This is a genomic window from Nitratireductor sp. WH36-1, assembly GCF_058725515.1.
Map to the genome: position 1 here is coordinate 2,676,454 of NZ_CM178970.1, position 439,897 is coordinate 3,116,350.

The 439,897-nt window shown below is 61.7% G+C and carries 473 protein-coding genes, 7 tRNA genes, 4 pseudogenes and 1 riboswitch (2 of these 485 running past the window's edge); of the genes and pseudogenes, 183 read left to right on the forward strand and 301 right to left on the reverse strand.

All coding sequences use genetic code 11. The features are described 5' to 3' along the window. Together AC4PTT_RS12675 and AC4PTT_RS12680 are read left to right on the forward strand one after the other, a co-directional pair. A protein-coding gene (locus tag AC4PTT_RS12675) for an undecaprenyl-phosphate glucose phosphotransferase (protein WP_492161307.1) crosses the window boundary here: on the forward strand, nt 1–622 show its 3' end. Its footprint begins 911 nt before the window's first position; only the last 622 of its 1,533 coding nucleotides appear in the window; the start codon falls outside the window, past its left edge; the stop codon is at nt 620–622. Next, entirely contained in the window at nt 619–1,896 is a 1,278-nt protein-coding gene (locus AC4PTT_RS12680; RefSeq protein ID WP_432516616.1) for an O-antigen ligase family protein, read from the forward strand. The genes AC4PTT_RS12675 and AC4PTT_RS12680 overlap by 4 nt, the downstream gene beginning before the upstream one ends. On the opposite strand, the gene AC4PTT_RS12685 is transcribed toward AC4PTT_RS12680, so the two are convergent. The 4 genes from AC4PTT_RS12685 to AC4PTT_RS12700 all read right to left on the reverse strand — a co-directional run bounded on the left by AC4PTT_RS12685 (nt 1,869) and on the right by AC4PTT_RS12700 (nt 6,927). Continuing rightward, nucleotides 1,869–3,119, reverse strand: coding sequence for an efflux RND transporter periplasmic adaptor subunit (locus tag AC4PTT_RS12685; protein ID WP_492161308.1), 1,251 nt, complete (start codon nt 3,117–3,119; stop codon nt 1,869–1,871). The two genes, AC4PTT_RS12680 and AC4PTT_RS12685, sit on opposite strands and share 28 nt — an antisense overlap. Continuing rightward, nucleotides 3,116–5,479, reverse strand: coding sequence for an ABC transporter permease (locus tag AC4PTT_RS12690; protein WP_492161309.1), 2,364 nt, complete (start codon nt 5,477–5,479; stop codon nt 3,116–3,118). The genes AC4PTT_RS12685 and AC4PTT_RS12690 overlap by 4 nt, the downstream gene beginning before the upstream one ends. Beyond that, nucleotides 5,479–6,204, reverse strand: coding sequence for an ABC transporter ATP-binding protein (locus tag AC4PTT_RS12695; RefSeq protein ID WP_113156254.1), 726 nt, complete (start codon nt 6,202–6,204; stop codon nt 5,479–5,481). The genes AC4PTT_RS12690 and AC4PTT_RS12695 overlap by 1 nt, the downstream gene beginning before the upstream one ends. Before the next feature lie 105 nt (nt 6,205–6,309). Beyond that, entirely contained in the window at nt 6,310–6,927 is a 618-nt protein-coding gene (locus AC4PTT_RS12700; protein ID WP_113154917.1) for a L,D-transpeptidase, read from the reverse strand. 539 nt (nt 6,928–7,466) lie between these two features. On the opposite strand from AC4PTT_RS12700, the gene AC4PTT_RS12705 reads away from it, so the two are divergent. The 5 genes and pseudogenes from AC4PTT_RS12705 (at nt 7,467) to AC4PTT_RS12725 (ending at nt 11,332) form a co-directional block, all read left to right on the forward strand. Then, nucleotides 7,467–7,838 (forward strand): thermonuclease family protein, encoded by a 372-nt coding sequence (locus AC4PTT_RS12705; RefSeq protein ID WP_492161310.1) that lies wholly within the window; start codon nt 7,467–7,469, stop codon nt 7,836–7,838. A 133-nt stretch (nt 7,839–7,971) separates the two neighbouring features. Further along, nucleotides 7,972–8,532: a hypothetical protein gene (locus AC4PTT_RS12710; protein ID WP_492161311.1), complete on the forward strand. Its 561-nt coding sequence runs from the start codon at nt 7,972–7,974 to the stop codon at nt 8,530–8,532. A 29-nt stretch (nt 8,533–8,561) separates the two neighbouring features. Beyond that, entirely contained in the window at nt 8,562–9,278 is a 717-nt protein-coding gene (locus AC4PTT_RS12715; RefSeq protein WP_492161312.1) for an endonuclease/exonuclease/phosphatase family protein, read from the forward strand. 412 nt (nt 9,279–9,690) lie between these two features. Beyond that, a pseudogene (locus tag AC4PTT_RS12720) lies at nt 9,691–9,984 on the forward strand (integrase core domain-containing protein); the annotation flags it as partial. Between the two features lie 46 nt (nt 9,985–10,030). After that, on the forward strand, nt 10,031–11,332 hold the full coding sequence (locus AC4PTT_RS12725) for a hypothetical protein (RefSeq protein ID WP_492161313.1): 1,302 nt from the start codon (nt 10,031–10,033) through the stop codon (nt 11,330–11,332). Nucleotides 11,333–11,341: 9 nt separating this feature from the next. Here AC4PTT_RS12725 and AC4PTT_RS12730 read toward each other — a convergent pair whose 3' ends face one another. After that, on the reverse strand, nt 11,342–11,578 hold the full coding sequence (locus AC4PTT_RS12730; RefSeq protein ID WP_492161314.1) for a hypothetical protein: 237 nt from the start codon (nt 11,576–11,578) through the stop codon (nt 11,342–11,344). Here AC4PTT_RS12730 and AC4PTT_RS12735 point away from each other — a divergent pair. Together AC4PTT_RS12735 and AC4PTT_RS12740 are read left to right on the forward strand one after the other, a co-directional pair. Beyond that, nucleotides 11,480–11,716 carry a potassium channel family protein gene (locus AC4PTT_RS12735; RefSeq protein WP_492162613.1) on the forward strand — a complete coding sequence of 79 codons (237 nt, stop codon included), beginning with the start codon at nt 11,480–11,482 and terminating at the stop codon, nt 11,714–11,716. The two genes, AC4PTT_RS12730 and AC4PTT_RS12735, sit on opposite strands and share 99 nt — an antisense overlap. Before the next feature lie 485 nt (nt 11,717–12,201). After that, nucleotides 12,202–12,504 (forward strand): hypothetical protein, encoded by a 303-nt coding sequence (locus AC4PTT_RS12740; protein WP_492161315.1) that lies wholly within the window; start codon nt 12,202–12,204, stop codon nt 12,502–12,504. 23 nt (nt 12,505–12,527) lie between these two features. Here the strand turns inward: AC4PTT_RS12740 and AC4PTT_RS12745 are convergent, their stop codons facing one another. From AC4PTT_RS12745 to AC4PTT_RS12780, 8 genes are all read right to left on the reverse strand, one after another. Next, nucleotides 12,528–12,869, reverse strand: a complete 342-nt coding sequence (locus tag AC4PTT_RS12745; protein ID WP_475079336.1) for a DUF1515 family protein — start codon at nt 12,867–12,869, stop codon at nt 12,528–12,530. A gap of 159 nt (nt 12,870–13,028) precedes the next feature. Beyond that, nucleotides 13,029–13,298, reverse strand: a complete 270-nt coding sequence (locus AC4PTT_RS12750) for a hypothetical protein (protein WP_492161316.1) — start codon at nt 13,296–13,298, stop codon at nt 13,029–13,031. Beyond that, the gene (locus tag AC4PTT_RS12755; RefSeq protein ID WP_492161317.1) at nt 13,295–14,089 is read right to left on the reverse strand and encodes a glycoside hydrolase family 108 protein; all 795 of its coding nucleotides are present in this window, start codon (nt 14,087–14,089) and stop codon (nt 13,295–13,297) included. Before AC4PTT_RS12755 ends, AC4PTT_RS12750 begins: the two co-directional genes overlap by 4 nt. A gap of 610 nt (nt 14,090–14,699) precedes the next feature. Beyond that, the gene (locus AC4PTT_RS12760; RefSeq protein ID WP_492161318.1) at nt 14,700–15,140 is read right to left on the reverse strand and encodes a DUF4376 domain-containing protein; all 441 of its coding nucleotides are present in this window, start codon (nt 15,138–15,140) and stop codon (nt 14,700–14,702) included. Next, complete coding sequence (locus AC4PTT_RS12765; protein WP_492161319.1) at nt 15,137–15,451, reverse strand: hypothetical protein; 315 nt, start codon at nt 15,449–15,451, stop codon at nt 15,137–15,139. The genes AC4PTT_RS12760 and AC4PTT_RS12765 overlap by 4 nt, the downstream gene beginning before the upstream one ends. Further along, nucleotides 15,451–16,539, reverse strand: a complete 1,089-nt coding sequence (locus AC4PTT_RS12770; RefSeq protein ID WP_492161320.1) for a hypothetical protein — start codon at nt 16,537–16,539, stop codon at nt 15,451–15,453. Before AC4PTT_RS12770 ends, AC4PTT_RS12765 begins: the two co-directional genes overlap by 1 nt. Beyond that, nucleotides 16,529–16,774, reverse strand: coding sequence for a hypothetical protein (locus AC4PTT_RS12775; RefSeq protein ID WP_492161321.1), 246 nt, complete (start codon nt 16,772–16,774; stop codon nt 16,529–16,531). The genes AC4PTT_RS12770 and AC4PTT_RS12775 overlap by 11 nt, the downstream gene beginning before the upstream one ends. Nucleotides 16,775–16,813: 39 nt before the next feature. Continuing rightward, complete coding sequence (locus AC4PTT_RS12780) at nt 16,814–19,750, reverse strand: phage tail protein (RefSeq protein ID WP_492161322.1); 2,937 nt, start codon at nt 19,748–19,750, stop codon at nt 16,814–16,816. Between the two features lie 117 nt (nt 19,751–19,867). On the opposite strand from AC4PTT_RS12780, the gene AC4PTT_RS12785 reads away from it, so the two are divergent. Beyond that, on the forward strand, nt 19,868–20,092 hold the full coding sequence (locus tag AC4PTT_RS12785; RefSeq protein WP_492161323.1) for a hypothetical protein: 225 nt from the start codon (nt 19,868–19,870) through the stop codon (nt 20,090–20,092). Between the two features lie 69 nt (nt 20,093–20,161). Here the strand turns inward: AC4PTT_RS12785 and AC4PTT_RS12790 are convergent, their stop codons facing one another. The 11 genes from AC4PTT_RS12790 to AC4PTT_RS12840 form a co-directional block, all read right to left on the reverse strand. Further along, on the reverse strand, nt 20,162–20,572 hold the full coding sequence (locus AC4PTT_RS12790) for a DUF6950 family protein (RefSeq protein WP_492161324.1): 411 nt from the start codon (nt 20,570–20,572) through the stop codon (nt 20,162–20,164). Beyond that, complete coding sequence (locus tag AC4PTT_RS12795; RefSeq protein ID WP_206554475.1) at nt 20,569–21,219, reverse strand: baseplate hub domain-containing protein; 651 nt, start codon at nt 21,217–21,219, stop codon at nt 20,569–20,571. The genes AC4PTT_RS12790 and AC4PTT_RS12795 overlap by 4 nt, the downstream gene beginning before the upstream one ends. After that, on the reverse strand, nt 21,219–21,863 hold the full coding sequence (locus tag AC4PTT_RS12800; protein WP_492161325.1) for a hypothetical protein: 645 nt from the start codon (nt 21,861–21,863) through the stop codon (nt 21,219–21,221). The genes AC4PTT_RS12795 and AC4PTT_RS12800 overlap by 1 nt, the downstream gene beginning before the upstream one ends. Continuing rightward, nucleotides 21,863–24,664, reverse strand: a complete 2,802-nt coding sequence (locus AC4PTT_RS12805) for a phage tail tape measure protein (protein WP_492161326.1) — start codon at nt 24,662–24,664, stop codon at nt 21,863–21,865. The genes AC4PTT_RS12800 and AC4PTT_RS12805 overlap by 1 nt, the downstream gene beginning before the upstream one ends. 19 nt (nt 24,665–24,683) lie before the next feature. After that, on the reverse strand, nt 24,684–25,139 hold the full coding sequence (locus tag AC4PTT_RS12810; protein WP_492161327.1) for a phage tail assembly chaperone: 456 nt from the start codon (nt 25,137–25,139) through the stop codon (nt 24,684–24,686). After that, nucleotides 25,025–25,489 (reverse strand): phage-derived protein YdaY family protein, encoded by a 465-nt coding sequence (locus AC4PTT_RS12815; protein ID WP_492161328.1) that lies wholly within the window; start codon nt 25,487–25,489, stop codon nt 25,025–25,027. Before AC4PTT_RS12815 ends, AC4PTT_RS12810 begins: the two co-directional genes overlap by 115 nt. Nucleotides 25,490–25,505: 16 nt before the next feature. Continuing rightward, entirely contained in the window at nt 25,506–26,009 is a 504-nt protein-coding gene (locus tag AC4PTT_RS12820; RefSeq protein ID WP_492161329.1) for a hypothetical protein, read from the reverse strand. A gap of 69 nt (nt 26,010–26,078) precedes the next feature. After that, nucleotides 26,079–26,498, reverse strand: coding sequence for a DUF4128 domain-containing protein (locus AC4PTT_RS12825; RefSeq protein ID WP_492161330.1), 420 nt, complete (start codon nt 26,496–26,498; stop codon nt 26,079–26,081). Nucleotides 26,499–26,703: 205 nt separating this feature from the next. Then, nucleotides 26,704–27,147: an HK97 gp10 family phage protein gene (locus AC4PTT_RS12830; RefSeq protein ID WP_420506639.1), complete on the reverse strand. Its 444-nt coding sequence runs from the start codon at nt 27,145–27,147 to the stop codon at nt 26,704–26,706. Continuing rightward, nucleotides 27,147–28,199, reverse strand: a complete 1,053-nt coding sequence (locus tag AC4PTT_RS12835; RefSeq protein ID WP_492161331.1) for a phage minor head protein — start codon at nt 28,197–28,199, stop codon at nt 27,147–27,149. The genes AC4PTT_RS12830 and AC4PTT_RS12835 overlap by 1 nt, the downstream gene beginning before the upstream one ends. Then, the gene (locus AC4PTT_RS12840; protein ID WP_492161332.1) at nt 28,199–28,591 is read right to left on the reverse strand and encodes a hypothetical protein; all 393 of its coding nucleotides are present in this window, start codon (nt 28,589–28,591) and stop codon (nt 28,199–28,201) included. Before AC4PTT_RS12840 ends, AC4PTT_RS12835 begins: the two co-directional genes overlap by 1 nt. A gap of 110 nt (nt 28,592–28,701) precedes the next feature. On the opposite strand from AC4PTT_RS12840, the gene AC4PTT_RS12845 reads away from it, so the two are divergent. Further along, the gene (locus AC4PTT_RS12845) at nt 28,702–29,043 is read left to right on the forward strand and encodes a hypothetical protein (protein WP_492161333.1); all 342 of its coding nucleotides are present in this window, start codon (nt 28,702–28,704) and stop codon (nt 29,041–29,043) included. A gap of 47 nt (nt 29,044–29,090) precedes the next feature. Here AC4PTT_RS12845 and AC4PTT_RS12850 read toward each other — a convergent pair whose 3' ends face one another. The 7 genes from AC4PTT_RS12850 to AC4PTT_RS12880 all read right to left on the reverse strand — a co-directional run bounded on the left by AC4PTT_RS12850 (nt 29,091) and on the right by AC4PTT_RS12880 (nt 35,595). Beyond that, entirely contained in the window at nt 29,091–29,693 is a 603-nt protein-coding gene (locus AC4PTT_RS12850) for a DnaT-like ssDNA-binding protein (protein ID WP_492161334.1), read from the reverse strand. After that, on the reverse strand, nt 29,629–30,060 hold the full coding sequence (locus AC4PTT_RS12855; RefSeq protein ID WP_492161335.1) for a hypothetical protein: 432 nt from the start codon (nt 30,058–30,060) through the stop codon (nt 29,629–29,631). The genes AC4PTT_RS12850 and AC4PTT_RS12855 overlap by 65 nt, the downstream gene beginning before the upstream one ends. A gap of 58 nt (nt 30,061–30,118) precedes the next feature. Then, nucleotides 30,119–31,087: a major capsid protein gene (locus AC4PTT_RS12860; RefSeq protein WP_492161336.1), complete on the reverse strand. Its 969-nt coding sequence runs from the start codon at nt 31,085–31,087 to the stop codon at nt 30,119–30,121. Between the two features lie 104 nt (nt 31,088–31,191). Then, nucleotides 31,192–31,962, reverse strand: a complete 771-nt coding sequence (locus tag AC4PTT_RS12865; RefSeq protein ID WP_492161337.1) for a hypothetical protein — start codon at nt 31,960–31,962, stop codon at nt 31,192–31,194. Nucleotides 31,963–32,059: 97 nt separating this feature from the next. After that, the gene (locus AC4PTT_RS12870) at nt 32,060–33,547 is read right to left on the reverse strand and encodes a DUF4055 domain-containing protein (protein ID WP_492161338.1); all 1,488 of its coding nucleotides are present in this window, start codon (nt 33,545–33,547) and stop codon (nt 32,060–32,062) included. Beyond that, the gene (gene terL, locus AC4PTT_RS12875; RefSeq protein WP_492161339.1) at nt 33,540–35,156 is read right to left on the reverse strand and encodes a phage terminase large subunit; all 1,617 of its coding nucleotides are present in this window, start codon (nt 35,154–35,156) and stop codon (nt 33,540–33,542) included. Before terL ends, AC4PTT_RS12870 begins: the two co-directional genes overlap by 8 nt. Beyond that, nucleotides 35,104–35,595 (reverse strand): terminase small subunit, encoded by a 492-nt coding sequence (locus AC4PTT_RS12880; RefSeq protein WP_492161340.1) that lies wholly within the window; start codon nt 35,593–35,595, stop codon nt 35,104–35,106. Before AC4PTT_RS12880 ends, terL begins: the two co-directional genes overlap by 53 nt. A gap of 93 nt (nt 35,596–35,688) precedes the next feature. Here AC4PTT_RS12880 and AC4PTT_RS12885 point away from each other — a divergent pair, with 93 nt between their 5' ends. Beyond that, nucleotides 35,689–36,000 (forward strand): hypothetical protein, encoded by a 312-nt coding sequence (locus tag AC4PTT_RS12885; RefSeq protein WP_492161341.1) that lies wholly within the window; start codon nt 35,689–35,691, stop codon nt 35,998–36,000. Here AC4PTT_RS12885 and AC4PTT_RS12890 read toward each other — a convergent pair. Both AC4PTT_RS12890 and AC4PTT_RS12895 read right to left on the reverse strand, forming a co-directional pair. Continuing rightward, nucleotides 35,997–36,197, reverse strand: a complete 201-nt coding sequence (locus tag AC4PTT_RS12890) for a hypothetical protein (protein WP_492161342.1) — start codon at nt 36,195–36,197, stop codon at nt 35,997–35,999. The two genes, AC4PTT_RS12885 and AC4PTT_RS12890, sit on opposite strands and share 4 nt — an antisense overlap. Nucleotides 36,198–36,247: 50 nt before the next feature. Then, nucleotides 36,248–36,505 carry a hypothetical protein gene (locus AC4PTT_RS12895; protein ID WP_492161343.1) on the reverse strand — a complete coding sequence of 86 codons (258 nt, stop codon included), beginning with the start codon at nt 36,503–36,505 and terminating at the stop codon, nt 36,248–36,250. 169 nt (nt 36,506–36,674) lie between these two features. On the opposite strand from AC4PTT_RS12895, the gene AC4PTT_RS12900 reads away from it, so the two are divergent. After that, nucleotides 36,675–36,890, forward strand: a complete 216-nt coding sequence (locus AC4PTT_RS12900; protein ID WP_206993632.1) for a hypothetical protein — start codon at nt 36,675–36,677, stop codon at nt 36,888–36,890. Between the two features lie 27 nt (nt 36,891–36,917). Here the strand turns inward: AC4PTT_RS12900 and AC4PTT_RS12905 are convergent, their stop codons facing one another. Next, entirely contained in the window at nt 36,918–37,148 is a 231-nt protein-coding gene (locus AC4PTT_RS12905; RefSeq protein WP_492161344.1) for a hypothetical protein, read from the reverse strand. A 185-nt stretch (nt 37,149–37,333) separates the two neighbouring features. Between AC4PTT_RS12905 and AC4PTT_RS12910 the strand changes: the two genes are divergently transcribed. Then, on the forward strand, nt 37,334–37,498 hold the full coding sequence (locus AC4PTT_RS12910) for a hypothetical protein (protein WP_492161345.1): 165 nt from the start codon (nt 37,334–37,336) through the stop codon (nt 37,496–37,498). On the opposite strand, the gene AC4PTT_RS12915 is transcribed toward AC4PTT_RS12910, so the two are convergent. The 14 genes from AC4PTT_RS12915 to AC4PTT_RS12980 form a co-directional block, all read right to left on the reverse strand. Next, entirely contained in the window at nt 37,495–38,211 is a 717-nt protein-coding gene (locus AC4PTT_RS12915; RefSeq protein WP_492161346.1) for a hypothetical protein, read from the reverse strand. The genes AC4PTT_RS12910 and AC4PTT_RS12915 overlap by 4 nt on opposite strands. Next, entirely contained in the window at nt 38,208–38,660 is a 453-nt protein-coding gene (locus AC4PTT_RS12920) for a hypothetical protein (RefSeq protein WP_492161347.1), read from the reverse strand. Before AC4PTT_RS12920 ends, AC4PTT_RS12915 begins: the two co-directional genes overlap by 4 nt. Further along, nucleotides 38,657–38,986 carry a hypothetical protein gene (locus tag AC4PTT_RS12925; protein WP_492161348.1) on the reverse strand — a complete coding sequence of 110 codons (330 nt, stop codon included), beginning with the start codon at nt 38,984–38,986 and terminating at the stop codon, nt 38,657–38,659. Before AC4PTT_RS12925 ends, AC4PTT_RS12920 begins: the two co-directional genes overlap by 4 nt. Next, the gene (locus AC4PTT_RS12930; protein WP_492161349.1) at nt 38,983–39,255 is read right to left on the reverse strand and encodes a hypothetical protein; all 273 of its coding nucleotides are present in this window, start codon (nt 39,253–39,255) and stop codon (nt 38,983–38,985) included. Before AC4PTT_RS12930 ends, AC4PTT_RS12925 begins: the two co-directional genes overlap by 4 nt. Continuing rightward, nucleotides 39,252–39,851, reverse strand: coding sequence for a hypothetical protein (locus tag AC4PTT_RS12935; protein WP_492161350.1), 600 nt, complete (start codon nt 39,849–39,851; stop codon nt 39,252–39,254). Before AC4PTT_RS12935 ends, AC4PTT_RS12930 begins: the two co-directional genes overlap by 4 nt. Beyond that, complete coding sequence (locus AC4PTT_RS12940; RefSeq protein ID WP_492161351.1) at nt 39,844–40,104, reverse strand: hypothetical protein; 261 nt, start codon at nt 40,102–40,104, stop codon at nt 39,844–39,846. Before AC4PTT_RS12940 ends, AC4PTT_RS12935 begins: the two co-directional genes overlap by 8 nt. A gap of 17 nt (nt 40,105–40,121) precedes the next feature. After that, nucleotides 40,122–40,412 (reverse strand): phage replication initiator YdaU family protein, encoded by a 291-nt coding sequence (locus tag AC4PTT_RS12945; protein WP_206549352.1) that lies wholly within the window; start codon nt 40,410–40,412, stop codon nt 40,122–40,124. Continuing rightward, the gene (locus AC4PTT_RS12950; protein WP_492161352.1) at nt 40,409–40,774 is read right to left on the reverse strand and encodes an endonuclease; all 366 of its coding nucleotides are present in this window, start codon (nt 40,772–40,774) and stop codon (nt 40,409–40,411) included. The genes AC4PTT_RS12945 and AC4PTT_RS12950 overlap by 4 nt, the downstream gene beginning before the upstream one ends. After that, nucleotides 40,774–41,406 carry a methyltransferase gene (locus AC4PTT_RS12955; RefSeq protein ID WP_492161353.1) on the reverse strand — a complete coding sequence of 211 codons (633 nt, stop codon included), beginning with the start codon at nt 41,404–41,406 and terminating at the stop codon, nt 40,774–40,776. The genes AC4PTT_RS12950 and AC4PTT_RS12955 overlap by 1 nt, the downstream gene beginning before the upstream one ends. Before the next feature lie 88 nt (nt 41,407–41,494). Then, nucleotides 41,495–42,220, reverse strand: coding sequence for a hypothetical protein (locus tag AC4PTT_RS12960; protein WP_492161354.1), 726 nt, complete (start codon nt 42,218–42,220; stop codon nt 41,495–41,497). Nucleotides 42,221–42,326: 106 nt separating this feature from the next. Beyond that, a complete protein-coding gene (locus tag AC4PTT_RS12965) occupies nt 42,327–42,707 on the reverse strand; it encodes a hypothetical protein (RefSeq protein ID WP_492161355.1) in 381 nt (126 codons plus the stop codon). A gap of 180 nt (nt 42,708–42,887) precedes the next feature. Beyond that, nucleotides 42,888–43,055 carry a hypothetical protein gene (locus tag AC4PTT_RS12970; RefSeq protein WP_492161356.1) on the reverse strand — a complete coding sequence of 56 codons (168 nt, stop codon included), beginning with the start codon at nt 43,053–43,055 and terminating at the stop codon, nt 42,888–42,890. Next, complete coding sequence (locus tag AC4PTT_RS12975; protein WP_492161357.1) at nt 43,052–43,687, reverse strand: hypothetical protein; 636 nt, start codon at nt 43,685–43,687, stop codon at nt 43,052–43,054. The genes AC4PTT_RS12970 and AC4PTT_RS12975 overlap by 4 nt, the downstream gene beginning before the upstream one ends. After that, entirely contained in the window at nt 43,684–43,950 is a 267-nt protein-coding gene (locus tag AC4PTT_RS12980) for a carph-isopro domain-containing protein (protein ID WP_492161358.1), read from the reverse strand. The genes AC4PTT_RS12975 and AC4PTT_RS12980 overlap by 4 nt, the downstream gene beginning before the upstream one ends. 14 nt (nt 43,951–43,964) lie before the next feature. Here AC4PTT_RS12980 and AC4PTT_RS12985 point away from each other — a divergent pair, with 14 nt between their 5' ends. The 5 genes from AC4PTT_RS12985 to AC4PTT_RS13005 all read left to right on the forward strand — a co-directional run bounded on the left by AC4PTT_RS12985 (nt 43,965) and on the right by AC4PTT_RS13005 (nt 46,748). Next, nucleotides 43,965–44,750: an XRE family transcriptional regulator gene (locus AC4PTT_RS12985; protein WP_492161359.1), complete on the forward strand. Its 786-nt coding sequence runs from the start codon at nt 43,965–43,967 to the stop codon at nt 44,748–44,750. Nucleotides 44,751–44,760: 10 nt separating this feature from the next. Further along, nucleotides 44,761–45,387, forward strand: a complete 627-nt coding sequence (locus AC4PTT_RS12990) for a hypothetical protein (RefSeq protein WP_492161360.1) — start codon at nt 44,761–44,763, stop codon at nt 45,385–45,387. 97 nt (nt 45,388–45,484) lie between these two features. Continuing rightward, on the forward strand, nt 45,485–45,769 hold the full coding sequence (locus tag AC4PTT_RS12995; protein ID WP_492161361.1) for a hypothetical protein: 285 nt from the start codon (nt 45,485–45,487) through the stop codon (nt 45,767–45,769). A gap of 10 nt (nt 45,770–45,779) precedes the next feature. Continuing rightward, nucleotides 45,780–45,917, forward strand: a complete 138-nt coding sequence (locus AC4PTT_RS13000; RefSeq protein WP_492161362.1) for a hypothetical protein — start codon at nt 45,780–45,782, stop codon at nt 45,915–45,917. A gap of 9 nt (nt 45,918–45,926) precedes the next feature. Next, nucleotides 45,927–46,748, forward strand: a complete 822-nt coding sequence (locus AC4PTT_RS13005; RefSeq protein WP_492161363.1) for a three-Cys-motif partner protein TcmP — start codon at nt 45,927–45,929, stop codon at nt 46,746–46,748. On the opposite strand, the gene AC4PTT_RS13010 is transcribed toward AC4PTT_RS13005, so the two are convergent. Beyond that, complete coding sequence (locus AC4PTT_RS13010; protein WP_492161364.1) at nt 46,745–47,488, reverse strand: DUF5131 family protein; 744 nt, start codon at nt 47,486–47,488, stop codon at nt 46,745–46,747. The genes AC4PTT_RS13005 and AC4PTT_RS13010 overlap by 4 nt on opposite strands. 806 nt (nt 47,489–48,294) lie before the next feature. Between AC4PTT_RS13010 and AC4PTT_RS13015 the strand changes: the two genes are divergently transcribed. The 14 genes from AC4PTT_RS13015 (at nt 48,295) to AC4PTT_RS13080 (ending at nt 57,173) form a co-directional block, all read left to right on the forward strand. Next, nucleotides 48,295–48,492, forward strand: a complete 198-nt coding sequence (locus AC4PTT_RS13015) for a hypothetical protein (RefSeq protein WP_492161365.1) — start codon at nt 48,295–48,297, stop codon at nt 48,490–48,492. Next, a complete protein-coding gene (locus AC4PTT_RS13020) occupies nt 48,492–48,698 on the forward strand; it encodes a hypothetical protein (protein ID WP_492161366.1) in 207 nt (68 codons plus the stop codon). Before AC4PTT_RS13015 ends, AC4PTT_RS13020 begins: the two co-directional genes overlap by 1 nt. A 75-nt stretch (nt 48,699–48,773) precedes the next feature. Then, nucleotides 48,774–49,088 carry a hypothetical protein gene (locus AC4PTT_RS13025; RefSeq protein ID WP_492161367.1) on the forward strand — a complete coding sequence of 105 codons (315 nt, stop codon included), beginning with the start codon at nt 48,774–48,776 and terminating at the stop codon, nt 49,086–49,088. Beyond that, nucleotides 49,088–49,279 (forward strand): hypothetical protein, encoded by a 192-nt coding sequence (locus AC4PTT_RS13030; protein ID WP_206554886.1) that lies wholly within the window; start codon nt 49,088–49,090, stop codon nt 49,277–49,279. The genes AC4PTT_RS13025 and AC4PTT_RS13030 overlap by 1 nt, the downstream gene beginning before the upstream one ends. Next, on the forward strand, nt 49,276–49,488 hold the full coding sequence (locus AC4PTT_RS13035) for a hypothetical protein (protein WP_492161368.1): 213 nt from the start codon (nt 49,276–49,278) through the stop codon (nt 49,486–49,488). Before AC4PTT_RS13030 ends, AC4PTT_RS13035 begins: the two co-directional genes overlap by 4 nt. Nucleotides 49,489–49,594: 106 nt before the next feature. After that, nucleotides 49,595–50,602: a hypothetical protein gene (locus AC4PTT_RS13040; RefSeq protein WP_492161369.1), complete on the forward strand. Its 1,008-nt coding sequence runs from the start codon at nt 49,595–49,597 to the stop codon at nt 50,600–50,602. A gap of 2 nt (nt 50,603–50,604) precedes the next feature. Further along, complete coding sequence (locus AC4PTT_RS13045) at nt 50,605–51,522, forward strand: recombinase RecT (protein ID WP_492161370.1); 918 nt, start codon at nt 50,605–50,607, stop codon at nt 51,520–51,522. Next, nucleotides 51,515–52,342 carry a hypothetical protein gene (locus AC4PTT_RS13050; RefSeq protein ID WP_492161371.1) on the forward strand — a complete coding sequence of 276 codons (828 nt, stop codon included), beginning with the start codon at nt 51,515–51,517 and terminating at the stop codon, nt 52,340–52,342. The genes AC4PTT_RS13045 and AC4PTT_RS13050 overlap by 8 nt, the downstream gene beginning before the upstream one ends. After that, nucleotides 52,339–53,112 carry a hypothetical protein gene (locus AC4PTT_RS13055; protein WP_492161372.1) on the forward strand — a complete coding sequence of 258 codons (774 nt, stop codon included), beginning with the start codon at nt 52,339–52,341 and terminating at the stop codon, nt 53,110–53,112. Before AC4PTT_RS13050 ends, AC4PTT_RS13055 begins: the two co-directional genes overlap by 4 nt. Continuing rightward, on the forward strand, nt 53,109–53,297 hold the full coding sequence (locus AC4PTT_RS13060; protein ID WP_206549095.1) for a hypothetical protein: 189 nt from the start codon (nt 53,109–53,111) through the stop codon (nt 53,295–53,297). Before AC4PTT_RS13055 ends, AC4PTT_RS13060 begins: the two co-directional genes overlap by 4 nt. Nucleotides 53,298–53,475: 178 nt before the next feature. Then, on the forward strand, nt 53,476–53,841 hold the full coding sequence (locus tag AC4PTT_RS13065; protein WP_492161373.1) for an HNH endonuclease: 366 nt from the start codon (nt 53,476–53,478) through the stop codon (nt 53,839–53,841). 1 nt (nt 53,842) lies between these two features. Beyond that, complete coding sequence (locus tag AC4PTT_RS13070; RefSeq protein ID WP_492161374.1) at nt 53,843–55,336, forward strand: hypothetical protein; 1,494 nt, start codon at nt 53,843–53,845, stop codon at nt 55,334–55,336. 235 nt (nt 55,337–55,571) lie between these two features. Next, entirely contained in the window at nt 55,572–55,904 is a 333-nt protein-coding gene (locus AC4PTT_RS13075) for a hypothetical protein (RefSeq protein WP_492161375.1), read from the forward strand. Nucleotides 55,905–56,090: 186 nt separating this feature from the next. Then, a complete protein-coding gene (locus tag AC4PTT_RS13080; protein WP_492161376.1) occupies nt 56,091–57,173 on the forward strand; it encodes a tyrosine-type recombinase/integrase in 1,083 nt (360 codons plus the stop codon). A 35-nt stretch (nt 57,174–57,208) separates the two neighbouring features. Here the strand turns inward: AC4PTT_RS13080 and AC4PTT_RS13085 are convergent. The 7 genes from AC4PTT_RS13085 to AC4PTT_RS13115 all read right to left on the reverse strand — a co-directional run bounded on the left by AC4PTT_RS13085 (nt 57,209) and on the right by AC4PTT_RS13115 (nt 61,803). Beyond that, nucleotides 57,209–57,285, reverse strand: a tRNA-Pro gene (locus AC4PTT_RS13085). 123 nt (nt 57,286–57,408) lie between these two features. Beyond that, entirely contained in the window at nt 57,409–57,930 is a 522-nt protein-coding gene (locus AC4PTT_RS13090; RefSeq protein ID WP_113154902.1) for a MerR family transcriptional regulator, read from the reverse strand. A 190-nt stretch (nt 57,931–58,120) separates the two neighbouring features. Next, on the reverse strand, nt 58,121–58,444 hold the full coding sequence (locus tag AC4PTT_RS13095; RefSeq protein ID WP_113154901.1) for an integration host factor subunit alpha: 324 nt from the start codon (nt 58,442–58,444) through the stop codon (nt 58,121–58,123). 108 nt (nt 58,445–58,552) lie between these two features. Beyond that, entirely contained in the window at nt 58,553–59,524 is a 972-nt protein-coding gene (locus AC4PTT_RS13100) for a beta-ketoacyl-ACP synthase III (protein WP_113154900.1), read from the reverse strand. Between the two features lie 9 nt (nt 59,525–59,533). Beyond that, nucleotides 59,534–60,589 (reverse strand): phosphate acyltransferase PlsX, encoded by a 1,056-nt coding sequence (gene plsX / locus AC4PTT_RS13105; RefSeq protein WP_113154899.1) that lies wholly within the window; start codon nt 60,587–60,589, stop codon nt 59,534–59,536. Between the two features lie 110 nt (nt 60,590–60,699). After that, nucleotides 60,700–61,251 carry a YceD family protein gene (locus AC4PTT_RS13110; RefSeq protein ID WP_492161377.1) on the reverse strand — a complete coding sequence of 184 codons (552 nt, stop codon included), beginning with the start codon at nt 61,249–61,251 and terminating at the stop codon, nt 60,700–60,702. A 3-nt stretch (nt 61,252–61,254) separates the two neighbouring features. After that, on the reverse strand, nt 61,255–61,803 hold the full coding sequence (locus tag AC4PTT_RS13115) for a ubiquinol-cytochrome C chaperone family protein (protein WP_206549233.1): 549 nt from the start codon (nt 61,801–61,803) through the stop codon (nt 61,255–61,257). Nucleotides 61,804–61,928: 125 nt separating this feature from the next. Between AC4PTT_RS13115 and AC4PTT_RS13120 the strand changes: the two genes are divergently transcribed. After that, complete coding sequence (locus tag AC4PTT_RS13120) at nt 61,929–62,450, forward strand: outer membrane protein assembly factor BamE (protein ID WP_113154896.1); 522 nt, start codon at nt 61,929–61,931, stop codon at nt 62,448–62,450. A 126-nt stretch (nt 62,451–62,576) separates the two neighbouring features. On the opposite strand, the gene AC4PTT_RS13125 is transcribed toward AC4PTT_RS13120, so the two are convergent. The 12 genes from AC4PTT_RS13125 to AC4PTT_RS13180 form a co-directional block, all read right to left on the reverse strand. Beyond that, a complete protein-coding gene (locus tag AC4PTT_RS13125; RefSeq protein ID WP_113154895.1) occupies nt 62,577–64,709 on the reverse strand; it encodes a sodium-translocating pyrophosphatase in 2,133 nt (710 codons plus the stop codon). A gap of 210 nt (nt 64,710–64,919) precedes the next feature. Then, complete coding sequence (locus AC4PTT_RS13130; protein ID WP_113154894.1) at nt 64,920–66,137, reverse strand: MFS transporter; 1,218 nt, start codon at nt 66,135–66,137, stop codon at nt 64,920–64,922. Further along, nucleotides 66,134–66,541 (reverse strand): transcription antitermination factor NusB, encoded by a 408-nt coding sequence (gene nusB, locus AC4PTT_RS13135; RefSeq protein ID WP_222474281.1) that lies wholly within the window; start codon nt 66,539–66,541, stop codon nt 66,134–66,136. Before nusB ends, AC4PTT_RS13130 begins: the two co-directional genes overlap by 4 nt. Before the next feature lie 85 nt (nt 66,542–66,626). Continuing rightward, nucleotides 66,627–67,094 (reverse strand): 6,7-dimethyl-8-ribityllumazine synthase, encoded by a 468-nt coding sequence (ribH, locus tag AC4PTT_RS13140; RefSeq protein ID WP_206546703.1) that lies wholly within the window; start codon nt 67,092–67,094, stop codon nt 66,627–66,629. 45 nt (nt 67,095–67,139) lie between these two features. Further along, a complete protein-coding gene (locus AC4PTT_RS13145) occupies nt 67,140–67,754 on the reverse strand; it encodes a riboflavin synthase (RefSeq protein ID WP_206993538.1) in 615 nt (204 codons plus the stop codon). Continuing rightward, nucleotides 67,754–68,875 (reverse strand): bifunctional diaminohydroxyphosphoribosylaminopyrimidine deaminase/5-amino-6-(5-phosphoribosylamino)uracil reductase RibD, encoded by a 1,122-nt coding sequence (ribD, locus tag AC4PTT_RS13150; RefSeq protein ID WP_492161378.1) that lies wholly within the window; start codon nt 68,873–68,875, stop codon nt 67,754–67,756. The genes AC4PTT_RS13145 and ribD overlap by 1 nt, the downstream gene beginning before the upstream one ends. Nucleotide 68,876: 1 nt before the next feature. After that, nucleotides 68,877–69,344 (reverse strand): transcriptional regulator NrdR, encoded by a 468-nt coding sequence (gene nrdR / locus AC4PTT_RS13155; RefSeq protein ID WP_113154889.1) that lies wholly within the window; start codon nt 69,342–69,344, stop codon nt 68,877–68,879. Nucleotides 69,345–69,380: 36 nt separating this feature from the next. Next, entirely contained in the window at nt 69,381–70,697 is a 1,317-nt protein-coding gene (gene glyA, locus AC4PTT_RS13160) for a serine hydroxymethyltransferase (RefSeq protein WP_113154888.1), read from the reverse strand. 260 nt (nt 70,698–70,957) lie between these two features. Beyond that, the gene (locus AC4PTT_RS13165; RefSeq protein ID WP_492161379.1) at nt 70,958–72,211 is read right to left on the reverse strand and encodes a L,D-transpeptidase family protein; all 1,254 of its coding nucleotides are present in this window, start codon (nt 72,209–72,211) and stop codon (nt 70,958–70,960) included. Between the two features lie 280 nt (nt 72,212–72,491). After that, nucleotides 72,492–73,007, reverse strand: coding sequence for a transcriptional regulator LdtR (gene ldtR, locus AC4PTT_RS13170; protein WP_113154886.1), 516 nt, complete (start codon nt 73,005–73,007; stop codon nt 72,492–72,494). 225 nt (nt 73,008–73,232) lie between these two features. Further along, nucleotides 73,233–73,658 carry a DUF6163 family protein gene (locus AC4PTT_RS13175; protein ID WP_113154885.1) on the reverse strand — a complete coding sequence of 142 codons (426 nt, stop codon included), beginning with the start codon at nt 73,656–73,658 and terminating at the stop codon, nt 73,233–73,235. Continuing rightward, nucleotides 73,655–74,698, reverse strand: coding sequence for an enoyl-CoA hydratase/isomerase family protein (locus AC4PTT_RS13180; protein ID WP_492161380.1), 1,044 nt, complete (start codon nt 74,696–74,698; stop codon nt 73,655–73,657). Before AC4PTT_RS13180 ends, AC4PTT_RS13175 begins: the two co-directional genes overlap by 4 nt. Nucleotides 74,699–74,862: 164 nt before the next feature. On the opposite strand from AC4PTT_RS13180, the gene hemB reads away from it, so the two are divergent. From hemB to AC4PTT_RS13210, 6 genes are all read left to right on the forward strand, one after another. Beyond that, nucleotides 74,863–75,894, forward strand: a complete 1,032-nt coding sequence (gene hemB, locus AC4PTT_RS13185; RefSeq protein ID WP_492161381.1) for a porphobilinogen synthase — start codon at nt 74,863–74,865, stop codon at nt 75,892–75,894. Between the two features lie 78 nt (nt 75,895–75,972). Beyond that, a complete protein-coding gene (locus tag AC4PTT_RS13190) occupies nt 75,973–76,443 on the forward strand; it encodes an RDD family protein (RefSeq protein ID WP_206549223.1) in 471 nt (156 codons plus the stop codon). Between the two features lie 123 nt (nt 76,444–76,566). Then, nucleotides 76,567–77,106, forward strand: coding sequence for an RDD family protein (locus tag AC4PTT_RS13195; RefSeq protein ID WP_492161382.1), 540 nt, complete (start codon nt 76,567–76,569; stop codon nt 77,104–77,106). Between the two features lie 218 nt (nt 77,107–77,324). Then, nucleotides 77,325–79,130, forward strand: coding sequence for an SLC13 family permease (locus tag AC4PTT_RS13200; RefSeq protein WP_113154881.1), 1,806 nt, complete (start codon nt 77,325–77,327; stop codon nt 79,128–79,130). A 125-nt stretch (nt 79,131–79,255) separates the two neighbouring features. Next, entirely contained in the window at nt 79,256–80,002 is a 747-nt protein-coding gene (locus AC4PTT_RS13205; RefSeq protein WP_206554501.1) for an arginyltransferase, read from the forward strand. A gap of 130 nt (nt 80,003–80,132) precedes the next feature. Beyond that, entirely contained in the window at nt 80,133–80,978 is an 846-nt protein-coding gene (locus AC4PTT_RS13210) for a DMT family transporter (protein ID WP_210344102.1), read from the forward strand. An 87-nt stretch (nt 80,979–81,065) separates the two neighbouring features. On the opposite strand, the gene AC4PTT_RS13215 is transcribed toward AC4PTT_RS13210, so the two are convergent. From AC4PTT_RS13215 to AC4PTT_RS13230, 4 genes are all read right to left on the reverse strand, one after another. Next, nucleotides 81,066–83,405: a Tex family protein gene (locus AC4PTT_RS13215; RefSeq protein WP_492161383.1), complete on the reverse strand. Its 2,340-nt coding sequence runs from the start codon at nt 83,403–83,405 to the stop codon at nt 81,066–81,068. 508 nt (nt 83,406–83,913) lie between these two features. Beyond that, complete coding sequence (gene ampH, locus AC4PTT_RS13220) at nt 83,914–85,068, reverse strand: D-alanyl-D-alanine-carboxypeptidase/endopeptidase AmpH (RefSeq protein WP_206554499.1); 1,155 nt, start codon at nt 85,066–85,068, stop codon at nt 83,914–83,916. A gap of 50 nt (nt 85,069–85,118) precedes the next feature. Further along, nucleotides 85,119–87,377 (reverse strand): DNA topoisomerase IV subunit A, encoded by a 2,259-nt coding sequence (parC, locus tag AC4PTT_RS13225; protein WP_206549217.1) that lies wholly within the window; start codon nt 87,375–87,377, stop codon nt 85,119–85,121. A gap of 167 nt (nt 87,378–87,544) precedes the next feature. Next, on the reverse strand, nt 87,545–88,411 hold the full coding sequence (locus tag AC4PTT_RS13230) for an alpha/beta hydrolase (RefSeq protein ID WP_113154875.1): 867 nt from the start codon (nt 88,409–88,411) through the stop codon (nt 87,545–87,547). Between the two features lie 175 nt (nt 88,412–88,586). On the opposite strand from AC4PTT_RS13230, the gene AC4PTT_RS13235 reads away from it, so the two are divergent. Continuing rightward, a complete protein-coding gene (locus AC4PTT_RS13235) occupies nt 88,587–89,780 on the forward strand; it encodes an aq_1923 C-terminal domain (protein WP_492161384.1) in 1,194 nt (397 codons plus the stop codon). A 168-nt stretch (nt 89,781–89,948) separates the two neighbouring features. Here the strand turns inward: AC4PTT_RS13235 and aspS are convergent, their stop codons facing one another. Further along, nucleotides 89,949–91,736, reverse strand: a complete 1,788-nt coding sequence (gene aspS, locus AC4PTT_RS13240; RefSeq protein ID WP_162742288.1) for an aspartate--tRNA ligase — start codon at nt 91,734–91,736, stop codon at nt 89,949–89,951. A 292-nt stretch (nt 91,737–92,028) separates the two neighbouring features. Here aspS and AC4PTT_RS13245 point away from each other — a divergent pair, with 292 nt between their 5' ends. Further along, nucleotides 92,029–92,355 carry a hypothetical protein gene (locus tag AC4PTT_RS13245; RefSeq protein ID WP_492161385.1) on the forward strand — a complete coding sequence of 109 codons (327 nt, stop codon included), beginning with the start codon at nt 92,029–92,031 and terminating at the stop codon, nt 92,353–92,355. Here AC4PTT_RS13245 and AC4PTT_RS13250 read toward each other — a convergent pair. Continuing rightward, nucleotides 92,352–92,906 (reverse strand): TetR/AcrR family transcriptional regulator, encoded by a 555-nt coding sequence (locus AC4PTT_RS13250; protein WP_492161386.1) that lies wholly within the window; start codon nt 92,904–92,906, stop codon nt 92,352–92,354. The two genes, AC4PTT_RS13245 and AC4PTT_RS13250, sit on opposite strands and share 4 nt — an antisense overlap. A 244-nt stretch (nt 92,907–93,150) precedes the next feature. Here AC4PTT_RS13250 and AC4PTT_RS13255 point away from each other — a divergent pair, with 244 nt between their 5' ends. The 5 genes from AC4PTT_RS13255 (at nt 93,151) to rnd (ending at nt 98,711) form a co-directional block, all read left to right on the forward strand. Further along, the gene (locus AC4PTT_RS13255) at nt 93,151–94,152 is read left to right on the forward strand and encodes an efflux RND transporter periplasmic adaptor subunit (protein ID WP_492161387.1); all 1,002 of its coding nucleotides are present in this window, start codon (nt 93,151–93,153) and stop codon (nt 94,150–94,152) included. A gap of 1 nt (nt 94,153) precedes the next feature. Next, nucleotides 94,154–95,395, forward strand: a complete 1,242-nt coding sequence (locus tag AC4PTT_RS13260) for an ABC transporter permease (protein WP_206546720.1) — start codon at nt 94,154–94,156, stop codon at nt 95,393–95,395. Further along, nucleotides 95,392–96,078 (forward strand): ABC transporter ATP-binding protein, encoded by a 687-nt coding sequence (locus AC4PTT_RS13265; RefSeq protein WP_113154868.1) that lies wholly within the window; start codon nt 95,392–95,394, stop codon nt 96,076–96,078. Before AC4PTT_RS13260 ends, AC4PTT_RS13265 begins: the two co-directional genes overlap by 4 nt. Nucleotides 96,079–96,228: 150 nt before the next feature. Continuing rightward, the gene (locus AC4PTT_RS13270; protein ID WP_206546742.1) at nt 96,229–97,473 is read left to right on the forward strand and encodes an MFS transporter; all 1,245 of its coding nucleotides are present in this window, start codon (nt 96,229–96,231) and stop codon (nt 97,471–97,473) included. A gap of 56 nt (nt 97,474–97,529) precedes the next feature. Next, nucleotides 97,530–98,711, forward strand: a complete 1,182-nt coding sequence (rnd, locus tag AC4PTT_RS13275; RefSeq protein WP_206549211.1) for a ribonuclease D — start codon at nt 97,530–97,532, stop codon at nt 98,709–98,711. Between the two features lie 131 nt (nt 98,712–98,842). On the opposite strand, the gene ppx is transcribed toward rnd, so the two are convergent. Then, nucleotides 98,843–100,360 (reverse strand): exopolyphosphatase, encoded by a 1,518-nt coding sequence (gene ppx / locus AC4PTT_RS13280; RefSeq protein ID WP_206993548.1) that lies wholly within the window; start codon nt 100,358–100,360, stop codon nt 98,843–98,845. Between the two features lie 13 nt (nt 100,361–100,373). Further along, the gene (locus tag AC4PTT_RS13285; protein ID WP_206546723.1) at nt 100,374–102,593 is read right to left on the reverse strand and encodes an RNA degradosome polyphosphate kinase; all 2,220 of its coding nucleotides are present in this window, start codon (nt 102,591–102,593) and stop codon (nt 100,374–100,376) included. Nucleotides 102,594–102,761: 168 nt separating this feature from the next. Here AC4PTT_RS13285 and AC4PTT_RS13290 point away from each other — a divergent pair, with 168 nt between their 5' ends. Both AC4PTT_RS13290 and AC4PTT_RS13295 read left to right on the forward strand, forming a co-directional pair. Next, complete coding sequence (locus AC4PTT_RS13290) at nt 102,762–103,004, forward strand: zinc-finger domain-containing protein (RefSeq protein WP_113156251.1); 243 nt, start codon at nt 102,762–102,764, stop codon at nt 103,002–103,004. A 15-nt stretch (nt 103,005–103,019) separates the two neighbouring features. Continuing rightward, nucleotides 103,020–104,240: an FAD-dependent monooxygenase gene (locus AC4PTT_RS13295; protein WP_492161388.1), complete on the forward strand. Its 1,221-nt coding sequence runs from the start codon at nt 103,020–103,022 to the stop codon at nt 104,238–104,240. A 115-nt stretch (nt 104,241–104,355) separates the two neighbouring features. Here the strand turns inward: AC4PTT_RS13295 and AC4PTT_RS13300 are convergent, their stop codons facing one another. The 4 genes from AC4PTT_RS13300 to AC4PTT_RS13315 all read right to left on the reverse strand — a co-directional run bounded on the left by AC4PTT_RS13300 (nt 104,356) and on the right by AC4PTT_RS13315 (nt 108,747). After that, the gene (locus AC4PTT_RS13300; protein ID WP_113154863.1) at nt 104,356–105,159 is read right to left on the reverse strand and encodes an amino acid ABC transporter ATP-binding protein; all 804 of its coding nucleotides are present in this window, start codon (nt 105,157–105,159) and stop codon (nt 104,356–104,358) included. Nucleotides 105,160–105,291: 132 nt separating this feature from the next. Further along, nucleotides 105,292–106,449, reverse strand: coding sequence for an amino acid ABC transporter permease (locus AC4PTT_RS13305; protein WP_206546725.1), 1,158 nt, complete (start codon nt 106,447–106,449; stop codon nt 105,292–105,294). 1 nt (nt 106,450) lies between these two features. Continuing rightward, nucleotides 106,451–107,641: an amino acid ABC transporter permease gene (locus AC4PTT_RS13310; RefSeq protein ID WP_283799387.1), complete on the reverse strand. Its 1,191-nt coding sequence runs from the start codon at nt 107,639–107,641 to the stop codon at nt 106,451–106,453. Between the two features lie 77 nt (nt 107,642–107,718). Then, entirely contained in the window at nt 107,719–108,747 is a 1,029-nt protein-coding gene (locus tag AC4PTT_RS13315) for an amino acid ABC transporter substrate-binding protein (protein ID WP_113154860.1), read from the reverse strand. Between the two features lie 347 nt (nt 108,748–109,094). Here AC4PTT_RS13315 and AC4PTT_RS13320 point away from each other — a divergent pair, with 347 nt between their 5' ends. Next, entirely contained in the window at nt 109,095–110,267 is a 1,173-nt protein-coding gene (locus tag AC4PTT_RS13320) for a cystathionine beta-lyase (RefSeq protein ID WP_492161389.1), read from the forward strand. 86 nt (nt 110,268–110,353) lie between these two features. Here AC4PTT_RS13320 and AC4PTT_RS13325 read toward each other — a convergent pair whose 3' ends face one another. Genes AC4PTT_RS13325 through dctP form a run of 5 tightly spaced genes read right to left on the reverse strand, consistent with a single transcriptional unit; the run spans nt 110,354 to nt 115,163 of the window. Continuing rightward, entirely contained in the window at nt 110,354–111,067 is a 714-nt protein-coding gene (locus AC4PTT_RS13325; protein ID WP_492161390.1) for an arylmalonate decarboxylase, read from the reverse strand. A gap of 4 nt (nt 111,068–111,071) precedes the next feature. Beyond that, on the reverse strand, nt 111,072–112,250 hold the full coding sequence (locus AC4PTT_RS13330) for a mandelate racemase/muconate lactonizing enzyme family protein (RefSeq protein ID WP_113154857.1): 1,179 nt from the start codon (nt 112,248–112,250) through the stop codon (nt 111,072–111,074). 2 nt (nt 112,251–112,252) lie between these two features. Next, nucleotides 112,253–113,581: a TRAP transporter large permease gene (locus AC4PTT_RS13335; protein ID WP_206546730.1), complete on the reverse strand. Its 1,329-nt coding sequence runs from the start codon at nt 113,579–113,581 to the stop codon at nt 112,253–112,255. After that, nucleotides 113,581–114,177, reverse strand: coding sequence for a TRAP transporter small permease (locus AC4PTT_RS13340; protein ID WP_492161391.1), 597 nt, complete (start codon nt 114,175–114,177; stop codon nt 113,581–113,583). The genes AC4PTT_RS13335 and AC4PTT_RS13340 overlap by 1 nt, the downstream gene beginning before the upstream one ends. Continuing rightward, nucleotides 114,174–115,163 (reverse strand): TRAP transporter substrate-binding protein DctP, encoded by a 990-nt coding sequence (gene dctP / locus AC4PTT_RS13345; RefSeq protein ID WP_206549202.1) that lies wholly within the window; start codon nt 115,161–115,163, stop codon nt 114,174–114,176. Before dctP ends, AC4PTT_RS13340 begins: the two co-directional genes overlap by 4 nt. Before the next feature lie 167 nt (nt 115,164–115,330). Here dctP and AC4PTT_RS13350 point away from each other — a divergent pair, with 167 nt between their 5' ends. Beyond that, a complete protein-coding gene (locus AC4PTT_RS13350; RefSeq protein WP_206554484.1) occupies nt 115,331–116,008 on the forward strand; it encodes a GntR family transcriptional regulator in 678 nt (225 codons plus the stop codon). Nucleotides 116,009–116,311: 303 nt separating this feature from the next. Further along, nucleotides 116,312–116,388 (forward strand) — tRNA-Arg (locus AC4PTT_RS13355). A gap of 261 nt (nt 116,389–116,649) precedes the next feature. Here the strand turns inward: AC4PTT_RS13355 and AC4PTT_RS13360 are convergent. Genes AC4PTT_RS13360 through AC4PTT_RS13375 form a run of 4 tightly spaced genes read right to left on the reverse strand, consistent with a single transcriptional unit; the run spans nt 116,650 to nt 117,522 of the window. Continuing rightward, complete coding sequence (locus tag AC4PTT_RS13360) at nt 116,650–116,829, reverse strand: GcrA family cell cycle regulator (protein ID WP_492161392.1); 180 nt, start codon at nt 116,827–116,829, stop codon at nt 116,650–116,652. Beyond that, complete coding sequence (locus tag AC4PTT_RS13365) at nt 116,826–117,002, reverse strand: hypothetical protein (RefSeq protein ID WP_492161393.1); 177 nt, start codon at nt 117,000–117,002, stop codon at nt 116,826–116,828. Before AC4PTT_RS13365 ends, AC4PTT_RS13360 begins: the two co-directional genes overlap by 4 nt. Next, nucleotides 116,999–117,223, reverse strand: a complete 225-nt coding sequence (locus tag AC4PTT_RS13370; RefSeq protein ID WP_492161394.1) for a hypothetical protein — start codon at nt 117,221–117,223, stop codon at nt 116,999–117,001. The genes AC4PTT_RS13365 and AC4PTT_RS13370 overlap by 4 nt, the downstream gene beginning before the upstream one ends. Beyond that, on the reverse strand, nt 117,220–117,522 hold the full coding sequence (locus AC4PTT_RS13375; protein WP_492161395.1) for a hypothetical protein: 303 nt from the start codon (nt 117,520–117,522) through the stop codon (nt 117,220–117,222). The genes AC4PTT_RS13370 and AC4PTT_RS13375 overlap by 4 nt, the downstream gene beginning before the upstream one ends. A gap of 103 nt (nt 117,523–117,625) precedes the next feature. Between AC4PTT_RS13375 and AC4PTT_RS13380 the strand changes: the two genes are divergently transcribed. Continuing rightward, nucleotides 117,626–117,862, forward strand: coding sequence for an XRE family transcriptional regulator (locus AC4PTT_RS13380; RefSeq protein ID WP_492161396.1), 237 nt, complete (start codon nt 117,626–117,628; stop codon nt 117,860–117,862). A 1-nt stretch (nt 117,863) separates the two neighbouring features. Here AC4PTT_RS13380 and AC4PTT_RS13385 read toward each other — a convergent pair whose 3' ends face one another. The 9 genes from AC4PTT_RS13385 to AC4PTT_RS13425 form a co-directional block, all read right to left on the reverse strand. Then, nucleotides 117,864–118,715 carry a hypothetical protein gene (locus AC4PTT_RS13385; RefSeq protein ID WP_492161397.1) on the reverse strand — a complete coding sequence of 284 codons (852 nt, stop codon included), beginning with the start codon at nt 118,713–118,715 and terminating at the stop codon, nt 117,864–117,866. Nucleotides 118,716–118,943: 228 nt separating this feature from the next. Continuing rightward, complete coding sequence (locus tag AC4PTT_RS13390; protein ID WP_492161398.1) at nt 118,944–119,405, reverse strand: TubC N-terminal docking domain-related protein; 462 nt, start codon at nt 119,403–119,405, stop codon at nt 118,944–118,946. Then, nucleotides 119,402–120,871: a DUF3631 domain-containing protein gene (locus AC4PTT_RS13395; protein WP_492161399.1), complete on the reverse strand. Its 1,470-nt coding sequence runs from the start codon at nt 120,869–120,871 to the stop codon at nt 119,402–119,404. Before AC4PTT_RS13395 ends, AC4PTT_RS13390 begins: the two co-directional genes overlap by 4 nt. Then, nucleotides 120,868–121,752 (reverse strand): DUF7146 domain-containing protein, encoded by an 885-nt coding sequence (locus AC4PTT_RS13400; RefSeq protein WP_492161400.1) that lies wholly within the window; start codon nt 121,750–121,752, stop codon nt 120,868–120,870. Before AC4PTT_RS13400 ends, AC4PTT_RS13395 begins: the two co-directional genes overlap by 4 nt. Beyond that, nucleotides 121,749–122,066 carry a winged helix domain-containing protein gene (locus AC4PTT_RS13405; protein ID WP_492161401.1) on the reverse strand — a complete coding sequence of 106 codons (318 nt, stop codon included), beginning with the start codon at nt 122,064–122,066 and terminating at the stop codon, nt 121,749–121,751. Before AC4PTT_RS13405 ends, AC4PTT_RS13400 begins: the two co-directional genes overlap by 4 nt. A gap of 98 nt (nt 122,067–122,164) precedes the next feature. Further along, a complete protein-coding gene (locus AC4PTT_RS13410; protein WP_492161402.1) occupies nt 122,165–122,350 on the reverse strand; it encodes a helix-turn-helix transcriptional regulator in 186 nt (61 codons plus the stop codon). A 115-nt stretch (nt 122,351–122,465) separates the two neighbouring features. After that, nucleotides 122,466–123,122, reverse strand: coding sequence for a hypothetical protein (locus AC4PTT_RS13415; protein ID WP_492161403.1), 657 nt, complete (start codon nt 123,120–123,122; stop codon nt 122,466–122,468). Then, on the reverse strand, nt 123,119–124,372 hold the full coding sequence (locus AC4PTT_RS13420) for a tyrosine-type recombinase/integrase (RefSeq protein ID WP_492161404.1): 1,254 nt from the start codon (nt 124,370–124,372) through the stop codon (nt 123,119–123,121). The genes AC4PTT_RS13415 and AC4PTT_RS13420 overlap by 4 nt, the downstream gene beginning before the upstream one ends. A gap of 178 nt (nt 124,373–124,550) precedes the next feature. Next, nucleotides 124,551–125,477 carry a GlxA family transcriptional regulator gene (locus AC4PTT_RS13425; RefSeq protein WP_492161405.1) on the reverse strand — a complete coding sequence of 309 codons (927 nt, stop codon included), beginning with the start codon at nt 125,475–125,477 and terminating at the stop codon, nt 124,551–124,553. Nucleotides 125,478–125,631: 154 nt separating this feature from the next. Between AC4PTT_RS13425 and AC4PTT_RS13430 the strand changes: the two genes are divergently transcribed. Then, nucleotides 125,632–126,267 (forward strand): HD domain-containing protein, encoded by a 636-nt coding sequence (locus tag AC4PTT_RS13430; RefSeq protein ID WP_492161406.1) that lies wholly within the window; start codon nt 125,632–125,634, stop codon nt 126,265–126,267. An 84-nt stretch (nt 126,268–126,351) separates the two neighbouring features. On the opposite strand, the gene AC4PTT_RS13435 is transcribed toward AC4PTT_RS13430, so the two are convergent. From AC4PTT_RS13435 to AC4PTT_RS13445, 3 genes are all read right to left on the reverse strand, one after another. Then, nucleotides 126,352–126,428: transfer RNA gene (locus AC4PTT_RS13435), tRNA-Arg, on the reverse strand. A gap of 18 nt (nt 126,429–126,446) precedes the next feature. After that, entirely contained in the window at nt 126,447–126,752 is a 306-nt protein-coding gene (locus AC4PTT_RS13440; RefSeq protein WP_113154809.1) for an ETC complex I subunit, read from the reverse strand. A 76-nt stretch (nt 126,753–126,828) separates the two neighbouring features. Further along, a tRNA-Pro gene (locus AC4PTT_RS13445) sits at nt 126,829–126,905 on the reverse strand. A 376-nt stretch (nt 126,906–127,281) separates the two neighbouring features. On the opposite strand from AC4PTT_RS13445, the gene AC4PTT_RS13450 reads away from it, so the two are divergent. Further along, on the forward strand, nt 127,282–127,431 hold the full coding sequence (locus AC4PTT_RS13450; RefSeq protein WP_492161407.1) for a transposase domain-containing protein: 150 nt from the start codon (nt 127,282–127,284) through the stop codon (nt 127,429–127,431). Between the two features lie 28 nt (nt 127,432–127,459). Next, nucleotides 127,460–127,576, forward strand: a pseudogene (locus AC4PTT_RS13455) (transposase); the annotation flags it as partial. Nucleotides 127,577–127,801: 225 nt separating this feature from the next. Here the strand turns inward: AC4PTT_RS13455 and AC4PTT_RS13460 are convergent. Then, a complete protein-coding gene (locus AC4PTT_RS13460; RefSeq protein WP_492161408.1) occupies nt 127,802–128,638 on the reverse strand; it encodes a helix-turn-helix transcriptional regulator in 837 nt (278 codons plus the stop codon). 113 nt (nt 128,639–128,751) lie between these two features. Between AC4PTT_RS13460 and AC4PTT_RS13465 the strand changes: the two genes are divergently transcribed. Next, nucleotides 128,752–129,480, forward strand: coding sequence for an aspartate/glutamate racemase family protein (locus AC4PTT_RS13465; RefSeq protein WP_492161409.1), 729 nt, complete (start codon nt 128,752–128,754; stop codon nt 129,478–129,480). Nucleotides 129,481–130,097: 617 nt separating this feature from the next. Here AC4PTT_RS13465 and AC4PTT_RS13470 read toward each other — a convergent pair. Then, nucleotides 130,098–132,080 (reverse strand): mechanosensitive ion channel family protein, encoded by a 1,983-nt coding sequence (locus tag AC4PTT_RS13470; protein WP_492161410.1) that lies wholly within the window; start codon nt 132,078–132,080, stop codon nt 130,098–130,100. 230 nt (nt 132,081–132,310) lie between these two features. Beyond that, nucleotides 132,311–132,775, reverse strand: a complete 465-nt coding sequence (locus tag AC4PTT_RS13475; RefSeq protein ID WP_245447535.1) for a thermonuclease family protein — start codon at nt 132,773–132,775, stop codon at nt 132,311–132,313. A gap of 578 nt (nt 132,776–133,353) precedes the next feature. Between AC4PTT_RS13475 and AC4PTT_RS13480 the strand changes: the two genes are divergently transcribed. The 4 genes from AC4PTT_RS13480 (at nt 133,354) to AC4PTT_RS13495 (ending at nt 135,376) form a co-directional block, all read left to right on the forward strand. Continuing rightward, nucleotides 133,354–133,551 (forward strand): hypothetical protein, encoded by a 198-nt coding sequence (locus tag AC4PTT_RS13480; RefSeq protein ID WP_492161411.1) that lies wholly within the window; start codon nt 133,354–133,356, stop codon nt 133,549–133,551. Nucleotides 133,552–133,594: 43 nt separating this feature from the next. Continuing rightward, nucleotides 133,595–133,861: a hypothetical protein gene (locus AC4PTT_RS13485; RefSeq protein WP_492161412.1), complete on the forward strand. Its 267-nt coding sequence runs from the start codon at nt 133,595–133,597 to the stop codon at nt 133,859–133,861. 9 nt (nt 133,862–133,870) lie between these two features. Then, the gene (locus tag AC4PTT_RS13490) at nt 133,871–134,527 is read left to right on the forward strand and encodes an SOS response-associated peptidase (RefSeq protein WP_492161413.1); all 657 of its coding nucleotides are present in this window, start codon (nt 133,871–133,873) and stop codon (nt 134,525–134,527) included. A gap of 75 nt (nt 134,528–134,602) precedes the next feature. After that, nucleotides 134,603–135,376, forward strand: coding sequence for an ion channel (locus AC4PTT_RS13495; protein ID WP_492161414.1), 774 nt, complete (start codon nt 134,603–134,605; stop codon nt 135,374–135,376). 244 nt (nt 135,377–135,620) lie between these two features. On the opposite strand, the gene AC4PTT_RS13500 is transcribed toward AC4PTT_RS13495, so the two are convergent. The 48 genes and pseudogenes from AC4PTT_RS13500 to AC4PTT_RS13735 all read right to left on the reverse strand — a co-directional run bounded on the left by AC4PTT_RS13500 (nt 135,621) and on the right by AC4PTT_RS13735 (nt 168,019). Next, the gene (locus AC4PTT_RS13500; RefSeq protein WP_492161415.1) at nt 135,621–135,962 is read right to left on the reverse strand and encodes a DUF1515 family protein; all 342 of its coding nucleotides are present in this window, start codon (nt 135,960–135,962) and stop codon (nt 135,621–135,623) included. A 169-nt stretch (nt 135,963–136,131) separates the two neighbouring features. Beyond that, nucleotides 136,132–136,380: a hypothetical protein gene (locus AC4PTT_RS13505; protein ID WP_492161416.1), complete on the reverse strand. Its 249-nt coding sequence runs from the start codon at nt 136,378–136,380 to the stop codon at nt 136,132–136,134. Beyond that, on the reverse strand, nt 136,380–137,303 hold the full coding sequence (locus tag AC4PTT_RS13510) for a peptidoglycan-binding domain-containing protein (protein WP_492161417.1): 924 nt from the start codon (nt 137,301–137,303) through the stop codon (nt 136,380–136,382). Before AC4PTT_RS13510 ends, AC4PTT_RS13505 begins: the two co-directional genes overlap by 1 nt. A gap of 1,206 nt (nt 137,304–138,509) precedes the next feature. Beyond that, complete coding sequence (locus AC4PTT_RS13515) at nt 138,510–138,929, reverse strand: DUF4376 domain-containing protein (protein ID WP_492161418.1); 420 nt, start codon at nt 138,927–138,929, stop codon at nt 138,510–138,512. Further along, nucleotides 138,926–139,240 (reverse strand): hypothetical protein, encoded by a 315-nt coding sequence (locus tag AC4PTT_RS13520; RefSeq protein WP_492161419.1) that lies wholly within the window; start codon nt 139,238–139,240, stop codon nt 138,926–138,928. Before AC4PTT_RS13520 ends, AC4PTT_RS13515 begins: the two co-directional genes overlap by 4 nt. Further along, nucleotides 139,240–140,325 (reverse strand): hypothetical protein, encoded by a 1,086-nt coding sequence (locus AC4PTT_RS13525; protein ID WP_492161420.1) that lies wholly within the window; start codon nt 140,323–140,325, stop codon nt 139,240–139,242. Before AC4PTT_RS13525 ends, AC4PTT_RS13520 begins: the two co-directional genes overlap by 1 nt. After that, nucleotides 140,318–140,539: a hypothetical protein gene (locus AC4PTT_RS13530; RefSeq protein WP_492161421.1), complete on the reverse strand. Its 222-nt coding sequence runs from the start codon at nt 140,537–140,539 to the stop codon at nt 140,318–140,320. Before AC4PTT_RS13530 ends, AC4PTT_RS13525 begins: the two co-directional genes overlap by 8 nt. A 25-nt stretch (nt 140,540–140,564) precedes the next feature. Beyond that, nucleotides 140,565–140,855 carry a hypothetical protein gene (locus AC4PTT_RS13535; RefSeq protein ID WP_492161422.1) on the reverse strand — a complete coding sequence of 97 codons (291 nt, stop codon included), beginning with the start codon at nt 140,853–140,855 and terminating at the stop codon, nt 140,565–140,567. Beyond that, a complete protein-coding gene (locus AC4PTT_RS13540; protein ID WP_492161423.1) occupies nt 140,839–141,339 on the reverse strand; it encodes a hypothetical protein in 501 nt (166 codons plus the stop codon). Before AC4PTT_RS13540 ends, AC4PTT_RS13535 begins: the two co-directional genes overlap by 17 nt. Next, on the reverse strand, nt 141,339–141,803 hold the full coding sequence (locus tag AC4PTT_RS13545) for a hypothetical protein (RefSeq protein WP_492161424.1): 465 nt from the start codon (nt 141,801–141,803) through the stop codon (nt 141,339–141,341). The genes AC4PTT_RS13540 and AC4PTT_RS13545 overlap by 1 nt, the downstream gene beginning before the upstream one ends. After that, a complete protein-coding gene (locus tag AC4PTT_RS13550) occupies nt 141,796–142,194 on the reverse strand; it encodes a hypothetical protein (protein ID WP_492161425.1) in 399 nt (132 codons plus the stop codon). The genes AC4PTT_RS13545 and AC4PTT_RS13550 overlap by 8 nt, the downstream gene beginning before the upstream one ends. After that, nucleotides 142,187–142,603 carry a hypothetical protein gene (locus AC4PTT_RS13555; protein WP_492161426.1) on the reverse strand — a complete coding sequence of 139 codons (417 nt, stop codon included), beginning with the start codon at nt 142,601–142,603 and terminating at the stop codon, nt 142,187–142,189. Before AC4PTT_RS13555 ends, AC4PTT_RS13550 begins: the two co-directional genes overlap by 8 nt. Further along, complete coding sequence (locus AC4PTT_RS13560; protein WP_492161427.1) at nt 142,603–145,281, reverse strand: phage tail protein; 2,679 nt, start codon at nt 145,279–145,281, stop codon at nt 142,603–142,605. Before AC4PTT_RS13560 ends, AC4PTT_RS13555 begins: the two co-directional genes overlap by 1 nt. A gap of 3 nt (nt 145,282–145,284) precedes the next feature. Further along, a complete protein-coding gene (locus AC4PTT_RS13565) occupies nt 145,285–145,698 on the reverse strand; it encodes a DUF6950 family protein (RefSeq protein WP_492161428.1) in 414 nt (137 codons plus the stop codon). Further along, nucleotides 145,695–146,327: a hypothetical protein gene (locus AC4PTT_RS13570; RefSeq protein ID WP_492161429.1), complete on the reverse strand. Its 633-nt coding sequence runs from the start codon at nt 146,325–146,327 to the stop codon at nt 145,695–145,697. The genes AC4PTT_RS13565 and AC4PTT_RS13570 overlap by 4 nt, the downstream gene beginning before the upstream one ends. Before the next feature lie 15 nt (nt 146,328–146,342). Next, entirely contained in the window at nt 146,343–147,002 is a 660-nt protein-coding gene (locus AC4PTT_RS13575) for a hypothetical protein (protein ID WP_492161430.1), read from the reverse strand. Next, nucleotides 147,002–149,107, reverse strand: coding sequence for a tail tape measure protein (locus tag AC4PTT_RS13580; protein ID WP_492161431.1), 2,106 nt, complete (start codon nt 149,105–149,107; stop codon nt 147,002–147,004). Before AC4PTT_RS13580 ends, AC4PTT_RS13575 begins: the two co-directional genes overlap by 1 nt. Next, nucleotides 149,094–149,315 (reverse strand): hypothetical protein, encoded by a 222-nt coding sequence (locus AC4PTT_RS13585; protein WP_113154784.1) that lies wholly within the window; start codon nt 149,313–149,315, stop codon nt 149,094–149,096. Before AC4PTT_RS13585 ends, AC4PTT_RS13580 begins: the two co-directional genes overlap by 14 nt. Beyond that, on the reverse strand, nt 149,312–149,731 hold the full coding sequence (locus AC4PTT_RS13590; RefSeq protein ID WP_492161432.1) for a hypothetical protein: 420 nt from the start codon (nt 149,729–149,731) through the stop codon (nt 149,312–149,314). Before AC4PTT_RS13590 ends, AC4PTT_RS13585 begins: the two co-directional genes overlap by 4 nt. Then, entirely contained in the window at nt 149,731–150,159 is a 429-nt protein-coding gene (locus tag AC4PTT_RS13595) for a phage tail tube protein (RefSeq protein WP_492161433.1), read from the reverse strand. Before AC4PTT_RS13595 ends, AC4PTT_RS13590 begins: the two co-directional genes overlap by 1 nt. Nucleotides 150,160–150,186: 27 nt before the next feature. Further along, nucleotides 150,187–150,591, reverse strand: coding sequence for a hypothetical protein (locus AC4PTT_RS13600; RefSeq protein ID WP_492161434.1), 405 nt, complete (start codon nt 150,589–150,591; stop codon nt 150,187–150,189). Next, nucleotides 150,591–150,920, reverse strand: coding sequence for a head-tail joining protein (locus AC4PTT_RS13605; protein WP_492161435.1), 330 nt, complete (start codon nt 150,918–150,920; stop codon nt 150,591–150,593). The genes AC4PTT_RS13600 and AC4PTT_RS13605 overlap by 1 nt, the downstream gene beginning before the upstream one ends. A 3-nt stretch (nt 150,921–150,923) precedes the next feature. Further along, nucleotides 150,924–151,118 carry a hypothetical protein gene (locus AC4PTT_RS13610; RefSeq protein ID WP_492161436.1) on the reverse strand — a complete coding sequence of 65 codons (195 nt, stop codon included), beginning with the start codon at nt 151,116–151,118 and terminating at the stop codon, nt 150,924–150,926. Beyond that, the gene (locus tag AC4PTT_RS13615) at nt 151,102–151,473 is read right to left on the reverse strand and encodes a hypothetical protein (protein WP_492161437.1); all 372 of its coding nucleotides are present in this window, start codon (nt 151,471–151,473) and stop codon (nt 151,102–151,104) included. Before AC4PTT_RS13615 ends, AC4PTT_RS13610 begins: the two co-directional genes overlap by 17 nt. 92 nt (nt 151,474–151,565) lie before the next feature. After that, entirely contained in the window at nt 151,566–152,597 is a 1,032-nt protein-coding gene (locus AC4PTT_RS13620) for a major capsid protein (protein ID WP_492161438.1), read from the reverse strand. Between the two features lie 70 nt (nt 152,598–152,667). Further along, nucleotides 152,668–153,021 carry a head decoration protein gene (locus AC4PTT_RS13625; protein WP_432516914.1) on the reverse strand — a complete coding sequence of 118 codons (354 nt, stop codon included), beginning with the start codon at nt 153,019–153,021 and terminating at the stop codon, nt 152,668–152,670. Nucleotides 153,022–153,092: 71 nt separating this feature from the next. Continuing rightward, nucleotides 153,093–153,635 carry a hypothetical protein gene (locus tag AC4PTT_RS13630; RefSeq protein ID WP_492161439.1) on the reverse strand — a complete coding sequence of 181 codons (543 nt, stop codon included), beginning with the start codon at nt 153,633–153,635 and terminating at the stop codon, nt 153,093–153,095. 23 nt (nt 153,636–153,658) lie between these two features. Next, complete coding sequence (locus tag AC4PTT_RS13635; protein ID WP_492161440.1) at nt 153,659–154,561, reverse strand: S49 family peptidase; 903 nt, start codon at nt 154,559–154,561, stop codon at nt 153,659–153,661. Further along, nucleotides 154,558–156,261, reverse strand: coding sequence for a phage portal protein (locus tag AC4PTT_RS13640; protein ID WP_492162614.1), 1,704 nt, complete (start codon nt 156,259–156,261; stop codon nt 154,558–154,560). Before AC4PTT_RS13640 ends, AC4PTT_RS13635 begins: the two co-directional genes overlap by 4 nt. 35 nt (nt 156,262–156,296) lie before the next feature. Continuing rightward, nucleotides 156,297–156,530 (reverse strand): gpW family head-tail joining protein, encoded by a 234-nt coding sequence (gene gpW / locus AC4PTT_RS13645; protein WP_492161441.1) that lies wholly within the window; start codon nt 156,528–156,530, stop codon nt 156,297–156,299. Nucleotides 156,531–156,537: 7 nt separating this feature from the next. Then, a complete protein-coding gene (locus AC4PTT_RS13650) occupies nt 156,538–158,577 on the reverse strand; it encodes a phage terminase large subunit family protein (protein WP_492161442.1) in 2,040 nt (679 codons plus the stop codon). Continuing rightward, nucleotides 158,574–159,194: a hypothetical protein gene (locus tag AC4PTT_RS13655; protein ID WP_492161443.1), complete on the reverse strand. Its 621-nt coding sequence runs from the start codon at nt 159,192–159,194 to the stop codon at nt 158,574–158,576. The genes AC4PTT_RS13650 and AC4PTT_RS13655 overlap by 4 nt, the downstream gene beginning before the upstream one ends. 148 nt (nt 159,195–159,342) lie before the next feature. Beyond that, nucleotides 159,343–160,107, reverse strand: coding sequence for a hypothetical protein (locus AC4PTT_RS13660; RefSeq protein ID WP_492161444.1), 765 nt, complete (start codon nt 160,105–160,107; stop codon nt 159,343–159,345). 55 nt (nt 160,108–160,162) lie between these two features. Next, on the reverse strand, nt 160,163–160,534 hold the full coding sequence (locus tag AC4PTT_RS13665; RefSeq protein WP_492161445.1) for a hypothetical protein: 372 nt from the start codon (nt 160,532–160,534) through the stop codon (nt 160,163–160,165). Between the two features lie 585 nt (nt 160,535–161,119). Continuing rightward, nucleotides 161,120–161,785: a transcription termination/antitermination protein NusG gene (gene nusG / locus AC4PTT_RS13670; protein ID WP_492161446.1), complete on the reverse strand. Its 666-nt coding sequence runs from the start codon at nt 161,783–161,785 to the stop codon at nt 161,120–161,122. Continuing rightward, nucleotides 161,754–162,863, reverse strand: coding sequence for a hypothetical protein (locus AC4PTT_RS13675; RefSeq protein ID WP_492162625.1), 1,110 nt, complete (start codon nt 162,861–162,863; stop codon nt 161,754–161,756). Before AC4PTT_RS13675 ends, nusG begins: the two co-directional genes overlap by 32 nt. Before the next feature lie 3 nt (nt 162,864–162,866). After that, nucleotides 162,867–163,010 (reverse strand): annotated as a pseudogene (locus AC4PTT_RS13680) (helix-turn-helix domain-containing protein); the annotation flags it as partial. Beyond that, the gene (locus AC4PTT_RS13685) at nt 163,007–163,702 is read right to left on the reverse strand and encodes a hypothetical protein (RefSeq protein WP_492161447.1); all 696 of its coding nucleotides are present in this window, start codon (nt 163,700–163,702) and stop codon (nt 163,007–163,009) included. The pseudogene AC4PTT_RS13680 and the gene AC4PTT_RS13685, both read right to left, overlap by 4 nt. Next, on the reverse strand, nt 163,699–164,247 hold the full coding sequence (locus tag AC4PTT_RS13690; protein WP_492161448.1) for a hypothetical protein: 549 nt from the start codon (nt 164,245–164,247) through the stop codon (nt 163,699–163,701). The genes AC4PTT_RS13685 and AC4PTT_RS13690 overlap by 4 nt, the downstream gene beginning before the upstream one ends. Next, complete coding sequence (locus AC4PTT_RS13695) at nt 164,244–164,582, reverse strand: HNH endonuclease signature motif containing protein (RefSeq protein WP_224873574.1); 339 nt, start codon at nt 164,580–164,582, stop codon at nt 164,244–164,246. Before AC4PTT_RS13695 ends, AC4PTT_RS13690 begins: the two co-directional genes overlap by 4 nt. Further along, the gene (locus AC4PTT_RS13700; protein WP_206546767.1) at nt 164,579–164,866 is read right to left on the reverse strand and encodes a hypothetical protein; all 288 of its coding nucleotides are present in this window, start codon (nt 164,864–164,866) and stop codon (nt 164,579–164,581) included. Before AC4PTT_RS13700 ends, AC4PTT_RS13695 begins: the two co-directional genes overlap by 4 nt. Further along, nucleotides 164,863–165,156 carry a hypothetical protein gene (locus AC4PTT_RS13705; RefSeq protein WP_492161449.1) on the reverse strand — a complete coding sequence of 98 codons (294 nt, stop codon included), beginning with the start codon at nt 165,154–165,156 and terminating at the stop codon, nt 164,863–164,865. The genes AC4PTT_RS13700 and AC4PTT_RS13705 overlap by 4 nt, the downstream gene beginning before the upstream one ends. Further along, nucleotides 165,153–166,292 carry an MT-A70 family methyltransferase gene (locus AC4PTT_RS13710; protein ID WP_492161450.1) on the reverse strand — a complete coding sequence of 380 codons (1,140 nt, stop codon included), beginning with the start codon at nt 166,290–166,292 and terminating at the stop codon, nt 165,153–165,155. The genes AC4PTT_RS13705 and AC4PTT_RS13710 overlap by 4 nt, the downstream gene beginning before the upstream one ends. Further along, the gene (locus tag AC4PTT_RS13715) at nt 166,292–166,558 is read right to left on the reverse strand and encodes a DUF2312 domain-containing protein (RefSeq protein WP_113156243.1); all 267 of its coding nucleotides are present in this window, start codon (nt 166,556–166,558) and stop codon (nt 166,292–166,294) included. Before AC4PTT_RS13715 ends, AC4PTT_RS13710 begins: the two co-directional genes overlap by 1 nt. 46 nt (nt 166,559–166,604) lie before the next feature. Then, the gene (locus AC4PTT_RS13720; protein ID WP_492161451.1) at nt 166,605–166,886 is read right to left on the reverse strand and encodes a hypothetical protein; all 282 of its coding nucleotides are present in this window, start codon (nt 166,884–166,886) and stop codon (nt 166,605–166,607) included. 13 nt (nt 166,887–166,899) lie between these two features. Beyond that, nucleotides 166,900–167,160, reverse strand: a complete 261-nt coding sequence (locus AC4PTT_RS13725) for a hypothetical protein (RefSeq protein ID WP_492161452.1) — start codon at nt 167,158–167,160, stop codon at nt 166,900–166,902. Further along, nucleotides 167,157–167,651: a hypothetical protein gene (locus AC4PTT_RS13730; RefSeq protein ID WP_492161453.1), complete on the reverse strand. Its 495-nt coding sequence runs from the start codon at nt 167,649–167,651 to the stop codon at nt 167,157–167,159. The genes AC4PTT_RS13725 and AC4PTT_RS13730 overlap by 4 nt, the downstream gene beginning before the upstream one ends. Before the next feature lie 131 nt (nt 167,652–167,782). Then, on the reverse strand, nt 167,783–168,019 hold the full coding sequence (locus AC4PTT_RS13735; protein ID WP_492161454.1) for a hypothetical protein: 237 nt from the start codon (nt 168,017–168,019) through the stop codon (nt 167,783–167,785). On the opposite strand from AC4PTT_RS13735, the gene AC4PTT_RS13740 reads away from it, so the two are divergent. Next, nucleotides 168,000–168,302, forward strand: coding sequence for a hypothetical protein (locus tag AC4PTT_RS13740; RefSeq protein WP_492161455.1), 303 nt, complete (start codon nt 168,000–168,002; stop codon nt 168,300–168,302). The genes AC4PTT_RS13735 and AC4PTT_RS13740 overlap by 20 nt on opposite strands. A gap of 5 nt (nt 168,303–168,307) precedes the next feature. On the opposite strand, the gene AC4PTT_RS13745 is transcribed toward AC4PTT_RS13740, so the two are convergent. Both AC4PTT_RS13745 and AC4PTT_RS13750 read right to left on the reverse strand, forming a co-directional pair. Then, the gene (locus tag AC4PTT_RS13745; protein ID WP_492161456.1) at nt 168,308–168,646 is read right to left on the reverse strand and encodes a hypothetical protein; all 339 of its coding nucleotides are present in this window, start codon (nt 168,644–168,646) and stop codon (nt 168,308–168,310) included. Further along, nucleotides 168,643–168,873, reverse strand: coding sequence for a helix-turn-helix transcriptional regulator (locus AC4PTT_RS13750; RefSeq protein ID WP_492161457.1), 231 nt, complete (start codon nt 168,871–168,873; stop codon nt 168,643–168,645). The genes AC4PTT_RS13745 and AC4PTT_RS13750 overlap by 4 nt, the downstream gene beginning before the upstream one ends. A gap of 125 nt (nt 168,874–168,998) precedes the next feature. Between AC4PTT_RS13750 and AC4PTT_RS13755 the strand changes: the two genes are divergently transcribed. From AC4PTT_RS13755 to AC4PTT_RS13770, 4 genes are all read left to right on the forward strand, one after another. Then, nucleotides 168,999–169,610: a S24 family peptidase gene (locus AC4PTT_RS13755; protein ID WP_492161458.1), complete on the forward strand. Its 612-nt coding sequence runs from the start codon at nt 168,999–169,001 to the stop codon at nt 169,608–169,610. Between the two features lie 202 nt (nt 169,611–169,812). Then, on the forward strand, nt 169,813–170,103 hold the full coding sequence (locus AC4PTT_RS13760) for a hypothetical protein (protein ID WP_492161459.1): 291 nt from the start codon (nt 169,813–169,815) through the stop codon (nt 170,101–170,103). Then, nucleotides 170,100–170,384: a hypothetical protein gene (locus AC4PTT_RS13765; protein WP_492161460.1), complete on the forward strand. Its 285-nt coding sequence runs from the start codon at nt 170,100–170,102 to the stop codon at nt 170,382–170,384. Before AC4PTT_RS13760 ends, AC4PTT_RS13765 begins: the two co-directional genes overlap by 4 nt. A 199-nt stretch (nt 170,385–170,583) precedes the next feature. Next, entirely contained in the window at nt 170,584–170,808 is a 225-nt protein-coding gene (locus tag AC4PTT_RS13770; protein WP_113154755.1) for a hypothetical protein, read from the forward strand. A 134-nt stretch (nt 170,809–170,942) separates the two neighbouring features. On the opposite strand, the gene AC4PTT_RS13775 is transcribed toward AC4PTT_RS13770, so the two are convergent. After that, nucleotides 170,943–171,824, reverse strand: coding sequence for a hypothetical protein (locus tag AC4PTT_RS13775; protein WP_492161461.1), 882 nt, complete (start codon nt 171,822–171,824; stop codon nt 170,943–170,945). A gap of 126 nt (nt 171,825–171,950) precedes the next feature. Here AC4PTT_RS13775 and AC4PTT_RS13780 point away from each other — a divergent pair, with 126 nt between their 5' ends. The 4 genes and pseudogenes from AC4PTT_RS13780 (at nt 171,951) to AC4PTT_RS13795 (ending at nt 174,262) form a co-directional block, all read left to right on the forward strand. Then, nucleotides 171,951–172,238 (forward strand): hypothetical protein, encoded by a 288-nt coding sequence (locus AC4PTT_RS13780; protein WP_492161462.1) that lies wholly within the window; start codon nt 171,951–171,953, stop codon nt 172,236–172,238. A gap of 52 nt (nt 172,239–172,290) precedes the next feature. Continuing rightward, a pseudogene (locus AC4PTT_RS13785) lies at nt 172,291–172,389 on the forward strand (helix-turn-helix domain-containing protein); the annotation flags it as partial. Nucleotides 172,390–172,460: 71 nt separating this feature from the next. Further along, complete coding sequence (locus AC4PTT_RS13790) at nt 172,461–173,612, forward strand: tyrosine-type recombinase/integrase (RefSeq protein ID WP_492161463.1); 1,152 nt, start codon at nt 172,461–172,463, stop codon at nt 173,610–173,612. Nucleotides 173,613–173,848: 236 nt separating this feature from the next. Next, entirely contained in the window at nt 173,849–174,262 is a 414-nt protein-coding gene (locus tag AC4PTT_RS13795) for a universal stress protein (protein ID WP_206547399.1), read from the forward strand. A gap of 57 nt (nt 174,263–174,319) precedes the next feature. Here AC4PTT_RS13795 and AC4PTT_RS13800 read toward each other — a convergent pair whose 3' ends face one another. The 4 genes from AC4PTT_RS13800 to AC4PTT_RS13815 form a co-directional block, all read right to left on the reverse strand. After that, on the reverse strand, nt 174,320–174,535 hold the full coding sequence (locus tag AC4PTT_RS13800; RefSeq protein WP_317561050.1) for a hypothetical protein: 216 nt from the start codon (nt 174,533–174,535) through the stop codon (nt 174,320–174,322). Nucleotides 174,536–174,688: 153 nt separating this feature from the next. Further along, on the reverse strand, nt 174,689–175,366 hold the full coding sequence (gene hdaA / locus AC4PTT_RS13805; protein WP_113154747.1) for a DnaA regulatory inactivator HdaA: 678 nt from the start codon (nt 175,364–175,366) through the stop codon (nt 174,689–174,691). A gap of 11 nt (nt 175,367–175,377) precedes the next feature. Next, entirely contained in the window at nt 175,378–176,538 is a 1,161-nt protein-coding gene (locus AC4PTT_RS13810; RefSeq protein ID WP_328850064.1) for an AI-2E family transporter, read from the reverse strand. Continuing rightward, nucleotides 176,504–177,061: a CDP-alcohol phosphatidyltransferase family protein gene (locus AC4PTT_RS13815; protein WP_113154745.1), complete on the reverse strand. Its 558-nt coding sequence runs from the start codon at nt 177,059–177,061 to the stop codon at nt 176,504–176,506. Before AC4PTT_RS13815 ends, AC4PTT_RS13810 begins: the two co-directional genes overlap by 35 nt. A gap of 205 nt (nt 177,062–177,266) precedes the next feature. On the opposite strand from AC4PTT_RS13815, the gene purM reads away from it, so the two are divergent. From purM to AC4PTT_RS13830, 3 genes are read left to right on the forward strand one after another with little or no spacing between them, the layout of a single operon-like run. Then, a complete protein-coding gene (gene purM, locus AC4PTT_RS13820) occupies nt 177,267–178,334 on the forward strand; it encodes a phosphoribosylformylglycinamidine cyclo-ligase (protein ID WP_113154744.1) in 1,068 nt (355 codons plus the stop codon). Continuing rightward, nucleotides 178,331–179,005 (forward strand): phosphoribosylglycinamide formyltransferase, encoded by a 675-nt coding sequence (gene purN, locus AC4PTT_RS13825; RefSeq protein ID WP_113154743.1) that lies wholly within the window; start codon nt 178,331–178,333, stop codon nt 179,003–179,005. The genes purM and purN overlap by 4 nt, the downstream gene beginning before the upstream one ends. A 10-nt stretch (nt 179,006–179,015) precedes the next feature. Further along, nucleotides 179,016–179,438 carry a DUF1801 domain-containing protein gene (locus AC4PTT_RS13830; RefSeq protein WP_492161464.1) on the forward strand — a complete coding sequence of 141 codons (423 nt, stop codon included), beginning with the start codon at nt 179,016–179,018 and terminating at the stop codon, nt 179,436–179,438. Nucleotides 179,439–179,737: 299 nt separating this feature from the next. Here AC4PTT_RS13830 and AC4PTT_RS13835 read toward each other — a convergent pair whose 3' ends face one another. Beyond that, complete coding sequence (locus tag AC4PTT_RS13835; protein WP_492161465.1) at nt 179,738–181,840, reverse strand: molybdopterin-containing oxidoreductase family protein; 2,103 nt, start codon at nt 181,838–181,840, stop codon at nt 179,738–179,740. Nucleotides 181,841–181,924: 84 nt separating this feature from the next. Between AC4PTT_RS13835 and AC4PTT_RS13840 the strand changes: the two genes are divergently transcribed. From AC4PTT_RS13840 to AC4PTT_RS13850, 3 genes are all read left to right on the forward strand, one after another. Further along, the gene (locus tag AC4PTT_RS13840) at nt 181,925–182,773 is read left to right on the forward strand and encodes a 23S rRNA (adenine(2030)-N(6))-methyltransferase RlmJ (RefSeq protein WP_492161466.1); all 849 of its coding nucleotides are present in this window, start codon (nt 181,925–181,927) and stop codon (nt 182,771–182,773) included. An 81-nt stretch (nt 182,774–182,854) separates the two neighbouring features. After that, on the forward strand, nt 182,855–183,292 hold the full coding sequence (locus AC4PTT_RS13845) for a hypothetical protein (protein WP_113154739.1): 438 nt from the start codon (nt 182,855–182,857) through the stop codon (nt 183,290–183,292). A 23-nt stretch (nt 183,293–183,315) separates the two neighbouring features. Beyond that, nucleotides 183,316–183,987 carry a ribonuclease T2 family protein gene (locus AC4PTT_RS13850; protein WP_206554714.1) on the forward strand — a complete coding sequence of 224 codons (672 nt, stop codon included), beginning with the start codon at nt 183,316–183,318 and terminating at the stop codon, nt 183,985–183,987. A gap of 66 nt (nt 183,988–184,053) precedes the next feature. Here the strand turns inward: AC4PTT_RS13850 and AC4PTT_RS13855 are convergent, their stop codons facing one another. Next, nucleotides 184,054–184,725, reverse strand: a complete 672-nt coding sequence (locus AC4PTT_RS13855) for an outer membrane protein (RefSeq protein WP_113154737.1) — start codon at nt 184,723–184,725, stop codon at nt 184,054–184,056. A 302-nt stretch (nt 184,726–185,027) separates the two neighbouring features. Between AC4PTT_RS13855 and AC4PTT_RS13860 the strand changes: the two genes are divergently transcribed. Further along, nucleotides 185,028–185,969: a calcium/sodium antiporter gene (locus AC4PTT_RS13860; RefSeq protein ID WP_206546660.1), complete on the forward strand. Its 942-nt coding sequence runs from the start codon at nt 185,028–185,030 to the stop codon at nt 185,967–185,969. A gap of 168 nt (nt 185,970–186,137) precedes the next feature. Here AC4PTT_RS13860 and AC4PTT_RS13865 read toward each other — a convergent pair whose 3' ends face one another. After that, nucleotides 186,138–186,791, reverse strand: coding sequence for an outer membrane protein (locus AC4PTT_RS13865; protein ID WP_113154736.1), 654 nt, complete (start codon nt 186,789–186,791; stop codon nt 186,138–186,140). Between the two features lie 324 nt (nt 186,792–187,115). Between AC4PTT_RS13865 and AC4PTT_RS13870 the strand changes: the two genes are divergently transcribed. The 6 genes from AC4PTT_RS13870 to AC4PTT_RS13895 all read left to right on the forward strand — a co-directional run bounded on the left by AC4PTT_RS13870 (nt 187,116) and on the right by AC4PTT_RS13895 (nt 193,772). Continuing rightward, entirely contained in the window at nt 187,116–187,880 is a 765-nt protein-coding gene (locus AC4PTT_RS13870) for an SDR family oxidoreductase (RefSeq protein ID WP_206546658.1), read from the forward strand. Further along, the gene (gene uvrC, locus AC4PTT_RS13875) at nt 187,877–189,868 is read left to right on the forward strand and encodes an excinuclease ABC subunit UvrC (protein WP_492161467.1); all 1,992 of its coding nucleotides are present in this window, start codon (nt 187,877–187,879) and stop codon (nt 189,866–189,868) included. Before AC4PTT_RS13870 ends, uvrC begins: the two co-directional genes overlap by 4 nt. A 207-nt stretch (nt 189,869–190,075) precedes the next feature. Further along, the gene (pgsA, locus tag AC4PTT_RS13880; protein ID WP_113154734.1) at nt 190,076–190,675 is read left to right on the forward strand and encodes a CDP-diacylglycerol--glycerol-3-phosphate 3-phosphatidyltransferase; all 600 of its coding nucleotides are present in this window, start codon (nt 190,076–190,078) and stop codon (nt 190,673–190,675) included. After that, nucleotides 190,672–190,929, forward strand: coding sequence for a molybdopterin converting factor subunit 1 (gene moaD / locus AC4PTT_RS13885; protein WP_206546656.1), 258 nt, complete (start codon nt 190,672–190,674; stop codon nt 190,927–190,929). The genes pgsA and moaD overlap by 4 nt, the downstream gene beginning before the upstream one ends. 2 nt (nt 190,930–190,931) lie before the next feature. Next, nucleotides 190,932–191,402, forward strand: coding sequence for a molybdenum cofactor biosynthesis protein MoaE (locus tag AC4PTT_RS13890; protein ID WP_283799373.1), 471 nt, complete (start codon nt 190,932–190,934; stop codon nt 191,400–191,402). Nucleotides 191,403–191,519: 117 nt separating this feature from the next. Next, on the forward strand, nt 191,520–193,772 hold the full coding sequence (locus AC4PTT_RS13895; RefSeq protein ID WP_492161468.1) for a putative bifunctional diguanylate cyclase/phosphodiesterase: 2,253 nt from the start codon (nt 191,520–191,522) through the stop codon (nt 193,770–193,772). Between the two features lie 160 nt (nt 193,773–193,932). Here AC4PTT_RS13895 and ndk read toward each other — a convergent pair whose 3' ends face one another. Then, nucleotides 193,933–194,355: a nucleoside-diphosphate kinase gene (gene ndk, locus AC4PTT_RS13900; RefSeq protein ID WP_113154730.1), complete on the reverse strand. Its 423-nt coding sequence runs from the start codon at nt 194,353–194,355 to the stop codon at nt 193,933–193,935. Between the two features lie 181 nt (nt 194,356–194,536). After that, on the reverse strand, nt 194,537–195,226 hold the full coding sequence (locus tag AC4PTT_RS13905; RefSeq protein WP_492161469.1) for a glutathione S-transferase family protein: 690 nt from the start codon (nt 195,224–195,226) through the stop codon (nt 194,537–194,539). 114 nt (nt 195,227–195,340) lie between these two features. On the opposite strand from AC4PTT_RS13905, the gene AC4PTT_RS13910 reads away from it, so the two are divergent. The 4 genes from AC4PTT_RS13910 (at nt 195,341) to AC4PTT_RS13925 (ending at nt 199,395) form a co-directional block, all read left to right on the forward strand. Next, nucleotides 195,341–195,853 (forward strand): DinB family protein, encoded by a 513-nt coding sequence (locus tag AC4PTT_RS13910; protein ID WP_206547387.1) that lies wholly within the window; start codon nt 195,341–195,343, stop codon nt 195,851–195,853. A gap of 160 nt (nt 195,854–196,013) precedes the next feature. Beyond that, nucleotides 196,014–196,655, forward strand: coding sequence for a hypothetical protein (locus AC4PTT_RS13915; protein WP_475078637.1), 642 nt, complete (start codon nt 196,014–196,016; stop codon nt 196,653–196,655). A 167-nt stretch (nt 196,656–196,822) separates the two neighbouring features. Then, on the forward strand, nt 196,823–198,700 hold the full coding sequence (locus tag AC4PTT_RS13920; protein WP_113154726.1) for an ABC-F family ATP-binding cassette domain-containing protein: 1,878 nt from the start codon (nt 196,823–196,825) through the stop codon (nt 198,698–198,700). Next, a complete protein-coding gene (locus AC4PTT_RS13925) occupies nt 198,697–199,395 on the forward strand; it encodes an HAD family hydrolase (protein WP_299937308.1) in 699 nt (232 codons plus the stop codon). The genes AC4PTT_RS13920 and AC4PTT_RS13925 overlap by 4 nt, the downstream gene beginning before the upstream one ends. Nucleotides 199,396–199,476: 81 nt before the next feature. On the opposite strand, the gene AC4PTT_RS13930 is transcribed toward AC4PTT_RS13925, so the two are convergent. After that, the gene (locus tag AC4PTT_RS13930; RefSeq protein WP_206554721.1) at nt 199,477–199,923 is read right to left on the reverse strand and encodes a DNA polymerase III subunit chi; all 447 of its coding nucleotides are present in this window, start codon (nt 199,921–199,923) and stop codon (nt 199,477–199,479) included. 4 nt (nt 199,924–199,927) lie between these two features. Further along, on the reverse strand, nt 199,928–201,418 hold the full coding sequence (locus AC4PTT_RS13935; RefSeq protein WP_206546649.1) for a leucyl aminopeptidase: 1,491 nt from the start codon (nt 201,416–201,418) through the stop codon (nt 199,928–199,930). Nucleotides 201,419–201,748: 330 nt separating this feature from the next. On the opposite strand from AC4PTT_RS13935, the gene lptF reads away from it, so the two are divergent. From lptF to rsmA, 6 genes are all read left to right on the forward strand, one after another. Beyond that, the gene (gene lptF / locus AC4PTT_RS13940) at nt 201,749–202,954 is read left to right on the forward strand and encodes an LPS export ABC transporter permease LptF (RefSeq protein WP_492161470.1); all 1,206 of its coding nucleotides are present in this window, start codon (nt 201,749–201,751) and stop codon (nt 202,952–202,954) included. Continuing rightward, nucleotides 202,951–204,036, forward strand: a complete 1,086-nt coding sequence (gene lptG, locus AC4PTT_RS13945) for an LPS export ABC transporter permease LptG (RefSeq protein ID WP_317561068.1) — start codon at nt 202,951–202,953, stop codon at nt 204,034–204,036. Before lptF ends, lptG begins: the two co-directional genes overlap by 4 nt. Before the next feature lie 26 nt (nt 204,037–204,062). Further along, nucleotides 204,063–206,432, forward strand: coding sequence for an LPS-assembly protein LptD (locus AC4PTT_RS13950; RefSeq protein ID WP_492161471.1), 2,370 nt, complete (start codon nt 204,063–204,065; stop codon nt 206,430–206,432). A gap of 183 nt (nt 206,433–206,615) precedes the next feature. Continuing rightward, the gene (locus AC4PTT_RS13955; protein WP_113154720.1) at nt 206,616–207,551 is read left to right on the forward strand and encodes a peptidylprolyl isomerase; all 936 of its coding nucleotides are present in this window, start codon (nt 206,616–206,618) and stop codon (nt 207,549–207,551) included. 67 nt (nt 207,552–207,618) lie between these two features. Beyond that, a complete protein-coding gene (gene pdxA, locus AC4PTT_RS13960) occupies nt 207,619–208,629 on the forward strand; it encodes a 4-hydroxythreonine-4-phosphate dehydrogenase PdxA (RefSeq protein WP_492161472.1) in 1,011 nt (336 codons plus the stop codon). Then, entirely contained in the window at nt 208,626–209,471 is an 846-nt protein-coding gene (rsmA, locus tag AC4PTT_RS13965) for a 16S rRNA (adenine(1518)-N(6)/adenine(1519)-N(6))-dimethyltransferase RsmA (RefSeq protein ID WP_317089710.1), read from the forward strand. The genes pdxA and rsmA overlap by 4 nt, the downstream gene beginning before the upstream one ends. Before the next feature lie 54 nt (nt 209,472–209,525). On the opposite strand, the gene gmk is transcribed toward rsmA, so the two are convergent. The 8 genes from gmk to fabD form a co-directional block, all read right to left on the reverse strand. Beyond that, nucleotides 209,526–210,191 carry a guanylate kinase gene (gmk, locus tag AC4PTT_RS13970; RefSeq protein ID WP_113154717.1) on the reverse strand — a complete coding sequence of 222 codons (666 nt, stop codon included), beginning with the start codon at nt 210,189–210,191 and terminating at the stop codon, nt 209,526–209,528. A gap of 3 nt (nt 210,192–210,194) precedes the next feature. Next, a complete protein-coding gene (locus AC4PTT_RS13975) occupies nt 210,195–211,085 on the reverse strand; it encodes a YicC/YloC family endoribonuclease (protein WP_206546644.1) in 891 nt (296 codons plus the stop codon). Between the two features lie 29 nt (nt 211,086–211,114). Continuing rightward, nucleotides 211,115–212,272 carry an endolytic transglycosylase MltG gene (gene mltG, locus AC4PTT_RS13980; protein WP_113154715.1) on the reverse strand — a complete coding sequence of 386 codons (1,158 nt, stop codon included), beginning with the start codon at nt 212,270–212,272 and terminating at the stop codon, nt 211,115–211,117. 192 nt (nt 212,273–212,464) lie between these two features. Beyond that, a complete protein-coding gene (fabF, locus tag AC4PTT_RS13985) occupies nt 212,465–213,721 on the reverse strand; it encodes a beta-ketoacyl-ACP synthase II (protein ID WP_206546643.1) in 1,257 nt (418 codons plus the stop codon). Nucleotides 213,722–213,772: 51 nt separating this feature from the next. Beyond that, nucleotides 213,773–214,009 carry an acyl carrier protein gene (locus AC4PTT_RS13990; protein ID WP_113154713.1) on the reverse strand — a complete coding sequence of 79 codons (237 nt, stop codon included), beginning with the start codon at nt 214,007–214,009 and terminating at the stop codon, nt 213,773–213,775. Between the two features lie 197 nt (nt 214,010–214,206). Further along, nucleotides 214,207–214,797 (reverse strand): GNAT family N-acetyltransferase, encoded by a 591-nt coding sequence (locus AC4PTT_RS13995; RefSeq protein ID WP_492161473.1) that lies wholly within the window; start codon nt 214,795–214,797, stop codon nt 214,207–214,209. A 22-nt stretch (nt 214,798–214,819) separates the two neighbouring features. Further along, nucleotides 214,820–215,557 carry a 3-oxoacyl-[acyl-carrier-protein] reductase gene (gene fabG / locus AC4PTT_RS14000; protein WP_206546641.1) on the reverse strand — a complete coding sequence of 246 codons (738 nt, stop codon included), beginning with the start codon at nt 215,555–215,557 and terminating at the stop codon, nt 214,820–214,822. A 65-nt stretch (nt 215,558–215,622) separates the two neighbouring features. After that, nucleotides 215,623–216,564 (reverse strand): ACP S-malonyltransferase, encoded by a 942-nt coding sequence (fabD, locus tag AC4PTT_RS14005; RefSeq protein ID WP_206993575.1) that lies wholly within the window; start codon nt 216,562–216,564, stop codon nt 215,623–215,625. 180 nt (nt 216,565–216,744) lie between these two features. Here fabD and AC4PTT_RS14010 point away from each other — a divergent pair, with 180 nt between their 5' ends. The 14 genes from AC4PTT_RS14010 to AC4PTT_RS14075 all read left to right on the forward strand — a co-directional run bounded on the left by AC4PTT_RS14010 (nt 216,745) and on the right by AC4PTT_RS14075 (nt 230,366). Then, on the forward strand, nt 216,745–217,017 hold the full coding sequence (locus tag AC4PTT_RS14010) for a hypothetical protein (protein WP_206547378.1): 273 nt from the start codon (nt 216,745–216,747) through the stop codon (nt 217,015–217,017). 146 nt (nt 217,018–217,163) lie between these two features. Then, nucleotides 217,164–218,093: an ABC transporter ATP-binding protein gene (locus AC4PTT_RS14015; protein WP_492161474.1), complete on the forward strand. Its 930-nt coding sequence runs from the start codon at nt 217,164–217,166 to the stop codon at nt 218,091–218,093. Then, nucleotides 218,090–218,851: an ABC transporter permease gene (locus tag AC4PTT_RS14020; RefSeq protein ID WP_206546637.1), complete on the forward strand. Its 762-nt coding sequence runs from the start codon at nt 218,090–218,092 to the stop codon at nt 218,849–218,851. The genes AC4PTT_RS14015 and AC4PTT_RS14020 overlap by 4 nt, the downstream gene beginning before the upstream one ends. Nucleotides 218,852–219,244: 393 nt before the next feature. Then, nucleotides 219,245–219,676, forward strand: a complete 432-nt coding sequence (gene rpsF, locus AC4PTT_RS14025) for a 30S ribosomal protein S6 (protein ID WP_113154705.1) — start codon at nt 219,245–219,247, stop codon at nt 219,674–219,676. Beyond that, nucleotides 219,676–219,924, forward strand: a complete 249-nt coding sequence (gene rpsR / locus AC4PTT_RS14030; protein WP_002963610.1) for a 30S ribosomal protein S18 — start codon at nt 219,676–219,678, stop codon at nt 219,922–219,924. The genes rpsF and rpsR overlap by 1 nt, the downstream gene beginning before the upstream one ends. Nucleotides 219,925–220,127: 203 nt before the next feature. Then, on the forward strand, nt 220,128–220,751 hold the full coding sequence (rplI, locus tag AC4PTT_RS14035; RefSeq protein WP_113154704.1) for a 50S ribosomal protein L9: 624 nt from the start codon (nt 220,128–220,130) through the stop codon (nt 220,749–220,751). Between the two features lie 267 nt (nt 220,752–221,018). Next, on the forward strand, nt 221,019–222,278 hold the full coding sequence (locus AC4PTT_RS14040) for a cyclopropane fatty acid synthase (protein ID WP_492161475.1): 1,260 nt from the start codon (nt 221,019–221,021) through the stop codon (nt 222,276–222,278). 249 nt (nt 222,279–222,527) lie between these two features. Beyond that, entirely contained in the window at nt 222,528–224,018 is a 1,491-nt protein-coding gene (locus tag AC4PTT_RS14045; protein WP_113154702.1) for a replicative DNA helicase, read from the forward strand. 7 nt (nt 224,019–224,025) lie between these two features. Continuing rightward, nucleotides 224,026–225,201: an alanine racemase gene (alr, locus tag AC4PTT_RS14050; protein ID WP_297557847.1), complete on the forward strand. Its 1,176-nt coding sequence runs from the start codon at nt 224,026–224,028 to the stop codon at nt 225,199–225,201. Next, complete coding sequence (gene radA / locus AC4PTT_RS14055; protein WP_113154700.1) at nt 225,201–226,589, forward strand: DNA repair protein RadA; 1,389 nt, start codon at nt 225,201–225,203, stop codon at nt 226,587–226,589. Before alr ends, radA begins: the two co-directional genes overlap by 1 nt. Nucleotides 226,590–226,688: 99 nt before the next feature. Then, a complete protein-coding gene (locus tag AC4PTT_RS14060; protein ID WP_113154699.1) occupies nt 226,689–227,228 on the forward strand; it encodes a CvpA family protein in 540 nt (179 codons plus the stop codon). 42 nt (nt 227,229–227,270) lie between these two features. Beyond that, the gene (purF, locus tag AC4PTT_RS14065; RefSeq protein ID WP_206546631.1) at nt 227,271–228,746 is read left to right on the forward strand and encodes an amidophosphoribosyltransferase; all 1,476 of its coding nucleotides are present in this window, start codon (nt 227,271–227,273) and stop codon (nt 228,744–228,746) included. Then, nucleotides 228,743–229,492: an SDR family NAD(P)-dependent oxidoreductase gene (locus AC4PTT_RS14070; protein WP_113154697.1), complete on the forward strand. Its 750-nt coding sequence runs from the start codon at nt 228,743–228,745 to the stop codon at nt 229,490–229,492. The genes purF and AC4PTT_RS14070 overlap by 4 nt, the downstream gene beginning before the upstream one ends. A 208-nt stretch (nt 229,493–229,700) precedes the next feature. Further along, on the forward strand, nt 229,701–230,366 hold the full coding sequence (locus AC4PTT_RS14075) for a 1-acyl-sn-glycerol-3-phosphate acyltransferase (RefSeq protein WP_206547372.1): 666 nt from the start codon (nt 229,701–229,703) through the stop codon (nt 230,364–230,366). 171 nt (nt 230,367–230,537) lie between these two features. On the opposite strand, the gene AC4PTT_RS14080 is transcribed toward AC4PTT_RS14075, so the two are convergent. The 5 genes from AC4PTT_RS14080 to AC4PTT_RS14100 all read right to left on the reverse strand — a co-directional run bounded on the left by AC4PTT_RS14080 (nt 230,538) and on the right by AC4PTT_RS14100 (nt 236,260). Further along, the gene (locus tag AC4PTT_RS14080) at nt 230,538–231,371 is read right to left on the reverse strand and encodes a CDP-alcohol phosphatidyltransferase family protein (RefSeq protein ID WP_206546629.1); all 834 of its coding nucleotides are present in this window, start codon (nt 231,369–231,371) and stop codon (nt 230,538–230,540) included. Next, nucleotides 231,371–232,069, reverse strand: coding sequence for a phosphatidylserine decarboxylase (locus AC4PTT_RS14085; protein WP_113154694.1), 699 nt, complete (start codon nt 232,067–232,069; stop codon nt 231,371–231,373). Before AC4PTT_RS14085 ends, AC4PTT_RS14080 begins: the two co-directional genes overlap by 1 nt. Before the next feature lie 325 nt (nt 232,070–232,394). Next, nucleotides 232,395–234,272 (reverse strand): ABCB family ABC transporter ATP-binding protein/permease, encoded by a 1,878-nt coding sequence (locus tag AC4PTT_RS14090; protein WP_492161476.1) that lies wholly within the window; start codon nt 234,270–234,272, stop codon nt 232,395–232,397. Beyond that, nucleotides 234,262–234,621, reverse strand: a complete 360-nt coding sequence (locus AC4PTT_RS14095) for an ArsR/SmtB family transcription factor (RefSeq protein WP_113154692.1) — start codon at nt 234,619–234,621, stop codon at nt 234,262–234,264. Before AC4PTT_RS14095 ends, AC4PTT_RS14090 begins: the two co-directional genes overlap by 11 nt. A 79-nt stretch (nt 234,622–234,700) precedes the next feature. Beyond that, nucleotides 234,701–236,260 (reverse strand): LysM peptidoglycan-binding domain-containing protein, encoded by a 1,560-nt coding sequence (locus AC4PTT_RS14100; protein ID WP_492161477.1) that lies wholly within the window; start codon nt 236,258–236,260, stop codon nt 234,701–234,703. Between the two features lie 110 nt (nt 236,261–236,370). On the opposite strand from AC4PTT_RS14100, the gene AC4PTT_RS14105 reads away from it, so the two are divergent. After that, on the forward strand, nt 236,371–236,982 hold the full coding sequence (locus AC4PTT_RS14105; protein WP_206554731.1) for an LOG family protein: 612 nt from the start codon (nt 236,371–236,373) through the stop codon (nt 236,980–236,982). Nucleotides 236,983–237,336: 354 nt separating this feature from the next. On the opposite strand, the gene rarD is transcribed toward AC4PTT_RS14105, so the two are convergent. The 6 genes from rarD to cysS form a co-directional block, all read right to left on the reverse strand. Then, a complete protein-coding gene (gene rarD, locus AC4PTT_RS14110) occupies nt 237,337–238,257 on the reverse strand; it encodes an EamA family transporter RarD (protein WP_113154690.1) in 921 nt (306 codons plus the stop codon). A gap of 105 nt (nt 238,258–238,362) precedes the next feature. Continuing rightward, a complete protein-coding gene (gene cimA, locus AC4PTT_RS14115) occupies nt 238,363–239,994 on the reverse strand; it encodes a citramalate synthase (RefSeq protein ID WP_492161478.1) in 1,632 nt (543 codons plus the stop codon). Continuing rightward, nucleotides 239,991–240,944 (reverse strand): prolyl aminopeptidase, encoded by a 954-nt coding sequence (pip, locus tag AC4PTT_RS14120; RefSeq protein ID WP_475078680.1) that lies wholly within the window; start codon nt 240,942–240,944, stop codon nt 239,991–239,993. Before pip ends, cimA begins: the two co-directional genes overlap by 4 nt. Then, complete coding sequence (locus AC4PTT_RS14125; RefSeq protein ID WP_113154687.1) at nt 240,937–241,449, reverse strand: GFA family protein; 513 nt, start codon at nt 241,447–241,449, stop codon at nt 240,937–240,939. The genes pip and AC4PTT_RS14125 overlap by 8 nt, the downstream gene beginning before the upstream one ends. An 86-nt stretch (nt 241,450–241,535) precedes the next feature. Continuing rightward, a complete protein-coding gene (locus tag AC4PTT_RS14130) occupies nt 241,536–241,919 on the reverse strand; it encodes a VOC family protein (protein ID WP_492161479.1) in 384 nt (127 codons plus the stop codon). Further along, nucleotides 241,916–243,391, reverse strand: a complete 1,476-nt coding sequence (gene cysS / locus AC4PTT_RS14135) for a cysteine--tRNA ligase (protein WP_492161480.1) — start codon at nt 243,389–243,391, stop codon at nt 241,916–241,918. Before cysS ends, AC4PTT_RS14130 begins: the two co-directional genes overlap by 4 nt. A 435-nt stretch (nt 243,392–243,826) precedes the next feature. Between cysS and AC4PTT_RS14140 the strand changes: the two genes are divergently transcribed. Next, on the forward strand, nt 243,827–243,997 hold the full coding sequence (locus AC4PTT_RS14140) for a transcriptional regulator (protein WP_113154684.1): 171 nt from the start codon (nt 243,827–243,829) through the stop codon (nt 243,995–243,997). 206 nt (nt 243,998–244,203) lie between these two features. Further along, nucleotides 244,204–245,487 (forward strand): NAD(P)/FAD-dependent oxidoreductase, encoded by a 1,284-nt coding sequence (locus AC4PTT_RS14145; protein ID WP_492161481.1) that lies wholly within the window; start codon nt 244,204–244,206, stop codon nt 245,485–245,487. A gap of 103 nt (nt 245,488–245,590) precedes the next feature. Here the strand turns inward: AC4PTT_RS14145 and AC4PTT_RS14150 are convergent, their stop codons facing one another. Together AC4PTT_RS14150 and AC4PTT_RS14155 are read right to left on the reverse strand one after the other, a co-directional pair. Next, nucleotides 245,591–246,346 carry an SOS response-associated peptidase gene (locus AC4PTT_RS14150; protein ID WP_206546621.1) on the reverse strand — a complete coding sequence of 252 codons (756 nt, stop codon included), beginning with the start codon at nt 246,344–246,346 and terminating at the stop codon, nt 245,591–245,593. Between the two features lie 18 nt (nt 246,347–246,364). Beyond that, nucleotides 246,365–246,934 carry a DUF2799 domain-containing protein gene (locus AC4PTT_RS14155; RefSeq protein WP_492161482.1) on the reverse strand — a complete coding sequence of 190 codons (570 nt, stop codon included), beginning with the start codon at nt 246,932–246,934 and terminating at the stop codon, nt 246,365–246,367. Between the two features lie 77 nt (nt 246,935–247,011). On the opposite strand from AC4PTT_RS14155, the gene AC4PTT_RS14160 reads away from it, so the two are divergent. The 7 genes from AC4PTT_RS14160 (at nt 247,012) to AC4PTT_RS14190 (ending at nt 251,874) form a co-directional block, all read left to right on the forward strand. Continuing rightward, the gene (locus tag AC4PTT_RS14160) at nt 247,012–247,422 is read left to right on the forward strand and encodes an NUDIX hydrolase (protein WP_492161483.1); all 411 of its coding nucleotides are present in this window, start codon (nt 247,012–247,014) and stop codon (nt 247,420–247,422) included. A 110-nt stretch (nt 247,423–247,532) separates the two neighbouring features. Continuing rightward, on the forward strand, nt 247,533–247,904 hold the full coding sequence (locus AC4PTT_RS14165; protein WP_113154680.1) for a TIGR02301 family protein: 372 nt from the start codon (nt 247,533–247,535) through the stop codon (nt 247,902–247,904). A 9-nt stretch (nt 247,905–247,913) separates the two neighbouring features. Next, nucleotides 247,914–248,705 carry a hypothetical protein gene (locus AC4PTT_RS14170; protein WP_299937199.1) on the forward strand — a complete coding sequence of 264 codons (792 nt, stop codon included), beginning with the start codon at nt 247,914–247,916 and terminating at the stop codon, nt 248,703–248,705. Nucleotides 248,706–248,788: 83 nt separating this feature from the next. Then, complete coding sequence (locus AC4PTT_RS14175; RefSeq protein ID WP_206546618.1) at nt 248,789–249,202, forward strand: hypothetical protein; 414 nt, start codon at nt 248,789–248,791, stop codon at nt 249,200–249,202. A gap of 107 nt (nt 249,203–249,309) precedes the next feature. Then, nucleotides 249,310–250,167, forward strand: coding sequence for a CAF17-like 4Fe-4S cluster assembly/insertion protein YgfZ (gene ygfZ, locus AC4PTT_RS14180; RefSeq protein ID WP_492161484.1), 858 nt, complete (start codon nt 249,310–249,312; stop codon nt 250,165–250,167). Further along, nucleotides 250,167–250,781 carry a YfbR-like 5'-deoxynucleotidase gene (locus tag AC4PTT_RS14185; protein WP_113154676.1) on the forward strand — a complete coding sequence of 205 codons (615 nt, stop codon included), beginning with the start codon at nt 250,167–250,169 and terminating at the stop codon, nt 250,779–250,781. The genes ygfZ and AC4PTT_RS14185 overlap by 1 nt, the downstream gene beginning before the upstream one ends. A 199-nt stretch (nt 250,782–250,980) precedes the next feature. After that, nucleotides 250,981–251,874: a mechanosensitive ion channel family protein gene (locus AC4PTT_RS14190; protein ID WP_206993589.1), complete on the forward strand. Its 894-nt coding sequence runs from the start codon at nt 250,981–250,983 to the stop codon at nt 251,872–251,874. 66 nt (nt 251,875–251,940) lie between these two features. Here the strand turns inward: AC4PTT_RS14190 and AC4PTT_RS14195 are convergent, their stop codons facing one another. Together AC4PTT_RS14195 and AC4PTT_RS14200 are read right to left on the reverse strand one after the other, a co-directional pair. Further along, nucleotides 251,941–252,729, reverse strand: a complete 789-nt coding sequence (locus AC4PTT_RS14195) for an anti-sigma factor family protein (protein ID WP_492161485.1) — start codon at nt 252,727–252,729, stop codon at nt 251,941–251,943. Continuing rightward, nucleotides 252,726–253,241 carry a sigma-70 family RNA polymerase sigma factor gene (locus AC4PTT_RS14200; protein ID WP_206546615.1) on the reverse strand — a complete coding sequence of 172 codons (516 nt, stop codon included), beginning with the start codon at nt 253,239–253,241 and terminating at the stop codon, nt 252,726–252,728. Before AC4PTT_RS14200 ends, AC4PTT_RS14195 begins: the two co-directional genes overlap by 4 nt. A 202-nt stretch (nt 253,242–253,443) precedes the next feature. Between AC4PTT_RS14200 and AC4PTT_RS14205 the strand changes: the two genes are divergently transcribed. Continuing rightward, a complete protein-coding gene (locus AC4PTT_RS14205) occupies nt 253,444–254,685 on the forward strand; it encodes an MFS transporter (RefSeq protein WP_206546614.1) in 1,242 nt (413 codons plus the stop codon). Nucleotides 254,686–254,692: 7 nt separating this feature from the next. Here the strand turns inward: AC4PTT_RS14205 and recO are convergent, their stop codons facing one another. From recO to rpoZ, 10 genes are all read right to left on the reverse strand, one after another. Further along, nucleotides 254,693–255,433: a DNA repair protein RecO gene (recO, locus tag AC4PTT_RS14210; protein ID WP_475078699.1), complete on the reverse strand. Its 741-nt coding sequence runs from the start codon at nt 255,431–255,433 to the stop codon at nt 254,693–254,695. An 18-nt stretch (nt 255,434–255,451) separates the two neighbouring features. Beyond that, the gene (era, locus tag AC4PTT_RS14215; RefSeq protein WP_206547356.1) at nt 255,452–256,378 is read right to left on the reverse strand and encodes a GTPase Era; all 927 of its coding nucleotides are present in this window, start codon (nt 256,376–256,378) and stop codon (nt 255,452–255,454) included. Continuing rightward, the gene (gene rnc, locus AC4PTT_RS14220; RefSeq protein ID WP_206546611.1) at nt 256,375–257,094 is read right to left on the reverse strand and encodes a ribonuclease III; all 720 of its coding nucleotides are present in this window, start codon (nt 257,092–257,094) and stop codon (nt 256,375–256,377) included. Before rnc ends, era begins: the two co-directional genes overlap by 4 nt. Nucleotides 257,095–257,109: 15 nt before the next feature. After that, nucleotides 257,110–257,859 carry a signal peptidase I gene (gene lepB, locus AC4PTT_RS14225; protein WP_113154669.1) on the reverse strand — a complete coding sequence of 250 codons (750 nt, stop codon included), beginning with the start codon at nt 257,857–257,859 and terminating at the stop codon, nt 257,110–257,112. Nucleotides 257,860–257,949: 90 nt separating this feature from the next. Further along, the gene (gene acpS, locus AC4PTT_RS14230; RefSeq protein ID WP_113154668.1) at nt 257,950–258,357 is read right to left on the reverse strand and encodes a holo-ACP synthase; all 408 of its coding nucleotides are present in this window, start codon (nt 258,355–258,357) and stop codon (nt 257,950–257,952) included. Next, nucleotides 258,354–258,950 carry a DUF2062 domain-containing protein gene (locus tag AC4PTT_RS14235; protein ID WP_206546610.1) on the reverse strand — a complete coding sequence of 199 codons (597 nt, stop codon included), beginning with the start codon at nt 258,948–258,950 and terminating at the stop codon, nt 258,354–258,356. The genes acpS and AC4PTT_RS14235 overlap by 4 nt, the downstream gene beginning before the upstream one ends. 255 nt (nt 258,951–259,205) lie before the next feature. Next, nucleotides 259,206–260,027 carry a methyltransferase, TIGR04325 family gene (locus tag AC4PTT_RS14240; RefSeq protein ID WP_492161486.1) on the reverse strand — a complete coding sequence of 274 codons (822 nt, stop codon included), beginning with the start codon at nt 260,025–260,027 and terminating at the stop codon, nt 259,206–259,208. A 93-nt stretch (nt 260,028–260,120) separates the two neighbouring features. Then, on the reverse strand, nt 260,121–260,438 hold the full coding sequence (locus tag AC4PTT_RS14245) for a hypothetical protein (RefSeq protein WP_492161487.1): 318 nt from the start codon (nt 260,436–260,438) through the stop codon (nt 260,121–260,123). A 233-nt stretch (nt 260,439–260,671) separates the two neighbouring features. Next, nucleotides 260,672–262,921, reverse strand: a complete 2,250-nt coding sequence (locus AC4PTT_RS14250) for a RelA/SpoT family protein (RefSeq protein WP_113154663.1) — start codon at nt 262,919–262,921, stop codon at nt 260,672–260,674. A 131-nt stretch (nt 262,922–263,052) separates the two neighbouring features. Further along, nucleotides 263,053–263,451, reverse strand: coding sequence for a DNA-directed RNA polymerase subunit omega (rpoZ, locus tag AC4PTT_RS14255; RefSeq protein ID WP_113154662.1), 399 nt, complete (start codon nt 263,449–263,451; stop codon nt 263,053–263,055). A 293-nt stretch (nt 263,452–263,744) separates the two neighbouring features. Here rpoZ and AC4PTT_RS14260 point away from each other — a divergent pair, with 293 nt between their 5' ends. Together AC4PTT_RS14260 and AC4PTT_RS14265 are read left to right on the forward strand one after the other, a co-directional pair. Further along, complete coding sequence (locus tag AC4PTT_RS14260; RefSeq protein WP_113154661.1) at nt 263,745–264,329, forward strand: LabA-like NYN domain-containing protein; 585 nt, start codon at nt 263,745–263,747, stop codon at nt 264,327–264,329. Then, complete coding sequence (locus tag AC4PTT_RS14265) at nt 264,326–264,991, forward strand: uracil-DNA glycosylase (RefSeq protein ID WP_206546607.1); 666 nt, start codon at nt 264,326–264,328, stop codon at nt 264,989–264,991. The genes AC4PTT_RS14260 and AC4PTT_RS14265 overlap by 4 nt, the downstream gene beginning before the upstream one ends. Before the next feature lie 37 nt (nt 264,992–265,028). Here AC4PTT_RS14265 and smpB read toward each other — a convergent pair whose 3' ends face one another. Further along, nucleotides 265,029–265,502 (reverse strand): SsrA-binding protein SmpB, encoded by a 474-nt coding sequence (gene smpB, locus AC4PTT_RS14270; protein ID WP_113154659.1) that lies wholly within the window; start codon nt 265,500–265,502, stop codon nt 265,029–265,031. Between the two features lie 120 nt (nt 265,503–265,622). Then, nucleotides 265,623–266,504 (reverse strand): 4-hydroxy-tetrahydrodipicolinate synthase, encoded by an 882-nt coding sequence (gene dapA, locus AC4PTT_RS14275; RefSeq protein ID WP_492161488.1) that lies wholly within the window; start codon nt 266,502–266,504, stop codon nt 265,623–265,625. Between the two features lie 240 nt (nt 266,505–266,744). Here dapA and AC4PTT_RS14280 point away from each other — a divergent pair, with 240 nt between their 5' ends. After that, nucleotides 266,745–268,817 (forward strand): lytic transglycosylase domain-containing protein, encoded by a 2,073-nt coding sequence (locus AC4PTT_RS14280; RefSeq protein ID WP_492161489.1) that lies wholly within the window; start codon nt 266,745–266,747, stop codon nt 268,815–268,817. A 66-nt stretch (nt 268,818–268,883) separates the two neighbouring features. Then, nucleotides 268,884–269,780, forward strand: a complete 897-nt coding sequence (locus AC4PTT_RS14285; RefSeq protein ID WP_492161490.1) for an alpha/beta fold hydrolase — start codon at nt 268,884–268,886, stop codon at nt 269,778–269,780. Nucleotides 269,781–269,836: 56 nt separating this feature from the next. Here AC4PTT_RS14285 and AC4PTT_RS14290 read toward each other — a convergent pair whose 3' ends face one another. From AC4PTT_RS14290 to AC4PTT_RS14300, 3 genes are all read right to left on the reverse strand, one after another. Next, nucleotides 269,837–270,772 carry a tyrosine-type recombinase/integrase gene (locus AC4PTT_RS14290; RefSeq protein ID WP_317089736.1) on the reverse strand — a complete coding sequence of 312 codons (936 nt, stop codon included), beginning with the start codon at nt 270,770–270,772 and terminating at the stop codon, nt 269,837–269,839. 402 nt (nt 270,773–271,174) lie between these two features. Beyond that, nucleotides 271,175–272,257, reverse strand: coding sequence for a porin (locus AC4PTT_RS14295; protein ID WP_299937160.1), 1,083 nt, complete (start codon nt 272,255–272,257; stop codon nt 271,175–271,177). A gap of 152 nt (nt 272,258–272,409) precedes the next feature. Beyond that, nucleotides 272,410–272,500 (reverse strand) — tRNA-Ser (locus AC4PTT_RS14300). 496 nt (nt 272,501–272,996) lie between these two features. On the opposite strand from AC4PTT_RS14300, the gene AC4PTT_RS14305 reads away from it, so the two are divergent. Then, complete coding sequence (locus AC4PTT_RS14305; protein ID WP_492161491.1) at nt 272,997–274,106, forward strand: porin; 1,110 nt, start codon at nt 272,997–272,999, stop codon at nt 274,104–274,106. A 156-nt stretch (nt 274,107–274,262) separates the two neighbouring features. After that, nucleotides 274,263–275,375: a pyridoxal phosphate-dependent aminotransferase gene (locus tag AC4PTT_RS14310; protein WP_492161492.1), complete on the forward strand. Its 1,113-nt coding sequence runs from the start codon at nt 274,263–274,265 to the stop codon at nt 275,373–275,375. 101 nt (nt 275,376–275,476) lie between these two features. On the opposite strand, the gene AC4PTT_RS14315 is transcribed toward AC4PTT_RS14310, so the two are convergent. The 5 genes from AC4PTT_RS14315 to AC4PTT_RS14335 all read right to left on the reverse strand — a co-directional run bounded on the left by AC4PTT_RS14315 (nt 275,477) and on the right by AC4PTT_RS14335 (nt 280,355). After that, nucleotides 275,477–275,911, reverse strand: coding sequence for a 6,7-dimethyl-8-ribityllumazine synthase (locus tag AC4PTT_RS14315; RefSeq protein WP_113156234.1), 435 nt, complete (start codon nt 275,909–275,911; stop codon nt 275,477–275,479). Nucleotides 275,912–275,994: 83 nt separating this feature from the next. Continuing rightward, a riboswitch (FMN riboswitch) is annotated at nt 275,995–276,146 on the reverse strand. A gap of 67 nt (nt 276,147–276,213) precedes the next feature. After that, nucleotides 276,214–277,317 (reverse strand): DUF1513 domain-containing protein, encoded by a 1,104-nt coding sequence (locus AC4PTT_RS14320; RefSeq protein WP_492161493.1) that lies wholly within the window; start codon nt 277,315–277,317, stop codon nt 276,214–276,216. After that, complete coding sequence (locus AC4PTT_RS14325) at nt 277,298–278,368, reverse strand: imelysin family protein (RefSeq protein ID WP_113154652.1); 1,071 nt, start codon at nt 278,366–278,368, stop codon at nt 277,298–277,300. The genes AC4PTT_RS14320 and AC4PTT_RS14325 overlap by 20 nt, the downstream gene beginning before the upstream one ends. 143 nt (nt 278,369–278,511) lie before the next feature. Further along, on the reverse strand, nt 278,512–279,537 hold the full coding sequence (locus AC4PTT_RS14330; protein ID WP_492161494.1) for a P1 family peptidase: 1,026 nt from the start codon (nt 279,535–279,537) through the stop codon (nt 278,512–278,514). After that, entirely contained in the window at nt 279,534–280,355 is an 822-nt protein-coding gene (locus tag AC4PTT_RS14335; protein ID WP_492161495.1) for a M55 family metallopeptidase, read from the reverse strand. Before AC4PTT_RS14335 ends, AC4PTT_RS14330 begins: the two co-directional genes overlap by 4 nt. A 318-nt stretch (nt 280,356–280,673) precedes the next feature. Here AC4PTT_RS14335 and AC4PTT_RS14340 point away from each other — a divergent pair, with 318 nt between their 5' ends. The 5 genes from AC4PTT_RS14340 (at nt 280,674) to AC4PTT_RS14360 (ending at nt 286,529) form a co-directional block, all read left to right on the forward strand. Continuing rightward, nucleotides 280,674–281,840, forward strand: a complete 1,167-nt coding sequence (locus tag AC4PTT_RS14340) for an MFS transporter (protein ID WP_492161496.1) — start codon at nt 280,674–280,676, stop codon at nt 281,838–281,840. A 115-nt stretch (nt 281,841–281,955) separates the two neighbouring features. After that, complete coding sequence (locus tag AC4PTT_RS14345) at nt 281,956–282,510, forward strand: cysteine hydrolase family protein (RefSeq protein ID WP_420506775.1); 555 nt, start codon at nt 281,956–281,958, stop codon at nt 282,508–282,510. A gap of 451 nt (nt 282,511–282,961) precedes the next feature. Next, nucleotides 282,962–283,570, forward strand: coding sequence for a TetR/AcrR family transcriptional regulator (locus tag AC4PTT_RS14350; protein WP_206545946.1), 609 nt, complete (start codon nt 282,962–282,964; stop codon nt 283,568–283,570). A gap of 13 nt (nt 283,571–283,583) precedes the next feature. Further along, nucleotides 283,584–284,744 carry an isovaleryl-CoA dehydrogenase gene (locus AC4PTT_RS14355; RefSeq protein WP_492161497.1) on the forward strand — a complete coding sequence of 387 codons (1,161 nt, stop codon included), beginning with the start codon at nt 283,584–283,586 and terminating at the stop codon, nt 284,742–284,744. A gap of 177 nt (nt 284,745–284,921) precedes the next feature. Further along, complete coding sequence (locus AC4PTT_RS14360; RefSeq protein WP_283799337.1) at nt 284,922–286,529, forward strand: carboxyl transferase domain-containing protein; 1,608 nt, start codon at nt 284,922–284,924, stop codon at nt 286,527–286,529. A 16-nt stretch (nt 286,530–286,545) separates the two neighbouring features. Here the strand turns inward: AC4PTT_RS14360 and AC4PTT_RS14365 are convergent, their stop codons facing one another. From AC4PTT_RS14365 to AC4PTT_RS14375, 3 genes are all read right to left on the reverse strand, one after another. After that, nucleotides 286,546–287,157 carry a DUF922 domain-containing Zn-dependent protease gene (locus AC4PTT_RS14365; RefSeq protein WP_206546035.1) on the reverse strand — a complete coding sequence of 204 codons (612 nt, stop codon included), beginning with the start codon at nt 287,155–287,157 and terminating at the stop codon, nt 286,546–286,548. Nucleotides 287,158–287,464: 307 nt separating this feature from the next. Then, nucleotides 287,465–291,361 (reverse strand): TonB-dependent receptor, encoded by a 3,897-nt coding sequence (locus tag AC4PTT_RS14370; RefSeq protein ID WP_492161498.1) that lies wholly within the window; start codon nt 291,359–291,361, stop codon nt 287,465–287,467. A 180-nt stretch (nt 291,362–291,541) separates the two neighbouring features. Continuing rightward, nucleotides 291,542–291,703: a hypothetical protein gene (locus AC4PTT_RS14375; RefSeq protein ID WP_206545944.1), complete on the reverse strand. Its 162-nt coding sequence runs from the start codon at nt 291,701–291,703 to the stop codon at nt 291,542–291,544. A gap of 413 nt (nt 291,704–292,116) precedes the next feature. Between AC4PTT_RS14375 and AC4PTT_RS14380 the strand changes: the two genes are divergently transcribed. Continuing rightward, entirely contained in the window at nt 292,117–294,072 is a 1,956-nt protein-coding gene (locus tag AC4PTT_RS14380; RefSeq protein ID WP_492161499.1) for an acetyl/propionyl/methylcrotonyl-CoA carboxylase subunit alpha, read from the forward strand. A 108-nt stretch (nt 294,073–294,180) separates the two neighbouring features. Here the strand turns inward: AC4PTT_RS14380 and AC4PTT_RS14385 are convergent, their stop codons facing one another. The 4 genes from AC4PTT_RS14385 to AC4PTT_RS14400 all read right to left on the reverse strand — a co-directional run bounded on the left by AC4PTT_RS14385 (nt 294,181) and on the right by AC4PTT_RS14400 (nt 297,703). Next, on the reverse strand, nt 294,181–294,447 hold the full coding sequence (locus AC4PTT_RS14385) for an SEL1-like repeat protein (protein ID WP_113154643.1): 267 nt from the start codon (nt 294,445–294,447) through the stop codon (nt 294,181–294,183). A 382-nt stretch (nt 294,448–294,829) separates the two neighbouring features. Then, on the reverse strand, nt 294,830–295,666 hold the full coding sequence (locus tag AC4PTT_RS14390) for an ABC transporter ATP-binding protein (protein WP_492161500.1): 837 nt from the start codon (nt 295,664–295,666) through the stop codon (nt 294,830–294,832). Further along, the gene (locus AC4PTT_RS14395) at nt 295,659–296,714 is read right to left on the reverse strand and encodes a FecCD family ABC transporter permease (protein WP_492161501.1); all 1,056 of its coding nucleotides are present in this window, start codon (nt 296,712–296,714) and stop codon (nt 295,659–295,661) included. Before AC4PTT_RS14395 ends, AC4PTT_RS14390 begins: the two co-directional genes overlap by 8 nt. Continuing rightward, nucleotides 296,711–297,703, reverse strand: coding sequence for a FecCD family ABC transporter permease (locus AC4PTT_RS14400; RefSeq protein ID WP_113154640.1), 993 nt, complete (start codon nt 297,701–297,703; stop codon nt 296,711–296,713). The genes AC4PTT_RS14395 and AC4PTT_RS14400 overlap by 4 nt, the downstream gene beginning before the upstream one ends. Nucleotides 297,704–297,833: 130 nt before the next feature. On the opposite strand from AC4PTT_RS14400, the gene AC4PTT_RS14405 reads away from it, so the two are divergent. From AC4PTT_RS14405 to AC4PTT_RS14415, 3 genes are all read left to right on the forward strand, one after another. Next, the gene (locus tag AC4PTT_RS14405) at nt 297,834–298,733 is read left to right on the forward strand and encodes an ABC transporter substrate-binding protein (protein ID WP_492161502.1); all 900 of its coding nucleotides are present in this window, start codon (nt 297,834–297,836) and stop codon (nt 298,731–298,733) included. Between the two features lie 84 nt (nt 298,734–298,817). Beyond that, nucleotides 298,818–299,732 (forward strand): ABC transporter substrate-binding protein, encoded by a 915-nt coding sequence (locus AC4PTT_RS14410; RefSeq protein WP_297557924.1) that lies wholly within the window; start codon nt 298,818–298,820, stop codon nt 299,730–299,732. 116 nt (nt 299,733–299,848) lie between these two features. Beyond that, a complete protein-coding gene (locus AC4PTT_RS14415) occupies nt 299,849–300,193 on the forward strand; it encodes a DUF2147 domain-containing protein (RefSeq protein ID WP_206546034.1) in 345 nt (114 codons plus the stop codon). A 166-nt stretch (nt 300,194–300,359) separates the two neighbouring features. On the opposite strand, the gene AC4PTT_RS14420 is transcribed toward AC4PTT_RS14415, so the two are convergent. Beyond that, complete coding sequence (locus AC4PTT_RS14420) at nt 300,360–301,268, reverse strand: LysR family transcriptional regulator (RefSeq protein ID WP_113154637.1); 909 nt, start codon at nt 301,266–301,268, stop codon at nt 300,360–300,362. Nucleotides 301,269–301,379: 111 nt separating this feature from the next. On the opposite strand from AC4PTT_RS14420, the gene AC4PTT_RS14425 reads away from it, so the two are divergent. Both AC4PTT_RS14425 and AC4PTT_RS14430 read left to right on the forward strand, forming a co-directional pair. Further along, nucleotides 301,380–301,718, forward strand: a complete 339-nt coding sequence (locus AC4PTT_RS14425; RefSeq protein ID WP_113154636.1) for a DMT family transporter — start codon at nt 301,380–301,382, stop codon at nt 301,716–301,718. Continuing rightward, complete coding sequence (locus AC4PTT_RS14430) at nt 301,715–302,032, forward strand: SMR family transporter (RefSeq protein ID WP_113154635.1); 318 nt, start codon at nt 301,715–301,717, stop codon at nt 302,030–302,032. Before AC4PTT_RS14425 ends, AC4PTT_RS14430 begins: the two co-directional genes overlap by 4 nt. Before the next feature lie 73 nt (nt 302,033–302,105). Here AC4PTT_RS14430 and AC4PTT_RS14435 read toward each other — a convergent pair whose 3' ends face one another. After that, nucleotides 302,106–302,810 (reverse strand): glutathione S-transferase family protein, encoded by a 705-nt coding sequence (locus AC4PTT_RS14435; RefSeq protein ID WP_206545937.1) that lies wholly within the window; start codon nt 302,808–302,810, stop codon nt 302,106–302,108. A gap of 226 nt (nt 302,811–303,036) precedes the next feature. Here AC4PTT_RS14435 and AC4PTT_RS14440 point away from each other — a divergent pair, with 226 nt between their 5' ends. The 4 genes from AC4PTT_RS14440 to AC4PTT_RS14455 all read left to right on the forward strand — a co-directional run bounded on the left by AC4PTT_RS14440 (nt 303,037) and on the right by AC4PTT_RS14455 (nt 306,078). Further along, nucleotides 303,037–303,207 carry a hypothetical protein gene (locus tag AC4PTT_RS14440; RefSeq protein ID WP_206545936.1) on the forward strand — a complete coding sequence of 57 codons (171 nt, stop codon included), beginning with the start codon at nt 303,037–303,039 and terminating at the stop codon, nt 303,205–303,207. A gap of 26 nt (nt 303,208–303,233) precedes the next feature. Then, on the forward strand, nt 303,234–303,410 hold the full coding sequence (locus AC4PTT_RS14445; protein WP_162742260.1) for a hypothetical protein: 177 nt from the start codon (nt 303,234–303,236) through the stop codon (nt 303,408–303,410). A gap of 92 nt (nt 303,411–303,502) precedes the next feature. After that, nucleotides 303,503–305,002 (forward strand): AMP nucleosidase, encoded by a 1,500-nt coding sequence (locus AC4PTT_RS14450; RefSeq protein WP_113154633.1) that lies wholly within the window; start codon nt 303,503–303,505, stop codon nt 305,000–305,002. A 59-nt stretch (nt 305,003–305,061) separates the two neighbouring features. Next, entirely contained in the window at nt 305,062–306,078 is a 1,017-nt protein-coding gene (locus AC4PTT_RS14455) for an endonuclease/exonuclease/phosphatase family protein (RefSeq protein ID WP_492161503.1), read from the forward strand. A gap of 60 nt (nt 306,079–306,138) precedes the next feature. Here AC4PTT_RS14455 and AC4PTT_RS14460 read toward each other — a convergent pair whose 3' ends face one another. Then, complete coding sequence (locus AC4PTT_RS14460) at nt 306,139–306,990, reverse strand: class I SAM-dependent DNA methyltransferase (protein WP_492161504.1); 852 nt, start codon at nt 306,988–306,990, stop codon at nt 306,139–306,141. A gap of 5 nt (nt 306,991–306,995) precedes the next feature. Next, nucleotides 306,996–308,678, reverse strand: coding sequence for an electron transfer flavoprotein-ubiquinone oxidoreductase (locus AC4PTT_RS14465; RefSeq protein ID WP_206553992.1), 1,683 nt, complete (start codon nt 308,676–308,678; stop codon nt 306,996–306,998). Between the two features lie 361 nt (nt 308,679–309,039). Between AC4PTT_RS14465 and AC4PTT_RS14470 the strand changes: the two genes are divergently transcribed. From AC4PTT_RS14470 to AC4PTT_RS14485, 4 genes are all read left to right on the forward strand, one after another. Beyond that, the gene (locus AC4PTT_RS14470; protein ID WP_245447508.1) at nt 309,040–309,639 is read left to right on the forward strand and encodes a DUF2585 family protein; all 600 of its coding nucleotides are present in this window, start codon (nt 309,040–309,042) and stop codon (nt 309,637–309,639) included. A 104-nt stretch (nt 309,640–309,743) separates the two neighbouring features. Then, nucleotides 309,744–310,316, forward strand: a complete 573-nt coding sequence (locus AC4PTT_RS14475) for a hypothetical protein (RefSeq protein WP_492161505.1) — start codon at nt 309,744–309,746, stop codon at nt 310,314–310,316. 86 nt (nt 310,317–310,402) lie between these two features. After that, nucleotides 310,403–311,239, forward strand: coding sequence for a uracil-DNA glycosylase (locus AC4PTT_RS14480; protein ID WP_492161506.1), 837 nt, complete (start codon nt 310,403–310,405; stop codon nt 311,237–311,239). Between the two features lie 99 nt (nt 311,240–311,338). Then, complete coding sequence (locus AC4PTT_RS14485) at nt 311,339–312,208, forward strand: hypothetical protein (RefSeq protein WP_492161507.1); 870 nt, start codon at nt 311,339–311,341, stop codon at nt 312,206–312,208. Nucleotides 312,209–312,233: 25 nt separating this feature from the next. On the opposite strand, the gene AC4PTT_RS14490 is transcribed toward AC4PTT_RS14485, so the two are convergent. Both AC4PTT_RS14490 and AC4PTT_RS14495 read right to left on the reverse strand, forming a co-directional pair. Continuing rightward, on the reverse strand, nt 312,234–313,187 hold the full coding sequence (locus tag AC4PTT_RS14490) for a DMT family transporter (RefSeq protein WP_113154626.1): 954 nt from the start codon (nt 313,185–313,187) through the stop codon (nt 312,234–312,236). A 68-nt stretch (nt 313,188–313,255) separates the two neighbouring features. Beyond that, the gene (locus AC4PTT_RS14495) at nt 313,256–315,571 is read right to left on the reverse strand and encodes a xanthine dehydrogenase family protein molybdopterin-binding subunit (protein ID WP_492161508.1); all 2,316 of its coding nucleotides are present in this window, start codon (nt 315,569–315,571) and stop codon (nt 313,256–313,258) included. Between the two features lie 187 nt (nt 315,572–315,758). Between AC4PTT_RS14495 and pepN the strand changes: the two genes are divergently transcribed. Further along, the gene (gene pepN / locus AC4PTT_RS14500) at nt 315,759–318,404 is read left to right on the forward strand and encodes an aminopeptidase N (protein WP_492161509.1); all 2,646 of its coding nucleotides are present in this window, start codon (nt 315,759–315,761) and stop codon (nt 318,402–318,404) included. 130 nt (nt 318,405–318,534) lie between these two features. Further along, nucleotides 318,535–320,871, forward strand: coding sequence for a PAS domain-containing sensor histidine kinase (locus AC4PTT_RS14505; RefSeq protein WP_492161510.1), 2,337 nt, complete (start codon nt 318,535–318,537; stop codon nt 320,869–320,871). 25 nt (nt 320,872–320,896) lie between these two features. Here AC4PTT_RS14505 and AC4PTT_RS14510 read toward each other — a convergent pair whose 3' ends face one another. The 35 genes from AC4PTT_RS14510 to AC4PTT_RS14680 form a co-directional block, all read right to left on the reverse strand. Continuing rightward, a complete protein-coding gene (locus tag AC4PTT_RS14510) occupies nt 320,897–323,863 on the reverse strand; it encodes a bifunctional [glutamine synthetase] adenylyltransferase/[glutamine synthetase]-adenylyl-L-tyrosine phosphorylase (RefSeq protein WP_492161511.1) in 2,967 nt (988 codons plus the stop codon). Between the two features lie 44 nt (nt 323,864–323,907). Further along, nucleotides 323,908–325,368 (reverse strand): sensor histidine kinase, encoded by a 1,461-nt coding sequence (locus AC4PTT_RS14515; protein WP_206547322.1) that lies wholly within the window; start codon nt 325,366–325,368, stop codon nt 323,908–323,910. Further along, nucleotides 325,368–326,039, reverse strand: a complete 672-nt coding sequence (locus tag AC4PTT_RS14520; protein ID WP_113154620.1) for a response regulator transcription factor — start codon at nt 326,037–326,039, stop codon at nt 325,368–325,370. The genes AC4PTT_RS14515 and AC4PTT_RS14520 overlap by 1 nt, the downstream gene beginning before the upstream one ends. A 97-nt stretch (nt 326,040–326,136) precedes the next feature. After that, a complete protein-coding gene (locus AC4PTT_RS14525) occupies nt 326,137–327,684 on the reverse strand; it encodes a Do family serine endopeptidase (RefSeq protein WP_492161512.1) in 1,548 nt (515 codons plus the stop codon). Between the two features lie 124 nt (nt 327,685–327,808). Next, nucleotides 327,809–329,053, reverse strand: a complete 1,245-nt coding sequence (locus tag AC4PTT_RS14530; protein ID WP_206545922.1) for a bifunctional alpha/beta hydrolase/OsmC family protein — start codon at nt 329,051–329,053, stop codon at nt 327,809–327,811. Nucleotides 329,054–329,156: 103 nt separating this feature from the next. Then, on the reverse strand, nt 329,157–329,630 hold the full coding sequence (locus AC4PTT_RS14535) for a cytochrome c-type biogenesis protein (RefSeq protein ID WP_492162615.1): 474 nt from the start codon (nt 329,628–329,630) through the stop codon (nt 329,157–329,159). Next, entirely contained in the window at nt 329,630–331,618 is a 1,989-nt protein-coding gene (locus AC4PTT_RS14540) for a heme lyase CcmF/NrfE family subunit (RefSeq protein WP_206547318.1), read from the reverse strand. The genes AC4PTT_RS14535 and AC4PTT_RS14540 overlap by 1 nt, the downstream gene beginning before the upstream one ends. Nucleotides 331,619–331,680: 62 nt before the next feature. Then, entirely contained in the window at nt 331,681–332,115 is a 435-nt protein-coding gene (gene ccmE, locus AC4PTT_RS14545; protein WP_113154616.1) for a cytochrome c maturation protein CcmE, read from the reverse strand. A 7-nt stretch (nt 332,116–332,122) separates the two neighbouring features. After that, complete coding sequence (ccmI, locus tag AC4PTT_RS14550) at nt 332,123–333,262, reverse strand: c-type cytochrome biogenesis protein CcmI (protein WP_317089017.1); 1,140 nt, start codon at nt 333,260–333,262, stop codon at nt 332,123–332,125. 169 nt (nt 333,263–333,431) lie between these two features. Further along, a complete protein-coding gene (locus AC4PTT_RS14555; protein WP_492161513.1) occupies nt 333,432–333,869 on the reverse strand; it encodes an RT0821/Lpp0805 family surface protein in 438 nt (145 codons plus the stop codon). Nucleotides 333,870–333,967: 98 nt separating this feature from the next. Continuing rightward, on the reverse strand, nt 333,968–335,374 hold the full coding sequence (locus AC4PTT_RS14560; protein ID WP_492161514.1) for a sensor histidine kinase: 1,407 nt from the start codon (nt 335,372–335,374) through the stop codon (nt 333,968–333,970). A gap of 9 nt (nt 335,375–335,383) precedes the next feature. After that, nucleotides 335,384–336,055 carry a response regulator transcription factor gene (locus tag AC4PTT_RS14565; protein ID WP_206545916.1) on the reverse strand — a complete coding sequence of 224 codons (672 nt, stop codon included), beginning with the start codon at nt 336,053–336,055 and terminating at the stop codon, nt 335,384–335,386. A gap of 75 nt (nt 336,056–336,130) precedes the next feature. Further along, nucleotides 336,131–336,397, reverse strand: a complete 267-nt coding sequence (locus AC4PTT_RS14570) for a hypothetical protein (protein WP_113156228.1) — start codon at nt 336,395–336,397, stop codon at nt 336,131–336,133. Nucleotides 336,398–336,503: 106 nt separating this feature from the next. Then, nucleotides 336,504–336,710 (reverse strand): hypothetical protein, encoded by a 207-nt coding sequence (locus AC4PTT_RS14575; RefSeq protein ID WP_206547315.1) that lies wholly within the window; start codon nt 336,708–336,710, stop codon nt 336,504–336,506. Between the two features lie 24 nt (nt 336,711–336,734). Then, nucleotides 336,735–340,694 carry a baseplate multidomain protein megatron gene (locus AC4PTT_RS14580; RefSeq protein WP_492161515.1) on the reverse strand — a complete coding sequence of 1,320 codons (3,960 nt, stop codon included), beginning with the start codon at nt 340,692–340,694 and terminating at the stop codon, nt 336,735–336,737. Between the two features lie 6 nt (nt 340,695–340,700). Further along, nucleotides 340,701–341,174, reverse strand: a complete 474-nt coding sequence (locus AC4PTT_RS14585) for an NlpC/P60 family protein (RefSeq protein WP_492162616.1) — start codon at nt 341,172–341,174, stop codon at nt 340,701–340,703. Next, a complete protein-coding gene (locus tag AC4PTT_RS14590) occupies nt 341,174–342,064 on the reverse strand; it encodes a phage/gene transfer agent baseplate hub protein (RefSeq protein ID WP_492161516.1) in 891 nt (296 codons plus the stop codon). Before AC4PTT_RS14590 ends, AC4PTT_RS14585 begins: the two co-directional genes overlap by 1 nt. Further along, nucleotides 342,061–342,702 carry a phage distal tail protein, Rcc01695 family gene (locus AC4PTT_RS14595; protein WP_492161517.1) on the reverse strand — a complete coding sequence of 214 codons (642 nt, stop codon included), beginning with the start codon at nt 342,700–342,702 and terminating at the stop codon, nt 342,061–342,063. The genes AC4PTT_RS14590 and AC4PTT_RS14595 overlap by 4 nt, the downstream gene beginning before the upstream one ends. A gap of 17 nt (nt 342,703–342,719) precedes the next feature. Continuing rightward, entirely contained in the window at nt 342,720–343,274 is a 555-nt protein-coding gene (locus AC4PTT_RS14600; RefSeq protein ID WP_206547310.1) for a phage tail tape measure protein, read from the reverse strand. A gap of 197 nt (nt 343,275–343,471) precedes the next feature. Further along, complete coding sequence (locus AC4PTT_RS14605) at nt 343,472–343,690, reverse strand: rcc01693 family protein (protein ID WP_317089021.1); 219 nt, start codon at nt 343,688–343,690, stop codon at nt 343,472–343,474. Continuing rightward, nucleotides 343,687–344,025 (reverse strand): gene transfer agent family protein, encoded by a 339-nt coding sequence (locus tag AC4PTT_RS14610; RefSeq protein ID WP_492161518.1) that lies wholly within the window; start codon nt 344,023–344,025, stop codon nt 343,687–343,689. The genes AC4PTT_RS14605 and AC4PTT_RS14610 overlap by 4 nt, the downstream gene beginning before the upstream one ends. Further along, nucleotides 344,022–344,438 carry a phage major tail protein, TP901-1 family gene (locus AC4PTT_RS14615; protein WP_297557965.1) on the reverse strand — a complete coding sequence of 139 codons (417 nt, stop codon included), beginning with the start codon at nt 344,436–344,438 and terminating at the stop codon, nt 344,022–344,024. The genes AC4PTT_RS14610 and AC4PTT_RS14615 overlap by 4 nt, the downstream gene beginning before the upstream one ends. A 28-nt stretch (nt 344,439–344,466) precedes the next feature. Continuing rightward, nucleotides 344,467–344,874 carry a DUF3168 domain-containing protein gene (locus AC4PTT_RS14620; RefSeq protein WP_492161519.1) on the reverse strand — a complete coding sequence of 136 codons (408 nt, stop codon included), beginning with the start codon at nt 344,872–344,874 and terminating at the stop codon, nt 344,467–344,469. Next, nucleotides 344,855–345,019 carry a hypothetical protein gene (locus tag AC4PTT_RS14625; protein ID WP_206547305.1) on the reverse strand — a complete coding sequence of 55 codons (165 nt, stop codon included), beginning with the start codon at nt 345,017–345,019 and terminating at the stop codon, nt 344,855–344,857. The genes AC4PTT_RS14620 and AC4PTT_RS14625 overlap by 20 nt, the downstream gene beginning before the upstream one ends. Continuing rightward, complete coding sequence (locus tag AC4PTT_RS14630; RefSeq protein ID WP_492161520.1) at nt 345,016–345,351, reverse strand: phage head closure protein; 336 nt, start codon at nt 345,349–345,351, stop codon at nt 345,016–345,018. Before AC4PTT_RS14630 ends, AC4PTT_RS14625 begins: the two co-directional genes overlap by 4 nt. Next, complete coding sequence (locus AC4PTT_RS14635; RefSeq protein WP_492161521.1) at nt 345,351–345,920, reverse strand: head-tail connector protein; 570 nt, start codon at nt 345,918–345,920, stop codon at nt 345,351–345,353. Before AC4PTT_RS14635 ends, AC4PTT_RS14630 begins: the two co-directional genes overlap by 1 nt. Nucleotides 345,921–345,995: 75 nt before the next feature. Further along, nucleotides 345,996–347,252, reverse strand: coding sequence for a phage major capsid protein (locus AC4PTT_RS14640; protein ID WP_206547302.1), 1,257 nt, complete (start codon nt 347,250–347,252; stop codon nt 345,996–345,998). A 10-nt stretch (nt 347,253–347,262) separates the two neighbouring features. Continuing rightward, on the reverse strand, nt 347,263–347,946 hold the full coding sequence (locus AC4PTT_RS14645; RefSeq protein ID WP_317089025.1) for an HK97 family phage prohead protease: 684 nt from the start codon (nt 347,944–347,946) through the stop codon (nt 347,263–347,265). A gap of 3 nt (nt 347,947–347,949) precedes the next feature. Beyond that, nucleotides 347,950–348,309, reverse strand: coding sequence for a DUF6107 family protein (locus tag AC4PTT_RS14650; RefSeq protein ID WP_206547301.1), 360 nt, complete (start codon nt 348,307–348,309; stop codon nt 347,950–347,952). 157 nt (nt 348,310–348,466) lie between these two features. Next, nucleotides 348,467–348,874 carry a hypothetical protein gene (locus AC4PTT_RS14655; protein WP_206547300.1) on the reverse strand — a complete coding sequence of 136 codons (408 nt, stop codon included), beginning with the start codon at nt 348,872–348,874 and terminating at the stop codon, nt 348,467–348,469. Nucleotides 348,875–349,381: 507 nt separating this feature from the next. Further along, on the reverse strand, nt 349,382–349,663 hold the full coding sequence (locus tag AC4PTT_RS14660; RefSeq protein WP_162742257.1) for a hypothetical protein: 282 nt from the start codon (nt 349,661–349,663) through the stop codon (nt 349,382–349,384). Between the two features lie 449 nt (nt 349,664–350,112). Further along, the gene (locus AC4PTT_RS14665; RefSeq protein WP_492162626.1) at nt 350,113–350,484 is read right to left on the reverse strand and encodes a hypothetical protein; all 372 of its coding nucleotides are present in this window, start codon (nt 350,482–350,484) and stop codon (nt 350,113–350,115) included. Beyond that, nucleotides 350,465–351,634 (reverse strand): phage portal protein, encoded by a 1,170-nt coding sequence (locus tag AC4PTT_RS14670; RefSeq protein ID WP_492161522.1) that lies wholly within the window; start codon nt 351,632–351,634, stop codon nt 350,465–350,467. The genes AC4PTT_RS14665 and AC4PTT_RS14670 overlap by 20 nt, the downstream gene beginning before the upstream one ends. Before the next feature lie 33 nt (nt 351,635–351,667). Further along, a complete protein-coding gene (locus AC4PTT_RS14675; protein ID WP_492161523.1) occupies nt 351,668–352,966 on the reverse strand; it encodes a DNA-packaging protein in 1,299 nt (432 codons plus the stop codon). Then, nucleotides 352,899–353,372, reverse strand: a complete 474-nt coding sequence (locus AC4PTT_RS14680; RefSeq protein WP_492161524.1) for a hypothetical protein — start codon at nt 353,370–353,372, stop codon at nt 352,899–352,901. Before AC4PTT_RS14680 ends, AC4PTT_RS14675 begins: the two co-directional genes overlap by 68 nt. A 343-nt stretch (nt 353,373–353,715) precedes the next feature. Between AC4PTT_RS14680 and AC4PTT_RS14685 the strand changes: the two genes are divergently transcribed. From AC4PTT_RS14685 to AC4PTT_RS14695, 3 genes are all read left to right on the forward strand, one after another. Continuing rightward, on the forward strand, nt 353,716–355,863 hold the full coding sequence (locus AC4PTT_RS14685) for a transglycosylase domain-containing protein (protein ID WP_492161525.1): 2,148 nt from the start codon (nt 353,716–353,718) through the stop codon (nt 355,861–355,863). Nucleotides 355,864–355,948: 85 nt separating this feature from the next. Beyond that, the gene (locus tag AC4PTT_RS14690; protein WP_492161526.1) at nt 355,949–356,533 is read left to right on the forward strand and encodes a DUF1214 domain-containing protein; all 585 of its coding nucleotides are present in this window, start codon (nt 355,949–355,951) and stop codon (nt 356,531–356,533) included. 91 nt (nt 356,534–356,624) lie between these two features. After that, nucleotides 356,625–357,068 (forward strand): DUF1254 domain-containing protein, encoded by a 444-nt coding sequence (locus AC4PTT_RS14695; protein ID WP_492161527.1) that lies wholly within the window; start codon nt 356,625–356,627, stop codon nt 357,066–357,068. Nucleotides 357,069–357,214: 146 nt separating this feature from the next. On the opposite strand, the gene AC4PTT_RS14700 is transcribed toward AC4PTT_RS14695, so the two are convergent. Then, nucleotides 357,215–357,406, reverse strand: coding sequence for a hypothetical protein (locus AC4PTT_RS14700; protein ID WP_492161528.1), 192 nt, complete (start codon nt 357,404–357,406; stop codon nt 357,215–357,217). A 322-nt stretch (nt 357,407–357,728) separates the two neighbouring features. On the opposite strand from AC4PTT_RS14700, the gene AC4PTT_RS14705 reads away from it, so the two are divergent. After that, nucleotides 357,729–358,556 carry a hypothetical protein gene (locus AC4PTT_RS14705; protein WP_492161529.1) on the forward strand — a complete coding sequence of 276 codons (828 nt, stop codon included), beginning with the start codon at nt 357,729–357,731 and terminating at the stop codon, nt 358,554–358,556. On the opposite strand, the gene AC4PTT_RS14710 is transcribed toward AC4PTT_RS14705, so the two are convergent. The 3 genes from AC4PTT_RS14710 to AC4PTT_RS14720 form a co-directional block, all read right to left on the reverse strand. Then, complete coding sequence (locus AC4PTT_RS14710; RefSeq protein ID WP_113154602.1) at nt 358,532–358,879, reverse strand: DUF1491 family protein; 348 nt, start codon at nt 358,877–358,879, stop codon at nt 358,532–358,534. The two genes, AC4PTT_RS14705 and AC4PTT_RS14710, sit on opposite strands and share 25 nt — an antisense overlap. A 98-nt stretch (nt 358,880–358,977) precedes the next feature. After that, the gene (locus tag AC4PTT_RS14715; RefSeq protein WP_492161530.1) at nt 358,978–359,919 is read right to left on the reverse strand and encodes a peptidoglycan-binding domain-containing protein; all 942 of its coding nucleotides are present in this window, start codon (nt 359,917–359,919) and stop codon (nt 358,978–358,980) included. Further along, nucleotides 359,894–361,684: a sensor histidine kinase gene (locus tag AC4PTT_RS14720; protein WP_297557992.1), complete on the reverse strand. Its 1,791-nt coding sequence runs from the start codon at nt 361,682–361,684 to the stop codon at nt 359,894–359,896. The genes AC4PTT_RS14715 and AC4PTT_RS14720 overlap by 26 nt, the downstream gene beginning before the upstream one ends. A gap of 463 nt (nt 361,685–362,147) precedes the next feature. Here AC4PTT_RS14720 and AC4PTT_RS14725 point away from each other — a divergent pair, with 463 nt between their 5' ends. After that, nucleotides 362,148–362,498, forward strand: coding sequence for a DUF5330 domain-containing protein (locus AC4PTT_RS14725; RefSeq protein WP_299937001.1), 351 nt, complete (start codon nt 362,148–362,150; stop codon nt 362,496–362,498). Between the two features lie 62 nt (nt 362,499–362,560). After that, complete coding sequence (locus tag AC4PTT_RS14730) at nt 362,561–362,989, forward strand: SufE family protein (RefSeq protein WP_113154599.1); 429 nt, start codon at nt 362,561–362,563, stop codon at nt 362,987–362,989. Nucleotides 362,990–363,057: 68 nt separating this feature from the next. On the opposite strand, the gene AC4PTT_RS14735 is transcribed toward AC4PTT_RS14730, so the two are convergent. Together AC4PTT_RS14735 and AC4PTT_RS14740 are read right to left on the reverse strand one after the other, a co-directional pair. Next, complete coding sequence (locus AC4PTT_RS14735) at nt 363,058–363,882, reverse strand: DUF6456 domain-containing protein (protein ID WP_492161531.1); 825 nt, start codon at nt 363,880–363,882, stop codon at nt 363,058–363,060. A 1-nt stretch (nt 363,883) separates the two neighbouring features. Continuing rightward, nucleotides 363,884–364,315 (reverse strand): helix-turn-helix domain-containing protein, encoded by a 432-nt coding sequence (locus tag AC4PTT_RS14740; protein WP_224873348.1) that lies wholly within the window; start codon nt 364,313–364,315, stop codon nt 363,884–363,886. 205 nt (nt 364,316–364,520) lie between these two features. Between AC4PTT_RS14740 and AC4PTT_RS14745 the strand changes: the two genes are divergently transcribed. Continuing rightward, entirely contained in the window at nt 364,521–364,883 is a 363-nt protein-coding gene (locus AC4PTT_RS14745; protein ID WP_224873347.1) for a cytoplasmic protein, read from the forward strand. Nucleotides 364,884–365,093: 210 nt separating this feature from the next. Here AC4PTT_RS14745 and AC4PTT_RS14750 read toward each other — a convergent pair whose 3' ends face one another. The 8 genes from AC4PTT_RS14750 to AC4PTT_RS14785 form a co-directional block, all read right to left on the reverse strand. After that, nucleotides 365,094–365,513, reverse strand: a complete 420-nt coding sequence (locus AC4PTT_RS14750; protein ID WP_206545903.1) for a Ros/MucR family transcriptional regulator — start codon at nt 365,511–365,513, stop codon at nt 365,094–365,096. A gap of 435 nt (nt 365,514–365,948) precedes the next feature. After that, nucleotides 365,949–366,326, reverse strand: a complete 378-nt coding sequence (gene mnhG / locus AC4PTT_RS14755) for a monovalent cation/H(+) antiporter subunit G (protein WP_113156224.1) — start codon at nt 366,324–366,326, stop codon at nt 365,949–365,951. Then, nucleotides 366,326–366,661: a cation:proton antiporter gene (locus AC4PTT_RS14760; protein WP_206545902.1), complete on the reverse strand. Its 336-nt coding sequence runs from the start codon at nt 366,659–366,661 to the stop codon at nt 366,326–366,328. Before AC4PTT_RS14760 ends, mnhG begins: the two co-directional genes overlap by 1 nt. Beyond that, nucleotides 366,658–367,131 (reverse strand): Na+/H+ antiporter subunit E, encoded by a 474-nt coding sequence (locus AC4PTT_RS14765; RefSeq protein ID WP_113154595.1) that lies wholly within the window; start codon nt 367,129–367,131, stop codon nt 366,658–366,660. The genes AC4PTT_RS14760 and AC4PTT_RS14765 overlap by 4 nt, the downstream gene beginning before the upstream one ends. After that, on the reverse strand, nt 367,128–368,684 hold the full coding sequence (locus tag AC4PTT_RS14770) for a Na+/H+ antiporter subunit D (RefSeq protein WP_113154594.1): 1,557 nt from the start codon (nt 368,682–368,684) through the stop codon (nt 367,128–367,130). Before AC4PTT_RS14770 ends, AC4PTT_RS14765 begins: the two co-directional genes overlap by 4 nt. 7 nt (nt 368,685–368,691) lie before the next feature. After that, entirely contained in the window at nt 368,692–369,069 is a 378-nt protein-coding gene (locus AC4PTT_RS14775; protein ID WP_113154593.1) for a Na+/H+ antiporter subunit C, read from the reverse strand. Beyond that, nucleotides 369,069–369,488, reverse strand: a complete 420-nt coding sequence (locus AC4PTT_RS14780) for a Na+/H+ antiporter subunit B (RefSeq protein WP_113154592.1) — start codon at nt 369,486–369,488, stop codon at nt 369,069–369,071. Before AC4PTT_RS14780 ends, AC4PTT_RS14775 begins: the two co-directional genes overlap by 1 nt. Nucleotide 369,489: 1 nt before the next feature. Beyond that, nucleotides 369,490–371,835: a putative monovalent cation/H+ antiporter subunit A gene (locus AC4PTT_RS14785; protein ID WP_492161532.1), complete on the reverse strand. Its 2,346-nt coding sequence runs from the start codon at nt 371,833–371,835 to the stop codon at nt 369,490–369,492. A 473-nt stretch (nt 371,836–372,308) separates the two neighbouring features. Between AC4PTT_RS14785 and AC4PTT_RS14790 the strand changes: the two genes are divergently transcribed. Then, nucleotides 372,309–374,426: a S9 family peptidase gene (locus AC4PTT_RS14790; RefSeq protein ID WP_492161533.1), complete on the forward strand. Its 2,118-nt coding sequence runs from the start codon at nt 372,309–372,311 to the stop codon at nt 374,424–374,426. Here the strand turns inward: AC4PTT_RS14790 and AC4PTT_RS14795 are convergent. The 4 genes from AC4PTT_RS14795 to AC4PTT_RS14810 form a co-directional block, all read right to left on the reverse strand. After that, entirely contained in the window at nt 374,401–375,333 is a 933-nt protein-coding gene (locus tag AC4PTT_RS14795) for a cytochrome c (protein WP_492161534.1), read from the reverse strand. The two genes, AC4PTT_RS14790 and AC4PTT_RS14795, sit on opposite strands and share 26 nt — an antisense overlap. Before the next feature lie 174 nt (nt 375,334–375,507). Then, nucleotides 375,508–375,957, reverse strand: a complete 450-nt coding sequence (locus tag AC4PTT_RS14800) for a c-type cytochrome (RefSeq protein WP_113154588.1) — start codon at nt 375,955–375,957, stop codon at nt 375,508–375,510. A 178-nt stretch (nt 375,958–376,135) separates the two neighbouring features. Continuing rightward, a complete protein-coding gene (locus AC4PTT_RS14805) occupies nt 376,136–376,735 on the reverse strand; it encodes a superoxide dismutase (protein ID WP_113154587.1) in 600 nt (199 codons plus the stop codon). A gap of 102 nt (nt 376,736–376,837) precedes the next feature. Further along, the gene (locus AC4PTT_RS14810; RefSeq protein ID WP_297562882.1) at nt 376,838–377,716 is read right to left on the reverse strand and encodes a branched-chain amino acid aminotransferase; all 879 of its coding nucleotides are present in this window, start codon (nt 377,714–377,716) and stop codon (nt 376,838–376,840) included. 196 nt (nt 377,717–377,912) lie between these two features. Here AC4PTT_RS14810 and AC4PTT_RS14815 point away from each other — a divergent pair, with 196 nt between their 5' ends. Continuing rightward, a complete protein-coding gene (locus AC4PTT_RS14815) occupies nt 377,913–378,569 on the forward strand; it encodes a haloacid dehalogenase type II (protein ID WP_113154585.1) in 657 nt (218 codons plus the stop codon). Between the two features lie 249 nt (nt 378,570–378,818). Beyond that, nucleotides 378,819–379,565, forward strand: a complete 747-nt coding sequence (locus AC4PTT_RS14820) for a L,D-transpeptidase (RefSeq protein WP_206545897.1) — start codon at nt 378,819–378,821, stop codon at nt 379,563–379,565. Between the two features lie 40 nt (nt 379,566–379,605). On the opposite strand, the gene AC4PTT_RS14825 is transcribed toward AC4PTT_RS14820, so the two are convergent. Next, on the reverse strand, nt 379,606–381,177 hold the full coding sequence (locus AC4PTT_RS14825; protein WP_206554013.1) for a helicase HerA-like C-terminal domain-containing protein: 1,572 nt from the start codon (nt 381,175–381,177) through the stop codon (nt 379,606–379,608). Nucleotides 381,178–381,432: 255 nt separating this feature from the next. Here AC4PTT_RS14825 and AC4PTT_RS14830 point away from each other — a divergent pair, with 255 nt between their 5' ends. The 5 genes from AC4PTT_RS14830 (at nt 381,433) to AC4PTT_RS14850 (ending at nt 387,104) form a co-directional block, all read left to right on the forward strand. Beyond that, a complete protein-coding gene (locus tag AC4PTT_RS14830; protein ID WP_206545895.1) occupies nt 381,433–382,878 on the forward strand; it encodes a methylmalonyl-CoA mutase family protein in 1,446 nt (481 codons plus the stop codon). After that, the gene (scpA, locus tag AC4PTT_RS14835) at nt 382,875–385,001 is read left to right on the forward strand and encodes a methylmalonyl-CoA mutase (protein ID WP_492161535.1); all 2,127 of its coding nucleotides are present in this window, start codon (nt 382,875–382,877) and stop codon (nt 384,999–385,001) included. The genes AC4PTT_RS14830 and scpA overlap by 4 nt, the downstream gene beginning before the upstream one ends. A 66-nt stretch (nt 385,002–385,067) precedes the next feature. After that, complete coding sequence (locus AC4PTT_RS14840) at nt 385,068–385,298, forward strand: AbrB/MazE/SpoVT family DNA-binding domain-containing protein (RefSeq protein WP_206993704.1); 231 nt, start codon at nt 385,068–385,070, stop codon at nt 385,296–385,298. Further along, nucleotides 385,295–385,681: a type II toxin-antitoxin system death-on-curing family toxin gene (locus AC4PTT_RS14845; RefSeq protein WP_475078839.1), complete on the forward strand. Its 387-nt coding sequence runs from the start codon at nt 385,295–385,297 to the stop codon at nt 385,679–385,681. Before AC4PTT_RS14840 ends, AC4PTT_RS14845 begins: the two co-directional genes overlap by 4 nt. A 55-nt stretch (nt 385,682–385,736) precedes the next feature. Then, entirely contained in the window at nt 385,737–387,104 is a 1,368-nt protein-coding gene (locus AC4PTT_RS14850) for a TIGR03808 family TAT-translocated repetitive protein (protein WP_492161536.1), read from the forward strand. 56 nt (nt 387,105–387,160) lie between these two features. Here the strand turns inward: AC4PTT_RS14850 and AC4PTT_RS14855 are convergent, their stop codons facing one another. Next, nucleotides 387,161–388,012 (reverse strand): AraC family transcriptional regulator, encoded by an 852-nt coding sequence (locus AC4PTT_RS14855; protein WP_492161537.1) that lies wholly within the window; start codon nt 388,010–388,012, stop codon nt 387,161–387,163. 439 nt (nt 388,013–388,451) lie between these two features. Next, the gene (locus tag AC4PTT_RS14860; protein ID WP_492162617.1) at nt 388,452–389,465 is read right to left on the reverse strand and encodes an asparaginase; all 1,014 of its coding nucleotides are present in this window, start codon (nt 389,463–389,465) and stop codon (nt 388,452–388,454) included. 62 nt (nt 389,466–389,527) lie between these two features. Here AC4PTT_RS14860 and AC4PTT_RS14865 point away from each other — a divergent pair, with 62 nt between their 5' ends. Beyond that, nucleotides 389,528–390,307, forward strand: coding sequence for a DUF3750 domain-containing protein (locus tag AC4PTT_RS14865; RefSeq protein WP_492161538.1), 780 nt, complete (start codon nt 389,528–389,530; stop codon nt 390,305–390,307). Here the strand turns inward: AC4PTT_RS14865 and AC4PTT_RS14870 are convergent. Next, nucleotides 390,300–391,466: an acetyl-CoA acetyltransferase gene (locus AC4PTT_RS14870; protein WP_206554019.1), complete on the reverse strand. Its 1,167-nt coding sequence runs from the start codon at nt 391,464–391,466 to the stop codon at nt 390,300–390,302. The two genes, AC4PTT_RS14865 and AC4PTT_RS14870, sit on opposite strands and share 8 nt — an antisense overlap. Nucleotides 391,467–391,630: 164 nt before the next feature. Between AC4PTT_RS14870 and betI the strand changes: the two genes are divergently transcribed. The 6 genes from betI (at nt 391,631) to AC4PTT_RS14900 (ending at nt 396,348) form a co-directional block, all read left to right on the forward strand. Continuing rightward, entirely contained in the window at nt 391,631–392,233 is a 603-nt protein-coding gene (gene betI, locus AC4PTT_RS14875; RefSeq protein ID WP_206545888.1) for a transcriptional regulator BetI, read from the forward strand. Next, nucleotides 392,226–393,878, forward strand: a complete 1,653-nt coding sequence (gene betA, locus AC4PTT_RS14880; protein ID WP_492161539.1) for a choline dehydrogenase — start codon at nt 392,226–392,228, stop codon at nt 393,876–393,878. Before betI ends, betA begins: the two co-directional genes overlap by 8 nt. Nucleotides 393,879–393,992: 114 nt before the next feature. Beyond that, nucleotides 393,993–395,456 (forward strand): betaine-aldehyde dehydrogenase, encoded by a 1,464-nt coding sequence (gene betB, locus AC4PTT_RS14885; RefSeq protein ID WP_206547280.1) that lies wholly within the window; start codon nt 393,993–393,995, stop codon nt 395,454–395,456. A gap of 58 nt (nt 395,457–395,514) precedes the next feature. Then, nucleotides 395,515–395,591, forward strand: a tRNA-Pro gene (locus tag AC4PTT_RS14890). Between the two features lie 360 nt (nt 395,592–395,951). Beyond that, a complete protein-coding gene (locus AC4PTT_RS14895) occupies nt 395,952–396,161 on the forward strand; it encodes a cold-shock protein (RefSeq protein ID WP_206545885.1) in 210 nt (69 codons plus the stop codon). Nucleotides 396,162–396,210: 49 nt separating this feature from the next. Next, nucleotides 396,211–396,348, forward strand: coding sequence for a hypothetical protein (locus AC4PTT_RS14900; protein WP_297558025.1), 138 nt, complete (start codon nt 396,211–396,213; stop codon nt 396,346–396,348). 51 nt (nt 396,349–396,399) lie between these two features. On the opposite strand, the gene AC4PTT_RS14905 is transcribed toward AC4PTT_RS14900, so the two are convergent. Further along, nucleotides 396,400–396,660: a hypothetical protein gene (locus AC4PTT_RS14905; protein ID WP_113154571.1), complete on the reverse strand. Its 261-nt coding sequence runs from the start codon at nt 396,658–396,660 to the stop codon at nt 396,400–396,402. 241 nt (nt 396,661–396,901) lie between these two features. Between AC4PTT_RS14905 and AC4PTT_RS14910 the strand changes: the two genes are divergently transcribed. Then, nucleotides 396,902–397,447, forward strand: a complete 546-nt coding sequence (locus AC4PTT_RS14910; RefSeq protein WP_206547278.1) for a putative pterin-binding protein — start codon at nt 396,902–396,904, stop codon at nt 397,445–397,447. A gap of 66 nt (nt 397,448–397,513) precedes the next feature. Here the strand turns inward: AC4PTT_RS14910 and AC4PTT_RS14915 are convergent, their stop codons facing one another. Then, a complete protein-coding gene (locus AC4PTT_RS14915; protein WP_206545881.1) occupies nt 397,514–398,272 on the reverse strand; it encodes a GGDEF domain-containing protein in 759 nt (252 codons plus the stop codon). 246 nt (nt 398,273–398,518) lie between these two features. Here AC4PTT_RS14915 and AC4PTT_RS14920 point away from each other — a divergent pair, with 246 nt between their 5' ends. The 6 genes from AC4PTT_RS14920 to AC4PTT_RS14945 all read left to right on the forward strand — a co-directional run bounded on the left by AC4PTT_RS14920 (nt 398,519) and on the right by AC4PTT_RS14945 (nt 407,537). Beyond that, the gene (locus AC4PTT_RS14920; RefSeq protein WP_113154568.1) at nt 398,519–399,607 is read left to right on the forward strand and encodes a GGDEF domain-containing protein; all 1,089 of its coding nucleotides are present in this window, start codon (nt 398,519–398,521) and stop codon (nt 399,605–399,607) included. Between the two features lie 335 nt (nt 399,608–399,942). After that, on the forward strand, nt 399,943–400,827 hold the full coding sequence (locus tag AC4PTT_RS14925) for an endonuclease III domain-containing protein (protein ID WP_492161540.1): 885 nt from the start codon (nt 399,943–399,945) through the stop codon (nt 400,825–400,827). Between the two features lie 19 nt (nt 400,828–400,846). Continuing rightward, nucleotides 400,847–401,728, forward strand: coding sequence for an ImuA family protein (locus tag AC4PTT_RS14930; RefSeq protein WP_492161541.1), 882 nt, complete (start codon nt 400,847–400,849; stop codon nt 401,726–401,728). A 13-nt stretch (nt 401,729–401,741) separates the two neighbouring features. Further along, complete coding sequence (locus AC4PTT_RS14935) at nt 401,742–403,205, forward strand: Y-family DNA polymerase (protein WP_492161542.1); 1,464 nt, start codon at nt 401,742–401,744, stop codon at nt 403,203–403,205. Further along, entirely contained in the window at nt 403,202–406,528 is a 3,327-nt protein-coding gene (locus AC4PTT_RS14940) for an error-prone DNA polymerase (RefSeq protein ID WP_492161543.1), read from the forward strand. Before AC4PTT_RS14935 ends, AC4PTT_RS14940 begins: the two co-directional genes overlap by 4 nt. 79 nt (nt 406,529–406,607) lie before the next feature. After that, complete coding sequence (locus tag AC4PTT_RS14945) at nt 406,608–407,537, forward strand: carbohydrate kinase family protein (RefSeq protein WP_492161544.1); 930 nt, start codon at nt 406,608–406,610, stop codon at nt 407,535–407,537. Between the two features lie 278 nt (nt 407,538–407,815). Here AC4PTT_RS14945 and cysQ read toward each other — a convergent pair whose 3' ends face one another. The 4 genes from cysQ to AC4PTT_RS14965 all read right to left on the reverse strand — a co-directional run bounded on the left by cysQ (nt 407,816) and on the right by AC4PTT_RS14965 (nt 412,873). Further along, entirely contained in the window at nt 407,816–408,619 is an 804-nt protein-coding gene (gene cysQ, locus AC4PTT_RS14950; protein ID WP_317561850.1) for a 3'(2'),5'-bisphosphate nucleotidase CysQ, read from the reverse strand. 78 nt (nt 408,620–408,697) lie between these two features. After that, nucleotides 408,698–410,617, reverse strand: a complete 1,920-nt coding sequence (cysN, locus tag AC4PTT_RS14955; RefSeq protein WP_492161545.1) for a sulfate adenylyltransferase subunit CysN — start codon at nt 410,615–410,617, stop codon at nt 408,698–408,700. A 2-nt stretch (nt 410,618–410,619) separates the two neighbouring features. Then, complete coding sequence (gene cysD, locus AC4PTT_RS14960) at nt 410,620–411,525, reverse strand: sulfate adenylyltransferase subunit CysD (protein WP_206547271.1); 906 nt, start codon at nt 411,523–411,525, stop codon at nt 410,620–410,622. 229 nt (nt 411,526–411,754) lie between these two features. Continuing rightward, entirely contained in the window at nt 411,755–412,873 is a 1,119-nt protein-coding gene (locus AC4PTT_RS14965; RefSeq protein WP_113154560.1) for a DegT/DnrJ/EryC1/StrS family aminotransferase, read from the reverse strand. 297 nt (nt 412,874–413,170) lie between these two features. Here AC4PTT_RS14965 and AC4PTT_RS14970 point away from each other — a divergent pair, with 297 nt between their 5' ends. Then, nucleotides 413,171–414,532 (forward strand): phosphohexomutase domain-containing protein, encoded by a 1,362-nt coding sequence (locus tag AC4PTT_RS14970; RefSeq protein ID WP_492161546.1) that lies wholly within the window; start codon nt 413,171–413,173, stop codon nt 414,530–414,532. Between the two features lie 167 nt (nt 414,533–414,699). Here AC4PTT_RS14970 and AC4PTT_RS14975 read toward each other — a convergent pair whose 3' ends face one another. From AC4PTT_RS14975 to AC4PTT_RS14985, 3 genes are all read right to left on the reverse strand, one after another. Beyond that, the gene (locus AC4PTT_RS14975; RefSeq protein WP_206554031.1) at nt 414,700–414,951 is read right to left on the reverse strand and encodes a GIY-YIG nuclease family protein; all 252 of its coding nucleotides are present in this window, start codon (nt 414,949–414,951) and stop codon (nt 414,700–414,702) included. A 90-nt stretch (nt 414,952–415,041) separates the two neighbouring features. Then, a tRNA-Gln gene (locus AC4PTT_RS14980) sits at nt 415,042–415,116 on the reverse strand. Nucleotides 415,117–415,227: 111 nt separating this feature from the next. After that, entirely contained in the window at nt 415,228–416,328 is a 1,101-nt protein-coding gene (locus AC4PTT_RS14985; RefSeq protein ID WP_492161547.1) for a DUF2793 domain-containing protein, read from the reverse strand. A 508-nt stretch (nt 416,329–416,836) separates the two neighbouring features. Between AC4PTT_RS14985 and AC4PTT_RS14990 the strand changes: the two genes are divergently transcribed. Continuing rightward, a complete protein-coding gene (locus tag AC4PTT_RS14990) occupies nt 416,837–418,243 on the forward strand; it encodes a mannose-1-phosphate guanylyltransferase/mannose-6-phosphate isomerase (RefSeq protein WP_206554033.1) in 1,407 nt (468 codons plus the stop codon). Nucleotides 418,244–418,264: 21 nt separating this feature from the next. Here AC4PTT_RS14990 and AC4PTT_RS14995 read toward each other — a convergent pair whose 3' ends face one another. From AC4PTT_RS14995 to AC4PTT_RS15005, 3 genes are all read right to left on the reverse strand, one after another. Beyond that, nucleotides 418,265–419,344 carry an O-antigen ligase family protein gene (locus tag AC4PTT_RS14995; protein WP_113156221.1) on the reverse strand — a complete coding sequence of 360 codons (1,080 nt, stop codon included), beginning with the start codon at nt 419,342–419,344 and terminating at the stop codon, nt 418,265–418,267. A gap of 155 nt (nt 419,345–419,499) precedes the next feature. Beyond that, nucleotides 419,500–420,486, reverse strand: coding sequence for a UDP-glucose 4-epimerase GalE (gene galE, locus AC4PTT_RS15000; protein WP_492161548.1), 987 nt, complete (start codon nt 420,484–420,486; stop codon nt 419,500–419,502). 104 nt (nt 420,487–420,590) lie between these two features. Next, nucleotides 420,591–421,196 carry a biotin transporter BioY gene (locus tag AC4PTT_RS15005; RefSeq protein ID WP_113156220.1) on the reverse strand — a complete coding sequence of 202 codons (606 nt, stop codon included), beginning with the start codon at nt 421,194–421,196 and terminating at the stop codon, nt 420,591–420,593. A gap of 129 nt (nt 421,197–421,325) precedes the next feature. On the opposite strand from AC4PTT_RS15005, the gene AC4PTT_RS15010 reads away from it, so the two are divergent. Further along, nucleotides 421,326–422,231 (forward strand): MBL fold metallo-hydrolase, encoded by a 906-nt coding sequence (locus AC4PTT_RS15010; protein WP_206554036.1) that lies wholly within the window; start codon nt 421,326–421,328, stop codon nt 422,229–422,231. 42 nt (nt 422,232–422,273) lie between these two features. On the opposite strand, the gene AC4PTT_RS15015 is transcribed toward AC4PTT_RS15010, so the two are convergent. Continuing rightward, nucleotides 422,274–423,053: a DUF1499 domain-containing protein gene (locus AC4PTT_RS15015; RefSeq protein ID WP_206993727.1), complete on the reverse strand. Its 780-nt coding sequence runs from the start codon at nt 423,051–423,053 to the stop codon at nt 422,274–422,276. Between the two features lie 278 nt (nt 423,054–423,331). Here AC4PTT_RS15015 and AC4PTT_RS15020 point away from each other — a divergent pair, with 278 nt between their 5' ends. After that, complete coding sequence (locus AC4PTT_RS15020) at nt 423,332–423,694, forward strand: hypothetical protein (protein WP_317089069.1); 363 nt, start codon at nt 423,332–423,334, stop codon at nt 423,692–423,694. A 42-nt stretch (nt 423,695–423,736) separates the two neighbouring features. On the opposite strand, the gene ppdK is transcribed toward AC4PTT_RS15020, so the two are convergent. Both ppdK and AC4PTT_RS15030 read right to left on the reverse strand, forming a co-directional pair. Beyond that, on the reverse strand, nt 423,737–426,412 hold the full coding sequence (gene ppdK / locus AC4PTT_RS15025) for a pyruvate, phosphate dikinase (RefSeq protein ID WP_206545866.1): 2,676 nt from the start codon (nt 426,410–426,412) through the stop codon (nt 423,737–423,739). 264 nt (nt 426,413–426,676) lie between these two features. Further along, nucleotides 426,677–427,876, reverse strand: a complete 1,200-nt coding sequence (locus tag AC4PTT_RS15030) for an MFS transporter (RefSeq protein WP_206554038.1) — start codon at nt 427,874–427,876, stop codon at nt 426,677–426,679. An 86-nt stretch (nt 427,877–427,962) separates the two neighbouring features. On the opposite strand from AC4PTT_RS15030, the gene AC4PTT_RS15035 reads away from it, so the two are divergent. After that, nucleotides 427,963–428,988 (forward strand): AraC family transcriptional regulator, encoded by a 1,026-nt coding sequence (locus AC4PTT_RS15035; RefSeq protein WP_492161549.1) that lies wholly within the window; start codon nt 427,963–427,965, stop codon nt 428,986–428,988. On the opposite strand, the gene AC4PTT_RS15040 is transcribed toward AC4PTT_RS15035, so the two are convergent. Next, entirely contained in the window at nt 428,954–429,415 is a 462-nt protein-coding gene (locus AC4PTT_RS15040; protein ID WP_206545863.1) for a DUF1810 domain-containing protein, read from the reverse strand. The genes AC4PTT_RS15035 and AC4PTT_RS15040 overlap by 35 nt on opposite strands. Nucleotides 429,416–429,566: 151 nt before the next feature. On the opposite strand from AC4PTT_RS15040, the gene AC4PTT_RS15045 reads away from it, so the two are divergent. Then, nucleotides 429,567–429,911 (forward strand): VOC family protein, encoded by a 345-nt coding sequence (locus AC4PTT_RS15045; protein WP_206545862.1) that lies wholly within the window; start codon nt 429,567–429,569, stop codon nt 429,909–429,911. Nucleotides 429,912–429,991: 80 nt separating this feature from the next. Here the strand turns inward: AC4PTT_RS15045 and smc are convergent, their stop codons facing one another. The 4 genes from smc to AC4PTT_RS15065 all read right to left on the reverse strand — a co-directional run bounded on the left by smc (nt 429,992) and on the right by AC4PTT_RS15065 (nt 435,598). Next, nucleotides 429,992–433,450, reverse strand: a complete 3,459-nt coding sequence (gene smc / locus AC4PTT_RS15050) for a chromosome segregation protein SMC (protein ID WP_206547260.1) — start codon at nt 433,448–433,450, stop codon at nt 429,992–429,994. Nucleotides 433,451–433,504: 54 nt separating this feature from the next. Further along, entirely contained in the window at nt 433,505–434,233 is a 729-nt protein-coding gene (locus tag AC4PTT_RS15055; protein WP_317089074.1) for a DsbA family protein, read from the reverse strand. A gap of 31 nt (nt 434,234–434,264) precedes the next feature. Continuing rightward, nucleotides 434,265–434,975 carry a DsbA family protein gene (locus tag AC4PTT_RS15060; protein WP_283799267.1) on the reverse strand — a complete coding sequence of 237 codons (711 nt, stop codon included), beginning with the start codon at nt 434,973–434,975 and terminating at the stop codon, nt 434,265–434,267. A 125-nt stretch (nt 434,976–435,100) separates the two neighbouring features. Then, nucleotides 435,101–435,598, reverse strand: a complete 498-nt coding sequence (locus tag AC4PTT_RS15065) for a DUF721 domain-containing protein (protein ID WP_206545860.1) — start codon at nt 435,596–435,598, stop codon at nt 435,101–435,103. Between the two features lie 50 nt (nt 435,599–435,648). Between AC4PTT_RS15065 and mutY the strand changes: the two genes are divergently transcribed. Together mutY and AC4PTT_RS15075 are read left to right on the forward strand one after the other, a co-directional pair. Beyond that, the gene (mutY, locus tag AC4PTT_RS15070) at nt 435,649–436,767 is read left to right on the forward strand and encodes an A/G-specific adenine glycosylase (RefSeq protein ID WP_492161550.1); all 1,119 of its coding nucleotides are present in this window, start codon (nt 435,649–435,651) and stop codon (nt 436,765–436,767) included. Nucleotides 436,768–436,773: 6 nt separating this feature from the next. Continuing rightward, on the forward strand, nt 436,774–437,385 hold the full coding sequence (locus AC4PTT_RS15075) for an HAD family hydrolase (protein WP_206545858.1): 612 nt from the start codon (nt 436,774–436,776) through the stop codon (nt 437,383–437,385). 108 nt (nt 437,386–437,493) lie between these two features. Here the strand turns inward: AC4PTT_RS15075 and AC4PTT_RS15080 are convergent, their stop codons facing one another. Further along, complete coding sequence (locus AC4PTT_RS15080; protein WP_206545857.1) at nt 437,494–438,627, reverse strand: site-specific DNA-methyltransferase; 1,134 nt, start codon at nt 438,625–438,627, stop codon at nt 437,494–437,496. Nucleotides 438,628–438,974: 347 nt separating this feature from the next. Between AC4PTT_RS15080 and AC4PTT_RS15085 the strand changes: the two genes are divergently transcribed. Further along, nucleotides 438,975–439,664, forward strand: coding sequence for an HAD family hydrolase (locus AC4PTT_RS15085; protein ID WP_206545856.1), 690 nt, complete (start codon nt 438,975–438,977; stop codon nt 439,662–439,664). 115 nt (nt 439,665–439,779) lie between these two features. On the opposite strand, the gene AC4PTT_RS15090 is transcribed toward AC4PTT_RS15085, so the two are convergent. Then, nucleotides 439,780–439,897 carry the 3' end of a hypothetical protein gene (locus tag AC4PTT_RS15090; RefSeq protein ID WP_492161551.1) on the reverse strand. 383 nt of this gene lie beyond the right edge of the window, so the window shows 118 of its 501 coding nt (coding positions 384–501); its start codon lies off the right edge, out of view; the stop codon is at nt 439,780–439,782.

A 439,897-nucleotide genomic window follows, 5' to 3' on the forward strand; every position in this document is an offset into this window, starting at 1 on the left:
CGACCGCCCGATCAATGACTGGGACTCGGTCGCCAAACGCGGTTTTGATATCGTCTTCAGCCTGATCGGCATTGTGCTTTTCTCACCGATCATGCTGGCCACCGCCATCGCCATCAAGCTCGACAGCAAGGGCCCGGTTCTGTTCAGACAGAAACGGCACGGCTTCAACAATGAAGCCATCGAGGTTCTGAAATTCCGCTCGATGTATGTGGAGCAGTGCGACCCGACGGCGAAGGCCGCCGTGACGAAAAACGACCCGCGCGTCACGCGCGTCGGTCGCTTCATCCGCAAGGCCTCCATCGACGAGTTGCCGCAGTTCTTCAACGCGCTTTTTGGTTCGCTTTCGCTGGTCGGACCGCGCCCGCATGCCGTGGCTGCACAGGCCCACAACCGCCTCTATGAAGAGGTGGTGGACGGCTACTTTGCCCGTCACAAGGTGAAACCGGGCGTGACCGGCTGGGCGCAGATCAATGGCTGGCGCGGCGAAATCGACACGGATGAAAAGATCCGCAAGCGCACCGAATACGACCTCTATTACATCGAAAACTGGTCGCTCTGGTTCGACCTCAAGATCCTGCTTTTGACGCCGATCCGGCTTCTCGACACGGAAAACGCATATTGAGCCTGCTCGCCTATGATAGCGCGCCGCCGGTTCTGCCCCGTGCGGCGGTCGACGCAAAACTGGTTTCGCTTCTGAAACTGGCGGCCATCGGCTTTGGCGTTTTTCTGTCCGGCTTCGTCATCCGCGAGCCTGCGCCTTATGAGCTCTACATGGTGGGGCTCATCGCCATCTGGGCGCTGGCGGGCCTGAAGATTTCACGCCGCATCGCACCGCTTCTGGCGCTTCTGATCGCCTTCAACATTGGCGGCCTCATCTCCATGTCGCAGCTGGCGAGCCTTGGAACGATCCCGCTCTATATCGCGGTCTCGCTCTTCCTCGCGCTGACATCGGTGTTCTTCGCAGCCGTCGTGGAGGACGATCCGGACCTGCTCGCCGTCGTGTTCCGCGCCTGGGTGGCGGCGGCCTCCGCCACGGCCCTGTTCGGCATTCTGGGCTATTTCCACGCCTTTCCGGGCGCGGAGATGTTCACCAAATTCGAACGCGCCGCCGGTGTCTTCGAAGACCCGAACGTGTTTGGCCCGTTTCTGACCCTGCCAGCGGTCTATCTGCTCTATCTGGTGCTGACCGCACGCCCGGTTACGGCGTTTCTGTGCGTTCCGCTGTTTCTGATCGTCGCCGGCGGCATCTTCTTCTCCTTCTCGCGCGGCGCGTGGGGCCTGCTCATCATGACCTGCGGGCTTCTGGTGCTGACGGTGTTCCTCAATGCCGACACGGCCGCCGCGCGGCTGCGCATCGCGGTCACCGCGTTTCTGGCGCTTGTGGGCATCGCGCTGGTGCTGTTGCTCGCACTCCAGATACCGGCCGTTTCGGAGCTTTTCTTCCAGCGCGCGCAGCTTGTGCAGGATTATGACGGCGCGCGTCTTGGCCGGTTTGCGCGTTTCGGCATCGGCTTTGGCTGGGCGACCGAGCACCCGCTCGGCATCGGGCCGTTGCAGTTCGGGCAGATTCTCGGCGAAGACACGCACAATATCTGGCTGAAAGCGCTGCTCGATTATTCGTGGCTCGGCTTCGCAGCCTATCTGACGCTCATCCTGTGGACGCTGGCGGCGGGCTTTCGCATTCTCTTCCGCCGCCGCCCATGGCAGCCCTACCTGATCTGCGTCTATATCGTGTTCGTCGGCCATGTGGCGCTCGGCACGGTGATCGACACGGATCATTGGCGGCACTTCTATCTGCTTCTCGGGCTCCTGTGGGGCATGATCGCGCTGGAGCAGCGGCACATGGCGCAGCGCTTCGGCTTTGCCCGCTACGCCCCTTCCATGTCCTGCCCCTGACCCTCATCCAGATTGCGCGGCTCAAGGCGCGTTCCGGTCTCGATGGCTGATCCGGGATAGGCGACGACGCGCTCGCCGGCGCTGAGGCCTGAAAGGATCTGCGCCCATTCGCCTGTCATCCTGCCAACATCCACCTGCCGGAGCGCTGCACGGCCCTTCTCTTCGACGAACAGCGCCCATTCGCCGGCACTGCGGAAGAGTGCGCTCTGCGGCACCTGCAGCACGTCCTCTTCCTCCCATGTGACGAGGTTGACGAAGACGCGATACTGGTCGCCCAGCCCTTTGCGCTCCTCAAGCGGCGTCAGCACATCAAGCACCAGCGGCACACGCTGTTCCTCGATGCCGAGCGCGGAAACACGGGTGAAGGCGGAGGGCTCGACCTGCCGCACTTCCGCTTCAAGAACGCCCTCGCCACCCCAGCGGTCGATGAAGGCGCTTGTGCCGCGCACGACGCCAACGGCATCGCTGGAGAGGAGGTCGACCCTGATTTCCAGATCTGCCGGATCTCCCACCGTCACCAGGGGGCTGCCCGCCTGCACCAGACGCGCGTTCAGATCCGTCACATTGAGCACGACGCCCGAGCGCGGCGCTTTGAGCTCGGTGCAGCACTGGGCTGGCGGAGCATCGACAATCGGAACCTCCGGCCCTGAGAGCTGCGCCTCCATGCGCTGCTGCGTCGCGCGCTTCAGTTCCAGATCGGCCTGCGCCGCATCCCGAAGGGCCTTTGCAGAGGCCACGGCCTGCTGCGCGTCGAGAAGCGTGGTTGCGGGCAGCGTTCCACGCTCGGAGAGCTTCCTGTAACGCTCCACCTCTGCCTCCAGATGGGACAGTTCGGTTTCCGCACGTACGAGATTGGCCTCGGCCACATGGATGGCCGCCTGCGCCTCGGCGACGGCGGCCTCCGCCAGGCGGCGCGCACGCGCATCGAGAAACGCCGGTTCGGCGGGCTCGATCAGCGCGACGACGGTCTCACGGCCGACAACCTCGTCACCGACCTGAACCGGTGAGCGCATGACATTGCCGGTCACCGGCGCGGTCACCGTCCATGTTTCGCGTATTCGGGCGATGCCCTCGGCCGAAACGATGACCTGCATCGGCGCGCGACGGGCGGCGACGAGGTCCACCAGAACGGGCGCCGGCAGTAGCGCCCAGACCAGGGCGGCGATGAGGGCGATGCCGACAAGGGCGGCGGTCGCCATGCGGAGATGCCTTGTGTGGGTCATTCTTTCTGCTTCAACGCGCTAACGATATCGATACGATCAAGCCGCCGCCGCACCAGAAGCGCGGAGGTCAGGGCCGTGAAAATGACAATCAGGGCGGCAGCCGCAAAGGTGCGCTGCGTGACGACAAGCGGGATGCTCACCACCTCGGTAGAGAAGCCTTGCGCCATCAGGGCGCACAATGCGTAGCCACCCAGCCAGCCAGCGGGGATGGCGATGAGCGTCAGGAGCATCTGTTCCGCCACCAGAACATAGCCGACCTCGCCGCGCCTGAAACCCAGAACCCTGAGCGAGGCAAGCTCATGCGCCCGTTCGGCAAGCTGGATACGCGCCGCATTATAGACGACGCCGATGGTGATCAGCATGCCCAGGGCCGCGAAGATGATTGTCATCGTGACGAGGCTCTCATTGAGCGTGGTTTCGAATTCCTTCTGCACATTCGCCCACAGGGTGAACCCGGCAATGGCCGGCGTTTCCTGCACCCTGGCCTCCAGCTCGGTCAGGGCATTCCGGTCGATGGCCAGATGGATCATATTGACCTGCGGGGCCTGTCTGGCGAGCCGGAAGAAGGCGTCGCGGTCGATAAAGGCGTCCTGCCCGAGGCTTTGGCGGATCACTGCCGACACCGGGATGTCCCACGTCTCGCGCGGCGGGCTCAGCACTTCGACCCTGAGCGGATCGCCCGCGCCCACATCGAGCCAGTCGGCCAGTCCCTCCGCCAGCACGATGCCGGAGCTCGGCATGGCGACGGTTTCGCCTTTTTCGTCCAGAAGCACGGCCAGCCGCGCCTCAGGCGGCCGCCCCTGAAGACTGACCAGCCGGGAGCGGGTTCCGTTGATGAGACGGACAGGCACGGCGAAAATGCCTTCGGCGGAGAGCACGCCCGGCAGCGCCAGCGCATCCTGCTCGGCGCGGGCGTTCACCGCGCTTGTCAGGGTCAGCGTGGCGTCCTGCCGGTTCGCATGTTCGAAGATCTCCAACATGATGATGTCGATGGCGTCGAAGGTGAAAAAGGAGGCGACCAGAACGGCAACGGAACCACTGACGCCGAACAGCGTGACCGCCGCCCTGCCCGGCCAGCGCACGATGGAGCGCAGGATCATCATCGTGGTCTGGCGAAGCCGAAGCGCGAGGCTGACGCCATCGAGCCAGCCGCGCTGGAACACCGGTGGCGCGGGCGGCTGCATCGCCACGGTGGGCGCAAGACGCACGGTGGACAGGACCGCCCTGAGCGCGCCCAGAACGACACAGCCAATGCCCAGAACGCCGGAGATCACGAGCGAGCCTGCACCGGGCCGATAGATGAGCCAGGGAAACCGGAAGAAGTCGGCATAGATCTTCGTCAGCTCATGTCCCAGCCACCAGCCGGACAGCCAGCCGATGGCGACGCCGGCAATGCCGATGCCGATGGTCATTTTCAGATAATGCACCGCGATGGCGCGGGTCGAGTATCCGACCGCCTTGAAGAGGCCAATCTGGGCCCGGTCGAGCGCGACAAGGCGGCCAAGCACCATGTTGACCAGAAAGGCCGAGACAATCAGGAAGATCGGCGGCAGCACCGTGGCCATGGCCCCGAGCTGTTTCAGTTCTCCGTCGATGAAGACATTGGACGCCTGTCGGTCGCGTCCGAACGCGCCGGTGCCGCCATAGGGAGCGAGAATGCGGTCAATGGCGGCGATGACCGGTCTTTCATCGGCCCCGCGCGACAGGGTAAGCGACAGATCGTTGAATGCGCCTTCCAGATCGGTGGCGGCGGCAGCCGCGCTTTCCCCCATCCAGATAAGACCGAAGTGCCGGTCGTCGGGCATCATCGCCCCTGCCCCGATCGTGTAGATATATTCCGGTGACAGGACGAGGCCGGTTACGACAAGCTCCTTGAGACGCCCGTTGAGCACGGCGCGAAAGCGATCGCCCGGCTCCAGCCCGTTGGCCTGTGCGAAAGGCTCGGAAATGGCCACTTCGCTGGCGTGTCCCGGTTCGGGCAACCGGCCCTGCCGCACTTCGGGAACATTGAGGATGGCGCGGCCCGTCTGTGGCAGGGAAATGACACGCGCGGAGGCCGGCTCCGTCATGCCCTCCAGATTGACCATGGCGGTAAACACCACGCGCCCCTCCACGCGGGCCACGCCATCGATCCGGGCAATATCGTCAAGCAGGCTGCGCGGGGCGCGGGTAAGGCTGGCAAACACATCGGCGAAGCGGTTGCGTTCGTAGTAGGCTTCGCGCGTTTCCGACAGCGAACGCTGCGTTCCGCTCGACAGGATCAGCACCATGACGCCGCAGGCAAGCACGAGCGCGATGGCGAGCGACTGGATCCAGATGTGCCGCAGATCGCGAACGAGTTTCAGGTCGAGCGCGCGCATCACCAGCTCACCTCGGCCGGCGCGAGGCGGTCGGCGTTTTCCTCCGCCCGGGCGATCTCTCCATCCGCCATGTAGATCACGCGGTCGGCGATCCGGCGAATGGCGACATTGTGGGTGATCAGGGCCGTTGTCGTGCCGAGCGTGCGGTTGACCTCGACAATCGCCTCGAGAACCGTGACGCCGGTCTTGCTGTCGAGCGCGCCGGTCGGTTCGTCGCACAGAAGAATGTCCGGACGCTTGGCGATGGCCCTGGCGATTGCGACGCGCTGCTGCTCGCCACCGGAAAGCTCGGCTGGAAAATGATCCATCCGCGAGGCAAGCCCTACCCGGTCGAGCGCTTCCTCGGGCGTCATCGCGTCTTCCGCAATCTCGGTGACGAGCGCGACATTCTCGCGGGCCGTGAGGCTCGGCACCAGATTGTAGAACTGGAAGACGAAACCGACATGCCGGCGGCGAAATTCCGTCAGCCCGGCATCGGACAGGGCCGACAATTCGCGGCCGCGATAGAACAACCGCCCGTCAGTGGGCAGGTCCAGACCGCCAAGAATATTGAGAAGGGTCGACTTGCCGGATCCCGAAGCGCCCAGAAGAGCAACGATTTCCCGCTCGTAAAGGGCAAGATCAACGCCCTTGAGCGCGTCAACAGCCACCGTGCCGCTGCGATACACCTTGGTGATACCGACGGCTTTGAGTACTTCCACCCGAGATGACTGCGTTTCGCTCATCATGCCCACCCGACCTTACGGGAGGGTGCGTCGGTTGGGACCGATCGTCAACTGCCTGAGTTGAGGCAGGACGGGCGCGCTGAAGCGAACGCGCCCAAAAATCCTCTAGGCCTGAATGACCACGACTTTTGCGCCGGGCGTCACGCGCTCGTAAAGATCGATCACGTCATGATTGGTCATGCGGATGCAGCCGCTGGAGACCGCGCCGCCAATGGTGGACGGCTGGTTGGTGCCATGGATGCGGAACATCGTGTCGCGGCCGCCACGATAGAGATAGATCGCGCGCGCGCCCAGGGGATTGTTCGGTCCGCCTGGAACGCCGCCGGCATATTTCCGGTAGCGCGGCGTGTTGCGCATCATGTTGGCGGTCGGCGTCCAGCTCGGCCACTCCGCCTTGCGGCCAACGGTGGCGTTGCCACGAAGGGCAAGCCCCTGCTTGCCCACGCCAACGCCGTAGCGCATCGCGCGGCCATTGCCGAGGACGTAATAGAGGCGGCGCTCCGGTGTGTTCACAACGATTGTGCCAGCCGGGTAATCACCATCGAAAGCCACTTCCCTGCGGCGCAGCTCGGGATCGAATTTGGACAAGGGAAGTGCAGCAACGGGAAACTGCTCATCGCGAATGGACGCGTAGTTCAAGGCGTCGGATCGGATCGTTGTGGTGGAGCAGCCCGCGACAAAAAGCGGAAGCCCCATAAGAAAACTGCGGCGGGAGATCGACATCGACACCTCGAAACTGAATGACGGCAACGAGCAACTAGTAAACAGTTATGGTTAATGAATTACTGCCACGGTCATTCGGCCCTTGTGAGAAACGCCTTGCATGCGGAATTGGTCGCGAAAGCGTGTACGCGTGAGCCCGATGGGGGATTCGCCTCGGGAATGGCTCTGGTCATTTTTTTGGAAAGAGACGAAACGCGCGATGCGTCCTGGCAGACTGGCTGGTAGCGAAGCCAAAAATGCGAAGGAAAAAATGGTCGGAGCGGCGGGATTCGAACCCACGACCCCTTGACCCCCAGACTTGGCGGCGAAGCGATTTCCCTCGTGACTTCAATACCTTGCCGGGGATCAGTTTACATCAGCCGCCACCTGACACCCGTCGAAACCAAGGGGTGCCGCCGTCAAGTGTAAACTGAAACGCGCCATCCAGAAGTGCTTTGCAGGCATACAGGCGACGTTGAGGGCTGAGCCAAATTACGCTCTCGCCCCATTGATGTAAGCGCACCAACTTGCTCACATGCGGACCAGTTCTGGAGCTTTGAATGATCGCTTTCGCCGCCACCCTCATTTCCTGCCTGTCCCTGTCCGCGGTCGATGGAGACACCATCAAGTGCAACGGGCAGAACATGCGCATCATGGGACCGGGCGCGCCGTTCAAGTCCGGGATTGACACTCCGGAGATCCGCAACGCGAAATGCCCGAAGGAGAAGCTGCTGGGCAAACAAGCCAAACTGCGGTTGGCCGAGCTTCTGCGGGAGGACGTGAAGATCGAGGACAGCGGCGAGCGTGACCGCTGGAAGCGTCCGCTCGTGTGGGTGCGGATGCCTAACGGGAAGACTGCCGGGGAAATCCTCATGGCGGATGGCTACGCTGTTCGCTGGCAACCGGGGTACAGGTCCGCATGGTGCGAGTAGCCCACCATCAACTCCTGACACAACAGGTCAGCAGTAGAGTATTCACAAGTCGCCAAAAGTAGATTGGCCTTATAGAATCTCGTGAAGCATAAAATTTGCCCACCCCCAGTGCACAACCATCTAAGAGAGTTTCATGACAACCACCAAGATTGATGATCACGTCGCCAAGATCCTAGAGAAAATCAGAAGTGGTAAATACGACGCCCCAGGGCTTACAAACCTCTTCACAAATGCCACAAAATACCCCGGCATTACGGAAGCTCAGCGCGAAGAACTGGTTAGAGCAATCGAAGAACGAATGCGAATTGATCACCCGAGACACGCGACTCGTCATCTAGGGCCAGCTAACCGGAAAACCCTTGAATTGATGCAGGATTATTTTTCCGACCTCACAAGCAGGTTTGATTTTTCTGCGAACATGCACAAAAATAAAGTAAAGCTGGGCGGCAATGTTATTTCGGGAGAGGCAGTTATCCACGATTACATTTCGTACCGAAGCCCGCAAGACGACATGATTTGCTCGATCGCATTTCACAAGACGAACCACGATGATCCGCTTGAACTCAGGATCACTAAGCACCCTGCTGGCAGCCCGGACCGAAATTGCGAAGCCTATAAACAGTTGCCAGGATCATCGTTCAACGAAGCTACCCAAATATTTGAGGAGTATCTCTCCAGCGTTTTGTTCAACTGATCGATTTCGAATGGGAGGTAAGTTAGCCAATGATGGCTACGCGTCTGTTATGCTGGAACACTGCCTGGAACCGCAAGGCGTCACAAAAAGGCACTCTGCAAAGACAGCGGATACTGGAAGCGGATGCAGACATAATCTGCTGCCCAGAGGCCTATGATGACTTTCTTCCTGACGAATGGTTCATGATCACCAGTGCCGCAGACCATGGGTATCCAGTCACCAGAGGTCGATACAAGGTGGCGCTCTGGAGCCGCTTGCCGTGGACCGCGATCGATCATATCGGTGACATAAGACTGCCGCCCGGTCGTTTCGTTGCGGGTGTGACAGACACCCCGGCTGGCCAGCTACAGGTGATTGGTGTCTGCATCCCGTGGAGCATGGCTCACGTAACGACTGGCCGAAAGGACAGTGCGAGGTGGGATGAGCACATGCTGTATCTTGAGGGGCTTACCGCCCTGCTCAAGAAACAGCACGACATTCCGACCGTTGTCATCGGCGATTTCAACCAACGTATGCCGCGCAAATTGGTGCCTGCGATGGCCGCCGATGCTCTCGAAGATGCAATGCAAGGGCTCAACGTGTGGACGGCCGGCATCTCGATTGAAGGACTGGAGAAGCAGCCTGTTTGCCATATTGCGGGCTCGCCGATGCTTTCGCCAAGGGCAACGTGGGGCATTTCCAGGGACATTGACGATGTGACCGTGAGTGATCATGACGGCGTAATCGCCGAAGTAGAGGCCTCTTAGGCATTGCGACTTCTCTTCACATTGCACTGCGGGCGAACTTGAATGGTCAGAGTAGAAAACGCGATCGCTGAGCTTCGAGAAATCGTTTCTGGCCACTCACATGCGGATGAGGTCCGATGCCGGCGTCTCTTGCTGCGCGCCACCAGCGCTATCCCAGACCCCAACCTTGCGGCCACATTGGGTGACCGCGCAGGCCTCATGATAGTGACGCTCGATATGGTCGAGGCTCTTGGCGATGACCGCGCACATCACGTCAGGATGATCATGGACACTCTGAACGAGATCGAGCGCGCGAGCCGGCCGCAGTAGCCTCCGGTGCGCGATCCCAGAACCGCTTCCGCCCCCGACAGCGCCACCTGGTGCGGACGGCGCAGCCATAACCTCAAACAAGCGCTTCTTCCCGAGGTGCTAGGGGCCGGAATTTATCGCTCAAAAGGTGCGGGACTGGATCGCAGCCATCGGTGCCAAGACGGCTTACATCGAACCCGGATCACCTTGGGAGAATGGATATTGCGAAAGCTTCAACGCCGGCTTCCGCGACGAATTGCTCAATGGCGAAATGTTCTACACCTTGCGCGAGGCCCAAATCCTGATCGAGCAATGGCGTATCCACTACAACACCGTCAGGCCGCACAGCGCATTGGGCTACCGCCCGCCCGCGCCGGAAAGCATCGTTCCGATGGACCAGAGGCCAACGATGCACTAACAATCAAACTGGACCACCCGATGGGGGCACGCCAGGTGCGGTGATAATGGCGGCCGCCTTCTGGCTCCTGCTGGGTAGCCGGGCTAATCAAGAACTGGAAGACAGGCTAAAGAAGATAATTTATCATGTCGACCGAGCCTCGGTGAGGCGATGCCTCAACATCTACGGGGGGGGAGCAACAGGCATGCGCAAAGTAATCATCACGTTCCTCATGCTGGGTTCCATGACTATAGCCAACGCCGAAGGCAGCACGGTTAACGTTGGACCTATCATCGAGCAGCTTGGCGCTTCCCTCCCCGAGATCAGGAAGACAATCACCAAGCGCGACCAGGCACCCGGACCGGGGATGTTCACCTATTGGAGCAGGGACAAGTATCAGGCTGATCTTGACGAGACCCTGGATCACGCTTTTCAAGCGCTCATACCAGACGTGTACGGCCCCACCAGGGAGGCATTGAAGAATTTTGACGCAGCGATCGCTCACGGTAAGCGTGAGATATCCGAACTGAAGGTGAGGATGCTGACCGCACCGAACGCTGCGGAGGGTGGATCGCTGGTCGACCGTGCGCTCCGCAGATCGGTGCCCTCGGGTTCCAGAGAGGATCTGGAGAACCAGATAGCCACTATTGAGACGGAGAGCGCAGCCGTCGAGAATGCAAAATCCGACTTGATCGAGGACTTCAGCAGAAAGCTGTCCCGAGAATACGGAATCACCATCGAGCCGGACCAGGCGAAAGCCGCCCTCTATCAGGTGAACGGAGCGTCGATCGTGGAGGCGGTCCTAGCCAGTAGCATACTCCTCGACGTCGAGGTCCGCCTTAAGGAGATTCTCGCGCTCGGCATCGAGCCGGAGGTGGCAAAAAAGTATTATGGCATCGCAGCCCTGAACCGCCTGATCATCCTCAGGATGCACGAGCGGCACATCGCCAGCTACGAGCAGGACTGGTTTCCGAAACTGGACAGGATCGAGGCCGACAATACCGCAGGGATGAAAGGCATTAAAGACACCATAGGCAAGGCGACGACTGATGCCAACGTAGTGGTTGCCCGGGCCAACTTGGCTGTCCGCAAGAAGATCGCCGATGTCGTGACCCGTTATCGCAGGATTCTCTCTGATCGCCACGAAGTCACGCTCAAGGCGTTCGATAAGGCCGATGAGGATGCGGAGGTGGCGTTGCAGACGCTGAAGACCCTTGAGTCTGCCAGCCAACTCGGAACCCTTTATGAGGAAAGCAGCGCCGAATTCTCTGCCCTGATGCAGATAAAAGCTCCCGAACTGCTACCGCTCGACGACGCGGCGACCCTTGAGCAATTCATTGATATCTCCGACGAAATGTTCGGGAGTTGATCCAGGAACCTATCGCCTTGCCGCCCGCCACCCCGCCGCACGTGCTTCTGCCTCCGAGCAGAACCATCGCTCGTCTTCGTTCTGGCCTTCGACGATCAGGCCGGCATTACGGGCTATGTCGATGCGCTCTATTTCACTGTTGCGACGCTGACGACGACGGGCTTTGGCGATATCACCATGACGACCCCAGGCGGAAAGCTGTTGTCCGTCTTCATCATGGTCGTGGGCGTGGCGCTCTTCGTGCAATTGGCGCGCGCAATTTTCCAGCCATCAAGGATCAAGTACACATGTCCGGAATGTGGCCTCAACCGACACGAACCAGATGCGATCCACTGCAAGCATTGCGGAGAGCTGCTGAAGATCGAGACAGATGGCGCTGTCTGATTGTAAACACGCCCGCATGACTTCGAAGCACTCTTCGCCTGAAAGCCGAACGCTAGGGAATTGGCATATGTAGCCGAGGGGATCGAAGAGCAGATCAAGGCGGCAATTCGGGCGATGGAAGGCAAATAAGGCTAGGATTGAGCTCTGGCCCACCGCCCTCCAGATGAAACATCGCTTCAAAAATTCCAATCAGCACCGTGTTGAGATTTCAACACCATATGCATTTATCAGCCTCGCCATACATGGATAGTAATGTTTGCGGGCACAGCTTGTTTGGCTGCGTGAAGCAACAGCGCTCGTTCGCCGGAATGCTGGTCGACGGCACCGATGCCAGAGCCTCCAATGCACCTACGTCATCACACCATTGAGTGTGACAGTGACAGTTGGTCAGCTAAGAAAAACAAGCAAATTTCCACAAATTCAGAATCAGATACCGCAACTAATTTGCAATTTAGGCGTTCGGAAATTCAAAATTTTGTAAGATTATGAAAAAGAACTTTGCCACAAAACTTTTTGACGCCTGTGAAAACCTCGAGGATCTCTCGCAATCCGAGGCGCGCGCACTCTTATACCGCGCAGCGCTTTTGCTTAACAACTCGAGTTCCCAGCAGGAAATCGCAATCCTTATAGACAGCGTTGCGGCATTCATGGACAGCTACGCAGAACAAGAAGGCGTTTCGCGGGACGAGGCTGTCAATGAGGCACTGATCAGATGGGCGCTCAGCCTAAATCTGGTACGCGTTGAAGACTTGGAAGCAGCAATGCTTCAAGAAGATCGGTCGCAGTAAGACCGAGCGACGAGACCGCTGCACTAAGGGGGCGGACGCCCTGTCAGCCAAGTGTAGCCGGCAACGATCCAACTCGCGAGCGTTACCACCCCGATCCCGATGCGGATGAGCCAACGCCCCACAGTGCCCGCCCCGACAGCCTGAGTGCGAAGCTTCACCATGTCGTCTGCCACTGGCTGGATCTGATCGACCGTCCTCTTCGTCGCTTCGACCTCGCCCTCGACATGCGAAAGCCGTTCGCTCATTTCATCCAATCGGCGATGCACCACGGCGCGGCTGTCATCCGCGCGCATCAAGCGGTCATCGATACCCTTCAGCTCTCCAAGGATTTGACCAAGGGTCCGCTCAACACTCGCTTCTGACATTTGCGTTGCCCATCAACTGCATGTGGTCACTTCCCGCAGCGGTATTTCTGATACCGGCCACGATGCTGCGCGATGGCGACGGCGGTCACGCGGTCATTCGCCACCAGGTAAGAGTTGGTGGCCGGCGCCGGGTTGATCGGCACCAGCACGTCGCAGGGCTCAGTGATCGCCGCCGTCTGGCAGCTCGCAGCCGCCAAGAAGGGCACACAGGCCAGTGTCGTCAGCGCCAAGCGCTTCCTCATCGATCTTCCTTCCATCTTTCAGGATTGTGATGCGGTCGGATTGAAGGCGCTGCAAAACCGACGCAGCGCCCCGCTGGTGCCCGTAAAGGTAAATCCCACCAGCGATGACGGAGACGGCCAGAACCGCAGCCAGAGCCTTCCCCAGCGGCGAGAGCAGCATGCGGGAGACGAAGCCGGGCCCGATCACGCGCCCTGCCCCTCGACCGCCCCTTTGATTTCGCGCACGGCCGCCACGATCTGCGAGCGCAAGATCACCAGAACAAGGATGACCACCACCAGCACGCCACCACCGGCCGCAATGGCCTTCCAATCCATGCCGGTCAGCCAGCCGAGACCGAGCGCGCCTGAACCGAGCAACCCGGTCAGCCACTGCCAGAAGCCAGATTTCTCTCTCACCTTCTGCTCCACCTCGGCGGGAACGGTCGGACGCGGGACCGGCACGGGCACCCGCTCGATGTCAGCCGACCGCCCCACCATGTTCATCGCGTCCTTGCGCACATCGGAGACGCGACGCGACCAGCCTTTGCCGAAGGTCGGCCAGTGCTTCAACTTGCGCAGGAAGGCCATGCGGACATCGCAAAGGCGATTGATGATCTCCGCCGGCTCCATGCGCGAAACTGCGGCGATGGTGTCCGGGCCGACCCTGCCATCCACTTTCGCGCCGACGACCGATTGCAGATACTTCGCCGCTCGGCTCGGGCCGGAGTTCACCGCGAAATCGAACACGGCATAATCGACGCCCGAAGGCAGCGCCTGGGCGTTCACGGCCGCCCAGTAGTGACGATAGTAGACGGTCGCGACCTGCTGGTCGGTAATCGCCTTTAGATCAGCCTTGGTGCCGTCGGCCTTCACGTAGCGACGAAAGGTGGCCAGCGTGACGCCCTTCATGGTCGCCCCACCCGGATCGCCTGGGTGATCAGCCCAGCCACCCTCGTGTTTCAGGACAAGCGGAAGCGCCCGCGCGAAGTTGCGGTCCATGTCGTTTCCTTTCTGGTGATGAGTTCAGATGAGAGAGCCGCGTCATTACGGCGCGCTGCCTTCGATGCGCTTCTCTCAGGATGCGTTGACTGCTACCCCTCTTGGGCTCCAAGGGGCACCGCCGCTCCCTGCAGGCAAGCGCTTCCCAACGTCAGCCTGCAGGGGGATTTCCAGATTTGGGTGATTGGAATACTCTATCCGTGCTGGCGGGGCGAAGAATCTGGGGCTCTTCTGAGAGATAGGCGGGGGCTTTTTCCCTATCCACCTGCCAGCGCCTTCGTGATCCATAATTAGCGAGTGTGCTAAAGCACCATTCAATCGAGCAAGCGCAGTGCCTACGTTGCGTTCGCTGGCTTGGCCTTGTGCTTCACTCCGTACACAGGTCACCAGCATTCAGTACGTTACAGCCCACTCTGCCCCGCCGAATGGAGCCCCAACTCAACAAACATTCGGCGGGGATTTTTCTGCGAACTCAGCCTAGGCATTACGTGATCACACCAATGGCGCGTTAACGCCATGTGGCTATTTTGGTGCAACCGGCGGGCAAGGATCTTTGCCCTGGGTCCCCAAGCCTCAAGACGTAGATTAAAACGCACTTGCCCGCCGGCTCTCACGGCCACCACTGATCGTCAGCGAAATCATCCGGGATCGGATCGGCATCCTTAAGCGTCCGAGCTGCAAAGATGTGAGCCTGCTTGTGTGCCAAAGCCGCATAACCGAGCTGCACCATGGTTTGCGCGTCGGTCAGGATGGCTGAATTGTCGGCCGCTATCCATTCAAAATCCTTGTCCGGCAAGGATGGATCAACCAAAAGCTGCCAGCGGTAGTTACCCGGTTGCGCGCTGTGAAGCATTATCGCGTCGGTCGCCATGGATTTTGCGCCCGCGATGTTCTCACGATCCTCCGGACGGAACTGATATTCGACGCCCGCAAAGATGAAGCCGCCACTAATGCGACGGTCTCGCTCAGCATCGATGTCGGCCTCTAGATCAGCCTGCCCCTGCGCTGCCTTCATCTCGGCTGTGACAAGCCTGGAAAGATCAATGTTCATTCGCCTGCCTCCTCCAGGTCGTCTGACGGCACTTCAATCGGCCCGTCTTCGTTGATGGTGATCGGCTGCGGGAAAGCCACTGCCTGCGAGGGGTTCGGCCCGTGCGGCAGAATTACTGAGATGTGCAATTCGCCACCAACGCGCTCGACGGGACCGGAAAACCAATCACTGCTGATCGCTTCTTCAGGAAGGGTCGCGCCTTCTGGGACAACTGAAAAGTCGAAAGCTTCGCCGTTGATTGTGATGATGTCGCCCGCCTTGACTAAGGTGAGTGCGTCGTCGCGACGTTGTGGAGAAAAAGTGATATGCATCAGAACCATCTCCCGAACCCGATGACCGGGCCTGTTGCAGATGAGGGGGTGCCGCCTGATGTGTACGACTGAACCCGCACCGTTAGATTTGTCAGCCCCAAAATAGTGGTGATGCGCACATCGCTGAACGATGTTGAAGCAACTGCAAACGGGGTAGCAACAAATGGCGACGCCCACGCGGCGGAAGTTCCAGAAACGGAAATTCGACCACAGATCAACGTACCATCAGCAAAGCGCACGTATTCGCCGTTAGCATTGCTCCCGCGCTCGATGATTGCGCCGGTCGGGATGCCGCCTGATTGGGAGACGGTGCCCAGAACGTTCCCGTTATTGTAGGTCATACGCCACGGCCCGTACGTCCCTGCACCCGACGCTATTCGCATCCATTGGATCGGCTCAGGCGTACCGGTAGGGGAATAAGGGATCGCAAATTGCACTTTCGCATCGTTTGAGAAAATGCGCTGTGTTGAAATCCAGAAATTGGTTGCACCCGGCGGAAAAGTCCCAGGGTTGCTGGTGGAGTACCGCCCGTCATCTCCCACCGGCACGGTGTCAATATTGCGTCCAGCCGACCCGTCGTAATACGTGCCGAAATCACGCAGCCGGTAGAAATTGATGTTGTCGCCGACCTTCAAAAGTCTGCCGGCGGTTTCGTCTGTTGCGTTCTCCGTCACATCGCTGAACGCACCGGCTGCGAGTTTGACCAGATCCAGCACACCCGGACCAGTGAACATGGGCACTTTGTTCGCTGCGCCAACCAACCCCGCCAGCGCCGAAACGTTGCCACTCGAAAGCAACTGCCCAATTTCCTGCAACGCCTGCCGGTAGGCGACATGATAGGGCGTGAAGGTCACGCGATACGGCGCAGCGGCCTGCGTCGGACCTGGCCACGGATAGGCCAGCGTGATCTGTGTGTCGCTGTCCACCGATGCAATAGGCACCGGCATGCCGACATGCTTGCCGAAATCATCCGCCGGCCGCACGATCTGCGACCAGGCAGTGCCCTGCCCTGTGACAACGGTCTGGCCCTGTGTAACGGATCCCGTGCCAGTTTCGTAATAGCCCTGCTCGTAGAGATTACCCGCCATTCTTGGCATCCTTCTTTTCGGCCTTAGCAGCGCTGTCCTGCGCCGCCGCGTCCTGCAGCTTGCCGTTGATCTTCGTCAGCCGGTCGATTTCCGCCTGCATGGCATCCTTCTCCTGCCGCTCGCGCTCCAGAGCGTCGGCAAGCATCAGGTTTCGGTTTCGGTAAAAGTCGTTGAGCGCAGTCGCCTCGACGGCAAGCGCCATCGGGCTGACCTGCTTCTTCTGCTGGTCAGTCATGGAATGTCCGATTGTGTTGGTGGAGTCAGAGGTGCGCGATCAGCGCCGCTGTGCGGCAACATGAAGCCTACGTTGTGAAACGTCCCAACCTTGACCGGCACCAGCACCTTGCGCGTACATTTTTATTTCAAACGTGTGAACACCGGCGGTAGGAGTCATCCAAACGAATTCTCTCTGAAACGGTGAGCGTTCCGATTTGTCAGTGAGAAGAAAATTCCCATCAACGAAAAAGTTAAACACGGGGATGAAATTCAGATTGCTTGTCTGCGCTGTGAAAATGCAGCGAACGAACAAAGCGTCAGCGGGAACATCAAGCGTTACGGTTTGCACGGTTGTTTGTGCGAATGAAACGCTTATGCCACCCGCCGTATAGGCGCTATTTGTGACGTTGATCGCATCGCCTGCAAGCTTGAGCGTATCAACTGACAGGTTGGCAATCTTGGCACTGGTAATCGAAGCGTCGGCAATCTGGGCTGTTCCAATGGAAACGTTGGTGATCTTCGCCCAATCGACATAGAGCTGATCTGCGTAGAGCGCACCATTCTGAATGACGACTGGCCTGAAGTTGTCAGATCCATCTGTAAACACGAACTGGTCAGCCAGCGCCGCAAACCGCGTTGGATCAAGCTCATTCGAGGGGACGTCCAAGAACCACGAGGCAGAACGCCACGCCCCTGCCCCGCCAACGCGCGCTTGCGCACCAATGCGGGATGAGTACCCGGAAGGGCCAGCTGACACTTCCATGCGGAAGTTTCCGTCCGCCGAAACATCATTCACGGTTGCCGTGACGGCGGTGATCGCGTTGGAGTTGGCTGCTACCTTCCCATTCACCTCGGAAATTTCAGCCGAAAAGAGTGTGGTCACTCCCGCGATGCTCGTATCAATCTTTGCGTTGAGCTGCACAAGCTGTTGCGAGATAGCCGAACTTGGCCCCGTAGCAACAAAGATTGCTTCATTCCATGAAGCCTCCGCATTGCCATAGGTCGACGCTAATTCACGTCGCAAACGCTGGACGTTGCCATACTGCTGATCAAAGTCAGCCATGTCCTTCGTGGCATTGTCCAGACCGCGCTCGATTTCCTCGCGCGTGTTGTAATTCAGCCATTCAGAAGCATCGTTCACCAACTCGCCTACGGCCTCATAATCAACCGCAGTGTCTGTGTTTGGCTGGTTGAGCGTCACCACAGCCTTCGGGTTCGACCAAGCGACAGGCCGCTGCGGGCTGGTAATCAGCCGCGTGCGCACCTGGTACTCGGTGTCCGAAACAACGCCTTCCGTCAGGACGGCAATCGTCTCATCCGAAGGCTTTGACATGCTGGCGCGGGACTTGGGCTCGTCAGTCGGCCACCATTCCAGTTCAACGCCGACGACCGTCACATCATCGATGCTATCCCAGACCGCCTGAATTGCCGGCATGAGCTTGGTGCCAGAGCCGGCCGTCACACCGGCAAGCTTGAGGTTCTGCACCTCTTGCTGATAGACAGGCTTGCCCGGAGGATACGGGACCACGGGAACCGGAACCGTCACGGCATCATAGATCGATGAATCACGCTGCTGGAGCGCCAACCGCACATTGCGCGGGCCTCTATTGTCCAGCGAATACAGCGTGGACTCCGTCACCAGATAGGTGAGCGTGCCATAGCGGGCGCTCTGCCAGACAATCCAGTCGCCGGCCTTGAGCCCTCGCCAGCGCGGCCGCAACGCAAGTTCTGCCGTCGCCTCCAACCGGTTTTCGGCGGCATAGATCGAGGCAAGCTGCTTGGCCTGCCTTGCGCTCATGACCGTGGGGAAATCCATAGCCAGATCACGCGTGCGCCGGTCCACGACAATCTCACTGTCGAGCACAATGGACTCATAACCCACCATCGACCAGAGCTGACTGGGATCGGGATGCGTGCCAGAAATCGAGTTGACCAGCTCCGACATGGACCGCTTGGCCTGCCAGCGCACGGGCTCGCCCACTACAAGGTCGTCATCCGTGATGGTCGCCACCACGGGCTGGGCCGCGCCAATCATCGGCCAAGAGCCGTCCGGCGCATCAATCACCACGCCGCCGCAGGACTTCATGAGCGACTGGATGTTGTCGCCGTGCGTGGCGGTGCAATCCAGCATAATCGAGCAGCGATAGCGCTTCTCGCCTTCAACCACTTCATCGCAGACGTTCGCCGCCGCCGTGAACTTGTCTAGCGGCAAGTCGCTCGGCTGCATCTCCATGCCGCAGAACAAGTCGCCGTTGACCGCAAGGCCGCGTCGGTAGTTGTACTCGATCACGATTGGGTTGTCGGTCCACTCGTGGGTGGAGAAGTCATTCCAGCGATGCGGGCCGCTGCCGCCGACAGTGTCATCCTTGCGCCAGTCATAAAGCGGCGCGCCTTTCAGCTCGAAGAACACATCGGGCATGCCGACCGTCTTTTCGCGGTCGTATTTCGCCTTCACGATCACATAGGCATTGCCGACGCCAACGCAGCTTGTGCCCCATCGCCCTGTCGGATTGGCATTGTCGACAAGGTCAGGCTCGGCCCCGGTCTGCGTCCCGTCGATGAACTTGATCCACGCCAGTCCCGCATATTCGCCGGACGTGACCTGGCGAAAGCCATTGGCCTGCGGCGCGTCGAGCGTCACCCACTCGCCGTTGATCGCCACGCGCTCAAGGCTGGTGCATGGATAATCCGAGAGCTGATAAACGTCCTGCAGCCAGCCATTGTCGTTGCCAAACGTGTTGACGTGGACCTCATGCCCGGCGATGCCGACCAGACCGCACGCCACCTGTCGCGGCACGTCCGCGCCATACTCGGTCTGGATCTTGACGCCAGCCGGCTCCGGTGCCTGCTGCTTGCGCTTCATCAGCGCGGACGCAGCAAGGTTCAGACCAATGCCAATCGCCAGCTTGCCGATGAAGCCAAGGCCACCGATGAAAGACGCGACTGCGCCAACAGCACTGACGACAGCGCCAATGGCAGCACCAATAAACGGCATGAGATACCCTCCGCGCTGCGCAGGGCGCAGGCGTTGCAGATGTCTGGATTGTGGTGGTGGTGCTGGACTCCCATCATCCGGTCTGCTTGGATGGCAGATCAGCCGGGGAGGGAAACTATGTCACCTGAAACGATGCGTACGATGGCGGGCCATACCGCCTATCTCTGCCTCATCGCAGAGCTTTCAAAGGCGGGCCTTATCGACATCGCAAGCCTTGCCGATCAGATTGAGGCAATAGGCGAGAGGCATGGAAGAGAGAACAAGCAATACGGCGATCTTATCGTGGAGATCGGTCGGAGCGTTCGGTCGGTCGATCCGTTAGCGCCTCCAATGCCCGGCTGAGCGCCGAATTAGGTTCAGTCGCAACCACGATCTTGTCGGCATAGCTTGCCGAGAGCCTATTCTGGTCCGTCATTCTCGATCTCCAACCTGAAACGCCGTCTTCACTTCGGTGGCCGGCAGAAACTCCACAGAGCGCTCGCCACGGGTGGCAAATCCGATGGATGTAAAGACACCCCCGGATATGACGCCATGGCGCTCCACGACGCCCAAATCGCCGCGCTGGGCCATCAGGCGGCCAATCTCTGGCAAGCGAGCGCGGAACGCATCCTCGACGGTTTCAAAGCCGCGCTTGCGAAGCTGGCGGCCAGCGCCGGCCTCAGTCTTGTAGCGGACGCCTTCGTAAAGCGGCTTGCCCGTGATGGCCTCGAAGGCATTGGCCGGGATCAGATAGCAATCCGACACGCCGAACTCGCTCGGCAGCGCCATGTGCTTTTCGATCACCTCATTGAGGCGCTTTTCCCAATCTGGAACGAGCTTCAACTAAACCTCCCGAAGAAGTCATCGACGGCATCTTTCAACCATCCATCGAGCTTGATTGCCGCCCTCTTGGCCGACTTCCGCGCCCTGCCCCAGAAAATTTCTTCTCGGCCGGTCGTCGCCGCGTTCACATAGAAGTTGTCGCCCTCAACACGGCGATACTGGTCTGCCATGTTGCGCTTGCGGCCGTTCGTGCGGGTGTAGTCCAACGCGCGCGTCTCGCAGTCCGCAATGAGCTTGTAACCCTCTTCCGGGTCTTCCTCGTGCGAAAGCTGATCGATGTAGCCGCGCCGCAGCGCCTCGACATGAAGGAGCGCCCCGGTGTCCGGATGGAAGAAGGCATCATAGATGGTGACGGGCCGGTCGCGGTAATCCTCCGCCTCGATGGTCTTCAGGACATCAGGCGTAAGTCCATCGTCGGGCGACTCCGCAAGCTCAATCGTGAACTGCCGTGCCGTGGTTCCCATGCCGCCGGGCAGGTCAGAAACCTTGATCACGCCACCCGGCTGGTAGGTCAGGCCATTCCATTCAATCGGCTGATCCGACTTCGCAAAGCCATAGGTTCCTGTGCCGAACTGGAACTTCATCAGACCGCGAATGGAAATGCGGCCTTCGTCCAGAAGATCTTGGACAATCGTCGGGTAGGCCATCACATCACCCGCTGATAGGCAGTGAACGAGATCTGCGACGGCCCGCCGATGGTCTCTTCGCTCCAGCTCTGCCAGTCGAGAATGAACTTCGCCACAGGCAACCACAGGCGGGCTACAGCGGCGTTCGTGAATATTCCGGTGTGCAGGTGCGGAGAAACCGTTACGGTGGCCTCTGCGCCCGCCGCTGCGGCATCCTCGACAACCTCGTAATATCCACGCGCCTCGCCTTCTTCGAGCCCGATGCGATCACCCACCCTGAACTGATAGGCAGGCGGAAGACCATCCAGACCGAGCTCGCCCGACAGACCAACGCTGGTAACGATGGCGGTCCCATCCCATCCGCTCGAGATGTCACCCGGGGTTCTTGCTGCCGGATAGGCCAAAGGCGGATTGCGTGTGATGTCGTGCGCGATAAACTGGCGAAGGCCGCCGCGCAGACTGTTCTTCCACGCCGTCCATGCGCGGCGCTCAGCATCCCAGAGCGGCATCGTTTCCGCCTCAAATATCCAAGCAGGGTCCACCACCTGGGACATATTGAGCTTGGCGCCGGAATGAGACGCGGACGATGCAACCGGATCGACTAGCCGGATCGTGCCGCGCGTCAGATTGTAGTCAGGTAGCGGGCGGGGAAAGATGATCGCCATTATGCCGCGTTCCTCTTCCTCGCCTGCGCCTGTGCGGCAAGCCATCGCTGATAATTGCCCTTGTCGTACTCCTTCAGTGCCTGGGTGACCTGCCGGCGGGTTTCTTCCGGATTTGCACTGTTGCTCGCGTCGATGTTGTAGGTCGGAGCGTAGGTGTTCTGCGAAGGCGCGCTTGCTCCCTTCGGGGCCGAAACGCCCAGCCGACCATCAGGCCCGCGCTTGAGGGGCATGATCGCTTCCGGCCCCGCCTCGCCCATCACGCCAGACCTGCCGCCCGACATCGGGAACATGGTTGCGCTGGACACAACACCGCCATTGGCAAACGGGATGACGTTGCCCTGCGAGAAGGCGTTGCCCTTCGCGTTGAACAACCATCCCATAATGCCGCCGATGATGCCGCCACCACCGCCGCCACCAAGGCCGCCCAGATTGCTGAAAAGACCGTTGATCAGGCTGTCGGTTGCGAGCTCGATCAGCTTGTCACCGATGCGGCCAAGAACGCCCAGCGCCGCATCCCCGAACGATTTCCAGATCCCCTTGCCCTGCTCAAGCCCGGACCTGAAGTCGTTGAAGAAGCCCGACACCGTGCTTTTCGCGAAGTCATAGGCCGATTTGAGCTTGCTCGTTTCGGCTTCGGTCTCTGCCATCGTCTGCGCGAGACCGGTCAACTCCGCTTTCTGCCCCGCCGTCAGCTTGATGTTGTCGTTTGCAGCCTTGTTCAAAAGCTCCTGCTCATAGCGCAGGGCGTTTGCGGCCTCTTCCGTCATGCCGAGCGTGGACGCTTCCAACTTCTGCTGCTCGATGAACTCCTGAGCCCCGCGAACAAGATCGGAGTAAGACTCGCGGGCTTTCTCCGCAGCCTTTTCCGACGCCGAACCCGCGGCATTTGCAGATGGAACCACCTTATTCAGTTGGTCGATCAGCTTTTGAACCTCGGTCGTGGCGTCTTCCGCGCTACTCTGGGCCGCGCCATCAGAGCCAAACAGACCGCCGAGAGGATCGCTTCCCATGATGCCCTTGATGCGTGCCGCATGTTCAGCGTTGGCCTTGCTGAAATCGTCGGCGGCCGGGTTGTCAAAGCGGCCCAGGCTCACCTCGTCAAATTCGGGAATCGTCAGGTTCCAGCCCAGCGTATCCCGGACGAATGCGCTATTGCCGCCGAAGAAGTTCACGACCGCATTTGCCCCGGCGATGATCTTGTTGAAGCCGTCAAGAGCGCGATTCACCATCCACTCGATGCCGGCGACAAAGCCGTTTGCAGCACCATAAGCCGCAGCTTCAATCATCGTCGGGAACTGGTCCCAGATGAACTGAATATCCGCGTATGCCGCCCGGAACGCATTGATGATGAAGTTGCCGACCGTCTTGAAGACGCCGACGACATCAACGCCGAACACCTCGGATATCTTGTCCCGGAACTCATAGGCAGCGACAATCGCTGACGTGATGGCGACAAGCAGGAAGCCGATGGGGTTGGCCATCATCGCGGCCGTGATCGCCTTCATGCCGAAGACGACCGCGCCGACGAACGTTCCGAAGCCCGTTACCAAGAAAGACATGATCGCCGGGCCGAAGGCAACAAGCATCGCCGCACCCGCCACCTTTGCCAGGCTCGCGACGGTTCCCATATTGTCGGCCACCGCCTTCAGCACGGGTGTCAAGACGGTACCCAGCGCCCCGCCTGCCTTCAGGATTTCAGCCGTGATCGCAGACCAGATGCGCCCCGCCTGAAAGCCGGGAGAATTCGCCATCTTGTCAAAGGCATCCTGCGTGGCGCCGGCCTTGTCCGCCATTTGCTCCAAGATCGCGGTAAAGTCGTTGCCCGCCTGCCCTGAAAGGGCCATGACGGGGACAAGGGCCTCAACGCCGCCAAACAGCTGCGCCAGAACCTCCGTCGAGCCGCCACTTTTCTGGACAAGCTGATCGAGGAAGCCGGCGAAGCCCTGCGCCTGCAGACCGGAAGCGCTGAACTCAAGGCCAAGTTGTTTTGCCATCTTGGTTGCTTCCGCGGTCGGCTTCGCCACGGCGGCGAGGATTGCCCGGACGCCGGTGACAGCTTCCTGCGTGGAAATACCGCCTTTGGTCAGCGCCGCAATGGAGCCCGTCAGCTCATCGAAGCCAACGCCCGTCTGCGCGGCGAGCGGCGCGACCTTGCCGAGCGACGATGCCAGTTCGCCAATCGTCGTCTTGCCCGCCCTCATGGCAACGAACATGGCATCAGAAACCGATGCGGCTCCCTCAACCTGATCGCCATAGGCGTTCATAACGCTGGTGAGGCCGTCCGCAGCCGTCGCAACGGTGGTTACGCCACCCACCGCAAGCTTATTGGCCGCCGTGAGGATGTCCGTCGCCTCCGCTGCGTCAGATGCGCCGGCAGAAATGATCTGGTATAGTGCCTTGGCCTGCCCTGCAGCGCTGCCACCGAAAGCCGCCGACTGCTCAATTGCGGACTGCGCCAACCTGTCCATGTCAAAGGTCGCGGTATCAACCAGCGTGGACACTTCCGCCAAGGCATCTTGAAACTCAAAGATCGGCCGCGTGGAGAATGCTGCGAGAGCTGCGGCGCCGAACGCGATGATCTTGCCTTTTGCCAGGTCGTATGCGCGCGCCATATTGGTGGCTGACCGGGCAGCGTTGTCATTGGCCGCCCGCGCCGCAGCGCCCGCCTTTGTGGTCGAGTTGCCCCAATCCTTCGCCGCACGCTCGGCAGCTCCAGCGGCAGCCGGCATCTTGCGCAGTTCGTCATTCGCCTGCTTCAGCTCGCGGGAGTCGGCACGAAAGCCGAGTGCTGCAACTTCCATGTCGGCTTCCTCTTCAATCCTATCCGAACAGAGCCTTGAACAGGCTGGGCGTCATCGGGCGACTGGAGACCGCCTGACGCTTCTTCGGCTTCCCGTCTTCATCAGGCTCGTGGAATTCGATGAATGCCCTATCCATGGCCTTGATGCCTGAAACGAGATCATCGAACGCATCGCCCCGATATCCGAACCGGCGCGCATAGGCGTCGATAGAGGCGAACGGGACTGGCCCGGCCCCCATTGATACTTGACGATCCCCTGAGAGTGCCCAGAAGGCAGACAGGAGATCATCACTTCCCGGCGGCGCAGGTGGCGGAACCAGATAATCCGGAACCGCCTGCCCTGCTTGTTCGTGGGCGTCGATCAGCCCTTCGACTTTGCTTCCCCATTCGAGCTGCCAGAGGACGATTTCGGCAAGGGCTTTCCCCGCGCTTCCTTGTCCTCCATGAGGCCCTTGTCGACCACCTGGGCAGCCCATGCGACAGCATCGGCAAATGCCGAGAAGTCGGGATCGGTCAGCCAGTCCTTGGCAAGCGCCCGGTCGAAGGCAAGCGGTTCGCCCTCATTGGTGAAGCCATCCCAATCGAGAAGCACCGCCTCGTGCATGGTCTCGCCCATGATGCGCATGGCGACAGAGGGTTTCAGCGAACCGTCGCGCTCGCGGTCGTCACGAGGAACGGCGCGCTCCTTGCGGGACCGGATCGCGATGACGGTCGGGCTGGAGAAGCCGCGCACCTTCAGCTTCACATCGCCCATGCCGGGGATGTCAGCCACCCACTGGCCGGCCTCTGCGTTGGCGCTGTCGCGCTTCAGCGATTTGATTTCCATTCTGGATTACTCCTGCTTACGGCGTACCGGGGACGGCATCGACGTTGACGACATTCGAATTGATCTCGATGGTTGCGTTGAGATTGCGGATCGTGTTGGCCTCGCCGCCGGCCTCGTTCGAGCTCATCGCCAGACCGACGAAATAACTCATGGATGGAGCCGAACCCGTGCCGCCCGGATCGTCGTTGTGCTCGATCTTGAAGGCATAGTTCTGCTTGTTCGCGCCGGCTGCCGCAGCAATGAGCGCTTCCTGACCGGGATCGCCGGGGATCACCGCAAAGACGTTCTCCATCGAACCAGCGTTCGTGGTGCCCTTCTGTTTGATGTCGCGGCCACGGTTAATCAGCGACGTGGTGATGAGCGCGGCCGTATCGCCGACACTGCCCATCTGGGACCAGCCGTCGATTTCCACCCACGTTTCGCCGGAGAAATCCGCCTCAACGAAGTCAGATGCCTGGAGTGCCTTCACGCCGCCGATGAACAGCTTCATACCGGCGACAGGGAAAAGATCGCCTGCCATTGTTCATTCCTATCGATGTCTGAAAGCCCTTGCCGAAGGGGCGAGAACGGCGGTCAGCCCGAAAGCCGATTACGGATAGACATGCCAGCGGATGCTCACAGGAACCAGCATCCATGCCTTTTCCTGAAGGGGCGCGGCAATGTCGGGATCGCTCATGATCCAGATGACGATCCCGGCTTCCCTGATCTTGGTGCCGCGAGCGAAGTGCTGACCGATCTGGGCGGCAAGGTCCGTCGCCTTCACGATGCCCTGCCCCTCCGGCCAGAAGACCGATGCCTGAAAGATGCCGAGGCGTTCGGGCTCCTTGCCGAAAGTAATCATTCGTTGGATCGGTGTATTCGGGATCACGAAAAGCTCAACGTGTGGCTTACCCGGATCCGGCGTAAAGCTGATGCCAGGATATGCAATGCGAACGCCAGCAGGCAGCGCCATCGTGCTGAAGTGGGCAATCAACGCCTCGGCGATAGCGCCTTCCGTTGTCTCTGCCATGGTGCTAGGCTCCCGCCAATGTCCAAGCCCCTTTCAGACAATCGAGCGCATGACCTCCTGACCGAAGCGCGCCGCATTCTTGGCGATGCACCGGGGGAGACCACGCGCGCCGACACCGCGCTACAGGCGGCACGGCGGACGTTGACTGGACTGGCTTTTGCTTTGCTTGTTGCTTCCGAAAAAGGTTCGGACGAAGTGTCCGGTGTTATAGACCCAGACGGGTCTTGAGTTCCGCCGTGACGCGCGCCACGACCTGCGGCCATTGCTGCGCCGCCGTCCTTACAAATGCATCAGGCGCTTGGCCCCTCGCCCCAAACTCACGATGGGCGGCATAGGCTGCGGTATAGCCGAGGAATATCGTGTCACCGAGATCCGCCCCCGCAATCACCGCCGTTATCTCTGCCCCTGAATAGGCATAGCTCTGCCCCGGCTCCGGCTTTGCGGATTTGTTGATGGGCGGAATGTGCGATGTGGACGCCATGAGAGAACTGCGCAGGAAGCCCGTATCAACTCTGAGCCTTCCACCCTCGCCGCGCGCCGCCTGTGCGATAGAGACCAACTCTTGCACCGACTGCTTGAAGATCGCCTCGTTGGCACCGCGGACCTTCTTCGTCCACGCTGCCACTTGGGCTTCAAAGCTCTGTGCCATTACGCTGCCCTGTTATCGCGCACAACACGGGCGAGGAAATCCACCTTGGTCTCCAGCCAGCACCGGCAATTCACATGCTCGGACGCCGGGGCCATAGGATCGCCCGGATACCGGATGGATGCTCCTGACGGGCTGGTAAAAGTGCCGTTCAGAGGAACCGACTTCTTGTTCAGCGCCCGGTGAGTGTCGCGCGTTCTGCCGTCCGGCGTTGCGTGCCAGATCTTCACCACGTCCCGAACGTCGATCTTTCCGGCGTCAATCTGCTGCTGGATCGCATCGACCTTTGCCATGTTCAATGCCGTCATGGTTTCGGATCGGGCGATGGTCTCGCCGCGTAGTTCAAGCAATCTATCGGAATACCGACCGACGATCTTGGAAACCGTGTCCTGATCGAGCGCGGCCTCATCCCTGATTGCCTTCGCCACAGTCCGGTCAAACCGCTTGTCGCGCCGGCCGCGCGTGAAATAGTTCCTCATCTGCGCTGGGTCACCGGACAGAAGCTCACGGCGGGCATTTGCGACATACTGCTCCTGTGGCCCGGAAAGACCAATGATGCCGCCCTGTCGCCGGTTGCTGCCCCGCTGGACACGCCCAATCACATCGAGCGCGGTCTGACGGGGGTTGAGCCCCTGCGAGAGACCGTCTGTCAGATGGCGGCGGACAGCTTCGCGCTGCTCCTGCGCGATGCGGGTGATGAGTGTCGAGGAATGGCTCGACAGCACTTCCTCAGCTGCCAAGTTGCGCACACCGAAGCGGAAGACAACGCGGCTCCCCTCCGGGTCTCGGACCATCGGAAGATTGTCGACCGTCGCTTGCCCGCCGTCATTGTAGGCATCCAGAATGGCCCGATCCAGACGACCGAAGGCTTCCGGCTCAATCTGGAATGCGCGAATGGCGCCGTTGATGTCGCCGCGCTCCAGACGCTCCACGACCACGCGCAGGGTCACCGTGTTGCGGATGCTGTCGACCGCCGCCATGAACGCTTCACGGATGAGCGGTTCATGGTGCTGGATGAGGGCTTCAATAAGCTGCCGATCAGTGAGCCGGGTCATTACAACCTCGCTTGAGCCGTCCACATGACCACGGTGCCGCCCGGATTGAGCGGTTCCACATGGATGATGGAGAGAACATTCCCGCCGATGACCAGACGATCAGCCGCGGTCGGGGCGTCCGCGCTGGCCGGGTTGTCTGGCAGCGCCGGGATTGAAACGCCCTCGGTGGAAATCAGGGCCTTTCGGTCATTCTGCTCGACCAGCGAGCTCTCGCGCTCCTTGAGCGTGTATTCCGTCACGACCAGCGTGCAGGGATAGTCGATGTCCTGAAATTCGGGGTTCCAGTCGGTCCCGCCGATCTTGGTCTTTCGGCGGATTGCGCCGGCCTGACCGAACTTCTTGATCAGACGGGCGGCAGTGGCCCGCGACTTGGCGTAGTTGAAGCCGGTCATTCTCTTCCACCAGGAATCGATGCTACGAACATCTCGCATTCACCTTTTTAGATATGTCCAATATGACTATGACCGCTGTAATATGCTGCCGCTAAACAATTGAGGGCCAAATGAAGACCAATTTCGCCTGTGCAACGCTTGTTGCATTTCTCGCATTGCTCTCTGCAGCAAGCGCTCAATCATCCAATGAGCTTGAGAAACGACATGTTAGAGTGAAAGCCTTAGGGAGTATGCTGGGTGTGGCGGAGAAATGTGGGCAGCGTCACGATGTCAATCTGTTTGGCCACCTGTTAGACGACATCTACAACGCCACGGACATTGTCGCGATTGCGAATGAGGCGAACCGCGCCAAGGAAACCTTGGATCGCGCTACCCCTGCAACGATCACGACCACTTGCAAGCTGTTCAGACATTCAGTTGTGCGCGACAAATCCACGTTTGATATCCCATAATTCGCCTCGACCAATTTTGCCCGTACACGGCAGCGGCTCCTATTCTCTTATTGTCTTGCGACAGTTCCCGATAAGACACTCGCTCGCGATGCCATCAGCCCACGCAATAGGCCATCAACGGCGGTCACCATCGGCAACACGTCAGAAACGCCGCCGGTCCCATCCTTGTAGGTGACAGAAAGCGGGCCAACCTGCTCCTGCTTTACGCCTTCAGCCGGCACATAGTCGGGCGAAAGGCTGTTTGGCTCCGTCGCTTCCCGCCACGCGGCTTCACTGGCGGCGTTCTTGACCTTCTGGGGTATCGCTTCACTCGGAAGCACCTCACCGCGATACACGGCGTCCTGACGAGGCCATTCAAGCGCCTGATCGAAAGTCGATGCCTTGCCGATGAAGCGCGCGCCATAGGTGCCATCGAGCCAAGCCGTGCCACGACGCAAGGCCTGCTCGAGCTCATCATCAGCTATGCCGCTGTAATCCCGCCCGATGCTGTCCCAATAGGCCTTTGCTTCGACCAGGGTGGGATAGCTATCTGCCGCCGGATCGCCGGGAGTGGTGTTAAGAGCCATCATTGATGCCTTTTTCCGGTTAAGCGCGCCGTTCCCGCTCCAGATCGCGCAGGGCGGCGAGATCTTCCAGCGCGTCTTCTGCATTGAACTCAACGTTCATCGCGACCAGGTCGGCCTCGATCTCACGGCGGGTCAGGCCATTGGTAGCCTCTTCTTCCTGATCGGCCGGCATGTTGAGCGCGTTGAATGCTTCGATCAGCTTTTCACGGCCCAGCTTGTGGTGTGGTGCCTTGCCTGTCGCTTCCTTGATCGCGGCCCGGAGCTGGTCGTCGCTGAAGCCGGCGCCGCTGTCCGTGCCCAGTTCGATCTCCTGCCCACCGCCTTCGATCTCGTCAGCACCCTTCGGCTTGAAGCGCGCATCGATGATCCTGAAGCCCTTGGCGAGCAGTTCGGCCTTCTTCTTCGCCGACACCGGATGCTTCACGTATGCAATCTGACGCTCTTTCGTCATGGTTCTTTCTCCTGAAAAGCGGGAAGGAAAAGGGCGAGCCGTGGCCCGCCCCAATCGCTTACTGGGCAGCGTCTGCGATGGTCACGACGCCTGCGGTGTGCTTCACGCTGGAAGCCGTGCGGTCCCAGTTCGCACCGGTCGCAAGCGCCGCATCCGAGGGAGACTTGCCGCCGCTGGCCTCATCCCAGGTGTAGCCCTTGAGGCCGACACCGAAGGTGTAGTCCATCTGCAGGGTGGTCTCGATCCGTTCCTTGCCGTTGGCGGTCTCGATGTTGGTGATGACATCGCCACCATCCATGACCGTTGCAGCGCCCTCGGAGAGAGACAGCACCTTGAGCTTGTTCGGCGTGCCGGCCTCGTAGAGCGCCGGAGCATCCGTCACCACGACAGCCTTGCCGAGAATATCCACGACGCGGACGTTCTGGGCCTGAAAGAGCTGCTGCGTGTTGGTGAGGTTGTTGCCGATCAGCTTGTGATAGGCGCTACCGTTCATCACCTGGGCGATCAGATTGCCGGAGTGATCGCCGAACTTCGCATGCGCGTCGTTCATCGCAGTGTAGGAGATGCCGCCGGTACCAGACACGTCATTGGTCGCGTCCGCCTGATTGGAGATTGCGGCCACAAGCACGGCAACCGCCGTATTGAGCTGGTCGGCCATCAGCGCTTCCGCGAAGTTGCGGGATGCAACCTCGATGCCCTCGGCAGTCGGCTTGTTCAGCCAGGTCATCTGCGAAGGCTCATAGCGGATCGGGCCGAAGCCGCCCGCGATCTTCACCGAGGAATGCTTGACCTGAGTCAGATCGGTCGCAGCCTGCGCACCATTGGTCGTGTAGCGATCAACACGACGCTGCGCCGAATGGATCGACGCAAAGAACGACTCCTGCATGAAATCGCCGTCGAAGCCCTCGGTGGTGAGACGGATCGAGCCGTTGGAAGCGGCGTTGAACTTCGCCACCATCTGATCCAGCGTCTCGATAATCGCCGGCATGAAGTACTTGTTGAACACCTGCATCTGGGAAAGAGACATGGAGAACTCCTATTGTGTGTCTCGGGAATGTTGGGGTGGTTGGGCTTCCCGCCCGGTTGGTGCCGCTTCTCATCCCGAGACAGCAGCAAAGGAGTTGAGGGCGCTCAGCCCTTCAATTCAGGGAACTTGGCGGCGATTGCCGCTGCTCGCTCTTCGCGGGTGCCGCCGAAGTTTCCACGTTGCGGAGCATTGCCGCCGCCGGCCCCGGGCTGCTTTCCGCTGCCGGACTGGCCGGAACCTTCGAAGGCGCGCCCAAAGGCATCGGAACCCTTCATCTCTGCGACAAGGCCAGCGATATCCATGGGAGTGCCCTTGGCATCCGCGATCTTCGCGTTGCCGTCCTTATCGACAACCTCGACAGCAAACTTACCGTCAACCTCTTTGACGCGCGTATGAGAGCGCACATGCGGCAGAAGGAGTTCAACCGAACCCTTTGCCTCGGCCAGTGCAGACGTTGCAGCCGCATCGATAAGCAGGCCTTCGACCGTTTTGGTTAGATGGCCGATACGCTCATCGCGTGAGGTGATTTCACCGTTGTGCTTCTCCAGAAGCTGCGCTTTGGCCGCTTCAACCTTCGCGTTGGCGATCTTGTCGGCTTCCTTCTCCGGATCGAGCTTCTTAAGCTCTTCCAGCTCTTCCAGAGCAGCGCGAGCCCTGTCCGGGTCAATGTCCTTGAACTTCACGATCTGCTTTTCGAGGTTTTCCCGCGTCGTGCGCTCTTTCCCGAGAGCGGTTTTGAGGCCGTTCACGTCTTCCAGAGCAAAACCGTCCACGCCTTCCACATCGAGCAAGAACTTTCCGTCCTTCTCAACATAAAGGGCCTTGGTTGCGTCATCGATGCCGTCAAGAGATTCCAGAATTGCCTTGAGTGCCATGTTATCCATCCCGGATTTGAGTTGAGGGCTTCCCGCCCATAAAAAAAGCCGCCCGGTACATCCGAAGCGGCCTTGTGAATTCAGATTGTCCTTTGGTTCATTCCAACGGATCAGACGGCGGCATGGCGGCGATCAGATCGTCCTCAGCATCATCGCCGGGGAGTTCCTTTATCAGTCGCCTCTCCTCTTCTTCCCCGTCGAATTCAGGCGACAGGATGCTCCGACGCTTCATTTCCTGCCAGAGCGTCTGCGTACTCAACGTGCCGCGCTCATTCATGGTCAGGAGCGTGTCAGGCGCTTTGTCATCGCCAAGCTCAACCGCAAAGTCCGTGTTCACATAGACGGTAGGCTCGAGCTTGACGTTCAACCACATCGCCGTGAAGACATAGGCGCGCTCCAGGCAGTCCTTGAGCATGAACGCCCAAGCCTGAACGGCGCTGGCGGACTTCTGAGATGCGAACGCGGCCGCAACCTGGGTGATCCCGCTTGTGCCGGCCGTCAGCGGCTGCCGCCCCAGTTCACGCATCTGTGCTTCCGTCTTGTCCACCTCCTCCGAAAGGAACTTGAGCGATGTGGCCGATGGCTCAATGAACTGCCACTGCCCGCTTCGCGCGCCGTCCTGCGACGGCGGTGCATACAAGACGACCGATGGGCCGATCGGTGCCATGACCGGCTTGCCTTCCTCATCGACCGGCGGTTCGACGCCGTTGCCCGCAAGCATCGGGAACGCCGTCAGTTCCTTGGCCGATTTGAGATTGGTTTCTTGCTGATAATGCTCGACCTGCAGCTCGGCGACGTTCCGCATCGGGGGGCGAATGCGCCATTTGGTTCCTTCGCGCCGTCCGGTGAAGAATGGCACCAAAGCGATGACGCCAATCGAGATCGAACCCTGTTCAATCAGGCTCCAGCTAGCATTCTTCTGGGTGCCTTCCTCCCAGATTTCATACCGAGCCGGTCCATATTGACCGCCTTCCAGCTCGTCGCGGGTCAGGACCCGGACACGGTCGATGCGCTTTTCCTTGCCGGCGCTGTCGCGCTGAGTGACGGGCTCGTAGATCTTGGCATAGGTGAACTCTTCCTTGCCGTTGATGACCTTGCTTTCCACCCAGAGCATGTCGGCAGCAGGGATGCGCACCCAATAGGGCCGCGCGCCCATACGCTTCTCATCCGCGAGCGTGGCCCCCTGCGGCACGGTCGGGTAATCGACCAAAATCCAATCAATGGCATTGTGAATGCCATTGAAGAACACCGAGTCCGCGAAGACATGCAGGTGGTTCCCGCCGCCATCGACATCCTCCGTGATGACCTTGATCGGCTCCGGCACCGCGTCATTAGCAAGCGCCACTTCCTTCGAGAACGGCTTTGACGCCAGGTTCTCCACGATGTCCGAATAGATGTCGGTGAACTTCGAGTTCTCGAGGCGATAAGCGTAGTTTGGATCGCTTTCGTTCGGGAACTGCGGCAGGAAGGTTTTCCCGGCCTTCCGCATCTCGTCAACGCCACCACGGATTGCGGCCACCTTCGTCCAGTAGCCCTGCATCGCCTGATAGTCGGCTGACGTAGCCAGATGATCTGTATCAGCCATTGATCCGTCCCGATGTTCCAAAGAGTGCGGTTCGTCTCTGGCTTGTCGCCAGTTCGTTGAATGCCCGTGACGACGCGTCCACGATGTCTTTCAGCTTGCCCGCCGGGAACACCTCCACTTCGTCAAGGAACATGTCGTTCCATGCGCCTTCGAGGATATCGACGTTCCCCGCCTCGCATTGAGCGGCCAACGGCTCGGCTCTCGTCACCTTGTCCCCGCTTTCAGGCGTGGCGCTGACCACATGGCCGGCGAGCATTGCCACAAGCTGCTGCGCCTGATCCTTGCCGGCTTGACCTGGGTCTTTTGGGAGCGAGACGCGGCAGCGCGCGCCGTTCGCATCGTCCAGATCAGCCGTATTGCCGATCAGGGTGCGAACACGTGCGGGCGAAGCATGCTCAGCCACGCAATGCGCGATGACGAAACGTCCGTCAGGCATTTGCCCGATCTTCACGCCCGCCGTTCGCGCCGCATCCGGATTGTCATCCGTTGCCGCCAAGTCCCAGCCCCGGACGAACCGCGTTCCCGCAGGAATGGCCTTGATGGGCTTGAAATAGCTCCGTTTGAACAAGCCACCGCCACGCGGTGCCGGGCGCTGCTGGTTCTGCCCCGCATGCCCCACGGACCCGAGAGAAACCTTGTCGCGCTCGACCACGGTGCGAGGGAAGCGCTCCTCGAAGAGCAGCTCCCCTTCAGTCGTTCGCCGGTCCTGCCGATAGACAGTCTTGGTCTCGGCCTTGTCGACGTATTCTTTCCGCCCTTCGGGAACCTCGGAGCCTTCCAGATACCAGACCTGCTTGAGCGCATCGTAGCGCCCCTCGACGGGATCGGCATCCATGTGGCTCGGCTTGACCACGGTGTAACAGCACCGGTCGAGCTCGAACTCCATCGGGAGCATCAAGTGCTCGTAGCCAAGGTTCTTTGCCAGCGCGATACCGGTCGTGTCGCCTTCGTGCAGGCGCTGCATGACCAGAACAATGGCTGACATCTCAGGATCGCTGAGACGGTTCGGCACCGCCTCCAGAAACGTCTCCTGCGCATTCAGGCGCTCAGCATCCGACTTGGCCTGATCCACCGACAGCGGGTCATCGATGATCACCCGGTCGCCGCGCTCGCCCGTCAGCGATTTGAAGGCCATTGCGGCCCGGAAGCCGGACTTGTCGTTCTCGAACTTCAGCGTCGAGTTCTGATCTGGCATCAGATCGAAGTTCTGGCCCCACCTGTCTTTGAACCAGTCTGACTGCACCAGCCGGCGCGCCTTGATGTTGTCGCGCTTGGCAAGGCTCTCCTTGTAGGAGGTCGCCAGTGTCCGCAGGTGGGGCTTGTTGAGCGGCCCCCATTCCCAGGTCGGCCAGAAGACGCCGACCGCCAGCGACTTCATGGTGCCCGGCGGCACGTTGATGATCAGTCGGTTGATCTGGTCATTGGTGACTGCACCGAGATGATCCGAGATCGCATCGATATGCCAGCCATGGCGATACGCCCTGCCCGGCTCCAGAACATGCCATGCACCGCGAATATAGGCCGACAGCGACACACCGGCCGCCTCCGCCTCTGCATCAATCGTCCGGTTCGCTTCCCGCGTCTGCCGCTGCGCCCTGATCGCTTCCAATAAGCCCGAGCTTCTGGAGAACGGGATATGCTGCTTCGAGAGCGGCAAGTTCATCGTCGTTCAGCCCATCCAGATGCTTTGCGGTGATCGTGACAACCTGAACCGTGCCGGAAAGGTGATGCTTGGCGGCAGCGTGACTGCCCTGCATCTTGTTTGCCTCGCCAATGGCTGAGATCGCCACACGCGGGTCTGCCTCATTGGTGCGGTCATGGATCGACTTCAGGCTCGAAAGCCTCTCAGCGGCGCTCCATTCGGCTTTCTCGGCTGCTTTGCCCTGAAGCTCAGACACTCTACGCTGCACGTTCACATTTGTTGACAAGCGCGATGCGGCAGATCGGCTTTCCTTGTACCCCGCTGAGACATACGCCTCCGATGCCGACAGCCCCTTCGCCAACCCCTGCGCGAAGGCTTCATGCTTGGCGTTTTTCAGGACGGGCATGTCAGGGCCTCAAATGGCTTAAGACATAAGCGCTGCTTGTTAGCTTGCACCTAATGTGATCTTCTATTCTTGGGATTAAAGGGGGGGGGTATAATGGCGATTTCCAAAAAGAGAATTGCTCTTTTGCGAGAGCTCGAAAACATACTCGGCTCGAAATGCTATAACTCAAACATTCAAAACTGGGGTCCAAACGGCGTTTTTTATGGAGAAGGGCGCAGCTTTAGGTACCCAATCTCATTTTATGAAGACGGCGAAATTCGAAAGGGATCTTATTATTTCGAGCACCTATCGAACCAGAAAATTATGAGCGGTTGCTATCGTTTTGGTGCGAATGAACTGCTCGTCATGCGCGCCTTGGACCAAATCGTTAAACACCTTGAGAAGAAGTACGACTTCAAGGTCTAGCAGCTCTCGAAACTGGTGGTGCCTTCTCCGCAGAGAATCGAACCTTCTGCTTCCCGAATGTCGTCATAGCTGTGGTCGCGCGGCTCCTGATCCGCCGTACCCTTGGCGAACACCACCAGATCGCAATCAGCAATCTCCCGCTGGGCGCGCCGGTCCCAACCACGATGGATGAAGTCGGGCGGGCCAAAGGCCCTCACCGCTGAGTGGTATTCCTCGCCACGGAAGCCGACGAAGTGAGTGCATGCCCTCACCATGACGCGTGCCCCTGGCTTGCTGCAGTTTTCCAATCACCGGCTTGGACATTGCCCACTGCCTGAACAGAGAACGCGACCGGCGCGAACTTTCCGATAGGGCTTCGCCTTGCCTGACCGGGCAGCGGCCACCATGCGCAGCCTTGGCCGCGAAAGCCATAGACGGCACGATAGACCCGGCCCGACGACATCTTGAGATCAGCGACCGTTCCATATCGGATGTCGCGGGCCTCGATGACCGGCTGCCACTGCATGCCATGTCTCCACATACGAGAAGCCCCAGCGCAAGGCCGGGGCGTTCTGATCCATTCTCTTCTGAAGCAACGATCACCACCGTGAGCATTTGTCGCAGTGGGCGAGCATTTGTTCGCCGTTTATTAGGCTATGTTGCGCCACACCTAATAAACACAGGAACTTAAACCTATGCTGGTACTAGCATGGAGGGCAATTCTCCTTGGCTTCCTTATTGCCGGTCTGGTGCACGTAGCGGCCGCCATAACCGTGATGTTCTTCGATGATCACCATTCGATGGCCGCGACCATTGTGCGATCCATCCTGATCACCGTTATCATCGCCCCTGTGCTCTTCTACGTCCTATCGCAGAAAGGCTCACAAGAGCCGGAACGGGACGCCATCTGAAGCCTGCCAGCCCTGCTCTCGCGCCAGCTACCATTTCCGATTGAACTCGGGGTAGTGATTGCGAGACCTCAGCATGGGGGCGAGCCACCACGCCAGCGGAACGGTCAACGCGATACTGGCCACGATCACGACCGGCAACAGATATTCAGCCATCGCAAACAGCGCCGGGACTGATAGAACCAGCACGGCTCCCGCTCCGAAGAGCATGGCGTTGATCGGAAGCGCCAGCATCCCTGTCATATACGTTCGAGTGCGCATCATCACCTCCTGTGGTGGTTGGTGTGCTGCATGGAGAACGTATCGCAGAGTGCCAGGTTCCAAGTTGTGATCGATGGTTGCAGGCCAGCGAGTCGAACGCTGTAGACCCGGCTTATGAGACCGGGCGGGCTCCGAGCCTGCCTGCCTTGAGAGAATTTTAACCCGCGCTGCCCGACCATCCGGGCATGAGGGATAACGTCTACAAATTCCGCACCCTCAAATGGGGTGATCCGAAGAAGTTCAAGGTGCTCGCAGAAGACCTTGAGCCGAAACGGCGGCCAATTGCGTTCATCGCCTTGGTCATGGTCGCTGCGATTGCGGCCTTCGGGGCCGCCTACCTCTATTTCTAAGCCGCTTCCTGCTTCCGCTTCTTGGCTTCCCTCTGCCGCCGGCGCTCGTTGCGCCGATCAGACCAGGAGAAGTCCGCCGGATCGTTTGAGAAGTAGCTGGTGAACGCCTCGTCTGAGGCCCATGACGTGACGCCTCTTTCCTCAGCGCGCTCGTCTTCGATGTTGGGCTCAATATGCCCGTTTTCCGGGGGAACAGGGAACCCCTCGAAATCGGCGTTATTGCAATTCTGCACACTCCTGCGAGTAAGATGTGCAAGAATTGACGAAAGAGCGCGAATTTTCCGCGCCCTTCCTGTCTTCGGCGTGATGTTCTGAGCGGCGCACCAGTCCTTGAAGAACAGCCGCTTGTGGTCGGCCATGCAACGCACCCAGGCGGCGAGCGCGGCTCTGTTGGCCTCGTTGTCGACCAGAGCATACCAGCCCTGCGCCTCCTCGGCCTCCGAGATGTCTCGCGCCGTGTATTCAGCTTTCTCGAAGAACTCCCGCCGATAGAGCGCATGGGCGTCCTCATCCTCACGGAGAAGACGGCAGGCGTTGGCCAGAGGATCGCGGCTGCGGCGCTCCCCTCGCCTGTGGCCCCAGTTCCTCATGTCGTCGTCGGAATGGACGTAGGGGAGCTGCTGGGCGCGCAGCGGGGCCGGTCCCACGCGGTTGCCCACGTTCTCGATCTCCGCCGCCCTGATGAGGCGCTCTGCGATCTCTTCGATGTTCATGTCATCCTCCGACGATCATCCAGCATGTCGAGTTGATCCGCGTATGGGCCGAAGCGGCGGAACAGGCGCTCATAGACCATACCGCCGAGAGCGAAGCGCGTCGGGACAACGCTCCTCAGCTCCTGCGCAACGAACTGCAGTTCACCGCCGGGGATCATGTCCCATGTCTCAAGCCATGCGCTTGCGTCACGCTCAATGATGCCCTGACACCGCCTCACCATGTCCGAGACCATCCAGAAGCCGCTCTCATCCATCAAAAGCAGGTTGTTGCCGGCTTCCCTGATCGTGGTCAGCACCAGTCTTACATGGGCCTCTCCAAATTTGCGGTAGATCCGATCCAGCGTCACCACTGCTCGCGTTTCTCCCACTTCGGGATAACGATGGCCATCGATGACTTTGATGCCGAATTCATCGCAAAGGCGTTGGATATGAGCTGGGATGGTTGTCACAGGCCCATCTCCTCTAGAAACGCGTCGAGACCTTCGGGCTTCTCAGGTGCAAGGAACAGTGGCTTGATCTCCCTGTCCCAATGCCTGCTGAGTTGCCATGAGAGCCGCGTCACGATGTTGTGCATCTTCACGATCTTCATCTCATCGCTGGTGCGCGTGATGCGTCGCTCCCACTTCCTGATCTCGCGCCACAGCCGTCGATGTTCTCTGCGCACGCCCTCCGGCAATGACCGGATGCACTTGCCGCAGATCATTTCTCCGGGGAACTCATCCGCCGGGCCTGTGCGCCGGCAACGCGGGTTGATGCAGGGAGTGCGATCGCTCACGCCTTGACCACCTCCACCGGGCGTTTGCCGGCGCGATGAATGGTGCCAGCGCGCCATTCGTGCTCGGCCTTGGCTCTCGCGCTGACGTAATTGCCATTCATGTAGGAGGCCAATGCCTGGAATGCCGCTTCACGTGCATCTCTTGCGCTCTGGAACCGTCTCGTCTCGCCGTTTTTCATCACTGGCTTGTAATCGCCGTGCTCACCGGCTCTGAATTCACCGATCCATGTGTAGCCGTCATGTCTGGCGCGGGCGTCGAAAACGTTCATTCTGCGGCCTCCCTGTACTGCTTCCGACGCATCGCTCTCAGATATGGCGGCGGGTTCCGCTCAATCTCGGCCTGCGCCTCATGATGAGCTCTCCGCCATTGCTCCTCCACTTCCGGCAGTGGCCGGCGCGCGAGAATGTCGGGAACTGGAACACCCCAGCGATAGGCTAGGTCACACATGGCCTTGAAGCTGGGGATTGCCGCTGCGAGCTCGTCAAGGGCCTGCGGGCCAGCCTTCTGCGCAGCACTGAACAGAGGCATTTTCAGACGCATGCGAGCGCGCGCCATCTCATCCATGGAGACGCGTGGCGGGATCTGCCTCTGTGGCGGTATCCGTGTCGGTACAGACGTGGTCCGGACGATCCGCGCCAGTTCGGGCGGCGTCGGGACGAACCGCATATTGATGCCTTCCACCTCGCCGCGCAGGAACCTGCTGATGCCGGCCTTGATCGCGTCTAGGCTGACACCGCGCAGCGCCTCGATGTATGCGGCCGCAACGTTCTCTCCATTGCTGCCACGCTGGAATGGGAGGGCATCGAATAAGAGTTGCAGGGCTCCTGCGAGCTCCGCCTGTGAGGCTGGGCGTATATCAGTCATTGTCCGCCCTTCTCAAAAGGTCGTACACGGCAACCATGACGCGCTCTGTGTCGGGATGGCCCATCTGCAGATTGTAGGTTTCCGATGGACGACGCTTGTAGATTGCAGCCGCAATCATCGCCCCAGCCACGACGATAGAGAAGGCATCAGGGGCCTTCATTGCCAGCCAGACCATGGCTAACCCGCCGTAAACCGTGCTTATCATGGCGACCAGACCAGCGACCGCCGTTACGCCCTTTTGGACGCTGTCCACCCACTTCCTTTTTCCCATCATTGCCGATACGTCCCGTTCGCAATCGCGCCGAACACGTCGCTGGGGCTCTGCTGCACCACACGGGGCGTCCGGTCCCTCACCCATGATGCCTGGAAACCCTGCCAGCACCGCTCAATCATGATCTCTGCCGCCTCGTTCGCGTCCCCCCATTCGGACAGGCGCTTTGCAAGCAGCTTTGCCGCGAACGGCGTCAGCTTCTTCCTGATCGTCACCGCCCGATGCTCGACCACTGCTTTCGCGTGATCCTCGTCAAGCACCGTCATCAGGTTCTGAAGAATCTCGTTCACGCTGCAATCTCCTTGATCTCAATTCTGACGTTGCCGCCCTTCACCGGTTCGGAAATCACTGGCGGCATTGTGCGGAACATCCGGTCATCAACTCCAAGCGCATCGGCTATGCCGTCGCGGTAGGCCTTGATCGACGCCATGAGGTTGTCGTCGTCGTACCGGTATCGGGCTGGCGGCGAGAACGTGGCCTGAAAGGACAGAGCGTCAGCGGTGATCGGGCCGAATTTCCTCGCAGGCGCCGATGCAACATCCTTCGCCTCTTGTCTGGCCTTCTTCACCGATGCGGCTTTCACCATGCGATGAGGTCTTCCGTTCGGGCTGAGGTTCTTGCTGGGCCATGGAAGGTCGAGAATGAGTGCCATCACGCAGCCTCCGTTTGATAATCTTCGGGGCGTTCAAGCCGTTTCCGGCATGGCGGGATCCACTGGAACCGAGTATCCGTTTCACCATCGATCCAGACCAGCCAACAATAGGCTGTTGCCGTTGAACCTTTCGGCTCCAGCCGACCTTTGACCATGACGACGCGCTCAGTGAATTGCGCGATGATGGATGGTGGATTGACCGAAAACAGGCCGTTGAACCGTCCCACGCCTTCCAGAAAGGCGCTGCGCACGATCATCGCGAACCCGTGCCGTGCGATCTGCGAAGACCGATCAATGAACTGCTGGGCCAGCCGGAACGGCGGATTGGTGATGATCCAATCGACCTTCCTGACATCGCCCGGGAAAAGGAAATCGTGGATCACATGCCCTGTGCCATAGTCGTGGACATCGGATGCCACCACTTCTCGGAAGAACTCGCCAAGGGGCCGCTCCATATGACCGCGATTGCAAGCTGGCTCCCAGCACGATTGATCCGACACAGGACCGATCACCGGCATAATGACGTGTTTCAGGAGCGCTCGCGTTGCCCATGGTGGTGTCGGGAAATCGTCAAGACTATCGTGCGGCTCTGAGCGCTGCTGCATGACTGCGGAGGACGTATTCTGCGCCATCACTCCCCTCCCCACATAGCCGCGCCAAGGATGAGAATGCCCGCAATGGCGATGGTCCAGTTGATGATCATGAAACGGGTGCGCTCGGTCATGCTGCGGCCCTCGCCTTGCTCAGGCTCTCTTCCTTCTCTGCCAGAAAGGCCGGTGAGAACCGGAGGAAGCCATTTCGATCACGCTTGAAGAGACCATCTTCCAGCCCGTGGATCGCAGCCCAGACGGATTGTTCATTTCGGGACCACATGCCGACAAACTTGCCCTGCTGTGCTTCCGTCACTCTGACACTTTCGCTCCGCAGAAACGCTGCACTTCGGTCTTGCGGCTCCGCGCATTCGAACTCTGCCAAGACGCAGCGGGCGTTCTTGATCGAGAGACCGCCGTAGTCCATGTGGAAGCGGAGCCCATTCAGCACGGCGCTCTTGTCGGTGAAGTTCCGGGTTTCGAGCATTGCGTGAAAATGCTCATCCGTGAGCAGATCGATCGCATGCCAGAAAGGGCCGATATCCCGGTTGCGCCCGAACTCATCGAGTGGCTGCCAGACCGGCCGTGTCCCGGTCGCATCCTCAATCGCGTCAAGCTCAGGGTAGCCCTCGAAGTCAGGATGACGCAGCCAGAGCTTGCTCTGACCGTCTGTCTGCCGCCCTCTGTCAACGAACTCGATGGGAAAGTTGAAGAGCCTCGAAGGAAGCTTGCCGAACGAGACCTGAATGGCGCGGTTAAGGCCCAGAAGATATTCGTTGTGGGCCAACCCCGCATCAACCAGCCGAGCAATCAACGGATCAGGCGGCAGCGGTGCGGGCTTCGGCTCTGCGAACATGTCAAGCTGTTGCATTCGTCTCTGACCTATATCGGTGTGCGCCGATAGCCGCGGCGCGGTTCATTCATCTTCGATGGCAAGCTCTGGGCAGACCCATTCAGCCCAATCAGCCGCTGTGTCGCGGAACCACCTCGCGATCTCCAACCTTCGCTCGAACGACAGCCATCTGAACAAGACGGGCGGTCTCTTCGCGGAATCCCGCATGCTCTTTCCTCGCTTCGATAACCGCGCGCATCTCCTCGATCTCGCGGTGATCTATCCTGCTTGCTTCTCGATTGAAGACGGCTCGGACACGCCGTCTGGTCCACGCACTGTTACGCTTACTCAGCGCCGAATAGGCTCGTTCCAGCATGGTCTTGACCGGCTCGCGGATACCGCGCTTTCCGATCACCTCGTCCATGAGGTCCGCAGCCAGGTCAGCGTCACACATCGGACGATCTCCCTTGGCTGAAAATTCCAAGCTCTTGGCTCGTTTTTCCAAGTTCATGGGTGGCTCCATCGCTAAGTTTGTCAGCGTTGGAGCAGCGGGTTTCATCCTGCCTCCATGGGGCGAACGGCCCCTTGAAATCGAAAGCAGGAATGAAAGAGGTGAAGGATGCGCACTCGACGGAATCGCCAAACTCAGACGGATGCGCGTCAGCTTGATCTTTTCGAAGGTGAGCGGGGGTCATTTGCGCCCCCGCTGAAACGGGCTCATGGCAATGGCGGCTGCAACCGCCAGAGGCCAGACAACGCAAACTGCCCATTCACGGAGGCCCGTGGGCGCTTCCCGTTGTACGGCAGCAATCGCGCCTATGACGCCCAGCCCGTATAGGATGATGGCGAGGATCGTCATGCGGACTGCTCCGCAAAAGGGACATCAGCGTTTCTCAGAACGCGCTCAACCTCATGGGGAGCACAGGGCTTGCCCGTCACGCAACGGATGGTCCTCGCGATCTGGTTGGGCGTCTGACCTCGCCGCGCAGCTGCGAGCATCAGGTCGGTATCGGCCACGGTCCATTTGAGGTTCAAATGCCATGCGGTGTCGCCCTCGACATAATTGTGCGCCGGCCGGTCTTGGACAGTTCGATTTTCCAATCTGTCATCGAGAGGGCGCGTGATGCCGGCCGGCTGGCCCTTGGATACAGTCTCGCACCCGAAGATCGTGCTGGAAGCCGAAGCCCCGCCACACCCAAGGGAGTCAGTGAATTCGTTGGCGGCGCGCAGCGATTTGCGGTGATGGGTAACGCCTTCAGCGTCCCGGCCTCTGACGGGAATTCCGGTCCCGTCAGATTTTTGCGCCCGCAGAGCATCGCTGCTTGGTGTGCCCGGTATGCCGCCGGATACCGTGGGAGAGTGCGGGCCGGGGAAATCCGTCTCTTCGCGAATGGGTGCCGAGGGGGCGTCATGGGGGGACCGGGTAGCCCCCTCGGCGTTAGCCGCGCGGAGGGGAAAAGCGCGGCGTTCTTGTGTCTGGTGGGAGGTCATGCGGCGCTCTCCGCATTTGCGGACACACCAGATGAACCTTCAATATGGAGCCGGACCAACGTGTCACAATCGAGCGAAACACCGACCTGCATCGCAGCCTCGATCAATGCCGGCCAGTATTTGACCGGGATAGAACCGCGCCGACGCATCTCGGAAGCGGCGGACGGCTTCACATTGACCGCCTTGGCGAGCGCTCCGCTCCCACCCAGCTTGATAATGATGTCTTCTAGCGTTTCCATGTCGCCAATATCAACATCTTTCATGTCGATATGTCAACATGATTTATGTTGAGTGTTCTGCGAGTGTCACCAACATGGAATCTATGGGTGATCGACTTCGCGCAGCCCGCGTGGCTGCAAAATTCACTTCGGCGACAAAAGCTGCCGATGCACTTGGTGTTGCTGCCTCAACCTACCGTGCTCATGAGAACGGCCAAAACGAGTATGGCCCGGAAGAAGCCGAGCGATATGCTCGGAAATTTGCAACTACAGCTGCATACCTTCTGACTGGAAGCGGGGCTAAAGAGCGCCCTTCCCTCGTCACTAGCTTTGATCCTGACGGCGACTCAAACGGCAACGGCTACAACCACGAGCATTGGTCACCGTCATTCCCCGGAGCACTCCCTGAGATCGACGTGAAGCTCGGGGCCGGCGAAGGCTCCATTGGTGAAATGATCAACCTTCGTGTTGGCGACGACACATTTGCCGGACACAAAGTCTTAGCTGAATGGCTTATGGCCGAAGACTTCGTGAAGCATGAGGCAAAAGCATCACCGCGCAACACGGTCATCATGGAAGTGATTGGGGATTCCATGGTGCCAACTTACCAACCTGGCGACCGTGTGATGGTCGATATGGTGCAAACGCGTATGTTGGCAGACACCGTCTATGCGATTAGCGATGGAACCAGTGAGCCCCAGATCAAGCGGCTACAGCGCGTTCCGTTCTCTGATCCGGTTCGAGTGAAGATCATCTCGGACAATCCGGCGCTGGAGACCTTTGAGGTGGATCTGGACAGGCTCACGATTATTGGCCGCGTTTGCGGTCATATTGCGAAAAGGTAATGGGGGATTCATGCGGGGGAAAATTGCAGCGGTCGCGCTGATGGGGGCGCTGGCCGGGTGCCAGTATAGCGCTGAGCCACTGCCTGTTGCAGCATACAATGTCTATTCATCGTACGGCGAGAAGCTGCCGGGGAAATACCTTCTCTACGTTTCATCATCGAAGCTAAAAAAGGAAATCAAGCCCAGCGACTTAAACTGCGCTGCACACACATTCCCGCTGGATGTAGGCTCTGGCTTCACAGGCTCTGTAAGAAAAACACTGGCAACACTCGTAGATGAGCTTGAAGTCGTAGACGCACCCGTTGACCGCGACTTGCTAAAGTCTCGCGGGGCGCGAGGCATGATTATTGTACGCGGCGAAGATCTGAATGGTCGGCTTCGAGTTGTGCCAGGCTTCTGGGTCAACGGGATCGAAACCGAAGTTGAGATGGCCGCATCGATCACCGTAGACGGCCGAGGCGGGAGGCTCTTGGGGGCGACCGTTGGAGGTGATGGCACAGCGCAATCTGATGCCGGAGGGTTTTGCGAAGGTGGTGCCAAGTCTCTCACGATGGCGGCAGAAGACGCCATGAAGGAGGCTGTCGGCCGTCTCGGCGAGGCCCTTACAAACTCCGAGCGTGTGCGCGGGGGAGTTTAGAAATCACCTTGGCGCGTGATGGGTTTTTCCACGCGCCAAGACGGCATACGAGCCACCAAGCTGAAGGCATAGAGGGGGCTCATGCAGGGGAAAAGCCATGACTGACAAGCTCGCCGATGAACTGCTGAAAGCAGCCGACACGCTGCACGACTACACGCCTGTCGAGATACAGGTGCTGCTGCGGCGGGCAGCTCTCCGCCTTCAAGGCAAGCTTGTCAAAGCCGGTGACCTCACCCTGATTTCAGAGGTGGCCGATCTGGCGGATGAATTCGCGAAGGCCAACGACATGAGCCGGGATGAAGCCGTCAACTCGATTATTCTGGATTGGGGCATCGGCGCCGGCCTGATCGAGATCGATGATCTGGATGAGGAAGACGAATAGGGGGAGCGTCGTGGATCGCAAGAAGCCAAAGCAAGAGCAGAGGGAGATGAACTGGCTCCTGCTCTTCATGTCCGTCGTGATCGCCGCAGCCTTCGTCTGGGTGGTATATGAGGTTTTCCATCTGGCGCTAGCACCAGCAGGGGAATAGGGAGGAGAGATGGGGGCTCTTGTAGATGGTGACGATGGTTTGCCAGTCGAGGAAGTTGGGCCATGGGCAAAAGATAAAATCGCGTCACTTTGCCGATATATCTCGATTTCGCGTGCCGTGCGTTCTCGATGGATAGGAGCAGGCAAGGCAGGAGCCACGTATATTGATTTGTTCTGCGGGCCAGGGCGCGCAAAAGTTCGACGCACCGGGGAGTTTATCGACGGAAGCTGCGTAGCTGCATGGAAAGAAAGCGTTCGCACCAAGACGCCGTTCAGTTCGGTATTCATAGCAGATGCCGACCGCGAGCGACTTGAGTGCGCAAAATTTCGATTGAAACGCCTTGGAGCTCCAGTGGAAGCTTATCACGGCGATGCCGCCACCACTGTTAAGGCGATCAGGGCAAAGCTAGACCCTTATGGTCTACATTTCGCGTTCCTAGACCCTTACAGTCTGGGGGCTTTTGACTTTTCAGTCGTTGAAGCGCTGTCGAAGCGCAAGCGCATCGACATGCTCGTCCATGTCAGCAAAATGGATCTCCAGCGAAACACTTGGCTCAATGTAAAGGCGCAAGAGTCAGCCTTCGACAAATTTGTACCGGGATGGCGTTCGGTCGTGGACCTTAACCAACCATTCGCAGCGATCCGCCGCGACGTTTTCGGACTTTGGAAATCAAAGGTATCTGAACTTGGAATGGCTGCATCAACGGATATGCAACTCATAACGGGCAGCCGCGGCCAGCACCTCTATTGGCTCACGCTGGCCGCAAGGCACGAACTCGCACTTGCGTTCTGGAAGACCGCTACTGACGACGGACAGGGCAGCTTGTTTTAGAGTGATGCCGGCATCTCGTCGTATGTTCGACCATTGAGAATGCGTCCGGTCGCTTTCTTGTTTTTTCCGCCCCATTGCTTGAAGAAAAAGGCTGTACCTGCCGCTCTGCACATGCGTTCGATTTCATCTACCCACGCAGAATCCATCAGCCTGGCCTTGGGACCACTTTCACCGCCGACAATCGCCCAATGAATGTCTCGGAGTTCTGCACCCGCTACTGATCCGATAAGCGGCTCGAAAGAAATGAAGCGAACAACTGCCGGCACCTGCCGCATTTCATCAATGCGATGAAGGACGTGGCCATCCTCAACGCTCGTGCCGAGCCAGACATTCGGGAGCCGCGGCAAATCCGGTACGATGTCAATCATCCGATCCGGACGCTTGGTCAATATTTGGTACGTGTGCTGCGGTGTAGAGGCCATGACCCTCCAGACATCCGCAATGAAATCTGCTGGGACGTCGCTATGGAATAGATCCGACATCGAATTTACAAAAACGCGTCTCGGTCTCGACCATTTCAATGGGACACCGAGTGACTTTCTGTCCAGGGTTATTTTCCCGGTCCACTTGGCGCGACCGCCACTCTTTCGCGTGAGGCCATGATACTTGTCGACACCCATCGCCTCCAAGCGAGCTGCCATCCGCATGGCGTAGCAGTTCATGCAACCCGCAGTGAGGATCGTGCACCCAGCAACAGGGTTCCACGTGGCATCGGTCCATTCAATCGACGTATCAGCCATATGACATTCTCCTTCACCTTCATGGTAAATATGTGGTGGTGAAATTCGGGTAAATGCGCACTGCTCCAGCGCCCTTCCCTTCTACGTTTGAGAGGTAGATACACCTCCCCCCTTTCAAGACGGTCCTTCACCACCACGCTCGGCGGCTCTCCATCTAGAACCGGCAGCCATATGTCGGGCCGGTGAACACCATCAAGTCTCGATATCCGCAGGTGCCTTTGATTTACCGGGGCCATCCGGTCTCCACCCCACATCCCGTACTTGGCTGGTCAGGCCGGGAACTCTGTGGTCGCCACTCAAGCGGCGGTGGTGCTTCGATCCCTGCGTTTACTCCTCAAGCCATGCTCAAGCCATTCGGACGGCGTCTACCCGTCGAGACAATCCGGTTCAGCCTGGGAACCGGAAACCGCTTGGTTTCATGGGCCGGGTGATCGACAGACAGCGGGACAAACCATCGAAAGACCGCCGCTACATGCGCTCCATCCACTCCATCTTGGCGGGAACATCCGAGCAGACCCAAGATATTGCGAATCTCTGCACCTCCGAGCGGCGGTGACGGTTGCATAATTACTTTTTATCATGAATAACCATCGCGATAAATATACCTACTCGAAGCCCCGGTCGGATCACCCCGCCGGGGCTTTTCTTTTCGCGCCACCGCTGCGCCAAGTCAACATCATTCATGTCATTCAACATTATTTATGTTGACATGTTTTATGTTGAATGCAAGATTCCTCTCAACACACCGAGCACGAAGAAGCGCACCCCGCGCCGATCTGCCGGACACGATGGAGAGGAAGAGAACGATGCAGCTCCAGCTTGATGAACTTGGTCTGATCCCCGCGAGCTACCCGAAGACGTTCTACCGCGTTGAGGATTGGCGCACCGGTCGCAGGGTTGCGGATTACTCGACAGAAGCCGAGGCGGTTGAGGTCTCATACGCCAGCGCCCACGGCGGTCGCTTCGATCACAAGGTATCCACCATGCACATAGCGGGCGTGTGATGAGCGCGCCCCTCAAGCCGGTCGCGGACGAATATCTGCGCGAAACCCACGTCATCAAGCCGGGCGACCGTCTTCATCGCCTCATCTCCCGCTTGGCAGACACCTACTTCGACGACCTTACCGATGAGCGCATCGAAATGCTTGAGAGGCAGGCCGATGAATGGCGTTGGATGCACTCAGACGCAACTCAATTTGGAGCCGCCTAAGCGCTCCGGTCCGGGGCGTCCGCGCCCCATCCCCGAACGCTTATCCACTCCCCCGGGAACATGGAGCACGAGATCATGAGCCGATACGACTACTGCCATACGATCCATGACGAGAAGCTTGGAATTGGCGTCGTCTACGACCTGGAATGCGAGGTTGAGCTTTCCGTCGAACTGGATGCGGGCGTCCCTATGGTGTCGGTGGATGCCGTCTACGTGGGCGGAAAGAACCTGTTCCACGGCTCCGCTCTGACGAAATCCATTGCCGCCGAGATTGCGAACGCAGCCGAGAACGATGAGGCCTTGCAGGCGCTCGCTGTTGCCGATGAGGGCTTCATCTACCGCGGCCTCGGCGGGAACGATCCTGACGGCCGGTTTGTGAGGGCGCTGTGATGCCCTCCTTCGAATTCTCCCGCCAGCGAGCCGACTTATTGCACGAGGAGTCCAAGGCGCTACGCCGCGCCCTCGTGCTGATCGACGCCGGCGAACTCTCCCACGCAGAAGCGCAGATCAGAGCCGCGAACGACTTTCGGGCAGCGATCAATGCGCTTGCACCCAACCAACAGGGAAGGAGCGCAGCATGATGGACAACCGCCTTTCAGAAATGGACCGCCACCTCTGCGCGGCTCTTAGGTCAATAACCGACCTCACTCGCATGCTTGAGGCTGTTCGCTACCAGTCTGGCCTCGGAAAGCAGCAATGGAAGCGTGTCGAACGCGCCCGGAAGATTGAGGAAGCAGCGGAGCAGTTTCTTGCCTCGCTCTCCGAAGCCGAGGGCCAGCCCAATGCTTAGCGCCCTCCTCCCATTCCCCGAACACCCCACGGCCCGCGCTCTGGCTCTGATCGTCATCAGCGCCCTGCTCGTCGGGTTCTTTGAAACGCCAGCATAGGAAATCCCCATGGATACCGTCATGAACGCGGGCGAAGTCGCCCAGGTCGCAATCATCGAACGCTGGGGCTGGTGGCAAGGCGCGTGCGCCGATCCGTCCAAGATTGGAACGGAAGAACTGCCGATCCACCCCGGCGAGTATCAGCTCGGATACTACCGCACCCGCCGCAAGAATGGCCCTTGGGAGCCTGTCGGGATTTATCCGGACGAGAATGGCATCGTTGTTGGGTTCCGCAACGGTCGGCAGGTTGAGGATCTGGTCGATCTGTTCCTTTGGTCCTGCCGCAACCCGATCAGCTACGAGGCCTACGTCAAAGCGGACGCAGGCGAAGGATTCGATGATGAGCCACCGGCACCGGCTATCGGTGACAACAGCGGCGCGTCTGATCCATTCGAAGCCCTGAAGCTCGAGCTCGCTGGTGAAGTCGAGCAGTTAACCGACTTCATGCGCAAGCCAGTGGAGACACAGGCCGACGCAGACCGGTGCGGCATCTGGGCAAAGCGATGCTCAGACCTTGCCAAACGCATCAACTCGCTGCGCGAAACCGTCAAGGCCCCGCACCTCGCCAAATGCCGTGAGATCGATGGCGAGTTCAAGCCTGTTGAGGCAAAGGCAAAGGAATGGGCTACCAAGGCGAAGCGCCATGTCGAGCCATTCCTGATCGCTGAGAAGCGCAAGCGCGACGAAGAAGCCCGAAAGGCCCGCGAAGAGGCCGAGAGGAAGCGCCAAGAGGCAATGAAGGTCCAGAACGAGGAAGCGAAAGCAATCGCGCTCAAAGCCGCACAGGACGCCGAGAAGGCTGCGGAAGCACCAAAGGCCAGTGCAGGTCGAACAGGTGCGCGTGTGTCCATCCGCGTCGAGAAGCGTGGCGAGATCGTTGATCAGGACGCGTTCTATCAAGCGGTTCGGGACCGGTCGGAGATCACCGACTTGCTGCAGTCGCTGGCGAACCGAGCCGCCAAGTCTGGCTTTGACTTGCCAGGCATGAAGATCGTTGAAATCGAGAAGGCTGTTTGACCATGAACGCAATCGTTCAGCACGACCCCGAGCGCCTGCCCTCACTGCAATCAGGGGGCGCTGTCAAAGCCATCGTCCCGCAGGACTTTGATGGTGCTTGGCGGATTGCGCTCGCCGTCTGCAAGGCCGGCATGGCTCCGAAGGGGCTCGAGACACCAGAAAAGGCCATGGTCGCAATCATGCATGGCATGGAAGTCGGCATGACGCCGATGGCCTCTCTGCAGTCAATCGCCGTGGTCAACGGCCGCCCGACGATATGGGGTGACGGTGCAATCGGTCTCGTTCGCGGTTCTGGCAAACTCGAATGGATCAAAGAGAAGCTAACCGGCGACGGCGAGAACATGGCCGCGTCCTGCGAAGTCAAGCGCAAGGGCGAGGCCGATCCGACCAAGGCCACATTCTCGGTCGCCGATGCCAAGAAGGCCAACCTCTGGGGCAAGCAAGGGCCGTGGCAGCAATACCCGAAGCGGATGCTCGCAATGCGCGCCCGTGCCTTTGCGCTGCGCGACGCCTTTGCTGACGTGCTGCGCGGCCTTGGCATCGCCGAGGAAGTGCAGGACACGCCACAGGAGCGTCCGCAGGCTCCGAAACCTCCCGCGCCTCCGGCCCCGCCGACGCAGAAGATCGAGCGTCAGGAAGCCATCGACGCCGAGACAGGCGAAGTCGTTGATGACCGCCAGATCGTACGCGAAACCGGCGAGGATATCGGTGCGGTGATGGCCGACGGTGAATTCGACGCTGCCGCCTTCTTCGATGAGCTCGAGACCAACCTGGCCGGCGCGATGGATGAGGCGACCGTCGAAGAAGTCTGGTCCGAGATGGACGCCGAAGCGCAATTCGACGGCGACGACATCAATCTGCAGATCGCAGTGAAGATCAAGGAACGCCGCCTCTCCCAAATCGGGGGCAACAATGGCTAAGCAGGACCACCCGACCCTTGAATTCGTGGTTGAGCGCGGAAGACTTTCGCCAGCCGATCCGTATGTCGCCGAGGTGCTGGACACCTATCGCAACGGCGACAAGCTCACTGTCACTCTCAACCAAAAACGGAGCCTGCCCCTTCTGAAGAAATATTGGGTGGTGCTGCGCGACGTGGTGGAGAACGCCAAAACGCCTTGGGAAAGCGCCAACGAAGCGTCAGACGCGCTCAAACTGGCGCTCGGCGTGACGGACATTTCCAAGACCATCAAAGGGCAATGGTTCATACGCCCCGGCTCGATCTCGTTCGCATCGATGGATGAAGGCGAATTTCGCCCGTTCTTCGAGAAGGCCATGGCAGCCTTGTCCGAGGTCACGGGCATCGATCCCGACGCGCTGCGAAAGCGCTACGACCACATTCCAGAACACAGTTCACCGGCAGAAAGCCCCTCCGGTGACGGCAGCGGGGCGCTCGTCGCCACAAATTCAGATCGCTCCGCTGCCGAGAACTCACCCGCCACGGCGGACGAGGCCGGCTCGCAAGACATGGGAGAGAGCGAAGGCGAGCCGGCTTCCGTCGATCCGGATTGGCTTAAGACGTTCGCCAAAGCGATCATCGGCGCCATCGGTGAGGATGAGGTTGTCGTCGTCAATCAGTCCAAGGGGCTCTTTGTCGAAGGCCTGAGCGACGAGGTTCGTGCCAAGGCAAAGTCGATAACAAATTACGCGCGCGCCTGCTGCCGGAATGAAATCGAGCTTGATGACTGCCGAGCGACGATTGCCGGCGTTGTCGGGTGCGAGGAGAAGGATCTGGCGGCATGACTGATCGTCCCATCCTATTCAGCGCCCCAATGATCCGCGCCTTGCTTGAGGGCAGGAAGACGCAGACGCGGCGGGTGTTCAAGGGAATTGAAGCCGATGGCAACGGCACCTTCCATGTCTTCAACCGGCATGGCGGCTTGATCGGTGTGAGCGAGGCCGATGTTCCCACCGAAGCGCCCGACTATGTGCCGTACGCAGTCGGTGACCGCCTTTGGGTGCGTGAGACATGGAAGCCGATCCCGAAGTCTCGCCCGGGCGGCTACTTTGTTCCCGGCACCCCCTTCTACGGTCTGGACACTTTCTATCGAGCAGATGGTAACTGCCCGCTGTGGGCGAACGGCCCTTGGAAGCCTTCAATCTTCATGCCGCGCTCGGCGTCTCGCCTCACCCTGATCGTCACAGACGTGCGGGTGGAGCGGTTGCAAGAGATCACTAACGAGGACTGCATCGCCGAAGGCATCCCTGTTCATCCGAACGAGAACGCCCCGCGCGTTGGCCCAGCGCAGAGCGTCTCCGCCCGTCGGCATGGCCTGATTTCTCATTACGGCGCGGAATACCGACAGCTCTGGGACAGCCTCAATGCCAATCCGCGCCCCCGTTACGGCGATGACGGCAAGGTTACCCACTACGAGAGCTTCCCATGGGGCGGCGAAAGCGTGACGGAAACCTACCGAGGGAAGCCGCATCACATTCATGCCAATCCCTGGGTGGCAGCCCTCACCTTCGAAGTCATCCATCAGAACATTGATGCAATTGGAGAAGCGGCATGACCATCTCAGCCGACACCCTTGCCGAGGTTGCGCGCTCATTTCCGAAGGGCAGCCGTGGCGCTCGGGCAATTGCCAGAAAGACGCTCGACCTGCGCACCGATGAGCTTCGCCTCGACGTGATGTGCCTCGAACTGGCGCGTCTGGTTGAAGCGGAGATCGCGGAGCATCAACGGAGGGCGCGGTGATGGCAAGGCCGAGATTGGGTGAGAGCCCCACCGAAAGGATGAACTTGGTCATCACAGCGGATGAAATCAAAGCCGTTGACGATTGGCGCTTTGAGAACCGGGTTCCTACCCGCTCCGAAGCCATCCGGCGCTTGATCGAGATCGCTCTGAAATCGGAGGGCAACTGATGGCAGTCCCCATGATCGACAACCCGCTCGGCGGTAGAAGCCTGCCCGAGTGGATCGGCTCCAGCCCTGACGCAAGGGTGCCCCAGTACGTCAAGGATCGCGTTTTCATCCGCGCCAAGGGCCGTTGCCATATCTCAGGCCGGAAGATCGCCGCAGGTGAGCCGTGGGAGGTCGAGCACGTCAAACCGCTTTCCATGGGCGGCGAGCATCGGGAAAGCAATCTGATGCCTGCCCTTGTCCAAGAGCACAAGGCAAAGACGGCCGAGGAGGCCGGCGACCGCGCCAAGGCTGACCGCATCCGCAGGAAGCACAACGGAACGTGGCCTCGCTCCAAGGCGAAGATCGCCGGGCGTGGGTTCCAGAAGACGCGAGGATGACATGAGCGAAGACCTGATTGAACGGCTGCGCGACCCGCACCTGTGGCAGCGCGACGAGCTTGAATACATCGACCCTCTGGCGAAGGAAGCCGTCGCCGAGATCGAACGCCTGCGCGCCAAGCTGGCGGAGGCTGAGGGCGAACTGGAATGCGAGCGTGCGGACAAAGCGGCGCAGATCCAGCAGATGTCCGAGGAATTTCGCGCCGTGAATATCCAGCGCGTGATTGATCAGAGCGGTGTGGACTTTGTTGCCCTCGCCGCCCTCTCTGCCCCCAAGGCAGAGGCGAAAAAGAATATCGGCACAATTGCGCACGTCGATCACGGCAAGACCTCATTGACGGCAATCGCTGCCTCTTTGCTCGCGGCCCGTGAGGCAGAGGCGGAAGAACCCTGCCCCGTCTGTGCCAAGCCGTTTGCAGAAGGCGACACATGCGCCACCGATATCGAGCTTGGCAGATGCCACGCCGAATGCCTTTCGGACAGCCCGACCGTCGATCTGAAAACCGGCGAACCGATGGACGGGCCGATTGGCACCTTTCCGCATGTAGCTCCCAAGGTAGAGGCGGTGATCGCGGAACGCGACCACTACAAGAACGGCCTCCAGATTCTGGCTGACACCTTCTACAAGGGTGATCAGCACCAAGACTACGCCAAGCATGTCCTAGATTCAGTGCCCATCGCCAATTCTGCCCCCAAGGCAGAAGACCTGGATATTGGCATGGATCGTGTAGGCAAATCGCTTGGGGCTTCGGTTAAGCCGGAGATTGATAGGCTGGCATGGTCGGTCGCCTTCAAGGCAGAGCCGGTAGCGTGGATGGTCGAGGGTTACGAGTACAAGCGCGTATACTTGTGGAAGGAGGCTGCCGAAAAGTTGGCGCGTGTCGGAGATGGCAATATCACGCCGCTCTACACCTCCCCCGTCCCCGCCCTCACCGACGAGGCGGTGGAAGCCAAGACGGTCATAGAGCAACTTGTCAACGCCAAAGCCCTGAGAGGTGTTCGCCAATTGGTTGCCGGCTGGGACGGTGAGAATCAACTTGGTGAAAAACAATACGAGCGGCATCCGAAAAAACTTGGCGCGACACTTCCGAAAACAACCTGTGGTGCCATCTACGAACTGGACGATGTGATGCAGCGTGCCCGCGATTTTCTCAACCAGAAGGATAGCGGCGAAGAAAGAATGTGCGTGAATTGTGGACGAACTCGTCCATCCAGCGAGGGACGAGAAACGCCACATCCAGATTGTACGTCACCAGACGCCTGCACCTGGGATATGACCAGCGATGAGGCATGGCAATATTGGAGTCAGAGGTATCACGATCTAGCGCGCACCGCCCTCACCGACGAGGCGGTGGAGCGGGCGGCGAAGGCGATCCATGACGGGCCGCTTAGCGCAAATGACGAGGAAGATTTCGGAGACAATGAAACCTCCGATTGGTGCAGGGAGGTTGCCCGAGCCGCCCTCCTCGCCGCCTTCCCCAGCAAGGGAGAATGAGCATGGAGTGGATACGCAGCAACTACGGCGTCCCCGCGAAACGAGGCGGGCGCGTTGAATACGCCCCATGCGAGGGAAGCAAGGATGTGCCCGGAAGATTGGGAACCATCACCGGAACACGCGGACCGCATCTTCTTGTTCGCCTCGATGGCGATAAGAACTCCAAACCATACCACCCGACATGGAACCTGCGATACCTGCCCGAAGCCGGTCGCCGCGCACTGGAGGGCCAGCCATGAAGCTGAGAAACCTATTCCTAAAGCACGTCGACGGCATCACGGCAGACGATATTCTGGTTGATTTATCTCTGTACGGCTACCGCATCGTTGAGACAGGCGAAGACCCGTTCGAGAAAGTCGCGCAGTGGCACGACAAGAACGCTCGATACTGCCTTGAGGCATCGCAGGATGATCCTCGAATGAATGAGGATGACAGAAGGCGAGCGCGTGAAGCCGGAAAGCATCACGCGGCTAGCGCTGCGGCTATCAGAAACAAATTGGCGGATGAGCGCCGCTCTGCCGCGATCAGAGCCGCCTCTATCCGAGCATTAGGAGGCGGGGAAGGATGACAAAGCCCCTCCGTCACCGTCGATGCGAGATCGAGAACGCCGGTCGCGTAGCCCGCGACATGGGCCTGACCGTGCGCCTTGAGGTGGATGGAGCGATCACGCTTATCCCCGATACTCACAATGACCGATTTGACAGCACGCCTCTGAATGGCGGCAATTCCCTCCGCGCATGGAGGGACAGACACAGTGCGGGTAAATCTCGTGGGCGTTCATAGCGTCAAGAAGAGACTGGCCGACGGATCGGTCAAAACCTACCACTATGCGTGGCGAGGGGGGCCGGCCATCAAGGCCGACCCAGAAACCGAGCACCGAAAATTCACCGAGGAATACCTGCGACTGACGCGCGACCGAGAAGACGCGCCCTATCAGGGCTGCATGGCCGAGATCATTCGCGGCTACCTCAAATCCCCGCACTACAAAGACCTGAAGCCCAGCACCCGTGAGGGCTATGATCTAGCGATCCGGGCCATTGAGGGCGAGTTCTACGACATGACGGCCGAGAGGATATCTGCAGCTGGCAGCCGCACCCTTTTTCTCGAGTGGCGCGACGAGATGGCAGAGACACATCCCCGGAAGGCCGACCTCTACATGAGCGTTCTGCAGCGTCTATTCTGGTTCGCCCTCGACCGTGAGATGATCGAACGCCACCCGTTGGAGCGGATCACCAAGGTAAGCGATGGCACCAGACGAGACATCATCTGGACCGACACGGACATAAAGGCATTCCGGGAGAAGGCACGCGAGCCACTGGTGCGCGCGATGATGCTTGCCGCTTGGACAGGGCAGAGGCAGGGGGATCTGCTCGCCCTCACCTGGTCAGCCTATGACGGGAACGCCATCAGGCTTCGGCAGTCCAAAACCGGCGCCCATGTCGCTGTGAAGGTTTCAGGCGAACTTCGCGCAGTTCTGGATGCGGCAAAGGCCGAGAATGCCAAACGAGACACGCCGGCAGCAACGATCCTGACGAATCGCAGCGGCAAGCCATGGACTTCCGGTTTCAAGTCGTCGTGGAGGAAAGCGGTCGCCGCAGCCGGGATCGAGGGCAAGACATTCCACGACCTGCGGGGGACGTTCGTAACCCTCGCCTACAGAAACGGCGCATCGATTCGTGAGATTGCGGAGATCACCGGGCACGCGGAAAAGGACGCCGAAGGCATCATTCGCAAGCACTATCTGGTGTCGAGCGCGGCTGTGGAAAAGATCGAAACAGGAACGCGCTCTGTAAACCAGCCAGAAAATTGTAAACCAGCAGGTCGCGGCGTCAAATGAACGACGCTGCAACATGCTGAATTATAGAAGAAAAATGGTCGGAGCGGCGGGATTCGAACCCACGACCCCTTGACCCCCAGTCAAGTGCGCTACCGGGCTGCGCTACGCTCCGAACCGGCGCAAGGGATATAGTTTCCGAGGGGGGCGCGCAAGGCCTAAAAATCATTCCGCAGCAAAAAGCCGGCAACGGGGCCGGCTTTCAACAACAAGGATGCGCGGTGGTGATCCGAAACGATCAGCGCACCTGATCGAGAAGGCGCTTGCACTCCAGGAGATCGAACAGCGCCTCCTGCAAAAGCGCCCTGTTGTCACGCGAAAGGCTCTCCGCATCCGCCGGGACGGGCCCCTCCTGCTCGCCGCGCCCAAGGCCGAAAAAACGCTTGCTCGGCTTCGCTTTCGGAGCGCCAACCAGCACTTCCTCCTCGGAAACCGTCTTTTCCACGTCCGCCTGCTGGCTCTGGGCGATGGCCTCGACCGCCGCCACATCGCCACGACCAATGGCGACGACGAACGGGTTGCCGTTCTCGCGCAGAAGCTTCTGTACGCCCTTGATGGTGTAACCCTGATCGTAGAGCATGTGACGAATGCCCTTGATCAGGTCGATGTCCTGCGGCCGGTAATAGCGGCGTCCACCGCCCCGCTTCAAAGGCTTGATCTGCGAGAACCGCGTTTCCCAGAAACGCAGCACGTGCTGCGGCAGATCGAGTTCTTCGGCGGCTTCGCTGATGGTACGGAAGGCGTCGGGGCTCTTTTCCATGGTCACGCGTCTCCTGCGGGCTGTGGCTCCGACCTGCGTGCGGAGCCCTGCCGAACGATGCGGGCCTCGGAGGGAAACGCAACAGCTTCCAGCCAACGCCCGACGATTCGGGAGTTTAACCAGTTCGTGAGCCTGTCGAAAGCACCACGCGCAATTGTGCACCGTGGTGGCCCTGCGGGGCCGGAAAAGGTCAGGCGCTTTCGCGCGGCTGCCTGTCCTGATGCGCCTTGAGGATACGATCCTTGAGGACGTTGGAAGCCTTGAACGTCATGACGCGACGTGGCGAGATCGGTACTTCCTCGCCGGTCTTCGGGTTGCGGCCGATGCGCTCGTTCTTGTCGCGCACCTGGAAGGTGGCGAAGGAAGAGAGCTTAACGGTCTCGCCGCGAACAACCGCGTCGCAGACTTCCTGCAGAACCATTTCGACAAGCTGGGCGGACTCGGTGCGTGACAGTCCGACTTTCCGATAGACGGCCTCAGCCAGCTCGGCACGCGTCAGTGTCTTTCCCCCCATAGGGCTACCCATCCAAATCTTGAAAATGCTTATGATTTCAATACGCGGCGCTGACGTTACAAAAATTGCTTCGTAACGGTCAAGGACGATGCATGTGATTTGCTGTCGCTACCAGCGCACCAGAACGGCGCCCCAGGTGAATCCACCGCCCATCGCCTCAAGAAGAACCAGATCGCCCTTCTTGATCTGGCCGTTTTCCACCGCAACGGAAAGCGCCAGCGGCACGGACGCCGCCGAGGTGTTTCCGTGCCTGTCGACGGTGATCACAACCTTCTCCTCGGCAATGCCGAGCTTCTTGGCGGAGGCGTCGATGATGCGGCGGTTGGCCTGGTGCGGTACGAACCAGTCGATATCGTCGGCAGTGATGCCTGTTTTGGCAAACACATCTTCGATGACGTCGGTGATCATGCCAACGGCATGTTTGAACACTTCGCGGCCCTGCATGCGCAGATGCCCCACCGTGCAGGTGGTCGAGGGCCCGCCATCCACATAGAGCTTGTCGCGCTGGCTGCCATCGGAGCGTAAGGATGCGGCGAGAATGCCGCGATCATCCAGAGAGCCCTCGCCTTCCTGTGCTTCCAGAACGACAGCGCCGGCGCCATCGCCGAAGAGCACGCAGGTGGTGCGGTCGTTCCAGTCAAGAATGCGCGAGAAGGTTTCCGCGCCAATCACCAGCATGCGCTTTGCCTGACCACCGCGAATGTAGAGATCGGCGGTGGTGATGGCATAGACGAAGCCGCTGCACACGGCCTGCATGTCGAACGCGAAACCGCCGCGCATGCCGAGACGTTCCTGAATCTCGACGGCCGTGGCGGGAAACGTGTTGTTGGGGGTCGACGTGGCCAGAATGATCATGTCGATGTCGTCGGCGGTCAGCCCGGCGCTGTCGAGCGCTGCGCGCGCAGCCGCCTCGCCCAGCGACGCCGTGGTCTCGTCTTCCGAAGCGATATGGCGCTGGCGGATACCCGTGCGCTGCACGATCCACTCGTCAGTCGTGTCGACGAGCTTCTCGAATTCCGCATTCTTCATGATGCGGCGGGGCAAAGCGGAGCCAATGCCACGCACGACGGATCTAATCATCACAGCGTCCTATTCATTCACGGCTGCAGCGCCGGCGGCCGGAAGCGGCTGGCGGGCGTGATAAAGGTCAAGAGTGGCGCGCGTCTTGTCGAGCAGATGACTGCGCGCCATTTCATATCCAAGTTCCACGGCGGCGGAGAAGCCTTCAGCGTCGGCGCCACCATGGCTTTTCACCACGATGCCGTTGAGCCCGAGGAAGACGCCGCCATTGATCTTGCGCACATCCATCTTTTCGCCGAGGCGCTGGAAAGCGCCGCGTGCAAACAGATAACCGATGCGCGCCATCATGGTGCGTCCCATCGCCTCGCGGAGATAACCGGCAATCTGACGCGCCGTGCCTTCGGCGGTCTTCAGCGCGATATTGCCGGCGAAACCTTCCGAAACAACCACATCGACCGTGCCCTTGCCGATATCGTCGCCTTCGACAAAACCTTCATAGCGCATGGATTTGAGTGCGGCCTCGCGCAACATGCGACCGGCTTCGCGCACTTCTTCCTGGCCCTTGATCTCTTCAACGCCGACATTGAGCAGGCCCACGGTCGGACGCTCCACGTCGAACAGGGCATTGGCCATGGCTGCGCCCAGGATCGCAAAATCGACGAGCTGCTGGGCGTCTGCACCAATGGTCGCGCCCACATCGAGCACGATGCTCTCGCTGCGCATGGTCGGCCAGATGGCCGCAATGGCGGGGCGTTCGATATCGGCCATGGTGCGCAGGCAGAATTTCGACATGGCCATCAGCGCGCCGGTATTGCCGGCGGAAACGCAGGCATCCGCATCGCCATTCTTCACCGCTTCGATGGCCTTCCACATGGAAGACTTCCAGCGGCCCTGGCGCAGTGCCTGGCTGGGCTTGTCGTCCATCCGCACCGCGACTTCGCAATGGGTGAACTCGCTCACATCGCGAAGGCCCGGCAGCGCATCAAGCACCGGAACAACGGCGTCTTCACGACCGTATACAAGAAAGCGGGCGTCGGGACGCCGCTCGATGACCTTGGTCAGGCCACGCAGCGTGACCTCGGGACCATGATCCCCACCCATCGCGTCAATCGAAATGCGTACCACGCGTGATTTGCCTCAAACGTTGATCGGTCGCCGGCATCGGCTCAAATGTGCGGCGAAAATAGCGCTTTTGACCGGTGGCACAACCTTGTTTCGCCCATCGGTCACGCAATTCAGCTTTTTTGCCCGAGCTTGCGCAGGCCTTCATAGAGTGGCCCGGCCTCTTTCGGTGCATCATCGCCTGCATCGGGAGCGTCAATAACAGCCCCGGGCTTGCGCGGATAGGGGTCAATGCCAAGCGCGAAGAATTCCTCGGCCAGCGCGCCCATATCAATGATGCTGCCCTGGAAGGGTTCGGGCATGTCCGGCCCCTCCGCATCGAGCACGAACTCGCCGCCATCAATGTCGTTGCGGGCGAGCCGGGAGCCCTCGGGCACCAGCGTGGCCGAGACCTCTTCCTCAATGTGAGTCGTCACCGGCTCCAGCGTGACCACGCAGGACTGTGTGATATCAGCTTCCACCTTTCCGATAATCCGCACGCCATCGGCCTTCCAGGGGCGAACGGTCATTGCGGCGACATAACGCTCAACGGAAAGAAGGTCGTGTTCGGCAGCCAGCGCGCGGCGCTGGTTCTCATCGGCGTTGATCTCAACCGGCATGCCCTTGCGCGGCAGACGGTGGACATTCACCTCGAATGAAACCGGGGATTTCCTGGTGGCGGACATGGTTCAGATCTCCCTTTGTGCGTCAGGGAATGAAATTTCGGCGGCGATCAGCTTTTCCACCGGCTGCGCATCGAGCGCATCGGCGGCTTCCACCGCATAATCGGCAAGCGGGCGCGCGCCCTGCCAGTTTTCAACATCCGGGCGGATGTTGCGCTGCATGGCGGCTGCCAGCGCCTCGACATCGCCTGCATCAAGCGCGTCGCCATAGGCAGCAGCGCGGCCATAGAACATGCGCGCCAGCTTCTTGATGCGCTTGGGCACGCCCAGATCACCGATTCCCAGTTCGCGAATCGCATATTCGACATCGCTGAAAAAGAGATCGGTCAGCTCCTGGGCCGTCTCGCGGACCTTGGGGTCCTCTTCGTTGCGAACGCGGCGCAAAACGAGGATCATGTGCAGCGCAATCATCTCGAAACGGCCAAGTGGCGTGTCCGGCGCTTCCCACTTTGCGTAAAAGACGGGCTGCCGCGAGGCCGCCACGATTCGTTCATACAAGCCGTCAATGACGGTGAGGCGCGAACGCTGCCCAAAGCCAAACAGCTTCTTGAACATGGGAATTGCCCTCCCTCGGGGCTGGTTTGGGACAGGATCAGGTTGCATCGGCGCTTAAGCTGGTTTACCCGTTTTGCCGGCGGGAACAAGGGCTTTCGATTGAAAGCCTTGGCGCCGGGGACGCTATGGAGATGTCGTTGCAGGTGAAAAAAATCAACAGCTATCCTGTCGGACGCACAATTTTGGCGGCCGGGATCGTGGGTTCGGCGGCTGTGCTGTCCGGCTGTAATGTCGCCAACACGCTCGATGCGCGCGAAACGTTGACGCAGGGCTATGTGATCGACCAGCAGGCACTCGAACTCGTGCCGGTGGGTTCCAGCCGCGAGCAGGTTCTCCTGGCGCTTGGTTCGCCCTCCACCACGGCGACCTTCGACAACGAGGCCTTCTACTATATTTCCCAGAAGCGCGTTCGCGGCGCAGCCTTCATGCGCGCACGCCTTGTGGAGCAGCAGGTTCTCGCCGTCTATTTCGGCGATGATGAGCGCGTCTCGAAGATCGCCCATTACGGAATGGAAGACGGCAGGGTCTTCGACTTCATTTCGCGCACCACGCCGACCGGCGGCAAGGAACAGACCTTCATCGGCCAGATTCTCGCCGGCGCGTCGAAGGGCGGCCCACCCGCCGGCATGTTCGGCGGCGGCGGCTGATCCGAACCCGGTTTCAAACGAAAAGCCCGCAGGCGTTGCATGCGGGCTTTTTCTTTGCCGGGATCTCACATTCAAAGACCTCGCCTCGCCGCCCTTTGAGAGGCGGCGAGGACGGAGCGCGCCCTGTCAGTGCGCCAGTACGGCCAGCAGAAGAAGCGCGATGATGTTGGTGATCTTGATCATCGGGTTCACGGCCGGGCCTGCGGTGTCCTTGTAGGGATCACCAACGGTGTCGCCGGTGACCGACGCCTTGTGCGCCTCCGAGCCCTTTTCATGCTTCACGCCATCGGCGTCCACGAAACCGTCCTCGAAGGATTTCTTGGCATTGTCCCAGGCACCGCCGCCGGCGGTCATGGAAATCGCCACGAAGAGACCGGTCACAATCACGCCCAGAAGCATTGCGCCCAACGCCGAGAAGGCCTCGTTCTTGCCGGCAATCGCATAGACCACGGCGAATGCGACAAGCGGCGAAAGCACCGGCAGGAGCGAAGGAATGATCATTTCCTTGATCGCCGCCCTGGTCAGAAGGTCAACCGCCCGGCCATAATCGGGCTTCTCCCTGCCTTCCATGATGCCCGGCTTCTCGCGGAACTGCCGGCGCACCTCCTGTACGATCGCGCCCCCTGCCCGGCCAACGGCCGTCATGGAGAGGCCACCGAACAGGAATGGCAGCAGACCGCCAAACAGAAGGCCGACCACCACATATGGATTGGAGAGCGAGAAATCGACGGTAACGCCTTCAAAGAAGGTTCCGGGCTCCGCATTGGCCGCGAAGAATTTGAGATCCTCCGTATAGGCCGCGAACAGAACCAGAGCGCCGAGACCCGCCGAACCGATGGCATAGCCCTTGGTCACCGCCTTGGTCGTGTTGCCCACCGCGTCGAGCGCATCGGTCGTCTGACGCACTTCGCTTGGCAGATCCGCCATTTCGGCGATGCCGCCGGCATTGTCCGTCACCGGGCCGAACGCGTCGAGCGCCACCACCATGCCGGCCAGCGCCAGCATCGTCGTCACCGCGATGGCGATGCCGAACAGGCCCGCCAGATTGAACGACAGGATGATGCCGGCAATGATGACGATGGCCGGCAGCGCCGTCGCCTCAAGCGAGACGGCGAGGCCCTGAATGACATTGGTGCCGTGCCCGGTCACCGACGCCTGGCTGATGGAGCGGACCGGCCGATAGCCGACGCCCGTATAATATTCGGTGATCCAGATGATGAGGCCGGTCACACCGAGCCCCACCACGCCGCACCAGAAGAGCGATGCGCCGGTGAACTCCGATCCATTGCTGGCCGAGAACGCGGTCGAGCCGCCAAGCCAGCCCCAGATGATGATCGCAAGCGCCACGACCGACAGACCGGCAGTGGCCCAGAAGCCCTTGTAAAGCGCGCCCATGATGGAATTGTTGGAACCAAGCTTCACGAAGAAGGTGCCGATGATCGAGGTAACGACACAGGCAGCGCCAATCACCAGCGGGAAGAGCATCAGCGTCAGCGCCGTCTCGCCCGTAAAGAAGATCGAGGCGAGCACCATGGTGGCCACGACCGTGACCACATAGGTTTCGAACAGATCGGCGGCCATGCCGGCGCAGTCACCGACATTGTCGCCCACATTGTCGGCGATGGTGGCCGGGTTGCGCGGGTCATCTTCGGGAATGCCCGCCTCCACCTTGCCCACGAGATCGCCGCCGACATCCGCCCCCTTGGTGAAGATGCCGCCGCCGAGACGCGCGAAGATGGAGATCAGCGATGCGCCAAAACCGAGCGCGACCATAGCGTCGATGACGATGCGGTCCGTCGGTGCGTGACCGAGCGGGCCGGTGAGTATCCAGAAATAGACTGACACGCCGAGCAGTGCGAGACCGGCGACCAGAAGGCCGGTGATCGCGCCCGACTTGAAGGCGATGTCGAGGCCGGCTGCGAGGCTGTTGGATGCGGCCTGCGCCGTGCGCACATTGGCGCGCACCGAAACATGCATGCCGATGAAGCCTGCGGCGGCGGAAAGAACCGCACCGATGAGGAAGCCGATGGCCGCCACGCCGGTGAGCAGCCACCATGCGAGAATGAAGACCACGACGCCAACAATGGCGACGGTGGTGTACTGCCTTGTCAAATAAGCCTGCGCACCCTCACGGATGGCGCCGGCGATTTCCTGCATGCGTGCATTGCCCTGGTCGGCGGCCAGCACCGACCGGGTTGCCCAAATGGCATAGAGTACGGAAAGCACGCCGCAGGCGATGACCACGAAAAGCATGTTCATTGCCAATCTATCCCTTGATTTCGACCCGCAGTTGGAACCCCCTCCCGGGTCATGCTGGAAAGGCCGGCGGCATTTGCGCCCTCTCCGGCCCAATCCGCGCAGCTTGGTCGAAGCCGTGACGCACCGTCAAGGTTGTGCTGGGATAAATTGTCACACCTCCCGGAAAGACCACATGCTTTCAGGGAGATGTCAGCGCCGGGTGAAGCGGCCTCAGGCGGCCTGCTTCGTGCGCTTGCTCATAGCCAGAATGCCAAGAGCCACAAGGCATGTGGCCGCAACCGGGATAACGATCCAGGCAAGCATGTTCCAGCCGAAGGCGTTGTAGATCTGGCCCGACATCAGGGAGGCGAAAGCAGTGGTGGAGAACAGGATGAAGTCGTGCACACCCTGCACGCTGCTCTTCTCCGACGAGCGGTAGCACTCGGCAACCATGGCGGTCGCGCCGATGAAACCGAAGTTCCAGCCGATACCCAGCAGGATCAAGGCCGTCCAGAACTGCCACAGCTCAATGCCCGAAAGCGCAACGATGGCGCAGCCGATAAGCGTGACGAGACCCGTCGCGACAATGGTTTCCTTGCCGAAGCGGGCGATCAGCCGGCCGGTGATGAAGCTCGGCGCGAACATCGCCATGACGTGCCAGGAAATGCCCAGCGTTGCCTCATCCGGCGTGAATCCGCAGCCAACCATGGCCAGCGGCGCGCCGGTCATGACGAAGCTCATCAGCGCGTAGGAAGCCACGCCGCAGAACAGCGAGACCAGGAAGCGCGGCTGCAACAGGATCTGCGCCAGCGGCCTTGCCGGCTCATGATCGTCGAGCGTTGCCGAGGGCGCTTCCTTGGGGAGACGCAGGAAAGACAGAATGACCGTGCCTAAAAGACCAAGACCGATCAGAGCGGCAAACGCGCCCGCGAACATGATCGGCGCGAACAGGTCGCGCGTGTAGATGACGGTCTGCGGTCCGATGATCGCGGCAAACACACCGCCGCCCAGCACCCAGGAAATGGCGCGCGGCTTGAAATCGGCCGGCGCATTGTCTGCGGCTGCAAAGCGGTATTGCTGCAGGAAGGCGTTGCCGACGCCGACAAGCATCAAGCCGAGGGCAAAGAGCCAGAAACTGCTCTGGAAGAGCGCGCTCGCCGCGACGAAACCGCCACAGGCGGTGACAAGACCGCCGGCCATGAAGCCATTGCGGCGGCCGACGGCGCGCATCAGCGCTGCGGCGGGAAGGGCGCCAAGCGCGATGCCGACATTGAAGCCGGTGACGGGCGCGGTTGCGAGCGACTTGTCGCTGCCAAGGAGATAGAAGCCCGCGAGACCGCCCATGGAAATGGCGATCGGGGCAGCGGAGCCGACGATGGCCTGGGCGGAAGCGAGGATTAATGCAGTGCGTTTCGCCTCACGGTACAGGTCATCGCGCGTTCCAGTCATTCCTTGTCTTTCCCCCTGCCCTCATCACGGCTGCGCCGGGCGACCCGGTCGAGCACGGCATTGACGAGCTTGGGCTCGTCCTCGGTGTAGAACGCCTTGGCGATGTCCACATATTCGGAAACGATTACCGCGACCGGCACATCCCGGCGGCGCGTCAGCTCGAACACACCGGCGCGCAGAATAGCGCGCAGGGTCGAATCGAGCCGCGACAGCGGCCAGTCTTCGGTCAGCGATTTGCGGATCACCGGGTCGATGGTTTTCTGGTCTTCCACCACACCCGCCAGAATGGCGCGGAACCACTGCGGATCGGCATCGCGGTAAAGCTCGCCGTCGATCTCCTTGCCGAGCCGGAAAAGCTCGTATTCAGCGGTGGTTTCCAGAAGGCCGGTGCCGGCCACATCCATCTGGTAAAGCGCCTGAACGGCGGCCAGCCGTGCGGCGCCGCGTTTGTTGGCCGGGCGAAAGCCGTCTGCGGTCGGTACGGTCACATCAAGCTCCCAGGCGCTGTTTGAGCGCAATCATCGTCAGTGCCGCTTCGGCGGCGAAATGTCCCTTGCCCATGCTCTCGCCGCTGGTGCCTTCGCTCTGTTCGATGCGGGCCAGAGCCTGCGCTTCGTTCTCGACGGTCAGGATACCATTGCCGATGGCAAGGTTCTGCTGCACCGAAAGGTCCATCAGCGCACGGCTCGACTCGTTGGCCACTACGTCAAAATGATAAGTCTCACCACGGATGACGCAGCCAAGCGCCACATAGCCGTGATAGACAGGGCCACCATTGCCGGACGCGGCAAAGGCGATTGCAGCCGGCACTTCAAGCGCGCCAGGCACAGTCACCACATCATAATCGGCGCCGGCTGCCTCAAGCGCGGCTTTCGCGCCTTCCAGCAGGCCATCGGCCAGGTGGTCGTAAAAACGGGCTTCGACGATCAGCAGCCTCAGGGGGCGCGCATCGGCCATGGTCATTCTCCGCACGGCAAACAATTCAGAAAGAGAAGCGCTGCCTTAAGCCTCTTTGGCGGCATCCGCAAGACGTGCGGCGTAACGCGCCATCGTATCGACCTCGATATTCACCCGGTCGCCCACCGCGCGCTGCCCCCAGGTGGTGACCGCGAGCGAGTGATGAATGAGGAGAACATCGAACCGAACGCCCTCGACACGGTTGACCGTGAGGGATGTGCCGTCCAGCGCCACCGAGCCTTTCGGCGCGATGAATTTGGCGAGCTCTTTCGGCGCTTCCAGCACAAAACGGACCGCTTCGCCCTCATCCCGGCGCTCGACGATTTCGGCCATGCCGTCCACATGGCCCGAGACAATATGTCCGCCCAGCTCGTCGCCCACCTTGAGCGCGCGTTCCAGATTGATGCGCTGGCCGGACTGCCAGTCGGCAACCGTTGTCAGCCGCAGCGCCTCTTCCCAGGCTTCCACCTCGAACCAGCGGGTGTTCGCGCCCTCTTCAGGCAGTTTCACCACGGTGAGGCAGACGCCCGAACAGGCGATGGACGCACCGATGTCGATGGTCGCCGGATCGTAATTCGTCTCGATGCGCAGGAGCACGCCCTCATCACGCGGGGTGACCGATTGCACGGTGCCGATATCAGTGACAATGCCGGTGAACATCAGCCGCCTTTCACATATTCGCGGTAAACATCTTCGCCGAACCGCGCCTCGCGCAGCAGGCCGAAACCTTCGGGGATATGGTCGAAATCAACCGGTGCGGCAATTCCACCAGCCCCGATTTCCGATGGCCCAGCATAGAGCGCAAGCCGGTCGACCAGCCCTTCTTCAAGGAACCGTCTGGCGGTGAAGGCACCGCCCTCGACCATGAGCGTTGCAATGCCGCGCGCCGCCAGGTCTTCCAGAAGTTCCGGCAGCGCAATCTGGCCTTCATGCACTTCGACACCGAGAAAATCGACGCCCGCCTCGGCCAGCGCCCTGCGTTTGTCGCTCGGGCAATCACTGGCGGCTGTCAGAAGAACCGGCACATCGCGGGCCGTGCGCGCCAGAGCCGAGTTTGTCGGCAGCTTCATGTCGCGATCAAGAACGATACGCAGCGGCGAGCGCGCCTGAACCCCCGGCAGGCGGCAGGTCAGAGACGGATCGTCAGCCAGTGCCGTGCCGATGCCGACAAGGATCGCATCGCTTTCGGCCCGCATCATGTGCACCTGCCGGCGCGAAGCGGGACCGGTGATGGCGATCTGCCCCTCCCCCATGCGGCCAATCATGCCGTCAGCCGATAAGGCAAGCTTGAGAGTCACTTCCGGGCGTTTTTTCTCGGAGCGCATGAGATAGCCGCGCAGCATGTCTGCCGCTTCGTCGGCCAGAACGCCCTCCACGACCTCAATGCCCGCCTCGCGCAGAATGGCGTAGCCATTGCCGCTGACGCGGGGGTCGGGATCGGCGGCAGCGCCCACAACGCGGGCAATGCCGGCATTCACCAGCGCGTTGGCGCAGGGCGGCGTGCGGCCATGGTGAGCGCAGGGCTCTAGCGTGACATAGGCCGTCGCGCCGCGTGCAGCCTCGCCCGCCTCCGCCAGCGCCTGCGGTTCGGCATGGGGGCGGCCGCCAATGGCCGTCACGCCGCGCCCGACAATCTGCGGGCCGGCGCCATCGTCGCGGACGATCAGTGTTCCAACGGAGGGATTGGTTCCGGCAAGACCCATATGCCGGCGTGAAAGCCGGATGGCCGACGCCATGAAACGCCGGTCGAGATCGCTGGCCGACGCCCTGCCGGTGTCCATCCTATCCCTCGTTTTCCTCATTGCCTTTCAGCTCGCCAAGAACGTCCTGGAAATCCTTGGCTTCGCGGAAATTGCGATAAACGGAGGCGAAGCGCACATAGGCAATGTCATCGAGCACTTTCAGCGCATCAATGACCAGAAGGCCGATATCATCGGAGGGGATCTCCGTCTCGCCGGAGCTTTCCAGCTGGCGCACGATGCCGGTGACCGCACGCTCGATGCGCTCCGGCTCGACATTGCGCTTTCTGAGCGCGATGTCGAAGGAACGCATCAGCTTGTCGCGGTCAAACGGCACCTTGCGGCCCGACCGCTTGACCACCACCAGATCGCGCAGCTGAATGCGCTCAAACGTGGTGAAGCGCCCGCCGCAATCGGGACAGGCGCGCCGTCTGCGGATTGCCGCCCCGTCTTCTGCGGGGCGGGAATCCTTTACCTGTGTGTCTTCCGACTGACAGTACGGACAGCGCATATCGGGCCCTTGTTCACGAATCCATTCGTGACAGGCTTACCCCAGATAGGGGTAGAGCGGGAAGCGCTCGGTGAGCGCGATCACCTTGTCCTTCACAGCCTGCTCGACCTGAGCATTGCCTTCGTCGGAATTGGCGACCTTGAGGCCGTCCAGAACCTCGGCGATCAGCTGGCCGATCTCGCGGAACTCGGCAGCGCCGAAACCGCGCGTCGTGCCGGCCGGCGTGCCAAGACGGATGCCGGAGGTGACGAAGGGCTTTTCAGGGTCGAACGGAATGCCGTTCTTGTTACAGGTGATGTTGGCACGGCCAAGAGCTGCCTCGGCGCGCTTGCCCGTGGCGTTCTTCGGACGCAGGTCGACCAGCATCAGGTGGTTGTCGGTGCCGCCGGACACGATGTCGAGGCCGGTGTCCTTCAGGCTCTCGGCCAGTGCACGGGCGTTGGTGACGACGTTGCGCGCATAGGTCTTGAACTCAGGTTCAAGCGCCTCGCCCAGAGCAACCGCCTTGGCGGCGATGACGTGCATCAGGGGGCCGCCCTGAAGACCAGGGAAGACGGCGGAGTTGAACTTTTTCGCCAGCGCCTCGTCATTGGTCAGGATCATGCCGCCACGCGGGCCGCGCAGCGACTTGTGCGTGGTGGTGGTGACCACGTGGGCGTGCGGCAGCGGCGACGGATGCTCGCCAGCGGCCACAAGACCTGCAATGTGGGCCATGTCGACCATGAGCCACGCGCCAACCTCGTCAGCGATCTCGCGGAAACGCTTCCAGTCCCACACGCGCGAATAGGCCGTGCCGCCGGCAAGGATCAGCTTCGGCTTGTGTTCCTTTGCCAGACGCTCCACCTCGTCCATGTCGAGCAGGTGGTCGTCCTTGCGAACGCCGTAGGAGATCGGGTTGAACCACTTGCCGGACATGTTGACCGGGGAACCGTGCGTCAGGTGACCGCCGGAATTCAGGTCGAGGCCCATGAAGCTGTCGCCCGGCTGCAGAAGCGCGAGGAAGACGGCCTGGTTCATCTGCGAACCGGAATTCGGCTGAACGTTCGCGAAGGCGCAGCCGAACAGCTTCTTGGCACGCTCGATCGCCAGTTCCTCGACGATATCGACATACTGGCAACCGCCATAATACCGCTTGCCCGGATAACCTTCCGCGTATTTGTTCGTCAGCACCGTACCCTGCGCTTCCATCACAGCGCGCGAAACGATGTTTTCCGAGGCGATCAGCTCGATTTCGTGACGCTGACGGCCCAGTTCCTGACGGATTGCGGCAAAGATTTCCTGGTCGCTGTCTTCGAGCGGGCGGGTGAAGAAGGCATCGGCCTCGCTTGAAGCGGCGGCGGTCGCAAGTGCCATGGCGGTTTATTCCCTTCGATGATGGATCAAATGCGGAAGACGGGCATCTAGCATTTTTCCCTCGCCGCCACCACGCCCGCAGACGAAAATTTATCCTCCAAAAACGAAGCAACCGCCCGGTTTCGGGCGGCTGCGGCAATTGACCGTAGGATATTGCGCTCGGGCCGAGCCGTCGCTTTCGGCAGACTCGCATCGGCCCGTCTTCGTTTCAGAAGACACCCTCATGCGCCCGTCAGGCAATGCAGCCCGACGACGACACGCTAAAGCGCCGTCGAGATCTGCAGCTCGCTCGCCCCGTCGCGGGCATAGATGTCGTCGCGCAGATGCACGGCGCCATCGCCGGTCGACCAGGCGGAAATATAGGTGAAATAGACCGGCACCGGATTGGACAGCGCGACGCGCACATCCTCTTCGGTCTGAATGGTCTGCTCGATGCGGCGACGGCCCCAGCCATCGGTCTCGCTCAGGAGCCAGGTCACCAGGTCGCGCACATTCTGCACGCGCACACAGCCCGACGAATAGAACCGGTCGAGATCGCGGAACATGCCCTGCTGGGGCGTGTCATGCATGTAGACCGCATGCGGGTTCGGGAAGTTGATCTTGATCGACGCCATGGCGTTGATCCGGCCCGGATCCTGCCGGAAGCGGTATTTTGCGGCATCATCCGTCGACCAGTCGACCGTCAGCGGATCCACTTCGCTGCCATTGGGCGCGATCAGGCGGATATTGTTGTCGGTTAGGTAACTGGGGTTCTTGCGCATCAGCGGAATGATGTCCTTGCGGACAATCGACACCGGCGCATTCCAGTAGGGATTGATGATGATTTCGTTGATCTTGGAATTCAGGATCGGCGTCTGGCGGTCCACCTTGCCAACAATGGCGGTGTGGCGCAGCACGACGCGGCCCGTATCCACGGCCTCGATCTCGGCGGCGGGAATGTTCACCACCACATAGCGATTGCCCATGGAGCCCGCCATGGAGGTGAGCCGGCCCAGATTGGTCTGAAGCTGGCCAAGGCGAATGGCCGCCGGAACATTGAGAGCCGCAAAGGTGTGCGGTCCGGTAACGCCGTCGGCAGGAAGGCCATGGCGGGTCTGGAAGCGCTTGACCGCCGCTTCAACATAGGAATCGAACGACTGCGACATGCCCGCACGCGGCGAGAGATCGCCGGACACCATCAGTCTGCGGCGCAGGACCTCCACATTGGGATCGACCACACCGACCTGAAGCTTTTTGTTGTCGGGAACGCGCGGCCACCCGCCCTGTGACACGATGTTGGAATATTCCATGATCGCGCGCTGAAGGTAGGAAACGGTTTCCTGACTGAAGATGGGAAGATTGGTCGCAACCTTGCCGCCGGCGCTGGCGCGAGCATCAAACTGATCGTTCCAGGCGCCACGCCTTGGCGAACGGATGATCGCGTCAAGAAAGTCCTGGGCGTTGGCGGCTCCGGCCATCGCTGCCGTAGCGGCAGCACCGGCACCGGTTAAAAACATACGGCGGTTCGTCTTCATACGCGTGTCCGAGCTCTCTGTGGCTAGCACCCCTCCGGGAGGGCTGCGGGCAGTGTTGCGGCCTGACCATGCCGCGACTGCGTTAAGAATCCGCGAACCTTATTCAAAAATGGCGCTCGCACGCCAAGCGGCTCCTGCACCTTAGGTTCCACCGGATTATGACCTTAACGTGACCAGCAGTCACCTATCGCAAAATAACGGATGCGTGAAGGCCGGCGTCCCGCCACGCCGGCCTTCGAATGACTGCACACCGGCGCGCAGTCAGGTGATCAAGGCGAGACTACATACGGTAGGCGATGGAATCGTTCCAGAAGCGATCAAGGCGCTGGAGGGCACGATTCATCTGGCTGAACTCATCGGCGCTGATGCCGCCGACCTGCTCGATGGAGCCGATGTGACGGTTGTAGAGACCTTCGACAACCTTTGCCACCTGGACACCCTTCGGCGTCAGGCTGATGCGCACCGAACGACGGTCGACGCGCGAGCGCTGATGGTTGACGAAGCCGAGATCAACCAGCTTCTTGAGATTGTAGGAAACATTGGAGCCGAGATAGTAGCCGCGCGAGCGCAGCTCGCCTGCCGTCAGTTCCGTGTCACCGATGTTGAAGAGCAGCAGCGCCTGAATGGCGTTGATGTCGCTGCGGCCGTTGCGCTCGAACTCATCCTTGATGACGTCGAGCAGACGGCGGTGCAGGCGCTCCACAAGCTGAAGGGATTCAAGATAAAGAGAACGCAGTGCATCCGAGCGTTCTTCATTCGAAGCGGCAGGTTTCGCCGCGGGTCGCGAAGTATTCATAACTAAAGCCTCTCGTTTGACGCCGGTGATTTTTGTTTTTTGTCTCACCTTGACCCGAACCTAGCGAAGGCATCTAAAATTCGACTTAAACACTAGCCTTAACAACGCCTTACAAAAGCCAACGCTGCTAATACGGCTAACAGGCAGTAAACCCGCCTGTGGACATTCGATGAAAGCTCTAGAGATTAAGGGGATGCCGCTTGTGGCCTGAAACCGGGCCTGCCCCTAAAGCATCGCCTGCCGCTTGCGGCGGTAGCGCGCAATGCGCAAACCGGCATAGGTAATCGCCACGAGAAGGTGAAAACCCAACAGCGGATAATTGTGCCCGAACATCTCTGGCATGAAGCCGTACATGGCCACTTCCGTGCCGGCGCACAGAAACCAGATGACCGCTCCCCATGGCGCGACCAGCCAGAGACCGACGGACGCAAACGGATAAAGCACGGCCAGAACGATGCTCGCCACCTGCCAGTGGATCGGCATCAGGTCGAACCGCCACATGAGCCCGGGATAAAAACCGAGCAGCCGCACCCAGTACACAAGCCCCATGACGAGGCAGACGAGCGCGACAATACGGTGGAACGCGTAATAGGCTGCTTCAAGCTGGGAGGGCCGCGCCGAAGGCAGACCCGAGAGCGTTTCAACTTTCACAGCGCCAGCTCCTTGCCCGGCAGGGGCGCGAAATAGGCGTCAATGTCCTCATCCTTCACGCCGTCGAGCGTATCGGGCTTCCAGTGGGGCGTGCTCCCCTTCTCCACCAGAACAGCGCGGATGCCTTCATAGAAGTCGTGCCCGGTGAGCATGCGGTTCAGGATGCGGAATTCCATATGCATGCACTCGTCCATGGTCAGCATCGCGCCGGCGCGGACCTGACGAAACGCGACGTGAAGACTGGTGGGCGAGCGCCTGGCGATGGTCGCAGCCGTCTTCTGCACCCATTCGTCCTGATCCTCGCCAAGCGACTGCAGGACCTCCGCAAGCGTGCCGAAAGAAAAATGGCTGGCAATCGCATGCAGCGCGCCGTCATCCATTTCGCGTTCCGCAGTTCCGGCAAATGCTGCCAGCGTCGCATCCACATCACCGCCCTCGCACAGGGCCCGGGTCAATGCCGGCAGTTCCGCCGCATCGACCGCGTGCGTGGCAAGCCCCGTGGCGCAGGCGTCACCCCTGCGAATGCGGTTTCCGGTGAGCGCCAGATACATGCCGAATTCGCCCGGCAGGCGCGAAAGCAGGAAACTGCCGCCGACATCGGGGAAAAAGCCGATACCGACTTCGGGCATGGCGAAGATGGCGTTTTCCGTCATCACGCGATGCGAACCATGGAAGGAGACGCCAACGCCGCCGCCCATGACAATGCCGTCGATCAGCGCCACATAGGGTTTGGGGAAACGGGCAATTGCCGCATTGAGCCGATACTCGTCTGCAAAGAAATCCGGCTTTGCCTCGCCGGCAAGCCCGGCTTTGTAAACATCGAGAATGTCGCCGCCGGCGGAGAAGGCGCGCCCCTCCCCGCGAATGATCACGAGCTGAACCGCATCGTCCGCCTCCCAGGCGGAAAGCGCGCGGGCGAGCGCCCGAACCATGCCGTGATTGACCGCATTGAGGGAAGAAGGCCGGTTGAGCGTCACGATCCCGGCGCATCCGACCTGTTCGAACAGGATTTCCTCAGCGCCACCGAAATCGACTTTCACAGCCACCCCCAGATCGTTGCAACCACGCGCAGGCCTTTCTAGCTGATTATTCGCCGCTTTCCGCCCCGTCAATGCTATAAGGAACTGCGACCACAGGGCACCGGACCCGCACTTGGACCCACAGGGCCTGCATGATAGAGAGGCGCCACACTGGAGTCGAAGCCGTGAACAAGTTTTCCCGCACCATGAACAGCCCCGCCATACGCCGCACCGTCGATGAGATCACCGGCAGCCGCCGCCTGCGCCGCACGCGCAAAGCCGACTGGTCGCGCCGCCTCGTGCGCGAGAACCATCTGACGGTGGACGATCTGATCTGGCCGCTGTTCCTCATGGAGGGCGAGAACCGGCAGGAATCGCTTTCCGCCATGCCCGGCGTCATGCGCCACACGGTCGACCATGCGGTCCGGCAGGCCGAATACGCCGCAAAGCTCGGCATTCCGGCCATCGCCACCTTTCCCAATATCGATCCCGCGCGCCGCGACGAGACCGGCTCCCACAGCCTCGACCCGGACAATCTGATCAACCGCGCCACCCGCGCCATCAAGGAAGCGGTGCCGGAGATCGGCATCATCACGGATGTGGCGCTCGACCCCTTCACCAGCCATGGTCATGACGGCATCCTGCGCGATGGCGAGATCATCAATGATGAAACGGTCGCCCAGATCGCGGCTGCGGCCGTTGGCCAGGCTGAAGCCGGCGCGGACATCATCGCTCCCTCCGACATGATGGACGGGCGCATCGGCGCCATTCGCGACGCGCTCGACCAGAACGGCTTCCAGAACGTGGCGATCATGTCCTACGCGACGAAATTCGCCTCCGCCTTCTATGGCCCCTATCGCGAGGCCATCGGCACGGGCGGTCTGCTGAAGGGCGACAAGAAGACCTATTACATCGATCCGGCCAATTCCGACGAAGCGCTGCGCGAAGCCGAGCAGGACCTTCAGGAAGGTGCGGACATGCTGATCGTTAAGCCCGGCCTTCCCTATATCGACATTGTCCGCCAGCTGAAGGACACGTTCTCCGTGCCGACCTTCGCCTATCAGGTGTCCGGCGAATACGCGATGATCCGCGCGGCAGCCGCCAATGGCTGGATCGACGGCGAGCGCGCCATGCTGGAAAGCCTGCTTTCCTTCAAGCGCGCGGGCTGCGACGGAATTCTCACCTATTTTGCCGCCGAAGTGGCCGAATTGCTCTGATTTTGCTCGAAAAATCTTGAAGCGCCGCGTGAACGCACCCATTTTTCATTTGTTCGACAAACCAATGAAGGAACGTTCATGACGGCCACAAGGCCCCTCGACGGCGAAATCATCGATCCCGCACGGGATGACTGGCATCTTTATCGCGGCGTTCGCACGCGGCGCATCTTCGCGTTCTGCATCGACTACCTGTTGATCGGGCTGATGATGGTTCCCGTCGCAATCATCGTTGCCCTTCTGGGCGTGATGACTTTGGGACTTGGCTGGCTTCTGTTCGGCATCCTCGCCCCGCTCACCGCCCTTCTCTACGTCGCGATGACCCTTGGCGGTCGCAGACAGGCGACGCTCGGCATGCAATTCATGGACGTCAAACTTGTCCGCCTCGACGGCGGGCGCGTCGATTCCATGCTGGCCGTGGTTCACACGGTTCTGTTCTGGGCCGGCAATGCGGTTCTGACGCCGCTGATCCTGCTCGCAAGCCTGTTCCTCGATTACAAGCGCACCGTCCATGATCTGCTTCTGGGCACGGTTGTGGTGCGAACGAGCTGATAATCGAAATTATCGCAAAAGTTGCATCTTTAACGACGCTATACACTTCTGATTTATCAAAACAAGATCGCTCGCTATCGTGAGGCGTTTTCGAACCCTTGATTGATTATGCGAGCGACTTTGATGACCAATACATTTGATCTTAGCCCCCAGCTGACCGCACCGCCCGGAGACCGGCAACCAGATTTCATCGTGCGACAGGGCACGTGGCTGCATTTGCGGCGATGCCTGGCCTTCCTGTTGGATTACGCCCTGTATGCATTGCTGGCCGTTATTCTGTTCGTTCTGGCAACAATGCTCATGGAGTATGTCGTGTTGCACTGGATTGCACCCGACCGGATGCCGGGAGACATACCGACTGCTCTTTATACGCTTTCCAAGGCCGCGGCCGGAATGGCAACGCTGGTCGCCGTCATTCTCTACATCAGGGCGACGCTCGGGGGGCGCTACCAGGCGACCCTCGGCATGCGCGTGTTCAGTCTGCGACTGGAACGGCTCGACAGCGTCGAGATCACACCCCGCTACGCAACCGCACATACCCTGCTAGCAGTCGCTCTCTGCACGCTCTTCAGCCCGCTGATTCTGCTTGCCGCATTCTTTCTGTCGCACAGACAGACCGTGCATGACCGGCTGCTCGATACGGTGATGGTGAGAACCGACTGACGACGGCTTTTTGAAACGCGGCGCCTGCCGCGCTTCGGCCCTCCTGCGACAAGCAAATTCCTTTCCCGTCGGAAGACGCGAAAGCCTTTCCTTTGCCCGCCTTTTGCCGGCATCGGCAAATCCATGCTTGCGGCGCGACCGCTCGTGCTTATTCTCCTGACCTTGCAGGCAGGCATTGGGTATGGCCTGCGGGGACAGTTTCAAGCGGCGGGAGCTGAATGGCCGATTTCCATCTCTGGGCGACCTACGCTATCATTTTCGCCACGGTCGCCGCCTATATCAGCGAACGCTTCACGCTCGAGCTTGTCGCCCTTGGCAGCCTCGTGGCGTTCCTCGCGCTTTTCGCCTTCATTCCTTACGAGAACGCATCCGGCGGCCTGCCGCCCGAAGAGCTTCTTTCAGGCTTCGCCAACCCGGCGCTCGCGACGGTTCTGGCCCTCCTGATCGTCGGTCAGGGCCTGTTTGCCACCGATGCTCTGGACAAGCCCGCGCGCATTCTCGCCAGATCGGCCGGCGGGTCGAGCACCCGCACAATCATCATCACGCTTGTGACGGCAGCCCTGCTCAGCGCCATTTTGAACAACACGCCGGTGGTGGTGATCTTCATTCCGGTGCTGATCGTCTTTGCCGCGCAGCGCAATTTCCCGGTTTCCAAGGCACTGATGCCGCTTTCCTTCATGACCATTCTGGGGGGCATGACAACGCTGATCGGCTCGTCCACCAACCTTTTGGTTGCCGGTGTTGCCGCCAAGGCGGGCATCGGAATCGGATTCTTCGACATCACCCTGCCGGGCTTTATGCTGGCCGCAGCCGGCGCGCTTTATGTCTTCTTTCTGATGCCGCGCATCCTGCGCGATTCGAGCAATGAGAAGACCTTCCGGCAGGTGCAGTCGGGCACGCAGTTCATCGGTGAAATCCGCATCGTGCCCGGCCACCCCTTCATCGGCAAGGAATCGAAAGCCGGTCTCTTTCAGGGGCTCGGCGATCTGACCCCGCGCCTCATCATACGGCGCGGCATGAGCTTTCATCCCCCGTTCGAGAATGTGGTGCTTTCCGAAGGCGACCGGCTGATGGTAACGGCCACCCGCCGCGCCTTCACCCAGGCGCTTTCGCATGGGGCGGCCGGCCACATGGCCGAGGGGCAGACCGAGGCGGCGCGGGTTGGCCCGGACTATCACATCGCCGAAGCCGTGATCCCGCCGGGTTCGCGCCATGCAGGGCGCACCATCCGCAATGCCGGCATTGAGACCGAGCACGGCGTTCACATGCTCGGCGTCCAGCGCAAGAGCCGCATGGGCCGCACACCGGTCTCCGACATCCGGCTGGAGCCCGGCGACACGATCCTTGTCGGCGGCACCGACCGCGCCTTCGAGGATCTGCGCGAAAGCCACGACCTGCTCGTTCTCGAATGGTCGGCAGAACCCGTGCCGCAGCGTCGCAAGGCCTGGATCTCCTTCGTCATCTTTGCCGGCATCGTGGTGACCGCCGCTCTGGACATCGCGCCGATCGTCGCCACGGCAATCGCCGGCGCCTTCGCCATGATCGCGACCGGCTGCCTGACGCTGGCGCAGGCCGGCCGCGCCTTCGACCGGCAGATATTCCTTCTGGTGGGCTCGGCCATTGCCGCCGCCACGGCGCTGGAACGCACCGGGGGCGCAAACCTGATCGCCGACAGCGCGGTCGCGCTCCTCGACGGTCAGAGCCCCGCCATCATTCTGTCGGGCTATTTCGCCGTCGTGGCCGTGCTGACCAATTTCCTGTCCAACAATGCAACGGCGGTGCTGTTCACACCCATCGGGCTTGGCATCGCGGCCGCCATCGGCGCGCCGGCGGAAGCCTTCATCGCGGCCACGATCTTCGCCGCCAACTGCTCTTTCGCCACCCCCATCGGCTACCAGACCAACCTGATGGTCATGGGGCCGGGTCACTACTCCTTCCGTGACTTCATGAAGGCCGGCATGCCGCTGGTGGCGATAATTTGGTTGACGTTTTCGTTTGTCGGGCCATGGTATTATGGGCTTTAGATCGCGTGCGCCCATTCTGACGCACAAAGGACGATCTGAATTATTGATGGAGCATCGGACTATCCCGAAAACCGGATTCCACGTTTCGGTCCGATGCTTCAGGACAGGAGTGACGCCCTACCGACATGACGCAGCAACCCGCCCAATCGCCGCAGTTCTTTCTGACCGCGCCTTCGCCCTGCCCTTATCTGGAAGGGCAGTTCGAGCGTAAGGTCTTCACCCATCTGGTCGGGGACAAGGCGCCCGAACTGAACGATTTGCTGACCCAGGGCGGTTTCCGCCGCTCTCAGAACATCGCCTATCGGCCTGCCTGCGAAACCTGCCGCGCCTGTGTTTCCGTACGCATTCTGGCGCAGGAGTTTCAGCCGACGAAGAACATGAAACGCATTCTGAGGCAGAATGCGGACCTGATCGGAACGGCCCAGGCGGCCGAGCCCTCCACGGAGCAGTACACGCTGTTCCGCAGCTATCTGGATGCCCGCCACAAGAAGGGCGGCATGTCGGACATGACCGTACTCGACTATGCGATGATGGTGGAGGACACCCATGTGGGCACCCAGGTGATCGAGTATCGCCGTCGCGGGCCGGACAGCTTCATCACCGGCAAGGGCGAAGGCGAGCTCATGGCCGTGGCCCTGACCGACATGATGGGCGACGGGCTGTCGATGGTTTATTCCTTCTTCAATCCCGCGCTGACCGAGCGCTCGCTCGGCACATTCATGATTCTCGACCACATCAACCGCGCCGTGGCTGCCGGTCTGCCGCATGTCTATCTGGGCTACTGGGTCAATGGATCGCGCAAAATGGCCTATAAGGTACGCTTCAAGCCGCAGGAACATCTCGGCCCGCAGGGGTGGGAGCGCGTAGACTAGCGCGCGCCACCCGGACGGGGTCTGCCAAGACGGCACATCTTCATTCCCCTTTTTCAGAGGATTGCCGCCCGTGTCCGACCCAGCCTCTTCTTCGCATGCAAAAGGCCTCGCACTGACCGCGTTTGGCGGCATGGCGCTGACCATCGACATTCCCTTAATTCGGCTTGCCGATGGCGATCCCTGGCCGATCCTGATGGTGCGTAGCGCGCTGACGGTTGCCGTGGCGCTCGCCGTCTGGTTCGTCTGGCGTCTCTTCTCACGCAATGTGCCACCGCTCATGCCCGGTCGTGTCGGCCTCGTCGTGGCGGCGCTCTACGCGCTTTCCGCACTTTGCTTCATCACCGCCGTCTACAACACCTCAACGGCCAATCTGGTGTTCATCCTCGCCTTCAATTCCATGTTCGCAGCGCTGCTCTCCTGGCTGTTCCTGAAGGAGCGACCGAAACCGGCCACGCTGATTGCCATGGGGGTGATGCTGATCGGCGTGCTGATCATTGTCGGTGGCGGCATCGGGGCTGGAAATCTGTTCGGCGACGTGATGGCGCTGAGCGCGGCCTTCCTGCTGGCGACCGCCATCACCATCACGCGCGGCAGCGGGCGCGACATGGGCTTTACGGCGCTGGTCGCCGTCATATTACCCTTCATCGTCGCCGTGATCATGACCGCCAAGACCGGCTACCGCATCGAGGCTCCCTGGTGGATCATCCTCAACGGCGCGGTGATCATGCCGATATCGTTCTTCTGCCTCTCCAACGGCCCGAAATACATTTCGGGCCCCGAGGTGGCGATGTTCTATCTTCTGGAAACCGTTCTTGCGCCCGTCTGGGTGTGGCTGATTTTCTCGGAAGTGCCGAGCCGCGCAACGCTGATCGGCGGCACGATCCTGATCGTAACGCTGGTCGCCCATTCGCTCTGGCAGCTTCATTCCGGGCGCAGGCGGCGGCGCGCGCAGGCCGCACTGCGCCATCCGGTGTAGGGTGAGAAGCGCACGTCATCACCGCCCTCGTGGTTCGCCCTTCGACAAGCTCAGGCGCTCACCATGGCGGCTGGGTAAAGAACGCCCCTATTTCTTCTTCATGGCCTGAGCCAGTGCGGCGGCGAGTGCGCCCTGCGGTTCGCTGCTGCGCCCGCCCGGCTTGCCCCCGCCACTGCGCTGCTGCGCGCCACGGAAGGGCTTGCCGCCATCGCGCGGACGGCCAGCGCCCGCACCGGCATCTGCGCCACCACTGGCTCCGCCGGCATCCTTGCGCATGGAGAGGCTGATACGCTTGCGCTTGATGTCGACCTCAAGCACCCGCACCTTCACCACATCGCCGGCCTTCACCACCTCATGCGCGTCCTTCACGAAGCGGTCGGCAAGCTGCGAGACATGCACCAACCCGTCCTGATGAACACCGATATCCACGAACGCGCCGAAGGCGGCAACATTGGTCACCGTGCCTTCAAGGCTCATGCCGGGCTTCAGATCCTTGATGTCGTCGATGCCCTCGGCAAAGGTGGCCGTGCGGAAGGCCGGGCGCGGGTCGCGACCCGGCTTTTCGAGCTCGGCAATGATGTCGCGCACCGTGGGCAGACCAAAACGCTCATCCACGAAGACGCGCGGGTCGAGCGCCTTGAGCGCGCCGGCATCGCCCATCAGCGACCGCACATCGCGCCCGCAGGACGAGACGATCTTGCGCGCCACGCCATAGGCCTCCGGGTGAACTGACGACGCGTCCAGCGGCTCCGTACCGTTCGGGATGCGCAGGAAGCCGGCGCACTGCTCGAAGGTGCGCTGGCCAAGCCGCGCCACGTCCAGAAGCTGCTTGCGGCTGGAGAACGCGCCATTGGCGTCGCGATGCGCCACAATGGCCTCGGCAATCGACGCGCCAAGGCCCGAAACGCGCGCCAGGAGCGATGAGGATGCCGTGTTCAGGTCCACGCCAACCGCGTTCACCGCGTCTTCCACCACGGCGTCGAGCGCCTTTGCCAGACGGTATTGATCCACATCGTGCTGATACTGGCCGACGCCGATGGACTTCGGCTCGATCTTCACCAGCTCCGCCAGCGGGTCCTGCAGGCGGCGCGCGATGGAGACAGCCCCACGCAGCGAGACGTCAAGATTGGGGAATTCGGCCGCCGCCGTGGGCGACGCCGAATAGACCGATGCGCCGGCCTCGGAAACCACGACCTTGAGCGGCTTGGGCGCCGGCATATCCGACAGCATGTCGGCCACGAGCTTTTCGGTCTCGCGGCTTCCCGTGCCGTTGCCGATGGCGATCAGCTCGACGCCGTGCTTGCGCATCAGCGCCGACAGCTCGGCCTGGCTGCCACGCAGATCGTTGCGCGGCGGGAACGGGTACACCGTTGAAGTGTCGAGCAGCTTGCCCGTGGCGTCGACCACGGCCACCTTGACGCCGGTGCGAATGCCCGGATCGAGCCCGAGCGTTGCCCGCGTGCCGGCGGGTGCCGCCAGAAGCAGATCCTTCAGATTGCGCGCGAACACATTGATCGCCTCTTCCTCGGCCCGCTCGCGCAGATCACGCATCAGATCGAGATTGAGATGCAGGAAGAGCTTTACGCGCCATGTCCAGCCGGCAACCTCCATCAGCCACTGGTCACCGGGACGCTGGCCGCCGATCTCATAGGCAGCCGCGATCATGCGCACCGCGGGCTTGAGCGGGCTGGTGTCGTCCGCATCCACTTCCAGGTCGAGCGCCAGCACGTCCTCGTTGCGGCCGCGCAGCATGGCAAGCGCGCGATGGCTCGGAACGCCCGACCACTGCTCGGAATGGTCGAAATAGTCGGAGAACTTCGCGCCTGCCTCCTCCTTGCCCTCGACAACGCGGGCGCGCAGGACGGCGCGTTCCTTCATGTGATTGCGCAGTTTTCCGACCAGATCGGCGTTTTCTGCGAACTGCTCGGCCAGAATGTCGCGCGCGCCGTCGAGCGCGGCCTTCTCGTCTGCGACTTCTTCGCCAAGATAATCCTTCGCCAGATCGGCCGGCACTTTGGAGCGATCCGCCAGAATGGCCTCGGCCAGCGGCCCGAGCCCGCGCTCACGGGCGATCTGCGCCTTGGTGCGCCGCTTGGGCTTGTAGGGCAGGTAGATGTCTTCCAGCTCCGCCTTGGTGGCGGCGGTGACGATCTTGGTCTCCAGATCCGGCGTGAGCTTGCCCTGCTCGCGGATCGAACCGAGGATCGTGTCACGGCGCTGATCGAGCTCGCGCAGATAGGAGAGCCGCTCGGCGAGCGTGCGCAACTGCGTGTCATCGAGGCCGCCGGTGACTTCCTTGCGGTAGCGCGCGATGAACGGAACGGTCGCCCCTTCATCCAGAAGACCAATGGCCGCCTGAGCCTGCTCCGGCCGGGCGGTGATCTCGGTGGCAATAAGGGCGGCGATGCGTTTTACGTCAGCTGACATGCGAATTCCTGAATCTGTGAACCCGGCGAAGATAGTGTCATTCGCCGCCCCCTGCCGCTCACAAGAGTGGCTTTTCCACAGTCGCGGGCGTGATCGCGGTGGATGGTGGGCGCGTGAGGCGGGGATTGGCGAGCGGGAGCGCTGTGCGTCCTTCGACAAGCTCAGGATGAGGAAGGTAGGTAGCCGGATTTCGGGTCAGGTGTATGGGATAGAGTGTCTGGGTGCTCGGGAGAACGCACATGCGCTCACTGCAAGGAAGGCAGCTTCTCAGAGTGGGGAGATGCGCACAGATCTCAGCGAAGCAGGCAAAAAGCCTACAACCAATCCTTCAAGGCCGAGGAGAGCGAGCACAACTCTGCGTGCCCTCCCCGTCATTCTCAACATCCCTCATCATGAGCCTAACACCCCTCATCCTGAGCTTGTCGAAGGACGCACAGCGCTCCCGCGCGCCGCACAGGACCAAGGGGCAAATGCAGCGCGCACCCTGCACCGACAGCCCCCTCGCCCCTTAACGCGGAGCGAGGTCGGAGATCAGGCCGTTCACCACTTCGGCCATCAGCATGGAAGCCGAGAAATCGAACTCGTTGATGGCGACGAACACGCCAACGCCGCGCGTCGGGGCAAAGGCGTGGTAGACGAACATGCCCTGCAGGCCGCCGGCCTTCTGCAGGATCAGCGGACGGTCACCCTCGGGCTGCATGACGATCCAGCCAAGCCCCATGGAATCCATATGACCGGATTCGTCAAAGCCATAAGTGGGATCGAGCGCATCGCGCTGCACATAGGAGGCGTGGTCGAGGAGCCGCATCTCGGCCATGTCCGGCGAGAAGCGGTCAAGATGCCATTGCAGCCAGGTCACCATGTCGTTGGCGGTGGAATAAAGCCCGCTCGCGCCCGACATGACCGGCGTGTTGGGCACGTCCGGCAGCGGCGATCCGTCGAAACTGTGGCCCTGCATCAGCCGGTCGCGGTCGGCCTCGGCCGGCGCAAATGTCGTGTCCTTGAGGCCGATCGGCTCAAGAACCCGCTCGGCAAGCAGTGCGTCATAGGGTTTTCCTGCGGCAGAGCCCAGCGCAACGGCCAGCATGTCGAAGCCGAAATTGGAGTAGAGCCCGCCCGTGCCCGCCGGGAAGAGCTGCACATCGCTGGTGAAGGCCTTTTCGTAGGTCTCTTTCGTCAGCGTGGAGAAAGGATCATTCTCCGGACCGGGCTCGCGGTCGACCTCGCGCGGCAGACCGGACGTGTGTGTGGCGAGGTCAATCAGCCGGATTGGCTTGCCGTCCAGCGCCGGAACGGTCACATCCCAGCCAATGCGTTCCTGCAGATGATCTGTGAACTTCACCGAGCCATCGGCGACGAGGCTCGCCAGAACCGCGCCGGTGAACACCTTGGTCACGGAGCCGACCCGCATCAGCGTGTCGCCGTCCGGCGTCTTGCCGCTTCCCTTGGCGGTTTCGCCAAAGCCGAAAACGGCGGTCTCGCCATTGCGCACCGCGCCGATCACAAGACCGGGCACATCGGTCTGCAGATAGAGGATCTGACCGGAAAACTCGACCGCGTCGCTCAACAGCCGGTCTTCGGCCGAAGACGGCTGCGCCAGCCCGACAAGTCCGGCCAGCGCCAGCGTTGCGGCCCGAAGGCCCTTCCCATTCCAGTGCAGCATATCACCCCTCCTCTGCTTGCACCCTGGCCTTCGCGCCTGTGTTGCGGCGCTTACCCAAATTTTCCGGTGCGTGGAAATCCTTTCGGCGCCATGCGACCCGCGGCCGCCCGGTTGCCCATCCATTCAAGCAGTTCTTCGCGCGATTTGACGAAGGTGCGATCAGCGGAATCCTTCCACGAAAGCCCCTCCTCCATGGCGAAGGTCTTGATGTCAGAAACGCCGCCATCCTTGTAGCGCTGCAGGCGCACGCCCTTGCCGCGTGTCATCTCCGGCACTTCGGAAAGCGGGAAGACGAGCAGCTTGCGGTTCTGGCCGACCACGGCCACGTGATCGCCCGAAACCGGCAGGCAGAGCTTCATCTCGTCCGGAGCCTTCACATTCATCACCTGCTTGCCCTTGCGGGTGTTGGCGATGATTTCCTTCTCGGCGACCACGAAGCCATTGCCCGCATGCGATGCGACCAGAAGCCTGCGCTCGGGATCATGCGCGAAGGCGGTGACGATGGCCTGATCATTGTCCATGTCGACCATGATACGCACCGGCTCGCCATGGCCGCGCCCGCCGGGCAGACGGTCCGCGCCAAGCGTAAAGACCTTGCCGCCCGTGGTGAAGAGCAGGATCTTGTCGGTCGTCTGGGCGTGGAAGGCGATCTTGAGGCTGTCCCCCTCCTTGAAGGAGAGCGAGGAGAAGTCGGCCAGATGCCCCTTCATGGCGCGCAGCCAGCCCTTTTCGGACAGGACCACCGTGATGGGTTCGCGCTCGATCAGCGCCTCGTGGACGTCTTCCAGATCGTGCTCTGGCGCTTCGGCAAAGGTGGTGCGGCGCGCGCCAAGACCCGGGTTCTTCTCCGGGTCGAAGGTCTGGCGCACCTTGGCGACTTCCCAGCGCACGGTCTTCCACTGGCGCTCGGTGGAGGCGAGCAGCGCTTCGATGCCTTCCTTTTCCTCGGAAAGCTTGTCGAACTCCTTGCGGATCTCGAACTCCTCGAGCTTGCGCAGGGCGCGCAGCCGCATGTTGAGGATCGCCTCGGCCTGCGTGTCCGTCAGCTCGAAGCGCGCGATCATCACCTTCTTCGGCTCATCCTCCTCGCGGATGATGCGGATGACCTCGTCGATGTTCAGATAGGCGACGAGATAGCCGGCAAGGATTTCCAGCCGCTTCTCGATTTCCGCCAGCCGGTGGCGCGAGCGGCGCAGGAGCACATCGCGGCGATGGTCGAGCCATTCGCGCAGAACCTGCTTGAGCGACAGGACGCCCGGCACCTTGCCGCGCGACAGCACGTTCATGTTGAGCGGGAAACGGCTCTCCAGATCGGTCAGCTTGAAGACCGATTCCATCAGCAGTTCCGGCGCGACGGCGCGGCTCTTGGGCACCAGAACGACGCGGATATCCTCCGCGCTTTCGTCGCGAATGTCTTCCAGCAGCGGCAGGCGGCGCGAGATGATCAATTCGGCGATCTTCTCGATCAGCCGCGATTTCTGCACGCCATAGGGAATTTCGGTGACCACGGCCGTCCATGCGCCGCGGCTCTGTTCTTCCTTGTGCCAGCGGGCGCGAACGCGGAAACCGCCGCGTCCGGTCGCATAGGCCTCGCGGATCGAATCCGGCCCCTCGACGATGATGCCGCCGGTCGGAAAATCCGGACCTTTGACGAAATCGAGCAGACGCTCGGGATCGACATCCGGATTGTCGATGATGGCGAGCGCCGCATCGCAGACCTCTGCCGCATTGTGCGGCGGGATCGAGGTCGCCATGCCCACGGCGATGCCCGAAGAACCATTGCAGAGCAGGTTCGGGAACGCGCCGGGGAGCACGATGGGCTCCTCGTCTTCCTCATTGTAGGTCAGACGGAAATCGACGGCATCCTCGGTGATGCCCGTCAGGATCTCCGAGGCAACCTCGGTCATGCGCGCTTCGGTGTAGCGCATGGCGGCCGCGTTATCGCCGTCGATATTGCCGAAATTGCCCTGCCCGTCGACCAGCGGATAACGCATGGCGAAAGGCTGCGCGAGACGCACCAGCGCGTCGTAGATCGACTGGTCGCCATGCGGATGGAACTTGCCCATCACGTCGCCGACGATGCGGGCGCATTTGGCGAAACCCTGATCGGGACTGAGGCGCAGAAGACGCATGGTGTGGACGATGCGCCGATGCACGGGCTTCAGCCCGTCGCGCACATCCGGCAGCGCACGATGCATGATCGTCGACAGCGCATAGGCGAGGTAGCGCTCTTCGAGCGCTTTTTTCAGATCGACCGGCTCTACGGCATCACCACCGTCGCCACCGGGCGGAAGCATATCTTTTCCCATGGTTTCCGGTTAGACCAGCGGGTGATTCGCGGCAAGCCTTTATGGCAAAAGGGCTGTGGCTAGACCACAGGACAGAAAACTGGAGACCGGTTTTCGGTCTGTTCCGGTGCTCCCTTAAAAGCGCAGATCGTCCTTATGCATGCACAGCGACCTGCTTCACGTGTATGTCAGCGCGTGACCTGTGCCAGGAAGCGCTCGATCGTCACCGTCGCCGGATCGCCCTGACCGCCCAGCTTGCGCGCTATCGACCCGTGCGTGTAGCGCCCGCCGTCGAAAACCGCCGCCCGCGCCCCGCGCGCCTTGAGCAGATTGGCGTAACCATTGGTCAGCGCCCTGCGCCTTTCGCCATTGGAACCCGAGTGAAGGAAGAGATGCGGTGGGAAGCCCGAGCCGCGGCGCGCATAGGTGACCGGAGACCAGCGCACCCAGTCGTTCGGGTCCGAGCCGAAGGCATTGATATAGGGATAGCCGAGCGAACCGCGCATGCCGGCATAGGCCACCATGTCATAGGCCTGCACGTCGTTGGGAATCACACCGCGCACATCGCCGGCGACATTGCGCGCCGCCGCCATCGCCACCAGATGCGCGCCGGCCGAATGGCCCATGAGCACGATGCGCGATGGATCGCCGCCATAGCGCGAGATGTTGGAGCGCACCCAGGAGATGGCTGCCGACAGATCGTTGACCTGTCCGTCAATGGTGGTCTGCGGCACTTTTCGATAATCGATGGCGACCAGCATGTAGCCGCGCTGGGTGAGCCATTCGGGAAGCGAATAGACCTTCTTGCGCGAGCCCTTCACCCAGCCGCCGCCATGGGCGTAGATCACCACGGGAACCTTGGGGCTGCCGAAGGAGAACAGGTTCATGCGCACCACGCCGGCCTGGGAGGTCCGGCCGGGCGTGTCGGGTGCGTGAATGTCGAGTTTCAGACCACTGCGGTAGGTAATGCCTTCATGCAGCTCCACCGCCTGCGCTGCGAACGAGAAGAGAATCAAAAGAAAGGCGCTCGCCCCAAAATGCCCGAATGCCCGCATTCCCAACCTCTCTCCCGTTTTCCAAGGGTTCAGCAACCATAGCGTCATGGATAACACGCAATACTGGCCTGTGAAAATTGACACAGGTTTACCCAAAGGCCATCCTCCGACCGTAATTCTCGGCCTCCATGCCAGCAGATAACCGTTATCTTACGTTACTTTAAGGAAATTGCCCATGCTCAGCCATGCAACCAAGCTGAAGACCCTCTCGCTCGCCGCCCTGCTTTCGGCCACGGCGCTGCAGTCCGCCCAGGCCTGGGAAGCGGATGAGGTTGCCGCGCGCTACAAGACGCTGCTCGGCGATCAGGGCGTCGAGGCGGAATGGACCGCCGCACGCAAGGATGGTGATTCGATTGTGCTTGAGGGCGCGTCGTTCGGTGTCGCCGACGTCGACAAAAAGGCGAACCTTGGCGATCTGGTTCTTGAAGACGTCAGCGAAACCGACACCGTCTACGAGATCGGCCGCGTCGCCGTTGATGATTTCCAGCAATCCGAGGATGATTTCGACATCGCACTGAAGGGCGTGTCCATCGAGGGGCTGATTCTGCCCAAGGAAGCGGAAGACGCTCCCTATGGCGGCCTGATGCAGTATCGCCGCTTCGCGCTGGAAAGCGCCCGCGTGGGCAAGAATGGCGATGAACCGATCTTCACGCTCGGCAATCTGGTGGCCGACACGGATCTCGGCGACGGCGCCAACAAAATGTCGTTCGAGGGCTCGGCAGAAAGCTTCTCGCTTGATCTGTCGAAACTCACCGACAGCAGGGAAGCCCACGAGCAGCTCAAGGAATATGGCTACGAACAGCTTTCCGGCCGCGTCGACATGGCTGGCAGCTGGACGCTGGACGACGGCCGCATGCAGGTCAGCCGCTACGACCTGAAGCTCGACAATGCCGGCACACTGGCCATCACCGCCGACATCAGCGGCTACACGCCGGAATTCCTGCGCACACTGCAGGAAATGCAGGAGAAGATGGAGAACGGCACGGAAGAGCAGCAGCAGGCACAGGGCCTCGCAATGCTCGGCCTCATGCAGCAGCTCAACCTGCATGGCGCGTCCATCCGCTTTTCCGATGCATCGCTGACCGGCAAGCTGATCGCCTATGTGGCCGCGCAGCAGGGCGTCAAGCCGGAGGACGTGGCCAATCAGGCAAAGGCCATCGTGCCGCTCATGGCCGGCCAGTATCTCGGCCCGGACCTGACCCAGAGCCTCGCGAAAGCGGTCACCACCTATCTTGATGACCCGCGCAACCTCACGATCAGCATCGCGCCGGAAGAGCCGATGCCGTTCGCCGTTCTGATGGGCACCGCCATGGGCTCACCGGAAGCACTCGCCAGGCAGGTTGGCCTGCAGGTTCTGGCGAACCAGTAAGAGGCGTCTCACCGCCTGGCGCATCGGCGCTCCAACGGGTCAGGCAGCGCAAGCTGCCTGGCTTTTTTGTGCCTGTAGCCGAAGCAGGGCGGAAACGAAAACGGCCCCGCCCGTTCAGGCGAGGCCGTTCTCAAAATGTCTGGATGGCGCGGCTTTGCGCCCTGCGGGTCAGTCCTTCTTGACCGGAGCGAGACGCAGGTTCAGCTCGCGCAGCTGCGCCGGCGTTGCCTCGGAAGGCGCGCCCATCAGGAGATCCTGCGCCTGCTGGTTCATCGGGAACATGGTGATCTCACGCAGGTTCTTCGCGCCAAGAAGCAGCATCACGATGCGGTCGATGCCGGCGGCCATGCCGCCATGGGGCGGTGCGCCATACTGGAACGCTCGGTAGAGACCGCCAAAGCGCTCCTCCACTTCCTGCTGATCGAAACCGACCTTCTCGAACGCCTTGACCATGACTTCCGGCAGATGGTTGCGGATGCCGCCCGATGCGATCTCGAAGCCGTTGCAGACGAGGTCGTACTGCCAGGCCTTGAGCGACAGCGGGTCATCGCCTTCAAGCCCTTCAAGGCCGCCCTGCGGCATGGTGAAGGGGTTGTGGCCGAAGTCGAGCTTGTCCTCGTCTTCGTTCCATTCGTAGAAGGGGAAATCCACGATCCATGCAAGGGCGAAACGCTCGCGGTCGACCAGATCGAGCTCCTCACCGGCGCGCGTACGCGCAGCACCCGCAAAGCCGGCGAACTTGCGCGGATCGCCAGCGGCGAAGAAGCAGGCGTCACCGTCTTCCAGACCAAGCTGGGTGCGGATCGCCTCGGTGCGCTCCGGGCCGATGTTCTTGGCAATCGGACCAGCGCCTTCAAGGCCCTCGCCTTCCTTGCGCCAGAAGATGTAGCCCAGACCCGGCTGGCCCTCGCCCTGCGCCCAGGAGTTCATGCGGTCGCAGAAAGCGCGGCTGCCGCCGGTCTTGGCCGGAATGGCCCAAACTTCGGCCTTTTCGTCATTGGCCAGAATGTTGGCGAACACCTTGAAGCCCGATCCGCGGAAATGCTCGGAAACGTCTTCCATCTCGATGGGGTTGCGCAGGTCCGGCTTGTCGGAACCATATTTGCGCATGGCCTCGTCGTAGGGAATGCGCGGGAAGACATCCGTGACCGGCTTGCCATTGGCAAACGTCTCGAAGATGCCGCGCATGACGGGCTCCATCGTCTGGAACACATCTTCCTGCTCGACGAAGCTCATTTCCAGGTCGAGCTGGTAGAACTCGCCCGGCAGGCGGTCGGCGCGCGGGTCCTCATCGCGGAAGCACGGCGCGATCTGGAAATAGCGGTCGAAGCCCGACATCATGATGAGCTGCTTGTACTGCTGCGGCGCCTGCGGCAGCGCGTAGAACTGGCCCTCGTGCAGACGCGACGGCACGAGGAAGTCGCGCGCGCCTTCCGGCGAGGATGCCGTCAGGATCGGCGTCGAATATTCGGTGAAGCCGACCTCGCCCATGGCGCGACGCATCTCGGCGATGATCTTCGTGCGCTGCACGATGTTCCTGTGCAGCGTTTCGCGGCGCAGGTCGAGGAAGCGGTATTTGAGGCGGATGTCTTCCGGATAGTCCGGCTCGCCGAACACCGGCAGTGGCAGTTCCTTGGCCGAGGACAGAATCTCGATCTCACGGGCGAAGATTTCGACTTCACCGGTGGGAAGATTCGCGTTGATGGTCTCGTCCGTGCGGGCCTTCACCTCGCCGTCGACGCGAATGACCCACTCGCCACGCACGGTCTCGGCCACCTGGAAAGACGGAGAATCGGGATCGGCGACGATCTGGGTGATGCCGTAATGGTCGCGCAGGTCGATGAACAGCAGGCCGCCATGGTCGCGCACACGATGGACCCAGCCGGACAGGCGCACATTGGCGCCGACATCGGATTTTCTCAGTTGGGCGCAGGAATGGCTGCGGTAGCGATGCATGGTCATATCATCCGTGTCTTGGAATTCTTGCTCAGGCCCCGTGGAAAAAGGGCCAGAAGGTCGGCGGGAAAAGCGCATGGGAGGTGCGATTTGTCAAGGTGTCGCGCCCGCGCGGGCACTGCGCCGGCCAAAAACCCGCCCGTAAAACCTCTGCCGCCCGCGCCATTCAGCTTCCCCGCCGGAGCCTGCATCCTACGAATGCAGGAATTGCCGGTCCCCTGCCCCCATGCGACACTTGCCCCCGTGTCCTTGAGGAGAGACTTCAACAACAAGCGATGAAGGGACCGGGACAATGCACGCACTCCAAAGAGTAGCCGCGCTCGCAGCACTGGCTGCCGGGCTCGCCGGATGCAACCAGACGACACAATCCGAAAGCACATCAATGTCGGGCAGCACGGCTGCGGCCGTGCGCACCGGCAGCCCGCAGGACGAGCAGGCCTGCCTCGCCGCCGTGGCTCAACAGACCAACAACACGGTGACGGTGCTGAGCTCGGAATTCTCCGAAGCGAACACGCTGGTCATGGTCGGCGTCGGCCCCAATCGCGCGCCATGGCGCTGTCTGGTGTCGCGCGGCATCGTCTCCGAGGTCATGTCGATGGTGAATGAGGGTGCGCTTTAAGCACTTTGTGCGTTCGCCAGATGGCGGGCGACTGCATCGCCCAGGCCGAGTTCATTGAGAAGGCGGATGAAGTAGCTTCGCAGCCCCTCCTCCGTCTTCGCCCCGGGCTTCAAGAGAAGCTCATACATCAGTGCGCCGCTGAACATGTCCTGAAACATGTCCACATCCGTGTCGGCCGGCAGCGCGCCTTCATCGCGTGCGCGCTCCACGATCACATTGAAGGCGGCGCGGCGTGGCGCGAGATAAACCTCCCAGAAGACGCCGAGCAGGTCGGGCGCATCCGGCACGGAACCGATGATGCGGGCGAGAAGCCGACGCGCATCGTGCTCCACCCATCCCTTCGGCCCGTAATCGATCATCATGCCGACCAGCGTCTCGAGTGGCAGCGCCCGCCATTCGCCAAAATCCTGCTCGGCATTTTCCTTCAGCCGCCCCAGCGCATCGGCAATCAGCGTTTCGCGCGTCGACCAGCGCCGATAGATGGTGGCGCGGGTTACACCGGCCTCGCGCGCGATCTTCTCAAAACTCGCGCCATCGAGCCCGTTGGCCACGAAAAGCCCGAGCGCGGCATCGAGTATGGCCGCGTCGGTCTGCGGATCGCGGGGGCGGCCCGGGCCGCGTGCCTTACCCTGCGAATTTTGCGTGTCGCCGGACAGGGTTCTTCTCCATCGTTGCGTCAGATCAAAGCGAAGCCTCTCTCAGCATGAGAAAGGCAATTGTACGACCGAAATAATTTCGATACAGATATGCATCGTATTTATTTTGCCGCCTCCTGCGGCTGTCAGGGAGAACGACGTGACATTCCTCCGCCTCTTTCTAGCAGCCATTCTGCTTGCCGCGGCTGCCGGTGCGGCTTTCTGGTATCACAACCAGCCCGCCCCTGTCGCAGTGACCGGTCCTGAAAGGGGCAGCGCCGCCGACATCGTGTTCGCTTCCGGCGTGGTGGAGCCGCGCAACTGGGCCAAGGTAACCTCGCTGGTGCGCGAACGCATCGTCGAAGTCTGCAATTGCGAGGGCGAGCGCGTTGAGACCGGCGACATTCTGGCGCGGCTCGACGCCACCGAAGCCGAAGCCATCCTCACCGAACTGAAGGCCCGCTACAAGCTGGCGGTGGATGAGCGCGACCGGCTGACCCTGCTCGTGGAACGCAATGTCACCAGCGTGACGGCGCTGGAACGCGCCAGCGCGGAAGTGAGTCAGGTGGAAGCGCTGATCGCCGGCCAGACCGCGCGTCTTGAGGACTACACGCTGCGCGCACCAAGCAACGGCATGGTTCTGCGTCAGGACGTGGAAATCGGCGAGATTGCCGAGCCCGGCCATGTCCTGTTCTGGGTCGGACGGCTGACGCCGCGCATTGTGGTGGCCGAGGTCAATGAGGAGGATATTCCGAGCATCGAGCCCGATCAGGACGTGCTGATCCGCTCTGACGCCTTTCCAGGCCGCGAACTGGAAGCGATAGTCGACAGCATCACCCCCAAGGGCGATCCCGTTACCCGCACCTATCGCGTGCGCCTCGCCCTGCCGGACGACACGCCGCTCATGATCGGCATGTCCGTCGACGCCAACATCATCACCCGCGTGGTGAAGGACACGCTTCTCGTGCCGGCGCTGACGCTCCATGGCAATGAGCTTTTCGTCGTCGAGAATGACGCAGCGAAGCGGGTGACGGTCGAGACCGGCATTCGCGGGACCGAGCGGATCGAGATCCTCTCCGGCCTCGATGCCGGGGCGCAGATCATCACCCCCTACCCCGACACGCTGGAAGACGGAACGCCCGTCGTCATAGAGGCCGAATAACATGCGCCTCATCCTCGACATCGCGATGACCCACATCGTCGGTCGCGGGCGACAGACGCTCGTGGCGGTGATCGGTGTGGCGGTCGGTGTCGGCTTTTCCATCGCCATGGCGGCGCTCATGCAGGGTGGCCAGGACGATTTCGTCGAACAGCTCATCGACACCATGCCGCATGTGCAGATCACCGACGAGCGCCGCAGCGCCCGCCGCCAGCCGGCCGAAGATGCGTTCGATGCGGCCGCGATATCCGGCCTGCGCCCGCCCGACGACCGGCGCGGCATCATCAACCCCACTGCGGCGCTGGCCTGGCTGGAAGGCTGGGTGCCCGGCAATGTCGCGCAGAGCCTCAGAACACAGGGCGTGGTGCGCTATCAGGGCCGCGAGGCGGGCGCCGCCCTTGTCGGGGTCGAACCGGAAACGGAACGCACCATCTCGCCCATTGTCGAGGATTTCACCCGTGGCAGTTTCGCCACCCTGTCCGAAGGCGGCAACAACATCGTCATGGGCGACCGCATGGCCGACAAGCTGGGGGCGGATCTCGGCGACACGGTCACGGCGGTTTCATCTTCGGGCCTGACGCGCAATTTCCGCATCACCGGCCTGTTTCACACCGGCACCACGGCCCGCGACGAGGGCGAGGCCTATCTCCTCCTGAAGAATGCGCAGATCCTTTCCGAGCGGACCAACGCCATCAACGACATTCGCATCAAACTGCGCGATCCCTACGCTGCCACCACAGCCGCCCAGCGCATTGAGGCGGAACTCGGCTACAAGGCCGTTTCCTGGCAGGAGGCGAACGAGGCCATCATGGAGGCTTTCGTGGTGCGCAATGTCATCATGTATGCGGTGGTGGCGGCAATCCTGCTGGTGGCCGGTTTCGGCATCTTCAACATCGTCTCCACCATCACCCATGAGAAGGCGCGCGACATCGCCATCATGAAATCCCTCGGCTTCAGCCGCAGCGACATGCAGCGCATGTTCGTGATCGAGGGCATCGCCATTGGCGCTGCCGGCTCCATTCTGGGCTGGGTTCTGGGCTTTGCCCTCACCTACGCCCTCTCCTCAATCCGTTTCGAACTCGATGCCGGCGGCCAGGAGATGACCGAACTGCCGATAGCCTGGAGCGCCCTGCACTATGCCATCGCCTCGGCCTTCGCGCTGGGCTCGGCAGCGATTGCCGGCTATCTGCCAGCGCGCAAGGCGGCAAGGCTTCATCCGGTCGACATCATTCGGGGGGCCTCATGACCGCGCTTCTGGAAGCCCGCAATCTGACCCGCATCCTGCCGGAAACCATCCCGGTCACACTGGTCAGGGATGTCTCACTAACCGTTGCCGAGCGCGAATTCGTGGCCATTACCGGCCCCTCCGGCTCTGGCAAATCCTCGCTTCTCTATCTGCTTGGCCTGCTCGACCGGCCAACCAGCGGCACGCTCACCATCGAGGGCCGCGACACCGGCCCCATGAACGATGCCGAGCTTGCCCGTACACGGCTGGAGATGCTCGGTTTCGTCTTCCAGTTCCACTTCCTTCTGCCCGAGTTCACCGCCCGTCAGAATGTCGAGATCCCGATGCGCAAGCTCGGCAGGCTCTCGCGGCGGCAGATGCGCGACCGCGCCGGCGATCTGCTTGCCATGCTCGGCCTCGCCGATCATTGCGACAAGAAACCCTACCAGCTCTCCGGCGGCCAGCGGCAGCGTGTCGCCGTCGCCCGGGCGCTCGCCAATGACCCGCCCATGGTTTTCGCCGACGAACCGACAGGCAGCCTCGATTCGAAAAGCTCCGAACAGGTGTTCCAGACCCTGCGCGACCTCGTTTCCGAGCGCGGCAAGACGGTCGTGGCTGTGACACACGATCTGGACATGGCGGCGCGCATGGACCGGCGCATCCATCTGGTGGACGGCATGCTGGCGGACGCCGACGACGACTGACGCCCGACGACACACGGCGACGTTTGACGCGAATGAGGCGGCTGGGATGATCGGCCCACCCGCCTGGCTCAAGAGAATTGGTACAGCCCGGCCTATAGCTCGATCATGAAGGGCGCGACCGGCCGCGCCGCCAATACCGGGCCTTCCGCCATGTCCAGCCTTCGCCCGCTGATCCCGCTTCTCATCGCTGCAGGCATCCTGCTGGCGGGCAACGGGCTTCAGGGCACTTTGATCGCGCTGCGCGGAGCGGAAGAAGGCTTTTCCGAAACGCTGATCGGCCTTATGGGCAGCGCCTATTTCGCCGGGTTTCTGATTGGCTGCCTGTGCGTGCCGCGCCTGTTGCGGGCCGTCGGCCATATCCGCGCCTTTGCGGCGCTCGCGGCGATGGGAGCGGCAGGCTCCCTGCTTCTCATTCTGTTCGTCGATCCCATCGCGTGGATCGCCATACGTTTTCTCTCGGGGATCTGCTTTTCGAGCCTTTTCACCACCATCGAGAGCTGGCTCAACTCGGCTGCGAGCAACAGCAACCGCGCCCGCCTTCTGGCCGTTTATCGCATCATCGACATCGGTGCTGTGACCGGCTCGCAATACATGCTTCCCGCGCTCGGCATCGAGGGGTTCACGGTCTTCGCGGTGATGGCCATGATGATCACCCTTTCGCTGGTGCCGGTCTCCATGGCCGACCGCTCCAACCCCAAGCCCCCGGCCGAGTTCAGCCTGAACCTGCCGGCCGTCTGGCGCATCTCGCCCCTTGCCGCCTTTGGCTGCCTTTCCGTCGGTCTCACCAACAGCGCCTTCCGCATCGTCGGCCCGATTTACGGCCAGTCCATCGGCCTGAGCGTGTCGGAGATCGCCACTTTCATGAGCGCGGGCATCATCGGCGGCGCGGTGATGCAATATCCGCTGGGTGCGCTCTCAGACCGGCGCGACCGGCGGCAGATCCTGCTGGGCACCACCATTGGCGCGCTGATCTCCGCGCTCATCATCGTCTGGTTTGCGGGCGATGACCGCACGGCGAACATGCTGCTCGTCTTCCTGTTCGGCGCGTTCGCCATGTCGCTCTATTCGCTGTCCGTGGCCCATGCCAACGATCACGCCAAGAAGGACCAGTTCGTGCAGCTGGCAGCCGGACTGCTCTTCTTCTATTCGGTCGGGGCCATGGCAGGCCCCCTGCTCGCCTCGCTTCTCATGCAGCGTTTCGGCCCGCATGCGCTTTTTGCCTATACCGCCCTCATCTATGCGGTTCTCATCGCCGTCACGATCTACCGGATGCGCGCCCGCCCAGCCGTGCCGAGAGCGCATCGCCCGCGCTTTGCAGCGCTTCTGCGCACCTCGCCCGTTTTCATGCGCATGGCCCGGCGCAGCCGGAACTCCCGCCCTGCGAACGACGGATAAGCCGTGTTGCACAGCGTTTTCTTTCCTTTTTCCTCCGCATGACCTAAAGAAGCAGAATGCAGCTGATTACTACGCAAAAAGACCTCGAAGCCGCGATCACCGCGCTCAAGCAGTCCGATTTCGTCACCGTCGACACCGAATTCATTCGCGAATCGACTTTCTGGCCAGAGCTTTGCCTGATCCAGATGGCCGCACCCGGTGTCACGGCGCTGGTGGATCCGCTTGCCGACGGGCTGGATCTGAAACCCTTCTTCGAGCTGATGGCCAACGAGAACATCGTCAAGGTGTTCCACGCCGCGCGTCAGGATGTGGAGATCGTCTACCATCTGGGCAAGCTGATCCCGCACCCGCTGTTCGACACGCAGGTGGCGGCATCCGTCTGCGGTTTCGGCGACAGCGTTTCCTACGATCAGCTCGTCGCCAAGATCACCGGTGCGCGCATCGACAAGTCGTCGCGCTTCACCGATTGGCGTCGACGCCCCCTCTCCGACAAGCAGCTCAGCTATGCGCTGGCCGACGTCACGCACCTGATCGATGTCTATCAGCACCTCAAGGGGCAGCTGGAGCGCGAGGGCCGCGCCCACTGGCTCAATGAGGAGATGGCCGTATTGACCGCCCGCGAGACCTACGATCCGCATCCGGACGACGCCTGGCGTCGCCTGAAGCTGCGCGTCAAGAAACCCATCGAGCTGGCCATTCTCCAGCACGTTGCGGCCTGGCGCGAACGCGAAGCGCGCGAACGCAATGTGCCGCGCGGCCGTGTCGTGAAGGACGATGCGCTCTACGAAGTGGCACAGCAGCAGCCGCGTGATGCGGAAGCACTCGGCCGGCTTCGCACGATCCCCAGAGGCTGGGAGCGCTCGGGCGCTGCCGCCGGTCTTCTGGGCGCGGTCGCCAAGGCCATGGCGCTGCCGAAGGAAGAGCTTCCCCGCCTGCCGCGCCCACCGCAGGCGCCGGAAGGCGCCGCAGCCGCAGCAGAGCTCTTAAAGGTCTTCCTGAAGCTTGTCGCCGACCGTCAGGGCGTTGCCGCCAAGATGCTGGCCTCCAGCGATGATATCGACCGCATTGCCGCTGACGGCGAGGATGCCGACGTTCCGGCCATGTCCGGCTGGCGGCGCGAAGTGTTCGGCGATGAAGCACTGAAACTGGTGCGCGGCGAACTCGCCCTGCGCTTCAACAGGCGCAAGATCGAGATATTCGAGCCTGCGGCGGGCGCTCAGCGCGAACCGGCTGAATAGTCCAGGCACCTCAACAGACGTCCTGTCCCAAGGAATATTGCGAGCGGAGAGTTGATTCAGCTCTCCGCTCTATCTTTTTGATTTTCCGAATTTATGCGGGTTTCAGAAGAAACCGTCTGACTGCAAAAACTCTAGCTTTCGGCCACTTCCAGCGCGAGCTTGAGCCCCGTCACCCTGGCCAGATGCGCCATGCGGCCGACCGGGCGCTCACCCATCAGCGCCCTGTGCGAATGCGGAATGAGAAGCACGGTTGTGCCGTCATCGCGCTTTTCCCATTTCAGCTTGGGCATGATGCCCGGCATCGAGGCCGTGAGCAGATAGACCACCCGCAGCAGGCCGCCCAGAATGCGCGCACGCTCCACATAAAGCGGCGTTGCAAGCTGGCGCATGCGCGGTGACAGCGCATCGTCAAACAGCCCCTCATGCCGGAACAGATTGGCGAGCGCGATGAAGGCCCGGCCCGGATGATCGATGCCGATGAAGGAGCCGTGGGCGATGATGTTCAGCGACTGCGTGCCGCGATATTCGGGGTGCGCCCGCCACCCAATATCGGCCAGAAGACAGGCGGCCCTGCGGTAGCGCGCCTCTTCCTCGGTTTCTTCGATGCCGAGCGCCTTCATCGCCGGTCCGCTCCACTCCGCGAGCTCCCGTGCATGGGTGACAGAGCGCGAGCGCAGCACCGCCAGTTCCTCGGCCGCCGAAAGCAGCGGATCGCGCTTGCGGTCTTCCTTTTCGAGCAGCGAATAGAGATACCCCTCGCGCACGCCGAGCGCGGAGAAAACGATCTTTGAGGGCTCTGAGGACCGGATGATCTCCTGCAACACCGTTGCGCCATAAGGCAGAAGCGCGCGGCGGTTCTTGGAGATGTGGCTGATGCCGGCAAAACGGTCCACACCGCCGGCAACGCGTTTAAGGAAATCGACCGACTGCTCGATGTCCATCTCATAGTGGTGCATCACCTCGAGCGGATAGCCGGTCTCCAGCATGTGCAGGCGGGCGAGATTTCGCCAGGTTCCGCCCACGCAGTAGAAGGGTCGCCCGGCCCCGTCTTTCATCCACGGGGCGCGGGCCAGTTCATCGCGGGCGATACGCGCCGCTTTGGCGACGGAGTTGTCGGACATCTCCTTGAGCCGGAGGCCGCCCAGCGGCAATGTGATGCCGTCTTCCAGGTCATAGCCCTCGACATCCACCAGTTCGAGACTGCCGCCGCCCAGATCGCCGACAATGCCGCTTGGCTTGTGGAAGCCAGACATGATGCCGTAGGCGGAGTATTTCGCCTCTTCGCGGCCCGTGAGCACGCGAATGTCCGTGCCCAGGATTTCTTCGGCCCGATGAATGAAGTCCGGACCGTTCTTCGCCTCACGCGCAGCCGCGGTGGCGAGCACATGGAGAGACTGCGCGCCGGCCTGCTCGGACAGCGCGCGAAAACGGCGGAATTCGCCAACAGCCCTTGTCACGCCTTCGGGATCCAGTTCCCCGGTCGTGACGATGCTCTTGCCGAGGCCGGCAAGCATTTTTTCGTTGAACAACACACTCGGAGAGCGCGCGATTCCCTCATAGATCACGAGGCGAATCGAGTTTGACCCGATATCGATGACCGAAACGGGACGCCGGTCCTGAAGCCGGCCCTGAGAATTAGCTATGCCCAAGAGTAAGCGCTCGTCAGTCCGTTGGTGAACCGGGCCCGACGTCCGCTTTCCTGCGCTTTCTGAAAGCGGTGATCCGCTTCGGCGCATGGGACTTCAAGGCATTGCCGCGACCGGATAGGCTCGGATTCGTCATGAAATATTCCTGAGCGTTGAACGGTTCTTCTCCCTCGTCGGGCATAATGCGCCGCGAAGTTCCATCCGGCAATACTTCAAAGCTTTGCTGATTGTCCATGATGTTTCCGAGCATAATTTGCCCGATGACCTGCTCATGCACGGTGGGGTTGGTGATCGGCACCATGGTTTCTACCCGCCGATCCAGATTGCGGGGCATGATGTCGGCGGACGAGATGTAGACGATCGCCTCATCCGACGGCAGGCCGTGGCCGTTGCCGAAACAGTAGATCCGGCTGTGCTCCAGAAAGCGGCCGACAATGGATTTAACGCGAATGCGCTCGGACAGCCCCGGCACCTGCGGGCGCAGGCAGCAAATGCCGCGCACCACGAGATCCACCTCGACACCCGCCTGCCCTGCTTCATAGAGCGCATCGATCACCAGCGGATCAACCAGAGAGTTCATCTTCATCCAGATCTGCGCCGGACGGCCCGACCGGGCATGCTCGATCTCTGCCTGAATGTGGTCCAGTAATCGGTTGCGCAGCGAGAATGGCGACACGGCAATGCGCATTTCGCCATCGGGCTCGGCGTAGCCGGTGATGAAATTGAACACCTGCGCCACGTCGCGCGCGATTTCCGGATCATCCGTAAAATAGGACAGATCCGTATAGATGCGCGCGGTGATCGGGTGATAGTTGCCCGTGCCCAGATGGCAGTAGTTGCGCAGCTTGCCTTCCTCGCGGCGCACCACGAGCGACATCTTGGCGTGGGTTTTCAGTTCGAGGAAGCCGAACACGACCTGCACGCCGGCACGCTCCAGATCGCGCGCCCAGCGGATGTTTGCTTCCTCGTCGAAGCGGGCTTTTAACTCCACCAGCGCCGTGACCGACTTGCCGGCCTCCGACGCCTCGATGAGCGCCCGCACGATGGGGCTGTCATTGGAGGTGCGGTAAAGCGTCTGCTTGATGGCCACCACTTCCGGGTCGAGCGAGGCCTGGCGCAGGAATTGCACCACGACATCGAAGGATTCATACGGGTGGTGGACGATAAGGTCCTTCTCGCGGATGGCGGCGAAACAGTCGCCATTATGCTCGCGAATGCGCTCCGGGAAACGCGGATTGTAGGGCGAGAAGAGCAGGTCTTCGCGCGGCACTTTCACGATCTCGGAAATCTGGTTGATCGCCAGCGGCCGTTCCAGAACCGTGATGCGGTTTTCGGCAACGCCCAGCTCGCTGGCGACGAAGTCGCGCAGGCCTTCGGGCATCTCGTCGTCGAACTCAATGCGGATCACCGAGCCGCGGCGGCGGCGCTTGAGCGCCGATTCGAAGAGGCGCACCAGATCCTCGGCCTCTTCCTCCACCTCGATATCGCTGTCGCGAATGAGGCGGAACGTGCCCGAACCGATAACCTTGTAACGCGGGAACAGCTTGCCGATGAAAAGGTTGACCACATCTTCCAGCGTGATGAAACGCACCGTGCCATTGTGCACCGGAAGCTGGATGAAGCGCTTGAGCGCCACCGGCAGGCGCAGAAGCGCCGTCATCGGCTCCAGTTCGCCCTCATGCTGGAGTTCGAGCGCAATGGAGAAGCCGAGATTCGGGATGAACGGGAACGGGTGCGCCGGGTCGATGGAAAGCGGCGTCAGAACCGGGAAAATCGCTTCCATGAAGTGATCTTCCAGCCATTGCATGTCGACTGGGTTCAGCGCATCGGCGCGCACCAGCTCAATGCCTTCCTTGCGCAGAAGGTCAAGCAGTGCATTCAGGCTTGCGTGCTGGTCGTTCTGCAGTCCGGCCACCTCGCGCAGCACATGCTCAAGCTGCTCTTCCGGCGTGCGGCCATCGGCGCTGCGCGTGGCGATGTGCTCGCGCACCTGACCGGCAAGACCGGCGACGCGCACCATGAAGAACTCATCGAGATTGTCGGCCGAGATCGACAGGAAACGCAGCCGCTCGAGCAGCGGATGGTTTTCGTTCTGCGCCTCGCCGAGAACACGGCGATTGAACTGCAGCCAGGAGAATTCGCGATTGACGAAACGGTCCGGCCCCACGGCGGCGATCTGCCCAGTCGGTCCGCCATCAACGGAGAATTCTTTCGTGACCGGCTTCAACTGGTTCATGATCCTGCCTGCGCCCCTTGATTTCCACAGCACGGGCCGTTGTCTACTGGTGGCCCAGTGTACCTCGTGACATGGTTTTATGACAGTTTCATATCAGAGGCTTGCAAAGACGCAGTTTATGCTACAAACGCAAGCGACTTTCCAACGCATTCCAAGCGGGAGAAGATGATGGCCGGATCAGCCATTCCCCATTTCCAGAACACCAACGGACACCAGGCAATCGAAATCGGCGTGAAGGAATTCATGTGCGTCGGTGCGAATCCGCCCTTCGATCATCCGCATGTGTTCATCGACATGGGCGATGAGAACGAGCGGGTCTGCCCCTATTGCTCGACGCTTTACCGCTACAATCCGGCGCTGAAGGCGACGGACACGAAGCCCGAGGGCTGCATTTACGACGAAGCGGCCTGATCGGCCCGCAGGCCGATGACGGACGAACCAGCAGCAATCATCGTCGGCGCCGGCGTTGCCGGGCTGACGGCAGCACTTGCCCTGGCGCGGCATGGTCTTGCTTCGCGCATCTATGAGCGTGCGCCGGAACTCCACGAAGTGGGGGCCGGCCTTCAGCTTTCGCCCAACGCGACCCGCCTGCTCGACAGGCTGGGTGTGCTCGAGGAACTGCGCGCTTCGGCCGTGGAGCCGCAGGCCGTCGTTCTCAAGAAGGCTGCGACACTCGCCCCCCTCACCCATGTTCCGCTCGGTGCGGCCGCACAGGCCCGCTGGGGCGCACCTTATCTTGTGGTGCACCGCGCCGATCTGCAGGCAGCCCTTCTGAACCGTGCGCGCCAGCAACCGCTGATCGAGATCGTCACCGGCGCGCTGGCCGAGAAAGCCGATTTCCACGCCGGTCGTCCACGCCTTCAGATCCTGCGGGACGGCGAAAGCGAAGAGGTGCACACGCCCCTCCTGATCGCGGCAGACGGGGTCTGGTCGCATCTGCGTCGCCTCGCCCGCACCGCCGTGCGCAGCCGCTTTACCGGTTACGTCGCCTGGCGCGCGACAGTCCCCGTCGAAGAGGCGCTGGCTGCCGGCGACGGTGCGATCCAGCCTGACCGGGTTACGGCATTCATGCACCCGAAATTCCATCTGGTCGCCTATCCGATCAGTGGCGGCAGGGCGATCAATCTGGTTGCGATTGTGCCGGGCGAAGTGCCGCTCAACGCCTGGGCGCAGGATGCTGACGACGCGCCGCTGAAAAAGACGCTCGCCAGCGCCAATCCCGCCCTTGCCCGGCTGGCCGCCAGCAGACATGCCTCCTGGACCGTCTGGCCCATCCATCAGGTGGACCCGGCCGATGCCTGGACAAAGCCCGAGGGCCTCGCATTGATCGGTGATGCCGCCCATGCGGTGCCGCCCTTTGCGGCGCAGGGCGCCGGCATGGCGATTGAAGATGCGACCGTGCTTGCCAATCTTGTCGCGAAGCACCGCGATGCGCCTTCTGTGGCGCTTGCGGCCTATGAGGCGCAGCGCAAACCGCGCGTGAGCCGCGTCGCCCTACGCGGCGCGTTCAACCGCTTCACCTGGCACGCCAGCGGTCCCGTGGCGCTTGTGCGCGATGCCGTGCTCAAGACACGCAGCCAGGAAGCGCTGATGGCGGATTTCGACTGGCTCTACGGTTTCGACGCAGAAGCGGCTCCTGAAAGCTGAGGCGGGCTGACAGCCCCTGCCCGCCGCTCTCTTCCCGGTTCATCCCCCAAAATGCAAAACGCCGCGCTCCCGTGAGGAAACGCGGCGTTTGGTGTCTGCGCCGGAGCGCCTTCGGTCAGTGCAGGATCTGCGACAGGAACAGTTTTGTGCGCTCGTGCTGCGGGTTGTCGAAGAACTCCGCCGGGGTGTTCTGCTCGACGATCTGCCCCTGATCCATGAAGATCACGCGGTTCGCCACCTGACGGGCAAAGCCCATTTCGTGGGTCACGCAGATCATCGTCATGCCTTCTTCGGCGAGATCGACCATGGTGTCGAGCACCTCCTTGATCATCTCGGGATCAAGTGCTGAGGTCGGCTCATCGAACAGCATGATGCGCGGGTTCATGCACAGCGCGCGGGCAATCGCCACGCGCTGCTGCTGACCGCCCGAAAGCTGGCCCGGATACTTGTTCGCCTGTTCCGGGATCTTGACCCGCTCCAGAAAGTGCATCGCGGTCGCCTCGGCCTCTTTTTTGGGCGTCTTGCGCACCCAGATCGGGGCGAGCGTGCAGTTTTCCAGAATGGTCAGATGCGGAAACAGGTTGAAGTGCTGGAACACCATGCCGACTTCGCGCCGCACCTCATCGATCTTTTTCAGATCGTTGGTGAGCTCGATACCGTCCACGACGATCTTGCCCTTCTGATGCTCCTCCAGACGGTTGATGCAGCGGATCATGGTCGACTTGCCAGACCCAGAAGGACCGCACACGACGATGCGCTCACCGCGCATGACGCGCAGATTGATGTCCTTGAGAACGTGGAAATCGCCATACCATTTGTGCATGCCCACAATATCGATTGCGACGTCGGTATCGGAGATCTGCATCTTGCTCCGGTCAGCATGGAGCTCGTCTGCTTTAACGGCGTTTTCTGATGCCATTTTTTTCAATTCCCCTTGGCTCTCGGCCCAGAGCGTTTCCGCTTTTCATTGAATCGCGAAAACGCTCCAATTTATTGGTCCTTGCGCAATTCCGGACGGGAAACCGGTTCCCGCTTTTCCCGGAATTGCTCTCTAGCGTTTGTGACCGGTATCGAGCCGGCGTTCCATAAAGATAGAGTAGCGCGACATGCCGAAGCAGAACAGCCAGAACACGAAACCGGCAAATACCAGACCGGTAATCGGCGTCTGGGGCGACGCCCAGTTCGCATCCGAGAAGTTCTGACGCACCGCCCCCAGAAGGTCGAACATGCCGATGATGTAGACCAGGCTCGTATCCTTGAACAGGCCGATGAACGTGTTGACGATGCCGGGAATGACCAGCTTGATCGCCTGTGGAAGAACGACGAGGTTCATCTTCTTCCAGAAGCTGAGACCCAGCGCATCCGCACCTTCATACTGCCCTTTCGGGATTGCCTGCAGGCCACCGCGGATCACCTCGGCCATATAGGCGGAAGCAAACAGCGCCACGCCGACCAGTGCGCGAAGCAGCTTGTCGAACGAGGTGCCCGGCGGCAGGAAGAGCGGCAGCATGACACTCGCCATGAACAGGATGGTGATCAGCGGCACGCCGCGAATGGTCTCGATGAAGACCACGCAGACAAGCTTCACAACCGGCATTTTCGACCGTCGCCCGAGCGCCAGCAGAATGCCGAGCGGGAAGGAAACGGCGATGCCCACATAGGCCAGCACCAGCGTCACCAGAAGCCCGCCCCACAGCGGCGTCGGCACGGGCGTCAGCCCGAAGATGCCGCCCGAAAGCAGGAAGAAGCCCACAATCGGGAACGCCACGAAAAGCAGCAGCGCATTCAGCCCCTTGCGCGGCACGCTGGGAAGCAGAAGGGGCGTCAGGAGCGAGATGAAGATCGCGCCCGTCAGATAAACGCGCCAGCGTTCATCCACCGGATAGCGGCCGAACATGAACTGCTTGAACTTGGCGTCGACAAACGCCCAGCAGGCCCCCTTCCAGCCATCCGGCTGGACGCCGCCCTGCGCCACCGTGGCGCAGACGGAACGGTCCGAACCCGTCCATTGTGCGTTGATGAACGCCCACTGGATGATCGGTGGCACGATCAACAGGACCAGGATGATGCCGATGAGCGTGAAAATCGTGTCAACGGGGTTGGCGAACAGGTTCTTGCGCAGCCACGAGCCCACCCCCTGATTGGAGGCGGGGGGTGGCTGGTTCGCGACCATTTCGGCGCGGACGAAGGAAAGATCGTGTTCTTGCATCTTACCGCTCCACCAGCGCCATGCGCGCATTGTACCAGTTCATCAGACCTGCCGTTCCCAGACTGAGCCCGAGATAGACAATCAGCCAGATCGCGACGACCTCGATGGCCTGACCTGTCTGGTTGAGCGTGGTACCGCCCGTTGCAACCAGATCCGGATAGCCGATGGCCACCGCCAGCGAAGAGTTCTTCGTCAGGTTGAGATACTGGCTCGTGAGCGGCGGGATGATGATCCTCAGCGCCTGCGGAATGATGACCAGCCGCATTGTCTGGCCCGAGCGCAGGCCCAGCGCATGCGACGCCTCGCTTTGCCCCCGGTTCACGCCGACCACACCGGCGCGCACGATCTCCGCAATGAAAGCTGCGGTGTAGAACGAGAGCGCCAGATAGAGCGACAGGAACTCAGGCCTTATCTGCATGCCGCCACGCAGATTGAAGGTCGAGAGCTGGGGGAACTCGAAGCTCAGCGGGAAACCGGTGACGATGAACGCCAGCGCCGGAAGCCCGATGATCAGGCCGACACTCGTCCAGAGCACCGGAAACTGCTCGCCGGTTGCCATCTGTTTCTTGTACGCCCAGCGGCGCATGAAGAAGATCGTGACAAGCGCCGCCGCGAAAGCCACAAGAACGAGCCATGCGCCCGGCCCCCACTGGAAGGCAGGCACGAAAAGACCACGTGCGTTGATGTAGGATCCGAGCGGCAGGTCGATGCTCTCACGCGGCAGCGGCAGCACCGAAAGAACGCCAAAATACCAGAAGAAGATGACGAGAAGCGGCGGAATGTTGCGGAAAACCTCGACATAGACGAGGCAGATCCGGTTGATCAGCCAGTTTTTCGAAAGACGTCCGATACCGATGATGAAACCGATCACGGTCGCTGTAATGATGCCCACAATCGCAACACGCAGCGTGTTGAGAAAGCCGACGAACAGCGCGCGGCCATAAGTGGAATCGGAAGAATACTCGATCAGGCTATCGCCGATATCGAAGCCGGCGCGTCCCTTGAGGAAATCGAAACCGGAAGCGATGTTGGCGCGTTGAAGATTGGCTGTCGTGTTGCCGACGATCCAGTAGACCAGGGCAAACAGGCCGACGAACACCAGGACTTGATAGGCAATTCCTCGAACGCGCGGATCATAGAGCAGCGGCACACGAGGCGCCGCGCCCTCCGCAGTTGAGTGCTGGGTGGCCATGGCTATCCTCACCAGGAATGGTGAAAGGCGGTGCGTACCGCCTTTCACGCATTATGTTGACGGAATCCGATCTGCGATCAGCGGATCGGCATGCCGTACTGGAGGCCACCCTTGGTCCAAAGGGCGTTGATGCCGCGCGAAATCTTGAGCGGGCTTTCCGCACCAACATTGCGCTCGAAGATGTCGCCATAGTTGCCGACATGCTTGACGATCCGGACAGCGAAGTCGTTCGTCAGGCCAAGATCCGTGCCGAGCTTGCCACCTTCTTCGGTGCCCAGAAGACGACGCAGTTCCGGATTGTCGGACTGCATCTTCTCTTCGAGATTGTCCTTGTTCACGCCCAGCTCTTCCGCATTGACGAGCGCGTAATAGGTCCACTTGACGATGTCGAGCCACTGGTCGTCGCCATGGCGCACTGCCGGGCCAAGCGGCTCCTTGGAGATGATCTCCGGAAGCACGATGTGATCACCCGGGCTGGCCAGGTTCAGGCGCACGGCATAGAGGCCCGACTGGTCGGTCGTGTAGACGTCGCAGCGCCCTGCGTCATAGGCCGAATTCACCTCTTCGAACTTCTCGAACACAACAGGATTGTATTCCATGTTGTTGGCCTTGAAGTAGTCGGCGAGGTTCAGCTCCGTCGTGGTGCCGGCCTGCACGCAGACCGTCGCGCCGGAAAGCTGCAGCGCGGACTTGATGTCGGGCAGGTTCTTGGCGTTCACCATGAACCCCTGACCGTCATAATAGGTGACGCCGGCAAAGTTGAGACCCAGCGCGGTGTCGCGGCTGATGGTCCAGGTCGTGTTGCGCGAAAGAACGTCCACCTCACCCGACTGGAGCGCGGTGAAGCGGTCCTTTGCGGAGAGCGGCGAGAACTGAACGGCGTCCGGATCGTCGAAGATGGCCGCAGCCAGCGCACGGCAGAAATCGACATCGAGGCCGGTCCAGTTGCCATCATCATCGGGCGCGCTGAAGCCGATCAGACCGGTGTTCACACCGCACTGCACATGGCCCTTCGCCTTCACATCGTCGAGCGTAGCGGCAGAAGCCGGCGCGGCCATGACTGCGACCACGGCAGAGCCGAGCAACGCTTTGACTAATTTCTTCATGATTCAGAACCCTTTTTCTGTTTTTGGGCTTATCCCCTGACACTTTTCAGTGCGGAAGCAGGCGAATGCCGACCACCGGGCTCTTCGGGCAGCATACTCCAGAAGTGGAGCTTCAATACCCAAAAGGCGAACGGACACGCGCTTCCTCTCCCACGCACTGCAGCCATCGAATGCGATAAATTCTTTTGGGTCAAGTGTGAAAGAGGCTTGTTCCAGAAGCAAAGGAGACGCCCGTTTGCGGTTGACGTGCAGCGCACAATCGCGTTCCATCCGCCCGCCTTTTCCGGGGCATTTCAACGCTCCTGGCCTTCCGGCAAGCGCCGCAGACAATCAAGCGACAGGGTTCCATGAACGACAAGACTAATACTAAAGTCGGAGACAACACGCGCCTTGCCCATATGGGCAACAATCCGCGCGACTTCCACGGCTTCGTCAATCCGCCGGTGGTGCACGCCTCCACCGTGCTCTTCCCCGACGCACACACCATGGCGACGCGGAACCAGAAATACACCTACGGAACCCGCGGCACCCCGACGAGCGACGCGCTTGCAGCGGCCATAAATGAGCTTGAAGGGTCTGCCGGAACCGTCATCGTGCCCACGGGGCTTGCGGCCGTAACGGTACCCATGCTCGCCTTCCTTTCGGCGGGCGACCATGTGCTGATTGTCGATTCGGTCTATCACCCGACCCGCTATTTCGCCGACACGATGCTGGCGCGGCTTGGCGTGGAGGTCACCTATTACGATCCGCATCTGGGGGCCGACATCACTTCGGTCATGCAGTCGAACACCAAGGTGGTTCTGACGGAAGCGCCCGGCTCCGGCACGTTCGAGATGCAGGACATCCCGGCAATCGTCGAGGCAGCGCACAAGGGTGGCGCCATCGTCATGATGGACAACACCTGGGCCACCCCCCTCTTCTTCCGTCCGCTCGATCACGGCGTCGATATTTCGATCCAGGCAGCGACCAAATATCCGGGCGGCCATTCGGATATTCTGCTCGGCACGGTTTCGGCCAATGAAGCCTGCTGGGAGCAGCTTCTGGACACGCATGGGGCGCTCGGCATGTGCGCTGCGCCCGACGATGTCTATCAGGTGCTGCGCGGCCTGCGCACCATGGGCGTGCGCCTTGAACGCCACCAGAAAAGCGCGCTCACGCTCGCCCGCTGGCTGGAAGGCCAGAAAGGCGTGGCGCGCGTGCTGCATCCGGGCCTCGATTCGCATCCGGGCCATGAAATCTGGAAGCGCGACTTCACCGGCGCGAGCGGCCTGTTCTCCATCGTGCTCGATGGCGGGGGCGAGAAGGAAGCCCATGCCTTCCTCGACGCGCTGCAATATTTCGGTCTCGGCTATTCATGGGGCGGCTATGAGAGCCTCGCCGTGCATGTGCAGCTCAACGACCGCACCGTGGCGCATGCGCCCAAGGAAGGCCCGGTCATGCGCCTGCAGATCGGGCTCGAGGATGTCGAGGACCTGCAGGCCGACCTCGCCCGCGCCCTTGAAGCGGTGAACGCACTCTAGAGTCAGGACCCTGGGCACAGGCCTTTTCAGACTGCAAACCGCCCGCGTGGTCGAGCCTCGCGGGCGGTTTTCGTTTCTGCGACAGGCTAGGTCTGGAACAGACGCCCGGCCCCGTCGGCGCGCCGGTCAAGGCCAAGAAGCCCCATCGCGCCCCAGGCCCCGGCCAGAGCGCTCGAGACGACCGGCAGGCCACAACGCTGCTCGATCGGCTCCGTCACCGGAAGCGTTTGCAGACCGCCACATGAAATGAAGAGCGCCTCTGCGTCTTTCGCCGCCCGGCAGGTTTCCGCTCCCAGATCGATCAGCGTTTCACTGGTCACGGATGCAATCGCGTCCACATCCTCGATGTCGAGTGAGCACAGAACCGTCACCTCGAATCCGGCGGCCTCCAGATAGGCCCTCAGGCGGTCATTGACGGCGCTGCGATAAGCAGTCGCCACCGCGAGCCGGCGCACGCCAAGGGCCGCAAGCGCTTCGAGCACGCTGTCGGTCATCGTTGTTGCGGGCAATCCCGACGCTTTCTCCATCGTCGCGATCAGCTCCGCATTGAATGCAGCGCCACGATAAAAGCTCAGCGATGTGCCCATCAGCGAAATTGCCTGCGCGCCCCGCTCCGCCAGACGCGCGGACAATTCCTCCACCCGCTCGATCACCGCATCATAGCCTTCCGGCGAGAGCGCCTTCAGCGCCAGCCCCTCGGCGATGAAATCAGCCCGTCCCGCATAAAGCGCCAGAGGTTCCGGCGGCACAGCGCCCGCCGCCGGTGGAACGATCATGCCGATTACCGGTTTGCCGCCCATCCCCTCACCCCTTGCCATGACCGGCAGCCGACGGTCTCGCAGCGAACGCCTCGACGGCCTCCATGTTCAGATCGAAGCCGAGGCCCGGGCGTTCCGAAAGGCTCATCCTGCCGCGTTCCGGCTTCTGCAGCCCGGTGAAGATCTTCTCGCACACATTGACCGCCGGCACGTGATACTCGACCAGCCCGCCATTCGACACACCGGCATGCAGATGCGCATTGTGGAACGGCCAGCCACCGCCATTGGCGATGGGCGTTGCGAAGGCGTCGGCCATCGCCGCGATTTTCTGGGCCTGCGTAAAACCACCGCCGATCACCACATTCGGCTGCAAGACATCGACGCATTTCTCGACCAGCAGATCGCGGAAACGGTAGGAAAGCCCTTCATTCTGCCCGCCTGCCAGCGGCACCGGGCAGCGCCGGCGCAGATCCGCAAGCCAGCCGATGTCGTTTTTCAAAAGCGGCTCCTCGAAGAAGTCGACCCTGTAGGGCGCAACCGCCTGCGCCAGTTTGAACGCGCTGTGCGGATCGAGATTGCAGTTTGCGTCGATGAAAAGCTGCACTTCCGGCCCGACCGCCTCACGCACTGCGGCCACCCGGCGCGCATCCTCCGCAATCATTTCGGCAACGTCGATCACATCGCGGCGGCGGGTCGCCTCGGGCGCCACCGTCATCTTGAGACGCTTGAAGCCGGCATCCACCCAGAACTGCGCCGATTGCACCAGCTGGTCGATGCTGAGGAAATTGAAGCCGCAGGTCACATAGACCGGCACGTCCCGGCGCGCGCCGCCCAGAAGCCGCCACACCGGCTGGCCGAGGATCTTTCCCTTCAGATCCCACAGCGCCGTGTCGACGGCGGAGATCGCATGCGCTGCATAGCCAGTCTGGCCGCGCGGGCTCATGAGCCAGAAGAGCTTTTCCCAGATCGCCTCCGTCGCCAGCGGGTCCATGCCCTCCAGCGCGGGCGCCGCCACTTCGCGAATGGCCTCGGCGACGGTGCGTTCCTCGGTGATGGCGGTAAAACCGTGCCCCACATGGCCATCGGCGGTTTCCACCGTACAGACCACGGCGGAGAGATCGAGACTGCGGGTCACGCCCGCCGCCGTGATCTCGGCTGGTATGTTGAGAGCGTAGCTCTGGATGCGCGTGATGGCGCGCGCTTGTGCCGAAGGCGACTGCAACATGGTTATCTCATCATCTGCGAAGGTAGGAAAAGGACGATCTCTGGAAACAGGGTGATCAGCAGCGTGCCGATGCCCAGGATCGCCAGGAAGGGCAGCGAACCCATCATGATCTCGCGCATGTCGACCTTGCGGGCGATGGCCTTGACCACGAACAGATTGATGCCCAGAGGCGGTGTGATGCAGCCCATCTCCATGTTCAGGGTCACGAAGACGCCGAACCAGACCGGGTCGAAACCGGCGCTGAGCACGAAGGGCAGGAACATGGGCGCCACGATCACGACGATGGCAAAGGGCGGCAGGAAGCAGCCCAGAACCAGCATCACGCACCACAGGGCAAACAGCGTCACCCAGCGATTGTCGAACGCATCGACCAGCAGGCTGGTGATGGCGGAAACGACATCGTGGAAGGCGAGAAACTGCGAGAACGTGTAGGCGAAGGCGGCGATGATGAGGATCATCGACGTGTCCTGCACCGTCTTGAGCAACAGCTCGCGCCATACCGACCAGCTCGTGATCCGGTAGATCACCAGAACCAGGAGGATGGAGGCGGTGGCCCCCACGGCGGCGATTTCGGAAGGCGTGGCCCAGCCGCCATAGAGCGCCAGCATGATGCCGGCCATCAGCGCGAAGAACGGAACGACACGCCCAAAGCTGCCATTCCCGCCATTCGCCGCGCGCTCTGCGCCCAGTGCTTCGAATTCTGCACGCTGCCCGGGCGTCAGCCGCTTCAGGTGCCGCCACATGACGAACCAGGTGTAGAGCGAGAACAGCGCCACCAGCATCAGCCCCGGCAGAATGCCGGCAAGAAAGAGCTGACCAATGGAGGTTTTCGTCACCACGCCATAAAGCAGAAGCACGATGGATGGCGGGATGAGGATGCCCAGCGTTCCGCCACCGACGACGATGCCGCAGGCGAGCCCCGGCGGATAGCGCCGCGCCAGCATTTCCGGCACGCCCGACGAGCCCATCGCCGCCACCGTGGCCGGTGACGACCCGGAAATGGCCGAGAACATGGCGCAGCCGGCAATGGTCGACATGCCAAGACCGCCCGGCACGGGCAGAAGCCTGCTCAGGGCGGAATAGATGTCCGCGCCGGCCGGACTGACCGCCACCACCGCGCCCATGAAGATGAACATGGGCAATGCCACCAGCTCGATGGAATCGAGCGACTGAAAGGCCGTTTCCGCAATGTAGAGCAGTTCGCGCGGCTCCCCCACCATAACGGAGGAAGCCACCATCGCGCCGAGCAGCGCATAGCCGATGGGCAGCCCTGCCAGAATGAGAAGAAGAAGAATGCCAACCGAGACGAAGGCAAGCGTGACCGGATCCATCAGTGATGCCCTCCCTGCGGCACATCGAGCCGCCCGCCGCACAGCCGGATCGTCAGATCCACTGCCAGCGACAGGACCAGAAGCGTTCCGCCGAGCGGGATCGCCAGATGCGGCACCCAGAGCGGCGGCCCCCACAGGGTTTCCGAGCGCCAGCCGGTTTCCCAGGAATGGAGAAACATGTTCCAGCCGGAATAGGTGACCAGCACGAAAAGACAGAGCGCCAGGAACTCAAGCAGGGCGGTGTGCGCCCGCGCGGCGCGGCCCTTCAGATATCCGGCAAGAATCTGGACGCTGATCTGACCGCCGCTGCGATCGGTAAAGGCGGCCGACAGGAAGGCCGCATAGATCAGGAGGTAGACGCTGAATTCCAGCTCCCAGATCGTGTTGACGCCAAGCAGGCCGCGCGCAAACACGGCCCAGGTAATGACCACGGACGCCACCACGACGCCGACCGCCGACGCCATGGCTGCGGCGGCCGACACGCGCTGCAGCACTGCACGCACCCTGAAAAGCAGCTTCAGGAACGGCGACTGCGCTGCGGGCGCCCCTTCGGGCGCACCGCCATAATCTGACTTTGCTTCATCGAGCGCGTTCATTGCCGCGGCTGGTCCACCGCCTTCAGAACGGCATCGCCATTGGGCACGCTTTCCCGGAAGTAGGCCCAGGCGTGCTCACGCGCCGCATCATGCCACTGCGCCACCTGCTCTTCCGTGAGCTCGTGCACGCTGACACCGGCCTCCCGGAAGGCATCGGCAATCTGCCTGTTGTCCGCGATTGTCTGGTCGGCGAACCAGGCCTCGGATTCGGCAATCGCCTCAAGAAGGGCTGCGTAATGCGCCTCGCCGATCTTTTCTTCCACGCCCGGCGACAGAAGCACCGAATGCATCGCGCCCACAAAACCCGGCCCGACCATCAGGTGATCGATCACCTCCTGCAGATTGTACCCTTCAAAGGACGCATAGATCGTCAGCACCCCGCTCAGAACACCGGTCTGCAGCGACTGGTAGATTTCGGACGCGGGCAGCGATGTAATCGTCGCGCCATAGCCGTTCATCATGATCTCGGTGGCCTTGCCAAGTCCCCTCACCTTGTGGCCCTTCAGATCCTCGGGCAGGACGATTGCCTCGCCCTTGTTGCCAATCGTGCCCATGGCCCAGCCACCGCCGGCGAACACCAGACCTGCTTCCGACACTGCCTCCTCCAGCATCGGCCAGATCGCCCGCTCGCGCCACACCAGCCCGTCCTGCGGGGAAGCGACGAGGCCCGGAAGTGCGCCGATTTCCGCCATCGGCACTTTTCCCGAGAGCCAGGGCAGCGGGTAGATCGCCATATCGATCCGGTCGCGCGCGACGAAATCGGCCTGCGCCCGCGCCTTGCCGAGCTGCTGGTTGGGATAGACCTCGACCTTCACCTCGCCACCGGTCTTCTCGGCCACGATTTCGGCGATTCGATCGGCCCACAGATCGCGTGTGTCGCCATCGGTGTAGGAATGGCTGAGCCGCAGAACGGTTTCGGCCGACGCCGCCTCCACGGCGATGACCGAAGCGGCGCAGGCAAGCGCTGCCGCCATGAATCTGTTCATAAATTTCCTCCCGCCGGTTTCCCGGCTCTCGCTCCCATTTGAACACCAGATATTAAATCTGGTATACCAAAACGTAGTTTGGGGCGCTCCGGCTTGTCAATAGCCGGAAGAAGGGCCAAGAGATTCGAAACCGGGTATGGATGCGGATGCAAGGTGGCGGGTGCAAGGTGACGGCAAGGCACAGGACTGTTTCCGACGACAAGCCGCTGGCCGAGGGGCTGGCGCGGCAACTTGAACAGGAAATCATCGACGGCGTTATCAGGCCGGGCGACGAGCTGGACGAGCGCCGGCTTGCGGAGCGTTTTGGCGTGTCGCGCACGCCGATCCGCGAAGCGCTGCGCAGGCTTGGCGTGGAGCGTCTGATCGAGCTTCGCCCGCGCCGCAGCGCCATCGTGCGCTCGCTGACGGCGCAGAACCTGGCGCAGATGTTCGAGGTTTTGTCCGGGCTCGAATCCTTCGCCGTCGAATGCGCGGCGCGGCGCATGAACCAGCAGCAGATCGAGCAGCTGCGCTCCATACACGAGGAAACGGCGGCCATCGTGGATGCCGGCGACCGGGATGGTTTCGACCGGCTGAACTTCCAGTTCCACCAGGCGATCTATCGAGGCGCGGGCAATCCCTATCTGCTGGAGCAGCTGGAGGGGCTTCGCACCAAGCTCGCCCCCTACCGCCGCTGGCTTCTGCGCCGTCTCGACCGCATGCGCCAGTCGCATAACGAGCATGCGGTGATCCTCGAAGCAATCGAGGCCGGCGACGGCGCCCGCGCAGCCACCGAAATGCGCCGCCACATCTGCGACCCCGACCGGCTGGTTGACTTCATGATGATGGAACAGGCCGAGCGCTAGATCGCCACCGTCCGTTTGGCCGCGCCAAGGGCAAGTTGAACGATCAACCGGACACCGGAATGCCCGAAAACCGGCTTCCATATCTTGGTCAACGCTCAAACACCCGAACAGGAATGCTGACACTGCTTCCTGCATCGAGGAAACGACAGTCGGTCAGCCCGTCCCACGCGGATTGAGAAAATCCACGCGCCCTGCCCCGACTTTTCAATCGGATTGTCGGAACATTCATTTCATCGTTGATGCATGCGAATGCTTCGGCTATGAAAGCGACGCGCTGGCGCTTCGCCGCCTCCGCCACGGCCAGCACCCGTAGCTCAGCTGGATAGAGCGCTGCCCTCCGAAGGCAGAGGTCACAGGTTCGAATCCTGTCGGGTGCGCCATCACCGCCATTTATCGGATTGATTTCCTTCGATTATTTTCGACCAGCCGAAATCTTATCCCCCTCCGCTTCCCCCAATAAATTTCGGAAGGTGCCGGAATTGGACGGCTCACCCCGGACAATCAGCGCGGCCACGACTTGTGCTCTTTCAAAAACAAATCGTGCGCGTTGTTACCCGCGCCGGTCCCCAGGAGCCGGAAGAAATTGACGACCAGCCCCGGGTAGTGACGGCTTTATCGTACAGGGACGATAGGCAGCTGGATCAGTCCTCGGCCTGCCCCTTCACTCGATAGGCATCGCGGCAATGGTCGGCACAGTAGGGCTTACCCTCGACCGCAGGTGCGCCGCAAAACAGATGCAAGTCACCTTGTGCGGCATCGTTGACCGGCCAGCGGCATTCATTTGCTTTCAGATAGGCAAGCGGCCTTGGCGGTATCGTCATAGGCCGGCACCACCCCGGATCAGGCCGGGCATGTCGTGCTCGGCGGCGTCGGCTTCCCTGTCATCGTCTTCAATGTCGGGGTCTCCATCCATCTGGTCGAGAAGGGCGATAGCGTTCTCAATCCAGCGCTCAAGCTCTCGACGTCGATATGCAGTGATAGCAAGCGACCTCATCCCGCACGCTCCATCTGGATACGACGCAGCATAACCATGTCGTCATAGGCTTGCTTGGCGAGGCTTTCCGCCCAGCGCAGGCATCGTGTCACGTCACCGGCCATACCTTCGGCGTCTTCATCGCCATCAGCCATACGGTTTGCCGTGAAGGTGCAGACGGACAGCAAGGCCAGCAGATCGGCAGACGCCTCGATGGTGCTTTCGTCAACGGTGATGGTCATGCCCGACCCTCCTGTCCAGCAAACGAACGGAGAATGGCAAGCCGCTCCTGCCCTTCTTTCAGCAGACGGCTTACCTCGGCTTCGCAATCCAGCACCTCGGCAAGCAGCAGGAGTGAGCCACCAGCTACCGCCAGATGTTCATGAAGTGCGTCGAGTGTTTCCGACATATCTTCCGGATTGGCATGGTCAGTTGCGTCGATGACCTGTCTGCTGGTCAGGGCTATTGCAGCCGCAGCGGCAATCATTTCTGGGATGCTGGGCATAGCTTCGCCGGTCGCCCGGAAAGGGTGTGTCTTCAATTGGGTCTCTCCAAATCACTCTTTAGGAACTGATAACTTGTTATCACTAGACAGAGACTGATAGCAAGTGCATCAGTGATAAAAAGCTATCAACGGAGACACCATGAAGACACGCATAAAGGCAGGCAGGGATTTGCTCGGACTTACCCAAGCCGAACTCTGTGAGCGGGCAGGCATCCCGCTCATCACCTTGCGCCGGATCGAGGGCAAGCCCAACCATGCTGGCCTTGTGGCTCAGGACACGGTTGAAAAGGTGAAAGCCGCGCTTGAAGCCGCTGGCGTCCAGTTCCTCGAAGAAGGCGATGCCGCAGGCGGTCCGGGTGTGGCATTGAGAACCTAGTTCAGCGAATCACGACTGGATCATGGAGCGTCAGCGCTGCGCTGCCTTTGCTGAGCTTATTAGGCTCAGGTGGAACCACGCGCGTTTCGACATCGACATGCACTGTGGTCGGCGACCTATCGTCAATCGAGATGGAAAGCTCAAGCCGATATTGGCCAGCATCTTTGAACATCAAATGATACTCAATCGGTTGTAGTTCGATTTTCTGCCAAAGGCCCATCGCGCCGTTGGGACGAACAGATGCAATGAACAATCTTTTCGTTTCGTTTGGTAGGATGTCGGCCGAGATGCTGCCCTCGCCCATTCTTCTGTCCCAACCCAGCGGAACGCTTTCAAGTATACGAATTTCCTTTTGATGCCCTCCATCCAATCGCCAAACCCTTGTCAGCCTGGCTTGGCAATTCTTCGCAACGCTGTCGCCGTTATTAGTACAGAGAAGGCAAGCGGCATGTTCCCATGCTGTATAAGTGACGTACCTTTGGCCGCCGTATGTTTCCGATGTGGAGCCGAAGTCAATTTGAGAAAGTTCACCCCCTCCATCCAACTCCACCGAAAGACGCGGTGCTATTCGGTCATTAATGGCTATCAGGGATTTTTCGCGCTCCTTGGCTAAGTCGCTTGCCTCTTGTTCCAGCCGCGCCGGAGAGATGAAAAAGGCTTCGATAAGAAACCAGACCGAGAATAACGCGACGATGGACAGCAAGCCGATGAATGCGGTGGCCACCACATTGTTGAAGGTGACGCCTGCCTGCTCAAAAAAATCGCTGAAAGGGCTGAGCATCCAAAGCAGCAGCAGCGTTACGGACAGCAAAGCAAGGTTGCGGACGATGCCAGAAATCGTCTTATCGGTCACGGCGCGCCACGCCTCCGCCCAAGCTCGGCGTGCGCTCTTCCACCAGAACCGACAGAATGTTGCCCCCATCCCCATCGGGCGATAAGAGCCACAATTCTTGTCCGAGTCGAGTCATTAGCGTCCGAATTGATGCAATAACCCCGCCGAACCTTCCCCGCACGCCAGCGCGGCTCGTATGCTCCCCAAATCCGCAACGCTTCGGATTTCGGTCGCTGCCCTGTTTTTGCTTCATGGCCGTTCCTCCCGGCGGGCGTGATCGACAAGCACCGCGCGCCCCAGCATATTGAAGCTGATCCGACCGGCTGCTTTCAAAGCCACCTCGGCCTGTCCCGCCCGTGTGCCGCCCCAGCCCAGCACCCGCATTGCCATGCCGTAGGACATGGGTCCGTGAAGGCGAAGGGCATCGGCGTATCGGTCAGCGTCGTCGGGTCGGGCGACCGGATCAAGTTTCAGGTCGCGGCGAAGGTCGCGCTTCATATCCGACACGGTGACGGATTTGGCCGGTGCATCTTCCGGCACCGGCTGGCCGGTCAGGAAGTCGATGACCTGGCCTTTTCCGGCCACCAGCACGGCGACGATTTCAGGCGTCATTCTACCGTCGCCACTACGCCACCGGATGCGCTCGCCATCTGTCGAGAACTCGACGCCATCCGATGCGAGCGCCTTCACCAGATCGACGGCGGCGCTCATATTTCGCCCTCCCAAGCTCCACCGTGGATGTTGTCTCCGTCAGCCCCTGAATAAGTTCCCCAAGTTCCACAACCTCCGTTCCCATTGATTTTATTGATATTTTCTGTGGAGGTTTCAAGGGGCGTGGAACTTGCGGAGCTTGTGGTGGATTTTTCGGGACCGTCTGAGAGATACCGTTTGAACGCGTCCGCGAAGTCGATGCGGCGATAGATGTTGTGCGCCCGGTCGCGCTTCGGCGTGATGCCGTAGGGTTTCAACAACTTCGCGATGCCGCGCGTTGAGATAGGTCGCCCGCCACGCCATTCGGACCAAGGGCTTTCCTCAAGCTCACAAAGCGAGTTGCAAAGGTCGGTGGAGCCGATGCCCGAAACCCGCTTCGCCTCGAATACCTCCGCAATGTCGCGAAGCAGAAGCACGCCGGCCGACTGTGGCTCGTCATCACCCTGCGCCGCCGCGCCGACCAGTGCCGACCGGATCAGCACAGGCCACCGACCACCGGCAACATCGGCAATGGCGCAGATGGCACGCGCATTGTCCTGCGCCCGGTCATTGAGCGCATGGGGCACCATCGGATCCAGTTCATGAAGCTGGGAAGCACTGTCCTCAATCCAGCGTGCCGCCTTGCGCCGCAGATGTAGAAACTCGCCCAGCCGGTCGGCACGGAAGCGCTCGACCGTCTCGCCATCCTGCTTGCGCCTCAGCCGCACCACAAGCGCACGGTCTTCCAGCGTGTCGGGCAGCTTCCCAATCATGGCGATGCACTTCGGAGACCAGACCTTGAAACGGCGCGGCTCGTGGTCATCACCGACCGTGCGCCAGACATAGGCGCTCAGGCGGTTGTGCCCACCGTTGAGGACGCCGCGCAGCTCATCATTCGCTTCAAGGAATGTGTCGGCCTCATCTATCAGGACGGTTGGGGCGAATCGCTCGACCACCCGGAACAAGACCGCCGTGCTGATATTGACCGCGTGCATGGTTCGCGGTGCCAGCGCGCCGATGACTGATAAGGCCGTGGTCTTGCCGCACCGCTTCTCAGGAGACACGAAGGCCAATACCGGGGAAATGTCGCTGGCATCATGCGCCCAGGCATGCAGCACCCATGCGGCCATCAGCGGCGCAGAGTGCTCCGGCAGGACACAAAACCGCTCGACCGTCGATTGCAGCGCATCGAGAAGCCCAGCACCGTCAACCGGATCGGGCCACGGCTCGACCGCCACGAACGGGTCATCGCCTTCCTCACTTCCGCCATCCGGTCGCGCAGCTTCCACCAACTGGTCGAGAACGGAAACACGAAGCTTCAGTGCCTTGGCCTCGGCTTCCCGGCAAACTTCGTATTTCAGGCGGGGGAGCTGTGCCAATTCGGCAATCCGCGCCTCGGCTTTCTCATGGTCGGCAATCTCGAACGGCACTTCCTCGATGTTATCGAAGTCTTCGGCACGGTTCATGGCTGCATCTTGTATGTTCATGCCGCGCGCCTCCCGATGCGAAGCACGTCATTCCAGTCGAGACCGTCCGGGGCGGGCAGGATGCCGACACTCAGACCCCATGTGGTAGCAATCCTTCCAAGTGACTGACCTGCATCCTTGCCCGGCTGGTCGCCATCCGTAGCAATGACCACATGTCCGGGCGGATCGGGAAGCCTGAGCGCCTTCATGCCGCTGGTGGAGAGCGCGGCCCAGATTGTCGGATGGAAACGGAGAATGCCAGACGCCAGCGACAGCCCGGTTTCGATGCCCTCGCACACCACCAGCTTGTCGCCGCCCGCCGCGAGGCGAACAGCACCACCGGCAACCGCGCCCAGCATCGCCTTGGCCGGCTGGGCCTCTGCCTTGCCTAAACCATCGGCCCGCAGATACGTGCGATGAATGGCAAGACGCGGCGCACCCTCGACCAGCGCCACCATTGCAGGCAGGCACTTGCCGCTCGGATGCCAGCATTCAGGATGAAAGCGCAGCGTGTCGGGTAGCTCGGCTGTAATGCCACGATGGCGCAGATAGGTCTCGGCAATCGTGCCGCAGATCGGCACCGCCTCGCGCCAGCAAGCTAGCGCACGCCCCTCCTGCTTGTCGGCCTGCTCTATCTCGGCCTGCCGGATGCGGGCCAGTGCTTCAGCAGACGGCGGGGAATAGTGGCCGGTGCCCTTGACCAGTCCCAGCCCCTTCAAGGCGTCGAGAATGGCCGTGAAGGAACATCCGGCATGGCAATGCAGAAGCAACCGCCCGCCGTCGCCGTCAGACATGCTCAGGCTGGGCGTGCGCTTGTTCGTATGGGCAGGACAGCACGCTATTCCGTAACGCCCGAACCATTTGCCGCGAAGGGCAAGGGTGATGGTCTTAGCGTCGCTCATGCCGCTGCCCTCCCGGCACCGGGCTTTGCGGTCACGGTCGAGCGCAGCACGTAGCGGGCATGGGTGCCCTTGAACGGGCCGTCGTGTGCCTCGTGATTGGTGTAGATCAGAACGCCAAGGTCACGAAGATTGAAGACGTAGGCCGACCAGCGCGGACCGGGTCGGTCAATCGGCGTGCAGCCTTTCGGGCCGGCCGCCATCAGGCTTTCAAGCGCCCAGCGGTCGCGCCCTTTGATGGCGATGGTGAACGGTTCGGCGTCGGGATTGCGAACCGTGAAGTGGGCAGCGGCCCAGCGGCAGGGTTTCGTGGTCATGGTAGTCCTCATGGGATTGAGCCAGAGGACGGGAGAGGCTATTCAGGTGCGTGAAGATGAAAGACCTCGGCCCCGTCCAGAAATGGCGGGGCTTTTTCTTAGGCGGCACGGCGCGTGCGCTCGGCCAGCCAGTTCATCACGTCGCTTTCAGGCCACGCCACCGCGCGAACAGACAGCTTCACCGGCTGGGGAAAGGTTCCAGCCTTCATCATGTCGTAAATGGTGCTGCGGCTTAGGCCGGTGGCCTCGATGACAGCAGGCAGTCTCAGGTGCTTCTCAAGCATGTTCGGCTCCGTTTGGTGCGCGTTGGACATGCTCAAGGGATGGAGTGCGTTGCCGCGAAGGGACAGACACGCAAAACTCGCAAAACTCGATGGCGGGTTTTTGCGGTTTTTGCGGTTAGTTTTGCCGTGACTTTTGCGGTTTTGCGGTGGAGTTTTGCGGCACCTTTGCATCGGTCTTTAGTGCCCTCCGCATCGTGTCAACGGACACAGATTCGCTCAACTGTGTGGAGACGGCGTTCGCGACCGCTTTCCAAGTCGCGCCTGAAAGCTCATGCCCGAAGGGATAAAGCTCCCGATATGCGGCAAGCGCAGCACTGGCTTTTTCGGGGCGGCCTCTGGGGGGAGCATCTTTCTCCTGTGCATCCGCGTTTTGCAATTCTCCGCTCAGCATCAGTTCAACCGCTCCATCCACGAACAGCAGAGGTGCGAACCCGAAATCCATCTCCATCTCGCCCAGAAAAAGAGCACGGTCGATTTCATCCCCGCCCAGCCAGTAAGACGGGTCGATCCAGACTATACCTTGGCCTTGAAGGGCGTAGCAGCCCGGCATCCGGCCTTCACATAAAATCGACCGGAGAAAGTGGAGACATTGCCGGCGAATTTGTGCCCGCTCATCGATTGGCAATTGCGCGTAATCTTCGTCGGAAACGTGAGGAAAGAGATGCTCCGATATTTCGCTCAGGACATGCTCATGCCCGACATATCCCGGTGGAATAAAGCGCCGTTGAAGCCGTTGCCGATATTCTTCAAGCTCAGTCTCCATAAAGCTCATGCAATCCTCACCACGTTGTCGGTGCGTTTCACGGCAAGGAACGCCGCCCATGCCTCCATCATCTTCCTGCGCTTCGCGAATAAGTCGGATCGAGCATAGGCGCGCTCGACAGCATCGCCCGACAGATGCGCCAGCGCAGCCTCGGCAACCTCACGCGGGAAATTCGTGCGCTCCTGCGCCCATGTGCGGAAGGACGTGCGGAAGCCGTGAACATCGACGGGGAATCCCAATTCCTTCACCAGCTTGGAAAGGGTCATATCGGACAGCGCCTTGCCCGTCCTCGTGCCGGGAAACACCAGTTCGGAACCGCCTGAAATCGCCTTGGCATCCTCAAGGATGGCGATGGCGTGGGGCGACAGTGGGATGCGGTGCGGCCGCTTCATCTTCATGCGTTCGGCCGGGATTTCCCAGACCTTCGCCGCCATGTCGATTTCCGACCACACGGCATTGCGAACCTCGCCAGACCGTGAAGCGGTGAAGACCAGAAGCTCAAGCGCCAGCTTAGTTGCCATACCAGCACCAGACGCCTTTACCGCCTCGATGCAGGCCGGCACGTCCTCATAGGGCAGCGCCTTGCGATGTTCGGGCTTCATCTCGACGCGGGGCAACGCAAGCGCCTCAGCCCGCGCCGGATTGTCCTCCCTCATGCCCTCAGCAATTGCCCATTTGAAAACGGCCGACACCCGAAAGACCAGCTTACGGGCTACCTCCGGGGCGACCTTTCGAGTGGCAAGGATGGCCTGTCGTATGTCGCCGCTGGTCACGTCCGATATGAGTTGCGAGCCGATGCGCGGGAAGATGTGCGCTTCAAGAGACGACAGGAATGCAGCCTTATTCTTCTCATTCTTCCATGTCGGCAACAGCTCGGCATGCGCTTTCCGAGCGGCCTCTTGAAACGTGAGGACGGCTTGAGCTTGCCTTTTCGCGGCCAGCGGGTCGCCACCTTCTCTTGCCAGCTTCCGATTTGCCAGCGCCTTTCCACGCGCCTCGGCCAGCGGGACCAGCAGCGGAGAACCAAGGCCAAGTTCGCGCCTCTTTCCGCGAATGACGATACGCTGCACCCAGAAGCGGGAGCCGTTCGGCTCGACGCGAAGGTAAAGGCCGTGACCGTCGAAATACTTGCCCGGCTCCTGCACCGTGCGGACGAATTGCGCCGTGAGCGCCTTTTCAGGATGCCTGTTTATCGAAGCGACCATAGCGCGCCCTTCCCTCACCACTTCCCCCAATACCTTTCGGAACAGGCGGAACATTACAGGAACCTACCGGACACTAATAGACAGTGCAACCCTTGCTTTTAAAGGCGTTGCAGATGTTCTCGGATTTTCCCGGAAAACCGCTAGGCGCATGTCGGGTGCGCCATCTTTCATGGCATCTCTGGATAGTTTTTGCGGTTCGCAGCGGCCGGACTTCCCGAAACGCGCCCTTGGCCTAGCCAAATCCTGGCGCCTCGTAACGCCGTCGATACTCCGCAGGGCTTATGCCCGCATGACGCTGGAACACGCGCCGAAAAGTGTCCACATTGCTGAAACCGCAAGCCGCAGCGACCTGCTTCGGGCGATCTCCGTCTTCCAGCATGCGCCGCGCAATGTCGACACGAACCGCCTCAACCCATGCCGCCGGGGTTTGGCCTATCTCGTGCTGGAAAAGACGGACAAAATGCCGGGGGCTCAGGCCCGCACGACGCGCCAGGGTTCCGGTCCTGGCATCCTGTGCAGGGTTCGCCAGAACCCAACGCTGAACCTCCTGAAGCGCAGAGCGACCGGAAACGCTGCTTTCGCCTCGCCTGCTGAACTGAAGCTGACCGCCCGGTCGCTTGAAGAACATGACCAGCTGCGCGGCAACACGCTTCGCGACCTCGCTTCCAAGATCCTCCTCCACAAGCGCCAGCGCAAGATCAAGCCCCGCCGTCACGCCGGCAGCTGTCCTCACCCTGCCATCCCGCACATGCAGGGCATCAATCTCGACCGTGATTTCGGGAAATCGCCGCTCAAGCGTGGCAGCGACGGACCAGTGCGTGGTCACGCGCCTGCCCTCCAGCAGCCCGGTCTCGGCCAAAAGCAGCGCGCCGCTGCACACCGAGCCGAACCGGCGACAGGCAGGCGCGCTGCGCCTGATCCAGTCGATCATCGCAGGGTCGGACGCCGTTTCCGCCATATGCGGCGCTCCGGCGACCAGCAATGTGTCAAAGCGGCTGCAGCGCTCGGGTTCGAAAACCATATCGGCCAGTATTCGAAGCCCGGAAGACGCCGAAAGCGGCCCTGACACGCCGGAGATCACGCTTGTTCTGTAGACCTCAGCGCCCGACTGGGCATTGGCCTCTGCAAAGACATCCAGCGGACCGGCAACATCAAGCATCTGCACCCCCGGGACAGCGAGGATGCCGATCGTCAGAGGTCGAGCCGGGCGTCTTGCAGACATGTCAATTGTCCATATTCGTCGCCTCACGACGATAGTAGACGCATCTAAGATTTTCTAGGCTCTCCCTGTCTTTGAAGGAGATCCATCAATCATGGCTATCAGCTCAGTAAAAATTCCGGACAGCAGCATGGCGCGCGAGGTTACGGAGATCGTCCGCGACACCGCGGGCGAACTCCTGTTCAACCATTCAAGCCGCGTCTATCTGTTCGGTGCGATGGCGGGCGAGCGTCGCGGCCTCACCTATGACGCCGAGCTGCTCTACACCGCCGCCATGTTCCACGACATGGGGCTGACCGAGCCGCATCGCAGCAAAACAGCCCGCTTCGAAGTCGACGGAGCAAATGCAGCCCGCGCCTTCCTGCAACGGCAGGGCATTTCGCAACACGATATGGACACGGTCTGGACGGCGATTGCACTGCACACCACACCCGGCATCCCTGAACACATGCATCCGGTCATCGCCCTGGTCACCACCGGCGTGGAGATGGATGTTCTGGGCATCGGCTATGAAGCCTATAGCGATGCGGAGCGGGAAAAGATCACAAACGCCTTCCCGCGACCTGCGCACTTCAAGGAAGAGATCATTCAGGCCTTTTACGAAGGCATCAGGCACAAGCCGGAGACGACATTCGGCAATGTGAAGGCTGATGTTCTGGCGGACAAGGAGCCCGGCTTCCATTGCGGAAATTTCTGCAGCATCATCCGTAACTCGCCATGGAAAGGCTAGTCTCTTGGGCCTGTCGGCCGGTGGATCAACTGCCAAGCCGCACCCTGCAGGGCCAGCGCCGGGGTCACTAAAAAACTGGAAATATGGCGATCCCGGCAGGATTCGAACCTGCGACCATCGGCTTAGAAGGCCGGTGCTCTATCCAACTGAGCTACGGGACCACGATGTGGAAGCAGAAATCAGTGCGTCCACGGGGTCTTGCGGTCATAGCGGAAATTGTCAGAGTAGGAAACCTGACGGCGCTTGGGCTGATGCGGTTCTTCCACACGGAAAGGAATGCCGTTACGCTCCGCATAGGCGACCGCCTCTTCCCGGCTCTCGAAAGTCAGACGAACCTGGCTCTTCATGTCGGACGAAGAAGTGTAGCCCATCAGCGGATCGATCTTGCGCGGTACTGCCGGATCGAATTCGAGAACCCAACGGCCGGTTTTGGCCTTGCCGGACTGCATGGCCGTCTTGGCCGGGCTGAAAATGCGCGCAGACACGTCTTGAACCTCGTTCCCTGCAGGCGTCGAAACGCCGAAACAAGCAACATGCCACACGGGGCAGCATGCGAAAAGATGGTCGGAGCGGCAGGATTCGAACCTGCGACCCTCTGGTCCCAAACCAGATGCGCTACCAGGCTGCGCTACGCTCCGAAGTCCGCTCTCCCTAGAGTTTCCGTTCTGATTTGGCAATAGGCGAATGAACCAAAAACAGAACAAACAGCGCCCCGTGGCACTGGTGGGCGCAAAAGTCCCACGGAAATTACCACGGTTGTTCCTGTAGCGTTCACTGCCACAGAAGAAGCATCGCCACCCATACCACCGCCAAATCGATTTCGATTCGTTGCAGGCACATCACATGGCCGACTTGGGCCGAGAGCGGAATGGTAGCTTTCGAAAACGAGCCCGGCAAAGCGGGCACTCGCGCTCATTGGGTGCGTATTCGATTTTCGCCCGGAATGCCTTGGCGTTGAAGTTACTGACCTTTGTGTGAAACGCCACACCATATTTGTGGCCAATCTCAGTAGCGATGTGTAACGCGTTTTTGATCGAGACCTGCAAGCTCAATGGCGTCGAACCCCACGGATATTTGTCCAGTGTTCTGACCACCATCGCAAAGGGCCACAAACAAGCGGATATCAAAGAGCTGCTGCCCTGGAACTGCGCCAAAACTGTGTGATCGGCGCACCGCTTACGAAGGACCAGAGATGAAGCGCAACAGGTTCAGCGAAGAACAGATTATCGGTATCTTCAAGGAGCATGAGGCGGGCAATTCGGTCGTCGACTTGTGCCTCACGTACAGCGTGAGCAGCGGCAGTATCTATATACCGCTGCCCCTGTTTCCCGATGGAGCTAAGGCTGGCTAGTGACACAAAGCCGCGCAACTCGATCTTGAGACCAAGAGCAAGATCCGGCGTGAAGGAAACAAGCCGCTGAGGTGGCGCCGCGCCTGGTGGAGCGTGCCGCGCCCAAGTCTGGCACAGTTCAGCAGACCTCTAAGCGCCCGTCCGAAAAAAAGAGCTATGAAGTCAAATCGATTGGTCCTGAACCTAGCAACAAGCTTTCGCATAATCACTTGGCGTCACGCCGTAGTGCCGACGAAAATGACGGATGAGGTGACTTTGATCGAACAGGCCGACGCTTACCGCGGTTTCGGCCGCGCAGATGCCGCGGGAAAGTAGAGCCTTCGCCTGGTTGAGGCGTATTTGCGTCAGATAGCGGTGGACGGACAGGCCCGTGGTCGCCCGGAACAGACGCATGAAATGATAGTCGCTCAGGCCCGCGACTGCCGCGACGTCCCCCACGGTGACAGGTTCCCAGTAGTGGGCTTCAAGATACTCCATCGACTGCCGTATATCGGCTCTCACCAGCCTCAGAGAGCGTCCCTGTCGCGTCCGTTGCCCGTAGCGGGCGATGATTGAGCCGAAAGCATCGTATGCGGCACACTCCTTTTCGATACGGTCGGGCGTATTGCTAATAATCGCGTGGGCGCGAAGAAGGAGCCGCGTAGCATCAACATCATGGCGTATCACGTCATTGCCGAAATCAAGCGGACCATGACCGCCCAGCACATCGTCCGCGATGGTTTCGAGAAAGCCGGAAGATGGATAGAAGGCGCAATAATCCCAACCATGATCGCGCGCAGCAGCCTCGGCCGCATGAACTTCGCCCGGATGGATAATCATCACGGTTCCCGCCATTGCGACCCCGTTCCGGCGAAGGACACGATGCCGTTGCGCGCCTCGGCTGAAAGCCGCGATGACGAACTCATCATGAAAATGTGCGGGGTAGCTATAATCAAAGCAGGAGGCACGCAGTAGTTCCAGCCCGTCAGGCAATCCGGTGTCGCGCCATAGCTTCATGCGATCGCGTCGCTGCGCCTTCATTCCCTACCTACTTCCTTCTCCACGAACACGCCAATGCGCAGGATCGTCCAATCCTTCGGACATGCTGCATGTGAGGGATGACACATCGGCAACAATGAAGGCATCGGTTTGTCATGGAAAACAGCAGTGCAACGCGGCCCCTGTCGCAGAAGGTGATTGGGATTCTCGGCGGAATGAGCAATCAAGCAACGGGCGAATACTATCGGATGTTGAATGAGCGCCTGAACCAAGAGTATGGAGCCTGGGACAATGGCGAGATTGTCATCGTTTCGGTGAATTTTGGAAACATAGAATACTTTGTACGCCGGAACCAGTGGGACGAAGCGCGGGCCTATCTTGCCGAAAAGATTGACCGATTGGAGCGGGCTGGTGCCGATGTGATCGGCTGCGTTTCAAACACAATGCATCGCGTCGTTGCACCAATCATGGCGGGCCGCACGACACCCTTCATTCATATCGCCGATTCGACTGGCGAGGTCATCCAGAAAGCCGGGATCACGCGTGTGGGCCTCTTGGGCACGATGGCGACGATGCAGTCTGACGAACTGCGCGCCCACCTCAAAGAGCGATTTGGGATCGAAGTCCTTGCACCGTCTGATGCGGATCAGAAAGTGGTGGACAGGATCATCTTTGACGAACTGGTGCGGCGCGACCTGCGCGCCGCATCCAAAGCGGAGTATCTGCGGGTTGCCGCCGCCTTGCGGGCTGAGGGCGCGCAGGGCGTGATTCTTGGATGCACGGAAATCTTTCTACTGATCGGACAATCCGATCTGCCGGGCTTTCCAGTGTTCGATACGACCGCCCTGCATGTCGGAGCCCTCGCGTCGTTTGCGCTGTCCTAAGCTATCCGGTCGCGAACCTTTTGCGTTCCTTCACGCGCGGTCATCAGTGCCTGCGTCCACCAAATGAGATCCTGGATCATTGACGTAGCGCTCACGTTCAGAAACTCAAAATCATCAAGCCGCCGCTCGCCGCTTGCTGTAACCAGATACTGCTCCATACCGATATGGACAGCATAGCGCAGGGGGGGGGGGGCAAGTTGAAGCTCGATACAGATCAGACGGAGTTGCTCAATTGCTCGCGCCGCCCCCCTCCGTAGCCTAGAAACGCCGCTGGTTTGCGGTTGAACTCGTGATAGGCATAGTCGAGCTGACCTGAGACCCTGAACTTCCTCCAAGATTTGGAGTCCCGTTGCAGACTTTTCGCTTACGGTGAATCGAGCTGAGAACGCGATCCAGTATGCGTCCCTTGTGAGCTCAGGTACGATAATGCTCTACAATACACCTCTCCATCCAAATAGAGACGCCCCAGAACAACATGGACACCGAAACGCAGGTTCTTCGCCCCGCGCAATAGGCTATAGGCCGGCTCCATCATTCACTGGTAGCTCACCAGCCGTTTCCGCCATCGGAGCACAGGGCAACAATTACATCGAAGTTCTGCGGCTATGATCTGCGAGTTACTTGTTTAACTCCGCGGAATTCTCCTCAGGTGGATTTGACAACGGCTCCGCAACCTCGGGATTTATTTTCTTCTCCTCTCCGGCGTCGGGGCTACCCGAAGGCGGATAGTCAAGAGTGCCTTCCAATCCATCGAGCTCAGCGCGCGTCAGACGCGGGAACGGTAACTGCCCCGACTCACGCCAGCGCCGAACAGCCGCTTCGGCACGATTACTAAGCGCTTTGTCACGCCCACTGTCCTTTGCCATGTAGACAGTTTGTGAAGGAAACGCGAAATCCGTGCCTGCTTCGCGTACTGCCTTTAATATCCGGAGGTCGATATCCTCGCGCACAGCATAAAAATCATTCCATTCACGTGTTTGTGCATAGACCCGGATGTCAACTTTTAGGGAACTGTCACCGAAGCCTGAAAATCGCACCCGCACCGTGTCGCCATCAATCCGTGGATGGGCATGAAGCATGCGCCGGAGTTCAACCAACAAATAGCGAAGTTGGTCGTCCGTGGTATCGTAGCGCAAACCAATTGTTTCCTTGATCAACATCTGGTCACACTGAGCCCAGTTGATTATCTGCATATCGGCAAACTGCGCGTTTGGGATTGATATGACGGTACGATCCAGTCCGCGCAGTTTGGTCGACCGAATACCGATCCCCTCGACTGTCCCCTTCTGGTCTCCCACACTGCAGAAATCACCCACCCGGACAGGCCTATCGACGAACAGGATCACCCCCCCAATCAGGTTTTCAAATGTCGGACGCACGGCCAAAGCGACCGCAAGTCCGCCGATGCCTAGCCCGGCAACCATACTTAGAACGGGCAGGCCTACCGCCTGACCAGCCAACGCGAGGATAAAAACTGCGCCAAACACCCCTAAGGTTGCTCCACCGAGACGAAGCAAATCGGCATCCAGGCTCTCATCCGGGATGTGCGGGAAGAGTATTATCGCCTCCACGAGGGCCCTGACCGCAAGCCAGAAGATGAACGCAAGCCCGCCATATGTGACGACAGTTAGTGTCACATCGTAAAATCGGGCGAACGTGCCGGACAGATGTACCTGAAGTGCGATGAAGGGTAGCAACGATGAGGTCGAATAGACCAGCAGAACTGGCGCGAGGGTTTTCGCCAACAAGATTGAAATCCGCCCTGAGCGGACGCGCGAGCACACCAGCCGATGGATTCCCAGGATCGCGATCACCACAGCGGCAAGCAACACGATCTGGAAAATAACCTTCCATGCGGGCGTCTCTAACCAAATGTCGTGCAGCATTTCCGGCACGAGCTGCATGACTTCTGGGGGGACGAGTGGTCCAGTTTGCTGCGGCCCAAAGTTTGTCCAACTTTCAATGTCCAATGCTGTTTTGAGCGGCAAATGGCTCACTGCAGCATAGAAACGCGGCGCGACACGAATTGTGTCATCAGCAAAAAGGAACTCTCCTTTTCGAGGTCCCTCTTTAACCCGCTCAATCCGAAGGGGTGTCTGAGGGATACGAAATCCGTCAGCGTCGGTCCTGGCCAGGGTGTCCAGATCCGGAAAAGCAAGCGTGTCTGGCTTACCTATGCGACCAAAGATGTCCATTAGGTATTCAAACGTCCTGATACCGGTTTGACGGCGTGTGGCGACGGGAACACTATCCAGATCGATTAGATCCACAAGAACATCGGATAGTAGCGCGATGTCGGCTTGAAGCTCGAGGCTTGGGTTTTCCATGTACTTAGAGACGCTTTTTTCCAAGGCGTTCGAAGCGAAGAGGAAGGAATCCATCGTGTAGCGCGGAGTATCTGTACGAATCTGGGCCCAGAAATCATCCGCGACCAGTTCATCGACTGTCGCCTGCGCCCTAGCAGCTTGCGGTGCCGCTGAAATCATCGCAAAAAAAATCACCCCTAAAAATAGGGAAAAATAAAAATAAATCTTAATTAGACAAAAATTGCGAGCCATCGAATTTAATAAATTAACCGCTCTCACAATGTATTTAATCATATTTTCCCCAAATATAAAATTCTTTTTTATCGATCTAGTTATACGTCGAAATTCAATTTCCTTCCCATTAACTCCACATACTGGAGGTAGCAGAAATTCAAATCGAATAATGGAATTTACGCTCCAAAATTATCTTAGGAGGGCTCCTTATTTCAATGCGGTGATCACTCGCAACTCGATTAAACGGGCGTTTCTATTTATTGGGGATTTGCGCACAGGCCCCGCACTTTCTAGCACCAGTTCTCCTTAAACCCGCGCCATTCGTGCGCCAATCCCTTCCTGATCAAGTTTTCGCCGACATCAATTCCATCGACACGGACCGTCGCCAAGGTGCGGCCATAGCGATCTTGTCCGTTGCGCTCAATTGAGAACCGACGCCCGTTCAGCGCACGCCGCAGCTCATCGCGCGCCTGGACCGCCAATCGTCGTTCGCGCGCGCAAACACCATTTAACTCCGGAGTATTGAAACCTTCGAGCCGGATCTTCTCTCGATTCACCCAGATCGTGTCGCCATCGACAACACAATTCACACGCTTGCCACTACCGCAAATCGGCATTGCAACAATCCGACTGACAGCGACAGACTCTGGTGTCATAAATTGACGCTCTGCCGGGGAAAAGTTCCATCCAGCGAGCGCTGCTCCAGCAAGCACCGCACAGAATCCGAGCGTGAGTACAGGTGATTTTCCAAGCATAATCCCCCCATGCAGGGTCACCATCGAACACGAAGGTTACAAATTCGGAAATTGTTGGGTTGCTTCACGCCCGCAATCTACGTACTGATTTTGCTATCTTCTTCGCCGCTTCAACATTATTTGTGGCACAATATGTGGTCCGTTAAGTGGCGCAAAATTCCGAGATATTTCTCACTCAGCCGGTGGAGGCATCCAGGGATCAGACCTGTGATCGACAGGCTTCTCAGGCACGCGCAACTGCAACCTGATCGGTCCACGGTAAGGTAACCCCTTCGCACCACACTTGGAGCACCGCAACATCGGCGCCACCGTATGGTGCATGACTTCAAACTCCAGGCCGTACCGTCGCCTCAGATAGTCAAGATCTAGATATGAAGAGTGCCGGCACCACTCCCCTCCAGTCTGGGCATCGCAGATTATCAGCACCTGATATCCGTCTTCGATCAGGTTTCCGAGGCGGCTAAGGCGATAGGACTTCTTTCCCATAATGTGAACATTTAGGGAACAAACTGTAGACTCGTCAAGGGCAGCTACGGTACGATCTAGCATTCTCATCACTTACAAGCAGGAGATGGCGCGTGGACCACGCACTGAAGCCACAGACGGAACCCGATCCCTATGAGCCGGTGGCCGAGGCGATCATCGAGGCCTGCGGAGGCGATCCGCGCGAGGCGGTCATCGCGCTCCTGGGAGAGCGGGACTATCTCGCCGGGCGCGTGGAAGCGCTGGAGCGGTCTGTCAGCTGGGGATTTGTGCGCGCTGGGACGGCGCGCTGATGAAAGAAACAACGGTGCGGCACATGTTTTGCGGAGCCGCCAGATGCGCCAGTTCAAACCACTCCACCTGTCTGAGGTGGTTTTCTTCACACGCGACGGCCAGATCCGGCTGAAGGACATTCAGCCCTACTATGTGCTCGGCGCCATATGCCGGCATTGCAAATCGATATCCGAGCTGGATCGCCGCGCGCTTGAGCGGCGCTACGGCCGGGACACAACTGCGATCGATCTGGAGAAACGCCTGCGCTGCAGGAGTTGCCAAAACGCCCGTGGCAATACCATCATGGTCATAAATCAATGGCCGAGGTGATCCCGACCAATGTGCAATCTTTACAATATGACGACGACGCGCCAGGCGATCCGCGATTTCATCAAGACGACGCGGGAATATGCTTTCAACGAGCCGTCCCTGCAGGTCTACCCGAACCGCTATGCGCCGATCATTCGCGTGGGAGAGGATGGAGAGCGGGAGATGGTGCGCGCCCGCTGGGGCATGCCGACGCCGCCCATGTTCATCAAGGGAAAGCACGACAGCGGCGTCACGAACATCCGCAACACATCATCTGCCCACTGGCGCAAATGGCTCTCGCCTGAAAGCCGCTGCCTTGTGCCGGTCACGAGCTTTGCCGAGCCCGACCCTGCCGGCAGGAAGGAAGGCGATAAGCGGACGCCGAATGCATGGTTTGCACTGAACGAGGATCGGCCGCTGTTCGTCTTCGCCGGCCTCTGGACGCCATGGCACGGCAAGCGCATGGCGCGCGAGGAACCAGCCGACCATGACGTCTATGGCTTCCTGACCACGGAGCCCAATAGCGTCGTGGAACCCGTGCACAAGAAAGCGATGCCGGTCATCCTGACCACAGAGGACGCGATAACCGCGTGGATTACGGAGCCATGGGAGGAAGCGAAGAAGCTTCAACGTCCCCTGCCCGACGACAAGCTCGTGATCGTGGATGCGCCGGATCTGCCCGATTGATCATGCCGCCGGTAGGATACTCTCATTCGGGATCGGCCTGTGGTTTCGCTTGGTGACCTGTGGCATGTAGCCAACATGGAAGAATTGCACCGTTCAATCAGGCTGCTCTATGCCGGTAGGAGCCAGCGCGCGCAGCGATTTCGCTACGCGCTGATCGTTTTCGATTTGCTGACGATCATCTATTTCATCGCGACAGCGTCACTGCCAACAACACCAGCTTTGTCCGCATTAAACATCGCTCTCGGCGTACTGATCCTTCTTGACCTCAGCGCCCGGCTCTGGATCTCAGAAAACCGGCGCCAAGAGTTAATGCGCATCTACACACTGGCGGATCTGGTGGTGGTGGCGTCCCTGCTGCTGGCGCCATTTCTCACCGCCAACCTCGCCTTTCTGCGCGTCCTGCGTGGCTTGCGATTGATTCACGCCTACCACTTGCTGCGCGATCTTCGGCGCGAGAGCCTGTTCTTTCGACGCCACGAGGACGCAATCCTCGCTGCGGTCAACCTGTTCGTCTTCATTTTCGTGACAACATCGCTCGTCTTCGTGCTGGCCTTCGATGATCAGGCTGGCATTACGGGCTATGTCGATGCGCTCTATTTCACGGTTGCGACATTGACCACGACCGGCTTTGGCGACATCACCATGACGACCACAGGCGGAAAGCTGTTGTCCGTCTTCATCATGGTCGTGGGCGTGGCGCTCTTCGTGCAATTGGCGCGCGCAATTTTCCAGCCATCAAGGATCAAGTACACATGTCCGGAATGTGGCCTAAACCGACACGAACCGGATGCGATCCACTGCAAGCATTGCGGAGAGCTGTTGAAGATCGAGACAGATGGCGCTGTCTGATTGTAAACACGCCCTCGCGTTTCAAACATGACTTCGAAGCACTCTTCGCCTGAAAGTTGGACGCTGGGGAATTAGCATATGTAGCCGAGGGGATCGAAGAGCAGATCAAGGCGGCAATTCGGGCGATGGAAGGCACATAAACGCACAAAAAAGCCCTGCCAGCGTAAGACCAGCGGGGCGATACTTGTCTATCAAATCTGCGGAAGAATAACACTCAAGCCGCATTGAATATCACGAAGCAGGATCAAGGCGGCGGGCGTCCCGTCAGCCAAGTGTAGCCAGCAACGATCCAGCTTGCGAGCGTTACCACGCCGATCCCGATGCGGATGAGCCAGCGGCCCACAGTGCCCGCCCCGACAGCCTGAGTGCGAAGCTTCACCATGTCGTCTGCAACTGGCTGGATCTGATCGACAGTCTTCTTCGTCGCTTCGACCTCGCCCTCGACATGCGAAAGCCGTCTGCTCATCTCATCCAACCGGCGATGCACCACGGCGCGGCTGTCATCCGCGCGCATCAAGCGGTCATCGATACCCTTCAGCTCTCCAAGGATTTGACCAAGAGTCCGCTCAACACTCGCTTCTGACATTCGCCGCTGCCCTCAGTCCTGCGTCTCTCGCCCATGACGGGCGCATTCTGTTGGAGACCAGACACCGCCGCCGCAGAGGCCGGCTACTGTCTCACCGATTTTTCGCTGATCGTCCGCGGTCGCGCCGCGCGCACCGATCAATGACGTGCCGACCACCGCGCGCAGGCCATCACTCGTCACAGGCACTGGTTTCGTATTTGAACACCCCGCCACGCTCAACGCAGCGGCGATAGTGAGCACGCCAGTCTTCAGCCGCATTGCCTGCATCCTCATTCTGTTGATTGATCCATTGGGCGAATGCCGCCTGTTCTGCCGAGCCACCGGCGCGATAGACCCATAAGTGCGACAATGCGAGCGCGCCGAGAGCGGCAACCACCGCCCCGACGCGCAACCAGGCACCGATGGAAAAGCCGAACATCAGGCGAGGCCCTCACGGATATCGCGCACGGCCGCCACGATCTGCCTGCGCAAAAGCACAATCAGCAGCATCACGAGAATGGCTGCGCCTGTGATCACCACAAGGGTTTGCCAATCGACGCCCCAAAGCAGCCCGCCACCCACGCTGCCCGCACCAAAGAAGCCGGTGACATTCTGCCACCACCCGGTTTTCCGCTCGACCTGTTCCGCAGCCTGCTCCCTGGCGTTTTCGCGCGCGGCCTCGATCTTCGGCTTCGCTGCCAGCTCGGCAATGGCGCGGCCAACTGCATCCAGCGTGCGAGGCCCAGCCCAACCATCAACCTTCAGGCCCTTCTGCCGCTGGAACATGCGGACGACGCGATCGGTCTCATCACCGAACCGGCCGTCTGCCCGGATCACATATCCAAGGCGAGAGAGGTTCTCCTGAAGCTCCTTCACAAACGGGCCAAGTGAGCCGTGCCGCAGCACACTTTCTGACGGCGCGAGCTCGGCAATCTCCGCCGTGTCGAAACGCCAATCCCGTTCGTCGTCATAGTGCGCCTTGCTCGCCTTTACGGAAATATGGATATGGCGGCTATGTGGGTTCGAACCGCCATAGGCCCGCCACTTCCACGCCGGCTGCCTCTGCCCGGACCCTGAAACGATCCAGCCATTGCAGATGATGTATTTGATGCGACGATCCTTCGAGGCCACCAGCGCGTCGGCCAGCTTCTGTATATCGACGCCAGCGGCGGGATCATGCGTGATGTCGAGCGCCGTCACCACACCGGTGGCGCCATCCTTCACCCACGGATTGTGATCGGAGGATCGGGAGGCATGAGCCGCATCACCAATCGTGCCATCGCTGGCCTTGGAACGAAGCGGTGCAGCCACGTTGATTTGCTCACGCAGCCGTCCGAGGCTGCGCGCGAGACGCCATGTCATGTCGTTTCCTTTCTGGTGGTGAGCCCATGCGAAAGCGCCGCGCCGGTGGGCACGGTGCGGTCCATTGGATTTCCCTCTTCGGATATCAGTGATAGATTGGAGTTACCCTACCCGGGGTCGGCTACCTGTCGGCGAAACCTCGGACCGGTTTACGCCTGCCGGCAGGTAGTCACTACGCCTCTGCCGGCGACGACCTCCACCCATTCGAGCTGGCAGAGGCTTTTCTTTGTTGGGCATCGCCCTATTTACTCTTGTGCTGGCGGGATATCCGCTCATCCCCTGACCGGAGACAGCACGACCTACCCTCGCAAGTCCCCGCCAGCACCCGGTAATTTTGATCCAAACCGTGGACACTCGCCCCACCGCGCCATTACGCCGCGACAACCCCAGCATGGCTTCACGACGGCAAGCGTCATTGATAACGATACCCAGACCTCTTCGAGGTCACCGCCGCTCCCTGCAGGCAAGCGCTTCCCAACGTCAGCCTGCAGGGGGATTTTCACATTCGGGCGTTTGGAATACGCTATCCGTGCTGGCGGGGCGCTTAGAACGCCCCACGTTCGGAGCAAAAAGCCTTCCCCAATCCGAGGTTTGCCCGCCAGCACCGCTGATGGGCTGCCGGTGTTTACCAACCAGCAACGATTTGAGCTGAGACTGGCTTCGCCAGCGCGCGTAATGTTCGGGCATAAAGCCCACCCGCTTAACCCAACAAGCCCCGCGCGCTGGCATGCTCTTCCCGAAGCGATCTTGCCCCAGCCGTAACGGCAACCACTCGTTCAGATTTCGCCGGTAGACTTGTTCAGCTGGCAGGTTGAAGAATCTGGGGCTCTTCTGAGAGATAGGCGGGGGCTTTTACCCTATCCACCTGCCAGCGCCTTTTACGCCTTTCCGCAGGTGTGCTAAAGCACCATTCAACCGAGCAAGCGCAGTGCCTACGTTGCGGTCGCTGGCTTGGCCTTGTGCTTCACTCCGTACACAGGCCACCAGCATTCAGTACGTTACAGCCCACTCTGCCCCGCCGAATGGAGCCCCAACTCAACAAACATTCGGCGGGGATTTTTCTGACATCTGAGCGTCGGCATTACGTGATCACACCAATAGTGCGATCACATCATTTTGCTACCTTGGATTGCCGACGAGCGAAGTTAATCGCCCTGGGTCCCCAAGCCTCAAGACGTGGATTAAAACGCACTCGCTCGTCGGCGCTCACGGCCACCACTGATCGTCAGCGAAATCACCCGGGATCGGATCAGCATCTTTGAGCGTCCGAGCAGCAAAGATATGAGCCTGCTTGTGCGCCATTGCAGCCTGCCCGAAGGCATAGACTGTCTGCGCATCCATGGTGTGCATGGTGTTGTCGGCAGCGATCCACGCAAAGTCTTCCGTCCCGCCGTGCCATCGCAGATCACCCGGCTGCGCGCCGGCCACAATAGCGCCCAGCGCCGCCGTGGCCGCGCCCGCGATGTTCTCACGATCCTCCGGACGGGACTGATATTCGACGCCCTCGAAGATGAAGCCGCCACTAATGCGACGGTCTCGCTCAGCATCGATGTCGGCCTCTAGATCAGCCTGCCCCTGAGCTGCCTTCATCTCGGCTGTGACAAGCCTGGAAAGATCAATGTTCATTCGCCTGCCTCCTCCAGGTCGTCTGACGGCACTGCAATCGGCCCGTCTACGTTGACGATGACCGGCTGCGGGAAATCCACTGCCTGCGAGGGGTTCGGCCCGTGCGGCAGAATTACTGAGATGTGCAATTCCCCACCAACGCGCTCGACGGGGCCGAATAACCAATCACTGCTGATCGCTTCTTCAGGAAGGGTCGCGCCTTCCGGGACAACTGAAAAGTCGAACGCTTCGCCGTTTACGGTGAGTACGTCACCCAATTTCGAGAGAGAAAGAGTCGTATCGCGGCGGACAGGATAGAAAGTGATATGCATCAGAACCATCTCCCGAAACCGATGACCGGACCTGTTGCAGAAGATGCCGTCCCTCCTGCTGTGTACGACTGGACCCTCACCGTTAGATTTGTCAGGCCCAAAATGGTGGTAACGCGCACATCGCTGAACGTGGTGGAGGCAACCGCAAACGGCGTGCCTACAAACGACGCAGCCCATGGTACAGAAACCCCGGCAGAAGAAATGCGAGCGCAGATCTGCGTACCGTCAGCAAAACGCACGTATTCGCCGTTAGCATTACTCCCGCGCTCGATGATTGCACCGGTCGGGACGCCGCCTGATTGGGAGACAGTGCCTAGAACGTTCCCGTTATTGTAGGTCAGACCCCACGGCCCATATGCCCCGTCGCCCGACGCTATACGCATCCATTGGGCTGGTTCAGGTGCACCGGTAGGGGAATAAGGGATCGCAACTTGCACTTTCGCATCGTTTGAGAAAATACGCTGTGTTGAAATCCAGAAATTGGTTGCACCCGGCGGGAAGGTGCCTGGGTTGCTGGTGGAATACCGCCCGACATCTCCCACCGGCACGGTGTCAATATTGCGGTTAGCTGTCGGGCTGTAATACGTGCCGAAATCACGCAACCCGTAGAAATTGATGTTGTCACCAACCCTCAAAAGTCTGCCGGCGGTTTCGTCGGTGGCGTTCGCCGTCACATCGCTGAACGCACCGGCTGCGAGTTTGACCAGATCCAGCACACCCGGACCCGTGAACATAGGCACGTAGTCCGCGGCGCCAACCAACCCCGCCAGCGCCGACACGTTGCCGGTGCTTAAAAGCCGGTCAATCTCCGGATACGCCTGGCGGTAGTTCAGCTCATATGGCGAGAAGGTCACGCGGTACGGCGCAGCCGTCTGCGTCGGCCCCGGCCACGGAAAGGCCAGCGTGATCTGCGTGTCGCTGTCCACCGACGCAATCGGGATCGGCCTACCCACATGCTTGCCGAAGTCATCCGCCGGCCGCACGGTCTTCGACCACGCAGTGCCCTGCCCCGTGACAACGGTCTGGCCCTGCGTAACGGATGCCGTGCCGGTCTCGTAGTAACCCATTTGAAGGTAGTCAGGCATCCTTGGCACCCTTCTTGTCGACCTTGGCCACGCCGGCCTGTGCCGCCGCGTCCTGCAGCTGGCCGTTGATCTTCGTCAGCCGGTCATTTTCCGCCTGCTTTTGCTCCAGCGCGTCGGCAAGCATCAGGCAGCGATTGCGGTAATAGTCGTTGAGCGCAGTCGCCTCGACGGCAGCAGCCATCGGGCTGACCTGCTTCTTCTGCTGGTCAGTCATGGAATGTCCGATTGTGTTGGTGGTGTCAGAGGTGCGCGATCAGCGCCTTGATGTCGTCGCTCGAAGCGGCGGCCCGCACCGCCGCCTTGAGGTCACGTCGCTCACGATCGATAGCCGCCAGCTCTGCATCCTGTTCCGCCGCGCGCTGGAGAATGGCTTCCCGGTCCGCCACCAGCTCTCCCGCCGGCACGATGCGCTTCAGCATGTGCAGCGCCGCCATGGGGCCGAGAACGGCATCGATGCGCGCAGCATAATGCCTGTCGATCAGATCCAGAGCCTTTTCCCGGTGGAGCTTCGACCTACTCAATTTCAACATTGAAGACCTCCTCCAGAAGCGGCCAGGGCGGAGTGACGCAGATGCGAACGGGGCCGGCCTCATCAACCTCGAAAGAGAACCCGCCTGCCGCTTCCACATGCGCCACGCTGCTCATGTCTTCGGGATCGAGAAGAATGGCCAAAGCGGATCCTTCAGGCAGACCTGTCAGGGTGACCACGCGTCCGGTCGCGCTCACTCCGCAGCCGCAGGAAGGCCGGCGCACAATCTCGCCGTCGACCACATGGTCCGTCGAGAGATCGCATTCAGCAAAGCAGAGGCCCGGCGATTCAATAACGGGCTCGCCGTCGCCATCGAACAACAGATGCCCCGTATCAGGGTCACGCTTCTGCACCTCTGGCAGTGGCGCCGGCGGCAGATCGAGAAAGGTCTGTCCGTTCTCTTTCATCAGCGCTGCCAGCCCTTCAGGAACGGGATCACTGATCACGTGAAAGATCCGCCCTGCCTCATCATATTCGACAATCATCAGCCTAACCCGTGATCCCAGACGGCATAGTAGACACGGTTCTTTGTCCAAACCCCGTCTGTGCCGCGATAGCTTGAATTTACGGAATAAATGAACCTGTCGCTCTGCACGTTCACCACATATCGAATGGGCGGCCTGGGATTGTAGAAAACAAAATAGGCCGTCGTTCCGATGTGCTGCTGCGCAGACCGGTCATCCCGATCCGGCCCAGTGTGATCGTTGTAGAGAAGGACGGCCGAGAAAACCAACGGCCTGTAATTGAACGTCTTGCCAAACAGAATTGTCTTGCTGTTCGCAAGTTCCCCCTCAGGCGGAATCGAAATATCGAACTGGCCGAAGACGAGACGCTTCATCGCGCTCCAGCGCGAATTGAACATCAGTTGCGCTTCACTGGCCGTCTTTACGTCAAAACCACTCTTCGAAACCCGCACACCTGATGCGTCGATCAATACCCTGTCAGGCAACGCCGATGTCCTCCCTCAGCACGACATAGAGAGAATAGTTGGTGTCGTGGATGTTGTTTTTGTCGACGTTCAATCGAATGCTCGTGAGCGACAGATAGTCCACCCAGTGGAAAATATGGGAGCCCGACCCAACAGAGAGGAACGCATTGGCATTCCAGTCGGACTGAATAAGAACCTTTGGGTAGTATCCGAGGTTTGGCACCGTTATCGTCACCGGGCTTCCTGTTGTCAGATAAACCCTTGCGGTCTGCACGACTTGGAGCGTTTCAAATCCGGCAGTCGTCCGAAAGACCAATTGCTCATCTGACGCCGTCTTCACATCGAAACCGGGCTTAGAGATAAAAAGACCGCTATCTGCGCCTCTTGCCCCAATCAACACACGATCAGGCATAGAAATTCCTCAATACGGTGTATCGAAATGTCCGCTGCGAACTACCGATATTATTGCTATCTCTTTTCACAACCCAGAATTTGTACTTGTACAAATCAACACTTACATTGAAATCGTACCAACAAGCCCCGTCGACAAGATACCAACTGGACAGGTCGTTATTCGGCCCCGACATATGCACGATCACCATTGGGGGGCTGTCGTAGGTCGTTGCAAAAAAGACCTCTTTGCTACCGTTTCCGGATATCTGAAACGTTCCCCGCATGAGGATGTTGCCGATCTCCGGCCAGCGACTGTCGAAGGCAAGCTGTTCCGGCGACAAGGCGGTGCTCTTTACATCGAAGCCGGGGCGCGACGCACGAAACACATGCGTGCCATCATGCGCGCCAATCAAAACACGATCCACCATCAGTCGGCCGACAGAATGCGGTTGTTGTCGAGCTCGATGCGCATCTTCCCGTCATTACTTTGCACAAGACCTGAATTGACCGTGCCGATGTTCGCCACGTTCATGCGCCACTCGCCGGCAGAATAGATCACCGCATTCAGGATATTGCCGCTGCTCAGATCGCCGAAATAAACGCTCTCGGCATCAAGAACCAAGCGGCTGCGCGGCCAACCGCTGGTGCGGGCATCGAGGAAGATCGACGCCTGCTCAAAGGTCACACCGTCGTCGGCGCTCACCTGCAGGACGGCCCGCGCCCAGCCGCCACCCGGTGACGCGCCCGCCTGAACACGGAACGTGCCGTTTGCCGACACATTGTCAACCTTCGTGCTCACCTGCGTGATGGCGTCGGACATGGCGGTAACCTGCCCCTCGACCAGTTCGATCTCCGCCGTGAGAAGATCGACCGCCTGGGCTATCTGTGAGATATCCTCATCGTACGTTACCTCCAGTATCTCCAAACGTTGCGACAGCGCGTTAGTCTCGCCAGCAACAACCAGGATCGCTTCCTTGTAGGATGATGTCAGGTTTGCATAGCTGGCAGATGCCTCGCGCCGCAACCGCTGTATCTGACCATATTGCTGGTCAAAGTCGGCATTGTTGGCGGCGGCGTTTTTAAGCGCGATCTCGATGGTCTCACGCGTGTTGAAATCGGCGAATTCGGTGCGCTCGCCGATGGCTTCGTTCAGCCCGTCGAGATCGACGTCGCGATAAACGTCGAACTTCACATCGGGTGTACGGACCGCCAGCCAGCCCGACCAGAGGCTCGGACGGTTGGAGTATGGCAGGTAGCGGCCGCGCACCTGGTAGTCCATGGCGGGCAGCAGCCCCTGCGAGATCAACAGCTGACCGACGAGAACCTGATCGGTGCGGCCGCGATAGACGATCTCGGCCGTGGTGGCGAGCCGCACCTCGAACGCGACGCCCTGCGTATCCTGTATGTCGCCATGCCAGCCGAGCAGGATGGCCGGGCGGCGCGGCTGCCCGTCATTGTCCGGCACGGTCGCAGGCGCAGCCGTCCAGTCATACATGACCTGCGGCTGCGGCTCGATTGGCCCCATCGGCCCGACCGAATAGGGCAGTTCATCCGTCGCCGGGGTCCAGACGTAATCGCCCGGATCCACCTCCTGTAGCGACACGGCCTGGTAGGAATTTTCAAGATCGTCCATCGACGAGATCAGGAACAGCTTGTTCGCATAACCATTGCGCGCGCTTGTCCACGACACCGTGTCTAGCGGTTCGAGGAGCCACGCCTCCGGCGGCAGCGTGTGGCGATGGCGCCTGAAACGCCGGTTGTCCTCCATCAGCGATTTCTGCAGACGCTGCACCTGGATCGGGAACGGCACCGCGTTGAACTCGATGGAGGCGATGAGTTCGCGCCCGTCATCCTCATCGACAAACGCCTGCGAGATCCGCCGTGGCGCATCCTTCATCGCCCATGCCGCCTGCGGCTCGGGATAGGTGGCGCTCACGCCATTATAGGTCTGTTCAAGCCCCGGGAACGGATCAAAGGACTGATCCTGCGTGATGGCGACGCTGTCGTCGTTGAAGAAGTAGGAGGGAAGTGCGGGCGCACCGACATGGATCTTGTAGACGCCACCAATCTCGGCCATGCGTCCATTGCAGGATTTGAGCAGCTCCTCGATGACGGCGAGCGGCGACTGCTCGAACGGCTTGATCTCATAACCGCAGCGGAACTGCCGGTCGCCATCCACCAGCATGTCGCACTCATTCATGGCGGCAAACCATGACGACAGCGGCAGCCGGCTTGCCGGGATTGTTCCGCCGAAGACCAGCTCACCTTCGAAGAAGATGCCGCGCAGGATGTTGTAGATGATCACCGCCGGATTGTCGGTGAACTCATAGGTTTCCGGATCGCCCCAGACATGGGTGCCCGAACCACCGACGGAAGCATCGCGGCGCGGATCGTAAAGCGGCAGGCCGGATACCTGCCAGATCGCTTCGGGCACATCCCGAAACAGGTCACGGTTGAACTCCGCCGTCAGGATCACATGAGCGACACCGCGCCCGACCATGCCGCCATCCCACGCGCGCGCGCCCGCGCCTCCGAAGATCGTGAGCAGTTCCGGGTCCGCAGTGGTGGCGCCACCTTCGATATACTTTGCGAAGAGCCAGTAGATCCCGGCGTAGTCACCATGGGTGAACTCGCTGAACGGATAGCTCCCCTCACCGAACCACGCAAAGGATCCGGGCTGATCGCCGACGCCCGGATTGCGGTTGATCTTGCGGCCGCGCATCCAGACTTCGTTCGATATTGCAGAGACCGGCAGATCAGAAACACTGATGACCTGCGCGAGTGCTGCGTTCGGGGTCTTGCGAACCTTACCCCATGTGTTCGCGTAGACCAGATGCCCCGCCGTCGCGTAGGTGCCGACGATGAACGACATCGACTTCTCGCCGCCGACCCCGACCCGCGTCTTGATGCCGGGCTGTGTCGGCTCCTCGTCCTTCATCATCAGCCGCTGAAGCAGCGACCTGCCAACTGTTAGCGCCACCGAAAGGATCAGCTTGCCAATGGTCGTCGATGTCAGCAGACCGACGAGCCCCGCAAGCGGCGCGGCATGGGCATGCGCCGTCGACGCCAGGATGATCCAGGCGGTCCAGAAGATCAGATGAAGCATGGTCTAAACCCGAAAGGCCCGCTCGGCCTGAAGAAGGTCTGTCGTTCCGAGCCCGCCTTCCGGACGCAGGAAGATGATGCGCGCGCCTTGCACGACACCGAGCGCGAAAAGCCCGGCATCGGAAACGGCGATGGCCGCGATGTCGCCGACCAGTGCCTCCGAGGGGTGGATCTCGACAAGACGCGCGGCCGCGAAATCCGCGTGGGTTTCAAAGCCTTCAGCCCGGAGCAGGCGCAGCCCGCCGGCAAGCGTGGTGTATGCCCCGCGATAACCCTGCGCGAAGTCGACACCCGTCATGGCCTCAACCGCGCCGGCGGCAAACAGTGCACAGTCAAACGAACCCCATGCAAAGGGCCGTCCCTGCACCTGGCTGAAGTAATCGGCGAGCGATGGCCGCCAGAACGAACGTCGCTTCATCCTATCGGCCCCGATTCCTCGCCCCAGGCAATTTCCCACTGCCCGGCAACATCCGTGTATCTGTAGAAGCGATCACCAAGCCGCCGCCGCTGATACTCGTCGGATTTCCGCGATGGCGACTTTTTGGTCAGCGTGCGCGTGTGCGACACCAGATCGAGCCTGATGCTCCCTTCCGCGCCCGCCTTCGGCGTGGTGATCGGCGTGGCATTGATGAAGCCGAGGAAGCGCGACACGGCCGGCGCAATCGGCAGCCGCGTCTCGCGGTCGAGATAGAGCCGATGGATCTCCACCGGCCCGTTCCTCGGATCGAAGCCCCGCACGGCCTGCTCGATTGCGGGATCAAGCTGGCTGAAACTGATGGAGATCTTGCGCACCGTCAGGTCCGAGACAAGCGGGATCGGCGGCACATTCAGAAGACCGCCCAGCCCGTAATAGGTCCGGGTCACGGTCGCGCCCGTCTCTCCTGAAACAACCGCGATGTCGGCGTGATCCTGACCGGTCCACAGGCCAATGCTCTCAGGCGCTCCAGTCGCCCGGTTCTTGGCCGTGATCCAGACCAGATCACGGCGGATTGTACCGTTCCGCTCCTGCAACAGGGCAGCGGTTGCGGCGTCGACAGCGCGCACCATAAAATTCTCCGGAAGTCAGGGGTGAAGGCGCTGCAGCACCGAGAAGCTGATCGCCACAGTGCCGAAGTCATCGGCTTCGCTCACCGACAGGCTGTCGGGAACGATGCGCATGAAGGCGGCCGGTTTGATGAGTTCGACCGCGCCCCCGGCGGCGGCACCCAGCCCGAAATGCGGCCTCACCTCAAACGGCGCAGTCTCTCCCTGCGCGTCGGCCACCACCGGCTCCGAGAGCCGGTGCAGGGTGCGCCGCACGGGGTTTGCTCCATATTCGAATGCCAGCATATCGCCGCGCGAGAGCGGATAGCCCGCCGGCAGATCACCAAGCCGCAACGACTTGTTGTCCGCCTCAATCGAAAGAACGACCGGTGCGGCGCCGGCGATCAGCGCGCCATTCGGATCGAGCCTCGGAAACGCGGTGCGCGGATCGTAGAACAAAAAGGAATGCAGCGAACCATCGAGCGTATCAAGCAGCGCCTGGATCTCCAGCCCGTCATCATGGAAGGCAGCGTTCAGGCGCACGCTTGCAGACCACAGCGGCGGGGCCAGCTCGTCGGTGAGGAACTGCCCGCTGCCGAGCCCCGACATCTCTTCGAAGCGTTGCAGCCGAAACGGTGCGGTCGCGACATTGATCGCGTCCTGAAACTCGGCAAGCGACAATGGAAAGGTGAGCGCCATCAGCCTCTAGCCCTCGGATCATTGCTGATTTCCTGAACCCGGTCGGGGAGACCGGCATTGAAGCGGCCAATCGATTCCTCGCTGACCTGCACCGCCACGTTCTCGCTCTCGGCGCGGATGGTGGGTCGGAACATCGGCCCCTCCTCTCCGATCACCCGGAGCGTCACGACGCCATCACGGCCCTGCCCTGACGACGCCATGCGCTCGGGCATGGAGAACAGACCAATGTTGCGGCCCGCATTCATGGCCTCAAGCATGGGGCGATACTGCCCGGCAGGCCCCGACCGAACGACGAATTCTTCGTTATGGACCAGGCCGGCAACCTTCTTCGGGTCACCATTCCCCGTCCAGCCGCCTGTGTCGAAGCCCGTGACACTCCGCAATCCGGACCATGGATCGACGCCGCCGCCACCTCCAAAGAAGCCACCACCGCCGAACAGGCCGGCAAGCGGACCGGTCCCCAGAAGGGCGGCCTGGGCAGCAGCGAAGGCAAGCTGGATCGCGAGGCGCTTGACCGCATCCTCGGCCCGGCCGGAATTGTCGATCATCGCAAGGAAGGCGTCTTCGCCCGCCTGAAACAGATACTCGATGGACTGGGTGCGGGCTTCCTGCGCGGCCTTCAGCTGCTCCTCGGCTGCCCGCTGCGCTTCGATTGCCGTCACCAGCGCGCTGATGCGCTCTCCCTCGCGGGACGCTGCGTCCGCTCCGGCATTGCGCAACTCGTTCGAGATCCGCTTCTGGACATCGCTCTTGCCCATCAGGTCGAGTTCATGCTCGAGCGCAGAGATCGCCCGGCTGATGCTATCCGCCTCCTTGTCGCTTGCCTTCGAAGCGCTGGAGGAAGAACGCTCCGACTCCCGTCGCGCGATGGTCAAGTCAGCCAGTCCGCGCGCCTGCGCTTCGGTGAGCGTTGCGCCCTGCGAAGAGGCATCGTTCAGAATGCGCTGCGTCTCGGCCGCAATGGCGCGCTCGCGGTTCGATAGAGCCAACTGCTCGGAGTATTTGCGAATATACTCAACAGAAGTGTCGATTTTTCTGCTTGTTTCACCCTGATCTGAACCGTATTCGAAATCTTCGGAGTAGCCGTTTCTGCGGTCAAGCTGATCTTGTATCACGGCGATTTCATCGACCAACTTGCGGCGCCTATCCTCCAGACCTTCGATATAGTCTTCGGTGCCGCGACGCCTTGCATCGGCGTATGCGCCCTGAACGGTCGCGAGATTGCGACGCCATCGCTGAAGCTCTTCATCCAGCGAGCGCAACTCAGCATCCTTGTCTGCCCTCGTGGACAAAAGGGTTCCGGTCTGCTGCTTTTCAAACGAGTTGTAGCTATCGAGAAAATCGAACCAGGCATTCGTCGCATTGACGATCGCCCGCTTCATGGCAGTACCGATCGTCGAGGTGATGACGTTGAACTTACGGTCAACATCCTCAGCCTTGCGGATCATCTCCGCATCCATCACCAGGCCGAGATCACGCGCCGCTGCGATCTGCTCGCGAATGCCCTCTTCGCCCTCATCGATGAGCTCCACGAACCGCTCGCCCGCCGAGCCGCCGAACAGTTCATCTGCGATGCGGATCCGCGCCGCCTGATCGAACTGTTCGAGCTTGCCGATGATCTCGGTCAGCAATGCGGACGGGTTCTTGAGCTTGCGCGACAGCTCCTCGGAGGAGAAGCCCAGCCGCCCGAAGGCCTCCGACGCCGAGCCGCCACCCGTGGCGATAAACTCGTCTGCGCGCAGGTTCAGTTCCTTGATGCCATCGGTCAGGATGTCCACGCCGATGCGGTTCTGCTCGGCAACGAACTTCAGCTCCTGAAACGACTCGACATCGATGCCGGCCTGCTTTGCCTGCCTGCCGATATCCGCAACCGCTTCGGCTGTCTGCCTGATCTTGGCAACGACAGCCGTTGCGCCGACCGCAGCAAAGAGCGCCGGCATGGCGCGCAGTGGGGCCATGACGGTATCCACGCCTGTGCGAGCGCGGCCCATGGCGTTGTTGATGCCCGCCCCGGTGGACTGCGCATCCCGCCTGATCTTGGCCCAGGCAGAGTCGATACCCGATGTATCGCCCCCGATCCTGTATCTCAGATCATCTCTGGACAATGCCGTCCCCCTGATTCAGGCGTCTGCGATCACGGGCCGCCAGGGCTTCCTTGGCGGCCTCATAGGCTTCACGTGTTGGTGGCTGCGTCACGTTCTTCTTCACGCCGCTGGAGATGGCCCAGCCTTCCCAGGCAGCCCGGAAGAACGCGAAGCCGGTCTGCCAGAACTCCGCCTCCGTCCAGTGCAGGACGCCGCCGGCGAACTTCATCCACTCGCCGAATGGGAGGCGCTCGATTGGCCGATTGCGCGCGCCAGCAGGCCAAGCGCCATCGCCTGCAGGTCCCTTTCGCTTTCGGCCTGGGCTTTTTTTGCCTCGTCTTCCTCTTCCGGCGTCAGTCCGGACACGGCCCCCGAGATCGCCGCATAGACGCGCGTGAGGCCGACCGCACCGTTGACATACGGCCAGAGCGTTGCCGCCTGTTCCTCGCCGATCAGAATGGCAAGTGCCGCGCGAAGCGTCTCGGGCTTGCGCGCCTGCAACACATCCTGCAGGCCTTCCAGCGTTTCAGACTTCGTCTCGGCCATCAGGCGGGCGATGTGATCGAGCGACGCCGCCAGATTGACCGGGGTGGCACCCGGCAGGGCAAGTTCCCGCTCGCCCCGCCATGCGTTCTGCGCCGCCATCAGAGCGCCGTGTAGACGATCTCGCCGGAGGCCTGAACCTCGGTCGAGAAGTTCATGTCATTGTCGAGGTCGCCGGAGAACTCGAAGTTCGAGACCAGCCAGTCGCCCACGAACTCGCCATAGCCGGGCACGAACACGCCATACCCTGCAAGCACCGTCTGGTTGACGGCGGCATCGGCCAGAAGCTTGCCGGACGCATCATCGTCAAAGATGCCGGAACCGGAGAAGTTCACATCCTTGCCGCCATATTTGCGAACCCGGATCGGCGGCTGTGAACGGTCGGTGCAGTTCGCGCGCTTGGACTCGATGATGTCGTTGAGCATGCGGAAGTTCGTGGTGTTGATGCCGCAGACATTCTCCCAGTCATCCGGCGCAGGCTGCCCGGTGGGGCGCCGGATGATGAGAAGGCGGCCGAGCTGTGTCGACATGGCAATTGCTCCTTGGCAAGGGCGGGATCAGGAGACCCGCAGATTGTAGGTGAGCGAAAGTTCCCACACCGTCTGCTCCCCGCCGGGGACCGGTGTGATGGTGGTTTCGATATGCGTGCAGTCCTGACAGACGCCGCCAAGCGACGGATCGGCGTCGAGCGCCGCCTCGATCCAGACGGACGCTTCGTCACAGAGATCATCCCCGCCCGCTCCGGCGGCGATGTAGGCGGTGACGGTTAGCTGCGGCTCCCGGCGCTTGCGCTGCGCACCGCGTTGAACCGGCTCACTGGGGATTGCCGGCGTGATGCAGGGGCAAAGCGTGATATCGGGAAGCGGGCGTCCGTCCGCCTTGCGCACCTTCCATCCGGCAGGCGAAGCACCTGCCAGGATCGCCCGCACGCTGTCGCGGATGAGCTTTCGTGGATGCGGCATCAGGCGCGCTCCAGCTCGCAGCGCACCATGCCCCGGCCATCCGCCAATGGCTCACGGATGATCCATGTCACACCCATGAAGGTGAACCGGTCATCATCGGACAGGCCCGGAACGTCTGCCTCGGCGAACGAGGCTCTGGGCGACATGCCGTTGACACCCGGCTCACCATACCCGCCGCCATCGATGACAGCGCCGAACGGCCCGCGAACAATGGCGCGAACCGGCTGCGGCAGGGGAACGCCCCCGATGGTCAGTTCGCCGGTCTCGCCGAACGCGTCCAGAAACGCGTCCGGCATTTCGGCAAAGACGGGATGCACGGGGATCGTCATGGCCTACTCCGGGCTGGGATCTGCCGCGCGCCTCTCCACCGGCTGCACCGGTTCAGGCAGGCGGCCAAAGCGCGCGTCGAACTCATCGGCCCGCGCCTTGAGAACTGTGGCCGGATTTCCGGGCGCGACACGCTGTCCTTCGTGGTCACGCACGGCAACGGGCCAACGACCGGTGACGGTCTCAGGCTTCTTTGCCATTCTCGCCTCCGTCGGCGGCCGGCGCTTCCAGTTCCTTCAGCCGTTCGGCGAGCAACTGGTTGTCTTCGGCCAGGGTGTGCCGGTCGGCCGAGACCTCGGCAAGCTGCTGCTCGAGCTCCGCGACCCTGTCGGAGAGCGCCTTGACCTCCTTTTCGAGGGCGGCATTCACGAGCGCCGCCTGCCCGTCCGGCTTTGCGGCGTTCTCGCCGCCTTTCCAGACACCGAACTCCTTTTCCAGTTTGGCGACCTCCTCGGCGGAAAGACCATTCTTGCCGCCAAGCGGCACATCCGCACCGGGCGGAAACGTCTTTGCACCGAGGCTGACCGTGGTGTTGAAGCGATGGGTTTTCGACATGTGGATTCTCCTTGGCTCTATTGCGGACCTCCCGCAGCCCTCCGCCGCCGCACCAAATGGGCGACGGCGAAGGGTTGAAGGCGGCACGCGGATCAGCGCACCAGCGCGAACAGGGATGCGTTCGGTTCAGGCATGATCGGCAGCGGCGCTGCCTGCGTCTGCACCACGGTGCGGCTCGGGTTCTTCTCCGGCCACATGTCGGGGAAACGCTCCATTGCCAGGAGCGCCTCGTTGTCGAGGATCGCGCCATAGGCAAAATGACCGTTGAAGCCGAACGGGTCGAAGATGCCGACGCCGTAGCCCGGCCAGAAATTGTTCTTCACGCCGCCCACCGTGTAGGGCTGCGAATACTGAACGAAGGTGAGCTGACCAATCGTGCCGAGAACGGTGTGGTAGACGCCCTCTGCACCGGTCGAGACCGGGCCGAGCTGGAACTTGCCGCCGTCCTGCCGACGATTGTCGAGGGCTGCGAGGAAGCGCTCGGATTTCTTCAGAAGGCCTGCCGCACCCGGTCCGAGCAGAACGGTGCGCGCGGTAAACCCGTCCGTATCGGCCAGAAGCTGCACCCATGCCTCGATGTCGTCATAGGGATCGACACCGGACTCACCCCAGCGGGCGGCAGCGGCAAGCGCAATGGTCAATGCAGGATCACGCCCGAAGTCGACCGTCTGGGTGGGGTAATCCTCGCCCTCGACAATCACGGCACCATTGCGCAGCGCCTGACTGCACATCGCCTCTTCGCGGCGCGTGATGCGCAGATCCTGATCATCGATCAGCATGGCGAGGTTGTAGGCGTAACGCTGCTCGGGCGTCATATCGCCGGCAATCCGTTCGCCCGGGATGCGGATCATGTTCTGGCGCGGGCGCAGCGTGTTCTGCGGCTTCACATAGGCGGGCGTGAAGCTGGTCGCCTTGAAGCCGCGATTGGCCGAATCCTTGCCCGGCACATCGGGATGCACGAAGGGCGCCAGCTCACGATCCGGAAGGATCTTGTCAAAGACGATTTCCTCCAGATCGGAGAGCACCACGGTGCTGAACATGGTGCTGCGCAGGAATGCTTCGGGACGGTCGCGCGGCGGAAGAACGGCGACCAGTTCCGCAGTGTTGAGAAGAATGCTGCTCATGGGGGTGACCTTTCTGGTTCGAGCCCTGTGTCCGCCCGGTCGCAACCGTCAGACAGATGAGTGGATGAGATCAGGCGAGCTTGCGCACGAAGAGCGAAGCGTCTGCGGCCCGGAACGCCGCTTCGACACTGTCGGCATCGTGGCCGGCGCCGAAGGTGAGTTTGCTGGCGTCAAGGCCGGCAGAGGCATAGGCGGCGACAACGACATCGCCGCCCGACGCATCGGCATCGAAGGCGAGCACAAGTGCAGGCACTTCCGAACCGTCGGCCGCTCCGGTTGCGGAGATCGTATACTTGTCGGTGGCCGTGATGCGACCAAGCACCGTGCCGCGCTCATAGGCACCGCCGGTCAGGGTGATGTTGCGCGTGACCACCGGAATGTCGGAGACAAGCAGGTCATTGGGCGCAAAGGTTGCAGTGTTCATGACTGTCTTCCTCGGGTTCTGGCCCCAGCGGGACCGGGTTCAGGAATGGCCCGGCCTTGGCCGGGCGCTGATCAGGCGTTGTCCGGCTTGCGCCCGTGCATGGCCTGAATGGTGTGCTTCACATTGGCGATGAAGGACTGGCGCGCACTGGCCGGACTGGCCGACACGCCGCTGCCGATCTTCGGGCTGCGGCCCGACATGCGTCCTGCGAGCTTCCCGGTTCCGCCGCTGGAATTTTCGAGCAGCGCGGACGCTTCCTTTGCGGAATAGAAGCGCTCGCCAAAGGCGAGTTCGGACGCAAGTCCAGGGTTCGCATCGGCCCTGGGATGCGTCAGGATCGCATGAATGCGCCCCTGCTCCGCGCGACGCACACGCTCGGAAGAGGCCTGCGGCTTCGGCTCATCCTCTTCGGTGTCTTCGGGACGCTCATCGGCCTCGGCTTCGGTGTCGTCTTCTTCGGTCTCTGCCGCAGGCACCTCTTCCTCGTCGCCCTCAGCGCCGGTTTCGGTTTCCGTGGTCTCGTCTTCGAGATCCTCGGCGGGCTCGTTCTCAAGGCGCGAAGCCCTGTTGCGCCCCCGCACGGCGGCGAGAACGCTTGCAGTGAGATTCGACATAAGTGTCTCCTTTGTCGCTGGGTTCAGCCGGCCACGCGGCCGAGCTCTTCTTCGAAAGCGGCGAGCACCTGGCTTGGCCGCGCAACCGCATCGGCAAGGCCCGCCTCGACGGCTGCCTGCCCGCGAAAGCACTTCGCCTCCGTCGCCATGGCGGCGTCGAAGCTCAGTCGCCCAGCCCGAAACCGCGCGACGGTTGCCGCGAAGTCCCGGCGCATCGCCTCCATGTCGGTGAGTGCCTCTTCGAGAACTTCCGGTGGGAGCGGCTGGTAGGCGTTGAAGTCGGCCTTGCGCGCGCCCGCCTTCAGGATCGTGACCGAGAGGCCCTGATCGGCGAGCCATTTGCTGGCGTCGACATGCATGGAGATGACGCCGATGGAGCCGGCCTGACCATTCTGCGGAATGACAATCTGTCGGGCAGGCGCTGCGAGCAGATATCCCGCCGACAATGCGTGATCGGTCAGGATCGCAATCGTCGGCTTTGCCTGAGACAGTTCGTAGAGACGCTCGGCGCAATCGAATGCGCCCGTCACCTCGCCGCCGAAGCTGTCGATTTCCAGAATGACGCCTTCCACCGAACTGTCGTCGATCACGGCATTCACCTGAGTGATGATGCCCTCATAGGTGGTTTGGCCCGATGACTTGCCGATCCACTTGCCCTTGTTGATCAAGGACCCCTCGATCTCGATCACGGCGATCCGCCCATGGCGACGCGGCTCGTAGCAGCGGTCACCAGACTCGCGCCATTGCCCCATCTCGTCGCCGACAATGCCCATGCTGACGCCCGCCGCCTGAACGTCGATTTCTGGCATGCCGAGCACGCGCGGGCCGAAGGCACGTGCGATCACATTGCCCTTGCCCTCGTGCAGCATGAGCGGCGTGTTGAACATGCGCGCCGCGATTTCGGGATAGTGCGCCGCCATGCTCATGCTGCCCTCCTGCGGATTGCGGGGATGCCAAGCGGATGACGACGCGCCGTCTTGCGCGGCCCGTTCACCTCTTCCTCGACTTCCTCGTCGGGATCCTTGGTTTCCGTTGTCGATTCACTCTGGATGCGCGCTTCCAGTCGGCCGGAGTCTGGATCCAGGCCAAGCTTCTGATAGAAGTCCCGCTCTCGCCTTCGCTGAAGTGCGTTCAACTTCCAGTCTCGGCCCTGCTCTGCAGACTCCTGCTGGAGCGTTGTCAGGTTTGCAGAGATACGAACGCCAGCTGCTTCCGCCTCTCGCTGCGGGTCGATCCAGCCACGACCGGGGCCGATCCACTCCGCATGACACCATGCGGCGGGGTTGTCCTCGAAGGGCACGGCATGCGCCGGGAGCTGGACCAGCCCCTTGTCAAAGATCTCTTCGAGAAACGCGCGGTAGATTCGGCCCATGAACTGGGCGGCAAAACTGTTCTTCCGGCTGGTCAGGCCTTTCCAGACTTCCAGAAGGGCCGCGCGGGCCGACGAATAATTGACCTTCGACCAGTCCATGGTGAGCTGCTCATAGGAGAGCCCCACCGCACTTGCGACCTTGCGCAGCGCCGCATTCACGAACGCCTCGAAATTGACGTTCGGATGCTCCGGTCTGGTGAACTTCGCGGTCTCGCCGGGCTGAAGCGTGTTCACCCGGACGCCCGGCAGATCGATCGGCGCAGCGTTGTAATAGGCGTTCTGCGCCTCGGCGATGGCCCCATACATGTTGCCGACGGCCGAGTTGCCCTCCACGCCGAGCGAGTCCATCAATTCGTCCGGATCAAAGGGCGTTTCGATGAAAGCCGCCATCACCGCATTGAGCAGCGCTGCCTGGCTTTCGAAATCCTCGTAATCCGTCGCCTGCTTGATGGAGCGGATCACCGGCGCCCAGTTGGAAGCCCCGCGCGTCATGCCTGCGCGCGACGGCTCGAACGCATGCACCACGACGGGGCGGCCCCATTCGGTTTCGCGCTCGACACGATCCCATTGCCACTGCTTGGCACCACCTGAGAACACATCACCCGGATGCGCCCTGCGGAAATGATAGGCGACGGCCGCGCCGTGCTCGTCGACCTCGACACCATCGCGCAGGGTCTCGCTGTCCATCCGCCCATGCGGGTTCGAGCAGCGGCCCGGATCAACGACCTGCACAGCCGTCTGGAACCCCGGTGCGTCCTCGCGCCAGATGAGGGTCGCCATGGCTTCCCCGTCCGCGCCAAACCGGTGACGCGCCGCGAGCCCCAGAATGCCGGTCATGTTCTTCGAGCGCTCGGCATCACACCACATGTCGACATCGAGCGTAAAATCGCGCCAGAGCGCCTCGATCCGGTCGGCAATCTCCTCGGCCTCGTCATAGGTGAGGTTGAGCGATGCGTAGTTCGGCTTGGCCGAAAGGATCCAGCCCGAACCGATGATGTTGTCGACAAGCCGCGACACGCCGGCAGACGCCCAGCCGTCATTGCGCGCAATGTCGTTCAGCCGGTCGACCAACTGCCCGCGATCCCAGCGCAGCGCCGAATGACCGGACCATGTGCGCGGACGCCATTTGGCCAGAGACGGGTTGTCATAGCCTGCGCCCTGATAGGCCGTGGACGCCATCATGCGGTTGCGGGTCATCTTCGCCCGGGCAGCACTGCGCACGGCAGCCGGGAGCGGCGCACCATCTGCGCCCATCAGCACTGGTGCCTGGCTGGAAACGGTCGGTTCCATCAGAACGTCACTCCCCTGCTGCGCGCGCGTGCGCTCCGGCGCAGACCAAGCTGCGCTTCTAGTCGGCGGATGAAGCTGCGCAGCGAAGCCCGGTTCGCCGCCGAATACGTCACCTGCTCGCCGTCATAGGAGACGCTCGCCCGCAGACCGCCGGTCTCGAGCTTGAACTCGGCCGCACGGGCCTGATCGAGCTGCGCCTGAAGCGCCGCCCGCCGTTCCTCGGTCAAAGCCATGGTGTTCCTATCGGTTGCGGCGCTTCGCGCGCTCGGCCCGCTGCAGGGCTGCAGCGATCAGGGCTTCCTTCGAAGCCGCCTCTTTGCTTTGGGATGAGGCCTGCTGCTCGCTCCCGACAGGAGTGATCAGGTCCTCAAGGTCACCCTGTGCGGGCTTTTCCATCTTCGACAGACGCTCGGCGAGCATGTCCCACTCTTCGTCTGTCCAGTAGGTGACGCCCAGCCGGATCGCGCCGGCATGCGCCTGGTTCATCATGTCGAGCGCTTCGTTGCGCTGACCGGACGGCAGTTTCCAGACATAGCGCGCATGGCCCGACCGCGTCCGCTCCTCGACCCGGATCTCCGACGTGACCTGCTGATAGAAGTCATCACCAAGCCCCACCGCGAACCGGATGTAGCCGGCCTGCTCCGGATCTTCCTTCTTCATGTCGCGGTAGAGCCCGATCTTCATGATCGAGGCGTTGAAGTTGAAGAACCGCGACGTCCATTTCTGCTTCTTCGGCTTGCCCTTGCGGTCGAACTCGCGCACCTGTGACAGGAGCCGCGCAGTGTCCCGGTTGTCGCCGCGCACCATGATGACGCGCGACTTCGGATGTTTGCGCACCCAGCCCCAGACATCCTCGGTATAGGCGTTGCCGTCGATGGCGACGATGTCGGCCGAGCGCTGGTTTCCCCACTCGTCCGCCCAGGTCCGCTTGATCAGCCGGTCGAGCGCGGCGCGAACCTCCGGCTCACTGATATGACCGGAATGGACGCGATAGCCCGGCAGGTGGCTGCCGGCGCGGTGATCGACAACGCCACGGTCGATCACGCACCGGAAGCGATTGCGGCCATAACCGATCAGCTGCCATTCGACGCGGTCACCCTGAACGTCCATGCCGATGGCGAGGGCCAGCGCCTCAGACGGGATCAGGCCCCGCTGGAAGCCGGTTTCTTCGCCCCGGTCCCGAAGGTCTTCCCAGTCGACTGCCTTGTTATCCGCCTCGAAGGGCAGCCCAAGCCAGTCATTGTAGAAGACCTGCTCGGCCCCCGCGCCCTTCTCCTTGTCGTCGGGGCCGCCCGTCTGCACCTTCAGCCAGGCGCGCGCCAGCGCTTCCCAGCTCTCCAGCGGCGAATAGGCAACCCAGATATGGAACGAGCGGTGGAACCGCGCCCGGTCGGGATATTTTGCCACCCAGCGCGCACCGTTCTCCGGCGCCACCATCCATGTACGATGGTGTTCGCGGATCTCGCAGCCGCAATGGATGCAGACGAAGTGCGCATCCTCTGGCTTCTCGGGATCGATGTGATCCCGCATGTTCTCCCAGCGCAGCTCCTGCAGTTCTTCGCAGTGCGGGCACGGGACGTGATAGCTCTCCTGCGTCCCCAGGTGATAGTTCGTCGTGATCCGGCAGCCCGGCGACACCAGCGGCGTCGAGATCTTGAAGACCTTCCGGTTGAAGAATGCCTTCGACCGGCTGTCAGCCTGCGTTTCCGGGTCGCCCGCCTCGTTCATCGACCATTTGGCGAGATCGTCCTGAACCTGCTTGCGCGGCGATATCATCGACAGACCTGCCGGCGAGTTCGCGCCTGCTGCCTGGATGGCCCCGCGACCGTCGATCCGCTCCTTGTAGAGGATCGAGTTGCCGCCATCGCGGCTGGTTTCTGAAAACAGCGCCCGGATGGCGTCCGTCTCCCGAACAAGCGGCATCAGCTTGGTCTTCGACCAGCGCGACGCGTTCTCCTCGGTCGGATGGACGTAGAGGAAATCGCACGGGTCCATGTCCATGGTCCCGAGCGTAAAAATGTTCGCCAGAACCGTTCCGCCCACCTGCGCGGACTTGCCCAGCGTGACGATGCTGCACGGGTCTTCCGGCGAGAGCGCCTGCAGGATCTCCGAGAAGAACGGAAAAAGCGCCTCGTTGTAGGCACCCGAGAATGCAGAGATGCGCTCCGAAAAGACGATGTTCTGCTTGGCCCATGCCAGATAGTCGACCGGCGGCGGTGGTGTGGCGGCTTCGACGAGCGCTTCGTATTTGAGCCGCTCTGGATTGAACAGCATCGTCATGACGCCGACCGCGGTTCCTGTTCCTCGGCGTCCTCGACCATGGTGGGCGTTGCCTCTGCCTGCGCGCGGTAGCTTTCCGCAGCCTTCGCGCGAACCATCCGGAACGACTTCTGCAACACCTGCTGTGCGTCGCGTTCAGGGATCGAGAACTCGGCAGAAAGGGCATTGGCCATGTCGCGCAGTCCCTGCTCCATCACCTTGAACGCTTCTGCAACGGCGCGCCCCATCTCACGCCGCGCGGCCTCGGTCAGCATGTATCGGCCCACCGCAAGCGCTTCCTCGCGCTCGGCCTGCGCCGTCTTGATGCGCTGCTGCTTCAGGCGCTCGGCGGCCAGCTCATCGTGCACCGGCTCCGGAACCGAACGCAGCGACGAGCCGGCGCTCTGTTCGCGCACGACCGCGCCATTGCCGCCCAGGCGCTGCGAAGGCTCCAGCGATTTGTAGAGCTGCGCGCGCGCCACGTCAGGGCGGATGCGGGCAAGTCTGCCCTCGCCGTCAATGGCCTCACCGAAGATCTTGCCCTCGGTGATGTATTGCGACACGCGACCGGGCGAGACGCCGATCAGGCGTGCAAAGTCGCCTTTCGCCATCGTCTCGACTTTAGCGGGTTCGCTCATCTTTAGGCTTCGACTTTAGGCTTTCAAAATTGGCTCAGACTGCCGAAACCCCGCGGTCCGAATTACTCGCTGGTCGGGGTTGCCCAGGAAGGACCCATCGCGCAGATGGGCTACCGGGTGGGGCCGGATCGGCCTTTTGGTTGCGGGGTCAGCGGTTCGGCCGACGCAGGATCAGGTCAGCGGAGCGCTTGAAGTTGATCGGCATGCGGGCACGCGCCGTAGCGTCAGCCCAGTTCTTCCAGTCGAACACGTCGGCATAGTCCGGCACACGCTCCACGAAGATGAAGACTGGCGAAACCGAACCCCGGCGATCACGCTGCCATATACCCCGGGGCAGACTGCTCGGCCTGATCCCACCGATACGGGGCGCATCCTTCCCGTAAGACACGAAGTATCGCGCCGCTCCCCGGCGCTGCTGGACTGCCTTGCTTCTGCGGCTTTCGTTGCCGATACCGCTGTCGCCAATCTTCAGCTGCGCAAGGATCTTCGCATAGACACCGCGCGGGACATTGCCATACCGGTTCAGTTTCAGCGCCTTGCCGGGCATCGCGTATTCGTTCACCCGCATGACGCCCGCATGGATGAGACGCTTCTCCCACCGAGTGTGTGGACGCCGCCCGCCCCTGATCTGCGTCAGCAAGTATTTGCCGGCAGGCGTTCCCTTCGGTGCGAAATCCTTGAAGTAGACCTCGGCGGTCATCTGCCTCTTGGTCGCCGGCTTCACGAATGCCGCGTTCAGCGTCCATCGCGTCGGCCGATCAAAGACCCGGAGCATCCACTTCTTCGAATTCTTCTGGATGTCCTTTGCGGTCCAGGTCGCTGCCCGAGCGGCTGCAAACGGCAGGTCACGGCCAAGGTCACGGGCAAGCTGCTGCTCGAAGTCACGCTGGTTGTACGAAACGGTTGTTCTCACCTTCGCTAACCTCACGTAGTTCTAACGCGCAGCCTTCGAACATATGGACCGTCAGCTAAGGTGCTGTCACGCTGACAGATTGTGACTTGATGATGTCCAACAACGACTGACGCTTTTGTATTGCCCACCATCCGACAACAACCGCAATGACCGACATTACAACGCCTCCACCTGCCACCACAGTAGAAAGGATATCACCTGCAGGTGTCATTTTCTCTTGAAAGGCAGCATTTACCCAAATTCCGACAGCAAACGAGAACAGGGCAGATGCAATGGAAAAACAAACGCTGCTCAGACTGTTGAAGAACGCAATCTGCTCAACCTCATGTTCATGAACTGCGAGCACGCGCACGTTCCTCTTCACATAATCGTTCACCACGATAGAGCCACTGGCGATCACTTCGACCGCATCCACGGAATTGCTCATGCTGAACGCGCCTCCGTGATTGTGAGGCTGAGCAAGCGAAATGCGTCACCAACAAGATGCACAGATAGTGAATATCGAAGCACCCACAGACCCGGTCTCAGCTGGGACGCAGCTCTTTCTGCAGTCATCCGACCACTGACAGCCATCCCCAGGGCGCTTCCGAAGTTCGAGAGGGGAAGATGGAAAGTTCCACGTTCGAAACGAGGGGCAACTCCCGCACTGCCAGCCCCGTCAGACGAAAACGAAACTGAAACGACGAGGCCATCTTCACCGCGAAATGTGACCTCGGTCTCATCCTTTGCCAGAACTACCTGTTTTGAAAGAACAACCCGATTTCCGTTAATCTCTATCACACCTGCCTCCTCGCAACGAACGCAGCAAGGAGTGGGGCAATCCAGTTAAACAATGGATAATTTGGCGTATAGAACCCCATCGCGGCAAAGCTGGAACCGTTTCGGTTCGCTTTGCCTGGGTCTGGCCGGCGCTCGGCGTGGGGCTTTCGCCCACTCGTCCATCAGTCCTGCGATGGTCCCTCTGACGCTGCGCTCAGGATCACCAGATCATCCTGAGCCAGAATCGCTAACGCTATTTGCTCAGATCGGCAAGAGGGATGCTGGTGCGCACCTCACGCCCAAAGATCGTCACGAGAACGCGCGCAACATCAATCCCGGTGACGCCCTCAACAACAGCCGGGTGGCTGGCGAAGGGCCCGTGATCGATATGCACCCTGTCACCCTTCTGGTAGAGGCCTCGAAAAGCCTCAACATCCGTCTCATCACCTTGCAGCATCGCTTTGAGTTTCAACACATTTTCGTCACTCACCGGAAGTGGACCACGCTCGCCAGAAAGTACCGAAAGCGAACCTTTGACGCGGTTCAGCGCGCCCCAAATCAGAGCGCTGGCAACAACACGAACGAAGATGTATCCGGGCAGAACCGGACACTCCTGCATCCAGACCTTTCTGCAATGAGGACGCTTCCAGGGCCGCTTTTCCATGGGCAACCAGTGCTCTACCTTCGCCTCTCGCAAGGTCTTTTCCACAGCTTTGTCGAACCGTGGAACCGTCCTCAGCACATACCAGCGCCTGCCACTCACCTCCTCACCAGCACCAGCCAGCATTGCTTGAGCCCGACGGCTGACGGACGCCTCACGATTCGCCCTCATCAGGAGCGCAGCAATCTCAGCGTCGGAAAGCTGCTCCAGTGCAATCGGTCGAGCCTCATTCAACTGCTTGCTGCGCGCCATCATCATTGCCTTTTACCTCGCCTGCCTTGATTGCCGCTTCGAATTCCTTCAGCCCGCCCGGCCCGCCAATCGGGAAGTAGACCACGCGCTGCTCTCCCGTGTTCGGGAGCCATGGCCACCCTTTCCGCTCATGGAACAGCTTCCATTCCTCCCAGCGCCCGGAACCGACCGGGACCGGCTCCATCAGCCCTGCAAACGCCTGCAGCGCCGGTGCCACGGAGACTCCCCGCCTGTTCGCAGCACGCTCGTGCATCGCGTTCACCGCCGGCCAGCCATAGCGGGCCTGCCGTTCGCGAAGCACTTCGTCCGCGTCGATAACGCCTTGATCGATCATCCTGCGCTGCGCCGCCGTCATCGGTGGTGCGTCCTTCGGATCGACGGTGAGAAACTGCTTCACGCGCACCAGCCCCCAAAGCGCGCCCCATGGCTTGGCCACAAGGCTTTCCGGTTCGGGCTCTTTCGGAAGAGCCACATCTTTCCAGAGCTTGTTCGTGAAATAGATCGAGGGCTTGGGCACGTTCTTCCAGCCCTGCGACTTCACCATATCGAACCACGCATCGCGTTTGGCCTCCGCCTCAGCGCGCTCCTCGGGCGTCAACGCAAGCCAGGGCTTCTTGGCAGGATCCTTCGGCATTCCGTCGAACCCTGGCCAGCCCTTCAGCACACGCCAGTATGCCCTTTCGACCGCCTTGGGGTTTTCGGTCTCTGATCCATTTTTCAGATCATCCCTCTCTCGCGCGCCTTCGCGCGCCCTCTGAGAGGTTCTACTGGTAGGTTCTATGGGAGGTTCTTCCTTATAGGCCCGGAACTGATTGCCGGTAGGCGTGTCGTCAACTGCCGGTAGGTCGGCGTCTGGTTGCCGGTTGGTCCTACCGGCAGATTCTGCCGGTAGGCCATCAGTGACGGCCGCGTTTGAACCTTTGCCACTCCGGCAACGCTCCACGCCATCAAGCACGCTGGCATCAAGCTTGAGCACGATCATGTCGGCAGCGCGCGCGCCGTTGCGCCGGGTGCGTCGCGTGCGGGCGATCAGCCCCCAGTCCTCCAGCCGCTGCAGCCATTCGCGCGTGGTGCGCTCGCTCACTTCCGCATCCTGCGAAAGCTGCTCCTGGCTCGGCCAGCAAGCCGCGTTCTCAGCGTCGGCATAGTCGGCAAGGCAAAGCAGAATTGCCTTTGCAGCCGGCGAGCCGAGGCGCTGCTCTTTCGCCCATGCAGATGCTTTCCAGCTCATTCCGCCGCCTCCAGCGCAAAATCATTGATGGCAGAACCGCCCCATTGGTCGGCCATGGCTTCCGCCATGCCGGGGAAGAAGCGGCTGCGCTCCTTCCCGCGATCCGCGCCCGGCGACATGCGCCACACGCGGTTCCAGCGCTTCCATTCGTCACTGCCCTTTTCGGGCTCCGGCAGCCGGACGGTCTCCGCGAGGGCAGGAAGCCCGCGCAGATACCAACCCGTCGCCTTGTATTCCGGGTGCCCGAACCAGAACGGCTGCACGATCTGCGGGCGCGGCAGATCAGCCGGCATCCGGGCCTTGGCAAGGTCATGCATCTCCGGATTTTCAATCGCCACGCGGGGAATGGGCGCACGCCAGCAGGCAACGAACAGGTCAATGCCCTGCTCGAACTCCGCTTTCATACTCTCCCACGTGCGGCCCTTGGGCAGCTTCTTGGGCGGTGTCATCTTGCCTGCGCCCGATAGCCAGCGACGGCCAGACCGACACAGCCTTGTGCATGGCGGATGCGCGACGATGAGCAGATCCCAGCCGTCATGCAGAATCTCGCGCACATCGCCGACGATATGCCGGTTGCTGCGATCATCCGCAGGCAGCAGATCGCAGGACCACGCATCATGCCCGCGCGCGGCAAAGGCCCGCCGCACGATGCCCGAATATTCGCATCCCACAAGAACGCGGAGACCATTCATCCCACAGCCCTCCAGGCCTTGAATGCAGCCCTGAGCGCCTTCCAACGCTCGGCCGCCTGTTCGTTTCCGTTGAGTTCGCGCCGCGAGGTGATCGCGAGGATCGAGCGGAGCTTCACCACCGCGCGGTCCTTCGTCAGCGGCGGTTCCAGCCCGTGCTGCTCCGCCAGAAAGCGGCGGAAGGCGGGCTCATCGCATTTCATGGTTGCCTCGGCGGCAAAGTCGCGCGACGTGTCCTGCCGGGCCGGTTCGGCCTGCTGGCGCGTGGCCGCGCCCCTGCGCGCCTTCTCAATGGCGCGATCCACCAGCCCGAGCAGGAAACCTGCCATCTCCGGCGCGTCGGCGATGAAGGCGATTTCGTCAAACGTGGCACGCGGCGTGAACCGCGCGAGCTCGACAAACGCGCCATGTTCATCCCGCGCTTCCAGAAACTCGCCATGATCATCCATGGAGCGGTGCCAGCGCGCAGGCTGGATCCGCGCCAGCCTGTCGCGGGCTGCCTGCAGGCGCTGCAAATCGGTTCGGGGTTCTCTGGCGGCCATGTTCATTCGGCTGCCTCCAGCACCGCAGCGGCAGCCGCCGCCGCACGGCGCTTCTGGTTCTGGCGGTGCGTCACAAGCTCCAGATGGCTTTCCCGCACACAGAGGCGCTGCCGGCACTTGTGGTCGAGCTGCTTCTTGCCGGGAATGAACCCGTTCTCGTTCGTCCACGAAACCTTGTGCACGGCCACGGTCTGCCCATCGAGCGACATGCGGGCATACTGCCCGCCGCGCCCGTCGCCGCTGGTCGGCCCGGTCCAGATATGGCAGGGCGTCTCATGGCCAGTGTCGACCACCTCAACGCGCGCCATGATCTTTTCGCGAATGCGCTCACGCCGGCTCACGGGAACCTCCCGTGCTTGGTCATCACGGTTTTCAGCCGCCGCGCAGCCGCTTCGAGGTTCCTGCGCGCACGAACTTCCGGCCCGCCGGAAAACTTCGCCTGCTGCAGTCGATCAAAGGCCTCACCAACCTGACGACAGGCGTTCATGACCTCCTCATCCGCCTTGCGCACGACGACACGCGGCGCAGGAACGCGCAGCTTCTCGACCTCCTCCATGAGCACCTGACCAACCACGCCGGCCAGCCGCTTCTTGATGCCGTCGATTTTGTCGATAGGCGCCGTCATGTCCGGCCCCCGTCAGCAAATGCGCCCAGCTGTGCGCCGAACTCGGCAAGCGCGTCGGCAACAGCGGGCTTCAAGCGCCCCTGCCCGTCCCGCACCGAGCGCATGGCGTTGAGCCGCAGTTCGAGATAGGCCTCGCCCGGCTCAAACTGCCGCTTGCGGCAGATACTGCGGATGACAGCCTGATACTTGCTCAGGATCATGTCCGGAGCAGCCAGCAGCAGCCGCGCAAGCGCCCGGCTATCCTCGGCATCATGCATCTGGCGCAGAATGGGGAGCATGGTGTCGGTCATTCCGCCGCCTCCCCCGCTTCGAAGCCCCAGGCATCCCAGCCAGGTCGCGGCGATCGGCAGAACAGCTCTATCCGCGCCATATCCGGGTAAAGCCGCTCGATTGTCTCGACGAAGAATTCCGGCTTGGCGCTGTGCCGCCCTTTCCGCTCGCGGTGGACGGTCTCCGGTTGCGTTCCGGGCAGCGGAGCGACCGCATCACCGCGCCGGCCGATCAGCAGCAGTTCATGCCGATCACGGCCCCAGTAGCCGGTGCCCGCCACTTCCTTGTCCCAGATCCAGTGGTGAACATAGGTGAAGCCCCACGCCTGCATGACCCGTAGGCCATCCAGCAACATGGGATTGGTCGCCCAGAGAAAGAGCACCGCGTCCCGCGCGGCCACGCCGCCCAGCTTCGCAAGCAGGCCGCAGATTTCTTCCGTTGGCATGGTCGGGTAATGGTTTTCCGCGCTCTTCTCGCGGCCCGTCTCTTCGGAGCGAACCGAATACCGCCATGCAGGATCCGCGTAGATCACCGGATACAGCCGCGAGACCTTTTCCGGAGCGGTGCTGGCTCCACGCTCGGCAATCATTTCCATATGCGCAAGGCGCACCGAATGACGGGTCTTCTGCTCTTCGGCCCGGAAGAGCTTCGCCACCTTGGCCAACTCACGCCGATTTTCCGGCTCGGGCATGAACGCCGTCTTGATCGTCCGCCGCGCAGGCCTGTTTTTGCCGTCGCGTCCCTCGACCTCTTCGAACTGGGGAATTTCCCCGGCCTTCTCCAGCCTGCCACGCACCTTGCCAACCGTCTTGTGGTCGACGCCCAGCATCGCAGCCACTGCCCGCGACGAAATCGAAGGCGTGTCGCGAAGCTGTCCTTCGATCAGGTCACGCTTCTGCGCGCTGGTAAGGTGCCGCCGCGAAACATTCAGTTCGCGCGCCAGAGACCGTTTTTCGGGCTCATCAAGGCCCCGCCGGACAAAGCGCGGCCAGTCGACCAGACCCAGCTTCTCGCAGACCTGCACACGGTGGTGGCCGTCGAGAATGTTGCCCTCTTCGTCATACTCGACAGGCACAAGCACACCATGCTCGATGATCGAGGCTTCGAGCGCCGCAAAATCTTCGTCGGAGAGCGGAGGCAGGAGCTGATACTTCATCACTCCATCCCCAGTGCGGCCTTGTAGAGATCGATCATCGCCTCGGCTTCCTGCCGCTCCGCCGGATCCTGTTTCCGCATCTTCACGATGCTGCGCAGAGCCTTGGTGTCGAAACCCATCGACTTGGCCTCGGCGAATATCTCTTTCTTGTCGTCGCTCAGCGCGTCGATATCTTCCTGCACCCGCTCGATCCGCTCGACGAACGCACGCAGCTGGCCAGCGGCAACGGTCTGCGGGCCACTCGCCTCATCGGATTCAGCGACCATCTTTGCGCCGGGCCGTTCACGCGCCGGACCGCGCGGGCTCCACGGATCATGCTCCATCAGACTGCCCTCCTTCGGCTCCATAGATTGTGGCTTGGCCCGCACCAAGCAGACGCCACTGAATGCGCAGCAGCGCATCCCAAAAAGGCGGATTGCCCTCCACGTCCATGCGCGCGGCGTCATCCGGCGCGCGCTTCGCAAGCGCGGATCCGGGCAGGGTCAGGTTTGGGCTTTTCTCCTGGCTGCGCATCAGCCGGCCCTCGGCGTGATCGCGGCGAGCCAGAGCAGCAGGAGACAGAACAGGAGCACGCCAAACGCCGCTGCCCGCCATGCGCGCGCCGCCGTCACGCTGCCTCCTCCGCCACGCTTTCGCAGCGGGCGAGATAGTCGCGGTGAAATGCGCAATAGCGGCTGTGCTGCCCTCTGGCTGCCCAGTTCTCGGGCTCCACGGCGGCAGCACAGAAAAACGTGGTGCCCGGCTCACGCCGCACGGGAAAGAGGCAGAAAGCCCCTTCGATCTCCAAAAGGCTGCGCCCGCCGGCCACACCAGCAGGCGCTTCCGGCGCATTACGCGCCTGCACCATGTCTTCGACGGAGCGGATCATCCCGCGCCCCCGCCCACCACGGAGAACCCACCTGCCCCGCGAACGCTGGCCGCGTGCTTTCTACAAGCAGCAACGATGTCGGAGAGTTCGCTCAGCCGCCGGTCATAAACGGCGGCCTCGGCCGGGGTGATTTTCCCGTCGGCCATCGCGTCCGCCATGGTCGACATCATCTCGCCTGCCTTGCTGCAGAGCCCCGCATAGCCGCGCATGATGTCGGCTTCGGCGTCCGCCACCTCCTTCGGGTCGGAGAGCCGGCGACCGGAAAGCTCTGCCAGAGCGGTCGTTACGACTGGTATCTTGGTCTCGAACTCGAGAGACCAGACCGCATCCAGCGGCATTAGATCCGGGCTGTCGCCATTGTTCCAGCGGCCCACGGTCGACTTCGAGTAACCGACGATTTCAGCCACCCGCTCGATACCGCCAGCGGCGGAAATAAGGTCACGCTGCGCGGCCTTGATGCGGAAGTGGCGGGCATTGGCATTCGGGAACATAGGTTTCTCCGGGCAAAAGCTTTCCCACGCCGGGAAAACCCAGCGTCGTTTCCCGTGGCGGGAATGGATTGGCGATGTCAGTGTGCGAGCGTCAGTTCGCTAAGGAGGTCCGCATGGGAAGCGCGCGATCATCATTTGCTATCCGCCAGGCTCACTGCATCCTGCAGCAGCGCAATAAGGTGGCGTGCATGAGCAGCAGAGATCGTATGACTGATCTTCTGGTCGCCCTGAAATGCCTCAACAACGACGCTCTTGAAGGCAGAGCGGATGCTGATACCGTCGATTTCCGCGCGCCACAGAGTAATCCCCTCTGGGCCGACAAAGAACTCATTGGGTGGAGGACACGACTTGATTGCGGTTTCAGACATTTTGAAAATCCTCGATCAGATTCCGGTTTGGAGAAGCTTGACCAGCCTCCCCAAACGCATCGCGGAGCTGGAGGCGCGTGTAGCGACACTCGAATCCGGAAAAGCGGCAACCAAGGCACCTGGGCCGAACGACTGCCCGCGCTGCCATGCGGTCATGGAATTTCAAAGCGAAGAAGAGCACCCAATTACCGGTCCGATGGGCCACATGGAGCACACGCTTCGCTGCCTCAATTGCGGACACGAGGCCAAGAGGCGGTTCATTCCGGCAAAGGGATATGCCTGAAAGTCTCATCTAGCCTTCCCCTCCCGTGGCAACCGCAACTCGAAGGACCGTCTGGCTGCACCGGCCTCAAGGTCGCAGACGGCGCGCAGAAGGCGCGGAATGCCCGCAGCCCTGGCGCGCTCGGCGGCCATGTCGGCAATCAGCGCGTCGACACTGGCGAACCTCTCATAGGCGGCAATCGCCTTGAGCAGGATCATCATGGCCGGCGAAACGCGAATGGAAGTGGAGGCCGCGCCTGCCGGGAAACGAGACCCGGAACCGGCAGGCGCGGCCAGTGCCACGTTTCCGGGGAGGAGGTCGGAAACGCGGTCTTGGGAGGAACAGTGCTGACGAAGCGCGCTCATTCAGCGGCCTCCGGAGTAGATTTTTCCAGCGATTGGAAGAACCAACCGTCATCCCAATCGATACCTCTTTCGGCAGCCGCCAGCCTGATCTTTCGCATATCGTCAAGCGAAGGAGACACATCCCTCTCCCAACGAGAGACGCTGGCCTGCGTCACGCCAATCAGCGCAGCAAACTCCACCTGGGTTGCATCAAATATCTCTTTGCGGATGTACCGGATCGCGTTCATAGGGGCGCATAGTATGCGCAAACGGATAATTTTCAAGCTTCTTTTATGCGCAAGCGGATTTTTCTTTATCCGCCCTGTTGCCTAACGTCCGAGCCATGACAATGGAACAGAAGATACGAGCAATCATGAAAGCCACCGGCTGGAAACAGCAGAAGGTGGCCGAGCATTTCGATGTGTCGCAATCCACGGTGAACAGATGGCTAAGTGGATCCGAACCCGAAGGGCATCGCCGCGACGCCATCAACGCAGCATTCGACAGCTTAGTGGATGCGCCAAAACCTTCGGCTGATGGCATGGCAGTGCCAGTCATGGGCTTCGTCGGCGCAGGGTCAGAGGTCATGCCAGACTTCGAGCAGGTGCCGCCGGAAGGCATCGATCAAGTTCATGTGCCGTTCCATGTCCCTGATGATCTGATCGCCTTTACTGTCAGAGGCACTTCGATGCTTCCCTATATGCGCGAAGGCACGATCATCATCGTCTACCGGGAACAACAGAAGCCAATCGAGGCATTCTACGGCCTTCAGGCAGCTGTACGGACGGCAGATGGGAAACGGTTCATCAAAACCATCACACGCGGCAGCAACGGCGGCGTGAATCTGATCTCCTGGAATGCCGAGGAAATGTACGACGTCCATCTCGAATGGATCGGAGAGATTTTCGCAATCCTACCACCGTCGCCAGCGCGGAAGGTTGAGCGCCAAGGCGGCATACAGGGACAGCTTAAACTGAGGGCATAGAATAGCAGAACTGTCATGAGAAAGCCCAAACCTCCGCGCGAACGCGCTGCCCGGGCCTTGTGTACGTCCCGTGCCTTGCCAGAGAACACGAAGTTCGAAGGCCGGCCAATGTGGGAAAGCCTCCTGCCGGAGGTCGACATCGCTCTCAAGGCCGCGCTGACGCCAGAAGAGTGGGAGCGCATTCGAGAGGAAGACGGGAGCCATGACTGACAAGCTCGCTGCCAAGCTCCTAGAAGCGGCCGACAACATCGAAAACGTAGCGCTCTCAGAAATACAGGTTTTGCTTCGCCGTGCCTCATTGCACATAGGCAATCGCACCCAACCATCCGGGACCACCATTCTCGAGCGAGAAATTTCTCGGGTGATTGATGAGTTCGCAGCGACCCATGACATACCGCGTGACGATGCCGCCAATCTGGCTCTCCGCGACTGGGCAATCAGTATGGGGCTCATAGAGATCGACGACTTGAATAATGAAGGCGACGAGCCATGACTGACAAGCTCGCTGACGAACTGCTGAAAGCAGCCGACACGCTGCACGACTTCACGCCTATCGAGATCCAGATATTGTTGCGGCGCGCGGCTCTTCGACTTCAAGGCAAGCTTGTCAAAGCCGGTGACATCACCCTCATTTCAGAAGTAGCGGACCTGGCTGACGAATTCGCGAAAGCGAACGAGATGAGCCGTGACGAAGCCGTCAACGCGATCATACTGGATTGGGGCATAGGCGCCGGCCTGATCGAGATCGATGACCTGGATGAGGAAGACGAATAAGAGGCACCCCAGAGAGGAGCGGCCAACCTTATGCGCAATTATCCGCCAATTCGAAGGATTATATCCGTTTGCGCATTTTTTTGATTGATTAATATCCGTTTGCGCATATTATCCTCTTCGTTCCCCACCCAAGGGCCGTATCGAGCAATCCCTCCGCTCGGTACGGCCCGCCTTGGGGCCACCCGAACGGAGAGATGCAATGATCCAGTTTCAGAAGGCCGACATTTCGGCCACGGAAGCCGCCCACATCGAGACCAACCCCGTGAAGCTTATGGCCGACGCCATGCTGGTCATTCAGGGCGGCGGGCGCACGGTTGACCGCGATGCCCTTTCCCTCGAGGGCTTTTCCGCAGCCGATATCGACAAACACGGCGTCGAGGCCCGCGACCTCGCCAATGCCCTGTCGCAGAGGCGGGCGGCATGAAAGCCGCCCTCGCCTTTCTGGCGCGCCGCCGCATCGAGCGCGCGGCCATGATGGCGCTGGCCCTCGCCTATGGCGTCGGCCTGCCGCTCATCTACGCGACCACGTGATCGGAGTAAGCAATGCTGTTCCATGCTTTAATCGTAGGTGTCGGGGTATTCCTCCAAGGCGACCAGCGTCACACACATGTCGATTCCGTTGGCCACGCGAAAAACCTCGGTGACGTGGCTGTCTTCAAAGACGTCACGATACGCAACCCTCAGGTAGAACGCTGCGGTGAATTCTCCACGAAGCACGGCTTCCCGAAGCCCAACCAGTTTGATCGAGACATTTGCCGCATAGATGACCTTGGACTGCCCCGGCCCTATGTTGACGCTGTAAGCATGCTCGACCGCCGAGGTGGAGATATCCTCATCGACCTGGCCCTCCACGAAGGCTGTGAATCGTTTCATGCTGGTTATGGCAGCCGGGGTATTCCCGGAGTTAACCAGCGTCGCAGCAAAAGTGAACGGCTGATCATCCCTTCCTTTTATAACCTTCACCTCAGTCACGCTGAGGTAGGCACGCAACTGCGCCTGCCCAATTCGACGCGTTTCCTCGACTGCGGCGACGGCGGCCTCGGAGCCCCTCTCCGCCTCGCGGACAGCAGCCAGAGACGCCTTCAGCGTTCGCCAAAGAATGATGAGCGCAGCGAAGCTCACCACGACCGCAAGGAGACCGGCGTAGGCAGCGATCATGTCGTAATTGCGCCACCACCGAATGACGACAGGGGACTCAACTTTCTCCTCGCGCACGTCGCCGGCATTGCCACCGTCTTGATCACCGGCCCCCTGATTTTGAGGCCCGTCTTTTGGAGAAACGGGTGGTGGTTCGCTGGGACGCTCTTTGTCGTCGTCGGCCTTGGCATGGCTGCGGCCCATCTCATGATGATCAAAGGGGCGACTATCCTGCGCTTCATCCTGGGCGCTTAAAACAGACGGCACACATATGAAGAACAAGGCCAGTATCAGTGAGCGCAAGACCAGAACTCCTGTTGATCAACTTGAGCTCATCAATGCCCAATTCGACCCAGTCTGCAATCTCGTAAGTGAACCCGCAACTCAACTGAAAAAGAATTCAGCAGCGGTTCGGGGAGGCAAATTGTAATGACCATCGAACTCCATCAGGGCCGCACGCAGGTCACCTGCGACCACTGCCCCGCCGAGTATCCGAACACCTACGCCCGGGAAGATTTCGACGTGATGATCGCCGACGCGCGAACCGCCGGCTGGCGAATCGTGAAGGCAAAGATCGATCCGACACACGGCGAAGGCACGGTCGAGCTCTTTGGCACTGCGCCAAAGGTCGCCAACCGCAAGCCCAAACAGGATTTCGTCCACATCTGCCCGAGCTGCCAGCAGGCAGCAGAGCACAGCTGTCGAGGATTGCTGTGACCTTCGCCCTGTCCTTTCATTTTGATCCGGGAGGAACATTCCGATGGCCCTCATGACTCCGGCCGAAACCGCAGCGCAACTCGGCATATCGAGCCGACAGTTGCGTGATCTCACGACAGATGGTGAAATCCCGTTTGTAAACATCGGCCGCGGCGAGCGGGCCACCCGCAGGTATGACCCGATCGATATCGCGGCATTCATCATGGCGAGGAAAAAGACCGCATGTCCGTCTATAAGCGCCCCGGCTCACAGGTCTACAGCTACGACTTCCGCTGTCGTGGGCATCGATTTTCAGGCTCGACGGACTGCACGACGAAACGCGAAGCTGAAAAGTTCGAAGACGGGCTCAAAAGGCAGATAAAGGCGGAAGCCGCCGAGCGCTCCGCCCCGATGACCTTCCTCACCGCAAGCTCTCTCTGGTGGGAGGAGAAAGCCCAGTTCAGAGCCGACCACATCGACCAGGAGCGATATCTCGCGTGGCTTCAGGCAGTGATCGGTAAGAAGACCCCCATATCCCTGATCGACGACAGCACCATTGCCCGCGCAGTGGCCCGCCGGCGCTCCGAGCCGGTGGAGTTTCGCAACAGGGACGGAAAGCTCACCAGCTCGCCGCATCTGCCGAGCAGCGCCACCGTTAACCGTGCCGTATGCGAGCCGATGCGCGCCATCCTCCGACGCGCGAAGAAAATCTGGAAGCAGTCCGTGCAGGACATAGAGTGGAGCGAGCACTGGCTTCCCGAGGCACAGGAGCGCGTGCGCGAAGCGTCACCGGAGGAAGAGGCAGCGCTCTTCGAGACCATGCGGGATGACTATGCCCCTGCCCTTCGCTTTGCTTTTCTGTCGGGTTGCCGGCGTGCGGAGATTGTCGGCCTGACGTGGTCGCGCGTTGACTTCTTCAACCGCGAGTTCTCGGTTCTCGGCAAAGGCGACCGCACACGAACAATTCCGATGACGGAAGAGATGTATCGCCTCCTCTGGAGCCTGAAGGACGATCACAAAACGGCTGTCTTCACCTATGTCTGCAAGCGCCCCCGCGAGCGGCAGAAGAAGGGCCAGCGCTGTCCGATCACGATTGAGGGCTTCAAGACGGCCTGGCGGCGGGCACGGGAGAAGTCAGGCATCGAAGATTTCCGGTTCCACGATACGCGACACACGACCGCCACGAGGCTGATGCGCGCCACCGGAAACCTGAAAGCCACCCAGCGGCTGCTTGGCCACACCGAGATCGCCACGACGAGCCGTTACGCGCACATCACGAAGGACGATCTGCGCGCCGCGCTGGAAGCATCAAGCAATGCCTATGCTGACCGAGCGACGAAAACTGCCACGGAAAATCCCACGGGTACGCAAACGCACACTGCCAAGACCAAGTAATGTTTAGGAAATTCAGAGCGGGAACCTCGGCTCCCAAACCAGATGCGCTACCAGGCTGCGCTACGCTCCGAACGTTCGGCTTCATTAGGGTCTGCAGATATCGAAAGCAAGGGGGTGCAGCGCAAAATCGATAATTTGCCTCAGGTCAATGCGCCCTGCCCCCGAACTGTCAGGGTTCAGACATTAGAAGTGCTGGAGAAACCGGGCATCTTGCCCTGAAAAGAGGAGGAAAATCGATGTTCAAGAGAATCATGGTTCCCGTCGACCTCGCACATGCCGACAAGCTGGACAAAGCGCTTGATGCCGCATCCGGCCTCGCAAAACTCTACGGCGCGTCGCTGTGCTATGTGGGTGTGACGACCGCGCTGCCCAGCTCGGTGGCCCATGGCGAAGCGGATTTCGCGGCCAAGCTCACCCAATTTGCAGAAGCCCGCAGCAATGACGATGGCGTTGGCATAGAGGTCAAGACAGCGGTTAGCCACGATCCCGTGCGCGATCTCGATGACGTTCTGGGGCGCACCGTGGGAGAAATTGGCGCCGACCTTGTCGTGATGGCGTCGCACGTGCCGACATTTGCAGATCACATATTCGCGTCAAACGCCGGTTATCTTGCCTCCCACACGCCGGTTTCGGTCTTTATCGTGCGCTGAGCCTCCGGAGAGCGGGCAGCTCGGGGCAAGCCCCGGGCACCGTCCGCGCACAATTCATCATTCGGCCGGCTTCGGTGTCTCGATGGTCACCTTTTCGGGCACATCGATGTTGATGCCGCCATTTCCGCCGTCACCGATAAAGCCGCCGAAGAAGAGGAAACCGCCCAGAATCAGCGCCACGATCAGGCCGCCGGCGATAAACCAGCCTGCCCCGCCGCCACCGCCGCCTCCGGTGGTCACAACGGTCGTGCGTTCTTTCTGTTCATGGTCCATCTGGCGCTCCTTCGCGTGTTGGTTCGCTTCGGGGGAACAAACCAACAGGGGCGCAAATGGTTCCCACGCCGGCTGCGCGGCGCGCAAAGCCATTGATGGAACAGCGCTGTCACCAGGAGGCCGATTTCCACGTGCGGCGCAAATGGTCCGGCTTCAGGAAGCCTTTGCCTCAAGCGCGTTGATCACCTCGGCTGCCAGCGGCCTTGTGATGCGCGTCTTGCGCTCCAGCGCGGCGCGGTCGATGGCGTCGACGGCGCTGATCGCGCTCGAAAGCGAGCGCTCGATGCGGCGCACCAGAAACTGCACCACATGCGGCTCCACATCCACCTGCCGGTCGGCGAAAAGCTTGGTGATGACGCCGGCAAGCAGCATGTCGTCGGGCTCGTCGATCTCGACGGTCGCAGCCGCCTTGAGACGCGACAGAAGATCCGGCAACTTCACGCCCCACGCGCCGGGAAAGCTGCGCGCGGTGAGAAGCATGGGCTGTCCGCCGGCGCGCGCCGCATTGATCAGGTGAAAAAGACCGTTCTCGTCCACCGGGCCACGATCAGCGTTGTCGATCAGGATCGGCCGCTCCCCGGCCAGCTCGATGGCCTCCGCGCCAATGCCATCGGACGCGATGACGGCGGCATCCGCCTCCTCGCACCAGATGGCCGCCAGATGCGATTTTCCGCTGCCGGCGGGGCCTGCAAGGATCACCACCGGCGCGGGCCAGGACGGCCAGTTCTCGATCAGCGCCGCCGCGCGCGCATTGGCGGGCGTCACCACGAGATCATCGCGTGTCAGCGCTTCTCCGGAAGGCAGGTCTAGCGGAAGCTGGCGGGAAGGCATTTCTTGTCGTCCTAGGATTCGGGCGTATTGCCCGGCTTCTGATGCCCGCTATAGAGCGGCGAAGCGAGATATTGCTTGATCGCAAAACGCACGAGCACGGCCACCGCCGCAGCCGCAGGAACGGCGATCAGAAGGCCTGCAAAGCCGAACAGATAACCAAAGGCGAACAGCGCGAACATCAGCCAGACAGGATGCAGGCCCACGCTCTTGCCCACCAGTTTGGGCTGCAGGATGTTGCCTTCGAGAAACTGGCCGGAGAAGAAGATTGCGGCCACCGCCAGCACCCACCACCATTCCGGCCAGAACTGCACCACGGCAATGCCGATGGACAGGCCGAAGCCGACCAGCGAGCCGACATAGGGAATGAAGCTGATAAGGCCGGCGAACAGACCGATCAGCAGGCCGAAATTGAGCCCGACCAGCGAAAGGCCGACCGCATAGAAGACGCCGAGAATAAGACACAGCGTGCCCTGCCCGCGCACGAACCCTGCAGTCGCCACATTGATGTCGCGGGCGATCTGGCGCACCGTTTCCACATGGTCGCGCGGCACCCAGCTGTCCACCTTTTCCACCATGCGGTCCCAGTCGAGCAGCATGTAGAAGGCAACCACCGGCGTGACCACGAAAAGGCTCGCCACGTTGACGATGGCGACACCCGAACTCCACACGGATTTGAACAGCGTGCCCAGGAAGCTTGTGCCCTGCGCCAGGATGGAGGTCAGGTTTTCGCGCAGCGCTTCCGTCTCGCCGTTCAGCAGGCTGTCGACCCATTTCGGCTCCAGCCGGATCATCAGCTCATGAAGGCGTGTGAGATATTCCGGCAGGCGGCTGGCGAAATCCGCAAGCTGCTTGCCAAGCACCGGCACCACAATCATCAGCCCGACCGCCAAAACGACCACGAAGCCGATCAGGATCACCACCGTGGCCGAGGTGCGCGACAGGCCCATGCGCTCCAGCCGGTCGGCGACCGGGTCCAGAAAATAGGCCAGAACCATGCCGGCGAGGAAAGGCAGCAGGATCGAGCTGAACACGTAGAGGAACAGCACAAGCGCCAGCGCCGCCAACAGCCAGAAGGCAATGTTGCGTATCAATGGCGGGCGTTGGGGCGAGCGGGCGACCGCAGGCCCAGCGTTGCTGTCAGTGTCCTTCGGCGTCACTTTCTGCGTATCCACTCATGTGCTTGATCCAGGCGATGAGATAGGCCGCTCCGGAAGCCACGGTCAAGAGGCCGGTGGCCACGATCAGCCACAGTCGCACGGCACCGGAACTATATCCAAAGGCAAGTTCGGCCAGCACGAGAAGCGCCAGCAATATCTGCGCCAGCGTGTTGGCCTTGGAGACGAACAGCGGCTTCATGGCCACGGGATGCCCCATCACATTGGCCAACAGCACGCCGCCAATGATCAGCGCATCGCGCGACACCACGGCGATCACCAGCCACAGGGGCAGTTCCATCATGTAGCCCAGCACGACAAAGACGCTGACCAGCAGCAGCTTGTCGGCAATCGGGTCCAGATAAGCGCCCAGTTCCGTGCGCTGGTTGAAATGGCGCGCAATGAAACCGTCCACGCCATCGGAAATGCCGGCGATCAGGAACCCGGCAAACGCCCAGCCATTGTCACCGGTCAGAAGCGCAAACACCACACCCGGCACCAGAATAAAGCGCATCAATGTTATGACGTTGGGTATCGTCATGGTTCCTACTCCAGCCTCGCGCCCGTCTCGCGCCTCCTATCGGACCATTGCGGCCAGACCACGTTTCGGCGCACACTTATCGCAGGCTTTCTCAGATTGTGGGAGAGCCCCGCGCTTTCAATAGGCCGGCTTGTTGATATCTCGCGCCTTGCGGAAGCGCCGCCTTCATGCAAGAAGCCCAGAAAAACGCGGCGGCGAGAACGATATGGCTCAGGAACCCAAGAACGGCCTTACCTACGCGGATGCGGGCGTCGACATCGATGCGGGCAGCCGGCTGGTGGACAAGATCAAGCCCATGGTGCGCGCGACGCGCCGTCCGGGCGCTGACAGCGAGATCGGCGGCTTTGGCGGCCTGTTCGACCTCAAGGCGGCGGGCTTCACCGACCCGGTGCTGGTGGCTGCCAATGATGGCGTCGGCACCAAGCTCAAGATTGCCATCGAAGCGGACAAGCACGATACGGTCGGCATCGACCTTGTGGCCATGTGCGTGAACGATCTGGTCGTTCAGGGCGCAGAACCCCTCTTCTTCCTCGACTATTTCGCCACCGGCAAACTCGATCCCGATCAGGGCGCGGCCATCGTTTCGGGCATTGCGGAAGGCTGCAAGCAGGCCGGCTGTGCGCTGATCGGCGGCGAAACGGCGGAAATGCCCGGCATGTATCACGGTGATGATTACGATCTCGCCGGCTTCGCCGTGGGCGCGGCCGAGCGTGGCAGGCTTCTGCCCACCGGCGACATTGCCGAGGGCGACGTTCTGCTCGGCCTCGCCTCCTCCGGCGTCCATTCCAACGGTTTCTCGCTTGTGCGCCGCATCGTTTCCGATGCCGGGCTCGAATGGAGCGACAAGGCTCCCTTCGCCCCCGGGCAGACGCTCGGCGAGGCGCTGCTGGAGCCGACGCGCATCTACGTCAAATCCCTGCTCGCGACGCTGAAAGCCGCCTGGGGCATCAAGGCGCTTGCCCATATCACCGGTGGCGGGTTTCCTGAAAACCTGCCGCGCGTTCTGCCTGATCATCTGGCAGCGGAGATCGACCTCGATGCGATCGACGTGCCGCCGGTCTTCTCCTGGCTTGCCGGGACGGGCGGCGTTGCCGAGCGCGAGATGCTTTCCACCTTCAACTGCGGCATCGGCATGGTTGTTGCCGTGGCTGCCGATGAGGCCGCCCAGATCGCTGCCCTGCTTCAGGAAGCGGGCGAGAGCGTCACCATGCTCGGCCAGATCGTGCCGCGTCAGGCAGCCGGCGTTACCTATCGCGGTGAACTCGACCTATGACCAGGCGCGCGCGCAAACGGGTTGCGATCCTCATCTCCGGCCGCGGCTCGAACATGGCAGCGCTGGTTGCCGCTGCCATCGACCCTGCCTTTCCCGCCGAGATCGTTGGTGTCATCTCCAACCGCGCCGATGCGCGCGGCCTCGAGATCGCCGAAACCCACAGCATCCCCACCAGGGTTGTGCCTTCGCGCGAGTATGACGGTCGTGCAGCGCATGACGCGGCAATCCACGAGGCGCTGACCGAACTGAAGGCCGAAATCGTCTGCCTTGCCGGTTACATGCGCCTTCTGACACCGGAATTCGTTCAGAAGTGGAAAGGCCGGATGATCAACATCCACCCGGCCCTTCTGCCCAGTTTCCGCGGGCTCGACACCCATGCCCGGGCGCTCGCAAATGGCGTGCGCGTTCATGGCTGCACCGTTCATTTCGTCACGCCGGAAATGGATGAGGGACCGATCATCGCGCAGGCAGCCGTGCCGGTTCTGAGCAACGACACCGAGGAAACGCTGGGCGCGCGCGTGCTCAAGGTGGAGCACCGTCTCTATCCGCTGGCGCTTCGCTACCTCGTTGAAGGCAAGGTGCGCATGTCCGGCGGCGCAGCCGTATTCTCCGGCGTCGACGAGGAACGCGGCGATCTCGCCATCGTGTCACCCGGCCAGCGCCGGGACTGAGGGCGGCAGGTTGAGCGCAACCGAACCTCCCTTCCCTTCGCCTGCCATCGCGGCTGCCTTTGCAGCCTTTCCCGATGCCGTTCGGCCGCAATTGCTTCACGTCCGTGAACTGATCTTCGAGACGGCCCGTCACACCGCAGGCATTGGCCGGATCGAGGAAACGCTGAAATGGGGCCAGCCCGCCTATCTGACGCCGGAGACCAGGTCCGGCAGCACGATCCGGCTGGGCATTCCCAAATCTCCGTCAGATGGCTGGGCGCTTTTCGTCCACTGCCAGACATCGCTCATCCGGCAATTCCGCGAGCACTATCCCGACCGCTTCACTTTCGAAGGCAACCGCGCACTGCTATTCCGGCCTGACGAAGTGATTCCGGAAGACGCCCTAAGCCATTGTCTTGCCTTGGCATTGACCTATCACCAGAAGCGCTCCTGACGTTCAAGCTGTGCGTGGTTCGACAGGCTCACCATGAGGGCGTGTGTTGCTTGTTGAACGAGGGAGGGCGTTGCTTGTCAAACCCGGCGCAACGCGTTTGTTCAAGGCTCTCCGCCAGCCACCACTCCCCCCCCCCCAGCCACCACTTGATTCATGGTGAGCCTGTCGAACCACGCAGCACGTTCATGCAATGAGATGTTGTGCGCGTGGCGTTTGGATGGGCGCCGGGCCACCCAGAAACACGGACGAAGCCAGTGCATTGAGCGGCTTCGTCCTTTCTGACAGGTCTGAAAAACGCTTCAGACGGCCCGCACCCAGACCTTCGTGTCATGGAACGCTGCGCCGCCGTAAGGTGCGATGGAATCGGCTCCCGTCAGCACGTTGATGCCCTCACCGCGTTCATGAGCGATGTTCGGCCAGATGCCCTCGGCGATCACCACGCCGCGCCGCACGCCATCGAACAGCTTGACGTGAAGCACAACATCGCCGCGCTGATTGCCGATTTCCACGCGGTCTCCGACAGAAAGCCCAAGCCCGGCGGCGTCGTCGGGATGCAGCATCAGTTCCGGGCGTCCTTCCCGTTTGATCGAGCCCGGCGTCTCCGTAAAGCTCGAATTCAGGAAGGTGCGCGCGGGCGAAGTGGCGAGCCTGAAGGGATGCTCGGGATCGGCCGTCTCGATGAAATCCATATGGTCGGGGAATTCCGGCATACGCTGATGCGGCCCCTGCAATCCGATGGATGCGGGCGGACGATTGGGCGCGGGCGTGCCGGTCCAGTCCGGGCGGAAACGGAACTTGCCATCCGGATGACCGAACCCGTTGACGAAATGCGCCGTGTCGAAATCCGGCTGCACATCGGCCCAGCGCTCTTCCTTGAGACTGTCGAAATCACCGAGGCCACGGCGCTCCAGCATCCAGTCCACATGCGCACGCGCGGAGAGCCCGAAGCCGGGCTGATCGGCAACGCCGAGGCGTTTTGCCAGTTCTTCGATGACAAAGATGTTCTCGCGCGCCTCGCCCGGCGCATCCACCAGTTTGGGGCCGAGCACGATGTGCTGGTGGCCGCCGCCGCGATAGATGTCGTCATGCTCCAGGAACATGGTGGCCGGCAGAACCACATCGGCAAGCTTCGCCGTGTCGGTCATGAACTGCTCGTGCACACAGGTGAAGAGATCTTCGCGCAGGAAGCCCTCTTTCACCAGCCGTTGCTCCGGCGCGATGTTGGCCGGATTGGTGTTCTGGATCAGAAGCGCGGTGACCGGCGGGCCGCCACGCAGCGCCTCTTCATCATTGGTGAGAATGCGGCCGATCTGCGATTGATCGAGCGAGCGGATCGCGGGATCGCGCAGCGCCTCGCCCTCGATCAGTGACTTGTCCAGCCGAAAGATCGATGAATTGGAGTGGAACGCGCCACCACCCTCATATTGCCAGCAGCCGGTGACGGCGGCGACAGACAGGGCAGCGTGCATGTTCACCACGCCGTTGCGATTGCGCGTAAAGCCGTAGCCGAGGCGGAAAAAGGTGCGCTTCGTCTCACCCACCAGCCGTGCGAAGGTCTCGATTTCCTCCACCGAAAGGCCTGTGATGGCAGACGCCCATTCGGGCGTGCGCGTTGCAAGATGCGCCTCGAGCCCGGCGGGGTCATCCGTGTATTTTGCGAGAAATGCCCGGTCCGCCAGCCCTTCACGGAAGAGAACATGCATCGTCGCGCAGGCAAGCGCGGCGTCCGTTCCCGGCTTAAGGACGAGGCCGATATCCGCCTGTTTCATCGTGGCGTTGTCGTAGACGTCGATCACCACGATCTTCGCGCCGCGCTCCTTGCGCGCGCGGATCGCGTGCGTCATCACATTGACCTGTGTGGCAACCGCATTGGTGCCCCAGATCACCACGCAGTCGGATTTGGCCATCTCGCGCGGATCGGGACCACGCAGATCGCCCGCCCCCATCACGAAACCCGTCCATGCCGCATTGGTGCAGACCGTGCCGAAGAAGCCCGAATAGCGCTTGGCGTGGCGCAGCCTGTCGATGGAGTCGCGCTGCACAAGCCCCATCGTCCCGGCATAGTAGTAAGGCCAGATGGCCTCGCTTCCATGCTTTTCCTCGGCCTTGAGGAAGGCTTCCGCCACCAGATCGAGCGCGGCGTCCCAGCTCGCTTCCTTCCAGTTGCCCTCACCCTTCGCGCCCGAACGCACCCGTGGCTTCAAAAGCCGGTCCGGGTGATGGATACGCTCCGAATAGCGCGCCACCTTGGCGCAGATCACGCCGGCGGTGTAGCTATTGTCCTTCGCGCCGTAAACGCGACCGATGCGACCGTCCTTCACCTCAACGTCGAGCGCACAGGTCGAGGGGCAGTCATGCGGGCAGGCCGAATGTCCGATATGGATGTTTGCGTGTGTGTTCATGGCGGGGACACTAGCGATTTTCTCTGCACACGCGTAGAGCCAGTTTTCAGAAAATCAGGTGCAAACGCCACCGAAGCGGGAAACATGAACTATCGTCACGCCTATCACGCCGGAAACTTTGCGGATGTGGTCAAACACGCAGTGCTGGCGCGCATCGTCGAATATCTGAAGCGCAAGGACAAAGCCTTTCGCGTCATCGACACCCATGCCGGCATCGGCCTCTATGACCTTTCTTCCGAGGAGGCGCAGAAGACGGGTGAATGGCAGGGCGGCATCGGACGGCTGATGGAGGCTTCGCTCGACGCTGAAACCGCCAGCCTTTTGAATCCCTTGCTCGATGCCGTTCACGCAGTGAATCAGGAAGGCGGCATCCAGCGCTATCCGGGCTCGCCCCGCGTCACACGCCACCTCCTGCGCAAACAGGACCGCCTGACCGCCGTCGAGCTGCACCCGCAGGACGCCGCCCGTCTGAAAGAGGAATTCGCCGGCGATTTCCAGACGCGCGTGATCGAGCTAGACGGCTGGCTGGCGCTCGGCGCGCATCTGCCGCCCAAGGAGAAGCGTGGACTGGTCCTCATTGACCCGCCCTTCGAGCAGGAAGGCGAGTTCACACGCATCGCGGCCAGGCTTCAGAAAGCACATGCGCGTTGGCCGGGCGGCATCTATGCCATCTGGTACCCGATCAAGGACCACAGGGCGGTCGACGCCTTCCGCAAGACGCTTGCCGACAGCGGCATCGCCGATGTGATCGACATCCGACTGGAGCTGCGCGCGCCCTCATCCGAACCGCGCCTCGACGGCACGGGAATGATCATCGTCAACCCGCCCTTCGTGCTGCAGAAGGAAATGGAAACCGTCCTGCCGCCGCTCGCCAGCATACTCGGCGACAATGGCAAGGGACTCTGGAGCATCGAAAGGCTGGCGGCAGAATGACCCGCCCGCGCTTGACCCCGAAGACGGGCTGGCGCAAAACTCTACGCATTACACGGTAACACTCATCCGGGAGACAGTCTCATGGCGCGCTTCAAGGCTCTGGCAGCCAGCCTCGCCGCAATTTTCGCCACCGCATTCATTCCAATGCAGGCGCAAGCGGCCGATCCGGTTGGCGCCTATGGCGCGACCGGTGATGTCTGCGCGGATGCGGGCGTCCAGTCGACGATCCAGAAGCGTTTTCGCTATCAGGTCACCCACGTACCGAATCTGCCGAATGTCGACATCGTCGATTTCCACGGCGCCTATCAGACCCGCTACAACCCGTCTTCGGCAGACAGCCCCATCGAGCGGCGCTATTGCCGTGCGACGGCACGCCTCTCCGACGGACGCGACCGCGCCATCTGGTATCTGGTCGAATACGGTCAGGGCTTTGCCGGCCTCGGCAACAATGTGGAGTTTTGCGTTTCCGGCTTCGACCGCTGGAACGTCTATGACGGCGGCTGCCGCGTTCTGCGATAGGCAATTCAGTTCCGGGGCAATCCATGCGCATTGGCAAACGGCTGCGGGCCGCAGCTTTCGCCTGTCTGATTCTGTCAGGGGCTGCGCCGGCGCTTGCCGGCGAGCGCGGCGCGCCGACTGGGGTGTTCGACTTCTACGTCTTGTCTCTGAGCTGGTCGCCCAGCTATTGCGCCGCTGAAGGCGCAGACGCGAACCGGCAGCAATGCGGGCGCGAGCGTCCCTATGCCTTCGTTGTCCACGGTCTGTGGCCGCAATATGAGGATGGCTATCCGGAGTATTGCCGCTCCAAACGCCCGCAGCGCGTGCCCAACGCGCTGGTAGACCGCTATCGCGACATCATGCCATCCGCCGGCCTGATGGGGCACCAGTGGCGCAAGCACGGCATGTGCACGGGCGTTGCGCAGGAAGACTATTTCGCCCTCACCCGCAAGGCGCGTGAGCGCGTAGAGACGCCGCCCGCATTCAGAAACCTGGAAAAACCGGTGATGGTCTCGCCTGAGGCCGTGGAGGAGGCTTTCCTTGCCGCCAATCCGGGGCTGGAGAAGGATGCGATCGCGGTCACCTGCGACAGGCGCTATCTGCGCGAGGTGCGCATCTGCATGACGAAGGACATGGAATTCCGCGCCTGCGAAGCGGTGGACCGCAAGGACTGCCGCAGCAAGCGCGTTCTCCTGCCCCCGGCCCGCGGCAGATAAAGAAGCGGCGGATAAAGAAAAAGCCGGGCGCATGGCCCGGCTTTTCCCGATTGCTCTTCAGTTCGATTAGAACTGCATACCAAGGCCGAACATGACCTTGTTGGAGCTGTCGCTGACGTCCTGTGCACCGCTGCCGGTGTTGAACGTCTCGCTGCCGAACTTCGTGTAGCGATACTCGACGCGACCGAAGACGCGCTCGGTCAGCTTGGCGTCGACACCTGCGCCGGCCGTCCAGCCGAGCATGGTGTTGGTGTCGGAACCGGCTGCATCGGAAACCTTCAGGCGCTCTGCAGCACCACCTGCCGTACCGTAGATCAGGATGTTGTCGGTCGCGGCAACACCAAGACGTGCGCGCAGCGTACCGTCGACGCCACCCTTGGATTCGACACCGGCATTGGTGCCCTTCATGCCGTTGTAACCGACATCACCTTCGACACCGTAGACAAAGCTACCGGACTGGAAGTTCCAACCGGCAAAGCCGTTGCCGACGAAGCCATCGGTGCCGATGTCGTTGCCGACGACCGGCTGGTTGGCGGAGGTTTCGCCAGAGAAGCCGTAGCCGAGTGCGATACCGGCGTAGCCGCCTTCCCAATTGTTGATCGGGGTGGAGATCACCGGCGCTGCGGGCGGTGCCGGCGGCTGCTCGATGACCGCATCGGCTGCATTGGCAACGCCTGCGACTGCGACAAAACCAACGGCTGCGGCCGTCGACAGAATGACGTTCTTATGGGCTTTCATGGTCCATACTCCTTAAGCCACTAGCATTTTCAAAGCTGTGGTCGTCCCTCTTGAGCATCATGCCCGTAAAACGCACCACGCTGGCGAGGCCAGGAACCTTGGGAGGAAGCTATCCCGACGTCGCATGCCCTTATCTGGGCGTGAAATGAGGCTGAACGTGCCCCAAAAATAGGTCTTTCGGGGGCGCCAATGAGGCGGAAAATTGACGTTGCAATTTGGCAACAGAATTATTTCCGGGCCTTGGGGGCCGACAGGTGAGCACCTATATACCGCGAGAAATCGCGGATCACATGGGGACATTCATGCTTTTCAGTCTGCTTATACTGGCAGTCGGCGTCACGCTTCTATTCTTCGCAGGCGACATCTTTGTGAAGGGTGCAGTCGGCCTTGCCGAGAATCTCGGAATTTCCCCTCTCATCATCGGCTTGACCGTGGTGGCGTTCGGAACCTCCGCCCCTGAACTTTTCACATCCGTGCAGGCTGCGCTTTCCGGCGCGCCTGGCCTTGCCGTCGGCAACGTGGTTGGCTCCAACATCGCCAATGTGCTTCTGGTGCTGGGCGTGCCAGCGCTCATCTACCCCGTCATCTCCAATGAGAAGGGGCTGCGCCGCAATCTGGTCGCCATGCTGGGTACGACGGCAGTTTTCATGTGGATGCTTGCGGGGGGCGTCATCACCCGGCTTGAAGGCGCTGCACTCTTCGCAGGTCTTTGCGCCTTCATCGCCTGGCAGATTTACGATGCGAGAAGCAGCGGGGCTCCGGAAAACCATGACTTCCATGACGATATCGGGGAAGCACCGCATGACCGCAAACGGGTCATCATCTATCTTGTTGCCGGCGTCGTCGGCCTCCCCATCGCCGCGCAGCTGACTGTTGCCGGCGCCGTGCGGATTGCTGAGAGCTTCGGTGTCAGCGACGCCGCCATCGGCCTGACCATTGTCGCCATTGGCACTTCGCTGCCCGAGCTCGCAACCAGCGTGGCCGCAGCAATCAAGCGTCAGTCGACGATGGCGCTGGGCAACATTGTCGGCTCGAACATCTTCAACATCGCATGCATCATGGGACTGACGGCGCTGATCACACCGGTCGCCGTCGATCCGCGCATCATTTCCGTCGACATGTGGGTAATGCTGGGCGCGAGCCTTGCGCTGGCGCTTCTGGGTTTCCTGCGCCTGCCAGCCGGAAAGGCGGTTGGCGGCGCAATGCTGGCGGCGTTCGCCGGATACATCGCCACCGTGTTCTAGATCGCGGTCTTCTGGTTCGCGGCCTTCCGGATCGCGGCCTTCCGGATCGCGGCTTTCGGGATCGCGCATGTCCAGCGACGAAAAGAAAATGATGAAGCCGGCCTCGCGCCGGCTTCATCTCTATTTAAGGACCAGATCAATACATCTGGCCTGACTTTGATCGGGTGATCAGAAGCGCACGCCGAGGCCGATGCGAAACTCGTTCATGCCGCCAGAGAGCTTTGCGGGACCGCCTGCCGTTTCGAAGGTGTTGCTCCCGATGCTGCCGATATTCGTGTAGCGATACTCGCCACGGGCAAACACCTTGTCCGTCAGCGCCACGTCAGCGCCGACACCTGCCGTCCAGCCGGTAAGCATCCTGGAATCCGACACACTGCCGTCCTTTACGCTGTAGCGCCCGGCAGCCAGACCGGCGGCCGTGTAGATCAGCAGGCGGTCATTGACCGCGTAACCAAGGCGTCCGCGAACCGCACCATTGACACCGCCCTTGATGTCAGCGCCCAGGCTGGAAGCCTTCAGGCCGTTATAGCCGAGCTCGCCCTCGACACCGTAAACAACTTTGCCTGTCTGGGCATTGTAGCCAGCGAACACGCCACCGATATAGTCAGTGCTCGTCTTTGCGTCCCCGTCCTCATCGCCACGTGTGCGAACCACGCCGGACGTGGCGCCCAGATAGGTGCCTTCCCAACCGGGAAGCTGAATGACGGGATCCGGTGCTGCATTCGAACCCGAAAGGTCGGCAGCCAGGGCCGGACCAATGCCCATGGCGACTGCCAACACGGCAACCATGGTGCTCAAGCGAAGGATAAAACTCGATTTCATGAAATTTTCCCGTTTATAAAACAAAACATACGTAAACAATCTTCTTAACCTGAAGACAGCCCTCCATCATTTCCAATCTTGTCCGAATTTTGGCACCCTTCGGAAATTTCAGTTACATGTACGAATACGTAAACAACAGAAAATCAGCCTTATAATTCTTAGTCATCAAAACCAAAATCCCTGGCCTTTGCCCTCTCTGTCAGGAGAATACGCATGTCGCGGCTACGGGGTTGGAGACGCGCCTCATTCGGCCTAAATGACATCATGGAAATTCAGCTTTCAGACGCACAGGATTCGCGGCTGAATGACATGGACGGGAGCGACATGGCACAGACCAATGGAACGGCACTGATTACCGGCGGCGCAAAACGCATCGGCGCGGCCATCGCGCGCGATCTGGGCCGTCACGGCTTTTCCGTCGCCATCCATTGCAGCCATTCGCGCGACGCTGCCGACCGGCTCGCCGCCGAAATCATCGAGGCAGGCGGACGGGCCGCCGTTCTGCAGGCCGACCTGCGTGATGGCAAGGCGACACGGGCGCTGATCGGCCAGACAGAAGAGGCGCTGGGCCTGCCGTCCATCGTGATCAACAATGCCTCGATCTTCGAGGATGATGCAGTCTCCGACTTTACCGACGAAGGCTGGGACGCCCATTTCGACCTTCACGTCAAAGCCCCTGCGCTGATCGCGCAGGCGCTGACACAGGCTTTGCCCGACGATGCGCAGGCCCTGATCGTCAACATGATCGACCAGCGCGTATGGCGACTGAACCCGCGCTTCTTCAGCTACACGCTTTCCAAATCCGCGCTCTGGACCGCGACACGCACCATGGCGCAGGCGCTTGGCCCGAACATCCGCGTCAACGCCATCGGCCCCGGCCCCACCCTGCCCAACCAGCGCCAGCAGCAGGAAGATTTCGACCGTCAGACCGACGGCCTCATTCTGGGGCGCGCGCCGGATCTGGACGATTTCGGCCGCACGGTGCGCTATCTCTGGGAGACGCGCTCGATCACCGGCCAGATGATCGCGCTCGACGGCGGCCAGCACCTGGCCTGGGAAACGCCTGACGTGGCGGGAGTGCCCGAGTGAACGCCAAAACCGTCCTCAAGGAGACTGCCCTCAAGGAACCGGCAAACCTCGCCCTCGACTGGGACAGCGGCGAGACCACCGATGGCGTGGTCGGCATCGAGGTCATCCAGTCTGCGGTAAAGCGGCTACCGAACGCACCCGGCGTCTACCGGATGATGAACGCCGAGGGCGATGTTCTCTATGTGGGCAAGGCCCGCAGCCTGAAGAAGCGCGTCACCAACTACGCGCAGGGGCGCGGCCACACCAACCGCATTGGCCGGATGGTGCGCGAAACGGCGTCGATGGAGTTCGTGGTCACGCGAACGGAAACCGAAGCGCTGCTTCTGGAAGCCAATCTGATCAAGCGTCTGCGCCCGCGTTTCAACGTGCTGCTGCGCGACGACAAATCGTTTCCCTATATCCTGCTCACCGGCGACCATTCCGCGCCCGGCATCTTCAAGCATCGCGGCGCGCGCTCCAAGAAGGGCGATTATTTCGGCCCCTTCGCCTCCGCCGGCGCCGTCAGCCGCACCATCAACTCGCTGCAACGCGCCTTTTTGCTGCGCACCTGCACGGATTCCGTGTTCGAAAGCCGCACCCGCCCCTGCCTGCTCTATCAGATCAAGCGTTGCTCCGGCCCCTGCACCGGCGAAATCAGCGAAGCCGATTACGGCGAACTTGTTTCGGAAGCGAAGGCTTTCCTCTCCGGTCGCTCCAGCAGGGTGAAGGCGGAGATCGCCAAATCCATGCAGGAAGCCTCCGAGGCGCTCGATTTCGAGCGTGCCGCGATCTATCGCGACCGGCTTTCCGCCCTTAGCCACGTGCAGAGCCATCAGGGCATCAACCCGCAGGGTGTTGAGGAAGCCGATGTGTTCGCCATCCATCAGGAAGGCGGGCAGAACTGCATTCAGGTCTTCTTCTTCCGCACCGGGCAGAACTGGGGCAACCGCGCCTATTTCCCCAAGGCGGACCCGGCGCTTGAGGCCAATGAGGTGCTCGGCGCGTTCCTCGCCCAGTTCTATGACGACAAGCCCTGCCCGCGCATGGTGCTTCTGTCGCATGAAGTCGAAGAGCAGGAACTTCTCACCGAGGCGCTTTCCACCCGCGCCGGCCGCAAGGTTCAGGTGCTTTGCCCGCAGCGCGGCGAGAAGAAGGACCTGACCGACCACGCGCTTCAAAACGCCCGCGAGGCGCTTGGACGGCGACTGGCGGAAACCTCTTCGCAGGCGCGCCTGATGGAGGGGTTTGCCGAAACCTTCGGACTGGAAGAAGCCCCGCGCCGCATCGAGGTCTACGACAACTCGCACATCATGGGCACCAACGCGGTGGGCGGCATGATCGTCGCCGGAGCGGAAGGCTTCGCCAAGAACCAGTATCGCAAGTTCAACATCCGTTCGACCGACATCACCCCCGGCGATGACTACGGCATGATGCGCGAGGTGATGCAGAGGCGCTTCTCCCGCCTCATCAAGGAGAACGGTCTCCCGATTGCCGGGGACGCACAGAAGACCGGTGATGACGAGGCCGACGCTCCCGAGATGGCGGACATGCCCGCCTGGCCCGATGTCATTCTGATCGATGGTGGTCAGGGACAGCTGGCGGCCGCCGCGCAGATCCTCGGGGAACTCGGCATCACGGAAATGGTGACAGCCATCGGCGTCGCCAAGGGCGTCGACCGCGATGCCGGACGCGAGCGCTTCTTCATGGCCGGCAAAAGCTCGTTCACCCTGCCGGTGCGTGATCCCGTGCTTTATTTCATCCAGCGGCTGCGCGACGAGGCGCACCGTTTCGCCATCGGCTCGCACAGGGCGCGCCGCAAGAAGGAGATGGTGAAGAACCCGCTTAATGAGATCAGCGGCATCGGCCCCGGCCGCAAGCGCGCATTGCTGCATCACTTCGGCACGGCCAAGGCTGTCAGCCGCGCCGGCATTGATGACCTGATCGCCGTGGACGGCATCTCCGAGGCAATTGCCCGCCAGATCTACAATCATTTCCACGAAAACGGCTGAAGCGGCGTTCTTTCGTCGCGGTTACCCCGGTTGGCGCTTGCCGTTCGCTCCCGGTTCTGATTTGACAGGTAACGATTGGTATTTGCCAGTCGAGCCCGACGGGCGTGTGTTCGTCGTGTCCTCGCGCTTGGGACGCGGTGATTTTAAAATCAATGGGTTGGAATGTGTCCGCACATTCCGGGGCAGACCTGAGCAGGATTGCGCTTCATGGCCAGACGCAGAACGCCGGCATTCAACATCCCGAACCTCCTGACCTATGGCCGCATTCTTGCGGTGCCGGCAATCGTGCTGTGCTTTTTCCTGGAGGGGCGGCTGCAATCGAGCGACTTCGCCCGCTGGTCGGCGCTGGCGCTCTTCATCCTCGCCAGCATTACCGATTACTTCGATGGCTACCTGGCGCGCATCTGGAAGCAGACCTCGAATATCGGCAAGATGCTTGATCCCATCGCCGACAAGCTCCTCGTCTCCACCTGCCTTCTCCTCCTGGCAGCCGACACCGACCGCACCATCGCCGGATGGTCACTGTGGGCGGCGATCATCATCCTGTGCCGCGAAATTCTCGTTTCTGGCCTGCGCGAATATCTCGCAGCACTCAAGGTCAGCGTTCCCGTGACGCAGCTCGCCAAATGGAAGACGACGATCCAGATGGTCGCCATCGCCTTCCTGCTGGCCGGCCCCGCCGGTGACAAGATCCTGCCCTACACCACCGAGATGGGCATCGTGCTTCTTTGGATCTCGGCCGTCGTGACGCTTTACACCGGTTATGACTACTTCCGCGCCGGGCTGAAGCATATTGTGGAGGAATAACCGTGAAACTCGTCTATTTCGCCTGGGTTCGTGAGCGCATAGGCCTGCCGGAAGAGACCGTTGACCTGCCCGCCGACGTCAAGACAGTGACGGACCTGCTCGCCTGGCTGAAAACCCGTGGCGAAAACTACGAAACCGCCCTTGAGCGGTCCGACGTGATCCGCGTCGCAATCAATCAAGAGCATGCCGAACACACGGCCGCCCTGCCCCGGAACGGTGAAGTGGCGCTCTTTCCGCCCATGACCGGGGGCTGACCATGACTGCGCCTTGCGAGCCTCTGGTGCGTGTTCAGGCAGAGGATTTCGACCCTGCCGCCGAAAGCCGCCGCCTGACCGAAGGCCGCCGCGATGTGGGCGCAGTGGTGAGCTTCACCGGGCTTTGCCGCGATGAGAACGGGCGGCTTGATGCGCTCGAACTCGAACACTATCCGGGCATGGCCGAGGCCGAGATCGCGCGCATCGCTGCCGAGGCGGTCGAGCGCTGGCCCCTGACCGGCCTGACGGTTATCCACCGGTTTGGCCGCATTGCCCCTGGGGAAAACATCGTGCTCGTGGTCGCTGCCTCCTCGCACCGCCGGGCTGCCTTCGAATCTGCCGATTTCCTCATGGATTTCCTGAAATCCCGCGCTCCTTTCTGGAAAAAAGAGCATGTTTCCGAGAAAAACAGCGGAGACTGGGTCGAGGCCAGGGCGGGCGATCTGGAAGACATGAAACGCTGGCAGCGCTGAGCGGACCTCTTCCCTTTACCCTTCACTAACGATAGCCGGCTTTTCTTCCGTTCCTAGACATTTGGGCAAGCCGTTACAGGTTATAGCTTTCCCCTGAGTTATCTTGGTGGGAGAGCAATGTCTGAGAATATCCAGACGATGCTGGCGACGCAGGTGGATTTCGCCTGGTGGATCGCAGCTGGCGGCCTTCTTGGCTGTCTTGCGCTGGCCTATTGCCTGTTTCGCATGCGCTCACTCTATCGCGCGGTGCGTGACGAGCAGGTGAACCATCAGGAGCTGATCGACAATCTTTCCGAGGGCATCTACCGCTCGCTGCCCAACGGCCGCCAGCTGAGCGCCAACCCGGCGCTCGTACGCCTCAATGGCTATGACAGCGAAGCCGAGCTCCTGGCCGGCGTCACGGATATTGGCAGCGAATGGTATGTGGACCCGGCCCGCCGCGAGGCGTTTCGCGCGGAGCTGGAGAAGAACGGCAAGGTCGAGAACTTCATCTCGGAGATCTATCGCCACAAGACGCGCGAGCGCATCTGGATCAGTGAATCGGCGCGTCTCGTGCGCGACCGCCGCACCGGCAAACCGCTCTATTATGAAGGATCGGTCCGCGAGATCACCGAAACCGTGAAGCGCCTGCGACTGCAGGACATGTTCGAGAAGTTGACATCGCAGCTTCCCGGCGGCCTGTTCCAGATGCTGCGGCGCAATGGCGGCCAGTTTTCCGTACTCTACACCTCGCGCGGTTTCCGTGATCTGCTTGGTTATGAGTATAATGCGGTGCCCGGCGACCCCAATTCGATCCTCCACATGGTGCATGCTGAAGACCGCGCACGGTATCTGGAGACGCTGCGCCAATCGGGCATGAACCTCTCCGCCTGGGAGTGCGACTTCCGCCTGCATGCCGTCGATGGTTCGGAGAAATGGCTGCGCGTCGCCGCGATGCCCGAAAGCACCGAGGACGGCATCGTCTGGCACGGCTACCTCTCCGACACGTCTGCGCGCAGAAAAAACGAGCTCGAAATCGAGCGGCTTGCCTTCTTTGATCCGCTAACGGGACTGCCCAACCGCCGCTGCCTTTTCGATGCGGTCGGCAAACAGATGGAGGCATGCAGCAGGAACGGCAATCGCGGCGCGATCCTCTTCATCGACCTCGACAATTTCAAGACGCTCAATGACACGATGGGGCACGATGTCGGCGACATCTTCCTCAAGCAGGTCGCCACGCGCCTGCAGGCAGCCGTCGCCCCGGGCGACACGGTCGGGCGTATCGGCGGCGACGAGTTCGTCATCGTCCTCTCTCTGAGCGATACCACCGCCGCCAGCGCCACGCGCAACGCGATTGTGGCGGCCAACCGTGTGCTTGCCGCCCTGCGCCAGGAGTTTACGCTTGGGCAGATGACCCATCGCACCTCCGCAAGCGTTGGCGTGCTCGTTTTCGATGGCAGCGAGCGCGGTCCCGAAGTTTTGATGAAGAATGCCGACATGGCCATGTATCAGGCCAAGAGTTCGGGCCGGAACAATGTCGCGCTGTTCGACCCGCGCGTTCTGCAAAAGGAGCGCAAACGCTTCCGCCTCCTGAGCGACATGCGCGGCGCGCTGGTAGAGAACAATCTGGAGCTCCACTACCAGCCGCAGGTGAACATGGCGGGGCATGTGGTGGGGGCCGAGGCGCTGTTGCGCTGGAACCACGCCGATCACGGCGCCCTGTCGCCAAGCGATTTCGTGGGACTGGCCGAACAGCACGGTCTCTCGGAGCTTCTGGGCCGCGGTGTCATCGAAACCAGTGTTCGAACCCTGGCTGAATGGAAGAAGAACCCGCGGCTGGAAGGGCTGCGCATGGCGGTGAACATCAGCCTCAAATCGCTGCGCGATCCGGATTTCGTCGCCTTCCTGCATGACCGGCTGGAAGAGCATGGGCTCAATCCGCAGCTTCTCACACTGGAGATGACGGAGCGTGTGCTGACCAGCGACCAGATGCAGATCCAGCGCCGCATGAACGAACTGAAGGCGCTTGGCGTGCGGCTGTCGCTGGACGATTTCGGAACCGGCTATTCCTCCATCGCCTATCTGAAGAAGCTGCCTTTCGACGAATTGAAGGTGGATGGCAGCTTCATCGCCGATATCGAAGCGAGCGAAAACAACCGCGCACTGGTGCAGAGCATGCTCGACATGGCCTCCACGCTCGGCCTCTCGGCTGTGGCGGAGCATGTCCAGACGACCGGGCAGGAAGCGCTTCTGAAAGCATCCGGCTGCGCCTTCTTCCAGGGCTGGCTCTACGGGCGCGCCATGACGGGCGAGGACTTCGCCAGGTTTGTTCTCGACCGCAACCCCTCCGCCATTCTGCGCTTTCCCGGCTCCACCCGGCAGGGCGCATAAAAAAACCGGGGCCTGAGCCCCGGTTTTCAAACTGGTGGTTCGTGAAGAACCCTCAGAATTAGAGCATTTCCGCTTTTCGTTGAATCGCGAAAACGCTCTCATTCATTGTTCTTGCGCAATTCCGGACGGGAAACCGGTTCCCACTTTTCCTGGAATTGCTTTAGCCGACGATCTCGAGATCGGAGAACCAGTAACGGATCTCTTCAGCAGCCGTTTCCGGAGCATCGGAACCGTGGACGGAGTTTTCGCCGATCGAAGTGGCGAATTCCTTGCGGATGGTGCCCTCGTCGGCGTCTGCCGGGTTGGTGGCGCCCATCACTTCGCGGTTCTTCAGGATTGCGTTCTCGCCTTCGAGAACCTGAACGACGGTCGGGCCGGAAGACATGAACTCGCACAGTTCGTCAAAGAACGGACGCTCTTTGTGAACGGCGTAGAAGCCTTCTGCCTGACGGCGGCTCATCCACACGCGCTTGGAAGCGACGACGCGCAGGCCGGCGTCCTCGAGCTTCTTGGTGATTGCGCCGGTCAGGTTGCGCTTCGTTGCGTCCGGCTTGATCATAGAGAAAGTGCGTTCGATCGCCATGGTCTGTCCTTCGATTGTCTGGATTTAGGGCCTTGGCCCATGTTTGAAGATGGCGCGGTCTATAACCGGCCAGAGCCCACATGGGAAGGGCCAACGCCGCCTTGCATGATTTCAGCCCGCTGAACGGCGGTTTTCACACCCGATCCGTCATCTCTCCTTCATCGAAACGCGCCGACGCCGCTCATGCAGCCGGCACGCGATGGCCCAGACCGTCATGCAGTTCCAGACACCGCTCGAACCAGTGTGCGACGGGATCATCCTCCGCGATGAAAGGGAACGGCGATATGACGCGCGCCCACTGGAAGACACCGGCCACGATATAGTCGGCGAAAAGCGGTCCCTCCCCGCCCAGGAATGGTTGCCGCTTGACCACGGCGCGCAGCGGCACGAGCGCATCGCGAAATGCTTCAAGTCGCTCCTCGCGCCCCCGGGCGACATCCTCGAGCGCACCACCGAAGCGCGCCTCGCGGGTCTGGCGGAAATAGGCCTGGTCATCTTCTTCCAGAGCCGCGTGTATCTCCGGCAGGAGAGACGCGCCGACGAACGGGACAAGCGTTGCATTGGCCCATTTCTCGATGAAACGGGACAGCACCACGCCACCCTCTCCGCCAAACAGGCTTGGCCGGTCCGGGTAGACTTCTTCCAGATGGAGCGCGATGGCGAAGGAATCGCCGACCAGCGTTTCGCCATCCCGGATCAGCGGAACCGTTTTCGTGGCCCCGCCCTCGATTGCGCCGATCTGCGTGAAGGGCACTGGTACGGTCGTGAAATCGAGCCCCTTATGCGCCAGAGCAAACGCCACTTTCCAGCAATGCGGGCTGAAAGGACGCGCTGCATCCACGCCCACCAGTTCATAAAGTGTAATGGTCACAACTCGTCCTCTCGATTGCGATTGGCGCTGTCAGGTGCGAGAGGATTTCATAATCCGTTCGCCATGCAATACGCTGGGGCGAGATTCTCTTGTTCCAGCCTCCCGGACAAAGCAATGAAACAGCAATTCCAAATGTTGGCCGCCTACAATCTCTGGGCCAACGCCCGGATCTACGATGCAGCCGAGACGCTGGACCCCGACGCGCTTGATCGCGATATCGGCCTCTACTTCAAATCGCTGCTCAGAACCCTCAATCACATTCTGGTGGGCGACCTGATCTGGATGAAGCGCTTCACCGGCGAAGGCGCATCCCCCGGTGCGCTCGACACCATCCTGCACAGCGCGCTGCCCGCCCTGCGGATTGCCCGTGACGACGAAGACAAACGCATTGTGGAATGGATCGATAGTCTGGACGAGGCTGCGTTTTCAGGACGTTTTACCTATGTGACCGTTACGGATGTTCGCACGGTTTCACAGCGTCTTGCGCCCGCACTTGTGCATTTCTTCAATCACCAGACGCATCATCGCGGTCAGGCGCATGCCGCATTGTCGATACTGGGCGTGGAAGCACCGTCACTGGATCTCATATATTTCCACCGCACAAAAGACGGAGCAAGATTCGCCTGACAAGCGACCACTCATTACAGACTTAAAGCAATAAATTTGATTATATATTTCACGAAGTTCGACTCTACAATTAAACCTTCAATTCAATATTACCCTTCACTTTTTCATATTGCCCCTACCATCCTTGAATGGACGAAAACCGCCATCAAGGAGGAGAACCATGAACAAAGTGCAGAATGGAATTCTCGCAGGCGTGGCCAGCGGGGTCATTGCATTGGCCATGATCACCCCAAGTCAGGCGATTGATGTCAGCGTCGGTGGCATCTCCGCATCGGTAGATACGGATAACGGCCTTGGCGCCAGCGTCGGTGTGGATCAGGGCGGCACAAGCGCCGGTGTGGGCGCGTCAGTGGGCGGCGGCAGTGTCGCAGGCGTTGACGCCAATGCCTCCGTCGGCGGCGCGGCGAGCGTCTCCAGCAGCACGAGCGTGGGCGGAAGCGGCGGCGTGGTCGATTCCGGCACGACGGCTTCCCTCGGCGGAAGCGGCGGCGTGAATGCCGGTGTCGACGCCAATATTGGCGGCGGCGGTGGCGGGATCGGTGTTGGCGTCGGTGTCGGTGTTGGCACGGGCGGCACGGGAACGCCCGGCACAGGAACACCCCGCGCGGGACGACCGGGCAGCACCAATACCGGCATTTTCAGCAGCGGCAACAATATCGGCCAGCGCGCGCTAAGCGGCATGAGCAATCAGCAGATCGCCGTCTATCGCAAACGCTGCGTCAGCATTCTGCGTGATCCGAACGCCTGGGATTATGCGCTGGTGCAGATGTGCAAGGCGCTTCGTCAGGCTGCGGCCCGCTAGGGTCAGAACCCATTATAATGGCTGCAACAGGGGCTCCGGGTGTGGCCCAATTTCGCTGGGCCACACCTGTCTGCTTTTGGCAACACTGGTGCGGTTCTGTTGCGTCAAGTCAGCCGCTTTGAAAGTGACGTCTTGCCAGCCAGACGGCGAACCGTCAAAACGCCGTCATGTTGACGATTTCAAACCTTTCGCTGCGCATTGCCGGCCGCCTTCTGATCGACCAGGCATCGCTCTCCCTCCCCGCTGGCACCAAGGCGGGCATTGTCGGCCGCAATGGCACCGGCAAGACGACCCTTTTCCGCGCCATCACCGGAGACCTTGCCTCCGAGTCCGGCACGATCAGCCTGCCCAGGGGCATGCGCATCGGCCAGGTTGCGCAGGAAGCGCCGGGGACGGAAGAGCCACTGATCGACATCGTTCTGCGTGCAGACACCGAACGCGAAGCGCTTCTGGCCGAGGCACAGACGGCAACCGACGCGCATCGCATCGCCGAGATCCAGACCCGGCTGACCGATATCGACGCCCACTCGGCGGAAGCGCGGGCAGCCGCGATCCTTTCCGGCCTGGGTTTCGACGCCGAAGCGCAGAAGCGCCCGGCCTCGTCGTTTTCCGGCGGCTGGCGCATGCGCGTGGCGCTGGCTGCGGTTCTCTTCACCCAGCCCGATCTTCTGTTGCTCGACGAACCGACCAACTATCTGGATCTGGAAGGCACGCTGTGGCTCGAGAACTATCTCTCGCGCTATCCGCATACCGTGCTCCTCATCAGCCATGATCGCGACCTGCTCAACCGGGCGGTCTCGTCCATCGTGCATCTGGAACACAAGAAGCTGACGTTCTGGCGCGGCGGCTACGACCAGTTCGCCAAGCAGTATGCCGAGAAGGCAGAGCTGCAGGAGAAGATGCGCGTCAAGCAGGACGCCCAGCGCAAGCACATGCAGGCCTTTGTCGACCGCTTCCGCTACAAGGCGTCGAAGGCGCGCCAGGCGCAGTCGCGCCTGAAGGCGCTGGAGCGCATGTCGCCCATGGCCGCCGTGCTGAACGAAACGGTGTTGCCTTTCCGCTTTCCCAATCCCGAGAAGGCCGTCGCCTCCCCGATCATCGCCCTTGATGGCGGAACGGTCGGCTACACGCCCGGCAAACCCGTTCTGCGCGGGCTCACGCTGCGCATCGACAATGATGACCGGATCGCGCTTCTCGGCTCCAACGGCAACGGCAAATCGACCTTCGCCAAACTGATCGCCGACCGGCTCACGCTCGAAAAGGGCACCAAGACCGTCGCGCCGGGGCTGAAGGTTTCGATCTTCGCGCAGCACCAGCTCGACGATCTGCGTCCCGATGAAGACGCCTATCAGCATCTGCGCCGGCTGATGCCGGATGCACCGGAGGCGAAGGTGCGGGCGCGGGTCGCGCAGTTCGGCCTGACGACGGAAAAGATGTCGACGCCGGCGCGCGACCTTTCGGGTGGCGAGAAGGCGCGGCTTCTGATGGGGCTTGCCACATTCGAGGCCCCGCACCTGCTCATCCTCGACGAACCGACCAACCATCTGGACATCGACAGCCGTGAAGCGCTGGTCGAGGCGCTCAACATGTTCGAGGGCGCGGTGATCCTCATCAGCCATGACCGGCACCTGATCGAGGCCACGGCCGACCGGCTGTGGATCGTCGGCGGCGGCACCGTCTCGCCTTTCGACGGCGACATGGACGATTACCGCAGCCAGATGACCGGAGGCGCGAGCCGCAACCGGGAAAAGCGGGAAAGCGACAAGGCCTCCAAGGCCGACAAGCGCAAGGAGGCTGCGCGCAAGCGCGCCGCTCTCGAGCCCTTGTCCAAGGAGATCAAGGCGACCGAGGGACTGATCGACCGAACGCGCAAGCGGATCGAAGCCATTGAGGCGCGGCTTGCCGATACAAGCCTCTACGACAAGGAGCCGGAAAAGGTCTCTTCGCTCGCCAAGGAGCGTTCGGACCTTGCCGACATGCTTTCAAAGCATGAAGATCGCTGGCTGACGCTTTCCACCGAGTATGAGGAGGAAATGGCCTCGTGACACGCGCGCTTACCATCGGCTTCGATGCGGATGACACGCTCTGGCAGAACGAGCGCTTCTTCCGCATGACCGAAGCGCGCTTCGCCGAACTGCTTGGCGACTATGCCGATCCCGATCATCTGACGGAGCGGCTTCTCGATGCCGAGAAGCGCAATCTCGGAAAGTATGGTTTTGGCATCAAGGGCTTTACCCTGTCGATGATCGAAACCGCGATCGAGGTGACCGGGGGCCGCGTGCCGGCGGCGACCATTCAAAACATTCTCGACGCGGGGCGCGAGATGCTCGACCACCCGGTCGAGACCCTGCCCCATGCCCGCGAGGCGCTGGAGCGGCTTGTCGGTCGGCACCGGCTGGTGCTGATCACCAAGGGCGACCTCTTCGATCAGGAGCGCAAGCTGGCGGCTTCGGGTCTCGGCGACTGGTTCGACGCGGTCGAGATCGTCAGCGACAAATCACGCACGACCTATGAGCGGGTTTTTGCGGCCCATGGCGATGGCCCCGAACACGCGATGATGATCGGCAATTCGCTGAAGTCCGATGTGATTCCGGCCATTGAGGCCGGTTCGTGGGGTGTTTTCGTGCCGCATGACCTCACCTGGTCGCACGAGCATGCGGAAGCGCCGGAAGACGCGCCGCGCTTTCGCGAGATCGCGCATCTGGGCGAACTGGAAGAATTGCTCGCGGAGATCGTTTAGCCCGGCTGAACATTCTGAAGCGAAAAAAGGGCTGCACAAGGCAGCCCTTTTCATTCTGGTTCGGCAGATGGACGGGAGGCCTCAGGCCTTCTTCTGCCAGCGCCGATCCGGCCCCTGCTGCCAGTAGGTGACGGCGTGGCCTGCCGATTTCAGCATCTTCCAGTGCTGGCGCGCGGCATTGAGCTGGTCGGCATCATGGCCATCGAACATGAGAACCGCACGTTCATAACCATCCACCGCGCCCGGATCCGCGCCATCCACGAAAAAACGGATCTGCGCATCGTTTGGGTTGGCCGACACATCGGTCAGAAGCACGGGCTGGTGTTCGGGATGCTCGTCCCGATCCGTGCCATGGGCGAGAAAGGCCTCCTCGCGCCATGTCCAAAGCCAGTTGTCGAGCGCCTCGCAGCGCTCCCGGCTTCCGGTCTGGATGGCCACCCTCCATCCCCTCTCGAGGCTTTTCTCCACCAGAGGAGGCAGCGCCTCCTCCAGCGTCGATTCGGTGAGGTGATAGAAGAGAACGTCCATCGACCTATTCGTAGCTGTCGGCCACGAGGCGGTCGAGCAGACGTACGCCGTAGCCCGAGCCCCAGGAGCGGTTGATCTCGCTGAGCGGCGCGCCCATGGCGGTTCCGGCGATATCCAGATGCGCCCATGCGCCGTCCTTGACGAAACGCTGAAGGAACTGGGCGGCCGTGATCGAGCCGGCCATGCGGCCGGACGAGTTCTTCATGTCGGCATTCTTCGAATCGATCAGCTTGTCGTATTCCTCGCCGAGCGGCATGCGCCACACCTTCTCGCCCGTCGTCTCGCCGGCGGCGGAGAGACGTTCGGCCAGCGTGTCGTCATTGCTGAAGAGCCCCGCGCGGTGATGACCGAGCGCCACCATGATCGCGCCCGTCAGCGTGGCGAGATCGATCATGAACTGCGGCTTGTAGCGGTCATTGCAGTACCAGAGCACATCCGCGAGCACGAGACGGCCTTCCGCATCCGTGTTGATGACCTCGATGGTCTGACCGGACATGGAGGTGACGATGTCGCCGGGGCGCTGGGCATTGCCGTCGGGCATGTTTTCCACGAGGCCGATCATGCCGATGGCGTTGACCTTCGCCTTGCGGGCGGCCAGTGCATGCATGACGCCGACAACGGCAGCCGCACCGCCCATGTCGCCCTTCATCTCTTCCATACCGCCTGCCGGCTTGATGGAAATGCCGCCTGTGTCGAAGACGACGCCTTTGCCGATGAAGGCGACCGGCTTGTCCTTGGACTTGCCGCCGTTCCACTCGATGACCGCCAGACGCGGCGGACGCACGGAACCCTGCGCAACGCCGAGCAGCGAGCCCATGCCGAGCTTTTTCATCTCTTTTTCGGTGAGGATCTCGACCTTTGCGCCGAGCTTTTCGAGCTCCTTGGCCTTCGCTGCAAACTCGACCGGTCCCAGCACATTGGCGGGCTCATTGACGAGATCGCGGGCGACAAGAACGCCGTTCGCCACGGCCTCTGCCCGCACGAACGCCTTCTTGGCGGCGGACGGGTCAGCGCACTGAATGGTGATCTTGAGCTTCTTCGACGGCTTGTCATTGCCGTTGTCACGGCTCTTCGTCTTGTATTTGTCAAAACTGTAGGTGCGCAGCAGCATGCCGAGCGCGATATTGGCGGCATCCTCGGCGCTGACCTCGGCACCATCGAGATCGGCGACAACGCTGACAGCATCGGCAGACTTCGCGGCGGCAAGGGCGGCGCCCCCGATCTTCACCCAGCTTTCCTCGCCGAGTTCGTCCGTCTTGCCTGCGCCGATCGCGGTCAACCGGTCAAGCTGCGAACCGGCCGGCGCCAGAACCTCAACGCTCTTTGCCAGTTTCCCGGAAAAGCCGGACACCTCGAAGGCGCGCGCCAGAACGCCTTCCGGATCGCAGGCCTTCGCATTGTCTCCCAGTCCGCCACCCTGCGAAGCCAGGACAATGGCGGTGCCCTTTTCGGGCATTGCGAACTTGGCGAAAGAGACGCTCGGTCTGTCGGTCATGATAATTCCCAGATTTGCGTGATTTCTCGTTTTGAGAGATGCCGGCGATCTTGGAGGTTTTATGAAGATTGGCAAGGGCTGTGCCGAGGCGCATTCTGTTTTTTCGCGCGCGCAATCATTGATTGCGGTGCGGCTATTGGGCAGTAAGCAATCTGTTAACTGCGTTTGTTTCGCTTTTTCTAACCAATCCCGCCCACTGTCACCCCTGGGACAAGAAATGGTGGGCCGCCCTTCAAAGCTGGCAGTTGAGCATTGTGCACGTGGAAGCGGGCCGTTAGGTTCGCGCGCGCCGGTTGAGGGCTGTTCCAACGAAACGGATTGCCGATTTCCATGCGGGTAATCGAACTTTACATCATGCGCCGTACCTTCGCGCTGTTCGCAGCCGCGTTGCTGTGGGTGCTCGCGCTGGTGTGGACCACCCAGGTCCTGAACCGCATCGACCTTGTGACCGATAGCGGCCAGTCGGCCGGCACGTTCTTCATGGTCGCCGCCCTTGTCCTGCCTGCCGTCATTCCCATCGTGATCCCCTTCGCGCTCGGCATTGCCGTGGCGCAGACGCTCGCCACCATGAATTCCGATTCGGAACTGGTGGTCATCAATGCGTCGGGCGCGCCGCGCGCCACCATCATCCGGCCGATCCTGATCATCGCCATCGGCGCCAGCGTTGCATCCTTCCTGATCAACAACACGGTTGAGCCCGCGTCCCGCCAGGCCTTTCGCACGCTGCTTGCCAATGCCCGCGCCGACCTGATCACCACGGTTCTTCAGGAAGGCAGCTTCCAGAAAGTGGATGACGGTCTCTTCGTTCAGGTCTCGGAACGCCTTCCCAACGGTCTTCTGGGCGGAATTTTCGTCGCCGATTCGCGCGAAGAGAACACCAAGCTCATTTATCATGCGCGCACAGGTGCTGCCGTTGAACGCGATGGTGGCTCCATTCTGGTCATGCAGGACGGCATGGTGCAGCGGCAGTCGGCGAATGGCGACGTCTCGACGATCCGCTTTGATTCCTACGCCTTCGACCTCTCGCAGTTTTCCAGCAGCGGCGGCGGTGAACCCACCCTGCACCCCAAGGACCGTTCCCTCGCCTTCCTCCTAAATCCCGACCCGGACGACCAGTTCTACAAGAAGTCGCCACAGATCTTCCGGGCGGAACTTCACATGCGCTTCTCCGAATGGCTCTACCCGCTGGTCTTCGCCATGATCGGACTGGCCGTGGCCGGCGATGCGCGCTCCTTCCGCGAAGCCAGGCTGCACCCGATGGTGACCACGATGGTGATCGCGCTGCTTGTGCGGTGGGTCGGGTTCTATTCGGGCACCGAGGCCGAAAGCTCGCGCGTTTTCTCCTTCGTGCTCTATGCCGCCCCGCTTTTGATGTTTGGCGTATGCGCGTTCTTCATCTTCACAAATCGTGTGATGGAACTGCCGACACACTGGGTTGAGAAGCTCAACGCACGGACACAGAAACTGACCGAGGCAATGACCCGCCTTCGCATCAAGCTGGCCAGCAAGCGCTCGCCCGAAGGAGGTCGCGGATGATCGGCCTGACACTTGGCGGCTATTTCTTCCGCCGCTACGCCTCGATTGCAGCCTGGAACTTTTTCGGCATCGGTCTTCTGATCTTCATCGTGACCTTTGCCGAGGTTTCGAGCCGCTCGGCGGGATTGCCGGGCTACACGCCGCAATGGGCCTTTTCGCTGGCCGCGCTGCAGACACCGATCATCCTTCTGCAGGCAATCCCCTTCATCGGTCTGATTGCGGCCATGGCCACGCTCATCAGTCTCAACCGCAAGTATGAGCTTGTGGTGGCGCGTGCGGCGGGCGTTTCAGCCTGGCAGTTCCTCACGCCCATCGCATTCGGCTCCTTCGTTTTCGGCGTGATCGCCGTTGCTGCGCTGAACCCGCTGGCAGCCAACGGCTTTGCCCAGGCGCAGCTTGTCGAGGCCGAGGTGCGCGGGGCAAAGAGCACAACCAATTCCGAAGCCGAACAGTGGCTCAAACAGCGTACGGGCAATGAGGAAACCATCATCGGTTCCACCTCTGTCCTCAGCGGCGGGCAGACCCTGATTCGCCCGACTTTCTTCCGAATCGATGCCGATGGACGCATCTATGAGCGACTCGACGCCGAACGCGCATTTCTGCGCGATGGTTTCTGGGAATTGCAGGACGTGGCACGTCGCCGCGGTACCGCTGCGGCAGAACGTATCGCAACGCTGCAGATCGAAACGAATCTCCAGCCAGAATTCGTTGGCGAGCAGCTTGCGCGCCCTGAAGCGACATCCATCTATGCACTGCCTGGAAAGATCGAAGTCGCGCGCTCCTTCGGGCTCAAGGCAAACGCCTTTGCCACGCATTTTCATTCACTTGTAGTATTACCCCTCCTGCTCGTCGCCATGACGCTGATTGCCGCTACGGTATCCATGAGATTTACGCGAATGGGACAGTCAGCAACGGTGATTCTGGGTGGAATCCTCGCCGGCTTTCTGCTTTATGTGGTTTCGGTCCTGGTCAAGGCGTTCGGTAGCGCCGGAGTTGTACCTCCGGTTGTAGCTGCCTGGACGCCTGTGGTCGTGGCGATGTTCTATGGGGTGACTTTCCTATTGTACAAGGAGGACGGTTAGTGGGGGTTTCGGCAAACAGAGCCGGCATGTCCGCACGGTTAGCGCATTTGATGGGCGCGACCGCGTTGGCGACCTTGTGCACCTATGCATTGCTTCCGCAGGTCACTGCCCTGGCGCAGACCGGCGGGCTGGACGTATCGGACCTTCCGCAAGACGCACAGATGCTGCTGACGGCGGACAATCTCATTTACGACAACGATCAGAGCACGATCACTGCCGCCGGCGGTGTGCAGATCGAATATGCCGGAAACAATCTCGTTGCAGACCGGGTCGTCTATGACCGGGCAACGTCCCGCGTTGTTGCGCGCGGCCGTGTGCAGATCATCGAGAAAGACGGCAACAAGATCTATGCAGACGAGATCGACGTCACGGATGACTTCCGCGACGGCTTCGTCAATGCGCTGCGCGTCGAGACTGTCGACAAGACCTATTTCGCTGCCGAGAGCGCTGAACGCTCAGGCGGTCGGCTGACCACCTTCAACAATGGTGTCTACACCGCGTGCGAACCCTGCCGTGACAAACCCGGCAAACCGCCGATCTGGCAGATCAAGGCACAGAAGATCATCTGGAACGGTGAATCCAAGACAGTTCGTTTTGAGCGTTCGCGATTCGAATTCTTCGGCATGCCGATTGCCTACCTCCCCTATCTCGAGGTGGCGGACCCGACGGTGAAGCGCAAAACGGGCTTCCTGATTCCGAGCGCTTCATACAATGACGAGCTCGGCTTCGGCGTCAGCGTTCCCTATTACCTCGCGCTCTCGCCGACGTATGACCTTACGGTAACAGGCACCTACTATACGAATCAGGGCTTCCTTGGCGAAGCCGAGTGGCGTCAGCGTTTCGACAACGGCCAGTACAGCGTCAAGATTGCCGGTATCAAGCAGCAGGACCCCGAGGCCTGGAGGCCGAACACGGTCAATGGCAGCGAAGACGGCCGTGGCATGATCGGCTCCAAAGGCCAGTTCCGCGTCAACCCGCGCTGGACCTTCGGCTGGGACGTGCTTGCGCAGACCGACAAGAACTTCTCGCGCACCTATGGCATCGACGGGTTCTCGGACACGGTTCAGACATCCCAGCTTTATCTGACCGGCCTTGATGACCGGAACTTCTTCGACCTGCGCGCCTACCATTTCGACGTTCAGGAAGACGTGTTGGACTCCTCCCCCAGTGCGCGTGACGATCAGCAGCCCTGGGTTCTGCCGAGCTTCGACTATTCCTATACACCGGACATGTCGGTGGCTGGCGGCGAGCTCAATCTCGATATCAATGTTCAAAACATCTATCGGGATCAGTTGAGTGGGCGCACTGTTTCCGGGATGCCATCGGCGTACGAGCGTATCGACGGTATGGATGGGCTTGCCAGCCGCATGACGGCCGAAGCCGAGTGGAAGCGCTCTTTCGTCACGTCGGGCGGTCTCGTCGTGACCCCGCTTCTGCAGGCCCGTGGCGACGCGATCTATACCGATTATGATGCCACCACGGTCAATGGCATCACCAGCTTCGAGCTGAATGGCACCCCGGTCGGCAGCGATATGCGCTCCTCCTACTATCGCTACATGGCGACGGCAGGTCTGGAAGCGCGCTGGCCGATCCTTTTCTCCACCACGAGCGCCAGCCACGTGCTGGAACCCGTGGCGCAGATCTTCGTCCGGCCCGACGCTCCCTATCAGGACAAGCTCGGCATTCCGAACGAAGATGCGCAGTCGCTCGTGTTCGACGCGACGACGCTGTTCGAGCGTGACAAGTTCTCCGGCTATGACCGCATTGAGGGTGGTACGCGCGCCAATGTCGGCATCCGCTACTCCGGCAGTTTCGCCAATGGCTGGACTGCTCAGGGCCTCTTCGGTCAGTCCTACCAGATTGCCGGCGCGAACCCCTATGCGGCTCCTGATCTGGTCAATGTCGGCGCCTATTCCGGCCTTGAGACGGACGTCTCCGACTTTGTCGGCATGATCGGTTTCGCCAGCCCGGGCGGCTTTGCATTCTCCGCCGGTGCACGGTTCGACGAGGAGACCTTCGACGTACGCCGTACCGACCTGAAGACCGCCGCCACCGTTGGCGCGGTAACCGGTTCGTTGCAGTACGCCTATATCGAGGCCCAGCCACTATACGGGTTTGAAACCGACCGACAGGAAGTGACGGGCGTCGCGAGGATCAAGTTCGACGAGAACTGGAGCGGTTTTGCTTCGGGCACTTACGACATCGAGAGCGAGACGGTCGTAAAGAACGACTACGGGTTCTCCTATGGCGATGAGTGCTTCATCTATTCGATGACCTATTCGCGCAGCGAAAACCGCGTGACCAAGGAAACCGACCATTCGTTCGGCTTCCGCGTGTCGCTGCGCACCATCGGCGATTTCGGCACCAGCAGCGGCGACTTCGGGTCAAGCTTCTGAGGCTGTGAGCCTTTGAACAGGCAGGCCGGGAGCTTCGCTTCCGGCCTCATTTGGACATGACCTCCCCTAAAGTCATGATTTTGCCCCAGGCTGGCGGATAAAACGGTCCAAGGGACTGTAGCTCCAGTGCATTTGCTGTTATCCCAGACGCAATTGCGGGGTGCAAAAGTGAGAAATGTGACGATGTTTAGCAATTGCAGGCGTATTGTGCGCGCGAGCGTGTTGACGTTGGCCGTGGCGACGGCAATGCCCATTCTCGGCGGTACCAGTGCCATGGCGACCGAAATTCGCTATGTGGTCAACAATCTTCCGGTGACCAGCTACGATATCGACCGGCGCGTCGCATTTCTGCGACTGCAGCGCGAGGGTGGCAATCTGCGCCAGAAAGCCACCGATCAGATGATCGAGCAGACGCTCAAGCTGCAGGAAATGCAGCGGCGCAACATCAACATCCCCAAAGAGATGGTGGATCAGGCCTATCAGCGCTTCGCCAGCGGAAACCGGATGACCACCAGCCAGTTGAACCAGGTGATGGCGCAGTCGGGCGTGACGGCAGCGCACTTCAAGGATTTCATCCGTTCGCAGATCGGCTGGAGCCGCGTCATGCAGGCGCGCAACAGCTCTTCCGGCGGCATGAGCGAGCAGGATGTTGTAGCCAAGATGCTTCAGCAGGGTGGCAACAAACCGAGCGCGACCGAATACATGCTTCAGCAGGTCATCTTCGTCGTTCCGTCTGCCGAGCGCTCGAAGTTACTTGGCAAGCGCCAGCGCGAAGCACAGGCGCTGCGTGGCCGCTTCCGGGGCTGCGATTCGACCCGTGAGTTCGCCAAGGGGCTGATTGACGTGACCGTGCGTGACCTTGGCCGTATTCTTGAACCGGAGCTGCCGGGCGACTGGAAAGACCAGATCAAGAAGACGTCCCCCGGCAACGCGACCGGCGTGCGCACGACAGAGCGCGGCGTCGAGTTCATCGGCGTTTGCAGCACGCGCGAAGTTTCCGACGACCGTGTCGCTCAGATGATGTTCCAGAGTGAAGGCTCGGGCGGCGAGGACATGGAAAAGGCCTCGCAGGAATATCTCGCCGAGCTGCGCAAGAACGCGCGCATCACCAAGCGCTGATTGTTCTTCATGAGCCCGGCCTTGCCGGGCTCATCTTTCTTCGACCCTAGATTCAACGAGGTGGCTCTTGCGCCCGCTCGCGCTAAGCATTGGCGATCCGTCCGGAATCGGCCCGGAGGTCATTCTTCAGGCCTGGCTTCGGCGCGACCAGGATAAGCTGTCGCCCTTCTATGTTCTCGGCGACCCTGCCCTTCTGGCCGCACGCGCGCGCCATCTGGGGCTCGACGTACCGCTGTGCGAGGCAGAGCCCGAGGCGGCAGAGACCGCTTTTGACAATCGGCTGCCGGTCGCACCGCTCGAAAACCGTTTGACCGACAGCGCAGGCCAGCCCGAGACGGTGAATGCGGCCGGTGTCATCGAGGCCATATCACGCGCCGTGACGGATACGGTGGAAAGCCGTGCGGCGGCTGTGGTCACCGCGCCCATCGCCAAGAAGCCGCTCTATGATGCAGGCTTTCGTTTTCCGGGCCACACGGAGTTTCTGGGCCATCTGGCAGAGGAGCTGACCGGCAGGCCGGCCACGCCTGTCATGATGCTTGCAGGCCCCGATCTGCGGACCGTTCCGGTGACCGTTCATCAGGCGCTGGCAGGGGTTCCTGAAACCCTGACGCAGGCGCTCGTGGAAGAGATCGCGCGGATCACGCATCGGGAGCTGCGTCAGCGCTTCGGCATCGCGGAACCGCGCCTTGCCATTGCCGGGCTCAACCCGCATGCCGGCGAAGGCGGGGCCATGGGCACGGAAGACCGTGACGTCATCGCGCCGGCGATCCACGCGCTTCAGGAAGACGGGATCAACGCATTCGGTCCCCTGCCCGCCGACACGATGTTTCACGCCCGCGCCCGCACTGGCTATGACGCCGCACTTTGCATGTATCACGATCAGGCGCTGATCCCCGTGAAGACCATTGCCTTTGACGAGACGGTGAACGTCACGCTCGGCCTTCCCTTCATCCGCACATCTCCCGATCACGGCACGGCATTCGACATTGCCGGACGCGGCATCGCCCGGCCCGACAGCCTGATTGCGGCGATCAGGCTTGCGCGCCGGCTCTCAGACAATACGGACACCATAAAATGACGGCCGATGGCCTGCCACCACTCAGAGAGGTCATCGCCAGGCATGGCCTCGCCGCCAAGAAATCGCTCGGCCAGAACTTTCTTCTGGATCTGAACCTGACGGCCAAGGTCGCCCGGGCTGCGGGCGATCTTGAAGGCGCGACGGTGATCGAGGTCGGCCCCGGACCGGGCGGTCTGACGCGCGCCCTGCTGATGGCCGGCGCAGAACGCGTGATCGCCATCGAACGTGACGAGCGCTGTCTCGATGCGCTGGCGGAGATCGCCGCGCACTATCCGGGCCGGCTCGACGTGGTGAATGGCGACGCCATGGAAACGGACTTCGCAGCCCTCGCCCCGGAGGCGCACGGCAAGGTGCGGATTGTCGCCAACCTGCCCTACAATATCGGAACGGAGCTTCTCGTACGCTGGCTGACGCCCGACGCATGGCCGCCCTTCTACGCCTCGATGACGCTGATGTTCCAGCGCGAAGTGGCGCAGCGCATCGTCGCCGAACCCGGCGACAAGGCCTATGGTCGGCTTGGCGTTCTGGCCGGCTGGCGCACCGTCTCCAAGATCGCCTTTGACCTGCCTCCGCAGGCCTTTACGCCCCCGCCGAAAGTGACGTCGTCCGTGGTGCATATCGTGCCGCGCGCCGAGCCGCTGGCGGTCGAGCCCAAAAGGCTGGCGAAGATCACGGAAGCAGCCTTTGGCCAGCGCCGCAAGATGCTGCGCCAGAGCGTCAAATCGCTGGGTGGTGAAGCGCTTCTGGCGCGCGCAGGGATCGATGCGACGCGACGTGCGGAAACGCTCTCAGTGGCCGAATTCGTGGCGCTGGCCAACGCTTCCCAGACCGGTTCATCCTGACGGATTTTGCAGATGGTCGGGTAAGGCAGCCCGACCATGAAATGCAAATGAAGCTCAGTTGCCGTCTTCGCTGAGCAGGCCCGAAACGAAATCAAACAGGCCGGGGCGGCGGTCGCGCCGCAGGCGCTCTGCCTCAACGATGGAGCGCACCGACGAAAAGGCGTGATCGAGCTCTTCATTGATCACGACATAATCGTAATCCAGCCATTTCTCGATTTCCGTCCGCGCATTCTTCAGACGCGTCTGGATGATCTCGGGCGTATCCTCGGCGCGCCGCGTGAGACGGCCAAGCAGCTCCTTCATGCTGGGCGGCAGGATGAAGATGGAGACCACATCCCCGCGCATTTTCTCGCGCAGCTGCTCCGCGCCCTGCCAGTCGATGTCGAACAGCATGTCGCGCCCCTCGGTCAGCGCCTTTTCGACAGGCGCGCGGGGGGTACCGTAGAAATTGCCGTGAACCTCGGCCCACTCCAGCAATTCGTCATTGTCGCGCATGATCTCGAATTCGCGCTGCGTCTTGAAGTGGTAGTGCACCCCTTCAATTTCGCTGGCGCGGCGGGGGCGCGTGGTAACGCTTACCGAAAGTTCAAACCCCTTCACCTCGGCCAGAAGCGTGCGTGCGATGGTCGACTTGCCTGCACCCGAAGGTGAAGACAGGACGAGCATAAGGCCGCGGCGCGCGACTTCGGTCGAAACGGCAGGAGACGTCTGCGAGGACATGGTCTACTCCAGATTTTGGACCTGCTCGCGGAACTGATCGACGACGGCCTTTAATTCAAGGCCGATGGCCGTGACGGTTGTCGCGTTGGACTTTGAGCAAAGCGTGTTGGATTCGCGGTTGAACTCCTGACCGAGGAAGTCAAGCTTTCGACCTATGGGGCCGCCGGAGGCGATCAGAGCCCGGGCCGATGCGATATGTGCGCGCAAACGGTCGATCTCTTCACGGATATCCGCCTTGCCTGCAAGGATGGCGGCCTCGGCGTGGAGGCGGGCTTCATCGAAGCCGGTGGTCGCATCCATGAGGCGGGCGACCTGCTCGCTCAGACGCTGGCGTATGGCCTCGGGCGAGCGGGAGGAATCATTTTCGACCTGATCGGTCAGCGTCTCGATGCGCGCCACCTGGTCAAGCAGGATACGTTCGAGCGCCGCACCCTCATCCCGCCGCGCATTCTCAAGGCTGACAAGCGCCTCATCGAAGGTCGACAGAATGGCTTCGTCGAGCGAGGCGCGAACCTCTTCATCCGCCACGGGATCGGCATAGTCGAGCACACCGCGCAGGCCCAGCAGCCCGTCTGCCGTTGCAGGAGCAGCGCCGAACTGCTCGTGCAGGCGACCGGCCAGTTCTGCGACCTCTTTCAGGAACTCTTCATCGACAACCGGGCGGCGCAGAGCGCCATTCTGCGTAAAATTCAGCGAAGCCTGCACATTGCCGCGCGAAAAGCGCTTCTGCAGACGCTGGCGCGCGCCCTGCTCGATCCGTTCAAAACCGGGAGGGAGGCGAAAGCGGGTTTCAAGGCTGCGCCCGTTTACCGATTTCAGCTCCCAAGCGATGCCACCGGCATCATGGTCGCGCGAAGCACGGGCAAAGCCCGTCATGCTTTGAAGCCTGCTCATGCGTCCCCCTCTTCGCGCGACGGTCCGGCTCAGTTGGAGCCGGCCTCGTCTTCCGTCTGGCGCTCGCGCTCCAGCTTGCGCCAGCGTGCGACGTTCTCATTGTGCTCTTTGAGCGTCTTGGCAAAGGCGTGACCGCCCGTACCGTCCGCGACGAAGTAGAGTTCGTCGGTCTGCGACGGGTTTGCCACGGCCTCAAGCGCCGCACGGCCCGGATTGGCGATCGGTGTGGGCGGAAGCCCGTCGATCTGATAGGTGTTGTAAGGCGTCTTCTTGTCGATGTCGGACCGGTAGATCGGGCGATCGGCCGGTTTGCCCTGGCCGCCAAACAGACCATAGATGATGGTCGGGTCCGACTGCAGACGCATGCCCTTGTTCAGACGGTTGATGAAGACGGCTGCAACGCGCGGGCGCTCGTCGGCAATGCCGGTTTCCTTCTCCACGATGGAGGCCAGCGTTACGAACTCGTTCTTGTCCTTGACCGGAAGTCCCTCGTCGCGGCGCTCCCAGATGCTGTCGACCAGCTCGCGCTGATCCTCAAGGAGCTTCTCGACGACCGCCGTGCGGTCCATGCCGCGCGTAAAGCGCAGCGTGTCGGCTGCAAGACTGCCTTCCGGCGGCATCTCATCCGGCAGCTTGCCGGAGAGTTCCGGGGTATCCTGAATACGCTGGAACACCTCGACGACGGTCCGCCCTTCCGGGATGGTGAGCGAGTAAAGAACGCTCTTGCCGCTCTTCAGAAGCTCCATGACGTCATGCATCGAAGCGCGGGCGTCGATGGCGTACTCACCGGCCTTGAGCTCGGAATCGGCGCCATAGGCGCGCACACCGATGGAGAAGATGCGCGCATCGCTGATCACGCCCTCGCGCTCGAGCAGGCTGGCGATCTGGTTCACACCCGTGTTCGGTTTGATGAGAACGGTCTCGGCCGTGCTTGACGGGCCGGGCTGATGGAATTCGCGCTTGCCGAAATAGAAGGCGAAGCCGGCCAGAACCACCAGAAAGACGATGGAAGAGAAGACGAAGTTGAAGAACACCACGAACTGGCTGCGCGCGCGCCTGGAGCGCTTCGGTGGCGGGGTTCCCGCCTCCGGTCGTAATGTCTGGCTGGCCGGTTTGAACGTACGGCCGCGCTCTTCGTCTGGCTGGCGGCCATAGCCGCTGGAATTATCGCCGGAAGTCCCTGTCATGCTTCTTGGACCGCTCCCTTTCAGAACGGCGCCAATTGCCGCCGGTCCTGTCCTATTCTGTGTTCGCGTTATGAACGTTTACGCAAGTTTCGAAAATTGCGTCACCGGAGCTTGCCGCGCGCCATTTCGATTCGTGTCAGAACAGAATGAATTGCGAAAATGGCAAAACTGCAAGCCCGCTATCGGAAACGTTCAGGCCTCATAACGCTTGAATACGAGAGACGCGTTGGTGCCGCCAAAGCCAAAGGAGTTGGAGAGCGCTACGTCAACCTGACGTTCGCGCGGCTTGTTGGGCACCAGATCGATGGCCGTTTCAACCTGTGGATTGTCCAGATTGATGGTCGGCGGCACGATGTTGTCGCGAATGGCCAGAACCGAGAAGATCGCTTCTGCTGCACCCGCGGCACCAAGCAGATGGCCGATGGCCGACTTGGTGGACGACATCGAAACATTGCCTGCGGCATCGCCCATGAGGCGCTCCACGGCTCCAAGCTCGATGGTGTCCGCCATGGTCGAAGTGCCATGTGCGTTGATGTAGTCCAGATCGGCAGGTGTCATGCCGGCGCGCTTCAACGCTGCCTTCATGCAGCGATAGGCACCGTCGCCGTCTTCCGCCGGCGCCGTGATGTGATAGGCGTCGCCCGTCAGGCCATAGCCAACCACTTCGGCGTAAATCTTGGCGCCACGCGCCTTTGCATGCTCCAGCTCTTCCAGCACGAGCACGCCTGCACCCTCGCCCATGACGAAACCGTCGCGGTCGCGGTCATAGGGCCTGGAAGCGATTTCCGGCGTATCGTTGAAGCTGGTGGAGAGAGCCTTGCATGCGGAGAAGCCGGCGATCGACAGACGGGTGATCGGTGCTTCCGCACCACCCGCAAGCATGACGTCGGCGTCACCAAGCATGATGAGGCGCGCAGCATCGCCAATGGCGTGCGCGCCGGTGGAGCAAGCGGTCACGACCGCATGGTTCGGCCCCTTCAATCCGTGTCGAATGGACACCTGGCCGGACACCATGTTGATGATGTTGCCGGGGATGAAGAAGGGGCTGATGCGGCGCGGACCGCGCTGCTCCAGCGTCAAGGCGTTTTCAGCAATGCCTTCGATGCCGCCGATACCCGAACCGATCAGAACGCCGGTGGCGTATCTGTCGTCTTCGGTTTCCGGCTTCCAGCCGGAATCTTCCAGCGCCTGGTCTGCCGCAGCAATGCCGTAGGTGATGAACTCACCGATCTTGCGCTGCTCGCGGGGTTCCAGAAAGGCGTCGGGGTTGAACGCCCCTTCGCCTTCACGCGGGATCGTATTGGCGATCTTGCACGGCAGATCATCGACCTCAAAACTGTCGATGCGGCTGGCCGCACTCTTGCCCGAAAGCAGGCTCTTCCACCCATGTTCAACACCGAGGCCGAACGGTGAAAGAAGCCCCATACCGGTGACGACAACACGTCTCATATGCTGAATATCCGCCTTGACTACGTTTTTGTAGCGATAACGCCGGAGGCGTTAGGCGGTCGCCTTGTCGATGTACTTCACTGCGTCGCCGACGGTGAGGATCGTCTCGGCAGCGTCGTCCGGGATTTCAACGCCGAACTCTTCTTCAAAGGCCATGACCAGCTCGACGGTGTCGAGGCTGTCTGCGCCAAGATCATCAATGAAGCTTGCGCCTTCGTTCACCTTGTCGCCTTCGACGCCCAGATGCTCGACAACGATTTTCTTAACGCGTTCTGCAGTATCGCTCATGAGAGAACCCTCGACTTTCTGAATTTCCGATCTTCGTTAGCCGCACGATTGCCGCTAATCAAGCTAAATGACGACTAACCCGCTGACATGGCCAGCGCGAAGCCTTCGTTATTCCGTCCTCGATACACGGGTTACGCGCGGCTCGTGGAACGGCTTTCGGCGGGCGCATATCACGATTTAACTGCGCGAGCCAAGCGTTAATCACCCGACATCCACTTTGGACGAGCCCCCGGACGCGATCCATCCCGTGCCCGCCATGCCTTGTGCGAGAACCGCCATCGGACAGGCGCTGAACCGCTTTCCTCACCTTGCTTTGCGGCTGCTTCGACGGTTTCCGGCTGTGCGCCCAGAAACGAGGCGAGCCGGGCCGCCTGATGATTTTCAGCAGTGGTGTCGCCGAATATTTCCACCAGGCCGAGCTCTGAGAAGCCGAAATCGAGCAATGCGCCTGCGATCTCGGCAGCGCTGCCATAACGTCCCCAGAGGTCGGGAGAGAGTTCGATTCCGAGTTCGCCACTGTCCTGTGGACAATTCGCCGCGCGCAGCCCCGCACAGCCGACAAGGCGGCCGGTTTTACGACAGATCACTGCAAACTGGTGGTTTTTGCGCGGATACTCCGCTGCCCACTGGCGAAAGAGCGCAACAAGCTCTGCCGGATCGCCTGCGGCCTGTCCGGCCTTGCGGCGTGCGGAAACGAAACGCGGATCCGCCTGATAGGCCGCAAGGGCGGCCACATCGGCGGGCTCGAAATCCCGCAGAACAAAGCGTTTTGTCTCGAGCCCGCTCATCGTGTCGACCGGTGTGAACCGATCAGATCATTGCCATGCCGCCATTCACGTGCACGGTCTGGCCGGTCACGTAGGAAGCCTCGTTGGATGCGAGATAGGCGACAGCCGATGCGACTTCCGCACCATTGCCCATGCGCTTCATCGGAATGGCGCCCATGATGGCGTCACGCTGCTTGTCGTTGAGCTTGTCGGTCATGGCCGATTCGATGAAGCCCGGAGCAACGCAGTTGACCGTGATCGAGCGGCTGGCGATTTCCTGCGCCAGCGACTTGGAGAAGCCGATCAGGCCCGCCTTGGAGGCGCAGTAATTCGCCTGGCCGGGATTGCCGGTGACGCCCACCACGGAGGTGATGTTGATGATGCGGCCGAATCGGCGGCGCATCATCGGGTGCGTCAGCTCGCGGGTCAGACGGAAAACCGAGCCGAGATTGATCTCGAGGACCGAATCCCAGTCTTCGTCGCTCATGCGCACGAACAGGCCGTCGCGGGTGATGCCCGCATTGTTGACCAGAATGTCGACGCCTTCGAGTTCAGATTCCGCCTTCTCGGCCAACTGCTTGACTTCACTGCGATCCGACAGGTTCGCCGGCAGAAGCTTTACGCGGTCGCCCAGATCGGCGGCGAGCGCCTCGAGCTTCTCGACGCGCGTGCCATGCAGGCCGACAATGGCGCCCTGCGCATGCAGAATGCGCGCAATCGCCTCGCCAATGCCGCCGGTGGCGCCCGTCACCAGTGCCTTGCGGCCGCTCAGATCAAACATGACGTTGTCCTTTTCAGTCACCTGATTCATTGTTTGGGCACGATTGCCCATCGTGGCGCTGCTGCTCAGACGAGCGCAGCCATTGCCGTTTCGATATCGGCCGGCGTGTTGACCGGAACCGCCTTGAGATCGCGGTTGATGCGGCGCGCCAGCCCCGACAGGACCTTGCCCGAACCGATCTCGTAAAGCGTGTCGACGCCATTCTCGCCGAACCAGCCAACCGTTTCGCGCCAGCGCACACGGCCCGTCACCTGCTCGACCAGCCGCTCGGCAATCTCTTCGGGATCGCTCAGCGACGAAACCGTGACATTGGCCACGACAGGCACGATCGGCGCGTTTTTCTTCACATCGGCCAGTGCTTCGCGCATGGCGTCTGCGGCCGGCTTCATGAGCGCGGAGTGGAACGGCGCTGACACCGGCAGCATGATCGCGCGCTTCGCGCCCTTCTCCGTGGCAAACGCCGCTGCCTGCTCAACAGCCGCCTTTGCGCCGGAAATCACCAGCTGTCCGCCGCCATTGTCATTGGCGATCTGGCATACGCCGCTCCCGGCGGCCGCCTTGCAGATCTCTTCGACGTCTGCCGCCTCAAGGCCGATGATCGCCGCCATCGCACCCTCGCCAACCGGAACGGCTGCCTGCATGGCGTTGCCGCGAATGCGCAGGAGGCGCGCCGTATCGGCCAGCGAGAACATGCCGGCAGCGCAGAGCGCGGAATATTCGCCGAGCGAATGACCGGCCACGCAGGACACCTTGTCCTTCAGCGACAGACCACCCTTTTCCATGACACGCATTGCGGCAATGGAAACCGCCATCAGCGCCGGCTGTGCATTGGCCGTGAGCGTCAGCTCATCCTCCGGGCCTTCCCACATGATGCTGGAAAGCTTCTGCTCCAGCGCGTCGTCGACCTCGTGGAACACATCCCGTGCTTCCGGAAACGCATCCGCCAGATCGCGTCCCATGCCGACAGCCTGGCTGCCCTGTCCCGGAAAGGTGAAAGCGATGCCCATCGCCAAATCTCCAAAATAACATCGTTATCGGGCGCATCTGGTGACGCAACACAACTGGCGCGTCAAGCTTTTTGGGCATTTCGGGTCTTGCTCCTGCCCTGACATGAAAACTCCACAATTGAGGAGAGTAGTTGCCGGGCTCCGCCCCAATTCCGGTGGCGTGCAGGGGTATTTTCAGACATGTCTTTTGGAACTGAACAGCCGCAGGTGAAGACGCCGGCGCGCAAGGTCACACTTCTCCAGATGCTTGGCTTTGTTTCGGTGACGCTTTTTGTGTCCACCGAAGTGGCCGTGGCATCAGCTGCGGGCGTGTGGGGACTTTCCGGTCTTCTGCACCTCAACTCGGTCGGAGAAATCGTACTTGCGGTGATCGTCGGGCTGCCGGCGCTTTATGCAATGGTGCGCTGCGGACAGCTCGCCTTCGAGGCGGAGACGGACCCGGAAAACAATTAGGTCTGTCCCGAGGAGCGTTCGCCCCTCACCTTTCCATCCGGACGATGTCAGGGTTTGTCAGCGGGCATGGCGGTCCGCTGGCATGATGACGGCTTATTGCCTATATCTGCGCGGCTCCCCTTTTCCGATCTCACGGACGCGCTTCCATGACGACAGCCCTTTCCATAAAGAATCTATCCAAGACCTACAAAGGCGGCGTCACCGCGCTCAAATCGGTCGATCTCGACATCGAACGCGGTGAAATCCTCGCCCTGCTCGGCCCCAATGGCGCCGGCAAGACGACGATGATCTCGATCATCTGCGGGCTTGTGCGCCCCTCCACCGGCACGGTGAAGGTGGAAGGCAATGACATTGTCAGCCAGTACCGCGAGGCGCGAAAGCTGATCGGCCTCGTGCCGCAGGAACTGCACACCGAAACCTTCGAGACGGTCTGGGCCACGGTGAGTTACAGCCGCGGCCTGTTCGGCAAGAAGCCGAACCCGGCTCTGGTCGAGCAGATTTTGCGCGACCTCTCGCTCTACGAAAAGAAAGACAGCCAGATCATCGCGCTTTCAGGCGGCATGAAGCGGCGTGTCATGATCGCCAAGGCTCTGGCCCATGAGCCGCGCATCCTCTTTCTGGACGAGCCGACCGCCGGCGTCGACGTGGAGCTGCGCAAGGATATGTGGCGGCTGGTCAAGCGCCTGCGCGACACGGGCGTCACCATCATCCTGACCACGCATTACATCGAGGAGGCGGAGGAAATCGCCGACCGGGTGGGCGTCATCCGGAAGGGTGAGCTTCTTCTGGTCGAGGACAAGGCCGAACTGATGCGCAAGCTCGGTCAGAAGCAACTGACGCTCGACCTGCAAAAGCCGCTCGAGAGCCTGCCCGAGACGCTCTCCCATTTTGATCTGAAGCTGACCGACGATGGCCAGCAGATCATCTATTCCTATGACACGCAGGCAAACCGGACAGGCATCGCCACGCTTCTCTCGGCGCTTGGCGAGGCCGACATCATCGTCAAGGATCTCGATACACAGCAGCGCTCGCTTGAAGACATCTTCGTGAGCCTGGTGGTGGAGGAAAAGCAGTGAACTTCGAAGCCGTCAAATCCATCTATCTCTTCGAGATGGCGCGCATGAAGCGCACGCTCCTGCAAAGCGTGATCTCGCCGGTGCTCTCCACCTCTCTCTATTTCATCGTCTTCGGCGCGGCCATCGGCTCGCGCATCGAGGAGATCGACGGCGTGCAGTATGGCGCGTTCATCGTGCCGGGCCTGATGATGCTCACACTGTTGCAAAACTCGATCTCCAACGCGTCCTTCGGCATCTATTTCCCAAAATTCATCGGCACGATCTATGAGGTTCTGTCGGCGCCGATTTCGTTCTTCGAGATCGTGCTGGGCTATGTGGGGGCCGCGGCCACCAAATCGATCATTCTGGGCCTGATCATTCTGGCCACGGCGCATCTCTTCGTGCCCATCGAGATCAGGCACCCCTTCTGGATGCTCTTCTTTCTGGTGATGACGGCGGTGACTTTCAGCCTGTTCGGCTTCATCATCGGCATCTGGGCCGACAATTTCGAGAAACTGCAGCTCATTCCGCTGCTGGTGATCACGCCGCTCGTGTTTCTGGGCGGCTCGTTCTACTCGATCCAGATGCTGCCGGAATTCTGGCAGAAGGTGACGCTCGCCAACCCTGTTCTCTACCTCATCAGCGGCTTCCGCTGGAGCTTCTACGAGACCTCGGATGTGGGAATCGGCGTGAGCATCGGCATGATCTCGTTCTTCCTGGTTCTGTGCCTCGGCGCGATCTGGTGGATCTTCAAAACCGGCTACCGCCTGAAGACCTGACGGCAAAAACGGGTCGAAGCGGCCGCTCACTTGGAAAGACAAAGCGTCTGTGCGATGGCTATGTCGGGCACCCGGTCTGCCAGCCGCTTCTGGACCTGTGCGATCCGGCCAGTCTGGACCTCGATTTCTGGTATGTGCTCGCCTGAGGCAATCGCCTTGCATCTTTGCCCAGAACCTGTATAAGCGCGCGGTCTGCCGGTTTCAGCTGGGGGCTGAACGGAGGGCCGTGCGCCTGTGCGTGCGTTGTGAAGGCAAGTCCTTCCGCCTCCCGTGTCTCCGCTCTCGACCGTCTCGTCCAAGCGCCTTTCTTCGTCGGGCTTGCCCGCAAAGAGGTGTCGCTGAGGCTTTAGCCGCTGGGATCCGGTGTGACACAAAAGGAAGAAAGGCAAGACAATGGCACTTTACGAACACGTGTTCCTTGCCCGGCAGGATCTCTCGCCGCAGCAGGTTGACGCTCTTGTAGAACAGTTCAAGGGCATCATCGAGGCTGGTGGCGGCTCCGTCGGTCGGGTCGAGAACTGGGGACAGAAGTCCCTCGCCTACCGGATCAAGAAGAACCGCAAGGCTTATTTCACGCTCATGGACATCGACTCCCCGGCCGCAGCCGTGAAGGAAGTCGAGCGCCAGATGGGTCTGTCGGAAGACATCCTCCGCTTCATGACCGTTCGCGTCGAAGCACACGAGGAAGGCCCGTCCGCAATGATGCAGCGCCGTGATGACCGTGGCCCGCGTCGTGACGACCGTGGCCCGCGCGGCCCGCGCCGTGACGACCGTGGTCCCCGTCGCGAGTTTGACCGCGACAACAAGAAGGAAGGCTCCGAATAATGGTCGATATCAACCAGATCCCGACGCGGCGCCCGTTCCATCGTCGTCGCAAGACCTGCCCGTTCTCCGGCGCCAACGCTCCGAAGATCGATTACAAGGACGTAAAGCTCCTGCAGCGCTACATTTCCGAGCGCGGCAAGATCGTCCCCTCCCGCATCACCGCGGTGAGCCAGAAGAAGCAGCGCGAGCTGGCCAAGGCCATCAAGCGCGCTCGTTTCCTGGGCCTTCTCCCCTACGTGGTGAAGTAAGTTTCGGCGCGGGCGGTTTATCCGCCCGCCCACTCTCCGCGGCGGGCGCGGAAGAGTTCTTTCAAATCCCGAGTTGGGGCCTTTGCCCCTAACTGCCACCGGCAGGACAGCGACCCTGATGCCGCACAGACCGGCATTTTCCGTTTCTGACCTGCCCTGATTTGTTTTCCGGCTCCAAAAGCCGATGAAGAAGGACAGAAACGATGGACGTCATTCTCCTTGAACGCATTGCCAAGCTCGGCCAGATGGGCGACGAGGTAAAGGTCAAAGACGGTTACGCACGCAACTTCCTGCTGCCGCGCGGCAAGGCTCTGCGCGCCAACGCTGCCAACCGCAAGAAGTTCGAAGGCCAGCGCGTTGAGCTCGAGGCCCGCAACCTCGAACAGAAGAAGGAAGCCGAAAGCGTTGCAGAGCAGCTCGACGGCAAGTCCTTCGTGGTTGTGCGCTCCGCAGCCGAGACCGGTCAGCTTTACGGTTCTGTTGCAGCCCGCGACATCGTCGAGTTCCTGGCCGAAGAAGGCTTCAAGATCGGCCGCAGCCAGGTTGAGCTCAACCACCCGATCAAGACGATCGGCCTGGTCAATGTCGCCATCGCCCTGCATGCAGAGGTCGAGGCAACCGTGACGCTGAACATCGCTCGCTCGAGCGACGAGGCAGAGCGCCAGGCACGCGGCGAGACGCTCGATTCCGCTGAAGCCATTTACGGCGACGACATCAACGACACCGCGCGCCCGGACGAGTTCTTCGATCCGGAAGCCGAGTACGATGATGAAGCTTCGGAAGCCGGCGCAGAAGCAGCCGAAGGCGACGAAGAAGAGAACGCGTAAGTCAACGCGCCTCATCGGTTTGAAGCCGGGCGGAAACGCCCGGCTTTTTTATTGCCTGAAAGCGGTGATGGACTGCTTGCCGGTTTCAGAGCGCCTGTTTCGCAGCGAATGCTGCGGGATCAGTCGGCTTCGTCTCAATCGAATGCTTCATGTCAACAGACGGCAGGAATAATCATCTGGCTAAAGACAGGATGAGGTCTGGCCCTTTTCAATCCTCATAAAATTGTTTCATAATCACACCCTCCCGAGACTTTTGGGGGTGTTGCGATGAACTGGTTGCTTGAGAAATTCGTTTTTCGCCTGGTCCGCAAAGGCACGCTTTCAATAACCGACGCGGCCGGCAAAACGCATGTCTTCGGTGACGGGACAGGGTGTCCCGTCCATATCGTTATTCGCACAGCGGCGGCAGAGCGCGCCATGGCGCTCGACCCCATGCTTGCCGTGCCGGAGCGATACATGGAAGGCGACGTGGATATCGTCGAAGGCGATATCCTGACCTTTCTGCAAATAGTCTACACCAATATGGATGAGACGCAGACCCAGCCTTTCCTGCTCAGGCTGGGCGAGATGCTTCGCTACCCGTTGCGGCGTCTTCATCAACTCAACACACAGGCGCGCTCCAGGCGCAATGTGCGGCGGCATTACGATCTTTCCGAAGAGCTCTACCGCCTCTTCCTCGATGAGGACATGCAGTATTCCTGCGCCTATTTCGAGACGCCGGACGTTTCTCTGGAAGAGGCGCAACGCGCCAAGAAGCGCCACATCATGGCGAAGCTCGCGCTACAGCCCGGCCACCGGGTGCTGGACATAGGGTCTGGCTGGGGCGGTCTCGGTCTCGACATTGCCCGCCAGTTCGACGCGCAACTCCTTGGCGTAACGCTCTCGGAAGAACAGCACCGGGTTTCGAGCGCGCGCGCACAAGAAGCGGGGCTTTCAGACAAGGCCCGGTTCAAGATCGTCGATTATCGCTCGCTGACGGGTCCGTTCGACCGGATTGTCTCGGTCGGCATGTTCGAACATGTGGGCATCAACCATTACCGCACTTATTTCGACCAGTGCGCGCGGCTTCTGGCCGATGATGGCGTGATGCTTCTGCACACGATTGGCCGCTCGACCGGCCCTTCGATCACCAATGCCTTCATCCGCAAATACATCTTCCCGGGCGGCTACATCCCCGCCCTGTCGGAAATGCTACCCCCGATCGAGAAGTCGGGGCTGATCGTGACCGATGTGGAGATCCTGCGCATCCACTATGCGGATACGCTGAAGCACTGGCAGGAACGCTTCCAGAAAAACCGCGCCCGGGCGGTGGAGATTTATGACGAGCGCTTCGCGCGCATGTGGGAATTCTACCTGGCAGGCTCGGAGGCCTCATTCCGGTGGCAGGAGATGGTGGTGTTCCAGATCCAGCTGACCAAGAAGCGGGAAACGCTGCCGGTGACCCGCGACTATATCGCAGATACGGAGAAGCGGCTCGCGAACCCCAACGGCAAGCGACCGGGAAAATTCAAGCAGGCAGCGGAGTAAAAAGCGCCTCTTCCGTCCCAAAGATAGATGCGTGGCTGTCAAGCGAATCATCTAATATGGATGGCATTTCTGGACGCTGTGGTTTTCATGTCGCGGCTGGCGGTGGATAGCGGGGTTTGCAGGCTGGAACAGCCTTCAAGGTCTTATCCTCAGAGCCTGCAGCGTCTAGGACATATGATTGGGGTGGTCTGGACGTTTCGCATAGCGTCTGTCCGGGCCAAGTGACACTGAAACACCGGAAGAGCTCAGATGGCAGAGGCGGCAGTCCGCAAGCTCGAAACAGCGGAAACAAAGCTTTATCGCGAAGCACCGAACAACATTGAGGCAGAGCAGGCATTGCTGGGCGCAATCCTGGTCAACAATGATGCCCTATACCGTGTCTCGGACTTTCTGAAAGCGGAGCATTTCTATGAGCCGCTTCACCGCAATATCTTCGAGGTCGCCGGCGATCTGATCCGCATGGGCAAGACGGCCAACCCCGTCACCATCAAGACGTTTCTCCCCGCTGAGGAGAAGGTCGGCGAGCTGACCGTGGCGCAGTATCTTGCGCGTCTGGCGGCCGAAGCCGTGACGATCATCAACGCTTCCGACTATGGCCGCGCCATCTACGATCTGGCGGTCCGGCGTTCGCTGATCACCGTCGGCGAAGACATGGTCAACATCGCCTATGACGCGCCGGTGGACATGGCGCCCAACAAGCAGATCGAGGACGCCGAGCGACGCCTCTTCGAACTGGCCGAGACCGGGCGCTACGATGGCGGCTTCGAGAGCTTCGGCGATGCGACCAAGACCGCCGTGGACATGGCCAACGCTGCCTTCATGCGTGACGGCCACCTTTCGGGCATTTCGACGGGCCTGCGCGACCTCGACGGGCGCATGGGCGGACTGCAGCCCTCTGACCTTATTATCCTCGCCGGACGTCCTGCCATGGGTAAGACGTCGCTTGTGACCAACATCGCCTTCAACATTGCTGCGGCCTATGAGCCTGAGCAGCAGGCCGACGGCTCCTTTGCGGCTGCCAATGGCGGCGTGGTCGGCTTCTTCTCGCTCGAAATGTCGTCCGAACAGCTCGCCACGCGTATCATTTCCGAGCAGACCGAAATCCCCTCCTCCAAGATCCGCCGCGGTGAGATCACCGAGACCGATTTCGAGAAGCTTGTGGCCTGCGCCCAGACGATGCAGAAGATCCCGCTCTTCATCGACCAGACGGGTGGTATTTCCATCGCCCAGCTTGCTGCCCGTGCGCGCCGTCTGAAGCGCCAGCGCGGCCTCGACATCATCATCATCGACTATGTGCAGCTGATGCAGGGTTCTTCCAAGAACTCGCAGAACCGCGTGCAGGAAATCACCGAAATCACCACCGGCCTGAAGGCGTTGGCCAAGGAGCTTTCGACGCCGATCATCGCGCTGTCACAGCTCTCCCGTCAGGTGGAAGCGCGTGACGACAAGCGCCCGCAGCTCGCCGACCTTCGTGAATCGGGCTCGATCGAGCAGGACGCCGACGTGGTTCTGTTCGTTTATCGTGACGAGTACTATCTGAAGAACAAGGAGCCGAAGCCCGGCACCGAAGAGTACATGCAGTGGGAAGCCGAGATGAACGAGGTGCGCGGCAAGGCCGAGGTCATCATCGCCAAGCAGCGTCACGGTCCGACAGGCACGGTTCAGCTCGCGTTCCACGGCGAATTCACCCGCTTCTCCGATCTTGCCGAAGAAGATCGGATGCCCGAACGTTTTGAGTAGTAACGACATGACTTCAATCGATCCGCAGATGCGCGGCGCAGACCCCCGCGTTGCCGGTGGCCGCCTGACAGTCGACCTGGATGCACTGGTCGCCAATTACCGGCAGATGGCCGAACGCTCGACCCCGGCGGAAGCAGCCGCCGTGGTGAAGGCCGACGCCTATGGCCTGGGCGCAGGTCCGGTGGTCGCGGCGCTGGTCGCCGAGGGCTGCCGAAAGTTCTTCGTCGCCCTGCCCGAAGAGGGACTTGCCGTGCGCGCAGTCGCGCCCGATGCAGAGATCTATGTCTTCAACGGACTGTTCAGCCCCGAGGCAGCTTCCTTCTACCGCGAAGGGCGTCTCATCCCGGTGCTCAACTCGCAGACGGATCTGGCGATCTGGGAAGCCCATGGCTGGGATGATGGCGACACGCCACGCCCCTGTGCGCTGCATGTGGAGACGGGCATGAACCGGCTCGGCCTGACGCCGGAGCGGACCCGCATTCTGGCGCAGGAGAACGCCCTGACCGGCGCGCTGACGCCGCGGCTGATCCTCAGCCACCTGGCCTGCGCCGACACGCCGGACCATCCGATGAACCGGCAACAACTGGAATCATTTCAGGCACTTTGCGCACTTTTCCCAGATGCAGAATCAAGTCTGGCGAACTCCGCCGGCATCTTTCTGGGCGGGGAGTTCCTGTGCGATGTAACGCGCCCGGGCGTGTCGCTTTACGGTAGCAATCCCGTAAACGATACGGAAAATCCGATGCAGCCCGTGGCCACGGTTCAGGCGCGCATTGCGCAACTGCGTCAGGTGCCCGCCGGCGGCACGGTCAGCTACGGTGCGACACCTGTAACCCGCGACACGCTTCTGGCGGTCACCGCAACCGGCTATGCCGATGGCTACCACCGCTCCGGCTCCGGTGCGGGCGTGCCGCTGCGCAACGCGGTGCCTCAGGGCGCATGCGGCTTTGTGGATGGCGAGCGCGTGCCGGTCATCGGCCGCATCACCATGGACCTCACCCTGTTCGACGTGACCGATCTCGGTCCCGATGCGTTGCAGGTGGGCGACTTCATCGAGCTCATCGGCCACAACATGCCCGTCGACGACGTGGCAATGGCATGCGGCACGATTTCCTATGAGCTGCTGACCTCGCTCGGCCGCCGCTATGAGCGGCATTACGTGCACGGCGGGGACCGTATCTGATGGCCCGCGCACGCGTCCAGTTCATCTGCCAGAACTGCGGCACGGTGCATGCGCGCTGGGCCGGCAAATGCGACGGATGCGGCGCGTGGAACACGCTGGTCGAGGAAGGCACGTCGAGCGGCATCGGCTCCGGCCCGCAGGCCGCCTCGCGCAAGGCCCGCAAGGGACGCGCCGTGGCGCTCACCACGCTTTCCGGCGACATCGAGGATGCACCGCGCATCACCACCGGCATTGGTGAGCTTGACCGGGTGACCGGCGGCGGCTTCGTGCGCGGCTCGGCGCTGCTGGTCGGCGGCGATCCGGGCATCGGCAAATCCACCCTTCTGACACAGGCAGCAGCCGCCCTCGCCGAGCGCGGCCACCGCATCGTCTACGTATCGGGCGAAGAAGCGGTGGCGCAGATCCGTCTGCGCGCGCAGCGTCTCCATGTGGCGCAGCAGCCCGTGGAACTGGCCGCCGAGACCAATGTGGAAGACATTCTGGCGACCATCGAGGACGGAAAACGGCCCGATCTCGTCATTCTGGACTCGATCCAGACCCTGTGGACGGACATGGCCGATTCAGCCCCCGGCACCGTGACACAGGTGCGCGCCTCGGCGCAGGCCATGATCCGCTATGCAAAATCCACCGGCGCAGCTGTCGTGCTCGTCGGGCACGTGACCAAGGAAGGCCAGATCGCCGGCCCCCGCGTGGTGGAGCACATGGTGGATGGCGTTCTCTATTTCGAGGGCGAAGGCGGCCATCACTACCGCATCCTGCGCACGGTGAAGAACCGTTTCGGCCCGACCGACGAAATCGGCGTGTTCGAGATGGGCGACAAGGGGCTGCGGGAAGTCTCCAACCCGTCCGAACTCTTTCTGGGTGAGCGCAGCGCGGCCGCTCCGGGCGCTGCCGTCTTCGCCGGGATGGAGGGCACGCGACCGGTTCTTGTGGAAATCCAGGCGCTTGTCGCCCCCTCGCCGCTCGGCACGCCGCGCCGCGCAGTGGTGGGATGGGATTCCGCCAGACTTTCCATGGTCTTGGCCGTTCTCGAGGCGCATTGCGGGGTGCGCTTTGCAACCCATGATGTCTATCTGAATGTGGCCGGTGGCTACCGGATTTCGGAGCCGGCGGCCGATCTGGCGGTGGCTGCGGCACTTGTCTCCTCCCTCACCGGGCTTGCCCTGCCAGCCGATTGCGTCTATTTCGGCGAAATCAGCCTTTCGGGCGCTGTCAGACCCGTTGCGCATGCAGCGAGCCGTCTCAAGGAAGCCGAAAAGCTCGGTTTCGCCCAAGCGGTCATGCCGCCGGGCAACGAGGACGGATCGGGTGCCATCGCAGCACGGTCGGCGCGGCCCGAAGCGCTTGCCGAACTGGTTGCCCGCATCGCGGGCGCCAAGGCGGCCTAGCGGGACGGTATGAACGGATCGATTGGCGGACAGTGGCCCGGAAGACAACAATCATGACCTTGCGGGGGCATCCTAACTGCCAAAGGAGTAGGGGTGACAATGCCAATCACGTTGCTTGACGGAATTCTTGTCGGCTTCACGCTTGTTTCGGCCATGCTGGCCATGGTGCGCGGTTTCTCGCGCGAAGTGCTGTCCATCGCCTCCTGGGTTGCGGCAGCCATCGCGGCTTACTACCTGCATCCGCTGGTTTTGCCCTATGTGGCGCCCTATATCAGCAACGAGATGCTGGCGCTCGCGGTTGCGGCTGCGGCGGTGTTTTTCGTGGCGCTGATCGTGGTGACGATCATCACGATGAAGATCGCGGACTTCATCATCGATTCGCGCATCGGCGCGCTCGATCGCACGCTCGGCTTTCTCTATGGCGCCGCACGCGGTATCCTGGTGGTTGCCGTGGCGCTTCTGTTCCTCAACTGGCTGATGGGTGCAAACCCGCCGGAATGGGTTACGGAAGCAAAGTCCCGTCCCCTGCTGGACGGTGTGGGCCAGTGGATTCAGAGCCTGCTTCCGGACGATCCGGACAACTCGGTTTTCGATCGCCTGTCCAACGGTGTGTCCGGCGAAGGTGAAACCGCTAACTGACGGTCACGGGCCGTCTGTGTCACAATGAAAGGGCGGCCAGAAATGGCATTGGAAGACAATTTGCCTCTCGCAGGCGAAGCGGACGACCATTTTCACGACGAATGCGGCGTGTTCGGCATTTTCGGTCGCAGTGATGCGGCCGCGATCGTCACGCTTGGCCTGCATGCCTTGCAGCATCGCGGTCAGGAAGCGGCGGGTATCGTCTCCTTCGACGGCACCCAGTTCCACGTCGAACGCCATATCGGCCTGATCGGCGACACGTTCACGAAACAGTCCGTGCTCGACCGGCTGCATGGCAGCCGCGCCATCGGGCACACCCGTTACGCGACGACCGGCGGTTCGGGCCTGCGCAACGTGCAGCCCTTCTTCGCCGAGCTCTCCGACGGCGGCCTTGCCGTTGCCCACAACGGCAACATCACCAACGCCATGACCGTGCAGCGCAAGCTGCAGAAGGAAGGCTCGATCTTCTCGTCCACATCGGACACGGAGACCGTTCTTCACCTCGTCGCCACCAGCAAGGAGCAGGACATCAATGCCCGCTTCATCGATGCGGTGCAGCAGATCGAGGGCGCCTTCTCCATCGTCGCGCTGACGTCCAAGAAGATGATCGGCTGCCGCGATCCGCTGGGCATCCGCCCGCTGGTTCTGGGCGATCTCGACGGGGCCTACATTCTGGCCTCGGAGACCTGTGCGCTCGACATCATCGGCGCGCGCTTCGTGCGCGACGTGAAGCCCGGCGAAATGATCGTCGTGACCGAGAAGGGCGTGGAAAGCCACTTCCCCTTCGAGGTCAAGGAGAAGCCCCGCTTCTGCATCTTCGAATATGTCTACTTTGCGCGGCCCGACTCGCTTGTCGAGGGACGCAATGTCTATGAGGTGCGCAAGGAAATCGGTGCGGAGCTTGCCCGCGAGATGCCGGTCGATGCCGACATCGTTGTTCCGGTTCCCGATTCGGGCACGCCGGCGGCCATTGGCTACGCACAGGCGGCCAATCTGCCGTTCGAGCTGGGCATCATCCGCAACCACTATGTGGGCCGCACCTTCATCCAGCCGACCGATTCCATCCGCCATATGGGTGTGAAGCTGAAGCACAACGCAAACCGCCTCTGCATCGAAGGCAAGCGCGTGGTGCTGGTGGATGACTCCATCGTGCGCGGCACCACCAGCCAGAAGATCGTGCAGATGGTGCGCGACGCAGGCGCGGCTGAAGTGCATATGCGCATCGCCTCCCCGCCCACGCGCTCGCCCTGCTTCTATGGCGTCGACACGCCGGAAGCGTCAAAACTTCTCGCCTCGCGCATGTCGGTCGAGGAAATGGCCGACTTCATCCGCGTCGACTCGCTCGCCTTCCTGACCATTGACGGGCTTTACCGCGCCGTCGGCGAGGCAGCGCGCAACGCCGAGCAGCCGCAATATTGCGACGCCTGCTTCACCAAGGACTATCCGACGCGGTTGACCGATCACGACAGCACGGACAATGTGCGCACGCTTTCTCTCCTCGCAGCAGGCGGTCAATGACATACAAGAAACCTGATTTAAGCGGCCGGCTTGCGCTGGTCACCGGCGCTTCGCGCGGCATCGGCTATTTTCTCGCGAAGGAAATGGCGGCCTGCGGGGCTCATGTGATTGCCGTGGCCCGCACCGTGGGCGGCCTCGAAGAACTCGATGACGAGATCAAGGCGCAGGGCGGCGAAGCCACGCTCGTGCCTCTGGACCTGACGGACATGGCCGGCATCGACCGCATTGGCGGCGCGATCCACGAACGCTGGGGCAAGCTCGACATCATGGTCGCCAATGCCGGCATTCTGGGCGTCATCGCCCCGCTCGGCCATGTGGAGGCCAAGGTCTTCGAAAAGGTGATGAACATCAACGTCACCGCGACCTGGCGGCTTATCCGCTCCGTGGACCCGCTTCTGCGCGCCTCTGACGCGGGCCGCGCGATCATCATGTCTTCGGGTGCGGCACACTCCGCACGCGCGTTCTGGGGCCCTTATGCGGCTTCCAAGGCCGCCGTGGAGGCCATGGCGCGCTCCTGGGCGGATGAAACCAAGAACATGCCGCTGCGCATCAACGCGGTTAATCCGGGCGCAACCCGCACCGCCATGCGCGCACAGGCAATGCCGGGCGAAGATCCCGACACCCTGCCCCATCCTTCCGAGGTCGCGGCAAAGATCCTGCCGCTCGCCAGCCCCGAGCTGACCGAGACCGGCCTGATCTTCGACGTAAAGAAAAACGCCTTTACGCGCTACCAGATGCCGGAATGAGACATGGGCCGGTTGCCCTGCAGCCGGCCTTCGCGATTGACCTGCCAGCCCCTTTCGTTACCTTTCAACGCGGCAGCGGACGAAGACGCCGCGCCACGAGGGGCTACGGCAGGTTCCGCCGACGACCGGCGATGCAACCAGAACGTAGATCATAGTGCTGGCGCGCTCTCGCCAATCGGCCTGAGCCCCGGCGATTGGGAGACGCGGCATGATTCTGATCATAGAGCTTGTACTGCTCATTGTTGCCCTGTGGGCGGCGATGGCAGCCATCGTTCAGTATCGACGCGGCGTCAGCTTCCACCAGGCGGCCCTGCACGCGCCGCTGAAGCTCCTTCTGCGCATCAGCGACCGCGGGGTCGATACGGCGCGCAAGGCGGATACTCCGGTGATCTATGTGGTGTGGCATCAGTCGAGCCTCGACCCGGCGGCCATGCTCGCTCTCCTGCCCGACGACACACTGCACATTCTGGATGAGTTTTCCGCAAAGTCTCCGTTTCTGGAGCCGTGGCGCGCGCTTGCCCGCACCATTGCCTTTAACGCACATCATGTGTTTGTGAGCCGGCGGCTGGTGCGCCGTCTGCGCGGCAATGGCCGCCTCGCCGTCTACATGCCCAACGACGTCAATCCCGACACCAAGACCTTCCGCCTGTTCCGCGCCGTAGCCCGCATCGCGCTGAAGGCGGAGGCCCGGGTGGTTCCCGTCTATATGGAACGGCGCGGGTTTGTGCCTGCGCGCCATGTGCGCACGCTGGAACCGATGACAATCGAGGAACTGATCGCGCGTTCGTCGCGCGAGAACATGCGTGCTTCCGAAGCCCTGTTTGAACGGATGATCGAAGTGCGCGGTGCGCCGGCGGCAGCAGCCGACGAGTGAGGGCCGAAGCCCCGCGCAAAACGCTCCAAAGGGACGTGAAATGCTCTGGGGCGGTTCAGCGCTTCACGGAACACCTTCCCAACCGATCCCCACCTTTCCGCACTTGGAGCGTTTCCGCTTTTCCTGGAATTGCTCTGAGCGGATGTCTGGCGAGCGCAAGGCCCGCCAGCCTTACGTTTCCTTGTCTTCTGCCTTGGCAGCGGCTTCCGCAGCCTTCTGCTCTTCCCGCTCGGCACGACGCGAATAGGCGCGCATGCTGAAGATGAGGAAGATCAGGTAGCAGCCGGCGGAAACCGTCAGCGTGAGCCAGGTATAGCTCGTCAGAAGCAGCACATAGAGCGCAAGTCCCAGAATCAGCGGCAGCACATATTCACGCGGGACGCGGCTGCCGGAGCTTTTTCCGGAATAGACCGGCAGGCGGCTGACGAGCAGGAAGCCGATCAGCACCGTGTAGGCAGAGGCTGCAAGCGCCATGGTCATGTCCGGCGCGATGCCGAGAAAGCCCAGATAAACGGGTAACAGAACCAGTGCCGCCCCGGCCGGAGCCGGCACGCCGACGAAATAGTCCGTGTGCCATGCAGGACGGTTCGGATCATCCAGCATCACGTTGAAGCGGGCAAGACGCAGGCAGCACGCGATGGCGAAGAGCAGCGCCGCAATCCAGCCGAGCGCGCCCGCCTGATCCAGCACATAGGCATAAAGCACCAGCGGCGGCGCAACACCGAAATTGACGATGTCGGCCAGCGAATCCATCTGCGCGCCGAAATTGGACGACGCCTTGAGCATGCGCGCAACACGCCCGTCCACGGCGTCCAGAAACGCGGCGATGAGGACCATCACAACGGCGATCTCGACCCGCCCCTCAAAGGCGAGCCGGATGCCCGAAAGCCCTGCGCAGATGGCCAGAACGGTAATCACGTTCGGCACCAGCATGCGTAGTGGAATTTCACTCAGCTTCGGCCCGCCCCCGCCGTGCGGCTCAAATGGTGGAAAGGGCCCGGCCATCAGGAAACCCGCACGATGGGCTGTTTCAGCGCACTGTCGAACGCTGCAAGAACGGTCTCGCCGCCAACGGAGGTCTGGCCGATGGCGACGCGCGGAACGGCTCCTGCCGGCAGATAGACATCAACGCGCGACCCGAAGCGGATCAGGCCGAAGCGCTCACCCACGGCGATCTCGCCCGGCGCTTCCGCCCAGCACACGATGCGCCGCGCCACGAGACCGGCGATCTGCACCACCGGGATCGGGCCATGCGGGCTTTCGATCACGAGGCCATTGCGCTCGTTCTCGGCGCTGGCCTTGTCGAGCTCGGCATTGAGGAAGCGGCCCGGCCGATGCTCGATCAGCGAGATGCGGCCGCGCACCGGCGCGCGGTTGATATGGCAGGAGAAGACATTCATGAAGACGGAGATGCGGGTCATCTCCCCCTCGCCCATGCCGAGTTCGGCGGGCGGAACGGCGGGGCCGACAAAGGAAATGACGCCATCGGCGGGCGCGATGACCAGGTCGTCGTCGACGGGCGTTACGCGCTCGGGGTCACGATAGAAATACACGCACCAGGCGGTCAGGATCAGGCCGATCCAGAACAGCGGTTCCCAGATAAAGCCGAGAATGATGGTGGCGCCGGCAAAGGCCGCGATAAAGGGATACCCCTCCCGGTGTATCGGCACGAAGGTTTTGCGGATCGTGTCAACAAGGCTCATGAAAGGCCACTTTCAAATCGAATGAAGTAGCGGCCTTCGTAACGGAATCCGGGTTGTCCCGCAACGCGTTAGAGCATCGGACCGAAAAGTGGAAACCGGTTTTCGGTTAATCCGATGCTCCATCAATAATTTAGATCGTCCTTTGTGCGTCCGAACTGACGCACGGCGATCTGGCCTGATCAGCGGTTGGTTTCCAACACCTGCATGTGCAATGCGAGGGCAATGAAGGCAAATGTCGGAACCAGTATATCCGCCGACAAGTTCTTGTTTCGGATGATTTTCCGGGTCCGACATCCAGTCGAACCCGAAACAATCCACCGGTCCGTCAGTAGGCAGGCTCGCGGCGCACGACCACGCCCATCTCGTCCGTTTCGCGCGCCTTGCGCAGAGCCTCTTCGGCTTCCGTGGCCTCGCGCTGACGGTTCCACATCTCGGCATAGAGACCTCCCGCATCAAGCAGTGCGAGATGGCGGCCGCGTTCGGCGATTTCGCCGCCCTTGAGCACGATGATCTCGTCGGCATTGATGACGGTGGACAGGCGGTGCGCGATGACCAGCGTGGTGCGCCCACGGCTGACCGTGTCGAGCGCGGCCTGAATTTCCTGCTCCGTATGCGTGTCGAGCGCAGAGGTCGCCTCATCAAGCAGCAGGATGGGCGGGGCCTTGAGGATGGTGCGCGCAATCGCGACGCGCTGCTTCTCGCCGCCCGAGAGCTTCAGCCCGCGCTCGCCGACCATCGTGTCATAGTCTTCCGGCAGGCTTTCGATGAAAGCCCCGATCTGCGCCATCTCGGCTGCCTTGCGCACCTCTTCATCCGTGGCGTCTGGCCGGCCATAGCGGATGTTGTAGGCGATCGTGTCGTTGAACAGGACCGTGTCCTGCGGAACCATGCCGATGGCCGCACGCAGGCTCTTCTGCGTCACATCCTTGACGTTCTGACCATCAATGGTGATCTCGCCGCTCTGCGCGTCATAGAAGCGGAAAAGAAGGCGCGAGATGGTGGACTTGCCGGCGCCCGAGGGCCCGACAACGGCAACGGTGTTGCCAGCCGGGATCTCGAAATCGACGCCCTTGAGGATCGGACGCTCGGGATCGTAGGAAAAGCGCACATCGTGGAAATGGACCGTGCCCTGATCGACCTCAAGCGGCTTTGCATCCGGCTTGTCGGTCACTTCCGCGCTCACATCGAGCAGGTCGAACATCTGCTCGATGTCGGTCAGGCCCTGACGGATTTCGCGATAGACGAAGCCGATGAAGTTGAGCGGGATGGAGAGCTGCATCAGCATGGCGTTGATGAAGACGAAATCGCCCACCGTCTGCGTACCCTGCATCACCTCATAGGCAGAAAGCCCCATGGCCGCCGTCATGCCAAGCCCCAGAATGACGCCCTGCCCGAAGTTCAGCCAGCCAAGCGAGGTCCAGGTGCGGGTCGCCGCATCCTCATAACGCTCCATGGAACGGTCGAAGCGGCGCGCCTCCATGGCCTCATTGTTGAAATATTTGACGGTCTCGAAGTTGAGCAGCGAGTCGATTGCCTTGGTGTTGGCTTCCGTGTCGGAATCGTTCATCTGCCGGCGAATGCCGATCCGCCAGTCGCTCGCCTTCACCGTGAACCAGGTGTAGAGCCAGACGGTGACAGCGACGATGGCCACGTAGATCCAGCCATAGGCAAAGGCGAAGATGCCCGCCGCCAGCAGGAATTCCAAGAGCGTCGGGATCGTGTTCAGGATCGTGAAGCGGACAATCGTGTCGATGCCCTTGGTGCCGCGCTCGATGATGCGCGACAGGCCGCCCGTGCGGCGCTCCAGATGAAAGCGCAGCGAGAGATTGTGCATGTGCACGAAGGTGCGGTGGGCAAGCTGCCGGACAGCATGCTGCCCGACACGTGCAAACAGCGCATCGCGCAGCTGGTTGAAGCCAAGCTGGACAACCCGCACCACGTTATAGGCAACGACCAGCATGATCGGCCCGGCCAGCATGGCCGGCAGGAAAGCCGGCGCCGTGCCCTCGCCCGACAGCGTGTTGGTCGCCCATTTGTAGAAATAGGGGACGAAGACCAGAATGATCTTCGCCAGCACCAGGAAAAAGGCCGCGATCACCACGCGCCGCTTCAGATCCGCCCGGTCGCTCGGCCACATATAGGGCCAGAGATTGCGCAATGTCTCGAGGGTGGAGCCTTCCGCGGATACGGTCTTATTGCTCATTCGCTTCGGCCTCCAGCCGTAACTTCTTGTTTTCTTTCGCGTCGACGCAGGTTTGCGTCAAAAGCGACAAAGCTTCGGAAAGGCTGGCAAGCGCTTCGGTATCGACCTCATAGCGGGAGCTCTGACGCTCCGGCCGCACCTGCACAAGCCCCGCCTCCACCAGCACCTTCAGATGTTGGGAAACCGTGGACTGTGCGAGATCCAGATGCTGCACCACTTCCTTGCAGCAGCAGGCGTCAAACCCCGACAGGTGTTTGAGGATCTTGATCCGCGCAGGGTGAGACAGGGCATTGAAGCCCTGCACCAGCTTCTGGTGCGGGCAACATTCATCCGACAGGGCGCGTGCCATGGCAAACCTTTCATCGTTAATCGGCGATATACGATGAAAGCCTGCCATTCTTCAAGGGCTACGCGGATTTTCCTTTTGGCTAACCCGGATTTTCCGGCGTGACCATGCGCTCTTCGATGGCCTTCATGTCGGCCGGCTCGCCTTCCTGCGTGGTCTCGGGCACGGCGAAAACCTGCCCCGGCCAGATGCGGTCGGGATCCTCGATCTGGTCCTGATTGGCCAGATAAAGCGTCGTGTAGCGGATGCCCTGCCCGTAAACGCGCCGCGAAATGTGCCAGAGCGTGTCGCCACGACGAATGATCACGGAGCCATCCACAGGCGCGAGCTTGGGAGCGGTGGCTCCGTTCTCCGACGCGCTGTCGCCAGCAGATGCGACGGCCTGCTGGCCCTGGGGCGTGCTTTCGCCCGCCCCGTCTGCCGCCTGACCATTGCCCTCGGGCAGACGCGCATCCTTGCCATTGCTTGCATCATTCAGCGTCGGGGCCTGCCCCTCCGGCTTCGCGACCGCTGCGATCTGCTCGCCTTCGGAGCGTGTGAAAGGCACGGCTGCGCGCCCGATCACGGTGCGGCCGTCATCCGACAGCATGTCGGCCCGGACGATATAGTCCCCGACCGGCAGTTCGCGCGTCGCCTCGATCAGGAAGCGCCCATTGGGCGTGGCGACCGTCTCGCCGAGCAGGATCTGGTTTGCGTAGACGCGCACCGTGCTTCCCGCCCGCGCCGCACCGGCGACGAACACCTCGCCACCGTCGATTTCAACCGCCTCAATGAAGGGGGACGTCGCGCTCTGCGCTTTCGGCGTCTGGGCCGGAGCCTCACCTGTTGCGGCCGGTTGCGCATCCTGGGCGCTGGCTGTCTCGGCCGGCTCTTCGCCCGTCGCCCGAGTTTCAGCTGCGGGCTGCGTCGTATCCTGTCGTGCCGGTGCATTTGCTACCGGCGCACCGGCATCAGCAGCGGCAAGCTGCTCGCCCTCCCTCTGCCCGGACGCTGCTGCGGGAGCGGACGCCTGTCCAGTCTCCGCCTGCGGGGCCTTTGCTTCCGGCACGGTGATGAGGCGGCTTGGCGCGCCCGGCTTGTCCACCAGGGCAAGCACCTGGCCGGTCTCGTCGTCGGGAACGGTCACGATGGCCGTTTCCAGCGAGGTCGCGACCACATTGTCCCCGGTCGTCGCGCGCAGCACGATCTGATAGTCGCCCGGCTCCAGCGGCTCGTCGAGAACTGCGGCGAAATCCCCTGAAGCGCCTGTTGTGGCAATGGCGAGAACGGAAGACCCGTTGATGATCTCGACCTGCGCATCGGGTGCGGCCCGCCCGGCAATCACCATGGAGCCATTCGGCTCGACACGGACGATGTCGAAGGACGGCGGCAAGACCTCTTCCGCCGGGCTCAGCGCGTCCGAAGCCTTCGCATCGTCTGCGCTCGCAGCTTCCTCAAGACGCGCTTCCTTGGTGTCGGCTGCGGCCCTGGCGTCATCAGGTTTTGCAGACGGTGTGGCTGGCGCACCGGCACCGGGAGCCCCTGAAACGGCAGCCGGCGACGGCTCCGGCTTATCAAATGCGCCCAGAACATATGCTGCTCCGAGACCCGCAATGACGGCGCCGGAGACGAAGAGAAGCCCCTTGGAAGGTGTAAAGCCCATAATGCACGTTTTTCCGTTTATGACAGGCTGTAACGCTTTTTCACTCCGCCTACAAGAAAAAGCCCTTGCCCTCTTGACCACAACAGTAACCCAGACAAGCAATGGTTTCCATGAACACAATCGAGTCGGTATGCGTTTATTGCGGATCGAGCAATGGGCGCGATGAAAGTCATTTCCAGGCTGGCCTTACGCTGGGACGGGGGCTGGCGGATGCCGGCCTGCGGCTGGTTTACGGCGCAGGCACCAAGGGCATCATGGGCGCTGTCGCCCGTGGAACCATGGATGCCGGCGGCAAGGTCACCGGGATCATCCCCAAATTCCTGATCCGCCGCGAAGCCAACGAAGTCGAGCTGACGGAACTGGACGAGCTGATCGTCACCGAGGACATGCACCAGCGCAAGCACGGCATGTTCGAGCGCGCAGACGCCTTCGTGGCCCTGCCCGGCGGCATCGGCACGCTGGAGGAGATCGTCGAAATCATGACATGGGCGCAGCTCGCCCGGCATGAAAAGCCGATGGTCTTCGCCAATATCGGTGGTTTCTGGAACCCGCTTCTCACACTGATCGAACACATGAAACAGGAAGGTTTCGTGCATTCGGATCATCGCGTGCGCCCCATTGTGGTGGACAGGGCCGAGGACATCGTCCCCGCGATCCTGAAAGCTGCGGCAACGCGCACAGCGGGCGACGAAGGCGACACGGCAACCATCGACAGGCTCTGACTGTCCACAATCATCAACGCTGTTCGTCCGGACTGTCACCGGCCCTAACTGTCACCGGAAGTTCAACGGATTGCAGTGCGTCTGTCACACAAGCCTGCTTCCATGAGGCTGCGCGGTGCATCGCTGATGCAGGCATCCATCGCCGGAGCGTCGTCCCGCAAAGCGCTCTCCGGTTCGTCCTGTCCCGCGTGAACGTCCCTGGATCGCCCTACGCCCATAGGGCGATCTGGTTTCTTGATGGAGCATCGGGGCAACCGAAAACCGGGTCCCCACTTATCGGTCCGATGCTCTGGCCGAAGATGCCCGCCGCCCCCCTTCCGGCATCATCGGATTTTTTGCCGCCCTCAGGGGCGGCTATTTTTTTGCCTGCCGCGCCTCGCGCAGCATCGACCAGCTGTAGAGTGCGAGGGCTGCCCAGATGAGGGCGAAGGCAATCGCCTTCACACCGCCGAACGGCTCCTTGAACACGAACACGGCAATCAGGAAGATCATGGTCGGCGCCGTGTACTGCATGATGCCGATGGTGGAATAGCGCAGAAGCTTCGCGCCGGAGGCAAACAGGATGAGCGGGATGGCCGTCACCGGGCCGCAGCCGATGAGAAGCAGCATGTCTGTGGGGCTTGCCGGGCCGAAATGCGCTTCGCCGGAAAAGGCGAGCCACCCCAGATAGCCGATTGCCGGCAGGGTGAGGATCAGCACTTCCAGGAAAAAGCCCTGACTGGGTCCGATCGGCAGCGTCTTGCGCAGGATTCCATAGGCCGCGAAGCTCAGGGCCAGGCTGAGCGAAACCCATGGCAGCCCGCCCGCATCGGTGGTGAGAACCACCACGGCCACCGCCGCCAGACACACCGCCGCGATCTGAAGGCGGTTCAGCCGCTCGCCGAGAAAGATGGCCGCCATGGCGATGCTGACCAGCGGATTGATGTAATAGCCAAGCGCCGTTTCGACCGCGCGGTCAGTGGCGATGGCCCAGACATAAATGCCCCAGTTGCACGAGATGATCGCCGCCGTGAGCGCTGCCATCATGAGGGTGCGCGGCGAGCGAAGCGCCTCTCGCACATCGCTGGTGCGCCCCAGAACAAGCAGGATCACCGCCGCCACCGGCAGCGACCACAGAACACGGTGCGCAACCACTTCCGTTGCCGGGATATGCGCGACCAGCTTCATGTAGAGCGGTAGAAAGCCCCACATGGCATAGGCCGACATCGCGAAAACAAATCCGCGCAGCGCATCATTGCGGCTCTCATCGAGCGGCTTACCGGCAATCTCAGACATCAGTGTTCCACGAAACAACGGCCGAAGCCCTGGACGGGCATCCTGTCACAGCAGGCGCGCCCGTCGCTATTTCATTTTATTGGTCCAGCTTTGCGTCAGGAGAAATCAGGCAGCGTCGACAGCCGCCTCTCCATCGCTGTCCCGGTTCTTGACCAGCTTGTAGATGATGGAGTCCATCAGCGCCTGAAACGAAGCGTCGATGATGTTGTCGGACACGCCGACGGTCCACCAGCGGGCGCCGCTGCCATCGAAGGATTCGATCAGAACGCGCGTGATTGCTTCCGTGCCGCCGTTTAGAATACGCACCTTGTAATCGGCCAGCGCCAGATCGGAAATCTCGCTCTGATATTTTCCGAGATCCTTGCGCAGCGCGATATCGAGCGCGTTGACCGGGCCATGCCCTTCGGCAACCGACATCAGCGTCTCACCATCCACGGTCACCCGCACCACGGCTTCCGACACGGTTTTCAGGTCGCCATTGGCGTCAAACCGGCGCTCCACCATGCAGCGGAAACCATCGACCTTGAAGAACTCCGGCACCCGACCGAGCGTGCGCCGCGCAAGAAGCTCGAAACTCGCATCCGCGCCCTCATAGGCATAGCCCTGCGCCTCGCGGTCCTTGACCAGCGAGATCAGCGTATCGAGGCGCGGATCGGCCTTGTCGACCGCAATGCCCCGACGCTTCAGCTCGGCGATGAAGTTTGATTTTCCGCCCTGATCGGAGACCATCACGCGGCGCGTGTTGCCGACGCTTTCCGGCGGCACATGTTCATAGGTTTCCGGCTCTTTCAGCACGGCGGAGGCATGAATGCCGGCCTTGGTGGTGAAGGCCGATGCGCCCACATAGGGCGCCTGTTGCTCAGGCGCGCGGTTCAAAAGCTCGTCGAAACCATGCGCCAGCCGCGAAAGATCGGCGAGCTTTTCGGCCGGAATGCCGGTGGTGAACCGGTCGGCATAGGCAGGCTTGAGCGCAAGCGTCGGCAGAATGGTCACCAGATTGGCGTTGCCGCAGCGCTCGCCAATGCCGTTCAGCGTGCCCTGCACCTGCCTGACGCCGGCCTCGACTGCGGCGAGCGAATTCGCCACCGCCTGGCCCGTATCGTCATGCGCATGGATGCCCAGATGGTCGCCGGGAATGCCGGCCGCTATCACCGCCTGCACGATCTCCCGGATTTCAGCCGGCTGCGTGCCGCCATTGGTGTCGCACAGCACCACCCAGCGACAGCCCGCATCGTAAGCGGCTTTGGCGCAGGTAAGCGCATAATCCGGATTGGCCTTGTAGCCATCGAAGAAGTGTTCGCAGTCGAGCAGCGTTTCCTTGCCTTTGGCGACGGAGGCCTCGACCGATGCGGTGATCGATTCGAGGTTTTCCTCATTGGTGCAGCCCAGCGCCACGCGCACATGGTAATCCCAGCTCTTGGCGACGAAGCAGATCGCATCGCTCTGCGACTGCAAAAGCGCTGCAAGGCCCGGATCGTTGGACGCCGAGACGCCGGCGCGCTTCGTCATGCCGAAGGCGACGAATGCGGCATCCGAGGTGCGTTTCTTGGAAAAGAAGGCCGTGTCGGTCGGGTTTGCGCCCGGATAGCCGCCCTCCACATAATCGAAGCCGAAATCGTCGAGCAGCTTGGCCACGGCGATCTTGTCTTCGACCGAGAAATCCACGCCCGGCGTCTGCTGACCATCGCGCAGCGTGGTGTCGAAAAGGTAGATGCGTTCTTTGTCTGCCATGGTCATTTGCCTGCGAATTGGTCGGTTGCCCGGATCAGACGGTCGAGAATGCCCGGTTCGGAGAAGGCGTGCCCCGCGCCCTCGATCAGGTGGAACTCGGCATCGGGCCACGCCTTGTGGAGCTGCCAGGCATAGTGCGCCGGGCACGGCATGTCGTAACGCCCGTGAACGATCACACCGGGAATGCCGGCAAGCTTGTGCGCGTCGCGCAGCAGTTGGCCTTCCTCGAACCAGCCGCCATGAACGAAGAAATGGTTTTCAATCCGCGCAAAGGCGATGGCGAAATCATCATCGCCATGCTGCTCCGTCAGCGAGGGATCGGGCAGAAGGGTGATGGTCTCCCCTTCCCACAGGCTCCAGGCCTTGGCCGCTTCAAGCTGGACAGCACGATCCTCCGAGACGAGGCGCTTGCGGTAGGCGGCCATCAGGTCGCCGCGCTCGGCCTGCGGGATCGGCGCAAGGAAGCGCTCCCACTTCTCGGGGAACATCTGCGACACGCCGAACTGGTAGTACCATTCGAGCTCGGCGCGGGTCAGCGTGTAGACGCCGCGCACGATGAGTTCCGACACCCGTTCGGGATGTGTCTCGGCATAGGCGAGCGCCAGCGTCGAGCCCCACGAACCGCCAAACACCTGCCATTTCTCAACGCCCATCATGGCGCGCAGCCGCTCGATGTCGGAGACGAGATGCCAGGTGGTGTTGGCCTCCAGTTCCGCATGCGGCAGGGAGCGGCCACAACCGCGCTGATCAAAAAGCATCACGTCGTATTTTTCGGGATCGAAGGCCCGGCGATGCGTCGGCCCGCAGCCGCCCCCCGGTCCGCCATGCAGGAAGACCGCCGGCTTCGCGCCCCGCGTCCCCACACGCTCCCAGTAAATCATATGGCCATCGCCCACATCCAGCATACCGCTGTCGAAGGGCTCGATCTCGGGATAAAGCGTGCGCAATTCAGTCATTTTCTTTGTCTTTCCGCCCGTTTGCGGGCAACGGCCATTCTTCCGTGTCGTGGTCGGGATGCTGATGGGAAACGAGCCCCCGCAGAAGCTCTGCGGCCTCCTCGTCATCGTCCGATGTGTATGCCGGCAGCGCCGATATGCCGTCCGTGTATGGCAGCTTGTTCTCCACGCCCCACTGCACGACCGGAGCGATATCCCCGGGCTGGTCGAAGGCGGCGATGGTGATCGCGACACCGTGCGGCGCTTCATAGGTAAGCGGGGTGCCGCAATCAGCGCAGAAGCCGCGCCGGACATGGGAGGAAGACTGGAAGCGCTTCGGTTCACCGCGCGTCCAGCTCAGTTTTGCCCCGGTGACGGAGACCAGTGGGAGCATGATGTTTCCGCTGGCCTTCTGGCACATGCGGCAGTGGCACACCGATGCTTCGCCCAGCGCGCCTTCGACATGGAAACGAACCGCACCGCACTGGCAACCGCCGGAATAGACGGGCTTGTTGTCGAGGCTCATTTCCGCTCCCTCCCTTATCCGCTCCATCTGCTTGTTTCTCCGCATTTATGCGGACGTCAGGTGATCTCACCTGACTGCAAAATGCTCTATGCAGGCCTGTGACAGACGGCTTCCACATTGTTGCCGTCGGGATCGAACACGAAGGCCCCGTAATAATCGGGGTGGTAATGCGGTCTGGGGCCCGGAGCGCCATTGTCACGACCGCCGGCTTCCAGCGCCGCCCTGTAAAACGCATCCACCTCGTCGCGCGTATTGGCGGTGAAGGCAATGTGCTTTGGCTCGCTCGCCGGCGCGCCTTCGCTCAGCCAGTAGACCGGCCGGTCGCGGCCATATCCGCCCACTTTCACGCCATCAGTGTGTTCCGGCGGCACCATCATGAGCAGCGATGCGCCGAGCGGCGCCATTGCCTTGTCGTAAAACGCTTTCGCGCGGTCGAAATCCGCCGTGCGTATGCCGATATGATCGATCACCGTTTCACCTCCCACTTCGTGCGACGCTCGCCGCTCTCAGGATCCTTGTAGTCCATCAGCTGGACGCCCTGCGCCGTAAGTTCATCGCGGATGCGGTCGGCTTCGGCGAAGTTCTTTTCGCGCAACTGCGTGAGCCGCTCCTCGACGGCGGTCTCCACAGCGCCCGTATCGATGGACGCGTCTGACACCTTTGCGGCGAACCATTCGCTTTCCGTCTGCCCCAGCAGCCCGAGAAGGCCGGCGCTCGCCTTGAGCGCCTGCCGCGCCTCATCATTGCCTTTGGCCGCTTCGCTGCGCAATTCGTGCAGCGCCGCGATGGCGCCCGTCGTGCCAAGATCATCGCTGAGCGCGGCCACCATGTCCGCGCATCCAGCACCACCCGCCGCGACATCGCCAATGGCGCGGTACCAGCCATCGAGTACCGCTTCGGCCTCTTCCAGCTTGCGCACCGAAAAATCGATCGGCTCGCGATAATGGGTCATCAGCATGGCAAGCCGCAGCACCTCGCCCGGCCATGAGCGACCGCCGAACACTTCCGTCTCCAGAAGCTGGTTGATGGTGACGAAATTGCCTTCCGACTTGGACATCTTGCGCCCCTCCACCTGGAGGAAGCCATTGTGCATCCAGTAGCGCGCCATGACATCGCGGCCATGGGCGCAGCATGATTGCGCAATCTCGTTTTCATGGTGCGGGAAAATCAGATCGAGGCCGCCGCCATGAATGTCGAACTCCTCGCCCAGATAGGCCGCTGACATGGCCGAGCACTCGATGTGCCAGCCGGGCCGGCCACGGATCGTCACCGCCGCGCCGCCGATGGTGAACTGCGCGTCCCAGCCCGGCTCATCCGCAGAGGACTGCTTCCAGAGCACAAAGTCAGCCGGGTTCTTCTTGTGCGCCTCGACGGCGATGCGCGCGCCGGCCTGCTGGTCTTCCAGCTTGCGCTTGGAAAGCCCGCCATAAGCCGGCATGGAGGCCGTGTCGAAAAGGATTTCCCCATTCGCTTCATAGGCATGGCCGCGATCCATGAGAGTTTGAATCAGGCTCGCCATGTCGGTCAGCCCGTCGGCGCGGGGCAGAACGAACTCGGTTGCCCGCGGCTCGATTGTCGGCCTCAGGCAGCCAAGGGCCGCCACATCGGCGTGATACTGGTCGGCCGTTTTCTGCGTGACCTCGCGGATCGCCTCATTGAGCGGCAGATCCGGATAGTCGCGCCGGGCGCGTGCGTTGATCTTGTCATCCACGTCGGTGATGTTGCGCACATAGGTGACGTGATCCTCGCCATAGAGATGGCGCAGGAGCCGGAACAGGATGTCGAAGACAATGGCCGGGCGCGCATTGCCGATATGCGCATAGTCATAGACCGTCGGCCCGCACACATACATGCGCACCCTGTCCGCATCGATGGGGACGAAGTCCTCTTTGGCCCGCGTCAGCGTGTTGTAGACCCTGAGGCCCTTGAAACCGTTCGTCATCCTCGCCTTCCGTTTTCAACCCATCGTCGCGCCGGTGCGGTTCTGCACTGCGGGCACGGCTCACTCCGGCCGTCTGGCCTGGGCGTTTTTCTCGTCGGGAAAGGAGGGCGAAAACGTCCGGACCAGCGGTTTGGCGCTAGCCGATAATGCAAATGCCGATAATGGCGCACAGCGTTTTCATAGGCGTTCTTATCGCCGCCGGCAGCAAATGCGTCAAGACTAAAAGCTGAAAGCCAAAAGGCTGGGGATGAGAAGCAAAGCCGACTTTGCGGCCCTAAAGAGGTATTGCAAGCACAGGGCCATTGTGAAGGAATTGTTAAGGCTGATGCGGCAATTTTAAAGATGCTTCTTCCGGCTGGGCGATCTGTCAAGATTTTGTCGGATTCGGTCCCCATCTGCTCGGAAGGGACGACAACGCGGAATCAAGGAAGAGTTATGCCCCGCGATATGAACAAGCCAGCAGAGTATACCGCCGAACAGGACAAGCTTCTGCTTAGCCAGTATCATGCGGTTGGTCCGGCAGCGATCAATGCCGCTCTGCAGTGCAAGTCTGAAAAGCCTGCACCGGCACCCCGTCAGCACCCCTACGACACGCAGACCGACTGAGGTTTTGTTCCGGCGACAGCCGGAGCGTGTGGCAAGGGGCAGCGCAATCTCCGAACACCGTGAGAACGGTGGTGAGGATGGTGTGTAGCGCGTTTTGACCACTTCAATGCGACGTTCGCATGAAGTGATGCGGATTTTTCGCTTGGATCGCCAGCGATCGGCATGTGAAGTGTCGCGGCAATCCAAGCGTTGAATGAGCCCGCATCATGAGGAACGACCCGCTTTCCCACGGCCTGTGGGAGAAGACCGCGCCCCCCGCCCCGCAAACCGAAACGCTGTCTGGCGACGCCAGGGCGCAGGTCGCCATTGTCGGCGGCGGTTACACCGGGCTGTCCGCAGCGCTGTTTCTGGCGGAAGCCGGCACGGACGTGGTGCTTCTGGAAGCCGAGGAAATCGGCTTCGGCGGCTCGGGACGCAATGTCGGCCTCGTCAATGCCGGCATGTGGGTGATGCCCGACGATCTGCCCGGCATTCTCGGCGAAACCTATGGCGAGCGCCTGCTCGACCTTCTGGGCGATGCGCCGCGCGTGGTGTTCGACCTGGCGACGCAGCACGGCATGGCCTGCGAGGCGATGCCTGTCGGCACGCTTCATTGCGCTGTCGGCGAAAGCGGCCTCGCGCAGCTGGGCGAACGCGCCCGGCAGTGGCAGGCGCGCGGTGCGCCGGTCAGACTGCTTGATCGCGAAGAAACGCGCGCGAAGGTTGGCAGCCAGACTTTTTCCGGCGCGCTTCTCGATGAACGCGCCGGCACCATCCAGCCACTTGCCTATGCGCGCGGGCTTGCCCATGCGGCCCAAAATGCCGGCGCACGCCTTCACACCGGTTCCCGCGTCACGAAGGCGGAGCGCAGCGGCAGCAACTGGCGGCTGGAGACTTCGACTGGCGCACTGACGGCGCGCCATGTCATCGTCGCCACCAATGCCTATACAAACTCGCCCTGGCCGCAGATCCGGCAGGAGATCGTTCACCTCCCCTATTTCAACTTCGCCACCCCGCCGCTGCCGCAAGCCGTGCGCGACACGATCCTGCCCGGGCGTCAGGGCGCGTGGGACACGAAGCAGATCCTGACCTCCTTCCGCTGGGACCGCGAGGGCCGGCTGGTCTTTGGCAGTGTGGGCGCTCTGAAAGGCACCGGACAGGCCATTCACCGCGCCTGGGCCGAACGCGCCATTGCGCGGCTTTTCCCCGAACTCAAAGGCACGCGGTTTGAAAACTGCTGGTATGGCCATATCGGGATGACTGCCGACCATTTGCCAAAATTCCACCGCCTCGGCGACAATGTGATCGGCTTTTCCGGTTACAACGGTCGCGGCATCGGCCCCGGAACCGTGTTTGGCAAGTCTCTGGCAGACTTGATTCTGGGCCGCATCTCCACCGACGAACTGCCCCTGCCCGTCAGCGATGTGACGACGCAGTCCTTCCGTGGCGTGCGCGAGGGCGTTTATCGCTATGGCGCGGAGGCAGTGCACCTTCTGCGCACGGTGTTTTAGAGCGTCCTTTGTGCGTTCATTCGGATGCACAAAGGACGCTCTAACCTATTGAACCTGCGCATCGTGCTTTCCGAAAATCGATTCCGATTTCCGGGCCGATGCTCTAAAAAAGATCGAGCTGCCCGCCATCGTCACGGGGTTTGGGCGCAGAGCGCGCCTCTTCACGGCGCTCCACACGCTCCTGAAGGTCCGGGCCGACATTGGCCACCTTGTTGACCCGGTCTGAAACGGGCACTGCCTCGAAGAAATCCGGCTGGGCCGGCTTCAGGAGATCGGCCACGTGGCGCGGTTCCTGATTGAGGCAGTCGAGCCAGCGCTCGAAATCCTCGGGCTGGATCACCACCGGCATGCGGTGATGGATGCCGCGCAAGTCCTCATTCGCCTCGGTGGTCAGGATCGCGCCGGTGTCCATTTCGGTTCCGCCCGGTTCCGACCAGCTTTCCATGAGCCCGCCAAACGCAATCAGCCCGCCCTGCTTCGGCCTGATCCAGTAAGGCTCGGCCTTCTTGCTGCCGACGCGCCGCCATTCATAGAAGCCGTTGGCCGGGACCAGCGTACGGCGATGGCGCATGGCCGTGCGAAACGACGCCTTTTCAGCCGCCGTCTCGGAGCGCGCGTTGAACAGCAGGGAAAGATCGGCGGGGTTCTTCGCCCAGGACGGGATAAGCCCCCAGCGCACGAGCATGGTCTGCCGCGCCGGGAGATTGGAGCCCGGCGCGCGCGTCGGACCCGACATTGCCATGAGGATCGGCTGTGTGGGCGCAATGTTGTAGCGCGGCGGAAACGGCTCGAAATCCGTTACCGCCAGAAGCGACTGCACCGCGTCGGGCGTCGATGTCAGGGCAAAGCGACCACACATACCGGTATCACCGGCGACCTAGTACCGGCCGCCTTCCTCATAGAGATAGCGATCATAAAGACGCTGGGCATCGCGCAGGCGGCCCTCGGCGAGGAACAGCTCCGACTCTTTCAGCGAAATCCGGTTGCGCACCTTGCGGCGCTCCTCGCCCTTGGCCGCATCTTCCAGATCGTCATAGAGACGCTCAAGGTCACTCTTCAGCCGGTCGTAGTCAGACTGGGCGTCGTGTACGCGCTTGCCAACCCGATAGGCGTTTTCAAAACCGGGAGCGATGCGCGCCGGGCACGAATTGGCATAGCTGCGGCCTTCGCGCCCAACGCTCAAACCGTTTTCAGGCGTGCAGTAGCGGCGAATGCCGTCTTCCCAGCCCGAACGCCACGCGTTCTCATCGACCGGCAGATTGTACTTCACGCAGGCCCCGCGGTGCCGCTGGATGTAGGAGGTGCTGCGGCCGGCAGCGCCATCGCTGCGCCCCAGATCGCTCCAGTTTACCGTTTCGCACTGGGTCTCGTTTAGCGTTGCGCACGCCGAAAGCGACAGCATGGCCACCAGACCGGCGACAAGTTTTCCGCTCCTCAATGCCTGCATGATTGCGTTCCCCCAACTTATCAGAACATAAATATAGTGCCGGACTTTTGGCGATGAACGGAGAGGATGCAAGGCTTTTGCCGACTAAACCAAAGGAAATACGCGCCGTATCGGCCGCAGTACAAAAGAATGGTTGCTTTCTTCTGGTGCGCCGGGGACGCGCCCCGGCGAAGGATTACTTCGCTTTTCCGGGAGGGCGCGTGGAGGCGGGCGAAACCGCCGAACAGGCGCTGGCCCGCGAGCTTCTGGAGGAAACCGGACTGACCGTGACGACCGCCAGCCCCTATCGCGAGATCGTGCTGAACGGGGACGACGCGAAGACCTATCGGCTCACCGTCTTCTGCGCCACGGTCATGACCGGTGAGCCGGTTGCCGGTGACGATGCAAGCGAAGCCGGCTGGTTTTCCGCCGATGCGTTCGCCGCCATGCCGCTGACCGACAGCACGCGCGAAATCATTGAAGAACTGCAACACCTGCCCGCCTCTTGAACATGGCCTGGAGAATGCTCTCAATCTTGCCACTTTCTTCAAGGCCATGTGCCATACTCTGGAAAAGCACGGGGTTTGACAGTCTGGGGCTCGCTGGGTGACAACACGGCATGCGTAGAGGATCGGTAAGAACAGGGCTTCTGGCCGTGATCGTGATGGCGACACCTGCCGCGCAGGCCAATGACGCCAGCTATGAGAAGCCGCTTTTGCAGCTCGCGGAGGTGATCGGCTCCGTCCATTATCTGCGCAACCTGTGCGGCGAGAAATCCGGAGCATGGCGCGAGAAGATGGAAGCGCTTCTCGAAACGGAAACGCCGACGCCGGATCGCCGCGAAAAGCTGATCGCCAGCTTCAATCATGGCTACCGCTCCTTCGCCGGCACCTATGAGAAGTGCACGGCGCAGGCTCTGGCCGCCATTGACCGGTATATGGAAGAAGGTTCGCGCCTGTCCGAAGAAATCGTGCAGCGCTACGGAAACTGAGACCTGATAATGATGCGGCATCTCCTGAACGTTCAGAGCCTTGCAACCCCGCTGTCGCTGGCCGGGCCCGGATGGCGACTTCTGGCCGGACCGGTAGCGCTGCTGCTGACCATGGGGGCCGCCACCCCGGCGCTGGCGCTGAGCGAACTGCATGAGGCACCGGCAGCGGAAGAAGAAGCAGACACCGACAGCGTGGAGCGTGTTCCGCTTCCCCCGCCCATCCGCATGCCTGCCGGAAACAGTGAAACGCCCGGCGACGCAGAGGGTGCGACGCCCCTGAAGGACACCCCCCTGCGCGACACGGTGCGTCCTGACACCGAGATCGGCAAGGATATCCCTCAGGTTCAGTACGATCTGGAGCAGCTGCCCGAACCCGTGCGCCGCATGCATGGCCTGATCGTTGAAGCGACCAAGAGCGGCGATCTCGAACAGCTGCGCCCGTTGATCGGCAACAGCGAAACCGGAACGCGCCTCTCGCTGGGCCTTCTGGAGGGCGACCCGCTTGAGCATCTTCTGGAGTTATCAGGCGACGAGGAAGGTCAGGAAATTCTCGCAATCCTGCTGGAGGTTCTGCAGGCGGGTTATGTGCATCTCGATCAGGGCACGCCGCAGGAAATGTATGTCTGGCCCTATTTCTTCGCCCTGCCGCTGGAAACGCTCGACAAGAAGCAACGTGTGGAACTCTTCACGCTCGTCACGGCCGGCGACTACGAAGACATGAAGAGCTTCGGCGCTTACATCTTCTATCGTGTGGGCATCACGCCTGAGGGGCGCTGGTCCTTCTTCGTCGCCGGAGACTGACTGCAAGCGAAGACCGCATTTCTTGCAATCGGGCACTGCGCCCCCATATCCAATTGAGTTTCAGGGAGGAACGCATGAACGGGATGGCGCAGCCTCGAGCCGGTGCTTTTGCAACTTCCAAAAGCTCGGGCCAACGAACGCGGCTGGTGCGCCGTGTGGTGCTCTTTCAGGTCAAACTGATGGCCGATGGTCTTCGCGACGTGGTCATGAGCCCGCTCTCTCTGGCTGCGGGCCTGTTTGGCCTTCTGTCGCGCGATGGCAGTGCGGAAATCTATCTGGATCGCCTGATGCGCTTTGGCCGCGACACGGACCACTGGATCAATCTGTTCGATCACCGAAGTGCTCAAGGAACCGACAGAGGCCCCTCCCTGGACAGCATCGCCGATGAAATCGAAGATGCGATCCGCCGTGATTATCAGGATGGCGGGCTGAGCGCGAAAAGCGCGAGAACGCTCGCCGAAGCGGCGGCGCGGTTGCGTGAAAAGACCGGGCGCTAGGGTCAGGACCCTGGGCACGGCCCCAGACAAAGAAGCCGGGTTGTCGCCAGCGCAAAAGCATCCTAGCTAGAGGGCAGGCCCTATCTAGAATCTTCCCCGGATCAGCCATGCCGACCTGCCATCTCGACAATCGCGCGCTCTTCACGCTTGAGGGCCCCGAGGCCGAACATTTTCTGCAAAACGTGATCACCACGGACCTCGCAAAGCTTGGCTCCGGTGAGTGTCGCCCCGGGGCGCTTTTGACGCCGCAGGGCAAGATCCTGTTCGATTTCCTGATCGCAAGGGCGGGCGACGAAGCATTCCGCATCGAATGCCGGGCCGATATTGCAGCAGATCTGGTCAAGCGCCTCACGCTCTACAAGCTGCGCGCCAAGGCTCAGATTTCCTCGCCTGAACAGAGTGTTATCTCTGTTTCATGGGAAAGTGATTCTGGTTCTTCATACAGTGATTCAACCGTAATTGACCGACGTTTCCCAGAAACCATCGCGGTCTACCGGCACTATGGAGATGCGCCCGCACAGGATGCCGGCGTCGAGGATCTGGACCGCCTGCGGATCGCCCATGCCGTTGCAGAAAGCGGCAGCGACTACGAACTCGGCGACGCCTTTCCCCATGATGTGCTTTTCGACCAGAATGGCGGCGTCGGCCTCAGGAAGGGTTGCTATGTCGGTCAGGAGGTCGTCTCGCGCATGCACCATCGCGGCACCGCGCGCCGCAGGCTTCTGATCGCTCAGGCCGATGCAGACCTGCCCGCCGCCGGAACCGAGCTCAGGGCCGGCGGCAAACCGCTGGGCACGCTTGGAACCGTGTCCGGCAAACAGGCGCTCGCCATCGCCCGGATCGACCGGGTGAAGGACGCGATGGACGCCGGCAACCCGATCACCGCAGGCGAAACCGAAGTGACCCTCGCCATTCCGGCCTGGGCGACGTTCACCTTTCCGGCCAGTGACGGAGATGCGGGCTGATGGCGGCCCCGACGGCAAAGACCGGAATGCGCGCCTGGCAGCGCATGCTTTCCGGCCGCCGCCTCGATCTGCTTGATCCCTCGCCTCTCGATGTGGAGATCATCGACATCGCACACGGGCTTGCGCGCGTCGCGCGCTGGAACGGGCAGACAAGGGGTGACCACGCCTATTCCGTCGCGCAGCATTCCCTTCTCGTGGAAGAAATCTTCAGCCAGCTTTCGGGCGACGCAACGCCGGACCATGCGCTCGCCGCGCTTCTGCACGATGCTCCCGAATATGTGATCGGCGACATGATCTCGCCCTTCAAGGCAACGCTGGGCGATGATTACAAATCCGTCGAGAAGCGGCTTCAGACAGCCATCCATCTGCGCTTCTCGCTTCCGCCCGACCTCTCGCAAAAGCTGAAAAAGGCCATCAAACGCGCCGACCAGATCGCCGCCTTCTACGAAGCGACGCAACTGGCGGGTTTTGAGGTTCCCGAAGCGGCGAAGTTTTTCGGCCGCCCGCGCGGCATGCCACCGGAAGGCATCGCAATCGCCCCCCAGCCGCCCAGACTGGCGCAGGAAGCCTTCCTCGCGCGCTTTGCGGAAATCGAGCTTGGCCGGCAGGGCTGAGCAGCCGGCTTTGTATTCTCCTCCCTGTCACGCCGGATTTACAGCCGGATGCAAGGCTTGTTAGACACGGGTGTTCGCCGGCTTTCGCAGTCGAGCGCCTGTCGGCCGCTCACGGCGCGCCGCACACAAAGGGAGGGCAAGTTTCTTCCAGCCCTCGCACGCCGCAAACGACCACAATGGCACGGAGACGTCCCCCACAATGGAATTTAAAACTGAGACCATCACGACCGCTGCCCAGGCGGCCTGGGCGGAGGTCAGCGCATTTGCTGTTTCCTACGCCTTCTCGATTCTCGGCGCCATCATTCTCATCATTGCTGGCTTCATCGTCGCAAACATGGTCGAGAAATGGGTGCGCCGCACGCTCGAGCATTTCCGCTCCTTCGACGCCACGCTCACCAGCTTCCTGTCCCAGGTCGCCCGCTATGCGGTTCTGGTTCTCGTCGGCGTCACGGTACTCGCCCAGTTTGGCGTGCAAACCGCCAGCATCATTGCAGCGCTGGGCGCCGCCAGCATCGCCATTGGCCTTGCGCTTCAGGGCACGCTCCAGAATGTGGCGGCCGGCATCATGCTGCTGGTCCTGAAACCCTTCCGGGTCGGCGAGTTCGTGGAAGCCAGCGGCATTTCCGGCACCATCCAGGCCATTGGCCTCTTCGCCACGGAAATGAAGACCGTCGACGGCCTCTACATTCTCGCGCCCAACAGCTCGCTGTGGAACACCTCGGTCACCAATTATTCGCGCAACTCGCGCCGCCGCAACGACCTGGTGATCGGCATCGGCTATGGCGACGACATCGATCTGGCGCAGCAGACCATGATGGATCTGGCCGCTGCCGACGAGCGCATTCTGAAAGATCAGGAACCAGTGACCTACGTGTCCGAACTTGGCGACAGCGCCGTGGCCGTCACGCTGCGCTACTGGACCTCGACCGCCGACTGGTGGCAGACGCGCCTCGACATGACGAAGGCGGCCAAGCAGGCCTTCGACGAGAAGGGCATTTCCATTCCCTTCCCGCAGCGCGATGTGCATTACCTGCCGCTCGACAGCAAGAAGCCCGCCTCCGGCGGCGCCACAAAGGCTCTTGCAAAAGGCTGAACCAAACCGTTCCACCCGTTCACAGGATGGGTGGAACGCCTTTTCTTCAGAGCAACCAACCCGGCATCACCTGCCGGCGATCAGCTGGCGATAGGTGGCATTCGCCAGCTCCAGCAGCTGCGCTTGCGGGATCGCACCGGCCACGGTGTAGGAAAACCCGTTTTCATGCCAGTAGAAGGCGCGGCTACCCTCCTCCTCGAACAGGCGGAAGCCTGTTTTCTCATCCTGAAGGCAGTGCGCGACATAAAGAGAAACCCGCTCGCCTTCCGGGTCTTCATACATGAACTGCGCTGCCGCCTTGTCGCCCGAAGGCAGAAGCCGTCCGCCCATGAGGTCGAAACCCTCCGGTCGCAGATCAGGCGCCACCAGCTGCGTGCCCACGCGATTTGAAAGCCAGCCGACCAGATGGTTGCGATCACTCGCCCCAACCTCGACCACATGCAGCTTTTCCGACGCGTAGACCTGATGCGCCGCGACCGCCTGCCCCACGACTTCAAGCGTGGCAAGCGTTTCTGCACCACTGAAGCCTGTGCGCCCTGCCCAATATCCGGCACTCGCCCCCACTGCCAGAAGCAGCGCGGCAGCCGCTGCAACCATGCTGCGGCGGCGCGCCGGGCTTTTGCGTCGACCGGCTCCCAGCCCCACATCAGATAATCGCTGCGGCGGCTCCTCACCGGTAAGCCCGGAGAGCGTCTCGCGCAGAAGCGCACGGTCGGAAGCATAGCGCGCGCTGAGCGCCCGCATGTCGGGTCGCGCCATGAGCCAGGCTTCATAGGCAGCCATGTCCTCGGCCGGCAACTCGCCATCGAGCGCAAGGTGGATGTCTCTCTCATCAAAGCTGCGTTGCGTCATCATTCCACCGCCTTGAGAATGCGCCGCCGCCGCGCAAGATCGAGCACGTCACGCAGATCCTGCCGCCCGCGCGCCACGCGCGACATAAGCGTTCCGGTCGGAATGTCCAGAACCTGTGCAGCCTCGGCGTAGCTCATGCCCTCCACGCCGACCAGCAGAATGGCGGCGCGCCGCTCGGGCGCCACGTCCTGAAGGGCGTCGAGCACGTCGCGCAGATCAAGAACGCCATTCTGTTCCGGCGCGCTCGACAGATCCGGCGCATCGAACGCCACCTGATCGGACACCTCGCCACGCCGTTTGCGCGCGCGGACGCCATCCACGAAAAGATTGTGCATCAGCGTGAAGAGCCATCGGCGCGGCGACGTGCCGGTCTGCCAGTTGTCAAGCCGCAGAAAGGCGCGCTCCAGACAGTCCTGCACGAGATCGTCAGCGGCATCGGCATCATGCATGAGCGCGCGCGCATAGCGCCGGAGCCCCGGTATCTCGCCGACAATCGCCTTTCGTCTGCCGTCCATGCCCCTGCCCGTCTTTCGGACGGGTCCTGATGCTTCTTTTACATCAACGCTTCTGTCCGCCGGTTTATTCCCATGACGCCAGCTAAATTATGAGAAAAACTGATCTTTCGTGCACAATTTGTCGATTAAAACAGTTGCACTGCTGAGCTAGGTTGCACGCCGAAACGTCCTCCCACACTGGAAGCGCAAGGCGAAAACTCCCATGACACAGCAAAGCACCAGCCGGGATGCCGGCCAGCCCTCTTTTCCCTGGCTGGTGGTTGTCTGCGGATGCCTGATCGCGGCACTGAACTTCGGCCCACGTTCGGCGATGGGTTTCTTTCAGCTCCCGCTTCTGGCCGAAACCGGCTGGGACCGCACCACATTCGGCCTTGCCATGGCGATCCAGAACCTGCTCTGGGGCGTCGGTCAGCCGATCTTCGGCGCGATAGCAGACCGGTTTGGAACCTGGCGGGTTCTGGCGCTTTCTGCGGTGATCTACGCTGCCGGTCTTCTGATGATGTCGATGCCCACCAGCGAAGCCATGCTGCATATCGGCGGTGGCGTGCTTGTGGGGCTCGGCGTCGCGGGCGGCTCCTTCGGCATCATTCTTGCGGCCTTCGCGCGCAGCACGCCTGCCAACAAGCGCAGCCTGATCTTCGGTCTGGCGACAGCCGCCGGCTCGGCCGGCATGTTCGTCTTCGCCCCGATCAGTCAGGGGCTGATTGATGCATTCGGCTGGTCGGACACGCTTGTCTATATGAGCATAGCCATGCTGGTGGTGCCGCTTCTGGCAATCCCGCTCGTCGGCAATGCCGCCACCGCCAGAAACAGCGCCGAGATCTTCAAGCAGACCATCGGCGAAGCGTTGCGTGAGGCTTTCGGCCACCGCAGTTTTCTTCTGCTGGTTGCGGGCTTCTTCGTCTGCGGTTTTCAGGTCGCCTTCATCACCGCGCACTTCCCCGCCTATATCGGCGACATCGGCATTGATGCGCGCTATGCGGTAATCGCGCTGGCGCTGATCGGCTTTTTCAACATTATCGGCTCTCTGGCGTCCGGCTATATCGGTCAACGCTATTCAAAGCCGGGCTTCCTGTCGCTGATCTATATCGCGCGCTCCATCGCGGTGACGGCCTTCCTGCTCCTGCCCCAGACACCCACAAGCGTCATCATCTTCGCCATCGTCATGGGGCTTTTATGGCTCTCCACCGTGCCCCCGACGAACGGTCTGGTGGCGATCATGTTCGGCACGGGCCATCTGGGGCTTCTGGGCGGGATCGTGTTCTTCTCCCACCAGGTCGGCTCCTTCCTGGGCGTCTGGCTCGGCGGCTATCTCTACGACATTTTCGGCAGCTACGATCCCGTGTGGTGGCTTGGCGTTCTGCTCGGCCTGTTCGCCGCCGTGGTGCACATGCCGATCCGGGAAGCCGCCGTTACGCGCCCGTCCCTCGCCCCGGCAGAATAAGCGAAGATCAGTCCGCGGCGCGCTCGGCGCTACGGGCCAGCGCCAGCAGGAAACCACCGCGCGCATCGGGCTCTTCCATGCCGCGCGGCTCGTATACATTGCGATGAAAGAAGAAGCCGGTCAGCCGATAGGCGTCATCGAGCGCTTCGCGCGTCGTCTCCGCCGTGTTCCGCGTGGTCAAAAAAGCCGGCAATGGCAAAAGCTTGTCGCGCCAAGGCGTTCCGGCCTCCTGCGTCACCGCACGCCCCGATTTGGGAGAGACATAGGCCAGCCCTTCGCGGCTTCCCGTTAGCGCGCATTTTCCAAGGTCGAGCCCGAAACCCAGCTCATCCAGAAGCGCCAGCTCGAAGCGCACCATCAGAGGCCCGGCAATCTCGGGCTCGTCCAGATGCGCCGTGATGACCTTGAGTGTTTCATAGAGCCCGGCATGCGCGTCGCGCTCGGGCATGAGCCGCAGATGTGCAGCCAGAAGCTGGATGCCGTGAATGGCGACGGCCGAGGCGAGCAATCGCGCGGCGTTGAGCTCCAACGGTTCGACCTGAAACGCGCCCAGATGCTCTTCGAGCCGGGCGCGCCAGACGAGATCAACACGATTGCCCGGCTGCAGGAGTGGCTGCATGCGGCGTGACCGGCCGCCCTTCACCAGCCCCAGATGACGGCCATGCGCCGCCGTCATCGTTTCAAGGACGACGCTCGTCTCGCCATACTTTCTGGCGCCCAGAATGATCCCTTCGTCGCGCCATTCCATGCGGCCACTGTCCTCCCGTCAGGACGGGAATTCAAGCCCCATCTCGCGGTAGCGCTCTGGGTCATTGCCCCAGCCTTCGCGCACCTTCACGAACAGGAAGAGATGAACCTTCTGCTCGAGAATATCAGCGATTTCCTCACGCGCGGCCTGTCCGACGGCACGGATCGCCGAGCCCTTGTGGCCGAGCACGATTTTCTTCTGGCTGTCGCGTTCCACATAGACGACCTGGTCGATGCGCACGGACCCGTCCTTGCGCTCCTCCCATTTCTCCGTCTCCACATGGATGGCGTAAGGCACTTCCTGATGCAGCCGCAGAAACAGCTTCTCGCGCGTGATCTCGGCGGCGAGCTGGCGCATCGGCAGATCCGAAATCTGGTCTTCCGGATAGTACCAGGGACCGACCGGCAGCGTTTCGGCGAAATAGGAAAGCAGGTCATCGCAACCCGAGCCCTGCAGCGCCGAGACCATGAAGGTGCGCTCGAACGCCACCGCCTCATTGGCCTTTGCCGCCAGCTCAAGAAGGGTTTCGCGCTTCACGCGGTCGACCTTGTTGAGGATGAGGATCTTGGGCTGAGCGACGTCCTTGAGCTTTTCAAGAATGGCTGCCGCATCTCCCTTGATGCCGCGTTCGGCATCGATGAGGAACGCCACCACATCGGCGTCCTTGGCCCCACCCCAGGCGGTGGTGACCATGGCGCGGTCGAGCGTGCGGCGCGGGTTGAAGATGCCCGGCGTGTCGATGAACACGATCTGCGCACTCTCATGGGTGGCGATGCCGCGCACGATGGCGCGGGTTGTCTGCACCTTATGGGTGACGATGGACACTTTTGCGCCCACGAGCTGATTGAGCAGCGTCGATTTGCCGGCATTCGGCGCGCCGATCAGCGCCACGAAGCCGGAGCGGGTTTCACCCTGCGGGCTGTCAATCGATATGTCTTCACTCATGATACGTTCTCGTTTCTATGCCAGACGCCTTCGCGCTCCAGCATGGTCGTGGCCGCCGCCTGCTCGGCTTCGCGCTTGGAGCGTCCCTTGCCGAATGCGGGGTCATAACCCTTGATCTTTACGGCGACCGAGAAGACCGGATCGTGATCCGGTCCCTGCCGATCGTCAACACTATAGGCTGGCGTGACGCCAGCAACCTGATGCGCCCATTCCTGCAGCGCTGTCTTGGGATCGCGTCGGTCAGCGCCCTTGGCCCGCGCGCGCGATCCCCAATGGGTGCGAACGAATGTGCGGGCCGCGTCGATCCCCGCTTCCAGGAAGACGACCGCAATCAGGGCTTCCATCACATCGGCGCGCAGATTGATCTGTTTGCGTGTCGCAGCCCCACGCAAATCGCTGCCCATATGGATCAGCGGGCTGATATCCAGTTCGTCGGCGACTTCGGCCAGCGTCTCGGCATTCACCAGCGCATTGAGGCGCACCGAGAGTTCGCCTTCCGGCGCTTTGGGAAAGCTTTCAAAAAGCAGTTCGGCAACGGCCAGTCCGAGAACCCGGTCGCCGAGAAATTCAAGACGCTGATAATCCACGCCCGCGCGACCGCGCGCGCTGGAATGCGTCATCGCTTCCTCGACCAGCGCGGCGTCCTTGTAAGCAAAGCCGGTGCGCCGGGACACTTCAGCGACGAGCTGGGGTCCGCGCAGTCGTTTGACAGCCATGGTTTTTGGCAAGGCTCAGTCGACCCAGTTGAGAATGCGCGACGGGCGCACTTCCGACGGCCAGCGCCACAGCTCAAGCGGGCTCGCTCCGCCGGCGATGGAGAAGAAGATCACATTGGCGCGGCCCACCAGGTTTTCAGCCGGCACGAAACCGACCGAGAAACGGCTGTCGGCAGAGTTGTCGCGGTTGTCGCCCATCATGAAGTAATGGCCTTCAGGAACCACGAACTCACGCGTGTTGTCGCCCAAGCCGGTCTCCGTCAGGTCCAGCGTCTCGTAGGAAACGCCATTGGGCAGGGTCTCGCGATAGACATCGACCGGGCGGTCCATCTCCGTGATGTCGGGATCGGTGATCTGGCCAAGCTTCTCGCGCTGCACCGGCTCATCATTGATGAAGAGAACACCATCGCGCATCTGGATCTTGTCGCCCGGCAGGCCAACCACACGCTTGATGTAATCGATGGACGGGTTCGGCGGGAACTTGAACACCACCACATCGCCGCGCTCGGGCTCAGACGCCCAGATACGGCCGGAGAACAGCGGCGGCGAGAACGGCAGCGAATGGCGAGAATAACCGTAAGCCCACTTGGTGACGAACAAATAGTCGCCTTCTAGCAGGGTCGGACGCATCGAACCCGATGGAATGGAGAATGGCTGAAAAAAGAAAGTGCGGATAACCAGCGCCAGAATAAGCGCCTGGACGATCACGCTCACCGTCTCGCCTGCCCCGCCCGATTTCTTCTTCGTCTTGTCAGCCACGCTCATTACTTCCTCGGTTCGACTGTTTCGGCACGGTCTTATCGCGCCAGAAAGGCGGCGGCAATGCGACAACGCTCCCTTGCGCAGTTTTCAGCCTCAGTTTCCCGTGTCGGGAACCGCCTCGATAATCACGAATGCCTGAGCCAGCGGAAAGTCGTCGGTAATGGTCAAATGGACAAGCACTTTCATTCCAGGCGGCGTCATGTTCATGGCGTGCTCGCGCGCGCGTCCAGAAAGCTCCATGGTCGGCTTGCCGCCCGGCAGGTTCACGACGCCCATTTCGCGCCAGAAGACACCGCGCGAAATGCCCGTGCCCAACGCCTTGGAGCAGGCTTCCTTGGCTGCGAAGCGCTTGGCGTAGGAGGCAGCACGCTCGCGGCGCTTGTCAGACTTCGCGCGCTCCACCTCTGTAAACACTCGCTGCGTGAACCGTTCGCCGTAGCGATCGAGCGTTTTTGCGACGCGTCGAATGTCGATCAGGTCGCTTCCGATACCGATAATCATGAACTTGTTGCCGTCCCTGCACCAAAGGCCTGCTGGTTCGCCCTGCGGCGTGCGCGCTCGGCAAGGCGTTTGCGGCGCTGCTCACGAAACCCGAAAACCGCCCAGCGTGTCAGAAAATAAAAGACCAGAGCGAAGGTGATCCCGAGCGGCAGAGCGCCGATGGACATGGGCTTCAGGAGTGGCTCCCAGAGCTGCGAGAATTCGAGATGGCTCAGCATCTTGCCCAGATGGATGGGCGCTCCCTGAGGAATATCGCCGCCGTAGAGGATCATGCGCCCGGTCTCGAGCGTCGCGCCCCAGATGAAGGGGAATGTCAGCGGATTTCCAATGGCGGTGCCGATGGCCGAGGCGACAAGGTTTCCGCCCAGGCACCAGGCCAGACCGGCGGCGATGAAAAAGTGAAAGCCCATGAAGGGGGTGAAGGACGCAAAAACGCCTGCCGCAACGCCGGCTGCGATGGCATGCGGCGTTGCCGTGAGCCGAAGGGCCCGCTTTACGAAATATTGTGCGGATCGCCAGAAAGACCGACGCGGCCAAACGAGGGTTCGCGTCTTTTCCCATAAATCGGCAGGTTTTCTACGTCGAAACAACATCGCGACTACACCGCACCCCCGAATGCCAACATGCTTCTCCCCCAGCACTCCGATCCTATAAGACCGACCTCCTTAACGGCGCGTTCCCGCAAACCGGTTTGTGCATCGATATAGGCAAGCTGAGACAGATGGGGCAAGGGCAACCACTCGACCAATTGCGCTTCCGAAGAGATGGCCGGAAACGCGATTGTTCTAAGCGCCTGAAACGGCAGAATTTTGACGCCGCCGATCAATCAGTGACCGCATGACGCGCGGCTATGAAACGCGCGCCATGTTCCTGTCCTGAAGCATGTAGCCGCGGCTTTCGCTCCAGCCGAGTTCAGGGTGACTCGCAACCTGATGCGCCAGATACTGGATACGCCAGCTGTCGACGACCTGATAGCCAAGCGCCTCCAGGTCATCCAGAAAGCGGGCCTTGTTGCGGATATGGTAGGGCAGATAGGTCGGCCCGCCACGCTGCAGCGTGTAGACCGAAGGCCCTTCCCTTAAGGCGACCTTGTTGAGAAGAATCACCCTTGGCCGCGCAGGCAGGCTTTTGACGAAATCGGGAAACGGCATATCCAGATATTGCAGCAGCCCCGAGCAAAGCAGGATGTCCGCTTCTTCTATTTCCTCAAGGCAATCGCAAAACGAGAGTTGCGCCTCCAGACCTTCGGAAACCGCCATCTCCCTTCCCGCCTTCACCATCGCCGGCAGTTCATAGACCTGCCATTGCACCCTTGAGAGGTCCAGAAGGTCACGAAAGGCACGGAACTTGGTGCCCACATGCCCGCCGGCATCCAGAAGCCGCAACGGCGCGCCATTGCGTGCGCGCAACTCCCGTTCGAGCCAGAAGAGGATCGGGTAATCCCAGTCAATGACCCGGCTCATCTTGTCGAGCGCAACGGGCACGACCGCTTCGTGATCGTAATCCGTCAGCGCCCAGCCCGGCGCTGCGCGCACGGCGCTTTGCCGGTCTGGATATGCGCCCGTCAGCTCCGCACGGCGGGCGACGAGATGCAGCTTTGAAAGGGCGGAGCGGAACGGCCGGGCGGCGCGCTTGATCCCGCCACTGTCGAAATGCATTAGAGCTTTCATATCAGCCTCTCTTGAACAGAAGGAGCGTTCCTCCCCGCGCCCGGACGAACGCACGGCGATGCGTGAGGCGTTCAGATCGCGCGGGGAGAATGTTCAGGAGAGGTTTTGACGGGGCGGCTTGAGCAATCGTTTAGCCTGAAAGGCGCAGATGTTCTCTGCCGGATCAGCGGCCAGACACGCGGCGAAGCGCACAGGCCGGATGGCATGGAAAGATGACTGCCCCATGGGCATGCAGTGAAGAGCGCAGCAGTCCTGAGCGGAGGCATCCACGTCATCATGAGCATAGCCCTCCGGCCCATGATCAGCGGCGACTGCAATCACGCTTGCGGTTGCCATCTCGGGAGCCGGGTGGGCGCTGGCCCCAGGCATTGGGTAGAACAGCAAAACGATCAGGGTGAGAACCGCGATCACCCCGCCTACTCCCAGTCTCGCCAAAGGCGTATCTTGCCAGAAACAGCGCATTCGGCACGTTGTTCATGAGCGCTGGTCGGGTCAATTCACCCCGGCCGCGCCGCAAGTAACCAATTTGCAGACGGGCGGGCCATTTTGCTGACTGTCGGGGCGGCGCAACCGCCTATTGGCGCATGCCCCACCACCATCGGACAGCGGGCCGCAACATTGTGATGCCTTGCCCGCCCCTGCGATCAGCCGTTCACGCGGTGCGCATCGCTCACGCTCGTGATTTCCTTGAGTTGCGAAATCAGCCGATTGAGATGCTTCAGGTCCCAGACCTCGAGATCGAACAGCATTTCGGTGAAATCGGGTGCCGTGCGCTCCATGGCGAGCGTGTGAATGTTGGCGTCATTTGAGGCCACCACCTGCGCGATCTCGGCCAGCGAGCCGGGCTCGTTGATGGCCGTGACGGACATGCGGACCGGGAAGCGCTCCTTCATGTGCTCGTCAATGTCCCAGCGCACATCGATCCACCGCTCCGGCTGATCGTCGAACGCGGTGAGCGCCGGCGACTGGATCGGATAGATGGTGATGCCGGAACCGGGTTGAAGAATGCCGACAATGCGGTCGCCCGGCACCGCCCCTTCAGGTGCGAAGCTGACCGGCAAATCGCCCGTCACGCCGCGAATCGGCACGGCGCTGCCCTGCGGGGTTTCACCTGAAGCATCGCGCGTGGTGCGCTTGGCCTTGCGCGAAGAGCGGCCGGGGATCTGGAACAGCATGCCCGCCGCATTGCGCAGGTTGAACCAGCCCTCTTCACGCTCCTTGGGGGCCTGTGTGACGCGCTCGTCCTTGTAGTCGGGGAACACGGCGCGAACCACGTCCTGCGAGGAAAGCTCCCCGCGCCCGACCGCAGCCAGAACATCCTCCACATCCTGCCGACCGAGCCGGTGCAGCACCGGCTTCAGCGCATCGCGCGAAAAGGTCTTTTCGGCCCGCTCGAAGGCGCGCTCGAGAATGCGCGCGCCGAGACCGGAATACTGTTTGCGGATCGCGTTTCGCGTGGCGCGGCGGATGGCGGCGCGCGCCTTGCCGGTGACAACGACCGATTCCCACGCCGCCGGCGGCACCTGCGCCTTGGAGCGGATGATCTCCACCTCATCGCCATTCTTCAGCTCGGTCATGAGCGGCATGATCCGGCCATTGACCTTTGCGCCGACACAGGTGTCGCCCACCTCGGTGTGGACCGCATAGGCAAAGTCGATGGGCGTTGCCCCGCGCGGCAGCGCAATCAGCCGCCCCTTGGGCGTGAAACAGAAAACCTGGTCCTGGAACAGCTCCAGCTTGGTGTTTTCGAGGAAGTCTTCCGGCGTATCGCCCTCAGACAGCGCCTCAATCGTGCGCCGCAGCCAGGCATAGGCATTGGTGTCGCGCGAGATGCGGTGATCCGCGCCGTTCACCTTGCCGCCGAAATCCTTGTAGATCGAATGCGCTGCAACACCGTATTCGGCAATGCCGTGCATGTCATAGGTGCGGATCTGCAGTTCCACGCGCTGGCGCGACGGCCCGACAATCGTCGTATGGATCGACCGGTAGTCATTCTGCTTGGGCGTGGAGATGTAGTCCTTGAAGCGCCCCGGCACCATCGACCAAGTGGAGTGGATGACGCCCAGCGCCCGGTAACAGTCTTCGACCGTATCGACGAGCACGCGGAAACCGAAAATGTCCGACAGCTGCTCGAAGGAAAGCGCCTTCGTCTCCATCTTGCGGAACACCGACCAGGGCTTCTTCTGGCGGCTCTTCACCGTCGCCTCGATCTGGTGTTCGGTAAAGAGGTGCGACAGCGCCTCTTCAATGGCCTTGATGACCCCGCGATTGCGCTCGAAGAACTCCGCCAGCCGCTCCGTCACCGCGCGAAACGCTTCGGGATTGATGTGGCGGAAGGCGAGCTCTTCAAGCTCCTCGCGCATGTCCTGCATGCCCATGCGGCCGGCCAGCGGCGCATAGATGTCCATCGTCTCTTCGGCGATCCGGAGCCGCTTGTGCTCGGGCACGTGATCGAGCGTGCGCATGTTGTGCAGACGGTCCGCGAGCTTCACCAGAAGCACGCGCACATCGTCGGAAATGGCGAGCAGAAGCTTGCGCAGGTTTTCTGCCTGATGCGCCTTCTTGGAAACGAGATCGAGACGCTTCAGCTTGGTCAAACCCTCGACGAGCTTGCCGATATCGGGGCCGAACAGTTCATCGATCTCGGCGCGCGTGGCGCTCGTATCCTCGATCGTGTCATGCAGGAGGGCGACAGCAATGGTCGCCTCGTCCAGATGCATGTCGGTCAGGATGGCGGCAACTTCGAGAGGATGTGAAAAATAGGGATCGCCAGAGGCGCGGCGCTGATGACCGTGCTTCTGCATTGCGTAGACATAGGCCTTGTTGAGTAGCGCCTCATTGACGTCCGGCTTGTAGCGTTGAACACGCTCGACAAGCTCGTATTGACGCATCATGGGCGGCTTCCTCTGTTCTTATTGTTGTCTACGCAAAGCAAAACATGCGCCGCGAGGTGCACGGCGCATGTTTAAGATAGGCAGGAATGTTCCGGCAAGGAAGAGATTGCCATGCCGAACATTCGTGTCGATCAGAAATCGTCGCTTTTTTCCGGCGGCACGAGTCCTTCGATGCCGGCGAGCAGATCTTCTTCGCTCATGCGGTCGAAGGAAATCTCCTCCTCCGGCTGCTCTGCGCTTGCTTCCACGGCCTCGGCGGACGGCTCGCTGATCTCCGGGAGATCGGCTTCCGGCTCGTCAACCTCGACATGCTTCTGCAGCGAGTGAATCAGATCTTCTTTGAGGTCGCCCGGAGACAGGGTCTCGTCAGCGATCTCGCGCAGGGCGACAACGGGGTTCTTGTCGTTGTCGCGGTCCACGGTAATTGCTTCGCCCTGCGAAATCTGGCGGGCGCGGTGGCTCGCCAGGAGCACGAGATCAAAGCGGTTATCGACCTTGTCGATACAGTCTTCAACGGTCACACGGGCCATTCAGTGCCCCTTTCATGCGTAAATCTGCAAGGAAATCCAGCGCGTCAATACCCTGCCAGCCCGAAAAATTCAAGGCCGAGACGCAACGCTTGCTTTCCGATCAACACGCAATTGCGGCGCGGTGATGGCAGCCGGCGCGCCAGCCCACAGCTTGTAATTATGACGAATTTATATATTGGTTGGAACTATCATAGTTCAGCGCTATTTCCTCATAAGAGATAGCTTTTTGGGCACCTTCCGGCGCGACGCTTTCGTTTTGTGCGCCAACCTTTTTTGAAACAGGAAATTTGACGATGTTCGATCCACGGGAAAAGATAGCGCTCTTCATTGATGGCGCAAATTTGTATGCCACATCGCGGGCATTAGGGTTCGACATCGATTACCGCAAGCTCCTGAGCAGCTTCAAGGAACGCGGCTACCTGCTGCGCGCCTACTACTACACCGCTCTGGTGGAGGATCAGGAGTATTCGTCCATTCGCCCGCTGATCGACTGGCTGGATTACAATGGCTACAAGGTCGTTACCAAGCCGGCCAAGGAGTTCACCGACTCCGCAGGTCGCCGCAAGATCAAGGGCAACATGGACATCGAGCTGGCAATCGATGCGCTCGAGCTGTGCGACGTGGTCGATCACTACGTGATCTTCTCCGGTGATGGTGATTTCCGCACGCTGGTCGAGGCTCTTCAGCGCAAGGGCCGCAAGGTCAGCGTCGTTTCCACCATCCAGTCCCAGCCGCCGATGATCGCTGACGATCTTCGCCGTCAGGCGGACAATTTCATCGATCTCTCCTCATTGCGCGACGAAGTTGGCCGTGCGACAAGCGAGCGGCCTTCCCGCAAGGCTGATCCTGAAGATGACGAGACGTTCGACGATCTATGAGCACTGTTCCGGCGCAGGCCACCGAGCCGCCGCGTGATTGCGCGCTTTGTCCGCGCCTGCACCAGTTCATCGCAGACTGGCGCGTCAAGGAGCCCGAGTGGCACAACGCGCCGGTCCCGGCTTTTCTTCCCAAAGGCGGTGACGACAATGTCTCGCTTCTGATTGTCGGCCTCGCACCGGGCCTGCGCGGCGCGAACAAATCCGGCCGCCCCTTCACCGGCGATTACGCCGGCGATCTTCTCTACAGCACGCTGAAACGCTTTGGTTTCGCCGAAGGAGAGTATGAGGCGCGCCCAGACGACAGCCTCACCCTCATCGATGCGGCAATCGTTAATGCCGTGCGCTGCGTGCCGCCGGAAAACAAGCCCGTGGGTTCGGAAATAAACACCTGCCGCGAACACTTTTTCGCCCCCACGATGAAGCGCTTCAAAAACATGAAGGCCATTCTGACGCTCGGCGTGATCGCGCATCAGTCAACCGTGCGCGCCCTTGGCGGCCGCGTCGCGGCACACAAGTTCGCGCATGGCGCGCGCCAGGAAGTCGCCGGCTTTTCCATATTCTCGAGCTATCACTGCTCGCGCTACAACACGAACACCGGCCGCCTGACCGAAGACATGTTCGTCAGCGTTTTCCGCGATATACGCGAATTTCTCGATAATTAGATTCTGATGGCGAAACGCTTCTGCGGCAGTATGCGGATCAACCGCTCTGCTTCAGGAGCCTTGCCTTTTCGCGGTTCCAGTCGCGCTTCTTGGCAGTCTCGCGCTTGTCGTGCAGCTTCTTGCCGCGCGCCACGGCGACCTGGAGCTTGGCCAGCCCGCGCTCGTTGAAATAGAGCTTGAGAGGCACGAGGGTCATGCCCTCCCGCTCGATTGACTGGGCGAACCTTGAGAGTTCCCGCTTGGAGATCAGCAGTTTGCGCTTGCGCCGCGGCTCATGGTTGAACCGGTTGCCGGCGGAATATTCCTGGATATACGAGTTGATCAGCCAGCATTCGCCGTCCTCTATCGAGGCATAGGCTTCCTGGATGTTCGCATGCCCTTCGCGCAGCGACTTCACTTCGGTGCCCGTCAGAACAATGCCAGCTTCCAGCGTGTCCAGCACTTCATAGGAGAAGCGCGCCTTGCGGTTTTCGGCAATCGTCTGAACGTTCGGATTCTTGTCTTTCGCCATGTGTCCCAAATGCGCCGGAAGCGCTCATGAGCGCTTCCGCCTTCCAGCGGGCAGAAGTATGCCCGTTTGTTTCACCGCATTTGTGCGACGCCGGGCGTATTTGCCCGGCTGCAAAATGCTCTACTTTAGCAGGCCTGCGTGCTGCATGGCTGCGTCGATGGCCGCCGCGGTGGAAGCCTCGATCGGCACGAGCGGCAGGCGGACCCGATTTTCAGCCTTCCCGAGACGCGACAGCGCATATTTTGCACCGCACAGGCCCGGCTCGATGAAGATAGCCTTGTGCAGCGGCATCAGCCGGTCCTGCAGCTCAAGGGCCTTTTCCTTGTCATTGGCAAGCGTTGCCGCCTGGAACTCCGCGCACAGGCGCGGCGCCACATTGGCCGTCACCGAAATGCAGCCGACGCCGCCATGTGCGTTGAAGCCCAGAGCCGACGCATCTTCGCCGGAGAGCTGGATGAAGTCCTTGCCGCAGGTGAGACGCTGCTCTGAAACCCGGTCGACCTTTGACGTTGCGTCCTTCACACCGACAATATTGGCAAAGTCCTTCGCCAGCCGGCCCATGGTCTCGGGCGACATGTCGATCACCGAACGCGGCGGAATGTTGTAGATGATGATCGGCAGGCTCGTCGAACGCGCCACCGTCGCAAAATGCTCATAGAGACCGTTCTGCGTCGGCTTGTTGTAATACGGCGTGACCACCAGTGCTGCGTCGGCCTTCACCTCTTCGGCGAACTTGGCCAGCGCAACGGCCTCGCGGGTGGAATTGGACCCTGCGCCTGCGATCACCGGAACGCGACCGGCAGCCGTCTCGACGCAGATTTGGACCACTTCGCGATGCTCTTCATGCGTCAGCGTGGGCGTTTCGCCCGTGGTGCCGACCGGAACAAGACCCGTCGTGCCTTCGGCAATCTGCCATTCAACGAGTTCGCGAAACGCTTTTTTGTCCAGGCTGCCATCTTTGGCAAACGGTGTCACAAGCGCTGTGAGAGACCCCCTGAACATAATGTCGAACTCCTGAATGAGATTGGATGCAATTATGACGGCCAGAACCGCCGACGGATGCTTCTAGCCGAAGATGTCGCGGTGCACCATAGTCTTGCCATCTCTTGCCCGCAAGAATCCGACCTGAGTGGCATGTTTGCTTCAGCAGGACGGGGTCGGGCCCGTCTCGCCGAAAAAAACAGCGTCCACGCTGGTTCATTATCGTCGGACCTCTGGTCGACCTGTTCGGGTGCTTTTTGCATGAAGACATCAGCCGCGCTTGTCCCGCTGCTTCTCCTCTCCGTTTCGACAATCGTGCAGGCCCAGTCTTTGCCCGAAATGGCGCCCATCCCCTTTGCGCGTCCCGATGCAGCAACTGCGCCCAGCGCCGTGATTGACGCGCTGACCCGTGCAACCGTGCGCCCCAATGTCGTGGACGGCGAAACCGGCCAGTCGACCGACATGCGCGCCATGATCGCGGGACTGGACGCCATCTCGACCGGAGATCCCGAAACGGCGCGCACCCTGCGCAACCGCATGACGGGAAACGGGCTCGAGCGCCGCATTTTGAGCTGGTCTCTGGTTCTTTCCGCCAGCGACACGCTGTCCAGCGCCGAAATTGCCAAGACTGCCGGCGACCTCGCCGGCTGGCCCGGCATGCTCACCCTGCGCGATCACAGCGAGCGGGCGCTTTATCGCGAGAATCAACGCCCCAATGTGGTCGTCGCCCTGCTTGGAGACATGCCGCCCCGAACCTTTGAGGGAACGGTGGCGCTTGCCCGCGCGCATCTGGCGCTATCGCAGGAAGACAAGGCGCGTGCGCTGGCATCCACATTCTGGCGCGAGGCAAAACTCGATGCGGCGCGCGAATCCGCGTTCATGAAAGAGTTCGACGCCCTGCTCTCAACCGCCGACCACCGGGTGCGGATGGAGCAGATGCTTTATAATGCGCGCATACGCTCCGCCGAACGCGTCGCAGAACGCGCCGGTGGTGTGGAACTGACCAGGGCATGGGCGGCGGTCATTCGCGGCGAGAAAAATGCGGAAGAGCTGCTCGACGCCGTGCCCGAGGCGCAGCAGAGCGCCGGGTATCTTTTCGCCAAAACCCGTTATTTGCGCCGCAGCGGCCGGTTCGACGAGGCTGCAAAGGTCATGCTGACCGCGCCGCAGGATGCGCAAAGCCTGATCGACCCGGATGAATGGTGGGTGGAGCGACGCGTCCTCTCCCGCGAGCTTCTGGATATCGATGACGCGGAAACGGCCTATAAGGTCGCGGCGAACCATGCGGCCGAAAGCCCTTCGCGGGCAGCCGATGCGGAGTTCCATGCCGGCTGGTATGCACTGCGCATGCTCGACAGGCCTGAAAAGGCGGCAGAGCATTTCGCGCGCATCGCCGAAATCGCCGAAGGGCCGATTTCCAACGCCAGAGCGCATTACTGGCTCGGCCGCGCGGCAGAGGCCGGCGGCCCCGGGGATGCGGACGCTCATTATAAAGAGGCGGCGCGCTTTGGCGCGACCTTCTACGGGCAGCTGGCGACGGCGCGGCTCGGGCAATCGAAGCTCGCAGCCGATGCGCCCGCCCCCCGGGACGACGACCGGCGGCACTTTTTTGCCCGCGAGATGGTGCGCGCTATCAAGAGCCTGGAACAGACAAGCCATGCGTGGCGCGCTGGCAGCCTTTACCGGAAACTCGCACAACAGCTCGACAATCCGGGCGAGCTGGCGCTTCTGGCCAATATGGCGGCAAACCGAGGCGACTACACAACGGCGCTGCGCGTCGGCAAGATCGCAGCCGGGCGCGGACTGGACATTGGCGCGCTTGCCCATCCGGTCGGCGCGATCCCGGACGCCGCCGCCATCCCGTCTGCCCGGCAGGCCCTCGCCTACGCCATTGCCCGGCAGGAAACCGAGTTCAACGCCGCCGCCGTCTCGCCCGCCGGAGCGCGCGGCCTCCTGCAGCTCATGCCTGCAACGGCACAGGAAATGGCGCGCAAGAGCGGCCTGCCCTATTCCCGCGCCCGCCTGACGGCAGACCCCACCTACAATGTGACGCTTGGCGCAGCCTATCTGGAAGAACAGCTCGCGCGCTTTAACGGCTCCTACATCCTCACCTTCGCCGGCTACAATGCCGGTCCGAGCCGCGCCACGGAATGGATGGGCCGCTATGGTGATCCACGCGGAAAATCGGTGGAGGAGATCGTCGACTGGATCGAACGCATTCCCTATTCGGAAACGCGCAACTATGTTCAACGGGTGATGGAGAATCTGCAGATCTACAAGATGCAGTTGACCGGCCGGTTCGACATCGAAAAGGATCTGACGGTCGGCGGTTGATCGAGACTCTGATCAATGCGCCAACCGCCTGATAAAACGACAGACAGGCGACATTCGAGGGAAGCTGTGTCGGAAGAAGATTTTCGCGATGTCTACTACACGGCGCAGGATGGTCTGAAACTTCACGCTCGCGTTTATGGTGAGGACAATCCCGGTCTGCCCGTGGTTTGCCTTCCCGGCCTGACACGCAATGCGCGGGACTTCCACCCGCTCGCCCTTTTTCTCGCGACCGATGCCCCGAAACCGCGCAAGGTCATCGTCTTCGACTATCGCGGACGCGGCCTGTCCGACCGCGACCCGGACTGGCGTCATTATGACGTGGCCATTGAGGCCGCCGATATCACCGCCGGCCTTGCCGTTCTGGGCGTCGAACACGCGGCCTTCATCGGCACCTCGCGTGGCGGATTGATTATCATGGCGCTCAGCGCCTCACGGCCTGCCCTTTTGAAGGCAGTTGTTCTCAACGATATCGGCCCGGTGGTGGAAGGAGACGGTCTTGCCCAGATCCGCTCCTATCTGCAACGCGCGCCCAAACCGGCCACACTCAAAGAAGCGATTGAGATCCAGAAAACCATCCATGGCGATGCCTTTTCCGCCCTTTCGGATGAAGACTGGGAACGCTTTACCGGTGCGCTCTATCGGCAGGAAAACGGAAGCCTTCTGGCGGATTTCGATCCAAAACTCGTCAAACCACTCAAGGAAATCGATCTGGATCGCCCGCTTCCGGAGCTGTGGCCGCTCTTTTCCGGCCTGACCGGCATTCCGCTACTTGCGGTGCGCGGTGAGAATTCGCGTCTTCTCTCCATGAAAACACTGGGCGAGATGGAAACCCGCCATCCCGACATGCAGTCCATTGTCGTTCCCGGACAGGGACACGCACCACTGCTCGAAACCGGTGATTTGCCGGAAAACATCGCAGCCTTTGTCGATCAGGCCGAAAAAGCGCCGCGGCATTCCGCATAGGCCCCCGTACCGACCGCGATAGCGCCCTCCCCAACACACCGGCACAGGGCCAGAGCCTAGCTGGCCGTCGTGATCTTCCCGCAGGAGCATCGCTCCAGAACGTCGACGCAGGGGTCGAGATCGCCGGTCGCCAGATGCGCATAGCGCATGGTCATTGTCAGCGTCTGGTGGCCAAGCCACATCTGCACCCGGCGCAGATCAATACCGCCCTGCACAAGACGCGACGCACATGTGTGGCGCAACACATGCGGCACGACCTGCGTATCCTGTGAGAGTCCCACCTCTGCCTTGGCTTCATTCCAGATGGTGCGAAACTGGGCCTGTCGCAGCATGGCGAACGGCCCTTCCCGCCCCTCTTTCCGGACACCGGCAGCGTTCTGCGCACGCGCCGTCAGCGGCACGGAGCGCGCACGCGCGGATTTCGTGATCCAGAAGCTCGCGCGTCCGCCCTGCACGTCGTTCCAGGTCAGCCCGATGGCTTCGCCCAGCCTGCACCCCGTATCCACCAGAAAGACAGAAAGCCGCCAGGCATCTTCGCTGCGGCGTCGGATCGCGGCGAAAAGCATCTCCTCTTCGCTCCACGAGAGAAAGCGGATGCGTCCGGAGCGCTCTTTCTGACGTCGAAATTCGGGCAGGCTGTGAATGTCACCCATTTTATGCGCTTTCCGCAGAAGCTTGCTCAGCGCGGCCATCTTTCGATTGATGGTCGCATTGCTGTTTCCGCGAGCGCGCAATTTCCCGATCAACGCATCAAGGGCATCCTGCCCGAATGTGCTGAAGCGCTTCCCCATCAGGAGCTCATCCAGCTCCCCGATAAAGAAGGTGACATTGTATTTGTGCGAGCCAGGCTCCCAAAGTATGTCGCCATACTTTGCAAAGAGCTCCTTCAGGCTGAATTCAGAGACAAGCCGGAGCCGCTCACTGTCGAACGTGACAGAGTAGCCCTCTCCTGGAACGCCCCATGCTCCTTCAAGACGGCTGACATCCCCCATGTCAGTATGCGTCCCGGGCGCGGTTCATTCCTGTCGATCCAACTTTGTCCCGACTTCCAAAGGAGTCTAACAGAGCAAGATTCTTCCAGTTCCCCAATATACACAACCTCCGATTGTCGGAGATACCACCGATACTACCCGGTAGTCCAGAGAATTTACATTTGCATTTGTTTATCCGTTCGCCCCGTATAGCCCCGGCGACGTTCGACCGTTCTCTTACCCGGTCTTTTTTGAACGGAACTGGCAAACCCACTCTTCAGAGAGCCTGCACGAAGATGTCGCAAAACCCAGTCACCACAAGCACTTTGCACTGATCGAAGCGCCCGCCACCCACGATATCTTCAAAGCCATTCCCCGGCGGAACGCGCCGCCGGGGAGTGGCATTCACCTGATACGGTACCTTTAGAAGCTCCGCGTGATGCGGAAGAACCCGCTGAACGCGCCGTCCTTGTAGCTGTCGCCATCCTTGTAGTTCACGGCGATCTTGGTATCGAGATTTTCGACCAGCTCGTAGTCGATGACGCCGCCAACGGCCCAGTCGTCTGCACTGGAACCGTGCTTGTCACCGAGATACTGGCCACCGAAGCCAACCGCCAGCTTGGGGGTTGCCGCGTATTTCAGATGACCGCCGAGCGAGTAGTCATAGCCATTGCTGTAGAGGCTCGGATCGGAGAAGTAGGTTGCCAGCAGTTCGAGCGTAAGCTGATCGGTCGCATTGATGCTTGCGAAGCCCTTGACGCCCCACTCCTTGGCCGTCGCGTCATAGGCTACGAAGGCGTCGAACGAACCCCAACCCTGCGCGACGCCCAGCTTGCCGACCACGTTGGGCGTATAATCGTAGTTGTAGTCGTTCTCTTCCAGAGCCAGCGAAACCGACACGCCATTGCCCGGCACGAAGGTGTAACCCAGCGTGTGAATTGAGCCATCGAAGCCGCCGGCATCATACTCGCCGCTAAGACCCTGATCGAAGATCGTGGCCTTGTAGCCCAGGAAGAAACCGCCAAGCGTGATGTAGGCCTGGTTCAGATAAGTGCCACGCGTGATCCCGTTAAGCGAGAACGGCGCCGTGCCGGAAGGCATGCCGAGGCGGGAAACACCCGAATAGGCATCGGCGCGCAACTCGAAAAAGCCGCCGAGCGTGCCGTATTCGGTCTCCGACCGGGCATCGATCGTCAGATTGGCGCGCGCCAGTTTACGCCAGCCACCGGAATCAGTGCTCAGCGAATTTGCGGAGAGCGTGCCGCCCATAACGGCAAAGTTCGAATCATCGCTATCCGACCAGTCAATCTGATAGCGGGCATAGCCGCCGATCTTCAGGCAGGTTTCGGTGCCCGGGATGTAGAAGAAGCCGGCACCATAGACGTCGCAAACGCGAACATACTCCATCGGCTCCGGCTCGGGAACGAAAATCGGGTCGGCTGCTTTTGCGCCGGTGGCAGCAGCTGCGAGAGCTGCGGAGCCGATGAGAAGGCTCTTGAGTTTCATGTTCTGACCTCCAGTCAGAATCATGAGACCGGTGGAAGCAAAAATGCCCGAGAACAAGGGAAACGAGGCGGGATCCGACCTGCGTCGGTGGCCATCACCGCGAAGTGCGGCTTGTCTGAATTGTTGGGTGGACTGTCAAAGCTAAGGGAAAATGGCGGAGAGGATGGGATTCGAACCCACGAGACCCTTTTGGGGTCTACTCCCTTAGCAGGGGAGCGCCTTCGACCACTCGGCCACCTCTCCGGCGAGACGCTGGATAAAGAAAACCGGACCGACAATCAATACGGCATTCGAATTTCCATGCTTTATTATAGAGAAATTCCACATCGTGGTCAGCGCAGAGCGCCGATGTCGCCAGTTGCCCGGAGAGTCGTCAGAGAATCAAACAAGGGTTCGGCCAGGCGTTCCATTCCGGATTCCCCACGATTCGTCTCCCAAACACAGTAAAATGCCCCACTACACCGCCCGCTTATGGGCTCATCCGGGCTCCAAGTGTTAAGAAAGCCTTACCCGGCGGCCCAGATCGTGTCATTTGTGCAACAGCCATTCCGGATAGAAGGTCACCAGGGGGCCTTGCCGCGTAATCGCGGTTGAACCCGGCGGCCCCATGAGTAATGTCAGGCTCGGAAAGGGGACGCGAGAGCGTGAACTTTTCAATTCTTGGGGATGGGGCAGGGAACGCTGTCCTTCAGCAAAAATACCCAGACCCGCATTTAGAACTTTGACTGGAGGTCAGAACATGAAACTCAAGAGCCTTCTCATCGGCTCCGCAGCTCTCGCAGCTGCTGCCACCGGCGCAAAAGCAGCCGACCCGATTATCGTTCCCGAGCCGGAGCCGATGGAATACGTTCGCGTTTGCGACGTCTACGGCGCAGGCTTCTTCTACATCCCGGGCACCGAAACCTGCCTGAAGATCGGCGGCATGGTCCGTTACCAGATCAACTGGGACGAGAACGACGACGGCTGGCGCAAGTACGCTCGCGGTGAGCTCAACATCGACGCCCGCTCCGAGACCGAATACGGCACGCTCGGCGGCTTCATCAAGCTGCGCGCGACGTCCGGCAACAACCCTGGCCCGGCAATCATTCCTGGCCTGAACGACGGTGACGCTTACTCCACGGGCGTTAACTCGACCGTTGGTCTGCAGCAGGCAATCATCTCGCTCGGTGGCCTCTCCATGGGTCTGTCCGACACGCTGTATGACGCAGCCATTTCGGGTGAGTTCGACAATGGCGGTGGTGATCGCGTTCACTTCATCAACTACACCTTCGCAGCAGGCAACGGCTTCACCGCCACGCTCGCTCTCGAAGAAGCTGACAGCAACTACGACTACACGCCGAACTTCGTCGGTAAGGTTGGCGTTGCTCAGGGTTGGGGCACGGCAGACTTCTACGCTGCTTACGACGCAACGGCAGAAGAGTTCGCTCTTAAGGCAATCGTCAAGGCTGACCTGACCGAGCGCGTGTTCGCTGAGGCAATGGCGATCTACGAAAGCGGCATCAACTTCTACTCGACCGATCCGTTCGATCTGGAAGGCTACGGCGCTCCGAACGTTGCTCGCTTTGGTTCGCAGTGGTCCATCGGCGGCCTCGTTGGCTACAAGTTCACCCCGAAGCTGAAAGCTTCGCTCGGTGCACAGTACTACGACAAGGTTGGTCATGACCTTCCGGCTCTGGCTTGGGGCGGCGACGTTGACGTCATCAACGCCGGTCTGACCGTCGATTACGAGATCGTTGAGAACTTCGACGCGAAGCTCGCAGTCAACTACACCAACATCGACGCGCCGACCGCTTCTGGTCTGCCGGACGATCACTGGAGCGGTTTCGTTCGCTTCCAGCGCAACTTCTAATCAGAAGTTACGGTGTTTTGGGAAAGGCCCGGCATTTGCCGGGCCTTTTTCATTTCTGGGACAATTGAAGGGCTGCGAAAGCGTTTTCTCTTGTGACGGGCATGCTGTAGGGTCTCTGCATTCGACAAGACCAAGAGAGCAGACACATACCGTCCCATGACAATACGCCCACCGCTTACGCCGCTTGCAGAATCCCTCCCCTCCACCGTTCCGTTTGTCGGCCCTGAAACCCAGGAGCGCGCGGCCGGACGGCCTTTTCGTGCACGTCTCGGCGCCAATGAGAATGGTTTTGGTCCTTCCCCGAAGGCGATCGAAGCCATGGAGAACGCAGCGCATCACGTGTGGAAGTATGGCGACCCCGAAAGCAGCGATCTGCGGGCGGCGCTGGCGCAGGAACACGGCGTAAAGCCGGAGAACATCGTCGTCGGTGAAGGCATTGACGGGCTTCTTGGCCTGATTGCCCGCCTCTATATTGAGCCGGGAACGCCTGTCGTCACCTCGCTCGGCGGCTATCCGACATTCAACTATCATGTGGTCGGCTTTGGCGGTCGTCTCGTGCCGGTTCCCTATTCGGGAGATCACGAGAATCTCGAAGGTCTGCGGGACGCGGCCTTTGCCGAAAAGGCCCCGCTGGTCTATTTCGCCAATCCCGACAATCCGATGGGCACATGGTGGGAAGCCGACGAGGTTCAGCGCTTCATCGAATCGCTGCCCGAAACCAGCATGCTCATTCTAGATGAAGCCTATGGCGAGACCGCGCCGGCGAGCGCCCTGCCCCGCTTTGAGCCCGACCGGCCCAATGTGCTGCGCATGCGCACCTTCTCAAAGGCCTATGCGCTGGCCGGCATGCGCTGCGGTTACGCCATTGGCGAAGCGCAGACCATCCGCGCCTTCGACAAGATCCGCAATCATTTCGGCATGCCGGGCATCACGCAGGCCGCCAGTCTGGCCGCACTTCAGGACAAGGCCTATTTTCAGGAAACGCTCAAGAAGATCAGCGCGAGCCGCGACCGGATTGCAGCGATTGCGGCAGCCAACGGGCTGGCGAGCGTTCCCTCCGCCACCAATTTCGTGGCCGTCGACTGCGGCGGCAAGGCCATTGCCGAGGCGGTCATGCAGGGCCTGCTCGACCGCGATGTGTTCGTGCGCAAGCCGGCAACGCCGGGCCTTGATCGCTGCATTCGCGTCAGTGTCGGACCGGAGAACGAAATGGATGTCTTTGAACAGGCCTTTGCCGAGGCCCTGGCAGCGGCGCACAATCAGCGCTGAAGCTCTGAAACTGAATCAGCCGGGAAGCATAATCGACTGATTTGAAATGTCTTTTTTGGAATTGAGAGGGGCGATCTGATCGCCCCTCTTTTCATTCAGACTCAGGCTGCCAGTGCGGCCCGGGTCTTGCCGATCATGAGGGCGGCCTGTGCTGCTTCACGGCCCTTTTCAATGAAATGCTCGCGATAGATCGCCGTGTGATGCTCGGTCGGCTGATAGTGGTGCGGTGTCAGCGACACGGACAGAACCGGCACACCGGTGTCCATGCCGGCGCGCATCAAGCCGTCCACGACGGCCTGCGCGACGAAATCATGCCGGTAGATGCCGCCATCCACCACGAAGGCGGCTGCGGCCACCGCCGCATAGCGGCCTGAGGACGCAAGGTCGCGTGCCACGAGCGGCATTTCGAATGCGCCCGGCACATCAAACACATCCACCTGTTCGGCGGGAATCAGTTCGCAAAAGCCTTCCAGCGCCCTGTCGACGATGTCGGCATGCCAATTGGCCTTGATGAATGCATAGCGGGTGTGTGTCATCGTGATCTCCTTTGCAACAGACACGTCACCCAAGGCGATCACGTGCGACGCAGCGCAGCCGAACAGACGGCAAGCGAAACATCGCGCGTTCTCTTCCATCCGGACTCTAACCGTCGGCCCAGGAGTCTCACCTGGTCTGCTGACCCTTCCCGAGTGTCATGGGAAAGCGCTCGCGGGCTTGCGGCCAGTGCCGCTTACCGCCGGTGGGGAATTTCACCCCGCCCTGAGAACGAGGCGAAGATAAGCATCCCTCCAAAGAACGGCAAGCCGAAAAAACCGCCCGCACGGATTGAGCGCGGTGCTTAGATCCGGCGGAGATGATTGTCCCAGGCGGGCGCGCCGGCCTGCGGCTCGCGAACGCTTTCGAGCGCCACGTCAGGGCCTGTCCGCACGATTGCGCCACGGCCGCTGGTGCCTAGCAGACGGTGCCCTGAGAGTGGCGCGAGACCGCAGCTATCCTTGAGCAGGCGTTCGCCGAGGCATCGCCCGGTTTCGGCATCCCAGAACACCGACAGCCCGCCGCGCGGCGACGATGTGGCGACGATCTCGCCGGATGCATCGATGGCGACCGAACCGACATAATTGTCGAGCTTCTTCAGGGTTTCTTCGGGACCTGGAAAGAGTTCAATCGCGTGCCCCCGGCGATGCCGCCCGACGAGCGGCGGGCGCGCATCGTCCTCGCCCTGATACTGTGCGCCGAACCAGACCGCGCCGAACCGGTCGAGCGTCATGTGGCGGATCGAGAGTTTGTGGAGTTCCGGCGCAAGCTCCGCCTGCTCGAGAAGATCGCCCGTCTCCAGATCCACATAGGAAAGGCTCGGCTTCATCGTGGCAAGGTTCAGCTTCACCCGCTCGTAGTCGGGATGGGTGAGAATGCCGCCATTGGCAACGCACAGCGTCTTGCCGTCCGCCAGCAGAATCACCTCATGCGGACCGATGCCGCCAGTCTCGAACTCGCCGATGCGGCGAAATCCGGCGCTCGCATCGTAAAGCCCGGTGACGCCCCGCTCGCCGTCATAATCGTTTTCCGTGGCGAGAAGCAGCCGGCCATCCGGAGTGAAGACGCCGTGACCGTAGAAATGGCGGTCCGGCGGCGGGGCGAATGCGATGGGCTCGCCCGTTCCATCGACCGAGAAGGCCACCGCGAAACGCCCCGGCGACCGCGCAAACGCAACGGCGCGGCGGCGCGGCGCATCGATGGCGAAGGAATGTCCGCGCGCCTCCAGCGGCAGCACCAGCCGGTCACGACCGGAAGCGTCAATCACCGCCGCCTCGAACGCACCGCCATTGAGGCGCGCGCCAAGGAACAGCGCTTCATCCGCAGCGCTGGCAAGCGCCGGCCTGATGACGGCGGCAGAACCGGCGAGCGCTAGAAATGTCCGGCGATCAATCTCCATCGAGCGCATTGAACCCCATCACCAGCCCCAGAGCCCCTGCGAGTTCGCCATTGAGCGTGTGCTTCGCGCCCTCCATGGCGATGGCCGCATAGCTGATGCGGCCACGATCCTCTTCCCCGGCGAATGCTGCTTCAGGCGCACCCGCCACCGCCTCCAGTGCGTCGCGCGCATGCGCCAGGTCGAAATTCATGCTCTCGCCATAGCCATTCACCAGATCCGAGGGGCCGTCGACAAAGCCCGCCGCCGTGATCAGTTGCTGCACGCCCTCGATCTGGGCGGCGGTGAAGGCGAAGGTCTCGCCGCTGCGCCAGAAGGGGGCGCGCTTGCCCCGCGCCTTCTCCACGCTCTTTCCAAGGGCGGGCAAAAGCTCCGCATTGCGCGCGAATTCGATTGCCGTGCCCGCCGCCTTCACCACTTCGCCCGCCACTTCGGCGCTTGAGCGATAGGGGTCGCGATCCGCCGCAGGCGCGGTGAACGAGGCCCGAAAGGCCGTACCCTCGGCCCAGCCATTCTCCAGCGCCCCGGCGATATCGGCCACATTGTACGCCACTGCCTGCGCATAGGCGCAGCGCCTGGCATCGCCTGCCAGCTTGTCGCCGCCCGTGCCGAAGAGCACATAGTCGAGCGCCGGCAGGCCCTGCAGCGCGACGCTCTGCGCGGCCAGATCCTGCGGCAGTGGTTCGTCGGAAGCGAGCAGCCCCTGCACCTGGCGCAGCGTCACGCCGCGCGGATCGGGCCAGAAGAAGACACGCTCGAAACGGTTTTCCGCCACCAGAGGCCCAAACCGCAGAACAGAAACATGCCCCCAGGCAGAAACCGTCTCGGAAAAACGCTGATGCACGGCGACAAGCCCGCTGTCCGACGGCGCGCCGCAAACATCGCCAAGCGCGGCTGAAAGCGCCCCGCTCGCCTCGCGAAAGCGCGCCAGCGTGGGCGTGACATATCCTTCCAGCACCCGGTTTCCCACATCAGGGGCGATGGTGCTGGCAGTTTCCTGCGCCAGCGCTGGCGCAGATGAAAGACAAAGGATCAGAACGCATCGTGAGAGGCGCGCTTGCATCGGGCAGACTCCATAACCGTGGCTGGCATTGCTGGCTATCGCGCAGGGGGGAAGAGGCGCGAGGGCTGGCCGGAAGCCGGGAGCAGGCTCCCGTCCATCCGGCTTATCGCCCGGAACCGCTCACGACAAGGGAAAGTCCGGCTTCACGACAAAAGTTGATCGCGCAACACAGAAAGCCGGAGCCCGTCATAACCGCTCACAGGGCTGGCGTGCCAGAGCCCGTTCAGAACCGCCTCCTCCGCCGCCTCGACGGCTGCATGAAGGAACGGATCGATGCGCGCTTCGGCAAGCCGCTCGATGGCATCCGCCTCGCTGTCGATATCGAGGCGGTTGGCGGTGGAGAAGGCGATGGCCACATCGCCGCTCTGGTCACCCCAATAGCTGCCGAGACGTCCTAGCGCTGCACCCGCCCGCCGCGCCACGCGGGTGAGCTGGCGCGAATCGAGCGGCGCATCCGTGGCATAGACGATGATGACGGAGCCCTTGTCCTGCGGGTCGGCGCGCCCGGCCTCCGGCGTCTTGATGCGTTCCCCCAGAAGCCGCAGATCGCCCGGCCTGCCGAAATTGGAGAGAACAAGCGCCGCTAGCGTATGGGTACGGCCGGACGGCAGCGCGACACGGCGCGATGCGCTGCCGATGGCGCCGGCAAAGCCAAAGGTGCGCATGCCGGTTCCTGCGCCCACCGTGCCCTGCGCAACCTCGGCGCCGGCGGCTGAAATCGCTTCCTCCGCCATGGCTTCGGTCACCGCCAGCGCCTGAATGTCGCTGACGCGCCCGTCATTGCATTCCAGCACCAGCGGATTGACCGTTGGGCGTCCGCGCCCGATTTCAGGGTTTTGTGCAATCGCCCGGCGGATCAGCGCCGTGGTGCAGGCCGCCACGCCAAATGTGTTGGTGAGAAGGATCGGCGTTTCGATGCGGCCGAGCTCTGCAAGCTGCATCAGGCCGGCGCTCTTGCCAAATCCATTGAGCACCGCCACGCCGGCTGGAACCGGATTGCGAAAGAGATCGCCATCATGCGGCAGGATCGCGGTGACGCCCGTGCGCGCGGTCTGAGCGCAATAGGTCAGATGCCCGACGGTGACGCCCGGCACATCCGCAATGGTGTTGGCCGGTCCCGTCGGAAGATCCCACCACGCGCCCGCCCTGTCGAAAAGCCGTTCCGTCATGCCAGAGCCGATGCCATGAGAGAGAAGCTGGAGATGATGCCGATCGCCTCGGCATGGCTCTTTGCGACAAAGCGCACATCCAGCGCGCCGGTGCGCTCCGTGAAAGGCAGAAGTGCGGCGGCATCCGCGAAAATCTGCTTGGAAAAGCCGATATCCACCGTAAGCGGCGGCGTGCATGGCGCTTTCACCTCGGTGCTCGCAGCCGCCTCAACCGCCTCGCAGACATCCTGTTCGATCTTTTCGCGCGCTTCGTCCGGCGACATGCTTTCCGAGGCAAAGGCGTTGATGCAGCGCTTGACGGTGATGGAGCGGGCTGCCGGAAACTGCTCGGCGATTTCGGCTTCCAGCCGGTCATCGCCGCTCACCGCAAGAAGCGGCACGCCGATCTCCGCTGCATGGCCGGCAAAGAGCGTCGGCTCTCCGGCGCGCACGCCATTCACCTCGATGCGGCGGAACGCCAGACCGCTGACCGTGTGGGCAAGCACGCCGAAATTGTCAGCGGCCGCGTGGTAACCGATCAGCACCACACCATCGTGATCGGCATGAATGCCTTCGATCATCGACAGCGGGCGCGCGCGACCGGAAACAAGACGCGCGCGCGGGTCGAGCTGTTCAGCGATCATGTTGCGCATCGGCCCGTGCGAATCCGCCACCGTCACTGCGTCCGCTCCACCCGCAAAAGCGCCACGGATCGCGGCATTCGCCTCTTCGGTCATGAGCCTGCGCGCCACCTCGTATTCCGGGTTGCCGCGCTGCCCCTGCAGGCTCTCGCAGACCCCGGCCACGCCCTCGATATCGACAGAGATAAAAATATGCATGCCACTCCCCCTGATAATGAATCGCCGGCATTCGACTTGAAACGCATGACGAATTCCAGCCCCAACATGCGATAGAAACGATGCCAGCCGCTTGCACCGCAGCCTGCATCATGCAAAATGAAGCCAGCGTTCGGGCAAACAGCCTCTGGCAGCCCCCTCCCGGCAACATTGCACCAAGACGCTTCAGCACCTCTCCTTTCTTCCCTGAAACGCTGCGCAAACCTTCTGCGCCAGCACTCCGGTGCGCTCCCCCCCCCCAAAAAACGTCTTTCCCGGCGCTCAAAGCGCCATCCCGTTCATCCTGACATGGAGTTTTCCATGCCTTCACGGCTTCTTTTGCCGGTGCTTGCGCTGGCTGTTTTCTTCGTCGGCGTGACAGAGTTCATGATCGCGCCCCTTCTGACGCCCATCGCCGCTGCCTTTGGCGCAACCCCGGCTGCCGCCTCCTGGCTGATTTCCGGCTATGCGCTTGCCTATGCCGTCGGCGCGCCGCTTATTGGTCTTGTCGCCCACCGGCTTGACCGGCGGCGTCTTCTGCTTACGGCGCTGGCGCTTCTCGCCGCCGATGGGCTTGCGGTGGCCTTCGCCCCCACGCTTGGCATTGCCATCATTCTTCGTGTTCTGGGTGGAGTGGCGGCGGCAGCCCTCATTCCCGCCGTGTTCGCCCTCATTGCCGACCGGTTTCCCGAGGCGCGACATTCACAGGCCATGGGCCTTGTCATGCTTGGCATGACGGCAGGCATCGCCGCCGGGCCAGCGCTGGCCGGCGTCCTGACGCAGCTGTTTGACTGGCGCGCGCCCTTCCTTGCCAGCGCCATCGGCTGTCTTCTGCTGCTCATCCCGGCAAGTCGTGTGCTTCGGGGCGATGAGACGACACAGGTGCCTGCCACACGGCAGCGTTTAAGCGGGCTCGGCAGTTCTGGAAGAAGCGCGCTCCTGCTTCTCATCGCCAAGGCTCTCTGGAATGGCGCTGCCGTTGCCGCCTTCGGGCTGAGTGGCGAGATGCTGCGGGACCGCTTTGCAACCGACACGCTGCAAACGGGGCTGGCGGTCACGGCATTCGGCCTCGGCCTGGCCGTGGGCAATCTTTCGACCGGCCTTGTCAGGCGGCTGTCGCACGGCGATGAGCGGCTGCTGGTCGCCGCCGTTCTGTTTCTCGCGCTCAGTTTTGCAGCCTTCCTGCTTCTGCCATTGCCGCTTGTCGGCGCGCTTTTCTGCCTTGCCTTCTGGGGCATTGCGCTCGGTTTTGCAGCCCCTGCCAGCACGGCGCTGATCGCCCGCCGGGCGGGTGCAGACAAAGGGTTTGTGCTGGCCCTGTCGGAGAGCGCCAACAATATCGCGCTGCTCTCGCTGCTCACAGGTGCGGCCTTCGCATTGCAGAGCTTTGGATTGCCTGCGGCAGGCATGGTGCTTGGAAGCGGGCTCGCGCTGGGGACAGCCCTCCTCCTGATGGACGGGTTGGTCCAGAAGCAGGCGAAACACTAGCGCGATGGCTCTTGCAGGTCCGGCAGCCGACAGTAGCATTGGCCTGCTACATCTGCCTGATGCGGGCACCCAGTACAGGCAAGTGCACAACAACCGGATATGCAAGGGATCACCGATGGATCTGAACGACGCCGTTCTTCTGCTTGTCGATTATCAGCAGGCATTTGACGATCCGTCCTGGCCCCGGCGCTGGAACAGCGATGTCGACAGGAATGGTCTCGCACTTCTCGCCGCCTGGCGCAGGGCAAAACGCCCGCTGATCCATGTGCGGCACGATTCTGTCGAGCAGGCTTCCACGCTGCGCCCCGGCGCGCCCGGCAACGCCCTGCGGCCGGGTTTCGAGCCGCTGCCCGGCGAACAGCTTGTCACCAAGAGCGTCAATTCCGCCTTTATCGGCACCGATCTCGACCTGCGCCTGCGTCGTCTCGGCGCGAAGACGGTGGTTACCTGCGGCATTTCCACGGATATGTGCGTGTCTACCACCATACGCACCGGCGCGAATATGGGCTGGAACATGATGCTGGTGGAAGACGCCTGCGACTGCTTCGATCTGCCGGATGGCAAGGGCGGGAGCGTTCCTGCCGAAGAGGTTCACCGCGTGCATGTGGCCACGCTCGGCTTCGAGTTCTGCAGGGTTGCGACCACAAGAGACGTTGTGAGCGCGCTCTGAGCCATCCGTATGAACCGGGCGCGACGGCACAGAGAACAGGGACGGCTTTCCCGGTTTCCCACCCTGGTAACAACGCATTGGCATACCTGCTTCTGTCCCGTCCGGGCGGCTTCGTTTCTCTAGCGTAGGCCTCGTTTGCTTGCTCAGATTGCCGCAAATCCATCGAATGCCATGGTACGCACGTCCATGGCATTGACCCAGTGCGTGGTTCGACAAGCTCACCATGAGGGAAGTGGTATCCGACAGGAGCCTAGATCCCGGTCGTTGCAGCGGATTTGACAAACACCGCCCTCCCTCATGGTGAGCTTGTCGAACCACGCACCGCGCTGGGACTGCCAAACCATCTTACGGCATGAACTGTGATCAAACGCCCTTTTGTCCGTAACCAATCAATTCACATCCATCTTGAATTAATTGAACGTTCGTTTTATTAATACCACAGGGAGGCACCATGGCGCGCACGACCGGCTCAGACGGTGAAAAGACGGAAGCAGCAATCCGCGAGGCGGCGCTGGACCTGATTGCGCGTCTCGGCTTTGAAGCCATGTCCATGCGCCAGCTTGCCGCCAGCGTCGGCGTGCAGCCGGCCGCTCTCTACCGATACTTTACGACTAAAGAAGCATTGCTCCATGCACTCATGCTCGAGCATATGGAGCGCCTTATCGCTTCCTGGGGGGAAGCGCGTCCTGCACATGGCTCCGACAAAGAGAAGCCGGCAGGACGCCTCGCTAAATTCGTTGAAAACCACATCCGCTTTCACCTGGCGCGGCGCAACGCGACCCATGTGAGCAATCTGGAGCTGCGCAGCCTTTCCAGCGAGCGGCTCGAGCAGATCCTTGCGCTGCGCAGCCAGTATGAGGGCGAATTGCGCTCCATCCTGACCGATGGCCAGCGCGAAGGCGTTTTCCAGATCGACGATGTGGCGCTGACGGCGATGGCGATCATTCAGATGATCACCGGTGTGATCGTCTGGTTTCGCCCGGAGCTGCGGCTTTCCGAAGACGAAGTTGCCGCTAACTATCACACCATGACCATGCGCCTTGTGGGCGCGGAGGCTTGACCGGAGGAGACCGATGTATACCGGATCGATGAATTTCGGGCTTGGCGAGGACATCGACGCGCTGCGCGACATGACGCATCGCTTCGCTCAGGAAAAGATAGCGCCACTGGCGGCGGAAACCGACGAAAGCAATGAGTTTCCAGCCCATCTCTGGCAGGAAATGGGTGCGCTCGGCCTGCTCGGCATGACCGTTGATCCGGATTATGGCGGCTCGGGCCTCGGCTATCTGGCGCATGTGGTGGCGATGGAGGAAATCTCGCGCGCCTCGGCCTCGGTCGGCCTCTCCTACGGCGCGCATTCCAATCTCTGCGTCAACCAGCTCCGCCGCTGGGGCAATGATGCGCAGAAGGAAAAATACCTTCCGGCACTCTGCTCTGGCGAAACCGTGGGCGCGCTCGCCATGTCCGAGACCGGCGCGGGCTCCGATGTCGTGTCCATGAAGCTCAAGGCAGAAAAGCGCAATGACCGCTTCGTGCTCAACGGCTCGAAAATGTGGATCACCAACGGCCCGGATGCCGGCACGCTGGTCGTCTACGCCAAGACCGATCCCGGTGCAGGCCCGCGCGGCATCACCGCCTTCATCATCGAGCGCGACATGAAAGGCTTCTCGGTCGCGCAGAAGCTCGACAAGCTTGGCATGCGCGGCTCCAACACCGGCGAACTGGTGTTCGAGGATGTGGAAGTGCCCTTCGAGAACATGCTTGGCGAGGAAGGCAAGGGCGTCAACATTCTGATGTCGGGGCTCGACTATGAGCGTGTGGTGCTGGCCGGCGGCCCGGTGGGCATCATGGCGGCCTGCCTCGACGTGGCCGCGCCTTATGTGCGCGAGCGCCAGCAGTTCGGCCAGCCGGTCGGCTCGTTCCAGCTCGTGCAGGGCAAGCTTGCCGACATGTACACGACGATGAACGCCTGCCGGTCCTATGTCTATGCGGTGGCCAGCGCCTGCGACCGTGGCGAGACGACCCGCAAGGACGCCGCCGGCTGCATTCTCTACGCAGCCGAGAAAGCGACGCAGACGGCGCTCGATGCGATCCAGCTTCTGGGCGGCAATGGCTATGTGAACGAGTTCCCCGCCGGTCGCCTCCTGCGCGACGCCAAGCTCTACGAGATCGGGGCCGGCACGAGCGAAATCAGGCGCTGGCTGATCGGTCGCGAAATGATGACGGAAGCCTGATGCGGGCCTTGCAGACCGCCCTGCCCGCTTCTCTGCAAGATTTTCTGCAGGATTTTCTGGCCGGTGCTCTTCTATCCGTTGCGCCGGGCAGACATGATGCGCTTACCTGACGCTCAATTCGTTTGCGCAAATTGACCACCAAAGGGCCTTGCGCCCGACAATGCCGCCGGAGATCGCATGACCGTCCTTCAATCGCAGCTTTCCACCGCCTCCGACGCATACAGGGCCAATTTCGAACGCATGCAGGCGCTGGTGGCCGAAACGGCAGAGAAAGCCGCGCTCGTGGAGCGTGGCGGGTCTGACGAGGCGCGCGAACGCCATGTGAAGCGCGGCAAGCTTCTGCCGCGCGAACGGCTCGCCCAATTGCTCGATGTCGGCGCGCCCTTTCTCGAAATCGGCCAGTTCGCGGCCCACGACATGTATGGCGGCGACATCGCTTCGGCTGGCCTGATCGCCGGCGTCGGGCGCATTGAGGGTCGCGAATGCGTCATCGTCGTCAATGACGCCACCGTGAAGGGCGGCACCTATTATCCGCTGACGGTGAAGAAGCATCTGCGCGCGCAGGAGATCGCGCTCGAAAACAATCTGCCCTGCGTCTATCTGGTGGATTCGGGCGGGGCCAATTTGCCGAACCAGGACGAAGTGTTTCCCGACCGCGAGCATTTCGGCCGCATCTTCTTCAACCAGGCCAACATGTCGGCAAAGGGCATTCCCCAGATTGCCTGCGTGATGGGCTCCTGCACCGCCGGCGGCGCCTATGTTCCCGCGATGAGCGACGAGACCATCATGGTCAAGGGACAGGCAACGATCTTCCTCGGCGGCCCGCCGCTGGTGAAGGCGGCCACCGGCGAAGTGGTGACCGCCGAAGAACTGGGCGGCGCGGAGGTGCACACGCGCGAATCCGGCGTTGCCGATCACTATGCGCTGGACGATGAACACGCACTGGCCATCGTGCGGCGCATCGTCAAAAACCTGAATCGAAAGAAGACGGTATCGCTCGATCTTCGCAAATCGATTCCGCCGCTTTACGACCCGCGCGAGATTTACGGCATCATTCCCGCCGACACCCGCCAGCCCTATGATGTGCGCGAGGTGATCGCGCGGGTGGTGGACGGGTCGGAGTTCGATGAGTTCAAGGCCAATTACGGAACCACGCTCGTCACCGGGTTTGCGCATATTTACGGAATTCCGGTAGGCATTCTGGCAAATAACGGGGTGCTTTTCTCCGAAAGTGCGCTGAAAGGCGCGCATTTCATCGAGCTGTGCTGCCAGCGAAAGATCCCGCTCGTCTTCCTCCAGAACATCACCGGCTTCATGGTCGGCCGCAAATATGAGGCCGGCGGCATCGCCCGTGATGGCGCGAAACTGGTGACCGCCGTGGCCACCGCGCAGGTCCCCAAGGTGACGGCCATTATCGGCGGTTCCTTTGGGGCCGGCAATTACGGCATGTGCGGCCGCGCCTACTCGCCCCGCTTCCTGTGGATGTGGCCCAATGCCCGCATTTCCGTGATGGGTGGCGAACAGGCGGCGACGGTTCTCTCAATCGTCAAGCGCGAAGGCATCGAGCGCAAGGGCGGAAGCTGGAGCGCGGAAGAAGAGGTAGCGTTTCGCCAGCCGATCCTTGAAAAATACGAGCGTGAGGGCCACCCGCTCTATTCGAGCGCACGGCTTTGGGATGACGGCATCGTGGATCCGGCCAAAACCCGCGAGGTTCTGGCGCTTTCGCTCGGATCGGCGCTGAACGCTCCGATTGGCGACACGAAATTCGGCGTTTTCAGAATGTAGGAAGGCAGTGCGGCGATCAGTTGCTGCGCTGCCTGTCACCATTGATGAACTCCATCACCAGACGGTGGACATTGCCGCCATCGCCCATTTCGACGCGGTCGAAATCGCGGCTGCGCTGACGCTGCGCCTGCGACAAACGGCCCAGATGCTCTTGCAGTTTTGCGCGCACCTTGCGGCAGCCGGGATCATTCTCCGCGCGCAGACCGACAGACACGGCCTGGATCTCCTTCACCATGTCGGTGATGATCTCGCCATGCATTTCTTCATGCGTGCGCACGCCCGCACTGAAGCGATCCCAGGCGGCCTGCGTCTGCGGTGAAAGGGAAGAAGGCGCCTGCGGCAGGCGATAGGTGATGATGAGCTTGGGCTTTGCGGAAGCCAGCACGCAGGCTCCGTCCTTACGCTGCTGATAATCGCGCTGCCAGGTCAGCCTGAAATCCGTATAGGCAATCACGCGTCGCACGCCCAGCTTGGGACCACGCTCGCCGATAGAACGGTAGAGATCCAGCGCGGTGGAACCGGTGATTTTGTAGGGTTCCACCTGTTCGACGGGCTTCCACCCGGCCAACGCAACGGACGGCAGCACCACCGCCACCGCCAGGACAACACCCCGAACAAGCTTGCTCAAACCGGACACCCCCGACACGCATTTCTGACCGCACACCACGTTGCGGCTGGAATAGAGCGCTTCCGCTTTTCGTCGAATCACGGAAGCGCTCTAATTCATTGTTTCTGCGCAATTCCGGACGGAAAACCGGATCCCAATTTTCCTGGAATTGCTCTAGCAGACCGCCAGAGCGCCGGCCATGGCGTTCTGGCGGAAATGCAAGACGGGTCTGTTTCACGGGCAAGTTTGTCGAAATGACGACCCGCGCCATACGCTTGCGAAAACAGGTGGTGGGCGCCGCCCCCTCAAGCGGCGCCCGCCTCGGGCCTCAGAACTTGCCAACCATGTTCAGGAAGGCGCCGCGATCATCAAGCGTGAGATCGCGCAGATCGTCCGAGAAGCGCCCGAAATTGTAGCCCGCTCCGACCTTGAAATTGTTGCCGACGTGGCGGTAGAGGGCTGCGAGTGCGCCGTAATCCATCGACTCGATCTCCGGCAGGTAGAAGGCCCTGCCCTCCACCATGGCGTCCCAGTTCTTGACCACGTGCAGGTCGGCCCTGACGATGCCAAGATGGGCGGAAGACTGTTCCCAGCTTCCCATCGCATTGCTGCCATCGGTGCGCCTCTGGCGAATTTCGCCCATACGCATACCGTATTTACCACCCACCGAAAGCCATGGAAGAAGATCATAGGTGACGTCGGCAGAGACGATATGGCTTCTCTGAAGCGGGCCATTTGTCGAGCGTGACGCGGTGCTGATCTGCTCATTGCCCGGCAGATTGTAGAGATAGGTGTAACGCACCAGAGCATTGAGCGCGTCATGATCGACCGGTCGGTAGGCGTAGCCCAGCGAGCCTTCGACATAATCGCCATTGTAATAGGTTCCACCCGGCGTCTGCGAGATGACGGCATCCACATTGCCAAGGACCCGTCCATAACCGTCATGGTCCATGGAAGCACCCGCGCTGACCAGATAGGTGTTGCGGTTGCGGCTTTCATCGTCTGAACGCTCGAAGCGCGCTTCACCACGCGCACGGGCATTGACGCCCAGTTCTTCATCCTTGAAGCCGACGCTGACGGAACCGGCATAGCGCTCGAAATCGGAATACTGTTTGCCGGTGTTCGGATTGATGCGATCATCTTCGATATTGCCTGCTTCAACACCGGCATCGACGGTCCAGGCTGCATCGGGCGTATAGATCACGCCATAGCGCTGAGCCAGAGCATTACGCCGGCCGAACAGATCGTAATCCGCTTCGGAATAGGCCGAGACAACATCGGTCATGCGCTTCTTCACGCCGGCAACCACTGCGCCATAGTCCCTGCCCTGCAGATCGTAGCCGTAGTTGCCATTCGAGGCGCGATCCGGATCGAGGCGATAACCGAGGTAATAATGATCCTCGGGCGTCGGATCGTAGGTAACGGCAGCGAGACCGCCGATACCGGACTCACCCCAGGACACCTCGCCCTCTGCACCCACTTTCTCGGTCAGACGAACTTCCGCGCCAACACCATAGCGGTCATTCTTGCTCATATTGCCGCCGCGATCGAAGGTCGCCTGGGCAAAGCCGTAATAGAGATAATCGTCGTTCTGGCGATAATCGACGCGCATACCGGCATCCAGCCGCCGACCGCTATATCCGGATTTGCCTGCGGCGACCGCTGCCGGCGAATGAAGTTCTGAGTATGCGACACCAAACGCAGCCTTCCAGTATGCGTCGAATGTGTAGCTGACTTCGAACTCGGCTTCCTTGCTCTCGCGCCCCTCGACGTTCCTGTAATCGTCGTAGGAGAGTTTTAACTCCATGTTCGCGGTCAGCGGAATTTCGGCATGCGCGCCCCAGATCCGCTCTTCCACATCCACCTGATCGGTGACGCTGGTGAAGCCGGCCTCCTTCTTCTCATAGTAGCCGCCGATCTTGCCGGGCGTGCCAAACACGCGGAAATCCTTTAAGTCCGCCTGTCCGCGAATGCTCCATGCCTTGGCTGCCTGTCCCGTCTGACCGGCGGTTTCGCGATCCGCAAGAGTGAGACCGCCATCGGTAGAGCGGGTAAGACCGAAGCCCGGCCCTTTCGAATAGGCGATTTCCGCATCGATATAGGTATTCTCGGAACGCTGCACGCGAATGTCGCCGCCATAAGCGGTCTGGTCCGACAGGCCCGTCTCGTCCCGCAGGCCGGTCGCACCGAGGCGCACATGGTTCTTGAGCCATGTCTCGGCGCGGCCGCCATAGACATAGTTTTCCATCTCGCTCGCCCTGGAGCGATATTCATACTGGGCCACCATATAGGCCGAATGGCCGCCAAGCGCCCCATCGCGGACCGCGCCGCCGTCGACCGTGCCGGAGTTGAGCGGCGCATCAAGGATCACCACGCCCTGCAGATAATCGATCGTGTAGTCCTCGCCATAGACCAGCGCACGACGCTCGACAACGCGCCCCGTGGTCTTGTCGCGATACTCGATGTGCAGCGTTTCGGAACCATCGACGATCCGCTGCCGCTTCAGGAAATAGGCGGAGCCACCGGTGCCGAGAAATTCGTCGCGCTGTGGCAGTGTCTCGGGCTTTGCGGCGAAGGCGGTGGCCTTGAATTTGGGCTCGCCCCTTGCATTGTTGCCCGGCGAACGCAGCACCATTTCCGCGCCGTAAAGACCTCGGTCGACCTGGAGAAAGCGCGTTCCGGATATCTTGGTCTTGTAATTGCCCCACATGACGTGGCTCTCGCCGCGCTCAAGACGGACATAGAATTTTCCGTTGGTCGGCGCGTCTTCCACCGAGGTGGAGTCATCGCCATAGACCGGATAGTACTTGTCCGGGTCGATGCGCCGGAGAAGCTCTCTCGGGTCGCGGGCATCGAGATCCTTGAAAAGGTTCTTGATCTCGTTTTCGCCGGTGTCTGCCGCCGCGGTGAGCAGGAACTTGCCCTTGATCTTTCCGCGCAGGTAGAAGGCCAGCCTGCCGGAGTTCCACACCTTGTCGTATTCGCCCGTACGCACCTCTTCAATGCGCGGATCGCCGCTGCGTTTGCCGACGGTGAAATCGGCCAGAGCGACGTAGAACCAGTCATTTGTGGGAATGTTGACGTCGCGGCTGAAATAGAGACCACCTGCCTTGGAGCCGCCATCGACGGCCACGTCGACCATGTGCTGCCCCGGCGGGAGAATACGCTGGGTCACGAAAGTGCCCTTGGGATCGAGCGGGACCAGCTCATCGAAAACCACAATCCCGTATCCTTCGGGAACGCGCGATCCGTGGACCGTGACGGCCCCGCCATAGACGGGAATGTTGCGGAATGCGGTTCGATCTTCTGAATTGCCCGGCGCGACGCCATTGCCGGAGTCGGACATGAACTCGCCGCGCGTGCTTGCGAAGGTCATCGGAACCGTTTCATCGAAGCGGCCTTTGGCGTCGTAGACGCGCAGCACATAGCGGAATTCACGCCCGCTCTGGGCCGGCATCACCCAGCCAGCCTCCCCGTTCACATTGATGGGCACCACCGCAACCGGCTTGTTCTGCCAGGCGACATTGTTCTCATAGATGCGCACTTCGGACCGGGTGATGAAGGTGGGATAGTTGGACGTCGCGTAGAAACGCACCGGCTCGCCAGCACGGAATATGCGCTGGACCGGCACTGTCGAGACGTTGAGCAGCGGCTCGACATCGAGCCCGTCGAACTTGATCTGGATATCGACGGAGCTCAGATCCAGATCGGTCTTGCGCTGTTTGTCGACCGGGCGTGCGCCCGGCGATACGCCGAACATGCCCTCGTCAACGATCTGGCCGCTCTCATCAACAACCTGGCCATCCACGGAGATGACAAAGGGGATGGAGGGCTGATCGCCGGGCTGGGCCAGTTCGGTGTTCTCGCCGATCCGGAGCGTGCCCGACCCGCTATTGTCGAGCATCTTGCCACGGACGGTAGCCGGACATGGAAGCCCGCCACAGGCATCGTTCATTTCCATAAGAGGCGGCAACCCGTCATCGCCCTTGTAAACCACGCCGCCATCACCGGGGGCACCGACGGGCGGTCCTCCGACAGTCCCCGCCATGGGCTCACCACCGACAATGCGCCCACTCCCGCCAAGCGGCGAGCGGGCCAAAATGGGCGGCTCCGGGATCGGCTCGATGCCCTGCATGTCTGCAGCCAGAAGCGGCTCTGCCTGAAGGGCGGCAGAAATTGATATGATACTGCTCGCGAGCAGAAAGCGGGGTCGTGAACGTTCCATCATGAAATTTCCATTTGTTGTCTGCTGACGAATTCAACGGATCGCGCCGTTTTCACGCCTCCGAGCAAATCGGGGTTTCTCCCCGGCGGGTGCTGGCGCGGCTGACCAACCGGCTCTCGCGACACCGCCTTGCTTCTCATTTTTGTTCGGGCACTGATGGTGGGCATTCGACGCCCCGCCTCAGTCATTCTTGATTTCCGTCTTGATGACTGCGCAGGGCAGACCAGGCGACGGCGATGCGCTGCCTTTGGGCGCGACGCTCAAACCACTGATGTTCAGCGCAAAAATATCGTTGCCGTCAGCGTTACCGCACGAGGGATGACCACATTCGAGTTCTTGCATGACCATTCGGGAACCAGCCTATGTGTATCGCGCCCGCAACCAGTGCTCCTGGCTGGGACTTTGTTGACGATGCGAAGTACTTGGAACGAACCGACGCGTACTCGGGGCCTAGACACAGGAAAAAAATAGACGGAACGGATACCGCTTGAGCAGTGCTGGAAGGGTATGGTTACGGTATCGAAATCGAAGAGGTTACGGATTAAGGCACTGAAATCACTTTGTCTTTCCGGACACAAACGGAGAGAAGACCTGTTGATGCGGTCTCTCGGACAAGCGCAGCAGGACAGTTCAGCGTGGCTCCCGGAACGGTGTTTGCTTATGCATCCAAAAAACAGCGCCAGTGACCGATTCTTCGCTGCAAGCCCGTGCGACAGGCGTTATGCTCTGGCAGCTTTGTAGGAGGATCGGTTCGCATGTTTCAGAAAATCCTGATTGCAAACCGCGGCGAGATCGCCGTGCGGGTGATCAAGACCGCGCGGCAAATGGGCATTGCCACGGTCGCGGTCTATTCGGACGCGGACCGGGATGCCCGGCATGTGCGCATGGCGGATCAGGCCGTCCATATCGGCCCGGCTGCAGCTTCTGAAAGCTACCTCAACGGGGACCGGATCATTGCGGCGGCGCAGGAAACCGGTGCAGAGGCGATCCATCCCGGCTACGGATTTCTCTCCGAAAACCCGGATTTCGTGGAAAAGGTGGAAGCAGCGGGCCTTGTCTTCATCGGGCCTTCGTCGCAGGCCATTCGCGCCATGGGGCTCAAGGACGCCGCCAAGCGCCTGATGGAAAAGGCGGGCGTGCCGGTGGTGCCCGGCTATCACGGAGACACGCAGGCGCTGGTGGCGCTCGCCTCCAAGGCAAACGAGATCGGCTATCCGGTGCTGATCAAGGCGCGGGCCGGCGGTGGCGGCAAGGGCATGCGCCTGGTCGCGGACCCGGATGCGTTTCCCGATGCGCTCGCGGCTGCGCAACGCGAAGCAAAGGCCGCCTTTGGCGACGAGCGCGTTCTGGTGGAGAAATACATCGAGACGCCGCGCCATATCGAAGTGCAGGTCTTTGGCGACAAGCATGGCAATGCGGTGCATCTGTTCGAGCGTGACTGCTCTGCCCAGCGCCGTCACCAGAAGGTGATCGAGGAAGCGCCCGCGCCCGGCATGGATGCGCTGACGCGTGAAGCCATGACGGATGCTGCGGTGAAGGCGGCAAAGGCCATCTCCTATAGCGGAGCGGGCACGATCGAATTCATCGTGGATGCGTCCGAGGGGCTTCGGCCCGACCGGTTCTGGTTCATGGAAATGAACACGCGCCTGCAGGTGGAGCATCCCGTGACCGAGATGATCACCGGCATTGATCTGGTGGAGTGGCAGTTGCGGGTGGCCGCCGGCGAGCCCCTGCCCCGCACGCAGGACGAGATCGCCGCCCATGGCCATGCGGTGGAGGCGCGGCTTTATGCGGAAGACGCCACGCGGGACTTCCTGCCGGCTACCGGAACGCTGCATCATCTGAAGTTTCCCGAGCATGTCGATGGCGCGCGCCTGCGCGTGGATGCCGGTGTTGCCGAACGCGACGCCATCACCCCGTTCTACGATCCGATGATTGCCAAGCTGATCGTGCATGCCCCGACCCGCGAGGAAGCGCTGGAGGGGCTGGCGAATGCGCTGGAACGCACGGAGGTTGCCGGATCAACGGTCAATCTCGGCTTTCTGACCCGATTGTTGCGCGACGACGATTTTGCGGCCGGCCGGCTGGAAACGGGGCTGATCGCGCGCAAGCAGGAAGCGCTGACCACGGTCGCGCCACTGCGGGACCGCCATCTCGCCGTTGCCGTTGCCGCCACAAGCGGGACGGCCACGGGCGCCGATGCCTCAGACCCGTTTTCGGCAATCTCGGGTTATGGGCATTTTGGGCCGCTCGTTCACAGGCGGACACTGGTGGATGGCGAGGATGCGGTGGAGGCGCGGGTGACGGCGCAGGGGGATGGCGCGTTGAGCATTCGTCTCGGCGACGACGAGGCGGCGCGACCGATCATCGTGCGTCGGGATGATCCGACGCGCATCGCGCGCTGGCCGGGGCATGTCACGGTTTTTGAGGGCGCGGATGCGCTGACGTTAAAGGTGCCGGATCGCCTTCAGGCTGCCGACGAGAGTGCCGGCGGTGACAGGCTGAGCGCGCCCATGCCCGGCCTTGTGAAGGTCGTCCGGGCAGCGGTGAACGACACGGTGAAGAAAGGTCAGCCGCTTCTGGTGCTTGAAGCCATGAAGATGGAGCACACCATCACCGCGCCTCATGACGGCGTGGTCGCAGAGATTGCGACCGAGGGGGCGCAGGTGAATGACGGCGCGATGCTTGTCCGCTTCCAGGACGCCGATTAGGGTTAGCTCCTGAACAGGAGAATAAGGCGCCCGGGAACCGGTGGATCTGCGTCCGGCCCCGGGCGTTCCGCCCTCGCTATCAGTTCCCGGGCGTTCCGCCCCCCGTTATCAGTGCATCGTCATCCATTCGCGCGCATCGCGCAGCGCCTTGGCGAGTTCCGGCTTGCTCATGCTTGCGGCCAGTTCCGAGCGCAGCGCAGCGGCGCGTCCAGAACCCTTGATGGCCGCAATGTTGAACCATTTGTGCGCGGCCACCAGATCGACAGCACAATCGCGGCCGGTCGCATACATCATTCCCAGTTGAAACAGCACGTCCGCCTGGGTGGACGAACCAGCCGTACCGAAGCCTGCTTCCTGAACGTCATAACGTGCCATAATCCAAGATCCCTGTTTTTCTCCCGAGAGCCTTTTGTTTTTGCCCGTCTGGGCTAGCCCTTCGATGCTTCCGAGAATGCAGGGAGCGGCTGAAATCGCCGTTAAATCTTGTGCTTAATTTGAAGAAAACAAAGTTCAAATTTTCAGTAAACGCCTGATTTTGTTAAGCATCGCAAACCCGCACGGTGTCGGGGTTTGGGCTCTGTGTGACCGGCTCATTCGTTAACGCCCAGGCTAAGACTTCGCTAACCATGCGGAACGCAAGAACAGACGGTTTTGTGAAAATTGCGGCGCGTCGGAGCGAAAAGTGGGGACCGGTTTTCGGCCACTCCGATGCCCCAAGGACAGTGTAGAGCATCGGACCGTACGGACGCTCGGCGCTTTAGTCCTGCACGAGGCGGCCGCGACGGGCCGGACAGGCTGCGAGCGGGACGCAGAAGGGGCGGCCCGACGCTTCTTCACGGCGGACGATGCATTCGATGCCGAACACGTCCTCGATCAGCTCCTGATGGAAAACCGCTTCCACCGGCCCGCAGCCGGCGACCTGGCCCGCACGGAAGAACACGATGTCATCGGCAAAGCGCGCGGCCAGATTGAGATCGTGGAGCACGACCACCACGGTCTTGCCCTCCTGCGCGCCGAGGCGCTGCACAAGCGACAGCACTTCCAGCGCATGGGCGATGTCGAGATGATTGGTGGGCTCGTCGAGCAGGATGACGGGTGCTGCCTGCGCCAGAACCATGGCGATCCAGACGCGCTGAAGCTGGCCGCCCGAGAGCGTGCCGATGGCGCGATGGGCAAGCTCGGCGAGATTCGTTTGGGCGAGCGCGGCGGCGACGGCCTCGCGGTCGGCGCGGGCATCGGGCGCGAACGCCCGGCGGTGGGCGTAGCGGCCAAGAGAGACCAGTTGCTCGACCGACATTTCGTCGGGTGCGGTGGGGCTTTGCGTGAGCATGGCGATCTCACGCGCAAGCGCCTTGGCCGGGATCTGCGAGAGCGGGGTGTCGCGCAACAGCACGGAACCGGCCTGCGTGGGCAGCATGGCCCGCATGGCGCGCAGGGCCGTGGACTTGCCACAGCCATTCGGCCCGCACAAAGCGGTGAGACGCCCCGGACGGATTGAAAGATCGAGCGCATCGAAGACGAGCTTTCCCGGATAGCCGAGCGCTGCGGCGCGCAGTTCGATTTCGCACTGGTCTGCCGAATGGCCTTTAAGCATGAACGCGTCCTGCACGGATCAGAATGAAAAGGAAGTATGGCGCACCGATCACGGCGGTGACCGCGCCGGCGGGCACTTCAAGCGGCGCGAAGAACACCCGCACCGCGAGATCGGCCGCGATGACGATGGCCGCGCCGATGAGCGCCGCGCCAAGCGCCTGCACGCCCGCCCTGCCCCCGAGCATGAGCCGCGCGGCATGAGGCGCGACGAGACCGACGAAACCGATGGCTCCGGCAAAGGAGACGGCGGCGGCTGTGAGGGTGGCGGCGAGCGCAAAGAGCATCAACTGGGTGGCGCGGACGGGAAGGCCCGTGGCCTGCGCGCTCAGTTCATCAAGCTGGAGCTGGTCCATGCGACGGGTGAGCAGAAAGACAAGCGGGACCAGAACGCCAAGCACGATGGCCAGCACCTGAACATCGGCCCAGCGCGCCTGATAGACGGAACCGGCAAGCCACATGGCGGCCTGGCTCGCGCGATGCACCGGGCCATCAACAATGAAGAGCGTGACGCCGGCCTTGGCCAGAGCACCCAGCGCGACGCCGTAGAGAATGACCCGCAGGGGCGGCGCTCCGGTGCGCGCGGCAAGCAGGATGACAAGTCCTGCGAAGCCGAGCGCGCCCAGCACCGCCGCCAGCGGCTGCCACTGAATGCTGACAGTGAGCGCATTCGCGTCATTGCTGAAGAGGAAGAGAAACACCACCACGCCAAGGGCAGCGCCATCGACAATGCCGAGAACCGACGGTGAGGCGAGCGGATTGCGCGTGGCGCGCTGAAGCGCGAAGCCAGCCAGCGCCAGCGCCAGGCCGCTCAACCCGGCCATGGCGAGGCGCGGCATGCGCAGCGACCAGATGATGATGGTGTCGCTGCGCTCTCCCGTGCCAAGGATGGCGGACAGGACACGCTGCAACGACATGCCCGAACTGCCAAGCGCAACGCTTGCAAGTGCAAGCGCGCATAAGACGGTGGCGCAGGCGACAAGGATGGCCACGCGCGCCGGGATGCGCGAGCGGACAGAATGCGGACGCTGCGCGAAAGAGGCTGCCGTCATGCTGCGGCTCCGAGCCGTTTGCGCTGAAGGAGATAAAGCAGCATCGGCACGCCGACCACGGCCAGAAGAACGCCAACCGGCGCTTCTGACGGATAGATGATGAAACGGGCCGCAATGTCGGCGGCGAGCGCCAGCGCCGACCCGGCAAGAAGCGAGAGCGGCACGAGCTGCCGGTGCCCCGGAAAGCCGCTGAGCCGCGCCAGATGTGGCGCGGCAAGACCGATGAAGGCGACCGGCCCGGCAACCGAAACACTGACACCGGCAAGGATGGCCGCAAGAACAAGCACCGTCATGCGCACTTTCAGAACCGGCACGCCCAGCGCCTCGGCAGTCGTATCGTCGGTCATGAGCGCGTCGAGCGTCGGGGCGAGGAAACGGCATGCCACCGCCACCAGAACGACCACCGGAGCCGCCAGATAGAGAAGCTCCGCGTCCCGGTCAGCGAAACCGCCGGAAAGCCAGAAGATCAGCTCTTCCATGGTGCGTTCATCGGCAACGATGACGATCTGGATGCCGGATGACAGAAGGGCGGCGATGGTGACACCCGCCAGAAGCAGATAGGAAGGCGAGGAAATGCCCCCCGCCGAGAAGGCAAGCGAGAAGACGAGAAGCGCGCATAAAAGCGCGCCAAGGCAGGCCGCGAGCGCAATGAGGGAGAGTGATCCCGTGCCGGTGAAGACGACCAAGAGCACGACGGCAAAGCCAGCCCCTGCATTGATGCCCAGAAGACCGGGTTCGGCCAGCGGATTGCGGGTCGCCGTCTGAAGCAGAAGACCGGCAAGACCGAGCGCCCCTCCCACAATGAGCGCCACAGCCGTGCGCGGGACACGCAGCGTGTTGACGATCAGCGCGGCCTGATCGTCCCCGCCCTGGCTCAGGGCGCGCCAGACCTCTGCGCTGGGTGTGAAGCGAATACCCACATGCAGGCTGATGATCGCCAGAAGGGCAATCACCGCAATCAATATGGCGTGTGGAAGATAGCGCGGCATCCGTCTCTCTTTCGTGCCCGCTGCATCCCAGAAATTGACTAATAATGTCAACTTCAAACTTGACATTTTAACGCAAGATTTGTTGGTCGTGCCGGCAAGACAGCCACCGCGTCAAATCAGGAGACAGATCATGCGCGTCCTTCCCCTCTTACCGGCCATGCTGATGGCGTTGTTCACGACGGCGGCGGGCGCTGCCGGGATCGAGCACGCTATGGGAACGGCCACGGTGCCCGACGCTCCGCAGCGCGTGATCGTGCTGACCAATGAAGGCACGGAAGCCCTGCTGGCGCTGGGCGTGAAACCCGTGGGCGCGGCGAATTCCTGGAATGGCGATCCCTGGTATACCCATATCGCGGACCAGATGGAGGGCGTGGAGCCGGTTGGCAAGGAGAGCGCCGTCAATCTGGAACTGATCGCTGCACTTGAGCCAGACCTCATTCTGGGCACCAAGATCCGTCACGAGGGGATTTTCGAGCAGCTTTCCGCCATCGCCCCGACCGTTGTTTCGGAGCGCCTGCGCGGCGACTGGCGCGAGAATTTCGAACTCTGGGCGAAGGCGCTGAACCGGCAGGAAGCCGGCGAGAAGGTGCTTGAGGACTTCGACGCGAAGGTCTCGTCCCTGAGAAACGATCTGGGCGAAGCGGTGGACGAGAAAGTCTCCGTGATCCGCTTCATGCCCGGCCACATCCGCATCTACCAGAAGGACAGTTTTTCCGGCTTCATCCTCGACAGGGTCGGTTTTCAGCGCCCTGAAAATCAGGATGTCGACAACTTCATGCTGAAGGCCGGAAAGGAAAGCATTCCGGACATGGATGGCGACCGCATTTTCTACTTCACCTATGAACCCGGCGATGGCGACGCGACCAGACTTTCTGAAGAGGTGCTGGCCGATCCGCTGTGGCAAACGCTTTCAGCCGTGAAAGCGGGCAAGGTTCATCAGGTGGATGACACGATCTGGAACACGGCCGGAGGCGTTCTGGCCGCGAACCTGATGCTCGACGATCTTGCCCGCCTTTACGGGCTTCGTTGATCAAGACCGGGACGGCCTGCCAGTGACGGGCCGTCCCACCCTCCCCGTTTTGGGGATTTTTCTCATTTTCAGACGAGATTTTTCATGAAACGATTGCTTATTCCCCTTTTGACCCTTGCCCTGTCCGCCGTGAGCGGAGCCGCTCTGGCCGGCAATGTGCAGCATGCCATGGGCAGGACGACAACGCCCGACAACCCTCAGCGCATCGTGGTGCTGACCACCGAGGGAACCGAAGCGGTTCTCGCACTGGGCATCAAACCGGTGGGCGCCGCCAATGGACGCGCGGTCAATGCGCGTGGCTCCGTCTGGTATGCGCATGTGGCCGACCGGCTTGACGGCGTTGAGCCGCTTGGCGAGGAGCGTGCGGTCAATCTGGAGCAGATCGCAGCGCTGGAGCCGGACCTGATCCTCGGCAACCGCCAGCGTCATGAGGGCGTATACGACCAGCTCTCGGCGATTGCACCCACCGTGCTCTCCAACCGTCTCAGGGGCGACTGGCGCAAGAATTTCGAACTCTATGCCGAAGCGCTTGGCAGGAAGGACGAAGGGGCTGCGGTGCTTGCGGCCTTCGACAAGCGTGTGGCTGAACTGTCCGACGCGCTCGGCGCGCAGAAGGACGAGACGCTTTCCGTCATCCGCTTCATGCCCGGACAGATCCGCATCTACCAGAGAGACAGTTTTTCGGGCGATGTGCTTGCCCGCCTCGGCATTGCGCGGCCTGAACTCCAGCAGGAAGACAGCTTCGTGCTTAAGGTCGGCAAGGAGAGCATTCCCGACATGGATGGCGACCGGCTGGTGCATTTCACCTATGAATCCGGTGACGGAAAGGCCACCGCGCTTGCGCGTGACATTGCCAGCGATCCGCTCTGGCAGAGCCTGAAGGCGGTGCAGGCTGGCTCGGTTCATGCCGTTGACGACGTGATCTGGAACACGGCTGGCGGCATCCTTGCGGCAGAGCGCATGCTGGATGACGTGGCGAAGATCTACGGCGTCGACTGAGCGAAAAGCCCCCGCCCGTCTGCGCGGGGGCCTTCACGGGCCAGTTGCAGAAAGAGGTTGTATTACGTTTACGTTCGCGTAAGCTTGCAGCTGCAACGTCATTGGGAGGAAGAATGATGATTGGCAAACTCTTTCTGGGCGGTGCGGCCCTGCTGCTTGCCGGCGGTGTCGCCATGGCCGACCCGATCGAGGGGAACTGGAAAACGGAATCGGGCGCGACCGCGCAGATCGCCCCCTGCGGCGGTTCCTATTGCATCACGCTGAAAAGTGGAAAGTTCGCCGGCAAGAAGATCGGCACGTTCCAGGCAGCGGGCAGCAACAAGTACACCGGCAAGATCACCGACCCGGCCAAGGACAAGACCTATTCCGGCAAGGGCACCCTCACCGGCAACAATCTGAAGATGGGCGGCTGCGTTCTTGGCGGCCTGATCTGCCGCAACCAGACCTGGTCCCGCATCTAAAGCAATTCCAGGAAAGGTGGGAACCGGTTTTCCGTCCGGAATTGCGCAAAACAATGCCTTAGAGCGCTTTCGCGATTCAGCGAAAAGCGGAAGCGCTCCAGGGGCAGGCAAAACCCTCCAGCTCAATGCCTCCGCGCGCCTTACCCCTGCAAGGCGCGTGGAGGTTTTAATCTGCAATCAGCCCATCGCTGCGCATCTGTGTGAGAATGATGTCGTGCGCGCGCGACTGTAGCGGCTCCCTGGCCTGCCCCTTGGCGGCCAGCGGCTCGCGGCTGCAGACGAAATAGGGATACCACGCAGCGCCCAGACCATGATTGATCTGGCCGAGCTGCGCGTAGTCTTCTTCCGACAGCAGGGATTCGGGCACATAGCCCCAGCCCAGACCGTCGCAGATCGCATCCTTGCCGAGTTCAAAACTACTCAGCGCAATCCGCTCGCTGCCCATGGCGTCGAGGTGGAAGCGCTCATGCTGCGTGCTGTCGAGATAGGTGATCTGCGGCAGGATGGAGAGATCCGCATCGGCGACATAGCTCATCGCGGCGAGCGGGTGACCACGCGCGACCATCATGCGCATGCCAATCCGCGCGATGACACGGCTGTAAAGCCCGCTGGCGGGACCGGACCGGCCTGAAGCGATGAAATAGGCAATGTCCAGCTGCCCCTCGCGCACCAGCTCTGGCAGCACGTCGCTTTCCGCGTAGCGCATGCTCAGGCGCACATCCGGCCGCGCGCGCCTGATGGAGCGGATTACGTGGCGCCAAAAATTTTCAGAAAGCACGTCGTCGCGACCGATCCGCAACTCCTGGCCCGCAGTCTCCTCGCCGCGCGCACAACGCTCGATGATGCTGTTGGAAAGCGCGATGATACGGGCGCAGTCGTCCAGAATATGCTCGCCGACCGGCGACAGGGTGAGGCTGTTGCCGCGCCGCACGAAAAGCTCCGCACCCAGCTCATCCTCCAGCGCGGCAATGGCCATGCTGACCGTGGAACGGTTGCGGCCCAGCTGCACCGCTGCGCCCGAAATGGAGCCGGTTCGCGCCGCAGCCTCAAAATACTCCAGGTAGTCGAGCCGCATTGGAACGGCCTTTCGTCAAAATTCTTGTCACTCAGCGATTTCTCATACGTCGAAAAGGCGGATATCTCAATCAAGTGACATTAAATTTGATCTTACATCACGAGGACGAAATTGCACTGGTTCTATCTGATCGCTGCGGTCTCCGCAGAAGTTGTCGGGACCACACTGATGAAATTCCTGGTGTCCGCGGGCCAGCTTGCCCAGGGGACACTTGCCGCAATCTTCATGGTCGCCATGGCCTATCTCTTTCTGGGCAAAGCGACGCTGCGCATACCGGTGGCGCTGGCCAACGCCTTCTGGGAAGGGCTCGGCATGATCCTGATCGCGCTTGCATCGCTCTATCTGCTGGATGAGAGCATCTCGACCATGCAGGCGGTCGGCATCGGCGTGGCGCTGCTGGGCATTGTTATAATCAATTATGGCCACCACCAGCAGGAGCAGAAGCGATGACCATCTATATGGGATATGTGCTCGGCTCGGTGGCGCTCGACATCATGGCCAATCTGGCGCTGGAAAAATCGAACGGCTTTGCCCGCAGAGGCTGGGGCGTTGCGGCAGTTCTTCTGATCATGGCGGCGTTCGCGCTGCTCGCACTGGCCGTCACCGGCATGGATCTTTTCATCGCCTATGCGGTGTGGGGCGTGCTGTCGATCCTGGGCACGGCCATCGCCGTGTGGCTCGTTTTCGGCCAGCGCCTCAACCTGACAAGCTGGGTGGGCGTAGGCATTCTGATCCTGGCCATACTGCTGATCAGGCTTGGCTAACGTCTGAGATTGGGTTGACGATAAAGAAAAGCGGGCGACCGGGATCGCCCGCTTTTTGCATTCCGGACAGGGATCAGCTTGCGCGCTGACCAAAGAGAACCTTCTGGGCCTCCTTGTCCTCGGCCAGATTGCTGCGATGCGTCTGACCAACCTCGAGCGCGCGAATGACCGCCGGCCGGGCCATGACGGTTTCGAACCAGCGCTTCAGGTTCGGGAAATCGTTGAGGTCCTGCCCCTGCTGCTCATAGGGCTTGATCCAGCCAACGCAGGCCATGTCTGCAATCGTGTACTCATCGCCCGCCAGATAGGCGCGGTCGGCAAGACGACGATCCATCACGCCGTAAAGGCGGTTGACCTCATTGGTGTAGCGCTCGATGCCGTAGGGCACTTTCTCGGGCGCATATTTGCGGAAATGGTGCGCCTGACCGGCCATCGGGCCAAGACCGCCCATCTGCCAGAACAGCCACTGATCGACTTCCACGCGGGCGCGCTCGTCCGTGGGATAGAACTTGCCCGTTTTGCGGCCAAGATATTGCAGGATCGCACCCGACTCGAAAACGGAGATGGGCTCGCCGCCCGGGCCTTCGGGATCGATGATGGCGGGCATGCGGTTGTTCGGTGCGATCTTCAGGAAGGACGGCTCGAACTGCTCGCCCTTGCCGATGTTCACATAGTGCACGGCATAGGGAAGTCCGGTCTCTTCAAGAAAGATGGTGACTTTCCAGCCGTTTGGTGTCGGCCAGTAATGAAGTTCAATCGGCTTGATCTGGGTGGTCATGCTTGTCTGCCTCCAAGGGTTCAGAGCCACGCGGTCGGGGGAGGATCGTGGCAACATTGGGGCAGGTAAGCACCGCCCGCCCGTTTTGCAACACACGCGCCGATAAACGATCTGTCATCGAGTGTTAACCGCCGTGTTAACGGTGCTGAACGCCGGATGAATGCCCCCATCAGTATCGGTTCAGCCGTCCCCTGCCACATTGATGGCAACAAAGAGGAAGAGCCCGATGCTGATACGCCGATTTTCGATTGTCTGCCTGATTGCAGCCCTGTTCGGCATGGGCCTGGCGATCCTCGTTGCAGAGGCCGGCCGGTCTTCCGACCGCTGGCAGGGCGGCAGGCCTTTCGCCTGCATGACCGATGACAACGCGTTTTGCGGCCAGACGGTGCGGCGCTGAACGGCAGGAAAGAAGTGGGGTTGGTGATGTTGCAGACAATGACACATATGGCCAAGGGACTGATGTTCGCGATGCTGATCGGCTCGCCGCTTCTGGCGGTCCAGAATGTGCGCGCCGGTGATGAAAACATCATCGAAGGGCGTTATGACAGGTCGAGTGGCGCCGGTCTCGTTCTGATGGTCAGCCTGCAGCGCTCGCGCTAGGAGGGCTCTCCCTACCACCTGGAAGTGCGCGAGCAGACCATGGATGCCGCAACCGGGCCTTGAGAAGACCGGGAAAATCCATATAAAAGGCCATGGAACACAGAATCTATCCTCAGCCCATTCAGACGATTTCAAGTCCGGAGCCCTACGCCCGGAAGAGCTTTACCGATGCCCGCGAAGCCGTCGCGGCGTTGAAAGCGCTCTATGAGCGCAACACCGCATTCCTGCGCGATGCGTTTGCGCAGGTTTCCAAAGAAGGCGAGAGCGATTGCCGCTTCCGCGCCTTCTATCCCGAAGTCAGCCTCGCCACCGCCACCTACGCCCAGATCGACACGCGGCTGGCCTATGGCCATGTGGCGGCACCCGGTGTCTATGCGACCACGATCACCCGGCCCGATCTCTTCGACGATTATCTGATCGACCAGCTGAGCCTGGTGATCCGCAATCACGGCGTGCCGGTGACCGTGTCGGAATCGGAAACGCCGATCCCGCTGCACTTCGCCTTCCTGCAGGACACCTATGTGGAAGGCTCCATCGCCGACCGGCTGAAACGGCCACTGCGCGATCTGTTCGACGTGCCGGATCTGAACGCCACCGATGACCACATCGTCAATGGCACCCATGAGACGCCGGCAGGAGAACCGGAACCGCTGGCCCCCTTCACGGCGCAGCGCGTCGACTATTCGCTGCACCGGCTGTCGCACTATACGGCGACGGCGCCTGCGCATTTCCAGAACTTCGTGCTGTTCACGAACTATCAGTTCTACATTGACGAGTTCTGCGCCCTCGCCCGCGAGATGATGGCCGAAGGCGGCAAGGGCTACACGGCCTTCGTGGAGCCCGGCAATGTGATCACCAAGGCCGGCGAGACGAGCCCTTCGGCCAGCACGCCGGCGCGTCTGCCGCAGATGCCCGCCTATCATCTGAAGCGTGACGGTCACGCCGGCATCACCATGGTGAACATCGGCGTCGGCCCCTCCAACGCCAAGACGATCACCGACCATGTGGCGGTTCTGCGCCCGCATGCCTGGCTGATGCTCGGCCATTGCGCGGGGCTCAGAAACTCGCAGGCGCTGGGCGATTACGTTCTGGCGCATGCCTATGTGCGCGAAGACCATGTGCTTGACGACGATCTGCCGGTGTGGGTGCCGCTGCCCGCACTTGCAGAGGTGCAGGTTGCGTTGCAGGAAGCGGTAGCGGAGACCACCGGCCTTTCCGGCTATGAGCTGAAGCGCATCATGCGCACCGGCACGGTGGCGACCATCGACAACCGCAACTGGGAACTGCGCGAACAGCGCGGCCCCGTGCAGCGGCTCTCGCAGTCGCGGGCGATTGCGCTGGATATGGAATCGGCCACCATCGCGGCCAATGGCTTCCGCTTCCGCGTGCCCTACGGCACGCTGCTTTGCGTTTCGGACAAGCCGCTTCATGGCGAACTGAAGCTGCCGGGCATGGCCACCGACTTTTACAAGCGGCAGGTCTCCCAGCATCTCAAGATCGGCATGCGGGCGGTCGAGAAACTTGCGGAAATGCCGCCAGAACGGCTCCATTCGCGCAAGCTGAGAAGCTTTTTCGAAACCGCCTTCCAATAGCCCAAAAGAACGGCTAGCCCGCGTATCTCAAGGGACACGCAGCAAACAAGGCGCGAGAGATGAAGAAGAGCAGAACCGCATCCGCACTGCCGGCAATTCTGGCAATCGGCGCGGTTCTGATTTCGGTGCCCCTCGTGGCCGGCTATTGGGGCCGGCTGCACCCGGCCTTCGACGCCATGGCGCATTTTCGGATGCATCTGGCGGTGCTGATCGCCATTCTCTCCCTGCCTCTGATCTTCATACGGGGCTGGCGGCAGATCGGTGCGGCAGGAACCGTGCTCGGCCTTGCAGCCCTGAGCGCAACGCTTTTGCCGGGACAGAATGCGGCAGGAACGGCCAGAGCCGAAGCCGCCGACATGCCGGCTGCGCGCTACCGGCTCCTCCAGATGAACCTGCGCTACGACAACCCCACCCCAAAACAGGTGTTTTCGCTGATCGGCCAGACCCGGCCGGACATCGTGACGCTGAACGAGGTTTCAAGCATGTGGGTGCAGGAACTGAAGTTCCTTGAAGCCACCTACCCCTACCGCGTGATCTGCCCGCCGCCGGCCCGGATCGGCGGCGTTGCCATTCTCTCCCGCCGCCCTTTCGCCAGCTCATCCGCCTATGCGTGCTATGATCGCGGCTCGATGGCCGTGGCGACGGTGCGCCTTGGCGCAGATCCGGTGGAGATCGCCGCGCTGCATCTCGGCTGGCCCTGGCCCTATGAACAGCATCGCCAGGTGGAGCGCGTGACGCCGGTTCTGCAGCGGCTCGGCAAGACGGCGATCCTTGCAGGCGATCTGAACGCAACGCCGTGGAGCGCAACGGCGCATCGTGTTGCGGCTGCCGGTGAGCTGGATCTTGTGCCGGGCGTTGGCCCGACCTGGCTGAAGCGTCTGGTTCCCGAACCCGTTCGCCGGGTTGCAGGCCTGCCCATCGACCATGTGTTCAGCAAGGGACGGATCATGCCGATTGCCATCTCGCGACCGCGGGATGCCGGTTCCGACCACCTGCCCGTCCTGTTCGAATTCGGCATCATGCCTGACGCCGAACAGAACATCCTTGAGGTAAAGCTGGCGCAAAACGCCGGTTAGAGCGCCGTGCGTCCATCCGGACGCACAAAGGACGCCCTAACCTGTTGAAAGCACGGTGCGCTAATCGGCTTTCTGCTTTCGGGCGATGACCAGATGCCCCGGCACCGGCTGGCCCATTTCATGCCGCACCACGATGTCGCCAATCGCCAGACCGGCGAAGCCGTGATCGGCAAGCATTTTGCCGAGATAGGCCTGCGCATGGGCAAAGCGCTGGTGCGGGCCAACCATGAAGGGGCGGCCGGCAAGCGTTTCATCCGGCAGGGTCTCGCTTGAGAAAGCGAGAACCGCGCCATCCGTGGCGAGTTCCGCAGCGCCTTCGAAGAAGGCTTCCAGCTCACCGAGATAAGGCAGAACATCCGTCGCCGTGATCAGGTCGAAGGGTTCGACATCGGCATGCTGAAGAAAGTCCACCGCATCGCCCACATATAGGGCGTCGTAGAGCTCTTTCTCGTCGGTGACCTCGATCATCGTTTCGGAGAGATCGACGCCGGTGATGTGGGCCGCCATATCGCGCAGCACCTCGCCGGCAAGACCGGTACCGCAACCAAGATCGAGCATGCGCTCATAAGGGCCGGGTGCGATCTCTTCCAGCGCCTGGCGTACAAGTGCGGGCACATCGTAGCCGAGCTGGTCTACGAGGATGCTTTCGAATTCACCGGCGTGCTGGTCGAACAGCGTCGCGACATAGGCCTCCGAGGCGCGTGTCGGCGTTTCGCCGCGCCCCATGCTGGCGAGCCGCACGGCTGCCCCGCCATGATCGGCGGGATCCAGCGCCAGAACTTCCCTGTAGGCCCCGGCGGCGGCGTCGAGATCGCCCGCCTTTTCCAGTGCAAGCGCGCGATTATAGGCTTCGGCCAGCGCCTCTTCATCGACGGGGCTGGCTTCGGCGGCGCCGGTTTCATGATCGGACAATGCGGTTACATCCCGGTGTAGACGGGCCCTTCGCCACCCTGCGGCGGCACCCAGTTGATGTTCTGGTTCGGGTCCTTGATATCGCAGGTTTTGCAGTGGACGCAGTTCTGCGCGTTGATGACAAAACGCGCGTCAGCCACATCGCTGCCATCGGTCAGCGCGTTGCCGTCGGCATCCACCCATTCATAGACGCCCGCCGGGCAATAGCGCGAGGACGGGCCGGCAAAGACGCCGTATTCCGAAGTCTTCTGCAGCTCCATGTCCTTCACCTGAAGATGAACGGGTTGCTCTTCCTCATGGTTGGTGTTGGACAGGAAGACCGAGGAGAGACGGTCGAAGGTGAGAACGCCATCGGGCTTGGGGTAATCGATGGGCGCGTGTTTCGCGGCCGGCTCAAGCGAGGCGGCATCGGTCTTGCCGTGCTTCATCGTGCCGAAGGGCGAAACGCCGAACAGCGAGTTCAGCCACATGTCGAGACCGCCGATGCCGACGCCCAGAAGCGTGCCGAAGCGCGACCAGAGCGGCTTGACGTTGCGGACCTTCTTCAGGTCCTTGCCGATGTCTGAGGAGCGCCAGGCGGCCTCATAGCCTTCAAGCGTGTCATTGGTGCGCCCTGCCCCGAGCGCCTCGACAACGTGTTCGGCGGCGAGCATGCCGGACAGAACCGCATTGTGCGAGCCCTTGATGCGCGGCACGTTGACGAAGCCTGCTGAACAGCCGATGAGCGCGCCGCCCGGGAAAACGAGCTTGGGCACGGACTGCCAGCCGCCCTCGGTAATGGCGCGCGCGCCATAGGAGAGGCGCTTGCCACCCTCGAACGTGTCGCGAATGGCCGGATGCGTCTTGAAGCGCTGGAACTCCTGGAACGGCGAGAGGAAGGGGTTCTTGTAGTTCAGGTGAACCACAAAGCCGACCGCCACCTGGTTGTTTTCCAGATGATAGAGGAAGGAACCGCCGCCGGTTTTCATGTCGAGTGGCCAGCCAAAGGAGTGCTGGACGAGACCGGGCTTGTGGTTCTCCGGCTTGACCTCCCAGAGCTCCTTGAGGCCGATGCCGAACTTCTGCGGCTCACGCTCTTCATCGAGACCGAACCGGGCGATGAGCTGCTTGGCGAGCGAGCCGCGCACGCCCTCACCGATCAGCACATATTTGCCCAGAAGCGCCATGCCCGGCTGGTAGTTGGGACCGTGCGAGCCATCACGCTCGACGCCCATGTCGCCAGTGGCGACGCCGATGACTGCGCCTTCGTCATTGTAGAGAACTTCGGCTGCGGCGAAGCCCGGATAGATTTCGACGCCAAGCGCCTCGGCATGGCCGGCGAGCCAGCGGCACACATTGCCCAGCGACACGGCGTAATTGCCGTGATTGTTCATGAGCGGCGGCATGAGGAAATTGGGCAGACGGATGGAGCCTGCCGGCCCCAGCACCAGAAACTGGTCGTCGGTGACCGGCGTCTTGAACGGGTGGTCAGGATCTTCACGCCAGTCGGGAAGCAGGCGATCGATGCCGATGGGATCGACAACCGCGCCCGACAGGATGTGCGCGCCAACCTCACCGCCCTTTTCGAGCACGACGATGGAAAGCTCGGGATCGAGCTGCTTGAGCCTGATGGATGCGGCCAGTCCTGCCGGCCCTGCGCCGACGATGACCACATCGAATTCCATGCTTTCGCGTTCCATCTCGCTCATTTAACCCTCCGCAGTCTTTTTCTCTAGCGCACCATGGTTTCGACCCGAATATGGGCCGGTGCGGACCGGATACAAATCAGCCCCGCATAACGGTTTCAACGCCGGGCTATAGCGCATCCGCGCCCCTATCGAAACCAGAGAAGTTGCATCAACCCATTCCTGATTGCTGCAAGCACAACACTTACTTTAACGTAAACGTAAATATTGGGCAATCTGGTGGTGGGCAATTCCTGTTTGCCAGCCTTCCCGAATCCCATCAGTGTCGCGCGGTTTCGAGAGCGTCAGGCAAGAATGCAATCCGGCCGTCAGCTGGATGTTCCGAATTGAGCCCGATGCTCCAATTGAGAAGGAGATCGTGCGCGTGAATGCGAGTGAAAATGCGCTTCTGAGAGCATATCGGCAAAGACCGGTTGCGATCACCGCGTTCTGCGTTCTCGGTATTCTGGCGATACAGGCGCTGTTTCTGAAGCTGATGGGGCAGACGACCATCTGCGACTGCGGCACGGTCAAACTCTGGTATTCGGATCCGTCGGGACCGGAAACCTCGCAGCATATCGGCGACTGGTACACCTATTCGCACTTTCTCCATGGCCTTCTTTTCTATGCGCTGCTCTGGCTTGTCGCGCCGCGCCTGCCGATTGGAATTCGCCTCGCGCTGGCGGTGGGTCTCGAAGCGGCATGGGAGATGGCCGAAAACACGCCGATGGTGATCAACCGCTATCGGGAATCGGCGCTGGCGGAGGGGTATTACGGCGACAGCGTGCTGAACTCGCTCTCTGATACCGCCGCGACGATTGTCGGCTTCTTCGTTGCCCGCATATCGCCAGTATGGCTGAGCATCGTTCTGGTGGTGGCGACCGAGATCTTCATGGCCGTGATGATCCGCGACAACCTGACGCTCAACATTCTTCAGCTGGTCTATCCCTCTCAGACGATCTCGAACTGGCAAGTGGGCGGCTGAACTGGGCAGCTGAATTGGGCTAACGCCATTCCATTTCGCGGAAAGTACCGATGGCGCTATAATGCGGCAGGAAGGGAGGTGTTATCCTGCCTCGCGCCGCAACCATGATAGCCCTGCCCCTGCTCGCATGCCTGCTGGCTGCGGAGCCGGGAGATGACGGGCGCTGGCAGGCGGGGCCATACGCCTTCTCGGACGAGAGCGGCGGGTTTCGCATCCGCGCGGTTTCCGGCAGCGGTTCGCGCGGTGATCCCGTCATCCTTCAACAGGAACTCTACACCGCATCGGCGGTGGTGATGGTCATTCGCCTCATCGGAGAGACGCCGCGCTATGCCTATGACGAGCGCGCGGGCGCGGGCTATCTCTTCATCGAGATCGAAACGCTGAATGCGAGCAATCTGCCCTGGGTGGAATTCGAGTTCGAACTTCAGGAGAAGCGCGGGGTTTCCAGCGTCTATGGGGACGGGCTTTCGTTCGACCAGCGCAATGTGGGCAGCGACCATGTGGGCTCTGACGCCTTTAAAAGCCACGACCGCAAATTCGAGCCCCATGACCGACTGCTCTTTCAGTCCGGTACGGTGGATGCGGGGCATTCCGTCACATTTCGCCTGCTGATTACCGATCTGACGCCCCAGCCGGTCTTTTATCTGGTGCAGGATCCACGCATTCCCGCTTCGTGAACTTGCAACGGCAGGCAAAGAAAGAGAAAGTGCCGCTTCAACGCCAACCGGCGACAATCAGGATTTCGGGCAGGATTTCGGGCACGATGGATTCCGCAGGACTAAGGGAGCTTCTGACGTTCTACGCCGATGCCGGCGTGGATGAGTCCCTGCTGGAATCTGCCGCCGACCGGTTTGAGGAAACTCGGGTCGAGGCGGAAAAGCGCGCCGCACGCCGCACGCCAGCCGCGCAGGAGCAGAAGAAGAAAGCGCCGGCAGCGCAGATCCAGGCGCCGCCCCTTCCAAGTTCGCAGCGCGCGGCCATTCCCGATGATGCGCAGGCAGCCCGCGCACGCGAGATCGCCAAAAGCGCAAACACGCTGGAGGAACTGCGCGAACAGCTTGCCGCCTTCGATGGCTGCAATCTGAAAACGACCGCGAAGAACACCGTCTTCTCCGACGGCAACCCGCAGGCCGCCGTGATGCTTGTGGGCGAAGCGCCCGGCCGTGACGAGGATCTTCAGGGCCTGCCCTTTGTCGGGCGCTCCGGCAAGCTGCTCGACCGCATGCTGGCGGCTATCGGCCTCGACCGCACATCGGTCTACATTTCCAATGTCATCCCGTGGCGGCCGCCGGGCAACCGCGATCCATCTCCGCTTGAGACGGAGATCTGCCGCCCTTTCATCGAGCGCCATATCGAGCTGGTCGCGCCGAAAGTTCTGGTGACGCTGGGCAACCCTTCGACGAAGCTGCTGCTCAACACGCAGACGGGCATCATGCGCATGCGCGGCAACTGGGCGCTGCACAAGACGCCGGGTGGTCAGGAAATTCCGACCATGCCGACGCTGCACCCGGCCTATCTGCTGCGCAACCCCGCCCACAAGAAGCTCGCATGGCATGACCTTCTTGCGATCAAGGTGAAGCTGGAAGGCGCTGGCGCGTAGAGCCGCTTAAGCCCGCATTAACCCTGTTGGGGCACAGTCGACAGCCTCAACAACGTCCCGGAGTCGAGCATGTGTGTTCGCGTTATATCCGGGGGGCGCGTGGTTCTTCTTTTTCTCTTTCTGATTCTTACTTTTGCATTCCTGCCCAGCCAGGCATTCGGTGCTGATCTTCTGGCGCATGAGGCGCTGGAGCGGTATCGGAGTGCCCAGAGCGGCTCCATCAGGCATGCGCGCACCATGGGTGTGATCGAATATCGCCAGTCGGATGGCGATGGCAGGGTGGCCGGCGAAAGCGGGCGCAGCTCGACTGTTTCCGTCTCGGCAAAAGCCAACCGACGGATCGGCGCGGGCTGGAACGTGCAGGGCAATGTGAAGCACCGGCACTCGGAGCTGAACGGCGACAGGCGACAGCGCACGCAGGGTACAGCGCATCTCTATCATCGCGACCCGAAGCGCTATGCGCTTGGAGCCTTCGGCAGTCTGGCGACCGAACGCGCAAAGCCGGCAACCGCCATCGCAGGCGATGAATGGAAACGCGTGGACAGTGCGGCCGGCGGCCTGGAGGCAGCGCTCTTTTCGGAGAAGACCACGCTTCTGGCCGCAGCCGGTCTGCGCCGGAATATGACCGAGCAGGAGGAGAGCGACAGCGTCTTCACCATGCTTGGCGCACGCTACTATGTGACGGATCAGTTTCGCCTTGGCCTTCAGGGCACTTATGAGCGCCCTCTCACCATCGAGGACGACCCGGTCATCTACGGGCTCGGCGCGGAGGTGAGCTACCGGCCGCACGAGCTGCCGTTCAGCAGCTTTGGCGGCTATCGCTACCAGCTGGCGCAGGCCGATGGCAGCGCCGAGAAGACGGTTTCACACGGCGTCTTCGCGGGCTTTCGCTATCATTTCGGCAGCCACAGCCTGAAGGAAGAAGAGCGCTACGGATCGCTCTGGCCCGACCTGCCCATCGACCTTTGAAAAGGCGGCGCGGCTGCGCCGGCCTTCAGGAGGCCGGCGGCACGAAGCGGCGCGCGGCAACGCGCCGGAGGCCAAGCCTGCGCTCGCGCCAGATGATGAACAGACCGGCGCTGATGACGATGGTGCCGCCGACCAGCGTGTAGATGGTCGGCACATCGCCAAAGGCGAAATAGCCGATGATGATGGCAAGCAGCATCGAGGTGTATTCGAACGGCGCGATGGTGGAGAGCTCCGCATGGCGGTAGCACTCCGTCATGAGGATCTGCGCGACGCCACCGCACACGCCCGCCCCGGCAAGGGCCAGATACTGATCGCGCGTCAGGTCTGCCCAGCCGAACGGGATGGTGAAGAGCGCCAGCACCGTGGCCGTGACGGAAAACCAGAGAACAATGGTGGCGGTCTTTTCCGTCTGCACCAGCCGACGGACGAGAAGCATGGCGACGGCAGAGCCCGTCGCTGCGCAAAGAGCCGCGATGACGCCCACCGCCTGCGCGGCCTCAAGACCGGCGTCCCCGGTCAAAAGGGTGAGTTTCGGCCACGCGATGATGATGACGCCGATAAAGCCGACGGCCACGGCGCTCCAGCGATAGACGCGCACGATCTCGCCCATGAAGATGGCCGAAAACACCACCACGATGAGCGGCTGCGCGTAATTGAGGGTGATCGCGTCAGGCAGCGGCAGGCGCGTGAGCGCGAAGAAGCCGAGCCCCATGGAGGTCACGCCGACAAGGCCACGCATGATGTGGCTGACGGGATGCGTGGTGCGAAAGGCGGTCGACAGCTCCTTGCGCCAGGCGAGCATGGCGAGGATCGGGAAGATCGCGAAGAAGGAGCGATAGAAGACGATCTGTCCGGACGGCACGGTCCCCGCCGATTTGATCAGCGAAGACATGACGACGAAGATGGAGACCGAGATGACTTTCAGCGCGATGCCGATGAGTGGCTGGCGTTCGGCGCCGAGTTCGGTCACAGCAGGCATTCTCTAAAATCCTGAAAAGCAGCTTCTGGGGATGGGAGAGCATTCCAGGGCGTATGCGCAGGCCTGCCTCATGCCGCGTCTGCCTCCCGGGCCATGCGGATAGCCTCCCAGACGCGCGATGGCGTGGTCGGCATGTCGATATGGTCGATGCCGTGAGCGCGGTAGAGCGCATCCGTGACTGCGTTCAGAACCGCCGGCGTTGCGCCAATGGTGCCGGCCTCGCCCGCCCCCTTGATGCCCATGGCATTGGTGGTGGACGGCACGTTGCGCGTCTCGAAATGGATGAAAGGCAGATCATCGGCGCGCGGCATGGCGTAATCCATGAAGCTGGCCGTGATGAGCTGGCCGTCTTCGCCATAGACCGTGTCTTCCGTCAGCGCCTGTCCGAGCCCCTGGGCAACGCCGCCATGCACCTGGCCGGCCAGCAGGATCGGGTTCACCGTTGCGCCGAAATCATCGACGATCCAGTAATCGAGCACCTCCGTGCGGCCCGTATCCGGGTCGATCTCGACCTCGCAGATATGGGTGCCGTTCGGATAGGTCGCCTCTTCCTGCACGAATTCGCCGAACCCTTCGACATCCTCGGGAGCCTTGGCGGCCTTGGCGATGGCTGCGAAATCGACCGCGCGGTCCGTACCGACGATGCGGGCCGCCCCGCCTGAAAGTTCGATATCGTCGACGGACGCTTCCAGTTCGTCGGCCGCCAGCTTGCGGATTTTCTCGGCGAGGTCTTCACCGGCGCGCGCGGCGGAGACGCCGCCCAGCGGAATGGAGCGCGAACCGCCCGTGCCACCGCCCGACGCCAGCTCATCCGTGTCGCCCTGGCGCACAGTGATTTTGTCGATGTCGAGATTGAGCTTGTCGGCCACGAACTGCGCATAGGCCGTGGCGTGCCCCTGCCCGTTCGACTGGGTGCCGATCAGAAGCGTGACCGTGCCATCGTCATTGAGCTTTACATGGGCCGGCTCGGAGCCTGCGAAGGCGCAGGCCTCGATATAGGTGGCCATGCCGATGCCGCGCAGCTTTCTGTTTTGGCGCGACTGCTCCGCCCGCTCATCGAACGTGCTCCAGCCGGCATTTTCCATGCACTTGTTCATATGCCCTTCGAACTCACCGACATCGTAGAGACGGCCGGTCTGGGTGCGATAGGGGAACTGCTCGGGCCTGATGAAATTGCGGCGGCGGATTTCCTCGCGTCCCATGTCGAGATCGCGGGCGCAGACATCCACCAGCTTCTCCAGAAGGAAGGCAGCTTCCGGACGCCCTGCGCCACGATAGGCATCCACCGGGCAGGTGTTGGTGTAGACGCCGTTGATCGTCACATCGAGCGCCTGAATATCGTAGACGCCCGTCGACATGGACACGCCGACGAACGGGATGAACGGGCCATATTGCGAGATATACGCGCCCATATTGGCCGTGAGATCCACGCGGAGACCAAGGAAACGGCCTTCTGAATCCATCGCCATTTCAGCGATCACGACATTGTCGCGCCCCTGCGCGTCGGTCATGAAATGCTCGTTGCGGTCGCCCGTCCACTTGACCGGACGGCCAAGGCGCTTCGCGGCTTCCATCACCATGGCGTATTCGCGGTAGACGAAGGTTTTCGGGCCAAAACCGCCGCCCACATCCGGCGTGATGACCCGGAGGTTTTCCGGCTCGATGCCGAACGTCTTGCACAGAATGCCGCGCATGGAGTGCACGCCCTGCGAGCCGGTTGTCAGCACATAGCGGTTTTCATCGTCGCGCCATTCGGCCAGCGCCGCGCGCGGCTCCATGTAATTGCAGACCAGACGGTTGTTGACGAACTCGATGCGCGACACGTGGTCCGCTTTGGCAAAGGCGGCGTCGGACTTTTCCTTGTCACCCACATGATAAAGGAAGGCGCGGTTTGACCCGAGTTCCGGCCAGACCAGCGGCGCGTCTTCCGAAAGCGCTTCGGCGGTTGCCGCAATCGCCTCTTCATCGTCGAAATCGATATCGATCAGTTCTGCGGCATCCTGCGCTTGGGCGCGGCTGTCGGCCACCACGAGCGCCACGGCATCACCGACATACTGCACGCGGTCGCGGCAGAGAATCGGGATGTCGCGCGTCGGCGCGCGCGTGCCATCGGGCTGCTTCTGCATCGCGCCGGAGCGCAGATCCTTGAGATGCGCCACATCGGCACCGGTCAGCACCAGATGAACGCCCGGCGACGCCTGCGCTTCCTCAATCGAGGAAATGGTGAAGGTTGCCTTGGCGACGGGCGAGCGCAGCACATAGAGATGCAGTGTACCCTCGGGCAGGAAATCGTCTGTATAGTGTCCCCGGCCCGTGATGAAAGCCGCATCCTCCTTGCGGCGGACCGAAGCCCCCATGCCGAATTTCGGCGTCATCACAGTCATGCGGAATCCCTTCTGGCCAAAAATTCCTGGCCGATGTTCGGTGAGCTGGCTGGAAACAGTCGAGCGACGTTTGATGCCTTAGTTTTGTCGAGCCGGATGGTTGTGTAAAGAGCCGCAATCCGATTTTGTTGGGCCAGGCGGACGCGGATTTTCCCGCACTGCGCCACAGGTCATGGAAAGAGTGAAGATGCGTACAGAAAGCGGCCAGATTTTTCGTCTCGAAGACTACAAACCCAGCGCCTATCTCATCCCCGGGATTGCGCTCGATTTCGCGCTGGACGCTGACGAAACGCTGGTGACTGCGCGGCTCCGGGTGGAACGGGCCGAGAATGCGCCGGACGATGCGCCGCTGGAACTCGATGGCGATGCGCTGACGCTGGAAGCGCTGAGAATCAACGGAGCCGATGTGCCCGTCTCGAGCTACGAGGCGACGCCCGACAAGCTGACGATCCGGAAACTCCCCGAGGAGCGGGAATTCGAGCTGACTATTGTCACGCGGGTCCTGCCTTCGAGCAACACGACACTGATGGGGCTTTATGTCTCAAGCGGCGTCTTCTGCACGCAGTGCGAGGCGGAAGGGTTTCGCCGGATCACCTATTTCCTCGACCGGCCTGACATCCTGTCGGTTTACACGGTGCGGATGGAAGCCGACCGCAAGGCTGCCCCCCTGCTTCTGTCGAACGGCAACCCGGTCGAGAGCGGCGCGCTTGAGAATGGCAGGCACTTTGCCGTCTGGCACGATCCGTTCCCCAAACCCTCCTACCTGTTTGCGCTGGTGGCGGGCGACCTTGGCGTGGTGACGGACAGCTTCACCACCGCGTCGGGACGCGAGGTCTCGCTCGGCATCTATGTGGAGCACGGCAAGGAAGAACGCGCCGCCTACGCGATGGATGCGCTCAAGCGCTCCATGCGCTGGGACGAGGAGCGCTTCGGCAGGGAATACGATCTCGATGTGTTCAACATCGTGGCCGTGTCGGATTTCAATATGGGGGCGATGGAGAACAAGGGTCTCAACGTCTTCAACGACAAATATGTGCTGGCCGATGCGGAGACCGCCACGGATGTCGATTTCGCCAATATCGAGGCGATCATCGCGCATGAGTATTTCCATAATTGGACAGGCAACAGAATCACTTGCCGGGACTGGTTCCAGCTCTGCCTGAAGGAAGGTCTGACGGTTTTCCGCGACCATGAATTCTCTGCCGACGAGCGGTCGCGCGCGGTCAAGCGCATCGGCGAGGTGCGCGCGCTCCGGGCGCACCAGTTCCCCGAGGATCAGGGACCGCTGGCCCATCCGGTGCGGCCGCGGCGCTATCGCGAGATCAACAATTTCTACACGGCGACCGTCTACGAAAAGGGCTCGGAAGTGGTGCGCATGCTGCGTACCATTCTGGGTGAAGAGGCGTTCCGCGCCGGCATGGACCTCTATTTCGAGCGGCATGACGGGCAGGCCGTGACAATTGAGGATTTTCTAAAAGCCTTCGAGGATGCCTCGGGCCGTGATCTCACCCAGTTCGCGCTCTGGTATCATCAGGCAGGAACCCCGAATGTGGCGCTCTCCTCGCGCTATGACGCCGGGGCGAAGACGCTGACGGTGGAGATAGAACAGTCCGTTCCGCCGACACCTTCTGAAAGCCGCAAGCGGCTGATGCACATCCCCCTCGCCTTTGGCCTTGTCGGGCCGGAAGGTGAAGATCTCGCCTATGAAAGCGCTGAGGGCGCGGTGGTGGAAAACGGCGTCATTCACCTGCGCAAGCGCCGGCATACGATTGTTTTCAAAGGCGTAAATGCGCGGCCAGTGTTCTCGGTCAACCGTGGATTCTCAGCGCCGGTGACGCTTTGCAGCGAGGGCAGAACCGCCGACCGGCTGTTCCTGGCCCGCCATGACAGCGACCCGTTCTCGCGCTGGCAGGCGCTCACGACGCTCTTCACCGACACGCTGATTGCCGCAAGCAAGGCCGTGCGCGGCGGCAAGGCGCCGGCCTTCGCCGACGATCTCGTGCAGCTGGCGCTGGATCTGGCTGCCGATGCAACGCTGGAAGAGGCCTTCCGCGCACTGGTTCTGACCCTGCCCAGCGAGGCTGACGTGGCGCGTGAAATCGGCCATGACATCGATCCGGACGCCATCCACACGGCCCGCAGGGCGCTGCTTGAGACCATTGCGCAGGCAGGACGGGAGACGTTTGGCGACCTCTATGAGGGACTGCACGACAACGCCCCCTTCTCGCCCGATGCCCGCAGCGCCGGACGCCGCGCCCTGCGCAACACGCTGCTGGAATATCTGGTGCTCGGCGAAGGGAACCCTCAGGCCGCACGCCGGCAGTTCGACGATGCCGACAACATGACCGAGCGCGCCGGCGCGCTGACCATTCTGGCGCAGTATTTCCACGACACGGAGGATGGCAGGGCTGCTCTTGCGGCCTTCGAGGAACGTTATCGCGACACGCCGCTGGTGCTCGACAAATGGCTTCAGATCCAGGCCATGATCCCCTCCGAAGGGGCCGTATCGCTGGTGCGGTCGCTGATGGAGCATCCGCATTTCTCGCTCGCCAATCCCAACCGCGTCCGGGCGCTGATCGGCACTTTCTCCATGGCCAACCAGACGGCCTTTCACAGCGCCGATGGCGAAGGCTACCGCCTTGTCGCCGACACGGTGCTGGCGCTGGACGGACAGAACCCGCAGGTGGCGGCAAGGCTGGCCACCGCATTCCGCTCGTGGCGGTCGCTCGAGAAGGGCCGGCGCGAACATGCCCGCGCGCTTCTTGCCGACATGGCGGGACGCGAAAACCTGTCTCGCGATCTTGCGGATATCCTTGAAAGGACACTGGCCTGAGGGGCCGCGTTAATAAGTTTTTTACCATGACATCTGGACAAGGCGAATCACCTTTGATTCCTTATGGATGATTCGGCAGCAGGCGGAGCCGAATCACCGAACTTAACCGAGGAACGAGGGAGCCCGTCGGATGGCGAAGGCAGGGGGTTGGGCTTTGCCCCTGATAGCGGGCATGGCTGCCGGGCCAAAAACCCGACGCGCAAGGCGTATGGGACTGGCCGGCAATGCCAAGATAATCGCTGCTCCGGCATACGAGCGTCTGCTGGCGGTGGAACCGTATCTGCGCCGCTCGATCCCCATTCTGATCATCATCTTTCTGCTGGTGCTGGCCGCAGCGCGCCTTCTCTCGCTGTTCACCTGGCGCGACGACATCGAACGCGATGCGCGGACCATGCTGGCGCTTGCTGCAGATTCGCTTGCCGCAAGCGTGGCCGTGGACACGACCGAGGCCGACCCGACGCACAAAGCACGCATGCTGATCGAGGAGGCGATGCGCCGCGCGGGTTCCGAAGACCAGCGCGTTCTGGCCATCACCGACAGCCGTTTCGACGTGATCGCAAGCTCGCCCAACGGGACCGACCTCGTCGGCCGTTCGCTGGAATCCGTGCTGACAGGCGGGCAGCCACTCTTCCTGTTCGGCGCACGCGCCGGCGTGATGAACGTGGAAATCGGCGGCGAGAGCTGGCTGGCCTCGCTCGTGCATGTGCCCGGACAGGATGGCTCGGCGATTGCGCTGACCTCGCATGACGCGCTCTTTGCCGACTGGCGGCGCTCCGTCTCGCTGAACGTGACGCTGTTTGCGCTGACGGCGGCGATCCTGATGGTGATCCTCTACGCCTATTTCAGCCAGGCCGCGCGGGCGCAGGCCGCCGACCGCATCTACATGGAGGCCCATCAGCGGGTCGACATGGCCATGGTGCGCGGCAAGTGTGGCCTGTGGGACTGGGACATGGTGCGCGGCAAGATGTTCTGGTCGCGTTCGATGTTCGAGATGCTCGGCTACGAGACCACCGACGACATGCTTTCCTTCGGCGAGGTGGCGGAGATCGTCCACCCCGAGGATGGCGATCTGTTCGATCTGGCCAACCGCATCGTGGCGCGCGAGATCGACCATGTGGACCGGGTTTTCCGGATGAAGCGCGCCGATGGCCAGTGGGTCTGGGTGCGCGCCCGCGCGCAGGTTGTCGACCCGAACGCGCCCGAACTGCACCTGATCGGCATTGCCGTGGACGTGACCGAACAGCGCACGCTGGTGCAGCAGACGGAAGCGGCCGACCAGCGGCTGCGCACGGCAATCGAGAGCATCGGCGAATCCTTCGTTCTGTGGGACTACGCAGAGCGCCTCGTCATGTGCAACACGAAGTACAAGCAGGATCTGGGCGTTGACCAGAGCATGATCGTAGCCGGCGCGCGCCGGCGCGACATCGAGGCCCATGCGCCCGCTTTCCGCTCCGAGCGGAGGCTGGCCATCCCCTCCGGCAATGGCAATGGCGCGACCTATGAGCGCCAGCTCGCAGACGGACGCTGGCTGCAGGTCACCGAGCTGAAGACACGCGATGGCGGCACCGTGTCCGTGGGCACCGACATTACCCAGCTGAAACAGCATCAGGGCAAGCTGGTCGACAGCGAACGCCGCCTGATGGCGACCATTCACGATCTGAGCCTTGCGCGCCGCGCCGAGCAGGAGCGCACCCGCGAGCTCAGCGAGCTGAACCGCAAATACATGCGCGAGACCGAGCGCGCCGAGGCGGCCAACCGCGCGAAATCGGAATTCCTGGCCAACATGTCCCATGAGTTGCGCACGCCGCTCAACGCCATCATCGGTTTCTCCGAGGTGATGCAGTCGGGCATGTTCGGCCCGCTCGGCTCCGAGCGCTATGCGGAATATGTTCAGGACATCTGTTCCAGCGGCTCCTACCTGCTGGGCGTGATCAACGACATTCTCGACATGTCGAAGATCGAGGCGGGCCAGTTCTCCGTCGATTGCGAGGAGATCGACCTGTGCCCGCTGATCCGCGAGACGGTGCGGGTGGTGGACCTTCAGGCGGCGGAGAAGTCCATCGACATGAAGATGGATATTCCGGAGACCATGCAGGTTTTCGCAGACCGCCGCGCCATCAAGCAGATCGTCATCAACCTGCTCTCCAACGCGGTGAAGTTCACCGGCGAAGGCGGACACATCTCGCTGCGCGCGCGCAAGGTTGGCCAGGCGGTGACGCTGACCATCGAAGATTCGGGCTGCGGCATTCCGCGCGATGCGCTGAAAAAGCTCGGACGGCCCTTCGAGCAGGTGCAGAACCAGTTCTCCAAGAGCCATACCGGCTCCGGGCTGGGGCTTGCCATCTCCCGCTCGCTGGCGGAGCTGCATGGCGGTGTGCTGAAAATCCGCTCGACCGAAGGCGTCGGCACCATTGTGTCCGTCCGCCTGCCGGCAGGCGAGCGCAAGAAGCCGGCCGTGGCCGCCTGATGACAGTCGTTAGAGGCTGGTTCGCTTAATCCTGTCCAACCGGGCCGATGAGCGCCTCGAAATGCCGGCGCACCCTGCCCGCGGTTTCCTCCACATGGGCGGCAAGAACCGGCAGTTCCGGCAGGTCGGTCTGACGAAGAAGCAGATCGGCAAAGCCCGGCGGCGCTTCGTCCGGGTCAAAGCCGCCTTCGAGGCAAAGCCGCGTGGTCTGCGTGAGCGTCATGTAGAGCGCATGCGCATCGACCAGTTCCTGACGGACCTGCGGCGGACAGAAGCCCTCTGAAAGCGCGGACAGAACCTCGCCGGTTGCCGTGGCCTCCTCGCCCTGTTCCTCGATATTCCCGGTCAGGGCCGCAACCTGCGCGATGAATTCCAGATCGATCAAACCGCCGGGAACCAGCTTCAGATCCCAGATATCGCGGGCCGGCTTTTCCTCTTCGAGCAGGCGACGCATTTCCGCCGCCTCTCCGCGTATCTTCGCGGCATCGCGCGGCAGAGAGAGGATTTCGCCCACCTCCCCTTCAACGCGTTCCATGAGCGACGGGTCACCGGCGACGGCGCGCGCACGGGTCAGCGCCATATGCTCCCATGTCCACGCCTCGTTGCGCTGGTAACGGGCGAAGGCCTCGATATTGGTGGCGACCGGCCCCTTGTTGCCGGACGGGCGAAGCCGCAGATCGAGTTCGTAAAGCACGCCCTCTGCGGTGGGGGCCGAAACGGCGGCGATCAGCCTCTGGGTAAGCCGCGCATAATATTCTGACGGCGCAAGCTCCTTCTTCCCGTCCGAATAGTCCGCATCGGCATCGTGATCGTAAAGCAGGATCAGGTCGATGTCGGAACCGGCGGTCAGCTCACGGCTGCCCAGCTTGCCCATGCCCAGAATGGCGGCGCGCCCGCCGGCGATGCGGCCATGGCGTTCGGCAAAATTGTCGATCACCGCATCGAGCGCGGAGCCAACAGTAAGATCGGCGAGATCGGAAAACGCCTTGCCCGCACGGGACGCGTCAATGACGCCGGTGAGAAGCCGGATGCCGATCAGGAATTTCTGCTCGGCGGCGAAGATGCGCAACCGGTCGAGGATTTCCTCAAAAATCCGGGCTCCGGCCAGAAACGTGTCCAGCCGCTCGGCGAGATAGGCGCGATCCGGCAGTTCGGAGAGGAGCGCCGGATCGAGCAGACCGTCAAACACGTGCGGTCGCCGCGTGATGATCGCCGCCAGCCTTGGGGCCGCGCCCATGATGCTGACCAGCATGTTGAGCAGCGCCGGGTTGGACTGAAGCAGAGAGAAAAGCTGAATGCCGGCTGGAAGACCGGCAAGGAACGTGTCGAAGCGCAGCAACGCCTCATCGGCGCGCCTTGTCCCGCCAAAGGCCTCGAGAAGCGCCGGGGTCAGCTCGGTCAGCCTTTCGCGCGCCTCGGCAGACTGTGTCGCGCGGTAGCGTCCATAGTGCCAGCCACGGATCACACGGCACATGTCGCTTGGCCGCTCGAAACCCAGCTCGCTCAGCGTTTCGAGTGTGCCCGGATCGTCCACATCGCCGGTGAAGACGAGATTGCCGACGCCGCGCGACAGCTGCGGCGCGGTCTCGAACAGGTCCGCATAATGCTGCTCCACGAGGCGCAGACTTTCGCGGAACGTTTCCGCAAACGCCCCGGCGCTGTCAAAGCCCAGCATATGAGCGATGCGCTCCAGCTCGTCATCGTCTTCCGGCAGTGTGTGTGTCTGTTCGTCAGCCACCATCTGCAGGGCGTGTTCCACATCCCTGAGGAACCAGTACTGGTGCGTCAGCGCATCGCGCGCTTCATCATCGATCCAGCCGCAGCGGGCAAGCTCCGCCAGCATCGTGACCGTGCGCCGCCCGCGCAGCTCCGGAAATCGCCCGCCGGCAATGAGCTGCTGAGTCTGAACGAAAAACTCGATCTCGCGAATGCCGCCACGCCCGAGCTTGACGTTGTGGCCCTTGACCGCGACCTCGCCATGCCCCTTGTGTGCATGGATCTGGCGCTTGATGGAATGCACATCTGCAATCGCCGCATAGTCGAGATATTTGCGCCAGACATAGGGCTGCAGCTCCTTGAGGAAGCTCTCGCCGCCTGCGAGATCGCCCGCAATCGGCCGCGCCTTGATCATGGCAGCGCGTTCCCAGTTCTGGCCACGGCTCTCGTAATAGTGAAGGGCGGCTCCGACCGGGATGGCAAGCGGCGTGGAGCCGGGATCGGGCCGCAGCCGCAGATCGGTGCGGAAGACATAGCCATGCTCGGTGCGGTCCTGAAGGATCCGCACCAGCCGGCGCGTCAACCGTACGAACAGATCGACAGCCTCATAGGGCTCGGGGATGGCGGGCGCGTGCGGATCGACCAGAACGATCAGGTCGATATCGGATGAGAAGTTGAGTTCATTTGCACCAAGCTTGCCCATGCCCAGAACAATCCAGCCACTGCCGCTGGAGGGGTTTGCGCGATCCGGCAGTTTGAGTTTTCCAGCCCGGTCCGCATCGAGGAGAAGGAAGTCGACGCTGGCGCGGATGCACTTGTCGGCAAGAAGGCTGAGCCGCTCGGTGGTGAGGGCCGTATCGGCGGCATCCGCCAGGCGGCCAACCGCGATCAGGAAATGCGCCTCGGCCTTCAGATCGCGAAGGGCCTTCATGAGCCCGCTCTCGCTCTGCCCCTCTTCAAAGGCGCTCTGCTCGATTGCCTCGAAAAGAACATCCAGCCGCGCGGCAAGCGGCGTGTCGAACAGGGCTTCCAGCGCCTGCGGGTTGCGGCGCGCGAAGTCACGCAGAAATGGCGACAGCCCGAACACGGCCGTGAGAAAATCCGTCAGCGCGGTTTCGCCTGCAAGAAGATCGCCGAACCGTTGGCATTCATTGTCACGGGCGGCCTCAAGCACCATTTCCAGCGCATCGGCAGCCTGCTCGGCGTCGGCGGGTGTCAGCGCCTTGACCGGCGCTCCGAACCACAGGCTCCCATCCGCAACCGCATAACGCCCCATTCCGGTCCCCTCTTCAGTCAGGCATTCTTGCTTGTCCGCCCCCGTCAGGCAGAGGCGTCACGCTTCTTGAAAATCGCTTCCGATTTCCGTTTCGGCGGCTCCGCGGGAAACACCATCGTGACGGCGAGACCGGGCGCATTGTCGGCAAATTCGAGGCGACCACCATGGAATGTCATCACCGCCTTGGCAAGGCTGAGACCAAGGCCGGAACCCGGCTGGGTACGGCTTTCCTCAAGCCGCACGAAACGCTCCGTCACGCGCTGCCGGTCCGCCTCGGATACGCCGGGGCCATTGTCGCGAACCGTCAAGCGGATTTCGTCGCCGACCTTGTCCAGAGAGACCTTCACTGCCGGGCTTTCGCCGGAACCGGCGGAATATTTGATGGCATTGTCGACGATGTTCGACAGCGCCTGTCCGATCAGCTCGCGGTTGCCTGGCATTTCGAGCGCACCGTTGATCTGCGCTTCAAGCGCAACGCCCTGTTCCTCGGCCAGCGGCTCATAGAGCTCGACCACATCGGCGAGGATCGCGCGCAGATCGATGGTCCCGGTCGCCTCGGCTGAATAGCCGGCCTCAAGGCGCGAGATCATCAGGATTGCATTGAAGGTGCGGATGAGCTGGTCGGATTCAGCAATCGTGCGCTCAAGCGCGGCGCGGTAATCCGCTGTCTCCGGCTTGCCAGCGAGTGCCGCTTCCGCCCGGTTGCGCAGTCTCGTCAGGGGCGTCTTCAGATCATGCGCGATGTTGTCGGAGACCTGGCGCAACCCTTCATTCAGGGCCGCAATGCGGTCGAGCATCTTGTTCAGATTGTCGGAGAGACGGTCGAACTCGTCGCCTGCGCTGGAGACCGGCAGCCGGTGCGACAGATCTCCACCCATGATGCTGCGACTTGCCTCAGACACGCGGTCGATGCGTTTCAGGGCGCGACGGCCGACGAAATACCAGATCAGCAACGCGCCGACACTCATGATTGCAAGCGTCACCACAAGGGCGCGCTGCATCACACTGCGGAATTTTTCGGGCTCTCCCAGGTCACGCCCGACCATGACGATGACCTGATTGGGCAGGCGAAAGACAACGGCCACCGCCTTGTGTTTGGCTTCACTCCCGTTCGGGTCCAGACGCACCTCGCCTTCACCGAAACGGCTGTAGGTGAACGGGCGCTCCGTCCAGCCCATCACATCCAGAACGCCCGGCTGGAGGCTTTCGACATTGCCTGAGAGAATGCGGCCATTGGCGTCTGCGAGCAGATAGAGATTTGCGCCCGGCTGGCGCGCGCGCGATTCAATCACGCGAACAAGGAGCGGCAGCCCACCCCGTCGATAAGAGCGATCAAGGCCGCGCACTTCTTCATTGATGGCATCGCGCGTCTGCCCGACCAGCATGCGGGCGGACAGAGACGTCATGTAGATGACGAGGAAAGAGGCACAGACGGCAAACAGGATGAGATAGAGCGCAGAGAGGCGCGCTGCCGTCGTGTTGAGGATGGAAAGGATGCGCGCCATCAGTCCTTCAGCATGTAGCCGGCGCCGCGCACCGTATGAAGGAGCGGCTTGTCAAAGCCCTTCTCGATTTTGCCGCGCAGGCGCGAGATATGCACGTCGATGACGTTGGTCTGCGGGTCAAAATGATAATCCCAGACATTTTCGAGCAGCATGGTGCGCGTCACCACCTGGCCTGCATGGCGCATCATGTATTCGAGAAGACGGAACTCACGCGGCTGGAGCACAATCTCCTGCCCCGCGCGGCGCACCGTATGCGACAGGCGGTCGAGTTCCAGATCGCCGACCTGGTAGGAGGTCTCGACATCTTTCGCGCCAGCGCGACGGCGCAGCACTTCGATGCGGGCGAGCAGTTCGGAGAAGGCATAGGGTTTGGTGAGGTAATCATCGCCACCGGCGCGCAGACCCGTCACACGGTCGTCCACCTCGCCAAGTGCCGAAAGGATGAGCGCCGGGGTATCATTGCCGCCTTCACGCAGTTCCGTGATGATCGACAGGCCGTCACGGCGCGGCAGCATCCGGTCGACGACGAAAACATCGTAGCTGCCGGTATCGGCCATGGAAAAACCGGTATCGCCATCGCGGGCGATGTCTGCCGTGTGACCGGCTTCGGTAAAAGCGTTCTTCAGATAGTCCGCCGCTTCACGGTCGTCTTCGATAACAAGAATCTTCATACGCCCGTTATACCCCGTTTGCCGATCCAGCGAATTCAGAGAAGACAAACTCCCCCGCAAAGATTGCGGGGGAGATGTGAGGTCTTGTGTGAGGCGATCAGCCCTGGCCGGTTGGCAGGGCAACGAAACGGCTTGCGTCGTCACGCTGGATCTGGATCAGGACGGCCTTGCGACCGGCTTCAACGGCAGCCGCAACGGCTTCCTCGACATCCTTGCCTGACTTCACCGCCTGAGAGTTGACAGTGCGGATGATGTCGCCGGCGCGAATGCCGCGATCATCGGCGGGGCTGCCGGGCTCGACATCCGTGACAACGAGACCGTCACCATCTTCAGCCGGGGTAACCTTGAGGCCGAACTGCGCGTTCACCGCATCCGGCTGCGCGCCACCGCTTGCCGATGCCATTGTTTTGACGCCAGGCATTTCGGCAAGCGTCACCGTGAGGTTCTCGGTCTTGCCGTCGCGCCACACGGTCACCGCCACGTCATTGCCCGGGGCGTAGCCGGCGACAAGCCGTGCAAGCTCCTTGGGCGACGAGACCGGCTTGTCCTCAACGGCGATGATGATGTCGCCAGAGCGGATGCCAGCCTTGGCGGCAGGCTCACCAGCCTGCGCGTCGGCAATCAGCGCGCCCTTTTCCTCGTCGAGGCCAACCGATTCAGCAATATCCTTGGTCACGGGCTGAATCTGGACACCGAGCCAGCCGCGTTCCACGGTACCGTCGTCGATCAGGTCTTTGACCACCTGTTTGGCGATGGATGCGGGGATGGCGAAGGCGATGCCCACATTGCCGCCGGAAGGCGAGAAGATTGCCGTGTTCACGCCAACGACTTCCCCCGTCAGGTTGAAGGCCGGACCACCGGAGTTGCCGCGATTCACGGCAGCGTCGATCTGGATGAAGTCATCGTAAGGACCTGCGCCGATATCACGACCACGCGCCGATACGATGCCCGCCGTCACGGTGCCGCCGAGACCGAACGGATTACCAACGGCCACGACCCAGTCGCCAACACGCACCTGCGCATCATCGGCGAAGTCGACATAGGTGAACTCGCGCTCTTCATCGACCTTCAGCACGGCAAGATCGGTGCGCGGGTCGGTGCCGACCAGCTTGGCGTCGATCTCGGTGCCGTCATCCATCACGACGGTGAAGCTGCTGCCACCTTCCACCACGTGGTTGTTGGTCACCAGATAACCGTCTTCGGAGATGAAGAAGCCGGAACCCTGAGAGACCGGACGTGCACGCTGGCGACGGTCGGGACGGCGGTCCTTCTCATAGCCGCGATCACCACGCTCGCCGCGGAACTCGCGGAAGAAGCGCTCAAGCGGATGCCCTTCCGGCAGTCCCTCGAAGCCCGGCATGTCGAAGAACGAGCCGCCACGGTCCGATGTGGTCTGGATTTCAGCCTTCACGCGCACGCTCACGACAGCGGGAGAAACCTCTTCCACGATGTCGGCAAAGCTCGGAGCCTGAACCGGCTGCTCGAGGCGAATGGCCTCAGCCATCACCGGCGCGGTTCCGCTCGTCACGACACCAAGGCCAACCGCACCTGCAATCGCAACAGACGCAATCGTGGCCATCAGCCGGCCGCGACCCTTGCCGATAACGCTCTTGTTTGTCGCGTTGTTGTCAGCATTCTGATGCATGGAATGATATCCTCTTGAAAACATTTCATTTCGGCGCGCCTCGCCGTCTTCGAAGACAGAGATAGTGACCCAAACATTACAGCGCCATTTCCAGCCGATGAATTTTTGGTAATGTTCGCCACGCCTACTCAGTCATGCTTTCACCCTCGCGGACACGCGTATGCACGTGTGCGACGCTCTCCAGGGTCCGGTGAACCGGGCATTTCCCGGCAATCTCTATCAGCTTGTCGCGCAGCTCTTCCGAAATGTCTCCCTCCACATCGATGACCCGTTCAAACCGGTCTATCTTCCCCTGCTCCTTCAGCGCTTCGGAACAGTCAGCGCAATCTTTGGAGTGAATCTTCGCATGCGAGACGTCCACATTGATCCGGCCGAGTGAGAGTTTCTTGCGGTCTGCATACATGCGCAGCGTCATGGTCGTGCAGGCGCCAAGCGCGATGGAGAGGAAGTCGTAGGGCGACGGTCCGCTGTCCATTCCGCCATAGCTTTCCGGCTCATCGGCAAACAGCCGATGGCGACCCGCCTGCACTGCGTTCTGAAATTTCCCCTGCCCCGTCTCCATGACACGGACATGCTCGATGGGCGCCTCGCCCTGCGGCTCATCGCCGGAGATGTAGCGCGAAAGCCAGCCGGTCATGACGCTTGCGGCAAACGCGGCATCCTCTTGCCCCGTCAGAAGATGATCGCCGCTGTCCAGCGATACGAAGCTTTTGGGGTGTTTGGCGGCGAGGAAGATCTGCGTAGCGTTCTCGATGCCGACGATCTCATCCAGCGGCGCATGCATGACCAGAAGCGGCTTGTGCATCGCAGCCACGGCATCAAGCAGGGCATGCGAGCGCACATCCTCGACAAACTGATGCTGAACGCGGAACGGGCGGCCGCCGAGGGTGACATCGACCTCGCCTTCCGCTTCGATGCTCTCCGGCGATGCCCCGAGATGCCTGAGAACATGCGCCGTGTCGGAAGGTGCGCCAATGGTGACGACCGCCTTGACGGAAGGAAGACGCGCCGCAATCGAAAGCACGGCAGCACCACCAAGCGAATGCCCGATCAGGACGCCCGGCGCTTCATAATGCTCTTTCAGGAATTCGGCAGCGCTTAGAAGGTCACCGAGATTGGTCGAGAAGTTTGTGGAGGCAAATTCGCCCTCGCTCGATCCGAGCCCGGTAAAATCGAACCGCAGGACGGCAATGCCACTGCGCGCCAGATCGGCGGCAATCCGGCGCGCCGCCAGCAAATCCTTGGAGCAGGTAAAACAGTGGGCAAACAGCGCATAGGCGCGAACCGGGCCGTTGGGCAGATCGAGACGCGCGGCCAGTTCAGCCCCTGAATGGCCGGGGAAAGCGAGCTTGAGTGTTTTCGCGGTCATGCGCCTACCTTTTGCGTGTGCCTCAATGGATCGTTTCAGGCCGAAGCCAGAGGCTCAAGCTATGGTGAAACGCCCGCAACGCAATGCTTGACGTAGCGAAAACTCAATCACGCTCGTTCAAGATTCGGTCAAGCCGCTCTTTCTCCTCGGCGCTCAGCGCCTGTTGACCCGCGCTGGCCCCGCGACGGCGGGCATTCGCATAAATGATCGCACCGCCGATCAGCAGCAGGAGAATCGGTGCGCCCCAAAGGAGCGCATTGCGATAGCTGAAGCGCGGTTTGAGAAGAACGAACTCGCCATACCGGTCGACCACATAGTCGAGCACTTCCTCATTGCTGTCGCCCGCCTGAAGACGATCACGAACCAGAACGCGCAGATCACGCGCCAGTTCGGCATCGGAATCGTCAATCGACTGATTCTGACAGACCATGCACCGCAGTTCGGTCGACAGATCGCGGGCGCGCGCTTCCAGTGCCGGATCTTCCAGCACCTCGTCGGGTTGCACGGCCACCACCGGCTGCAGCGATAGAAAGAGTGCGGCCGCAGACACGGCCAGAAGGCTGAATGGCTTGCGCATCATGCCTGTCCGCCCTGCGCCAGAGCGGCTTTCTTGCGGGGCATGGGTGCTCCGATCCGCAGCCTGCGATCAAGCAGCGACACCGTGCCGCCAATCATCATCACGAGCGCGCCAAGCCAGATGAGCGTCACCATCGGCTTCCACCAGATCCGCACGACAATCTTGCCGTTGGGCGTCTGGTCGCCAAGCGAAACATAGAGCTGGCTCACGCCGAGCGTGCGGATGCCCGCCTCCGTGGTCGGCATCTGACGCGCCGTGTAGAAGCGTTTCGACGAAACGATTTCGCCAAGCTGCCTGCCGGTCACGCGCGTCAGGACGAAGCGCGCCTGATCCTCGGTGTAGTTCGGCCCGGTGAAGGGCCTGAAACTGTCGAAGCGCAGATTGTAGCCATGAATTTCCACGACTTCGCCCGGCTCCATGGCGACGATCCGTTCCGTCTCCAGCGTGGTCACCGCCACGATGCCGATGGTGGTGAGGCCAAGCCCCGCATGGGCGAGCGCTGTGCCGAACACCGAACGCGGCAGCCCCTTGAAGCGACTGAAGGCAACCGAAGGCGCAACCTTGCCGAGACCGGACTTGATAACGAGGTCCGTCATTGCCCCCAGCACAAGCCACGCGCCAAGGCCGATGCCCAGCGCAGCCAGAACCGAAGTGCGATCCACCAGAACCAGCGCCAGAAGCGCAACCGCCAGCGCCCCGCCGAAGGCCCAGATGAGCCGCTGCGAGACCGCCCAGAGATCACCGCGCTTCCACGCAAGCAGCGGGCCGAAGGGCACGATTGCAAGCAGAGGAAGGATGAGCGGCCCGAATGTCAGGTTGAAGAAGGGCGCGCCGACCGAAATCTTGTCACCCGTCACCGCCTCCACCAGAAGCGGATAGAGCGTGCCGATCAGCACCGTGGCCGTCGCCGTGGTCAGGATCAGATTGTTGAGAACGAGCGCCCCTTCGCGCGACACGGGCTGAAAGAGCCCGCCCGACGTCAGCGTCGCCGCCCGCCATGCAAAGAGCGCCAGCGATCCGCCGATGAACAGGACAAGGATGCCCAGAATGAACACGCCGCGCGCAGGGTCCGTCGCGAAGGCGTGGACGGACGTCAGCACGCCGGAGCGCACGAGGAACGTCCCCAGCAGCGAAAGCGAGAAGGTCAGGATCGCCAGCAGCACGGTCCAGATCTTGAGCGCGGAGCGCTTCTCCATCACCAGCGCGGAATGCAATAGCGCGGTGCCGCCCAGCCAGGGCAGAAGCGAAGCGTTTTCCACCGGATCCCAGAACCAGAAGCCGCCCCAGCCCAGCTCGTAATAGGCCCAGTAGGAGCCCATGGCGATGCCGCCCGTCAGGAAGGTCCAGGCGGCCAGCGTCCAGGGACGCACCCAGCGCGCCCAGGCCGCATCGAGCCGGCCTTCGATCAGCGCCGCAATGGCAAAGGAAAACGCAATCGAGAAGCCCACATAGCCGAGATAGAGAAGCGGCGGATGGATGGCGAGCCCGATGTCCTGAAGGATGGGGTTGAGGTCACGGCCTTCAATCGGCGCCGGATCAAGCCGCGCAAACGGGTTCGACGTCGCCAGAATGAAAATGATGAATGCGCAGCTGATCGCCCCCTGCACGCCAAGAACATTGGCCCGCAGCGAAAGAGGCAGGTTGCGGCCGAAGAACGCCACCAGCGCACCGAAGAACACGAGGATCAGAACCCATAACAGCATGGAGCCTTCATGGTTGCCCCAGGTGCCGGTGATCTTGAACAGCATCGGCTTGGCCGAATGCGAGTTCTCCCACACATTCAGCACCGAGAAATCCGACTGGATATAGGCCGAGGTGAGCGCCATGAAGGACAGCGCGACCAGCATGAAGCTGGTGATCGCCGCAGGCTCCGCGACCCGCATCAGCGTTTCGTTCCTGAGCTGCGCGCCAATGATCGGCACCGACATCTGGACGAGCGCCAAAGCAAAGGCCAGGACAAGGGCGAAATGACCGAGTTCGATGCTCATTATCCGGTACGCTCCAATCAAGCCGTCTGCGGAGAAACTTCAGTGTAAAGGATCAGCCGCGTTCAATCTTCTTTCCAGACGCCCTTTTCCTTCAGGCTGTCTGCAACTTCCCGCGGCATGTAGTTCTCATCGTGCTTGGCAAGTACCGTATCAGCAACGAAGTTGCGGTTCTGATCGAAGGCGCCTTCGGTCACAACCCCCTGCTCTTCGCGGAAGAGATCCGGAAGAATGCCGGAATACTGCACCGCCACGGATTCGGTTCCATCCGTCACCGCAAAACGCACATATGTGTCGTCGCCGCGCTGAATGGAGCCCTTCTCCACAAGACCGCCCAGACGTATGCGCTGACCCGCCGCAACCGGCCGTTCTTCAAGGTCGCCCGGCATATAGAAATACGACGTCTGCTCGCCCAGCGCATAGAGTGTGAGCCCTGTCGCGAGCCCCAGAAAACCGATTGCGCCTGCGATGACGGCCAGTCTTTTCTGTTTCCGTGTCACGTCACACCTACTCGCTTTTGATGCCGAGACTATCGGCGAAGGCTTTCAATTCCTGGCTCTCGGGCGCATCGGCCCCAAGGGCTGCCACAGCTCGCTCCAGAGCGGCCTTTGCGTCCTCCGGACGCTTCAGCACGATGTATGAACGAATGAGACGCTGCCATCCATCCATGTCATCCGGGTTTTCCTGCAGCTTGGCGTCGAGGCTCGCAACCATGCCTTCGATCATGTCCTGACGATCAGCCTGGGAGAGTTCGGCTGCCGCAGCCACATCCTCATCGCTTGGACCCGTTGGCGCGGTTTCTGCGCCTGCCACCGATGTGTCACCCGAGCTCAGCAGTGCCTGCCGCGCCGCCACGCGCCACGGCGATTCTCCCGGCAGGTCAGCCAGCATCTCACGCCACATCGCCTGGGCATCTTCGGTTTCGCCATCCTGCGCCAGCGCCAGCCCAAGGAAGAAACGCGCCCTCGGCTCCTTCGGGTCAAGCGCAATGGCGGCATTGAAGGCCTCTTCGGCTTCCGCCGTCACCATGCCCTGTGCGCCACCGACAATCGCTTCGCCCAGCGCAGACTGCATCTCAGCACTGTCGCCGGATATGCGCATGATATTGCGCAACGCGGTCTGTGCATCGCCGAAGCGGCCGATCCGCATATAGACCGGAGCCAGAACCTGCCAGCCGCGCGCATCGTCGGGGTTTTCGGCCAGATGGGCTTCCGCCCGCGCCACCAGCTCATCAATCGGGGCATTGGCCGGCTCTTCGGTTGCACGCGCATGAAAGGGCTGCGCCGGCATGTTGGGCGAGCCGGTAAACACGTAGAGCCCCCAACTGACGAGCGGCACGGCCAGAACCGCAATCGCAGCCGTCAGCTGCGTCACGCGTCGACTGGCGTTTCGCTTGCCGGCCTGGCTGTCGGCCGCTTCGGATGCCTTGAGGATGCGCCGGCCGATTTCGGCACGCGCCTGCTCGGCCTCCTGCGGTCCGATGAGACCGCGCTCGGCATCGCGCTCGACTTCATCGAGCTGGTCTCGATAGACCTCGATATCATGAGCGGGGGCATCGTCTGCCTGCCCGTTGCGCACGGCAAAGGGCCGCAATACGGCGAAAGCGGCGACGAAGGTCAAAAAGGCTGCAAGGATCCAGAACAACATGAGCCCTAAATAGCGGTCGGCAAACCCGCTGCCAACTCGATACGCCTGCGGCCATTTGGCAAGTCACGGTTGCGCTGTGCAAACATCTCGCACAAACGCCTAAAATGCCAGACGTTCAGAAACCGGCACAACCGGTCAGTCAGGCCAGTTGCGCTGTCTTGTCAATGTGTTAGCCGAGCAACATCCAGCTGCCATCCTCGTTGCGGCAAGCAGTTCCGCGCGCCTCGCGCGGCCCGCCATTGACCTGAATGACATGGGTATACTGCCGGCAGTCCTGCGAACCGACGCGGTAAGGCTGCGCCGGGCGCACTGTTCCCGCCCGTCCGGACGAGGCATCCTGCCACGAGACATCCTGACCGGCAGGCGTATTTTCAAGCGCCTTGTACTCGGCCTCGATGGCAAGCCGCTTCTGCCGTCGCGACAGGGCGTCACCAAGTTGACCGCCGACCAGCCCGCCGCCCTCCATGCCAAGAATGGCAGAGCTGTCCGCAGGCGTCTGCGTCGCCGCGAACTGATTGGGCTCAAGCTGCGAGCCGGACATGTTGCTGCTGAGGCAACCCGACAAAACTGCGGAGAACGCTACAGCGAAGATTGGCGCGAGTTTCATTGATCTCGATGATCCCCTGAGACACACTCATCGTTTACGAGCCCCTGATTAGGGCATCGATTTGGCCTAATTTGGACGATCTTCCTTAACAAGCAATTCTATGCTTCGGCCCGTGGCAGCGTAACGACAGCTTTCAGCCCACCAAGAACAGACCGCTCCAGCGCAAGCGTGCCTCCGTATTCTTCCACCAGGTCGGCAACAATCGCAAGGCCTAGCCCTGTTCCCGGCTTGGTTTCATCGAGCCGGCGACCGCGTTTTACTGCGTCGCGCGCCTGCTCTTCGGGAATTCCAGGCCCGTCATCTTCGATCACGATGCGCAGGCCCCGCCCCTCGCCCGGCTCGCCCCCTTCTTCAAGGGTCAGCGCGACCTGGCCTGCGGCCCACTTCATCGCATTCTCCATCAGATTGCCGTTGATCTCCTCCAGATCCTCCCGCTCTCCGGCAAAGACCAGCACCTCGTCGGGCAGTTCCACATGCAGATCGATGGACGGATTGAGCTTGCTCATCACCCGCGCCATCCGCTCCAGAGAAGCCTGCACTGGTGTCCGAAACACAAGGCTGTCGCGCTGTGCTGCAGCACGCGCACGCTGGAGATAGTGGTCAAGCTGCTGTTGCAGCGCCTTGGCCTGCGCGGTGATCAGCTTGCCGCGCTCGCCGCCCACCGCATCGCCTTCATTCATAAGCACGGCAAGCGGCGTCTTCAGCGAATGCGCCAGATTGCCCACCTGTTTGCGTGAACGTTCGACAATGCGTCTGTTGTTGTCGATCAGCGCATTGGTCTCATCAGCAAGCGCCTCGATCTCCGTGGGGAATGGCCCGGCCAGCCGCTGCGCCGTTCCCGCCCTGATGTCGGAAAGCGCCTGCTGCACGCGGTTCAACGGGCGCAGACCGTAAAGAATGGCGAAGACATTGATCGCCACCATGCCAATGCCGAAAAGCGCGAGATAGCCATAGAGCGTGCGAATGAAGCGGCTGATTTCGTCTTCCAGCTCGCTGCGGTTGCCCATCACGCGAAAGCGCGCAACCTGCCCCTGATCGCCCACCACCAGCTCGGCCTCAACCACCTGGATCGTGTCGCCACCGGGGCCGGTCGCCTTGTAATTGCGTTGAAAGCCCGCATTGAACGGCACCCTGGACGCGTCTGGCGAAGGGATCGGCGTCGCCATGGACGGCGAGCGCAGCGCCCGCCCCAGATCATCCGTCACCGGCTCAACCGCCCAGTACCAGCCCGACTGCGGCTGCAGAAAGCGTAGATCATCGAGGTTCGGATTGCCCTGCAACCCGCCATCCTCGGCCACGCCGACAGAACCGATCACATTGTTCAGATAGGCTGACAGAACGCTGTCAAACCCCCGTTCCGAGACCTGTCGGAACAGCGCAGAGATGATGGTGGCGATCACCACCAGCGCTATGATTGCCCAGAAAGAGGAAAACGCAATCACCCGCACCGCAAGCGAGCGGGACAGGATGCGCCTCAGATAGGATTGCTTGTTATGGTCAGCCATCGGGGCGGCCTAACCGGCCCCCGGCTCGCGCAGACGATATCCCATGCCACGCACGGTTTCGATCAGATCCACATCGCCAAGCTTCTTGCGCAACCGTCCGACAAACACTTCGATCGTATTGGAATCCCTGTCGAAATCCTGGTCGTACAGGTGCTCGACCAGTTCCGTGCGCGAAACCACCGTATCCTTGTGGTGCATCAGATAGGCCAGCAGCCGGTACTCATGCGACGTCAGCTTCAGCGGAACGCCCCCCACATCCGCCTTCGAGGCTTTCGTATCAAGGCGGACCGGACCACAGCGCAGTTCAGACGATGCGTGCCCCGCCGCGCGCCGGATCAGTGCGCGCAGCCGCGCGAGGACTTCCTCAATGTGAAATGGCTTGGTGACATAATCGTCAGCACCCGCGTCGATACCGGCAACCTTGTCGCTCCAGCGGTCACGCGCCGTCAGGATCAGGACCGGCATCTTGCGCTCGTCCTGACGCCAGCGCTCCAGAACGCTGATGCCGTCCATCTGCGGCAATCCGATATCAAGAACCACCGCATCATAGGGCTCGGTGTCTCCGAGGAAATGCCCTTCCTCGCCATCGAACGCCTTGTCGACCACATAGCCGGCATCGGTCAGTGCTTCGCAGATCTGCCGGTTGAGGTCCTTGTCGTCTTCGACAACCAGAATGCGCATCAGCCCCTCGACTTGTCCTGTTTCACGTCATTCAAAGGCCACGCACGGGCAAACGCCTCGCCCGGGCGCGCGGCATCAATTGGCCGGCACCACGAACTCGGCGCGTTTCGGGCGTTCCCCGTTACCACCGGGAATGACCACGACCACCCTGCAGACGGTCTTTCCACCCTGGTCTTCGGCTGTTGCCTGAACCAGTTGCCCGCCATTCTGGGCCGCAACCCGTGAACCGACGGAGTAGCAATCGACGCCCGACTGGGCGGCGGCTGCGGACGGCCAGATCAGCACCGGCAAAAGCGCCAGAGCGACCAGCAAGAAGGGTTTATTTGCACGATGCCAGAACATGCATCCGGTGTAGCCCATACAGCCTGAATAGGAAATGAACGGCTGTGTTATTTTACGGGGCGCTGGGTTTGCGAAGGCGGGTCATTGCCCGCCTTCGCAACTCTTTCTAGGCAATCGTGCTGCGGGCATGAACCCTGCCGAAAATGGCGACCAGCCCAGAAATGGCAGTGATGGCCTGCAACAGCCCTTCAGACACGGCCGAACTGTCGATCTCGCCGACCGGATAGCCGAGCATACTCGCCGCCGTCGCCGCAATCGTGACCACAGACGCCCAGATGGTGCGCGAGAGGTACCATGGTTTGCTTCTGATCATCGTCTTCCTTCCCTTGTTGAATGGTCAAACGGTCACTGCAATGCTGGCCGGGTTTCCCGGTCCGGCCTGAGCGCTGATCTGGCGCACGGTGAAATGGATGGGCCCCGCAGCACCCGGAAAATCGGCAGCCCTCTGCGCCGCCTCATAAACCCACTCGGCTGCCGCTGAGGAAACACTGCGCACCACCGCCCCGCCCTCACCGGCGATGTCGACACGGTACTGTTCGCTCGCCTCGCCAAGCAGGATGTCCTCGCCCAGCCAGCTGTCACCATCGATGCGACTGCGCCGTATCCAGGAAATGGAAATGTCGCCATTCGGCAACGCCCGCGCCCTGAGATGAACCGGTGCGAGCGGCAGAAGCGCTCTCGTTCCGCCCGATGCGCGCATCTGGAAGAAGCGGTCACTGCCAAAATCTTCGCCCGCAGGTCCGATGCGCCACGTCCGCTCAAGACCGATTTCGCCGGCTTGAAGCCCCGCACTCACCACAGCCTGATCCAGCAGCACGAACCCCGCACCCGGCGGCGCCCCGGCCCGCATCGCATCCTCTGTGCCCAATTGCCCGCGCAACAGCCCGCTCAGACGCCAGCGGGACGGCGCAATCTCCTCGGCGTCCATGAACTGCAGGATTTCCCAGGCCCCGTTCTGGCTGAAAACGGCAGCGGCATTGGCCCCATTGAGCAGCCGCGATCGCGAAACCGCTTCAAGAGCACCCGACAGGAGGTCCACCGTCAGGCTCCGCCCTCTGTCGAGACGGCCAGAGCACACGCCCTCAATCGCCTCCGGCAGGAAACCCATCGTGGCGCGCTTTTCAATGGTCGTCCGGACTTCGAACCCGCTTTCCTCCGGAGAAGAAAACACCACGTGCCGTGTCCAGGGCTGCGCATGGACAGCGATGCGTAGCGCATCCTGTGCGCCCTGCATCCCCGGCTGCCAGGGCAGATCGAGCATAAGCGCAAACGCCGCACTTTTGTTGGCTCCTGCGCCGTCACCGGGCGGCAGCGGAAGCGGTTTTGCCGACGGGGTCGGAATTGCGTGAACCCGCCGCGCCTTCACGCTGCGAAAGGTTCCGTCCTCGATCTCGGTAACGAGGTATCGGGTCTGCCCTGCCGCCTGCGGTATCGTGACGACCGACCCCGGCTCGATCCCGCCTTCGGAAGGCGGCAGGGCGAACTGCGCCTGCTCGCGCGCCGCCCAGTGTCGCAGCAGCCAGCCAGTCGCCTGCGCCTGCGCCTCAGGCGTCGCCAGAACACCCGGAAAGCTCAGGAAATGCGTCTTCTGCCCCTTGGCGCCCACATGCTCGGCCACCGCCGTAGACGCCTGATGATCCTTCATCTCATCGCGATAATCGACATGCAGCCGCGCCGGCAAAGCATGGTCGGGATCACGCACACGCTCAAACACCGGCGCATCGCCCTCGATCACCAGATCGCCGATCTCCTTTGCGTCCTTCACCGCCGCACCGATGGACCGGAACACCAGTTGCCCGGCGCGTTCATGCGCGCCGATGCCAAATAGATCCGTAATCGGCTCAAGTGCTGCACGCGCCGTCGAAGGATTGGCCACGACATAGCCGGTCAATGTCCCATCCGCAGACGCCGTCTCGGCGGGCGGCAAATCATGATCGGCCAGAATGGCGTTGATCAGATCCTCGACGGCCAGACCACTTGCCCGGCCATTCAGCCAGTGCCCGCAGGACCAGCTCTCGCCATCGCCCCACACATCCCGTCGGTTCGGAAAGGCCGGAAACGGACGCGCATCCCACGCCCAGACCGAAGCCGTCTCGGGCGAAACCATCGGTGCATGATAAACAGACGAAACCGGATTGTGTGCCCCCGCACGCGACCAGTGCGCATAATGCGCCTGCAAAAGACGATGCTGCGCGAGGTCAGACCGTCCGCCACTGGAAAAATAGGGTATCGCCCCTTCCGACGATTTGGCGTCGGGAAACACATTCGGCTGGTTCGGCCCCTTGTCGACGGCAGGGCAACCGATCTCCGTGAAGATGATCGGTTTCGAGGCAGGAACCCATGCCGTCGGCATCGGCTTCTCAGTCCCGCCCAGGCGGTCGAAATGCGGATTGGACCACCATCCCACCAGATCCTTGTAACGAAAGACCCAGGGCTTGCCGTAAGCGCCATCCGTTATCGGCGAGCGCCGCCGCGCCGCCCGGTCCACCTCACTCGCATAATACCAGTCGAACCCTTCACCGGATGTAATACCGGCCTTCAGCCCCTCAATGTCATACGGCCCCGAAAACCCGTCCGGGTTTGCGCCCGCGTAATCCTCGTCGCGCCAGTCGGACAGGGGCATGTAATTGTCGATGCCGACCGCATCGACCGCATCTTCCGCCCACAGCGCATCGAGGTTGAACAGCACATCGCCACTGCCATCCGCCGGCTGGTAGCCGAAATACTCGCTCCAGTCCGCGCCATAGGTGATGGTCGGCCCGGCCCCCAGCAGGCTGCGCACCTCATTGGCCATCGTCCGCAGACCGTCGACAAACGGAAACTGGCCCGTCCCGTCGCGCAGCCGCGTCAGGCCGCGCAGTTCCGAACCGATGAGAAACCCGTCGACACCGCCGGCAGCCGCCGCAAGATGCGCGTAATGCAGGAGAAAGCGTCGATACCCCCAGTCCCCCGGCGCGCCATTGAAGGCAATCGTCGCCTCGTCCCGCACATAATCGGCAGGAGCCGCAGCGCCGAGAAGCGCCTGAACCTGCGCGCCCGCCGCTGCTGTCTTGTCCGCGCTCGCCGGTTGCCCCGGTGCTGGAAACGAGGTCACGCGCCCCCTCCAGGGATAGGCTGGCTGCCGGGGGCCACCGAACGGGTCCGGCAGATTGTTGTCCGCAGGCACATCCATCATCACGAACGGATAAAGCCAGACCTTCAGCCCCCGCGCCCGGATCGCCCGGATCGCAGCAATCACCGTGTTGTCGGAAGGCGTGCCGCCATAGGCCGCGCCCTCCTCGGTCGAAGACACGATCTGCGCATCGTTTCGTTCGACACCCGATACACACCATTTTGCGCCTTCACTACCGAACAGAAGGCGGGTGAACGTCGCGTGGATGCCCATCATGTCCCAGATCGGCCCCCACGGGTTCGGAAGCGCTTCATTGCCATGGGAGACGACCATGGGCTTGATCTGGCAGTTCCCCGCGCGCAGGTCCGTGCCAAACCACGACACAACCAGCGAGATCGTCTTCAGATTTGGAAACAGCGCCTGCAATTCATCCAGCGACGCCTCAAGATCGCTTTCAGCGGATAGCGCGTTCCGGTTGACCAGAACATGCTGCCCCGGCCGTTCCATAATCTTCACCGCCTGCGGCGAAAGTCCGAATTCGGTCGAACCGGGAATAAGCGCCACAGAACCGATGGACGGGTTCAATGCCCCCACCGGACGCATCACCTCGAACTGAAACTGCGGAATGCGCCGCCCATAATCATCGATCGGCATGCGGTCGATCACCGCATAGGCCGTTCCCCTGTAGGCCGGCGCATTTCCGGTCCCCTGCTTCGCTTCAATGAGCGGATCGGGCATCTGGTCATCGCTCCCGCGATAGATGCGGATGTTGACCTTGCTCTGGTCCACCTCCCGTCCATCCGCCCATATCCGCCGCACGCCTGCGATTTCGCCTTCACAAAGGGCAAACGCCACATTGGCGAAGTAATTGTAGGTGGTCACTTTCGGGCCGCCCTTGCCGCCCTGGCGCTCGGTCGTGCTGGTTTCCTCAAAACGGGTCGCCCAGATCAGCGTGCCGCCGGTGCGCACCGTGCCGTAAAGCCTCGGCAGCGGCGCGCCCTCCTCTCCGGAAAACGGACGCGCCGCCGAAAGACGCGGCCCTTCATAATGCTGCCGACCACCGAGCAATGCGCGGTCAACCACATAGCCGGCCAGCGCGCCCGCAGCCGTTCCAAGCGTCACGCCCACAGGGCCGAGAAAGCCGCCGAGAAACGCACCCGCAGCCTGCAGAACAATCGTCGCCATCGGCTCTCACTTTCCAGATTGAACAGTTACAGGCAGGGGAAACGCGAAGACACCGGCGATCCTTCGCCGCCATTGCGGCACCAGCGCCGAAACGGTCACCGCACCGCCTTCATAGGCATGAACAAACGCATCCTCGCCGCTGAGAATGCCCACATGTTTTGCAGGCAGCCCGCCCCGCCAGCGGAAGAGTACGAGATCGCCGGGCCTGCGCGCTCCGGTCTCCTTCTCGGCACAGTGTCTGCGCGCCGCCGCAAGAAGGCGCTCCTCGCGCGACGCCTCTGCCCAGTCAGCGCTGTAACTGCCCGGATCTTCCGGTTCGCAGCCATAAACTTCACGCCATACGCCCCGCAGCAGGCCAAGGCAGTCGCACCCCACGCCCCTGCGGCTTGCCTGATGGCGATAGGGCGTGCCGACCCAGCGCATCGTTTCGCGCAGGATCGCTGCGCGCAGTTCCGCCTCGCATCCGATATCGTGGCGCATCATCTCACCAGCGCCCTTCCATCGAACACGCCCTCTTCATTCACATAGCCGTAAGCCGCGTCGTCTCCCGGCAGATGCGGAAAACCGCGAAAATTCACTCCGTTCGAGAACTTGGCCCTGCAGGTGGAAAACCGCTTGTCGCAACCGGCAACGATGCTGAACGCATCGCCTGCCTCGCCGCCAAGTGCCGCTTCGCGCCACAGCGAAAGCCGAACCGTATCCCCCGCCCGGCCGTGCGAGACGATCCGCTCCTTACGCCCCGCATGCGCCCCGCCGGTCCAGGTCAGAACGCCATTGTCGAACCAGCCATCGGAAAAGCCGCCAATGCCATCAACGATGACGACGCCGCCGTCTTCCACGCGCACAAGCGTTCCAGTCCCCGCAAAGTGCGCATCCGCAAGGTTGACCTTGCAGGCGCTGTCGCCCAGTTCGGCGTCGCAGTCGCGTCGCACCGTGCGCCCGTTTGGCTGATCAAGCGCCCAGTTCTCGCTTTCCAGCTCGGCAATGAAATGCCCGTCGCGCCGCGTCACCTTGCCGATCACCGCAACCCGCACCCGCCTGAACATTGCCGGATCGCGCCAGTTCACCAGCAGGGTCTCGACCTTCGCGCCGTCATAAAGACCGGAAAGAATATCCTCTTCCGAAATGTCGATGGCCGAGAGCGCCCTTTCCACATCGACGCTGTCGACGGACAGGCCAAAGGACGATTTCGCCTCGCTCGCGGTAAATCCGCTTTCCGGCGCAAACAGCGTTCCGTCGCACACCAGATCCCTGTCGTGGTCGGTAAAGCCAAGTACAGTCCCATCGCTTCGGCTCAGCCGCCAGCAATGGCACACGCTTGTCGCTTCCCCCTCAAGATGCGCCGCCAGCGCGTCACCAGTCTGCGTCATGCGAAAATCTCCACCAGCGGTATGGTTGGGATCTGCCCGGCCCTGAAGGCGCTCAGGCTTACCGAGAGCCGCTCCATGTCGAAGCGCACCGGCACATCGAATTCAAAGCCGGCCGTCACAACCGCGCCATCGGCCGGCGTCGCCCCCGGCTGAAAGACCACTTCGCCCGTTTCGCCATCCACGGCGTAATCAAGCGAGGTCTGCATCTCTGTTCCGTTCACCGCGACCAGAACGGTCTCCGCCACCGGATGCGTCACCGGGCGCACAACCGCATCTTCTCCATCGCCATAGGTCTTGGTCAGCGCAAACCGCGCCGTCGCGCCATCACCCGTGCCGACCCTCTGGTCGAGCGCCGATGGCGTCGCCGAAGGCGCACACGACTTCATGTCGAACGGATCACGAAAACGGAAACCGTGCAGCGATCCGCGCCGCGCCTCGAAGAAGGCGAGAACCGCATGCACATCGTCGAGCGAGCGAAGCCCCGTCCCCGCGTCGTAATAGCGCCGCGCCAGCGCCTGCCGCGCATTGCGCTGTTCGCGTCCCGAGACCAGTTGCACGATCTCGTTTCGGCGCTCCGGCCCACCCGTCGCGCCGAACGAGATCGCGAGCGGAAACCGCACGTCGTGAAAGCTATTCATGCTGTTTCCTTCCGCGCTCAGAGCGTCCGTGCCCCGCGCGATACGGCGCGGGTCAGCATGCCGGTGATCTGCGCTTCGGACTTGCGAAACGACCCGGCGTCAGGCGTGGACACGTTGAAGACAATTCTGGTCGCCGCGCCGCCGCCACCGCCAGCGGCGACGCCAAGACGGCCATCCGCCCCGCGCTGCAATGGCAGGATCGCCTCCGCCCCGGCCTCGCCCATCAGCCCCACATTGCCGCCCATGGGAAAATAGGTGGGCGAGGAAACAACACCGCCGCTCGCAAACGGCACCACCCCGCCCTTCGCAAAAGGCATGATGCCGCCCAGCACGCTGGAAAACAGCGAGGAACCGAGCGCCGCCAGGGGCTGAAGCGCCTGTGAAAGCGCCATGCTCGCCAGGTTCATGCCGATATTGCGCAGCACATCCTCAAACGACTTGCCGCTCACCACCGCGCTCTTCAGCGCCCCGGTCATCTGCCGGCCAAAACCGTCGGCCAGCTTTTCCAGATCACCCAGCGCTGCCTCGAAAGGCCTGGTGTCCGCGCGAATTTCGAAGGTCACATCTTCCAAGGCATCGTCTCCGCCTGGCGCATCGGCCCGAAAATCGGGAACCGGTTTTCGGAAAGCACGATGCGCAGATTCAACAGGGTAGAGCGTCCTTTGTGCGTCCGAATGGACGCACGGCGCTCTGCCGCATCGGCCCGAAAAGCGGGAACCGGCTTTCCGTCCGGAATTGCGCAAAATCAAACAATTGGAGCGTTTTGCAGTCAGGTGAGATCACGGTCGGGGAACCGCTCCATCAGCCGGTCGAGATCGTTGCGGGCAGGCGCTCCCGCCCCGCCCCCGCACAGGGCTTCCAGCGCGCAGTTCAGTTCGCGTGGCGTCATCGACCAGAATGCATCGGGTGAAAGCCGCAGCACCCCGAAGGCGAACCCCATCACATCGTTCCAGGGGAATGGCCTCGGGCGGGCTGCTGCGGCGTTCAAGGGTTTTCCGGCGTCTCCTCCGCCCCGCCAAAGGTGGCGGTCAGGAGCGCGCTCACGATGCGCGCAAAACCCGCCGCCCCTTCATCGCAGCGCATGGAGCGCACATCCTCGTCGCTGATGGCATGACCTCCGCCGCGCAGTCCCGCAGCGATGACGCGCAGCATGTCCCGGGCCGAAAGACGCCCGCTGGAAAAGCGCGCGGCCAGTTCCCCCAGATCGTCGGCAGCGAAGGCGTCTTCGAGTTCCGCCAGCGCACCCAGCGTCAGGCACAGCCGGTAATCCCTGCCATTGATGCGCGCCGCCACTTCGCCGCGCCTTCTGTTCACGCTGCTCATGGGGCCACCGCAAAGCTCACCGCACCGGCGGATTCCAGCGCAATCTCAAAGGTCACCTCGCCATCATGATTGCCACTATATTCCAGCGCCGTGATTTGAAACGGCCCCGCCACCACGCCGAAATCGGGGATCGCCAATTGCCAGCTGGCGATCTCGCCTGCGAAAAAGCGACTGCGGATCGCGCCATCTGACACGCTGTCCTTGAAAATGCCCGACCCGCTGATTGCCGCCCGCTGCACGCCGCTGCCGGCGAGCAGTTCGCGCCAGCGGCCAGCCGAATCCGCATCCGTCACGTCCACCGTCTCGCTGTTGAAGGCGAGGCGCTTGGCGCGCAGCCCCGCCACAGTCGTGAAAGCCCCCGCCCCGCTCGTGTCGAGTTTCAGGAGCAGGTCCTTGCCCTTCTTGGCCACCATGCTTGTCCTCCAGGAATGTGTTGATGTCTCACGCGGGCTCGGTCACGGCGCGAAAGCGCATCAGCCCGTGATAGGCGGCGAGATCTTCGTCAAAGCGGATTTCTCTGCTCTCGCGGCGCAGATTGACCAGAACATAAGGCGTGATTGCCGCCGGCAGCGCGGCCAGAGCCGTCTCGATCAGCCCCATCAATTGCAGCGCTTCGCTCCGCCCCTTGCCGTTCGACCAGACATTGATCGTGAAGAAGTGCTCGTCGCCCTCTTCCGTATCGGTGCTCCAGTCATGCGTGCTTGCCGGGCCGAACGTCACATAGGGATAGGCGGTGCGCGCCGGAGCCAGGTCATGGAACTTGCGCCCGCCCAGCGCGCTCACAAGCGCCGCATTCGCAGCCAGTGCCCCAAACACCGCCTTTTGCAGTTCAAGTGCGGCGTCGGTCATCGGCACGCTCCCTGTCTTCGGCCCGCGTCTTTTCCTTTGCCCGCGCCTTGCGCCGCGCCTCGTCCCCCGCCTCGGCTGCCCGATGCGCCAGCCGCCGCAGCGCGCGTGTCAGGCCCTCGCCGGTCAGTTTCATGCTCGTCTTCATGACGGCTCCTCCTCGGCGAGACACACCAGATAGCGCCCGATCTCGTCAGGATCGTGCGCCGTGACAATCCGGAAGATCCGACCGGCCCTCAAAAACCGCATGCCCCCCGCAACACCCGGCCGAAACCGCAGCGTGATGCGATGCGTCACCCGCTCATGGTTCTGCGCTGCGCCAAAAGGCGCTGACGCCCGCACTGGTTCAATGAACCCGAAAACCGTCGCTATCTCGCTCCAGCTCTCGGTGTGACCGCCCGCCCCGTCGGGCGTCAGCGTGGCGCTTTGCAAACTGAGTTCAGTTCGAAATGCGCCGGGGTCGATGAATTGCACCCGCATCACAGCCTCGGCGTCCGATAGCGGTTCACGAGGCGCTGATAGCCCGCCGGCAGCGAAACAGGTTGATCCTCGACCCCGAACGAGGCGCGGAACTCAAACCAGTGCGCGACGAGAAGCAGAATGGCCCGGCGCAAAAGGTCCGGCACATCCGTGCCCGCCTCGCCATAACCAGCCCTGAAATCGATTTCGATGCCGTTCAACCGGCGTCCCGGAAGCGGTCGGTCGCGAAACGCCAGCCGGGCCGGCTGCGCATGCGCGTCGAGCTGATAGCCCGCCGGATCAACCACCGAAGCCGCGCCATTGCCGTCGAACACGGTCACCGAAAACACCTGCCGCACCGGCGTCCGGTTCAAAAACACGATTGCGCCCTGCGGCCAGTCATCCAGCGTCAGCCGCCAGGACTGGTCGATCAGCGCCTCTCCCGTCGCCTTCTCCACCTCCGCGCGCGCGGCGCGGATCAGCCCTTCGATGAGCGCATCCTCGCTGGCATGACCGACCCTCAGATGCGCCTTTGCTTCGGCAAGCGTCACCGGCTCGACCAGCGGATCAACCGTTCGGAAAAGCGTCATGTAAAAACTCCCGTTCAAAGAAAACGGCCCCGGAACGCATTCCGGGGCCGCATCGGCATGGTCATCGAGGGAGGGCTAAACCGTGCCGAATTTCAGCAGCTTGACCGCATCGAAGTCCTGAATGCCGCCGCCGACGCGCTTGGTCGTGTAGAACAGCACATAGGGTTTGGCGGAATACGGGTCGCGCAGCACCCGCACGCCCGCGCGGTCCACCACCAGGTAGAAGCGGCGGAAGTCACCGAAGGCGATGGGCGTCGCGTCCGCGCCGATGTCGGGCATGTCCTCGGCCTCCACCAGCGGGAAGCCCATCAGCATGGCGCGGCTGCCGGGCGTCGCCGGCGGCTGCCACATATAATTGCCGTCCGCATCCTTCAGCTTGCGCAGTGTCGCCTGCGTCTTGCGGTTCATCACCCAGCTCGCGTTCTGGCGGTAGCCCGCCTTCAGCGCATAGACCAGGTCGATCAGCACATCCGAGGAATCCGTTGCCGGCAGCGCGCCTGCGGCGCCCGTCACATTGTAACCGACATTGCCCCAGCTCCAGGTGGCATTGGCCACCCGCGCATAGCTCAGAAAGCCCTTCGGCTTGTTGACCCCGTCACCATTGATGAAGGCCGCGCCTTCCTGCTCGGCAAAAGCGGTTTCCACCTCGCTTGCAATCCACTGGTCCAGATCGACCACCGCATCGTCGAGCAGCATCGCCGTTGCCGCCGGCATGGCGTAGAGCTCGGCCGTGGGAAACTGCAGCTCGTCCAGCGTACCCGTCGCCGTCTCCGGGCGCGCCGCCGTTTCGGCAACCCAGCCCACCGCCGGACCGGTCACCGCAAAGGGCTTTTTCAGTACCGCGCTCGAAACCTGCCGCACCGTGGCGATGGAACGGATCGGCGAGAGCTCTGCCAGCCGTGCGCCAATGGCCGCTTCCGTCTCATCGGGCACCAGATAACCGCCATCCGGCGCAGAGCCGTAGGACATCGCCTTCTCTTCAAGCGAGCGCATGGCGCGCTCGTCACCCGAGCGCATATAGGCGTCGAAGGCCTGTTTGCGCTCCAGATCCTGAAGCGCTGCGCCGCCGCCACGCCCCAGCACCGGCCGCGTCTTCTTCAGCACCAGCGTGTCCAGCGCCTGCTTCTGCTCATCAAGCGCCCGCGAGATGCGCTCCACCTTGTCCACCGTCACCACATCGGCGCTGCGCGTCTCGATCTGTTTCAGCTTCTCGTCATTGGCTTCCTTGAACGCCTCGAACGCGTTCATGAATTCATGAAACGCACCCGTCACGTCACCTTCGTCGAGCGCCGACTTCACCTCGGGCGCGCGTTTTGCCAGTCCTGCCGTCATTTCCTGATCCTCAATCGTTGAACATCCGGGCCGCCTGGCGAATTGTCGCCGCCAGCCCGTCATCAAAGCCCCGCGCAGCGTCCCGCTCGCGTCTCAAGGCGCCAAAGCCCTTGGCGATCACCACCCGGGCCTCGCGCCGCGTCAGGCCGGCATCCCGCGTCAGCCATCGCTCAAATGCGCGCGCCGTGGGCAGTGGCGCGCCCCTTCCCTCCGCCTTCACCTCGTCCACACGCGCCTCCGGCAGCATGGGAAAGGTGACCACGGAAATCTCCCAGAGATCGGCCTCCACGATACGGCGTACGCCTGTCTTCGCCTCCGTCTTCGCCTTCACCGTGCGAAAGCCGATGGAAAGCCCGTCGAGCGCCCGGTCGCGCATCAGCTCCCAGACCTCCCGCGCCCTGGCGACGCCAAGCGCCAGCCGCCCGCGCACCAGAAGCCCCCGCGCGTCCTCGCGCAGCTCGTCCCAGGTGCCGATGGGCTGGTTCGGATCATGCTGAAACAGCATCCGCACCCCTGCCGCCCCGCGCTTTTCAAGCGAGCGCGCAAACGCGCCCCGCTCCACCGCGTCGCGGCCAAGGTCGACCCGCCCGAACAGGCTCGCATAGCCGGAGAAGGTTCCGTCCGCCTGCACCGTTTCGATGTCGAGCCCGGCATATTTGCGCTCGTCGGGCATCGGCGCGCTCTTTGCGTGCATCCTCTAGCGTCCTTTCTGTTCGCGAAGACGATCATGCCTCTCCTGCGGCAGCGCCCCGACCGGGCGCGCATGGAGATAACGCAGCGCCAGACCGATGGCGCTCCACGCGCAGAGGCTTGCCACCGCCGCGCCCATCAGCATGGTTTCCGCCGCTCCCAGCCGCTCCGTCAGTTCCAGGATCTCGGCCAGTTTCAGCCCCGTCGCCCCGCCGAAAACCATCCCGCAAGCCACGCCAACCGCAAAGCGGATCGCCGCATCACGCCGGTGGCTCGGCAGGATATAGGCAAGCGAAATCGCGGAGCCGGCCACAGCGCCAGCCCCCTTTGCGAGCCATATCCAGCCCGCATGGGTCATGTCGGTCATCAGAAAATCCTCGTTCGGGATCTTGTTCAAATATCCGGGCTCAAATGCCCGGCTGCCTACCCGGCCTCCAAACGCCAGACGGCAGACAACAGACAGCCCTCATGGTGAGCCTGTCGAACCACGCACCGCGCTCACTTCGCGCGGTTCGCAATGTTCATCATTCATGAATCCACCATTCGAACCCGCGATCATGGACCAGTTTTTCGGCCAGTTCAGCTCCACCGCCTTCGCCGATAAAAAGTTGCGGAATGACGGTGGTACAAATTTCGCCCTTACCACATGTCCAGTTTCCGTCTCCGCCCAGCACAAACCAGTCCTCCAACGAATCCAGCAGGGCGCTGGTCTCGCTTTCAGTTAAACTCGGACAGTCACCGGGACTGAGTATCCTCCACGAGAAACTGACGAGCTCTCTCTGCTTCAAATCTCTGATCGCACTGCAGTATTCGATCAAATCTGCGCTTGAAGGCGGATGGTACACCGTGTTGATGAGAGTAAAGACATTGTCCTCCCAGCTTTCCTCAAGCGAAGCCAGAATCCTTGCACCGATTTCATCGATCATATTCATGGGTCGCTGCCTCAATCGGTGTCAGGAACGGGTGTGTGCGGCTGCTCCTTGAGGTCACCCCTCATCCTATACCTTTAGTAGAATTTTGAAAGGATTTTCGCGTCAACTTTAGTGCGGAAATTCTCCCGGAGGCTTGCCATGATGCGAACACCTCGCCGGTATGCTGGTTGCGGTAGATCACACCATCTCCACTTTTGGCATTGCGCTCAAATCTGTACCCGTTTCGAAAGAGCTCTTTCAGCAACCACCTGCGTCCCCAGAGAGGATTAAAATGGGGAACCGCCCCACGGGTGAGCTCCTGAAATCGATTACGCGCCTGTCGTGCAACAGCCTCGAAATAAAGTATTTCACCGCGTATGTTGGACGTGGCGCTTGTCGATCCGCGCCGCCCATCCGGCTCCACGGCGCCTCCCGATCATCGCCGGAAAGTTCCATTGCGAGATTCATCCCTTCAGCCAGGCGGCAAAAACCTCGGGAACTTCCATCACTCACCTCGTCATCGCCAATCTACCCGGCACGCAGTGCCTCAAGGAGCTCCCGATAAAAAAGCTCCGCATACCCTTTGCGAAGGTAGCAATCAGAGCCCGTTTCTGACCAGATTTTCACCAAATCCTCATCGTTCAGCCCGTCCGCCAGCAACCGTTCGATAAAACCGGATGCAATTTCCTTTTCTTGCGCGGTCAAGGACCGAGCGAGATAGGCTGGCAACTCGTCATCAGATCGAACGACAAGCTCCACATCGGCATGCATATGGCGCGCCATGCGAGTAAAAGCGTCTGGAACAGACACTGTCTTTCTCCCGGCCTTGTTCTGCGGTCCCCGTAAGGGAGGCAATCAAGGCATTGCCCTACGTGTGCCGGAGAAAATACCGCACGAGGCACAAAACCATAGAACTAACGATGAATAAAATTAACAACGAAGCAAAGAACCATGACAAGGCCAATAAAAATAAATTCCCCCAATCTATAAAATCCGATTTCGGCACCAAATCAAAAATAAAAATAAAACCAGCCCCAAATCTACAATCAAAACCTTCGTATGAAGCACAATATGAAGATTGAGGATTATGATCTAGGGCTATATAAACAATATAAATAGATATAAAAACAGATATAATAAGGGAAAATATTAAAATTTTCCCAAAAGAAATATTTCTACAAATCCCACCACGGTTCTTCTTCATAGATTTTCTGAACACGAGCCCCATAACCTGAAACCTGCTCTGCTGACAGATTGTTCTACAGCGTTGCTACCTTTGCAACCGTAGGCTCCCTCACCCGCTCTGATATACGCTTCAGCAAAGTCACTCCGGCTCGAATATTGGTCGCCGGAACCTGTAGATCTTCCCGGCTCCAGCCAAAGCCGGACCAATATGACACATGGACATTCATCGGCAAAACCGTCTTGGGCCGAGGGTGCAGCCGATCATAGTACCCATGCGTGGTCTCCATGTAGACGATGGCCATCACCAATCGATGATCGACATCTTGTGCCGACGCCTCCTTCAGAATGCCCACGGCATACTCAAACACCTCGTTCATCTCATGGAGTTCGTAGATTGGTTTGCTGCCGTTTGCTTCTGAGTTCGCCTCACTCGCCGCGCGGGCCATAGCCCACGGCCCGGCGTTTCTCATCGTCGCTCAGGAAGTCGGCTGCGCCCACCCGGCTCCACAGCGCCTCGCGCTCGGCGGCCAGTCCCTCAATGCCGTCCGCGTCGTACCAGAGCCGCACCCCAGCGCCGAACACCGGCTGGAGCCAGGCGGAGAACTCCTTCGCCACCCGCCCCACAAGCGGCAACACGGTCAGACGGTAAAAGGCCCGGTTCGCCTCCTGATAATTGGCATAGGTGTTGTCGCCGGGAATGCCGAGCAGCATGGGCGGCACGCCGAGCGCCAGCGCGATGTCGCGGGCAGCCCCATTCTTCGCCGCCATGAAGTCCATGTCGCGCGGCGAAAGGCTCATCGCCTTCCAGTCGAGCCCGCCCTCCAGAAGCAACGGTCGTCCGGCGCGCGCGGCGCCCGCATAGCCCTGTTCCAGCTCCACCTTCAGCCGGTCGAACTGGTCGTCGGAAAGGTTCCCGCCCTCCTTCGGGGCATAGACCAGCGCGCCCGAAGGCCGCGCCGAATTGTCGAGTAGCGCCTTGTTCCAGCGCGCCGCCTGATTGTGCGTGTCGAGCGCCATCAGCGCCGCGCCCAGCGGCGCGAAACCATAATGATCGTCGAGCGGATGAAAGAGGGTGAGTTGCAGCGCGGCCCCCGCCTCCAGCGGCACACGCTCGCGCGCCTTGCCCTCGCGGTAGTCCAGCGCCACCGGCCAGCCGCCCGCATCCGCCACCACCGACACGCGGTCCGGCCGCAATAGATGCAGTTCGCACGTGCCCGTACCCGTTTCCAGCATGCGCAGATAGGCATTGCCCGACAGAAGCAGATGCCCGTAAAGCGCCTCCATGAAGCCGCTACCGGCCTGGCGCTGGTTGGGCCGCGCCATCAACTCCAGCACCGGATGCGCGTCGTGCTCCCGCGCGCCTTCATAAAGCAGCCACGGGATCGCCGCCGCCGCCTCCGCGACAAGCCGCACGGCGCGATGCGCAATCGGGTTGGCCATAAACCCCTCGCGCGACATCGCAGCATAGTCGCGCCGCGAAAACCGCGCCTCCGCCTCCCGGTGCAGCGCGACGAAACCGCCGGCATGCATCTGTTTGGTTTCAACCGGCGCGTCAGCACCTCCCGGACGCCTTGCCCAGGGCCAATACCAAGCCATGTGATTTTCCCGATCTGTGTTTCTTTGTCTGCCTCAGCCGAGCGCGCGCACACGCGGCTCCCGCCGGTTCGAAAGCATCAGTTCACTCAGCGCCCAGACCAGCGCATCCACCCGGTCCGGTGAGTGCCCGCCCGAGAGACCGTCGAGGCCGAAATCGCACATCTCGTCCTCAAGTGCCGGAAAACGCTCCGCGTGGCGCACCCTTCCCTGTTCATAAAGCGCCGCCACCGGCTCCGCCCGCAGCCACTTGCCGCGTGTTGCCCGCACCGCCTTCACCGGCACGCTCGCGTCAACCGTGGCGATCACCGTCGCCACCATCTCGCCGCCCTGGTTCACCTCCGCCACCAGACAGTCGGCACCGAGCCGGCGATAAAGCGCTACCGCGCGCGCCGCCCATTCCTGTGGCTTTGCGCCCTTCACCGTCTCATCGCACAGCACCACGCCATGGCCCGCCGCATCGAGCCCCGCCGCCACCAGCCCGCAGGCGTCCGAGCGACGGCCCGAAGCAGCCGGCGGATCGACCGCCACCACAATGCGCCTCAAGTCTCCCGCCTGTTCGGCGCAACCCGCCGCCTCCAGCATTGCCCGTGTCCACAAAGCGTCAGGCCGGTCCTCGATCAGCTCGCCGTCAAGCTCCTGCCGCCCCAGCCGCGTGCCCGCATAGCGCTGGCGGATCGCCCGGATGAAGCCCGGCGCCAGATTGTCCCGGTTTTCGTCCGTACGCATCCGCGTCACCGTCACATGCGGATCGTCCATCAGCCGGCGGATCAGCGGGATCGGTCGCGGTGTTGTTGTCAAAAGCTGCCTTGGCCGCTCGCCAAGCCGCAGTCCGAATTGCAGCATGTCGAACGTCGCATCCGCCAACCGCCATTTGGCCAACTCATCGCACCAGGCGGCATCGAATTGCGGTCCACGCAGACTGTCTGGATCCTCTGCCGAGAACAGATGCGCCACCGCGCCATTCTCCCACACGATGCGCCTGCGGCTTGCCTCGAAACGCGGGCGCGCACCCCGCGACACGGCAAGCACACCCGACGGCCCCTCCACCATCACCTCGCGCGCATCGGTCAGCGTCTCACCGATCAGCGCCAGCCGCCCATAGCGCCGCCCGCCGGAAAAGGGCGGCAGACCGCGCACCAGCGCGTTGACCCATTCAGCCCCCAGCCGGGTCTTGCCCGCGCCGCGTCCGCCCATCACCAGCCAGCTGTCGAAAATCGCGCCAAGCGGATATTGCGCAAGCCGCGCCGAGGCCAGCCATTCCCGCTCAATCGCCAGCGCCAACCGCTTTTGAAGGTTCGCCCGCGCCCAGCCCTCCCGCCAGTTCTTCGGCAAGGCTGCGAATGCGTTCGTCGATGCGTTCGAGTGCGGCGGCCATGTCTTCATCGCTTGGAGCCTGCTCTGCATCCGCATCCTGCTCACCGGCAGCGTTTTCACGCATCTTCTCAACCATCTTGAGCATCGAGCCCAGCGCATCGATCCGCGCCTTGTCATAGGCGTCATCGCGCACGCCGCGCTCAATCGTCCGCTCGAGCTCCGTGAAGATCAGCCCCGTCAGAACCTCTGCCCGGTTCCCGCAGCCGCGGGGCTGGACGCCATCCCGCGTCTTCCACCCTTCCGTCTGCGCGCGCTTGCGCAACAGCCTCTCCGAGCGGCCACTGGCCAGCGCCAAGAGCTCAAACGAGGCCGGCGCGCCCTCACAAAGCGCGCGCAGGGCCATCAGATCGGCCGAAACCGTCATGCCCGAGAGCCCCTCATGAGATCGCCATCCATTTTCGGAAACAAAAAGGCGCGCCTTCGCCAGAAGACCCGCCCCGATGCCGCAACTTTGCGACCATGCCTGAAACCTATCAGCGGGCCGTTACGGTGTCAAGAATTTTTTCCTATATTTTGACATAGCCTGCCCCGGCGTTAGCCATCATGCCGGATTTCACTTGCAGAAAACGTTGAAATTCGGCGAAATTTACACAAATTCGCGCTAGGGTGGATATCATAAATGCGTCACACTGCAGGACCATTCTCGGCACATAATCCAATGGCGCGGATGTGATCGGGTTGGCCGCAAATGGCCGGACGGAGGTTGGGTGAATAAGCCGCGCGAAAAACGGCAGACGAAGGCTCCCCGGGCGACCAGACTTCTGGCGCTCGATGCATGGATCGATTCAACGCTCTACGAGGCGGGGTTCAAGCTCGCCGAAATCTGGGAAAGCATAACAATCTTCTCCCGTCGCTTTCGCGTTTACGGTTTCAAACGCGCAACGGTGGAACTGTTTAGCGAAGGCGTCACCCTCGCCGCCGTCGGCTCTGTCGTCATGCTGGGGCTCGCCTTGCCGGCCTTCGAGGAGACCGCCGGAGACTGGCGCGCCCAGGACGATTACGCCGTCACCTTTCTGGACCGCTACGGCAACGAAATCGGACAGCGCGGCATCATCCAGCTCGATTCCGTGCCTGTCGACGAGATGCCCGATCACGTCATCAAGGCCATTCTCGCCACCGAGGATCGCCGCTTCTTCGAGCATTTCGGCATCGACTTCCTGGGGCTTGCCCGCGCCTTCACCGAAAATGTCCGCGCCAATTCCGTCGTTCAGGGCGGCTCCACGCTCACACAGCAGCTTGCCAAGAACCTGTTTCTGACCAATGAGCGCACGCTGGAACGCAAGGTCAAGGAAGCCTTCCTGTCCGTCTGGCTGGAGATGAACCTCTCCAAGTCGGAAATCCTGCAATACTATCTCGACCGTTCCTATCTCGGCGGCGGCACATTCGGCATTTCAGCAGCGGCCGATTTCTATTTCGACAAACAGGTCAAGGATATGAGCCTCGCCGAGGCCGCCATGATTGCCGGCCTCTTCAAGGCTCCGGCCCGCTACGCACCGCATGTCAACCTGCCAGCCGCGCGTGCGCGCGCCAATGAAGTGCTCACCAATATGGTGCAGGCCGGTTTCATGAGCGAAGGGCAGGTCCTGTCGGCCCGTTTGCAGCCGGCCACTGCCGTCGATCGCGATGGCGCGGAAGCCCCCGATTACTTCCTCGACTGGGCGTTCGAGGAGGTCAAACGCGTCATTCCCAATGGCACAACCCATTCGCTCGTCGCCCGCACCACGCTTGACCCGGATCTGCAGAAGGCGGCCGAGGAATCGCTGGAATTCCATCTGCGCCAGTACGGCAAGGATTACGATGTCTCCGAAGGCGCCATCACGCTCATGGACACGAACGGAGCCGTGCGCGCCATCGTGGGCGGACGCGACTATGGCGCAAGCCAGTTCAACCGCGCCACCAAGGCTGAGCGCCAGACCGGCTCGTCCTTCAAGCCCTATGTTTACGCCGTCGCGATGGAAAACGGATTCGAGCCCGATTCCCTCATTTCAGACGGCCCCATCTCATGGGGCAGCTGGTCACCCCGCAATTACGGGCGCAGCTATGCCGGCCGCGTCACCCTTACGCGCGCCCTCATCAAATCCTACAACACGGTGCCGGTTCGCCTGGCGCGCGATCATCTGGGCATCGACCCGATCATCGCGCTGATCAAGTCATTTGGCATCGAATCCCCGCTCAACGGTCACAAGACCATGGTGCTCGGCACCTCCGGCATGACCACGCTCGATCAGGCAACCGGCTATTCTGTTTTCGCCAATGGCGGCTACGCCGACACCCGGTTTGGCATCTCGCAATTATCGACTCATTCGGCCCGGCTGCTCTACGACCATGGCCGCGATGCCTCACCGCCGCGCCGGGTTCTGTCCGAAAAGGCAGCGGCGTCCATGAACCAGATGCTCATCCTTGTCCCTGAACAGGGCACGGGTCGCCGCGCCGCGCTTCCCATGACGCGCTCAGCCGGCAAGACGGGCACCACCCAGTCCTATCGGGATGGCTGGTATGTGGGCTATACGGGCAATTATGTCGCCGCAGTCTGGCTCGGCAATGACGATTTCCACCCCACGCGCCGCATGACCGGCGGCTCCCTGCCCGCCATGGTCTGGCAGCGCATGATGACCTTCGCCCACCAGAATGTGGAGATCAAGTCGCTGCCCGGCATCGAAGGCCCCATGCGTATCGAAACAGGCGAAGAGCTGGTCGCCATCGAAGGCGCGGAGGGCGCCAGCCGCAAGCGCGAAGACCTGCCGCTCGCTCTTTCATCGCGCACATCCCGTTTCCTCAGGGAGCTGGCCGGGGACTTCAAAAAAGCTCCGAGCCTCAAAAATCAAAGCGCTCTTGAAACAGTCACCGCCCTGTAATGCCCGGCCCGGCACACTTCAAACCTCTTGAACCTGCGGTTGAAATCAGGCTATCCGGGGCCCTCCGTTTTTTGTCGGGCATCACATGCTGAAGTCTGTTTTCCAGGTGGCAGTGGTTCTGCTCATCGCCCTTGGCGGCGGTGCCGGCACGGCATGGCTTGCGCTGGAATCCACCCGCACAATCGGTTCGCGTGAAATCGGTCCCTGGGTTACATTTCCCAATGAAGGCACCAGCGACGCCGATCCCTATGCACGTGCGCGCAGCGCTCGCCTGGGCACGCTTGCGCTCGGAAACGCAGAAGGCATCGTAATCACCGCCACTCAGGACAGTCTGGGCCGTCCGCTTCTGCGCGAATGCAGCTATATGATCCGTGGCGACATGCCGCCCACCCGGTTCTTCACCCTGCACCTGACGGATCTTGAACGTCGCCCCCTGCCCGCGCCGGCGCGGTTTACATCCGCACTCCACTCACAGTCCCTGGTCTGGCGGCGAAACAACCCGCTGCGCATCATGGTTTCGCCACATGCCCATCCGGACAACTGGATCGCCACCACGGGCCCCGGCCCCATGCGCATCGTTCTGACGCTGGTCGATACCCCGCTGTTTACCGAGTCCAGCGTTGGCGAAACCCGGCTTCCGGTCATCATGCGGACGGGCTGCGATGCTTAGATTTGCGCACCTTGTCCTTCTCGGCCTCTTCGGCGCAGCCGCCGTCCATCTCGCCATCCTGTTTCTGCTACCCGCCTATTCGGAACGGGACATGTGGTCCGCGCTCGCCGCAAAGCAGGACCTTTACACATTCACGCGCCTCGGCAAGGACGATGTCAACGCGCTGCTCGCAGAGAAGCAGAATCCATTTCTTGAGGAGGCTGCCTGCCGGTTCGATCTCGAAAACGGCATGACCTGGCTCAGCGCAGAAACCCGCGTGCCCTTCTGGTCTTTCTCAGTCTACGACCGCGACGGAATCAATGTTTTCAATGTAAACGACCGCGGCGCCGAGAATGGAAAACTCGATGCGCTGATCATGAACGCACCGCAACTTCTGGAGTTGCGCAAGGAAATGCCTGAGATGGTGAGCACCTCACTCATTGCCCAGACCGATCTGGACGAAGGCATAGTTGTCGTGCGGGTCTTCCAACCAGATAAGAGCTGGCGCGCCACAGTCGAGCGTTTCTTTCAGGAACTGCGCTGCTCAGCACTCTGAGTTCACGCGCGCGCTCAGGCCCGCTCTCCGGTCCGCCTGTTTGGCCAGAGCAATTCCAGGAAAAGTGGGAGCCGATTTTCCGTCCGGAATTGCACAAGAACAATGAATGAAAGCGTTTTTGCGATTCGACGAAAATCGGAAATGCTCTAGCGTTTTGTCACACGCCGGCCGACGCTTTTCGGATGGTTGCCACCGTTGTCGTCTTCCGGCCCCATATCCGGATGCTGCTCATAGCGCACGCCGGGAAAGATGATGATCGCGGCGTCCGAACGGCGCTGCCTCGGCACATTTGCCGAACTCTTTTTTGCTGCTGCTACGAAGCTCAATATCGTTGCCATGACATCGCGTCCCTTTCTGTGACGGAGTGGTACGCAACGCCTCCGTTACTGAGTAAGGCAGCACATGGTTAAGGTTTCGTTACCCCTGACAATCCGTTTCTGAACGGAACTCTAAAGAAACCGGTTAACAGCTTGCTAAGGGAATTCGTGTAATTCTAACCAGGCATCGGGCATTGGCGCGTCCGCCCGATGGCGTTTCATGTAACCATTCGTGTTTCTGGAGGTTTAGGTCTGCGTGTCATCCGCTGTATTCAGGCAACTGGCTTCGGGCGGGGAAGCGCATAGACCGGAGCGCCTGTTCCGTGCTGCCATATCCGCTTTCGTGTCGCTGACGCGACCGACCAAACGCGAAATTGCGCAACTGGACGACCTCGCCCTGCCGCTCTATCCGCTGATCGCCGCAGAGACCCGCCGCTACGCCGCCGCGGTCCTATCCGATTTCGCAACGCCGCCCCCCGGGCTCCTGCGCAGGCTGACCGACGAGCCTGCGGAAATCTGCGCGCCCCTTCTGGTCCGCTCGCCCGCCCTCTCGGATGTCGATCTCATCGGCCTGATCGCGCGGCACGGGCAGCCCCACGCGCGGGTCATCGGCCGTCGCGCGCATCTCAACCCGGCCATTGCCGCACTCGTGCGCGCACTGTCGGCGCAGGCGCATGATGATGAGCAGACCGCACCGTCCGCCGGAAGCGCCAGCGAGGCTGATGTCCGTGATCGCCTGCGCCTCATCATGAGCGCAGCCAACACACAGGCCCCGGCAGCCCGCCAACGCATCGAAAAGCCCCTACCGACGGTCGACACTGCCAGTGCGATACTGCGCAAAGCCGTCTTCTCGAGTGAAAGCGGGACCTTTGAAGCCGCGCTCACGGAACTTCTGGGAATTTCTTCAGATGCCGCTCGCGAGATCACGGGTTTCCCCACCTATGGCGAACTGATTGTTGTTCTCAAAGCGCTCGGCTTTGAGGATGCAGAGGCATTTCTCCTGACCGCAGCCGTGTTTCCAAAACTGTTCTCGCAGCGAAGCGCCATCGGCTTTTTTCTGGAGCGTTACCGGGCGCTTTCCGCTGACGATGCACGATACAGGCTGCAGGGCTGGCGGGACGGCACAAGCGCGCCGGGCCATGCAGATCAGCCGGTGGCAATCTCGAAATAGCGCTCCGCCTCATCGAGGTTCATGACCTCGATTTCCACTAGCCAGAAATCCGGATCGAACCGCCGCTCGCGTTCAAGGCGTTTCTCAATCGCCTCTTCGTCATTCTGCACGATCAGTGCAAAGCGGCGTTCATTGGGACGCGCCTCGTCGTAAACCGCCTGTGCGGCCGGACCATAGAGCGCCTGCTCGCCAAGCCTGTTACGCAACAGAATGTAGATTGTGCCGGCTTCGCGCGCGCCCTTTTGCAGGACGGTTGCAAAACCGCCCTCCGCAAACAGCCTCTTGGTCAGGGCAGAGACCCAGAAATCGCTGGTCAAACGCATAGGCGCATCGGCCTCCTCGCCGCAGTTTCAGCCGTGCAAAACAGATGGCAGGGGTAATCCCACGCGCACCGGCCCTGTGCAAGGGCCGGCCTGGCCCGTCAATTGGTCAGGCCAACTTCGCGCATCTTGGCAAGGAAAGTGTCATCAGGGCGACCGGTGACCGGTAGGCCGAACAGGCTCTGAAACTCCCGGATCGCCGTCTGCGTGTCCTGGCCGAGGATGCCATCCACCGTGATCGCATCATTGCCGAAGGCTTTCAGGCCCGCCTGAACCCGCATGATGGTGGGATCGGCCTCAACCGCTTCCAGCGCTGCGGTCTGCACGCGCGGCTGCGGCACTTCGGCGGCGGGAACCGGAACGCTCGCCGTCTGCGGCCTTGTGGCCATTGCGGGCTGCGCTTGCGCTGCCTGCGGCTGATAGGCGGGCCGGGGCGTCGGGATTGGTACGACTGTCGGGGTTTGCACGACCGAGGGCGTGCCCGGAGCCTGCTCCGTTGCAGACGTAGCGTTCGAGAGCCCCAACTGGCGCAGCAGCGCCTCATCGACGACCGGATTGGAATCCAGCCCCACGATGCGCCGATAATTGCCGATTGCCGTGCGGGTGGCCGCGCCCTGCAGACCGTCAATCGTGCCGTGATAGAGGCCGAGGTCTTCCAGAACCTTCTGCACCTTGCGCACGACCGGATCGCCGCCCTGAAGAACATCGGGCCGCTGCACCGGTATCGCACCGGTCGTGTCCCGGTCAGGCGCGATCTGGCGCGGCGCCTGGCTTGGCGTTTCCTGCACCGCAGCCGGGAAAGTCGGCGCAGGCGTCGTTTCAACGAAGACGGGTTCGCGCGTCGAGATCAGCGCGCCGGCGTGGAAATGCGGCTGATACCAGAGCGCATTTGCAGAAACGAAGGAAAACGCCACGGCGAAGGCCGTCGCCCCGCCAACCGCAATCGGGTTGCGGGCGATGGCCATCCCTGCACCGGCCGCACCGGCGCGCAGCAGGGTTCCAAAGGTGACCTCCGGTTCAGGCCGTCTTGCGGTATTCTTCATCGCTCCACTCATCGTCAATCGCCGGTTTGCCGTTGCCGGTATTCTGATCCTTGTCCTCGCCGACGCCGACCGGCAGGGAAATGCTCACCCGCGTGCCCTCGCCGGGGGCGCTGTCGATGGTCATGCCACCGCCCTGAAGGCCGACAAGCCCTTTCGCCAGTGCGAGGCCGAGGCCCGTCCCTTCCACATGCCGCGTCTCGTCGGTGCGCACCTGGGCAAACGGCTCGCCAATCCGCTCCAGATCGGCAGCTGCGATGCCCACGCCATTGTCGGAAACGCTGAAGTCCAGCCGGTTTCCTGAACGCTCGGCCAAAACGCTTACCTTGCCGTTCGCATGCGAGAATTTGACCGCATTCGACAGGAGATTGATCAGCACCTGCTGCACGGCGCGCCGGTCGCAATAGACCACGCCAACCGAGTCGGCAATGGCGACCTCGATGTCGATGGACCGCGCCGATGCATCACCCTGAACGAAGGCAACACTCGGGTCCACCACTTCGCTGAAGCGGAAGGCCTCGGGATGAAGCGTGTAGGTGCCGGCCTCAAGCTTGGAGATCTCCAGCGTCGAGTTCACCACCGAGAGAAGATGACCGCCAGCCTCATTGATCAGCCGCACATATTCGCGCTGCTTCTCGTTGGAAAGCTGCCCGAAAATCTCCGAAAGAAGTGTGTCGGAGAAGCCCAGAATGGCATTCAGCGGCGTGCGCAGTTCGTGGCTGACGGCAGCCAACATGCGCTTGCTCTCTACCTTCGCCACACGCGCCTCTTCGCGGGCGCTCGCCAGATCATGCTCCAGCTCGGCCATGCCGGCTTCATCGCGCAGAATGACAACGGCCCCGCCCTCGCCGGCTGCCGACAGGAGTTCGACACCGAACTGGCGGTAACCGGGTGCGCGCAGTGCACCCTGTTCCACCGGCATGCGCAGGCGCATGCTGATCGTACGCGCCTCGGCGCCTTCATTGATATCGGAGACGGCGCACAGATAGGCGACGCGGTCGGCCACATGAATGCGCTGGAAGAAACCATTGCCGAGAAGAATGTCCGAACGCACGTTCAGAAGAGTTTCAGCCTGGCTGGATGCGTGCATCACATCGCCGGAACGGTTCACGCGAAGCAGCACTGCGCTCATGCGCTCTTCAATGCCGGAGGCTTCGGGAGCCGCATCCGCGTCCGCACGCGCCGGCTCTTTCACGGTGAAGCGAAGGCCAAGCGTTGCAACGTAGATGAGCGGCACGAGCCATTGTGCAGCCGAAGGCGTCACGGAAGGCAGACCACCAAAACCAAGAGTGCCTGCGCCGAAGGAGAGCGCCACCGCGACCGCACCGGCGAAAGCGCCGGTCATCGCCGCGCGACGGGTCCGGGCAATCCAGTAGCATTCTGCGGCCAGCGCCCCGGCCAGCAGCGTCATCGGCGAGGAAACCCCGCCGGCAATCGCGATCAGCGCCGCAACAGCCGGAACAGCCATGACAAGCGCGCCGGCTTCGACGAGCCTGCGCCGTCCGGTTGCCAGAAGCAGGGCAGCCGTCAGCCAGCTCGCGGCGAACACGGCGCTCGCCAGCGCCAGCGTCTGGGCAAAGCCAACCGTCGCGGCAAGAAGCTGCGCCGCAGCGCCTGCAAACAGAAAGGGAGCGGCAAACAGAACGGCAGCAAGCCTGAGCTGATGCGAGCGTTCGGGCCCCTGCTCGACACTCGGATGGATCAGCCCTTCAAATGCTGCCGAAACGGCTGCCAGCCACTCCGGATATGGAGATACTCGTGAACTCAACTCGACGCGCTCTTGTTTGGTCCGTTCGGCGGGTTCTTGTTCCTGAGGAGACTCGCACCGAGCGTTTAAGGAAAGGATAAGCGCAGCGGTGAAACGGCCGCCTCAGGCCGCAAAACGCCGATTTCTAGCAGTAGAAAGCCGGCTGAATGTCGTCATGGTTAACGCCGCCTGAACAAAATACGCAGCTCCCCGCCCTCCAGAAAAACAGGCTTTCTCCCTTTGACCATCGCCGACACCTCAATCGGCACAGGCGCTTGGATGGTAAATCAAAGGTTAAGGCGTTTCACAGGCTTTGATGCAGACTTGTCTCGAAGGCAGTCATTTTCGAATGCGAGAGAAATTTGCTTTCAATTTTAGCAAAAATCTCAAGAGCTCCTTGGCCGGACCGTGCAATGGTAATGAAAGGGACGCCCCCTTGAGTTGGATCTTGAGCTAAACGGGGCAGGAAACGGGACTGGACGTCATGGGCTTTCTTATTCGCGCAATCTTCTGGCTTTCGCTTGTTCTGCTGTTTGTGCCGATTGGCGGCGCCGGTAATGATGGCGATGGCGCAGCGCCGCAGATCGGCGCCCTTCAGGCTCTGAGCGCTGCCCGCGATGCGGTCAGCGACATGGCAGGCATCTGCGAGCGCAAACCGGAAGTCTGCGCCACGGGTGTCGCCGCCCTTCAGACCATCGGCGTCCGCGCCCGTGAGAGCGCCCGCATGGCCTATGAGATGATCGAGGAAAGCGGCAGCGAAGCGCCCGACGCCGCAGCCGCTCCCGAAGACGCCATCACCACCGGCAGCATTCCCGAGAGCGCCGAGAACCGCTAAGCGCGCTCTTCCTGAAAAGGTTTTGCGTGACGACAGGCCGGACAATCACTATATCCGGCCCAATGAGCACGACGATTGACACCCTCTACGACGACTTCGCCTTTCTGGACGACTGGGAAGAGCGCTATCGCTACATCATCGATCTGGGCAACGGCCTTTCGGCCTACCCGGAGAGCGCGCGGGACGAGGCGCATCGCGTTCGCGGCTGCGTCAGCCAGGTCTGGCTTTACACCGAGCGCGCCGATGGCGACGATCCGGTCCTGAACTTCAAGGGCGATTCCGACGCTCACATCGTGCGCGGCCTGGTGGCCATCATGATGCTGCTCTTTTCGGGAAAGCGCGCCAGCGAAATCCTCGCCATCAATGCCGAAGACGTGCTGCGCAAGCTCGGTCTCGACGAGCACCTCACCCCGCAGCGCGCCAATGGCCTGCGCGCCATGGTACAGCGCATCCGGGATGAGGCCGCAGCCGTAGCTCCCGCAGCGGGCTAAATCTCTTGCAAGACTGATATGCGAAGGCCCTCATGGGCCTCCGCGCTGGTGTATCGTTCCGCCGCACGTCAGGCGATTTTCGGACGATAATCCTCAACGCCCCAGTGAAGAATGGGCTTTTGCGCCGCCGCTCTCCGGGCGTCCCGTGGCGCATAATGGCGGTCGAGCGCGCCAAGCGCCGTCTTCAACACCACCTTCGCTGAACGCACGGGCCAGCCGCGCTCCGTCTCCACCTGCTCGAGCCCTTTCAGGAAGCAGCAGATATCGACGAGAACGCCGGCAAGTTCCGGCCCCACCGCATTGAGCGCCCGGTCCACTCTCTGGCGCGCCGCAAGCGCCGCGTCGGTGAGTTCGGCCCCCTCGCCTGCCCCACCGCTCCTCCTGCCCGCCGAAACCGTCGCCACCCAGTTGGCGCTCATCCGCGGCATGATCTGCCCGCGCGTATAGTCTGCGCGCAGCCTTTCCCCCGCATCGAACTCCGCCTGGTTCAGAAATGGCTGGCCATTGCGCGCCCGCCGGCGGGCAAGCTGGGCGAGCGGCGATTCGCTCAATGTCGCCGACACCACTTCACGCTCCAGCCCCTCGCCAAAGCTTCGCTGTTCGAGCTCCCAGTGCTGCCTGCGAAAAGGTTCCTCACGCGCGCCAAGCCTGCACGCATGTGCGCTTCCCGCCTGCGTCAGCTTCACCCGTTCCCCATCACGAGAGACCAGATCATCACGGCTCAGCCTTTCCAGCACATCACGCGCGATCGAGATCGTTCCCCGCTCTCCGCCATCCAGAAGCACCGCCCCCGTCTTCGCCCCGCGCTGAAGCCAGGCGGGCCCCTTCTGCAGAAACCGCAACGCCCTCTGAAATTCACGGCGCTGACGCACATCGTCCTTCATCACCGCCATCTCAGCGCACCTCCATATTGCGAAACGCAGCCGAGGTGATCCGCTCCGTCATCAGCACGATCCGGTCGAATTCTTCATCGTCGCGCATGTCCTCGATCAGATGGCACGCATATTGAACCGTGGTCCGGTCACGCCCGAAGCCACGCCCGACCTCGGTCATGTTCAACCCAAGCACAACATGCGCGACATACATTCCGATCTGGCGCACCCGCGTCACGCTGGTGGATGACCGACGGGCCTCGCGCAGCTCGCGCCCGCTCACATTGAACAGCGCTGCGAGGATATCGATGACGCATTCGCAGACGTCGCCCAGCCGCTCTTCGGTGACGGGGCTCAAGCGCCGCGCAAATGCCGGACGCTCGGTCTCCTCGGACACTCCTTCCGGCTCGGCTGCGTCTTGCGGCGGTTTGGTGGAATTTGAAAGCACAGGCATTATCCCTTCCCAAAAAAGAGGAATAAATTCTTATACCCTACACAACCACCAAAGCGAACAAAGAGGGAACGATATTTCCCCATCGATCAATCAAGATCTTGAAATACAGACATAAAAAATCTGAGGAACTGTTTTCCAGCACAGGTTTATCCCCGCCCGTGCCGCGCGCCCTCATAGTCACCCCAAATCAAGACAGGGATCGACCATGACCGCGATGAAGCAAGAACGCCTTGAGTTCCTTGAAGAAAAGAGAAAACGCCATGAACTGTCACGGCAAACGGCAGCACTGTTCCTCATTGGCGGCATCGATCTTGCCAAAGCGCTACAGACAGAAGGGGCAGAACGCGCCGCTGTCGTTCAGCGCCTGAAGCGTCTGATCGAAAGAGAGCGCCTGAAGGGTGTGCGCGGGCACTGGAGCTATGATCTCAACCGACACATCGCTCTAAAACAGGGGCTGGAACGCCTGGCGCCGGAAACACCATGCCCGGCACGAAGAAAATCCACACATCCGCCCGCAGCATTCTCTCTGGGCGCTCGCACAGTCCGGCGAATTCCCGGAAGCGCATGAGAGGCGTCGCATTTTGCGCAACAGGAAAAGCCCCCCCTGAAACAAATCAGGCGTCGCTGTGGCAGCGACGCCTGAACCTTGAAGCGTGTAATCTCGGCGTAGCCGTTACACTGGATCACCCTGCGCCCAGCCGGGCAACAAAGGATGATCGAAACTTTTATAGAGCAGCCGAACAACCGAAAACCGGATGCCGCCTCTCGGTCCGAAGCTCTAGGTCTCTTTGCGCTTGCGGCCTAAACCCATCTGCTTGGCCAGCTTCGAGCGGGCAACCGCGTAGCTGGGCGCAACCATCGGGTAGTTCGGATCAAGGCCCCACTTCTCCCGATACTGCTCCGGCGTCATGCCGTAATGCGTCATCAGGTGACGCTTCAGCGATTTGAACTTCTTACCGTCTTCGAGACAGATAATGTAGTCTTCATGCACCGAGCGCTTGGGGTTGACGGCCGGCTTCTGCTTCTCGGCCGGCGGCGCCTCAGGCGTTCCGCTGACACGGCCAAGAGCCGAGTGCACATCAGAGATCAGGTTGGAAAGCTCAGATGCGGGAACCGGATTGTTGCTGACATACGCGGCAACAACGTCCGCGGTCAGCTCTATAAGCATGTTGTCGTTCTTTACAGAATCGTCGTTCATTTCGTTACCTTGCCCCAACGTCATTAAAATTGGTCTCACCTCAAGTCGCCACTCATGAGGTCTCTAAAGGGAGCCAGATGTTTTTGGCATTTCTTGGCCCGACTCCCGATGAGGCAGCAATCTTATGATTACTTTTCTGCTTTCGGTCAACTCACTTTTTAAGTCTTATACTAGGCGACACTAGAAGCCGATTGTTTATCTCATCTCAAAAAAATCAAATTCATTCCAAAAATCAGACAAAATTGAGCTTACTGGAAAATTATATCTAAGCCCGCCTTATTAAATTTGAGTATTGAAGCCATGCCTTGTGAGGTATGACCCTGCACCCGAAGCCGCACTTCCCGGGAAAAGCCGGCTTCAGGCTTTTCAAAGACCATCATAAGTAGAATCCATCCCGGCAATGCCTCAAAAAGGATTTACCGGAAAATTATTCCACTATTCTTTGTCACTTCTTGCCTCTGCGTCAGGGGTCGTCGCATCCCCTCCCGCATTCGCCATCTCATCATGCACCGAACGACCCCAGAGCTTGTAGCCGGCCGCATAGGCGGCCTTGGCCAGGAGATGCGCGGAAATGGGCGCTGTCAGCAGGAAGAAGACCACGGCAGCGAGCGCGCGCGTGACGATGGCCTGATCCTGCGCAAAGATCGCCAGGGCGATCAGCAACAGGCCCGAGCCGAGCGTGCCCGCCTTCGACGCCGCATGCATGCGGGTGTAAAGGTCAGGCAGGCGCAGAATGCCAATGGCCGCCACCAGCGTGAAGGCAGCGCCAATGATCATGAGCGCGCCGGTGAGAATGTTCAGCACGTCGCCCATCATTGGTCCTTGTCCCCGTAAATGCCCAGCGTATCGCGCTTCACGAACTCCTGCTCATAGCGGCGGCTGAGCACGAAGCGCGCAAACGCCACCGTCGCAAGGAAGCCGACAAGGCCAAGCGCAATGGCGATGTCGAGATAGAGCGTGAAGCCCGTGCGAATGCCGATGACGGCGATGAACCCGATGGCGATCGTCACCAGCATGTCGAGAGCAAGAACCCGGTCGGGCAGGCTCGGCCCCACCAGCACCCGCACCACCGTGAGAAGAAACGACAGGCTGAGCAGGGCAAGCGCCACAAACTCGGCGAAGACGAGGAATTCTTGACTGGCGCTCATCGAAACGCCTCCATGATCTTTCGTTCAAAACCATCGGCGATGTCGCGACGCAGTTCATCCGGGTCGGAACAGTCGATGGCGTGCACGTAGAGGAAACGGCGGTCTTCCGACACGTCGACGGACAGCGTGCCCGGCGTCAGCGTGATCAGGTTCGCCAGAAGCGTGATCTCGAAATCGCGATCCACCTTGAGCGGATAGGCAAAAATGCCGGGTTTGATGTCCATCTTGGGCGACAGAACGAGAATGGCTACACGCCACGCTGAAAGCACCAGCTCGTAGAGGAAGAGAAGCGCCAGCGAGAGAACCCGCATGCTGCGCTCGAAATAACCGAGCGAGCCCACCTGCTCGCGGATCAGATAGAGCGTGGCCGCACCAAGCAGAAAGCCGAAGAGGAAGTTCGGCAGCGTGAACGAGCCACTCACTGCGGTCCAGATCAGCGCCAGGAGAATGTTGATCAGGGACAGTTTCATTGCGCTGCCTCCACGGGAAAGACCGCTCCGATATAGGCGGACGGATCCAGAAGCCCTGCCGCAGCGGTCTCTGCGATGCGAATGAAGGGCTCAGGATACACGCCAAGAAGGATGATCGGAATGCAAAGCAGAGCCAGCGACACATAGCCGAGCCCCGGCCGTGCGTTCGGCTCGCCGCTCGGCGCGCCTTCGGGCCGGTTGCGCCAGATCGCCAGGATATAGACGCGGCCAAGCGCAATCGTGGTCAGAAGACCCGTCGCGAGAATGGCCAGCGCGAGCCATGGCAGGCCGGATTCCAGCGATGCCTGCACAAGCAGGATTTTCGGCCACAGGCCGGATGCCGGCGGCAGGCCGGCCACGGCAAGCATCAGGATCAGCGCGAAGGCCCCCATCGCCGGATAGGCGCGGTAGAGACCGCCCAGCTCATGCAGCGAATAGCTGCCGCCAAGCTCCTTCATCACGCCCGCAAGCAGATAGAGCGCCGTCATCGCCAGAATGGAATGGAAGGCATAGAGAACCGTACCGGTAAGCCCCTCTTCCGTCCCCAGCGCCAGACCGGCCAGCATGACGCCCACACCCGAGATCACCACGAACCCCAGAACCCGGCGAACATCCGACTGGGCAAGCGCGCCCATGATGCCCAGCACCATCGTGCCGGCAGCCACCCAGGCGATCACGCCGGAAAGCTCCACGCGCTCGACCGGGAACATCATCACCAGCACGCGCAGCAGCGCGTAGACGCCCACCTTGGTCAGAACGCCACCAAACAGCGCCGCCGTGACGATGCGCGGCGTGTGATAGGAAGCCGGCAGCCAGAAATTGACGGGAAACGCCGCCGCCTTCATGCCGAAGGCGAGCAGATAGAGAACCGCCAGCGTCATCAGCGGCCCGGTGTCGCGCACGGCGTCGACCCTGCGCGCAATGTCCGCCATGTTCAGCGTGCCGAACGTGCCGTAGAGATAGGCCGTCGCCGTCAGGAACAGCGTCGTGCCCACAAGGTTCAGGATCGCATATTTGGTCGCGCCGTCGAGCTGGCGTTCCGTCGAGCCCAGGATCAGGAGACCGAAGGACGAGATCAGGAACACCTCGAACCACACATAGAGGTTGAAGATGTCGCCCGTCAGGAACGAACCGCCCACACCGGCCATCAGGGCCATCACGAACGGGTAGAAGCCGTAACGGCGTCCCGTCGCCCCGATGTCCTTCATGGCGTAGAGCGCACACACGGCTGCCACCAGCGTCGCCACGAAAGCGAGCGAAGCGCCCAGCGCATCTGCGACAAAGGAAATGCCGAAGGGCGGCAGCCACCGCCCCATGGTCATCACCTGCGGCCCGTCGGCGAGCACCTGCAGCAAGAGCGCCGCATTGGCTGCCAGCGTCAGAAGCAGGCCGGTGATTGCGATACCGGCATGCAGGCGCGTCTCATGACGCACCATCAGCAGGATCGCGGCAAAAAGGATCGGCACCCCAACCGGCGCCACAATCATCCAGTCACCCAGCGTGGTCGGCTGGATCACCATTGCATCGGAAATGTCTATCGATTCAGCGGCCATCAGTGTCTCAGTATCCAAGCGGGGGCAGTGGCTCGCCCTCAGGTTCGGCGACGCGCATTCCGTCCGTATCGTCCGTTCCAAGTTCCTGATAGGCGCGGAACGCCAGCACAAGGAGGAACGCGAACAGCGAGAACGAGATCACGATTGCCGTCAGCACCAGCGCCTGTGGCAATGGGTTGGCGATCGCGGAGTCCGGCGTCTGCAGAGCCTCGGGAATGATCGGCGGCACCTCACGCATGAGCCGCCCTGCCGTGAAGATCGACAGGTTCACCGCATTGCCGAAGATCGAGACCCCCAGCAGGATGCGGATGATGTGCTTTGAAAGCATGAGATAAATGGCAACGGCAAAGAACACGCTGACCACAAAGGCAAGAGCGGCTTCCATTATCCATGCTCCCTTTCTTCAAGCGCCAGCGCGATCGACGTGATCGAGCCGAGCACCACCAGATAAACGCCGATGTCGAAGAACAGGACCGTCGACAGGTCCAGCGGCACGCCCAGAAAGTTCACCTTGGTCCACAGGCCCGTCATGAACGGCACCTGGAAGAAGTAGGAGAGCCAGCCAGCCAGCGCCGAGACCAGAAGTCCGAAACCGGAAATCGCCATCGGGTGGAAGTAAAGCGCCCGCCGCACCGGCGAAACACCACAGGCAATGCCATAGATCGCAAACGCAGAGGCCGCGATCAGACCGCCGATGAACCCGCCCCCCGGCTCATTGTGCCCGCGCAGAAGCACGAACACGGAGAACAGGATCATCAGGCTCGTGAGATAGGGCGCGACCGTGCGGAAAATCAGAGTGCGCATATCAGCCCTCCCCGTTCTTGGAAGCGATCGGCTTCACACTGCGAACACGTACCAGCGCCAGAATGGCAAGGCCCGCAATCATCACCACGGCGATCTCGCCCAGCGTATCCGTCCCGCGGAAGTCCACCAGAATGACGTTCACGATGTTGCGGCCATGCGCCAACACACGCGAATACTGCGTGAAGAAATCGCTCAGCTCGCTGTTGAACGGCACCTGCGTCACCCGCAGAAGCATCAGGCCGAGGGCCGCGCCGCACGTGCCCGCAACCGCCACGTCCATCACCTTCTCGCCCGTCGGACGATGATCCGTCGGCGAAAGCCGCAGACGCGTCATGACCAGCGCCAGGATGACCACCGAGAGCGTCTCCACCATGAACTGGGTGAAGGAGAGATCCGGCGCGCCCAGCAGCATGAAGATCAGCGCCACGGAGAAACCCTGAATGCCCAGCGAGACAATCGCCGTCAGGCGGTCGCGCGCATAGATCACCGCGCCCAGACCGATCAGCGCGATCAGAAGCACCGTCCACTCATAGAACGGCATGCGCGGCATCGAAGGAACAGCCGGCCACTCTTCATAAAGCCCCATCGGGATCAGGACGGCAGCGGCAACGGCGATGAAGGTCGCCGTCATGTAGTAGTCCAGCCGGCCGTTCTGGATGAGATTGGTCACCGAGAAGGAAACACGTGTCAGGCCGCGCATTACCTGGTCGAAACCCTTGTCCGGGCCCCAGCCGATGGCGTTGAGGATGCCGGCCATCGCCGCGCGCCCCTGCCCCAGCATGACGAACACCAGAACGCCGAGCGCAACCGTCACCACCGACAGCGCCAGCGGCATGCCGATATGCGGAATGGTCGAAATCGTCACCGTCACGGCCTCGCCGAGCACGGCGCTCGACATCGGGCTGCTGACGACCTCATGGCTCACGCCGGAGAACAGCGCCGAGACCAGCCCCAGCGCGCCCAGCACCACCGGCCCGAGCCAGAGCAGGATCGGCCCTTCATGGACATGTTTGGGCGTTTCCACCTTCGCGCCAAGGAACGGCTTCAGCGCCACGGCGAAGCCGATGGCGAACATCAGCCCGTTGCCGGCGAGCGCCACCAGCGTCAACATGGTGGTCCAGCCATTGGCAAAGCCGAGGCCGGCATAGATCTCTTCCTTGGCGAGGAAGCCGAAGAACAGCGGCACGCCGCCCATCGAGGCCGCCGCCAGAACAGCCGCCGTAAAGGTGATCGGCATTGCCGTGCGCAGGCCACCGAGCTTCGTGACGTCGCGCGTGCCGGATTCGTGGTCGACAAGGCCCGCGACCATGAACAGCGCGCCCTTGAACATGGAGTGCGCCACGAGATAGAGCACCGCCGCCTCGACCGCCTTTTCCGAGCCCACGCCCGTCAGCATGACAAGCAGACCCAGCGAAGCCACGGTCGTGTAGGCCAGCATCAGCTTCAGGTCCGTCTGGCGCACGGCCAGAAGCGTTCCCACCAGAAGCGTCGTGCCGCCGAACAGCGGCAGAATGGTTTCCCAGGCAGCCGTATCACCCAGCACCGGATTGAGGCGCATCAGCAGATAGACGCCCGCCTTCACCATGGTCGCCGAATGCAGATATGCCGAAACGGGCGTCGGCGCTTCCATCGCGTTGGGGAGCCAGAAGTGGAACGGGAACTGCGCCGACTTGGTGAACGCGCCGCCCAGAATGAGCAGCAGCGCCGCCATGTAGAGCGGTGCATCACGCAGCGCGCTCTCGGTCGCAAGCAGCGCCGACATGGAGTTGACGCCCGTGGCGCTCCAGATCACCAGAAGACCGGCAAGCAGCGAAAGGCCGCCAAGCCCCGTCACCACAAGCGCCTGCAGAGCCGCACGGCGCGAAGCCTCGCGCGAGTGATCGAAGCCGATCAGCAGGAACGAGGTGATCGAGGTCAGTTCCCAGAAAACGAACAGGGTGAGGAAGGAATCCGCGACCACAAGGCCCAGCATCGAGCCCATGAACATCAGGATGAACGAGAAGAAGCGCCCCTGATGCTCGTGCCCCTTCAGATAGCCGCCCGCATAAAGCACGATCAGCGTGCCGATGCCCGAGATCAGCAGCGCGAAAGTGACGGAAAGACCATCGAGGAACCAGGAAAAATCAACCGAAAGGCTCGGTATCCATGCATATCCGCCCGTCAGCGTTTCGCCATCGGAAACGGGTCCGACAAAGCCCGTAAAATGCAGAAAAATGAGAGCGGGCGCGATCGCCAGCACCCAGGCTGCATTGTGATGCAGCGCCCTTGTAAGCGCTGGTGCTATGGCGGCGGCTGCGAACGGCAGCAACAGAGCGAGAAATGTCAGCCACTGGCCGTCTGCCGTCATGAACTCTCCCCACTGGACTTAGTGTTTCAAGAAACTTCAGAAAATCTCACGGTGACATAAACACTCGCCCTCGGCACGACAAGGCGTAAACGCAACTCACAGGCGCGATGAAACGACGCCATTCACAAGAGATTGGTCAGCTTAAACCACCGGGGGCTCACTATGCAAAAACACCGCTGGAATCATGCCCACACAATCGGCAGGCCCCATCAGGTCGTTTGTTCCCCTATATAAGTAGAATGCATCATTCACGTTGCCCACGTGAAACATAATGCAGCTTAGACACAGTCTTTTATTTCGACTGCCCAGAAGAGGCGGATCGCGCCCTCGATCTTCCTGCCCTCCCCGCGCCGCAGGTATTTTTTCGATTGGCCATTGCCACGCGCCCCTTCGGCGGGACAAAAATGCGCCCAGCTTCACGCAGCGCTTCGCGCCGCACCTGCACACATTCCGCAGATACTCCAAGGTTTGCCATGACTTCCAAAGCATTTTCCTCGACAGCCAGCGCTCCCTCGCCCGAAGCCCGCCCCGTCAGCGACACCCGCCATGGCATCGAGCGCACGGACGACTATGCCTGGATGCGCGCCGACAACTGGCAGGAAGTCCTGCGCGACCCGGCCCTTCTGGCAGACGACATCCGCGCGCATCTGGAAGCCGAGAACGCCTATCAGGCGGAACTTCTGGCCGACACGGAAGCGTTGCAGAAAACCCTGGTCGCCGAGATGCGCGGACGCATCAAGGAGGACGAGACCTCCGTACCTGCCAAGGACGGCCCCTACGCCTATGCCGCCGGTTTCCGCACCGGGGGCGAATATCCGCGCTTCTTCCGCCTGCCGAGCGATGGCGACGACAACGCCCAAGAGGAAGTGCTGCTTGATGGCGACCGCGAGGCCGAGGGCAAGAGCTATTTCCGCATCGGCGGCGCCGACCATTCGCCGGACCACAAGCGGCTTCTCTGGGGCCAGGACGACAAGGGGTCGGAGCTCTACACACTGAGTGTGCGCGATCTCGAAAGCGGCAAGGAGCTTCCCGACACGGTCACCGAAACCGGTGGAAGCGGCGAATGGGACGCAGCCGGCAGCGGCTTCTTCTACACAAGGCTTGATGAGAACCACCGCCCGTCAAAAATCTTCTACCACCGGATCGGCGCGGATTCCGCTGAAGACCGCCTCATCTACGAGGAAGCCGATCCGGGTTTCTTCGTCGACGTGTCCGGCAGCCGCAATCACGACTGGATCTATATCTCCGCCCACGATCACGAGACGTCGGAGTGCCGCATCCTTCCCGCAAGCGATCCCGACGCCACGCCCCGTCTGGTGGCCGCGCGCGAAACCGGACTGCAATACGATCTGGAAGAAGGCGGCGACATCTTCTTCATCCTCACCAATGCGGATGACGCCAAGGACTTCAAGATCGTCACCGCGCCCGCAGGCGATCCCGCCCGCGCCAACTGGCAGGATCTGGTGCCCCACGAGCCGGGCCGGCTCATCCTCGCCATCATGGCGTTTGCCAATTACCTCGTGCGTCTGGAGCGCAAGGACGGCCTGCCGCGCCTCGTCATCCGCGACCGCGCCGACGGGTCGGAACATTTGATCGCCTTCGACGAGGAGGCCTATTCGCTCGGCCTGATGGGGTCCTACGAATACGACACCGAGACGCTCCGCTTCTCCTATTCGTCCATGACCACGCCGCAGCAGGTCTTCGACTACGACATGCGCACCCGTAAGCGCACACTCCTGAAGACGCAGGAAGTGCCCTCCGGCCACAATCCGGATGACTATGTCACCCGTCGCCTCATGGCCCCTGCCCCCGATGGCGAACTGGTGCCCGTGTCGCTGGTCTATCGCAAGGACATCGCACTGGACGGCTCCGCGCCCTGCCTGCTCTATGGCTACGGCGCCTATGGCATGGCCATGCCCGCCGCTTTCAACACCAATTGCCTGTCTCTGGTCGACCGCGGCTTCGTCTACGCCATCGCGCATATCCGCGGCGGCAAGGAAAAGGGCTACGCCTGGTATGAGGACGGCAAGCGCGAAAAGAAGGTCAACACCTTCACCGACTTCATCGCCGCCGCCCGCCATCTGGTCGCCGAAGGCTATACCAGCCACGACCGCATCGTGGCCGAGGGCGGGTCCGCCGGCGGCATGCTGATGGGCGCAATCGCAAACATGGCCCCCGAGGCGTTCGGCGGCATCGTCGCCGCCGTGCCGTTTGTCGATGTGCTCAACACCATGCTCGACGACACGCTGCCGCTCACCCCGCCGGAATGGCCCGAATGGGGCAATCCCATTGCCTCAAGGGCCGATTACGACACCATCGCCGCCTATTCGCCCTACGACAATGTGGGCGCGAAGGACTATCCGCCCATTCTGGCGCTCGCCGGCCTCACCGATCCGCGCGTGACTTACTGGGAGCCTGCGAAATGGGTGGCGCGTCTGAGAGAGCGCAAGAACGGCGACAATCCGGTTCTTCTGAAAACCAATCTCGACGCCGGCCACGCCGGAGCCTCGGGCCGCTTTTCGCGGCTCGAGGAAAAGGCGCTCACCTATGCCTTCGTCCTGAAGGTCACCGGGAAGATGGATAACCGTTAGGCTTCGGCTGAACGGCAAGAAGATAGGCCGCGATCGCGTCGCGGTCTTCCTTGGAAAGCCGGGCCATGTTCTTCTGCACGGAGACCATGGCTCCGCCAACCGAATCGAACTCCGGCGTAAAGCCGCTTTCCAGATAATAGGCGATGTCCCCGGCCGACCAGGAGCCAATCCCGCCATCACCCGTGGTGATGTTCGGCACGATGCCCTCGCCTTCCGCCGAAACCGCACCCGCAAGCCACTGATCGTAGAGCTGTCCGCCGGCAAAATTGCGCGGCGTGTGGCACTCGCCGCAATGGCCCGCACCCTCCACGAGATACTGCCCGCGCCGTTCCGCATCAGAAGCATCGGCTCCCAGCGCAACCACCGGCTCGTCATGCATATAGGCCAGTTTCCATAGCCCGATGCCACGACGCATGGTGAAGGGGAACGAAAGCTGATGCTCGCCCGCATCGCCCTCCACTTCGGGAAGCGTCTTGATGAAAGCGAACAGGTCGCTCACATCCTGCGGCTCCATCCGCGCATAGGAGGGATAGGGAAACGCCGGATAGTAATGCTCGCCCTCGGGCGAAACCCCGTGCAGCATCGCATTGGCGAACTCCATGTCGCTCCAGCCGCCGATGCCGTCCTGCATATGTGGCGAAATGTTCGGTGCGACGAAGGTTCCGAAATCGGATTTCAACTCAACACCGCCGGCAAGCTCCAGCCGCGCATCGCCGTCAGCTCCGGGGCGCGCATGGCATGAGGCGCAGCCACCGGCCCAGAAGACCTGCTCGCCACGCTCCGCACTCGGCGCTTCCAGCGCGCCAAGCGCCCCGGCCTCCAGTGAGGTCGGAGCGCTCAACAGCCAGAACGCCGCTCCACCGCCCGCGATGACAATGAGGGCAGTGGTCAGCAATTTCTTCTTCATGACAATCCCGATCGTCCTGAGCTGAAAAACCGAACCGAAAGCCCGATACGGCTTTTCGGTCCGATGTTCTCGACTAGAGCAATTCCAGGAAAAGTGGGAACCGGTTTTCGGTCCGGAATTGCGTAAGACAATGAATTAGAGCGTTTTCGCGTTTCAACAAAAAGCGGAAAGGCTCTAGTTGTTCTGAACGCGGAACTTCTCGTGGCAGCTTTTGCAATTGCTGAACACCGGGCCGATTGCCGCCTGGAAAGAAGCGAGATCCGCCGGTCCGTCCTTGCCTGCCGCGTCTAAGGCAGCCGCCGTGTCGGTCATGTATTTGTCGAGCGCGGCCTGAAAGCCGGCTGCATCTTCCCAGATCGCGGGTGCAGCGGTGGTGTCGCCCTCGCCCGAACCCTCGGGAAAGAATGCGCCATACGATTTTGCGCCTGCGTTCAGCGTCAGGATCGCAGCCTTGGCGATTGCGGGATTATAGGCCAGCTCTTCCTTCATCATCGCGCCGGCAAGGCCGGCAGAAGCGGCCGTTGCCTGCATGATCGACTTGCGCACGGCAATCGGATCATCGGCCGCGGCAACGCCGGAAACCGACAGGCAAAGCGCTGAAACGGCAAGTGCAATCTTCTTCATGGAAACCCTCCGGTAATTTGTTCGAACAATACCCGGACCAACGCGATTGGCCGGGAATTATTCCGGGGAACGCCTTCACGCTTTCGTGAAGGTCGGTCGAATCAAAAAGGCCCGGCGCTGGGCCGGGCCTCTCGAATACAGCCAGAAGCCGTACTTATTGTGAAATCCACAAGCGGAATTACGAAGCCTGCTCGTAAAGCTCCAGCACGTAGTCCCAGTTGATCAGGCTGTCGACGAACGCCTCGAGATACTTCGGACGCGCGTTGCGGTAATCGATGTAATAGGAGTGCTCCCACACATCGACGCCGAGGATCGGCGCTGCGTCGTGAACCAGCGGGTTCTCGCCATTCGGGGTCTTCATGATCTCAAGCTTGCCGTTCTTGACAGCAAGCCATGCCCAGCCCGAACCGAACTGCGTTGCACCGGCATTGATGAAGTCGGCGCGGAACTTGTCGTAGCCGCCCAGATCGCTGTCGATGGCCTTGGCGAGCGCGCCGGGAAGGCTGGTGCCGCCGCCGTCTTTCTTCATCCACTTCCAGAAGTGAACGTGGTTGTAATGCTGGGCCGCATTGTTGAACAGGCCGGCATTCTTGCCGAAGGACTGCTTGACCACTTCCTCGAGCGACAGGCCGTCCATGCCTGCTTCTGCAGCCAGCTTGTTGCCATTGTCGACATAAGCCTTGTGGTGCTTGTCGTGGTGGTACTCCAGCGTTTCCTTCGACATGAAGGGCTGCAGTGCCTCATAATCGTAAGGCAGATCCGGCAGTTCAAAAGCCATGGTGGTAAACTCCCTCGTACAGGTGGTTGAATTCTGCAGGACGCAGATGGTGCTCTCCCTTGAGAGAGACAATACCCATCGCGTCCGATTGTTCCCGAATGATCAGGCGGGCACGCCCGAATGGGCCCACTCCCAATAGAGGTCACGGGCCTTTTTGGCCACAGGACCAGCCTGATAATTCTGATCTTCGACCCGGCTCACCGGCACGACCTTGGAGTGGTTGCCGGAGGAGAACACCTCGTCCGCTTCAAGGAAGTCCTTCACCGACAGCGTCTTTTCAACGACTTCCATGCCTGCATCGCGCAGAAGGCCGATCACGCGGGTGCGGGTGATGCCGGTCAGGAACGTGCCGTTCGGCGCAGGCGTGTAGACCACGCCATCCTTGACCATGAAGATGTTGGAGCTGCCGGTCTCGGCCACATTGCCCAGCATGTCGAGCACCAGCGCATTGTCAAAGCCGCGGCTGCGCGCTTCCATGATGGCGCGGGCGTTGTTCGGGTAGAGGCACCCCGCCTTGGCATTGGTCGGCGCGGTCTCATAGGTCGGCCGGCGGAACGGCGAAACGCCAACGGAAAAGCCGGTCGGCTCCAGCATCGGCGCTTCATAGAGGCACAGGCAGAAACGGCTGGAATCCGGGTCCGCCGGCACGCCCATATAGCCGCCGTGCTCGCCCCAGTACATCGGGCGGATATAGACAGCCGTCTTGCCGTCGAACTTCTTCAGACCGTCATTCGCCAGCCCGATGATTTCGTCAGCCGAAACCTTCGGCGTGAGGCCGAGATTGGCGGCGGAAGCGTTGACGCGTGCCGCATGCAGATCAAGGTCCGGCGCAACATTCTCGAACCAGCGCGCACCGTCGAACACGGTCGAGCCGAGCCACATGGCGTGGCTGCGCGGACCGATGAGGGGTACGTTGCCCTCATGCCAATCGCCATCAACATAGGTCCAGGTCGTCGATTGGACTTCGGTCACTACGGTCATACTGCGCCTTCCTTCCTGATGATCACGCAAGAATCTCTGCAAAGATGCGAAATTCTTAAATTCTCGGTGCCAATTATGGAAATGACTTTGTCCGGTCCCGTCAATCGCCGCCATGCGCCTTTCGATGAGGCCAGACCACGCTTCTTGACCGTCTCCAGCCCGTGCGGTCAAGTACGGAGTGCGTAAAGGAGTAATGATGCGCCACGCGGCCTATGTGTTCGATGCCTATGGCACCCTGTTCGACGTGCATGCGGCGGTGCGTCGCCATGCCGGCGAAATCGGGCCGGAAGGACAGCGTTTTTCGGAACTGTGGCGCGCCAAGCAGCTCGAATATTCCTGGGTCTTCACCCTGATGGGCGAATACACCGACTTCTGGACCATGACGGAGCGGGCGCTCGATTTCGCCTTCGCAAGAATTCCCTCGGTCGACCGCCGCCTGCGGCAGGATCTGCTCGACGCCTACTGGCAGCTCGACTGTTATGAAGAAGTTCCCGCGGTCCTGAAAGCGCTGAAGGCCGGCGGCGCGCGGCTGGCGGTCCTGTCCAACGGGTCGCCCGCAATGCTGGAATCGGCAATCCGCTCCTCCGCCCTCGACACGGTTCTGGATGAGGTTTTCTCGGTGGAAACGGTCCGCCGCTTCAAGACCGATCAGAGCGTCTATGAAATGGTCACCAATGCCTGGCGCATCTATCCGCAGAACGTCTCGTTCCAGTCATCGAATCGCTGGGACGTTGCGGGCGCACAGCATTTCGGATTCCGCACGGTCTGGCTCAACCGAACGGACCAGCCGGACGAATATGAAGAGTTTCCGCCTGACCTGATTCTACCGTCCCTCGACGGATTACTGACGTAACGTAAGAAGATTCCGCACATTCCGGGCGCGTGCTATGATGCATCTATAACACACTCGACCAGGAACTGCGCCGAATGCGTGATTTTTCACCTTCAAGTCAAAGTTACTCGGTCTATCAAGCATGTTCCGATAACTTCTCTCACCCTAGGGCGGGAACAAGGGATTTAAATCCCGCATGTGATCCGGAGGGCCGGCATTCAGGCTTTCGGGGTCATCAGTCCTGACGAAACGCGAGTACACGAAGAAACCATGTCCAATTCCCCCACTGCCGTACGATCACTCACCCGGCGTCGTTTTCTGTCCCTGAGCGCAATTGGCGCCGCATCGGTCGGCCTGTCCGCCTGCGTCAGCGACCAGAGCGAAAAGCCCGCGATTGTCTCGCGTCCCGCGCCCAAGCCCGGCCCCGTCCAGTACAATTCCATGTACTCGGCCGTCGTTGATGCCGGCTACGACATTCCCGCTGTTCCGATCGAGAAGATCAACCCGCGCTACTACCGTCAGGAAGTTGCCGATCCGACCGGCGAGCGTCCCGGCACCATCGTCGTCGACACCGCCAACCACTTCCTCTACCTCGTGCTCGAGAATGGCCGCGCCCTGCGCTATGGCGTCGGCCTTGGCCGCGCCGGTTTCGAGTGGGCCGGTCGCGCCGAGATCAAATACAAGCAGCAGTGGCCCCGCTGGTTCCCGCCGGCAGAGATGATCGACCGTCGCCCGGAGCTCGAAAAATATCGTTCCGAGTACGACAAGGCCAACGACAAGTGGGTCGGCGGCATGCAGCCCGGCGTTTCCAACCCGCTCGGCGCCCGCGCGCTCTACATCTTCGAAGATGGCAAGGACACGCTCTACCGCGTTCACGGTTCGCCCGAGTGGTGGACCATCGGAAAGTCGGTTTCCTCGGGCTGCGTGCGCATGCTCAACCAGGACGTGATCGACCTTTACACGCGCGTTCCAGATGGTGCGCCGATCCTCGTCACCTCGGGCCTGCGCACCGTTTGACGCGATGGTCCCGTCAGGACTTGAATGAGAAAGGGGCGCTCTAGCGCCCCTTTTTTAAACTCCCGAGAATGCCCCGCACCAGCGCCCTTCCAAGCGAGGTGCCGACGGAGCGGACCACCGATTTGATGGCGGCTTCCGTGACCGACTGCCGGTTGGACGTGCGCCGGCGCGGCGTGGTCGTCGTCTTGCGCCGCGTCGTGGTGGTGGTTTTCGCGCCATCGCCGAAATCGGGCAGCGACCAGCGCGTGCGCCCTTCCCCGTCACCGGCCTCTTCGGCCTCCTGCGCGCTTGCCTCGGCCTTCGCCTTCTCTTCGGCTTTCTTTTGCAGCATCTCGAAGGCGGATTCGCGGTCGATGCTCTCGTCGTACTGACCGAACACCGGGCTCGCCTTCATAAGCTTGTCGCGTTCTGCATCCGTGATCGGCCCGAGCCGCGATGCCGGCGGGCGGATCAGCGTCCGCTGCACGATCGAGGGAACGCCCTTGGATTCCAGCGTCGAGACCAGCGCCTCACCGACGCCAAGCTGCGTGATCGCTTCGAAACAGTCGAATTCGGGATTGGGCCGAAACGTGTCAGCCGCCGTCTTCACGGCCTTCTGCTCGCGTGGCGTATAGGCGCGCAATGCGTGCTGAACGCGATTGCCGAGCTGGCTCAGAACCGTCTCGGGAACATCCAGCGGGTTCTGCGTGACAAAATAGACGCCAACACCCTTGGAGCGGATCAGCCGCACCACCTGCTCGACACGCTCGACCAGAACCTTCGGCGCGTCATCGAACAGGAGATGCGCTTCATCGAAGAAGAAGACGAGGCGCGGCCGGTCCGGGTCCCCCACTTCCGGCAGTTCCTCGAACAGTTCCGAAAGCAGCCAGAGCAGGAAGGTCGCGTAAAGACGCGGGTTCATCATCAGCTTGTCGGCGGCCAGCACGTTGATCGCGCCGCGACCATCGCGCGTGGTGCGCATGATGTCGCCGATCTCGAGCGCCGGCTCGCCGAAGAAGAAGTTCGCCCCCTGCTGCTCCAGCACCAGAAGCGTGCGCTGGATCGCGCCGACAGACTGCTTCGACACATTGCCGTAGCGCGTGCCGATCTCGTCGGCGCGGTCCGCCACATGCACCAGAAGCGCCTGCAGGTCCTTCATGTCGAGCAGCAGCAGCCCTTCCTCATCGGCAATGCGGAAGGCAATGTTCAAAACACCTTCCTGCGCGTCCGAGAGGTTCATCAGCCGCGACAGAAGAAGCGGCCCCATCTCCGAGATGGTGGTGCGGATCGGGTGGCCCTTCTTGCCGAAGAGATCCCAGAAAATGACCGGGAATTCCTGAAACTCATACGGGTCGAGCTTGATCGCGTCGGCGCGTTTGGTGAGGAAGTCCTTCTCCTCGCCCATCATGGCAATGCCGGAAAGGTCGCCCTTCACATCCGCGCAGAACACGGGCACGCCCGCATTCGAAAACCCTTCAGCGAGGATCTGCAGCGTCACCGTCTTGCCGGTGCCGGTTGCGCCGGTGACGAGCCCGTGCCTGTTGGCGTATTTCAGCAGAAGACGCTCGGCCTGCTGGTAGCTGTCGTCCGGATGCCGACTGGCCCCCAGAAAAATCGTGTCGTCTGCCGTCATGAAATAGCCTCGCTCGATCAACCCGTTGCTGCGCAATGTTCTCCGGTATAGTCAGCCCCGCAGAAACACTCAACGGCGTTGTGCACGCGCGCTGAAAGCGAGGCTTTCATGCAACGCTCGGGGCTATTTGGCCTATTGTGCATTGCGGCGTGATCTGTGGCGTCCTAAACTCCGGGCTCAGTAAAGGGTGGTTGCCTTGGGCTGGAAACGCGCAAAGCGGCGGATCCGGCCTCGGCCATCGGCGAATCGGGAGGCATGATGGATCGCGCGATCCTTAAAAAAGTGAAGTTCCCCCAGATCGATCAGGAGCGCTGGCGCGACCTGGTGGTCGAATCCCTGAAGGGGGAAGCAGGTCCGGAAGCTCTCTCCTGGCAGACGGATGACAACATCTCCATGCGCGCACTTTACGAGCGCATGCAGGACGCCAAGCCGCTGGCGCGCGGCCGTGGAAAATCCGGCTGGGCGCATGTTCAGCGCATGGACGACCCGGATCCCGTGCGCGCCAATCTCCAGGCGAAGGAAGACATCGCACAGGGTGCAACGGGCCTCGCGCTCGTCTTTGCAGGCGCTCCCAATGCATTCGGCTTTGGCATGCCCGCAACGCCCGAGGCGGTTGCCAAGGCGCTCGACGGCATCGACCTGCAGGGCATGCATCTGCGCATGGACGCCAATCCGAGCAGCCGCGCCATTGTCGACTGGCTGACCCAGCTTTTCACCGAGCGCCGCATCAACCCGGCCGCCATGACGCTTTCCTTCGGCATTTCTCCGGCGGCCACCTTTGCCGGCACCGGCAAGCTGCGCATGTCCATCGAGGCGCTTGAAGCCTCCATGCCGCAGTCCTTCGCGGGCTTCTTCGCGATGGATCTGCCCGGCATCCTGCTCGAGGGCGATGGCCGCGTGTTCCACAATGCCGGCGCTTCCGAGGCGCAGGAGCTTGGCATCATGCTTGCCTCCGCAGTCTCGCATCTGCGCATGTTCGAGCAGGCCCGCCAGCCGCTTGTCTATGCCGCGCCGCATATCGGCTTCTCGCTCTGCGTCGATCAGGACCAGTTCCTGTCGATTGCCAAGATCAGGGCCCTGCGCCGCCTGTGGGCGCGTGTTCAGGAGACCTGCTCCATCGAGCCGTCTCTTGCGACGATCCACGCAGAGACCTCCTATCGGATGATGACGGCGAAGGACCCGGAGACGAACACGCTGCGCACCACCATCGCCGCCTTTGCGGCGGCTGTTGGCGGCGCGGACACGCTGTCCGTCCTGCCGCACACCATCGTCCACGGCCTTCCTGATCCCGATGCGCGGCGGCTTGCCCGCAACACGCAGCTCATTCTCTCCGGCGAAAGCCATCTGGATCTGATCATCGATCCGGCGGCTGGCGCCGGCGGCATGGAAACGCTCACCGCCGCGCTCTGCGAAAAGGCGTGGGACGAGTTCCGCCGCATCGAGAGCGAGGGCGGCGTGCTGCGCAGCCTGATGAACGGACACATTCAGGAGCGCGTGCTCGACATGCGCGAGCGCCGCGAGCAGCGCATCAATGACGGCAAGAAGGCCATTGTCGGCACCACCATCTATCCGGCTGCCGAAGAGCGCCCGGTCAAGACGCTCAAAGCGGTTTCGCCCGACATCTCCGGTGAGGTGGCCGCCGTGCGTTGCCAGCCGCTGCTTGCCCAGCGTCTCGACGAGACTGGAGGAGGCATCGCATGATCCCGGACTTCGCCAGCATCGACTGGTCGGTCCCTCATTCATCGCCTCTCCCAGCCCAGACCCCGCCGGCAGAAACGCCGGAAGGCATCGCCATCAAGTCTTCCTATTCAGAGGATGACTTAAGGGGTCTGCGCTTTCTCGACACCTATCCGGGCGCCGCGCCCTTCATTCGCGGCCCCTACCCCACCATGTATACCCGCCGGCCCTGGACCATTCGCCAGTATGCCGGTTTCTCGACGGCTGAAGAATCCAACGCCTTCTACCGGCGCAATCTCGCCGCCGGCCAGAAAGGCCTGTCGGTCGCCTTCGACCTCGCCACCCATCGCGGCTATGACAGCGACCACCCCCGTGTTGCGGGCGATGTGGGCATGGCCGGTGTGGCGATTGATTCCATTCTCGACATGCGCCAGCTCTTCGACGGCATTCCGCTCGACAAAATGAGCGTGTCCATGACCATGAACGGCGCGGTTCTGCCGATCATGGCGCTCTACATCGTCGCGGCAGAGGAACAGGGCGTCGCCCACAGGGACCTTTCGGGCACCATTCAGAATGACATTCTGAAGGAGTTCATGGTCCGCAACACCTATATCTACCCGCCCAAGCCCTCGATGCGGGTGATCTCCGACATCTTCGCCTACACGGCGGAGCACATGCCCAAATTCAACTCCATCTCGATCTCCGGCTATCACATGCAGGAGGCCGGCGCGTCCGCCGATCTGGAGCTGGCCTACACCATCGCTGACGGCATCGAATATGCCCGCGCCGGCATCGCCGCCGGGCTCGACATCGACCGTTTCGCGCCCCGCCTGTCCTTCTTCTGGGCCATCGGCATGAACTTCTTCATGGAAGTGGCCAAGATGCGCGCCGCGCGTCTTCTCTGGGCCACGCTTCTGAAAGAGAATTTCGCGCCGAAGAGCGAGCGCTCGCTGTCGCTGCGCACCCATTGCCAGACATCCGGCTGGTCGCTCACCGCGCAGGATCCCTACAACAATATCGTGCGCACCATGGTCGAGGCCATGGCCGCCACGCAGGGCCACACCCAGTCTCTGCACACCAACGCCTTTGACGAGGCGCTGGCCCTTCCGACCGACCATTCCGCCCGCATCGCCCGCAACACGCAGCTTGTGCTGCAGCTTGAATCCGGCACCAAGCGCATGATCGACCCATGGGGCGGCTCCCATTTCGTCGAGCGCCTCACACACGATCTCGCCAACCGCGCCCTCAAACACATCGAAGAGGTGGAAAGCCTCGGCGGCATGGCTGCGGCCATCGAGAAGGGTGTGCCGAAGATGCGCATCGAGGAAGCGGCTGCCCGCACCCAGGCGCGGATCGATTCCGGCGAACAGCTCGTCGTCGGCGTCAACAATTACCAGCCCGAACGCGACACCGAGGTGGACGTGCTCAAGGTGGACAACGCCGAAGTGCGCGCCCGCCAGCTCGCCAAGCTGCAACAGCTCAAGGGCACCCGCGACGTGGCCGAGACCGAGAGCGCCCTTGCCGCCCTCACCCGCGCTGCCGGGGGAGACGGAAACCTTCTCGAATTCGCCGTCCGCGCCGCCCGCGCCAAGGCAACGGTGGGCGAGATTTCTTCGGCACTCGAAAAGGTCTTTGGCCGCCATGTGGCCGAGATCCGCACCATTTCCGGCGTCTACCGCAAGGAGGTGGGCGACCTTCCCTCCGTCGAACGCGCGCACCAGAAGGTGGAGAAATTCCGCAAGAAGACCGGAGCCGCCCCCCGCATCCTGATCGCCAAGATCGGGCAGGACGGGCATGACCGCGGTCAGAAGGTCATCGCCACCGCCTTCGGCGATCTGGGGTTCGACGTCACCGTCGGCGCCATGTTCCAGACGCCTGAGGAAGTGGCCGAGCTTGCCATCGCCAATGATGTGCAGATCGTCGGCGCATCGTCGCTCGCCGCCGGTCACCTCACCCTCATCCCCGAGCTCAGGACGGCGCTGGAAAAGCGCGGCCATGGCGACATTCTTCTGGTGGCCGGCGGTGTCATTCCCCCGGATGATTTTGCGGCCGTACATGAAGCCGGCGCTGCGGAAATCTTCCCACCTGGCACGATCATCCCGGAAGCCGCCGAGCGCCTGCTCGACCGGCTTCTGAAATCAGGCTGATCGCCCCATTCTTGAAATGGCCGCCCCTCTGTTATACCTTAAGTTATAACACACGGAGCCAAAGCCATGAATGTAACCATTCGCAAGATCGGGAATTCGGAAGGTGTCATCCTGCCGAAGGAAGTGCTTGAGCGGCACAATTTGCGCGCCGGTGACACGCTTAACCTTCTCGAGGACGGAACGGAGCTGCGCCTTCGCCCCCCGGCAGAGGATCCGGAAGAGTTCGAGCGGAAGATGAAGATCGCGCGTGAGCGTATGAAGAAATACGAAACGGCCTACCGTGTTCTGGCCAGGTGACCGAGTTTCATTCACGCGTATTCATAGAAGCGCTGCATCTTGAGCAGTTGCGTCTTCATGGCGGCGCCAACGGGGTCTGTGATGAAGGCGCACTGGAATCTGCGCTTCATCGCCCTCTGCAGAAAGAGGCCTATGAAGAGCCCGACTTGTGCGCGCTCGCAGCTGCCTATCTTTTTGGCATTGTAAAGAACCACCCCTTTGTCGACGGAAACAAGCGTACCGGCCTCGCCGCAGCCGACCTCTTTTTGTACTTCAATGGACTGAGCATGGAAGCGGAACAGCACGACGTTATTCAACTCGTTCTTATGATCGCCGCCAGCGAGATCGATGAAGCAGGCGCTGCGGCATTCTTCCGCGACCACACGGTCCCTCTCGAAACCTGAACCTCACGGCACGAAACCTGCATTCAAAATCGGGCCAGTCCGGAGTTGTGCCAAAATGAACCGCCGCAGATTTTTGAAAGCAAGCGCAGGGTTTGCCGTTCTCGGTCTTTCCATGCCGCATCTTGCCTTTGCCGACGCCGCGCTCGGGCGCATGGCGGCTGGTGCTGCCAGTGCGCGGGATTTCGGCGTCGATCCGAACAGCGCCACAGATCAGACTTCGGCCCTCACCGCCCTGCTTGAACGCGCCAGCGCGGAATCCATACCGGTCTTTCTCCCGCCCGGCCGCTATCGCCTGTCGGGCCTGCCGCTTCCCCGTCAGGTCCGCCTCATCGGAGTTCCCGGCGCAACGCGCCTCGTGCAGGAACGCGCCGGCGCATTTCTCACGGCGCGCGACAGTGAACACCTTTCCCTGTCGGGCCTTGCGCTCGATGGCGTGTACATGCCGCTTTCCGGCGATGCGCGCGCGCTTCTCGACATTGACGGTGCAAAACACCTCGCCATTGAGCAATGCGCCTTTCGGGCCAGCAGCGGCAGTGGCCTCGCCTTTCGCCGCGCACGCGGGCGGATCCGCGACAGCGAGATCGCGGACGCCTCCGACTACGCCCTTTACGCGCTGGATTCGGATGGGCTCGACATCAGCGCCAACACCATTGCCGATTGCGGCAATGGTGGCATTCTCGTCCATCGCAGCGGCCCCGGCGCGGATGGCAGCCGCATTGCGGGAAACCGCATCACCCGCATCCGCGCTGACAGGGGCGGCACCGGCCAGTATGGCAATGGGGTCAACGCCTATCGCGCCGACAATCTGCGCGTATCGGACAATGAAATTTCCGACTGCGCCTTCTCGGCCATACGCGGCAACAGCGCCGGCAATCTCCAGATTTCCGGCAACACCTGCCTGCGCTCCGGCGAGACGGCGCTCTATGCCGAGTTTGCCTTTCAGGGCGCGGTCATCACCGGCAATCTGGTGGATGGCGCGGCCCACGGCATTTCCATGGCCAATTTCGACAAGGGCGGCCGCCTCTGCGCCTGCACGGGCAACATCGTCCGCAACCTCTCCGCAAACGGCCCCTACCCCTCGCCCATGGCCGGTTTCGGCATCGGCATCAATGTCGAGGCCGACAGCGCGGTCACAGGCAATGTCATCGAGAACGCGCCGCTTGCCGGCATTCGCATGGGCTGGGGCCCCTTCCTGCGCAACATCACCGCTTCGGGAAACGTCATCCGCAAGGCGAAAACCGGCATCATTGTCTCCGTGGTCGAAGGCACGGGCGCAGCAGTCATTTCCGGCAATGTCTTTGAAGACACGCCGGATGGCGCGGTCGTCGGCCATCGCTGGGCCGACGCCGTCACCGGCGACCTGCTGCGCGCCGGCAGCAAGGACATTCCGCACCTGACAGTCACAGACAATCGCGCAGGCTAAACTGAAAGACCTGACCTTTCTGTCGAAAGATGCTCAGCAGGTGTGCGGCTTCGGCTTCACTGCGCCGCCTTGAGAGGCAGGTAAATATCCGTGCGGAGTTCGCTTTGCGGCACCTCGCGCGGATCGTTCAGATAGGCCTCGAAGATGGGAGCATCCTCCGGCTCATAGCCGGATGCAGGCAGCCACACGCCCAGAAACCAGCGATAGGCCCCGCGCATGTCGGCATAAGGGCCCGTATAGCTCAGCTTCGCATATGCCCCACCGCGCAGCACCGTCTCCACGAGAGGCGCATCGATTGCGAAGGACTCTGCCACCGGCAGACAGGCGCGCGAGCGCAATTCGGTCTCGGGGCCGATATCCGGATCGTCGAAGAACACGCCGATCATGGCCGGCTCGGCCGGGATCGCGTCGCGGGCGGCAAGCGTGGTGAAGAGCCGTCCCATGGCGTGATCGATTTCCATATAGGAGCCGGTGTGATCGATCCCTGCGCAACGACGTTCCGGCACACGCTCCACCACCACCGGAAAAGCGCGCGCCGCACCTGCGGCATTCGCGGCCCTGAATGCTGCATGCGATCCCTTTTCGCGATAGGCTGCGGGGCTCACGCCGAAAGCGCTCTTGAACGCCCGGCCGAACGTGTCTGGCGAACCATAACCGGCACGCGCGCCGATGGCGTCGATGTCCAGTTCTGAATTGGCCAGCCGGTCGGCGGCGCGCTGGAGCCTCAACCGGCGGATCGTCGCGACAATGGTTTCGCCGCGCATGGCCGAGTAGATGCGGCTCCAGTGATAGGGCGAGAGGCAGGCAACTTCCGCCAGCCGATCAAAGGAGAGATCCTCCTCAAGGTTGGCATAGACGTGATCGAGCACCCGGTTGAGGCGGTCATTGTAGTTTTCCAGGCAGGTCATGAATGTCCTCTGTCATGCTTGAAATCACGGAACTTCTCGCACGATGTGGACAGGCAAATCCTGCGCACTTGAAGCATGGCCGTCAGCCTTGTCGCTTGAGAGGCCATGCCGTCATGCCGTTGCACCATCAATGGTTTGGAACGTCCCCTGCGTCCCCAGAGGGGCGCACGGCAATCTAGGGTCAGGACCCATTAATATGGCCGCAATGGCGTTCGATAGACCAAGAGATGCCAGGAAGACCCCGCAGAGCGGGGTCTTCCCCCGGTCAAGGGGTTTGACGCAGCAGATCGCCGGCCTATCGAGCGTCCTTCGGATCGGCCTGATTTGCACGGCTACTTTGTCGCAAGTCCTCGAAAGACGTGAAGTCTTCCTGCGGCCTTGCTTCGCGTATCCGCACAAATCAGGCCGACCATTGCGGTCATATTAATGGATCCTGACCCTAGCCGACCTGAACATCCAGAACGTCTGAAGGCCGCAGCCCGCCGACCTCGAAACCGCGCCGGTTGGTCAGAACGGGCCGCGCCATCTCATGCAGCGTCCCGGCAAGCGCATCCCTCTTCAGAAGCTGCGCCAGAACCTCGGCCACCATCACTTCGGCAGCCCGCGTGGCTCCGTCATCGCATTTGAGCGCAATGCCGAGGCCCTTCTCGGGGATCGCCGCACAGAATACGCCTTCCGCCCCCGTCTTGGTGAAGATGCGGCCCTGTCCGGCCTCCATCATGCGTGTGTCGGACCGTCCGCTGCCCGCCACATAGAACGGCTCGGCCATGCAGGCCGCAAAAATCCGTCGGGCGGCTTTCGCCCTTTCCGGCGCAAACCCCGTGCCCGTCGCCATGCGCGCAAATCCCTGCGCCAGCGCCCGAAGCGGCACCGCATAGGTGGGAATGGAGCAGCCATCCGTGCCGCACAGATCGCTCTTGTGCGCAGCGCCTGTCACATCTTCCATCGCTGCCTTCACCGCATCCTGAAGCGGGTGACCCAGCGCCACATAGCCCTGCGGATCATGTCCCAGATGGGCGCAGGTGCATAAGAAACCCGCATGCTTGCCGGAACAGTTGTTGTGCGCCGCCGTGGGCTCCGAAAGGGTGCGCGCCTGCTCGATCAGCACATGTTCCTGAGAAGACCAGTGCGCCCCGCACTCGAAAGCGTCCGCGCCGAGCCCTGCCCGCTCGAGCATGGCGATAGCCAGCGCCGCATGTTCCGGCTCGCCCGAATGCGACGAACAGGCGAGCGCGATCTCGCGGTTGCCGAAGCCATAGGCATCCGCCGCCCCGCTTTCCACGAAGGGCAGCGCCTGAATGGATTTCACGGCTGAACGCGGGAACACCGGTCGGTCGATATCGCCAAGGCTCATCACCGCGCCGCCATCCGCGTCGAACACGGCGATGGCACCCCGGTGCCTGCTCTCGACAACGTTACCGCGCAACACCTCGACCAGAACCGGATTGCCCATGTTTTCACCGTAATTTGCGGGATTCATTTTCATCATCTTCCGGCGACAATAGACTGGCCCCCATGCGTTTTTTCAAGCGAACTTTGCTCTTTCTCCTCGTCGTCTTCGTTTTGCCGGCCTCAGCTTCACTGGCCTGGTGGGCGGTGCAGGAACGGCCTGGCTCCTGGCGCAGCGCCGACTGGTCGGCGAGTGGCGTGCTGCCCGCGCCCGCAGACGATCCGCAGGCCGCAGTCTATGTGATGGCCGCACGCACCGGCGGCATGAAGGGCGCGCTCTCCGTTCACAGCTGGCTTGTGCTCAAACGTGCGAACGCCTCCGGCTATGACCGTTACGACAAGGTTGGCTGGGGCAGCCCGGTGCGCCGAAACGCCTACCCGGCGGACGGGCGCTGGTATTCCAACACGCCTTATGTGGTGACCGCCATCAAGGGGGAAGAGGCCGAACGCCTTATCCCTCAGGTGGAAGCGGCCATCACCAGCTATCCGTTTTCGCAGCGCGGCGATTACGGACTGTGGCCCGGCCCCAATTCCAATTCCTTCACCGCGCATGTGCTGCGCACGGTGCCCGACCTCAACACGGCCCTGCCGCCCACCGCCATCGGCCGTGATTATCGCCCCGGCCTCTTCGCCTTCGATCACGCGCCCGACTGGAGCGATGTCCATGTGTCCTTTGGCGGCCTGGCAGGGTTTGCCGCCGGCCTGCGCTCAGGCTTCGAGCTTCAGTTTCTGGGACTGGTTGCCGGCCTCGACATACGCAACCCGGCACTGAAAGTGCCGGGCTTCGGACGCGTCGAACTATGGCCGTCGGCAACGGCAGGCGAGAAGGCCGCGCCTTCTACTTGATCCGTTCGAGGATCGACACATAGTTGGCGACTGCCGCGCCACCCATGTTGAAGATGCCACCCAGCGTCGCGCCGGGGATCTGGATGCCGCCGGCCTCGCCGGTCAGCTGCATCGCCGTCAGTGCGTGCATGGAAACGCCGGTCGCGCCGATCGGGTGGCCCTTGGCCTTCAGGCCGCCCGACGGGTTCACCGGCAGACGCCCGTTCTTCTGTGTCTGACCTTCGAGCGCGATCCTGCCGCCCTCGCCGCGCTTCGCCAGTCCCATGGCCTCATATTCGATCAGCTCGGCAATGGTGAAACAGTCATGCGTCTCCACGAAGGAGAGATCGTCCAGCGTCACGCTGGCGCTCTTCAGCGCCTGCTTCCACGCCGCCTCACAGCCCTCGAACTGCAGGATGTCGCGCTTCGACATGGGCAGGAAGTCCTGCACATGCTCATTGGCGCGCAGCGCCACCGCACGGCGCATCGAAAGCGCCGTTTGCGTGTCCGCCAGAACGACAGCCGCCGCCCCGTCGGAAACCAGCGAACAATCCGTGCGCTTCAGCGGGCCGGCGACATAGGGGTTGCGCTCACTCTCCTGACGGCAGAACTCAAAACCCAGATCCTTGCGCATCTGCGCGTAAGGATTGTCGACGCCGTTCTTGTGGTTCTTTGCCGCCAGCGCCGCCAGCGCATCCGTCTGGTCGCCATATTTCTGGAAATAAGCATCCGCGATCTTGCCGAAAACGCCGGCAAAGCCACCCGGTATCTCGCCATCTTCCGGCAGATAGGACGCTTTCAGCAGGTTTTCCGCAATCTGTGGTCCTGGCGTTTTGGTCATCTGCTCCGCGCCCACCACCAGCACGATGCGCGCCGCACGCGCCTCAATGGCACGCGCGCCCTGCCGCACGGCGGCGGACCCGGTTGCGCAGGCGTTCTCCACCCGCGTCGCCGGCTTGAAGCGCAGCCGGTCATCGGCCTGCAGCACGAGGCTTGCGGTAAAATCCTGCGGCGAGAAACCGGCGTTGAAATGGCCGAGCACGATCTCGTCCACATCCTCCGGCCCGATGCCCGCATGGTCCAGCGCCTCACGCGCCACCTGCACGATCAGCCCTTCCAGCGTGTCGTCTGTCAGCTTGCCGAATTTGGAGTGGGCCCAGCCCACGATGCATGCGGTCATCTCGTCTCTCCCGGACCACCAGCCACAGGCCGGCGCGTTGATGAACTGTCTCACAAAATCATAAATCCGGCGCGAAGACCGTTCAAGCCTGAACTATTTAAACACCCGGCCCGAGCCTCTGAATTTTTCTTGATTGACTCATCAATCAATAATAAACGAGAGCCATGCCCAAGATCGGAATGGAACCCATCCGCCGCCGCGCGCTCATTGATGCGGCCATCAGCGCCATTGGCGAGCGCGGCGCGCTGAACGTCACAATGTCGGACATTGCCGGTCGCGCCGGCGTGTCGACCGCGCTTGCGCATCACTATTTCGGCGGCAAGGACGACCTCCTTTTCGCCACGATGCGCCACATCCTCACCCAGCTCGGCAATGAGATCCGCCCGGCCATCGCCCCGCTCTCCGGGCCTGAGCGGGTGCGCGCGATCATCGCGGTCAACCTCTCGCCGGAGCAGTTCCGCCCCGAGATCATCGCCGCCTGGCTCGCCTTTTATGTGGAGGCGCGGCGCGATGCAGCGCTTGGCCGCCTCTTCCGCATCTACGTGCATCGCCTTCACAGCGACCTTCTGAGCGGCCTCGCCGGTCTTCCCCGCCCTGCCGCCATACGCACCGCGCGCGGCATCGCCGCCCTTATCGACGGTCTTTATCTGCGCCGCGCGCTCGGCGAAGGCGTCGAGGATTCCCGGACCGCCATCTTCCTCGTCGAAGACTATCTCGACATGGCGCTTGCCCGTCACACGCCTCACGGGGGCCCGTTCCATGGCTGAAGCCGATTTCGTCATCATTGGGTCCGGCTCCGCCGGCGCCGCGCTTGCCTACCGCCTGTCGGAAGACGGCAGGCATTCGGTCATCGTCATCGAATATGGCGGCAGCGATATCGGCCCCTTCATCCAGATGCCCGCCGCCCTCTCCTTCCCCATGAACATGGCGCGCTATGACTGGGGTTTTCAGAGCGAACCGGAGCCTCATCTGGGCGGGCGCGTTCTGGCCACGCCGCGCGGCAAGGTGATCGGCGGCTCCTCCTCCATCAACGGCATGGTCTATGTCCGCGGCCACGCGCGCGACTTCGACCACTGGGCCGAACAGGGCGCGGCCGGCTGGGCCTATGCGGATGTGCTGCCCTACTTCAAGCGCATGGAGACGATGGAGGATGGCGAAGCCGGCTGGCGCGGAACCGACGGCCCGCTTCATGTACGCAAGGGCCCGCGCGACAATCCGCTCTTTTCCGCCTTCGTTGAAGCGGGCCGACAGGCCGGCTTCGAGACCACGCCGGACTATAACGGCTCCAAACAGGAAGGCTTCGGCGCACTCCAGCAGACGATCCACAGGGGCCGGCGCTGGTCCACGGCCAACGCTTACCTCCGGCCCGCGCTGAAGAGAAAGAACGTGAGTCTCGTCAATGGCTTCGCGCGCCGCGTTGTCATGGAGAATCAACGCGCCACCGGCGTCGAGATCGAAGCTCACGGAAAGATTCAGGTCGTTAAAGCAAGACGTGAAGTCATTATCGCAGCATCAGCGATCAATTCACCAAAGCTGCTGATGCTTTCGGGCATCGGCCCCGCCGCGCATCTGCAGGAGCGCGGCATTGATGTCGTGGCCGACCGGCCCGGCGTTGGCGGCAATCTGCAGGACCATCTGGAACTCTACATCCAGCAGGAATCACTTCAGCCGATCACGCTCTATTCAAAGCTCAATCTCCTTTCCAAAGGGTTGATCGGCGCTGAATGGCTGTTCTTTAAATCGGGTCTGGGCACATCGAATCATTTCGAGGCTGGCGCATTCGTCCGCTCCGCAGCCGGCGTCGAGTATCCGGATATCCAGTATCACTTCCTGCCCGTCGCCATCCGCTATGATGGCAAGGCGGCGGCGAAGGGACACGGCTTTCAGGCGCATGTCGGACCGATGCGCTCCAGATCGCGCGGCGCGATTCACCTCAGATCGGGCGACGCCTGGGACAAGCCGGAGATCCGCTTCAACTACATGTCGCACCCGCAGGACTGGAGCGACTTCCGCCACTGCATCCGCCTCACCCGCGAGATCTTTTCGCAGGACGCCTTCACCCCCTATCGCGGGCGAGAGATCGCGCCGGGCGACAGCGTCCAGTCCGACGATGAACTAGACGCCTTCATCCGCGATCATGCCGAAAGCGCCTATCATCCCTGCGGCACCTGCCGTATGGGTGCGGCAAGCGACGCGATGAGCGTTGTCGACGGGGAATGCCGCGTGATCGGGGTCGAAGGTCTGCGGGTCGCAGATTCGTCGATATTCCCCCGTATCACCAACGGCAATCTCAACGGGCCATCGATCATGGTGGGCGAGAAAGCCGCCGATCATATTCTTGGCCGGACACCGCTCAGCCCGTCCAATCAGGAACCCTGGATCAACCCGCGCTGGCGGGAGACCGACCGATAGGGCAATTTCAGGAAAGGCGGAAACCGGTTTTCCGCCCGGAATTGGGCAAAACAAAAAGTTTCAGCGCTTTCGCAACTCAACGAAAAGCGAAGGCGCTCCAAAGCTGGAGACATTATGCGCGCGCAGCCAAAAGCATCGCACTACATCAACGGCCACTATGTGGAAGATGAACAGGGCGCCGTCATCGATGTCGTTTATCCGGCAACGGGCGAGACCATCGCACGCGTTCATTCCGCGACCCCGAACATCGTCGAGCTTGCTGTCGAGGCCGCACGCGCGGCCCAGCCGGCCTGGGCGAAGCTGAAACCCGTTGAGCGCGGACGCATTCTGCGCCGCGCAGCCGACCTTCTTCTTAAGCACAATGAAGAACTGGCCGCGCTGGAAACCCTCAACACCGGCAAGGCGCTTCAGGAAACGCTGGTCGCCGACGCCCCTTCCGCCGCCGAGGCTCTGGAGTTTCTGGGCGGCGCGGTTGCCGCCTTCAACGGCGAACAGGTCGAGCTTGGCGGCGCGTTCGGCTACACGCGACATGAACCGCTCGGCGTATGCGTCGGCATTGGCGCGTGGAACTATCCGATCCAGATCGCCGGCTGGAAATCCGCCCCCGCACTCGCCATGGGCAACGCCATGGTGTTCAAACCCTCCGAGGTGACCCCGCTTTCCGCGCTGAAGCTCGCCGAGATTTACACCGAGGCGGGGCTTCCGGACGGTCTCTTCAACGTGGTGCAGGGACTGGGCGATGTCGGCGCTGCTCTTGTCGCCCATCCCGGGGTCGCCAAGGTGTCGCTCACCGGCTCGGTGGAGACCGGCAAGAAGGTGCAGTCCCTCGCCGGCAGCCACATGAAGCCCGCCACGATGGAGCTCGGCGGCAAGTCGCCGCTGATCGTGTTCGATGACGCCGATCTGGAAAACGCCATTGGCGGCGCCATGCTCGGCAATTTTTATTCGACTGGCCAGATCTGCTCCAACGGCACCCGCGTTTTTGTGCAGAAGGGCATTTACGAGCGCTTCCTGTCACGCCTGACGGAGCGCACCAGTGCGATTCGCCTGGGCGACCCGCTCGACCCCGAAACCCATCTCGGGCCGCTCATCAGCAGGGCGCAGCATGACAAGGTGCTGCGCTATATCGAGATCGGCCGCGAGGACGGCGCAACGCTGCATCATGGCGGCAGCGCACCCGGACTGCAGGGGCTGGAAGACGGTTACTATGTGGAGCCCACGATCTTCACCGATGTGACCGACGGAATGCGAATCGCGCGTGAGGAAATCTTCGGGCCGGTGATGAGCATTCTCACCTTCGAGGACGAAGACGAGGTGATCGAGCGCGCCAATGACACGCCATTCGGCCTTGCAGCCGGCGTCTTCACGCAGAACCTCGCCCGCGCCCATCGCGTCATCAACGCGTTGAAAGCCGGCACCTGCTGGATCAACACCTACAATCTGACACCCGTGGAACTGCCCTTCGGCGGTGTGAAGCAGTCCGGCTTCGGCCGGGAGAACGCCATGGCCGCGCTCGCCGCCTATTCACAGGCCAAATCGGTCTATGTGGAAACCGGCGATGTAGAAAGTCCGTATTGAATGTCGGTTTGATCTTGCGCAGTTTAAATCCGGCGGCTATAAGCCCGCCGTCTGGTCACGGAGTGTAGCGCAGCCTGGTAGCGCACCTCGTTCGGGACGAGGGGGTCGCAGGTTCGAATCCTGCCACTCCGACCAGTTTTCAAAAATCGACATTTTGCCCAAGGGTTGAGCCAGTCCTCCCCTTCAAGCTGTGTCGACTCCCCCTCTCTGCCACCCGTTCTCACGCAGATTGCTCTCGCACTTCCAGCGCGTCGGCAGGGATTTTGAGCATTCCCGAAAGTCGGAAATGCGCATGTGTGATCCGGGGGTTGAACTATCTTTCAATCAGACCTTGTTTCAAACACAATCCACATCCATATGTGGAGCATCGAACTTGCTGTTGAACTTTGTTCCGCGCTGCAAAGCGCCCCTACGATCTTCCCTCAAATTCGAACTACCCGGTGCTTGGCAATCGTCAGGCATCGATTCCCTATGACGATTTGAAAGGAAAATCGCATGATTACTGGAACCGTAAAATTCTTCGACACCACCCGCGGCTTTGGCTTCATCGCACCCGATGACGGCGCGAACGACGTGTTCGTTCACATCTCTGCCGTCGAGCGCGCTGGCATGCAGTCCATCGTTGAAGGTCAGAAGCTCAGCTTCGAGATCGTTCAGGACCGCCGGTCGGGCAAAAGCGCTGCGGACAACCTGCAGGCTGCATAAGCTTCGTCTCCGCCACGTGACCACGGATGTACTGGCACGGGGCGTTGAGATGATCGAGAAGGTCGGGCTAGCGCCCGGCCTTTTTTGTTTTCTGACAGAGATCATGCGCGATAGCGCGCTGCGCCAGCCACACCCAGTGCTTCTGCATCATTCCGCCGCAAAGCTGAAACAGAAGCGCCTCGCCTGAAACACGGGCGGGCCGACCATGACGGAAAAGCGATCTTCGAGGGAAATCCGCCTACTCGGCCTTTTGCCATATGGGCATGCCGAGAGCGATTGCCGTGCAGGCATAGCCGATATGGGCCGGCGCGCCTTCGCGCCGATAGCGCGCGATCGTCGCCCTGCCCACCTGCAGCACCCTTGCGGCATGCCGTTCGCTGAAACCGAGATGCTTCAGCCAGGCATCGAAATCCGTTGCGCCCATCGCGGCAGGCCGCGCGCCCCGTCCACGCGCGGGGTGCCCGTCTTCTTTATCCGCCCTGAATGCGACGACGTTCACACCGTCCCTCCGTCTGAATGACAAATGCCGTGCCGCGTCCCCTGATGTGCGACGGCTAGCAATACACAATGCCTGGTTGAATTGTGCAACCTGTAAATTCCAATCAATTGGGGAAACCTCGCACAGCCGCTTCACCACAATCGGCTGAGGGCCGCTACGTCGGGTGAATTTCTTAACACCGCGTTAAGAGCACGCGCCTAGGGTCAGCGCCATCATCAAACGAAACCACCCGGAGACGGCAATGCGCGGATTACTGATTTCGGCTTCCATCGCCACGTCCCTCTTGTTTGCAACGGTTTCCCCCGGCCAGGCCGAGGGTACGCTGCTGACGGTCAGCGGCGAGATCGACAACACCAATCGTGAGGCGTTTGACCCGTTCTTTGACGGGTTTCTGAAGTTCCACGACAAGACGTTCGACAAGGCGCACAGCTTCGACTGGGAGACGCTTGCCGCCCTTCCGCAGAAGACGATCAAGGTGAATGCCGACACGGAAGACTGGCCGCGCCCGCTCACCATGGAAGGCCCGCTTCTGAAAGACGTTCTTGCCACGGCCGGTGCGACAGGCGACAGCGCGACACTCTATGCGCTCGATGGTTTCGGCTTCGAAATGGATGCCGACAAGATGGCCGCCCATGAATGGATCCTCGCCATGAAGGTCGACGGAAAGCCACTCGGCATCGGCGGTCTCGGGCCGCTCTGGCTGGTCTACGACACCGGTGGCGCCAAGGCGCCGGAAGAAGAAGAACGCGGCTGGGTCTGGTCGGTTTTCCACATCGAAGTCGAATAGACGATACGCAGACGGCGCCCTTCGGCGCCGTTTTTTATTCCATGAACCGCGTGCCCGGCGCCACCCTCAGGCGACGACCTCATGCGGCGCGCGATACATCACCTGATCGCGCCCGCCCCGCTTGGCCCTGTACAGAAGGAAATCGGCCTCGCGGACAACTTCATCCAGCGATTGCTCCGGGCGATGCATGGCGACGCCGATGCTCACCGTGGTGGAAAGCTCTTCGGGGTGCGCCGCGCACCCCACGAGACGGCAGCTCAGGGCGATGCGCTCCGAAACCGTGCGCGCAAGCGGCAGGTCCGCGCCCGGCATGAACACGGCGAACTCCTCGCCGCCAATGCGCGCGCAGATATCATCCACGCGCACGCTCTGACGAATTGCCTCCGCCACCAGCACAAGCACCCGGTCCCCCTCGGCATGGCCAAACCGGTCGTTGATCAGCTTGAAGTGATCCACATCGATGAAGAGAACCACACCTGCCGAGGCGTCGGCTTCTCCGATAAACGCGCCCGCCTGCTGCATGAAATTGCGTCGATTGCACAGCTCGGTCAGGTAATCAGTCGTTGCAGCCTTATCCAGCTCCGTTGCCAGTTTCGCGACCGTCGCCGTCTTGCTCAGAAAAACATAGGAGATCGGGTAGGCCACAAGAACGGTGATGACGGCCGTGAGAATCAGGTCGAGCATCAGCCGGTCGGAAAAGAATATGGAGTAAAGAATGAGCGTCAGCGCGTCAGCACCCACGGCAGCGCCCAGAGTGACGATGCATGCCTGTTGCCAGATGCGCAACGCGTAAAACCGCTCGAACACCGCCTGCAAACGTCCCATCCCCTCGCCCTTTTGCCGGCACATAATATTTCAGCGGTGTAAACATGCCGTTACCCTGCGGCAACCGGACGGACAAACCTCCACGGAAATACGCGAACAAGTTGAAGAACCGGGCTTTGCACTGGAACTTCTTGTGTTTACGCTGCCTTGTCATACATACTGAGTATCAGGCGAAGTAATGGCGGGCTGCATTTTCGCACGCAAATCGTTGTTTCTTTTGGTGAGGCGTCTGCGGAGATTGACCTGATGGACATGGCTGCCCTGGCATCCGAGTTCCTGCAAGGCTTGGGAATTGCGGTCATCGCCGCGCTTCTTTACGAGCGCGCGGCCCGGCTTGCGCTGACATCCTTACAGCGCAGCCTTCTCGTCTCCGCGCTTTTCTCCGTGGGCTCCATCGGGCCTGCCCTCTTCACCGCACACGCCTCCTCCGGCCTGTCTTTCGACATCGGCAATGTGTTTGTCGTTCTCGCCATGACCTATGGCGGCTGGATTACGCTTGCCATCACCTCGGCTGTCGCGATCCTCGGTCGCATCTGGCTTGGCGGCGCAGGCGTGGCGAGTGGCATTGTCGCCGTCCTGATCTGCAGCCTGGTGAGCCTGGCTTTCGCGCAGATGGTGAAAGGCCGGCGCGTTTCCATGGTCGCGCTCGCCGGCGTCGGCCTTCTGACATCGGTCTCCCTGATTTCGGTTTTCCTCATGCCGTGGGAAACCGCCATGCGCACCTTGGGCGAAGTCGCACCGGTTGCTATTGTGGCCAATGTGATTGCCGCCATAGTGATCGGCCGCATTCTTGAATTGCAGCGCTCGCATTTCGGACCACGACGCTTGAAGGAGGCACCGATGGGGACCACGGATACGGCAACCGGGCTTTTGAACCGGCGTGTCTTCGACAAGCTGGGACCGGAACTCGCCGCCGCCATGAACTGGGCCGGGCAACCCTACTCCATGGCGCTCATCGACATCGACGAATTCGATCAGGTGCTTGAGGAACACGGCCACGCGGCCGGTGAGCAGGCTCTGCGCCACGTCGCGTCCGTCGTCCAGTCAGCCGTTCGCCAGACGGACATGGTCGCCAGCTTCGGCGGGCAGGCCATTGCGCTTGTGCTGCCGGCCTATGACGCCGAACGCGCCTTCGGCCTTGCCGAACGCATCCAGACCGCCGTTTCCGATACGCCCTTCAATCTCGACGGGATCGAGATCCCGCTTACCGTGAGCGTCGGCCTGCACACGCCGCTGCCGCGCAAGGAGAGCTTCTGGATCGCACTCGGTCAGGCCGACACCGCCCTCAACCGCGCAAAATCCACAGGCCGCAACCGTCTGGAAGTCGCTATTTGATGAAGGCGCCTGCCCGTTTCGTGGGCAGCCTGCTCTGATGCGCATCATGGCCGGTGCGAGAACGAAACGCGCCCACTTGGACAGATAACGGCAACACACTGAAAAATCAGAATAAAGCCCAGGCGCACGACAACTGGCACGCTTGATGCTTTCAGTATGGCAGGGTCCAGAGGGGACACTGCTGAAAGCGTCGTCAGAACGCTGGAGCGGGCCGTCAGACAGCGCGCGTCTGCCGTGGAACCGGCTGTCTGGCGGCCTTTCGTTTTCCTCAGCTGCTCTCAGCCCGATGGTAGAGAACGATTGATTTGTTCCCTATTTGTTCTTATCATACGGGGATGCAATACACCCTGCCCCTTGCACCTTTCGACCGGATTGCAAGCCTCCATCAGCGCTTGCTGGCTGTCTTCGGACCGCCCTCGGATTTCGTGCGTCTCGACCCGATAAGCCAGATGATTCTGGCGATGCTCAGCGGCAGAACGCACAATGAAACGGCGCTCGGGGTTTTCGCCGTTCTGGTCGAGCATTTCGAGGTGGCGCAGCACAGAGGCTCCTGGCAGCGTCTGGCAGAAGCATCCTCCCATGATCTCGACCTGCTTCTTGAAGGCATCACCCACCCCGTGCGCAAGGCCGAAGCCCTGCCCCGCGTCCTGCAGGAAATCACCAGCCTGCGCGGCACACTCGATCTCGGCTTCCTGCATGGCTGGCCGGTGGAGAACGCCCTTGCCTGGCTGGAACGGCTTTACGGCGTCGGCCCCAAGACCAGCGCCGCCACCCTCAACATGAGCACTCTGCGCAGGCGCGTTCTTGTCGTCGACACGGCGCACTGGCGCGCAGCGCGCTGCCTCGGCCTCGTGCCCGAGCAGGCGTCGCCCGAGCGTTCGGTCCGTCTTCTTAACCGACAGCTCCCCAATGGCTGGGAGGCTTCCGACACTGAAGAACATCACATCCTCATGCAGGATCTCGGGCGGACATTTTGCGCCCGCAACCGCAACGTTTCCTGCCCTTTCACAAATGTCTGCGCCGGCAGTGCCACGCCTCAGCGCACACGCCTTCTGGAAGAATGGCTGCGCGATGCGCCGCCCGCGCACGCCCTGCCGGGCGCAGGCGTGAAGATGAGTCAAATCAGTCCCTTGAAGGAGGATGCTGCGAATTTGAATCAGGGCGCTTCCGGCGCGCCGCCACCGGTGCAGACCGTGTCGGCATCCGCCGCGTCCTGTTAGTGCGTTCCGGAGTTGCGTCATGAAACACAGGTTCGAGATAGAGGCCTTACGCCGCCGCATCGCCCCTCAGGAAAGGCTGACGCCCAACGCCCGCCCCGCGCTTGGGCTGGGCGCAGAAGCGCTTGACGCCGCCCTTCCCGCCCACGGCCTCAAGACCGGCGCGCTGCATGAAATCCTCCCGGCCACCCATGGCGATTTCGCCGCCGGCGCGGGCTTCGGCATCTGTTTTCTGGCGCGACTTCTCCGCCAGCGCCCCGGCCCCATTCTATGGGCTGTGCCCGCGCATCTGGCAAACAGCGAAGGCGCGCTCTACCCGCCCGGTCTGGCAGCCCTCGGGCTTGATCCGAACCGGCTGATCAGGATCGAGGTGCGCAAGCCCATCGACATTCTGTGGGCGCTTGAGGAAGGGCTTTCCCATGCGCCGCTCGCCGCCGTCGCCGGCATCCTGCCCGACAGCGCCCGCGCCTATGATTTCGCCGCCAGCCGCCGCCTTGCCCTGCGCGCCGCGCGCCACGGCGTCACCGCCCTCATCCTGCGCGGGCGACAGGCTTCAGCAGAGGGCACGGCGGCCGAGACCCGCTGGTCCGTCGCATCGCTTCCCGCAGCGCCCGCCTCGTCCAGCCAATCCTCAGGCCAATCCTCAGGCCAATCATCGGGCCAATCCTCATATTCGGGTGCGCCGCGCTGGCGGCTTGCGCTTCTCAAATCAAGGCAAGGGATGTCCCGCCGTTTCTCAAGCGGCTGGGATGTCGAGTGGGATCATGACACGCTTTCTTTCCGTCTTCCTGCCCCGCTGGCCGATAGAACGCCGGCAGGAGCGACCACAGGGGCAACACCATGGCCACATGACGCCGGGCGCGCCAGCTCCAGATTGCCCCCCGAATGGGCAGAAGCCTCATGATGACGCGGCGCTGGTGCTCGTCACCACCACGGACAATGGCCAGCGCATCACCGCGCTCAATCAGGCGGCCGGGGCGCTGGGCTTTTCGCCCGGCATGGCGCTGGCCGATGCGCGCGCCATCCACCCCGCCCTGCAGGTCGCCCATGCCGATCTTCAGGGCGATGAGCGCGCCCTCATAAGGCTGGCGCTCTGGTGCCAGTGTTTCTCGCCGCTGACGCGTCCCGACTTTCCCGACGGGGTGAGCCTCGACATTGCCGGCTGTGCACATCTCTTCGGCGGCGAGAGCGCCCTCATGGAGATGCTGGCGTCAAAGCTTGGCCGTTTCGGCCTCACCGCACGGCTGGCGCTGGCGCCCACCATCGGTGGCGCCTGGGCGCTTGCCCGCCACGCGCCCGATGATCGCCTTGCCGTCACCCGCTCAACCCTTGCCGGGCACATGGCGCCGCTGCCCGTCTGCGCCCTGCGGCTGGAGGAAGGCACGGTCAAGGCGCTTGAAAAGCTTGGTCTCAAACGCGTCGGCGATCTCATCGGCAAGCCGCGCGCGCCGCTGGCGTCGCGCTTTGGCCCGCTGGCGCTGCGCCGGCTGGACGAAGCGCTTGGCCATGAGGAGGAAAGCTTTCGCCCCCTCAACCCGCCCCATCTGCATGCCGCGCAATGCCGTTTCGCCGAGCCCATCGTCACGCAGGAAGCAATCGGGATCGCCATCGGCCGCCTCACGCGCGACCTGTGCGCGCTCCTTGAAAAGGCCGGCAAGGGCGCGCGGCGCGTGGAGCTGCGGCTGTTCCGCGTCGATGGCTGGTTCGAGGCCCTGCCGCTCGCCACCAGCACCCCCACGCGCGATGCAGCACATCTCGCCCGCCTTCTCAGCGAGCGGCTCGACCGCATAGAGGATCGCGCCGGCTTCGGCTTCGAGGCGGCCAGCCTCACCGCCCTTTCCGTGGAAACGCTTGCCATGCGGCAGGAGGATCTGGGCGACGAAGCCATGACCATGCGTGACGGCGACATCGCCCCGCTGCTTGACCGGCTCGTCAACCGGTTCGGCGCGCGCAATGTCACCCGCGCCGAGCCCCATGCGAGCTTCCTGCCCGAGCGCGCCGCCCGCGCCGTCTCCGTGCTCAAGCCCGCGCAAAGCCACGACTGGCAGGCCCATGCCCGCTGCATTCAGGATGGCGCGGCCTTTGCCCGCCCCCTCTTCCTCTTTGCCGTTCCGGAGCCTGTCACCACGCTCGCCGGCGTGCCCGATGGCCCGCCCACCCGTTTCGAATGGCGGCGCGTGGCCCACCTTGTGACGCGTGCCGAAGGGCCGGAGCGCATTGCGCCTGAATGGTGGCGCGCGCCACTCGGGGCCAGCCGCAAGACACGCGACTATTTCCGCATCGAAGATGAAGCCGGCCGCCGCTTCTGGCTCTTCCGCGACGGGCTTTATGAGCGCGATGAAGAAACCCCGCGCTGGTTCATCCACGGGGTCTTCGCATGAGCGCGCAATCGTCAACCCCCATCCCTCTGACCACCGGCTTAAAGGCCGACACCGCCGGAGCGCGCCCCAAAAAGCGCTCCGCGCCACCGGCCCCGCCCTTTGCAGAGCTCGGCGTCACCAGCAATTACAGCTTTCTGCGCGGCGGGTCGCATCCCCGCGAGCTGGTTGCCGAAGCCGCCCGGCTTGGCCATGCGGCCATCGGCATTGCCGACCGCAATACGATGGCTGGTGTCGTGCGCGCCCATGTGGAGGCGAAGGCGCAGAAGATCCGCCTTGTCGTCGGCGCGCGACTGGTCATGCTGGACGATTTCGAAACGCTCTGCTTCCCAACCGACAGGGATGCCTATGGCCGCCTGACGCAGCTTTTGACCGATGGCAACCGCCGTGCACCGAAAGGCGAGTGCCACCTCCATCTGGGCAATCTGGAACAACTTGGCGCGGACCAGCGCTTCATCGCCATGCCGCCCTATGATTTCGGTTCTGATTTCGAAGAAAACCTGCGCCGCCTCGCAGCCCTCTTCCCCGGCGACGTGTTTTTGGCGCTCACGCCCCATCGCCGGGCCAATGACGGCGCGCGCCAAGAGCGCCTTGCCGCGCTCGCCGCGACCTGTGGCACACCGCTCATCGCCACCAATGACGTGCTCTACCACATGCCGGCCCGCCGCCCCCTTCAGGATCTCCTCACCTGCATCCGCGCACACTGCACCATCGACGAGGCCGGTTTCCGGCTGGAACGCAATGCCGAGCGGCACCTGAAAGCGCCTGCGGAGATGGCCCGCCTGCTGCGCGGCCACGAAGACGCCATTGCCCGTTCCGTGGCCCTCATGGATGAATGCCGCTTCTCGCTCGATGAACTGCGCTTCGACTATCCGAAGGAATCGAGCGGTGAGAGCGCCACCCCGCAGGAGGAGCTGGAACGCCTCACCTGGCTTGGCGCAAAAGTCCGTTTCGACGGCGTGGTTCCGCCAAAGGTCGCCGGCATGATTTCCCATGAGCTGAAGCTCATCGGCCAGCTTGGCTACGCCGCCTATTTTCTCACCGTGCACGACATTGTGAACTTCGCCCGCGCACAGACCCCGCCCATCCTGTGCCAGGGGCGCGGCTCGGCGGCCAATTCTGTCGTCTGTTTTTGCCTTGGCGTCACCTCGGTCAATCCCACCGAGATCGACCTTCTGTTCGAGCGCTTCATCTCCGCCGAGCGCGGCGAGCCGCCGGACATCGATGTCGATTTCGAGCATGAGCGGCGCGAAGAGGTGATGCAGTACATCTATGACAAATATGGCCGCCACCGCGCCGGGCTGGCCGCCACCGTCATTTCCTACCGCACGCGCAGCGCCGTGCGCGAGGCCGGCAAGGCCATGGGCCTGTCGCCCGATGTGGTCGCCGCAATGACCGGCCTTGTCTGGGGCCATTCCTCGCGCACGCCTGCCGGCGACCAGGTGCGCGAAGCCGGTCTCGACCCCACCGATCCACGCCTGCGCCAGACCCTCGTTCTCGTCAGCCAGCTGATCGGCTTCCCCCGCCATCTCTCCCAGCATGTGGGCGGCTTCGTGCTCACCCATTCGCCCTTGAGCGAAATCGTGCCCATCGCCAACGCCGCCATGAAGGACCGCACCATGGTGGAATGGGACAAGGACGATCTCGACGCGCTCAACATCCTCAAGGTGGATGTCCTTTCGCTCGGCATGCTCACCTGCCTGCGCAAGGGGTTCGATCTGTTGCGCGATCACTATGGCGAAGAGCGCACGCTGGCCACCGTGCCCCGCGACGACCGCCCCACCTACGCCATGATCCAGCGCGCCGACACGGTTGGCGTCTTCCAGATCGAAAGCCGGGCGCAGATGTCCATGCTGCCGCGCCTGCGACCGGAAAATTTCTATGACCTCGTGATCGAGATCGCCATTGTCCGCCCCGGTCCCATTCAGGGCGACATGGTTCATCCCTATCTGCGCCGCCGCAACAGGGAAGAGGATGTCGATTATCCTTCCGAAGAATTGCGCGCCGTGCTCCAGAAGACCCTCGGCGTGCCGCTCTTTCAGGAACAGGCGATGAAGATCGCCATCGTTGCGGCCGGTTTCTCGCCGGAAAAGGCCGACCGGCTGCGCCGCGCCATGGCCTCCTTCCGCCGCACCGGCACAATCGACCAGTTCCGCGAAGACTTCATCAAGGGCATGCTCGCCAATGGCTATGAACCCGACTTTGCCGAGCGCTGTTTCAACCAGATGAAGGGGTTCAGCGATTACGGCTTTCCCGAAAGCCATTCGGCCAGTTTCGCGCTGCTCGCCTATGCCTCCTCCTGGCTCAAATGCCACTATCCGGATGTCTTTGCCTGCGCACTTTTGAACTCCCAGCCCATGGGGTTTTACTCCGCCTCCTCCATCGTCCGGGATTTCCGCGATCATGGCGGCGAGACACGCCCCGTCGACATCAACCGCAGCGACTGGGACCACACGCTGGAACCGGCCTCGAGAAAGGGCGCGATCCGCCATGCGGTGCGGCTTGGCCTGCGCCAGGTGGATGGCATACGCGAGGCCGCAGCGCTGAAGATCATGGCCACGCGCGGCGCGGGCTTTGCCACCGTGCGCGACCTCTATTTCCGTTCCGGCATCGACATGTTCTCCCTTCGCCGGCTTGCCGAGGCGGACGCCTTCCGCTCACTCGGGCTCGACCGCCGCGCTGCCCTCTGGGAGGTGCGCGGCCTGAGCGGCTATCAGGGCGTGCGTGCGGCAGCCGAGGAACTGCCGCTCTTCGCCAGCACCAAAAGCACGGAAGAAACGCCCCTTCAGGCCGAAGAGAGCGTGGCGCTGCCGGAACTCCTTCCCGGCGAGCAGGTGGTGGAGGATTACGGCACGCTCAGCCTTTCTCTCAAGGCGCATCCCGTTTCCTTCCTGCGCCAGCAGCTCAAGGAACGCCGCATCGTGGAAACCCGCGCCCTCGCGGATATCCCGGCCGGGCGCTTCGTGCGCGTTTCGGGCCTCGTTCTGGTGCGCCAGCGCCCCGGCACGGCAAGCGGCGTCATCTTCATGACGCTGGAGGATGAAACCGGCATTGCCAACGTCATCGTCTGGCCGCGCGTCTTCCAGCGCTTTCGCCGCATCGTGTTCGGCGCGCGTATGGTCACCATCGAGGGCATTCTGCAGAAAGAAAGCAATGTCATCCATGTGGTCGCCCGCCGTCTGCTCGACACGACGCCGGAGCTTCTGGCCGCCATGTCCGATCCGGGCGCGGACGCACAGGCGGCGGAAAAGCCCGCGACCGCGCAAAATCTCTGGCGTCACCCGCGCGATGTGCGTGTTCTGCCCAAGGGCCGCAACTTCCATTGATAAGGCCCCGCGCATCCTGCATTGCCAAGCCGCCCGCCGCCCGCTACTCCCGATGGGCAAAATGAACGGGAGGCACGTCATGATCCTTTGTTGCGGCGAAGCGCTGATCGACATGCTGCCGCGCCAGTCGAGCGACGGCGAAGCGGCCTTTGCGCCCTATACCGGCGGCGCGGTCTTCAACAGCGCCATCGCCATTGCCCGCCTCGGCGTGTCCTGTGGCTTCTTCACCGGCCTCTCGGACGATCTCTTCGGTCGGATGCTGCGCGAGAAGCTTGAGGAAAGCCATGTGGATCTTGGCCTTGCGCAGATTTCCAGCCGCCCCACGACACTCGCCTTCGTGACCCTTACCGCCGGTCAGGCCGAATACGCCTTCTATGATGAAAGCACAGCCGGCCGGATGGTCTCGCCCGACGACCTGCCCGCCATCGGCACAGATGTGTCGGCCCTTCTGTTCGGCGGCATCAGCCTCGTGTCAGAGCCCTGTGGCTCGGCCTATGAGGCGCTGATGGCGCGCGAGGCTGCGGGCCGTGTCATCATGCTCGACCCAAACATCCGGCCGGCCTTTATCACCGATGCAAAAAGCCACCGCGCCCGCATCGAGCGCATGCTTGCCCTGTCCGACATCGTGAAAATCTCCACCGACGATCTTGCATGGTTCGGCGAAACGGAAAGCACCGACGTGATCGCCGCCCGCTGGCTGGCGCGCGGGCCCTCCCTCGTCATTGTCACCGATGGCGGCAAGGGCGCGACGGCCTACACGAAATCACAAAAGCAGTTCGTCGCGGCACGGCCCGTCACCGTGGTCGACACGGTCGGTGCTGGCGACACGTTCAACGGCGCGCTTCTGGCGGCACTTGAGATGGCGGGGCTTCTGACGAAGGAGAAGATCGCCGCACTCGGCGCTGAAGAGATTTCAGAAGCAATGGCCTTCGCAACCCGCGCCGCCGCCATCACCGTGTCACGCGCCGGCGCAAATCCCCCCTGGAAGGAAGAGCTGACGACGGCCTGACTGGACAGTCAGGTGGAAAAGCCTGTGCCCTGCCTTCCCTTCCCAATAAGAAGCACGGCCCTTCGGCCATCCTCCTTCTCCCCGTGTGCGGGGAGAAGGTCCCGGCAGGGGGATGAGGGGCCGCGCAAGCCTCGCCGCACGGCAGCCACCCCCATTCAAAACCTGGCACTGATCACAATTGCAGGTGCCCGCCCCTCATCCTCACCTTCTCCCCGCCAGCGGGGAGAAGGAGGCGTTGACGGCTGCGCCTACCACAACAGCGCCCCAAAGGCAGGATGCTACCAGCCCGCCCCTTCGGCAACGAATGACGGGCTCGCAAATGCTTCCAGCCCCTCGCCGCCCTTCGGCCCATAGGTGAGCGGCGCGCCGTCCAGCGTGTGCGCCATGCCGCCTGCCGCACGCAGCACGGCGTCACCGGCCGCCGTGTCCCACTGCATGGTCCGGCCAAAGCGCGGATAGAGATCCGCATCGCCGCGCGCGATCATGCAGAATTTCAGCGACGAACCGATGGAAACCGTCTCGGCATCGGGATGGCGGGCGATGAAGGCGCGGGTTTCGTCGGTACAGTGCGAGCGGCTGGCGACAATCGCAGGCGGCGTCCGGCGCGGCCGCGCCCTGATCGTCCGCCGCTCCTGCGGCTTGCCGCCCACCACCGGAATTTCAAACGCAGCCCCCGGACGCGCCGAATAGAGCAGATCGCGCGCCGGCGCATAGACAACGCCCGCCACCGGCTCGCCATTGCGGATCAGGCCGATATTGACGGTAAAATCCGGACGCCGCGCGATGAATTCGCGTGTGCCGTCAAGCGGATCTACCAGGAGGAAATTACCGTCGCCGCAGGCCGGAATGACGCCACCGGACGCGGCCTCTTCAGAAACGCAGGGCGTTCCCAGCCCCACATTCCGAAACCCGTCGAGGATCACCCTCTCCGCAGCACGGTCGGCTGCCGTTACCGGCGTATCGTCGGCCTTCTGCTCCACCTCGAAGCCCGCCTCGTAGTGCTGCATGATCGCAGCCCCCGCCGCCAGCGCGAGTTCTTCAAACAGCGCCAGAAGCGCCGCGTCGTCCTTCATCATGCCCATGGGCCAGTCAGTCTTTCCACCAGAGCATCGGACCGGAAACCGGCTTTTGGTTGTTCCGATGCCCTTCTTCAATTCAGATCAGCAATGGCCACGTTCCTTGAGCCAGGCCTCGATTTCGTCGACCAGCTCTTCGGGCGCGCGGGCCATCGTCTCGATGTGGATATCAGCCCTTTCCGGCGTCTCATAGGGGGAATCGACGCCCGTGAAGTTCTGTATCTCGCCATTGAGCGCCTTGGCATAGAGCCCTTTCGGATCACGCCTCGCGCATTCTTCAAAGGGCGTGTCCACGAAGACCTCCACAAACTCGCCCTCGTTCATCAGCTCGCGCGCCATGCGCCGCTCGGCCCTGAAGGGCGAGATGAACGAGACGAGCACGATCAACCCGGCATCCGCCATCAGCTTTGCCGTTTCGGCCACGCGGCGGATGTTCTCCACCCGGTCCTCGTCCGTAAAGCCCAGATCCCGATTCAGCCCGTGGCGAACATTGTCACCATCCAGAACATAGGTGTGGCGGCCGGCTGCATGCAGTTTCTTTTCCAGAAGGCTGGCAATGGTCGACTTGCCGGAGCCCGAGAGCCCGGTGAACCACAGAATCGCCGGTTTCTGGTGCTTCAGCTCCGCGCGTGACTGGCGCGTCACGTCGAGCGCCTGCCAGTGGATGTTCGCTGCGCGCCGCAAGGGCCGCTGGATCATGCCCGCGCCGACCGTCGCATTGGTCAGCCGGTCAATCAGGATGAAAGCGCCCGTGGTGCGGTTATCGCTGAAAGCGTCAAAGGCAATCGGCGCCTGAGCTGAAAAATTGCACAGCCCCACCTCGTTCAGATCGAGGCTTGTCGCCGCTTCCTCGGCAAAATTGTTGATGTTGCGGCGATGCTTGAGCTGGCTCACCGTCGCCGAAACCTCATCCGTTTCGGTGCGCAGAATGTAGGAGCGCCCCGGCAGGAGCGGCTTTTCATCGAACCACACAAGCGTCGCGGAGAACTGATCGGCCACATGCGGGCGCGCCTCCGGCGTCACCAGCATGTTGCCGCGCGAAAGCTCCACCTCGTCCTCGAGCAGAAGCGTCACCGCCTGCCCCTCCGAGGCAACGTCGAGATCGCCATCCTGCGTTACGATGCAACGGATGCGCGTCTGCTTGCCCGACTTGGCGACCGTTACCCGCTCGCCGACGCCGATGCTGCCAGCAGCCACCGTGCCCGAGAAACCGCGAAAATCAAGGTTCGGTCGCGAGACATACTGCACGGGAAAGCGGAACGGCTTTCCCTCTGCCTCGGCCTCGATGTCGACCGTCTCCAGATGCTCCAGCAGCGACGGCCCGTCATACCAGGGCGTCTTGCCCGACGAGCGGATGACATTGTCGCCATAGCGCGCCGACATGGGGATCGGCTGGATCGTCGTGAAGCCGAGCTCTTCGGCAAACGCGCGATATTCCGCCGCGATGCGCTCGAACACGGTTTCGTCGAAGCTGACAAGGTCGATCTTGTTCACTGCCAGAACGATGTGGCGAATGCCCAGAAGCGAGGCGATCATCGAGTGTCGGCGCGTCTGCGGCAGGATGCCCTGCCGCGCGTCCACCAGCACTATGGCCACATCCGCTGTGGATGCGCCGGTCGCCATGTTGCGCGTGTACTGCTCATGGCCCGGCGTGTCGGCCACGATGAATTTGCGGCGCGGCGTGGAGAAGAAGCGATAGGCCACATCGATGGTGATGCCCTGCTCGCGTTCGGCCTCCAGCCCGTCGACCAGCAGTGCGAAATCGATCTCGTCGCCAGCCGTGCCGTGCTTGCGGGAATCGTTTTCAAGCGCTGCCAGCTGGTCCTCGAAAATCAGCTTGGTGTCGAACAGGAGACGCCCGATCAGCGTCGACTTGCCGTCATCCACCGAGCCGCAGGTCAGGAACCGCAAAAGCCCCTTGTTCTCCTGCCCGGCCACATAGTCGCGGATATCGACCAGAGCATCGTCATCTTCACGCAGAAGCGCTGTGTTGGCGGTCAACATGATCAGAAATACCCCTCGCGCTTCTTCTTTTCCATGGAGCCTGCCTCATCGCGGTCGATCAGACGCCCCTGCCGTTCAGACGTGCGGGCCGTCAGCATCTCGCCGACGATTTCCTCGAGCGTGGCAGCGGTCGACGGGATCGCGCCCGTCAGCGGGTAGCAGCCAAGCGTGCGGAAGCGCACCAGACGCTCCTCCACCTTCTCGCCCGGCTGAAGGCGCATCCGGTCGTCATCGACCATGATGGTCATTCCGCCCCGATCCACCACCGGCCGTCTGGCGGCGAAATAGAGCGGAACGATGGGAATGTTTTCCTGCAGGATGTATTGCCAGATGTCCTGCTCGGTCCAGTTGGAGAGCGGGAAGACACGGATCGATTCACCCTGCGCCACGCGCGTGTTATAGATCTTCCACATTTCCGGCCGCTGGTTCTTCGGGTCCCAGCCATGGCCTGCGGAGCGGAACGAGAAAATGCGTTCCTTGGCGCGGCTTTTCTCTTCGTCGCGCCGCGCGCCGCCAAAGGCGGCGTCAAACCCGTATTTGTCGAGCGCCTGGCGCAGCGCCACCGTCTTCATCACATGGGTGTGCGTGTTGGAGCCATGATCGAACGGATTGATGCCGTCGCGCACGCCCTCCTCGTTTACATGCACCAGAAGCTCAAAACCCTTTTCGCGCGCCATCCGGTCGCGAAATTCGATCATCTCGCGAAACTTCCAGGTGGTGTCCACATGCAGGAAGGGGAATGGCGGTTTGGCCGGATAGAACGCCTTCATCGCCAGATGCATCAGCACGGACGAATCCTTGCCGACGGAATAAAGCATCACCGGCTTTGAAAAGGTCGCCGCCACTTCGCGGAAGATGTGGATCGCCTCGGCTTCCAGCCTGTCGAGATGGGTAAGGGCTGCCGGCATGTTTTCGCCTTCGCGTCTTTGTCGCTGCGGCCGGAGCCTTTGCGGCTTCCGGATCCTGCCCTTGGGGTACCATGCGGTTTTCGGCCCTCTCAAGGCGCGCACGCCCAACCTCACCCCGGTTTGCGAGGCGCTTTTTGCGTTGTTTCCGGCAAAGGGGAAAAGGCATTTCAGAATGCAAAAAAGGCCCGTTTTCACGGGCCTTTTCGATGTCCTGGAAGCAGTCGTCAGCCTATTCGGCGACGGCGCTGCGGATGGTCTCGATCACGCGATCCTGGTCGCTCTCGGCGAGATAGGGGTGCATCGGCAGGCACAGGATGCGGTGCGGCAGGCTCTCCGAAATGGCGAGACCACCCGGCGCTTTCGCATGCATCTCATAGGCCTTCTGCAGGTGCAGCGGCTTCTCGTAATAGACAACCGAGGGAATGCCCGCCTCACCAAGGCGCTTGCGCACCAGGTCGCGCTTCCCGGTCTCGATCGCATATTGCGCCCAGGCCGAGCGATGGCCCTTCGGCGTCACCGCCACCTTCACCACATCGCCCAGACCTTCGGCATAGCGTGCGGCAACCTTCTGGCGCGCTTCCATCTCGTCTTCGAGGATCGCCAGCTTCTCGATCAGGATCGCGGCCTGAATCGTGTCGAGGCGTGAATTCAGGCCCACGCGCACATTGTCATACTGGCTTTCGCCCTTGCCGTGGAAGGCGATGGAACGCAGCACATCGGCCAGCTCGTCATCATCGGTGAACATCGCGCCGCCATCACCATAACAACCCAGCGGCTTGGCCGGGTAGAAGCTGGTGGACGCCACATGGCCGAACGCGCCGCAGCGCTTGTTGTTGAGCGTGCCGCCGATGGACTGGGCGGCGTCCTCGATGATGCGCAGACCTTCACGCGCAGCGATGCCTTCGATGGCTCCGTAGTCGGCAGCCAGACCAAAGAGATCGACCGGGATCACCGCCTTCGGCGTCAGCCGGCCTTCCGCCTTGATGTGGTCGATGGCGGCCGTCAGGCTCTTCGGGTCCATATTGTAGGTGTCGGCGTCGATTTCCACGAAGACCGGCTCTGCACCGGCCAGCGCCACGACTTCGGCCGTCGCTGCAAAGGTGAAGCTCGGGCAGAACACCGCGTCGCCCGGTCCGATGCCATAGGCCATCAGCGGCATGAGCAGGGCGTCGGTGCCATTGGCGCAGGCGATAACGTGCTTCGTGCCCACATAGGCCGCGAGCTGCTCTTCAAGAGCGCTGACTTCCGGCCCGAGAATATAGCGCCCTTCGGCAACAACCTTGTCGATTGCGGTCGCCAGTTTGTCCTTGATGCGCTCACGCTGAGCGCCGAGATCGATGAATTGCATTTGTTGCCCAATCGGTTGCGGGATGATTCCGCGTTATCCCCGTCCGTTGAATAGGGATGCGGCGGGCGCAGTGCAACCAACGCCCCCCTTCAAACTGATGCGCCGGCTGTTACACGAGGTGAACAAGCCGGCATGCAACCGTTTCAGCTCTTGTGTATTTGCGTAGCGTGCGCATTTGTCGCCGCAATTGTGTCTCTGTGTGCATTCATCCAATTCTAACAAAACTTCAATCAATCATTGCAATGCTAAACGATGACAGACCATTGTTCATCTTCGAGATTATTCAGGAAGGAAAGTATGAGCGCCCCCTTTAAAGCGTATGACGTTCGCGGCCGTATCCCCGCAGAAATCAATGTTCCCTTCGCCTATCGCTTTTCGCAGGCGCTCAAGCAAAGCCTCAACCCCGGCACGGTCGTTATCGGCCACGACATGCGCATGGACAGCCCGGCGCTGGCCGAAGCGCTGACCCAGGGCCTTCTCGACAGCGGCGTCGCCGTGCGCCCCGTTGGCCGCTGCGGCACGGAAGAGGTCTATTTCCACACCGCCGCAAGCGGCGCGGATGCCGGCCTCATGGTGACCGCCAGCCACAACCCGCCCGATTACAACGGCATCAAGATGGTGCTGAAAGGCGCGTCCGCCGCCACGCCGGACAACGCCTTCAACGCAATCGAAAAGATCATGCGTTCGGATGCGGTGCTTCAGCCGGTTTCCGATTATGCCGCGCGCGGAGCACTGCACGATCCGTGCGACCGCGACGCCTATATCGAACGCCTTCTCAACGAGGTGGCCGGCCAGAACCTGAAACCGATGAAGATCGTCTGCCATGCCGGCAATGGCTGTGCAGGCCCGATCATCGACCTTCTGGAAAAGCACCTGCCCTTTACCTTCATCAAGATCGACCACGAGCCCGATCCGCGCCTGCCCAATGGCGTGCCCAACCCGCTGCTTCCGGAGAAGCGCGAGAAGGCCAGCAGGGCGGTGATCGAGCACGGCGCGGACCTCGCCATCGCCTGGGACGGCGATTTCGACCGCTGCTTCCTCTACGACCACAAGGGCCGTTTCGTGGAAGGCTATTATCTGGTCGGCATGATCGCCCAGTCCCTGCTCGCCAAGAATCCGGGCAGCACCGTTCTCTACGACCCGCGCCTGACCTGGAACACGATCGACGTGGTGGAAAGCGCCGGCGGCGTGGCGAAGGCCTGCCGCACGGGCCATGCCTATTTCAAGCAGATGATGCGCGAGGAGAACGCCATCTATGGCGGCGAGATGAGCGCGCACCACTACTTCCGTGATTTCGCCTATTGCGATTCAGGCATGCTTGCATGGTTGAATGTGGTGGCGGAGCTCTCGGCCAGCGGCACGACGCTCGCCGAGCGCCTGGAAGAGCGCATCGCGGCCTATCCCTGCTCGGGCGAGATCAACTTCACCGTTTCGGACGCAACCGCGGTACAGGCCCGCATTTCCGATCACTACATGCCGCAGACCCCCGAAATCGAGAGCCAGGATGGCCTCGGCATGGTGTTCGACGACTGGCGCTTCAACCTGCGCGCCTCCAACACCGAACCCCTGCTGCGCCTCAACGTGGAGACCCGCGGCGACAAGGCGCTCCTGAAGGCAAAGGTGGACGAGCTGCGCGGGATGATCGAGCAGGCTGGCTAAACAAACAGCGAGGTCAGCGCTCCGTGGCGAAGCACCCGCTCTTTATGTTGAGCGGTTCAGCAAGATGACGCTTCCCACGGAGCGACCCGCCGCAGCGCAATAAAGGAACACCACCTACGACAACCACGCCCGGAAAAACTGTGAAGCAGAAACCGGTTGGGAGGGGGTCAGAAATGTCTCTTCGCGAACGCGCGGCCTGAACCGGATTTCAGATACTTTTCGAAAGCAAATGCCTTCGCCTTGTCTTCGAACCCAATCTGGACAACCAGTTTCCACGGACCAAACATGGATGAGTGGCGCGACTGCGATTCTGATCGGCCTGCATTGTGCCTTCTCAGCCGCTCATCAACGTCGTTTGTGCATCCGACATAATGTTTGTCGGGATATGTCAGGCTTTGCAGAATATAGACATAGTGCATGGCGTCCCCAGCCCGCCTTCGCCCTTTGGGCTTCGGCGTGGCAGCCTCCACTCGCGCTCCGGCTTGCCCAGCCGTAGCTTTAGCGAAGGCTGGCTGGGGCGGCAGGATTCGAACCTGCGAATGACGGTACCAAAAACCGTTGCCTTACCACTTGGCGACGCCCCAAGACCGAGCGAAGCGGTGGATAGCAGAAGCGCGGCCCCACGACAAGCAGGCGTTTTCAGCCTTTCTGTGGAGCACGCGCCAGTCGCTGCGTCAGGCGTCAGGCATCAGGCGTCAAGCCACCCACTCTCCCCAGAACCGCGTGACCGTCGCCGGCACATAGCCATCAAGCCCGCTAAAGAGCTGCGCAAGCGCCACCGTGTCGCCCGCCGCCAGGCTCGCCATCACGTGAAGATGCAGCGCCATCTCCGAGCCATCCACCGCCAGATCGGCCACATCGCCCGCCACCAAAGGCGCGCAGAGGTCGCTCACGCCGTTGAGCACCAGCTTCGCTTTCACCGCCGTCGGCACATTCGCGCCATTCTGCTTCCAGCCGATGCTCGCCCCAAACCGGTAGAGCCCGCCTGCCGGCGCGGTGAACCGGTTAGCCCCCGTGTCGAAAGACATCTGATCGTTCGACAGCGTGTTGTTGATGGCCACGGTCTGCCATGTGTCGGCGGCGACATACTGATCGTAATTGATGAAGCCAAGGAATTTGGCGTTGCCCGGCAGCGACACAAGGCCGGAAGCCTCATCGGTGCGAATCGCATCCTTGAAGGCCACACCATCGGGAGAAACCGCGAGCCTCAGGCCATCGGAGCCGAGGAGCCCAAACATCGCGCGCGTCACGAAACCGCTCTGCAACAGGAAGCCCACATCGCCGGCAGGCGCTTCCTTGTTCATCGTGTAGAGCAGGCTGCCCGTTCCCCCTTCGGCAGCGTAGCGGGCCGTCCAGAGCGCCTTGTCCAGCTTTGCAGAAAACGGGTTGGTCGCATCGGCGGTCGTTCCAAGCCCGAACAGCGCTGCATTCTGGATCTCCGCCGCGCTCTCCGGAAATCCGTTGATGGCCTGCCAGCCCACGCCATCAAAGGCGGCAAGACGCGCCTCGTCGATGATCCAGGCCCGCCAGCCGGCAGCCGGCGCAAACCGCATCCACGCCCCATCGGCGAAATACGCCACCTGCCCTTCCCAGCCCGTCCATGCCCCGGTCGCCGCCGCCGCAACGATGTGGCATTCGCCCTCTTCGGGGCTGACCGGCGGTGCGGAGAGGTCGCGGTCACGCACAGCGAGCTGCACCAGCCCGTCCAGAAGACGAATGGCTTCGTTGTGCGTCACGTGTTTCTGCGCCTGCGACGGCATGATGTAGGGAAGCTTGAGATTTGCGGTCTGTTCCATCTTGGCCCGTTCCTTTTGATCGGGGAAAGTCTAGGAGCGGCAGAGGGCGCGGGGAGAAAACGGTGCCGTTCATCGCGCCCTCTCCCCGGCAAATGGCGCATGAGTGCGCACGATTGGCCTGCTTGAACGAGGCGCCGCGGGGAGAAAAACAACCGTGGAGGTAGTCCCCTCTCCCCATGGACGGGGCAAATCCCTTGATGGCGCTCTTGCCTACACCCCACGTCAACGTTTCCAATCTAAAGTCGGGGCATCCTTGGCGAAGGTTCCCGGAATTGCACTGTTCGAAGGCATCCGGCGGCCTGCGGCACAGGCCACAGTATTTTGCAGTCAGGTGGAAACAGCTGACATCCGCATAAATGCGGAAAAACAGACAGATAGAGCGTCGGACTGAAAAGTTGATTCCGGCTTTCGGCCTGATGCTCCGTCAAAATTCTGGATCGTCCTTTGCGCGCTCGAAGGGGTGCGAGGCGATCCAGAGGTTCAGAACCAGAACGGCGGGGGTAGGCTCATGTTGGTACCGGTGATCATGGCGGGTGGAATGGGAACGCGGCTCTGGCCGGTTTCGCGCGAGCACTACCCCAAGCAGTTCTGCGCCCTGGTGGGCGACAGCACCATGCTGCAACAGACAATGCGCCGGCTGGACGGGCTGGGCGCAGCCACGCCCCTCACCGTCTGCAATGAAGAGCACCGCTTTCTGGCGGCCGAACAGCTTCGGCAGGCCGGCGTCGAAAATGCGCCGATCCTGCTTGAGCCTGTCGGCCGCAACACCGCGCCCGCGATCACGCTCGCAGCCCTTCAGGCGACGGCGAATGGCGCTGACCCGCTGCTTCTCGTCATGCCCGCAGATCACCTGATCCAGAACGTGCCCGCCTTCCATGAGGGGCTCTCAAGGGCAAAGGCGCTTGCCGAGGAAGGCTGGCTCGTCACCTTCGGTATCGTGCCCACCTGTCCGGAAACCGGCTTTGGCTACATCCGCCGTGGCAAGAAGATCGGCGACAGCGGCTTTGCGGTGGCCAGCTTCGAGGAAAAGCCGGATCTCGAAACGGCCAAGGCCTATCTCAAGGAAGGCGCATGCGACTGGAACAGCGGCATGTTCCTGTTCCGCGCCAGTGTCTATCTGGACGCCATGCACAAACATGCGCCCGCCATTCTGGAGGCCTGCCGCGCCGCTATGGCCGGCGTGGAAAGCGATGCCTATTTCCTGCGCCCCGAGCGCGCGGCCTTCGAGGCATGCCCCTCCGATTCCATCGACTATGCCCTTATGGAGAAGACCGACCGGGCGGCCGTGGTCCCGCTCGACGCCGGCTGGAACGACATCGGCTCATGGTCGGCCATCTGGGAGGCGCAGGACCGGGACGCGGATGGCAATGCGCTCATCGGCGATGTTCTGCAGGTCGCGTCCAAAAACTCCATTGTCTCCGCGCAGAAACGCCTCGTCGCCATCGTCGGCGTTGAGGATCTCGTGGTCGTTGAAACGGCTGATGCGGTCCTTGTGGCCAAACGTGATGCCGTTCAGCACGTCAAGGAGATCGTCTCGCAGCTGAAATCCGCCGACCGCACCGAGCATGTGGACCATCGCCGGGTCTATCGTCCGTGGGGCGATTACGATTCCATCGATTTCGGCAACCGCTACCAGGTGAAGCGCATCACGGTGAAGCCCGGTGCAAAACTCTCCGTGCAGAAACACCACCACCGGGCGGAACACTGGGTGGTCGTCCGCGGCACGGCGCGGGTTCTCAAGGGCGAAGACACGATCATGCTCACCGAGAACCAGTCCACCTACATTCCGCTTGGCGAGATCCACGCGCTGGAAAACCCCGGCAAGATCCCGCTGGAGCTGATTGAGGTGCAGTCCGGCTCCTATCTGGGCGAAGACGACATCGTGCGTCTGGAGGACCGTTACGGCCGCGTATAACGCGGCCGCGACGTCAGATCATCAAGGCCTTTCAGCCCGATCCGCATCGGTCAGGCGCGAGGTTCCCCGCGCCAGGAACAGCCCCACGATCAGAAAGACCATGAAGACCGTGTCAAGAATGTCATGGCCGAACATGACGTTCACGCTGCCACCTCCGGCATAGACCGCTGCAAGCATGAGCAGCATCGCGCCGCCGAGGCGGGCGAGCGGGTCCTCTTTGTTGCCGAGGCTCTTTATCGCATAGACGGTGATCACCGCGAACATCGCGATCACCGCACAGCCCGCCACAATGCCACCCTCGATAAAGATGGTCATGAAGCCGTTGTGAAAATGGGTGAACCCAACCTCAATGCCGAAATCCCGCAGCACATGTTCCTTGATGAGCGCCGAGGTGTTCTGCATCCCGTGGCCGAGAATCGGGCTCTCGGCAAAGAGCCGAACACCGCTTTCCCAGAGCGCCACCCGCAGTCCGATTGAGGTGTTGTAATCCCCTCCGGCCATAAGCCTGTCGACGTTCTGCCAAAGGGCATCGAAACGGCTGACAATAAGGCCGGAGGTCAAGACCAGCAACAGCAAGGCTACGCCCAGCAACGCAAGCACATGCCCTCTCAGAACCGTAAAGACGCGCGCGCGGAAAATAAACAATTGCAGGAAAGCGAGCACAATCATCACAAGCCAGACAGAACGGGACTCTGAAAGCAGTACGGCTCCAAAAGCAGCCGCGAAAGCGAGCAGGAGAAAGAGAGCCTTCTTGCTGTCAAGGATGAGCCCCCCTGCCAGACAGGTGAGGCCCGCCAGACAAGCCACATCCGCAAACACAAGTGCGTTGCCTGCGCCACCCTCGGCACGCAGTCCCAGAAACTCAGACTGTACGAAGGCAAAAATCAATGCCCCGAAACTTGCAATAACCGATCCCAGGAGTGCGGCCTGCGCCACGTCTTCCCGGTCGGCGATTGTCCAGATCGAGTAGGAAAAGGGAAACAAAGCGAAGGTCGCAAGCGGCAGGAGCTTGTAGACACTCTGCCACGAAGGATCATTGATGAGGAAGGCGACAAGGTTCGCGGCCACATAAAGCAGCATCAGCATGGCGATCCAGCGCATCGCGCTGTCAGGGCTCAGCCGCCGCCGTCCCGAAAGCACTTCAAAGACACACCAAAGTGCGCCGCCATGCCACACCACGCTTGTTGCCGACCCAACGACCGGCGGCATTGAGAAACAGGCGAGCGTAAAGAGCCTGTTGATATTACGATACTGCATCAGCGGTTCCGTCCGGCAAGCTTCTTTTCCCAGCTCAGCGCATGCGTCACGATCTGGCGCAGATCGTCATACCTTGGTTCCCAGGAAAGCTCCCTCCGGCACCGCTCCGCCTCCGCAACGATGGCAACCGCATCACCGGGCCTGCGATCGCCGATGCGCACGTCGAAATCGGTCTGCGCCACCTCTTTAACCGCCTCAATCACCTCAAGAACGGAATAACCGTTTCCGTAGCCGCAATTGGCCACGAGGCTACCACCACCCGAACGCATGCGACGGAGCGCCAGGTAATGTGCGTTCACCAGATCGGAGACATGAATGTAATCACGTACGCAGGTGCCGTCCGGCGTTTCATAGTCCGTGCCGAAAACTTCCATATGGCTACGTTTGCCTGTCACGGTCTCGCAGGCAACCTTGATCAGATGCGTTGCGCCCTTGGTCGACTGCCCCGTACGCAATTGCGGATCAGCACCGGAGACGTTGAAATAGCGGAGCGCCGTATAGTCGAAATCGTGCGCAGCCGCACAGTCCCGCAGCATGAGCTCCGTCATCATTTTGGAGGTGCCATAGGGTGACTCAGGTCGCAGTTCGGCATCTTCTCCCACCGGGAAGCGCGCGGGGCTGCCATAGACCGCAGCCGTGGAAGAAAAGATGAAATGAGGAACCCCGCAGCGAACCGCGCTCTCGATCAGGCTGCGGGATTTGACTGTGTTGTTGAGATAATAGCCAAGCGGGTCGGATACGGATTCCGGCACGATGATCGAGCCCGCAAAGTGAATGATCGCGTCCACATCATGCTTGCGGATCATTTCCTCCACCAGCGTCTGGTCGGCGATATCCCCCACCACCAGCGTTGCCGCTTCGGGAACCGCCCAATCAAAGCCCGTGCTCAACCGATCGAGAACGACCACGTCTTCTCCATGGTCGAGAAGCTCCAAGACCATATGGCTGCCGATATAACCGGCGCCACCAGTGACCAACACGCTCATGGTGTTCCTCTCAAAAAACTAAAATAAATCATAAAAAAATCGGGCCAGACATCCCCTTCTGGCCCGATCTCCGTTCCGCTTGAAAGCGGCGATTCGATGACCGCTTAGTGTCTGGAAACACCCAGGCCGCGCAGCAGCGCCCATGCCGCCGGCATGAAGCAGGCAGCCAGCGCCACCTTGATCAGGTCCGGCATGATGAACGGCGCAACGCCGAACTGCCAGGCATTCTCAGCGCCGATCAGGCCTGCAAGCCATGCAAAGCCGAGCACCATCAGAGCTGCCTCCGCCACCAGCATCGCGCCGGCAAGCTTCAGCGGATTGCGGTCCCAGCCGCGGTCTGCCGCCCAGCCGGCAATCGCCGCCATGGCGACAAAGCCCAGAAGGTAACCGCCCGTCGGTCCCATCATGTATGCAAGGCCAATGCCCTTTTCCGGCGTGCCCTGGAAAACCGGCAGCCCCATCGCGCCTTCAGCCATGTAGAGAAGCAGCGTCGCAACACCGAGGCGCATGCCGAAGGTTGCGCCGATCAGAAGAACGGCCAGCGTCTGCAGCGAAAGATCCACCGGGCCAAGCACAACGCGCGTCTTTGCCGACAGCGCCAGCAGGAGCGTTGCGCCCACGGCAAGGAAGAGCTGGGTGGTCAGGCGTCGTGCTGCATTGTCGGGCAGCGACTGCGACACGAGGGATCTGGATGCGATAGCGAGCGACATGGCGTCTCCGTTCATGCTTTATGCGAGTTGTTCCGCTTTCCTTCTCCTATAAGCGGTTCCATGATATGCGGCAACCTGAATGCGCTTTTCAGGCGTCCAGCATGCATCCAACTTTCGGACCCGTTGCCCATGGCTCTCGAATTTGAAACGCGTTTCGACCCCGCCTATGGCGAGGCCGTCGAGATCGCTCCCGACATTCAGCGCCTTACGGTCAACAACCCCAGCGCCTTCACCTTTCACGGCACGAACAGCTATATCGTCGGCACCTCCAGCCTCGCCGTCATTGATCCCGGCCCGGAGGACGAAGCCCACTTCCAGGCGCTGCTCAAGGCCATTGGCGGCCGGCCGGTCAGCCACATCTTCGTCAGCCACACCCACAAGGATCACTCGCCGCTCGCCGCGAGGCTTTCGCGGGAGACCGGCGCGCTGGTCTGCGCAGAAGGCCCACACCGCGCCGCCCGTCCGCTGCGCATTGGCGAAACCAATCCGCTCGACGCCAGCGCCGACATGGATTTCAGGCCCGACATCGCACTCGCCGATGACGAGCTTGTCGAGGGCGATGGCTGGGCGCTGCGCGCAATCCACACGCCGGGCCACGCCGCCAATCATGCGGTGTTCGCGCTGGAAGGAACCGGCGTGCTCTTCTCGGCAGACCATGTGATGGCCTGGGCCACCTCCATCGTCGCCCCGCCCGACGGCGCGATGTCCGATTACATGGCCTCGCTTGATCGCCTGCTGGAGCGTGACGACACGGTGTTCCTGCCCGGCCATGGCAGTCGCGTCCGCATGCCCCAGCGCTTCATGCGTGGCCTGAAGGCCCACCGGAAGATGCGCGAGCGCGCCGTTCTGGACCGCATCGAGCGCGGTGATCGCACCATAACGGAAATGGTTCAGGCCATTTACCGGGACACCGATCCCCGGCTTCATGGGGCAGCCGCCCTCTCCGTTCTCGCCCATCTGGAAGATCTGGTCGCACGCGGGGCCGTGACGACGGAGAACGATCCGTCAATCGACGCGATCTATTTTCCGGGCTGAATGCGAGAGCGATTTCGGCGAAAGCGGAAACAGCCTAAAGCGCTAGACCGGGGCCAGGAAGGCCATGCGTTCATCAAGTTCCTTCAGGAAGCGCTGGATACGCTGCGCATTGTCCCCAAGATCGTGGCGTCCATATCGAGACGCCGACCGCATGTCGACGAAGGTGGCAGCCTGGTCGTCTTCGATGCGTATGGCCACATCAGACGCAAACCCCAGAAGATAGGAATGCGCCACCCCTTCCAGCGTGACGCTGGCGCCGGCAAGTTGCAGCCCTTCAGGCCCCTGTGGCTGCCATCCCCTCTCGCGCATCATCGCGCGCACAACTTCAATGACATTGTCAGCCGTGTACTCGTAGCGCCGCCCCGTCACCTCGGGATAGTCCTGCTGCTGCATTGCCTGGCTCTCGGCAGACATGGGCTCGACGGCATTCATCACGCCGCTCCGCGCCCTCGCAGCCAGTGGCATTTGCGGCGGGTTTTCAGGGTCGGTCGAGATGTCGACCAGTTGCGGGTGTTCAAAAAAGCGGTATCCGGAAATGCCGAAGGGAACCAGCGCAATGGCCGCGATGACCATGCCGCCCGCCGCCATTGCAGCACCCAGAGAGCCATGTTCCCAGACCTGCAGAAGCGCCATCACACCGAGCATGAAGGCGACAAAGGCAAGCGCTCCGCCCAGCCCCAGGAGCCACAGGAAAGGAACCGTTTCCAGAAGTCCGAAGCGATGCGATGCGCCCGACACGATGAGCAGAACCAGCGAGAAGAGCGCAAGCCTTCGACACCAGGGAGCGGCGGGAGCCATTTGCCGTACCAATGTTGCCGTCATGAACCCAACCGAACGCGCCATTGCCATCAGAGATAGAGCCTCATAACGCATTGCTGATCGGCAGAAAATTCAATTTCAGTGGAATGTTTAAGATTTCAGGGCCTTGCACCCATTGGCTGCGACAATGATTCAGCCAGCACCCGCGCCTTGAAACAGGTGACAACCGGACCATATAACCATCTTCTTAGGTTATTGTAACACGCCATAATCCAGCCACGCTCGCACGCACAATGTCATGGTCGGAGGGGTTGCGTGGGAAAATGTTGTGAGGTTCCGCCATGCAGACTGCGCTTCTAGAACAGAACGAAACGGCAGCAGGCCCGCTCGAACTGGTCGAGCTGGAGCTCGCCCTCAAACATCAGGATTTCGTCGAACAGGGTTTTGAGGGCGCGGTGAAACACGCTCTTGAACAGATCGAAGGGCGTCTTCTGTTTCAGATGCGCCTTGATGGCGTGAACGATTGCGACTGGGTTGCCGCCATTGAGCTTGAGGACGAGGACACGCCTGTCCATGCGCTCGTGGTACAGCGGACGGGAAGCGACACGCTTGATGTCGAGAGCATTGAGACCAGCGATCTGCCGGTGGCGCGCATCGTCAATGCCTATGCCAGCCTGATAACGACGTTGGACCGCGTTCAGTAACGCGGCCCACGGATCCCCGACGGCTTCATTTGGCAGAGCGCGTCAGGCTGCGCCTTTGCCCGCGTGAATGGCGGCCTGCGCTGCCGCAAGCCGCGCAATGGGCACACGGAAGGGCGAGCACGACACATAGTCCAGCCCCACCGTCTCGCAGAAGCGGATCGACGCCGGGTCGCCGCCATGCTCTCCGCAGATGCCGAGCTTGATTTCCGGCCGCGCCGTGCGTCCCTTTTCAGAGGCAATCCGCACCAGCTCGCCAACGCCATCCACATCAAGCGACACGAACGGGTCCTGCTCGATGATGCCGCGTGTGCGATAGGTTTCAAGGAAGGAAGCCGCATCGTCACGCGAGATGCCGAATGCGGTCTGCGTCAGATCGTTCGTCCCGAAGGAGAAGAACTCGGCGCTGCCTGCGATCTCGTCTGCCCGCAATGCCGCGCGCGGCAGCTCGATCATCGTGCCGACCAGATAGTCGAGCGTGATGCCGCGCTCTTCCATCACGGTCTTGGCCACCGCGTCGATGCGGTTCTTCACGAAGGTCAGCTCGGCCGACATGCCAACGAGCGGCACCATCACCTCCGGCACCACCGGCTTGCCGGCTTTCTCAGCCGCCTCTGCCGCAGCCTCGAAGATGGCGCGCGCCTGCATCTCAGCGATCTCCGGATAGGAAATCGCCAGACGGCAACCGCGATGGCCGAGCATCGGGTTGAACTCATGCAGCGCCTCGGTGCGCTGGCGCAGCTTCTCCGCCGAAACGCCCATGGCGGCAGCCACCTCGCCGATTTCCTCTTCGGTCTTCGGCAGGAACTCGTGCAGCGGCGGGTCGAGCAGACGGATCGTGACCGGCAGCCCGGCCATCACCTCGAAGATCTCCACGAAATCGGAGCGCTGCATGGGCAGAAGCTTCGCGAGGGCCGCGCGCCGGTCGCTTTCGGTGTCGGCCAGGATCATCTCGCGCATGGCGAGGATGCGGCCATCATCGAAGAACATGTGCTCCGTGCGGCAAAGGCCGATGCCCTCCGCGCCGAAGGAACGCGCCGTGCGGGCATCAGCCGGCGTTTCGGCATTGGCGCGCACCTTCATGCGCCGCGCCTCGTCGGCCCAGCTCATAATGGTGGAGAAATCGCCGGAAAGTTCGGGCTGCAGCATGGGGACCGCGCCCTTCAGCACCTGCCCCGTTGCACCATCGATGGTGATCGTGTCGCCTGCCTTGAGCATCTGCCCCATGGCGAGAAGCACGCCCTTGCGATGATCGACACGCAGCGAACCGGCACCCGAAACGCAGGGCTTGCCCATGCCGCGCGCCACCACCGCCGCGTGGCTCGTCATGCCGCCGCGCGTCGTCAGAATGCCTTCGGCGGCATGCATGCCGTGAATGTCCTCGGGGCTCGTCTCCACCCGCACCAGAATGGTCCGGCGTCCTTCGGCCTTGGCCTCTTCGGCGGCTTCGGACGAGAACACGATCTCGCCCGTCGCAGCGCCCGGCGAGGCCGGCAGGCCCATGCCGATAATGTCGCGCGGGGCAGACGGATCGATGGTCGGGTGCAGAAGCTGGTCGAGCGACGCCGCATCGATGCGGGTCACCGCCTCGTCACGCGTGATCAGCCCCTCATTGGCCATGTCCACGGCTACTTTCAGCGCCGCACTTGCCGTGCGCTTTCCCGAGCGCGTCTGCAGCATCCACAGCTTGCCGCGCTCGATGGTGAACTCCAGATCCTGCATGTCGCGGTAATGCCGCTCCAGCGTGTCGGCGATCCGGGTGAAGGCGTTGAACGCCTCGGGCATCAGCTTTTCGAGCGACGGCTTGTCGGAGCCCGCCGCAAGCCGCGCCGCCTCGGTGATGTTCTGCGGCGTGCGAATGCCTGCCACCACATCCTCACCCTGCGCATTGACCAGAAACTCGCCGTAAAGCGCTTTCTCGCCGGTCGAAGGATCGCGGGTAAAGGCAACGCCGGTTGCCGAATCCTCACCCCGGTTGCCGAACACCATGGCCTGCACATTGACCGCCGTGCCCCAGCTTTCGGGGATGTCATGCAGCCGGCGATAGGTCACCGCACGCGGGTTCATCCATGAAGAGAACACAGCGCCCACCGCGCCCCACAGCTGCTCGTGCGGGTCCTGCGGGAATGGCGCGCCAAGTTCGCTTTCGATGCGGCCCTTGTAGAGCGCAATAACGTTCTGCCAGTCCTCGGCCGAAAACTCCGTATCGACCTCGTAGCCGAGCCGCGCCTTCTCCTCTTCAAGGATTTCCTCGAAGAGATCATGATCGAGCCCGAGCACGACATTGCAGTACATCTGGATGAAGCGGCGGTAGCTGTCATAGGCAAAGCGCGCATCGCCGGCTTCTGCCGCGATCGCCTCGACCGTCTCATCATTGAGGCCGAGATTGAGCACCGTGTCCATCATGCCGGGCATGGAGGCGCGTGCGCCCGAGCGCACGGAAACCAGAAGCGGCTGCCCCGCATCGCCGAAACGGCGGGCGGCGACCCGGCCGACCTCGTCAAGCGCGGCCTCGACCTGTGTTTTCAGCGCGTCCGGATAGGTGCGGCCATTCGCATAATAGTGGGAGCAAAGGTCGGTCGTGATCGTAAAGCCGGGCGGCACCGGCAGCCCGAGGCTGCACATCTCCGCCAGATTTGCGCCCTTGCCGCCGAGCAGATTTTTCTCGCCCGCGCTGCCTTCGGCACGTCCATCGCCAAACACATAGACCCACTTGGTCATGCTGCATTCCCCTTCCGGTCGATTTGCCGGCGCCTGGAACTTGTGCTGCACCGGCTACGGGAGGCAGCGTTAAGCGGCAGCGACCATCAAGGCAAGGCCAACCAACGGAGCATCCGCCGCTTTATCGATTGAAGAGAAGATTTTTTCTTACCGGGAATGGAACAGTTCTACATGTGACAAGGGCAACAGTGCTTCTGCTTGCCAAAGCAGACGGGACGAGGCTCTCGCCCCATCCCGCAACCGTTCTGTTTTTTCCGCGCTGCGTCAGGCAGGCGCTGCCACCACCTGCGGGCGAACGCGGATGAAGATCATCACTGCCGCCAGTACCAGCACCACGCTCGAAACGCTGAACACGCCCTGCGCGCCGCCGACATCGAAAATCAGCCCGCCGCCTGCCGCGCCAATGGCGATGGCAAACTGGATTGCCGCCACCAGAAGACCGCCGGCGCTTTCGGCCTGATCCGGCACCGTCCGCGCCAGCCACGTGGACCAGCTCACCGGAACGGCACCGAACGCCAGCCCCCAGAGCGCAATCATCACGGCATTCGCCAGCGGCAATGAGCCGACCGAGAGAAGAGCGAAGCCCAAAAGCCCCATCACCAGCGGCACGGTCATCAGCGTGCGGCGCAGGCTGCGCTCCACCAGAAGGCCGGCAAACAGCGACCCCAGAAAATTGGCCACGCCAAAGCCCAGCAGCATGCCCGAAACGGCCGTGATGCTCCCACCCGTCACGATTTCCAGATGCGGCCTGATATAGGTGAAGAAGGCGAAATGACCGGCAAACACCAGCATCGCCGCCAGCAGGCCCCACCCCACACCGGGCCGCGCCAGCACATCCACCAGCGTGCGAAGCCGGGTTGCCGCATTCGGAGCCATCGCCGGCAGGGTCGCGAACTGCACCACAAAGGTGATCGCTCCGAGAACCGTTGCCAGCAGGAACACGCTGCGCCAGCCCCACATCTCCCCCACATAGCTGCCAAGGGGCGCGGCGACGATGGTTGCCGCGGCCACGCCGCTCACGATCATCGAAAGCGCGCGCGGCACCAGCGCCTCCGGCACCAGCCGCATCGCCACCGCCGTCGATATGGCCCAGAAGCCACCAAGCGCGATGCCCAGCAGAACCCGGCCCGTGAGCAGAACCGGCAGGTTCGGTGCAAACGCCACCATCAGGTTGGCCACGATGAGAAGCACCGTGAACGACAGCAGCACACGCCGCCGGTCGATGCTGCGGGTCACCGCAGAGATCAGCAGGCTCGCCACCAGCCCCACCAGTGCCGTCGCGGTCACCGCCTGTCCGGCCATCCCTTCCGAAATACCGAGATCAGTCGCCATCGGCGTCAAAAGGCTTGCCGGCAGAAATTCCGCTGTCACCAGCCCGAACACGCCTAGGGTCATCGAAATCACTGCGCCCCAGGCCGGTTGCCGGCTGGCCTGTGCGCCTGTCCACTGCGGGGCTTCGTCCATATGTCTTTCCTTTCGCATGCAATCTGTTTTGCAGTGCAAAAGAGATAGATTGGACATTCCGGACGAACCATGTCACAAAAACCGGAATGATTGATCGAAACGCCGAAACACCACCATCACTCGCCAATCCGGATCTGGTCAGCGAACTGCTCATGGGCATGCGCCTTTACGGGATGTCCTATCACCGCACCCAGATCACGCCGCCCTTCGGCATTCGCTACGGCACCATCGAAGGGCGGGCCCAGTTTCACTTCGTGGGCCGTGGTCCCGTCTACCTTCGCGGCCCTGACGACACGCTTCATACACTTGAAACCGGCGACGCCGTTCTTCTGCCGCGCGGCGGTGAACACGCTCTCCTCTCCGAGCCGGACTTTCAGAGCCAGTGCATCACGAATTTCCAGGCCAGGCCGCTCTGCCGCGATGTCAAAGAGATCATTGCCTGTTCGAACGAGCCGGATCGCCAAAACGATGCGCTCATCTTCTCCGGATGCATGGAGTTCGATCTGGGCAGCATGCACCCGCTCGTCGCACTCATGCCCGATGTCATGCGCGTGTCCACGCTTCTGGAGCGTTATCCGGAAATCCTGCCCATCCTCGATGCGATGGAGCGTGAGACACGGGGAGACCGCGCGGGTTTTGCCGGCATCCTCGCGCGGCTTGCCGATGTGGTTTCCGCTTTCATCGTCCGCTCCTGGGTCGAATGCGGCTGCGGCGGCTCAAGCGGCTGGGTGGCGGCGCTGCGCGATCCGCGCCTTGGTCATGTGATCGCCGCCCTGCACCGCGACCCCGGTCGCGACTGGACCGTCGCCGAACTGGCAAGGCAAATGGGCAGCTCCCGCTCCGTCTTTGCCGAGCGGTTCCAGACCGTCACCGGCATGACGCCCGTGCGCTATCTGACGGAGCTGAGAATGCGCCTCGCCGCCCAGTGGATCAGCCGCGAGGGGCTGGCCATCGAAACGGCAGCGCACCGCCTTGGCTATGGTTCACAGGCAGCATTCAGCCGCGCCTTCAAGCGCGTGATCGGAAAGCCGCCCGGTGCGATGCGCGCTGCCACGCCTGCGCCCATGCGCCCCGCGCCTATGGATCGGGCGGACGCCACTCCCCCAGCTTAACCCCAAGAAGACCGAGAGTCGCCTCATCCGCGCGCCCCTCACACAATTGCCGCAGGGCTTCGCAGAAAAGCGTGTCGCCCTGCCCGGCAGCGCAGGCGAAAAGGGTCATGCAGGAGCGAAATTTCAGGTCATCCGGTGTCCCGAAAATCTCGTGCAGGGAGCTACCCGCCCCCGTCATCACCGCTTCAGTAGCTTCCCGCAGCCGCAGCCCAAGCACCGGATGCACAAGATAGGCCCGCGCTTCATCAAGCGAAACCAGACCGTAAAACAATGCGGTTGGCGAACGTCCAAGCTCACGCAATTGCGGAAACACGAACCACATCCAGTGCGTTCTCTTGCGCCCCGCGCGCAACTCCCGCAGCGCCTCGTCAAAGCAGTCCGCCTGCGCCGTCACGAAGCGCTGAAGGTCGAAAGGGTCTTCCGTCATCATCCGTCTCCGCGAATATTTTCCGGGAACCTTGCCGACGCATTTTACCAGACACTTCCCAGACATTTCGCGAGAGCACGGCGCATCTGCTTCAGGACTTGCAAGCAAGACGAAGATGAATTAGAACAAATCAAGAACAATGGAGGTTGTCATGCGCCAGACCGGAAAGCTCGACTATATCGAAATGCCCGCTTCGGGCGGCACCATCGACAGCGTCAAGGCGTTTTACGCACGGGCCTTTTCCTGGTCTTTCACCGATTACGGCCCCGGATACGCAGCCTTCAACGAGGGGATCGACGGTGGCTTCGACGGCGCGCCGGACGCGACCCGGAAACCGCTCCCCGTCCTTTACTCGGAGGATCTGGAAGCGACGCTCGCCACCGTGCGGGAAGCTGGCGGCGAGATTGTCAAACCGATCTTCTCTTTTCCAGGTGGCCGGCGCTTCCACTTCACCGATCCGGCAGGCAATGAGCTGGCCGTATGGAGCGAGTCGTGAGAGCGAGCGGGGCGATCCTGCATCTCGACACGCATCCTGATTTTCCCGAAACCACGGATCAGGCAGGCCGCGACGCGATGCTAGACTGCCTCGCGCAGGCGCTCGGCGGTCTGGAGGTCGACAGAGACCAGCTGGCTGACGCCCTGCTCGGCCATGGTCACGCCGAACAGACGGTTCATGCGCGCCATGGTGATCGGGTTGTGGGTGATCACTACGAACCTCGTATCCGTTGACGCCGCCATCTCATCCATGAGGTTGCAGAACCGCTCGACATTGTGATCGTCGAGCGGCGCGTCCACCTCGTCCAGCACGCAGATGGGTGCGGGATTGGTCAGGAACACGGCGAAGATCAGCGCCATGGCCGTCAGCGCCTGCTCGCCACCGGAAAGCAGCGTCATGGTCTGCGGACGCTTGCCTGGCGGGCGGGCGAGAATTTCCAGCCCCGCCTCCAGCGGATCATCGGACTCGATCAGCTGCAACTCCGCCGTGCCGCCGCCGAAAAGGTGGGTGAACAGACGCTGGAACTGCTCATTGACCACATCGAAGGCGGCCAGAAGGCGCTCGCGGCCTTCCTTGTTCAGGTTCTGGATGGCCAGCCGCAGCTTGCGGATCGCCTCGATCACGTCCTCGCGCTCGGTCACGATGGTGCCGTGCCGTTCGCTGAGTTCCGACTGCTCTTCCTCAGCCCTGAGATTGACCGCGCCGAGCCGCTCGCGCTCAATCTTGAAGCGTTCGAGACGCCGCTCCACATCGGCGATCTCCGGCATGGGCGCATCCGGTTCCAGCTCCGCCATGGCCAGCACCTTGTGCGGCGGCACGTTCAGCACTTCCTGAATACGCGCCTCGGCTTCCTTGCGCCGCTCTTCCGCCGCCGTCACGCGTTCTTCCGCGCGGGCGCGGCTTTCGCGCGCCGAGGAAAGTGACTGGATGCTTGCGGTCGCCAGCTTGTCCAGCTCCGCCTGCCGGTTCTCTGCTTCCTGCAGCTTGTCGGCAGCTTCCTTGCGCAGATTTTCCGCCTTTGAAATTTCGGAAAGCAGCGCGCGGCCACGCATCTCGATCTCTTCGGGAGCCTCGGCCAGTTCTTCCAGCTCCGCTTCGGTGTCGCCACGGCGCTGCAAGAGCGCTGCCGTGTGCCGGTCAGCATTTTCCACGCGCGACTGCCAGCTGCGCCGTTCGGCGGCAATCGCCTCGAGCCTGCGCCGGCGCGCATCGGCCTCGCGCCGCAATCCCTCATAGGCTGCCCGCGCCTCGGCCACCGCCGCGCGCTTGGCCGAAACCCCGGCAAACTGCTGATCAAGCCGCGCCTGCAATTCGGTGATGTCGGGCGCGCTCTCCAGCGCTTCTTCGGCGGCCATGGTCGAAGCCACGGCCTCTTCATGATCCTCGACAACGCGGCCACGCGCTTCTTCTAGGCTCATCCGGCGGCTGGAAAGCTCGCCTGCCGCCCTCTCCGCACTCGCCAGCGCATCGCGCGCGCGGCCGAGCGCCGCCTGCGCTTCGCGCCCTTCTTCACGGGTGCGCCGCTCGGCTTCCACCGCAGCCTTCACCGCGTGTTCCGCATCCGCCAGCGCCGTCTCCGCCGCGTGCAGTCGCGCCGTCGCCTCGATCACTTCGCCATCTAGTTCGGCAAGCCGGTTCTTCTGCGCCAGCCTCTGCGCCGCAGCCGTCGGCGCATCCGCGCTGGCGCGGTAGCCGTCCCACCGCCACAGTGCGCCATCGCGCGCCACCAGACGCTGCCCGGTCTTCAGAAGCTTCTGAAGGCGCGGCCCGTCTTCCGCATCCACGATGCCGATCTGCGAGAGCCGGCGCGCAAGCTGTTCCGGGGCCTTCACCACGGAAGCGAGCGCCATGACGCCTTCCGGCAGCGCCGGATCATCCGCCGAAACCCCGGACGGCCCCCAATAGACCGGAGCCGCACTGTCGAGCGGCACGTCCAGATCTTCGCCCAGCGCCGCGCCCAGCGCGGTCTCGAAGCCGCGCTCCACGCGCAATTGCTCAAGCACCGCCGGATAAAGATCCGCGCCGCCGGCGTTCAGGATCTTGCGCAGCGTCTGCGCTTCCGTCTCCACACGCCCAAGCTCGGAGCGCGCTTCCTGCAACGGCGGTCGGGCAGCCTGTTCCGTCTCACGTGCGGCAGCGACCCGCTCTTCGCATTCCGCAGCCGCGCCTTCGGCCATCTCCACGCGTTCCGCGGCTTCTTCCATCAGAAGCCGCTTTTCAGCCGGGTCAGGCAGACCGGCAATCCGGCCCGTGATTTCCTGAAGCTCGGCATCCATGGTCGCAACCTGCCGCGCCAGCCGGTCCCGGCGCTCGGCCTGCTCGCGGATCGCGCGCTCGGCCTGCTGACGCGTCGCCGATGCCTCGGCCTTCTCCGCCGTCAGCCGCGAAAGCAGCTCTTCCGCTGCCGAAAGCTCCTCGGAAACCGTCTCGAACACATTCTGCAGTTCGATATCGCGGCCTTCCGCGCCGTCCTCGGCCTCTTTCAGCGTCTCTTCTTCTTCGGCAAGCCGCGCCAGCGCTTCCGCATTGTCGCGCACCATCTGCTCTTCACGCGCCACGTCCGCATTGAGCTGATCGATCCGCTTCTGCAATTCCTGCGTTCGCGCCTGAACGCGCTTCGCCTCTTCCTCGATCTGCGTGCGCGCAATGGTCAGGCGCTGCAGGGCGGCGGCGGCGGCGGCTTCCGCATCGCGCAGTTCCGGCAGCTTGTGCGCGCCAATCGCCTGCGCCTTGGCGGCTTCCATCTGGCCGCTGGCGGTCTCGCCAACCAGCGCGGTCGCCTGCGAAAGCGCGCTCTGCGCCTCCGCTTCCTGGCTCTTGGCCGATGACCAGCGCAGATGAAGCAGGATAGCCTCGGCCTTGCGCACTTCTGCGGAGAGCTTCTTGAAGCGCGACGCCTGGCGGGCCTGACGCTTGAGGCTTTCGATCTGGCTGTCGAGTTCGCTCACCACATCGTCGAGCCGCTCGAGATTCTGCTCCGCACCGCGCAGTCTGAGTTCGGCCTCATGGCGGCGCGAGTGCAGGCCGGAAATGCCGGCCGCCTCTTCCAGAAGCGCCCTGCGCGCCTGCGGCTTTGCCTGGATCAGCTCGCCAATGCGCCCCTGCCCCACCATGGAGGGTGAACGTGCGCCGGTTGACTGGTCGGCGAACAGAAGCTGCACGTCACGCGCGCGCGCTTCCTTGCCATTGATGCGATAGACCGACCCCGCCTCGCGCTCGATCCGGCGCGAAACCTGCAATTCATCCGCATCATTGTAGGAGGCCGGCGCGGTGCGGTCGCTGTTGTCGAGAAAGAGCGTCACCTCGGCGGTATTGCGCGCCGGGCGCGTTCCCGAGCCCGAGAAGATCACGTCGTCCATGCCGGAGGCGCGCATGTTCTTGTATGAGCTTTCGCCCATCACCCAGCGCAGCGCTTCGACCAGATTGGACTTGCCGCAGCCATTCGGCCCGACCACACCGGTCAGCCCGCTTTCGATGATGAACTCACCCGGCTCGACAAAGGATTTGAAGCCCAGAAGGCGCAGTTTGGTGAACTTCATGCCGCCCTCACCCGCGCCAGCGCGCGCGAAAGCGGCAGGCAATTGCGTTGCCCGCTAAAGCATGCCGTCGATGATCGCCGACATTTCGTCAATCGACATGGCTCCCGAATGCTTCATCCCATTGATGAAGAACGTAGGAACGGCCTCAATCCCCAGGCGCTCCAAACCCCAATTGCGCATTGCTCTGACTTCATCCAGAAGCTCGCGGTCCGTCAAGCAAGCTTCGAAGCTCTTCTGTGAGAATCCCGCAATTCTGGCGGTTTTCAACAGGGCAGAGCGCCCATCCTTGGCCCAGGCCCACTCAGACTGGGTTTTGTAAAGGAGATCGGAGACGTTGAAATAATTGCCTTTCGAGCAATAGGCAAGCATCAGACCGGCTTCCGCGCGCGGGTCTGTCGGGATGCCGCGCACAATGTAGCGCACCCTGCCCGTCTCGATATATTTGCGCTTGAGCTCCGGCAGCGTCTCGGTGTGATAGCGCGCGCAATGAGCGCAGGTCATCGACGCATATTCCACGATCGTCACCGGCGCGCCGGCTTCTCCGAGCACCTTCTCCTCAAGGCCACCGGCCTCGAGCAGCAATTCAGCGTCCACCCCGGCAGCCATCGCCGCCATGGTTCGATCAGCAGAAAATCCGGTTCCAAAGAGCGCCAGAACAAGCGCCAGAGACTTCAAAAAACGACGACCACCGCGATGATCGTCCCCATGGCCGCGCCCGGAAAAACATCCGGGGCGCACCGAAAGCAAACGCATAAAACAAAAACCTTTTAAACAAAGCGCCACCGGCCGGAGCCGGTGGCGAAATCAGTCGCTCTTAGAGCATACCGTCGATTACGGCAGAAATTTCATCAATGGACAGCGCGCCGGAATATTTCTTGCCGTTGATGAAGAAGGTCGGCGTCGCGTCGATGCCGAATTCTTCCGCACCGCGCGTACGCACTGCGCGCACCTTGGTCAGAAGCTCCTGATCGGTCAGGCAGGCCTCAAAGCTCTCCTTCGAGAAACCGGCAAGCTTGGAGATGTTCAGAAGCGCGGTCTGCGCATCCTGCACCGGCGCCCAGCTGTTCTGCTGCTTGAACAGAACGTCGACCATGGCGTGGTAATTGTCGCCCGAGCAGCGCGCCAGCATGAAACCGGCTTCCGCGCGCGGGTCGAACGGGAACTCGCGCATGATGAAGCGCACCTTGCCCGTGTCGATGTATTTCTTCTTCAGTTCCGGATAGGTCCGCACGTGGAAGGTGGCGCAGTGGCTGCAGGTCATCGAGGCATATTCGACGATGGTCACCGGCGCGTTCTCGTCGCCCAGCACCTTGTCTTCGAGCGCGCCCTCTTCAAGCAGCTTCTCCATGTCCACCGAACCGGTCGAGGCAGGCGCATCCACCGAAGCGGTCGTCACCGGATCCGTCCCGGGCTTGCCCGCATTGGCTTCGGCATTGGTGTCGGAGCACGCGGCCAGTCCCAGTCCAAGCGCCGGCAAGGCGGCCATGGAGAGAAGAAGTCTGCGGCGCTGGATCATTTCGGACATGAAGAATCACCTGTTCGTCTTGGAGTGTTGCCTAGCGTAACGCCACAAAGCGGGCGTTTCGGGCGAATTTGGGTCAAGCGCGTCATTTTCTAAAGCAAGCGCCCTATCACGTTTTGGTGATCGGCTCACCCGCGCTTGCGCGCAATGCTCTCACCCAGTTTCTGGAGCGATTGCCGCAGCGCATCATCCTCAATGCCTGCGGTCAGCTGATCGATCCGCTCGTTCTCCGGGGCGGTCAGTGCCCGCTTCGGGCGCGGGCGGCGCTGTGGCGCAACCTTTACCGGCTTTTGAACGATCTTCACGCGCCCCACGGCTGCAAAGCCCAGAAACGCATTCACCCGGCCAATCACCTCGCCCGTCTCGTGCTGCAGGCGCAAAGCCGCCGCCCCCTCGCAGGCGATCACCAGCGTGGCCGGCTCAAACGGATCGTCCTCGTGCCGGCGGCGCGGCCATGCGAGCTTTTCAGGCTGCGTGCTGAGCGCCAGCCGCTCGCCCACGATCTCGCTCCACGACTGCACCAGTTCCACCGAAAGCCCGGCGCGCTTGCGCATCACCGGGTCGAGAATACCGGTGGCGATGTCGCTCACCGCAACGGGATTGCCGTAACGCCTCTTCCCTGTCATGACATGATTTCTCGAATTGATCCGCAACGCATATTGAGTTCCTCTCCAGTATGGCACGCACGGAAGCGTCGGTCACCGACGCGCAAGCATCTTCGACCGATTTTTCGCGCCCGCTTCTGGCCTGGTACGACCGCCACCACCGGCACCTGCCCTGGCGCACCCCGCCGCATGAAACTCTTGTCGGCGTCCTGCCCGATCCCTACCGGGTCTGGCTGTCCGAAATCATGCTCCAGCAGACCACGGTCGGCGCGGTCAAAAGCTATTTCGAGGCTTTCGTGGAGGCCTGGCCCACCGTCGAGGCGCTCGCCGCCGCCGAAACCGACGACGTGATGAAGGCCTGGGCGGGGCTCGGCTACTATTCGCGCGCCCGCAATCTCAAGAAATGCGCCGAGACCGTTGCTGCCGAACATGGCGGCCGCTTTCCCGACACCGAGGCCGGCCTCAAGGCGCTGCCGGGCATTGGCGATTACACGGCCGCCGCCGTGTCCGCCATCGCCTTCAACCAGCCCGCCGCCGTTGTGGATGGCAATATCGAGCGCGTCATCACCCGTCTCTTCTCGATCGAGACCCCGCTGCCGCAGGCAAAACCGGAAATCCGCGCCCGTGTCGCTGCGGCATTGCCGCACGACCGGCCCGGCGATTTCGCGCAGGCCATGATGGATCTGGGCGCGACGATCTGCACGCCACGCAAGCCCGCCTGTGTGCTCTGCCCCATCACGGAGGGCTGTACGGCCCGGCGCGAAGGCACGGCCGAGCGCTTCCCCGTGAAGGCTCCCAAAACGGAAAAGCCCGTCCGCAAGGGTGCGGCCTTCGTCGCAATGCGCGCCGATGGCGCGGTGCTCCTGCGCCAGCGTCCGCCGCAGGGCCTTCTGGGCGGCATGACCGAAGTGCCCGGCAGCCAGTGGACCGCGCGGCAGGATGGCATCGCCGACATCACCGCAGCGCCCTTCCCCGCCGACTGGCAGGCGGCTGGCGCGATCCGCCACGTCTTCACCCATTTCGCCCTTGAGCTTTCCGTCTTCCGCGCCGAACTGCCGCAGAACGCGCCAGCCGGCGATGGCTGGTGGTCCAACCCAGACGCCCTTCCGGGCGAGGCGCTGCCAACCGTCATGAAAAAAGCAATTGAAGCTGCAATACCCGGAGCCACGAAAAAACGCCGAAAGGGATAGAGCCGCATGAGTGAGATCCGCCACATCGTCTTCGACATTGGCAAAGTGCTGCTGCACTACGACCCGGAAATCCCCTATCGCCGCCTGATCCCGGATGACGGCGCACGCCGCTGGTTTCTTGAAAACGTCTGCACCGGCGCGTGGAACGTGGAGCAGGATCGCGGGCGCGACTGGCGCGAGGCCGAGGCCCTGCTCATCGCCGAACACCCGCACGAGGAAGACAACATCCGCGCCTTCCGCCGTCACTGGCACGAAATGGTCCCGCACGCCTATGATGATTCGGTCGCGCTTCTGGAGAAGCTCGTCGACGCCGGGCACGACGTGACCATGCTGACCAATTTCGCAGCCGACACCTATGCCGAGGCGCGCAGGCGCTATCCCTTTTTGGAGAAGCCGCGCGGCGTCACCGTTTCCGGCGAGATCGGCATCATCAAACCCGACCGCGCAATCTACGACACCCATGCCGGGAATTTCGGTCTGGAACCGCAGGCCACCCTGTTCATCGATGACAGCGAGAAGAATGTGGAAGGGGCAAAAGCCGCCGGCTGGCAGGCCGTTCATTTCACCGGAGCGGAGAAACTGCGCGCCGATCTCGGCGGGTATGGTTTCGCCGTTTAACGGTCAATGCGAAGAATCACGCAGAGAGTCGCAAAAGCGCTCCACCTGCCTGTATTCCCATAAAAAAAGCGACTTCAGGTTTCTCCCTGAAGTCGCCTGTCTTCATGCTCAGGCGGCAACGCCCTGCATGTTGTCACGCATGATCTGACGCAGGCTGTCGATCGGTTTCAGGCAGCCTTCTTCCTCGAAGTGCCAGAACGTCCAGCCATTGCAGGCCTCAAGTCCCTGAACCCGTGCGCCGATGCGGTGGATCGAGCCTGCCTCGTCACCGATGGCGATGGTGCCATCCGCGCGCACATTGGCCGTCCAGCGGCGCTTGGAATCGCAAAGCTGCGTGCCCGGCTGCATGAGACCGGCCTCAAGCAGGCTGCCGAAGGCCACGCGCGGCGCGGCGCGCTTGCCCTGCATCTGCGCCAGATCCATCTCGTTCAGCGGCTCGATGCCGGCGATCCGTTCGCTGGCCGCCTGGATGTACTCGTCCTGACGCTCAATGCCCACGAAGTGACGGCCAAGGCGCTTGGCCACCGCGCCGGTCGTGCCGGAGCCGAAGAAAGGATCGAGCACCACGTCGCCCGGCTTGGTCGAAGCCATCATGACGCGCGCCAAAAGCGCTTCCGGCTTCTGCGTCGGGTGCAGCTTGCCGCCGTCGTCATTCTTCAGGCGCTCCTTGCCCGTGCAGATCGGGAACAGCCAGTCCGAGCGCATCTGCACGTCGTCATTGGCCGCCTTGAGCGCTTCGTAATTGAAGGTGTAGCCCTTGGTCGACTTGTCGCGCGAGGCCCAGATCATCGTCTCATGCGCGTTCTGGAACCGGCGGCCGCGGAAGTTCGGCATCGGGTTGGTCTTGCGCCACACAATGTCGTTGAGCAGCCAGTAGCCCAGATCCTGCATCACCGTGCCGACGCGGAAAATGTTGTGATACGAGCCGATCACCCAGATCGTGCCATTCGGCTTCAGGACGCGGCGCGCGGCCAGCATCCATGCACGGGTGAACGCGTCATAGGCGGCAAAGCTGTCGAACTGGTCCCAGGCGTCATCCACCGCATCGACCCGCGACTGGTCCGGACGGTGCAGATCACCACCAAGCTGCAGATTGTAGGGCGGATCGGCAAAGATCACGTCGACGGATTTCTCGGGCAAACGATCGAGAGCTGCAACGCAGTCCCCCTTAATGATCGTATCGAGCCATTCGGCCTTCTTTGGTTCGGGGGCAAGCTCATCGATACGACGCACGGCGGACATGGACTGACCTCTAACTCGGACTATTAACCTGCCGTTATGGTTACGGAAGATGGTAAATATTCCGTAAGGACTCGAAGCGAATTGCGAGGTCGGTGTTGCAGCTGCTCTCTTTGTCTCCGCTCCCGGCGCTTGCCGGACCAAATTTCTCAAGGGCAAGAAAGACATTCAGGGCCGTCAGAAAACACTCAGCACCAGAAGGCGGCGGTGGCTGCCGGCAAGCGCACCGGGATCGTCATAGAATAGCCCGAAGGCCGGGCCATATCTGCCGGACAGTTGTTTCGGGGCGGCATAAGGGCTATGCCGCCCCGAGCTTATTCATCCGCTTCCCCAAAAGGACAGGTCTTGCCATGCCAGCTCCCGAACTCGTCATCTTCGATTGCGATGGCGTTCTCGTCGATTCGGAAATCATCGCCTCGCGCGTCGAAGCGCGCGTGCTGACCGAGGCCGGTTTCGAGATCACGCCGGAAGAGCTTGCCAGCCGCTATGCGGGCCTCACCTTCAAGGACATTCTCCTGTCCATCGAGGAAAATGCCGAGGCCCCGCTTCAGGCCACGCTGATCGACCGCGCCGAAAGCGAGGTGGACCGGAAGGTGCGCAAGGACGTAAAGGCCATCGACGGCGTCCACGAGGCAGTGGCCCGCATTCCCCTGCCCAAATGCGTCTGCTCCAATTCGAGCCATGACCGGGTGGAAGCGATGCTCACCCGCACGCAATTGCTGCCCCTCTTCAATGGCCACATCTATTCGGCTCTTGAGACACCGACGCGCCAGCCAAAGCCTGCGCCCGATGTCTTCCTCTACGCCGCCGAGAAAATGGGAGCCAAGCCGGAAAACTGCTTCGTCATCGAGGACTCCGTGCACGGCATTGCCGGAGCCAGGGCCGCAGGCATGCGCGTCATCGGCTTTACCGGCGGTTCGCACATCCAGCCGGGCCATGCCGACCTTCTGATGGAAGCCGGAGCCGAGACGGTCATCCACCGTTTCCAGGACCTGATTGCCGTTCTGGCCGCGCTCACTGAATGGGCCGAAGACGCCTGAGCGACCGTTCCTGAAATTCCGATTCAAACGGGAATCGGAAACGACTGATATTCAAATAAAAAAAGCGGGAGCCCGGCTCCCGCTTTTTTCTTTATCCCGCAATGCTGCCGCTGCTCTAGCGACCGCTGGTCGGACCTTCGTCATAGCCGACCATCAGCTGCACGCTGCGGTCGGGCTTGCCGGCAATCGTGACATTCGGGTCGTTGAAGATGAACTGCGTCGCGCCCGCCGTA

What these genes read in the sequence shown, in the direction of transcription:
- AC4PTT_RS14530 (WP_206545922.1), bottom strand. Translation starts at nt 329,053, where the DNA reads ATGACCGCGAAAACACTCAAGCTCGCTTTCCCCGGCCATTCAGGGGCT.
- AC4PTT_RS13015 (WP_492161365.1), top strand. Translation starts at nt 48,295, where the DNA reads ATGCAGCTCCAGCTTGATGAACTTGGTCTGATCCCCGCGAGCTACCCG.
- galE (WP_492161548.1), bottom strand. Translation starts at nt 420,486, where the DNA reads ATGAGCGTGTTGGTCACTGGTGGCGCCGGTTATATCGGCAGCCATATG.
- AC4PTT_RS14770 (WP_113154594.1), bottom strand. Translation starts at nt 368,684, where the DNA reads ATGGCCGCTGAATCGATAGACATTTCCGATGCAATGGTGATCCAGCCG.
- AC4PTT_RS13030 (WP_206554886.1), top strand. Translation starts at nt 49,088, where the DNA reads ATGCCCTCCTTCGAATTCTCCCGCCAGCGAGCCGACTTATTGCACGAG.
- AC4PTT_RS13535 (WP_492161422.1), bottom strand. Translation starts at nt 140,855, where the DNA reads ATGTTGAAATTGAGTAGGTCGAAGCTCCACCGGGAAAAGGCTCTGGAT.
- AC4PTT_RS14765 (WP_113154595.1), bottom strand. Translation starts at nt 367,131, where the DNA reads ATGAAACTGTCCCTGATCAACATTCTCCTGGCGCTGATCTGGACCGCA.
- AC4PTT_RS14395 (WP_492161501.1), bottom strand. Translation starts at nt 296,714, where the DNA reads ATGACGGCAGCCTCTTTCGCGCAGCGTCCGCATTCTGTCCGCTCGCGC.
- AC4PTT_RS13710 (WP_492161450.1), bottom strand. Translation starts at nt 166,292, where the DNA reads ATGAAGTATCAGCTCCTGCCTCCGCTCTCCGACGAAGATTTTGCGGCG.
- AC4PTT_RS13515 (WP_492161418.1), bottom strand. Translation starts at nt 138,929, where the DNA reads ATGAACATTGATCTTTCCAGGCTTGTCACAGCCGAGATGAAGGCAGCT.
- AC4PTT_RS13665 (WP_492161445.1), bottom strand. Translation starts at nt 160,534, where the DNA reads ATGAGCAATTCCGTGGATGCGGTCGAAGTGATCGCCAGTGGCTCTATC.
- AC4PTT_RS12760 (WP_492161318.1), bottom strand. Translation starts at nt 15,140, where the DNA reads ATGAACATTGATCTTTCCAGGCTTGTCACAGCCGAGATGAAGGCAGCG.
- AC4PTT_RS14745 (WP_224873347.1), top strand. Translation starts at nt 364,521, where the DNA reads ATGACCGCGATGAAGCAAGAACGCCTTGAGTTCCTTGAAGAAAAGAGA.
- era (WP_206547356.1), bottom strand. Translation starts at nt 256,378, where the DNA reads ATGAGTGAAGACATATCGATTGACAGCCCGCAGGGTGAAACCCGCTCC.
- AC4PTT_RS15060 (WP_283799267.1), bottom strand. Translation starts at nt 434,975, where the DNA reads ATGTCCGAAATGATCCAGCGCCGCAGACTTCTTCTCTCCATGGCCGCC.
- AC4PTT_RS12970 (WP_492161356.1), bottom strand. Translation starts at nt 43,055, where the DNA reads ATGACGATCCTCGCCATCATCCTATACGGGCTGGGCGTCATAGGCGCG.
- parC (WP_206549217.1), bottom strand. Translation starts at nt 87,377, where the DNA reads ATGGGAAAAGATATGCTTCCGCCCGGTGGCGACGGTGGTGATGCCGTA.
- AC4PTT_RS13145 (WP_206993538.1), bottom strand. Translation starts at nt 67,754, where the DNA reads ATGTTCACCGGCATTGTCACTGATATCGGCACCGTGCAATCGGTCACC.
- AC4PTT_RS14060 (WP_113154699.1), top strand. Translation starts at nt 226,689, where the DNA reads ATGCCAATCACGTTGCTTGACGGAATTCTTGTCGGCTTCACGCTTGTT.
- ppdK (WP_206545866.1), bottom strand. Translation starts at nt 426,412, where the DNA reads ATGACCAAGTGGGTCTATGTGTTTGGCGATGGACGTGCCGAAGGCAGC.
- AC4PTT_RS14965 (WP_113154560.1), bottom strand. Translation starts at nt 412,873, where the DNA reads ATGCAATTCATCGATCTCGGCGCTCAGCGTGAGCGCATCAAGGACAAA.
- AC4PTT_RS14360 (WP_283799337.1), top strand. Translation starts at nt 284,922, where the DNA reads ATGACCGTCCTTCAATCGCAGCTTTCCACCGCCTCCGACGCATACAGG.
- AC4PTT_RS14165 (WP_113154680.1), top strand. Translation starts at nt 247,533, where the DNA reads ATGCGTAGAGGATCGGTAAGAACAGGGCTTCTGGCCGTGATCGTGATG.
- AC4PTT_RS13550 (WP_492161425.1), bottom strand. Translation starts at nt 142,194, where the DNA reads ATGCCTGATCGTGTGTTGATTGGGGCAAGAGGCGCAGATAGCGGTCTT.
- AC4PTT_RS13845 (WP_113154739.1), top strand. Translation starts at nt 182,855, where the DNA reads ATGGCGCGCTTCAAGGCTCTGGCAGCCAGCCTCGCCGCAATTTTCGCC.
- AC4PTT_RS13070 (WP_492161374.1), top strand. Translation starts at nt 53,843, where the DNA reads ATGAGCGAAGACCTGATTGAACGGCTGCGCGACCCGCACCTGTGGCAG.
- AC4PTT_RS13210 (WP_210344102.1), top strand. Translation starts at nt 80,133, where the DNA reads ATGGCGCTGACCATCGACATTCCCTTAATTCGGCTTGCCGATGGCGAT.
- AC4PTT_RS12740 (WP_492161315.1), top strand. Translation starts at nt 12,202, where the DNA reads ATGAAAAAGAACTTTGCCACAAAACTTTTTGACGCCTGTGAAAACCTC.
- AC4PTT_RS14800 (WP_113154588.1), bottom strand. Translation starts at nt 375,957, where the DNA reads ATGAAGAAGATTGCACTTGCCGTTTCAGCGCTTTGCCTGTCGGTTTCC.
- AC4PTT_RS15020 (WP_317089069.1), top strand. Translation starts at nt 423,332, where the DNA reads ATGCAGACTGCGCTTCTAGAACAGAACGAAACGGCAGCAGGCCCGCTC.
- AC4PTT_RS13200 (WP_113154881.1), top strand. Translation starts at nt 77,325, where the DNA reads ATGGCCGATTTCCATCTCTGGGCGACCTACGCTATCATTTTCGCCACG.
- AC4PTT_RS13415 (WP_492161403.1), bottom strand. Translation starts at nt 123,122, where the DNA reads ATGAGCTTTATGGAGACTGAGCTTGAAGAATATCGGCAACGGCTTCAA.
- AC4PTT_RS13315 (WP_113154860.1), bottom strand. Translation starts at nt 108,747, where the DNA reads ATGAAGAAATTAGTCAAAGCGTTGCTCGGCTCTGCCGTGGTCGCAGTC.
- AC4PTT_RS13390 (WP_492161398.1), bottom strand. Translation starts at nt 119,405, where the DNA reads ATGAGCGCCGCCGTCGATCTGGTGAAGGCGCTCGCATCGGATGGCGTC.
- AC4PTT_RS13525 (WP_492161420.1), bottom strand. Translation starts at nt 140,325, where the DNA reads ATGCCTGACTACCTTCAAATGGGTTACTACGAGACCGGCACGGCATCC.
- AC4PTT_RS14595 (WP_492161517.1), bottom strand. Translation starts at nt 342,702, where the DNA reads ATGAATAGCTTTCACGACGTGCGGTTTCCGCTCGCGATCTCGTTCGGC.
- hdaA (WP_113154747.1), bottom strand. Translation starts at nt 175,366, where the DNA reads ATGCCTTCCCGCCAGCTTCCGCTAGACCTGCCTTCCGGAGAAGCGCTG.
- AC4PTT_RS13915 (WP_475078637.1), top strand. Translation starts at nt 196,014, where the DNA reads ATGAACAAAGTGCAGAATGGAATTCTCGCAGGCGTGGCCAGCGGGGTC.
- AC4PTT_RS14860 (WP_492162617.1), bottom strand. Translation starts at nt 389,465, where the DNA reads ATGGGCAATCCGGTTCTGGTCGAGGTGTTGCGCGGTAACGTTGTCGAG.
- AC4PTT_RS14525 (WP_492161512.1), bottom strand. Translation starts at nt 327,684, where the DNA reads ATGCATCAGAATGCTGACAACAACGCGACAAACAAGAGCGTTATCGGC.
- AC4PTT_RS13190 (WP_206549223.1), top strand. Translation starts at nt 75,973, where the DNA reads ATGACGGCCACAAGGCCCCTCGACGGCGAAATCATCGATCCCGCACGG.
- AC4PTT_RS14555 (WP_492161513.1), bottom strand. Translation starts at nt 333,869, where the DNA reads ATGAAACTCGCGCCAATCTTCGCTGTAGCGTTCTCCGCAGTTTTGTCG.
- AC4PTT_RS13165 (WP_492161379.1), bottom strand. Translation starts at nt 72,211, where the DNA reads ATGAAGACGAACCGCCGTATGTTTTTAACCGGTGCCGGTGCTGCCGCT.
- AC4PTT_RS14240 (WP_492161486.1), bottom strand. Translation starts at nt 260,027, where the DNA reads ATGAAAGCTCTAATGCATTTCGACAGTGGCGGGATCAAGCGCGCCGCC.
- AC4PTT_RS15035 (WP_492161549.1), top strand. Translation starts at nt 427,963, where the DNA reads ATGATTGATCGAAACGCCGAAACACCACCATCACTCGCCAATCCGGAT.
- AC4PTT_RS14625 (WP_206547305.1), bottom strand. Translation starts at nt 345,019, where the DNA reads ATGAAGACGAGCATGAAACTGACCGGCGAGGGCCTGACACGCGCGCTG.
- AC4PTT_RS14700 (WP_492161528.1), bottom strand. Translation starts at nt 357,406, where the DNA reads ATGGCAACGATATTGAGCTTCGTAGCAGCAGCAAAAAAGAGTTCGGCA.
- AC4PTT_RS14815 (WP_113154585.1), top strand. Translation starts at nt 377,913, where the DNA reads ATGCGCCACGCGGCCTATGTGTTCGATGCCTATGGCACCCTGTTCGAC.
- AC4PTT_RS13510 (WP_492161417.1), bottom strand. Translation starts at nt 137,303, where the DNA reads ATGACATGGCGTCTCGCGCGCAGCCTCGGACGGCTGCGTGAGCAAATC.
- lepB (WP_113154669.1), bottom strand. Translation starts at nt 257,859, where the DNA reads ATGAGCGTGGCTGACAAGACGAAGAAGAAATCGGGCGGGGCAGGCGAG.
- AC4PTT_RS14090 (WP_492161476.1), bottom strand. Translation starts at nt 234,272, where the DNA reads ATGAGCAATAAGACCGTATCCGCGGAAGGCTCCACCCTCGAGACATTG.
- AC4PTT_RS14925 (WP_492161540.1), top strand. Translation starts at nt 399,943, where the DNA reads ATGCAATACACCCTGCCCCTTGCACCTTTCGACCGGATTGCAAGCCTC.
- AC4PTT_RS13705 (WP_492161449.1), bottom strand. Translation starts at nt 165,156, where the DNA reads ATGACCGACACCATGCTCCCCATTCTGCGCCAGATGCATGATGCCGAG.
- AC4PTT_RS14575 (WP_206547315.1), bottom strand. Translation starts at nt 336,710, where the DNA reads ATGATCAGAAGCAAACCATGGTACCTCTCGCGCACCATCTGGGCGTCT.
- AC4PTT_RS14075 (WP_206547372.1), top strand. Translation starts at nt 229,701, where the DNA reads ATGATTCTGATCATAGAGCTTGTACTGCTCATTGTTGCCCTGTGGGCG.
- AC4PTT_RS14795 (WP_492161534.1), bottom strand. Translation starts at nt 375,333, where the DNA reads ATGAAGAAGAAATTGCTGACCACTGCCCTCATTGTCATCGCGGGCGGT.
- AC4PTT_RS14280 (WP_492161489.1), top strand. Translation starts at nt 266,745, where the DNA reads ATGAAGACATCAGCCGCGCTTGTCCCGCTGCTTCTCCTCTCCGTTTCG.
- AC4PTT_RS14290 (WP_317089736.1), bottom strand. Translation starts at nt 270,772, where the DNA reads ATGGGGGATGTCAGCCGTCTTGAAGGAGCATGGGGCGTTCCAGGAGAG.
- AC4PTT_RS15075 (WP_206545858.1), top strand. Translation starts at nt 436,774, where the DNA reads ATGAGTGAGATCCGCCACATCGTCTTCGACATTGGCAAAGTGCTGCTG.
- AC4PTT_RS13540 (WP_492161423.1), bottom strand. Translation starts at nt 141,339, where the DNA reads ATGATTGTCGAATATGATGAGGCAGGGCGGATCTTTCACGTGATCAGT.
- AC4PTT_RS12860 (WP_492161336.1), bottom strand. Translation starts at nt 31,087, where the DNA reads ATGTCTCTTTCCCAGATGCAGGTGTTCAACAAGTACTTCATGCCGGCG.
- AC4PTT_RS12870 (WP_492161338.1), bottom strand. Translation starts at nt 33,547, where the DNA reads ATGGCTGATACAGATCATCTGGCTACGTCAGCCGACTATCAGGCGATG.
- AC4PTT_RS13800 (WP_317561050.1), bottom strand. Translation starts at nt 174,535, where the DNA reads ATGGACCATGAACAGAAAGAACGCACGACCGTTGTGACCACCGGAGGC.
- AC4PTT_RS14535 (WP_492162615.1), bottom strand. Translation starts at nt 329,630, where the DNA reads ATGCGCAAGCCATTCAGCCTTCTGGCCGTGTCTGCGGCCGCACTCTTT.
- AC4PTT_RS13890 (WP_283799373.1), top strand. Translation starts at nt 190,932, where the DNA reads ATGACTGCGCCTTGCGAGCCTCTGGTGCGTGTTCAGGCAGAGGATTTC.
- AC4PTT_RS14315 (WP_113156234.1), bottom strand. Translation starts at nt 275,911, where the DNA reads ATGACACACACCCGCTATGCATTCATCAAGGCCAATTGGCATGCCGAC.
- AC4PTT_RS13195 (WP_492161382.1), top strand. Translation starts at nt 76,567, where the DNA reads ATGACCAATACATTTGATCTTAGCCCCCAGCTGACCGCACCGCCCGGA.
- purF (WP_206546631.1), top strand. Translation starts at nt 227,271, where the DNA reads ATGGCATTGGAAGACAATTTGCCTCTCGCAGGCGAAGCGGACGACCAT.
- AC4PTT_RS13365 (WP_492161393.1), bottom strand. Translation starts at nt 117,002, where the DNA reads ATGAGGTCGCTTGCTATCACTGCATATCGACGTCGAGAGCTTGAGCGC.
- AC4PTT_RS14355 (WP_492161497.1), top strand. Translation starts at nt 283,584, where the DNA reads ATGTATACCGGATCGATGAATTTCGGGCTTGGCGAGGACATCGACGCG.
- AC4PTT_RS14850 (WP_492161536.1), top strand. Translation starts at nt 385,737, where the DNA reads ATGAACCGCCGCAGATTTTTGAAAGCAAGCGCAGGGTTTGCCGTTCTC.
- AC4PTT_RS14080 (WP_206546629.1), bottom strand. Translation starts at nt 231,371, where the DNA reads ATGGCCGGGCCCTTTCCACCATTTGAGCCGCACGGCGGGGGCGGGCCG.
- rplI (WP_113154704.1), top strand. Translation starts at nt 220,128, where the DNA reads ATGGACGTCATTCTCCTTGAACGCATTGCCAAGCTCGGCCAGATGGGC.
- AC4PTT_RS13075 (WP_492161375.1), top strand. Translation starts at nt 55,572, where the DNA reads ATGAAGCTGAGAAACCTATTCCTAAAGCACGTCGACGGCATCACGGCA.
- AC4PTT_RS13265 (WP_113154868.1), top strand. Translation starts at nt 95,392, where the DNA reads ATGACCGCGCTTCTGGAAGCCCGCAATCTGACCCGCATCCTGCCGGAA.
- AC4PTT_RS13045 (WP_492161370.1), top strand. Translation starts at nt 50,605, where the DNA reads ATGAACGCAATCGTTCAGCACGACCCCGAGCGCCTGCCCTCACTGCAA.
- AC4PTT_RS13010 (WP_492161364.1), bottom strand. Translation starts at nt 47,488, where the DNA reads ATGGCTGATACGTCGATTGAATGGACCGATGCCACGTGGAACCCTGTT.
- AC4PTT_RS14975 (WP_206554031.1), bottom strand. Translation starts at nt 414,951, where the DNA reads ATGCACTATGTCTATATTCTGCAAAGCCTGACATATCCCGACAAACAT.
- ampH (WP_206554499.1), bottom strand. Translation starts at nt 85,068, where the DNA reads ATGCTGCACTGGAATGGGAAGGGCCTTCGGGCCGCAACGCTGGCGCTG.
- AC4PTT_RS14635 (WP_492161521.1), bottom strand. Translation starts at nt 345,920, where the DNA reads ATGACGCTTTTCCGAACGGTTGATCCGCTGGTCGAGCCGGTGACGCTT.
- AC4PTT_RS14655 (WP_206547300.1), bottom strand. Translation starts at nt 348,874, where the DNA reads ATGAATATGATCGATGAAATCGGTGCAAGGATTCTGGCTTCGCTTGAG.
- AC4PTT_RS14320 (WP_492161493.1), bottom strand. Translation starts at nt 277,317, where the DNA reads ATGCGCTCGATGGAGATTGATCGCCGGACATTTCTAGCGCTCGCCGGT.
- AC4PTT_RS12770 (WP_492161320.1), bottom strand. Translation starts at nt 16,539, where the DNA reads ATGGCGGGTAATCTCTACGAGCAGGGCTATTACGAAACTGGCACGGGA.
- AC4PTT_RS13005 (WP_492161363.1), top strand. Translation starts at nt 45,927, where the DNA reads ATGGGGGCTCTTGTAGATGGTGACGATGGTTTGCCAGTCGAGGAAGTT.
- AC4PTT_RS14100 (WP_492161477.1), bottom strand. Translation starts at nt 236,260, where the DNA reads ATGGGCTTTACACCTTCCAAGGGGCTTCTCTTCGTCTCCGGCGCCGTC.
- AC4PTT_RS12800 (WP_492161325.1), bottom strand. Translation starts at nt 21,863, where the DNA reads ATGGCGATCATCTTTCCCCGCCCGCTACCTGACTACAATCTGACGCGC.
- AC4PTT_RS13060 (WP_206549095.1), top strand. Translation starts at nt 53,109, where the DNA reads ATGACCATCTCAGCCGACACCCTTGCCGAGGTTGCGCGCTCATTTCCG.
- nusG (WP_492161446.1), bottom strand. Translation starts at nt 161,785, where the DNA reads ATGATGATGGCGCGCAGCAAGCAGTTGAATGAGGCTCGACCGATTGCA.
- AC4PTT_RS14205 (WP_206546614.1), top strand. Translation starts at nt 253,444, where the DNA reads ATGACACAGCAAAGCACCAGCCGGGATGCCGGCCAGCCCTCTTTTCCC.
- AC4PTT_RS13100 (WP_113154900.1), bottom strand. Translation starts at nt 59,524, where the DNA reads ATGATTAGATCCGTCGTGCGTGGCATTGGCTCCGCTTTGCCCCGCCGC.
- AC4PTT_RS14855 (WP_492161537.1), bottom strand. Translation starts at nt 388,012, where the DNA reads ATGACCTGCCTGGAAAACTACAATGACCGCCTCAACCGGGTGCTCGAT.
- AC4PTT_RS13530 (WP_492161421.1), bottom strand. Translation starts at nt 140,539, where the DNA reads ATGACTGACCAGCAGAAGAAGCAGGTCAGCCCGATGGCTGCTGCCGTC.
- AC4PTT_RS13325 (WP_492161390.1), bottom strand. Translation starts at nt 111,067, where the DNA reads ATGGGCGGCAAACCGGTAATCGGCATGATCGTTCCACCGGCGGCGGGC.
- AC4PTT_RS12715 (WP_492161312.1), top strand. Translation starts at nt 8,562, where the DNA reads ATGATGGCTACGCGTCTGTTATGCTGGAACACTGCCTGGAACCGCAAG.
- AC4PTT_RS14585 (WP_492162616.1), bottom strand. Translation starts at nt 341,174, where the DNA reads ATGCGCCACGATATCGGATGCGAGGCGGAACTGCGCGCAGCGATCCTG.
- AC4PTT_RS13735 (WP_492161454.1), bottom strand. Translation starts at nt 168,019, where the DNA reads ATGTCTGAAACCGCAATCAAGTCGTGTCCTCCACCCAATGAGTTCTTT.
- AC4PTT_RS13780 (WP_492161462.1), top strand. Translation starts at nt 171,951, where the DNA reads ATGACCATCGAACTCCATCAGGGCCGCACGCAGGTCACCTGCGACCAC.
- AC4PTT_RS12795 (WP_206554475.1), bottom strand. Translation starts at nt 21,219, where the DNA reads ATGGCCTACCCGACGATTGTCCAAGATCTTCTGGACGAAGGCCGCATT.
- AC4PTT_RS14045 (WP_113154702.1), top strand. Translation starts at nt 222,528, where the DNA reads ATGGCAGAGGCGGCAGTCCGCAAGCTCGAAACAGCGGAAACAAAGCTT.
- AC4PTT_RS14520 (WP_113154620.1), bottom strand. Translation starts at nt 326,039, where the DNA reads ATGAAGATTCTTGTTATCGAAGACGACCGTGAAGCGGCGGACTATCTG.
- AC4PTT_RS14335 (WP_492161495.1), bottom strand. Translation starts at nt 280,355, where the DNA reads ATGCATATTTTTATCTCTGTCGATATCGAGGGCGTGGCCGGGGTCTGC.
- betB (WP_206547280.1), top strand. Translation starts at nt 393,993, where the DNA reads ATGCGCGCGCAGCCAAAAGCATCGCACTACATCAACGGCCACTATGTG.
- AC4PTT_RS14565 (WP_206545916.1), bottom strand. Translation starts at nt 336,055, where the DNA reads ATGCGCATTCTGGTTGTCGAAGACGACAAGGACCTCAACCGGCAGATC.
- dapA (WP_492161488.1), bottom strand. Translation starts at nt 266,504, where the DNA reads ATGTTCAGGGGGTCTCTCACAGCGCTTGTGACACCGTTTGCCAAAGAT.
- AC4PTT_RS12975 (WP_492161357.1), bottom strand. Translation starts at nt 43,687, where the DNA reads ATGACCTCCCACCAGACACAAGAACGCCGCGCTTTTCCCCTCCGCGCG.
- AC4PTT_RS14410 (WP_297557924.1), top strand. Translation starts at nt 298,818, where the DNA reads ATGAAACGATTGCTTATTCCCCTTTTGACCCTTGCCCTGTCCGCCGTG.
- AC4PTT_RS12935 (WP_492161350.1), bottom strand. Translation starts at nt 39,851, where the DNA reads ATGACTGATATACGCCCAGCCTCACAGGCGGAGCTCGCAGGAGCCCTG.
- nusB (WP_222474281.1), bottom strand. Translation starts at nt 66,541, where the DNA reads ATGGATGTGGCCGGCACCGGCCTTCTGGAAACCACCGCTGAATACGAG.
- AC4PTT_RS14510 (WP_492161511.1), bottom strand. Translation starts at nt 323,863, where the DNA reads ATGGGGCGTTATGCGGTTGCGGATGGGAGCCTGTGGTTCGGAGCGCCG.
- AC4PTT_RS14910 (WP_206547278.1), top strand. Translation starts at nt 396,902, where the DNA reads ATGCGCGGATTACTGATTTCGGCTTCCATCGCCACGTCCCTCTTGTTT.
- AC4PTT_RS14805 (WP_113154587.1), bottom strand. Translation starts at nt 376,735, where the DNA reads ATGGCTTTTGAACTGCCGGATCTGCCTTACGATTATGAGGCACTGCAG.
- AC4PTT_RS13465 (WP_492161409.1), top strand. Translation starts at nt 128,752, where the DNA reads ATGGAAAACAGCAGTGCAACGCGGCCCCTGTCGCAGAAGGTGATTGGG.
- AC4PTT_RS13700 (WP_206546767.1), bottom strand. Translation starts at nt 164,866, where the DNA reads ATGACGGCGCCTATCGACAAAATCGACGGCATCAAGAAGCGGCTGGCC.
- AC4PTT_RS15085 (WP_206545856.1), top strand. Translation starts at nt 438,975, where the DNA reads ATGCCAGCTCCCGAACTCGTCATCTTCGATTGCGATGGCGTTCTCGTC.
- gmk (WP_113154717.1), bottom strand. Translation starts at nt 210,191, where the DNA reads ATGTCCTCGCAGACGTCTCCTGCCGTTTCGACCGAAGTCGCGCGCCGC.
- AC4PTT_RS14560 (WP_492161514.1), bottom strand. Translation starts at nt 335,374, where the DNA reads ATGGCTGACCATAACAAGCAATCCTATCTGAGGCGCATCCTGTCCCGC.
- AC4PTT_RS13595 (WP_492161433.1), bottom strand. Translation starts at nt 150,159, where the DNA reads ATGTCGACACAGCTCGGCCGCCTTCTCATCATCCGGCGCCCCACCGGG.
- AC4PTT_RS14820 (WP_206545897.1), top strand. Translation starts at nt 378,819, where the DNA reads ATGTCCAATTCCCCCACTGCCGTACGATCACTCACCCGGCGTCGTTTT.
- AC4PTT_RS13755 (WP_492161458.1), top strand. Translation starts at nt 168,999, where the DNA reads ATGAAAGCCACCGGCTGGAAACAGCAGAAGGTGGCCGAGCATTTCGAT.
- AC4PTT_RS13330 (WP_113154857.1), bottom strand. Translation starts at nt 112,250, where the DNA reads ATGTTGCAGTCGCCTTCGGCACAAGCGCGCGCCATCACGCGCATCCAG.
- fabD (WP_206993575.1), bottom strand. Translation starts at nt 216,564, where the DNA reads ATGGGCATCGCTTTCACCTTTCCGGGACAGGGCAGCCAGGCTGTCGGC.
- AC4PTT_RS12725 (WP_492161313.1), top strand. Translation starts at nt 10,031, where the DNA reads ATGGCGGCCGCCTTCTGGCTCCTGCTGGGTAGCCGGGCTAATCAAGAA.
- AC4PTT_RS13020 (WP_492161366.1), top strand. Translation starts at nt 48,492, where the DNA reads ATGAGCGCGCCCCTCAAGCCGGTCGCGGACGAATATCTGCGCGAAACC.
- fabF (WP_206546643.1), bottom strand. Translation starts at nt 213,721, where the DNA reads ATGAGACGTGTTGTCGTCACCGGTATGGGGCTTCTTTCACCGTTCGGC.
- rnd (WP_206549211.1), top strand. Translation starts at nt 97,530, where the DNA reads ATGCAGCTGATTACTACGCAAAAAGACCTCGAAGCCGCGATCACCGCG.
- nrdR (WP_113154889.1), bottom strand. Translation starts at nt 69,344, where the DNA reads ATGCGCTGTCCGTACTGTCAGTCGGAAGACACACAGGTAAAGGATTCC.
- AC4PTT_RS14350 (WP_206545946.1), top strand. Translation starts at nt 282,962, where the DNA reads ATGGCGCGCACGACCGGCTCAGACGGTGAAAAGACGGAAGCAGCAATC.
- AC4PTT_RS13795 (WP_206547399.1), top strand. Translation starts at nt 173,849, where the DNA reads ATGTTCAAGAGAATCATGGTTCCCGTCGACCTCGCACATGCCGACAAG.
- AC4PTT_RS13850 (WP_206554714.1), top strand. Translation starts at nt 183,316, where the DNA reads ATGCGCATTGGCAAACGGCTGCGGGCCGCAGCTTTCGCCTGTCTGATT.
- AC4PTT_RS14670 (WP_492161522.1), bottom strand. Translation starts at nt 351,634, where the DNA reads ATGGCTTGGTATTGGCCCTGGGCAAGGCGTCCGGGAGGTGCTGACGCG.
- AC4PTT_RS14340 (WP_492161496.1), top strand. Translation starts at nt 280,674, where the DNA reads ATGCCTTCACGGCTTCTTTTGCCGGTGCTTGCGCTGGCTGTTTTCTTC.
- AC4PTT_RS13570 (WP_492161429.1), bottom strand. Translation starts at nt 146,327, where the DNA reads ATGGTGCGCGCTGTCGACGCCGCAACCGCTGCCCTGTTGCAGGAGCGG.
- AC4PTT_RS12845 (WP_492161333.1), top strand. Translation starts at nt 28,702, where the DNA reads ATGAAGACCAATTTCGCCTGTGCAACGCTTGTTGCATTTCTCGCATTG.
- AC4PTT_RS12965 (WP_492161355.1), bottom strand. Translation starts at nt 42,707, where the DNA reads ATGAACTTGGAAAAACGAGCCAAGAGCTTGGAATTTTCAGCCAAGGGA.
- AC4PTT_RS13835 (WP_492161465.1), bottom strand. Translation starts at nt 181,840, where the DNA reads ATGAACACACACGCAAACATCCATATCGGACATTCGGCCTGCCCGCAT.
- AC4PTT_RS13625 (WP_432516914.1), bottom strand. Translation starts at nt 153,021, where the DNA reads ATGAACACTGCAACCTTTGCGCCCAATGACCTGCTTGTCTCCGACATT.
- scpA (WP_492161535.1), top strand. Translation starts at nt 382,875, where the DNA reads ATGATCCCGGACTTCGCCAGCATCGACTGGTCGGTCCCTCATTCATCG.
- AC4PTT_RS13600 (WP_492161434.1), bottom strand. Translation starts at nt 150,591, where the DNA reads ATGCCGCATCCACGAAAGCTCATCCGCGACAGCGTGCGGGCGATCCTG.
- rarD (WP_113154690.1), bottom strand. Translation starts at nt 238,257, where the DNA reads ATGTCTGAGATTGCCGGTAAGCCGCTCGATGAGAGCCGCAATGATGCG.
- AC4PTT_RS13955 (WP_113154720.1), top strand. Translation starts at nt 206,616, where the DNA reads ATGTTTAGCAATTGCAGGCGTATTGTGCGCGCGAGCGTGTTGACGTTG.
- AC4PTT_RS15030 (WP_206554038.1), bottom strand. Translation starts at nt 427,876, where the DNA reads ATGGACGAAGCCCCGCAGTGGACAGGCGCACAGGCCAGCCGGCAACCG.
- AC4PTT_RS13995 (WP_492161473.1), bottom strand. Translation starts at nt 214,797, where the DNA reads ATGAGCGGGCTCGAGACAAAACGCTTTGTTCTGCGGGATTTCGAGCCC.
- AC4PTT_RS14440 (WP_206545936.1), top strand. Translation starts at nt 303,037, where the DNA reads ATGCTGATACGCCGATTTTCGATTGTCTGCCTGATTGCAGCCCTGTTC.
- AC4PTT_RS13115 (WP_206549233.1), bottom strand. Translation starts at nt 61,803, where the DNA reads ATGTTCAAGAAGCTGTTTGGCTTTGGGCAGCGTTCGCGCCTCACCGTC.
- AC4PTT_RS12710 (WP_492161311.1), top strand. Translation starts at nt 7,972, where the DNA reads ATGACAACCACCAAGATTGATGATCACGTCGCCAAGATCCTAGAGAAA.
- AC4PTT_RS14405 (WP_492161502.1), top strand. Translation starts at nt 297,834, where the DNA reads ATGCGCGTCCTTCCCCTCTTACCGGCCATGCTGATGGCGTTGTTCACG.
- AC4PTT_RS13650 (WP_492161442.1), bottom strand. Translation starts at nt 158,577, where the DNA reads ATGACGATGCTGTTCAATCCAGAGCGGCTCAAATACGAAGCGCTCGTC.
- AC4PTT_RS14455 (WP_492161503.1), top strand. Translation starts at nt 305,062, where the DNA reads ATGAAGAAGAGCAGAACCGCATCCGCACTGCCGGCAATTCTGGCAATC.
- AC4PTT_RS14070 (WP_113154697.1), top strand. Translation starts at nt 228,743, where the DNA reads ATGACATACAAGAAACCTGATTTAAGCGGCCGGCTTGCGCTGGTCACC.
- AC4PTT_RS13910 (WP_206547387.1), top strand. Translation starts at nt 195,341, where the DNA reads ATGAAACAGCAATTCCAAATGTTGGCCGCCTACAATCTCTGGGCCAAC.
- AC4PTT_RS13975 (WP_206546644.1), bottom strand. Translation starts at nt 211,085, where the DNA reads ATGAGCAGGCTTCAAAGCATGACGGGCTTTGCCCGTGCTTCGCGCGAC.
- AC4PTT_RS13310 (WP_283799387.1), bottom strand. Translation starts at nt 107,641, where the DNA reads ATGGCCACCCAGCACTCAACTGCGGAGGGCGCGGCGCCTCGTGTGCCG.
- AC4PTT_RS12840 (WP_492161332.1), bottom strand. Translation starts at nt 28,591, where the DNA reads ATGACCGGCTTCAACTACGCCAAGTCGCGGGCCACTGCCGCCCGTCTG.
- AC4PTT_RS12905 (WP_492161344.1), bottom strand. Translation starts at nt 37,148, where the DNA reads ATGCGCACTCGAACGTATATGACAGGGATGCTGGCGCTTCCGATCAAC.
- AC4PTT_RS13110 (WP_492161377.1), bottom strand. Translation starts at nt 61,251, where the DNA reads ATGTCCGCCACCAGGAAATCCCCGGTTTCATTCGAGGTGAATGTCCAC.
- AC4PTT_RS12850 (WP_492161334.1), bottom strand. Translation starts at nt 29,693, where the DNA reads ATGCAGAAGACGCGCTGGAAGATCTCGCCGCCCTGCGCGATCTGGAGC.
- AC4PTT_RS12705 (WP_492161310.1), top strand. Translation starts at nt 7,467, where the DNA reads ATGATCGCTTTCGCCGCCACCCTCATTTCCTGCCTGTCCCTGTCCGCG.
- pgsA (WP_113154734.1), top strand. Translation starts at nt 190,076, where the DNA reads ATGGCCAGACGCAGAACGCCGGCATTCAACATCCCGAACCTCCTGACC.
- AC4PTT_RS14325 (WP_113154652.1), bottom strand. Translation starts at nt 278,368, where the DNA reads ATGCAAGCGCGCCTCTCACGATGCGTTCTGATCCTTTGTCTTTCATCT.
- AC4PTT_RS15010 (WP_206554036.1), top strand. Translation starts at nt 421,326, where the DNA reads ATGGCTCTCGAATTTGAAACGCGTTTCGACCCCGCCTATGGCGAGGCC.
- AC4PTT_RS13725 (WP_492161452.1), bottom strand. Translation starts at nt 167,160, where the DNA reads ATGATCCGCTCCGTCGAAGACATGGTGCAGGCGCGTAATGCGCCGGAA.
- AC4PTT_RS13260 (WP_206546720.1), top strand. Translation starts at nt 94,154, where the DNA reads ATGCGCCTCATCCTCGACATCGCGATGACCCACATCGTCGGTCGCGGG.
- AC4PTT_RS13370 (WP_492161394.1), bottom strand. Translation starts at nt 117,223, where the DNA reads ATGACCATCACCGTTGACGAAAGCACCATCGAGGCGTCTGCCGATCTG.
- AC4PTT_RS12745 (WP_475079336.1), bottom strand. Translation starts at nt 12,869, where the DNA reads ATGTCAGAAGCGAGTGTTGAGCGGACCCTTGGTCAAATCCTTGGAGAG.
- AC4PTT_RS14865 (WP_492161538.1), top strand. Translation starts at nt 389,528, where the DNA reads ATGCGTTTTTTCAAGCGAACTTTGCTCTTTCTCCTCGTCGTCTTCGTT.
- AC4PTT_RS13730 (WP_492161453.1), bottom strand. Translation starts at nt 167,651, where the DNA reads ATGTTCCCGAATGCCAATGCCCGCCACTTCCGCATCAAGGCCGCGCAG.
- AC4PTT_RS14945 (WP_492161544.1), top strand. Translation starts at nt 406,608, where the DNA reads ATGATCCTTTGTTGCGGCGAAGCGCTGATCGACATGCTGCCGCGCCAG.
- AC4PTT_RS12985 (WP_492161359.1), top strand. Translation starts at nt 43,965, where the DNA reads ATGATTTATGTTGAGTGTTCTGCGAGTGTCACCAACATGGAATCTATG.
- AC4PTT_RS13620 (WP_492161438.1), bottom strand. Translation starts at nt 152,597, where the DNA reads ATGAGCAGCATTCTTCTCAACACTGCGGAACTGGTCGCCGTTCTTCCG.
- AC4PTT_RS13270 (WP_206546742.1), top strand. Translation starts at nt 96,229, where the DNA reads ATGTCCAGCCTTCGCCCGCTGATCCCGCTTCTCATCGCTGCAGGCATC.
- AC4PTT_RS13300 (WP_113154863.1), bottom strand. Translation starts at nt 105,159, where the DNA reads ATGGCATCAGAAAACGCCGTTAAAGCAGACGAGCTCCATGCTGACCGG.
- AC4PTT_RS14490 (WP_113154626.1), bottom strand. Translation starts at nt 313,187, where the DNA reads ATGCCTGCTGTGACCGAACTCGGCGCCGAACGCCAGCCACTCATCGGC.
- AC4PTT_RS14695 (WP_492161527.1), top strand. Translation starts at nt 356,625, where the DNA reads ATGTGGTCCGCGCTCGCCGCAAAGCAGGACCTTTACACATTCACGCGC.
- AC4PTT_RS14095 (WP_113154692.1), bottom strand. Translation starts at nt 234,621, where the DNA reads ATGGCACGCGCCCTGTCGGATGAATGTTGCCCGCACCAGAAGCTGGTG.
- betI (WP_206545888.1), top strand. Translation starts at nt 391,631, where the DNA reads ATGCCCAAGATCGGAATGGAACCCATCCGCCGCCGCGCGCTCATTGAT.
- AC4PTT_RS13575 (WP_492161430.1), bottom strand. Translation starts at nt 147,002, where the DNA reads ATGGCGCTCACCTTTCCATTGTCGCTTGCCGAGTTTCAGGACGCGATC.
- AC4PTT_RS14830 (WP_206545895.1), top strand. Translation starts at nt 381,433, where the DNA reads ATGATGGATCGCGCGATCCTTAAAAAAGTGAAGTTCCCCCAGATCGAT.
- cysN (WP_492161545.1), bottom strand. Translation starts at nt 410,617, where the DNA reads ATGTTGACCGCCAACACAGCGCTTCTGCGTGAAGATGACGATGCTCTG.
- AC4PTT_RS13420 (WP_492161404.1), bottom strand. Translation starts at nt 124,372, where the DNA reads ATGTTCCGCCTGTTCCGAAAGGTATTGGGGGAAGTGGTGAGGGAAGGG.
- AC4PTT_RS15080 (WP_206545857.1), bottom strand. Translation starts at nt 438,627, where the DNA reads ATGTCCGCCGTGCGTCGTATCGATGAGCTTGCCCCCGAACCAAAGAAG.
- AC4PTT_RS14200 (WP_206546615.1), bottom strand. Translation starts at nt 253,241, where the DNA reads ATGGACGGCAGACGAAAGGCGATTGTCGGCGAGATACCGGGGCTCCGG.
- AC4PTT_RS13305 (WP_206546725.1), bottom strand. Translation starts at nt 106,449, where the DNA reads ATGCAAGAACACGATCTTTCCTTCGTCCGCGCCGAAATGGTCGCGAAC.
- AC4PTT_RS13520 (WP_492161419.1), bottom strand. Translation starts at nt 139,240, where the DNA reads ATGCATATCACTTTCTATCCTGTCCGCCGCGATACGACTCTTTCTCTC.
- AC4PTT_RS13585 (WP_113154784.1), bottom strand. Translation starts at nt 149,315, where the DNA reads ATGAAGTTCGCCGGCGGCGTCCTGCACTGGACGGAGGCGGAGTTCTGG.
- AC4PTT_RS12910 (WP_492161345.1), top strand. Translation starts at nt 37,334, where the DNA reads ATGAGGGATAACGTCTACAAATTCCGCACCCTCAAATGGGGTGATCCG.
- AC4PTT_RS15040 (WP_206545863.1), bottom strand. Translation starts at nt 429,415, where the DNA reads ATGACGGAAGACCCTTTCGACCTTCAGCGCTTCGTGACGGCGCAGGCG.
- AC4PTT_RS14495 (WP_492161508.1), bottom strand. Translation starts at nt 315,571, where the DNA reads ATGACTGTGATGACGCCGAAATTCGGCATGGGGGCTTCGGTCCGCCGC.
- AC4PTT_RS14085 (WP_113154694.1), bottom strand. Translation starts at nt 232,069, where the DNA reads ATGAGCCTTGTTGACACGATCCGCAAAACCTTCGTGCCGATACACCGG.
- purN (WP_113154743.1), top strand. Translation starts at nt 178,331, where the DNA reads ATGACCAGGCGCGCGCGCAAACGGGTTGCGATCCTCATCTCCGGCCGC.
- AC4PTT_RS13765 (WP_492161460.1), top strand. Translation starts at nt 170,100, where the DNA reads ATGACTGACAAGCTCGCTGACGAACTGCTGAAAGCAGCCGACACGCTG.
- AC4PTT_RS13635 (WP_492161440.1), bottom strand. Translation starts at nt 154,561, where the DNA reads ATGAGCATGGCGGCGCACTATCCCGAAATCGCGGCGCGCATGTTCAAC.
- recO (WP_475078699.1), bottom strand. Translation starts at nt 255,433, where the DNA reads ATGGAATGGCGCGACGAAGGGATCATTCTGGGCGCCAGAAAGTATGGC.
- AC4PTT_RS14760 (WP_206545902.1), bottom strand. Translation starts at nt 366,661, where the DNA reads ATGAGCGCCAGTCAAGAATTCCTCGTCTTCGCCGAGTTTGTGGCGCTT.
- rnc (WP_206546611.1), bottom strand. Translation starts at nt 257,094, where the DNA reads ATGGCTGTCAAACGACTGCGCGGACCCCAGCTCGTCGCTGAAGTGTCC.
- AC4PTT_RS13035 (WP_492161368.1), top strand. Translation starts at nt 49,276, where the DNA reads ATGATGGACAACCGCCTTTCAGAAATGGACCGCCACCTCTGCGCGGCT.
- ndk (WP_113154730.1), bottom strand. Translation starts at nt 194,355, where the DNA reads ATGGCGATCGAACGCACTTTCTCTATGATCAAGCCGGACGCAACGAAG.
- AC4PTT_RS13715 (WP_113156243.1), bottom strand. Translation starts at nt 166,558, where the DNA reads ATGGTCGCTGAATCCGATGAGGCGAGTGGCCCGCAGACCGTTGCCGCT.
- AC4PTT_RS14540 (WP_206547318.1), bottom strand. Translation starts at nt 331,618, where the DNA reads ATGAGCATCGAACTCGGTCATTTCGCCCTTGTCCTGGCCTTTGCTTTG.
- AC4PTT_RS12900 (WP_206993632.1), top strand. Translation starts at nt 36,675, where the DNA reads ATGCTGGTACTAGCATGGAGGGCAATTCTCCTTGGCTTCCTTATTGCC.
- AC4PTT_RS12885 (WP_492161341.1), top strand. Translation starts at nt 35,689, where the DNA reads ATGGCGATTTCCAAAAAGAGAATTGCTCTTTTGCGAGAGCTCGAAAAC.
- AC4PTT_RS12980 (WP_492161358.1), bottom strand. Translation starts at nt 43,950, where the DNA reads ATGAAAGATGTTGATATTGGCGACATGGAAACGCTAGAAGACATCATT.
- AC4PTT_RS13460 (WP_492161408.1), bottom strand. Translation starts at nt 128,638, where the DNA reads ATGAAGGCGCAGCGACGCGATCGCATGAAGCTATGGCGCGACACCGGA.
- AC4PTT_RS13245 (WP_492161385.1), top strand. Translation starts at nt 92,029, where the DNA reads ATGCACGCACTCCAAAGAGTAGCCGCGCTCGCAGCACTGGCTGCCGGG.
- rsmA (WP_317089710.1), top strand. Translation starts at nt 208,626, where the DNA reads ATGACGGCCGATGGCCTGCCACCACTCAGAGAGGTCATCGCCAGGCAT.
- AC4PTT_RS13120 (WP_113154896.1), top strand. Translation starts at nt 61,929, where the DNA reads ATGGAGATGTCGTTGCAGGTGAAAAAAATCAACAGCTATCCTGTCGGA.
- AC4PTT_RS13870 (WP_206546658.1), top strand. Translation starts at nt 187,116, where the DNA reads ATGGCACAGACCAATGGAACGGCACTGATTACCGGCGGCGCAAAACGC.
- pip (WP_475078680.1), bottom strand. Translation starts at nt 240,944, where the DNA reads ATGACTGAATTGCGCACGCTTTATCCCGAGATCGAGCCCTTCGACAGC.
- cysD (WP_206547271.1), bottom strand. Translation starts at nt 411,525, where the DNA reads ATGCCGGCAGCCCTTACCCATCTCGACAGGCTGGAAGCCGAGGCGATC.
- AC4PTT_RS15045 (WP_206545862.1), top strand. Translation starts at nt 429,567, where the DNA reads ATGCGCCAGACCGGAAAGCTCGACTATATCGAAATGCCCGCTTCGGGC.
- AC4PTT_RS14145 (WP_492161481.1), top strand. Translation starts at nt 244,204, where the DNA reads ATGAGGAACGACCCGCTTTCCCACGGCCTGTGGGAGAAGACCGCGCCC.
- AC4PTT_RS13380 (WP_492161396.1), top strand. Translation starts at nt 117,626, where the DNA reads ATGAAGACACGCATAAAGGCAGGCAGGGATTTGCTCGGACTTACCCAA.
- AC4PTT_RS14250 (WP_113154663.1), bottom strand. Translation starts at nt 262,921, where the DNA reads ATGATGCGTCAATACGAGCTTGTCGAGCGTGTTCAACGCTACAAGCCG.
- ribH (WP_206546703.1), bottom strand. Translation starts at nt 67,094, where the DNA reads ATGGCCGATGCGCGCCCCCTGAGGCTGCTGATCGTCGAAGCCCGTTTT.
- AC4PTT_RS13340 (WP_492161391.1), bottom strand. Translation starts at nt 114,177, where the DNA reads ATGAACGCGCTCGATGAAGCAAAGTCAGATTATGGCGGTGCGCCCGAA.
- rpsF (WP_113154705.1), top strand. Translation starts at nt 219,245, where the DNA reads ATGGCACTTTACGAACACGTGTTCCTTGCCCGGCAGGATCTCTCGCCG.
- AC4PTT_RS13750 (WP_492161457.1), bottom strand. Translation starts at nt 168,873, where the DNA reads ATGAACGCGATCCGGTACATCCGCAAAGAGATATTTGATGCAACCCAG.
- AC4PTT_RS13505 (WP_492161416.1), bottom strand. Translation starts at nt 136,380, where the DNA reads ATGTTCGGCTTTTCCATCGGTGCCTGGTTGCGCGTCGGGGCGGTGGTT.
- lptF (WP_492161470.1), top strand. Translation starts at nt 201,749, where the DNA reads ATGCGGGTAATCGAACTTTACATCATGCGCCGTACCTTCGCGCTGTTC.
- AC4PTT_RS13990 (WP_113154713.1), bottom strand. Translation starts at nt 214,009, where the DNA reads ATGAGCGATACTGCAGAACGCGTTAAGAAAATCGTTGTCGAGCATCTG.
- acpS (WP_113154668.1), bottom strand. Translation starts at nt 258,357, where the DNA reads ATGATTATCGGTATCGGAAGCGACCTGATCGACATTCGACGCGTCGCA.
- AC4PTT_RS14725 (WP_299937001.1), top strand. Translation starts at nt 362,148, where the DNA reads ATGGGCTTTCTTATTCGCGCAATCTTCTGGCTTTCGCTTGTTCTGCTG.
- AC4PTT_RS13360 (WP_492161392.1), bottom strand. Translation starts at nt 116,829, where the DNA reads ATGACGATACCGCCAAGGCCGCTTGCCTATCTGAAAGCAAATGAATGC.
- dctP (WP_206549202.1), bottom strand. Translation starts at nt 115,163, where the DNA reads ATGAACAGATTCATGGCGGCAGCGCTTGCCTGCGCCGCTTCGGTCATC.
- AC4PTT_RS12775 (WP_492161321.1), bottom strand. Translation starts at nt 16,774, where the DNA reads ATGACTGACCAGCAGAAGAAGCAGGTCAGCCCGATGGCGCTTGCCGTC.
- AC4PTT_RS12815 (WP_492161328.1), bottom strand. Translation starts at nt 25,489, where the DNA reads ATGGAAATCAAATCGCTGAAGCGCGACAGCGCCAACGCAGAGGCCGGC.
- AC4PTT_RS13485 (WP_492161412.1), top strand. Translation starts at nt 133,595, where the DNA reads ATGCGCCAGTTCAAACCACTCCACCTGTCTGAGGTGGTTTTCTTCACA.
- AC4PTT_RS14730 (WP_113154599.1), top strand. Translation starts at nt 362,561, where the DNA reads ATGAGCACGACGATTGACACCCTCTACGACGACTTCGCCTTTCTGGAC.
- AC4PTT_RS14970 (WP_492161546.1), top strand. Translation starts at nt 413,171, where the DNA reads ATGAGCGCCCCCTTTAAAGCGTATGACGTTCGCGGCCGTATCCCCGCA.
- AC4PTT_RS13090 (WP_113154902.1), bottom strand. Translation starts at nt 57,930, where the DNA reads ATGGAAAAGAGCCCCGACGCCTTCCGTACCATCAGCGAAGCCGCCGAA.
- AC4PTT_RS12995 (WP_492161361.1), top strand. Translation starts at nt 45,485, where the DNA reads ATGACTGACAAGCTCGCCGATGAACTGCTGAAAGCAGCCGACACGCTG.
- AC4PTT_RS13425 (WP_492161405.1), bottom strand. Translation starts at nt 125,477, where the DNA reads ATGCTTGATGTTGCCGGTCCGCTGGATGTCTTTGCAGAGGCCAATGCC.
- AC4PTT_RS13290 (WP_113156251.1), top strand. Translation starts at nt 102,762, where the DNA reads ATGGCCGGATCAGCCATTCCCCATTTCCAGAACACCAACGGACACCAG.
- AC4PTT_RS12855 (WP_492161335.1), bottom strand. Translation starts at nt 30,060, where the DNA reads ATGACGAAAGAGCGTCAGATTGCATACGTGAAGCATCCGGTGTCGGCG.
- AC4PTT_RS14785 (WP_492161532.1), bottom strand. Translation starts at nt 371,835, where the DNA reads ATGACGGCAGACGGCCAGTGGCTGACATTTCTCGCTCTGTTGCTGCCG.
- AC4PTT_RS13685 (WP_492161447.1), bottom strand. Translation starts at nt 163,702, where the DNA reads ATGAATGGTCTCCGCGTTCTTGTGGGATGCGAATATTCGGGCATCGTG.
- smpB (WP_113154659.1), bottom strand. Translation starts at nt 265,502, where the DNA reads ATGGCGAAAGACAAGAATCCGAACGTTCAGACGATTGCCGAAAACCGC.
- cysQ (WP_317561850.1), bottom strand. Translation starts at nt 408,619, where the DNA reads ATGGGCATGATGAAGGACGACGCGGCGCTTCTGGCGCTGTTTGAAGAA.
- AC4PTT_RS12785 (WP_492161323.1), top strand. Translation starts at nt 19,868, where the DNA reads ATGTCACCTGAAACGATGCGTACGATGGCGGGCCATACCGCCTATCTC.
- AC4PTT_RS14465 (WP_206553992.1), bottom strand. Translation starts at nt 308,678, where the DNA reads ATGAGCGAGATGGAACGCGAAAGCATGGAATTCGATGTGGTCATCGTC.
- AC4PTT_RS14790 (WP_492161533.1), top strand. Translation starts at nt 372,309, where the DNA reads ATGACTTCCAAAGCATTTTCCTCGACAGCCAGCGCTCCCTCGCCCGAA.
- AC4PTT_RS12865 (WP_492161337.1), bottom strand. Translation starts at nt 31,962, where the DNA reads ATGGCACTCAAGGCAATTCTGGAATCTCTTGACGGCATCGATGACGCA.
- AC4PTT_RS12685 (WP_492161308.1), bottom strand. Translation starts at nt 3,119, where the DNA reads ATGACCCACACAAGGCATCTCCGCATGGCGACCGCCGCCCTTGTCGGC.
- AC4PTT_RS13720 (WP_492161451.1), bottom strand. Translation starts at nt 166,886, where the DNA reads ATGGCGGGCAGCGGCGTTTGGCGTGCTCCTGTTCTGTCTCCTGCTGCT.
- AC4PTT_RS14915 (WP_206545881.1), bottom strand. Translation starts at nt 398,272, where the DNA reads ATGGGACGTTTGCAGGCGGTGTTCGAGCGGTTTTACGCGTTGCGCATC.
- AC4PTT_RS13500 (WP_492161415.1), bottom strand. Translation starts at nt 135,962, where the DNA reads ATGTCAGAAGCGAGTGTTGAGCGGACTCTTGGTCAAATCCTTGGAGAG.
- AC4PTT_RS12835 (WP_492161331.1), bottom strand. Translation starts at nt 28,199, where the DNA reads ATGACCCGGCTCACTGATCGGCAGCTTATTGAAGCCCTCATCCAGCAC.
- AC4PTT_RS14870 (WP_206554019.1), bottom strand. Translation starts at nt 391,466, where the DNA reads ATGACCGCATGCATCGTGGGCTGGGCCCACTCCAAATTCGGCAAGCTG.
- AC4PTT_RS14840 (WP_206993704.1), top strand. Translation starts at nt 385,068, where the DNA reads ATGAATGTAACCATTCGCAAGATCGGGAATTCGGAAGGTGTCATCCTG.
- AC4PTT_RS14940 (WP_492161543.1), top strand. Translation starts at nt 403,202, where the DNA reads ATGAGCGCGCAATCGTCAACCCCCATCCCTCTGACCACCGGCTTAAAG.
- AC4PTT_RS12690 (WP_492161309.1), bottom strand. Translation starts at nt 5,479, where the DNA reads ATGCGCGCGCTCGACCTGAAACTCGTTCGCGATCTGCGGCACATCTGG.
- AC4PTT_RS14590 (WP_492161516.1), bottom strand. Translation starts at nt 342,064, where the DNA reads ATGACGCAGACTGGTGACGCGCTGGCGGCGCATCTTGAGGGGGAAGCG.
- AC4PTT_RS13495 (WP_492161414.1), top strand. Translation starts at nt 134,603, where the DNA reads ATGGAAGAATTGCACCGTTCAATCAGGCTGCTCTATGCCGGTAGGAGC.
- AC4PTT_RS13285 (WP_206546723.1), bottom strand. Translation starts at nt 102,593, where the DNA reads ATGAACCAGTTGAAGCCGGTCACGAAAGAATTCTCCGTTGATGGCGGA.
- AC4PTT_RS14260 (WP_113154661.1), top strand. Translation starts at nt 263,745, where the DNA reads ATGTTCGATCCACGGGAAAAGATAGCGCTCTTCATTGATGGCGCAAAT.
- AC4PTT_RS13230 (WP_113154875.1), bottom strand. Translation starts at nt 88,411, where the DNA reads ATGCGGGCATTCGGGCATTTTGGGGCGAGCGCCTTTCTTTTGATTCTC.
- AC4PTT_RS14185 (WP_113154676.1), top strand. Translation starts at nt 250,167, where the DNA reads ATGGCGGCCCCGACGGCAAAGACCGGAATGCGCGCCTGGCAGCGCATG.
- AC4PTT_RS14580 (WP_492161515.1), bottom strand. Translation starts at nt 340,694, where the DNA reads ATGGCGACGATTGTTCTGCAGGCTGCGGGTGCGTTTCTCGGCGGCTTT.
- AC4PTT_RS13405 (WP_492161401.1), bottom strand. Translation starts at nt 122,066, where the DNA reads ATGACCACGAAACCCTGCCGCTGGGCCGCTGCCCACTTCACGGTTCGC.
- AC4PTT_RS14450 (WP_113154633.1), top strand. Translation starts at nt 303,503, where the DNA reads ATGGAACACAGAATCTATCCTCAGCCCATTCAGACGATTTCAAGTCCG.
- AC4PTT_RS12695 (WP_113156254.1), bottom strand. Translation starts at nt 6,204, where the DNA reads ATGAGCGAAACGCAGTCATCTCGGGTGGAAGTACTCAAAGCCGTCGGT.
- rpoZ (WP_113154662.1), bottom strand. Translation starts at nt 263,451, where the DNA reads ATGGCCCGTGTGACCGTTGAAGACTGTATCGACAAGGTCGATAACCGC.
- AC4PTT_RS15015 (WP_206993727.1), bottom strand. Translation starts at nt 423,053, where the DNA reads ATGACGGCAACATTGGTACGGCAAATGGCTCCCGCCGCTCCCTGGTGT.
- AC4PTT_RS14010 (WP_206547378.1), top strand. Translation starts at nt 216,745, where the DNA reads ATGTCTTTTGGAACTGAACAGCCGCAGGTGAAGACGCCGGCGCGCAAG.
- AC4PTT_RS13590 (WP_492161432.1), bottom strand. Translation starts at nt 149,731, where the DNA reads ATGGCGGCGCAGAACGCATGGCGGGGCGAGCGGGAACTTGCCCTGCCG.
- AC4PTT_RS13205 (WP_206554501.1), top strand. Translation starts at nt 79,256, where the DNA reads ATGACGCAGCAACCCGCCCAATCGCCGCAGTTCTTTCTGACCGCGCCT.
- AC4PTT_RS14810 (WP_297562882.1), bottom strand. Translation starts at nt 377,716, where the DNA reads ATGACCGTAGTGACCGAAGTCCAATCGACGACCTGGACCTATGTTGAT.
- AC4PTT_RS14190 (WP_206993589.1), top strand. Translation starts at nt 250,981, where the DNA reads ATGGAATTTAAAACTGAGACCATCACGACCGCTGCCCAGGCGGCCTGG.
- AC4PTT_RS13615 (WP_492161437.1), bottom strand. Translation starts at nt 151,473, where the DNA reads ATGTCGAAAACCCATCGCTTCAACACCACGGTCAGCCTCGGTGCAAAG.
- AC4PTT_RS14155 (WP_492161482.1), bottom strand. Translation starts at nt 246,934, where the DNA reads ATGCAGGCATTGAGGAGCGGAAAACTTGTCGCCGGTCTGGTGGCCATG.
- AC4PTT_RS14740 (WP_224873348.1), bottom strand. Translation starts at nt 364,315, where the DNA reads ATGCCTGTGCTTTCAAATTCCACCAAACCGCCGCAAGACGCAGCCGAG.
- AC4PTT_RS13855 (WP_113154737.1), bottom strand. Translation starts at nt 184,725, where the DNA reads ATGAAAGCCCATAAGAACGTCATTCTGTCGACGGCCGCAGCCGTTGGT.
- AC4PTT_RS13935 (WP_206546649.1), bottom strand. Translation starts at nt 201,418, where the DNA reads ATGACCGACAGACCGAGCGTCTCTTTCGCCAAGTTCGCAATGCCCGAA.
- AC4PTT_RS14305 (WP_492161491.1), top strand. Translation starts at nt 272,997, where the DNA reads ATGAAACTCAAGAGCCTTCTCATCGGCTCCGCAGCTCTCGCAGCTGCT.
- AC4PTT_RS13095 (WP_113154901.1), bottom strand. Translation starts at nt 58,444, where the DNA reads ATGGGGGGAAAGACACTGACGCGTGCCGAGCTGGCTGAGGCCGTCTAT.
- AC4PTT_RS13470 (WP_492161410.1), bottom strand. Translation starts at nt 132,080, where the DNA reads ATGATTAAATACATTGTGAGAGCGGTTAATTTATTAAATTCGATGGCT.
- AC4PTT_RS13565 (WP_492161428.1), bottom strand. Translation starts at nt 145,698, where the DNA reads ATGAAGCGACGTTCGTTCTGGCGGCCATCGCTCGCCGATTACTTCAGC.
- AC4PTT_RS12780 (WP_492161322.1), bottom strand. Translation starts at nt 19,750, where the DNA reads ATGCCGTTTATTGGTGCTGCCATTGGCGCTGTCGTCAGTGCTGTTGGC.
- AC4PTT_RS14475 (WP_492161505.1), top strand. Translation starts at nt 309,744, where the DNA reads ATGATAGCCCTGCCCCTGCTCGCATGCCTGCTGGCTGCGGAGCCGGGA.
- AC4PTT_RS14310 (WP_492161492.1), top strand. Translation starts at nt 274,263, where the DNA reads ATGACAATACGCCCACCGCTTACGCCGCTTGCAGAATCCCTCCCCTCC.
- AC4PTT_RS13215 (WP_492161383.1), bottom strand. Translation starts at nt 83,405, where the DNA reads ATGTCAGCTGACGTAAAACGCATCGCCGCCCTTATTGCCACCGAGATC.
- AC4PTT_RS14040 (WP_492161475.1), top strand. Translation starts at nt 221,019, where the DNA reads ATGAACTGGTTGCTTGAGAAATTCGTTTTTCGCCTGGTCCGCAAAGGC.
- AC4PTT_RS12915 (WP_492161346.1), bottom strand. Translation starts at nt 38,211, where the DNA reads ATGAACATCGAAGAGATCGCAGAGCGCCTCATCAGGGCGGCGGAGATC.
- ldtR (WP_113154886.1), bottom strand. Translation starts at nt 73,007, where the DNA reads ATGAATACTTCGCGACCCGCGGCGAAACCTGCCGCTTCGAATGAAGAA.
- AC4PTT_RS13760 (WP_492161459.1), top strand. Translation starts at nt 169,813, where the DNA reads ATGACTGACAAGCTCGCTGCCAAGCTCCTAGAAGCGGCCGACAACATC.
- AC4PTT_RS14505 (WP_492161510.1), top strand. Translation starts at nt 318,535, where the DNA reads ATGGCGAAGGCAGGGGGTTGGGCTTTGCCCCTGATAGCGGGCATGGCT.
- smc (WP_206547260.1), bottom strand. Translation starts at nt 433,450, where the DNA reads ATGAAGTTCACCAAACTGCGCCTTCTGGGCTTCAAATCCTTTGTCGAG.
- AC4PTT_RS14900 (WP_297558025.1), top strand. Translation starts at nt 396,211, where the DNA reads ATGATCGAGAAGGTCGGGCTAGCGCCCGGCCTTTTTTGTTTTCTGACA.
- ygfZ (WP_492161484.1), top strand. Translation starts at nt 249,310, where the DNA reads ATGCCGACCTGCCATCTCGACAATCGCGCGCTCTTCACGCTTGAGGGC.
- AC4PTT_RS12700 (WP_113154917.1), bottom strand. Translation starts at nt 6,927, where the DNA reads ATGTCGATCTCCCGCCGCAGTTTTCTTATGGGGCTTCCGCTTTTTGTC.
- AC4PTT_RS12950 (WP_492161352.1), bottom strand. Translation starts at nt 40,774, where the DNA reads ATGGCACTCATTCTCGACCTTCCATGGCCCAGCAAGAACCTCAGCCCG.
- AC4PTT_RS13895 (WP_492161468.1), top strand. Translation starts at nt 191,520, where the DNA reads ATGTCTGAGAATATCCAGACGATGCTGGCGACGCAGGTGGATTTCGCC.
- AC4PTT_RS14140 (WP_113154684.1), top strand. Translation starts at nt 243,827, where the DNA reads ATGCCCCGCGATATGAACAAGCCAGCAGAGTATACCGCCGAACAGGAC.
- AC4PTT_RS14645 (WP_317089025.1), bottom strand. Translation starts at nt 347,946, where the DNA reads ATGCACGCAAAGAGCGCGCCGATGCCCGACGAGCGCAAATATGCCGGG.
- AC4PTT_RS14390 (WP_492161500.1), bottom strand. Translation starts at nt 295,666, where the DNA reads ATGCTTAAAGGCCATTCGGCAGACCAGTGCGAAATCGAACTGCGCGCC.
- AC4PTT_RS14380 (WP_492161499.1), top strand. Translation starts at nt 292,117, where the DNA reads ATGTTTCAGAAAATCCTGATTGCAAACCGCGGCGAGATCGCCGTGCGG.
- AC4PTT_RS13130 (WP_113154894.1), bottom strand. Translation starts at nt 66,137, where the DNA reads ATGACTGGAACGCGCGATGACCTGTACCGTGAGGCGAAACGCACTGCA.
- AC4PTT_RS12895 (WP_492161343.1), bottom strand. Translation starts at nt 36,505, where the DNA reads ATGCAGTGGCAGCCGGTCATCGAGGCCCGCGACATCCGATATGGAACG.
- AC4PTT_RS13640 (WP_492162614.1), bottom strand. Translation starts at nt 156,261, where the DNA reads ATGGGCGCAGATGGTGCGCCGCTCCCGGCTGCCGTGCGCAGTGCTGCC.
- AC4PTT_RS12955 (WP_492161353.1), bottom strand. Translation starts at nt 41,406, where the DNA reads ATGGCGCAGAATACGTCCTCCGCAGTCATGCAGCAGCGCTCAGAGCCG.
- AC4PTT_RS14690 (WP_492161526.1), top strand. Translation starts at nt 355,949, where the DNA reads ATGCTGAAGTCTGTTTTCCAGGTGGCAGTGGTTCTGCTCATCGCCCTT.
- AC4PTT_RS13630 (WP_492161439.1), bottom strand. Translation starts at nt 153,635, where the DNA reads ATGTCGAATCTCACTGCAAGCGTTCTCGCCGCCGTGCGGGGGCGCAAC.
- AC4PTT_RS14620 (WP_492161519.1), bottom strand. Translation starts at nt 344,874, where the DNA reads ATGACCGACGCCGCACTTGAACTGCAAAAGGCGGTGTTTGGGGCACTG.
- AC4PTT_RS14515 (WP_206547322.1), bottom strand. Translation starts at nt 325,368, where the DNA reads ATGGCGCGCATCCTTTCCATCCTCAACACGACGGCAGCGCGCCTCTCT.
- AC4PTT_RS13295 (WP_492161388.1), top strand. Translation starts at nt 103,020, where the DNA reads ATGACGGACGAACCAGCAGCAATCATCGTCGGCGCCGGCGTTGCCGGG.
- AC4PTT_RS14570 (WP_113156228.1), bottom strand. Translation starts at nt 336,397, where the DNA reads ATGTTCTGGCATCGTGCAAATAAACCCTTCTTGCTGGTCGCTCTGGCG.
- AC4PTT_RS12755 (WP_492161317.1), bottom strand. Translation starts at nt 14,089, where the DNA reads ATGGACCGCAACTTCGCGCGGGCGCTTCCGCTTGTCCTGAAACACGAG.
- AC4PTT_RS12960 (WP_492161354.1), bottom strand. Translation starts at nt 42,220, where the DNA reads ATGTTCGCAGAGCCGAAGCCCGCACCGCTGCCGCCTGATCCGTTGATT.
- AC4PTT_RS14640 (WP_206547302.1), bottom strand. Translation starts at nt 347,252, where the DNA reads ATGACGGCAGGACTGGCAAAACGCGCGCCCGAGGTGAAGTCGGCGCTC.
- AC4PTT_RS13065 (WP_492161373.1), top strand. Translation starts at nt 53,476, where the DNA reads ATGATCGACAACCCGCTCGGCGGTAGAAGCCTGCCCGAGTGGATCGGC.
- AC4PTT_RS13555 (WP_492161426.1), bottom strand. Translation starts at nt 142,603, where the DNA reads ATGGTGGATCGTGTTTTGATTGGCGCGCATGATGGCACGCATGTGTTT.
- AC4PTT_RS13450 (WP_492161407.1), top strand. Translation starts at nt 127,282, where the DNA reads ATGTGTAACGCGTTTTTGATCGAGACCTGCAAGCTCAATGGCGTCGAA.
- AC4PTT_RS14370 (WP_492161498.1), bottom strand. Translation starts at nt 291,361, where the DNA reads ATGGAACGTTCACGACCCCGCTTTCTGCTCGCGAGCAGTATCATATCA.
- AC4PTT_RS13920 (WP_113154726.1), top strand. Translation starts at nt 196,823, where the DNA reads ATGTTGACGATTTCAAACCTTTCGCTGCGCATTGCCGGCCGCCTTCTG.
- AC4PTT_RS12880 (WP_492161340.1), bottom strand. Translation starts at nt 35,595, where the DNA reads ATGCCCGTCCTGAAAAACGCCAAGCATGAAGCCTTCGCGCAGGGGTTG.
- AC4PTT_RS14930 (WP_492161541.1), top strand. Translation starts at nt 400,847, where the DNA reads ATGAAACACAGGTTCGAGATAGAGGCCTTACGCCGCCGCATCGCCCCT.
- AC4PTT_RS14445 (WP_162742260.1), top strand. Translation starts at nt 303,234, where the DNA reads ATGTTGCAGACAATGACACATATGGCCAAGGGACTGATGTTCGCGATG.
- AC4PTT_RS12830 (WP_420506639.1), bottom strand. Translation starts at nt 27,147, where the DNA reads ATGGCACAGAGCTTTGAAGCCCAAGTGGCAGCGTGGACGAAGAAGGTC.
- fabG (WP_206546641.1), bottom strand. Translation starts at nt 215,557, where the DNA reads ATGTTTGATCTGAGCGGCCGCAAGGCACTGGTGACGGGCGCCACCGGC.
- AC4PTT_RS13865 (WP_113154736.1), bottom strand. Translation starts at nt 186,791, where the DNA reads ATGAAATCGAGTTTTATCCTTCGCTTGAGCACCATGGTTGCCGTGTTG.
- pepN (WP_492161509.1), top strand. Translation starts at nt 315,759, where the DNA reads ATGCGTACAGAAAGCGGCCAGATTTTTCGTCTCGAAGACTACAAACCC.
- AC4PTT_RS13040 (WP_492161369.1), top strand. Translation starts at nt 49,595, where the DNA reads ATGGATACCGTCATGAACGCGGGCGAAGTCGCCCAGGTCGCAATCATC.
- AC4PTT_RS14015 (WP_492161474.1), top strand. Translation starts at nt 217,164, where the DNA reads ATGACGACAGCCCTTTCCATAAAGAATCTATCCAAGACCTACAAAGGC.
- AC4PTT_RS13745 (WP_492161456.1), bottom strand. Translation starts at nt 168,646, where the DNA reads ATGAGCGCGCTTCGTCAGCACTGTTCCTCCCAAGACCGCGTTTCCGAC.
- AC4PTT_RS14415 (WP_206546034.1), top strand. Translation starts at nt 299,849, where the DNA reads ATGATTGGCAAACTCTTTCTGGGCGGTGCGGCCCTGCTGCTTGCCGGC.
- AC4PTT_RS13690 (WP_492161448.1), bottom strand. Translation starts at nt 164,247, where the DNA reads ATGAACATGGCCGCCAGAGAACCCCGAACCGATTTGCAGCGCCTGCAG.
- AC4PTT_RS14990 (WP_206554033.1), top strand. Translation starts at nt 416,837, where the DNA reads ATGTTGGTACCGGTGATCATGGCGGGTGGAATGGGAACGCGGCTCTGG.
- AC4PTT_RS13125 (WP_113154895.1), bottom strand. Translation starts at nt 64,709, where the DNA reads ATGAACATGCTTTTCGTGGTCATCGCCTGCGGCGTGCTTTCCGTACTC.
- AC4PTT_RS15005 (WP_113156220.1), bottom strand. Translation starts at nt 421,196, where the DNA reads ATGTCGCTCGCTATCGCATCCAGATCCCTCGTGTCGCAGTCGCTGCCC.
- mnhG (WP_113156224.1), bottom strand. Translation starts at nt 366,326, where the DNA reads ATGGGCGACGTGCTGAACATTCTCACCGGCGCGCTCATGATCATTGGC.
- AC4PTT_RS14480 (WP_492161506.1), top strand. Translation starts at nt 310,403, where the DNA reads ATGGATTCCGCAGGACTAAGGGAGCTTCTGACGTTCTACGCCGATGCC.
- glyA (WP_113154888.1), bottom strand. Translation starts at nt 70,697, where the DNA reads ATGGCACTTGCGACCGCCGCCGCTTCAAGCGAGGCCGATGCCTTCTTC.
- AC4PTT_RS14375 (WP_206545944.1), bottom strand. Translation starts at nt 291,703, where the DNA reads ATGCAAGAACTCGAATGTGGTCATCCCTCGTGCGGTAACGCTGACGGC.
- AC4PTT_RS13055 (WP_492161372.1), top strand. Translation starts at nt 52,339, where the DNA reads ATGACTGATCGTCCCATCCTATTCAGCGCCCCAATGATCCGCGCCTTG.
- AC4PTT_RS13400 (WP_492161400.1), bottom strand. Translation starts at nt 121,752, where the DNA reads ATGAGCGACGCTAAGACCATCACCCTTGCCCTTCGCGGCAAATGGTTC.
- AC4PTT_RS13770 (WP_113154755.1), top strand. Translation starts at nt 170,584, where the DNA reads ATGATCCAGTTTCAGAAGGCCGACATTTCGGCCACGGAAGCCGCCCAC.
- AC4PTT_RS14105 (WP_206554731.1), top strand. Translation starts at nt 236,371, where the DNA reads ATGAACACAATCGAGTCGGTATGCGTTTATTGCGGATCGAGCAATGGG.
- AC4PTT_RS14330 (WP_492161494.1), bottom strand. Translation starts at nt 279,537, where the DNA reads ATGACGGAACGGCTTTTCGACAGGGCGGGCGCGTGGTGGGATCTTCCG.
- AC4PTT_RS14825 (WP_206554013.1), bottom strand. Translation starts at nt 381,177, where the DNA reads ATGACGGCAGACGACACGATTTTTCTGGGGGCCAGTCGGCATCCGGAC.
- AC4PTT_RS13840 (WP_492161466.1), top strand. Translation starts at nt 181,925, where the DNA reads ATGAACTATCGTCACGCCTATCACGCCGGAAACTTTGCGGATGTGGTC.
- AC4PTT_RS13490 (WP_492161413.1), top strand. Translation starts at nt 133,871, where the DNA reads ATGTGCAATCTTTACAATATGACGACGACGCGCCAGGCGATCCGCGAT.
- AC4PTT_RS13410 (WP_492161402.1), bottom strand. Translation starts at nt 122,350, where the DNA reads ATGCTTGAGAAGCACCTGAGACTGCCTGCTGTCATCGAGGCCACCGGC.
- AC4PTT_RS14195 (WP_492161485.1), bottom strand. Translation starts at nt 252,729, where the DNA reads ATGATGACGCAACGCAGCTTTGATGAGAGAGACATCCACCTTGCGCTC.
- AC4PTT_RS14420 (WP_113154637.1), bottom strand. Translation starts at nt 301,268, where the DNA reads ATGCGGCTCGACTACCTGGAGTATTTTGAGGCTGCGGCGCGAACCGGC.
- AC4PTT_RS13335 (WP_206546730.1), bottom strand. Translation starts at nt 113,581, where the DNA reads ATGGATCCGGTCACGCTTGCCTTCGTCTCGGTTGGCATTCTTCTTCTT.
- AC4PTT_RS13610 (WP_492161436.1), bottom strand. Translation starts at nt 151,118, where the DNA reads ATGGCAAAGAAGCCTGAGACCGTCACCGGTCGTTGGCCCGTTGCCGTG.
- AC4PTT_RS12930 (WP_492161349.1), bottom strand. Translation starts at nt 39,255, where the DNA reads ATGAACGTTTTCGACGCCCGCGCCAGACATGACGGCTACACATGGATC.
- AC4PTT_RS13025 (WP_492161367.1), top strand. Translation starts at nt 48,774, where the DNA reads ATGAGCCGATACGACTACTGCCATACGATCCATGACGAGAAGCTTGGA.
- AC4PTT_RS12825 (WP_492161330.1), bottom strand. Translation starts at nt 26,498, where the DNA reads ATGGCAGAGACAACGGAAGGCGCTATCGCCGAGGCGTTGATTGCCCAC.
- AC4PTT_RS14895 (WP_206545885.1), top strand. Translation starts at nt 395,952, where the DNA reads ATGATTACTGGAACCGTAAAATTCTTCGACACCACCCGCGGCTTTGGC.
- AC4PTT_RS13050 (WP_492161371.1), top strand. Translation starts at nt 51,515, where the DNA reads ATGGCTAAGCAGGACCACCCGACCCTTGAATTCGTGGTTGAGCGCGGA.
- alr (WP_297557847.1), top strand. Translation starts at nt 224,026, where the DNA reads ATGACTTCAATCGATCCGCAGATGCGCGGCGCAGACCCCCGCGTTGCC.
- AC4PTT_RS14430 (WP_113154635.1), top strand. Translation starts at nt 301,715, where the DNA reads ATGACCATCTATATGGGATATGTGCTCGGCTCGGTGGCGCTCGACATC.
- gpW (WP_492161441.1), bottom strand. Translation starts at nt 156,530, where the DNA reads ATGGCTTTGACCGAGGAACGGCGGGCGGCGCTTCAGGCGCAGCTCGAT.
- rpsR (WP_002963610.1), top strand. Translation starts at nt 219,676, where the DNA reads ATGGTCGATATCAACCAGATCCCGACGCGGCGCCCGTTCCATCGTCGT.
- AC4PTT_RS12805 (WP_492161326.1), bottom strand. Translation starts at nt 24,664, where the DNA reads ATGGAAGTTGCAGCACTCGGCTTTCGTGCCGACTCCCGCGAGCTGAAG.
- AC4PTT_RS14400 (WP_113154640.1), bottom strand. Translation starts at nt 297,703, where the DNA reads ATGCCGCGCTATCTTCCACACGCCATATTGATTGCGGTGATTGCCCTT.
- radA (WP_113154700.1), top strand. Translation starts at nt 225,201, where the DNA reads ATGGCCCGCGCACGCGTCCAGTTCATCTGCCAGAACTGCGGCACGGTG.
- AC4PTT_RS14615 (WP_297557965.1), bottom strand. Translation starts at nt 344,438, where the DNA reads ATGGTGGCCAAGAAGGGCAAGGACCTGCTCCTGAAACTCGACACGAGC.
- AC4PTT_RS13395 (WP_492161399.1), bottom strand. Translation starts at nt 120,871, where the DNA reads ATGAACATACAAGATGCAGCCATGAACCGTGCCGAAGACTTCGATAAC.
- AC4PTT_RS14125 (WP_113154687.1), bottom strand. Translation starts at nt 241,449, where the DNA reads ATGAGCCTCGACAACAAGCCCGTCTATTCCGGCGGTTGCCAGTGCGGT.
- AC4PTT_RS14715 (WP_492161530.1), bottom strand. Translation starts at nt 359,919, where the DNA reads ATGAAGAATACCGCAAGACGGCCTGAACCGGAGGTCACCTTTGGAACC.
- AC4PTT_RS14775 (WP_113154593.1), bottom strand. Translation starts at nt 369,069, where the DNA reads ATGGAAGCCGCTCTTGCCTTTGTGGTCAGCGTGTTCTTTGCCGTTGCC.
- AC4PTT_RS14435 (WP_206545937.1), bottom strand. Translation starts at nt 302,810, where the DNA reads ATGACCACCCAGATCAAGCCGATTGAACTTCATTACTGGCCGACACCA.
- AC4PTT_RS13235 (WP_492161384.1), top strand. Translation starts at nt 88,587, where the DNA reads ATGCTCAGCCATGCAACCAAGCTGAAGACCCTCTCGCTCGCCGCCCTG.
- AC4PTT_RS14610 (WP_492161518.1), bottom strand. Translation starts at nt 344,025, where the DNA reads ATGAGCAGCGTGAACAGAAGGCGCGGCGAAGTGGCGGCGCGCATCAAT.
- lptG (WP_317561068.1), top strand. Translation starts at nt 202,951, where the DNA reads ATGATCGGCCTGACACTTGGCGGCTATTTCTTCCGCCGCTACGCCTCG.
- AC4PTT_RS14680 (WP_492161524.1), bottom strand. Translation starts at nt 353,372, where the DNA reads ATGACGGTTTCGGCCGATCTGATGGCCCTGCGCGCGCTTTGTGAGGGC.
- AC4PTT_RS14265 (WP_206546607.1), top strand. Translation starts at nt 264,326, where the DNA reads ATGAGCACTGTTCCGGCGCAGGCCACCGAGCCGCCGCGTGATTGCGCG.
- AC4PTT_RS14750 (WP_206545903.1), bottom strand. Translation starts at nt 365,513, where the DNA reads ATGAACGACGATTCTGTAAAGAACGACAACATGCTTATAGAGCTGACC.
- purM (WP_113154744.1), top strand. Translation starts at nt 177,267, where the DNA reads ATGGCTCAGGAACCCAAGAACGGCCTTACCTACGCGGATGCGGGCGTC.
- AC4PTT_RS14630 (WP_492161520.1), bottom strand. Translation starts at nt 345,351, where the DNA reads ATGCGGGTGCAATTCATCGACCCCGGCGCATTTCGAACTGAACTCAGT.
- mltG (WP_113154715.1), bottom strand. Translation starts at nt 212,272, where the DNA reads ATGACAGGGACTTCCGGCGATAATTCCAGCGGCTATGGCCGCCAGCCA.
- cysS (WP_492161480.1), bottom strand. Translation starts at nt 243,391, where the DNA reads ATGACGAACGGTTTCAAGGGCCTCAGGGTCTACAACACGCTGACGCGG.
- betA (WP_492161539.1), top strand. Translation starts at nt 392,226, where the DNA reads ATGGCTGAAGCCGATTTCGTCATCATTGGGTCCGGCTCCGCCGGCGCC.
- AC4PTT_RS13560 (WP_492161427.1), bottom strand. Translation starts at nt 145,281, where the DNA reads ATGCTTCATCTGATCTTCTGGACCGCCTGGATCATCCTGGCGTCGACG.
- aspS (WP_162742288.1), bottom strand. Translation starts at nt 91,736, where the DNA reads ATGCATCGCTACCGCAGCCATTCCTGCGCCCAACTGAGAAAATCCGAT.
- AC4PTT_RS13475 (WP_245447535.1), bottom strand. Translation starts at nt 132,775, where the DNA reads ATGCTTGGAAAATCACCTGTACTCACGCTCGGATTCTGTGCGGTGCTT.
- AC4PTT_RS14345 (WP_420506775.1), top strand. Translation starts at nt 281,956, where the DNA reads ATGGATCTGAACGACGCCGTTCTTCTGCTTGTCGATTATCAGCAGGCA.
- AC4PTT_RS15065 (WP_206545860.1), bottom strand. Translation starts at nt 435,598, where the DNA reads ATGACAGGGAAGAGGCGTTACGGCAATCCCGTTGCGGTGAGCGACATC.
- AC4PTT_RS13655 (WP_492161443.1), bottom strand. Translation starts at nt 159,194, where the DNA reads ATGAGCGAACCCGCTAAAGTCGAGACGATGGCGAAAGGCGACTTTGCA.
- AC4PTT_RS14150 (WP_206546621.1), bottom strand. Translation starts at nt 246,346, where the DNA reads ATGTGTGGTCGCTTTGCCCTGACATCGACGCCCGACGCGGTGCAGTCG.
- AC4PTT_RS12990 (WP_492161360.1), top strand. Translation starts at nt 44,761, where the DNA reads ATGCGGGGGAAAATTGCAGCGGTCGCGCTGATGGGGGCGCTGGCCGGG.
- AC4PTT_RS13950 (WP_492161471.1), top strand. Translation starts at nt 204,063, where the DNA reads ATGTCCGCACGGTTAGCGCATTTGATGGGCGCGACCGCGTTGGCGACC.
- AC4PTT_RS14985 (WP_492161547.1), bottom strand. Translation starts at nt 416,328, where the DNA reads ATGGAACAGACCGCAAATCTCAAGCTTCCCTACATCATGCCGTCGCAG.
- AC4PTT_RS13320 (WP_492161389.1), top strand. Translation starts at nt 109,095, where the DNA reads ATGAACGACAAGACTAATACTAAAGTCGGAGACAACACGCGCCTTGCC.
- AC4PTT_RS14235 (WP_206546610.1), bottom strand. Translation starts at nt 258,950, where the DNA reads ATGTTGTTTCGACGTAGAAAACCTGCCGATTTATGGGAAAAGACGCGA.
- AC4PTT_RS13430 (WP_492161406.1), top strand. Translation starts at nt 125,632, where the DNA reads ATGGCTATCAGCTCAGTAAAAATTCCGGACAGCAGCATGGCGCGCGAG.
- AC4PTT_RS13815 (WP_113154745.1), bottom strand. Translation starts at nt 177,061, where the DNA reads ATGACGATACCCAACGTCATAACATTGATGCGCTTTATTCTGGTGCCG.
- AC4PTT_RS13605 (WP_492161435.1), bottom strand. Translation starts at nt 150,920, where the DNA reads ATGACGATCCCCGTGCATCCCGTCTTTGCCGAAATGCCGGACGCGTTT.
- ccmI (WP_317089017.1), bottom strand. Translation starts at nt 333,262, where the DNA reads ATGTTGTTCTGGATCCTTGCAGCCTTTTTGACCTTCGTCGCCGCTTTC.
- AC4PTT_RS14710 (WP_113154602.1), bottom strand. Translation starts at nt 358,879, where the DNA reads ATGCGTTTGACCAGCGATTTCTGGGTCTCTGCCCTGACCAAGAGGCTG.
- AC4PTT_RS13930 (WP_206554721.1), bottom strand. Translation starts at nt 199,923, where the DNA reads ATGGACGTTCTCTTCTATCACCTCACCGAATCGACGCTGGAGGAGGCG.
- AC4PTT_RS13790 (WP_492161463.1), top strand. Translation starts at nt 172,461, where the DNA reads ATGTCCGTCTATAAGCGCCCCGGCTCACAGGTCTACAGCTACGACTTC.
- AC4PTT_RS14780 (WP_113154592.1), bottom strand. Translation starts at nt 369,488, where the DNA reads ATGCGCACTCTGATTTTCCGCACGGTCGCGCCCTATCTCACGAGCCTG.
- AC4PTT_RS14385 (WP_113154643.1), bottom strand. Translation starts at nt 294,447, where the DNA reads ATGGCACGTTATGACGTTCAGGAAGCAGGCTTCGGTACGGCTGGTTCG.
- AC4PTT_RS14735 (WP_492161531.1), bottom strand. Translation starts at nt 363,882, where the DNA reads ATGGCGGTGATGAAGGACGATGTGCGTCAGCGCCGTGAATTTCAGAGG.
- mutY (WP_492161550.1), top strand. Translation starts at nt 435,649, where the DNA reads ATGGCACGCACGGAAGCGTCGGTCACCGACGCGCAAGCATCTTCGACC.
- AC4PTT_RS14175 (WP_206546618.1), top strand. Translation starts at nt 248,789, where the DNA reads ATGGCGCAGCCTCGAGCCGGTGCTTTTGCAACTTCCAAAAGCTCGGGC.
- AC4PTT_RS14295 (WP_299937160.1), bottom strand. Translation starts at nt 272,257, where the DNA reads ATGAAACTCAAGAGCCTTCTCATCGGCTCCGCAGCTCTCGCAGCTGCT.
- AC4PTT_RS12820 (WP_492161329.1), bottom strand. Translation starts at nt 26,009, where the DNA reads ATGGCAGGCGATCTTTTCCCTGTCGCCGGTATGAAGCTGTTCATCGGC.
- cimA (WP_492161478.1), bottom strand. Translation starts at nt 239,994, where the DNA reads ATGACCATGGCAGACAAAGAACGCATCTACCTTTTCGACACCACGCTG.
- AC4PTT_RS14665 (WP_492162626.1), bottom strand. Translation starts at nt 350,484, where the DNA reads ATGGCCCGCGCGGCGAGTGAGGCGAACTCAGAAGCAAACGGCAGCAAA.
- AC4PTT_RS14995 (WP_113156221.1), bottom strand. Translation starts at nt 419,344, where the DNA reads ATGCGCTGGATCGCCATGCTGATGCTGCTTTATGTGGCCGCGAACCTT.
- AC4PTT_RS12765 (WP_492161319.1), bottom strand. Translation starts at nt 15,451, where the DNA reads ATGCATATCACTTTTTCTCCACAACGTCGCGACGACGCACTCACCTTA.
- AC4PTT_RS13860 (WP_206546660.1), top strand. Translation starts at nt 185,028, where the DNA reads ATGCTTTTCAGTCTGCTTATACTGGCAGTCGGCGTCACGCTTCTATTC.
- AC4PTT_RS14920 (WP_113154568.1), top strand. Translation starts at nt 398,519, where the DNA reads ATGGACATGGCTGCCCTGGCATCCGAGTTCCTGCAAGGCTTGGGAATT.
- AC4PTT_RS14170 (WP_299937199.1), top strand. Translation starts at nt 247,914, where the DNA reads ATGATGCGGCATCTCCTGAACGTTCAGAGCCTTGCAACCCCGCTGTCG.
- ribD (WP_492161378.1), bottom strand. Translation starts at nt 68,875, where the DNA reads ATGGACACCGGCAGGGCGTCGGCCAGCGATCTCGACCGGCGTTTCATG.
- AC4PTT_RS14650 (WP_206547301.1), bottom strand. Translation starts at nt 348,309, where the DNA reads ATGACCGACATGACCCATGCGGGCTGGATATGGCTCGCAAAGGGGGCT.
- AC4PTT_RS12810 (WP_492161327.1), bottom strand. Translation starts at nt 25,139, where the DNA reads ATGGGCTGCCCAGGTGGTCGACAAGGGCCTCATGGAGGACAAGGAAGC.